Raw genomic sequence first — 453,260 nt, 5'->3', positions numbered from 1 at the left:
TCTGAGGGGTATTGCACATGGAACGCATACCGATATTGCGCATGGGTTCGACCCTGCTTGTTACGATTCAGGTGGACATGCAGGACCAGACAGCGCTGGCACTGCAGGACGACTTGGCGGACCGCATCGCCAAGACCGGTGCCAGCGGCGTGATGATCGACATCTCGGCGCTGGAGATCGTGGACTCCTTCGTGGGCCGCATGCTGGCCAGCATCTCGGGCATCGCCCGCATTCTTTCGGCCACCACGGTGGTCGTGGGCATGCAGCCGGCCGTGGCCATCACGCTGGTGGAGCTCGGCCTGTCGCTGGAAGGTGTGAAGACGGCGCTCAACGTGGAGCGGGGGCTCGCGTTGCTGCAACGCGCACGCGTGGCGAGCGGCCATGTCGATTGAACGCACCGGCACGCTGCCGCTGGAGACGGAGCAGCACATCGTTGCCAGCCGGCAGGCCGTACGCTCGCTGTGCCAACTGCTCAAGTTCTCGCTCGTCGAGCAGACCAAGATGATCACGGCCGCGAGCGAGCTCTCGCGCAATACCCTCATCCATGGGGGCGGTGGACGCATGCGCTGGGAGGTGCTGGACACAGGGGCCAAGCTTGGCCTGGCCTTGCATTTCGAGGACGAAGGCCCCGGCATCGCCGACATGAAGCTGGCCATGACGGACGGCTGGACCTCGGGCTCCGGCATGGGCCTGGGCCTGCCTGGCAGCAAGCGGCTGGTTAGCGATTTCGTGGTCGACTCTGCCCCTGGGCAGGGCACCCGCGTGAGTATCACCAAGTGGAAGTGATACGGGGATGGAGCCACCGTCCGTTCGCCATCACCGACTCCAGCTGCGTTGGCGATGCGCGTCGCTTTTGCGCCCGGACCGCGCAAGACTGGGGTTGGAGCGAAGTGGATGTGGGGCGCCTGTCGTTGATATTGACGGAGCTGGGCACCAACCTCGTGCGCCACGCGCTGCAGGGGGAGCTGTGGATTGCCGCTCCGGCCGGTGGGCAGGAGGTGGAGATCCTGGCGCTGGACAAAGGTCCCGGAATGGCGGATGTCAAACGCTCATTTCAGGACGGTGTGTCCACCGGTACCGGTTCGCCCGGCACGGGCCTTGGCGCCATACGTCGCCTGGCCAGCGATTTCGACATCCATTCGACGCCTTTTGGCACCTTGTGTCTGGTGCGCGTGCGCCCCGCCTCGCAGGAGGCCCCGGCTGGCCATCGCCAGTGGGGTGCGGTGAGCATTGCCGCACCCGGCGAGACGGTGTGCGGCGACGGCTGGGCGGTGGCGACCGAAGGCGGCAAGGTGTCCGCAGTGGTGGCCGATGGCCTCGGCCATGGGCCCCATGCAGCCCTTGCCTCGGACGCCGCGCTGGATGTGTTTGCGGGCGATCCCTTCGCGCCAATCGAAAGCTTCCTGCCCGACGCCCACCTCGGCCTGCAGACCACGCGAGGCGCGGCAGTGTTCGCGCTGCGCATGGAAAGTTCGGGGCAGTTGAAGTACGCAGGGGCCGGCAATGTGATCGGGCGCATCATCTCGGGAGTGTTCGACAGGTCCATGATCACCCAGCACGGAACGGTTGGGGTGCAGGTGCGCCGGACCGAGGTGGCAACACTGGAGATGCCAGACCATGCGGTGGCTGTGGTGCACAGCGACGGCATTGCCTCGCGTTGGAAAGCGGAGGAAGTGGTTCCGCTGCTGCAGCGCGACCCCACGTTGATCGCGGCCGCATTGCTGTGGCAGCAGAGCCGGGGCCGCGACGATGCCACCGTGCTGGTGATAAAACAGGGAGACGCGCTTGAGTGACGATCTGAAAGCCCAGCTGGAGCAGAGTCAGGCCGAAGTCGAGGCCCTGCAGGCCGAGATGCAGGCCCTGCGGGAAGAGCTCGAAGAAACCAACCGCGGCGTGGTGGCGCTGTACGCCGAACTCGACGAACAGGCCGAGCAGCTCAAGCACGCCACCCAGCTCAAGAGCCGGTTCCTGTCGTACATGAGCCACGAGTTCCGCACGCCCATCGGCGCCACCCTGAGCCTGGTGCGCCTGCTGCTCGATCGAGTAGACGGCCCGTTGACTGAGGAGCAGGAACGCCAGGTACGCTTCATCCAGACTACCTGTGAGGAGTTCTCCAGCATGGTCGACGACCTGCTCGACCTGGCCAAGATCGAGTCCGGCCGGCTCGACGTGTCGCCCGAGTGGTTTGAAATGATGGACCTGTTCTCGGCGCTGCGCGGAATGTTCAAGCCGATCCTGGACAATGAGGCGCTGAACCTGGTGTTCGAAGAGCCGGTGGGGCTGACACGCCTCTACACGGATGACCGCAAGCTCTCCCAGATCCTTCGCAATTTCATATCCAACGCCCTCAAGTTCACTGCCCAGGGCGAGGTGCGGGTGTCCGCTCGGTTGGAGGGCGAGGGCATGATCCGTTTTGCCGTGGCCGACACGGGCATCGGCATCCCTGCGGAAAACCTGCCTGCGCTGTTCAATGACTTCTCGCAGGTCAAGGCGCCAATCCAGAAGCGCCTGCGCGGTAGCGGGCTGGGGCTGGCGCTGTCCAGGCAGTTGGCCACCCTGCTGGGTGGGACGGTCGAGGTTACCAGCGTGGTGGGAAAGGGCTCGGTGTTCTCGGTCACTGTGCCGGTGCAGATGCACCCGGTCGAGAAAGCCACTTCGGACTGAACCATGGCCACATCAGAAATGATCTCGCCCACGATCGACCGAAGCCTGCACACGGTGTTGGTGGTGGACGATAACCCGGTCACCCGCTACGCCACAGCCCGGGTCATTCGCGCCGCAGGCTTTCAGACGGAAGAGGCGGCGACGGGCGGCGCAGCCATTGAATCCGCCAAGCGCAACGTGTCGGCGGTAGTGCTGGACGTGCACCTGCCGGACATGGACGGATTCGAGGTGTGCCGGGTGCTGCGTGCGGATTCGCGCACGCAGCTGACGCCCATCATCCACCTGTCAGCCACCTACATGCAGAGCGAGCACAAGGTGGCAGGGCTCAATGCCGGTGCCGACGCCTATATGGTGCACCCTGCCGAGCCACCGCTGATGGTGGCTACGCTGCAGGCCCTTATCCGTGCGCGCACGGCCGAGGAAGACCTGCGGCGCAGCGAAACGCGGTTTCGCGCCATTTACGACCAGGCGCCCGTGGCCATGATGCTCATCGATTCAGAGGGGCGCTTTGCCGACGTGAATCCGGCCGCCGAAAAATTGATGCAGCGTAGCCGCATTGACCTCATCGGCATGGCCGTGACCTCTCTTACGCCGCCGCCTTGGCAGGACTTCGTGCAAGAGCGCATGCAGGGCTCGGCCGATGTCAACTGGCAGGGTGAGTTTCCGCTGATCCGCGGCGACGGCAAGGAGATACTGCTGGACTGGGGCATGTCGGACCATGTGGAGCCGGGCATCCGCATCGGTATTGCAACCGATCTGTCCGAGCGCATCGACTTCGAGCGCCGGCGCGAGGAACTGCTCGAGCGCGAACAGGCAGCGCGCGTGCTGGCCGAGCGCCACAGCCGTACCAAGGACGACTTCGTGGCCGTGCTCTCGCACGAGTTGCGCACACCGCTCACACTGATCACCGGCTGGGTGCACATGCTCAAGCGCCCGAACACCAACGCCGATACGCTGGCGCGCGGCATCGACGCCATCGAGCGCGGTGCCAAGGCGCAGGGGCGCATCATCTCGGACATCCTGGACGTCTCGCGCATTGCATCGGGCAAGCTGCGCCTGCACCGTGAGTGGGCCAATCCGGTGGAGCTGGTGCGCATTTCGCTCGATGCCCTGCGCGACCTGGCCCTGGCCAAGAAGATTACCCTCGAAGTGGCCTGCGACGATACGGATGAACCTGCCTGGCTTGACGTCACGCGCTTTCAGCAGATCGTGTGGAACCTGGTGACCAATGCCATCAAGTTCTCGGAAAGCGGTGGCATGGTGCAGCTGCGTCTCAAGCGCGAAGCGGACGAACTCATCCTCGTTGTGCAGGACCACGGCGCAGGCATCGAGGCGGGGTTTTTGCCCTACCTGTTCCAGCGCTTCACGCAGAGCGGCACGCCAGGCAACCGCTCCCATGGCGGCCTGGGGCTGGGCCTGTCCATCGTCAAGCACCTGGTGGACCTGCACGGCGGCACCATTGCGGCCAGCAGCGCGGGGATCGGCCAGGGCACGGCGATGACTGCACGGCTGTTGGTGGCCTATGAAGAACCGCTGGCGGGCGATGACGATGCCCAGGCCACGCCGCAGGCCCGTGAAGTGCGCCTGCTGCAGGGCAAGGACATCCTGGTGGTGGACGACAACGCCGACACCAGCGAGATGCTCAGCATCGTGCTCACGGACGAGGGCGCCAATGTGCGCGTGGCCGACAGCTACGAGACTGCAATTGCCCAGTTCGACAAGGCCTGGCCCGACCTGTTCGTGAGCGACATTGGTCTGCCCGGCCGCGACGGCCATGACCTGATCGCCAAGGTCCGGGAGATGGAGGCCGCCGCAGGCCATCCCCGCCTGCGCGCAATTGCGCTCACGGCCTTTGCCCGACCGCAGGACCGTGATCGCGCACTGGCCGCTGGTTTCGACCAGCACATGGGAAAGCCTTTGCAGCCGCATCTGTTGCTCCAGGCGCTGGCCTGAGAGGCAGTGCCGGCTGGTTTTTGCGTGCACCACATCGCTTGGGGATGCCGTCTGACAAGCCCGGAGCGTGGCGTGGCTTATTTTCAGCTACCCACCCCAAGGAGCATGCCGTGACCACCCAGCCCCCGCCCGCCAACCCTGCACGCCGCCCTGCCGGCGAGTTCCCACAGCCCGTTTCGCCATGGGAGAGCCGTGGCCTGCTGTACGCCGAAGTGGCGGGGGCCCTGGTAGTGCTGGCCATGGTGCTGGCCAACAGCATGGACCCTGGTTTTTGGCGCGCCAAGGCCACCGAGGTGCAGGCCCAGGCGGCCCGCGCCACATCGGTGGCAAAGGCCGGGCCTTCCGATTCGTCCGAGTGATGGCGCAGCCATGCTTTGCATGGCCGTGGCATTCCCAGGCACAAAGGCCTGCAGCTGTGCAGGCGCTTATGGGGGAGCGGCGGGCCGCGTGCGGTCGGTCTGCCCGTCCATCATGTCGCGCACCTTCCGGGCCAGGGCCGTGAGCTCGAAGGGCTTTGTCATGACCTCCATCCCCGCATCGAGCAGGCCGTTGCCCACGGCAGCGTTCTGGGCAAAGCCGGTGATGAACAGCACTTTCAATTCGGGCCGGTCCTGCCGGGCTGCGTCTGCCACCTGGCGGCCGTTGAGGCCGCCGGGCAGGCCCACGTCGGTAATCAGCAGGTCCACGCGGCGCATGGATGCCAGGGTGCGCAGGGCGCTCGGGCCGTCGTGGGCCTCGACCACCACGTAGCCGGCATCCTTGAGCACCTCCACTGTCAGCGTGCGGATGGTGCTTTCGTCCTCCACCACCAGAAGGGTCTCGCCCTCGCCCTGCTGCACGGTGTCGGCAGGCCCATCGGCCGCGTCTTCCAGCACCTGGCCATCATGGCGCGGCAGGTACAGTCGCATGGTGGTGCCCACGCCCACTTCGGACTGCACGCGCACATGGCCGCCCGACTGGCGCACGAAGCCATACACCATCGACAGGCCCAGGCCGGTACCCTGGCCGGTGGGCTTGGTGGTGAAGAAGGGGTCGAAGATCTGCTCGATCAGCTCGGCCGGCATGCCCGAACCGGTGTCGGTGACGGACAGGCACACATAGTCTGCCGCAGGCAGGCCCAGGCTGCGCAGCACGCTGTCCGTGGCCGCGATGTTGGCGGTGACTATGGCCAGGTGCCCGCCGCCGGGCAGCATGGCGTCGCGCGCGTTGATGCACAGGTTGAGCAGCGAGTTTTCCAGCTGCGAGGGGTCCACCCGGGTGGTCCACAGGCCCTCGGCGGCCGTGCACTCGACCTGCACGTCCGGCCCCACGGTGCGGCGCACCAGTTCTTCGAGCCCTGCCACCAGGCGGTTGAGGTCGGTGGCCCTGGGGTCCAGTGTCTGGCGCCGGGCAAAGGCCAGCAGGCGCTGGGTCAGCGCTGCGGCGCGCTTGACCGAGTCCTGGCCCATGCCGATGTAGCGTTCGGCCTGGTCGAGCTTGCCCTGGCGCATGCGCACCTTGAGCACCTGCAGGCTGGCGCTCACAGCGCCCAGCAGGTTGTTGAAATCGTGCGCAATGCCGCCCGTGAGCTGGCCCACGGCCTCCATCTTCTGCGACTGGCGCAGTGCCTCTTCCACCGCCATCAGCTCGCCCGTGCGCGCCGCCACGGTGGCTTCCAGGTTTTCATTCACGTCGCGCAGCCGGGCCTCGCTGAGCGCCAGGGCATTGGCGCTACGCACCCGTTCGGAGACGGAGCGGATGCGCTCGGCAAACTCGCGCACGAAGTCGATTTCATCGGCTGTCCAGTGGCGCGCGTCCGCATGGTGCAGGAACAGGATGGCCACGAGCTTGCCCTGCTCGATCAGCGGCACGCTCAGCAGGGCGCGCACGCCCTGCGTGTCAAGCGTGCCTTCTGGGTAGCGGTCTGGGTCGGCCCCGGTGTCGGCAACCACTAGGGGTTCCCCGTGCCAAAGACCATCGGCGCAGGAGCCCAGGTCGTGCATGCGCCAGGTGCCAGCCAGCGTGGCCAGGCCGTGGGCGCACCAGTCCTGGTCGATGGTGCACAGCTCGCCCGTGTCGTCGATGGTGCCGTAGCACACGCGCGCCAGGCGCAGTGTCTCGCCCAGCAGGCGCGCAGCCTCCTGCGCCATGCCTGGCAGGTCGCCCACCTCGCGCAGCCGCTCAGGCAGGCGCGCCAGCAGGTTGCGCCAGTGCTCCGCGCGCCGGCGCTGGGTGATGTCGCGCACCACGGCCAGCGAACCCAGGGGCCGGCCCAGCGGGCCGAGCAGGGGCGAAACCACGGCCTCCACATCGATCAGCCGGCCATCGTTCAGGCGGTGCAGGGTGCCCAGGGTGGCCAGCGCCCCAGGGGCGGCAGATGGCACATCCGGCTCGCCCATGCCAGGCATCTCGGTAAAGATGAACTGCCGGGGCTGGCCCAGCACATCGGAGGACCGCACGCCATAGAGCCGCTCTGCGGCGGCGTTGATGTACATCACCAGCCCATCCTGGTCGAAGGCGAAGACGGCGTCCTCCATCTGGCCCAGTACGTCCTGGCGCAGCTGGTCGGTGGCCGCGTGCGCGCTCTCCAGCGTGTAGATGGCGTTGTTGACGACAAGCGCATCCACATCGCCGGTGTGGATGGCATGCAGCGTTTCTTCCAGCTCCTGCAGCCGCAGCTTGAGCGAGGCGTTCTCGGCGGCAAGGGCGGCCTCGCCAACCAGGCCCGGGGCGGGGTCGAATCCGTTTGCTGTCATGCAGCCCCCTGCGCCGGCAGTATGCCGAAGGCCCTGCGCAGCCGGTTCAGGTCCGACAGGTCGCCGATGAAGCGGCGCTGCGGCAGCGGCGCCAGGCGCAGCAAGGTGGGCGAGACGATGATCTGGTCGGCACGCGCCAGATCCACATGTTCGGCGATGTTCAGCACCGTGAGCAGGTGCGTGCCGGGATAGGCCTCCTGCAGAATGCGGCGCGCGTTGGCGACGGCACGCAGCGAGATCGGCGAGGCCATGCTCACGTAGAGCCGGTAGTCGTTGGGCTGCGAAACCTCGGCGGGCTGTTCGTGCTGGGCATGGCGGGTTTCGGTGCGTGCCATGGGGTTCAAACGAGGGGCTTCACATCGAGCCCGACGAGTACACGTTCCTCGTTCGACAGGTCGCCGATGATCTTGCGGATCGGCTCGGGGAACTTGCGCACCAGGGTGGGTACGGCCAGGATCTGGTCGCCCGCCGCCAGTTGCGGGTTGAGCAGCAGATCCACGACTTCGATGCTGTAGCGCCCGGCCAGATGCGTCTCGCACAGGCGCTTGAGGTTGTCCAGCGCGGCATTGGACCGGGGGGTGGAGCCGGCCACGTAGAGCCTGAGCTGCCACTCGGGTTTGAGCGGTTCGGCGGTGGGCCTTTCGCGCAGGGTGGAGGGGGTTGCCATATCGATCATCCTTTGAGCGACGCGGGTTGGGACGCTGCCTTGCCGCCGGTGCTGGCGGTACCGCGCTTGGCCGCAATGCTGCGGGCACGCTCCTGCGCGCCCAGGGCCTCCATGGTTTCGCGCTCGATGGCGAACTCCACCTCGCCGGCCCGCTCCAGTGCCTCTGTGTTCAAGGCCGCGATCTGTGCGTCCAGGGCCTTGCGGCGGTTGGCCAGGTCGCGCAGGCGGCGCTCGTGGTCGCGCCCGCGCAGGTCGTTGGCGGCCAGCACCTGCGCCTCATGCGCGACGCGTGCGGTGCCGGTGAGCACCTGGTCGCCATAGAGGTACACGTCCACCAGGTCCACGCCCGTGTCGGAGAAGACGAATTCGCGCACCTGGTTGGAGTGCGGCATGCCGCGCGACTTGAGCACCTGCAGCGTGCGCGTGCGCTCGCCGTTGACGGCCACGTTGGCCAGCAGCAGCCAGCTGTCCATGAGCGAGGACACTCCGACTTCCGACGTGGCGACCGGCAAGGGCGCCGCATCGGCCGTGAGGCTGGTGAGCAGCGCCGTCGTGCCCTCGGTCTTGAGGAAGTCGATGAGCCGCATCAGCGTGAGCTTGAGGCCCGAATCATCTTTCTGCGCGGTAAGGTTGCTGATCGGGTCCACCGCCACCACTTGCGGATGGAAGTCGCGCACCAGGTCGTACACATGGGCCAGGTGCTGCTCCAGCCCCTGCAGGGTGGGGCGGGTGGATTCGATCTTGAGCAGGCCCTTGTCCACCCAGCGGCGCAGCTTCAGGCCGATGGACTCCATGTTGCGCAGCAACTGGCTCTCGGACTCTTCGTAGGTGAAAAGGATGGCCTTCTCCCCGCGCGCGCAGGCCGCATCGACGAAGCTGGCGGCCATGCTGCTCTTGCCCGTGCCGGGCGCGCCCGACACCAGCAGGCTGCTGCCACGGTAGATCCCCTGGCCACCCAGCATTTCATCGAGCCCGCCAATGCCCGTGGACATGCGCTCGCGCGATGCCTGGTGGTTCAATGCCAGCGAGGTGATGGGCAGCACAGAGATACCATGCCTGCCGATCAAAAACGGGTATTCGTTGGTGCCATGGGCCGAGCCACGGTACTTCACCACGCGCAGGCGGCGGGTGGAAACCTGGTCTTCGATGCGGTGGTCCAGCAGTATCACGCAGTCGGCCACGTACTCCTCCAGCCCATAGCGGGTGAAGGCGCTCTCGCCGCGCTCGGCGGTGATGATGGCCGTGACGCCCTTGTCCTTGAGCCAGCGGAACAGGCGGCGCAACTCGGCGCGCAGGATGGCGTGGTTGGGCACGCCGGCAAACAATGCCTCCACGGTGTCCAGCACCACGCGCTTGGCACCGATCGAATCGATGGCGTAGCCCAGGCGGATGAACAGGCCCTCCAGATCGTATTCGCCGGTCTCCTCGATCTCGCTGCGCTCTACGCGCACGAAGTCCAGCGCCAGCTTCTTCTGCTGCTGCAACTGGTCAAGGTCGAAGCCCAGCGAGCGCATGTTCTCTACCAGCTCCTCGGTCGACTCCTCGAACATCATGAAGACGCCAGGCTCTGCATACTCCGTGGCGCCCTTGACGAGGAACTCCGCCGCCAGCATGGTCTTGCCGCAGCCCGCTGCGCCGCACACCAGGGTAGGGCGGCCGGCGGGCAGTCCACCTTCGGTGATCTCATCGAGGCCTGCAATGCCGGTGGGCGACTTCGCGATGCCTGCAGACGTTTCAGCAGGAGCATTCTTCTTGTTTCTGGTGGCTGCCATCGGTGCGCGATCAAGAATAGATGGGATGGAGTGGGCTGCAATGGAAACCCTCCGGTACTGGGACCTGCAATGTCCCTGCAGGCACAGGCCACGGCGAACGTGACCGGACGTAAACATCGTAGGAAATCCACAGGCATGGCTCTGTAGGACACGGCCGGATTGCGCTGCGCGGGCGGGCCCTGACTCTTGCGCGCATGCGGTTCAGGCTGCAGAATTTGCCAAGCCAGCTGCCGTGGCAGCCAACGCTGATTTGCCATCCGCCCATCTCTTCGGAGGTCACCATCACCCACCCTCCCGGTCAGGACCAGCTGCAGAAAGTGCGCTGCTACACCCTCTTTTTCCCTGGAGGCCGTGTCTACGCGGGCGATACCGAGGGCCACCTGATCGCTTTGGCTCTCGTCACGCACCGGCAGGGCCGCTACAGCTATACGCTGGAGGGCAGCGGAGTCGCGGGCGGCGGGCTGGCCACTGTCCAGGCTTTGCTCGAAGCCGTTGCCAGCCAGCTCACGGCGGACTTCGTCGACGCGCAGTTCCACCACTGCCCCGATCTGGCCCGGGCCGATGTCTTCGACCTGACTGCCGGACCGCACCTGAACATACGTCTGCAGACCCCCTGACGCCCAGGCCGGGCATTTCGCCGGGGGGTGGATCGGCTGCTGTCCTACAAGGCCGTCCTGAGGCGGGTGGTAATTTCCAGAGCACCCTCTGAGAAGGAACCACGCCATGAGCGACGACCACAGGAAGACCGCCCAAGACCGCCATTTCATCAGCCTCGCCGAGCACTACGAAGTGCGCGACTGGACCAACAGCCTGGGCGTTACCGAGGCGCAGCTGCGCGAGGCCGTGGCGGCCGTCGGCTCCTCGGCCGACAAGGTGCGCGAGTACCTGAGCCACGCCCGCTGAGGGGCATTGCGATGGCCCAGGACAAAGAGGACGCAGGCAAGGCACCCACTTCCACCCGCACGATGTGGAAGGGGGCCATCAGCTTTGGACTGGTGCACATTCCCGTGGGGCTGTACTCGGCCACGGCGAGCTCGGGCATCGACTTCGACTGGCTCGACAAGCGCTCCATGGAGCCCGTGGGCTACAAGCGCGTGAACAAGGTCACGGGCAAGGAGATCGCCACGGCCGACATCGTCAAGGGCATCGAGTACGAGGACGGGCACTATGTAGTGCTCACGCCCGAAGAGATCGCTGCCGCCTTCCCCAAGGTCACGCAGACCATCGAGATCGAGACCTTTCTCGATGCCGACGAGATTCCCTTCGTCTACCTGGAGCGGCCCTACTACACGGCCCCGCTCAAGCGCGGCGAGAAGGTCTATGCGCTGCTGCGCGAGGCCCTGCGCCAAAGCAACAAGGTGGGCGTGGCCAAGGTGGTCATCCAGTCCAAGCAGCACCTGGCGGTGCTGATCCCCTGTGGGCGCGCGCTGGTGCTGAACCTGCTGCGCTGGGGTGGCGAGATACGTTCGTTCGAGCAGCTGAACCTGCCTCCCCTCGACGCCAAGGCCGCCGGCATCAAGCCGGCCGAAATGGACATGGCGCTGCAACTCATCGAGGACATGACGCAGGCCTGGGATGCCGACAGCTTTCGCAATTCCTTCGCGCAGGAGATCCACAAGCTCGTGGAGACCAAGGTGGCTTCGGGCGAGACCGCGGCCGTGGTCAAGGTCGACAGTGGCAAGGAAACCGCCCCGGCCGGCGCCGACGTGCTGGACCTGACCGCGCTGCTCAAGCGCAGCCTGGAGGGCAAGGGCGGCAAGGCAGCCGCAGTACAGCCCAAAGCCAAGGGCAAACCGGCATCGGTCACGCCCTTGCCCGCAGCAAAAAAGACTGCGGCGAAGAAGCTGCCCGCAAAAAAGGCCACCCTCACCAAAAACCCAGCGAAGAAGGCGCCCGCCAAGAAGACCCCGGCGCGCCGGGCGGCCTGAGGTATGGCGAAAGATATGGCGAAAGACCAGGCCATGGCCGACTCCCTCGCGCTGTACAAGCAAAAGCGCAACTTTGCCATCACGCCCGAGCCAGCCGATGGCGGGGCGCCGGGTGGGGAGGCGCTGCAGTACGTGATCCAGAAGCACTGGGCCAGCCGCCTGCACTACGACCTGCGCCTGGAGCTCGACGGCAGCATGAAGAGCTGGGCCGTGCCCAAGGGCCCGAGCCTGGACCCGTCGGACAAGCGCATGGCCGTGCAGGTGGAAGACCACCCCATCTCGTACAACACGTTCGAGGGCCAGATACCCCCCAAGCAGTACGGCGCCGGCAAGGTCATCGTCTGGGACCGGGGCTACTGGGTGCCCGTGGGCGATGCGGCCGAGGGCTACCGCAAGGGCAAGCTCAAGTTCGAACTGCATGGCCACAAGCTCAAGGGCCACTGGACGCTGGTGCGCATGCACGGCAAGGGTGGCAAAAGCGATGAACGGCAGCCCCCGTGGCTGCTGATCAAGGAGCACGACGATTTCGAGCGGTCGGCTGCAGAGTTCAGTGTGGTGGAGGAAATGCCCGACAGCGTGGCCTCGCTGGCGCCCCTGGCACCGCCCCGGCCCGCAGGCATTGCGCGTGGTGCCGTGGTGCAGGCCAAAGCCGCCAAGCTGGCCAAGGTGCCGCTGCCCGACACCCTGGCGCCGCAGCTGGCCACGCTGGTGGACAAGCCGCCAGCGGACACCACGGACTGGCTTTGGGAGCTCAAGTTCGACGGCTACCGCCTGCTGGCACGCGTGCACAACCGCTCGGTGCGCCTGTTCACGCGCAACGGTAACGACTGGACGCACCGCATGCCCCAACTGGTCAAGGCCATCGGCGAGCTGCCGATGCAGTCCGGCTGGCTCGACGGCGAGGTGGTGGCCCTGGACGCACACGGCACGCCCGACTTCCAGGCCCTGCAGAACGCCTTTGACGCCAGCGTGGCCAAGGACCTGGTGTACTACGCGTTCGACCTGCCCTATGCCGATGGGCACGACCTGCGTGGCCTGCCCGTGGTGGAGCGCCGCGAAATGCTGCGCGCCCTGGTGGCGCAGGGGGCCAACGACCGCGTGCGCTTCAGCGAAAGCTTCGAGGCCAAACCTTCCGACCTCGTGTCTTCGGCCTGCCACCTGGGCTTCGAGGGCGTGATCGGCAAGCGCAAGTCGGCGGCCTATGCCTCCCGGCGCAATGCCGACTGGATCAAGCTCAAGTGCAGCCACCGCCAGGAGTTCGTGGTCTGCGGCTACACCGACCCGCAGGGCTCGCGCACCGGCATCGGCTCGCTGCTGCTCGGCGTGCATGGCGACGATGGTGCGCTGCGCTACGCGGGCAATGTGGGCACGGGTTTCACCGAACGCACGCTGCAGGAGCTGCACACCAGGCTCACCGCGCTGACCACCGCCAAGAGCCCGTTCCCCGACGGCACTGCCGTCGGCAGAAAGGCCCACTGGGTCAAGCCGCGCCTGATTGCCGAGGTGTCGTTTGCCGAGTGGACCAAGGAAGGGCGCATCCGGCACTCCGTATTCCACGGCCTGCGCGCGGACAAGCCGGCGCGGGCCATCGTGCAGGAGAAGCCGCAGGCCATGGAAGCCATCGACAAAAAGAAGAAACCGGCCCGCAAGGCTGGTGTGGCCAAGGCTTCCGAGGCACTGCCCGACTCGCTGCGCATCTCGCATCCCGACCGTGTAATCGACCCCTCCACCGGTATCACCAAGATCGAACTGGTGCGCTACTACGCCACCGTGGCCCCGCTGATGATGGAGCACCTCAAGGGCCGGCCCGTCTCGCTGGTTCGCGCGCCCGATGGCGTGGGCGGCGAGCTGTTCTTCCAGAAGCACCTGGACAAGGGGGCCATGGACGGCGTCACGCTGCTCGACCCCGCGCTCGACGCAGGCCATGCGCCGCTGCTCGAAGTGGCCAAACCCGAGGGCCTGCTGTCGGCCGCGCAGATGAACGTGCTGGAGTTCCACACCTGGAACGCGCGCAAGGACCGCATCGAACGGCCCGACCGCATGACCTTCGACCTCGACCCGGGCGATGGCGTGCCGTGGGACAACGTGCTGGAGGCGGCCCAACTGGTGCAGGTGATGCTGCAGGAGCTGCACCTGCCGGCCTTCCTCAAGACCAGCGGTGGCAAGGGCCTGCATGTGGTCGTGCCGCTCAAGCGGCTGCAGGGCTGGGACGCGGTCAAGGGCTTCTCGCAGGCCGTGGTGCAGCACCTGGCTGACACCATCCCGGCGCGCTTCGTCGCCAAGAGCGGCCCGCGCAACCGGGTGGGCAAGATCTTTGTGGACTACCTGCGCAACGGGCGCGGGGCCACCACGGTGAGTGCCTGGTCCGCGCGCTCACGCGAGGGCATGGGCATCTCGGTGCCGGTGTCCTGGTCCGAACTGGGCCAGCTCACCAGCGGCGCGCACTGGACAGTGCGTACGGTGGGCGAGCGCCTGCGCCAGGGCAATGCCCCCTGGGACGGCTATGCGGCGGCGGCCGTGTCCCTGTCGGGTGCGATGCGCCTGCTGGCGTATGTGCCCAAGGATGCGGCCAGGAATTGACGGTACTTACACCAGTTTTTCATTAACCAAAGAAGAAGACGCAATGATCAAGATCGGCATCGTGGATGACCACAAAATTGTTCGTGCAGGCCTGCGCCAGTTCCTGGCCGACCATGTGGATCTGCGGGTGGAGGGCGAAGCCTCCAACGGGCGCGAGGCCATCGACCTCATTCGCGAGCATGACATCGACGTGCTGGTGATGGACCTGGCCATGCCCGGGCAGAGCGGTCTCGACGCCATGTCCATGCTGCGCGCCAAGGCGCCGGACATGGGCATCCTCATCCTCAGCGGCTACCCCGAGGAGCACTACGCCATCAACCTCATCCGCCAGGGGGCGAGCGGCTACCTCAACAAGGATTGCAAGCCCGCCGACATTGTCGAGGCGATCCGCGTCATCGCGCTGGGCAAGCGCTACCTCACGCCCACCGTGGCCGAGCTGCTGGCCCAGCAGCTCAACCGCCCGGGCGAGCGGCCCCCGCACGAGCACCTGTCGGAGCGCGAGTTCCAGGTGTTCCTCAAGCTGGCCCAGGGCGCCAACGTCGGCGACATCGCCGAAGACCTGTCGCTGAGCGTAAAGACCGTGAGCACCTACCGCACCCGCCTGATGGAAAAGCTGCACCTCGACTCCAACAGCGACCTGACCTACTACGCGCTCAAGAACAACCTGATCCAGTAGGCTGGAGCGCGTAAGACAGCGCCGACCCGAGCTTGGGGCGAAGTGCTGCACGGCGCCAGAGCCCGTGACGGCACCATGGAGGCCAGCCTTATCGGAGCCCTCCATGCCCAGCAGATCGCCATCGAACTCGCCCATTCGCCCCCCTTCGTACGCACTGCTGGCGCTGGAGCCCTTGCGCGCCGGATGGGAGTTTGCGCAGCACCAGGTGATGCGCGAAGCCGCCTTGCCCCAGGGTGATCGGCATGCCGTCGTCGTGTTTCCCGGTCTGGCCACCAATGGGCTGGTGACGCGGCCCCTGCGTTCGTTCTGCGAGCGCCTGGGTTACCGCTGTTTCGACTGGGGGCAGGGGCTCAATACCGGCCCCAAGGGTGAGATCGATGCCTGGCTCGACACGCTGGCGCAGGACGTGCAAGCGCGAACCGCCGGCCATGCCGCGCCCATCAGCCTGATTGGCTGGAGCCTGGGTGGCATCTATGCGCGCGAAGTGGCCAAGCGCCTGCGCTCACGCGTGCGCCAGGTAATCACCATCGGGACGCCGGTTGCGGGCGCCGCCGAACACACCAACGTGGGACTGGTGTACCGCCTGCTCAATGGCAGCACGCCCCCAGCCGACTCCAAAATGATTGGAAAGCTGCGCACGGCCCCGCCAGTGCCTACCACGTCAATCTACAGCAGGACCGATGGCGTGGTCGCCTGGCAGGCATGCAGAGACATGAAGCGAGCCGGACGCGCCGAATCCATCGAAATCGAGGGCAGCCATTGCGGCATGCCCTGGAACCCAGCCGTGCTGAGGGTGGTGGCGGACCGCTTGGCCCAGCCATTGCATGCATGGCGCCCCTACGCACACAGCGGCGCCGGCTCGCAGGGCATGCGAGCGTCTGCCGCCCCATGCTGACGCCCGCAGGGGTGGCCCACAGCCCTGCACATCCGAGCGACACCGCCGTTGCACCCCTGATGATCGGCACCGCGGGCTGGGGCCTGCCGCGTGCCAGTCAGCACCGGTTTGCCTCGGCAGGCCCTGCTGGCTCCCATCTGGAGCGCTATGCACAGCACCTGCCGGCTGTCGAGATCAACTCGTCGTTCTACCGGTCGCACCAGCGCAGCACGTACGAACGCTGGGCTGCAGCCACACCGCCCGCGTTCCGCTTTTGCGCCAAACTGCCGCGCAGCATCACGCACACGGCGCGCCTGAAGGACACCGAGCCCTTGCTGCAGGCCTTTCTGGACCAGGTGGAGGGCCTGGGTACCCGCCTGGGCTGCCTGCTGGTCCAGCTGCCGCCCAGCCTGTCGCTCGACATTGCGGTGGCCGATGCGTTCCTGGGCAGCCTGCGGCGCCGGCATGCCGGGGGCGGCATTGCCGTCGAACCGCGCCATGCCAGCTGGTTCACGGCCGAAGGGGATGCACTGCTGGCCCACTGGCGGGTCGCCCGCGTACTGGCCGACCCGGTGCTGCACGACCGTGGGCGGGCACCCGGCGGCTGGCCCGGGCTGGTCTATTGCCGGCTGCACGGCTCGCCCCGCGTGTACTACTCGGCCTACGACGCCGCGCTGATCAACGCCCTGGCGTTGCGGCTGCAGACAGCAGCGCGCGAGGCGTGCAGCGTGTGGTGCATCTTCGACAACACGGCGCGCGGCGCCGCGACGGACAACGCACTCGATCTGCACGGGGCGGTGCGGGGCTGAATCCAGTTTGGCTGGCGAGGGACAGCGGGGCTAGATCATTTGGGTTATGGATTTCGGTGGCCGCTTCATTCAGCATCCATGCGTCGCCGCCGATCTGGGGCTGATCCGGCAGGCACGCATGGACAACGTATGGGGATGGCCGCTCAACGGCGGAACAAAGAGGAATGAAGATGGGATTTTTCACTCGGTTGCTCAGGGTCCGTGAGCGAGTCCGATCCAGCCCTGAAGCAGCCTGGGACCCGGAGGACAACGCCAGCGAACTCGTGCTGGACGACGAGGTTGCCGACCACTTCACCCTGGAGATGGACATCGACGCATACATCGCCATCCACGAGCGCTGGCGCACCCGCCTGGAGGACATGGTCCATGGCCGCACGTCCGAGGTGATGCGGCCGGAGCTGATCTGCCAGGACCATCGGTGTGACCTGGGCCGCTGGCTGTTTGGAACCGGACACGCGCGTTACGGGCAGCACACGGTTTTTGCCATGCTCGTGGCCCGGCACCAATACTTTCATCAGCAGGCGGCTGCCGTGGTCACCTTGTTCCAGGCGGGCGAGCAGCAGCAGTCGCTCAGGGTGCTGGGCAGCAGTTGCCGCCACGCGTCCAACCAGGTGGTGCTGCTGTTGAAGGAACTCAAAGGTGCCGCCGTGCGCTGAGCCAGGCCAGGCAATTCGGGACCGAAGGGTGCAGGGCGCAGGTGCTGGCCGAGCAGCACCGCAAGATGGTCCGCCGGTCCCCGTTAGGATAACCCCCCGATGCCCCCGATTTCCCCGGCCTCGCGCCGTGCCCCGATGCCTCCTGTCTCCCCTGACCAAGCTTCTACATCCCCGCCCCGTGGCATGGTCCGCGTGCGCGGCGCCCGCGAGCACAACCTGAAAGATGTGGACGTGGACATCCCGCGCGATGCGCTGGTGGTGTTCACCGGCGTCTCGGGGTCGGGCAAGTCGTCCCTGGCCTTCGGCACGCTGTTCGCCGAGGCCCAGCGGCGCTACCTCGAATCGGTGGCGCCCTATGCGCGGCGCCTCATCGTGCAGGCCGGCGTGCCTCAGGTGGACAGCATCGACGGGCTGCCGCCCGCCGTGGCACTGCAGCAGCAGCGCGGTACGCCCAGCACGCGTTCTTCGGTGGGCAGCGTCACGGCGATATCGAGCCCGCTGCGCATGCTGTACTCGCGCGCCGGCCGCTACCCCGCCGGCCAGCCCATGCTGTATGCCGAGGACTTTTCGCCCAACACCCCGCAGGGCGCCTGCCCGCACTGCCATGGCCAGGGCAGGGTGTACGAGGTGACGGAGCAATCGATGGTGCCCGACGATTCGCTGACCATCCGCGAGCGCGCGGTGGCCGCCTGGCCCCTGGCATGGCAGGGGCAGAACCTGCGCGACATCCTCACCACCCTGGGCCACGACGTGGACGTGCCCTGGCGCAAGCTGCCCAAAAAGCTGCGCGACTGGATCCTCTTCACCGACGAGCAACCCACCGTGCCGGTGTACGCGGGTTTCAGCATCGACGAGGTGAAGGATGCGATGAAACGCAAGCTCACCCCGAGCTACATGGGCACCTTCACCGGTGCGCGGCGCCACGTGCTGCACACCTTCACCCACAGCCAGAGCGCGCTGATGAAAAAGCGCGTGGCCCAGTACATGGTGGGTACGCTGTGCCCGGTGTGCCAGGGCAAGCGGCTTAAGAGCGAGGCGCTGTCGGTCACCTTTTCGGGGCGCGACATCGGCAGCCTGTCGCAACTGCCGCTCACGGCGCTGGCCGAACTGCTGCGGCCTGCAGCCGAAGGGCGGCTGGGGGAGGGCGACCCCACGCCCGATGCGCCCGCAGGCCGCACCAGAAGCAGGCGCCCTGCGGCCCACGCCGCCGCGCCCGATGTGCACCGCACGCACTGGCTGTCCGAAGAAAAGGTGATTGCCGCCCAGCGCCTGGCCAGCGACCTGCGCAAGCGCGTGCTGGCCCTGATCGACCTGGGCCTGGGCTATCTCTCGCTCGACCGCAGCACGCCCACGCTCTCGCCTGGCGAGTTGCAGCGCCTGCGCCTGGCCTCGCAGCTCTCGTCACAGCTGTTTGGCGTGGTGTATGTGCTCGACGAGCCCTCGGCCGGCCTGCACCCTGCGGACGGCGAGGCGCTGCTGGCCGCGTTGCAGGGCCTCAAGGCCGCGGGCAACTCGATATTCGTGGTGGAACACGACGTGGCCACCATGCGCCGCGCCGACTGGCTGGTGGATGTGGGGCCGGCGGCAGGCGAGCACGGCGGCGAGGTGCTCTACAGCGGCCCGCCGGCCGGCCTGGCCCAGGTGGAGCGGTCGCAGACGCGGCACTACCTGTTCGGCGATGCGGCCCGTAGCGTAGTGCAGCGCACGCCGCGCCAGGCCCAGGGCTGGCTGCGGCTGGAAGGCATCACGCGCAACAATCTGCACGGACTCGATGCTGCGTTTCCGCTGGCCTGCATGGCAGCGGTGACCGGTGTCTCGGGCTCGGGCAAGTCCAGCCTGGTGAGCCAGGCCCTGCTGGAACTGGTCTCGGCCCACCTGGGGCGCCCGGTGGTGGCGGACGAGGAGGACACGGCCGGCGCCATGCCCGACGATGGCGAGGCGCCGGCGGGCAATGCGTCGCCACTGGCCCTCCCGGTGGCAGGGCGCATCGTGGCCGGCAGCGAGCACATCCGGCGCCTGGTGCAGGTGGACCAGAAACCCATTGGCCGCACGCCGCGCTCCAACCTGGCCACCTACACGGGCTTGTTCGACGGCGTGCGCAAGCTCTTTGCCGCCACGCCAGCCGCGCGCAAGCGGCGCTACGACGCGGGGCGCTTCTCGTTCAACGTGGCCAAGGGCCGCTGCGCCACCTGCGAGGGCGAGGGCTTCGTGAGCGTGGAGCTGCTGTTCATGCCCAGCGTGTACGCGCCATGCCCCGCCTGCCACGGCGCGCGCTACAACGCGGCCACCCTGGAGATTGCCTGGAACGGCCTGTCCATCGCTGACGTGCTGGGCCTCACGGTGGATGCCGCCTGCGACGCCTTTGCCGGCGAACCCCAGGTGCTGCGCCCCCTGGCGGTTCTGCGCGACATCGGCCTGGGCTACCTGCGCCTGGGCCAGCCCGCCACCGAGCTGAGCGGCGGCGAGGCCCAGCGCATCAAGCTGGCCACCGAGCTGCAGCGGCCCACCCAGCGCGGCGGCACACTCTACGTTCTGGACGAGCCCACCACCGGCCTGCACCCGGCCGACGTGGACCGCCTGCTTGCCCAGCTCGATGGTCTGGTGGCCGCAGGCAACACGGTGGTGGTGGTCGAGCACGAGATGCGCGTGGTGGCGGCCTGCGACTGGGTGATCGACATCGGGCCCGGCGCGGGCGAGGCGGGCGGGCGCATTGTGGCACAGGGCACCCCGGCCACCGTGGCAGCGGCGAAGGGTAGCCGCACGGCGCCTTATCTGGCCCTGGCCCTCGGCGTGGGCTGATCAAGGGAGCCGTGTCGCGCCCTTGCCACGCTCCTGCAAGTTGGTGGCGCCTGCATGCCAGCGCGGGCAATTCCCCACAAATTCGTTGATACTTTGAGGGGGCGACCAAGCCCAATCGACCCCCGAACAACAACTGGCAGCCAATCCTGGCAACAACGACATGGGAACCACCGGTGGCGCGTGAAGACAACCAGTCCAGAGCCCGGGCCTCGGTGAAGTGGCTTCGGCTGCTGGTCCTGCTGAGCGTGGCCGTGCCCTTGTTCATCTACCTGGTGTTCGGGGCTGTGGGCTACGTAGATGCACGCGAGGAGGCCGAGCTGCGCGTGAGCCGCTCGCTCAGGGTGGCGCATGAGCATGCGGCCAAGGTGATGGCCGCGTCCGAGGCGCTGCAGGATCGGGTGCTGGCCATGGTCAGCGGCAGGAGCCCGCAGGAGCTGCGCATCCATGCCACCGACCTGCATGCGGCCATGCTCGCCCGGGTCAAGGACCAGCCGCAGATCCAGTCCATCTGGGTCATCGATGCCGAGGGCAAGCCCATCGCCAGCAGCCGGTTTGCGCAGGTACCGGTGTTCGAGGTGTCCGACCGCGATTACTTTCAGTTCCACCGCCTGCAGCCGCCGGGGCAGCGCTACCTCTCGGCGCCTCTGGTCGCCCGGACCACGCAGGAGAAGATCATCGACATCAGCATCGGCTTCGAGGACCACAATGGCCAGTTCGGGGGTGTCGTCAACGTCAGCCTGCTCGCCGGGTACTTCCAGGACTTCTACAGCGACCTGGTGGCCGACGAGCCCGGCCTGGCGGTGAACCTGTTTCGCGAAGACGGCGCCATCTACACGCGCTGGCCCCTCGTCGCCAATGCACCCGACCGGCTGGCACCGAGCAGCCCGGTGATGGAACGCCTGCTCAAGGGCGAAGTGGCTGCCCAGATGCGCGGCATTTCGTCGGTGGATCGGCAGGACCGGATCATCGCCTACCGCAAGGTGGGCAGCTACCCCCTGTTCGTGGGCACGGGCATGAACCTGACCGCGCTGCGCAACGAAGTGCTGCGCCAGCTGGGCGCCCTGTTCGCACTGGGCGCGCTACCGGTGGCTGCGCTGTTCTTTGCCGCGCGCATGGCGCTGCGCAATGCGCGTACCGCGCTCTCGACCATGGAAAGCCTGGAAAAGGAGATCGTCACCCGCCGCCGCGCCGAAGAGGCCCTGCTGCAGGCGCAAAAGCTCGAGGCCCTGGGCCGGCTCACGGGCGGCGTGGCTCATGATTTCAACAACGCGCTGATGGTCATCAGCAACAACCTGCACCTGCTCAAGCGCACGGTGCCCGACGCGGGTACCCGCCAGCTCGACTCCATCGCCCGGGCCGTCAAGTCGGCCACCAACCTCACGCGCCAGTTGCTGGCCTTCTCGCGCCGCCAGCCCCTGGTGGCCGAGCATGTCGTGCTGCAGGACAAACTGCCCTCCATCCAGGACCTGATCGCCCCCGTGCTGGGCAGCCAGGTGCAGTTGCAGGTGCGGGTGGACCCCGCCACCGCCCCCGTGGTGCTGGACCTGGCGGAACTGGAGCTGGCGCTGCTCAACCTCTCCATCAACGCGCGGGACGCCATGCCCAAGGGCGGCACCCTCGAGATCCATGCGCGCAACGCCAGCGAGAGCGAAGCGGGCCAGGGTATGCCCGCCATGGTGCTCGTCGAGGTGGCCGATACGGGCACGGGCATCCCGCCGGAGCTGCTCAGCAAGGTGTTCGAGCCTTTCTTCACCACCAAGCCCGTGGGCGAGGGCACGGGCCTGGGGCTCAGCCAGGTGTATGGCATGTGCCAGCGCATGGGCGGGCGGGCCGAGATTGCCAGCGAAGAGGGGGTCGGCACGCGCATCCGCCTGTACTTTCCGAGCACGGAGCCGCAGGCGGCGAGCGAGGAAGCGGGCCCCGCTCCGTCGCTGGCCCCGCTGGGCAAGACCCTGCTGGTGGTGGAAGACAACGACGAGGTCGCGGCCTCCCTGGTGCCCATCCTCGAATCGCAGGGCTGCCGCGTGACGCGGGTGGACCGTGCGGCCAAGGCGCGTGTGCTGCTGGAGCAGGGCGAACGGCCCGACCTGGTGCTGTCGGACGTGGTGATGCCCGGCGAGATCGACGGCGTGGCCCTGGCCACGCACATCCGCGCCACATGGCCCGCGCAGAAGCTGCTTTTGATGACCGGCTACGCCGAGCAGCTCGACCACATCCACCACCTGGGCTTCGAGGTCCTGCCCAAGCCCTGCACGCCGCAGATGCTGCATGCGGCGATCGCGCGCATCACCCAGTAAGCGGTATCCCCTGCGAATTCGCATTCAGTCGAGAACCAGGGGAGGGCGACCCAACGACGTGCCACGTTGGAAGGCATAGCCGTATCACGCGTCGCTGTCGTCCTCGCGGTGCTGGTCCAGGTAGTCGAGCAGCGCGCGTACCGCAGGCATCATGCCGCGGCGGCTGGTGAACACGGCCAGCACGTCGGCCCGGGGTGACGTCCACTGCGGCAGCACTTGCACCAGCCGCCCCTCGCGGATGTCGGCCTGGCAGATCCGGCGCGGCAGCAGCGCGATGCCCATGCCGGCGCGGGCCGCCTCGCGCAGGGAGAACATGTCGTCGCTCACCAGGCGCGGCGTGTGCCGCAGCTCCAGGGCGCGCCCGGCGCTGGCCAGGCTCCAGGTGTAGCGGTCCCCCTTGCCGGCCCACGACAGGGTGGGCAGGTGCGCGATGTCCTCGGGTTCGGCGGGCTGCGCCACGGCGTCGAGAAAGCCGCTGCTGGCCACCAGCAAGTCGGTCGACTCGCCGAGCTTGCGCACCACCTGGTCCGAGTCGGGCAGGGGCGGGCGGCGCACGCGGATCACCACGTCCATGCGCTCCTCGATGGGGTCGATGCGCCGGTTGGTGGCCGCCACATGCAGGCGCACCTGGGGGAAGGTCTGCATGAAGCCGGGGATGATGGGCGTGAGCCACACCTGCGCCAGCGTGATGGGGCAGCTGATGCGCACTTCGCCCTGCGGCGTGGCCGAGGCCTGGCGCGCCAGCTCGTGGGTGGACTCGGCCAGCTCCACCAGCGTGCGGCAGCGTTCGTAGACGCTCTGGCCCGCGCTGGTCAGCGTGATGCGCCTTGGTGAGCGCTGCAGCAGGCGCACGCCCACGCGCTCTTCCAGCGCGGCCATGCGCCGGCTCAGGCGCGACTTGGGCACGCCCAGGCGCCGCCCGGCCTCGCTGAAGCCGCCGTGCTCCACGATCTTGGCGAAAAACATCAGGTCGTTCAGGTCTTCCATGGCGTGCCTTTGGGGGACGATGATCCCCGCCATTGTCGTTCTACTAGAAGAACGATGCGTTGCACCAGACCCCATTGAGTGGAACGAAGCCCGCGCCCATCATCGGGCTTCCATCGCTTGTGCAAAGAAAACCATGACCACCATCAACGTCCTCCACCTGGATTCGAGCCTTACCGGCGCGGCCTCCGTTTCGCGCCTGCTCAGCCGCGAAACGGTGGATGCCTGGCGCGCGACCGACCCGGCCGTGCGCGTCACCTACCGCGACCTGGCGGTGACCGTGCCACCCCAGCTCACGCCCGAGACGGTGGCGGCGCTGCGCCTGCGCAGCGAACCGGCCAGCGCCCAGGGCAAGGCCGAGCTCCTGCACATCAACACGCTGCTCGATGAGTTCCTGGCGGCCGATGCCATCGTGATCGGTGCGCCCATGTACAACTTCGGCGTGCCCACCCAGCTCAAGGCCTGGATCGACGCGCTGGCCCAGGCCGGCCGTACCTTCGAATACACGCCGCAAGGTCCACGTGGCCTGGCCGGTGGCAAGCGCGTGGTCATCGCCTCCTCGCGCGGCAACATCTACAGCACGCCGCAGATGCAGGACAAGGACTTCCAGGAGCGCTACCTGGTGGCCGCACTGCAGTTCATGGGCATCACGCAATTCGACGTGGTGCGTGCCGAGGGCGTGAACCGCGGCCCCGAGGTGTGCGACGCCGCGCTTGCTTCGGCCCGCGCCGCCATCGCCCAGCTGTTCACAGCGCAGAACACGGCGCATGAGACGGTGGCAACATGAAGCTCGCCAGTTTCTCCATCGATGGCCGCGCCAGCTACGGCGTGGTCAACGGCAGCACGCTGGCCGACGTGGGCGCCATTGCCGGCGCTCCCCATGACCTGATGGCGCTGATCGCGCTGGGCCAGCCAGGGCTCGACTGGGTTTGCGCCACCGCCGCCAGCGCGCCCCGCCTGGACCTGGCCGCCGTGCGGCTGCTGGCCCCCATCCCCGCGCCGCGCAAGTACCTGGGCCTGGGCGGCAACTATCCCTCGCACCTGGAAGAGGCGCGCAAGATCAACCTGGTGCGCAACCCCGGCCAGGCCTGGTTCAACAAGCAGGTGACCTGCGTGAACGGACCCTACGACCCCGTGCACTTGCCGCGCGTATCGCACGAGTTCGACTACGAAGGCGAACTGGGCGTGGTGATCGGACGGCGCTGCAGCCACGTGCGCCGCGAGGACGCCATGGACATGGTGGCCGGCTTCGTGGTGGCCAATGACCTGAGCGTGCGCGACTGGCAGATGCGCGCGCCCACGCACACGCTGGGCAAGTCCTTCGACACGCACGGCCCCTTCGGCCCCTGGATCGTGACCCGCGACGAGCTGCCCGACCCGCACGCCCTGCGCCTGCGCACCTGGGTCAACGGCGAGCTGCGCCAGGACGGCAACACCCGCGAGATGACTCACCGCGTGGAAGACATGCTCGTGGAGCTGACCACCGCCTTCACGCTGGAGCCCGGTGACGTGCTCACCACCGGCAGCCCGGCCGGCGTGGGCGGCCTGATGGACCCGCCGCGCTACCTGCAGGTGGGCGACGTGGTGCGCGTGGAGATCGAGGGCATAGGCGCCATCGAGAACCGCGTCATCGCGGAACCCTAGGGCAACGCAAAAACAAGTCCTTCGCGCGCCCGACATAACAAAAGGAGACTATTTCCATGCAAGCCCGCACCCTGCCGGATGCCGCCGCGCATCCCATCCGCCCCGCCAAGCTCGCCCACGTGGTGCTGCGCGTCACCGACCTGCCGCGCGCGCGCGCCTGGTACCTCACGGTGCTGCAGGGCTGGCCCGCGTTCGAGAACGAGATGCTGTGCTTTCTGACCTACGACGACGAGCACCACCGCATCGGCCTGATCGGCCGGCCCGAACTCACGCAGGCCAACGACGGCGCGGGCGGGCTGGAGCACCTGGCCTTCACCTACCCGACGCTGGATGCCCTGCTGGCCACCTTCCGCCGGCTCAAGACCGCGGGCATCCTGCCGTACTGGACCATCAACCACGGCCCCACGGTGTCCCTGTACTACAAGGACCCCGACGGCAACCGGGTGGAGCTGCAGTACGACGTGTTCACGGCCAACGCGGACCTCGATGCGTTTTTCGCCTCGGGCGCCTACGAGGAGAACTTCATGGGCATCCTGTTCGATCCCGAGGCGCTGATCGCGCGCTACGAGGCCGGAGAGCCGCTGGCCGCGCTCACCGCACGCCCGCAGTTGCCTGCGGGCAAGACCCCCTGGGACATGCACATCCCCTGAAGTACCCGCCTGCACAGCCACCCCATCAATAATCAATATTCGGAGACAAGACATGGATGATGCATTCGACAGGCCAACCCCATTCGGCGGCCGCAGGGCTGCACTGGGCGCATTGACCGCAGCCGCCCTGGCCAGCGTTCTGCCCGCCAGGGCCCAGGGCAAATGGCCGGACGGGCCCATCCGCCTGGTCACGCCCACGCCGCCCGGCGTGGGCATCGACCCCATGGCGCGCCTGTACGCCGAGCACCTTGGCCGGCTGATCAAAGCGCCGGTCGTGGTGGAGAACCGGCCCGGCGCGGGCGGCATGCTGGGCACCGACGTGGTGGCCAAATCCCCGCCCAACGGGCAGACCCTGCTGATGACGGTGGGGGCCACCTTCACCACCACGCCCTTTTTGTTCCCCAAGCTGCCGTACAACCCGCAGAAGGACCTGGTGCCCATCGCGCAGCTGTATGGCGGCGGCTCGTTCCTGCTGGCGCGCCCGGGGTTTGCAGCCGGCTCGGTCAAGGAACTCATTGCACAGGCAAAGGCCAAGCCCCGCACGCTCAACTACGCCTCGCACGGCCCAGGCAGCACTTCGCACATGTTCACCGAGCAGATGCAGAACGTGGCGGGCATCGAGCTGCAGCATGTGCCCTACAAGGGCAGCTTCATCACCGACCTGCTGGCGGGCGTGGTGGACATCGGCTTCGAGCCACCGAGCTCGGCCATCCCGCACATGCGCGCTGGCAAGGTGCGGGTGCTGGCCTATACCGGGCCCGCGCGCAGCAAGATCGCGCCCGAGGTGCCTACACTGGCCGAGACCCTGCCGGGTCTGGAATTCAGCACCTGGGTGGGCGTGTGGGGGCCGGCCGGCATGCCCGATGCGCTGGTGGCGCGCCTGCACGGCCTGTTCCGCACGGTCACGGCCGAGCCGGCGCTGGCCCGGATGCTCTACGACGCCAGCAGCGAACCCATCGCCACGCCGCAATCCCAGATCGCCGCGGTCATTGACCGCGAGGCGCAGGCGACGGTGCAGTTGATCAAGAGCAACCATATCCGGCTCGATTGAGCCGGGCCCGCTGGCTTTCACAGATCAATCCCTGGTCGGTTGTAAAGCGAGGGCCGACCCGTAAAGTCCTGCCTTCTTCGTGAGTTGTGCGCTGAATTGAGCTACCAAGCCGAAGGCTCGCAGTATCGCAACAGTTGTGCTCGAATTTCTGTGGCAGACGCGGTTAGATCCACGGTCGCAAAACGGATTTCATGTCCTTGTATGAGCACAGTCTCATCCACGCAATCACCGATCGACGGGTGCAGTAGCAAGCCGCTGGAACGGTCTGCAAGAGGGTCGCCGCTTGCCGCCTGGGACCTCAGATAGGCGTATATCTGGTACACATAGCCACTGCGCAGTGTCTCATCTCGGTACCAGCCAGCGGTGACAATCGATGTGAACTTGGTATCGATGACCACTCGCCGGCCCGACGGGGGGTGGCTGAGCACGATGTCGGTCTTCATGCTCGGCAAAATGGCGGCGATGCGCGGTGTCTGTTGTTCGATCTGCCAGTCGAGCATACCTCCGCACTGCACATGCCATCCCTGCGGCCGAAGTACGACCCCATAGAAGCCTCCTGCTGCCTTTTCAAACAACTTGCGTACCCAGGTCGCTTCACGGTCGGGCAGCGCCAGAACGTGTCGGCCAGACGCCTCCGTTGGCAAGGCCAGATCCAGGGCTAGCTTTGCAGCAGCAACCATGAATCGGTCATCGGCATCGTTCCTTCCAAAACTCTCTGTGCCCATTTGAGCGCGTGTGGGGCATTCTCCAGAAATTCCCATGGCTTTCATCCCACCAGCAAGCAGCCTACACCGATGGGCCAGGCCCTTGCCTTGGACGATCCGGGCAATGCGTTCCAATGCGGAGCGGACTAGGCGGTTGCGTGGCGTGTCCACGGTCAGCTCGCTGAACCGACATGCCACCAGGCCGCGGTCCAGTAACTGATGGCGCTCTGTGGCCAAAACATCAATGCGACCACGCACGCGATTGAGCGTAGCGTTACGCATCCGATAGCCTGGACTCAGTTGGCGGCGCTGTCTCGCCTCAACGGCCTGAACAAGAATTTTCCCAACCAGATCCGGAAGGTCGTCAGGGGCATCTTCAATCCCAACCTTTCCGATTCCGCCACATCGGAAAAGATCCGAGGCATAGAGCATCAGCAACCAAAGATTGCGCACCGGTATGCGTCCGATGTACCCATCTGCACCCTGCGGGCCGTTTGACAGTTGCTCCGCAGCGGAGCCCATCACCAGCCTTCCTTAAGACGCGCAATGGCCTGTCGAGCATCCTGGGGAGCGTCAAACCAGTACTCTTCCAGCAAAGGCCCAATCTCTGTATCTACAACCTGCTGAAACCATTTCTTTGTGCTGGCTGATCCCAATGGGTGCGCAGGTGTGACGTAGCTGTGGCCAATCCTGAACTGCGCTCCAAGCCGATCATCGTTGGCGATTCTTTCATTTAGATCAGCTATTCGGCGCTCTATGTCTGGCGCCAGTGCTGGATCCACACCGCATCGGGTAACGACCCATTCCCGCCATGCTCCGCCCAGCCTCGGTTCCAGGCTAACAAAAGAGAATCGGCGACGCAGCGCCAGATCGACCAACGCTAGCGATCGATCCGCGATGTTCATCGTACCAATGACATACAGGTTTTCAGGGATATGAACACGATTGCGTTTGCCTTGCGCATCGGGATAGCTCAGTTCCAATGCTTCACTGGGAGTTCGCTTGCCATCCTCCAACAAGGTCAGCAATTCTCCAAAAATCTGAGCGGGATTGCCACGGTTGATTTCTTCAATCACAAACACATGTTTTGATGACGGATCCTTGCTGGCGTCCTTGATCGCTTCCAGGAAAACCCCGTCTGTAGGCCGCAATTTTCCCTCGTCAGTAGGACGCCATCCTCTTACAAAATCTTCATAAGAAAGATTCGGATGGAATTGCACAGAACGGACCTTGCTGTCGTCTTTCTGCCCCATCAGAGCGAATCCCAGTCGTTTTGCCAGCCATGTCTTGCCGGTACCTGGGGGACCTTGCAGAATCAAATTCTTCTTCATTCGAAGCCGATCCAGCAGAAGGTCAACTTCTTCCCGTCGCAGGAAGCATCCTTCTTCGAGGATATTGTGAACGGTATAGGAGATGATCGGGGATGGCAGATGAATTGCTTCACTCACGCCCCCTTCGGTGCCCTGATCCAAAGCGACGTTGTCCTCCGCGACATTGCTTGGCGGCATGTTCTTTTCAACAGGATCCTTGTAGAGCCATGAGGCCTTAGACAAGTCCGGAAAGCTGTGGACTGGATAGTCGTCTTGGCTGAACCTGGAGCGCAGGTCATCCAGCAGCCTGAGATAGGCCGCGCCATCACTGGGACCTTGCTGGCCGCTGGCCGTGATATCGAGGCCCAGCCGCTGATGAATGTAGTGACGGGACTGACTGTCGAGAGTCAGGTACTCCCAGGGATGCGCCCAGTAAAGCCCTGTAGAGAGATTCCACGCAACTCCCCAAACAGCCGTTGCCGCGTCGTATGCCCTAATGAATGTGTCACGATTGCCTGAGCGGTCACCTTCAAGCATTTGGCTGGCAGCAACGAATATCTTCCACAAAGCGTCGATGTCGCCTGGTCCGCGTCTGGTGGCGTAGGCAAAAAACCAGGAACGCTGATTGTTGAGTACGGGAATACCCTCAAACGCACCAGGCACGGGGACCGTGACGCCTAGGAACTGAGCCAGTTCTCCCGCGATGGTCTTGCGGTTGGCATCCGTCATGGAACGATTGAAGATACCCATCGTGGTGAATGGGCAAATATCCTTCAAAGGGCCGCTGGTGCCGTCCGGGAACTTGTCCCTGAGGTAGCTCAGTCCAGGTACGCGAGCCGCTATGCGATGGATACCCTGAATCAGCGGTTTCCGATCCTCTGCATAGGCCAGCAATTTCTCCGCTATCGCTTCATAGAAGCTGGTCCACTGAAACCGTGGATGCGCTGGAGAAGTGGCTCCATAGCGCTCTTTCCAGAAAGGTTCATTGCGGAAACGGTCCAGATCCTGGGGAATGCCTTCAAAAGCAAAAGCGATCAGAGCGTCATTCGCCCATTCGCCCGGCATCACGCGCCAGATGGTTGATCGATAGGTGTAGAAATACCATTCGCGAGCAGGCTCCCCGGATTGCCAATGCACACGAACCCCTGCACCGTTGTGCGGATTGCTGAGCACGGTTCCGAGGGCTTTGATGCGCATAGCAGATACCGCATGGCCTCGGTTATCAAATGCCAAGCCATGCTTTTGCGTGTAGGTTGCCTTGATGGCAATTCGTTCGCCCGGTTGCATGGAGCGCACCAGCGCAGCCTCTTTGTCGTTTGGCTCTTTGAGTTCCCAAATACCTTCGTCCAGGAATCGCTGCGTCTGGTCGTCCTTGCCATCGAAACTGGCACCAACGAACCACGTCGCATCTGACACCCTGTTGTTCTGACTGTTCATATCCCTCCCTTTTGCCTGATTTTTAATGTTGGTGAGACCCTTGATCTTGCCAACGCTTCAACCGATCCATTATCGGTGCGCTATACGGCGCTTCCTCCTCTGAGCCCTCTCCATGGAGGCAACGATCCGTGGGCGTTGCTCGATCTTGTCGGCATTGGCTGACATGCTGCTGTGCAGCAATTTTCGACAATGGCGGCTCCACCCTTAGCGGAGAGCCGATGCCCGATACCCGAGCGCCCAGGCGCCATGCCTTAACGATGCGGGGCACCCACCCCGCGGCACCTGCATGGATGTGATGGACTGGTTCGACCCCACCTCCTGGACGCATACCGGCATTGTCGCCCTGGCAGCCGTGCTGGCGGCGGCCATCGTGCACCGCATCGCGGCCGTGGTGCTGCGGCGCGCCACGGGCCATGTGCCGGTGCTGCGCACGGTGTTCGAGGCCTGCGTGCCCGTGGTGCGCGTCCTGCTGCCGCTGATCGCGCTGCAGGTGGTGTGGCAGGCCGCCAGCGATGACCTGCGCCACATCGGCACGGTGCGGCATGTCAATGGCCTGGCCGCCATTGCCGGCACCTGCTGGCTGCTGATCGCTGCCATCGGCGGGCTGGCCGACGGGGTCATCGCCAAGCACCCGGCCGACGTGGAGGACAACCTCACCGCCCGCCGCATCGCCACCCAGGCACGCGTGCTCTCGCGCACGGCCATGACGGCGGTGGTGATGGCCGGCCTGGCGATGATGCTCATGACCTTTCCCGGCGCGCGCCAGGTGGGCGCGAGCCTGCTGGCGTCGGCCGGCGTGGTGGGCATCGTCGCGGGTATCGCTGCGCGGCCGGTGTTCAGCAACATGATCGCGGGCCTGCAGATCGCGCTGGCCCAGCCGTTTCGCATCGACGACGTGCTCATCATCGAGGGCGAGTGGGGCAGGGTGGAGGAGATCACCGGCACCTACGTGGTGCTCAAGATCTGGGACGAGCGGCGCCTGATCATCCCGCTGCAGTGGTTCATCGAGCACCCTTTCCAGAACTGGACGCGCACCAGCTCCGAGATTCTGGGTACCGTCTTCATCTACGCCGACTACGCGCTGCCGCTGGACCCGCTGCGCGAGGAGCTCAAGCGCGTGCTCGATGGTGCGCCAGAATGGGACCAGCGCGTGAGCGTGCTGCAGCTCACCGAGGCGACGGACCGCACCATCCAGATCCGCGTTCTGGTCTCGGCCCGCTCCTCGGGCCTGGCGTTCGACCTGCGCTGCCGCGTGCGCGAGGCGCTGGTGACCTTCATCCAGCGCGAGTACCCCGATTGCCTGCCGCAGGTGCGGGTGCCTGGCGGCGCTGCGGCCGGTGCGCTGTTGCAGCAGAAGTGATGTGTGCCATGGAGCGCCGGTTTCAGAGGCTGGGAGTTTTTTTTGGCCGTGTCCGAGGAGCGCGTCAACACGCCTCGGATCTAGGCGCAAAGCGCAGCCATGGCTCGGGCTATGGCGAGCATTTGCTTTCGACGAGCCGGGGTGTTTTGGCGTGCAAGGCGGGCATGGACGAAAGACTCTCAGGTCTTGCTGGCCGTCTTCGCCACCAGCGATTCACCAATCGCATAGAACTGCCCGCCGGCCACATAGTGCAGGCTGCGCCATTCGGGCCCGGCCGTCTCGAAGTGCCAGTGGCCTCCCGAAAACACGCGCGTATCGGCCCAGGCGCCCACCACCTCGCCGATGAAGAGGTCGTAGGCCTGCTGGTTGTGCGGCTCGGGGATGAGCCGGCAGGCCAGCCAGGCCGAGCAACCTGCGACGAAGGGCAGGTCGTGCCCTTCGATGCCGAACAGCTCCACGCCGTGGTGGCGCAGCTTGTCCTTGTCCTGGTGCAGGCTGGTGTTGCCCACGTCGTGCGTGAGCTGCATCTGCGCGGCTGTGGGCACCTGGATCACGAAATGGCCGCTGTGCTCGACCAGCGCGCGCGTGCGCGTGGCCTTGTCGATCACTACCGTGAGCTTGGGCGGCGCAAAGTCGAGCGCGCAGGCCCAGGCGGCGGACATCACGTTGTCCACCCCGGCGTGGCGGGCTGACACCAGCACCGTGGGGCCGTGGTTCAGAAGGCGGTAGGCCTTGGTCAGATCGACCGGGGCCAGATGGCTGTTCATGGGATTCCTTGGGGGGTTGCAGGTGCGCTGGCGCAGCGAATCTTCCAGCGATGATAGGTGCGCTTTAATCCCTTGACTTGGAGTGCACTCCAACTTTTAGGATCGGTCCCATGGCATCCCATCTCACCATCTCCGAGGTCGCCGAGCGCACCGGACTGACCGCACACACCCTGCGCTACTACGAGCGCGCAGGGCTGATCGCGCCCGTCCACCGCGCACCCGGCGGCCAGCGCCGCTATGCGGCGTCGGACATGGAGTGGATCGGATTCCTGCTGCGCCTGCGCGAGACCCGCATGCCCATCGGGCAGATGCAGGCCTTCGCCAGGCTTCGCGGCGAAGGGAATGCAACCGTGCCAGAACGCCGCCAGTTGCTGGAGCAGCACCTGGCAGACGTGCTGGCGATGATCGAGTCCATGCAGCGCTCCGCCGGGGCGCTGCAGGACAAGATCGCCCACTACCGGGCCTTGGAGACGCGTTCCCTTGCAGCCGTACCCCCGCCACCTGAAAGGAAACCCCGTGCTTCAAGCCTTCCCCAAACATCCCGCCCCCGACCGCTACCAGCAGGGCCTGGCCAAACTGCGCGAAATCGACGGTGAGGCCGGCGAGCGGGTGATCGACAGCCTGGCCAGCATTGCGCCGGACTTTGCGCGCTACCTGATCGAGTTCCCGTTCGGCGACATCTACTCGCGCCCCGGCCTGGATCTGCGCAGCCGCGAGATCGCCGTGGTTGCGGCACTCACCGCCATGGGCAATGCCGCGCCGCAGCTCAAGGTGCACCTGCAAGCGGCGCTGAACGTGGGCGTCACGCGCGAGGAGATCGTCGAGGTCATCATGCAGATGGCCGTCTACGCGGGCTTCCCGGCGGCGCTCAACGGCCTGGCCGCGGCGCGCGAGGTGTTTGCCGCGCAGGAATTGGAGGGCGTGTCTGCGTGAGGGAAAGGTGAGTTGGTGCACGTCATGGCAGGTTGCTGGATCGCCCGCAGCGGCTGCAGCTGCAGCCCGATAGCAAAAAGCGGCTCTATCCTGCATTTCTTCGTGTGGCAATAAATTAATTGCCACAATTGGCGTACATTGCCAGCATGGGCTGCGTCCGCAGGTGGACTGACATGCCAACCATGTACCCCATCGTTGCTGCTGCCATGGACCCGCTTCTCGCCCGACTTTCCGACTCCGTCGTCCAGGCCAAGACGCTGGAAGAACTGACCCGCCCGCTGCTGGAGATGCTGGAGAAGGTCACGCGGCTGGAATCCACCTACCTGACCACCATCGACTTCCAGCGCGCGCTGCAGCACGTGCTGTACTCACGCAATACGCGCAAGATGGAGATTCCCGAGGGCCTGACCGTGCCCTGGGGCGACACCCTGTGCTACCGTGCCCTCAAGGAAGGCCGCATGTTCACGGCCGACGTGCAGGGCTGCTGGGGCGACTCGGAGGCTGCGGCCGCCCTGGGCATCCAGACCTATGTGAGCATGCCGGTGCGGCTGTCCGACGGCGCGGTCTATGGCACGCTGTGCGCAGCCAGTGCCGAGCGCACCGAACTCACTCCCGAGACCGAGAAAATCCTGCAGCTGTTCGCCGGCCTCATTGCCCAGCAGGTCGAGCGCGAGCAACTGCTGGAGGAGCTGCAGCGCAAGAACGAATTGCTGTCCACCATGGCCTTGCTGGACCCCCTCACCGGCGTGCCCAACCGCCGCGCCCTGTTCGAAGAGCTGGAGCGGCTGCATGCGCGCTCACGGCGCTCGGGCAGCATGGTGATGGTGGCTTTTCTCGACCTCGACGGCTTCAAGCAGGTCAACGACAGCCACGGCCACGAAGCGGGCGACGCCTTGCTGTGCGCCATTGCCAACCAGTTGCGCGCTGCCATGCGCGAAAGCGACTTCCTGAGCCGGTTCGGCGGGGATGAGTTCGTCTTCGTCGGCCCGGGCCCGCAGCGCGAGCAAGACGCCGACGAAGCCATCCACAGCCTGCGCCAGCGCCTGCAGCAGGCCACGGTGTGCCGCATTCCATTGGCCGGCCAACGCATCCTGGAGTACCCGGGGGCCAGTGTGGGCGTGGTCTGCTCCGACCCCGGGCTGAATACGGCCGACGCGGCCATCCGCCATGCGGACGAGGCCATGTACCAGGCCAAGCACGAGCGCCGCAGCGCGCTGCAGCACTGAGGCCTGGCGCCCCGACTCAGCGGTCGTCCGCCGCGCAGTCTGCCGCTGGACGCACATTGGTCATGCACTGCGCAAACGTGCGCGCCTTGGCCCACATCGCTGCATTGACCTCATGGCCGGCGCCTGGTGCGACGTAGGTGTAGAACGCAGCGGGCTTCCTGGCCCCGTCGGGGATGGCCGTCAGGATGCGGGCCCGGGCGCCCGAGGCCCCGTAGCCCGAGCTGCCCAGACCGACCGGCGGGAACAGCTGGTCGGCGCTGCCCGAGACTGCTGCGACGCGGATGGCGGCACCGTTGACCCGGAAATCGTTGGGCTGCTCGTAGGTCGTGCCGGTGGCATTGCAGTCGTAGTCGCAGCCCCCGGCCAGCGCGATGGCGCCCTGCAGCCGGTGCTTGGTGGCCACCGTGAAAATCAGGTTGCTTGAGAACGAGGTGCCGGCCACGACGATGCGGCTGGTGTCGATGGGCAGGTTGCGCTCGGCGACGGCGGCCTTGATCGCCGCCAGGCCCAGCCCGAAGTCGGAGCTTGCGATGTCGAAGGTCTCGTTCACGTTGGTGCGGGCAATCAGCGGGCTGCTCCAGTTGTCGCAGCCCCGATACTCGAAGGTGGCGGCGGCCATGCCCGCAGCGCTGAACTGCTCCAGCCCGGCCGGGTCCTGCGGCACGGGCGCCGGCGGATTGCCATTGGGTGCCCAGCCCGCCAGACTGATCACCAGCGGCACCTTGGCCTGGGCCGTGGCACCGGCCGGGATCTTGAGGGTAATGGCCGCCTGGGGCAGGTTCGAGCAGGTGGCGACGACCCGGCCTTGCGCGTTGTACCAGTACTGGGTGTTCGGTTGGGGCGCATAGGCCAGCTGGAGGGTCTGGGCTGCGCCCCCACCACCACCTCCCAGGTTGCCGGCCGGGGGAGTAGCTGCTTCCAGGCCGAACCGCCCGTCTGCGCCGTAGCGCAGCACCACGTTGGTATATACATCGGCTCCCACTGTCAGGCTGGGGATGCGCAACGCGCCATCGTTCAGGTTGAGGGTTGCCTGCGCGCTTGCGAGCGGGCTGTGGGCCGCGATCGCCGCGGTGATGGCCAGGAGGCAGAAATGCTTCATCGGACTACTCCAGTTGGAAGGGCAGGAAGGGCTGGGGATGCTTGGGTGCCTGCCGCAGCTCACGCACTTGACTCCTGGAATGCCGGCTTGGCGTTGGATTGATGATTCCAGGTGCGCCAAGGTTAGGTCTGAAGGGCCCGGGGAACAAGCCTTCGGCCGCGCTGGAGTGTTAACTACTTCTCGATCCGGGGGCGCAAATTCAGGCTTTCGGGCCTGGGGCAGGCGCGTCCCCTGCCATTGCCCGCTCGCGCACAGCTCGCGGATCACCTCGCCATCAGCCGGCAGATCGCGCGCTTGGCGCCCTGTGCGCTGTTTTGTTGTCCTGCGCTGTGGCGAAGATCTTGCCTTTGTTCTGCAGCGCTACGGAATCGTGGTGCTGCTCTTCGGTCACTTCGGGGAAGGGCATGGCCCGTTGGCAGATGGTTGACAGCCTCATGCGCGTTGTCTCCGGTTGCCGATCTGGGGCGGTTGCATGCGGGCCGGGCAAGGCCGCACAGCCAAGAAAAAACCCCAAGCAGCGTGAGCCACTTGGGGTTGTATCTTTGGCGGAGAGGGCGGGATTCGAACCCGCGGTGGGGATTAGCCCACACACGCTTTCCAGGCGTGCGACTTAAACCGCTCATCCACCTCTCCGAAGCCTTCGATTATAGCCACAGGTTTGGGCTGCTTTTGGAAGTTGGGGCGGAGCGGAGCAAAAAAACGCTCCGCTGCCTTCTCGCTCCCGTCATCCGGAGCGTGGTGTCACACGGTTCTTTGCGTTGTCTGCACCATCTTCATCGCCGAGCCAATCAGGGCCGAGACCTCGGTCATGTTGCTGGGCACGATGAGGGTGGTGGTGGCATCGGCGGCCACCTTGCCGTAAGCCTCCACGGCCTTTTCGGCGACCTTGAGCTGCACGGCCTGTTCGCCGCCGGGCTGGCGGATGGCGGCGGCCACGCGCTCGATGGCCTGGGCCGTGGCTTCGGCCACGGCCATGATGGCTGCGGCCTCGCCCTGGGCGTTGTTGATCTGGGCCTGCTTTTCACCTTCGGAGCGGGCGATGAAGGCCTCGCGCTCGCCAGTGGCGATGTTGATCTGCTCCTGGCGCCGGCCCTCGGAGGCGGCGATCAGGGCGCGCTTTTCACGCTCGGCAGTGATCTGCGCCTGCATGGAGCGCAGGATTTCGGCCGGAGGCGTCAGGTCCTTGATTTCATAGCGCAGCACCTTCACGCCCCAGTTCAGGGCCGCCTCGTCGATGGCCTGGACCACCTGGGCGTTGATGATGTCGCGCTCTTCGAAGGTTTTGTCCAGTTCGAGCTTGCCGATCACCGAGCGCAGCGAGGTCTGGGCCAGTTGCGTCACGGCCATGATGTAGTTGGACGAGCCGTAGCTGGCGCGCATCGGGTCGGTCACCTGGAAGTACAGGATGCCGTCCACCTGAAGCTGCGTGTTGTCGCGCGTGATGCAGACCTGGCTGGGCACGTCGAGCGGGATTTCCTTGAGGCTGTGCTTGTAGGCGACCTTGTCGATGAACGGGATGATCAGCTTGAGGCCGGGGGCCAGCGTGCTGTGGTACTTGCCCAGGCGCTCCACCACCCAGGCGTTCTGCTGCGGCACCTGCTTGAAGCTGCGGATGATGAAGACCGCCACGATGACGATGATGACGAGTGCGATGTAGGTTTTGTCCATGGACGACTTTCAGTGTTCTTGAACGTTGGGAGTTACATGGGGTCGACCAGCAGGCGGTTGCCCACCAGTTCGGCGACCCGGTGCATGCCGGTGGAAGGGGTGACGCCCGGGCGGTGGATGGCCGTCCACATGGCGCCCCGGTACTTCACGGTGGTGGTGCCGTCGGGGTTCCAGCCCTCGATGAGGATGGTTTCACCCACGTCCATGTTCACGCTGCGGTCTGCGCGCGGTGATGGGTCGCCCGGGCGCTTGCGCCGGGCAAAGTGCCAGGCCACCACGGCCCCGCCGCCCACCAGGGCCGCAACGATGATCTGCAAGGCCGAAGACAGGCCCATGTGCGCGGCCAAGGCCGCAGCAACCAGGCCCACGGCCATCATGAGCAGGTAAAACGTGCCCGTGAGCATTTCTGCCACCACCACGATCCCTGCCGCCAGCCACCAGATGGTGGATTCCTCCATGTGTACCTCCTCCTGTGTTGTGTGTTCTTCCGATTCTGAACAGCCTGTGTGTCTGTTCTTAATCCACCACATTCTGGGTCAAAAGAACCCCAGGTCAAAGGCCTGACTTCGTTATTCCTTACACTTCGCGCCTATTTCGTTTTTTGGCCGGCAGGGCACGGTTTCACGGAGGCTGCGCATGAAGTTTCGTTTTCCCATCATCATCATCGATGAGGACTATCGTTCCGAGAACACCTCGGGTCTGGGCATCCGCGCCCTGGCGCAAGCCATCGAAGCCGAGGGCTTCGAGGTGGTGGGGGTCACCAGCTATGGCGACCTGTCGCAGTTCGCGCAGCAGCAAAGCCGCGCCAGTGCGTTCATCCTGTCCATCGACGACGAGGAGTTCACCGTGGGCGAGGGGCTCGACCCCATCGTGCTGAGCCTGCGCAGCTTCATCGGTGAAGTGCGCCGCAAGAACACCGAAGTGCCGATCTACGTGCACGGCGAGACCAAGACCAGCCGCCACCTGCCCAACGACATCCTGCGCGAGCTGCACGGCTTCATCCACATGTTCGAGGACACCCCCGAATTCGTGGCGCGCCACATCATCCGCGAGGCCAAGAGCTACCTGGAGGGCGTGCAGCCGCCGTTCTTCAAGGCGCTGCTCGACTACGCGGAAGACGGCTCGTACAGCTGGCACTGCCCCGGCCATTCGGGCGGCGTGGCCTTCCTGAAAAGCCCGGTGGGCCAGATGTACCACCAGTTCTATGGCGAGAACATGCTGCGCGCCGACGTGTGCAATGCGGTGGAAGAGCTCGGCCAGCTGCTGGACCACAACGGCGCCATCGGCGAGAGCGAGCGCAATGCCGCGCGCATCTTCAATGCCGACCACTGCTTCTTCGTGACCAACGGCACCAGCACCTCCAACAAGATGGTGTGGCACCACACGGTGGCGCCGGGCGACGTGGTGGTGGTGGACCGCAACTGCCACAAGTCCATCCTGCACAGCATCATCATGACCGGGGCCATCCCCGTGTTCATGAAGCCCACGCGCAACCACTTCGGCATCATCGGGCCCATTCCCCAAAGCGAGTTCGAGCCGGCGGCCATTCAGGCCAAGATCAAGGCCAACCCCTTGCTCAAGGGCGTGGACGCTGCCAAGGTCAAGCCGCGCGTGCTTACGCTCACGCAGTCCACCTACGACGGCGTGCTCTACAACACCGAGACCATCAAGGGCATGCTCGACGGCTACGTGGAGAACCTGCACTTCGACGAGGCCTGGCTGCCGCACGCGGCCTTCCACCCGTTCTATGGCACCTACCACGCCATGGGCAAGAAGCGCACGCGCCCCAAGCACTCGGTGACCTATGCCACGCAGTCCATCCACAAGCTGCTGGCCGGCATCAGCCAGGCCAGCCACGTGCTGGTGCAGGACTCGCAGACCACCAAGCTGGACCGCCACCTCTTCAACGAGGCCTACCTGATGCACACCAGCACCAGCCCGCAGTACAGCATCATCGCCAGCTGCGACGTGGCGGCCGCCATGATGGAGCCGCCCGGCGGCACCGCGCTGGTGGAAGAGAGCATTCTGGAGGCGCTCGATTTCCGCCGCGCGATGCGCCAGATCGAAAACGATTTCGGCAAGAAGGACTGGTGGTTCAAGGTCTGGGGCCCCGACAAGCTCGTGGAAGAGGGCATGGGCCGTGCGGAAGACTGGATCATCCGCAGCGACAGCAAGAGCAAGAAGGCCGGCGCCAAGTGGCACGGCTTTGGCCAGCTGGCCGACGGCTTCAACATGCTGGACCCGATCAAGTCGACCATCGTCACGCCGGGCCTGAACCTGGACGGCAAGTTCGACAAGACCGGCATCCCCGCGTCCATCGTCACCAAGTACCTGGCCGAGCACGGCGTGGTGGTCGAGAAGACGGGCCTGTACAGCTTCTTCGTGATGTTCACCATCGGCATCACCAAGGGCCGCTGGAACACGCTGCTCACCGCGCTGCAGCAGTTCAAGGACGACTACGAGAAGAACCAGCCCATGTGGCGCATCCTTCCCGAGTTCTGCCAGCAGCACAAGCGCTACGAGCGCATGGGCCTGCAGGACCTGTGCCAGCACGTGCACGAGATGTACGCCAAGTACGACATCGCGCGCCTGACGACCGAGATGTACCTGTCGGACCTCACGCCCGCCATGAAGCCATCGGATGCGTACGCGCACATCGCGCACCGCAAGACCGAGCGCGTGGAGATCGACCAGCTCGAAGGCCGCATCACCGTGGGCCTGGTCACGCCATACCCACCGGGCATCCCGCTGTTGATCCCCGGCGAAGTGTTCAACAAGAAGATCGTGGACTACCTCAAGTTCGCCCGCGAATTCGCCAAGCTGTGCCCGGGCTTCGAGACCGACATCCACGGCCTGGTGGAGGTTGAGGACGAGGGCGGACACGTGCGCTACTACGCCGACTGTGTGGCCGAGGAAGTGCCAGCCAAGCCCGCCAAGAAGAACCCCAAGCCGCTGGCGACGGACAAGAACCTGGTGCAGGTGGGATCGGACGGGCCCTTCGGCCGCACCATCTAGCCGCGAATCGCAAGGTTCGGCAAAGCCCGGACCCTGCAGATCGATCGCCCCCGGCCAGCGCTGGGGGCGATTTTTTTTGGCCTTTTTTTCTGCGGTTGCATCCGATGCGTGGCGGGCGCCGTATTGATTGACAGCCGCGTGGCATTTCTCATGCGGTCAAAGACAACCAGTCAGTCCATCAATCGACTTCAGGAGATTTTCATGACCATCCGTTTCAATGCCCGCCTCGCGTCCATCGGTATCGCCGCAGCTCTGGCTGCCGCAGCCATCCCCTCCATGGCTGCCGATGTGATGGTGGGCGGCGCCCCCATGATGGCCAGCAAGGACATCATCGACAACGCCGTGAACTCCAAGGACCACACCACGCTGGTGGCAGCAGTCAAGGCTGCCGGCCTGGTCGATACCCTGAAGGGCCCAGGCCCGTTCACCGTGTTCGCACCCACCAACGCCGCGTTTGCAGCCTTGCCTGCCGGCACGGTAGACACGCTGCTCAAGCCCGAGAACAAGGCCACGCTGACCACCGTGCTGACCTACCATGTGGTGGCGGGCAAGTGGGATGCGGCGGCCTTGTCGAAGATGATTGCCGATGGCAAGGGCATGGCCAGCATCAAGACTGTGGCTGGGGGCACGCTCACGGCCAAGGCCAGTGGCAAGACCATTTCGCTGACCGACGAAAAGGGTGGTATGGCGAATGTGACGATTGCGGATGTGTACCAGTCCAATGGGGTGATTCACGTGGTGGACAAGGTTCTGCTGCCTAAGTGATGATGGGTTTTGGGTTCTGAAGAGTGGCCGCTGATCGCGGCCATTTTTTCGTGCCAGATGGTGTGCTGCGCGAGCTGTGTGCCTGTGCTGAGGGCGGAAGCCGGGATATGCGCCCGGCGGCGCACCCACCTTCTTTTGCGTCGCCAAAAGAAGGTGGGCCAAGAAAAGGCGACCCCCAGTCTGCGTCCCCGTTCGCCCTGTCGGGCGAACGGGGCAGCCTGCGATGCTCGGAGCTGGGGTGGTGCGATGAACTCGCTGCGTTCTCCGAACTCCGCTCAGACAGCATCGGCAAGCTAGACCACGAAGCGTGTGTGTCCTTCGGCACACACGCCCACCCCAGCTCCTGCGCTTCTCGGCGCAGCCAGAAGGGGTGGGGAGCGGGGACAAACACGGCTGCTGCTGCGCAGCTACGCCGGGTGTCGGTTCGCGCTGTGCGCTGCCGACGGTGCGGGCGCAGCCGCCCTGTCCAGGCCAAGCGCAGCGAGGCAGTTGGGGCCGAGCGAAGCAATGGCCCGAGTGGAGCCCGCTCCCACCCCCTTCTGACCGTGCCGAGAAGCGCAGGGCCTGGGGTGAGCGCGTGCCGAAGGACACGCGCCTCGTCATCTGACTCGCCGAAGCTGTTTGACCGGAGCTGCCTCGCAGAGGCAGCGCAGGGAGTTCTTCGGCGTCACCCCAGGACCGAGCATCGCAGGCTGCCCCCTCGCCCACTGGGCGAGGGGGACACGGGCAGCGGGGTCGTCTTTTCTTGGCCTACCTTCTTTTGACGAAGCAAAAGAAGGTAGGTGCGCCGCCGGGCGCACACCCCGGCTCCCGCCCTCGATCAAGGCATGCAGCAACCACCATCCACCAAACCATCAAACCTTCGCCGGCGGAATCCGATAGTGGTATTGATACACCTCGGCAAACCCCAACCCCGCATACAAGCTCCGAGCCCCCCCATTGACCGCCCGCACCTGCAGATAAGCCGACCCCGCCCCAACATCACGCCCCCACTGCAGCAGCGCGCGCACCAGGGAACTGCCATGCCCCCGCCCGCGCAGGGAAGGATCCACCACGATGTCATACAGCCCGATGGCCCCCCGTTCGAGCACCGCCAGCCCGAAGCCGATGGTTCGACCTGCGCCGTCATGCAGGGTGGCAAAGGCGCAGGGCAGGGCGATCGCATGCACCATGGCATGGTGGACCGCGTGGTTCTGCGCCTGCACACCATTGGCTGCGGCAAAGCCATCCAGCCACGCGGCCGTGGAAGTGCTTTCGATCTGCACGCACGCATGGGCCTGCGCCGCATCCAACCCGGCGGTTGCCATGACCAAAGAAGGATCGAAGTACGTGTAGCCTGCATCGGCCAGTTCCTGGTCCGCTGCGGCAGGCGCCAATGGCGATATGCGGAACACTGGCGGCAGGCCATGGCGTGCGTACAGCGCCTCGGCTGCGGCGCGCACGCCGCTGAAGGATGCGTTCGATGCAAGCGCGTTCACCGAATTGGCGCGCTTGGTGAAGCCGCCCGACAGGCGGAACACCCAGCCGCCATGCAGCACGCTCTGGCGCGCGGGCCAGGCATTGAAGGCGCGCTCTTCGAGGGCGCGGATGGTCTCGGGGTCGACCGGCGTGGACTGGGCCGCGATGGCCATGGGCATTGCAAGGGACATGCCCATTTATACCAACCGCAGGCGACCGCGCTATGACCCGAGCCGGATGCCGACGATGCCCGCAAACACCAGCCCCGCCGCCACGATGCGCCCCGGCCCCACCCGCTCCTTGAGCAGCCAGGCCGAGACCAGCGCCACCAGCAGCACGCTGGTTTCGCGCAGGGCAGACACCTGGCCCATGGGCGCGCGCGCCAGGGCCCACACGGCGGTCCAGTAGGCGCCCATCTGCATGGTTCCGGCGGCTGCGCACAGCCAGAGGGCACGGCGGTCCACCGCGAAGGCGCGCCGCCCCTTCCACCCCAGCACGATGAGTGCGGTGGCGATGCCGTCACCCAGCGTGATGAGGACGGCGAAACCAATGGCCGAGCCGGACCGCCGGGCGCCAAGCGCATCCACCACGGTGTAGGCCGCGATGAGCGCGCCGGTGAGCAGCGCGTAGCCGACTGCCTTGCGGCTGCTGCTGTTGCCGTTGCCCGCAGAGGCCTTGAGCAGCGCCAGCGACAGCACCCCGGCGCACAGGCACAGCACGCCTGCCAAGGCGCCAGGTCCGGGCGACTCGCCAGCGAACAGTGCCCCTCCAAGCATCACCATCACCGGTGCAGAGCCGCGCGCGATGGGGTAGACCTGTCCCAGGTCGCCATGGTTGTAGGCCAGGGGCAGCGCGAAGTGGTAGGCGGTATGGATGGCGATGGACGCGCCCAGCAGCAGCCAGCTCTCGGGCCCGGGCCAGGCCACCCAGGGCAGCACCAGCAGCGACAGCGCGCTGCCGATGAGCGTGGTGATGGCCATGGCGGTGATGCGGTCGCCGCCGATCTTGATGGCGCTGTTCCAGCCGGCATTGAGGGCTGCGGACAGCAGCACGATGAGAAAAACGTCGTTGGTGAGCATCGGGGCATGGTGCTTTTGCCCCAAACATCTGTAAAGTTGAATTCAATGACTGCTGAATTCAGGATTTCTGATGCGTAACCTCAACCTCGACCAGGTGCAGACCCTGATCGCGATTGCCGACCTGGGCACCCTGGCCGCCGCAGCGCAGGCGCTGCACCTGGCACCGCCCACGGTGAGCCTGCACATCAGCGAGCTGGAGTCGCGCCTGGGTGCCACGCTGGTGGTGCGCGGGCGCCGGCAGGCCAGCCTCACCCCTGCGGGCGAGGCCCTGGTGGCCGGAGGGCGCCGCCTGCTGGCCGGTGCCGATGAGGTGGTGGAGCAGGTGCGCCGCCGCGCCCAGGGGCTCGAAGGGCTGGTGCGGCTGGGCACCACGGCGGGCGTCAGCGCGCACCTGCTGCCGCGCCTGCTCGACGTGCTGGCGCGCCAGAGCCCGGGGGTGGATGTGGCGCTGGACGTGCTCGGTTCCTCCGAGGCCATGGCCCGCCTGGCGGCCGGCACGCTGGACCTGGCCATCGTCGCCCTGCCGCAGGCCACCACCGGCCAGGTGCAGGTGGTCCATTGGCGCAGCGACCCCATGGTGGCGCTGCTGCCGCCGGGCTGGGAGGCGCCCGAGCGCATCAGCGCCGAATGGCTGGCCTCCCACCGCTGGATGTCGTTCGGCCCGGCCACGCAGATGTACCGCCTGATCGCGGCCTGGTTCGCACAGGCCGGGCTCAGCCCGCGGCCGCGCCTGGAGCTGAACCACCCGCTGGCCCTGCGCAGCCTGGTGGCAGCGGGGCAGGGTGCCGCCGTGCTGCCGCTGGAGCAGGCCGAAGTGACCGGGAGCGACCCCGACAACGCGGGCCTGCAGGTGTGCCCCCTGCATCCACCGCTGCTGCGGCAACTGGGGCTGGCGCGGCGCAAGAGCCAGGAGCACGACGTGGCCATCCAGGCCGTGCAGCAGGCGCTGGAGTCCTTTGCCTCGCCTGGGCCCTTACGGGCTTGAGGGCTAGAGGTGGCGGTAGAAATAGGTCGTGCTGCACAGCGCGCCATCGGGCATCAGCGCGTAGTCGGGCACCACGCCCACGCGCTGCCAGCCCGCGCGCTCATACAGGCGCTCGGCATCGCCGCCGGTCACGGTGTCCAGCACCAGCACGCGCTTGCCTGCGCTGCGCGCCGCGTCGTCCACGGCGGCCATCAGGCGCTGGGCCACGCCCCGGCGGCGGGCCTTGCGGTGCACCAGCATCTTGGCCACGTCGGCGCGGTGGGGCTGGTTGTCGGGCATGGCGGTGATGAGCTGCACGGTGCCCACGATGCCCTCTACCGCATCCTCGGCCACCAGCAGCACGCGCTCATTGCGCGCCACACCGTCGGCCACGCCGCGCCAGAAGGCCAGGGCCTTGTCGCGGGGCAGCGGATCCATGAAGCTCACCGACGCGCCGCCCTGCACGCAGTCGATCAGCACCTCGGCCAGGGCTTCGGCGCTGGCGGCGGCCTCGTTGGCGCCCAGGCGGCGCACGGTGATGGGGGTGTCGGTGGTGGCATTCATGGGGTTCTCCGGGTGGGGGCGGGTGAGGGGAAGGGCAGGGTGGCGAGCGCCACCAGGTAGCGTGCGTCGTGGCGGCTCGGGTTGTGGAACACGATGGGCTGGTTCAGGCGCATGGCCAGGCAGTCGCCCGCCTGCAGATGCCAGGTGGTCTCGCCCACGCTGAGGTCCATGGCGCCTTCGATCAGCCAGACCTGCTGGTGGATGTCGGTCTCGTGCACGGCCGAATCCAGCGCCACGCGCCGGCCCGCAGGGAACACCACCTCCACCAGTTGCAGCGGCGAGGGTGCCGGCGGCGAGAGCCGGCGCCGCACATAGCCCGAGGCCGGGTCCTGCCATACCGGCTGGTCGTCGGCGCGGATCATGGGGGAGGGCGGTGCCGAGCTCGGGATGCCATCATCGAAGAATGAGGCCAGCGCCACGCCCAGGCCGATGGCCAGCTTGTCGAGCACGGCGGCCGTGGGGCTGCTCTGCCCGCGCTCGATCAGCGAGATGTTGGAGCGGCTCACGCCGCTGCGCTCGGCCAGCGCTTCGAGGGAGTAGCCGCGTGCGTCGCGCAGTTCGCGCAAACGCTGGGCAATGCGGGTGTGGATGTCCATGATTCCAGTTTAATGGATTTTTATTCCATTATGGTGGAATGGTGTGTGCACATCCCATGACCTCGTTGAGCGGCGATACTTGGCAGCAAGAACATCCAGGATTGAAGGAGACACCGTGACGACGACGCTGCCATTCCAACCGCTCGATGCCGACCTGCTGGCCCGTGCTTTGCCCTTGCTCGACGAAGAATGGCTGGCCCGCGACGCCGACCTGGCCCCGGTGCTGCCCACCGTACTCGCGCGCAATGTGGGGCAGGACTGGCACAAGGCCGGCACCTTCCGCCACCACCTGGTGGGCGTGGCGCGTTCGCTGGCCATGTGGCAGCAGCCGCGCGACGTGCGCCTCCTGGGCCTGCTGCACAGCGTGTACGGCAATGCCTTCGTGGACCTGGTGAAGTTCGACCCCGCCAAGGAGCGCGCCCGCGTGCGCGAGATCGCCGGCGAATCGGCCGAGCACCTGGTTTACCTGTTCTGCACCCAGTCGCGCACGCAGTTCGTGCAGCGCGTGCTGGCCGGTGCGCTGGAGGCCGATGGCAGCCTGGTGCTGGAGAAGGATGGCACGCCCCACGTGCTCACCCCCTATGAGGTGGCGGCCTTCATCATCGTGAGCATGGCCGACACCATCGAGCAGTGGTTCAGCTGGCAGGACGACATCTACTCGCGCTTTCCCGCCGTGCAGCAGCGCCCGCAGGCCGTGCACTGGGCGGCATCGCTCTGGCCCGGCCCCATGCGGCCCAGCGGGCGCATGGTGAGCCAGATCAATGCGCTGGGGCTGGCGCTGCAGCACCCGGGCCTGAAGGGCCTGCTGCCCACGCCGCCCGTATTCAACGACTGTACCGCCGCACTGTCGGCGACCGATGAGGCGGCCGCCACCTCGCTGTACTGGTCGGTGATCCAGCAGGACCAGCCGCTGGCCGACCTGGACGTGGCCACCGCCGTGCTCGAGAGCGCGGTGCGCCACAACCCCTGGGTGGGCGAGCCGCAGATGGTGCTGGCCCAGCTCTACCTGTCCGCCGGCCGCAATGCAGACGCTGCGGCGGCTGCCGCCAGCGCGCTGCAGCAGTTCAGTGCCTGGGGCAACTCCTGGGACAAGCGCGTGCAGTGGGATGCCTGGGTGGCATGGACGCGCATCCTGCAGCAATCGGCCACCGAGGGCACCTGGCCCGAGCGGCTGGACAAGCTCAACAACGTAGCGCTGAGGCGTTGAGGGGCTGGGCGGTTGACGCTTGCTGACGTCCTTATATTAATTAAACCTAAGGTAATTAAAAGTTATTCTTTTGAGTTTTAAAGGGCAAACCCTATAGTGGAAACATCTCATAACGAAAGGTGTTTTCCGTGAACAAGCGCTCCCTCCTGCAGTCCGCTCTCGCCCTGGCCCTCGCCACTGGTTTTGCCACGGGCGCCATGGCGCAGGACAAGCCCCTGAAGATCGGCGTGACGGGCGGCCCGCACGCGCAAATCTTCGAGGTGGTCAAGAAGGTCGCCGAGAAGGACGGCCTGAAGATCCAGGTCGTCGAGTTCAGCGACTACGTGCAGCCCAACGCGGCCCTGGCCTCCGGCGACCTCGACGCCAACAGCTACCAGCACAAGCCCTACCTGGACAACCAAGTCAAGGACCGTGGCTACAAGATCGTGCCCGTGGGCTACACCGTCAACTTCCCGATCGGCCTGTACTCCAAGAAGGTCAAGAAGCTCGAAGACCTGAAAGAGGGCGCCAAGTTCGGCATCCCCAACGACCCGACCAACGGCGGCCGCGTGCTGCTGGTGCTGCAGGACAAGGGCCTGATCAAGCTGCGTGAAGGCTCCGACCTCAAGGCCACGCCGCTGGACGTGGTGAGCAACCCCAAGAAGATCAAGTTCGTGGAACTCGATGCCGCCCAACTGCCCCGCTCGCTCGACGACCTGGACGCCTCGGCCATCAACACCAACTTTGCTCTCTCGGCCGGCCTGAACCCGGGCAAGGATGCGATTGCGCAAGAAAACGCCAAGAGCCCTTATGTCAACCTGATCGCCGTGCGCGAAGCCGACAAGGACAAGCCCTGGGTCGCCAAGCTGGTGAAGGCCTACCACTCGGAGGAGGTGCGCAAGTTCATCCAGACCGAGTTCAAGGGATCGGTCCTGCCAGGCTTCTGAGCCTGGCAAGCGAAGGGGCGGCCAGGTGCCGCCCTTTTTCATTGGTGACCCCATCGCCGGGGCCGCCCGTTCATCCGCCTGCCGACACGAACCACAGAGACACTCCATGAACTTCCAGCAACTGCGGTCCGTGCGCGAGACCGTGCGCAGCGGCTTCAACCTGACCGAGGTGGCGAACATCCTCTACACCTCGCAGCCGGGCGTGAGCCGCCAGATCCGCGAGCTGGAGGAAGAGTTGGGCATCGAGATCTTCGTGCGCGCCGGCAAGCGGCTCACGGGCCTGACCCCTCCAGGCGAGGCAGTGCTGCCTATCGTGGAGCGCCTGCTGCACGACGCCGACAACCTGCGCCGCGCGGGGCAGGACTACAGCGCCAGCCATGAGGGGCGCCTGTCGATTGCGGCCACCCATTCACAGGCGCGCTATGCCTTGCCGCAGGTGGTGCGCGACTTTCGCGCCATGTTCCCGCAGGTCTCGCTGCACCTGCACCAGGGCTCGCCCAAACAGGTGGCCGAGATGCTGCTCAGCGGCGAGGCCGACATCGGCGTGGCCACCGAAGCCCTGGCACTCTACGATGCGCTGGTCACCCTGCCGTGCTACCGCTGGACGCACAGCATCGTCGTGCCGCCCGACCACCCGCTGCTGGCGTTGACCGAGCCCGTGACGCTGCAGCAGCTCACCGAGTACCCCATCATCACCTACGAGCTGGGCTACACCGGCCGCGCCCACATCGACGAGGCCTTTGCCCGCGAGGGCCTGCGCCCGGACATCGTGCTCTCGGCCATGGACGCCGACGTGATCAAGACCTATGTGGAGCTGGGCATGGGCGTGGGCATCGTGGCCTCCATTGCCGTGGACCCCGAGCGCGACCGCCAGCTGCGCATGCTCGACGCACGCCACCTGTTCGAGGTCAACGTCACCCGCCTGGCCGTGCGCAAGGGCACCTGGCTGCGCGGCTACGCCTACAGCTTCATCGAGACCTTTGCACCCACGCTGCAGCGCGAAGCGGTGGAGAAGGCGGTGCGCGCCACCGGCACGCCGCTGGAGTAGCCAATTCAGGAATTGATGCCGCGCTGTACGGTAGACAGCGCGCGCCGGTACTCTTCGCGCAGGCGGTAGATCTGCGCCGGCCGGTGCGCCCCACCGGTCTCCTGCTCGCCCGCGATGGGTTCGAGCATGTCCAGCTCGTCGATCTTGCGCCGAAAGCTCACCTTGTTGATGGGCTCGCCCAGCACCGCCTCGTACACCGCCTGCAAGCGCGGCAGGGTGATGCGCTCGCCGCACAGGTACACCGGCAGCGAGGAATACTGGCTCTTGGCGCGCACGCGCTCCACGGCCAGCGCCACGATGTCCTGGTGGTCGAAGGGCAGGGCGGGCAGCGCGGCCACCGGTGCCAGCGTGAGCCCTTCGCGGTCGGTGGGCAGCAGCTCGGCCGGCACCAGCGCGTAGTAGACGACGGAGACCGACCAGCCCCGGGGGTCGCGGTCGGCCCCTGAGTAGGTGGCCAGCTGTTCGAGGTACGGGCTCACGATGCCGGTCTTGTCGCGCAGCACGCGCGCCGCCGCATCCCAGGCCGTGCGGTCTTCCTGCGCGTGGATATAACCGCCCGGCAGGGCCAGTGCGCCGGCAAAAGGCGGGTTCTTGCGTTCCAGCAGCACGACGTGCAGGGCATCGTCCTTGAGCGCCATGAGGACCACGTCCACGGTGCAGATGACGGGCGGGAAAGTGGTTTCTGCAGAAGTTTTGGGCATGGCGTTTTCTGTGGCGGCTGGTTGACTTAGTATTTTAATGAAACTATCATAAGTTCATCAATGAAACTAAGTAGGAGGGCCTATGCCATCGGATTTCAACAATGACCTCGAAAGCCGCTACCGCGGTTGCCTCGTCGGCTTGGCCTGTGGCGATGCCTTGGGCACCACGCTGGAGTTCAGCCCGCGCGGCAGCTTCGAGCCCATCGCGGACATGGTGGGCGGCGGCCCATTCCGCCTGGCGCCGGGCCAGTGGACGGACGACACCTCCATGGCCATCTGCCTGGCGCAGAGCCTGTTGCACCGGGGTGGCTTCGACGCCGAAGACCAGATGCGCCGCTATGTGAACTGGTGGCGCTGGGGCTACCCCAGCCCGACCGGCACATGCTTCGACATCGGCATCACCGTGCGCGATGCCTTGTCGCGCTTCATGGCCAACGGCGAGCCGATGGCCGGCTCCACCGACCCCCAGACCGCCGGCAACGGCTCGCTGATGCGGCTGGCGCCCGTGGTGCTGCGCTATTTCCCTGGCATGCAGGCGGTTTTGCGCCAGGCGCGGCTCAGTTCGCAGACCACGCACGGCGCGGCCGAGGCGGTCGAGTGCTGCAGCGTGTTGGCCGAGGTGATTGCCAATGCCCTGGGGGCCGACGCCCGGCGCGGCGAGGCCGCGAGGATGGAGGTGTTGACCGTGGTGCAGGAGGGGCTGGCCTGTCCTGCGGTGCGCAGCATCGCGGCAGGCCAGTACCGGGACAAGCCGCGCGACGCCATCCGCGGCAGCGGCTACTGCGTGGCCTCGCTGGAGGCGGCCCTGTGGTGCTTTGCCACCACCGGATCGTTTGCCGATGCCGTGCTGGCCGCCGCCAACCTGGGCGACGATGCCGACACCACGGCCGCCATCACCGGGCAGGTGGCGGGCGCTTTCTACGGCATTGAGGGCATTCCCGCGCACTGGCGCGGCATGCTGTTCATGGGCGAGGAGATCGGCGACATGGCGGCAGGGCTGCTGCACAGGGACGGGCGGGCCGTGCCGGTCTAGGCCGCGTCCATCAGAGGCTTCCTGGCTCCCGGCGGGCCGCCGACACCCGCCAGGCCGGGATAAGCGGCCGTGCCCTCCCGCTTTTCGGCCCATCGTTCTGGCCGCTGCGGGGTACGCTAGGGCGTGTCATCCATCATTTCACCCCCGCGAAAGCCTGCAGCGCGGTGCAGTGCAAGGCGCCCTGAGTGCCGTGTAGCTCGGCTACACAAGCGAAGGGCAACGCCGCAATGAGCCGCGCTGCAGGCTTTCCCTTCGGGCTGGCCCCGGCATGCGGCGTCTGCTTTGTCGCTCGGCTTGCCAATAGCCCGCTATTGGCTGCGCCGCGCTTCGCGCATCCATCCGCATGCCGGGGTCAGCGCGGGGGCGAAATGATGGATGACACGCCCTAGACCTCGGTGGAAGCTGCGCCCGGCAACCAGGCACGAAACCTGATCAGAGCCAGCTACCGGCCGTTCACTGTTTCATTTTGTCCTTGTTCCCTGTCTATTCTTCCTGGATGTGTCCCATGCGGTATCTCGCTGTTTTTTTGCTGGCTGCGGTGGCTCCGTTTGCCCAGGCGGCCAACTTCGTCTCGCTGCACCAGTCGGCGCTCAGGATTGCGCTGCCTCCGGCGGCCGGCTCCTACAACTACAAATTCGATACCAAGGTCGGCTTCAAGCAGCAGTACGCACCGCAAGGTGCCACCGGCTGCGTGATCGGCTATGCCACGGGCGGCTGCGCGTTCCCGGGCGGCGGATCGCTTGCGCTGCCAGAGTTCACCGGCTACCAGCTGCAGTACAAGGAATTCAAGATCTTCATCCCCGCAGGAACGCGTTCATTCATGTTCTCGGGCTATGCGCCGCAGCGGACGCAGTCGGCTTTTGCTCTGCGCTACGGTTCGGCGCCGGTGCGCGAGGCGGCCCTGAGTGGGGCGGAGTACCAGAAAGCCCAGAGCGGTGAGCGCATCGACAGCGCGTTCTCGCGCCTGGTCAATGAGCGCAGCGCCGACCAGCTCGTGGTGCACGACGGTGGCGGTACCTTGCGCTTCGTGGGCGGCCAGCTCGATGGCAACCGGGGCAGCACCAGCGAAGGCAACTGGCTCTACGTGCGCCAGCTGAGCGGCGCCCCGCTGTACGACGTGCAGGGGGCCATCGACGTCGACATGGCCCAGTACGCAGCCGGCTATGCAAAGATCGTCTGGACCACCAGCACCTATCCCGATCCGGTGGATGCAGCGAGCCCGGGTGGTGCAGGGACGGGCACGGGCACGGTCACCCCGCCGGCCAATGCGACGACCTTGCCGGTCCCGTCCACGGTGGCCACCTCGGTGGCGTCCGCTGCCGGCCAGCCGCTGCGGCTGGACATCACGCTGGCGCAGGCGGCATCCGATGTGGCTGCCAACCCGAAGATCAGCGCCTGGGTGGCGGCGCTGGTTCCGGCCAACGGCCTGTCGTTCCCGGCGGATGCCTGGTTCTTCCGCCTGGCCAACGGCACCTGGACCAGCCAGGTACCGGCCGATGTGGAGGGCATCGCCTTCGCCAGCCAGGTGGCGAACGCCGCCAGCCTGAAGTTCACGCCCGCGCTGGACTTCACGGACGCCGAGCTGCGCGCGTTCAACGTGCAGGTCCACTTCGGCTACAAGACCAGCACTGGTGGCTTTGTGAGCAAGGGCAAGATCTGGCCGCAGTGATGACTGACGGGGGGATTTCGTCATGAACTCATGCGAAATGTGGCGTTGGAAGGGGGCGGCCAGGCGCTTAAGCTCGTGCCCTGTCTTTTGGCCTGACTCCGCATGCCCCATCATTTCGACACCATCGTCATCGGCCTCGGTGCCGTAGGCGCCGCCACCCTGTACCAGTTGGCCCAACGGGGGGCCAGCGTGCTCGGGCTGGACCAGTTTCAGCCGCCGCACAGCCTGGGCTCCTCGCATGGCCAGACCCGCATCACGCGGCTGGCCGTGGGCGAGGGCGATGAATACGTGCCCCTGGTGCGCCGCTCGCACGAGATCTGGCGCGAACTGGAGGCGGCCACGGGCCAATCCATCTACACCCGCACGCATGGCCTGGTGCTCGGGCCGCGCGACGGTGGGGCGGTGCGCGCGGGCAAGCCCGATGACTTCGTGGGCCGCACCATCGCGATCGCGCAGCGCCACGGCATTGCCCACGAGGTGCTGGACCATTCCGACCTGCGCCGGCGCTACCCGCAGTTCCAGCTGAATGACAACGAGTTTGCCTACTGGGAGCGCGACGCCGGCTTCGTGCGGCCCGAGGCGGCCATCAGCGCCCAACTGCAACAGGCCCAGGTGCATGGCGCCACCGTGCAGACGGGGGTGCGCGTGACAGGCCTGGCGCGCGAGAGCGACCACCTGCGCGTCGTCACCACCCAGGGCACCTACAGCGCAGGGCAGGTGGTACTGGCCGCCGGCCCGTGGCTTCCGGGCCTGCTGGGCCAGGAGCTGCAGCATGCCTGGGCGCCCCAGCTCTCGGTGTACCGCCAGGTGATGTTCTGGTTCGACGTGGGGGCCGCTACACCATCGTTCGAGCCCGGGGCGTTCCCGGTCTTCATCTGGACCTTTCGCGACGGGCCGGACGATTCGATCTACGGCTTTCCGGTCGCGGATGCGGGCGTGCCAGCCTTCAAGGTGGCCACCGCGCAGTACCTGGCCACCACCACGCCCGACACCGTGGACCGCGCCGTGGCCGACGCGGAGAAGGACGGCATGCTCCAGCGCCACGTGCTGCCGCGCTTTCACGCCCCTGCTGCCCGGTGCACCGATGCGCGGGCCTGCCTGTACACGGTGACGCCGGACCACGGCTTCGTGGTGGACCGACTGCCAGGGTGGCCAGGCGTACACGTGGCCTCGGCCTGCTCGGGCCATGGGTTCAAGCACTCGGCCGCGGTGGGCGAGGCCCTGGCACAGCAGGTACTGGGCGAAGCCGGTGGTGTGGACCTGCGGCCCTTCGGCCATGCGGTGCGCGGGCTTGGTACTGCAGGGGACGGCAGGAATCCACGGCAGGAGCTGCAGACCCAAGCCTGAAGCGGCACCAGGAGCAGGGCGCGCCGGGCGGCCGTTGAACTTTGGGCGCCCGTGCCCCTCTGACCAAGGCACGCGCCAACGCGGGGACGTTGTTCAACGTCGCCATGGCGCACATTTCTCCGGTTCACCGATGGGAAATCCTGTGCAACCCACCCTTTTTCAGATGGGCATCCATGGCGACGAAACAACGGGCTAAGGCAAAGCCTGCATTGGGCAGAAGGCCTGCGGCGGGCATCGAGATGAGCTCCGCCGACAGGGCGCTGGTGCTCCAGGGGGGTGGGGCGCTGGGGTCCTACCAGGCGGGCGTCTATGAAGCCCTTTTCGAGAAGTTCCAGCACCTCGACTGGGTGGCGGGTGTATCCATCGGGGCCATCAACGCGGCCCTGATCGCGGGCAACGCGCCGGAGCACCGCGTCGCGCGGTTGCGGGAGTTCTGGCACCAGGTCTCCTCGGGCTTTGGCCAGCAGGTGCCGGGCACGGCGGGCGAACGCACCGCGCTCAACCAGTGGAGCGCGGCGACGGCGGTGTTGTTCGGCATTCCAGGTTTCTTCAAGCCACGTCTGGATCCGTCCCTGTTGCTCGGTGCCGCAGCGCCCGTGATCAGCTACTACGACACGGCACCGCTCAAGCTCACGCTGGAGCGGCTGATCGACTTCGACCGCATCAACCACCGCAGCATGCGCCTGAGCGTGGGCGCGGTGAACGTGCGCACCGGCAATTCGGTCTATTTCGACAACATGACGGACAAAATCTGCGCCGAGCACATCATGGCCAGTGGGGCGCTGCCGCCCGGCTTTCCGGCCGTGCACATCGATGGCGAGGATTACTGGGACGGCGGCATCGTCTCCAACACGCCGCTGCAGTACGTGCTCGACGTTCACCCGCGCACGCGGCCCCTGGTGGTGCTGCAGGTCGACCTGTTCAGTGCGCGCGGCACCATGCCCCGCACCCTGTCGGAGGTGGCGCAGCGGCAAAAGGACATCACCTATTCCAGCCGCACGCGCATGAACACCGATGCGCTGTCGGCCAACGTCAACCTGCAGCAGGCGCTGGCCGATCTGATCGACAAGCTGCCGCCGCAACTGCGCGACGACCCGAGCGTGACCGCCCTGTGCGCGCAGATGACGCACAAGCCCATCGACATCGTGCACCTCATCTACCGCAACAAGCACTACGAACTCGATTCGAAGGACTACGAGTTCTCGCGCACCACGGTCAACGAGCACTGGGAGGCAGGCATGCGCGACATGCGCACCACGCTGTCGCACCCCGAATGGCTGCAGAGCGAAACCCAGTACGGCGTGACCACCTTCGACCTGAGCGAGCCCGGCGCACTGCGCGTGCGCCGTCCGGCGCTGGACATCCAGGGAAGCCAGCCACGCAGGCCCCAGCCGGTGGTGTGAGTTCCGGTCGTGCCCGGTCCGCTTAAGCGCTGCCTAAGTGTTGGCGCAAAGACTGGTATCTGCCTTCAACGGATTGCAAGGGAGTTCCACACCATGAAGATCGACGACGTCAGGCGCCAGGCCTTTGCCATGCCGCTCACCAGCCCGGCATTTGCGCCGGGGCCCTACCGCTTCATGCGCCGGGAGTTCATGGTCATCACCTACCGCACCGACCTCGATGCCCTGCGAGCCGTGGTGCCCGAGCCGCTCGAAGTGGTGGAGCCGCTGGTCAAGTACGAGTTCATCCGCATGCCGGACTCGACCGGCTTCGGTGACTACACCGAATCCGGCCAGGTCATCCCGGTGCAACTGCGCACCGACAAGGGCGTGGAGCAGGGCGCCTATGTGCACGCCATGTACCTGAACGACCACCCGCCCATCGCCGGAGGGCGAGAACTCTGGGGGTTCCCGAAAAAGCTGGCGTCGCCGGTGTTCGACTATGAAACCGATGTGGTGGTCGGCACCTTGGACTACGGCAAGGTGCGCGTGGCCACGGCTACGATGGGTTTCAAGCACCAGGCGCTCCCGCCTGGCCCGGTTCTCGCGGGCATCGCCCAGCCCAACTTCTTGCTCAAGATCATTCCACACGTGGATGGCACAACGCGCATTTGCGAACTGGTGCGCTATCACATGGTCGACGTCACCCTGCATGGAGCATGGACGGCACCTGCCTCGCTGGAGCTGCACCCCCATGCGCTGGCGCCCGTGGCCGACCTGCCGGTGCTGAAGGTCGAATCGGCCGTGCACTTCATTGCAGACATGACATTGGCGCTGGGTACAGTCGAACACGACTACCTCGCCTGAACCCCTCCATTGCTCTCTTCATCGTTCCACTTCACAAGGAAAAACCATGCAGCTCAAGGACAAGGTCGCTTTCATCACCGGCTCGGCCAGCGGTATCGGTAAGGAAATCGCCATCGTGTTCGCGAAGCAGGGCGCCAAGATCGTCATCGCCGACCTGAACAAGGAGGCCGCTGACGCGACGGCCGCCGAACTCAAGGCGACGGGCGCCCAGGCCATCGGCGTCGCTGTCGACGTGACCAGCGAAGACCAGGTCAACGCGGCGGTCGAGGAGGCGGCTGCCGCCTTTGGCGGCATCGACATCCTGGTCAGCAATGCCGGCATCCAGATCGTGCACCCCGTCGAGGAATTCAGCTTCGCCGACTGGAAGAAGATGCTGGCGATCCACCTGGACGGCGCCTTCCTCACCACCAAGGCCTGTTTGAAGCACATGTACTCCCAGGGCCGTGGCGGCAGCGTGATCTACATGGGCTCTGTGCACTCCAAGGAGGCCTCGATGCTCAAGGCCCCCTACGTCACGGCCAAGCACGGCCTGATCGGGCTGTGCAAAACGGTGGCCAAGGAAGGCGCCAAGCACGGCGTGCGTGCCAACGTGATCTGCCCGGGCTTCGTGCGCACACCGCTGGTGGAAAAGCAGATCCCCGAGCAGGCCAAGACCCTGGGCATCACCGAAGAAGAGGTCGTGAAGAACGTGATGCTCAAGGAGACGGTGGATGGCGAGTTCACCACGACCGACGACGTCGCACAGGTCGCGCTGATGTTCGCGGGCTTCCCGACGAACGCGCTGACCGGCCAGTCGCTGGTGGTGAGCCACGGCTGGTTCATGCAGTGATCCGTAGCGCGCACAGGCTGTGAAGATCAGCCTGCGTGGGCCGCAGGGGCGTGGCAGGCGGCCGGAAAGCTCCCTGTTAGCCCACTACAAGGATGATTTGGTTTTATAGAAACCAGTTTTTATTCTTTTGGGTTTTATGGGAAGGGTTTTAGAGTGGGTGCATGTTCATAGCAGCCCACACAAGAGGGCTGCCAAACCTAGCCTCAAGGACCCCTCCATGTCTTCATCCGCCATCCAGGACACCCAGGATACCCTGCTCGCACAGGAATTGGAATCCGCCCGCTCGGTCGCACTGGCCTCGGGCCTGCCCTATGCGGGTGGTGTGTCGCCCACCGTGGCGTGGAAACTCGTGTCCGCTGGCGACGCCGTGCTGGTGGACGTGCGCTCCGCCGAAGAGTTGAAGTTCGTCGGCCACGTGCCGGACAGCCTGCATGTACCGTGGGCCACAGGCACCGCCCTGCAGCGCAACCCGCGCTTCGTGCGCGAGCTCGAAGCCCGCCTGGCAAGCCATGGCGGCAAGGAGGCCACGGCGCTGCTGCTGTGCCGCAGCGGCAAGCGCTCGGCCCTGGCAGCCGAAGCGGCGGCCAAGGCCGGCTTCACCCAGGTCTTCAACGTGCTCGAAGGCTTCGAGGGCGAGATCGACGAACGCCAGCAGCGCGGCGGCTCGGATGGCTGGCGCTTTCACGGCCTGCCCTGGATTCAGGATTAGCCTGACCCCTGCTGCCCACGGCCGATCCCACGACTGAACCACTGCTTTCCACCCCCTCCCATGGCCGTCTTCAACATCGAACCCATCGTGCAGTCGCTGCACGCCGTGCGCCGCGACTGGCGCAGCCTGCAAAAACGCTCGCAGGAGCCCGGCGGGCGCGAGTTTCCCTCGCGCGATGCGCTGGCCGACATCGTGGAACAGCTCAAGGGCGTGCTTTTTCCCATGCGCCTGGGCCCGCCCGATCTGCGCCAGGAGAGCGAGGACTTCTACGTGGGCCACACGCTGGACGCGGCCCTGCACGGCCTGCTGGCGCAGATCCGGCTGGAGCTGCGCTACGTGCACCGCCACCAGCCGGTGGAAGAGCAGAACATCGAAAAGCGCGCCGTGCAGGCGGCCCGCAGCTTCGCCGCATCGCTGCCCGACATCCGCAGCCTGCTCGACAGCGACGTGCTCGCCGCCTACCACGGCGACCCGGCCGCACGCAGCGTGGACGAGGTGCTGCTGTGCTACCCCGGCATCCTGGCCATGATCCACCACCGCCTGGCACACCGGCTGTACCAGCTGGAGCTGCCGCTCTTGGCACGCATCGTGGCCGAGCAAGCCCATTCGCTCACCGGCATCGACATCCACCCCGGTGCGCAGATCGGCGCGGGCTTCTTCATCGACCATGGCACGGGGGTCGTGATCGGTGAGACGGCAGTGATCGGCGAGCGCGTGCGCGTGTACCAGGCCGTCACGCTGGGCGCCAAGCGCTTTCCCACCGACGATGACGGGCACCTGCAAAAAGGCCTGCCGCGCCACCCGGTGGTGGAGGACGACGTGGTCATCTACGCCGGCGCCACCGTGCTCGGCCGCGTGACCCTGGGGCGCGGCGCCACCATTGGCGGCAATGTCTGGATCACGCACGACGTGCCCGCGGGCGGCAACGTGACGCAGGCCCTGTCGCGCCACGATGCCAGCCGCAATGGCGACTCTTCGGGAACGGTGGCGGCATGAGCGATGTGCTGGTACGCAGCTTCGGCACCGCCGTGCGGCGCCTGCGCGAGCCGCGGGGCTGGTCGCAGGAGCTGCTGGCCGAACATGCCGACCTGAACCGGTCCTACGTGGGCGAGATCGAGCGCGGCCGGGCGATTGCCTCGCTGGTCACCATCGACAAGCTCTCGCAGGCGCTGGGCGTGAGCAGCGCGACCTTGCTCGGGCATTGCGATCAACTGACCAGTGCGAATGTGCTGAAAGGGCAGCCATTGGCGGCTATAGCATGTTGAAGCGGTAGCGGGGGCATCCGACACTGGCTGGGAATCGATACCTGTTCGTTTACCAACCTTTCTGATACGGAGCCTCACATGACGGCAACAGTGGGCGGCACGACCGCCCTGGGCGACAACGCAGCACGGCAACTCGCCAATGCGACCAAGACCACCGCACAACTCTCGACCATCTCGCCACGCTGGCTCACGCACCTGCTGCAATGGGTGCCGGTCGAGGCGGGCATCTACCGCCTGAACACGGTCAAGAACCCCGAGCTGATCAAGGTCACCTGCACCGCCCGCGAGGAAGAGAACCAGCTGCCGCGCACCTTCGTCGACTACGAAGAGAACCCGCGCGAGTTCTTCCTGAACGCCGTGAGCACCGTGCTCGACGTGCACACCCGCATCTCCGACCTGTACAGCAGCCCGCACGACCAGATCAAGGAGCAGCTGCGCCTGACGATCGAGACGATCAAGGAAAACCAGGAGAGCGAGCTCATCAACAACCCCGACTACGGCCTGCTGGCCCAGGTGACGGAAGAGCAGCGCGTGTTCCCGCTCACGGGCGCGCCCACGCCGGACGACCTCGATGAGCTGCTCACCAAGGTCTGGAAGGAGCCCGCCTTCTTCCTGGCCCACCCGCTGGCCATCGCCGCCTTCGGCCGCGAAGCCACGCGCCGCGGCACCCCGCCGCCCACGGTGAGCCTGTTCGGCTCGCAGTTCATCACCTGGCGCGGCATTCCGCTGATCCCGTCGGACAAGGTGCCCGTGGCCGACGGCAAGAGCAAGATTTTGCTGCTGCGCGTGGGCGACAAGCGCCAAGGCGTGGTCGGCCTGTTCCAGCCCGGCCTGCCGGGCGAGCAGAGCCCGGGCCTGTCGGTGCGCTTCATGGGCATCAACAACCATGCCATCGCCTCGTACCTGATCTCGCTGTACTGCTCGCTGGCCGTGCTCACGCCCGACGCCCTGGCCGTGCTGGACGACGTGGAGATCAACAAGTACCACGACTACCCCGACACCTACAAGTAAAGCGGCCGCGCGGTGACCACTCCTTCCTTCACCCCTGCCGGCGTGCCCGCCACGCTGCAGCCACCGATCGATACGGCGCTGCTGGCCAGCCTGGCGACGGCGCTGTTTGCCGCTGCCCCTGGCGAGCAACCCCGCTTCGCGGGGCCAGCGGGTGCCTTGCCGTCCACGCCACCAGGCTCGCTGCATGGGGCAGGGCAGGGTACGCCCTGGCCGCCCGGCGTGCAGGCGCCCGTCAATATCGCGCCGGCCGGCTCACCGCTGGTGAGCCCGGCGGGCTTCGGCCCTGGCGTGCCCGGTACGCCCATCCCGCAAGGGCTGGTGCCGGGTGCCAACCTGGTGCCTGCCTCGCCCACGCCGCTGGCATCGCTGGCGCACCGCGCGCCGGCCCTGCTGCCGCATGCGGTGGCGGGCAATGGCGTGCCCGATTCGGTGATCAGCACCTTGCCGGCCTACGAGCCGCGCTTTGGCAGCGGCGTGCTGGGTGTGCCGCAGGCCGCGCACCCGCAAGCGGCCCTGCCTCCGAGTCCATCCGCGGCAGTACCAGCCCAGGGTGCATCGCCGTACTACTTTTTCGGCGATCGCCACGGCCATCCGCTGGCGGCAGACCGCGCGCCCAGGCTGACGCCGCCCGACGGGCATGGCGCCGCTCCTGGCGGGCTCGATGCCCTGGCACGCCTGCCGTTCGCGGCGCCCGAAGTGACGCGCGTGGGCTCACCCACGGCCGGTACCGGCGTGCCCAGCACCGTGCCATCGACCGAACCCCGGTTCTACTTTGCCGACGCCGTGGTGCTACCGGGTGGTTACACCACGCCCGGCCGTGCCCCAGCGGCCAGCAGCAATGTCCCCCATGCCGACCGCAGCGCCCACCCGGCGTTCGACGTGCATGCGGTGCGCCGCGACTTCCCGGTGCTGCAGGAGCGGGTGAACGGCCGCCAGCTCGTCTGGTTCGACAACGCGGCCACCACGCACAAGCCGCAGTCGGTCATCGACCGCATCAGCCACTTCTACGCGCACGAGAACTCCAACATCCACCGCGCGGCGCACGAGCTGGCTGCGCGCGCGACGGATGCCTACGAAGGCGCGCGCCAGCGCGTGCAGCGCTTCATCAACGCGCCCGATGTGAACGAGGTGATCTTCGTGCGCGGCACCACCGAGGCCATCAACCTGGTGGCCAAGAGCTGGGGCGCGCAGCATGTGGGCGAGGGCGACGAGATCATCGTCAGCCACCTTGAGCACCATGCCAACATCGTGCCCTGGCAGCAGCTGGCGGCCGCCAAGGGCGCACGCCTGCGCGTGATCCCGGTGGACGACTCGGGACAGGTGCTGCTCGATGAGTACCAGAAGCTGCTCAACGACCGCACCAAGATCGTCGCCGTCACCCAGGTCTCCAACGCCCTGGGCACCGTGGTGCCGGTCAAGGAGATCGTGGCGCTGGCCAAGCGGGCGGGCGCCACCACCCTGGTCGATGGCGCGCAGTCGGTCTCGCACATGCGGGTGGACGTGCAGGACCTGGGGGCCGATTTCTTCGTCTTCTCGGGCCACAAGGTCTTCGGCCCCACTGGCATCGGCGTGGTCTGGGGCAAGCGCGCCGTGCTCGAAGACATGCCGCCCTGGCAGGGCGGCGGCAACATGATTGCCGACGTGACCTTCGAGAAGACGGTGTTCCAGCCCATCCCGAACAAGTTCGAGGCCGGCACCGGCAACATCGCCGACGCCGTGGGCCTGGGCGCCGCCATCGACTACGTGAACCGCGTGGGCATCGAGAACATCGCCCGCTACGAGCACGAGCTGCTGGTCTACGGCATGCGCCATCTCTCTGCCATCCGCGGCGTGCGCCTCATCGGCACGGCTGACGACAAGGCCAGCGTGATGTCCTTCGTGCTTGCCGGCTACACCACCGAAGAGGTGGGCAAGGCGCTCAACGACGAAGGCATTGCCGTGCGCACCGGCCACCACTGCGCCCAGCCCATCCTGCGCCGCTTCGGCGTGGAGACGACGGTGCGGCCCTCGCTGGCGTTCTACAACACCTTTGACGAGATCGACCGCCTGGTGGCCGTGGTGCAGCGCCTGGCCGGGCAAAGGCGGGCGGGGTAAGCAAGAGGTCTCAGCACTGGGCGCAATTGCTATACAAAATATAGCAATTGCGCTGCACCTGCTTCATCCTCAGGCCACGGTCTGTGGCTATCATGGCAAGCGCTTCGTGCTGTGGGGTTGGGAGACCCTGCAGCGCTTTTCTCCGTGTCGTCCCCCTCACAAGGAGTTTTCATGAGCAATGTCCAGATCGCCGTCATCGTCGGCAGCCTCCGCAAGGATTCGTTCAACCGCAAGCTGGCCACCGCCATCGAGCGGCTGGCCCCGGCGGATTTCCAATTCACGCACCTGCGCATCGATGACCTGCCCCTGTACAACCAGGACGACGACGGTCAGCAGGCGGCATCCGTGGTGCGCCTCAAGGGCGAGCTCAAGGCAGCCCAGGGCCTGCTGTTCGTGACGCCCGAGTACAACCGCTCCATCCCCGGCGTGCTCAAGAACGCGCTGGACCACGCCTCGCGCCCCTACGGCCAGAGCGCCTGGGGCGGCAAGCCCGCCGGCGTGATCGGCGCCTCGGTGGGCGCCATCGGCACCGCGCTGGCGCAACAGCACCTGCGCAACGTGCTGGCCTACCTCGACGTGCCCACCCTGGGCCAGCCCGAGGGCTTCATCCATGCCAAGGAAGGCCTGTTCGACGCCGACGGCAACGTGGGCGAAGGCAGCAAGAAGTTCCTGCAGGGCTGGGTGGATGCCTATGTTGGCTGGGTCAAGAAGCACATCTGAGCTTCTTCTTCTGAACGCACCATGAAAAACGCCGCCCTTCAAGGGCGGCGTTTTGCTGTGTGAACCGTTGGCCGGATCAGGCGGCTTGTGCCACTTGGGGCTGGTTGGCGGGCACTGCGGTCTGTGCTGCGATGTCCTTGTCGGCATTGGCAAAGGCCAGAGCCTTGGCGTCAGGGCCCATGCCCACGCCTTCGGCGCGCACGAAGCGCACGTCGGTGATGCCGAAGAAGCCGAACACCACCTTCAGGTAGCTTTCCTGGTGCTCCATTGCCTGGCCACCTTCGCTGGTGGAGTACACGCCGCCGCGGCTCGATGCCACGATCACCGTCTTGCCGCCGGCCAGGCCCACGGGGCCCTTGTCGGTGTACTTGAAGGTGCGGCCGATTTGGGCCACGCGGTCGATCCATGCCTTGAGCTGGCTGGGGATGGTGAAGTTGTACAGCGGGGCGCCGATCACGATCACGTCGGCCGCCAGGAACTGGCTCACCAGGGCTTCGGACAGGGCGTTTTCGCTGCGCTGCGCATCGGTCGAGGCTTCCTGGCCGGTGCGAAAACCCATGGCGTCGGCCGTGAAGTGGGCAGGTGCCTGCGCAGCCAGGTCCAGGTACTGCACCGTGGTGTTGGCGTGGCCGGCCTTCCAGGCGGCGACGATGCGCTTGGTGAGTTCGCGCGAAACGGATTGTTCGCCGGTGATGGCCGAGTCGATGTGAAGCAGTTGCATAAGGGAATCTCCTGTGGGTGGAAGCCACAGCGTGTGGCCATGGGTGAATTGTGGAGACGCACTTGTTTGTTGATAAGGCATTGAACTTGCGATAGATTGTCCTATCAGTAGAACGATGTACTTTATGCAAGACCTCAACGACATGCTGTATTTCGCCGAGGTGGTCGAGCGCGGTGGCTTTGCCGCCGCCGGCCGCGCCCTGGGCATCCCCAAATCGCGCTTGTCGCGCCGCGTGTCGGACCTGGAGGCACAGCTGGGCGTGCGCCTCTTGCAGCGCACCACGCGCAAGCTCTCGCTGACCGAGGTGGGCGAGGCCTACCTGCGCCACTGCCAGGCCATGCGCGAGTCTGCCCAGGCAGCGGCCGACACCGTGGCCCAGGTGCAGACCGTGCCGCGCGGCACCGTGCGCGTGAGCTGCCCGGTGACCCTGGCGCAGACGGTGCTGGCCGAGATGATGCCCCCCTTCCTGGCGCGCTACCCCGAGGTGCGGGTGGACATGATGGTCAGCAACCGTGCGGTGAACGTGGTGGAGGAGGGCATCGACGTGGCCCTGCGTGTGCGTCCCTCCCTGGAGGACAGCGGCAGCATGGTCGTCAAGCGCCTGGACATGACCAGCACCATCCTCGTGGCCAGCCCCGACCTGCTGATACGCCAGGGCACGCCCACCACGCTGGAAGACCTCTCGCGCATGGACAGCGTAGCCATGTCGGCCCCCGATGGCCGCGCCACCTTGAACCTGATGGGCCCCGGCGGCGCACACCAGGTGGTGCACCACACGCCGCGCTACGTGGCCGACGACCTGCTGACCTTGAAGTTCGCGGTACTGGCCGGCATCGGCATGGGCTGGATGCCCGACTACATGTGCCACGAGGAGATGCGCGAGCGCCGCCTGGTGCGCGTGCTGCCCGAGTGGGTGCCGCCGCCGGCCATCGTGCACGCGGTGTTCCCTTCGCGGCGCGGGCTGTCGCCAGCGGTGCGCAGCTTTCTCGACTACCTGGGCGAGGCCATGCCGGGGCGCAACAGCCTGACTGCGCGCGATGGTGGGGCAGGGCTGGACGGGGCTGGGACATAACACGCGCAATACGCCATGTGGCGAAGTCAGCCAAGCGCGCGGGTCTCTGCCCAGTGGGCATTTTCAGGCCACAATGCAACCAGTTGCAACTGACCGGTTGCCTGCGCGCCACCCCTGCGCAGGTGCCCAGGGCGCGCCGTGAAAACCTCCCACCCCATCGACACCCACCTCCAGAAGGCCCGCGTCCACCCGTCCGTGCGGGCCATCGTGATACCGCCGTGCCCGGAATCCCTGGTGCGCCTGCAGCAGATCGTGGCCGCGCCCGAGCTCGATTCGGGCGCGCTGGAGCAACTGGCCTCGTCCGACGTGGCCATGGCCGCCGCCCTGATGCGCCAGGCCAACAGCCCTCTGTATGGCCTGGCCCAGCCGGTGCAGACCATCGGCATGGCGCTCACGGTGCTCGGGCTCAACCCGGCGGTGGAGCTGCTCTCGGCCTTCATCACGCGCAATGCGCTCATGGTGCGCTCCCCACTGCTCGAGCATTTCTGGGAAAGCTCGCAGCGCCGCGCCATTGCCTGCGAGCACATCGGGCGCCAGCTCTACAGCTTCGACCCCGGCCTGGGCTACAGCTTCGGCCTGTTCTGCCACGTGGGCATGCCGGTGCTGGTCAAGGCCGTGCGCGGCTACGGCTCCACCGTGACCGAGGCCCTGGCCCGCAAGGACCGCACTTTCACCCAGACCGAAAACGCCAACCACCACACCGACCACGCCGTGATGGGTGCCATCGTGGCGCGCACCTGGCACCTGCCGGGCGATGTGGCCCAGGCCATCTGGCTGCACCACGATTTTGCGGCCCTGCAGGACGAGCGCTTCAACCCCACCGTGCGCCACCTGGTGGCCCTGGGCCTGCTGGCCGAATACCTGGTGAACCACCACGACAACCTGCAGCCCACGCGCGACTGGCTGCAGCACGGCCAGGCCTGCATGGACCACCTGGCGGTGTCGGAGGAAGAGCTGGACCACTGGGTGGACGAATTGCATCCGGCCTTCGAGGCCGTGCGGTTCTGAGCCGTTGCGACCGTTAGCATGGCGGCACCATGCTTGCCGCCAAACCCTATCTCCAGAGCGTTTGCATCCGCCCCGATGCAGAGGTGGATTTCGACAGCTACCCGTACAACATACCCGCCATCCGGGAGATGGGCCTGGTGGAGTTCCACCCGGACGTGACCTTCCTCGTGGGCGAAAACGGCTCGGGCAAGTCCACGCTGCTGGAGGGCATTGCTCTGGCTTTGGGGTACAGCCCCGAGGGCGGCACGCGCAACTTCAGCCTGGCTACTGCGGGTTCGGAATCTTCATTGCATGAGATGCTGCGGCTGGCGCGAAGTTTTCGCCAGCCCAAAGATGGGTACTTCCTTCGGGCCGAGAGTTTTTTCAATGTGGCCACCTTTGTGGACGACAACGGTGTTCCCGAGGCCTACGGCACCGACTCGCTGCACGGGCTGTCGCACGGCGAGGCCTTCATGTCCCTGCTCGCCCACAAGTTCCGCGGCAAGGGCCTGTACCTGCTGGACGAGCCCGAAGCGGCACTGTCGCCCAACCGCCAGATGGCCGCACTCTCGGCCATCCACCAGCTGGTGGAAGACAAGTCGCAGTTCATCATCGCCACGCACTCGCCCATCCTGCTGGCGTATCCGCACGCCAAAATCATCCAGTTCGACGGCACGGGCCTGTCGGAGGTGTCGTACGAGGACACTGAGCATTACGCGGTGACGCACGACTTCCTCAACAACTACCGGGAACGGCTGGATCGGCTGCTGGCGGACGACGATTGAGCGGTTTTGCGCTTTTGATAGACGTTTTTGCGATTAAGTCAGAACAATATATTCGTTTGGGTTTTAAAGACCGGCTCGCAGAATGGCTCCATCAGACATTGAAGGAGCATCTCCATGGCCACTTTGCGACTCGGCGACACCGCCCCCGACTTCACCCAGGAATCCACCGCCGGCCCCATCCATTTCCATGAATGGGCGGGCGACTCGTGGGTGGTGCTGTTCTCGCACCCTGCCGATTTCACGCCCGTGTGCACCACCGAGCTGGGCAAGACGGCCGCACTGGCCACCGAATTCGCCAAGCGCAAGGTCAAGCCCATCGCCGTGAGCGTGGACCCCGTGGATTCGCACAACCGCTGGGTGGGCGACATCAACGAGACGCAGAACACCACCGTCAACTTCCCCATCCTGGCCGATGCGGACAAGAAGGTGGCCGACCTGTACGACATGATCCACCCCAACGCATCGACCACGGTCACTGTGCGCAGCGTGTTCATCATCGACCCCAAGAAGGTCATCCGCACCACCTTCACCTACCCTGCCAGCACGGGCCGCAATTTCGACGAGATCCTGCGCGTGATCGACTCGCTGCAGCTGACGGACAGCCACAAGGTGGCCACGCCCGCCAACTGGAAGGACGGCGACGACGTCATCATCGTCCCGAGCCTGCAGGACCCGGCCGAGATCGCCCAGCGCTTCCCCAAGGGCTTCAAGGCCGTGCGCCCCTACCTGCGCATCACTCCCCAGCCCAACAAGTAAGTAGGCCCGGCTGCGGCCCCCGCATGCCTGCCAATGCAGGCTGTTGCCAGGGCCGCGCCAGGCGGTACACCTGTGAACCCCACTTCCATCATCATCGTCCCCGGCTGGCGCGACTCCGGCCCCGGCCACTGGCAAAGCCTGTGGACCGAGCGCTTGCCCGAGGCGCGCCGCGTGGTGCAGGACGACTGGATCACCCCCACCCGCAGCGCCTGGGTCGGCACGCTCGAAAAGACCGTGCTGGCCGCCCCGCACCCGGTGGTGATCGTGGCGCACAGCCTGGGCTGCATCGCCACCACGCACCTGGGGCCCGAGGCGGCGGCGCGCATCCACGGCGCGCTGCTGGTGGCGCCGGCCGACCCGGAGCGCCGCGCCATCCTCAACGACTTTGCACCCGTGCCCTGCGCGCAACTGCCTTACCGCAGCGTGGTGGTGGCCAGCAGCAACGACCCGTACTGCCCCATTCGCCTGGCCGGAGCGTACGCCCGCGCCTGGGGAAGCGAGTTCGTGCGCATGCAGCAGGCCGGCCACATCAACGTGGAATCGGGCCATGGCGAATGGCCTCTGGGCTGGGCCTTGCTGCAGTCGCTGACGGGCGAGCAGGGCGGGGTAGGGGCGCCGGCCCCCGCACAAGCTGCCTTGCAGGCCACGGCCTGAGAGGCTGCGGCTTGCTGCACGGGCCTTTCCGTTTCTATATTCCAAAAAGCAGCTTAATTAACAAGAATGTATTCTTTTGAGTTTTAAGGCGCTGTGTGGACAATGGGGCATCTTCTGCTTTTCCTTACAGGCTACGCCACATGACTTCTTTGAAACTCAAGACTCTTCTGGCCACTCTGGCGCTCACCGCCAGTGGCATGGCGCTGGCCCAGGACTCGCTGCTCAACGTCTCGTACGACGTGGCGCGTGAGTTCTACAAGGACTACAACGCCGCCTTTTCCGCCCACTACAAGAAGACCACCGGCAAGGACATCAAGATCGACCAGTCGCACGCCGGCTCCAGCGCCCAGGCGCGCGCCGTGAACGACGGCCTGGCGGCCGACGTGGTCACCATGAACACGACCACTGACGTGCAGTTCCTCGCCGACAGCGGCGTGGTGGCCAAGGACTGGTCCAAGAAATTCCCCAACGACGCTTCGCCCACCACCTCGACCATGCTGTTCCTGGTGCGCAACGGCAACCCCAAGGGCATCAAGGACTGGGAAGACCTGATCAAGCCCGGCGTGCAGGTCATCGTGGTCAACCCCAAGACCGGCGGCAACGGCCGCTATGCCTACCTGGCCGCCTGGGGCGCCGTGCGCGAGAAGGGCGGCACCGAAGAGCAGGCCGCCGAGTTCGTGGGCAAGCTGTACAAGAACGTGCCCATCCTGGCCAAGGGCGGGCGCGATGCCACCGCTACCTTCCTGCAGCGCAACCAGGGCGACGTGCTGATCACCTTTGAATCCGAAGTGGTCTCCATCGACCGCGAGTTCGGCGCCGGCAAGGTCGATGCGATCTACCCATCGGTCAGCGTGGTGGCCGAGAACCCCATTGCCGTGGTCGAGCGCACCGTGGCCAAGAAGGGCACGGCCACGCTGGCCAAGGCCTACCTCGATTACCTGTACTCCGAAGAAGCCCAGGAGATCGCGGCCAAGCACGCCATTCGCCCGCGCTCTGAAACCGTGCTCAAGAAGTACGCCGCCACCTTCAAGCCCCTGAAGCAGTTCACCGTGGCCAAGTACTTCGGTTCGCTCAGCGATGCACAGAAGGTGCACTTCAACGACGGCGGCCAGTTCGACAAGCTCTACACGCCCGGCGCCAAGTAAACCATGACCGCTGCGACCTCTGTGGCCGCGCGGGGTGCCATGACGGCCCCTGCGCAGGCCGGCCGGCGTGCGCCCAAGCGGGTGCTGCCCGGCTTTGGCCTGACGCTGGGCTACACGCTCTTCTACCTGAGCATCATCGTGCTGATCCCGCTGTCGGCACTGATCTTCAAGACTTTCACCCTGACCTGGGAGCAGTTCTGGGCGGCCATCAGCGCACCGCGTGTGATGGCCTCGTACCGGCTGACCTTCGGCGCATCGTTCATTGCGGCCCTGGTCAACCTGTTCTTCGGCCTGCTGATCGCCTGGGTGCTGGTGCGCTACAAGTTCCCTGGCAAGAAGATCGTCGATGCGCTGGTGGACCTGCCATTCGCGCTGCCCACGGCCGTGGCCGGCATCTCGCTCACCGCGCTCTTGGCTAGCAACGGGTGGGTGGGGCAGTACCTGGAGCCGCTGGGCATCCAGCTGGCCTTCAAGCCCGCGGGCATCGTGATCGCGCTGATCTTCATCGGCCTGCCTTTTGTGGTGCGCACGGTGCAGCCGGTGCTCGAAGACGCCGAAAAAGAGCTTGAAGAAGCCGCCACCTGCCTGGGCGCCACGCGCTGGCAGACCTTCACGAAGGTCATCCTGCCCTCCATCACCCCCGCGCTGCTCACCGGCTTTGCCATGGCGTTCGCGCGGGCGGTGGGGGAGTACGGCTCGGTCATCTTCATCGCTGGCAACATGCCCATGGTTTCTGAAATCACGCCCCTCATCATCATCGGCAAGCTAGAGCAGTACGACTACGCCGGCGCCACCGCCGTGGCGGTGGTCATGCTAGTGATCTCGTTCATCCTTCTGCTGGTCATCAACGCGCTGCAGGCCTGGCAGCGGCGCCACGCGGGGGCACCATCATGAGCGCAGCACTGAACCGCTTCAAGCAAGCTCGCACCGCAGTGCGCAGCACGGAGGTTTCCCAATGAGCGGTGCGAACTCCCGCACGGTGCGCCGCGCCCGCGCCGGCACCACCGAGGCGCCCTGGGTGCGCTACACGCTGATCACCGTGGCGCTGCTGTTCATGCTGCTGTTCCTGGTGCTGCCGCTGGCTGCGGTGTTCGCCGAGGCGCTGCGCAAGGGCTTTGGCGCCTACCTCGACGGCCTGCGCGAGCCCGATGCCTGGTCGGCCATCAAGCTCACGCTGATCACGGCGCTCATCGCCGTGCCGCTGAACCTGGTGTTCGGCGTGGCGGCGGCCTGGTGCATTGCCAAGTACGAGTTCAAGGGCAAGGCCTTCCTGACCACGCTGGTGGACCTGCCGTTCTCGGTATCGCCCGTGGTGGCCGGCCTGGTCTACGTGCTGATGTTCGGCGCGCAGGGCTGGTTCGGCCCCTGGCTGCAGGCGCACGACATCAAGATCATCTTTGCCGTGCCGGGCATCGTGCTGGCCACCGTGTTCGTGACCTTCCCCTTCATCGCGCGCGAGCTGATCCCGCTGATGCAGGCCCAGGGCAACGACGAGGAGCAGGCCGCCATCGTGCTCGGTGCCACCGGGTGGCAGACCTTCTGGTACGTCACGCTGCCCAACATCAAGTGGGGCCTGCTGTATGGGGTGATTCTGTGCAACGCCCGCGCCATGGGCGAGTTCGGTGCGGTGTCGGTGGTGTCGGGCCACATCCGCGGGCAGACCAACACCATCCCGCTGCACGTGGAAATCCTCTACAACGAGTACCAGTCGGTCGCTGCCTTCGCCGCAGCCTCGCTGCTGGCGCTGCTGGCGCTGGTCACCCTGGTCATCAAGTCGATTGCCGAGTGGCGCAACGAGCAGCAAATGAAGGCCGCAGCCGAGCTGCCGCCCGAGCGCCCCGCGCCCGCCACCGCCCCCTCTGCGCGCTGAAGGAAGAAGAAAGCACACCATGAGTATCGAAATTCGCAACGTCAGCAAGCAGTTCGGCGACTTCCATGCCCTGCGCGACGTGAGCCTGGACATCGCCTCGGGCGAGCTGATCGCACTGCTCGGCCCCTCGGGCTGCGGCAAGACCACGCTCTTGCGCATCATCGCGGGGCTGGAGACGGCCGACGTGGGCACCATCCACTTCTCGGGCGAGGACACCACCGATGTGCACGTGCGCGAGCGCAACGTGGGCTTCGTGTTCCAGCACTATGCGCTGTTCCGCCACATGACGGTGTTCGAGAACGTGGCCTTCGGCCTGCGCGTCAAGCCCCGCAGCGAACGCCCGAGCGAGGCCCAGATCAAGAAAAAGGTCACCGACCTGCTCAAGCTGGTACAGCTCGACTGGCTGGCCGAGCGCCATCCCTCGCAGCTGTCGGGTGGCCAGCGCCAGCGCATCGCCCTGGCCCGCGCCCTGGCGGTGGAGCCCAAGGTGCTGCTGCTCGACGAGCCCTTCGGCGCCCTCGATGCCAAGGTGCGCAAGGAGCTGCGCCGCTGGCTGCGCCGCCTGCACGACGAACTGCATGTGACCAGCATCTTCGTGACCCACGACCAGGAAGAAGCGCTCGAGGTGGCCGACCGCGTGGTGGTCATCAACCAGGGCCGCATCGAGCAAAGCGGCTCGCCCCAGCAGGTGTGGGACAACCCGGCCAGCCCGTTTGTCTACGGCTTTTTGGGCGACGTGAACCTGTTCCAGGGCCGCGCGCACGAAGGCCTGGTGCACCTGGACGGAATGCAGCTCGACGCCCCCGAGCACGCCGACGCGCAGGACACCAAGGCCTTTGCCTATGTGCGCCCGCACGACCTCGATGTGCAGCGCTACGCCCCCGGCGCCGGCATCGACGCCGCAGGCCGCCCGCGCGGCATCGTGGCGCAACTGAGCCGCGCCATCGTGGTCGGGCCCATCGCGCGGCTGGAACTTATTCCATCCGACGATCACAAACCAGCGGACAATTCGAATCCCGAGATGCTGATCGAGGCGCAGATCCCCGCGCAGCAGTTCCGGGAGATGGGTTTCAAGGAGGGTGAGACGCTGGTGGTGACACCGCGCCGCGCCCGGGTTTTTCTGGACCACGCTGCCAACATCTGACGCTTGCCTACCTGGTGCTTTTTGCTGGCACCCGGCGCAAGCCGGGGTGCTGGGGCCCAAGCGGATTGGCATTCAATCGGATAACTAGGCGGGGAGCCGCAGACAGTGCTGTTGCACGGCAAGGCTCCCCAACGACGTTAGCCGGTTGAATGCAAATCCGCATCAAGGATGACAAGAATATGGTGTTGAATTGGATTGATAACGCGCCGCGCCGCATCCTCGGGCTGATCAGCCTGGCCTGCGTGGCCATGCTGGCCTTCGGCATGTACCTGCAGCATGTGGTGGGGCTGGAGCCATGCCCCATGTGCATCGTGCAGCGCTACGCGCTGATCGGCGTGGCCATCTTCACGGGCCTGGCAGCTGCGCGTGATTCGCGCGGCTGGTGGATGTCGCTGGCCGGCATCGCCGTTCTCATCGCCGGCTTCGGCGCCTTCGTGGCCGCCCGCCAGAGCTGGCTGCAGTGGTACCCGCCCGAGGTCGCCACCTGCGGCCGCGACTTCTACGGCATGATCGAAAACTACCCCATCAGCCGCGCCATCCCCATGATCTTCCGCGGCTCGGGCGACTGTGCGGCGATTGACTGGACGTTTCTGGGCGGCTCGATTGCCAACTGGTCGTTTGTCTGCTTTGTGGGGTTTGGGGTGGTGATGCTGGTGCTGCTGGGGCGGCATCTCAAGGGTAGGCGCCGGGGTGGGGCGGGCTATTCGATGGCTTGAGTTTTCTCTGTACCCATGACAAAGGCGCTCCTCGGAGCGCCTTTTGTTTTACCCTCCCTGCAGCAGCGCAATCTTCACACAGGGTTCTCGCGCGGGAAGCGCGCCACGATGTTCGTAACGTTGCCGAAGATGGTCGAGCTATAGGCCCCCGCACCCAGCCGCCCGCGTTTGCCGCGCCCCCCTAGTCCGTCATGCCGAAGATGGCCCGCGCATCGCGCAGCAGGGCTTCGCCTGCATGGGTCAACACCATGCCGCGCGGCGTGCGCTCGAATATTATCATATAGCAATGAAAAATCAACAATATTAATAAATTCGCGTGGTTGTGAAATATTATTCAAACGTTTAAATTTCATGGATTTAATTCTTTATCAAATCGCTTTCCAAGCGGAAATGGCTGAGCTTATATAATGATTTTTATGAGGATGGGTTAAAGAAAGTGCGCCAGAGAAATGCATTATCGCGGCGGCGTAAAGAGATTCAGCGGATATACTGACTTTTCGTCCGTAATTTTTCGCTTGCTTGGTGATGTACTGATGAACGGCCGATGCAAGGAAGTGTCCTCGCATGTGGATAAGTACATCAGAGGGGAGGGTGCCGATGGTGGCGCTTGCAGATGCTAAAGCAGATGGATCAATTTTTGCAAAAATACTTGAAGCAGCTAAATTCACTTTTTTGGGGCATGCGTTTGGGGAATTATTGTCCATCATATAACGGCTGCAATTATCTCCTATGGTCGGCAATCCTGCAAATGATATTGCATTGGCTGCGTCAAGATGAACTAGGGGTTTAACTGTCGCGGCAAATTCCTCCAGCCAATTTCCGCAATCACTGACAGTCACTAGAGGTGATTTGCACCATGCTCGGACTAACTGGGCAATTGAATCTGAAACATACAAACTATTTTCAATGGAATAGCCGAAAGTATAAATAATTTTTGGATTTTTTTTGCAATTTCCAAGTATTGGAAGAAAGTCTGCGTCACGAGCGGCAATGGCGCGAAGTTGCCCAGCATCTATTTTGCTGATATATGCATCAAGTGCCGGCGCCCCTCCTACTGATTCAATTTCAAATGCGTCATCTGCAACTTGAGAAAAAATCTCTTGCCAAAAAAGAACATCATCATCGCCTTCAACATAAACAATTGTCTTAGCCTCGAAAAAAGCGTGACGTATATTGAGTGCGTCATCAGAGTATGAAGCATCGTCATCCATGGAGTATTTCTCCCATGTTGAGCAAGCAATCTTGAAATTTCCCGGCAATCTCTGGCGAATGCGTTGCAACGACAATTTGCGCATTCGGATTCAGAGAGCGGATGGCAGAAATAATGCTTCTCTGCCATGCTATATGTAAGGATAGTTCGGGCTCGTCCGCAAGAAAAATATACGGCTGTTGTTTTTGAAGAAGTGCTTCGATAAAGAGAATTAAGAGTTGCTTCTCTCCAGATGACAGCTTGACCAAAGGAAGTGGGCCCTCGGTTGTAACAACCAACTCTCCGCCATTAAAGGAGAAAGCTTTATCAGTGATAAAAGATTTTAGCTTGTCGAGAAAGAGCTCTACCTGACTGAATATGGATTTCGTCTTCGCCTCCGCTTCCAATGATTTTTCAACAACCGTTCGAGTCAGCATGAACGCATCCATGGCAGCGAAATCAACATCCGGTGGGGCTCTGTCTTTTGGCTTTTGTGCACTCCACACTTTCAAATTTCGCACAGCATTTCCGACGGCAGTGATATGATCTTGAATTTTTTTACTAACTTCAGGCCCAGAAACTCCAAGTTGGCGATAGGTTGAGACGAGATTTTGATTTTCAGTCGCCTCATTAAAATCCAGTCGATAATGCCTATCCTTCTTTTGCTCTGCGTATAATAATGACGTGAGCACGTCGCGTTGAAGCTTTGTTGAGACCTCGCGTGCTGCGCTGGAAAGTTCGAGCTGATATTGGGTTAGTCGATGCATTAAACTCATTAATCGCAAATCAACGGTGGATGAGGCGTTTTTCCCCATTCGCTCTCGCAGTTCAGGATCTGTTTCGCCACCAATACGATAAACCGATAGAGATGCAACCGAAACCAGTGCGCTTATTTTTCCTTTTATTATTTGCAGTTCCTCTGCTGCTCGTCGGCGCAACGACAAGGGCATTGATCTGCCGTCAATAGAGCCCACGAGCGCGGCGACATATCGCCGATTTGAAATGTGATAAACAATGGCGGGGAATGGGGATGAGGCTGGCTCTATACGCTCCGCACGTACCGTACGCTTTCGCTTTCCATCCGTTAGAATCAAAGTTGCGGTATTGAATATGTTTTCAGACAGTGCCTCTCCATCCACGGAAAGAACTGCGTGAGCAATATTCATGAATGTGGTTTTTCCCGTTCCGTTTTTTCCGATGATAATATTTACATCATCGCGAAAGTCGGCACTGGCAATTTTTGATTGCCAAAATCCAGTAACTTCTATAGAGCTAATTTTGAACATGGATTGGTCAGATTGAGTTTTGTGTAAATTACTGTAAATTAAGCGCAATTGCAAGTGCAATTTGACATGATTGCAAGCGTGGCAGCGTTGGAGGACTTGACCGCGAACTCGCTAAAAGCCAGTTGCACTACTTCGGTAAATGCAACGTATATGAACTGCGGCATCATCTCCCACCCTCGTCTGCGAGCTCAATTCTTCTGCAATCACAGCTTCATCGAAAGCCGTCTTGACACTGTCTTGGATCCGCAGAAACAGTGTCGGCCACACCTCGCCCAAAGCCGGAAGGTGCTGGCGTTGCACTGACTTGGGCTCGTAGAACCCCAAGCAGATGCTCAAGAGGTAAGCAGGGCATCTGAGAACGGGAATCGCACACCCTCCGTACCATCCACCCAGGCGGGCAGCTTGGGCATCACGCTCTCGAACAGCGCGCTCGCCTGCCATTGCGCCAGCCAGGCCTGCAGCCTCGGCCAGGGCTGCGCAGCCCACCAATCGGCATCGATCCCCGCAAACTGCCGCACAAAGGGCGCAATCGCCATGTCGGCCAGCGCGACTTGGGTGCCAAACAGAAACGGCTGCTCTGCCAGCCGCGCCTCCAGCCCCTGCAACCACTCCACAGCCCGCGCACGCGCCAGCGCCGCATCGGCCTCTGGATACCGGCTCGGGTACTTGCATCGATCCAGCGCCTGCTTGAAGGGACCATCGCATTCCGCAATCAGCGCCAGCATGCCGGCCTCGTCGCCGAGGCTTGGCGTAAGCCAGCCGGCAGGGTCATTGCAGGCCAGCGCCCAGCGCATGATGTCCAGGCTCTGCTCCAGCACGGTCCCATCGGGCAGCACCAGCACGGGCACCGTGGCCTTGGGCGATGCCTGCAGCAGGCCCTGGGGCTTGGCGCGCAGCACCACCTCGCGCAGTTCGCACACCTGGCCGCTCACGGCCAGGGCCAGGCGGGCGCGCATGGCATAGGGGCAGCGGCGAAAGGAGTAGAGGACGGGCAGGGCGCTCATGCAGGCCCGCCCTCGCTCCCGCTGCGGGGCGGCGTACCGGGCTGGCGTGCGCCGATGTGCTCCTCGCCGCGCGCCTTGGCCAGTTGCATCTGGCGTTCACGTTCGGCCAGGGCCTGTTCCTGCTCGGGTGTGCGCGTGCCGTGGCAATAGGGGCAGCTCACGCCGGCCACATAGTGGGGCGAGGCCAGTTCCGCCTCACCCAGGGGCATGCGGCAGGATCGGCACAGCTGGTGGTGGCCGGGTGCCAGGCCGTGGCCTACTGACACGCGCTCGTCGAAGACAAAGCAGTCGCCATGCCACAGGCTGTCTTCCTCGGGCACGGTCTCCAGGTACTTGAGGATGCCGCCTTCGAGGTGATACACCTCGCCAAAGCCCTGCGACTTGAGCAGCGCGGTCGATTTTTCGCAGCGGATGCCGCCGGTGCAGAACATGGCCACGCGCGGCTTGCCAGCCAGGGCACCTCCGGGTTCGGACTGCTCGGCGACCCAGGCCGGAAACTCCGCAAAGCTCTTGGTGTACGGGTTGATGGCTCGCGCAAAGCTGCCTATGCCCACCTCGTAGTCGTTGCGCGTGTCCACCACCACCACGGCGGGGTCGGCGATCAGGGCGTTCCAGTCCTCAGGCTTCACATAGGTGCCCGCGTTGCGCGCCGGGTTCAGGCCGGGTACGCCCAGGGTCACGATCTCGCGCTTCAAGCGCACGCGCATGCGGTAGAAAGGCTGGCGCTGGCCCAGGGCCTCCTTGTGCTGCAGGGCGGCAAAGCGGGCATCGCTGCGCAGCCAGGCCAGCACCGTGTGCACGCCTTCGGGCGGGCCGGCTATGGTGCCGTTGATGCCTTCGGGCGCCAGCAGCAGCATGCCGCGCACGCTGTGGGCGTCGCACAGCGCCTGCAAAGGGTCGCGCAGATCCGCAAAGTCGGGCAGGTCGACGAACTGGTACAGGGCGGCGGTGAGGATGGGGGGCGTGACAGACTGCACGGAGGCGGGTGTAAAACAGGACAGAAGGGCTGATGATAGCGGTCACTTTTGGTTACGATGGGTGGTCGCCAACGCCGCAGCCAAGGTCGCCATGAGCAAGGAATCCACCGTCCATCTTTTTCGCCGGCTCGAGCAGCTCAACGGCATCGGTGCCGCGCTCTCGCGCGAGCGCGACATCGACCGGCTGCTGGAGAACATCCTGGAGGCCGCCAAGGCCATCACCGGGGCCGATGGCGGCACGCTCTACAGCGTGACCGAGGACCAGACGGCCCTGCGCTTCGAGATCGTGCGCACCGATTCGCTGGACATCCGCCTGGGCGGCACCACGGGCCGGCCCATCGATTTTCCGCAGTTGCCGCTGCGCAATGCCGATGGCTCGCCCAACGATACGCTGGTGGCGGCCTATGCGGCCATCCACGACCGCACGGTGAACGTGGCCGACGCCTACAGCGAAGAGGGCTTCGACTTTTCGGGCACGCGGCTGTTCGACCAGCGCACCGGCTACCGCTCGCAGTCCTTCCTCACGGTGCCCATGCGCAACCATGACCGCGAGCTCATCGGCGTGCTGCAGCTCATCAATGCGCGCGACCCCGCCACCGGCGAAGTCACCGAGTTCTCGACGGCCGACCAGAGCCTGGCCGAGTCGCTGGCCTCGCAGGCGGCGATTGCGCTGACCAACCGGCTTTTGATCACCCAGCTCGAACGCCTGTTCGAGTCGTTCGTGAACCTGATCAACCTGGCCATCGACGAAAAATCGCCCTACACCGGCGGCCACTGCCAGCGCGTGCCGGCCCTGACCATGATGCTGGCCGAGGCCGTGAACACCACGCAGGAGGGGCCGCTGGCATCCTTCACCATGACCGAGCGCGACCGCTACGAGCTCAAGATGGCCGGCCTGCTGCACGACTGCGGCAAGATCACCACGCCCGTGCACGTGGTGGACAAGGCCACCAAGCTGCAGACCCTGTACGACCGCATCGGCCTGGTGGATACGCGCTTCGAGGTGCTCAAGCGCGATGCCGAGCTGGCCGCCCTGCGCCGCCAGCTGGCGCTGCGCCCCGTGGTGGATGCCGCTGCCGAGGCGCATGAACTGCAGGGCCTGCAGCAGGGCATCCAGGCGCTGGAGGAGGAGCGCGAGTTCATGCGCCGCTGCAACCAGGGCGCCGAGGCCATGCGCGCCGAGGACCAGCAGCGCGTGCGCGACATCTCCGCCGCGCGCCAGTGGCGCAACCCGCAGGGCGTGCAGACCAGCTTTCTCACGGCCGAGGAGCTGGAGAACCTGACCATCCGCTCGGGCACGCTCACCCAGGCCGAGCGCGACACCGTGAACTACCACATCGTCGCCACCATCAAGATGCTGGAGACGCTGCCCTGGCCGCGCCACCTGAAGAACGTGCCCGAGTACGCGGGCGGCCACCACGAGCGCATGGATGGCAAGGGCTACCCGCGCGGCCTCACGCGCGACCAGATGTCGGTGCAGGCGCGCATGATGGGCATTGCCGACATCTTCGAGGCGCTGACTGCGGCCGACCGGCCGTACAAGAGCGGCATGACGCTGTCGCAGGCGCTGGCCATCATGTGCAAGATGCGCGACAACGGCCACATCGACCCCGACCTGTTCCAGGTGTTCGTGCGCGAAGGGGTCTATGCGCGCTACGGCAAGGAGTTTCTGGAGCCCGCGCAGGTGGACGAGATTCCCCCTGAGGTGATTGCCAGGGCGCTCGTCGGCTAACGTCTCACGCTACTTGCGCCATCAGCCACTGGTGGAAGGCCTCCATCGCCGGGCTGGGCACGCGTGATTTCAGCCGCGTGAGCCAGTAGGCGCCCCGCTGCAGCTCCAGCGCAAACGGGCGCACCAGCCGGCCCTGTTGCAGCTCGCGCGTGAACATGCTCACCGGCAGCAGCGCCACGCCCGCGCCCTGTACAGCCGCCTCGGCCAGGGTCAGGGACGAGTCGAACACGGCGCCGCGCACCACGGGGCAGGGCGCGCCGGCCGCATCGAACCAGGCCACCCATTCGTCCACGCGGTAGGTGCGCAGCAGCGGCTGGCGCGCCAGGTCGGCCGGGTGGCGCAGGTGGTGGGCCAGGGCGGGGGCGCACATGGCGGTCATGGGGGCGTGCAATATGCACTGCGCCTCGGTGCCGTGCCAGGCGCCATCGCCAAAGCGGATCGCGTAGTCCAGGCCCTCGCCGGCCATGTCCACCCGGTTGTTGTGGGTGAGCAGGCGCAGGTCCACGAAGGGGCAGGCCTGCTGAAAGTCGCGCAACCGCGGCAGCAGCCAGCCTACGGCAAAGGTGCCGACCACGCCCACGGTAAGCACCTCGCGCGGGCGGGCATCGCTCATGTGTTCGAGTGCGGCCGCAATGCGCTCGAAGGCATCGCTGAGCACCGGCAGCAGCGCCTGGCCTTCGTCCGTGAGCGCCAGGCCCCGGGGCAGGCGGCGAAACAGCGGCTTGCCCAGCCGGTCCTCCAGGTTGCGGATGTGCTGGCTCACGGCTGTCTGGCTCACGTTGAGCTCGTCGGCGGCGCGGGTCAGGTTCAGGTGGCGTGCCGACACCTCGAAGGCGCGCAGGGCGTTGAGCGGCAGGTGCATAAGTTTTTCTTGGGTCTCGGGTCGATTATTGTCGATGGTGCGCTGTTCGTCGAATCGGTATCGTTGCGTCTATTCCGTTCAACGACAGAGGTAAATGATGATTCGACGAGATTTCGTAGCTGCTTTCGGCTTGATTCCCCTGGCCGCCATGGCCCAGACCAGTCCGCAGAAAAACAGTGGCTCTGCTGCCGACACCGCCTGGCTGGCCGACCTGAAACGCATCGAGGCCAGCGTGGGCGGCCGCGTGGGCGTGGCGGCGCTCGATACCCATACCGGCCGGCAGATCGCGCACCGGGGGGGAGAGCGCTTTCCCATGGCCAGCACCTTCAAGCTGCTGCTGGCCGCGCAGACCCTGCGCCGCGTGGACCAGGGCCACGACAAGCTGGACCGCCGCATCACCTACACCAAAAAAGACCTGGTGACCTACTCGCCCGTGACCGAGCCGCACGCCGATGGCGCAGGCCTCACCGTGGAGGAGCTGTGCGCCGGCACCATGACCCTGAGCGACAACACCGCCGCCAACCTGCTGCTGGCCAGCAACGGCGGCCCACCCGCGCTCACGGCCTATGTGCGCTCGCTGGGCGACAGCATCACCCGGCTGGACCGCATCGAGCCCGAACTCAACGAGGCCAAGCCTGGCGACCCGCGCGACACCACCACGCCCGTGGCCATGGTGCACTGCATCCAGGCGCTGGCGTTGGGCCAGGCCCTGTCACCGGCCTCGCGCGAGAAGCTGCAGGGCTGGCTGCTGGCCAACAAGACAGGTGACAAGCGCCTGCGCGCCCGCCTGCCCGAGGGCTGGAAGGCAGGGGAGAAGACCGGCACCGCATCGCGCGGCACCAGCAACGATGCCGGCGTGTTCTGGCCGCCAGCGCGCAAGCCCATCGTGGTGAGCTGCTACCTGACCGGGGGCGAGGCACCGCCCGAGCAGCGCGATGCGGCCATGGCCGAGATCGGGGCGCTGGTGGCGCAGTGGGCCCTGGCAGCGTAGGGAGAGGGTTAGCCCTGCAGTGCCAGCAGTTGCTTGGCGTGCAGGGCCATCATCTTTTCTTCATTGGCGGCGATGACCAGGGTCTCGAAACCGCCCAGCATCGGCAGGCGCGCCAGCACTGCGGCGCGCACCGGCTCGGCGTTCTCGCCGATGCCGCCGGTGAACACCAGGGCATCGAGCCCGCCCATCGATACTGCCAGCATGGCCGTGTACTGCGCCACCTTCAGCGCAAAGTAGTCGACCGCAAAGGCCGCCTGCGGGTCGGCGCTGGCCAGCAGGGCCTGCATGTCGCTGCTGACACCGGACAGACCTTTGAGGCCCGACTCCTGGTACAGCAGCTGCTCGACCTGCGCGGCATCCATGCCCAGCTCGCGCTGCAGGTAGATCACGGCACCCGCATCGATGGCGCCGCTGCGCGTGCCCATGGGCAGGCCGTCCAGGGCGGTCATGCCCATGGTGGTGTCGACGCTGCGGCCTGCGTGCATGGCGCACAGGCTGGCGCCGTTGCCCAGGTGCGCGGCCACCACTCGGGCCTGCCCCAGGTCGGGGCGGGTGCGGGCCAGCTCGTGGGCCAGCCATTCGTACGACAGGCCGTGGAAGCCATAGCGGCGCACCCCCTGCGCGCGCACGCTCTCGGGCAGCGCAAAGGTCTGGAACAGCGGGTCCATGCGCGCATGGAAGGCGGTGTCGAAGCAGGCGATGTCCAGCGCATGGCTGGCAAGGCGCTCTGACGCTGCAATGCCGGCCAGGTTGTGCGGCTGGTGCAGGGGCGCCAGCGGGGCCAGGGCCTGGAGGCGGGCCACGATGTCCGGGGTAACGACCACAGGCGTGCGGAAGTCAGCACCGCCATGCACCACCCGGTGCACCACGGCCGCCAGGTGCCAGCCGTCGTCGTGCTGGTCGATCAGCGCGATCACGGCCGCCATGGCGGTGTCGTGGTCGGCCGCAGGCAAGGGCGTGCGCAGCGGGGCCTCGGCCCCAGCCAGGGTGGCCGACAGTTGCGCGCTGGTGCCGATGCCCGTCACCTTGCCCGCCATCAGCACGGCGAGGGATTCGCGCTCGAACACCTGGAACTTGATGCTGGACGAGCCGACGTTCAGCACCAGCAGCACGGGGGTGTTCTGCTTCATTTGATCAGCCCCTTGCTGCGGGCATGGGCCAGCAGCAGCGCCACGGCGCAGGACAGCAGGCGTGCCCGCTGGCTGTCGGCCCGGCTGGTCAGGATGATGGGTACGCGCGCGCCCAGCACGATGCCGGCGGCCTCGGCACCACTCAGAAAAATGAGCTGCTTGGCCAGCATGTTGCCCGCCTCGATATTGGGCACCAGCAGGATGTCGGCGTTGCCCGCGACCTCCGAGACGATGCCCTTGGTGCGGGCCGCCTCCGCGCTGATGGCATTGTCGAAGGCCAGCGGGCCATCGATCAGGCAGCCCGTGATCTGGCCCCGGTCGGCCATCTTGCACAGGGCGGCGGCATCGAGCGTGGCGATCATCTTCGGGCTGACGGTCTCTACCGCCGCCAGCACCGCCACCTTGGGCAGCACGTCGGCGCCGAACAGCGCATGCCAGAGATCGACGGCGTTCTGCACGATGTCGACCTTGGTGGCCAGGTCGGGCGCGATGTTCACCGCCGCGTCGGTGATGATGAAGGCCTTGGAGTAGCTCTCCTGGTCGATCAGAAAGGCGTGCGAAATGCGCCGCTCGGTGCGCAAGCCGGCGTCGCTCTTCACCACGGCGGCCATCAGCTCGTCGGAGTGCAGCGAGCCTTTCATCAGCGCATCGACCTCGCGGGCGGCGGCCAGGGCCACGGCCTTCGCAGCCGCGTCGTGGCTGTGCTCGGCATCGATCACCTGCCAGGCCGAGATGTCCACGCCCGCCGCTTTGGCCGCCTCGCGGGTGCGCGCGGCGGGCCCCACCAGCACGGGGGTGATCAGCCCGGCCTCGTGGGCCTCGCGCGCTGCCTGCAGCACATTGGCGCTGACCGCGTGGACGATTGCCGTGCGCGCTGGCGCCAGCGCGCGGCAACGGGTCAGCAGGGTGTCGGCATCAAAGCTGTTCATCGGGGGATCACCAGGGTTGGTTGGAAAACAAACAGGACGCCGGACCGGGTCATATATTGGTGCTCATACGAATTTGCATTCAATCGGATAACTAGGCGGGGAGCCGCAGACAGTGCTGTAGCACGGCAAGGCTCCCCAACGACGTTAGCCGGTTGAAGGCAAATTCGTCAGAGCTTCTTGACCAGCACCTGGCTGCGCCGGTCCCAGTTGTACTTGCGCTTGCGCGCCTCGGGCAGCCAGTCGGGGTCGGCGGGCTGAAAGCCGCGCTTGATGAACCAGTGCATGGTGCGCGTGGTCAGCACGAAAATGCTGTCCAGGCCCGCAGCGCGGGCGCGCTGCTCGATGCGCTTGAGCAGCTTTTCGCCATCACCCGTGCCCTGGCTTTGCGGTGACACGGTGACGGCGGCCATCTCGGCCGTCTTCGCCTCGGGGTAGGGGTAGAGCGCCGCGCAGCCGAAGATCACGCCATCGTGGTCGATGATGGTGTAGGCGGAGATGTCGCGCTCGATCTCGGTGCGGTCGCGCTTGACCAGGGTGCCGTCCTTCTCGAACGGCTCGATCAGCTGCAGGATACCGCCCACGTCGTCGATGGTGGCCTCGCGCAGCTCTTCGAGCTTTTCGTCGATCACCATGGTGCCGATGCCGTCGTGCACGTACACCTCCAGCAGCAGCGAGCCATCCACCGCAAACGGCAGAATGTGGCTGCGCTCCACGCCGGCCTTGCAGGCCTTCACGCAGTGCTGCAGGTAAAAGCCGGTGTCGGTGGGCTGCTGCGCGGTGGGCAGCGTGGCCAGCAGGGCCTGGGCTGCGGCCAGCGGCAGCTCGGTGTCGATGGGGTTGTCATCGCCCTCGGGCTCGCCGGGCAGCATGCGGATGCCGGGCACCTCGGTCAAAAAGATCAGCTTGTCGGCGCGCAGCTCGATGGCCACGCTGGTGGCGACTTCTTCCATGCTCAGGTTGAAGGCCTCGCCGGTGGGCGAGAAGCCGAACGGCGATAGCAGCACCAGCGCGCCCATGTCCAGCGTGCGCTGTATGCCGGCCACATCCACCTTGCGCACCAGGCCCGAGTGCTGAAAGTCCACCCCGTCCATGATGCCCACGGGCCGTGCCGTGAGGAAGTTGCCCGAGATCACGCGCACCGTGGCGCCGGCCATGGGCGTGTTGGGCAGGCCCTGGCTGAAGGCAGCCTCGATCTCGTAGCGCAGTTGGCCGGCGGCCTCCTGCGCGCAGTCGAGCGCCACCGAGTCGGTGATGCGGATGCCGTGCGAGTATTTGGCCTCATGCCCCTTGGCCGCCAACTGCTCGTTGACCTGCGGGCGAAAGCCGTGCACCAGCACGATCTTCACACCCATGGCCTGGATCAGCGCCAGATCCTGCGCAATGCTGTGCAGCTTGCCGGCCGCGATGCCTTCACCCGTCAGCCCGATCACGAAGGTCTGGTTGCGAAACTTGTGGATGTAGGGTGCTACCGAGCGGAACCAGGGGACGAAGGTAAAATTGAAAACGGCGGACATGGGCAGCGAGGGGTGGGGCGACCGAACAATAAGAATGCGTTGGCAGGCCGGCATCATAAGGGCGTACCCCGCCCCACGCTGCAGGCCGGATCACACGGCCTGGCGGAACGCGCCCAGTTTGGCCGCAAACGGCTCCAGCACCAGCCCTTCGTCCGGCAGGCCGCCCTGCACCGGGGCTGCCAGCGCAATGCCGCAGTCCTTGAGCAAAGCGACCATCTCCACCGGGGCGATGGTGCCCTGGTGCAGCAGCGCGTCCACCGTGCGGCCCAGGGCCTCGCGGTGGGTCTGCAGCAGTTCCTGGGCGCGCCGGTACTGCTGCTGCATCAGCGCCTCGATGGCCTCGTTGGTTGGGGCCACGTCGGTGTTGACGTGGTTGTCCATCTCCACCGTCACGTCGGTGCGGGCCAGGCGGGCGCCAAAGCCGTGGTGGCGGATGTAGCGCGCGGCCTCGGTCGTCACCTGCTTGTAGTCCTGCTCGGCACCGGTGGTGCAGGCCATTTCGCCGAACACCAGCTCCTCGGCCACGCGGCCGGCCAGGCCCACGCACATCATGTCCAGCGCGTTCTGCCGGGTGGTGGCTTTCAGGCTGGAAAAGCTGTTGTACCCGCCCTCGAACGAGGCGATGTTGATCTTCACCTCCTGCGGGGCATGGCCGAACAGCACGCAGTACGCCAGGCCGTGGCCGGCCTCGTGCACCGCCAGCAAAGCGCGAAAGTCGGCGTTGGCGCGCTGCTTGAGGCGGTTCAATTCCAGCACCACCGGGAAGGTGGCTTCTGCCGGCCCCTGCGGACCCTGGCCCTGCACCAGCAAATGCCGCTTGCCAGGCGCGAGCGTGATGGGGAACTCCTGCCCCAGCGGCAATTGCTCCTGCATGACCCACAGCGCGGCGTTGACCAGGTTGGCGCTGAGAATGGCGTGCACTGACGAGAACAGCGGCCGCGTGCCCTGCGCTGGAAAGACGGCATTGGCATACAGCTCATCGAGCACGTCCTGCCCGATGGCAAAGCGCACGCCGCACTGCGCAGCGATGTCGTCCACATAGCGCGTGCACAGGTTGCGGATGAGCTGCTCGTAGGTCGCCTTGCTGAACGAGGGGTAGATCACATGCTCGTTGCCCAGGCGCGCGATCTGCTCGGGCTTGAAGCGTTCGCCCAGCGCCTTCTTCACGTCGATCAGCGAGAGCTTGCGCGTGAGGCGGTGGAAGATGTCGGCGTCGGTATCGCAGTCCTCCACGCGCTGGGCGGTCTCGTGGTACATCTCGTCGAGGTTGCCGCAGACGAAGACCAGCAGCTTGCTGTAGTCGGTCTCCCATGCGTGGTGCGACTGCTGAAAGCGCGTGAACAGCGCCTGCACCTTGGCGGGCGGCCACTGCATGATCTCGGCCAGCGGCTCTTGCAGCTTGAGCATGCGCTTGAGCTCCTGCCCGTCCCAGGCGTCGAGCTGGAAGCGGTAGGGGGCCTTGCCCGCGCGCGCGTCGTCGTCGGTTTCGGCGCGCTCGGCCTCGTAGTGGGCGTCGGCCAGCTTGCGCTCGATGTTGGACAGCGCGCTCAGCGCAGGCGGCAGGCGCCCGTCGGAGAGCAGCGTCCACACGTCCTGGTAGCGCTCGACCTTCACGTCCTCGCCCTTGCGGTCCATGGTGCGAAAGCGCTGGAATTCGTCGAGCACCAGCACGCCCGGCGCGCCTTCGTGGATGCCCGAGTCGCCCAGCATGCCCGAGATGGTGGAGCTGCGGTAGCTGGCGCCGTGGCTGAAGCCGTCCATCTGCACTTCCACGAAGCGGTCGTAAAAGCCCAGCAGCTGCGCCAGGCGCCGCGTGAGCTGCGTCTTGCCGGTGCCGGTCAGGCCCCACAGGCAGACGATGACCGGGCGGCTGATGAGCTGGGGCAGCACGTACCAGGCGCGCACGGCATCGATCACTCGGTCGATCACGTCGTCGATGCCGAAGAGCTCGGCCTTGAGCTGCGCGGCCGCCTGGGCCAGCGCCTGCTGGCGCACGGCCAGCTCGGCCGCCGTCAAGGCGCCCGCAGGGGCAGGGCCCCCATGCGCATGCACGGGGGCCGGCGCTGCCTGCGCTGCGGTGGTGGGCAACCCGCCCGCGGCCAGTGCCGCGGTGGGGTGCAGGGGGTGCCGCAGGTGCGGCGGCACGTCGTTGGTGAATGGATTCATATCGTCAATCAATCAATCGTTCTGTAGCTTGCCTTGGATCGCCTTGCGCAGGGCGACGTTGTCCGCGCGGCGCTGGGCCCCGCGGCTGCGTATGTGCTTGCCTGCCGCGCTGGACAGGCTGCGCCGGGCCAGCGCGGTGGCCACAGGGTTTCTGGGCGGGCCCGAGGGTTCGAGCTTCAGCACCAGGGGCTGCTTCATGCGGCGCAGCTTTTTGATTTCACCCTGGGCGTAGGCGCGGGACAATTTTTGGGCACTCATGTGCACTCCACAAACAAAAAACCCCGGCAAGGTAGCCAGGGCTTGTGGAGCGCTGCACTGGGTGCAAGGTGCGCTTGTTTGCCGTGGCTGGACTCGTGAATGCACAGTCCAGCCGGGGCGGTGGACTGTGGTCAGGCAGGAGCGAACAAGGGAACAAACATGGCGGTGACCTCCAGGGCTTTCAGCGGTGGCCGACATGGCCAAGCGTTGCGGAAAGAAGGCGCCATTGTGGCGAGCCGCGCAGCGTGTGGCAAGCCGGGGGCGTTGCAAAAACGCTGACTGTCGCGTGAAAGGAACAGTGACCGCGTGCGCCGATCAATCGCCCTGGCGATAGACCCAGCCCGCTGCGTGCAGCCACTCCTGCTGGTCCTGCGTCCGTACGACCAGTTCGACCAGGTCGCGGCCTTCGTGCAGCGGCACCTGCACCGCCATGCCGGCGCGGTCTGCCGACAGGGGGAGCAAGAGCTGGCGGTCATCCCAGAACAGGTAGCCGCGCAGCTCGGGCAACTCCCTCAGGGTGGCAGTGGCCATGCTGCCGGCTGCCAGCAGGATCGATTCCGGCGCTTCGTTGGCCTGGATCCAGGTGGTGTCCAGGCGGTCGGCCCAGGCGGCGGGCAGCGGGGCGCTTGCGCGGGGCATCTGCTGTGCCATCGGCGTGGTGACCCAGTAGTGCCCGGCGCGGGCCGGCTCGCGCGACAGCAGGTAGCGCCGGCCATCGGCCTGCTCCCAGCGGTAGTGCGTGCCGGGCTTGGCATCCGCCCACCACCAGCCATCGCTGCGCAGGCGCAGGCCGTCGCACAGCGGTTCCCAATCCTTGAGCGCCGCGGACCACACCGAGATATCGACCTGCTGGCTGTCGGGCGAAACCACCTTCAACGGCTTGGACGCACGTCCATAGATGCCGAGCACGGCATCGACCTCGGTGGCGGACGACGTGGCGACCGAAGGCGCGGTGGCGCTCACCTTGCCGGGCAGGGCCAGCAGGTGGCCGGTCTCCTGCAAGGCCCGCAGCAGGATGCCTTCGGCGATGGGGCCGGGGCGAAAGCCCGGGGCGTTGCCCGTGAGCAGCAAGGCCATGCCGGCCTGGGGCAGCACATAGAAGTCGCTGGCGCAGAACACCGTGCTGCCGCTCTTTTGCCAGGCCCGCACGCCGGCGGCGTCCAGGCCCGGCTGCTGCGTGCTGTCCCAGCCCAGGCCCCAGTGCCAGTCGGGGGCCAGGTCGATGCGCAGGCCCTGGTTCTGGTCGCGGCCCATCTCCAGCACGCCGGCCTTCGAGACCACGCGCTGGCCATCCTGCTCGCCGCCCTGTATCAGCAGGGCGGCAAGCCGCATCATGTCGCCGGGCGTGGTGCACAGCCCGCTCGTAGCGTAGCCCATCACGAACTCCTGCCCTTGCCGGGCCTGGCCGATGTAGCCCGGCGCGAAGCTGCCCTCGGGCAGGGGCCGCAGCGTGAAGCCCGAGCGGCCCATGCTGAGCGGCGTGAGGATGGCCGACTGCACGAACGCGGGGTAGCTCTGGCCCGTGACGGCCTGCACGATGCGCTCGATCAACGTGAAGCCATCATTGCAGTAGACCGCCATGGCCCCAGGGGCGTGTTTGAGGTGCATGTCGGCCAGCGCGGCCTCCACCCCGGCCGCATACCCTGGAATCGGGGCAAACGCGAACATGTTGTGCAGGTAGGTGCCGGGCAGGCCCGAGGCATGGCTGAGCAAATGCCGCACGGTGATGTCTCGGTAGCCGGACGACAGCATGCTGAACTGCGGCAGGTAGCGCACCACCGGGGCATCGAGCTGCACCAGTTGGCGGTCTGCGAGGATCATGACGGCCAGCGCCGCGACCACCTTGCTGACCGAGCCCACGTTGAACCGGGTTTCCGGCGTGGCGGGGGCGGCCGGGGTGGCTGGGTTGGCAGAGGTATCGCGCAGCACCCCAAAGGCCTCCTGCCAGACGATGCGGTCACCGTACATCACCGCAATCGAGGCGGCCCGTGTGTCACTGGCCTGCATGGCCTGGCGGATCTGGCGGCGGCCCCAGGCCATGGTGGCATCCAGGTTGGGCGCGGGGGCGCCGCTGCCACCGCAGCCGGGCAGCCAGGGGGCCAGTGCCGCGGTGCCGGTCCATGCCAGCCAGTCGCGGCGCGATGGGGTGGGGATGCGTTCGTCCAGGGGAGGCTTGGAAGCAGATGTCTGCGGGGGCATTCGGGATATTCTGGGGTGCGCGCAGCGTGACGACATTGCCGGTGGGTGATGGGGTGATTACATCCTGAAAATCACCCGGTCCAGCAGTCGTTTCGCACCGAAAAGCTTACCCGATGGGGCGGCAGCGTGCCCCCTGGCCGCTCGCGCATGGCCGGTGTTGCACAAGGCCAACGCCTGCCTCGGATAATGCGGGCTTCATGACCGACTCCACGCTTCCCCTTTCCAAGCCCGCCCAGCCCGCCCAGCCCGTCGCGCCTGCCAGGCCCCCCGCCAAGCTGCACATCGAGTTCCCCGAATCCCTGCCCGTCTCGGGCAAGCGCGAGGAGATCATGGCGGCCATCCGCCAGCACCAGGTCGTCATCGTCTGCGGCGAAACCGGCTCGGGCAAGACCACGCAGCTGCCCAAGATCGCGCTGGCCCTGGGCCGGGGCAAGTGCAATGCGCCGGCAGGGCACAAGGGCCAGATGATCGGCCACACCCAGCCGCGCCGCATTGCGGCCAGCAGCGTGGCCAAGCGCATCGCCGAAGAGCTCAAGACGCCGCTGGGCGACGTGGTGGGCTTCAAGGTGCGCTTTCAGGACCGGCTCTCGCGCGATGCCTCGGTCAAGCTCATGACGGACGGCATTTTGCTGGCCGAGACGCAGACCGACCCGCTGCTCAAGGCCTACGACACCATCATCATCGACGAAGCGCACGAGCGCAGCCTGAACATCGACTTCCTGCTGGGCTACATCCGCCAGATCCTGCCGCGCCGGCCGGATCTCAAGGTGGTGGTGACCTCGGCCACCATCGATGCGGACCGGTTTGCCAAGCACTTCGAGTCGGCCAAGGGGCCTGCGCCCATCATCTATGTGTCGGGACGCACCTTTCCGGTAGAGCAGCGCTGGCGGCCCTTCGAGGACACGCGCGACTACGGCCTCAACGAAGCCATCGCCGATGGCGTGGACGAACTCTGGCAGGGCAATGCGGCCGGTGACATCCTGATCTTTCTGCCGGGCGAGCGCGAGATCCGCGAGGCCGCCGACCACCTGCGCAAGCACCTGGCCCACCAGCCGGTGATGCGCAACGCCGAGGTGCTGCCCTTGTTCGCCCGCCTGTCGCAGGCCGAGCAGGACCGCATTTTCGACGGCCACACCGGCCGCCGCCTGGTGCTGGCCACCAATGTGGCCGAAACTTCGCTCACGGTGCCCGGCATCCGCTACGTGATCGATGCGGGCACGGCCCGCGTCAAGCGCTATAGCTTTCGCAGCAAGGTGGAGCAACTGCTGGTCGAGCCCATCAGCCAGGCAGCGGCCAACCAGCGCGCGGGCCGCTGCGGCCGGGTGGCCAACGGCATCTGCATACGCCTGTACGACGAGGCGGACTTCAACGCCCGCCCGCGCTTCACCGACCCGGAAATCCTGCGCAGCTCGCTGGCGGGCGTGATCCTGCGCATGAAGTCGCTGCACCTGGGTGACGTGGTGCAGTTCCCCTTCATCGAGGCGCCTTCGGGCCGCGCGATTGCCGACGGCTACCAACTGCTGGGCGAGCTGGGCGCGGTGGACGAGGCCAATGAGCTCACGCCCATGGGCGTGGAGCTGTCGCGCCTGCCGCTCGACCCGCGCGTGGGCCGCATGATTCTGGAGGCACGCGACCGCAAGGCGCTGGACGAGGTGCTGGTGATTGCCAGCGCCCTGAGCGTGCAGGATGTGCGCGACCGCCCCCTGGAGGCGCAGCAGCAGGCCGACCAGGCCCACGCCAAGTTCGACGACGAAAAGAGCGAGTTCAGCGGCTACCTCAAGCTGTGGAAGTGGATCAACGAGGCCCGGGGCGGGGCGCCCACGCTGCCATCGGCCCGCGCGCAAAAGGCCATGGCCAACCAGCGCGCGCCCTCGCAGGCCTTTTTGCCTGTAGCGCAGCGCATGGTGGCCGCTGCAGCGCCAGCGCCCGCCGTGGCCAGTGCCGACGCGCATGCGCCCACGCACAAGCTGAGCAACCGCCAGTACGAGCAGCTGCTGCGCCAGAACTTCATCAGCATCCGCCGCTTGCGCGAGTGGCGCGACATCCATACCCAGTTGCTCACCGTGGTGGCCGAGCACAAGTGGGCCATCAACAGCCATCCCGCCAGCTACGAGCAACTGCACCTGTCGATGCTGGCGGGCCTGCTGGGCAACATCGGCGCGCGCAGCGAAGAGGAAGACTGGTACCTGGGCGCGCGCGGCATCAAGTTCTACAAGCACCCCGGCGCCCACCTGGCCAAGAAGCCTGGCCGCTGGATCGTGGCGGCCGAACTGGTGGAGACCACGCGCCTGTTCGGCCGGGGCATTGCCGCCATCGAGCCGCAGTGGCTCGAAGAGGTGGGCAGCCACCTGCTCAAGAAGCAACTGCTCGACCCGCACTGGGAGAAGAAGTCGGCCGAGGTCACGGCGCTGGAACGCGCCACGCTCTACGGCCTGGTGGTCTACAACGGCCGGCGCATCAACTTCGGCAAGATCGACCCGCATGCGGCGCGCGAGATCTTCATCCGCGAAGCGCTGGTGGGCGGCAACTGGGAGAGCAAGCTGCCCTTCCTGGCCGCCAACCAGAAGCTTATCGCCAAAGTGGAGGAGCTGGAACACAAGTCGCGCCGCCAGGACGTGCTGGTGGACGACGAGCTGATCTACGCCTTCTACGACCAGCAACTGCCGCCCGACGTGTGCAGCGGCCATGGCTTCGAGGCCTGGTACCGCGAGGCCTCGCGCCAGCAGCCCGAGTTGCTCAAGCTCACGCGCGAAGAGCTCATGCGCCACGAGGCCGCGGGCATCACCAGCAACGCCTTTCCCAAGACCGTGCGCCTGGGTGGGGTGGATTGCGCGGCCACCTACCTGCACGAGCCCGGCGACGCGCGCGACGGCATCACCGTGACCATACCGCTGTTCGTGCTCAACCAGGTGAACGATGAGCGCTGTGAATGGCTGGTGCCCGGCATGCTCAAGGACAAGATCCAGGCCCTGCTCAAGAGCCTGCACCAGCGCCCGCGCAGCCGCTTTGTGCCGCTGCCCGAGAATGCCACCCGCCTGGCCGCGCTGCTGGGCGCGCCCGAACGCTTCGGCACGGGCAGCCTGACCGACGTGCTGCTCAAGCAGGTGCGCGACGAGACCTCGCTCGACGTGAAGCGCGCCGACTTCAAGCTCGACATGCTCAGCCCGCACCTGTTCATGAACTTCCGCGTGGTGGACGAGCATGGCCGCCAGCTCGGCCATGGGCGCAACCTGGGCGCCTTGAAGGCCGAATGGGGCGCCAAGGCGCGCGGCGCCTTCCAGGCGCTGGCGGGGCTCAAGCTGGCCGCAGGCGTGCCGCCGCAGCCAGAAGTACCGGCGCCTGCAGCCAAAGGCGGGTCTGCTGCGGCCCCGGCATCGGGCAAGGGGCAATCCCCGGCGCTGGCACAGCCGACAGCCAAGCCTGCTGCACCTGCAGGCCAGCGCTACACGGCGTGGACCTTTGGCGAGCTGCCCGAGCTGATGGAGATCCGCAAGGCCGGGCAGACGTTGATCGGCTTTCCGGCCCTGATCGACGGCGGCGATGCGGTGACCATCGAGGTCTTCGACGAGCCCGAGGTGGCTGCCGCCAAGCACCGTGCCGGCCTGCGCCGCCTGTTCGCGCTGCAGATCAAGGACGCGCTCAAGTACCTCGAAAAGAACATCCCCGACCTGCAGAAGATGGCCGTGGCCTACATGCAGGTGGGCCGCAACGCCGACGGCACCGGCGGCGGCACGCAGGAGGAGCTGCGCGCCCAGATCATCGACGTGGCGCTGGACCGCGCCTTCCTGCTCGACCCGCTGCCCACCGACGAGTACGCCTTCAAGCGCCGGCTGGAGGAGGGCAGGGGCCGCCTGACCCTGATCGCCAATGAGGTGGCGCGCCTGGCGGGCACCATCCTCATCGAGTTTGCTGCGGCCGCGCGCAAGATCAAGGACACCAAGAACGCCCCCGAGGCCACGCAGGACGCCCAGCAGCAACTGGCCCGCCTGATGCCCAAGAACTTCATCGCCATCGCGCCCTGGACGCAACTGGCCCACTACGCGCGCTACCTCAAGGCCATCACCCTGCGCCTGGACAAATACCGCGCCGACCCCGCGCGCGACGCCGCCAAGCTGGCCGAGGTACGCCCGCAGGAGCAGCGCTACTGGCGCCTGGTGGCCGAACGCAAGGGCCAGGTAGACAGCCGCATGCAGGAGCTGCGCTGGCTGCTGGAAGAGCTGCGCGTGAGCTTCTTCGCACAGGAGCTGCGCACGCCGCAGCCGGTGAGCGTCAAGCGGCTGGAGAAGCTGTGGGCGCAGGTGAACAGTTGACCTGTCCTTGCAGGCGCGCGCAGGTTTTCATCGCCGGGCCTCGCTGCCACCACTCAGATCGAGAGCCCATTGCCGACGCGCGGGCTCGCTGAATCTGTCTTTTCTGCCGGGGCGGAGTGCCCACAATGGCCTGTCTCGTCGCGTGGCACCCGGCCCTGGCGCGCCCGGATCTGGAAGTCTGATCAGGGCGCTGCACGTCTTTGCGGGCATAGGTGGGCCGCAGATTGCGCAGGGACTGGCAAAAATGGGTTAGGCTGATTCGCTCCATTGCGCAAGCGCCCACTCTTTCAAAAGGAGACTCCATGGACATCAAGGCCATCGCTGTCGACACGGGGGGAACTGTGCTGGACTGGCACAGCGGTGTTCGCGTTGCATTCCGCCGGACAGGCGGTGCGCACCGCCTGCAAAGAGACTGGCATTCCATCACCAACGACTACCGGCGCCGGGCCATGAAACGCATCGTGGGGCAGGTGGGGCCGAAATTCAACATCGACGACGTGCACCGCTCGTGCCTGTCGCAGGTCGTCGCCGACCATGGCCTGCAGGCGTTCAGTGAACAGGAGCGCGGGCAGCTCGCCGATAGCTGGCACCGCCTGCATGCATGGCCTGATTTTGCAGACGCACTGGCACGCATGCGCACCCGCTTTCCCGTGGTCTCGTTCTCCATGCTCCCTGTTGCCTTGCTGGTTGCTGTCTCCCGTCGCAACGACATCGCCTGGGATGCCGTGATCTCGTGCGAGATGATCGGTGCATACAAGCCCAACCCAGAGGCCTACCTGCAAGCGGCCGAATGGATGAACCTGCTGCCTGCCGATATTCTGATGGTGGCCTGTCACAACTTCGACTTGAACGCTGCCCGCGCCTGCGGCTTCAAAACCGCTTTTGCCCGACGCCCCGATGAATGGGGGCCTGAGGGTCCTCCCGATCCAACGGCGCATCCCGACTGCGACATCGTGGTCGACGAATTCACTGCGCTTGCGCAGGCCCTGGTTCCCTGGCGTGCCTGTCTGGCGCCGTTTCGGACCGTGATTGCCACCTTCACGAGAGTACTTATGCCCATTTCAGACCCTTTGCGATGTGGATTCCGCGCGGCATCCGGCGCTCACAATCCATGAAGGCGCGCTTTCGCCAATTTCTGAGTGCGCTCGGTGACTCCTTCTGGCTGCTGCCCGCAGCGCTGGTGGTGCTCGGGATTCTGCTGGCGTTCGGGCTGCTGCGCCTGGACCGGAGCGACCTTCTGCCAGCATGGCTCATCGGCAGCACCTGGATCTACAACGGCGGGGGAACCGGTGCGAGAACGCTGCTGGGCGTCATTGCCTCATCCGCCATTGGCGTTGCCGGGACCGTCTTTTCCATCACCATCGCTGCGCTTTCGCTGGCAGCGGGGCAAATGGGGCCGCGCCTGCTACACAACTTCACCCGTGACCGCGGCGTTCAGATCACGCTAGGTGCATTCCTGGGCACATTTTCCTATGCGCTGATGGTTCTGCGCAGTGTTCGCACCCAGGAAGAAGGTCCCTTCACGCCCCACCTGGCATTGACGTTCGGCATTGTCCTGGCCTTGGCCTGCGTCGGCACACTCGTCTACTTTGTTGCGCACATGGCTGGCCGCATCAATGTCGACACCGTGGTGAACCTGGTCAGCGAAGATGTGCGCTCGGCAGTGCAGGGTGTGCTGGCCGATGAGCCGCCAGCGCAGGTTCCATCTGGCGACTTCTGGGCACAGGCGACGCCGGTGGTGGATGCCCGGCAGGGCTATCTGCAGCAACTCGATGAAACCAAACTCGCCGACTGGGCCTCGCAGCATGGCACTGCCATCAGGTTGCTCGTGCGGCCAGGGGACTACGTTTTTCCGGGCGCACCGATTGCCCTGATGACGGTCCATGTTCCGGGCGCCGAAGCCGCCATACGCGATGCCACGGCCCTGGGCAACACCCGCAGTGGAGGCAATGCAGAGTATGCGATCCGACAACTGGTCGAGGTGGCGGTGAGGGCCCTTTCACCGGGCATCAATGACCCCAATACCGCCATGAGTGTGCTGGATCGCCTGGGAGCTGCGCTGTGCGATATCGCCGGGCACCATTTGCCCAGCGGGGTGTCTACGCGCGGCGACAGCGTGGTGTTGGTGGTGCCGGATATCGGATATGCCGGCCTGGTGAATGTGATGTTTCACATGATCCGGCAAAGCGCGGCCGCCAATGCGGCCGTGCTGATCAAGCTCCTGGACGTATTGACTGCGGTGGTCGTCTGCGAATCTGCCACTGATCGCAAGGAGTCGCTGGCCCACCACGCCGAGTTGGTGTGGGCGGACGCGCGGCGCCAGTTGGGCAACCGATCCGATCGTCAGGACGTGCACCGCCGCTATCGCAGTTTTCGAAGTGCTGCGGCCTCCGGTGTACTCGGTGCCGTCGGCGTGAAAACGGAACACTCGGAGATACGGATTTAAAACATGCTTGATATTGCCGCGATCTGCCTCGTCATCACTGCGCTCCTCGCGTACCTCAACCACCGCCTGACCCGGCTTCCCACCACCATTGGTGTGATGGCGATTGCGCTGGCACTTTCCCTGGCCATGGTGGGGCTTGACGCAGCCGGGTTGGACCATGGCCTGCGCCGGTACGAAGAGTCGTTCATCCGGTCCATCGATTTTTCCGACGTACTCATGCAGGGCATGCTGTCGTTTCTGCTGTTCGCAGGCGCGCTGCACGTGGACCTCGGCGCCTTGAAGAAATTCCGCTGGCAGGTGGCGGCGCTTGCGCTGGTGGGAACGGTCGTGTCCACCGTCGTTGTGGGAGGGTTGATGTGGCTGGCTCTGCCGCACATCGGTCTTCCTTTGCCCTTGCTGTATTGCCTTCTGTTTGGCGCCCTGATCTCGCCAACCGATCCCATCGCGGTCATGGGCATTCTCAAGTCCGCTGGCGCACCCAAGGAGCTTGAACTGGTCATCGCAGGGGAATCTCTGTTCAACGATGGCGTCGGCGTGGTCGTCTTTGCACTGTTGCTGGGTGTACTGTCCAGCGGAGAGACGCCAACGTTTGCAGCCGCCGGCACGTTGCTGCTGCGCGAGGCGGGGTGGGCATTGCCTTTGGCCTGGTGCTGGGCTACGTGGTCTTTCGCATGCTCAAGAGCATCGACCAGTACCAGGTCGAGGTGCTGCTGACCTTGGCGGCGGTCATGGGCGGGTACGCGTTTGCCAGCCACCTGCATGTATCGGGGCCGCTGGCCATGGTGGTGTGCGGACTGATCATCGGCAACGGTGGACGGGCGCGGGCAATGTCTGATAGCACGCGGCGCTACATCGACATGTTCTGGGAGCTTGTGGACGAGATCCTGAATGCAGTGCTCTTCGTGCTGATCGGGCTTGAGGTGATTCTTATCGCTTTTTCGGCACCATTGGTGTTTGGCGGCATGTTGGCCATTGGGATCACCCTTTGCGCCCGGTGGCTCACCGTAGGCCTGCCTGTCGCCCTCGGGCGCGGGTGGTTCGCGCTTCCTCCAGGTGCGGCCCATGTCATGACCTGGGGCGGGCTGCGCGGCGGCATTTCTGTCGCGCTGGCACTTTCCCTGCCGGGTGGTGCGCAGCGTGAGATCGTGCTGGCACTGACTTATTGCGTGGTGGTCTTTTCCATTCTGGTGCAGGGCTTGACGATTGGCCGGGTCACCCAGAAGGCTGTCGGAACGCCTGCGGTCACCCGCTTGCCATAGCAACGACCGGTCAGGCCCGCGCGCACGGCCACGGGCAGCACTGCCGCATGCTGCCCAGGCGATGCCGTCTGAAGGGATGGGCGCAGGAGGATGCGGCCGCATTCCTCCTTGCGCAGCGGACGGTGGGCGGCCCCGACTTCTCCGCTATGGGGTACATTTAACATTCCATCCAGATGGTTTGTTTTAATGACCGAAGCCCACCGACGCCAGAAGCACCCCGAACTGGTGCGCAGCCAGTTGCTGGCCGTGGTGCGTACGCTGCTGGTCGAGCAGGGGCCCCATGCGGTCACGCTCGATGCCGTGTCGGCCCGTGCCGGCGTGACCAAGGGTGGGCTGCAGCACCACTTTCGCAGCAAGCAGGCACTGCTCGATGCGCTGAGCGACCAGTTGTTCGAGGAATTCCAGCAGGGCTACGCCCAGGCACTGGCCCAGGAAGAGGACGGCCGGCCGGGCCGGCATGCCCGCGCCTATGTCCGCACGGCGTTCGACGAGGGCACCGATTGCAACCGGGTGGAGGCCCAGCGCGCCATCGGCCTGCTGGCGCTGACCTTGCCGCACTGTCGGGAGCAGTGGAGCGCCACGATGCAGGCCGCCCTCGCTGAGGATGGCGATGACACGCAGGTGGCCGACCGCCTGCTGGCCTGCCGCATGGCGGCCGACGGCTACTGGTTCAGCCAGATGCTCGACGTGTACCCGATGGACGAAGCGCGCAAGGCCCGCATCCTGAAAACCCTGCTCGATCTGTGCAACTGATTTCAAAAAGCGAGTACCCATGAATCTCACCACTGCCTACCTGTTGCTGGGCATTGCCATCGTCTCCGAAGTGATCGGCACCTCGGCGCTCAAGGCCTCCGAGGGCTTCACCCGCCTGGGGCCCAGCGCCATCACGGTGGTCACCTACAGCCTGTCTTTCTACCTGCTGTCGCTCACGCTCAAGACCCTGCCTGTCGGCATTGCCTATGCGATCTGGTCGGGCGTGGGCATCGTGCTGATCTCGGCCGTGGGCTGGGTGGTCTACGGGCAGAAACTCGACCTGCCGGCGGTGGTCGGCCTGGGCATGATCATTGCCGGGGTGCTGGTCGTGAACCTCTTTTCCAAGAGCGTGGGCCACTGAGCCCGCTCTTTCTTTCCTGATTTATGGTGATGCCATGACCGCTTCGTTAGCCTGCTCCTCCTCCGCTGCCACCTCGCCTGCGGTCGTGCCCATCATGGGCCAGGCCCTGGCGCGGGCCGACGTGTTGGCCCTGTTGGAGCGCGGTGCCGGCCCACTGCACTTCGAGCAATGCGACTTCGAAAGGGCAGACCTGTCGCGGCTGGAGCTGCGCGGGGTGCAGTTCACCGAGTGCGTGCTGGCCGAGGCGTCTTTTGAAAAGTCGAACCTCACCGACAGCCGCTGGCTGGGCTGCCGCGCCGGGCTGGCCAACTTCCACCTGGCGGACCTGACTGATGCGCGCTGGTACCGCTGCGACCTGAACAACACCAGTTGGGCACGCAGCAAGCTGGGCTCTGCCGTGTTTGCCGAGGTCAAGCTCACCGGTGCAAGCTTTCGCGAGGCGCACACGCTGGGCCTCGCGTTTCACGATTCGCTGCTGGTGGGGGCGGACCTGCGCGGCATGTCGTTTCGCAAGCAGACCATTGGCCAGTTGGACATGAGTGACGCCGACCTGGGCGCCTGCGACTTCCGCGATGCCGTGTTCGAGGGCGGCAGCCTGCGCGATGCCAACCTCAAGAACGCCCGCTTCGACGGCGCCGACCTGCGGGCCGTGGATCTGGGCGGGCTGCGCATCGCCAATGTGGCGCAGTTCTTCAAGGGGGCCGTGATTTCGCAGGACCAGGCGGCTGCGCTGGTGAGCGAACTGGGGGTGCGGGTGATGTAGATCGCCTCGGTGAGCCTGTTCACTCAGCACTCAATTGTGCATGCGCTGAATTCAGCAACTGCCGAGCAAGCCTGTAGATTCCGGGACATTTGCTCTCGCGAGGACCTGTCACATTCAGTGTCTGGATGGAGTGTTGTCGCATCCATGTTTGGAGTCGGGTTGCGGAATCCTCAAGGGGGTGCTCACCCAGCTGAAGCACCAGGTGGGGCTTGTCCATTATTTGGGCGAAACTCCGTGTCGCCAGCGTGCCTCCAGTGAGCTCTCCCATGTTCAGGATAAGGGTGGCATCGCTGTCTTGCACGTTCAGTCGGTTGTGCTGTCGGTATCCGCCTTCAGTGAGTTCTTGGAGCTGGTACTTGAGGGGGAGACACCCGTCTTCCGCACATCGTCCGCTGGGCGCCCATCCGGCGTGCACGTATCCATGGGCAATGGCAAAGTCCAGGGCATCACGATCAACTCCGGTCTGCCCGCCGGACTGGATGGTTTGGCACAGTCTTTTTGGTGTGGCCGGTATCGGTCGAAAAGACGCAAGCTCTAAGAGTGTTCCATCGGCGAGGACTTCGCGGCGCGCCTCCAGCCGTTGGTTGGGGTCGTCAAATGGTTTGAGGTACACCACGGTGTATTGTTCCCCAACCTCCTCCTTCAGCCAGCGCGAGAGTTGCAGTCCACGGGTATGGAAGGCTATCCAGTCCCAGTCGCGGTCATCCACATCTGGCTGATAAAACTCCATGTGGTCGAAGTCCATCGCCCAGTCCGCAAACTTCTGCCACAACCCCTCGGACATCAGGAAGGAATTGTCCCAGAAGGTGGCGTCATAAAGGTTCGGGCCAATCCCGCCCCAGCTTGCAGGATCCCTGTTGATCCAGAGAAAAGCCCCGAGGGCGTACTCTGGCAGCACGGTGAGTACGGGGCGGGCATCCATCCTGGTGAGAGAAGTCATTTTCTGCCGTGCGGCTCACAAGTGACGTCGCCAACCCCGAGTGGCTGCTCAGCTCGGATCGCGGTGAATCTGATCCGGCTCGGGCGAGAACAGATCCCAGGTCGCCATGAACAGCGCCGCGATCACCGGGCCGATGACGAAGCCCGTGAGGCCAAACAAGCCCAGACCGCCCAGGGTGGAGATGAGCACCACGTAATCGGGCATCTTGGTGTCCTTGCCGACCAGGATGGGGCGCAGGACGTTGTCCACCAGGCCGATGACGCCGATGCCGTAGGCGATCAGCACCACACCTTGCCACACCGCGCCGGTGGCCAGGAAGTAGATGGCCACGGGCAGCCAGATCAGGCCGGCGCCCACGGCGGGCAGCAGCGACAGAAAGGCCATGAGCACGCCCCAGAGCACGGGGCCCTGGATGCCCAGGATCCAGAAGATCAGCCCGCCCAGGGCACCCTGCGAAGCGGCGACCACGATGTTGCCCTTGACCGTGGCGCGGATCACGGTGGTGAACTTGGTGACCAGCTGGCGCTTGTGATCGGTCTCGAGAGGGATGGCGCGGCCGATGCGGGCGCCCAGGGCGGCGCCATCGCGCAACAAAAAGAACAGCAGGTACAGCATGATGCCGAAGCCCACCAGGAACTCGAGCGTGTTCTGGCCGATGTTGACCGCCTGGGTGGCGATGAACTGGCTGGCCTGCACGGCCACGGACGAAAGTCGCTCCTGGAGCTGCGCCACCGAGGTCAGGTTGAAGCGGTCCAGCAGGTTCACGGCCCACTGGGGCAGGGCAGCGATGACCTGCTGGAAGTACATGCCGAAGTTGAGCTGCCCCGTGCGCGTGCGCTCGTAGATGGCCGTGGCCTCCTGGACCAGCGAGACGGTGAGGAAGGCCACCGGCAGGATCACGATCACCAGGCACAGCCCCAGCGTGATCAACGCGGCCAGGTTGGTGCGCGGGCGCAGGCGCCGCAGCACCTTGCGGTGCAGCGGTGCGAACAGGATGGCCAGCACCATGCCCCAGAACACCGCACCGTGGAACTGCCAGAGGATGGCGCCGAAGGCCACGGTGACCAGCACCAGTAGCAGCAGGAAAGTCTTGTCTTGGAGTGTGTTGGGGCTCATTGGAACCTGTTGAGAACGTATACCCGCCCTATCGCGTGTACCCGCAATGTACGCGAGGTGCTGCGGCACCCTGCATTTCCATGGCACGCAGATACATATGGGCCGCGCTTGGAACCTGTTTACGATCTCCCAGGGGTCGCGCAGCGGCCTTGGCGGGTGGGGTGCTAGGCGCGGTGCGCAGCCAATAGCTCGGCTATTGGCAAGCGCCGCAACGCCGCAGACCGCCCGCCAAGGCCGCTGCCCGAAGGGTTGGGGCGAAATCGGGCGATTGAATGCCCCGGCTGCTTGCATGGGCATGAGCCCATGCTGCGCATCCGAAGCATCCACTCATCCCGATTGCGCTCCAACGCGATCCCCTGCGAGATCGTAAACAGGTTCTTTGGGCTTGATGCAGATCAGTGGCACAATGCAGCCCGTACCAAGGCCCTTCCCCAGCCACAGTCGCATCCGCCAACCGGTCCAGCCGTGTCGCGGAAGGTTTCTCAACCAGCTAATGCTTCCCTCAGGGAAGCGGAGGTCAGCGGAATATGAGCGATACGACATCCGTCTATCAAGCCTACCAAGGCAACACCTACCTCTTCGGCGGCAATGCGCCCTATGTCGAAGAGATGTACGAGAACTACCTCGCCAACCCCGGCAGCGTGCCTGACACCTGGCGCGAGTATTTCGACGCACTGCAGCATGTGCCTGCCGTCGATGGCTCCAATGCCAAGGACGTTCCCCACCTTCCCGTCGTCAATGCCTTCGCCGAGCGCGCAAAGCAGGGCGGCACCAAGGTCGTCGTCGCCACCGGTGCCGATTCGGAACTGGGCCGCAAGCGCACCGCCGTACAGCAGCTGATTGCCGCCTACCGCAACGTGGGCCAGCGTTGGGCCGACCTCGATCCCCTGAAGCGCACCGAGCGCCCTGCGATCCCCGAACTCGAAGCCTCGTTCTACGGCTTCAGCGACGCGGACCAGGAAACCGTCTTCAACATCAGCAACACCTTCTTCGGCAAGGAATCCCTGCCGCTGCGCGAGCTGATCAATGCCCTGCGCGAGACCTACTGCGGCTCCATCGGTGCCGAGTACATGTACGCCACCGACCAGAACCAGAAGCGCTGGTGGCAGGAAAAGCTGGAAACCATCCGCAGCAAGCCCAGCTTCAACGCCGAGAAGAAAAAGCAGATCCTCGACCGCCTGACGGCCGCCGAAGGCCTGGAGCGCTTCCTGCACACCAAGTACGTCGGCCAAAAGCGCTTCTCCCTCGAAGGGGGCGAAAGCTTCATCGCCGCAATGGACGAGCTGATCCAGTCCGCCGGCGCCAAGGGCGTGCAGGAAATCGTGATCGGCATGGCCCACCGTGGCCGCCTGAACGTGCTGGTGAACTCCATGGGCAAGATGCCTGCGGACCTGTTCGCCGAGTTCGACCACACCGCCCCCGAAGACCTGCCCTCGGGTGACGTGAAGTACCACCAGGGCTTCAGCTCCGACGTGACCACCCCTGGCGGCCCGGTCCACCTGTCGCTGGCGTTCAACCCGTCCCACCTGGAAATCGTGAATCCCGTGGTCGAAGGCTCGGTGCGTGCCCGCATGGACCGCCGCGCCGACCCGCTGGGCAAGCAGGTGCTGCCCGTGCTGGTGCACGGTGACGCAGCCTTTGCCGGCCAGGGCGTGAACCAGGAAACCCTGGCGCTGGCCCAGACCCGTGGCTACTCCACGGGTGGCACGGTGCACATCATCATCAACAACCAGATCGGCTTCACCACCTCCGATCCGCGCGACGCACGCTCGACGCTGTACTGCACCGACATCGTGAAGATGATCGAGTCGCCCGTGCTGCACGTGAACGGCGACGATCCTGAAGCCGTGGTGCTGGCCACCCAGCTCGCCCTTGAATTCCGCATGGAATTCCAGAAGGACGTGGTCGTGGACATCATCTGCTTCCGCAAGCTGGGCCACAACGAGCAGGATACCCCCGCGCTGACCCAGCCGCTGATGTACAAGAAGATCGGCCAGCACCCCGGCACGCGCAAGCTGTATGCCGACAAGCTGGCGGCCCAGGGCATGGGCGAGACGCTGGGCGACGACATGGCCAAGGCCTACCGCGCCGCCATGGATGCGGGCAAGCACACGGTCGATCCGGTGCTGACCAACTTCAAGAGCAAGTACGCCGTGGACTGGAGCCCGTTCCTGGGCAAGAAGTGGACCGATGCGGGCGACACCGCCATCCCTCTGGCCGAGTGGAAGCGCCTGTCCGAGAAGATCACCACCATCCCCGAAGGCGTGACGCCGCACCAACTGGTCAAGAAGGTGTACGACGACCGCGCCGCCATGGGCCGTGGCGACATCCCGGTGGACTGGGGCATGGGTGAGCACATGGCTTTCGCCTCGCTGGTGGCCAGCGGCTTCCCGGTGCGCCTGTCGGGCGAAGACTGCGGCCGCGGCACGTTCACGCACCGCCACTCGGTCATCCATGACCAAAAGCGCGAGAAGTGGGACATCGGCACCTACGTGCCGCTGCAGAACGTGAGCGAGAACCAGGCACCGTTCGTCGTGATCGACTCCATTCTGTCCGAAGAGGCGGTGCTGGGCTTCGAATACGGCTACGCATCGAACGACCCCAACACCCTGGTGATCTGGGAAGCGCAGTTCGGCGACTTCGCCAACGGCGCGCAGGTCGTGATCGACCAGTTCATCGCCTCCGGCGAAGTCAAGTGGGGCCGTGTCAACGGCATCACGCTGATGCTGCCGCACGGCTACGAAGGCCAGGGCCCCGAGCACAGCTCGGCCCGCCTGGAGCGCTTCATGCAGCTGTCGGCCGATGCCAACATGCAGGTGGTGCAGCCGACGACGGCCAGCCAGATCTTCCACATCCTGCGCCGCCAGATGGTGCGTGATCTGCGCAAGCCGCTGATCATCATGACGCCCAAGTCGCTGCTGCGCAACAAGGACGCCACCTCGCCCCTGTCCGAGTTCACCAAGGGCAGCTTCCAGACGGTGATCCCGGAGCAGAACGAAGCCATCGTGAAGAAGGCCGCCAAGGTCAAGCGCGTGATCGCCTGCTCGGGCAAGGTCTACTACGACCTGGTCAAGAAGCGCACCGAGCGCGAAGACGACGACGTGGCCATCATCCGCGTCGAGCAGCTCTACCCCTTCCCGCACAAGGCGTTTGCCAACGAGCTCAAGCGCTTCCCCAACGCCACCGACGTGGTCTGGTGCCAGGACGAGCCACAGAACCAGGGTGCCTGGTTCTTCGTGCAGCACTACATCCACGAGAACATGCTCGACGGCCAGAAGCTGGGGTACTCCGGCCGCGCGGCGTCCGCATCGCCTGCCGTGGGCTACTCGCACCTGCACCAGGAACAGCAAAAGGCACTGGTGGACGGCGCGTTTGGCAAGCTCAAGGGTTTTGTCCTGACCAAGTAAGGCCGGCAACCCCCGATTACACAGAACAGAACCCCATTCCGAAAGAATTGATATGGCTATCGTAGAAGTCAAAGTCCCCCAGCTGTCCGAGTCCGTGGCAGAAGCCACCATGCTCACCTGGAAGAAGAAGGCCGGTGAAGCGGTCGCAGTGGACGAGATCCTGATCGAGATCGAAACCGACAAGGTCGTGCTCGAAGTGCCCGCCCCCTCGGCTGGCGTGCTGGTTGAAATCGTGCAGGGCGACGGCGCCACCGTGGTGGCCGAGCAGCTCATCGCCAAGATCGACACCGAAGGAAAGGCCGGCGCGGCTGCGCCTGCGGCCGCTGCCGCAGCAGCACCTGCCGCTGCGACCGCATCGGCCTCTGCTGCCGCACCAGCGGCTGCCGGTGGTTCCAAGGGCGACGTGGCCATGCCTGCGGCGGCCAAGCTGCTGGCCGAGAACAACCTGTCCGCATCGGATGTGGCCGGTTCGGGCAAGGATGGCCGCGTGACCAAGGGCGACGTGCTCGGCGCAGTCGCCGGTGGTGCCGCCAAGGCCGCCGTGGCAGCCCCCAGTGCCATCCCCACGGGCGTGCCGACCAAGGCACTGCCCCAGGTGTCGGCACCGGCTGGCAAGGAAGACCTGAGCGGCCGCCCCGAGCAGCGCGTTCCCATGAGCCGCTTGCGTGCCCGCGTGGCCGAGCGCCTGCTGCAGTCGCAATCGACCAACGCCATCCTGACCACGTTCAACGAAGTGAACATGGCGCCGGTGATGGACATGCGCAAGAAGTTCCAGGACGCGTTCACCAAGGAACACGGCGTGAAGATCGGCTTCATGAGCTTCTTCGTGAAGGCGGCCGTGCATGCCCTGAAGAAGTACCCCGTGCTCAACGCCTCGGTCGATGGCAACGACATCGTCTACCACGGCTACTTCGACATCGGTATCGCCGTGGGTTCACCCCGTGGCCTGGTGGTGCCCATCCTGCGCAATGCGGACCAGATGAGCTTTGCCGAGATCGAGAAGAAGATCGCCGAGTACGGCCAGAAGGCCAAGGACGGCAAGCTGGGCATCGAAGAGATGACCGGTGGTACGTTCTCCATCAGCAACGGCGGCACCTTCGGCTCCATGCTGTCCACGCCCATCATCAACCCGCCGCAGTCGGCCATCCTGGGCGTGCACGCCACGAAGGACCGCGCCGTGGTGGAGAACGGCCAGATCGTGATCCGCCCGATGAACTACCTGGCCATGTCCTATGACCACCGCATCATCGACGGCCGCGAAGCCGTGCTGGGCCTGGTGGCGATGAAGGAAGCGCTGGAAGACCCATCGCGCCTGCTGTTCGATATCTAACACGATCAAGGCGATTTTTATGCTCCCTTTCTTAAGGCGTATTTTTCGGATTGCTGAAAAACCTGCCATTGATCGGGAGTATTTTCAAAATTTAATTCAAACCAGGAAAATTGAACTCGCGCAAGAAAACGCAAAGGCACTAAATGGTGTGAAGTGCGGTAATTTTGTAAGTTATCAGCAGCCTGCAAGTGGTGGTGAAATCTTTTTGGGAAAATTTCTTTTCAAACGGGATGATCTAGCTGCAATTCTTGAAAAAAAACTCCTACTCATCCCAGTTCTACAAGGGGACGATGAGGGCGCAATTTTCAAATGGGTGAGCGATTTCGATGAGACAAAATTTGATCCTGTGTCCGTTCCATCAATTTGGGGTCGATTCATCTATGTTGCTGATGAGTTGGTAAGGGCCGGGGAATCCGATGTTGTCTGCATGGAATGCAGAAAGAAATACTCGACTGGTAGCTTGATTCCGCGCGATGACAAGGGACTCCCGAGTTGGAACTTCAATAGATTGAAGTGCCCAAATGGACACCAACTATTAAAAGTCGCGAGACTGCATATAAATAGGCGTTTAAATGCTGGCGATTCGAGCGCCTGACCTGATTTAGAAGGAAATATATATGAGCAAACAATTCGACGTGATCGTCATCGGCGGCGGCCCCGGCGGCTACATCGCCGCCATCCGCTCTGCCCAGCTGGGCTTCAACGTGGCCTGCATCGACGAGTGGAAGAACGACAAGGGCGGCCCCGCACCGGGCGGCACCTGCACCAACGTGGGCTGCATCCCCTCCAAGGCGCTGCTGCAATCGTCCGAGCATTTCGAGCATGCCAACAAGCACTTTGCCGAGCATGGCATCACCGCCACCGGCGTGAAGATGGACGTGGCCAAGATGTTGGCCCGCAAGGACACTGTCGTGAAGCAGAACAACGACGGCATCCTGTACCTGTTCAAGAAGAACAAGGTCAGCTTCTTCCACGGCCGCGGCTCGTTCGTGAAGGCCGCCGAAGGTGGCTACGAGATCAAGGTGGCCGGTGCCGCCGAAGAGTCGATCACGGGCAAGCAGATCATCATTGCCACGGGCTCCAACGCCCGTGCGCTGCCTGGCACGCCGTTCGACGAAGAATTCGTGCTGTCCAACGACGGCGCGCTGCGCGTGGGCGCCGTGCCCAAGAAGCTGGGCCTCATCGGCTCGGGCGTGATCGGCCTGGAAATGGGCTCGGTGTGGCGCCGCCTGGGTGCCGAAGTCACCATCCTCGAAGGCCTGCCCACCTTCCTGGGCGCGGTGGACGAGCAGATCGCCAAGGAAGCCAAGAAGGCCTTCGACAAGCAGGGCCTGAAGATCGAGCTGGGCGTGAAGGTCGGCGAGATCAAGACCGGTAAGAAGGGCGTGAGCATCGCCTACACCAACGCCAAGGGCGAATCCCAGGCGCTGGAAGTGGACAGGCTCATCGTCTCCATCGGCCGCGTGCCCAACACCATCGGCCTGAACACCGAAGCCGTGGGCCTGGCCCTGGACGAGCGCGGCGCCATCGTGGTCGATGCCGACTGCAAGACCAACCTGCCTGGCGTGTGGGCGGTGGGCGACGTGGTGCGCGGCCCGATGCTGGCGCACAAGGCCGAGGAAGAAGGCGTTGCCGTGGCCGAGCGCATCGCCGGCCAGCACGGCCACGTTAACTTCAACACCGTGCCCTGGGTCATCTACACCAGCCCCGAGATCGCCTGGGTGGGCCGCACCGAGCAGCAGCTCAAGGCCGACGGCGTCAAGTACAAGGCCGGCAGCTTCCCGTTCCTGGCCAACGGCCGCGCACGCGCACTGGGCGACACCACCGGCATGGTGAAGATGCTGGCCGATGCCGAGACCGATGAAATCCTGGGCGTGCACATTGTGGGCCCGCAGGCCAGCGAGCTGATCTCCGAGGCCGTCGTGGCCATGGAGTTCAAGGCCAGCAGCGAAGACATCGCGCGCATCTGCCACGCCCACCCCAGCCTGAGCGAAGCCACCAAGGAAGCAGCTCTGGCCGTGGACAAGCGCACGTTGAACTTCTGATCTCCTCCCACGGGAGATAGATGGCGCCGTCGCCCTGTGAAGGGCGGCGGCGCTTTATGCCTTATTCATTCCTAGCACCAGGGCGAGCGCACCGTGACTGTCAAACAGACCTACCTGGCCGAACTCGAGGCCAAGGGCTTCCAGAGCGACCCTGCACAGCTGCGCGCCGTGGATGCGCTGCAGCGCTGCGCCGACGAGTGGGCCACCTACAAGGAGCGCCGCTCCAACGCCTTCAAGAAGCTCATCAACCGCCCGGACATCCCGCGCGGCGTCTACATGTACGGCGGGGTGGGGCGCGGCAAGAGCTTTCTGATGGAATGCTTCTTCGACGCCGTGCCCTTGAAGCGCAAGGTGCGCCTGCATTTTCACGAATTCATGCGCGAGGTGCACCGCGAGCTGGCGGCCCTGCAGGGCACGCAGAACCCGCTCGATGTGCTGGGCGAGCGCATCTCCAAGCGCTACAAGCTGATCTGCTTCGATGAATTCCACGTGGCCGACATCACCGACGCGATGATCCTGCACCGCCTGCTGGCGTCGCTGTTCGAGAACGGCGTGGGCTTTGTCACCACCTCCAACTTCAAGCCTGACGACCTGTACCCGGGCGGCCTGCACCGCGACCGCATCCTGCCTGCCATCGCGCTGCTCAACGAGCGCCTGGAGGTGGTCAATGTGGACAACGGCACCGACTACCGCCGCCGCACCATGGAACAGGTCAAGCTCTACCACATGCCCCTGGGGCCGGAAGCCGATGCGCAGATGAACGAGGCCTTCAACCAGCTGGCCGAGGTGCACGACGAAGACCCGGTGCTGCACATCGAGGCGCGCGAGATCCGCGCCAAGCGCAAGGCCGGCGGGGTGGTATGGTTCGACTTCCGTGAACTGTGCGGCGGGCCGCGTTCGCAGAACGACTACCTGGAGATCGCCACGCAGTTCCACACGGTGCTGCTGTCCGACGTGCCCTACCTGCCGGTCGCCATGGCCTCGCCTGCGCGGCGCTTCACCTGGCTGGTGGACGTGCTGTATGACCGGCGCGTGAAGCTCATCATGTCGGCCGCCGTGCCGCCCGAAGCGTTGTACACGGAAGGCCCCCTGGCACACGAGTTCCCGCGCACCGTATCGCGCCTGAACGAGATGCAGTCCAAGGAATTTCTGGCGCTCGAGCGCCGTACGGTGGATACAGGCTTGACATGAAGACCAGGACAATGCGGCAGTTCATCATCATCCCGGCGCTGTGCTTGCTGGCGCAGATGGGCATGGCCTCGCATGCCCTGGCCCAGGCTGCAGCCGAGCCCGAGTCGGCCGAGCGCAAGGCGGCCCATGCCCACCGGGCTGCCGAACGCGCGCACATCGCGCAGGAGCGCAAGGCCGTGGCCGCCCGGCGCCTGGCGGCCGAGACCGAGTGCTACAAGCTGTTTGCGGTGGAAGACTGCCTGCGCGTGGAGCGCAACCGGGCCCGCGAGGCGGAAGCCGGCCTGCGCTCGCGCGAGATGCAGATCAACGATGCCGAGCGCAAGGAAAAAGCCGCCGAGCGGCGGCGCAGCATCGCGGAAAAGCAGGCTACCCAGCCCGGCCCGCCGGGTGAAGCCCCTGAAGTGGGGATCGGCGTGCGTGGCCAGCCGCATGTGCAGGCCCCGCGCACCCCGCGCACACCCAAGACCCCCGTGGTACCCACCCCGCGCGCGCAGAACATCGAGCAGCGCGAGGCCGAGCAGACCCAGCGCGCCGCCGAAGCCGCCCAGCGCGCGGGCCGTGCCCGCGAGCGCCATGCCGAGGAATTGAAGGCTGCCGAAACGCGCCGCGCCCGCGTGGCCCGCGACCAGGCCGCCGCTGCCGCCTCAGGCCGCAAGCCTGCTGCGCCACTGCCCGTGCCTGCGCCCTGAAGCGCAGGGTCGGGTAGGGGGGCGGCCTCTCAGCCTCTCAGACCTTGCTGGTGGCGCCTGCTGGAACGGAGGGATGGGTGCCCATGCCCATGCCCTGCACGGTCTTCTTCTCTTCGACCAGTGCCTCGATCTTCACGATGACCAGCGACAGGTTGTCACCGCCCCCACGGGCCCGCGTGCGGGCCTTTTCGATCAGGAACTCCGTGGCTTCGCGCGGCGAGAGCGATTCGACCACCGAGGCCAGCTCGGTGGGTGAGAAGTAGTGCCACACGCCGTCGCTGCAGGCCATGAGCGTGTCTCCCGGGTGCAACTGGGAAATCATGTGCGTGGTGATGGGCGGGTCGCTCTCGGTGCCCAGGCAGCCCACCAGGATGTTGGAGTGCGGGTGGTTGTTGGCCTCGGCCTCGGTCAGCTCTCCCCGGTCCACCAGGGCCTGCACGTAGGAGTGGTCGCTGGTGCGGTGCGTCAGGCGCCCGCCCTGGAAGTGGTAGATGCGCGAGTCGCCGGCATGCACCCAGTGGCAGTCGCCGCGCGGGTTGATCAGGAAGGCGGCGATGGTGCTGTGCGGCTCCTGTTCGGCCGAGATGGCCGTGAGGCGAATGACGATGTGCGCCTCTTCCACCATGCTCTTGAGCATGGCGGCCGGGTCGTCGGTCTCGGGCGAATAGCGCTCGAACAGCTGGCGGGCCGTCATCATGACCTGGTCGGACGCCTTGCGGCCGCCGCTGCGGCCCCCCATGCCGTCGGCCACGACACCCAGGACACAGCCGTTGTGCCGTTCATGCGAGATCAGGGCCACCTGGTCTTGCTGGTACTCGCGGTCACCCTTGTGGATGCCGGTGGAGGCGATGAGGCGAAACGCTTTGGTCATGCTGGTGATTGTGGTGTGCCGACGGGCCTGGCTGTCGTTTGGGTGCTCTGGAGCGCGTATTATCCGCCCGCCTGTGGCATTTTTGCCATGACTGCCGTGCGCCCCCTTTGAAATCCACCCACCCCTCGCCCCTGCGGCCACCGATCGCGCTGCGCATGGAGCGCTTGCTACAAACCCGGGAGCCCGCCTGATGCCGTTGGCCGAGGTGGTGCAGGAGGTGTTTGCGCCCGGCGGCCTGCTGGCACGGGCCGATGCCCAGTTTCGCCCGCGCGAAGGCCAGACCCGCATGGCCGCCGCCGTGGCCCGCACCATGGAAGAGGGCGGCATGCTGGTGGTGGAGGCGGGTACGGGTGTGGGCAAGACCTTCTCCTACCTGGTTCCCGCCCTGCTCAGTGGCGAGCGCGTGTTGCTCTCCACGGCCACCAAGGCGCTGCAGGATCAGCTGTTCGCGCGCGACCTGCCTCTACTGGCCGAGGTGCTGGGCGTGCCGGTGCGGGCCGCCCTGCTCAAGGGCCGGGCCAGCTACCTGTGCCTGCACCGCATGGTGCAGGCCCGCCAGGACAGCGCGGTAACAGATCGTAATGTGGTGCGTGTGCTGGCCAAGGTCGAAGACTGGTCGCGCAGCACGCGCAGTGGCGACCTGGCCGAACTGACGGGCCTGGACGAGCGCTCGCCCGTCATCCCGCTGGTGACCTCCACGCGCGAGAACTGCCTGGGTGCGAGTTGCCCGCGCGCGCGGGAATGCCATGTGAACATTGCCCGGCGCGAGGCCCTGGCGGCCGATATCGTGGTCATCAACCACCACCTGTTCTTTGCCGACATGGCCGTGCGCGAATCGGGCGTGGCCGAACTGCTGCCCACTGTGCGCGTGGTGGTCTTCGACGAGGCCCACCAGATCAGCGAGACCGGCGTGCAGTTCCTGGGCCTGCAGCTGTCCTCGGGCCAATTGCTCGACTTTGCGCGCGACCTGCTGGGCGCAGGCCTTCACCACGCGCGGGGCCTGGCCGACTGGCTGGCCCTGGCTGGCCGGGTGGAGCAGGCGGTGGGCGAGCTGCGGCTGGCCGGCGGCAGTGCCAGCGCCCAGGGCAAGCGCGGCTGGACAGAGGCCGCACCCGAGGGCGCTGACGTACCGGCCTGGGACGCCGCGCTGCGCCGGCTGTCGACCGCCTGCGCCCAGGCCCAGGAGGCGCTCGATCAACTGAGCGAGACCGCCCCGGACCTGGAGCGGCTGTACGAACGCAGCGCCGAACTGCTGGCCCGCCTGGCCCGGTTCGTCGGGCCCTGCGGCCAGGACGGGGTGCGCTGGATCGACCTCGGGAGCACCCAGGTGCGCCTGGTCGAATCGCCGCTGGACATATCGCACGCCATGCGCACCCGGCTGCTCACGCAGCCCACGCACAGCGCACGCGACGACGAGTGGCCCGACCCCGAAGGCGAGCGCCCCCGTGCCTGGATCTTCACCTCGGCCACGCTGGGGACGGATGAGGGGCTGACCTGGTTCGTCGAGCGCTGCGGCCTGGAAGGCGCCGAAATTCTGCGGGTGGACAGCCCGTTCGACTACGCCACGCAGGCCGCGCTGTACGTGCCGCGCCACCTGCCCAAGCCGGCCGACCCGGCCCACAGCGCCGCCATTGCGCGCCTGGCCGGCGATGCTGCCGCGCGCATTGGCGGGCGCACCCTGGTGCTGACCACCACGCTCAAGGCCCTGGCCACCATTGGCGATGCCTTGCACCGCCGGTTTGGCGACGGCCAATCGTTGTCGGTGCTGGTGCAGGGCGAATGGCCCAAGCGCCGCCTGATGGAGCGCTTTCGCGAAGGCAGCGGGCACGGCGCACCGGGCTGCATCCTGGTGGCGTCGGCCACGTTCTGGGAGGGGTTCGATGTGCCGGGCGATGCGCTGCAGCTGGTCATCATCGACAAGCTGCCGTTTCCGCCGCCCGGCGATCCGCTGGTGGAGGCGCGCAGCCAGCGCATCGAGGAGGCAGGGGGTAGCTCGTTCCAGCAGGTTTCGGTGCCCGAGGCGGCGGTAGCGCTCAAGCAGGGGGCGGGTCGGCTGATACGGCGCGAATCGGACCGGGGTGTGCTCGTGGTCGGCGATACGCGCCTGGCCACCATGGGCTATGGCAAGCGGCTGCTGCGCGCCCTGCCACCCATGCGGCGCCTGGAAACCCCCGAGGATTTCGACGCCGCGCTGGATAATCTGCTGGCAGCCAGTTCAGACCCGTTCTGAACAGGTTCAGGCGCTTACCAGAACTTCCACCAAGGATCCGTCTTGCCCTTGAGTCCGGCGCGCACGTACTCGCTCTTCGGGTACGAGGCATCCATCACGCGGCGGGTGTCGTCGCGCAGTTGGTCCATGCCCAGGGCATCGTAGGACTGCATCAGGATGTACAGCGCTTCTTCCACGGCGGGTACGCCCTGGTAGTCGGCCACGGCCACCTGGGCGCGGCTGATGGCGGCCACGTAGGCGCCGCGCTGGTAGTAGTAGCGTGCCACGTGCACTTCGTACTGGGCCAGCGAATTGACGATGTAGGTCATGCGCTGGCGCGCATCCTGGGCGTAGCGCGAATCGGGGAAGCGCGTGGTCAGCTCGCTGAAGGACTCGAACGAATCCTTGGCCGCCTTCTGGTCACGCTCGGACAGGTCCTGGCGCGACAGCCACGAGAACAGGCCCAGGTTGTCGTTGAAGTTGACCAGGCCCTTCAGGTACAGGGCGTAATCGAGCGCAGGGCTGGCGGGGTGCAGCTTCATGAAGCGGTCCAGCGTGGCCACGGCCTGGGCCTTTTCACCGGCCTTGAAGTGGGCATAGGCCTTGTCCAGCTGGGCTTGCTGGGCCAGCGGCGTGCCGGCGGCACGGCCTTCGAGCTTTTCGAACAGGGGCACGGCCTTGTCGTAGCCGCCGGAGTTCATTTCATCCTTGGCTTCGGAGTAGATGCGGTTCGGGCTCCAGTTGGCGGTCTTGTCTTCGGTGGTGGTCGAGCACCCGGCGAGGACACCTGCAGCCAGCAGGGCGGAGATAAACGGCAGTGGGGCACGAAGCATCGCAAGCAGCTTTCAGGCAAAAAGAGGAAACGGGATGTTCCAGGGGCTGGCGGCGAGGAAGGGGTCCCCGCAGGCGTGCACCCCAGCGGACACCTGACGGCGCATTGTACCGGCGGCATCCGGCTCCTGAATCCCCCTGTCGCAAACGTTTCGGTTACGGGATGCAGTGGGCTTTCTACAATGGAGCCCATGTTTGTCCACTTGCGCCTGCACACCGAATATTCCGTCGTCGACGGTACCAACCGCATCGATGAGGTGGCTAAGGCCGCCGCCGTCGATGGCCAGCCCGCCCTGGCCATCACCGATCTCAACAACCTTTTCGGCGCCATCAAGTTCTACAAGGAAGCCCGGGGCAAGGGCGTCAAGCCCCTGCTGGGCGCCGAGATCTTCCTGGAGGGGGAGGGCACGGCCACGCCGTCGCGCATGATCGTGCTGGTGCAGAACCGCCAGGGCTACCTGAGCCTGTCGGAACTGCTGGCCCGCGCCTGGACGCGCAACATCGTCAAGAACCTGGCCGTCTGCACCTGGGAGTGGCTGCAGGAGCTGTCCGAGGGGCTGATCGTGCTCTCGGGCGCCCAGGCTGGCCCCGTGGGGCAGGCCCTGCTCAAGGGCGATGACGCGGGCGCCGCCGACCTGGCGCTGCGCCTGGCGGGCCTTTTTCCGCACCGCTTCTACATGGAGCTGCAGCGCGCCGGCCGCCCCGACGACGAGGCCCACGTAGTTGCAGCGGCCCAGCTGGCTGCGCGCCTGCACCTGCCGGTGGTGGCCACCCACCCGGTGCAGTTCGCCGATGCCGAAGGCTACGAGGCCCACGAGGCGCGCGTGTGCATCGCAGAGGGCGAGATCCTGGCCAACCCGCGCCGGGTGCGCCGCTTTACGCGCGAGCAGTATTTCAAGTCCTCGGCCCAGATGGAGGAGCTCTTCGCCGACATTCCCTCGGCCATCGCCAACACCGTGGAGATCGCCCAGCGCTGCAACCTGACGCTGGTGCTGGGCAAGCCGCAGCTGCCGGACTTTCCCACGCCCAACGGAATGCCGATCGACGAGTTCTTCCGCTTTGCCTCGTTCGAGGGGCTGGAGGAGCGCCTGAAGATGCTCTTCAAGAAGGAGGCCGACCGCGATGCGCAGCGCCCGCGCTATGTGGAACGGCTCGAATTCGAGATCGGCACCATCCTCAAGATGGGCTTTCCGGGCTACTTCCTGATCGTGGGCGACTTCATCAAATGGGCCAAGGAAAACGGCTGCCCGGTGGGGCCGGGCCGGGGGTCGGGCGCCGGCTCGCTGGTGGCCTATGCGCTCAAGATCACCGACCTCGATCCGCTCGAGTACAACCTGCTGTTCGAACGCTTTTTGAACCCCGAGCGGGTGTCCATGCCCGACTTCGACATCGATTTTTGCCAGTCCAACCGCGACCGGGTGATCGACTACGTGAAGGACAAGTACGGCAAGAACGCCGTGAGCCAGATCGCCACCTTCGGAACGCTGGCGGCCAAGGCCGCCATCCGCGACGTGGGCCGCGTGATGGACATGAGCTACATGTTCTGCGACGGCATCTCCAAGCTCGTGCCGGGCAAGCCCGGCATGTCCTACACGCTGCAGTACCCGCCCGCCGTCAAGAAAGAGGGCGACAAGAACAACTACGCGCTGGAGCTCGAACCCCTGCTGGCCGAGCGCGTGGCCAAGGAAGAGGACGTCCGGACCGTCATCGAGATGGCGCAAAAGCTCGAAGGCATGACGCGCAACATCGGCATGCATGCCGGGGGCGTGCTGATCGCCCCGGGCAAGCTCACCGACTTCTGCCCGCTGTACCAGCAGCCCGGCAGCGAATCGGCCGTGAGCCAGTACGACAAGGACGACGTGGAGGCCATCGGCCTGGTGAAGTTCGACTTCTTGGGCCTGGCCACGCTGACCATTCTGGAGATCGCGCGCGAATTCATCATGAAGCGCCACAAGGGCCAGGAGAACTTCACCTTCGAAGCCATCCCGCTCGACGACGGGCCCACCTACACCCTGTTCTCCGACGGCAAGACCGAAGCCGTGTTCCAGTTTGAAAGCCGCGGCATGCAGGGCATGCTGCGCGAGGCGCGCCCGAGCCGGCTGGAAGACCTGATCGCGCTGAACGCCCTGTACCGCCCCGGCCCCATGGACCTGATCCCCAGCTTCGTGAACCGCAAGCACGGCAAGGAAGTGGTGGAGTATCCGCACCCGCTGGTGGAAAAAGTGCTGGCCGAGACCTACGGCATCATGGTCTACCAGGAGCAGGTGATGCAGACCGCCCAGGTGCTGGGCGGCTACAGCCTGGGCGGTGCCGACATGCTGCGCCGGGCCATGGGCAAGAAGAAGGCCGAGGAGATGGCCGAGCACCGGCTGATCTTCCGCGCCGGCGCGGCCAAGCAGGACATCAGCGAGGCCAAGGCCGACGAGGTGTTCGACCTGATGGAGAAGTTCGCGGGCTACGGCTTCAACAAGTCGCACGCCGCCGCCTACTCGCTGCTGGCCTACCACACCGGCTGGCTCAAGGTGCACTACACGGCCGAGTTCTTCTGCGCCAACATGACGGTGGAAATGGACGACACCGACAAGCTCAAGGTGCTGTTCGAGGACGCGCGCAAGAACTTCGGCATCACCTTCGAGCTGCCCGACGTGAACCGCGGCATGTACCGCTTCGAGCCGGTGACGGACAAGGTCATCCGCTACGGCCTGGGCGCGGTCAAGGGCGGCGGGCAGGCGGCCATCGAAGCCATCGTGGCGGCGCGCGAGGGGCGAGGCGAGGGGCCCAACGGCTCCACCAAGGGCCCCTTCAAGAGCCTGTTCGACTTCTGCCTGCGCGTGGACCGCGCGCGCATGAACAAGCGCACGGTGGAAGCGCTGATCAAGGCCGGCGCCTTCGATTCGCTGAACCTCAACCGCGCCTCACTGCTGGCCTCCATCGACCGGGCCTTCGACTTTGCCGCGGCCAGCCTGTCCAACATCAACCAGGGCGGCCTGTTCGACATGATGGGCGACGATGCCCACGGATCGAGCACGCAGGAGCCCGAGCTGGTGGACGTGACGCCCTGGGGCATCAAGGAGCGCCTGACGCTGGAGAAGACGGCGGTGGGCTTCTACCTGTCGGGCCACCTGTTCGACGAAGTGGCCACGGAGGTGCGCCGCTTCGTGCGCACGCAGATCGACGAGCTGCTGGACAGCCGCGAGCCGCAGATCCTGGCCGGCATCATCAGCGATTTGCGCGTCATCAACGGCCAGCGCGGCAAGCTCGCGCTGTTCAAGCTCGACGACAAATCGGCCGTGATCGAGGCTTCGGCCGACGAGGCGCTGATCAACACCTACAAGAACCAGCTCAAGGAGGACGAGTTCGTGGTGATGATGGGCCGCCTGCAGCTGGACCGCTTCAGCGGCGGCCTGCGCGTGAAGGTGCAGCAGGTGTGGGACCTGGCGGGTGCGCGGGCGCGCTTTGGCAAATACCTGCACGTCGTTGTGAGCGACAAGGCGCCCGAGGTGCAGAAACTGCTGCGCGAATTTCCTCCCCGCCGGGAGGAGGCGCCCGAGGGCGACCTGCTGCACGGCCTGCGCGTGCGCATGGGGCTGCGCTGCACCGGCAGCGTGGGTGGGGCCGCCAGTACCTCGGCGGTCGCCGAGGTCCAGCTCTCCGAAAGCAGCCGCTTTTACCCCAGCGATGCCGCCCTGGCCGCCTGGAGCGCCCAGGTCGGGGCCGGGTCTGCTACGGTGGTCTACGAGTGATCGTGCAGCAAAGGGCAAAGGTATGCGCGAGGAAACAACATCCAACCGGTGCCTGGCAGGGCATGCACCGCTGCCTTTTTCACGCCACGCCCTGTGCCACCGCAGGGCATTTGGCAGGGGTGGAGGCAGGGGCGAACAGGGCCTGAACAGGGCCTGGCAAGAATATTGCTCAGGTCAGCCTTGAAAAAAAACGGATGAACATCAGATTTCTCTTGCGGCAGCGGTACGCGCGGGTCGCTAGAATGAAATTCATGGCAACAAAACCACCTTCTCCCAAAGCCGCGCCGCCTGTCACCAGGCCTGCGCGGGATGACGGCGGTTCGGTCGTGCTGGAAAGACGCACGCAAAAGACCCAGCCCCCCCAGATGTACCAGGTGGTCATGCTCAATGACGACTACACGCCCATGGAGTTCGTCATCGTGGTGCTGCAGGAGTTTTTCAGCAAGGACCGGGAGCAGGCGACCCAGATCATGCTCAAGATCCACCTCGACGGCAAAGGCGTGTGCGGCGTGTATTCACGCGACGTGGCCGCCACCAAGGTCGAGCAGGTGCTGGATGCGGCCCTCAAAGCGGGGCACCCGCTGCAATGTGTCAGTGAACCTGTTGAATAACAGGTTTTTCATCCCGATCTACAGTTATCCATTCCACGCAAGCACAAAGGAGTTCACATGATTGCCCAAGAACTGGAAGTCAGCTTGCACATGGCCTTTGTTGAGGCCCGCCAGCAGCGCCACGAGTTCATCACCGTGGAGCACCTGCTGCTGGCACTGCTCGATAACCCCAGCGCAGCGGAAGTGCTGCGCGCGTGTTCGGCCAACATCGATGACCTGCGGTCGTCGCTGTCGAACTTCATCAAGGACAACACGCCGCAGGTGGCAGGCACCGACGAGGTGGACACGCAGCCCACGCTGGGTTTCCAGCGGGTGATCCAGCGCGCCATCATGCACGTGCAGTCCACCGGCAACGGCAAGAAGGAAGTCACGGGCGCCAACGTGCTCGTGGCCATCTTCGGCGAGAAGGACTCGCACGCCGTGTACTACCTGCACCAGCAGGGCGTGACGCGCCTGGACGTGGTCAACTTCATTGCCCACGGCATCAAGAAGGGCGAGCCGCCGGAACCCGCCAAGGCCGAGAACCAGGCCGAGGGTGAAGAGGGCGCTGCCGCCGAGCGCAACGAGAAGGCTTCGCCGCTGGAGCAGTTCACGCAGAACCTGAACCAGGCCGCCAAGGAAGGCAAGATCGATCCGCTGATCGGGCGCCACTACGAGGTGGAGCGCACCATCCAGATCCTGTGCCGCCGCCGCAAGAACAACCCGCTGCTGGTGGGTGAAGCCGGTGTGGGCAAGACTGCGATCGCCGAGGGCCTGGCCTGGCGCATCACGCAGAACGACGTGCCCGAGATCCTGGCCGAGGCCGTGGTCTACTCGCTCGACATGGGCGCGCTGCTGGCGGGCACCAAGTACCGCGGTGACTTCGAGCAGCGCCTCAAGGGCGTGCTCAAGTCGCTCAAGGACAAGCCCAACGCCATCTTGTTCATCGACGAGATCCACACCCTGATCGGTGCGGGTGCGGCCTCGGGCGGCACGCTCGATGCATCCAACCTCCTGAAGCCGGCGCTGTCCAGCGGCCAGCTCAAGTGCATCGGCGCGACCACCTTCACGGAGTACCGCGGCATCTTCGAAAAGGACGCTGCGCTGTCGCGCCGCTTCCAGAAGGTGGACGTGGTCGAGCCAACCGTGCAGGAAACCATCGACATCCTGAAGGGCCTGAAGTCGCGCTTCGAGGAACACCACAGCGTGAAATACGCTGCGGCCGCCCTGCAGGCTGCGGCGGAACTGAGCGCCAAGTACATCAATGACCGCCATCTGCCCGACAAGGCGATCGACGTCATCGACGAAGCCGGTGCTGCCCAGCGCATCATGGTGCCGAGCAAGCGCAAGAAGACCATCGGCAAGGCCGAGATCGAAGAGATCGTGGCCAAGATCGCCCGCATTCCGCCGGCCAACGTCTCCAACGACGACCGCGGCAAGCTGCAGACCCTGGAACGCGACTTGAAGAGCGTGGTCTTCGGCCAGGACAAGGCCCTGGAAGTGCTTGCCAGCGCAGTGAAGATGGCGCGCTCGGGCCTGGGCAAGGGCGACAAGCCGATCGGCTCGTTCCTGTTCAGCGGCCCCACGGGCGTGGGCAAGACCGAGGCCGCCAAGCAGCTGGCCTACATCATGGGCATCGAGCTCCTGCGATTCGACATGTCGGAGTACATGGAACGCCATGCCGTGAGCCGCCTGATCGGTGCGCCTCCGGGCTATGTCGGGTTCGACCAGGGTGGCCTCTTGACCGAAGCCATCACCAAGAAGCCGCATTCGGTGCTGCTGCTCGACGAAATCGAGAAGGCGCACCCGGACATCTTCAACGTGCTGCTGCAGGTGATGGACCATGGCACGCTGACGGACAACAACGGCCGCAAGGCCGACTTCCGCAACGTCCTGATCATCATGACGACGAACGCTGGCGCCGAGACCATGAACAAGGCGACCATCGGCTTCACCAACCCGCGCCAGGCGGGCGACGAGATGGGCGACATCAAGCGCCTGTTCACGCCCGAGTTCCGCAACCGGCTGGATGCCATCGTCAACTTCAAGGCGCTGGACGAGCAGATCATCCTGCGCGTGGTGGACAAGTTCCTGCTGCAGCTCGAAACCCAGCTGGCCGAGAAGAAGGTGGAAGTCACCTTCACCGACACGCTGCGCAAGCACCTGGCCAAGAAGGGCTTCGATCCGCTGATGGGCGCCCGCCCTATGCAGCGCCTGATCCAGGACACCATCCGCCGTGCGCTGGCCGACGAACTGCTGTTCGGACGCCTGACCGAGGGTGGCCGCCTGACGGTGGACATCGAGATGAAGACCGACGACAAGGGCGTGGAAACACCCGAAGTGCTGCTCGACATCCAGCCCCTGCCCAAGAAGGAGCGCTCGGCCAAGTCGGAGCCTGCAGAGCCGGAAGAAGCCACGGCCGATTGAGTCCTGGCACCCATGCATGGCCAAAGCCCGCAGCACCCGCTGCGGGCTTTTTTCATGGTGCGTTGGTGTGATCGCCTGGCCTTGGCAGCCGCGCGCTCCTGCGCATGCAATGACTGCATGCCCTGTGCGTGGCGCGCGCATGGCGCTGGCTGCCCCATTGCAGCGCAATACCGCGCACAACAAGGCCCCGCCTGGCTCGTCGGGCATCGTCGGGCCCGCAACCCTGCAGGCTATCACACGCTTTGTTGCATGAAAAAGAAAGGCCGCTCAGTGTTTTCCTTCAGGGGAGGGCCGTATTTCTTGGGTAGAGTGGCGTGGAGCGCATCACTAAACAAGGAGTAATTACATGAGCCAGAAAGTCGCGTACGTCACCGGCGGCATGGGGGGCATCGGAACGGCTATCTGCCAGCGCCTGCACAAGGAAAACTTCAAGGTCATTGCGGGCTGCGGCCCGACCCGCGACCATGCCAAGTGGCTGGCAGAGCAAAAGGCGCTGGGCTATACGTTCTACGCATCGGTGGGCAATGTGGGCGACTGGGATTCCACCGTGGAAGCCTTCACCAAGACCAAGACCGAACACGGCAGCATCGACGTGCTGGTGAACAACGCCGGCATCACGCGCGACCGCATGTTTCTCAAGATGTCCCGCGAGGACTGGGATGCCGTCATCGAGACCAACCTGAACAGCATGTTCAACGTCACCAAGCAGGTGGTGGCCGACATGGTGGAAAAGGGCTGGGGCCGCATTGTCAACATCAGCAGCGTGAACGGCGAAAAGGGCCAGGCCGGCCAGACCAACTACTCGGCCGCCAAGGCCGGCATGCACGGCTTCTCGATGGCCCTGGCGCAAGAGCTGGCCACCAAGGGCGTGACGGTGAACACGGTGAGCCCGGGCTATATCGGCACCGACATGGTCAAGGCCATCCGCCCCGACGTGCTGGAAAAGATCGTCGCCACCGTGCCCGTCAAGCGCCTGGGCGAACCCAGCGAGATCGCCTCGATCATTGCCTGGCTGGCTTCGGAAGAGGGCGGCTACGCCACCGGCGCCGACTTCTCGGTCAACGGCGGCCTGCACATGGGCTGATCCATCCGCAAGCGACCCCGTTGTCGCCCGGAACGCAAAAACCCGCCTCGGCGGGTTTTTTGTTTTTGACGCGGTATGACATGCCTGCTACGGACAATACGGGGTGATCTCGGTTTCCGTGCAATTTCGGAATCCATCTCCGAATAAGCCACTGGCGACAACAACTTAGCTGCGCTTTATAGTGTTCTCTGGAGCGAAGGAGAACGCTGATGTCGAGCTACCGATACAGATTCGTAGGCTACGAAAAACTGCCGTCCGGCTTGAATGCAGGCGACGTGGAACTGCACTGTCGGCTGCCAGACGAGCTGGTCAGGGAGATCAGGAACAGTGGCTACGCGAAACGCTATCACCTGGGACTGGCCGTGCAGCTGTCATTCCTCGCGCTGACAGGCAGAAATGCCGATGCCGCGCTCAAGATGCCGACTGCGATGTTGAATATGCTGTGTGAGCAACTGGGCATCCACTCGACGGCGATTGCTTCCCTGAAGTCGCTGTACTCGAATGCCGACCGGACCATCAGCAACCATAGGGCTTGGGTTCGCGAAAAGCTCCTCTTCTCTACCTACGACTCCAACGCCGAAGAACGCCTCAAAGCGGCCCTGTCGCAGCAGGCGATCGACGCCTCGTCCGTCGATGAACTCCTCGCCTCCGCCCAGGAATGGCTCTTCGACAACAGGATCGTCCTGCCAGGCCAGCGTGTGGTGCTCGACCTGGCCCGATCTGCGTTTCAGGTTGTCGAGAACCTGGCCCTGGCAACAATTCGAGCAGCGGTCACTCCAGTACGCCTTCGCGCGGTGCTCAAGGTCATGCACGAAGAGAGTCCGACTCCTGGCATCTCGTTGCTGGAGTGGTTGAAGCAATCGGCCGGCAAACACGGGGTGAAGGGCCTCAAAGAAGTGAACTCACGCATTGATGCGCTCAAGACGCTGGGCGTGCACCTGTGGGACCTGCAAGGGCTCTCGATCGGCCGCATCCATGCGTTCGCCCAAGCGGTGGTCAATCGGCCGCCCTCCGAGACAGCCCGCCGCATCGAGGACACCCGCTCGATCGAGATCGTGTGCTTCCTCAAGCACCTGCTCGGTGAGCTCAGCGATGAGGCGATTTTTCGGAACAATCGGCACACCAGCGATTTCGTCCACAGGGCTAAAAAGCGTGTCCAAGCCAAACAGGCACAGCGTGCAATCGAGTATCGCCATTCCATCGAATCGATGCGGAGCATTGCTGCGGACAGCGGGCGTGAGGCGCATGAACGACTGGCAGCCATCATGGCGCTGGCTGACGATATGCTGGGCCGTCCGCTGGTCAGCCAGGCTGAGGTTGTCCGGGAAACCTTGACCGAGCAGAGCACTCAGGTTCGCACGATCCTGGACGGCATGGGCTGCTTGGACCTCAAGGGCGATCCCGAGCACGCCGACAGCCGCCTGGTGTTGGCATTGCAGGCGCTCCGAGCAGCAGGCGCCAAGGAGCTTCCAGTCGGCTTTGATACCTCCCTGGTCGAACCGAAATGGCGCCCCTTTCTCGATGTTCCTGATCGCAAGGCGGCACTCAGGGCTTTTGAAGGTTGCGCATTAATGCGCATCAGCAAGGGGCTGCGGGGAGGAAGCCTGTATGTGAACCACAGCGCTACCTACCAGAACAAGGCGAGTTTGCTGATTCCGCAGGACGAGTGGGAGCGCGACAAAGTCGCGCTCTGCGAAGCCTATGGTCTGGAATTGGATCCGCGCAAAGCGCTTGACCTCCAGTACGAGTTGCTGCGTGCCGGCCTTGCCGATGTGGAGGTCGGACTCGAAAAAGGCCTGCTTGAGATCGATGAAGACGGCTGCGTGCGTATACCGGCGATTCGCGCCGCGGAGGAAGACCCGGAACTTCGACACACGAATCAACGCCTGAGCGACTTGATTGGCGCAACCCAGCTGCCGGACGTCATTTTGGAGATCGACAGTCGGACCCAAATCAGCACCATGTTGCTGGGCCGCCAGCCGGAAGACGCCGAAGAACTCATTGCGCTGTATGCGGGCTTGCTCGCGCATGGCACCGAGATCGACGCCAAGGCTGCTGCCGCAATGATTCCCGGCGTGCCCGTCAGCCGCGTCTCAGCCGCCATGCGCATGCTCGAGGCGCCTGGCCGGCTGCGCGCAGCCAACGACAGCGTGGTGGCGTTCCAGCAGCGGTTTCCGATCGTCAAGCTGTGGAGTGACGGGAAGAAAGCCTCGTCCGACATGATGGCGCTCGATGCAACGCGTCACCTCTCCATTGCCCGCACGGATCCCCGTCGCAAGACTGCGGCGGCAGGCATCTACACCCACATCCTGGGCAGCTACCCGGTCATCTTCGACCAGCCCATCGTGCTGTTGACGCGCCAGGACGCGCCGGCAGTGCATGGAATCGAAGCCTACAACTCCAACAGCGAGGACCGCATCAAAGTCGACCTTTTGGCGGTGGACACCCACGGCTACACCTACTCAGGCATGAGCGTGGCCAAGCTGCTGAAGTTCGACTTGTGCCCCCAGTTGGCCGGCCTACCAGACCGCAAGATCTGGACACCCCGCTTGATCAAGGTGTCCGAGGCCCTCGAGCAAATCGCCATACCAGCCATCACCGAAAAAGCCATCCGGGAAGGCTGGGACCAGACCATGCGCCTTATTGCCTCGATCAAGTCTGGCCGCGTGAGCGTCGCTTGGGCGCTGGCCCGCCACGGGAGCGCAGCGGCCGGGGATGACGTTCGCCGCTGCCTGGACCAGTACGGCCGCCTGCTGCGATCGGTGTTCCTGTGCGACTATTTCACCAACGACGTCTTCCGGCGGGAAATCCACACTTTGCTCAACCGCGGTGAGTCGGTGCACCTCCTTCAGCGGGCCATCTACTACGGTCGAATCACCGCCGAAAGAGGCCGCCGCCGCGATGAACTCAAGTCGATTTCGGGATCGCATGCGCTCTTGACGAACGTCGTGATCGGCTGGAACACGATGAAACTGCAGGAAACCGTAGATCGTCTGAAGTCCAGCGGGCAACGCATTGACGACAGCATCCTGCGCCGAATCGGGCCGGTCCACTTCGGGCACATCAACTTCCGGGGCACCATGAGCTTCAGTGTTGCCCGGTATGCCAGCGTGCTTTTGAAGGGAGAAATGACCTCGAAACGCACTCCCGCAAAACGCGCCGAAAAATAACCCTATTTCGTGCTTTTGCATTTCCGTCTGCAAAATCGGAAAGCTGCTCTATATAAATCAACGACTTAGCACGCCCGTGCATTTCGCCATTTCATTTATTCCGTGCAAAAAAGGAAATACCCGACTAATTAAGTAGGCTATTGAGGGCTCGGCGGAGAAGTCGTTCGGGGCGCAAATTATTCCGTTGGCGGCCCAACGTCTACCCCCGCTTGCGCCAGTTGCCCAAGTGTCACCAGCTCAGAAGGCATGTGGAGCACCCGGATGTTGGCGAGCGCCTGTATCGCGTCGCGCTTGGACCAAATGTCTGTCTTGTCGCTCGTGAGAAAGACCGTGCAACCGGCCTTGGCCGCCGAATCGAGGTGCTGTGCGTCGACCTGGGCGCCCAACAACTTGCGTAGCGGTTCGAAGAGAGCGGACGATTTGTAGTCGTTCCAGGTTCCAGGAGCCTCTTTCGAACTCAGATTGCTCTGCTTCCAGGTAGCGCCCGAGCCGGGGACGAAAGTTTTGACCCGGCGATTTCGCTGCTCGAAAGGAAAGTAATGGGTTTTCAGAAGGCCAGCAGCCTCCAAGGCGGCCACTTCCTTGAGCATTCCGCCGGTGTCCACATACACAAGAAGCATCTCATCTCCCAGAATTTGATGGGCTCATTGGCTCACGGTTGGGCGAGCTCGCTGCGTCGGGTGCCAACGAACATCGGTGGAATTGCCCGCAAGGCTCCAGGTGACAAGATTCTTTTGCAGCTCGACTTCAACTGGGCCAGATGCGGATGGCTCTCTCCTGCCGAGTTTCAAATTGGCCAAGCGTTCCGTCAGGCTCATCTGCGATGAATTTCGTCCCCTCGTACTGGGCCTCGGTGGCTGATTTCAAGACCCAATTCCAGCGGGCCAGGGCTCCACGCTTGTCCTGCCAGGGTTCTTCGAAGTCGTTGCCGTTCACCACCACCAGGCAGTCGATGCCGCTCGGTTGGGGCAATGCCGCGCGCACAGCGGCGAGAAACCCGGATGAGCCGAACACAAGCAGGTCTGTGTCAGAGCCCGCCTGGGCTCGGCCACTGGCCTGCGAGCCGATCAGCCACACCGATGAAGGCAGTACCGGGAGACCCGTCAGGGAGTCGACGAAGGTGCGCACGTAAGGGGCAAGAATCGGCTGCATGCTGTCCTTTGGTTGGAGAGTTGTCCAGACAACGTCAGAGGCCGCTTTCGAAGCGCTCCTGTAGTCCCGCGGTTGGGACATCAAGGTACCTCAACGCCGACTCCATGTCGCGCCATCCAACGTACTCCATCATCTCCTTGATATCCCACCCGCTGGCGCGTGCCCATCCGGCAAATCCGCGCCTCAGCGAATGGCTCGAGTAGCCCTCGGCAGACTCGACGCCGGCGTCATGGAACATCTTGCGCAGCAAGGGAATCAGGCTGGTGGGGTACATGGGGCGCTCGGACATGTGACCCCACTGGTCGATGCCGCAGTACACCGGGCCCGCCTGGCGGCCGCTGACGGCGATCCATTCCAGGTAGGCGTCCACTGGACACAGCCGGGACAGAGCTGGGCAATGGAACGTGCGGCCCTCCATCGCGCGATCCGTCTTGCTCCTGTCCAGCCTGCAGGCCAGGCCCTTACCGGAGATGGCCGTCACGTTCTCCACTCGCATGTTGACAATCTCATCGGATCGAAACGCGCGCCAGAAGCCCAGCAGCACGATGGACCGGTTGCGCGTCAGTTGCAGCAAGGCCGTTTCATCGCCTCGTTCGCGTGCCGCGCGCTGCTCGGCTTGCAGCCAGTCGGAGATCTTTTGAAGCTGATCGAGCTCCAGCGGGCGCGCCTGCTTTTGCTTGGCCGGGTGCTTCGCCACAATGCCCCTGAGCACCTTACGTACCAACGGTGCCTTGGTCGGGTCCGCAAAGCCCTGTTCTGCATGCCAGCGCGCGAGCGCCGCCAGCCTTTGCCTCAAGGTGCTGACCTTGTGCGTGCTCGCGTAGGCCACGAGGTAGCGAGCGACGGTATCGCTGGTGGCCGGTAGCAACCCTTTCCAGTCCTGCTCGAAGTGCTTGATCGCAGCTGCGTAACTTCGCACCGTGGTCTCACGGTCGGCAGCCTGCAGATAGTCATCCAGTTCACCCACCACGCCTCCTTTGCACTCGGCCCCGAAGCCGCATCTCACCGGGAACAGGCCCACCTGCCGGCACTATAGGCGTTCGAGCCGCTTTCGCAACGACCTGCGGGTCGGGTCCATCAGAAATGTCCCGCCTACGTGTTTCGGGACCTCTTCAACTGCAAGCTGCGTATTTCGGATCTCCTGGACAGCCGGCTCGGTACCGTGGACACCGAGTTCGACACCGCGGTCGGAGGTCGGCAGATTGTCTAACTCTTCGCTGAGTAACAGTCGGGGCGGTCGGCTAGACTTCGGCAATCGGTCAGACGCGGCCATTTGGGAAGTGAAAGTCAACGACCGCTCCAGGCTGGGTGCGGTCGCTCGAGCGCTGAGGTTGAGTGTCGGCTTCAATACCGCTGTCTGCCACACGCAGGTTGCGGCTACCGATGACCGGACTGAGTTCTGGACCGGTTGCCTGTCAGATGCCGTGGGTTCCGCAAATGTCTGACGACCGCTGCTCCACTTAGCGGAGGGCAGATCTTGACCACTTGCGGTCAATCACCGAGTGAAGCCCCCCGCGCGCCTCTCAACGCTCAACTGAATCATCCGGCGCGACCTGATGCGGTCAAAGACGGTTGTCATCACGCAGGCAGTTTGACGGCAAGCAGTTCGACCTTCTCGATATTGGGCGGCGAGCTGAGCAAGGTCGCTGCATTGGCCATCAAAGCCGCGGCGATCTGACCATCAAGGTGTGCCTGGCGACCTGCCTCATCGGCGAAGGCATCGAACACACCGAACGTGGAAGGGCCAAACTTCAGTGCAAACCAAGCGGTGGTGCCGGACTCGGCATTAGCGAGTGGAAGTGCACTGGCCAGGAAATCGGCCAGCGCAGCTTCCTGTCCGGGTTTGGCCTCGAGACGAACAAACAGGGCGAGCTTGGTCATGGTGTGATCCTTTGGGTTGACGGGAGCTTGGTTAAAGGGATGGGCTGGTGTGTAGTCTAGGCCTGGCTTGAAGGTATCTCTATCGGCAGGAATGACAATATTGATATCATTTCTGCCATGAAGGTACATTTGCTTGTTTCTGATGGCGTGTTTGATCTGGGGCTTGCGGCGCTCACTGACACCCTGGGCTTGGCCAATGCCGTGGCGGGTTCGCTGCCACAGGCTCCCGCGCCAATTGAGATAACGCTGGTGGCCGTGCGGCGTCGCATCCGGACTGCGCAAGGATTGACGGTCCCCGTGATCCCCGCGCGCGGTGTGCCTGAACCTGACGTCGTGCTCGTGCCCGCGTTTGGCGAAAAGATGCCTGACACACTCGCCGCGCGACTCGCACGACCCGACATGCCTGACGCGGTCGCGGCTCTGCAAGAATGGTCCACCGCCGGCGCGCACCTTGGTACCGCCTGCTCAGGTGGTTTTTTGCTCGCGGAGAGTGGGTTGCTTGACGGGCACCACGCGACCACATCATGGTGGCTTGGGCCAATGTTTCGGCACCGCTATCCGAACGTCACGCTGGACGAGTCCCGCATGGTCGTGAGCACGACACGCTTCACCACAGCGGGTGCCGCTTTGGCCCACGTTGACTTGGCCTTGCGCATCGTCCGAGGGCAAAGTCCAGCGCTGGCGACCCTGGTGGCGCGTTACCTACTGGTTGAGGCACGCAGTTCGCAAGCCGAGTTCGTGATTCCCGACCACCTTGCGCATGCCGACCCCATAGTCGAGCGCTTCGAGTCCTGGTCCAGACGTCGGCTAGCGCATGGTTTCTCGCTGGCCGAGGCGGCCAGCGCCGCGGGCACAAGCGAACGTACTTTGGCGAGGCGGCTACAAAGCGTGTTGGGAAAGACGCCACTCTCGTACTTCCAGGACCTGCGCGTCGAACAGGCAGTCCATCTCTTGCGCACCGGGAACGCGAGTGTCGACCAGATTGCCGCCCAGGTTGGGTACACGGATGGGGTCACCCTGCGGGCTCTATTGCGTCGAAAATTGGGTCGCGGTGTCAGGGAGTTGCGGCGGGGGCCATGACCAGGGGTCTTTGGTGCAAAAAGCAGCCCGATGCCGCCGGAAAACGGTCGGTTGCAGCGGCTCTCGGCTGATTGCAGACCCTCGCAATCAGGGCATCGAAAGGCTGCTCCCGCTGCTTATGGAGAGCTCTCCATAGCAGCGCTTGCCGTCGGTCGTGCACGGGAGCTGGGTTCACAGTGCATTGCGCGAAGCTGTCATCGGCTCACCCATCAGCACGGCGGCATCAATGACAGGTATCAAGGTGGCTGCAGTCATCCGTAAGCAATGGGATGAACGCCCCCACCCGTAATGGCATCGACGTGCCAAAGTGGAGATGTTGATCAACCACTTGAACCGAGAGGGGCGTCCACCATGAAGCTTACGACTGTTGGCATCGACCTGGCAAAGAACGTGTTCCAGGTCCACGGAATTGACGAGCACGGCAAGGTGCTCCTGAAGAAGCAGCTGCGCCGAGACCAGATGGCGACGTTCTTCGTCAACCTGCCGCCGTGTCTGCTGGGCATGGAGGCTTGCGGCAGCGCCCACCACTGGGCGCGAAAGCTCCAGGCAATGGGGCACACCGTGCGCCTGATGGCACCACAGTTCGTCAAGCCCTACGTCAAGACCAACAAAAATGATGCCGCCGACGCCGAGGCCATCTGCGAGGCTGTCGGTCGACCGAACATGCGCTTCGTGCCCATCAAGAATGTTGAGCAGCAGGCAGTGTTGGCATTGCACCGGGTGCGCCAGGGCTTCGTGAAGGCGCGCACAGCGCAGGCCAATCAGATCCGAGGTCTCCTCGCCGAGTTCGGTCTCATCGTTCCCCAAGGCATCGGCTACATCGCCTCGCGGGTCCCGGAACTGATCGAAGACGCTGACAACGAGCTCCCCGGCTCCTTCCGTGTGCTCGTCCAGCGATTGCTCGACCACCTCAAAGAACTTGAGCGCCAGGTTGAAGAGCTCGAAGCACAGATCCAGGCATGGCACCGAAGCAGCGACATCAGCAGCCGGCTCGCTCAAGTGCCCGGCATCGGCCCCATCACGGCGAGCGCGCTGGTCGCCTCCATCGGGGATGCGAAGAACTTCGACGGCGGCCGACAACTGGCGGCTTGGCTGGGCCTGGTGCCCCGGCAGCACTCGTCGGGAGGGAAGTCGAACCTGCTGGGCATGAGCAAGCGCGGCGACAGCTACTTGCGCACGCTGCTGATACACGGTGCGCGATCGGTCATCTATCGCGCTGGACAGAAGGCAGATCCGTGTAGCTGGGTCAACGCAGTGGTGCAGCGACGCAACAAGAATGTCGCGGCGGTTGCGTTGGCCAACAAGAATGCTCGAATCGTCTGGGCGCTGCTGGCCCATGATCGACGTTACGAGACGGGTTACAGGAAGGCGGTCGAGGTCGCGTGATCGAAGGCCAACCGCAGAAGAGGAAAAACAACGTCAGGGAGAAATACCACCGATTGCTCAGGCGATCATGAAGTGATGGCAAGACAGGTAAGACCGTGGTTGGCAAAGCCCGCGCCGCGCGAGGCACCTAGAGTGCGTGTAAGCGATCGAGGCGTCAACCAGCAAATCCCATCAGGGACCGCAGCCAAAAGCTGCACTCGCAGTCCGAATGTACGGGAGCAATCTTCACCTTCGCGTTGTCATGAATTGTGAGGCTGGCATAGGGGGCGTTCATGTACGCGCGGCCATCCCATGGCTCGCGTTGGTCGGCCTCAGCGCCAGTTCGCCAAATCTATCGCGGCCTGCAATGCTGAACTTGGCCCCTCAAGAACCCGAAGGCATCAACTCATTGAGCAGTCGCTTGTCCGCCGCGTAGCAGTTGCACGCTGCTTGCTGCAGACCCAGCCGATCGAGCACAGTGAGCTCACCGCGGTGATATTCAATCAGTCCACGCCGCTGGAATTCGCTCGCTGCCCCGCTCACTCCCACGCGCCGTACGCCCAGCATCTGCGCGATGAAGTCCTGGGTCACATGAAATCGGTCAGCCTGGGCGCGATCCTGGCTCATGAGCAACCAGCGCGCCAGCCGCTCACTCACCGAGTGAAAACGCTGGCAGGCTGTGGCAAGTGATTGCTGATGCAAGCGGACCATCAAGGAGCCTTGCACCAGTTCTCGCAGCTCGGGCATGGTGGCCATGGTCTTGCGCAACACATGCGCTTCCAGGCGCCAGCAATTGCCAGCGCCTTGCACCACGGCTCTCCAGGGCGTCTTGGCCACTCCGAGCACCAATTCCGCCCCCAGCATGGACTCGGGTCCGATCATGCCCACAGCCAAGGGCGGGTGCGTCTCGATGTCAATCACCAGCGCAATGAATCCGGAGCGAGGAAAGTACGCGTGGCTCAGTGGCGCCCCATGCACGCTTAGATCGGACAATGCCACCAGCTCGAACGGGTTGCACAGCGCAAGAAAACGCTTGCGCAACGCTTTCGGAAGACGCTCAAGGAGGTGGTTCTCTGCGTTGTCCATGGGAAGCCCTGATACACGAGAAAACCCCTCTCGGAGCGAGCCCGCGAGGTTCGCAAGACAGGATGTCTTGCGCTCCCTTACCGACTGTAGACCTGTTCGGTTGACTGCTCTGTCTGGAACCGAACAAATATTCAAATCAAACACACTGGTAGCTTTGAGGGAAGGCGCAGTTCCAAGGCTTTGCGTATGAGACCTCTGACGGTAAAACTCACCGTCTGCCAAATCTAAAGTGAGATGGCCTGGATTCGCTGCCAGCGGTGTGGCAGCAGCACACCGATCTGACTGGCGCGCTGCATGGGCAGGCGTGCCATCACAGCGCAGATAGGCATAGGGATCGTGTCCGTTCATACGCGCCGACTGGATCAAGCTCATCACCGTTGCCGCCCGCTGGCCCGCGCGCAAGCTGGCAGCGAACAGCCAGTTGCTGCGGCCAATGGCGATGGGCCTGATCTGGTTCTCGATCCATTTGTTGTCAACCGAATTGCCCATCATCTGCAAAGCGGATGAGCGCTATCTAGCGCTTGAGGCTGTAGTCCAGCGCCTTCGCTGTGGCCGATCCGTCGAGCACCTTGCGCCGCTGCAGCGACATCCATTCGTAAAGGTCGTCCAGGAGTGGCTTTGTTCTCTCCCGCCGGACTGCGAGACGCTGCGCGGCGTTCAGCTCCTTGACCTCCTGCTCGATCGCATAAATGCGGGCCATCTGCTCCAGCGCACTCAGGGCGATCTGGCTTTGGTTGTCCGCGCCGACGGAGATTTAATCCAATCAACATCAAGCATGGTCTGTGGCCATGTAGCGCTGCATGGCATCGATCACCAGCGCGGGGTGACTCATGTGAGCAGCGTGACCCGCCACGTCCATGACTTCCAAGATGCTGCCCTTCAGTTGCTGGTTCAGATACTCACCCACCGCAAGCGGAACCAGGCTGTCTTCCTGGTGCTGAAGAATGAGGCAGGGGCGAGACACCTGGGGCAGGTCAGCCCGGTTATCAGCAAAAAAGGTGGTTTGCGCAAATACGCGCATCGCGACCGGGTTCGTGGAGCAAAAACTGTCGTAAAACTCACCAGCCAACGCTTCGCCCTGCGCGGCACCCGCCACCACGGACGATAGGTGATTGGCCCAGCCGATGTAGTCCTGATCCATCAGCGACAACAGGCCTTGGAGGTCGGCACGCTCGAAGCCTCCGGCATATTCGGGCGGATAGTTCAAGAAACAGGGCGTGGGCCCCACCAATATCAAGCGATCAAACAAGTCAGGGCGTGATATCGAAGCCAACAGTCCGACGTTGCAACTGGCCGAGCGGCCCACGAATGTGACGCCGCTCTGCAGCCCTTGCGCTTCGCACACGTCCAGAACATCTTGCGCGTAGCCGGCCAAGCTGCTGTAGCGAACTGCGCTAAAGGCCGATAGCTGCGACTTGCCGCTTCCAACATAGTCAAACAAGATTTGGCGATGTGTGCCAGCGAAAGCGGGCGTGATGCGGCTCCATACGGATTGGCTACAGCCAAGCCCGTGGGCAAACAAAATCGCTGGCCCGCTGTTTCCCAAGGATTTGACGTTGTTGCGTTTGTTGACGTTCATGGTCTTAAGCTGAAAACAGGGTGGTGAACCTTACCGCGGGGTGGTCAAGACTTTAAGCGTTCTGCCACAGGCCATTGATTCAGGACTTTTCGCGGCATTGCGGCGCCCCGCGTTCACCACAAACCGCCACGAACGCAGACATGTCTCATCTCCGTCATTCTTCTGGTAGTCGATGGGCTTCACTCACTTCAGCCTCTTCCGGCTGGCGGGGGGGCAGATCAACTCGGCACCTTGAGCGGCACGTCGATGTTGAATGGCCGGTGCTGAAGGTGCAGCGGACGCTCGCCTCGCAGGATGGCGAATGTCAGGTTCCGGCGGCGGCTGCCATCGGTCTGCAAAACCTGAGTGGCTGCAGTCAGTCTTGGGACCGCCTACCAGAGTGCCGCTTGGCAGCGGTTGCTGCCGTTCGAGTTTTCAACGTGCATGCCCTTGGCGTGCCGGATTGCGATCACTCCTATTCATGCATCGTGGTAAGGCGCAGAGACAGGTTTCAGGCGCGTAGTTGACATTGCTAGAGAGTTGACAACAGCGTGCAGAGATCTGCAAGCTCGACGAGCAAGACTGCAGCAGCATCAAGCATGGTGCGATCAATCACCTGGGCGTGTCGCCAGCGTTGATGGCTTACCGCGAGCACAAGGCCATGCTGGGCAAGACTTAGGCCGGCGAGAAGTTCCCGGCGGTTGTGATGATGGGGGCTGGCTGGATGGTGGTCCCCGACATCAAACCAGGCAAGTGATGGTGAGTGGCTGACCCGCCCTGGGTCAGCCACTCAGTCGGGATCGCTGTTTGCAGGTGATCCCGTCCTTTTTGTCAGTTGGCGCAGCAGCGCTGTGGCCAACCAGCCATCACTTTGATCCACCCGAAGCCTTGGCCACGTAGGCCGCCAGGGCGGCAATTTGCGCATCACTGAGTTTGCCGTTGTAGGACGGCATCTGCCCAATCCCGTTGCGCAGCGCGGTGGCCACGCGCTTGGCATCGGGCTTGAGCTCGTCCAGGCTGGGGCCCACGGCGCCTTCGGCTCCCGCGTCCTTGAGCGCATGGCACAGGGCGCAGGCAGGCACCGCGCCTTGGCCGAACAACACCTTGCCTTGTTGAAGTTGCGCGGCATCGTCGGCGGCGTGCACGGGCAGCACTGTGAATGCCAACGACCACAGGGCAGCGACCAACGCGTGTTTTTGGATTGTGCGCTTCATGCCACGCTCACTTTCACGGCGTGGTCGGCCCAGCTGGTGTTGTTGTAGCCGCCCGCGTTTTCCATGCGTTGTTCGGGCTGCACGTTGCCTGCGGTGTCGGTGGCTCGGCTCGCCAGGGTGAACTGGCCCGCCGGCAGGCGTGCCGCAAAAACAAACTGCCGCCACGCAAAGCGGCCGAGGTCGGGCCCCACCATGCGCGCGAGCTGCCAGGTTTTTCCGCCGTCCAGAGAAACCTCGACCTTGGCCACCGCGTTCATGCCGCCAAACGCCACGCCATGGATCTGTGTGTCACCCGCTTTAAGCGGGGCGCCGTCCGTGCCGGGACCGTTGATCCACGACTTCACCGTCATTTCCTGCACCGATGGCTGCGACGGGTCGCCCTTCGCGCCGGGCGGTGAAATGCGGTAGCCGTGCGACATGATGCGTGCGTCGGTCTCCTGAGCGGTGAAGGCCAGGCGTTTGACGTACTTGATGTTGTTCACGCCCGTGTAACCCGGCACGATCAAGCGCAGTGGGCCGCCGTGGGCCAGCGAAATCGGCACACCGTTCATTTCCCAGGCCAGCAGGGCATCGGCGAGTGCGGCAGCAGGCACCGAGCGTTCCACGATCACGCTCTTGGGGTCCAGTCCATCGGGGAGTTTTTCGCCGCCTGTGCCGGTGAGGTAGGCCATGCCGGCCTCCACGCCGCCCAGGGCATCCACCACCCAGCGCACCGGCACACCGCTCCACACCACACAGCCTGCTGCGCCCACTTGCCAAGGCGTTCCACTGGGCTTGTTGGGGAAGTAGCCGCGTCCGTTGCCAGAGCATTGCAACACCATCGCCGTGGTCTCGATGCCCATGCGCTTGAGGTCGCCCAGCGTGAGTTTGCGCGGGTTCTTCACCCCCTCGATGTTGATCTCCCAGGCATCGCGGTTGCCCAGGATCGAGACGTCGGGCGCGGGCAGGTTGTTGCGGATGTAGAGCTGCTCGGACGGCGTGATTACGCTGGTGCCGAACACACTGCGCTTGGTCTCAATGGTGGTGCTGCTGTGCACGATCAGGCTGGCCGGGTCCTTCCAGCCCACGTACGCTGGCAGAGGCTTGGCAGCACCGGCCACGGCGACGGGCGCGGTCTCACCAGCAGCGGCTGCGGTGCGGCCAAAGCTGGCCAGACCAACGGCAGCCAAAGCAGCGCCGCTGCCGGCCAGCAGGTGGCGCCGGGGGAGCGAGGTGGGTTGTTGGTTCATTTCTGGGGTCTCCGGTGGTTGGGCGTCGTGCGCCGGTTGGGGTGAAAGGGGTGAGCGGTTGATTCGTTGACAGGGACGCGGTGCCTCAGCCTGGCCCGGACACGGGAGGTGCCTGCAGTGCCGTCTGCGCGACCGCCAGTGCCTTCTTTTTCTGGGCCACCAGCAACAAGGGCTTGCCCTCGCGCGAGCGGATCACCTTCCAGTGCACGTTGCTCCACCAGCCGCTGGCCTCGCGCAGGTCCACAGGCTGGTCAAAGGCATACACCGTCACCATGCCGCCCTTCTCGAAGAACGTGGTGAGGTGGTAAGCGAGGTGACCTTCGATATCGCATGGCCGCATGAGTTGGGGAAACCCGGGCACCACGTTGGCGTCCCGCATGCCCAGGTGCATGAGCAACTGGCGCTGCTCCATGAAACTGCCCCGCAAGCTGCGCTCGTGGTATTCGTGGTCGATCGCGTCGCGCACCATCGCTGGCGGTCGCACGGCTAGCACCCCGCCGCTGGTGCCACCGGCCAGCAAAAGCGCAGCCAGAAAACGCTGCAAGCCGCGTCGCGCCAGCAGCGGCTGCGGCTTTCGGTACAGGTGTGCCGGTGCGTCGCTGGCCTCGAAGGCGATCGCCAACTCGGCGCGCGCGCGCAAATCGAATTCGCTGTCGGGCAGGAAAGGCGCGTCGGTATCGGGGCTCATGTCTTGGTCCTGCGAAACGGGGTAACGTTGACATCGGCCTTGGGTGTCGCAGGTACCCCCATGGCCAGCTTCAAAGCGTCGCGCGCACGGGCTAGGCGCGACAACACCGTGCCGGGCGCGATCTCCAGCGCCTCGGCCATCTGGGCGGTGGGCATGTCGTCGAAATAAAACAGCACCAGCACCTCGCGGTGGATGGGCGCCAGGCGCGCGAGCGCCTTGACGACATCGAGTTTGTCGTCCAGCCCCGCGTCGGGCGCCGCTTGCTCGGGCTGCTCTTCATCGTCCAGCGACTGCATGCTGGGTGCGGCCTGGCGAAAGGCGGCGCGGCGCATGATCTGAAAGAGCCAAGCCCGTGCCAGCGCAGCGTCGCGCAGTTGCTCCCGGTGCTTCCAGGCGTTGGCAAAACAGTCTTGCACCACGTCTTCGGCAATGGCGCGCGAACCAGTGAGCGCCCACGCACTGCGCAGCAAAAAACGGTAGTGCTCACGCACCCATTGGTTATAGCGGGACTCGGCAGACTGGAACAGCATGGTGATCAAGAGCGCTGCGTGGCTTGGTTCATTCCGTGGCGCTCATCGGTACTTTCCCTAGGGCTGTCGATCAAGGCCCCCGCGTCCCACCCAGCGACGGAAATTCCGCTTCCGCACCTTTGGCTGTGCGCTGCTGCAGGGTGTGCAGTCGGCGTTGCATGCTCTGGATCTCCACCGTCTGCCCGGCAATGATTTCCTCGGCCAACTGCCGGGTGACAGGATCGCGCCCATGCTGCAACACCAGCCGCGCCATGTCCACAGCGCCGGCGTGGTGCGGAATCATCATCGCCAGAAAGTCCTGGTCGGCCTGGCCTGCGTAGCCCGGGCTGTGCATGGCCTGCATCATGCGGGCCATCGATTCGTCCATATCCCGCTGGAATGCGCTGGTGTGCGCGGCGCTGGCGCCGTGGCTGGTGTGCGCGCCGCTCATGCCGTCTGGCCCTTCTCGCCCACACGCACGTAGACGAGGTTGATGCTCTTTTTGTTGCGCAGCGCGCCAGAGGGCAGCGTCAGATTGCCCAGGGGGATCTGCGCAATGAAGGTCGGGCGCAGCGGGTCGCTCACATCAAATGCACTGCACACGGTCTGGCCCGCGTTGGGCGTGCCGGGCAGCTCGTCCTGTTCGTGGGCCACATACAGCAGCGTGTTCTCGGGGTTGGTCCACAACCCGTGCGACTCGCGGCCACGGCTGGAGAAGGTGCCCACCACCTTGCGCTGTCCGCCCGGAGCGCTGCGGTCGATGATGGCGATCGGGCTCGACGCCACGCCGCCGGGGCCACCATCGTCGATGCGCGCCAGGCTGGCATAGACCACGCTGCCGCGCGCATTGCGCACGAACTCAACGTGGTTGGGCCGCGCGCCCATGCCCAGCGGCACGGTGTCGATCAGGTCGAAGCCACCCTGCGTCGAGCGGCAAGACACCGCATCAGCCAGCTTGTGCGAGAACCACACCTCGGCACCGTCGGGTGTGGTCTTCATGAAGGGCGTGAAGCCGGGTTTGTCCTGTGCGCTGATGTCCAGCGTGGTCAGCCGCTGCGGTTGGCTGTGGCCATCCGCGCCGGGGTTGACGCGGAACACGTCGATCTTCGACACCTTCTGGCTGGCCACAAAGGCCAACGTACCCTCACGGTTGAACCACACCTGCGCCGGGCCGCTCAGCGTGGGCAGGTATTGGCGAACCGCGCTGGAGCCCGGGCTGTCGGCCCCCTTGAGCTGGCGAACGGCACGATCGACGCCGACGATGGCAATGCGGTCTTCACCGCGCAGCGTGACCCACAGCTCGCGGCCGTTGCGCGTGAAAGTGGGCTCGTGCGGTTCGCGGCCCAGCAGCAGGCCACTACTCAGGCGCTCGGGGTTGGTGGTGGGCCCAGACGCAGGGTTGGGTGTGTTGCCGATGACGCGGCGCTGCTCGGCGTCGATCAGATAAATGTTGCTGGAGCCGCGCCCGCTGGTGGCCAGCAACCGGCCATCGGGCGACGGCACCGCGCCGTGCGCATCGATACAGCCGTGGTACAGCGGCTTGTGGACCATCGCCGCGTGCGTTGGCGCCACGCCGGCCGTCACAAAGCGAAACGGGGGACGAGGGTCTTCGTCAAAGCTGGTCAGGTTGATCGTCGACTCGACGGTGTTGGTCTTCGGGTCGATGACCACCAGCGTGTTGGAGTCTTCATTGGTGATGAAGACGCGATCGCGCGGGTCGATGCCGGTGGCTGCGGCTCCCGCTGAAGCGCCGGACGGGGCCTGGGCATGTGCTGCGGGCAGCGCGCTGGCTGCCGCGGCGGCCAGGGTGTACTTGAGAATGTCGCGGCGTTGGGTGGTCATGTTTGCTTTCTGAGTTGTTGTGGAGAGTGATCGCTTGGGTCGTGGGCCGGCAGCCGCCGATGAACCACTGCCCAGCGCTTGCTTCAGGTCAAGAGCGCGGCTCGGGCCGTTTCATTCCCTGGGCATGCCGACAGCGCGTCGCGCCGACGCCGCCCTGGCCTTCAGCGCGGGGTGCCAAGTTGCCGATAGACCTCGGCCGACACCTGCGCCAGCACGCTGCGGTCGGCGTCGGACGACAGGGCGTAGCCGAAGGGACCGTCGACCCAGTAGAAGACATTGACCACACCTTCGCGTGCGAAGCGGAAGGCCGTGTCTGTGTTCTTCACGCCGGCCTGCAGTGCCTTGTCCGGCCCCGCGGCACTGCCCACGTCGGCGACATCGTTGGACACGTACAGCGTCAGCTTGCTGCCGAGCTCGTTGCGGTACATGAACTGCGCCACCGGCCCCTGGCCACCCGGCAACAGGCGCCCGCCTTCCAGCGTGTAGCCCTGGGCCTGCAGGTGCGGCGGCTTCATCGGCGCGCCCATGCGCTTGGACAGCCAGGCCACGAGCTGGTCTTCGTGCGCCGCGTCCACCTCGACCGGGCGGCGCGCGTCTGGGCTGTACACCGCATGGGCCACCGCCGCGCGCTGTGCGAAGCTGCCCGCTGACACCAGCGTCAGGCCGCGCTCGGCGGGTGCTGCGGCGGCCATGCGGCCGGCATCGTCGCCCCCCGCGGGCAGGCCGCCCCGCAAGCCCCAGCCTGTGGCGCCGCTGATGACGGCGATGGCGATCCCAGCGGCCAGGCGCTGGAGGTACCAAGGCGTCTGCGGCACGGCACGCGGGCGCGCCGATTTCAGCAGGCGCTGCGGCGGCTGTTCATACAGCACGGGATCGAACAAGACGTGCAGTTCGCGCTTCTGCGCCCGGTAGGCCTCCAGGCGCTGCGCGTCTTCAGGGCGTGCGGCCAGATAAGCGGCGATCTCGACCTGGCGCTCAGCGGGCAGGCGGCCATCAACGAACGCATGCAGGTCGGCCTCGGTGACCGGGGGAATGGACGGTGGCGGACGGTCGGTATTCATGGGTTGCTTCTCAATACATTCATTTGACGACTTTCAGCCGCACCGGTTCTGCGCGGCCTTCCATCAGGCCGCGCAGGCGCTCACGGCCTCGCGACAGGCGCGACATCACGGTGCCGATGGGGATACCCAGGGCCTGCGCCACATCGGCATAGGCCATGTCTTCCAGCGTCACCAGAAGAAGCACTTCCTTCTGCTCGACGGGCAGCAAGTCCAGTGCAGCCTGCAGATCCAGTACAGCCAGCCTGTCGGTTTGTGTCGGCGCCACCGGCACTTCGGGCGTGTCGTCGTCCATGGTCACGGTGTGCAGCCTGGGACGGCGCACGCCATCGACGTGCAGGTTGTGCATGATGCTGAAGAGCCAGGCGCGCATGTCGGCCACGCCGCCCCACAGGTTCGACTTGGCCCAGGCCCGCTCCAGCGTGTCCTGCACCAGATCGTCGGCGTCGTCACGGTTGTTCACCAGCGCGCGCGAATAGCGGCGCAGGCGCGGCACCCAGCTCAGCAGGCTTGCGTCGTCTTGCATCGGGGGGTCGTGGCCTGAGGGTCTGGACGGAAGTCGACAGCAAATGTCATTCCTTGATGATGTGCCAGACGTCTTTGAAGTTGTCGCCGGCGCGGTCGCCGGGCTTCTGGTCGGCCTGGTAGGTGTACACCGGCTTGCCCTTGTAGGCCCACTGGCGCGCACCGTCGTCGCGCATGACGATCGTGTATGCACCGGCGGGTTGGTCGCTGGCGGCGGCCATCGCGTGCGGCCAGATAAGCGGCGATCTCGACCTGGCGCTCAGCGGGCAGGCGGCCATCAACGAACGCATGCAGGTCGGCCTCGGTGACCGGGGGAATGGACGGTGGCGGACGGTCGGTATTCATGGGTTGCTTCTCAATACATTCATTTGACGACTTTCAGCCGCACCGGTTCTGCGCGGCCTTCCATCAGGCCGCGCAGGCGCTCACGGCCTCGCGACAGGCGCGACATCACGGTGCCGATGGGGATACCCAGGGCCTGCGCCACATCGGCATAGGCCATGTCTTCCAGCGTCACCAGAAGAAGCACTTCCTTCTGCTCGACGGGCAGCAAGTCCAGTGCAGCCTGCAGATCCAGTACAGCCAGCCTGTCGGTTTGTGTCGGCGCCACCGGCACTTCGGGCGTGTCGTCGTCCATGGTCACGGTGTGCAGCCTGGGACGGCGCACGCCATCGACGTGCAGGTTGTGCATGATGCTGAAGAGCCAGGCGCGCATGTCGGCCACGCCGCCCCACAGGTTCGACTTGGCCCAGGCCCGCTCCAGCGTGTCCTGCACCAGATCGTCGGCGTCGTCACGGTTGTTCACCAGCGCGCGCGAATAGCGGCGCAGGCGCGGCACCCAGCTCAGCAGGCTTGCGTCGTCTTGCATCGGGGGGTCGTGGCCTGAGGGTCTGGACGGAAGTCGACAGCAAATGTCATTCCTTGATGATGTGCCAGACGTCTTTGAAGTTGTCGCCGGCGCGGTCGCCGGGCTTCTGGTCGGCCTGGTAGGTGTACACCGGCTTGCCCTTGTAGGCCCACTGGCGCGCACCGTCGTCGCGCATGACGATCGTGTATGCACCGGCGGGTTGGTCGCTGGCGGCGGCCATCGCGGGCGGCCACAGCGCGGCGCAGCCGCCGTTGCAGGTGCTCTTGCCGCTGCCTGCCACGTCCTTGTCGAAGGTGTAGAGCGTCATGCCCTTGGCGTCGACCAGCGCGCCGTTGGCGAGCTTGGCCGGCGCGTCGGCAGCCATAGCGCCGGTGAGTGGTGCCGCGAAGGAAGCCGCTGTGATCAGCAGCGCGGCCAGAGTCGAAAGGTGCTTCATGGGGTTGTCCTTTGGGGTCTGGTGGAGAGTAGCCACGCTGCGTGCCGTTCAGTAAGCCGCAGCCACCGCCAGCTTGGGGTCGATCTGCCAGGTTTCACTGACGATCTTGCCTTCACGGAACGTCAGCACGTAGCGCACCTTGATGGGCATCTTGCCTTCGAAGACGACGTTGGCCGAGACGGTGGCGCCCTTGGGGTTGGCCGATTCTTCAATCTGGCCGACTGTGAGCTTCAGTGGGCCGACGGCCTTGCCGAACTTCTCCCAGGTGCCGCGAATGGCATCGGTGGTGGCATAGGTGCCGTCGAGTGGGCCGCCTACCCAGTTCAGCTGGGCCTGGTCGGCATAGGCACGCATGACGATCTGGGTGTCGCCCGAGGCGATGGCCTGGAAGTGCGTGCGGGCGTCGTCGCTGGGGGCGGCGAAGGCGCTGCCGGAGGCGAGCGTCAGGGCGGTGGCGGCGAAAGCGAAAGTCTTGAACATTGTGGGCTCCGATGAAGGGTTGGTGTGAAGTGAAGGGGGGTGAGTGCGGGACGAAGGGTCAGATAGGTCCCGACAAAAGAGCAGACGGCGTCGGCATGCGGTCTATTCCAGAGCGTGCAAAGAAATTTAGGGTCAGGGCCCTGGGCCGTGAATTCGAGGCTTCAGCCCAGCAGGGCCGGCACCCAGCGGTTGATGAGCGCGCCTCCGACGATGAGCCAGCCGAACAAGATCAACGCCAGCAGCAGCGGCTTGGCCCCGGCCTTGCGAATGGCGCCGATGTGCGTGGCCAGGCCGAGCGCAGCCATCGCCATCGCCAGCAGCGCGGTGTCAATCTCGGTCGTCACTGCCACCACCGACGCCGGCAGCCATTGCAGCGAATTGAGCAACACGACCGCGACGAAGCCGAAGGCGAACCAGGGCACAGCGAGTTGACCCTTGGCGTGAGCATGCTCTGCCTCCACTAGGGCTTGCAGGGTGCTGTCGCGCGCCAGCCAAGCCGACAGCATCACCAGGAACGGCGCCAGCATCATTACTCGAACCATCTTCGCGATGACGGCCGAGTTGGCTGCGTCCGGGCCCACCGAACGTGCTGCGGCCACCACCTGGGCCACCTCGTGGATGGTCGATCCGACGTAGATGCCGAACCCGTTGGCGCCGCCGGGGATCAGCGCCCAGTGCCGGTTCAGCTCGAACAGCGCCGGGTACAGGAAGATCGCCAGCGTGCCGAACACCACCACCGTGGCCACCGCCACCGTGACCTGCTCGGCGCGCGCCTTGACCACCGGCTCGGCGGCCATCACCGCAGCAGCGCCGCAGATGGCACTGCCAGCGCCGATCAGCATCGCCGTCTTGCGCTCCAGGCCCAGCCAGCGCGTGCCGATGAGGCAGGCCAGTGCGAAGGTCGAACCCAATATCATCGCGTCGATGGCGACACCAGCGATGCCGACATGGTCAATGTCCTGCACGGTGAGCCGCAGGCCGTACAGCACCACGCCCAGGCGAAGCAGGTTCTGCTTGGAGAAGTTGACGCCGGCGCCGCTGGCTACCGCCAAGCGCGGGGCCCACGGGTAAACCGTGTTGCCCACGATCATGCCCAGCACGATGGCCAGCGTCAGCGCACTGAAGCCATGGTCCTGCAGCCAGGCGATGCGGCCCAGCGCGATACCGGTGGCAGCCAAGGCGCCGCTCAGGGCCAGGCCGGGGAGCATGCGTGCGAAAGCCGATGCAGAGGCCAATGTGCGTGGCTCAGGAAGTACGTTGATGGTCATGCTGCTTGCCTCCGGTTGAAGTTCGTGAGGACAAAGCTTCCGGCTTCATGGATGACCCGTCAAACGGGTTGTATCGCTAAGATGTACCCATCTAATCGCTTTGCAAACGAATCCGCCATGAATACCCTTCGCCTCACGCTGCGACAGCTGCAGATCTTCGTGGCGGTTGCGCGCAGCGGCACTACCACGGCAGCCAGCGCCGAGATTGCGCTGTCGCAGTCGGCCACCAGCTCGGCCGTGAATGAACTTGAGCGGCTGCTGTCGCTGCGCCTGTTCGACCGCGCGGGCAAGCGCCTGCTGCTCAACGACAACGGCCGTGCGTTACTGCCGCGGGCCCTGGCGCTGCTGGACGGTGCCGCCGGCATCGAGCTGATGTCCCGCGATGGCAGCGCCCAGGCGCAGTCGCTGCGCATCGGCGCCAGCACCACCATCGGCAACTATGTGCTGCCCAGGCTGCTGGCCCGTTTTGTCGCAGCGCAACCGGGCCATGCCAGTGCCTGGCGCTCAAAGGTCGTGATCGGAAACACGGCGGCCATCTGTGACGCGGTCGCTGCGTTTGAACTGGACGTGGGCCTGATCGAAGGGCCTTGCCACCAAGCGGCGCTGGCCGTCACGCCATGGCACCAGGACGAGATGGTGGTCGTTACATCGCCTGACAGCGCGTGGGCACGAATGAGCCTGGCCGGCGAGCGGGTGCCAATGCGGACACTGCGTGAAGGGGTCTGGCTGTTGCGTGAGTCGGGCTCGGGAACGCGCGAGGCCACCGACCAAAGTCTGCTGCCCCACTTGCGCTCCTACCGTCGAAGCATCGAGCTGGGAAGTTCGGAGGCGATCAAACATGCGGCCGAGGCGGGTATGGGGGTGGCCTGCCTTTCGTCGTGGGTCGTGAGCGACGCTTTGGAGGCCGGCCGCCTGTGCCGCATCTCCACGACCTTGCCGCGGCAGCTCCGACAATCTCACCTGGTCGTGCATCGCGACAAACAGCCCACCGCTTCGCTGCTGGCATTTGTCGACCAGGTATTTGGCGCCGAGAACACGGCGCCATGAAATGTGACTCCATCGAGGTCAGGCCTGAGCAGCTCGCCAGTCGGCGCTCAAAGTTTATCCACGCACCTTCAACGAGATTCACGGCAGGCTCACCTGCACAAATGCCGGATGCGGATGGCGACGTCAAGACTGCCGCATATCCACATACCGCGCGCGATGTCTTGGGCATTGCGATCCAACGGCCACCCCTTGTTTCCTTCTTTATTTGCGGCGAGAGCAATGATCAGAATGTTGCAACAGCATCAGGTCAAAGTGAACTATTGCCCGTCTATCACGCACTTTGAGGAGCACAGGGAACCCGGGTGGCGGGTATTGCGCTACGGACACTGAAGGACCAAAAGAAGTGATTCGCCCTCCCTGCTGGCGCTTGAAGAAGGCCTGCCCATGGTCCAGAACACCTTTTCGTCCGTGACGCAAAGGGCCATTCCAGAACTTTGCACTTCGCTACAGTGCCGAACGACCGGTACAGGTAATCGATCGGTCGCTTGAGATCCTGACCGGTAAGCGACCGCTTGCGTTGGCGCCCATGGACTCTGCCGTCGAACCTAAGTGGCAGCAATCAGTCTGAACTTGTCATCCGCATGCGAAGGGCGGGGGTGCAGCGTTATGCACAGCACGCAGTTATGGACAGTTGGCCAGTCTGAACGCGCCAGAGGCTGTGATCGCCCTGGTAGATCGCAAGGAGGCGGTGCCGTTGAACTGGACATAAGTTCGCAGTCGGCGCATGAATGGTGATCTCACAACTGGAGATCACCATGGACTTGATTCTTTCGATGCACCCGATGGCCAGGGCATGGCTGCTCGATGGCCCGCTGTCTTCATACGTCGGGGCGTTCCAGGCATTGCTGGAGCGCGGCCGGTACGCCGAAGGCAGCTCGGAGACTGCCCTTCGTGCCTGGTCGCACTTTGCCCACTGGATGGCGAAGTGCCAGGTATCTGCCGAACAGATCGACGAAGCCCTCGTCGAGCAGTTTCTGGATTCGCATCTGCCGCGCTGCGACTGCCATCCCGCGGCTCTGCGTACACGCAGCGGCTTGAGCGCCAGTCTCGGACACCTGCTCGCCTTGTTGCGGGAACAGCATGTCATCGTGGAACTGCCAGGCCCCAGCGGTCCCATTGCAGAAGAACTGAACCGTTACAACGTCCACATGCGCGACGCCCGCGGCCTGGCGATAGGCACGCGCGAGGATCGGCTGGTACTCGTAGGTCGTCTGCTGCAATGCAAGTTCGCGGGCAAGGCCATCGCCATCGGCGAGTTGCAGCCGGAAGACGTTCGCGGCTTCATCGCAACCGAGCTCACGCGGGTCAGCAGCGGGTCGCATTCCAGCGCGGTCACTGCTGCGCTGCGGGCCTACTTCCGATACCGCGGGACCTGCGGTGACGCAGTGAACAGCCTGCTCGGCGCTATCTCGTCGCCGGTGCGATGGAGCCAAGCATCGTTGCCGCGCGCGCTGACGACCGAGGAGGTCCAGCGCCTCGAAGCGCATTGCGCCGAGGCCAAGCGGGCTCCGCTGCGCCTGCTGGCCATGGTGCGCCTGGCCTTGGATCTCGGACTGCGCGTGGGCGAGATCGCCAAGCTGGAGATCGGCGACTTCGATTGGCGTGCCGGAACGGTGACCTTGAAGCGAACAAAGTCCCAGCGCCAGGATGTCCTACCGCTGCCGGTGCTCACCGGGCAGGCTCTGGCGGAGTACATGAGACACGAGCGGCCCGCAACCACGCTGCCATCGCTGTTCGTCCGTCGGTTGGCGCCACACGACAAGCCCATCGGCGTCGATGCAGTGAGCCAGGCAATCGGGCGTGCCCTGCGAGGTGCCGGCATCTCACGCGGTTGCCATTCGTTGCGTCACACGCTGGCCTGTCGCCTGGTCAACAGCGGCAGTTCGATCAAGGAGGTCGCCGATGTGCTTCGGCATCGATCGCTGGACACCTCGTTGATCTACGCCAAGCTCGACTTGCAACTGCTTGCCGAGGTCGCTCTGCCTTGGCCTGGGAGTGCATCATGAGCGCCGCAGCATCGGCGAACATCGACCTCACCGCCAAGGTGGAGCAATACCTGACTGAACGCCTGCGCCTCGGGTTCAAGCCGTGCTCCTCTGATCTCGCTGTGCGCAGCTTCACTCGCTTCATGGTCGGAGAGGGACGCGACATCGCGTTGACGGTAGACGTGATGGTCCAGTGGGCGCACCAGGTACAGCCTCGGTATCTCGTGGGCGGCCGGGCCAATGTCGACACGGCAGCGCGCCGACTGGCAACGCTGCGCCCCTTCATGCGCTGGCTCCAGCAGTTCGATCCGACTGTCGAAGTTCCTGACGATTCCAGCTTCGGTCCGATCCCGCGCCGCGTGGCGCCTCACATCTACAGCGAAGCCGAGATCGCGGCATTGATCGTCGCTGCCCGCCGACTCGGCCCCTCGGATGGCCTTCGTGCCACCACCTATGCAACGCTGTTCGGTCTGATCGCATCGGCCGGGCTTCGGGTCTCTGAAGCGATCAACCTGGCCGACTCGGATGCAGATCTGGACGGCGGCATCCTGACCATACAGCAGACCAAGTTTGGCAAGTCCCGCATGGTGCCGCTGCACCCCAGCGTGATCGGTCCGATGGCAGCCTACCGGGCCTTGCGCCGCCAGTACGTGCCTGCGAAGCCGCAGATGACATTCTTCGTGGGCTCGCGTGGCGTGCACCGGGGTGAACCGCTGGGAGATCGGCAGGTGCATCGAGTGTTCTGTCAGCTGCGCGAGCAATTGGGTTGGATCGATCGCGGCGGCCATGGCCGACCGCGGGTGCATGACCTGCGCCATAGCTTCGCCGTGAGACGGATGATCCTGTGGCACCAGCAGGGAGCGAACCTTGACCAACGAATGCTGGCCCTGTCCACGTACATGGGCCACATCAATATCTCCAGCACGTACTGGTACCTGAGCGGCGTGCCGGAGTTGATGGCGTTGGCCGGCGCTCGATTCGAACGCTTCGCCGACGTCGCGGAGAACGACGATGAGTAGTTCTGAACACCGCAAGCCCGCTCCGCCGAGCTTCGCGACGCTGGTCCAGTCCTTCTTCGCCGAGCACCTGACGCAGCAGCGCGCGTTGAGCCCGCAGACCGTTGCGGCCTATCGGGACGCGTTCGTGCTGTTCCTGGACTTCGCCCAGGCGCAACTGCACAAGACGCCCACGACGCTGTCGCTCGCCGACCTGACGCCCGCGCTGATCCTGGACTTCCTCGATCATCTCGAACGCGATCGGCACAACACCGTTCGCAGCCGCAATGCGCGACTGGCCGCGCTGCGCTCGTTCCTGAAGTTCGCAGCCCGGCGAGACGTGACGGCACTTCAGGTCGTCGAGCAGGCGCTCGGCGTGCCGATGAAGCGCTTCGAGCGGCCGATGTTCGAGTTCCTGACACGCGAGGAGATGCTGGCCGTGATCGGCGCGCCAGGAGCGGATTGGATGGGCCAGCGAGACAAGCTGCTGCTGGCCCTGCTGTACAACACCGGTGCCCGCGTGTCGGAGGCAATCGGCGTAAAAGTGGGCGACGTCGTGCTGGCACCCGCCGCCTGCGTGCATCTGCATGGCAAGGGACGCAAGCAGCGGTCGGTGCCGCTCTGGCGATCGACGGTCAAGGTGATCCGCGCCTGGCTGAAGTTCAACCCGGACCTGACTCCCACGTCGGCGCTGCTGGGGTGATCTCGTTTCCCGTGCAAATCATTCCGTTTGCAGCTACGGGTTTACCCCCATTCCGGCCAGCTGCCGTAATGTCGCGAGCTCAGAAGGCATGTGGAGCACTCGAATGTTGGCGAGCGCCTGTATCGCCTCTCGCTTGGACCAAATATCGGTCTTGTCGCTCGTGAGAAAAACTGAGCAGCCGGACTTAACCGCCGAGTCGAGGTGCTGTGCGTCGACCTGGGCGCCCACCAACCTGCGTAGCGGTTCGAAGAGCGTGGATGGCTTGTAGTCGTTCCAGGTTCCGGGAGCCTCTTTCCAACTCAGGTTGCTCTGCTTCCAGGTGGCGCCCGAGCCGGGGACGAAAGCTCTGACCCGGCGATTTCGCTGCTCGAAGGGGAAGTAATGGGTTTTCAGAAGGCCAGCAGCTTCCAAGGCAGCGACTTCCTTGAGCATTCCGCCGGTGTCCACATACGCAAGAAGCATCTCATCTCCCAGAATTTGATGGGCTCAGTGGATCACGGTTGAGCGAGCTCGTTGAGTTGGATGCCAACGAACATCGGTTGAATTGCCCGCCAGACTTCAGGTGGCAAGATACGCTTGCAGGTCGGCTTCAACTGGGCCAGATAAGGATGGCTTTCTCCTGGCGAGTTTTAAATTCCCCGAGCGCCCCGCCAGGCTCATCTTCAATGAATTTGGTCCCCTCGTACTGGGCTTCTGTGGCTGACTTCAAGACCCAATTCCAGCGGGAAAGGGAACCACCCTTTGCCTGCCAGGGATCCTCAAAGTCGTCGCCGTTTACAACCACCATGCAGTCGATGCCGCTTGGCGGGGAAAGTGCCGTGCGCATCGCGGCTATCAAACCGGGCGGGCCGAACACAAGCAGATCTGTGTCGGAGCATGCCTGGGCTCGGCCACTGGCCTGCGAGCCGATCAGCCACACAGATGAAGGCTGTACAGGGAGTCCTGTCAGTGACTCGACGAAAGTGCGCACGTGGGGGGCAAGAATCGGCTGCATGCAGGCCTCGGGGTTAAGAGTTGTCCGGGCGAGGACCGAGGCCGCTCTCGAAGCGCTCCTGAAGTCCGGCGGTCGGGGCATCCAGGTACCTCAACGCCGACTCCATGTCGCGCCATCCGACGTACTCCATCATCTCCTTGATGTCCCATCCACTGGCGCGTGCCCATCCGGCAAATCCGCGCCGCAGCGAATGGCTCGAGTAGCCCTCGGCAGACTCGACGCCGGCGTCATGGAACATCTTGCGTAGCAAGGGAATCAGGCTGGTGGGGTGCATGGGGCGTTCAGACATGTGGCCCCATTGGTCGATACCGCAGTAAACCGGGCCCGCCTGGCGGCCGCTGACGGCGATCCACTCCAGGTAGGCGTCCACAGGACACAGCCGGGACAGAGCCGGGCAATGGAACGTGCGGCCCTCCAACGCGCGATCCGTCTTGCTCCTTTCCAGCCTGCAGGTCAGGCCTGTTCCGGCAACGGCCGTCACGTTCTCCACTCGCATGTTGACGATCTCATCGGATCGAAACGCGCGCCAGAAGCCCAGCAGCACGATGGACCGGTTGCGCGTCAGCTGCAGCAAGGCCGTTTCATCGCCTTGTTCGTGTGCCGTGCGCTGCGCGGCTTGCAACCAGTCGGAGATCTTTTGGAGCTGATCGAGCTCCAGTGGTCGCGCCTGCTTTTGCTTGGCCGGGTGCTTCGCCACAATGCCCCTGAGCACCTTGCGTACCAGCGGCGTCTTGGTCGGGTCCGCAAAGCCCTGTTCGGCATGCCAGCGCGCGAGCGCCGCCAGCCTTTGCCTCAAGGTGCTGACCTTGTGCGTACTTGCGTAGGCCACGAGGTAGCGGGCAACGGTATCGCTTGTGGCCGGTAGCAACCCTTTCCAGTCCTGCTCGAAGTGCTTGATCGCGGCTGCGTAACTTCGCACCGTGGTCTCACGGTCGGCAGCCTGCAGATAGTCATCCAGTTCACCCACCACGCCTCCTTTGCACTCGGCCCCGAAGCCGCATCTCACCGGGAACAGGCCCACCTACCGGCACTATAGGCGCTCGAACCGCTTTCGCAACGACCCGCGGGCCGGGTCCGTCAGAAATGTCCCGCCTACGTGTTTCGGGGCCTCTTCAACTGCAAGCCACAACGCCGGCTACCAAAACGCGCGTTGGTCGATGCGTGAAAGAAGCGAGGCGAGCACAACCAGCGACTGGCCGTCAATGTTCATCGGGGTGCTGCCTGCCCCCATCGGAACCGCGCCGTTGGAGTGCTCCATGGCTCGCGCCATCACCTGGTCGACCAGGCTGATCCTGGGCACCAGAACGTACCGCACGTCGCAGTTCAACCCATCTGCAATCTTGGCCAGGGTGTTGAGAGAAATCGAGCCATCAGCTTCCGACTTTTCAAGCTGCCTGACTCCTTGCGGAGAGATGCCGATGCGTCGACCCAAGGTCTCAGAGTTCATGCCCAGAGCCAGGCGCACAGTCTTCACCCACCCGCTCCTGGGCGTGCCTGGACCCTGCAGCTTCGCTAGTTCGCGAAACTGGCTGTCGAGTTCAACCAAGCGGGAAAGATCCAATCGATTCTTCAAGGGCGAGTGGCAGCGAAAGTTCAAAACAACACTCTGATTGCGCAGATGTCTTCGCAAGGCAAGTGGGAGCTTTCCATTTGCGCTGGACCGCCTTGAAACGGGTTTTGCGCGGAGAAAGTTCAGCTATCTTCGCACGCTCAGTCCCAAACAGGACCAACTAGTCCCCTAAATATTTGACGAGTATGTTGCAGTTAGACAAAGAACAGATCGGCCATTTCAGCGAGATGGACCTGGAAGAAATCCTTCAAACCGGTGGCTTTGATGCAATCCTTCCAAGAAGCCTTAGCGACGGCCAATTGGTGAGTGTTTCCGATCAACTTCGGGCCATGCTGTGGGGAGAAGGCACACGAGGGCCCGACGGCGAACCCAATGCAGCGATTGCGATGGCGTTGCTGTTGATAGCAAAGGCACATCCGTCGCCTCCCGTAAATGGCGAACTCATGTTTGAAGGCAGCCTTGAGCAGTTACGCGACGTGATGATGGTGCTCAGCATGGCCGCAGACCGCGAGATCGTGAACAGACTGCTTAATCGCCCAAACGATGACGAATCGTTGTCCATGCTGACAGGAATTGAAGCCATCATGGTCGGAGAAAGTTCTCCATCTCAGCCCAAAAGGGCTAAGCAACGTCCTCAGGCAGCAGTGTAGAGAGATCGGTTCGAACAGACTTCAGCACCTTCTCAATCGATGCTGCATCGAATCTACGCGCATATGCCACTGCAAGGAGAGTCATTGGGTGAACCTGCAGGCCTTCAGCGAGGTGCTCCACCATGCCAATGCTGGGGAGCTGCTCGCCCTGCTCGAGACGCCCAATGTGCCGCCGGCTGATCGCCGGTGTCAGATCCTCCTGGGTAAAGCCGCGAGCTTCGCGCAGCTGCTTGAGCGCGCGACCGACAGCAGCTTTTGGTGGATCTGACTTTCGAGTGGGCATTCACTCGATTTCCGCCGATGGCGACTTAAAAGACCACGTCTAACTAGTCGCATTTTGATGGAAATTAGATGATTTCCATTTCCGAATGGCTCCCCCAGATTCCTCAAACCAGTGTGGACAAGAAGCGCGTCTGCATCTCACTGCAGCGAACTCACCGCAAACGGGGAACTACAGCCTGTTCGCCCACCTGATCAAAAACAAGGTACTGCATCGTGCAGATTCAATTTCTCAATGAGCGTCCCGCCCCCGATGTTCAAGTTCAGCCCGAGGTCCAACTGGACCATTGGCGAATCCTTCAACGTGGGACCGGGACGCTGCACATCGTCGCGATGCTGGGCCCCATGACACTCAGAGTTACTTCGGCCTTGGCTGCCATCGATCTTGCGAGCGCAATGGTCAAGACGGGATCAGGTCGCAACTATCACCTCGCAGCACCGCCCGAAGAAGACAAGGAGCTGCGGATGTTGATGGAGCTGCGCGGCAAGCTTGCCATCGGGACGGTTTCGGCTGACGTGAGCGATGGCGTCTGGCACGCGGTGTCTGTCGGCTCGTGGCCAGACCATGGTGGCGGGTTGCTGCCACCCTTGCAATAGTTCCGTTTCCTAGCTACGCACTATGGATTTCAACGACGCACTGAACCTCTTTCAGCGCACCTTGGCCACGGAGAGATCCCGGCCCGATGTGCACGCGGCGATGCTGGACCTGGCCAGGCCCGACACCATCAACGAGGCCAGCTCTCAGGTCGTGAATGCGCTGACCCGCGGTGAGCGGGTATGGATGACGTCCGATCTGCACCTGGGCCACACGAACGTGATCGAGTACAGCAAGCGTCCCTTTTTCGACGTCATGCAGATGAACGAGCACCTCATCACCCAGATCCAGAAGGTCAAGGACGACGAATGGCTGCTGATTCTCGGGGACCTGGCCATGGGCGACCACGACGAGGCCATGGAATGGATCCGGCGCCTCCCGGGTCGCAAGGTCCTGGTGCTTGGAAACCATGACCTCAAGCGCAATGGCAAATGCCTTTACGCCAGGGAGCGCGCACCGCACGGACGGCAGCCGCTGTTCGAAGCAGTGGTCCCCTTTCTGTTCTGGCGGGACATGCTGGGCCGGACCGTGTTCGCGAGCCACTACCCGGCGACCGTAGATCATCCCTTTCGGCGGCTCGTGAACTACCACGGCCACTTGCACCGCGACGTGCTGGCTCCCACTGAAATCACCCATTTTGTGAATGTGGGCTGGGACGTCACCCAAGGATTGTTATGCCTTTGAACCCTCAATCCTTCAGTAAGCGATTCGAGCCCGAGCGCAGAGCGCAAATCGACAGTCGCAACCGCATCCCCTTGCCGCCGGGCATGGGTTGGAAGGTGGGAGCCCGCGTGTACTTCTCGCTGGCCAGGAGTAGCGCTGACGGGGACGAGCCACCAGGGTTCGTGATCACAACCAAACCAGGGATGCTGTTGGAAGGGAGATTGGTTTCCGCGCGCATTCAGCGCGCTGGTTTCGCGCCGATGGTCAGGGCGCGCAAGAAGCCTCGTCGCTGTTGGCCATGAGTCCGTGAAACGCCTTCAACGGAGCTTCCATGAAACTGCTCGTTTACTCGGACCTGCACCTGGACCTGTGTCCCTTCAAGCTGCAGCTGGACCCGGACTTTCTCAAAACCGTCGACGTGGTCGTGCTGGCAGGTGACATCACCGAAGGCACGGGCGGGCTTCGCTGGGCGCGTGAGACCTTCCCGGACCAACCTATCATCTACGTGGACGGCAACCATGAGTTCTACAGCCAGCATTGGGACAAGCACATCGACGTGATGCGCAAGCTGGCCCGGGATCACGAAGTTCACTACCTGGAGAACGATACCGTTTTGATCGGCGGTGTACGGTTTCTGGGGTGCACGCTCTGGACGGACTACGCACTGCATGGCGCCGATGAAAAGCTGATGGCGATGAGCACGGCGCGCCAGCGCATGAGCGACTATCCGCAAATCAAGATCACTCGGCCGCCGGAGATGTACTGGCAGCAGCGCAAACACCGTCTGTTTCCGGCGATGGCTGCGCGCCGGCACGATGCGAGCCGGCAGTGGCTGGAGGGGCAACTGGGCCTGGGTGATCCGGAGAACACGGTGGTGGTCACCCACCATGCGCCGCATCCCCGATCGATTCCGGATGAGTTCGAGGGGCACCCGCTGTCACCTTGCTACGCGAGCGACCTGGACGCGCTGATGGGAAAAGCCGGCACCTGGATCCATGGGCACATCCATGACAGCCTGGACTACGAGGTGCGGGGGACCCGAATCGTCACCAATCCCCGCGGGTACAAGCTCATCGGGGGTGGCATGCAGAACCCGAAGTTCCGGGCGGACTTCTGTGTGAATGTGGGCTGAATGGAAGCTGCCGTGCCTTTGCAAGCACGCGGGGTAGCCAACCATCGATGGTTTGCATGCCGGCGCCGCGCGGGCATTTTTGGAGGATCAACGACATGAGCATCAAGCCAATCATCGCCCTGGATGCGGATGGTGTGCTTCTTGACTATGGCCTGGCCTATGCCTCGGTCTGGGAGCGGGCATTTGGCCAGCGGCCCGTCGAGCGGGACAAGGATGCGTATTTCCCGTATCACCGCTGGGCGGTAGAGTTCCTGGAGGGTGAACGACTGGCGACATTGCAAGCCTGCATGGACGAGCAGTTCTGGTCTTGTGTGCCTCCTTTGGAACACGCTGTCGATGCCTGCCATCGGCTCCATGATGCGGGCTACGAGCTGGTCTGCGTTTCGGCTCTGGCCCCGCAGTTCGAAACGGCCCGCCTGAGGAATCTGCGGGAAACGGGGTTTCCGATCGAGCGCGTGATCGCCACGGGACTCGCTGCAGGGGAACGCAGCCCAAAGGCCGATGCGATTGAACAACTTGGGCCAGTGGTGTTCGTTGATGACTTCCTGCCGTACTTTCGTGGGATCGCTCCGGGCGTCCATCGCGCACTGATCTGCCGCGGTCCGAACGGAACCCCCAACGTCGGACCGGAGCTCGATCAGATCCACTCCTCGCACGCTGATCTGTGGGCGTTCAGCGAGTGGATGCGCACGCAGATTTTGAATGTGCGGTGAGCACGTCAAGCGGCACCCATGTTCGGCTGGCCAGCAGTTGGGGAAACACGACGATTTCAATCCTGTGGACTCCCACCTGCGGGCCCAGTATCCAGCCCGCGAGGCCTCGACCCCGCGATTGGCTGGAATAGTCTTCAGGGGACTTGAGACGAAGGGGGCGGCTTCCTCACATCTCCCCTGCACCAATCACTGGACCGACTGGATCACGTAGTCCTTGCCCTCCTGAACGAACTCGACTTCGACGCGCTTGCCCTCGGTGAGCTTGTTCAGCAGCGCGCTTTCCTTGACCTTGAAGCCCATGGTCATGGAAGGCCAGTTGAGGCTGGCCACCGGCTCGTGGGCCAACGTCACGCGGCCCGCCTTGGCATCCACCTTTTTGACGATGGCCTTGGTTTTGTGGACGGCCTGGGCTCCCGCTGCCGGCTTCTTGCCCATGTCCATACCCTTCATGTCGTCCATCTTTTTCTGAGCCAATGCAGCGGCCCCTGGCAGTGCGATGGCAATAGCGAGGCCGGTGGTGGTGATGATTCGCTTCATGGTGATCTCCGTTTTCAGAGTGGTTGTGGAATTGGTTGGGGTGATGGGAGTGCCGCGCGACCCTTGCGCGCGCGGCGCATGAGCAGGTAGGCGGCGGGGACAACGAACATGGACAGCAATGGGGCGGTGATCATTCCGCCGACCATGGGCGCGGCGATGCGTTGCATCACTTCCGATCCGGTACCCGTTCCCCACATGATGGGCAGAAGACCCGCCAGAATCACCGCGACCGTCATGGCCTTGGGGCGAACCCGCAGCACGGCGCCCTCGCGGAGGGCATCCAGCAGGTCCGCAGGTTCGGTCCGTTGCTGGTCGATGCGGTCCTGCCAAGCGTGCTTGAGGTACAGCAGCATGATCACGCCGAACTCAGCCGAGACCCCGGCCAGCGCAATGAAGCCCACCGCGCCAGCGACAGAGAGGTTGTAGCCCAGCAGATACAGCAGCCAGATACCCCCCACCAGGGCGAATGGCAGCGTGGCCATGATGAGTAGCGCTTCCCCGATGCTCCGGAAGGTCAGGTACAGCAGCACGAAGATGATTAGCAGCGTGAATGGCAGCACGACCTTCAGCTTGGCCGTGGCGCGTTCCAGGAACTCGAACTGGCCGGACCAGGAAACCGAGTAGCCCGAGGGCAGCTGAACCTCCTGCGCCACGGCCTGTTGCATGTCCTGCACGGCCGAGCGCAGGTCCCGGCCACGGATGTCCACGTAGACCCAGCCCGACAGCCGGGCGTTTTCACTTCGGAGCATGGGCGGGCCATCGGAGATGCGCACGTCTGCCACATCGGACAGCACAAGGCGTGCGCCCTGGGGGCTGACGATAGGCAGGCTGCGCAGCTTCTGCAAAGAGTCGCGTGTTTCCCGGGGATAGCGGACGTTGATGGGAAAGCGCTGCAGTCCTTCGACCGTCTCGCCGATGTTCTCGCCGCCCACGGCCGAGGCAATGACCGACTGCACGTCAGCAATGTTCAGCCCAAACCGGGATGCCGCGTCGCGGCGGATGTTCACGTCCACGTAGCGTCCGCCCGTGAGCCGCTCGGCCAGGGCGCTGGAGACGCCCGGCACGCCTTTGAGCACCTTCTCGATCTGTGTCGTGATGCGGTCGATTTCTGCCAGGTCCGTTCCGGCGACTTTGACCCCCACCGGGCTCTTGATCCCGGTGGCCAGCATGTCGATGCGGTTGCGGATCGGTGGTACCCAGATGTTGGCCAGGCCCGGCACCTTGACGATGCGGTCGAGTTCTTCCACCAGCTTGTCCTGCGTCATGCCAGCTCGCCACTGCTCGCGTGGCTTGAACTGGATCGTGGTCTCGAACATCTCCATCGGCGCGGGGTCGGTGGCGGTCTCGGCGCGGCCGGCCTTGCCATAGACGCTCGCCACTTCGGGCACCGTCTTGATCAGCCGGTCGGTCTGCTGCAGGAGTTCGGAGGCCTTGCCTGCCGACAAGCCCGGCAAGGCCGTGGGCATGTACAGCAAGTCCCCCTCGTCGAGCCTTGGCATGAACTCGCCTCCGATGTGCTGCAGCGGCCACAGGCTGATGACCAGTACAGCGGCAGCGATCGCCAGCGTGAGCTTGGGCGCACGCAGCACCCCATTGAGCAGGGGCTGGTAGATGGCGATCAGAAGGCGATTGAGCGGGTTGGCCCGTTCCTGGGGTATGCGCCCCCGGATGAGATAGCCCATCAACACCGGGATGAGCGTCACCGACAGGGCCGCCGCGGCCGCCATGGCGTAGGTCTTGGTAAATGCCAGCGGGGCGAACAACCTGCCTTCTTGCGCTTCCAGCGTGAAAACGGGGATGAAGGACAGCGTGATGATCAACAGGGAGAAGAACAAGGCGGGGCCCACTTCGGCCGCCGAGTCTCCGATCACGCGCCAGCGCTCCTCACCTTCGAGTCTCTCGTCGGGATGCGCGTGCGCCCAGTGCTCCAGGTGCTTGTGGGCGTTTTCGATCATGACCACCGCGGCATCGACCATGGCGCCGATGGCGATGGCGATACCGCCCAGCGACATGATGTTGGCGTTGACCCCCTGATAGTTCATGACGATGAACGCGGCCAGGATCCCCAGCGGCAGCGAGATGATGGCCACGAATGCCGAGCGCAGGTGGAACAAGAAGAGCAGGCACACGGCGGCTACGACCAGGAACTCCTCGAGCAGCTTGAACGAGAGATTCTTCACGGCGCGCTCGATCAGGCTGGAGCGGTCGTACACCGGGATGATTTCCACGCCTTTGGGCAGGCTGGCCTGCAGGGACTTGAGCTTGGCCTTGACCGCCTCGATGGTCTCCAGCGCGTTCTTGCCCGATCGCATGACGATGATGCCGCCCGTGGCCTCGCCTTCACCGTCCAGTTCGCCGATGCCGCGGCGCATCTCCGGGCCCAACTGGATGCGCGCCACGTCGCCCAGGCGCACGGAGACGCCCGCCGGCGTGGTCATGAGCGGTATCTGCCGGAAATCATCCAGCGACTGCAGGTAGCCCGAAGCGCGCACCATGTACTCGGCTTCACCCAGTTCCAACACCGAGCCGCCGGCTTCCTGGTTCGCCCTTTGCACCGCTTCGGTGATGCGCGTGTGGGGGATGGCATAGGCGGCCAGCTTGTCGGGATCCAGCACGATCTGGTACTGGCGCACCATGCCCCCCACGGAGGCAACTTCCGCGACGTTGGGAACGGTCTTGAGCTCGTACTTCAGGAACCAGTCTTGCAGGGCCCGCAACTGGCCCAGGTCCATGGTGCCGCTGCGGTCGATCAAGGCGTATTGGTAGATCCACCCCACGCCGGTGGCATCGGGGCCGAGCGAGGCCTTGGCTGCGGTCGGCAGCCTGGACTGCACCTGGTTGAGGTACTCCAGCACGCGCGAACGCGCCCAATAGGGGTCCGTGCCGTCCTCGAACAGCACATACACGAACGAGTCCCCAAAGAACGAATAGCCACGCACGGTCTTCGCCCCCGGTACCGACAGCATCGTCGTGGTCAGCGGATAGGTGACCTGGTTCTCGACAATGCGCGGCGCCTGGCCCGGATAGGCGGTGCGGATGATGACCTGCACGTCCGACAGATCGGGCAGCGCGTCCAGTGGTGTCCTGAGCAAGGCGTGAACGCCCCAGGCGCCGACGACCAGAGTGGCCAGCAGTACCAGGAAGCGATTGGCGATGGACCAGCGGATCAGCCGGGCGATCACTTTTTGACTCCTGGCGAGGGCGCCGGCATCGGGGATACCCGCGTGAGCTGGGGCATCCCCTCCTTGTCCATGAAGAATTCAATCGTGACGTGATCGCCTTTCCCCAGGTTGCGCGGAAGCGCGTTCGGTGGCGGTGGTTTGAACTCCATGGTCATCGGCCCCCACTGGATGGACGGAATGGGCCCATGCGACAGCAGGATGGAATCCTTGTCGATGGCCACGATCTGTGCCTCGCCCTCATGGCGCGGCGCTGCGACGCCAGCGCCCTGTGCAGGCGCTTCGTTCAGGCGGGCTTCCACCCCTTTGAGGCTGGCCTCGGAGTCGATCAGAAACTGCGAGGACACCACCACACGCTGGCCAGCCTGCAGGCCGCTCTTGATCGCGGTCTGGCCGCCGAACTCGACACCGGCCTGGACCTCCACTGGCCTGAACCTGCCGTTGTCCTCGGCAACCATCACCACCGCGCGCTTGCCGGTCTGGATCACGGCTTCGGTCGGGATCAGTAGTGCGCGTTCTCTCTGCTCGTCCATGAACTGCATCGAGACGAACATGCCGGGCACCAGCCGCAAGCCGGGGTTGGCCAGCTCCAAACGGGCCTTGAGGGTCCGCGTACTGGCATTGACGTCAGGCAGGATGGCCTGGACCCGGCCTTCGAACGTGACGCCGGGCACCGCGGGGCTTTGGGCCCGCGCCATCGCCCCCGGCCGCACCAGCGCCGCCTGGCTTTCTGGAACCTCGGCATTGGCCCAGACGGTGGACAGACCGTTGATCCGAAACAGCGGCGCCCCGGCTATGACGGTCATCCCCTCGCGTGCCGACAGTTCCACTACCACGCCAGCAATGGGCGAGAAGATCGTGGTGCGGGCCTGTGCCTTGCCGGTGCGCTCCACCAGCGCGATCTGCGCGTCGTTCATGCCGACCAGTCGCATGCGCTGGCGTGCCCCATCGATGAGGCCTGCGAGGTCGCTGCCGGGCATGCGCTTGAGGGACAGGAACTCCTCTTGCGCAGCGACCCATTCGGGCACGAAGAGTTCGGCCAGGGGCTGCCCCTTGGCGACCCGGTCCAGCGTGGCGCGCACATGCAGCCGTTCGACATAGCCGGTGGCGCGGGCCTGCACTGTGGCCTGGTCACGCTCGTTGAAGGCAATGCTGCCGACGGCATTCACCTGCGGCGCCAACTTGCCCTCGGAGACGATGGCGGTTCGAACTCCCAGGTTCTGCTGGATGCGAGGGCTGACGGTGACCTTACCCTGGTCGGCATCGCCGTCCGCATACACGGGCACCAGCATCATGTCCATGAAGGGGGACTTCGCGGGCTTGTCGAACTTGTTGCCCGGCACCATGGGGTCGTGGTAGTAGAGGATCCTGCGTCCGTTGGCCGGGTCGGTCTGTCCGGCCTGGATGCCCGCTGCCATGTGGCGCCGGGTGGCGTCCTCGCCTTCGGCAATGCTCTGGGGCACAGCCCCTGGTGCCGCGGGCACGGCGGCCTCCGTAACCGCATCGGTGGTACTGGGCGCGTTCGTGCCGGAGGCGGCCATGCTGGCGCCGCGCCGCATCCCTATTTCAAAGGCGGCATAGCCGCCGGCGACGACGGCCAGCACCAGGGTGGAGGCCACGAGGATGTGGGAGTTTTTCATGGCTTTTCCTGGCGAGATTTGGGGAGGCTGTCGCTGGGTGACAGGAAATTCAACTGCGCCCAGCTCTTGGCGGTCTCCATTTCGACGGCGAGCGCCTGCATGCGGGCGTCGATCTCATCGCGGCGTGCAGCCAGGGCAGCAGCCAAGTCCACCTTGCCCGTGCGGTATGCCGTCAGAGCCGCCTGTGCGCGCTGTTCGGCCAGGGGAATGAGCTGGTCCTGATGGCGATGGACACGGCTTTTGCCGGTTTGCCAGTCGTTGAGCAGACTGCGCACCTCGGCCTCGTGGCTGCGGAGCATGTCCTCGTACTTGGCGCGCGCTTCATCGACCATGGACAGCTTGGCGGCGAGCTCCCGGTTCTGGCGATTGGCCCTGTCCCATTGCAAGGGAATCGAGACACCGACGGAGAGCATGTTCGAGTAGGCAGTGCCGCGCTGGCTGTACATCACCTCGACGCTCCAGTCGGATCGTCGGTTGGCGTCGGCCAGCCGCGACTCGGTCTGGGCGGCATCCACCTGCGCCTTGAGCACGAGCAGATCGGGGTGGAGCGGGATGTGCTCCTGCAGCCTGCCGTCTTCAAGCCGGCTCGTCTGCCAGGCCGGTGCCTCGGTGGCCGGCCGCTCGGCGTCCGGGCCGACCCATCTGGCGAGGACCAGGGCGGCGTTTCGTTGCTGCCTGTCCACCGTGCTCAACCGGTCTTCCAGCAGGACGAGGGCCGACCGCGCTGCAAACACGTCGGCCTGGCTGCTTCGTCCAATACCAAAGCCGGACTCGATCGCCTGAACCTGGAGCCTGGTTTCCTCGATCTGTCGCAGCACCAGGTCCCGCATCCGCTGGGTGTAGTAGCGCTCAATCCATGCGAGGGCGGTGTCCCGCTGGAGGTTGGCCAGGCTCATCTGGCCTTGCGCGACGGAGAGATCGGCTTCGCGCTCGAAACGCTCGGTGCGCAGTTGGCGCTTTTGCGCGCCGGGCAGCTCCTGCATCACGCCGATACGCCGCATGGTCATGAAGTCGCGCGACAGGCTCAGCCGGTCCGCTCCGTTCAGCGGGAGGTTGTCCAAGCCGAACTTGAGGACGGGGTCCGGCAACTGGCCCGCAGCGATGGCCATGTTCCGCGATGCAGCCGTCGAGGCTCGGCTGGCCACCAGTTGTTGCGAGCGTGCGGCAGCCAGGGCCAGTGCTTCGCGCAGCGAGAGGGGTTCATCGGGCGTACCGGCCCAGGCGGGCACGCTCAAGGCTGCCGCCATGGCAGCAGTGGCCCACCAGCGGGCCGAAATCAAACAAGACATGTCATCTCCAGACAGCGAAGAACAAGCTGCCGGGCACTCGAAGTGCCTCAGGCAACGCTCAGACGGTCTGGGATGTCAAATGCGAAAGCAGCAGAGCTGCACGGCCAAAGGTGGGGCCGTTGTGCGCTTCAGGAGCGGCGCCTGCGCGGGGGCACCCTCTGGCAGGTGCGGCGCAATGAAGGGGGTATAGGCAATGTCCGCCAGGGCGGCGGAAGCCATCGCAGGCAACTCGTACTTGTCGGCTGTTTGCTGGCTTGCCTGGCAGTGCGCCTGGCACAGATGGGGCTGCTCGTCGTCCATGCGCAGCGACATGGTTTCGGCGCACGGCATCCCAGCTTCGGCCATGGCCGCGACTTCGGCGACCCGGGAAGACTGCGCACCCGGGCAGGAGTAGCTTGCCACTGCCAGCTGCATGAACAGCAGGCTGACCAGTGCAAAAAGCACTGTGATCAGGCGGGTGCGGCGGTTGCGAGGCATGGGGATGAGTGTAGTGGACTCCCTGGCGCGAAAGAAGTTCTATGCACGCCCGTGAGGGCGGGTGCCCTCATGGTTCATTACCAGCTTGGATGACGGACCTGGCAAAGGATGGTGTCAGGGCGCGGGTACTGCCGCAACTGGTGCACCGACACGGCGCAGTGCCCAGCTTGGATGCTTCTGGGAGCGTTCCAGGTCAGCCAGCACTTCATCGCGGGTCGCGGCCTTGCCCTTGACCGGTACGGGAGCTCCAAAGCGGTGGTACTGCCACAGGCCGTCCTTCTTGGACTGATCCATCTCCGCCAGGACCTGATCACGCGATTTGCCCGCTTGCGCGTGTTCAGGGTGCGTCGTGTATCCCATCTCGGTGGTCGCAGGATGGATCACGCTGCTGGCCATGGCTGGGGCCACTGCCGCAGCAAGCGACAAGGCGGTCAGGAAGGTGCGAACTGTCATGTGTATCTCCTTGGGTTTGAATGCACGTGCCCCGGAAACTGCACCAACGTCTGGCCAGCCGACGAGTCACGTGTGACAGTTTGCTGACCGTATGCCAACAGCTTGCGCACCGCAGGATTACAAGTTTGTTATGTTGCCGCGCCTGGCTGTGTGATCGATTCGACACTGCCGGGCATTGCATCCGCCGGCGCTCCAAAGTGGCCGTTCCGCCTGGGATGCCACTACAATTTTCCGGATGCACTCCCGCACCCGTCTGCTTGTTTTCCTCTTGGTACTGTTGCCGCTGCAACTGTGCTGGGCGGCGGTGGGCGCGTACTGCAACGATGAAGGACCGGGCTCCTTGCCTCCTGTGGCAATGCATTGCTGCGAGCACGCCCAGCTGCGGGACGGAGCAATCGATGAATCCACCCGAGCTGGCGATGCAGCGCCCAGCGTGGACTGTGGTTCCTGCCATCTGCAGGGCACCGAAGCCGTTCAGGCGCAACGCGATCTACTGCCGGCCTTTCCCCTATGGCGCTTTCACACCGACACGCGCGGGTGGCCGTCTTCAGAGTCCGCCAGTCGCCCCGAACGCCCGCAGTGGCCCGCCCTGGCCTGACCAGGGCATCGGTCACCACCGTCTCCGATCCCCGCCAAGCGTGCCAGCACAGCGTGTGCTGGCCTCATTTGCATGCCTTCGGGATCTTTCCATGTCCTCCACTGTCGGGCCGAATGGCTCTGGAATCTACACACGCAGTTGTGCCTTGATCGGTGCCTCCTGCCAGAACCGTTGTTCAAGGAGGTGTCGATGAGCCGACCCTCGGTGCTGCTCCTGATCGCCTGGCTGCTGGCTGTGTCCGCCACCGGCAGTGCGTTGTTCATCGGCGAAGTCATGGGCATGGCTCCTTGCGTCTTGTGCTGGTACCAGCGCATTGCCATGTTCCCGCTGGCCTTGCTTCTTGGAATGGCCTTTTACAGCGACGACCGCCGGGGCGCTGTCTATGCCTTGCCTCTGGCGCTGGCGGGTGCGGTCGTGGCTGGTTACCACAGCCTCTTGGCGGCAGGCCTGGTGCCCAAGGCTTGGGTCCCCTGCGGCGCCGGCGTGTCGTGCGCCGATCAGAAGCTCGACATCCTCTACGGCATTGAGTTGCCCTGGCTTTCACTGGCGGCGTTCATTGCCATCGCCGTCTCGCTCTCCCTCTATCTGCGAAAAACAGACAAATGAAACACCGAAAACTCATCATCTTCCTCGTGCTGGGCATGGCCTCTGTGGCCTTCCTTGTCGGCGTGAATCTGTACCAGAGCCGCGTGCAAAGTGCACAGGAGCTGCAGGTGGCAGGACAAGCCGAACGCCTGGTCCGCATGCATTCACCCGTGATCGGGCCCCGTGAGGCACCCGTGACCATCGTCGAGTTCTTCGATCCCGCCTGCGAGACCTGCCGCGCCTTTTATCCGGTGGTGAAGGAACTGATGCAGCAGTACCCCACCGAAGTGCGGCTGGTCATCCGTTATGCGCCTTTCCACCAGGGCTCGGAGCAGGTGGTCAAGCTACTGGAATCGGCCCGGCGGCAGGACAAGTACCTGGCCGTGCTGGAAGCGGTGCTGGCCGCACAGCCGCAGTGGGCGGACCATGGAAACCCCAACCTGGAGTTGGCCTACAAGGCGGCTGAACAGGCGGGGCTGGACATGCAACGGGCGCGGGCGGACATCGCAGCCCCTGCATTGGACGCCGTGGTGCTACAGGACGTGCAGGACCTGACCGCCCTCAAGGTCGAGAAGACGCCGACCTTCTTTGTCAACGGGCGCCCGCTGCCCAGCTTTGGCCACAAACAGCTGGCCGACCTAGTGGCACAAGAGGTCTCCAAAACCAAGAAATGAAAGCGGGACATTCAGTAAGCGCTCCGCAATCCCACCGGTGGACTTGGCGCGCGCTGACGAACGCTCAGTGGGAATGCGCATGCTCCTTGGTTTCTGAGCGGCTTGGCTTGGCGGCTGGCTCCACCCGTGTACCGCGAAGCAGACGCAGTCCGTTGGCTACCACCAGCAAGCTCGCTCCCATGTCCGCGAAGACCGCCATCCACATGGTGGCAGTGCCAACGACCGCCATCACCAAGAAGACGCTCTTGATGCCCAGTGCCAGGGTGATGTTCTGCCAGAGAATGGCGTGGGTGCGCTTGGATAGACGCACTGTCTCGGCGACGCGCTGAAGGTCATCGTTCATGATGACCACATCGGCTGCTTCCATGGCCGTGTCAGTTCCCGCTGCACCCATGGCAAAACCGATGTCGGCCTGCGCCAGCGCCGGCGCATCGTTGATGCCGTCGCCGGTCATGCCGGTAGCGCCATAGCGCTTTTGCATTTCCTTGATGGCATCAAGCTTGGCTTCGGGCAGCAGATCTCCACGGGCGTCATCAATGCCGGCCTGCGCCGCGATGGCTTTTGCGGTGGCCGTGTTGTCACCCGTCAGCATCACCGACGTCACTCCCAGCGCCTTGAGGTCGACGATGGCCTGCCTCGACGTCTCGCGAATGGTGTCCGCTACCGCAAACAGCGCCAGGACGCGCGATTCGTCCGCCAGGAGGGTGACCGTGCGGCCTTGTTTTTCATGGGTGGCCAGCTCCGCCTCCAACTCCGGACCGCACAGTCCTTGCTCATGGATCAGACGGTGATTGCCCAGTATCAAGCGCACACCATTGACCATGCCTTCGACGCCGCGCCCAGGCAAGGCCTTGAAGCTTTCTGCTTCTGGGCCCTTTACGTCCAAGCCCTGGACAATCGCCTTGGAAACCGGGTGGTCGGAACGAGCCGCCAGGCTGGCAGCCATCTGCTGGACTGCTGCCTCATCACCGGCACCCCACACCTGCCACTTCACCAGCTTGGGCTTGCCTTCGGTGATGGTGCCGGTCTTGTCGAGCGCCACCGCCTTCAGGAGCCGGGCATCTTCCAGATAGGTGCCGCCCTTGATCAGAATCCCGCGGCGCGCTCCTGCGGCCAATCCGCTGACCACCGTGACCGGCGTGGAAATGACCAGAGCGCATGGGCAGGCGATCACCAGCAGGACCAGGGCCTTGTAGAGCGCCTCCAGCCAGGTAAGTCCCATCAGGAAAGGAGTGAGGACCGCCACCGCCACGGCAATGGCGAAGACTGCGGGGGTGTAGATGGAGGCGAACCGATCCACAAAGCGCTGCGTCGGAGCGCGCGTGCCCTGCGCCTGCTCAACGGCTTGGATGATCCTGGCCAGGGTGGTGTTGCTCGACAAGGCTGTGACCTCGAACTCCAGCTCACCAGTCTCGTTGATCGTGCCGGCGAACACCTGGTCGCCAGGTGCCTTGTCCACGGGGATGCTCTCGCCAGTCACGGGGGCCTGGTTGATGGCGCCATTGCCCTTGGTCACCTTACCGTCCAGCGGCACGCGTTCGCCCGGCTTGATGCGCACGGTCGCTCCGATGGCCACCGAAGCCACCGGTGTAGCGGTCCATGCTCCGTTGGTGCCCAGTACCAAAGCCTCTTCGGGCGCCAGTTCCAGCAAGCCCTTGATAGCGTTTCGGGCCCGGTCCACCGCCTTGGCCTCGATCAACTCGGCAATCGCGTACAGGGCCATCACCATGGCGGCCTCCGGCCACTGGCCGATGAGGAAGGCTCCTGTGACGGCCACCGACATCAGCGCATTGATGTTCAGCTTGCCGCGCAGCAGCGCTGCAAGGCCTTTCTTGTAGGTGTCGATCCCGGCAAGCCAGATAGCCAGCGCGGCGATGGCCATGCCCGCCACCTTCCAGGCCATTTGATCGGGAGCAAAGAACGAGAGGACCTCAGCCCCCGTGGCGAACACCAGCGCGGCTACCAGTCGGGAGATGCCGCCTGCAAAACCATGTCCATGGTCGTCGCCTTCGGCTGGTTCGCCCGCCTGTCCGCCCTCGGAGCCATTGGCGCCGGCCACTGGCTGCGGATCGAAGCCCGCTTTGCGGATTGCGTCGAGGGCCAGCGGGTAGGTGCCTTCGTCGGCATCGATCTTCAGCGTCCGCGCACCGAGCTGAAAGCCCAGAGAGCGAATCCCATCCAGAGGCTCCAGCGCTCGGCGAATCTCCGCCTCCTCGGCGCTGCAGTCCATGGTCGCAATGCGAAACACCCGGCCCTGGCTACCCTGGGTGTTTGCCGCAGCGACCACCGGCTGTGGATCGAAGCCCGCCTTGCGGATGGCATCGAGCGCCAGGGGCAAGGCGCGATCCTCCGCATCGATCTTCAGCGTGCGCGCGCCCAGCTGGAAGCCCAAAGAGCGGATTCCCTCCACAGGTTCCAGCGCCCGCCGGATCTCCGACTCCTCAGCGCTGCAGTCCATGGTGGCGATTCGGAACAGCTTGCCTTGGCCCGGGCTGCTTGCGGCTGCAGGGGCCGCTGCTGCGGGACTGGAACAGCCCGAGGAGCAGCAGGTGTCAACAACGCTGGGAGGAGTGCTGGTTTCTGATTTCATGGCCTAATTGGAAACCCTGTAGTGACCTTAAAGTCAAGCGACAAGCCAGATGTCGCTGCCTTGTCCTACGTAAAACAGATTTTGCAAAGGACGCTTCATGAAAATCGGCGAACTTGCCAAGGCCACCGGCACGCAGACCGAGACCATCCGCTACTACGAGCGCGAGAACCTGCTGCCGATCGCGATGCGCACAGAAAGCAACTACAGGGTCTACAACAGCAGCCATGTCGAGCGCCTGGCCTTCATCCGCCATTGCCGCTGCCTGGACATGACGCTCGATGAGATCCGGGTGCTGTTGCATTTCAAGGACGCTCCGGATGAAAACTGCGGCGCGGTGGACGCGCTTCTTCAGGAGCACATCGGGCACGTGGTCTCTCGCATCCGGGAACTCCAAGCACTGGAGTCCGAATTGCGCAGCTTGCAACAGCAGTGCTCACCAGGCCACCTCGCGGGTGAGTGCGGCATCTTGGGCGGGTTGGCCAATGCGGCACTTCAACACAATCACATGCAGCCCAGCGAGGCCCACCCGCCAGGTGCCCATCGTGATATCGGCGTGGCTCCCAGGCAGCGGGCCAACAAACGATGCTGACTATCAGTGAGCGCGAATTTCTATCCCGACACTTGTCACTCCGTTCTCTGACCTGGCCACGGGCTTGCCCTGGTGCATGCGGGCAATCGCGCCTACGATGGCCAAGCCCAAGCCATGGTTGCTCTGCCCATGGCTGCGAGCAGGATCCGCTCTGAAGAATCGGTCAAACAGCTGGGGGAGGATCTCGGGATCGATGGTGTTGCCGTAGTTGGTGACACTGATCAGCACACGGTCCTCATCAACAGTTCTAAGGTTGATCTGGACGATTGAGCCAGTGCTGGCGTAGCGAGTGGCGTTTCCCAGCAAGTTCGACAAGGCCCGGCGCAACAACGGCACGTCGAAGGAACCGTGCGCATCGCCGACCACTTTCGCTGTCAGGCCGGCCTCGGCCAGTGCGGCCTCGTGGTAGTCCAGTACGTCAGCAGCCATCGATGCAAGGCTCGCCACGGATACGCGACGCGCTCCCACTCCCCGATCCGCCTGGGAAAGGAAGAGCATGTCATTGACGATGCCGGTCAGGCGATGCAGTTCCTCCAGATTAGACGCCAGCACCTCGCGAATGTCCGCCTGATCAGGGCGCCGCAGCGCCAGTTCATTGTTGGCAATGAGCGTGGCCAAAGGCGTGCACAGCTCGTGCGCCACGTCCGCATTGAAGCCCTCCATCTGTGAGTAGGCCTTCTCAATGCGGGCCAGGAGCGCGTTGAACTGGTCGATCAGAGGCACGAGTTCAAGTGGCTGCTCTGCGCCGTCGAGCCGCTGGTGCAGGTTGTCCGCCGACACTGCCCGCGTCTGGCTGGCCAGTCTTCGAACGGGCGCCAGGCCCAGGTTGACCAAGGAAAAGCCACCCAGAGATACCACGATGGCGCCTCCGATCGCCGCGACCAACAGGGTGAGCGCGAGCCGGTGCAAGAGCTGGTTATCGGTCTGGATGTCCAGCGACAGCTTGACGCGCAAACCTTTGGCGGGAGTCTGGCCCACCGGCTGCGCCACCTCGAACTGCCGTTCACGCCATACCGTCTTCGCATTCTGGTTGCGGGTATGGGCATAGAGAACGAACCCGTCGGCTTGCGCTACTTCGAGCGACAGATCCCCGTGCCCCACAAGGAAGTCATCGAGTTTGTGCGCAAGGTTTTCCGAATCCCCATGCTCCTTGCCATCCAGCAGCAAGTGACGAATGACATTTTCCTTTTGCGCCAGCGTTTCCTCTTGCCGGTCTCGGAAATTGAATTCGGTCACCAGGTAGACGGCCAGGCAGACCAGCCCGAGCCCGGCAAAGCTCTGCAGTGCCAGCCACCACGACAACCGCTGGCGCAATGAGCGATGTTGGACCAGCGCCTTCATCCGTTGCGCTCCTCCATGACGTATCCCATGCCCCGGATGGTGTGCAGCAGCGCAGTATCAAAGGGCACATCGATCTTGGTGCGCAGACGTCGGATTGCGACCTCCACCACGTTGGTATCGCTGTCAAAGTTCATGTCCCACACCTGCTCGGCGATCTCGGTGCGTGAAAGCACTTCGCCCTTCCTTCTCAGGAACAGGGTGAGCAGCAGAAATTCCTTGGCGGTCAGTTCCAATCGTTGACCACCTCGGGATGCCTTGCGCCGCACCAGGTCGACCTCCAGGTCGGCCAGACGCAGTTGCGTGGGCTCTGCCGCGTCCCGCGCACCTTGGGTGCGCCTGAGCAGAACCTGGATGCGGGCGCTCAACTCGGAAAAGGCGAAGGGCTTGACCAGGTAGTCATCGGCGCCAGTTTGCAGTCCCAGCACGCGGTCCTCCACACTGACCCTGGCCGTCAGCATAAGCACTGGGGTCTGCCTGGATTTGCGAAAGGCCGTCAGAAGGCTGAAGCCGTCGATCCCTGGGAGCATCGCGTCCAAGACCAGCAAATCGTGCCTGCCTTCCAGAGCCATGTGAAGGCCATCCACCCCGTTGTGCGCCACGTCCACCACGTAGCCGACCTCGCCCAGACCCTTGCGCAGGTACTCGGCCAGCTTGACTTCGTCTTCGATGAGCAGAATTTTCATGGTGCCATTCTCGAAGAATGCAGGCCCTTCGTAGATTACGAATTTGTCATCTGGCTGTTGGTGCCTTGTCGGGGGCCGTTTTCTACAGTTCACCCCATGTCGCAAGGCATAGCCCAGGCAGGTTGCCGAAGGCTCACCACAAGCAAGGGACAACACCATGATCATCCGCAAACCTCTCGCACTTTCCCTGATCGCCCTGGCCATTGCCGCTCCCGGCCTGGCATCGGCGTCGTCGCTGTACCACCCCGCAGGAGGTGAGGTCGGTTTCACCACCCATCCCGACCACGTCCAGGGCTCGTTGTCGCGCGGCGACGTAATTCAGTCGGTCGCGACGGCTCGCCAGGATGGGACCTTGGCGATCCTTTCGCGCGGTGGTGCGGTGCCTGTCAAGGCGACCGGAGCGTCAAAGACCCGTGAGCAGGTGCAACAGGAATACCTGAACATGTCAGCCGCCGACAAGCAGCGCCTGCAGGAACTGCACGGCGCGGGCGGCTGATTTTTCGACACAATTGCTCTAGAACGGCCATCAATCCACACGCGATCACTTCATGGTCGCATGCTAGACTTCAAAAATGCGCCGCTTGATAGCTGTTTTTATGCTTGCACTGCTACCGTTCCAGTTCAGCTGGTCTGCGGTAGCTGCCTATTGCATGCATGAGAGTACGACGGCGCAGGCGCAGCATGTGGGACATCATGAGCACAAACATGATGCTGACAAGGCGGTCCACCAAGCCGACAAGGGCGATCAAAGCGCTGGTCAGTTTGATATCGACTGCTCGGTCTGCCATGGTGCCGGCATCGGTGCCCTCAATTTCTCTTATGCCAGCCAAGGCGCCTCGCACGATGGCAGTGTGGGTGCCCAGCCCCATGTGCGACTCGCTGGTGTAACACCCACCCCCCCTGACCGCCCCCGGTGGTCTGTCCTCGCCTAATCGGCGGGGCTTCTCTCCTTCTCCCAGTTGTCCGTGTCCGCCCCAATGGCGGATGCAGTTGCGCATGCCGCGACTGTGACGAGTGACGAGTTGACAGCAACTGCACGGTTGCCCCCCGCTGATCCTTCGTGTTTTGAAATCACTGGAGAATCGGATGTTCAAGGGTATTTGCTTTCAAGGAAAGCCAGACGCACGGCGCGGCCGCAAGAAAATCAAGCTCGCAACGGCTGCCGCAGCCATACTGCTCGCCACGTCCACCGGCGCCTTTTCCCAAGGCATGACACAACGACCCGTGGCCGGCTCGAATGCCTCTGCCGACGTTGCAGCACCCGTAGCGCCGTTGTCGCTAGCCAGGGCCATTGAACTGGCGCTGGAGGGAAACCCCGAGGTGGCTGCTGCGACTCGCCAGTTCGAGGCCACCGAGGGGCAAGTTCTGCAAGGACGCACTCGCCCCAATCCCGAGCTCGCCTATTCGCTGGAGGACGCGCGCTCGAAAACGCGCACCCAAAGCTGGCAACTCAACCTTCCCGTGGAGTTGGGCGGCAAGCGCGCGGCCCGTACCAAGGCGGCCGAGAAATCGCGCGAGCAAGCGCAGGCCCAACTCGACGAATTGAAGGCGACCGTGCGAGCCAATGTGGCTGCAGCCTATTTCGATGTGCTGACTGCACAAGAACGCCTGGCGCTCGCCCGGGACAGCGTGGCACTGGCCAAGTCGTCTACGGACGCCGTTGCCAAGCGCGTAGCCGCAGGCAAAGTGTCGCCCGTCGAAGAGTCAAAGGCCCGCGTGGCGGAAGCTGGAATCCGGGTTGAACTCTCCCAGGCAGCTAGCGAAGAACGCAATGCCTTGTCGCGGCTGTTCGCGCTCCTGGGAAAGATCGAGGCGCCTTTCACGGCCCTGGAGGGCAAGGCAGAAAACATCCCTGCGGTGCCACAGCTCGCCGATCTGCAGCCACTGATTTCTTCTTCTCCAGCGATTGTCCTGGCGCGGATCGAGGTGGATCGGCGCAAGGCCCTGACCGACCTGGAGCAGAGCAAGCGAGTGCCGGATGTCACCGTCAGCGTTGGCATGCAGCGCAGCAACGAGACGCAGCGAAACGTGCTTCTGTTCGGTGTCTCCGTGCCTTTGCCGGTGTTCGACCGCAACGAGGGCAATCTGCTGGAGGCACTGAAGCTGGAGGACAAGGCACGCGACGAATTGCAGGTTGCCACTGTGCGCCTGCACAGCGAAGTAGCGCAGGCTCGGGAGCGACTCGCCACGATCGCATCGGAGATCCAGGCCCTGCAGCAGGACGTCCTTCCGGGGGCGAAGTCGGCGTATGACGCAGCCACCATTGGATTTGAAAACGGCAAGTTCAATTTCCTGGAGGTGCTGGATGCGCAGCGTACCTACTTCACAGCCAAAGCCCAATACCTCAAAGCACTTGGCGAAGCGCACCGCGCAGCGGCTGATGTTGACCGCTTGCTCGGCGGCACTACCGCTTCCCGCCTGATCGCAACGCAGAACTGAGAATGACCATGAACACCAGCAAATCCACCATCAGCAAAAAGCACCTGATCGCCATTGCCGTCGTCCTCGCATTGGGGGTCGGGGCCGGCGCCTTCATCTTGCAGGGCGGCGGAAAGCCCAAGGCGGCAGCTGCCGAAGGCGATGGCCACGGGCACGGCGGCCACACTGAAGCCAAGGGCCACGGCGACGGTGAGCACCACGGCAAGGCAGGAGAAAAGGGCCACGACGATGACAAGGGCCATGCGGACGGCGAGCACCACGAAAAGAGCGAAGCCAAGGGCGCTCACGGCGGTACCGTTTTCAAGGAAGGCGATTTCAGCCTGGAGGCGCTGCTATCCGAGGACGGTGGAGAGCCGCGGCTGCGCATCTGGTTGTTCGACAAAGACAAGGCGCTGCCGCTGAATGCCGCGACGGTCACCGCAACGGTGACCCGCCTGACAGACGAAAAGCAGAAGCTGACTTTCGTCCAGGAAAAAGACAGCCTGGTCAGTAAGGAAATCGTTCCCGAACCCCATGCATTCGAGATCGAGATCATCGCGCAGACGGCCACCGAGCCCTTCATGTTCGTGATGAGCAAGGAAGAAGGCAAGGTTGAATTGGCAGACGCCCAGATCAAGGCTGCCTCGATCACGGTGGATACGACATCCGCCGCCAACATCAAGACGGCACTTTTGCTGCCCGGTGAGATCAAGCTCAACGAAGACCGCACCTCGCATGTGGTTCCACGGCTCGCCGGCGTGGTGGAAAGCGTCAGCGCCAGCCTTGGCCAGGTCGTCAAGAAGGGACAAGTCCTGGCTGCCATTGCCAGCCCCACTGCCTCGGAGCAACGCAGCGAGCTGCAGACGGCCCACAAGCGCCTTGCGCTGGCCAAAACTACATACGAGCGAGAAAAGAAGCTGTGGGAGCAGAAGGTATCTGCCGAACAGGACTACCTGCAGGCCAGGCAAGCCCTGAGCGAAGCAGAGGTGGCTGTGGCCAACGCCAATCAAAAGCTGAGTGCGCTGGGTCTTTCCACCTCGTCGGCTTCCGGTCTCAACCGCATCGAGCTGCGTGCGCCCTTTGACGGGATCGTCATCGAGAAGCATCTGAGCCTGGGCGAAGCCGTCAAGGAAGATGCTGCGGTGTTCACCATCTCGGACCTCTCCACCGTTTGGGCTGAAATCAACCTTCCAGCGAAGGATCTGCCGTCGGTGCGGGTGGGGGAGAAAGTCACCATTAAGGCCACTGCGTTTGATGCGTCGGCCACGGGTACGGTTGCTTTTGTGGGCGCGTTGATCGGCGAGCAAACCCGCACAGCCAAAGCCCGCGTGGTTCTGGACAACCCCAAAGGCGCCTGGCGCCCCGGCCTGTTCGTGAACGTCGAGGTGATTTCTGAAGAAACAGCGGCACCCGTGACCATCTCGGCTGACGCGGTACAGAACCTTGGAGACAAGCCCGTTGTCTTCCTGAAGGTCAACGGTGGGTTTATTGCTCAGCCCGTGAAGCTGGGCCGCAGCGATGGCAAGCGGATCGAGGTCCTTGGGGGCCTCAAGGCCGGCATGCCTTACGCCTCGACTGGCAGCTTCGTCGTGAAGTCTGAGCTCGGCAAGGGATCTGCCGAACACACGCACTGATCCCGGAGCCTATACATGTTTGAAAAACTCATCCGATTCTCGATCGAGCAGCGATGGCTGGTGCTGCTTGCGGCCTTCGCCATGGCGGCCTTCGGCGTCTTCAGCTACCAGAAGCTGCCTATTGACGCCGTGCCCGACATCACGAACGTCCAGGTCCAGATCAACACTCAGGCAGCCGGGTACTCGCCCCTTGAGACCGAGCAGCGGGTCACATACCCGATTGAGACGGTCATGGCCGGCCTGCCGAACCTGGATCAGACGCGGTCGCTTTCACGGTATGGACTGTCGCAGGTCACCGTCATTTTCAAGGACGGCACCGACATCTATTTCGCCCGCCAACTCGTCAACGAGCGCATCCAGGAGGCGCGGGACAAACTGCCGGCTGGCATCACGCCAGCGCTGGGGCCCATCTCGACCGGACTGGGGGAAATCTACCTTTGGACCGTCGAAACCAAGGACGGCGCGAAGAAGCCCGACGGCTCACCCTACACCCCGACCGACCTGCGCGAGATCCAGGACTGGATCATCAAGCCACAGCTGCGCAACGTTCCTGGCGTGACGGAAATCAACTCCATCGGCGGCTTCGCCAAGGAATACCAGATCGCACCCATCCCCGAGCGCCTGGCTTCGCTGGGCGTGACGCTGCAGGATGTAGTGACGGCTCTGGATCGCAACAATGGCAACGTGGGCGCGGGCTACATCGAAAAGCGCGGCGAGCAGTACCTCATCCGTGCGCCTGGCCAGGTGAAATCCCTGGAGGACATCGGCAACGTGATCCTCAGCAGCGCCAACGGCGTGCCCGTGCGCGTCAAGGACGTGGCCGAAGTGGGCATTGGCCGGGAGCTTCGAACCGGAGCTGCCACTGACAACGGACGGGAAGTGGTTCTCGGCACGGTGTTCATGCTGATTGGAGAAAACAGCCGGACCGTCTCCCAGGCGGTAGACAAGAAGATGGTGGAGGTCAACAAGAGCCTTCCAGAGGGTGTGCATGCGGTGACGGTCTATGACCGCACGGTGCTCGTCGACAAGGCCATCGGCACGGTGAAGAAAAACCTGCTCGAAGGCGCGGTTCTCGTGATCGTGATCCTGTTCCTTTTCCTGGGGAACATCCGCGCAGCGATCATCACCGCAATGGTCATTCCCTTGTCGATGCTCTTCACGTTCACGGGCATGGTCCAGTACAAGGTGAGTGCCAACCTGATGAGCCTGGGGGCCCTGGACTTCGGCATCATCATTGACGGAGCTGTCGTGATCGTTGAGAACTGTGTTCGGCGTCTTGCCCACGCACAAGCGCATCACGGGCGGCCGCTGACCCGGGCAGAGCGCTTCCATGAAGTGTTCCTCGCGTCCCAGGAATCGCGCCGCCCCTTGCTGTTCGGGCAACTGATCATCATGGTGGTGTACCTGCCCATCTTCGCGCTCACGGGTGTTGAAGGAAAGATGTTCCACCCGATGGCATTCACCGTGGTTGCCGCTCTGCTGGGAGCGATGATTTTGTCGGTGACGTTCATTCCGGCAGCGGTTGCTCTTTTCATTGGCAACCGGGTCAGCGAGAAGGAGAACTTTCTCCTTGGCTATGCCAAACGCATGTACGCCCCGCTGCTCGATCGCGTGATGGGCGCCAAAACGCTCGTTCTCACCATCGCTGCAGTCGCTGTGGTCTTGTGCGGATTGATCGCTACCCGCATGGGCAGCGAATTCGTTCCCAACCTCAATGAGGGTGACCTTGCCATCCAGGCGCTGCGCATTCCGGGGACCAGCCTGTCCCAGTCGGTGGCTATGCAGCAACAGATCGAGCGGACACTGAAGGCGAAGTTTCCCGAGATCGAGCGCATCTTCGCGAGAACCGGTACTGCCGAAATTGCGTCGGACCCCATGCCGCCGAACATTTCGGACGGGTACATCATGCTCAAGCCCGTGGACGAATGGCCTGAGCCACGCAAGACCCGAGACGAGCTGCTTGCCGCGATTCAGGAAGTCCTTGGCAAAATTCCTGGCAACAACTACGAGTTCTCCCAGCCCATTCAGTTGCGCTTCAACGAGCTGATCTCGGGTGTGCGAAGCGACGTGGCGGTGAAGATTTTCGGTGACGACATGGATGTGTTGAACAAGTCCGCCGAAGAGGTTTCCGCCATGCTGCAGAAGATCCAGGGGTCATCCGAGGTGAAGGTCGAGCAGACAACCGGCCTTCCGATGCTCACTGTGAACATCGACCGCCAGAAGGCCGCACGCTATGGCCTGAATGTCGCCGACATCCAGGACACCGTGGCCACGGCCATCGGCGGACGTGAGGCCGGCACCATGTTCGAGGGCGACCGCCGATTCGACATCCTGGTTCGACTGCCCGAAGCCCTGCGCAACGACCTGGAGGGAATGAAGCGGCTGCCCATTGCGCTCCCACGCTCCGGAACGGGCACGGAGGGCAAGACAAACTTCATTCCGCTGGGTGAGGTCGCTACTTTCGATCTAGCGCCAGGACCCAACCAGGTCAGCCGCGAGAACGGAAAGCGGCGCATTGTGGTGAGCACCAACGTGCGCGGACGCGATGTGGGATCTTTCGTGGCTGACGCCGAGCAAGGCCTCGCTCAAATCAAGATCCCTACGGGCTACTGGACGAGCTGGGGTGGAACCTTCGAGAACCTGCAATCGGCTACGAAGCGCTTGCAGATCGTCGTGCCCGTGTCCCTGCTGCTGGTCTTCGTCCTTTTGTTCGCGATGTTCGGAAACGTCAAGGATGGATTGCTGGTCTTCACTGGTATTCCATTCGCGCTGACGGGCGGCATCTTGGCGCTTTGGCTTCGCGATATTCCGATGTCTATCTCCGCGGCGGTAGGATTTATTGCGCTGTCGGGGGTGGCCGTTCTCAACGGGCTGGTGATGATTTCCTACATCCGAAGCTTGAGAGAAGGCGGTGTGGGCCTTGACGAGGCGATCCGTGAAGGCGCTCTGACCCGCTTGCGACCCGTTCTGATGACCGCCTTGGTGGCCTCACTGGGCTTCATTCCCATGGCCATCGCTACAGGCACCGGCGCTGAAGTCCAGCGTCCCCTGGCAACCGTGGTGATCGGCGGAATTCTTTCATCCACGCTGCTCACGCTTCTCGTGCTGCCGATTCTTTATCGGCTGGCCCACAGGCCCGATGAAGAAGCTGAGGACGTGTCCGCTGAGCCCTCTCACCCGGAAGCACCGAAGCCCGTGTAGCCGTAGACGGTCCCGCTGATCGCGGGACCTTCCCTTTTCTCCAACCCCAAAGGAACTGCCATGAAACTCTCCCATCTCATCCTCGCCCTCACAGTGTCGATCTCGGGCGCGGCCGTCGCTGCCGACAACCATGGCCACGACGTAAAGCCGATGCACGGTGGTGCTGTCGCCGAAGCCAAGGACGTCGAATACGAATTCGTTGCCAGTGCCGACAAGCTGCAGCTTTATATGCGCGACCATGGAAAGCCAGTTGCCGTGGCGGGGATGACCGCCAAGGTCACTCTGCTGGCTGGCAGCGAGAAGCAGGACGTTCAACTCCAAGCCGGTGACGGCAAGCTGGAAGCCACGGGCAGCTTCAAAGTCCCCGCCGGTACCAAAGCCGTCGTCGCTGTTTCGAAGGCCGGCAAGTCTGTCGCCTCGGTCCGTTTCACGCTGAAGTAACACGAACGCCGCCTGGACCATCGCCCCCGCAGCACTCAAGGGGGCGATTTCGCTGTCTGCGATCAACGGTTCGACACCGTAGTGGCGGGCATGGACCGCCCCTCGGCGCTTTGCATGTTCCCGTCCCCAGGGGCAAAAGGAGCGATCCATGTCAATGCAAGCGGCTGAGGGAGGGCTCTTTGCCAAGCTGTTCTGGATCTGGATCGGCTTGTTGATCTCTGTGTTTGTGTTTTGGCGGCTGCGGCACATGTGGCTCAAACGCCATCCCCCGATGGAAATTCGAACCAAGTACAGCCGGCGCCTGGCCAAGCGACTGAGGGAGCGGCAGGCAGTCCGGTTGAAATGCCGAACTACTGGAAAACCGCAGAACCGGCGCCGACATTGAGCACGAAGGGCCCGAACGCGACCGCAGACAAGCCCAGTCAACGGAGTAACCGGATTCAATCTCAGGAGACAGACCATGGGTAAAGGTTCCGATCACGCCTTGCCGGCGGCGGGAAACGAAAAGGCATTGCGCTACGCGCTGATGCTCACCGGCGGCTTCATGCTGGCCGAAGTTATTGGCGGCGTCATGCTCAATAGCCTGGCTCTGCTGTCCGATGCCGCACACATGTTCACCGACGTGGCGGCTCTGGCCATTGCGCTGGCGGCCATTCGCGTCGGGCGCCGGGCTGTAGACGACCGTCGCACCTTCGGGTATCACCGGTTCGAGATCCTGGCCGCCGCGTTCAACGCCTTGCTCCTGTTTGGCGTCGCGGCCTACATCCTCTACGAGGCGTGGCAACGCTGGAGCAACCCGCCTGCGGTTCAAACCACGGGGGTACTGGTGATCGCCGTCCTTGGCACGATTGTCAACCTCGTGAGCATGCGCCTTCTATCCTCTGGCAAGGATTCCAGCCTCAACGTCAAAGGCGCGTATCTTGAAGTGTGGAGCGACCTGCTCGGCTCGATTGGGGTCATCGTGGGGGCGTTGGTCATTCTGTTCACGGGATGGAACTGGGTAGACACCGTCATTGCCGTAGCTATCGGCCTGTGGGTGCTGCCACGCACCTGGATCCTTCTGAGGGAGACGCTCAACATCCTGCTGGAAGGAGTCCCCGACGGCATCGACCTGCCTCAGTTAAAGCAGGCATTGGCGGATTTGCCAGGGGTGACCTCCGTCCATGAGCTGCATGTCTGGGCAGTGAGCAGCGCCAAGACAAGCCTTAGCGCGCACATTGTCTACAACCCCGAAGCGGCAGACCCCGGGGCCATGCTGGCAGCCATCAATCAGATGCTGGCAAAGCAATTCGAGATCACCCACACCACGATCCAGTTGGAGACCGAAGCGTGCGATAGGGCTGTGGTCGACGCTTCGAATGCGGGTGCGGATCACTGGAAGGCTTCTGTGTGATCCCCGCGCGGATGTCCACCGCCAGTTCATGCTTGCCACAGGTCAGCGCACGCCTGTTGCGCTGGCTGGCGCTGTGTGTCGTGACCGTGCTGGTCGCTGGCTGCGCCACCCCCGTGTATGAGGGCTCCCTGCCATGGGCAGATGGTTGGCGAGTTGGTAAGGTCAGCAGGATTGAAGCCACGGCGCAGGACTTGGCGTTCTATAAGCGCCGATGCATGCCCACACAGCTTGGGCGCGCGCCAGAGCGCTTTGCCATCGTCCAGTGGAGAGAGGTGGGTCGCTCACGCTGGACCGTTGCGCGTCTCCCTGCAGATGTGAGCGTGGTTGCTGGAGAAGCGGTCTACGTTAAGGTATGGGATTGCTCAGCGACCCTGGTAAAGCGGAAAGAAAGCTAGAGCCGCGATGCGGCTCAATTGGGCAGTCGAGACAGCACCGACGCTGGTCCAGCGCAAGCACTCCATACCTTACCGGCGGCACCAGGCCCTCAACCCTTGAACGACCCTGGCGCCCACCCCAAAAGGGCGTGGAATGAGCGCCAAGCCAACTCGCGGGATTCTGAATCGGATGTTCAGAGATCTTGGCCATTGCGGTGGCCCGAATGCGCGGCCGTCGAGCCAGCGTGGTGCGGGTGGTATTGGCCAGGGAAGATTTCGTTGAGTTTGCGACCATCCTCGCCTGCGGCCATCAGGTCGCCGGTATGGATGGCCTGTGCGAGCTCCTCTTTGACCTGCTCACGGGTCTTGCCGGCCTGCGCCACCTTGGCTGGAAACAACTCGGGCTGCAGTTCGTTGAGCTTCGATCCGGACTCGCCGGCGGCAAGCATGTCGCCGGCACGAACGGCCTGTTCCAGTTCAGCCCGCACCTGTTCCCGGGTCTTACCCAGTGCTGGGGTCGTCAACTGATAGCGGCCGGAGTTGAGCTCGCTGACTTTGGCGCCGATTTCCCCGCCTGCCATGATGTCGCCGCTGCGCAGTGCTTGCGAGAGTTCGGCTTTGACTTCATCGCGGGTCTTGGATTTGGCGCCATGGTTTGCATCGAAGGCGAATGCAGGGGCTGCGCTCAGCGCGAGGATGATGATGGTGGTCTTGAGTTTCATGATGGTCCTTGAGGTCAATGGTTAGAGGGAAGCCCGGTTGGGAATTCAGGAGATGCAATCTTTCCTGCACCACGGAGACAAGTCTAAAAAGCTGGCCCCCACACGGCGCTGACCGCTGCATTACAGTTTTGTCAGCACGGTGTCTAAGTGCAGCCACGCTCAACTGCGACCCGTTTGGGGGCCTCCGGCGGTCCGGCTCCGCTTAGCCTCTGGATTGGGAGATCACAAAGGGGGGGCCACCTGTGGACGTAGCCTCCTTGTAAAAACACCCCCTCCCGACGCGTTACATGGCGCCAACCCGGCTTTGGCGGCATTTCGCAGCCATCACAACAGATAAACCCTTATTAACTGGTTTGAGCTTTCTAAAAATTTCTCCACTCCTTCCTCGATAGATGGTATGTAATATCATGGTATGTAATACAGTACGAAAAAATCGGAGGAAGCCATGGCCAGAGCGGGAATCTACAAGTCTGAAGTGTTGCGAGCCAGGGATAGGCTGATCAGTCAGGGCAAGTACCCGTCCATCGATGCGGTGCGCGTCGAGTTGGGCAATACCGGCTCCAAGGTGACCATCCACAGATACCTCAAGGAAATCGAAGACGAGGAAGCCACGGCCACGGCACCCAAAATCAGCATCAGCGATGAGCTCGCCGAATTGGTAGGCCGCCTGTCCACCAGGTTGGAGTTCGATGCCAATGCGAGGGTCGTTGCACTGATGGAGGAGTTCAACGCCAAGGAAGCGCAATACAAGGCCAGCCTGGAGACCTCCAAGAGCGAAACAGCCGCGGCCAGGCGGCAGCTAGAGCAGACCCAACTGGAGTTGGCCAGGGAACGCGAATCCTACGAGCACGCCGGCAGGCAACTGGCCGCCAAGGCGATCGAGCAGGCACAGTTGGTCGAGCACACGACCCAATTGCAGACCCGGCTTGAGAGTGCCCAAGCGCACAGCCAGTCCCTGGAAGAAAAGCACACCCACGCCAGGGAGGCGCTGGAGCACTTCCGCGAAGCGTCCAAGGAGCAGCGCGAGCGCGAGCTACGCCAGCACGAGCACCAACTTCAGTATCTGCAGACGGAACTGACCAAGGCCAATGCGGCCGTTTCGGCCAACCAGCAGCAGATGCGCAACGACCACCAGCAGAACCAGGCGCTCGCGCGCGAACTGGCGCAGCTCAAGTCACAGTTTCAGCAGCTACAGGCGCAGTTGCTGGCTGCACAGCAGGCTGCCGAGGGCTTCGCGGGCATGTCCCAGCAGCTGGAGGAAATGTCCGCCAAGGCCCTGGGCCAGGAGCAGGACCTTGCCCGCCTGCACACCGACTTGCACCAGGCCACGCAGCGGAACCTGGAGCTGGAGCGGCTGCTCGCCGCGACAGCTGCGGCGGATTCGGCACGCCAGCAGCTGACAGAGGAACTGATGCGCCGCCTGGACACCCTTCAGGCGCAGCCGGAGCCGCGCACAGCAAAAGGAAAATGATGGAGGACCCCTCGCGGCAAGTTCGCCATCACGGCCATGTTTGCGTGCCAATGCCACGGCCCTCGATCTAGCCCGGGTGGTCAGCGCGATTGCCGGACGACTCCCAGTCGCGTCGCAAAGAATTCCTTGCTTGCTCAGTCCCTTCGGAGCAAAGTGCGCTGCTGCTTCGCACCCCGCACGCTGCGGTCGACGAGAGTGTCATTATTTCAAGGGAGATCCCATGAAATTGAACCAATGGACCGTTCTGCTCGCGCAGGCTACGGCCTGCATATCCGTCAACGCCTCGAATGTGGACCCGGTCGAGCTCGCAGAGATGAAGAAGATCGCATTCGAGGAGGGGGCTGTGCGTGTGGCCATTGTGGCTTCAAAGTCAGCGCTTCCCCCAACCACCGCGAACGACTATCCGGTCCTGTCCAGAGATCTCAAAACTAGAACCGATTCCATCAAAGCGGAATTGGGAGCCTACATGTACCGTGGAGGTTCTTGGAGCAGCCCCACAGGGCAGTTTGGTTTGACATTGAAAGCAGAAGGACTGGCCATTTTGGAAAGCAGTCCGAACGTCATCTCGTTTCGGCGGGATACCTCTGAAAAAACACGTAGCGCCGCACATGATCTTGATGGCAGTTTGAGTGCGCTCAAAAAACTCATCAAACAGAATGGAAGTGCGGCAGCGGAGGTGGTATTGAATAGCGCGACGGTGCAGTATCAAATACTGCCAGACGCATCCACGAAGATCATCCCATCCAAGGAGTTGGATGAGGAGTCAGAGCGTTTGATCAGTCAGATAAAAGCGGCAGATCTCGAACCCAGTCGGTTCGTCGACTCGATCAGTAAAAGCCCGTCGAATCCTGCGTTGGTCTTGGCCGAAATCGACTTGGCAACGCTGATAACGCTGCAGAGCCACCCTGCAGTTCGGTCCCTTCGCCCCCTTGGGTACAAGGATCCGCGCGTCGCTACTTGGTCGTCATGGGCGTTGGAGGATGCCGAGCGAGAGGGGACAGTCGAAGTCACCATCATGATCCGGGGTGGGCTCTTCTACACCACAAAGGTTCGATGGAACTCGCCGGCAGGAAGGAATCAAGCAAAGGCAAACCGCCAGGCTCTTATCGAGGTTTTGGCGAACGCTGGCATCAAAGCCCAACCGGAACAACCAGCGCGCGACACTATAGGTTCGGCACATGTACGCTTGACGCCTGCGCAATACAAGCGGCTGAAGGACAACGATGATCCACGGATCCTGGAAGTAGCTGCCAACCGATTGGGAGGAGTCAAAGGACTCAGCGGAAGCGTTCCCCTTGTCAACGCGCCCACCGCCTGGGGTTCAGGCTTCACCGGCACCAATCAAGCCATCGTTGTCATCGATGAGGGGATCCGAAAGTCCCATGAGATGTTCAGCATGAATGGCGCTACCAAAATCATCGGCGAAGACTGCTACGGGACCCGCACTATCAGTGGATGGCGCTCTGTGTGTCCGAATCCAAATGACAACTGGGATAGTCCTGTTGGGACGCCGAATTCCGGTGAACCAAATCCCAATATTGCGAACTGCCTGAATGTGGACTTTACACAATGTGATCACGGCACTTATATGGCTTCGATCGCCGCCGGCATTGCTTCACCAAACGTCTTGGGTGGAGCGCTGCAAGGGGTAGCACCAGGGGCACAGTTGTATTCGATGAATGTGTTTTCCTACAACATGACGTCCACACCAAAACAATCGGGCTTCCATATGTCTGATCTGGACTTTGCATTGGAACGGGTAGTCTATCTTTCGGGCGCGGCGAATGCGGATCCCGACTCACCAGCGCAAATGGTGGTGAACATGAGCATTCGATCTCTACCCACTTATGGCAGTGACTGCGATGCCGCAGCGGGGGCCGTGTGGCTTCAAAATTGGATCGACTACCTCTACAGCGCTGGTGTGCCCGTCGTGTCCATCACGGGCAACTATGGAATTCTGAACGGAATCAGCCATCCCGCCTGTTCAGAAAACGTCATCAAGGTAGCAGGTGTACCGAACGACGGAGTTGGGCTGACCCGAGCAAGCTACTCGAATCTTGCAGCCCCGAGCAATTTCACAAAGCCAATCTTTTTCGCGCCCGGAGGAGAAAAGCCCGAGTTCGGTGCACCGTTAGTCGGTGCCGGGCGAGCAACGGCCACGGCCACTTTCAGCGGATGGGGCACCTCTCAGGCTGGCGCCCATGTGTCTGGACTCGCAGCATTGTTCAAAAGCCGTTACCCAGTCGCGGGTGTAGATGCCTTTATCGATTGGGTCAATGACTACGCAAGTGTGCCGATGAGCGTCTCCATCCCCGCGGGAACATTTCAGTACCGGCGCATTGCTTATTCAACCGGAGGACCTTAGTCGGTCCTGGCCAGGCATAGGCAACTTACTGCTACGCGGAGCCAAGTGGTAGCCGTGCAGCCAATAGCAAGACAACCATCACCGTGCATCTCACCCCAAAGTGATCTCCCGATGAACCGTACCCCTATGCATTGGCCGTCACTGCGCGGCGGGCTGCTAGCGCTGCTGGCGGCCGCGCTGTTCGGCGTGAGCATGCCGCTGGTCCAGCACTTCGGTACCGGGCTGGGCGCCTTTACCACCGCTGCTCTCCTGTATGCGGGCGCGGCGGCGGTGGGCGCGCTATCGCGCCAGCGGGTCGATCAGGAGGCCCGCCTTGCGCGCGGCGACCTGCCCCGGCTGTTGTCCATGGCCGCTTTCGGTGCCGTACTGGGCCCCGTGGCCATGGCCTGGGGCCTGCAGCACACCAGCGGCACCGGCGCCTCGCTGATGCTGACGCTGGAGGCGCTGTTCACGGCTGTGCTGGCGCGCCTGCTGTACGGGGAGACGATGGACCGCCGCGTCTGGGCGGCCATGCTCCTGCTGCTGGCCGGTGGCATGGCGCTGGTGCTGGACCAGGGCCAGGCCGGCGGCAGCCAGCTTTGGGGTTTGCTGGCCGTGCTGCTGGCCACGGCCGCCTGGGGTGCGGACAACACACTGTCGCGCGCCCTGGCCGAGCGCGACCCGGGTCAGGTGGTGCTGGGCAAGGCGCTGCTGGGTAGCTGCGCCACCGCAATGCTGGCCTGGGTCTTCGATGACCCGCTGCCTTCGATGGGCGCTGCGCTGGCCTTGCTGGCGGTGGGTGCCACCGGCTACGGGCTGAGCCTGCGCTTTTACCTGCTCGCGCAGCGGGCCTTCGGCGCTGCACGCACGGGCTCGGTGTTCGCGTTTGCGCCCTTCATCGGCGCGGCCCTGGCCATCGCGCTGGGCGACCGCAGCGGCAACTGGGCCATGGCGGCGGGTGGTGCGCTGATGGTGCTGGGCGTGCTGCTGCACCTGGCCGAATCGCACGGCCACGAGCACCAGCACGAGGCCATGGAGCACGAGCACGCCCACCGCCACGATGACGGGCACCACAACCACAGCCACGCGGTGATGCCGCAGGGGCCGCACAGCCATGCACACGCGCATGAGCCGCTGCGCCACGTGCACGCCCATGTGCCGGATGCGCACCACCGGCACGGGCATGGATAGATCCAGGCCTTTTCATGGCAAGGTCCCGGTGATCGGATACGCTGTGCATCCTGAATGTTCGCAGGGAATCCCCCATGGGCACTGAAACGCATTGGGAATCGGTCTACGGCACCAAGTCGCCTGAAGCGGTGAGCTGGTATGCGCCGCACCTGCTGCAGTCCCTGCACTATGTCCGCAGGGCGGCCCGCTCGAAGCAGGCGTCCATCATCGACGTGGGCGGGGGCGAGTCCACGCTGGTCGATGACCTCCTGGCCGATGGCTACCAGGACATCACGGTGCTGGACCTGTCGCGTACGGCGCTGGAGGTCACGCAGCTGCGGCTGGGCCCCAGGGCCGCCGAGGTGGCGTGGCTTGCGGCCGATATCCTGGAGGTGGGGCTGCCTGCGGCGTCCGTGGATGTGTGGCACGACCGCGCGGTGTTCCACTTTCTCACCAGCGATGCGCAGCGTGAGCGCTATGTGGCGCAGGTGATGCACGCTCTGAGGCCCGGTGGCTTTGCGATCATCGGCACATTCGGGCCGCAGGGGCCTGAGAAGTGCAGCGGTCTGGAGGTTTCCCGCTATGCACCCGACGAACTGCACGGTAGGTTTGGCGCACCCTTCGAACTGATCGACAGCCACACCGAGATCCACACCACGCCCTGGGGGGCGCCTCAGCAGTTCGTGTATTGCTTTTGCCGGCACCAAGCGCAATAGTTCCTATGTGGCTTCGGGCTGCATTCAAAGACGGGCGGTTTTCCGTTAGCTCATCCACGCCCTCCATACCCGTCCCTCCAATCCACTGTGCCAGCGCCTCGATACCGCGACACGTTTCCGCAGCGAGCGCTCTGTGGCACAGAATGAATCCCGCCTGGGATCACTGCTTGTGGAGTTCCAGAGAATTCACCAGGCCCCGGTGGAGGCTCGCGCCACAATGGGCTACGCTGCTTTCAAGCTCTTTGAATGGAGATCGTGGTGCCTAGGACAATGACCCAAATGAAGAAACGCCTGGAAGAGGCGATGAACGACGCTTACGAGGCAGAGGAGATCATTCCACTGTTGAAGGAGGTGATCGCCAAATTCGAATTGGTGCCGGGCGACTTGTTTGAAGTGGCTGCACTTGAAACGAAAGCTGTTCCGAGTCTGCCCCCCCCAAGTCCTAAGCCTCTAAGCAGTCAGATGGGCATGTACCAAGATGATCAGGGCAACACATGGGGCGGCAAAGGCCGTCGCCCCAACTGGTTGAACGACGCCCTGGAACACGGCAAGCGCCTTGAAGATTTTTTGGTCCGCGGGAGGCGTCTCCGCGGCGCTAAGTAGTTGTGCTCTAAGGGAATTTTGACTCAGGATTCTGATCCTGCACAAAAACCGACATTACCCCAATACAGGCATGGCCAAAGCCAGTGCCCCCGTGCAAGGGCCGCCAAGCCGCGTAGGCGGCGTTTCGCTTGCGTGCACCGGGGGCGTCCCCCTCCCGACTCGCGCAGCGAGACGAGAGAGGGGGAAGGCGCGAAGCGACTCAGGGGGTGTCAGCCAATGAAGCGGCCGTTGGAGCCCATGATGCCCAGGTCGATGAACTTGGAACCCACATACGGTGCGCCACCTGCATAGTCGACCGTGAAACCGCCCAGGTCGTTGCTGCGCAAACCGGCCAGTGCCGAGCGCAGCTTGGCACGGCTGAGGTCGCGGCCGGCGCGGTCCAGGCCATCGATCAGCACGCGGGCGTTCACGTAGCCCTCGAAGCTGCGCGACGAGAATTCCTGCTGGTTCACGGCACGCATGGCGCGCTGGTAGTCACGCACCAGGGCGACGCTGGTGCGCGATGCATCGGGCATCACCATCGACAGGGCCAGGCCGCCGGCCTTGGTGCCCAGCTGGCGGATGTTTTCGCCGCTCAATGCCACGCTGGTGGCAGCCAGGGGCGTGCTGGCCGATACCTTGCGAAATTCGCTGATCAGTGCGGCACTCACGTCGCCTGCCGTGCCGAGCAGCACCGTCATGGGCTTGGATGCCAGGGTCTGCTGGACCACGGTGGCCACTTGCTCCCCCTTGGCGTCGAGCTTGAAGGCCTTGGGCGCGGGCTGGTTGACGGCCTTGAGTGCATTGTTCACATCGGCCAGGAATTCCTTGCCGAACGCGGTGTCCTGGTAGACCACGGCCAGGTCGGTGATGCCCATGGCCACCAGCTTCTTGGCCAGGCGCTGGGCTTCGTCGGAGTAGCTGGCACGCACGTGGAAGACCGAGCGGTACTCGGGCTTGCGCAGCGACGATGCGCCGCTCTGCGGGGCCACGTAGGGGATCTGCGCCTCGTCCACCAGGGGCATGATGCGCTGGTTGTTGCTGGTGCCCATGCACGACAGCAGGGCCGCCACGTTGCCGTCGGCAATCAGCTTGCGCACGTTCTCTTCGGAGCGTGCTGGATCGTAACCGTCGTCCAGCGCCAACAGGCGCAGCTCACGCCCGCCCGTGCCGCCGCTGCGCGCGTTGGCCTGTGCAATGCCGGCGTCCAGGCCCTGCTTGAGTTCCTTGCCCAGGCTGGCCAGGGGGCCCGACAGGCCCAGCGAGCAGCCAATGGTGACCATCTTGGCGTCGATGGCGTCCTGGGGGCCGGCCCATGCCGAGGAGGCGAGCGAGAGACCGGTGGCGGTGGCAAGAAGGGACTGGGTGAACTGGCGACGGTGCATGGAAGGAGACGACGATGGATCGAAGAAGGGGGCGCTGCCACGGGTTGCCGTGGTTGCCTTGGCCCTGGTCGCACGGATAGCGCAACCTTAGGGAAAACCCTTATTCTAGCATTCAGCGCTGCTTACCGTCAAAAGAGCGTTGCAGGACAAGTGATACCCTGGATCGCCACCGGGGGGAGGGTGCTGCAGGCCAGGCGCGTCAGGGACGCCAGTCCCAATCGACGCGCAACGCCTCCCCCGTCTTGTCGTTTCTGGGCAGCCCCTCTCTTGGAACGGCGGTTCCGCCCAAGTAGAGAGTCTCGTTCACGGATATCTTCGCGGGCAGCGACCGGATGGCGCTGTCGGCCAGGTTCAGGTCAAAGCGCACGAACAGGCCTTCGGGCAACGCTTCAATGGCACTGCCCCTGAGGTCCAACTCGTCCAGTTCGACGAAGGTCTTTGGGAGACGGCGGATCTTGGCGTTTTCCGCCCACAGGCTGACGTGCAGGGTGGTCGACTCCGGGATCTCGGTGATCGGCGTGTCGCTGATGTCCAGGGTGCACAGCTCCAGGTTCTCTGGAAGCGTGTCAATGGCGGTATCCGCGACGAAAAGGTCAGTCCCCAGCGTCAGCTGCGTCGGCAACTGGGTGATGTTGGTGCCCCGGACGTCCAGGCTGTCCCCTACGGTGAAATGCTCCGGCAGTGCGGAAATCGGGCAGTCCGTGAGGATCAGGGCGCTGCCGATTTCCAGCCGGTCGGGCAGCCTGGAGATGGTGGTGTAGGCGATGTCCAGTGTGCCGGGCAGTGAAAGTGCATCCGGCAGTGCCTCGAGCGCGCTTTCACTTGCCAGGATGCTGCGGCCCACGCACAGGTCGACGGGCAGCTGGCGGAACTTGCAGTTGCCGATATGCAGTGCGCCGCCTACCACCAAGCCCGAGGGCAGGCTCTCGCTCACCATGTCGCTGCCGTGTAGTACCAGGTCTTCCGTCACTTCGAGGTTGTCGGGCAGCACCAGGTCGGGGCATGCCCAGATCTGCAGGGTGCCGCGGACGGTGAGGGGGGAGGGCAAGTTGCGAAGGCTGCCGTTGTGAAGGTGAATGGAGCCTTCCACCACCCGCACGTTTTGCGGAAATTCGCTGACCTCACTGAGCGAAATGAGGGTGTCCGTGGTGAGTGTGATTCCCTCGGACGATTCGATGGCTGCAATGCGCCGCCCTCCGATCTCGATGAAACTGCTCATGCCTTGTATTCCTTGCGGCTGGTTGTGGTGCGCGCGGATGCCGGCGCCATGCTGTTTATAGCCGATGGTCCGGACAGTGTTCGCGGTCAGCGTGCGCACCGCGCCAGGTAGGCGTCCTCGAAGCGCTTGAGGTCATTGCGCTCGCCTTCCGTCAGGTCGGTGCGCGCCTTCTTGATGTTCAGAATGCGGCGCGATTCGGCGCACTGCTGTCCCCGGCGGGCTTCGTTGGCCTGCGACGCCTGCTGTGCCTGCTGCGCCTGGCGGTCCTCGTCGCGCTGCTGCAGGCGTGCTTCGCGCCGCTCCCTGTCGTAGCGGGAGGAGGCTTCGCTCTCTTCCTCGCGGCAGTCGCGGTCGTATTCGCGGCGCATGCCCTCCTGCACGTCGGCCTTGATGCCCCGGGAGTAGGCCGATCGCATGGTGTCGTTCAGCGTGCGGCAGCGCTCGCTCATGTACTGCTGGTGGTCCGGTGCGGGCGAGGAGGACACCGACCGGCTGGGCGAGCGTTCGGAGCGGTACTCGCTGGCCGTGGGCCCAGCCGATACCGACGTGGTCTTCATGCCCTGGGGGCAGGCACGCGAGGAGGTGTAGTTGTTGCCGTTGTCGTCCCGGCAGGTGTAGCGCGTCTGTGCGCTGGCTTCGGACGGTGCCAGGCAGTGCAGCGCTGCCAGCAACAGGCCGGCGCCAGCAAAGCGCAGACCATGCCGGATACGCGCCGTGCGGCCCAAAAAGTGGTTCTGCATCTGCATCTGCATCGGGGTCTTCCTTTCCATGGATTAAATCTCGGGCGCCGGCAAAGGGTTCGCCGGGCCGCCTCCCGACCCGGTGTCGAGACCGTGGGGTGGGGCAATGCATGGATTGTTCTGCGGCAAGGCCTGGCGGGCGTTCACCGCCTTGTCCACCGGCCCTGTGCCAGCGCTTGACAATGTGTCCACCGGCGGGCGTGGGGCGGCCGCGCAGGCGTGGGCAGGCCACCGGCTACGGCATGCGCAGGGCCTCAGAGGGCTGAGACGAAGGTGGCGCGACCGGGAGGGGGCGGTGAGCGCTCCAGGGTACCGCAAAGGGCTATGAACGCGGGCTATGCAGCCGCGCCCGCGAAGAGCGCGTTGCGGTCATGCGGCGGCTGCCGCCTGGAAGGGACGCAAAAAAACCCCGCAGTGGCGGGGCTTTCCTGGTGGAGTGGGTTGGAACCGTCAAAAAGAAGGGGCGGCCCGGTTTGGGAGCCGGGGCTGCCACACCCTCAGAAGCGGGCCGGGGCGCGCTTGCGGTCGCGTTCGTCTTCGGGCCAGGCGGACATGATTGCGGTGGTATTCATACTGGAAAACTCCTGTGATGTACCAACAACGCGTTCACTCCCGGCTTGGTTGACAGCGTTTCGCAAAAAAATGCAACCTAAATGGAAACGTTTTTTCGCCGCCAAGCACTGCAAAATTCATAGCAACAATTTCAAGCCTGCCGAATTGCAATAGCTGGAAACATAGGTAATCGTTTACAGGGTTTTACACTTCACGCGCCGGCAGCTGCCGAAATTTCTTCAAGCGCTGATGAAACTTCCAGCCAGCGTTCTTCCAGTTGCGCGGTCTCGTCATGGCCCGCCTTCAGGCGGCGCCCGCACTCGGCGATCTCGGCTGGCGGCAGGGCCTGAGTGAGGGTCTGCTCAAGTGCGCTGCGCTCGGTCGACAGAGTCGCCAGGCGCTGGTCGATCTGTTCCAGCTCCTTTTTCAGGGGGCGCGTCTTCTCAGCCAGTTGCTGGCGGCTTTGGGCATCGAGCTTGCGCTGGTCGCGCCCTGCCGCAGGCGTGGCGGCCGGGGCCGGTGTGGGGGCCTTGGCGACCACCGCAGGTGGGGCGGCTACCGGTGCGGGGGCGGGCGCAGGAGCGCTTGCGGCGGCGGCCGCCGCCTTCACGGCAGCCGCTTCGGCCTGGCGCGAGTATTCGCGCAGGCGCTTGGCCTCCTCGAGCAGGTAGCGCTGGTAATCGTCCAGGTCGCCGTCGAACGGGCCCACCACGCCGCGGCCCACCAGCCAGAACTCGTCGCACACGGCGCGCAGCAGCGCCCGGTCGTGGCTGACCAGCATGACGGTGCCTTCGAACTCATTGAGCGCCATGGACAGCGCCTCGCGCGTGGCCAGGTCCAGGTGGTTGGTGGGCTCGTCCAGCAGCAGCAGGTTGGGGCGCTGCCAGACCATCATGGCCAGCACCAGGCGGGCTTTTTCACCGCCGCTCATGGTGCCCACGGCCTGCTTGACCATGTCGCCGCTGAAGTTGAAGCTGCCCAGGTAGCTGCGCAGGTCCTGCTCGCGCGAAGGTTCGCGGGCCGCAGCGCCCATGTCGCGCGCCAGGCGGATCATGTGCTCCAGCGGGTTCTCGGCGGGGCGCAGCACGTCCAGTTCCTGCTGGGCGAAGTAGCCGATGGACAGGCCCTTGCCCTCGGTCACGGTGCCCGCAATGGGCGCCATCTCGCGGGCAATGGTCTTGACCAGGGTCGACTTGCCCTGGCCGTTAGCGCCCAGGATGCCGATGCGCTGGCCGGCCAGCACCGACTTGCTCACGCCGGTGAGGATGGTCTTGATCTCGTCGTCCGTGGTGTAGCCGAACGCCGCATCGCTGATGGACAGCATGGGGTTGGGCAGGTTCACGGGCTCCTTGAACTCGAAGGTGAAATCGGCCTCGGCCAGCAGCGGGGCCACCTTCTCCATGCGCTCCAGGGCCTTGACCCGGCTTTGCGCCTGCTTGGCCTTGCTGGCCTTGGCCTTGAAGCGGTCGATGAACTTCTGCAGGTGGGCGATCTTGTCCTGCTGCTTGGAGAAGGCAGCCTGTTGCAGTTCCATCTGCTGGGACCGCAGTTCTTCGAACTTGCTGTAGTTGCCGCCGAAGCGGTTGAGCTTGGCGCTGTCGATCTGCAAGGTGACGTTGGTGACGGCGTCCAGGAATTCGCGGTCATGGCTGATCACGATCATGGTGCCGGCGTACTTCTTGAGCCAGGCTTCGAGCCAGACCAGGGCGTCCAGATCCAAGTGGTTGGTGGGTTCGTCCAGCAGCAGCAGGTCGGACGGGCACATCAGCGCGCGCGCCAGTTGCAGGCGCATGCGCCAGCCGCCCGAGAAGCTGTTCACCGGGCGCTCAAGTTCGTGCGACTGGAACCCCAGGCCCAGGATCAGCGCCTGCGCGCGCGGCACGGCGTCGTGGTCGCCCGCGTCGGCCAGGTCGGTGTAGACCTGGGCAATGGCCATGCCGTGGTCGGCGTCGTCGTGCGCGGCATCGCTCTGGTCGAGCTGCGCCAACTGGGTGTGCAGCTCGGCCAGGCGCGTGTCGCCTGCCAGCACGAAGGCGGTGGCGCTTTCATCGGTCTCGGGCATGTTCTGCGCGACCTGCGCCATGCGCCACTGGCGGGGGATGGAAAAGTCGCCTCCATCCTCGTGCAGGCTGCCGTTGAGCAGCGCGAACAGTGTGGACTTGCCGGCGCCGTTGCGGCCCACCAGGCCGACCTTTTCGCCGGGGTTCAGGGTCACGGAGACGTTGTCCAGCAGCACCTTGGCGCCGCGCCGCAGGACGATGTTCTTCAGGTTGATCATTCAGTACTCAATCACGGCGCCTCGGCTGCATCGTGCAGCGCAAGGCCCAGGTAAACCAGGTTGGGGATCGGATGATCCTTGAAAGGGGTGATGGGCCCGAAGCCCATCTGCCGGTACAGCGCCTGCGCGCGTTCGTTGTGGTCCCAGGTGCTGATGCCGGCACGGTCGTAACCCGCGCCCGCACACTGCCGCACCAGGGCCCGCGTCAATTCACGGGCGATGCCCTGGCCGCGTGCGCTTTCGCGCACGTACAGCCGCTTGATCTCGGCCAGGCCAGCCATCTCTGTCGGGGCAAACGCGCCGCAGGCGGCGAGTTCACCCTGCCGATAGGCAAGAACCGCACCACCGGCAGGATGCGCATACCGGCCCGGCAGACCGGCCATGTCCGCCCAGATGCTGCTCTGGCCGGCGTTGGCATGGTCGCGCTGTGCGTACTCGAGCAGCAGTTCCCTGAAATGCCGCCAGCCGTCTTCGGTGTCGACTGCGATGATCTGCAGCATGCTCGGGTTCCAGTGTCCGCGTGGGTGCTTTTCTGGAGCGGCGACACCCCAGGCAACCCCGTATTGTCGCCGATACCGGGCAAACCCTGTAGGACGGCCCTACGGCGCCGCGCCAGCCACCTCGTACCAGGCCCAGCCCTCGTACCTGCCCAGCAGGCGCAGGCGGGGGTTTTCGCCCAGCTCGAAGATGCGGTCACCGCCCACCACCACCTGTGCACCCGTCTGCGCGAAGTCGAAGCGCCGCGGGTCCACCATCACGCGCACGGTGTCGGGCGTGGGGTTGATCACCCGGTAGGCGGCCGGGGCCTGCATGGTTTCCTGCACGAAGGTCAGGTGCTGGTAGCGGTTCACCGTGTCCTGGTCCGCAGCCGGCAACTGCATGCCGCGCCACACGCTGGGCTGGGGGTAGTAGAAAACGCCATCCACCACGGGAACACCCGCCGCGGCGAGCGTCATGGCGAGCGAGGTGCTGGGCAGCAAGGCCAGCACCCGCCGGGGCTTCGCGGTGCCGTCTGCAGATGCCGGGCCTGCCACATAGCCCTGCACGGTGTCGTTCAGGGCCACCTTGGCGGGGGCCAGCCCCAGTGGATTGAAGTCGGCCACGGCGATGGCGTACACCACCACGGTGAGCGCAATCGACTGCGCCACCTTCCCGTGCACCAGCCAGTACGCCATGAAGCCACCGGCCACGGCCATGCTGGCCAGCATGGCCACGCTCAGGCCCGGATAGAAGTCTTCGGGAATGCCGGCCACCACCAGCGCCGCCAGGGCCGCCGTCAGCAGGCCCAGCACCACGGCCGCCCTGCGCGCCGGGCGTGGTGAAGCCACCGCCCCCTCGCGGCCACCCGCCAGCGCCATGACCAGCAGACAGGACAGCGCCAGCGCCAGATCGATGCGCGACGAAGACACGTAGTGCCAGAACATGGCCTTGGACAGTGCCAAGGGCACGCCCCAGACCCCGAACACCACGCTGAACGCCGAGAACGCTGCGCACGCCGCCAGCAGCCAGGGGTAGGGCTTCCTGTCCCGGATCTGCCGCAGGCACAGGAACCAGGTGGCCAGCAGCAGCAGGAAGTACGAACCGAACTCGCTCTCGTTGAACACGCTGCCGTGCAGGTTGGACAGCGTATCGGCATTGCTGAACCCGCGCAGCAGCACCAGGGGGGACAGGTCGCCCCCCTGCAGCGCCGCGCGCTGGCCGGGGTAGACGGTGCTGCGCATGGTGGCAATCGCCTCGCGCGCGTCGTGCCACCAGAAATAGAGCAGGGCTCCCATGAGCACTGCGGCCACCCCGAAGGCCAGTGGGGTCTGCCAGCTCCAGGCCACCTGCCGGCGGTGGTCGGCCAGCCAGGCGGCCAGCACCAGGGCGTAGAGCGTGGCCACGGTGATCTGCCAGGGCGGGTAAAGCACCAGCGCAAACCCGGCCAGGAACCAGGCCAGTGCCAGGGCCAGCCACCACAGGTGGGCACCGGGCTTTTGGCGCAGCATCAGCAGCGCGGCGGCCAGGGCCCCGGACGGGAAGAACACCACATACAGTGGCCACTGCGACCAGCCCGCCGCATAGGGCGCCAGGCAGAACACGAAGGACAGCGCCAGGTTGCGCCCAGAGCGGCCGGGGGCCAGCACGTCCAGCAGCCACCACAGCGCCAGCAGGCAGGCGAAGAACGGGAAGTACCAGTACCAGCCCAGCGCCATGTCCAGCGGCAGCGCGAAGAACCCCCAGGTGGCCGGGCGTGCCAGGGCTGACACGTGCAGCACGGGCACACCAGTCATGCCGATGACCAGCATGTTCTGCCCGTCCAGGCCCAGGTTGCGGTTGATCACCGGAAAGCGGGGTTCGTGGCTGGCCTGGGCCAGCGCGCTGGCGGTGATCACCATCCACTCGTCGGAGCGCACCCCGCGTGGCTGGCCCGCCAGGGGGGTGACGGCGCTGTCGGCCGATACCACAGGGTGCTCGCTCTGGTCGGTGCGGCCCAGCAGCAGTTCCAGCGAAGAGCCGGTGGCGCCGATGCCCACGAGCACCAGGAAGACGCCGGCAATGCCGCCGGCCACCATGCGCCGATGGCCACCGACCCACTGGCCGCAGCGGCCGAGCACCCGGCCCGTGGCGCCAAGCAGCAGCAGCACGATGGTGGCCGCCACCGCAGCAGCGATGAGCCAGTGCCGCGGGGCAATGTCGGGGCCGAGCACCTTGCCGGCGGCGGGGGAGGATGGCTCGACGTTGAAGCGCGCGGTATCGTCGAAGCGGGCGATCACGCCCACGGGCTGCTCGCCCCCCCCCAGGTAGCGCGGGTAGCGCACTTCGAGCGAGAACTCCAGCGGAATGCTGTCCCCATCCTTGAAGTAGACCGCGACGGAGGGACGGGTCTTGCGCGTGGGAATGGCGATGCGCTTCTCGGTGTCCCCGATGCGCACGGTGAAGTCCTTGGGCAGGCGCTGGTTCTGCGAGTCATAGCACCAGCCGGTGATGCGCACGACGCCTTTGGCCTGGTCGTACTCCACCGTGTCGACGAAGCCGTAGGTGCCGGGGGCCAGGGGCTGCTGGGCGCGGGCGGCCTGCGGCAGCCACAGCAGGGCGAGCAGCAGCGCCGCGAACACAGCGGCAAGCCAGGCGGCGCCCAGCGGATGCAGGTGGTACCCGCGCCTCGGCATGGTGCTGCTCATCGGGATGCGGCCACCGTGACCGCGATGCCCGACATGATGAGCGCCGTGCCGATGAAGTAGCTGGGGGCAAAGCGCTCACCGAAGAAGAAGCGGCTGGCCAGCGGCACGATGACGAAGGCCAGGGCCATGAAGGGGTAGACCTTGCCCAACTCGGCCTTGCGCAATATCAGCACCCAGCCAATGGAGGTGATGCCGTACAGCACCATGGTGGCAAAGAACACGGCCAGGGTTTCGATGGCGAAGAAGCTGCCGGTCTTGTTCATGGAATTGGCGCTGACCTTGAACAGGATCTGGCCGATGGCGATGCCCACCACACAAAGGATGGTCAGAAGATAGACGTACATGGATCGGGATCTCGGGTGGGAGTGAGGGCAGGGGCCCGGCGATGTTAAAGGAGCCGCAGGGCGTAACGCTCGGACAGGGTCGTGGCCATGATGTAGAGCGAAGCCAGGGCGAAGGTGGCCGTGAGCACGTTGGCCACGGTCCGGTGGGTGGGCGAGGCCGCCTGGCCCATGGGCCCCAGCGCCGTGGCGCCCAGCAGGGCGGGCACGATGAAGTAGCGGCCCTGAACGCCGCTGATGATGGCCACCGGGTAGTCGTTCCAGCTGATGGCCAGGGCCAGGAAGACCAGGACGCAACTGGCCAGCGCCACGAGCAAGAGCAGCGCACGGGCAGCCGCATCGCGCCGCAGCCAGCGCGCCGACCCGAGGGTCGCGGCCAGCGCAACCGCCAGGCCATACCAGACGGCCTTCATCGCATCCTTGGTGATGGACGCATCGAGCCAGCCCATCATGCCGACGAAGGAATAGGCGTAGAAGTACCCGGTCTTGCCGTCCAGCAGCGTATCGAGGACGAGGCGCATGAACGCGAGTGGGTGCTGCAAATAGATCGCCAGTATCTCGATGGTCGCGTGGTTGCGCACCAGGCGCGCGTCCGCAGTAGTGGCGATGCCGTAGAGCGTCCAGCCGGCGCAGGCCGCGCAGAGCGCGATCCAGGCCAGCAGGTGCGCGGCCGAAAACCTGCGCACAAGCAGCCACAGGGGCAGCAGCAGCAGGGGGGCCAGATTGACGCGGGACGTCACGAGCAGGAAGATGCAGGCATAGAGCGCGTATTCCTGCAGCGGGTTCGCGTCGCTGCGGGGGGCCATGCAGCGCACCGAGAACAGTGCGGCCAGCAGCAGCGCTGCGGCGATGCTCAGCCCGTCGATGGTGGGCGAGATGATCTGGAACATGGCCATGGGCATCAGCACCAGCGCGCGCACCAGCAGATTGGGCGTGAACAGCCGCCACGCCCATGCGATCAGGCCCAGGGCTGTGGCCGCCACCAGCAGGCGCGTCAGCTCGTAGCTTGCGCGCATCGATAGGTCGAGCGCGCGCGCGGTGCGCAGGCCCAGCGCGTGGGGCAGGTAGATGAAGGGCGCGTAGTAGCCCGTGCCTACCGCATTGACGAACAGGTCCTTGTGCGCCCAACGCTCCCCTGCGGCCTGGGCCATGAGTGCGCTGGCCGAAGCCGTGTAGTCGCGCTCGGTGCCGGAGATCGCCCGCATGCGCGACGTGAACGCCACGAAGTTCCGGTCCACATAGCCGCCCTGGTTGCCGAACTCGTCCGGCTCATCCTTGCGCAGGGTCCACTGGCCGTGGGCGATCATGTCGGCGCGCAGCAGGTGCACATTCTCGTCAGGCGACTGGAAGGCCGGTACCAGCCGCATCAGGCCCCATGCCACCACGAGCGCCAGCAGCAAGCCGCCCACCAGCGCAGGCAGGCCTGCCGTGCGCAGGTCGATGCGGGATTTCAGGTGGCGCGTCCCGGTGCGCGTGGCGGTGGCCTGGACGGAAACACCCATCCTTCAGCCATTCTTGGCGAGATCGATCTTCCTGTGCAGCACCTTGTGCAGCGGCTTCTGGGGCACCGAGGCGATGTCGTGCCCGATGAAGGCCAGCAGCAACTGCAGGCCGGCAATGACGGGCAGGGCCGCCAGCATCACGGTGCCGGCCGACGAGTAGGACTGGTGGGCGCTGGAGCTGATCCAGTGCAGCAGGCCGAAACAGGTGCCAAAGCCCAGCAGCAGCAGGCCCAGCGGCAGCTCGATGGAGGCCAGCGACATGTCGCGCAGGTAGTAGTTGTAGAAGATCCGCTTGCTGAAGTTGCGCAGGTGCTTGACTGTGAACTCGGGCAGGATCTTGCTGATCTTGAGGTTGCTTTCCTCGTCGGCGTAGTGCGCGTTCATGGGCACATCCACCACCACGGCGCGCAGGGTGTTCAACCTGAACAGCATGTCCGTCTCGAAGAAGTACCTGCGGCTGATCTTGTCGAACGGCAGGTGGCTGGCCACGCGCGCGTGGATGGCCGTGTAGCCGTTGGTGGGGTCGAACACCTGCCAGTAGCCCGACGAGATCTTGGTCAAAAACGACAAGGCCGCATTGCCGAAGATGCGCATGCGCGGCATCTGGTGGATTTCTTCGAGGTCGAAGAAGCGGTTGCCCTTGGTGTAATCGGCCTCGCCGTTCAAGATGGGGGCGATGAAGCCGGGCAACAGGCGCGGGTCCATCTGGCCGTCGCCATCGACCTTGACGATGATGTCGTACCCCGCCTCGATGGCGCAGCGGTAGCCATGCATCACGGCGCCGCCCACACCCAGGTTCTCGGGGTTGAAGACCACCTGCACGCGCGGATCGGTGCAGTGCTGCTGGATAAAGGCGCCGGAATTGACCGGGCATTTGTCGTCCACGGCGAAGATGCCCTGCACCTCGGGGCCGATGCGCTCGATGACGCCCAGCACGTGGGCCGTGACCTTGTAGCAGGGAATGACCACCGCGACACGCACGGGCGCCGGGGAAACCGAGAGGGAAAGGGGGGCAGTGATGGTCAGAGGGGTGGAAATGCCGTTCATGCCTGGACCAGCGCCTCCCGGGTGATCAGCAGCACCTGGTCTTCGCCGGCGCTGGTGTCGATCCAGTAGACCGGCAGGCGTGGGAAGGCAGCTTCGAAATGCTCGCGCTCGTTGCCGATCTCCAGCAGCAGCACGGCGTTTTCGGCCATGCGCGAAGGCGCATCCTTGAGCAACTGGCGGATGAAATCCATGCCGTCCGCGCCCCCGGCCAGGGCCAGCTCGGGCTCGGCGCGGTACTCGGCCGGCAACTGGGCCATGCTGGTGGTGTTGACGTACGGCGGGTTGCACAGGATCAGGTCCCAGGGGCCGGGCAGGGTGGCGAGACCGTCCGAAAGCTGCAGCGTGATGCGATCCTGCAAGCCGTGGCGTTCCACGTTGATGCGGGCCACGTCCAGGGCATCTGGCGAAATGTCGGCGCCCGTCACGGCAATCTCGGGCCAGGCCATGGCGGCCAGTACCGCCAGGCTGCCGTTGCCGGTGCACAGGTCCAGCACCCGGTGCGTGTGCTCGCCCAGGAATTCGTCCACGCTGCCGTCGGCCAGCAGCTCGGCAATGAAGCTGCGCGGCACGATGGCACGCTCGTCCACGTAGAAGGACACGCCTTGCAGCCAGGCTTCGCGCGTGAGGTAGGCGGCGGGCTTGCGGGTGCTGATGCGCTCGTCCAGCAAGGCCTGCACCTCGCGCAGTTGGTCCGGCGAGACATCTTGGCTGCTGATGGAGCCGGGCTCGTCCGACAGATCGCTGTCCAGGGGCAGGCCCAGGCGCCACAGCACCAGCCAGGCGGCCTCGTCGTGTGCGTTGGCGGTGCCATGGCCGAACGCGAGGCCGGCCGATGCCAGCAGGGCGGCTGCGGACTGCACCACGGCACCCACGGTGCCCCCGTTCAGCACCGCGCTCATGCCGGCACCGCCGCAGCCGCGAGGGCCTGGGCATGCAGGTTGTCCAGGGTGCGGCGGTAGATGTTGGTGAGCGGCTCGATGTCGGCCACCACGATGTGCTCGTCGATCTTGTGGATGGTGGCGTTGGGCGGGCCCATCTCGATCACCTGGGGGCAGACCTGGGCGATAAAGCGCCCGTCGCTGGTGCCGCCCGTGGTGGACAGTTCGGTGGTGATGCCCGTCTCGGCCAGGATGGCCTGCTGCACCGCCGTGACCAGTTCGCCCGGTGTCGTCAGGAAGGGTTGGCCGCCCAGGGTCCAGCGCAGCTCGTAGTCGAGGCCATGCGCGTCGAGCACGGCGTGCACACGCTGCTTCAGGCCCTCGGCCGTGGATTCGGTCGAGAAGCGGAAGTTGAAATCCCACACCACCTCGCCCGGGATGATGTTGGTGGCACCGGTGCCGCCATGCACGTTGCTGACCTGCCAGCTGGTGGGCGGGAAGAAGGCGTTGCCCTGGTCCCATTCGGTCGCGGCCAGTTCAGCCAGCGCCGGCAGGGCCTGGTGGATCGGGTTGCGTGCCAGTTGCGGGTAGGCAATGTGGCCCTGGATGCCGCGCACAGCGAGCTTGCCCGACAGCGTGCCGCGCCGGCCGTTCTTGATCATGTCGCCGGTGCGCTCCACCGAGGTCGGCTCGCCCACGATGCAGTAGTCCAGGCGCTCGCCGCGTGCGCTGAGCTGCTCGACTACGACCTTGGTGCCATCCACCGAAGGGCCTTCCTCATCGCTGGTGAGCAGCAGGGCCAGGGTGACATGCGGTTCGGGTGTTGCGGCCAGGAAGTCTTCCACGGCCACCACGAAGGCGGCGATGGAGGTCTTCATGTCGCTCGCACCGCGGCCAAACAGCTTGCCGTCACGGTGCGTGGGCACGAAAGGGTCGCTGGTCCATTGGCTGAGCGGGCCGGTGGGCACCACGTCGGTGTGGCCGGCAAACACCAGGGTCTTGGCGGCAGCACCATTGGCACCCGCCCGGCGGGCCCAGAGGTTGCTTACGCGAAAGTTGTCAGGGCCGCTGTCGATGCGCTCGCACACGAAGCCCAGGGGGGCGAGCCGTGCTGCCAGCACCTCCAGGCAACCCGCGTCGTCGGGGGTGATGGAGGGCAGGGAGATCAGCTGTTCGGCCAGGTGCAGGGTACGGGACATTGCAGGCAAATAAAGGACAAAGACAAAAAGAACATGGGGGCGCTGCGCGCCCCCGCCTCAGGCGGCTGGCTTCACGTCCAGCACGATCTCGGTGAACGAGGGCATGTCATCGGGCGTGTCGCGCGACTCCTTTTGCGCCTTGGCGGCGTTGGCTGCCAGCGAGAAGTCGTTCTGCAGGCGCCACATCAGGTTGGTGGGCGAATCGGCGAAGGCCATGCCTTCCTTCCTGTCGATGCGCTTGTCCATGATCATGCGCGCCAGGTCTTCCTCGAAGGTCTGCGAGCCTTCGGCCATGGACTTCTCCATGGCTTCCTTGACGCCGCCGAAGTCACCCTTTTCGATCAGGTCCGACACCAGCTTGGTGTTGAGCATGACCTCCACGGCCGGCAGGCGGCCCCCGTCCAGGGTGCGCACCAGGCGCTGCGAAATCACGGCCTTGAGGGCCGAGGCCAAGTCGCCGAGCATGGTCGGGCGCACTTCCACAGGGTAGAAGGACAGGATACGGTTGAGCGCGTGGTAGCTGTTGTTGCCGTGCAGCGTGGCCAGGCACAAATGGCCCGACTGGGCGTAGGCGATGGCCGCCGACATGGTCTCACGGTCGCGGATTTCGCCGATCAGGATCACGTCGGGCGCCTGGCGCAGCGCGTTCTTCAGGGCGGTCTGCAGCGACTGGGTGTCGCTGCCGATCTCGCGCTGGTTGACGATGGATTTCTTGTTGCGGAACTGGTATTCCACCGGGTCCTCGATGGTGAGGATGTGGCCGGTGAGAACCTCGTTGCGGCTGTCGATCATGGAGGCGAGCGACGTGCTCTTGCCCGAGCCCGTGGCGCCGACCATGAGGATCAGGCCGCGCTTTTCCATGATCAGCTCGGTCAGCACCGGGGGCAGTCCCAGTGTGCTGATTTCGGGAATCTGCTGCGAGATGAAGCGGATCACCACCGCATAGCTGCCGCGCTGGCGCATGGCGCTGATACGAAAACGCCCCACGCCCGAGAGCGGCACGCCCATGTTGAGCTCGCCGGTCTCTTCGAGCTCTTCGATGCGGTCGGGCGTGATGATCTCGGACAGCAGGTTGCGCGGCGCATCCGGCGGCAGGATCTGGTTGTTGATCGGCACGCACTCGCCGTTGATCTTGATCAGCGCCGGAGCATTGGCCGACAGGTAGACGTCCGACGCCTTCTTTTCGCTCATCAGGCGAAGAATCCGCTCCATCGTACTCATGGTGTTTCCCCTCTCATTGTCGGTCTGTCTGCCGGCGCTGGCCGTGCGTGCTGGTAGGCGCTGCGGGACTGGAATCAGTCGCGCAGCAGGTCGTTGATGCTGGTCTTGGAGCGGGTCTGCGCGTCCACCTGCTTGACGATGATGGCAGCATACATGCTGTAGGGCGCGCCATTGGCCGCCGTTTTGGGCAGGTTGCCGCTGACCACCACCGAGCCCGTGGGCACGCGGCCATAGCTGATCTCGCCGGTGGCACGGTTGAAGATCGGGGTGCTCTGGCCCAGGTACACACCCATGCCCAGCACCGAGTGCTCTTCGACGACCACGCCTTCGACCACTTCGGAGCGCGCGCCGATGAAGCAGTTGTCCTCGATGATGGTCGGGCCGGCCTGCAGGGGTTCCAGCACGCCGCCGATGCCCACGCCACCCGAGAGGTGCACGTTGGCGCCGATCTGCGCGCACGAACCCACGGTGGCCCAGGTGTCGACCATGGTGCCTTCGCCCACGTAGGCTCCGATGTTCACGTACGAGGGCATCAGGATCGCGCCCTTGGCGATGAAGCTGCCGCGGCGGGCCACGGCTGGCGGCACCACGCGCACGCCGGTGGCCTTCATCTCTGCTTCGTTCAGGTGGGCGAACTTGGTCTGCACCTTGTCATAGAAACCCAGGTCGCCGGCCTTGACGACTTCGTTGTCCTTGAGGCGGAAGGACAGCAGCACGGCCTTCTTGATCCACTGGTGCACTGTCCACTGCCCCACGGCCTCGCGGGTGGCCACACGCAGGGTGCCGTTGTTGAGTTCGGCAATCACGTGCTCGACGGCGTCCGCGACTTCCTTGGGGGCTGCGGCAGGCGAGATGGTGGCGCGGTTCTCCCACGCGGCGTCGATGATGTTCTGGAGTTGTTGGGTCATGGTGTCAGACAGTACGGGATTGGATGAATTGGACGATGCGCATTGCGGCCTCCGCGCATTCTTCGGCCTCGGCCACCAAGGCCATGCGCACGCGCTGGGCGCCGGGGTTGGCACCACCGGACTCGCGGGCCAGGTAGCTGCCCGGCAGCACGGTGACATTGTATTGAGCCAGAAGCTCGCGGGCGAACTCGGCGTCGGTCATTTGCAGGGCGTCGGGCACCTTGGCCCACAGGTAAAAGCCCGCGTCGGGCAGGGCCACGTCCATCACGCCGGCCAGCAGCGGCGTGACCTGGGCAAACTTCTTGCGGTACAGCGCGCGGTTCTCGGTCACATGCTGCTCATCGCCCCAGGCGGCAATGCTGGCGGCCTGCACGATGGGACTCATGGCGCTGCCGTGGTAGGTGCGGTACAGCAGAAAGGCCTTGATCAGCTCGGCGTTGCCGGCCACGAAGCCGCTGCGCAGCCCGGGCACGTTGCTGCGCTTGGACAGGCTGGTGAAGGAAATCAGGTTCTCGAAGTCCTTGCGGCCCGCCTGGATGGCGGCCTGCAGGCCGCTGAGCGGCGGCTCGTCACGGAAGTAGATCTCGCTGTAGCACTCGTCCGAGGCAATGACGAAGCCATGCCGGTCGCTCAGCGCGAAGAGTTTCTGCCATTCATGCAGCGGCATGACGGCCCCCGTGGGGTTGCCCGGCGAGCACACGAAGAGCAGCTGCGTGCGCTTCCAGACCTCCGTCGGCACGCTGTCCCAGTCCACCGCGAAGTTGCGCGCCGGATCGCTCGGGGCGTAGTAGGGCGTAGCGCCCGAGAGCAGGGCCGCGCCTTCATAGATCTGGTAGAACGGGTTGGGGCAGACCACCACCGGGTCGGGTTTCGTCGGGTCGACGATGGTCTGGGCAAAGGCGAACAGCGCCTCGCGCGAGCCGTTGATGGGCAGCACCTGGCTGGCCGCATCGAGCTTCAGGGCATAGCGCTTGTGCAGCCAGGCGGTGAAGGCCTCGCGCAGGCGCGGCTCGCCGGCCGTTGCCGGGTAGCTCGCCAGGCCATTAAGGTTGTTACTGAGTGCGTCCTTGATGAACTGCGGTGTAGGATGGCGCGGCTCCCCCATGCCCAGGCTGATGGGGGAATACTGGGCCGGTGGCGTCACTCCGGCAAAAAGCTTGCGCAGCCTCTCGAACGGGTAGGGCTGCAGGTGGGAAAGCAGGGGGTTCATGGGGCGCCATTATGGGTGATGCCGTGCACGCAAGCCGGTGCGCGCCGTCACAAGGCCGCCTTGTCGGGCCACCTTGTCAATCCGGCGTAAGAGCGCGTATCTAGTATCGCGGCAAAGCCCGCTGCGGCCTATAACGATATTGGAGACAACATGGCAGGATTCCTTCCCTTGCGGCCTGGGCTGTGGTGGATGCGCCGGCTGCGCCTTCCCGGCAAGCTCGGCACGCTGGCCGTGCTCATCGCCTGCACGCTGGCGGCAGCGTTGCTGGGGGCCCCCATGTGGGTGGACCTGGCGGGCGCCGGGGTGGTGCTGTATGCGCTGCTGGCGCTGTACCTGAGCCTGGTGGATGACATGGCGGCCCTCTCCGGCGCCATGGCGCGCATCACCGATGGCGACCTGTGCGTGCACGCCGGCACGGGCGGTACCGACGAGATGGCGCAGATGGCCCAGGCGCTCGATGCCATGGTGCTGCGGCTCTCGTCCATGGTGGCCGACATCCGCAGCAACGCCGCGCTGGTGGCCCATGCCGGCCAGAGCCTGGCGCATGGCAACCGCGAGCTGGCCGACCGCACCGAGCAGCAGGCCGCCAACCTCGAAGAAACCGCAGCCAGCGTGGAGCAGCTGTCGTCCACCGTGCAGAACAACGCCCAGACGGCCCAGGGCGCCGACCAGCGCGCCGGCCAGATGCGCCAGGCAGCCGACACCGGCGCCGAGGCCATGGGCCGCGCCGTGCAGTCGGTGCAGGCCATTCAGCAGGGCGCGCGCCGCATGACGGAAATCATCGGCACCATCGACGCGATCGCCTTCCAGACCAACATCCTGGCGCTCAACGCGGCGGTGGAGGCAGCCCGGGCGGGGGAGCAGGGCCGCGGTTTTGCCGTAGTGGCCTCCGAAGTGCGCATGCTGGCCAAGCGCTCGGCCGATGCCGCGCGCGAGATCCGCGACCTGATCAATGCCTCGGTCACGCAGGTGGAGGCCAGTGCAGGCCTGATCCGCACCGCAGGCGAGGGCATCACCGACATGGCCGGCGGCATGCGCAGCGTGGCGGCCAGCATGTCCGAGATATCCAGCTCCAGTGCCGAGCAGAGCACGGGCCTGCGCGAGATCAGCAGCGCCGTGCAGCAACTCGACCAGATCACCCAGCGCAATGCGCAGATGGTGAGCCAGGCGGTGGGGCAGGCCGAGGCGCTGGAAAGCCGCGCCTCCACGCTGTCGCGCGCGGTGTCGGCGTTTCGCCTGCAGCAGGGCACGGCCGAAGAGGCGGTGGCCCTGGTCAAGCGCGCCGCAGCCCTGCACAAGGGCAGCTCGCGGGACCAGTTCCTGGCGCGCATCACCGACAAGAGCCAGCCCTTCAACGACCGGGACATGTATGTCTTCGTGCTCGATGCCGGCGGCACCTACCGCGCCTTTGGCGGCAACCCGGCCAAGGTGGGCACCCGGGTGCAGGACATTCCCGGTATTGACGGTGACCGGTTGATGGCAGAAATTGCGGCCCAGGCAGACATCGGACCAGGCTGGGTGGAGTACGACATCACCAACCCGGCCAGCGGCGCGGTGCAGACCAAGATGTCGTTCGTGGAACGTGTGGGAGACCTGTACCTGGGCTGCGGCGTGTACAAGGCACTGGCCGCGCGCTGACGCGGCGCCTTGCCGCGCCTGGCTCAGCGCTGCGTTCCGGCGCGTTGTTCCCGTGCGCGGGCCATGGCCGCGGCAATGGCTGCCTTGCGGGTCTGGGCGGCCGCATCGGCACCACCGTCGGGAGGCGCAGAGGCATCGGCGGGTGCAGCGCTGTCTTCGTCGTCCGGCTCCTCGGGCGCGCCGGCAACCACCCGGGCCTTGTGCACCGCATAGCGCCCGCGCGCATGGTCCGCCAGCAGCGGGCTCCACGCGGCCCAACCCGTGGCCTGGCCGGTCACGGTTTCCAGGCTGATGCAGTCCACCGGGCACACGGGGATGCACAGCTCGCACCCGGTGCAATGCGGCTCGATCACGGTGTGCATGCGCTTGTTGGCGCCGACGATGGCATCCGTCGGGCAGGCCTTGATGCACAGCGTGCAGCCTATGCACCAGTTCTCGTCGATGACTGCCAGGGTGCGCGGTGCCTCCAGGCCATGGGTGGCACTCAGCGGCAGCACCGGCTGGCCGGTGAGGGCCGCCAGCCGGGCGACCCCTTCGGCCCCGCCGGGGGGGCACTGGTTGATGGGCACCGCCTCGAAGGCGATGGCCTGCGCATAGGCCGCGCAGTCCGGGTAGCCGCAGCGCGTGCATTGCGTCTGCGGCAGGGCCGCGTCGATGCGCGACGCCAGCGCATGCGCAGCCGGCCCTGCAAGCGGTGAAGGGAGGGGTGTGCGAGCGTCCGGCTGCGGATTCAAGCCTTGCGGGCCGCCGTGGTGCGGCGGGTGCGTGGTGCCGGCGCTGCGGTGACGGCAGCCTTGGCGGTTGGCGCGGCGTCCGGCTCGGGCGCGGCGGCGGCCCCGGTAGCGGGCGCCGCTTGCACTGCTGCCTTGGCCGGCGCAGGCACTGCCTTCACGGCCACCACTGAGGGCTTCTTGGGGGCAGCGGCCTTGGCCGCCGGCTTCACGGCCGCTTTGGCGGGCGCCGCCTTCTTCACTGCCGGTTTGCTGGCGACTACCGCCTTGCGGGGAGGCACGGGCGGGCTGTCGTCCGGCAGTTCGGTCACGGCGACAGGGCGGGGCGCCTTTTTCTGGGGCACCTCGTGCGCGAGGATGAATTTGCGCACCTCGGGGTACACGATGTCGCGCCAGCGCCGGCCGCTGAAGATGCCGTAGTGTCCGGCGCCCTTGGCTTCTAGGTGGCGCTGCTCCTTGCGCACGATGCCGGTGCACAGGTCGTGCGCGGCTTCGGTCTGGCCCGAGCCGGAGATGTCGTCCAGCTCGCCTTCCACCGTGAACAGGGCGGTGGTGGTGATGTCCTGCGGGCGCACGCGCTCGACCTTGCCTTCAGGCGAGCGCACGTCCCAGGTGCCGTGCACCAGGTTGTAGTCCTGGAACACGGTCTTGATGGTTTCCAGGTAGTAGTCCGCGTCCATGTCCAGCACGGCGTTGTACTCGTCGTAGAACTTGCGGTGGGCCTCGACGCTGGCGTCGTCGCCCTTGATCAGGTCCTTGAAGTAGTCGTAGTGGCTCGTGGCGTGGCGGTCCGGGTTCATGGCCACGAAACCCGTGTACTGCAGGAAGCCTGGGTACACGCGGCGCCCGGCACCGGGGAAGTTGTCGGGCACGCGGTAGATCACGTTGTTCTCGAACCACTCGTAGCTGCGGTTCATGGCCAGGTTGTTCACCGCCGTGGGCGACTTGCGCGCATCGATGGGGCCACCCATCATGGTCATGGTCAGCGGGGTCTTCTCGCCGCGGCTGGCCATCAGCGACACGGCCGCAAGCACCGGCACCGTGGGCTGGCAGACACTGATGACGTGGCAGTTGCCATAGGTGCCCTGCAGGTGGCGGATGAACTCCTGCACGTAGTTCACGTAGTCGTCCAGGTGGAACTCGCCTTCGGACAGCGGCACCAGGCGGGCGTTCTTCCAGTCGGTGATGTAGACCTTGTGGTCCTTGAGCATGGTGCGCACGGTGTCGCGCAGCAGCGTGGCATAGTGGCCCGACAGCGGCGCCACGATCAGCACCACGGGCTGTGCCTTGATCTTGACCAGGGTATCGGTGTCGTCCGAAAAGCGCTTGAAACGGCGCAGTTCGCAGAACGGCTTGTCCAGCTCGATGTTTTCATGCACGGCCACGCCCACGCCGTCCACGTCCACCGTATGGATGCCGAAGACCGGCTTTTCGTAGTCCTTGCCCAGGCGGTACAACAGATCGTAGCCCGCAGACATGCGCTGCGCGAACGTCGTCTGGCTCAGGGGCGACATGGAGTTGCTGAAGAGCTTGGACGCCGCTTGCGCAAAGTCGGTGAGCGGCTCCATCAGGGAGCGCTGGGTTTCGTAGATCTGGTAGAGCATGGGGTCGAAACTCCGTTATGTTGCAGTGCAATATAGCAGCACTTGGTTACCTCTGCATGCGGGATAACCACCTAGGCCCAGTCGCGTTGGTGACAGCGCTGTCCAACAACCGGACATGGGCCGGGGCAGTGCAGCTGTGAAAAGCTTCGCTGCTATGATTTTGTTCAGAAAAACCCTGCCCGCAACCAGGCCCCCCTGTCCGCGCCACGCGTGGTGCCTGCTCAACCGTTGTCCGCCAGCCAGGATTCGAAGGCCTCGCGCGCCACGTTGCGCAGCGCGGGGCGGAACTGCGTGCGGTTGGCCAGGTACAGGCAGTGCCGTATCACCGTGTAGGGGTTGAAGCTGCCCTGGGGGTTCTGCTCCTCGAAGTGCTGCTTGTAGCGCTTGACCGTGCCCACCGTCTCCCGCATCAGGGTGTTGAAGCGTGCGCGGGTGATGCCGGGTGACCAGGCCTGGATATCGTCCACGAAGCTGTCCACCTTGGAAGGATCGAACTCGAAGTCCTTGAAGAAATGCGTGGCGATCTTGAGGAAGGTGAAGGCATTGAGCTCACTGCCCAGGGAGGAGTACTTGGGTGCCGTGGCGGCATCGCCGTCCATCTCCGCGCCCACTTCCTCCGTCTCATCGGGGGCCTGCAACAGTTCGGCGGCCGTCTCGTCGCGGATCTGGCGGAACTCGCGGTCGGCCAGTTCGAACAGGGCCGAGAGCACGTTGATGCGCCGCTTGAGCTGCCCGGGGATGGACTTCTTGTACTTGATCTTGTGGTCCAGCACGCTCCAGGAGTCCTGGATGATGGTGCGCACCTGCAGCTCGAAAGGCTGGTCGGCATGCACCGCCAGCGCCGGCAGATCGCGCTGGCCGGGGCGCAGGTCCAGGTGCAGGCCCTTGTAGCCAAAGGAGGCCTCGGTGCTTTCCACGGCCGAGGCCTTGTCGGTCACGTCGATCACCGCAAAGTGGCTGCGCACGATCTGCGCCACCTTTTCCAACTCGTCCTCGTACAGGCAGACCACGCGTACGCCGACCAGATCGGTGATCCAGTGCTGGATCTCGTAGGGGGTGTTGCTCTCTTCCAGGCCGGGCCGGTACTTGCGCGCAAACTTGCGGATGCATTCGTCCACGTCCTTCACGCGCCCCTCTACCTTGGACACATCCACGCTGCGGGCATCGCCCACCACCCCGGCGATGGCGGCGGTGAAGGCCGCGCACGCCTCCTCCAGCACGGGTTTCTGGGCTGCGTAGAACGCACGGAATCGGGACTCTTCCCGTTCAAAATCAAGCGATGCCATGGTGGGGTCTGCAAAGAGGCGGGTGGTGCCGGGAATGCGAAAGAAATGCCACGCGAACGATACCTGCATTCTGGCAGCCGGGATGTCAGCCGATGCCGCGCTCCCGGTACAAGTTCACACGCATGCCGTCTGCGCCGCGCATCGGGTGACCTCGCTTGGCAGGGCCGCGCGAAACCTGATAATGAGAACGCACGTTACCAGCGCCCCGGTGGGGCGCTGCAGCAGCCGCCTGCCCCATGCGATGACACCAGAACAACACCAGCCCCCCGCGTTCACGGAGTCCGAGACGCTCCAGGACGCCCCCACCAGCCCGCGCTGGCTGGTGCTGGTGTTGCCGCCGCTGATGGCCTGCATGATGCTCGGGGCCACCGGCCTGTACTGGTACCGGGCGCACAGCGAGTCGGCGGACAAGCGGCTGCGCAATCTGCATGCGGCAACCGAGCAGATCGCCTACAACCTGCGCGACCGCATGGCCACCTACGAGGTGGTGCTCCGGGGCGTGCAGGGCTACATGGACGGGTCCGAGCGCATCGACCGGGCCGAATTCCACAACTATGTCGATGCCCTGCAGCTGCAGCAGACGCGGCCCGGCCTGCAAGGGGTGTCGCTGATCATGTACGTGCAGGGCAGTCCCCTGGAGGCCCATCTGGCGGACGTGCGGGGCCGGGGCTTTTCCGGCTACACCGTGCATCCGCCCGGCGAGCGCGCCCAGTACGCGCCCATCACCCACATCGAACCCCTGCAGGGGCGCAACCTGGAGGCCCTGGGCCTGGACGTCCTGACCCTGCCTGCAGCGCGCGAGGCGCTCGGGCGCGCGCGCGACACCGGCCGGCTGGCCCTGTCGGGGCTGCTCGGGGCCTTCGCGCCGGGCAGTACTCTGCAGGGCGAGCTGGGCATGTTCCTGCCGGTGTACGCCCCGGGCCTGGAGGCCGAGTCCCTGCCCACCCGCCGCCACGCGATCCGGGGGTGGGTGGCCGCCCCATTCCGGGTGGGTGACGTGGTCCAGGGGCTGGCGCGTGAGTTCGACCCCGACATTGCCCTGGCCATCTACGATGGCGTAGATCCCACGCCCGAAGCCCGGCTGTACGGCGACGCAGGGCTGCAGTCGCAAGCCCTGGCGCGCGGCGCGCTACCGATCCAGCGGCGCCTGGAGGTCGGCGGACGCAGCTGGACTCTGGTGATGGCGCCCTTGCCCGCATTCGATCTGCGCCATGACGACGACGGCTACTACCTGGTGGCGGTGATGGGGGTATTCGTGAGCCTGCTGCTGGGCTGGTTCGCCTGGGTCCTGGCCACCGGGCGGGAGCGCGCCATGGCACTGGCACGCCGCATGACGGCCGAGCTGCGCGGCACGCGCGATGACCTGGAAAGCACGCTCAACGCCATACCCGACCTGCTGTTCGAGCTGGACGCGCAGGGCCGCATCCACCATTGCCGCTCGGCGCGCCTGCAGCTGCCGGTGCTGGCGCCCGAGCGCTTTGTGGGCCACCGGCTGCAGGACATCGTGCCGCCCGGCGAGGCGGCCGGCAGCCTGGCTGCCGTGCAGGCCGCGCTTCAGAATGGCTACTCGGCGGGCCACCAGTTCCACCTGGAGCTGGAGGGGCGCACCCACTGGTTCGAGCTGTCCGTGGCCCGCAAGGACAGCGCCAACCCGGGCGCCGGCCCGCGCTTCGTGGCGCTGGCCCGCGACGTCACCGAGCGCAGGGTGGCGCAGGAGCGCACGCACCAGTTGGCCTACTTCGATGCCCTCACGGGCCTGCCCAACCGCCGCATGCTGCTCGACCGCCTGGGGCTGGCCCTGGCCGCCGCACGCCGCAGTGGCCAGGTCGGGGCGCTGCTGTATGTGGACCTGGACAATTTCAAGCAGATCAACGACGCGCGCGGCCACTCCCTGGGCGACCGCTTGCTGGTGGAGGTCACCCAGCGCCTGACGCACCTGCTGCGCCCCGGCGACACCGTGGCGCGCCTGGGGGGCGATGAGTTCGTGCTGCTGCTGCAGGGCATCGCAACCGACATGTCCACCGCAGGGCGGCAGGCCCTGCAGGTGGCCGAGCGCGTGCGCGAGGCGCTGGAGCAGCCCTACGCCATCGACACCCACCTCTACAGCAGCACGGGCAGCCTGGGGATCACGCTGTTTCCCAAGCGGGAGGAGGGCGTTGAAGACCTGCTGCGCGAGGCGGACACGGCCATGTACCGTGCCAAGGACCTGGGCCGCAACCGCATCCGCTTCTACGAGGCCGCCATGCAGGCCGACGTGCAGGAGCGCCTGGCGATGGAGCAGGACCTCAAGAAGGCCATGGCCGAAGGGCAACTGGCCGCATTCGTGCAGCCGCAGGTGGATGCGCAGGGCGTGGTGGTGGGCGGCGAGCTGCTCATGCGCTGGAGCCACCCGGTGCGCGGCAGCGTGCCGCCGGCGCGCTTCATCCCCATCGCCGAGTCCTCGGCGCTGATACTGCCCATGGGCGCGTGGATGATCGAGAAAGCCTGCGATGCGATTGCACAGCTGCAGGCCGCCCGGTTGGCCCGGGGCGGCGTGGGGGAGCCGCTGTCGATCTCGGTCAACGTCAGCCAGCGCCAGTTCCGGCAGGACGACTTCGTCGAGCGCGTGCGCAACGTGCTGGCCCAGACCGGGGCCACGCCGTCATGCCTGATCCTGGAGGTCACCGAAAGCCTGCTCATCGAGAACCTGGACGACACCATCGCCCGCATGACGGAGCTGGTGCAGCTCGGGGTGCGCTTTTCCATCGACGACTTCGGCACGGGCTATTCGAGCCTGGCCTACCTCAAGCGGCTGCCGCTGTACGAGCTCAAGATCGACAAGAGCTTCGTGCAGGACACGCCCGGCGACCCGAGCGACACGGCCATCGTGCAGTCCATCATCTCGGTGGCGCGCCACCTGGGCCTGCGCGTGGTGGCCGAAGGGGTGGAAACCCGTGCCCAGGCCGACTTCCTCGTGGCCAGCCACTGCGAATGCCTGCAGGGCTACCTGTTCTACCGGCCGGAGCCGCTGGATGGCTGGCTGAAAACCTATTTACGGTCTTAGACGGGTTCCGGGATCAGGGTGGTGGCCAGTGCCAGGGCATGCACCTCGCGTGCGGGCCGGTCCTTGAGCAGGTGGTTGCTCCAGACCTGGCGCCACAGACGTGCCCCGCGCAGGCCATGGCGCAGACCCAGCATGTGGCGGGCGATGTGCGGCCAGGGCGTGCCGTGCAGCGCGGCCTCACGCTCCATGTAGTCCACCATGGCCAGCTCGACCTCCTCGCGCGTCAGGGTGCAGGGCTCGCCGCCGTAGTAGAGCTGGTCCCAGCGGGCCAGCCACCAGGGGTTGTGGTAGGCCTCGCGGCCGATCATCACGCCGTCCAGGCGTGCCAGTTGCCCGTGCACCACCTCGTCGGCCTGGATGCCGCCGTTGATGGCAATCGTCAGGTGCGGGAAATCGGCCTTGAGCTGGTGCACCACCTCGTAGCGCAGCGGCGGGATGTCGCGGTTCTCCTTGGGCGACAGGCCCTGCAGCCAGGCATTGCGCGCATGCACGATGAACACCGAGCAGCCCGCATCGGCCACCGTGCCCACGAAATCGCGCACGAAGCCGTAGTCTTCGCCCTTGTCGATGCCGATGCGGTGCTTGACCGTCACGGGCACGTCCACCACATCCTTCATGGCCTTCACGCCATCGGCCACCAGCTGGGGCGCCTTCATCAGGCTGGCACCGAAGGCACCGCGCTGCACCCGGTCGCTCGGGCAGCCGCAGTTCAGGTTGATCTCGCCATAGCCCCATTGCGCACCGAGCCGCGCAGCCTCTGCCAGCCGGTCGGGCTCGTTGCCGCCCAGCTGCAGTGCCACAGGGTGCTCCTCGGCATTGAAGCGCAGGTGCCGCTCCGTACCGCCATGGATGATGGCGCCCGCGTTCACCATCTCGGTGTAGAGCAGGGTCTGGCGCGTCAGCAGCCGGTGGAAATAGCGGCAATGGCGGTCCGTCCAGTCCATCATCGGGGCCACGGACATGCGCCAGGGGCTGAAGATGGCTGGAGGAGCGGCGGCAGGGGAGGTGGGGCTGTTTTCCAAGGCGAGAAACCGGTGTTGCAAGGGCGAGGGGCTCCAAAGAGGTGCCGGCCTGCATTTTCTCAGGTCTTGGGTCAATATATTGGTTCAGGGGCTTCCGAGGCCCGAGACAGGCGTTCCTCTGCGCGAATTTGCACTCTGTTGACGCACATGGCCGCGCATTGTCTTTAGTATGGGGGAGCCGCATCCGGTGCTGCGAACGCCGCCGGGGCCGAATCAGCCATTTCTTTCTTTGAATCGCCTGCATGTGGAAGAACCCCGGTATCGCCGTAGCGATCGCCCCGTCCCAACTCACCGTCGGCCTGTACGTCTGGCTCGACATGCGCTGGGACGAGCACCCCTTCATCGCCAACCGCTTCATGGTCCGCACGGCGAAGGATGTGGCGGTGATCCAGTCCCTGGGCATCGAGGGCCAGCTGTACCACCACCCGGACCGGAGCACGGCGCAGCCGCTGCCCCTGGTGCCCGTGGCCGCGCACCCACCGGAGCCGGAGCACGCCGACGGGCAGGCCGCCCTGGCCGCCGAGGTGCGCCAGCGTGACCAGGCCAAAAAGGAAAAGCGCCAGCGCCAGCGAGACGCCGCGGCGCGCGCCGACCGGGCCTGGGAGGACGCCGCGCGACAGACCCGGGAGGCGCTGCTCACGCTCACGCGCTCGCCCAAGGCGGCGGGCCGGATCCTGGCCGACCTGTCGGGCGAGACGGCGGCCCGCATTGCCCAGAGCAAGGAGGTGCTGCTGCACCTGCTGGGCGACAAGAAGGACCAGGGGCCGCAGTTCCACGCGCTGAACGTGCTCACCCTGTGCATGCTGGTGGGCAAGAAGGCCGGCCTTGCCGAGCGCGAACTGGCCGACCTGGCCATGGCGGCGCTGGCGCACGACGTGGGCAAGTCCAAGGTGCCGCCGCAGCTGTTCAAGACCTCCCGGCGCAAGCGCCACGAGGAGGAGTTCGTGCGCCAGCATGTGATGTACAGCACCCAGCTGGCGTCAGACTCGGGCGCCTTCAGCAAGGAGGCGCTGGCCTGCATCGCCAGCCACCACGAGGCGGCCGATGGTTCGGGCTGGCCGCGCGGCCAGCGCGAAACCCAGCGCCTGGCGCTGATCCTGGCGCTGGTCAACCGGTATGACAACTTGTGCTCGCCCGAGGCCCGCGACGTCGAGCCGCTGATGCCGGCCGAGGCGCTGGCGCACATGTTCAAGAACGAATCGGGCCAGCACGACCCGGCACTGCTCAGTTCGCTCATCAAGCTGCTGGGCGTGTACCCGCCGGGCACGGTGGTCCAGCTCACCGATGGCGCGCTGGCGCTGGTGGTGGCCCCGGGGCCCGAGGCCCTGCGCCCCCAGGTGCTGGTCTACACCCCCGAAATCTCCAAGGACGAGGCGCCGCTGGTGGAGCTGCACACCGAGCCCGACATCCGCGTGGCCGAAGCGATCCGGCCGTCCACGTTGCCTGCCGAGGTGCTCGACTGGCTCAATCCGCAGCAGCGGCTGTCGTACTTCTACTCGGTCGAGGACTGAGTTCTTCCCCCGTGCACTACCTGCGGACGGTGAAGTCCTCGTTGATGTAGACCAACGGGTCCATGGGGCTCTCATCCCCACAATTGAATCCGCGCAGGCGCAGGACGGCAGGCTGCTTGAGCGGCGCCTTCAGGTCCTTGCGCTTCTTGCCGGCAATGCGGGTGTAAATGGCGACCTTGGCCAGGTAGTTGACGCTGGCCCGGTAGGACGATCGGGCGTCGTAGTTCTCCGCCAGGTCTTCCCTGCCGATGAGCTCGAAATCCCGGAGCTTGGGGTTGTAGCGGAACTGCATCGTGAAGCTGTCCATGCCCGAAGATTCAGCGCGCCAGACCCCCTGGACCAAGAGGGAGGTCGCGGTGATCTCAAGGTTGTAGCCCTTGTTTGCCTCGCAGAACTGTCCAGAGACGGAAAGCGGGGTGTAGCCGCCGCCCGGCGTGCCGGCCAGCACCAGAAGCCGTTCCTCGCGCGGACCTTCCCCGGAGAGGTTGACCACCACCGCCGCCAGGTCCGCGATCCCATCACCGTCGAGGTCACCTTTGGCGCTGGTCCAGATGCTGAATCCCTTGGTGGGCAGGGCCGTATCAACGGCGGCCTGCAGCTGGGCAGCGCGCTGTGCGGCGGTGTCCTGCGCCAGGGAGGCACCCGCAGCACAAACCAGGGCGGCAACGGTGCATGGCAAGCGCCGAGAAATCATGGCGCAAGTCTACAACCCCAGGGGCCAGGTCCGCACGGTCCCGGTTCAGCGCGCCCCTGGTTTTTGCTGGTACATGCCCTCAATGGCCTGCCCGAAGTGCACCATGAGCGGGGCGCGCTTGAGCTTGAGCGTGGGCGTCATGAAGCCGTTCTCGATGCTCCAGGGCGCCAGCGTCAGGTGCACGGCGCGCGGCACGGCATAGCGCGCGAAGCTGGCCGTGCTCTTTTCGATGCGCGCCAGCACGGCGCGGTGCACGGCAGGGTGGTTCAGCCTCTCGGGGTCGGCTGCGGCCAGGCCCAGGTCGCCGGCCAGGCGCTGCCACTCGTCGCGCTTGAGCACGGCCACGCAGGCGATGAAGGGGCGGTTCTCGCCCACCACGAAGGCCTGCTCCAGCAGCGGGTCGGCCAGCAGGGCCAGTTCCAGGTCGCCCGGGGGCACCTTCTCACCGGTGGAGGTGACGATGATCTCCTTGATGCGGCCGCGGATGAAGATGCGCCCGTCCACGATGTCGGCCTGATCGCCCGTGCCCAACCAGCCATCGGCCGACAGAATGCGTGCCGTGTCCTCGGGGCGCTTCCAGTAGCCCTGCATCACGATGGGGCCGCGCACCTGCAGCTCGCGGTTCTCGCCGATCCGCACCTCCACGCCGGGCAGGGCGCGCCCCACGCAGGCCGGGTCGTTGTCCTGGAGCGAGTTCACCGACACCACCGGCGCCGTCTCGGTCATGCCGTAGCCCTGCACCAGCGGCAGGCCCAGGCCCAGAAAGCACTTGGCGATGGTGGGCGACAGCGGCGCGCCGCCGCTCACGGCCACGCGCACGCGGCCGCCGAACTGGGCCAGCAGGGGCTTGGCCACCAGGGCCTGGAGCAGGCCCCAGGGCAGGACGGCCATCCAGCCGCCGGCTTGGTCGTCTTCGGGCCGGGCCAGCCCCTGCGCGGCGCAGAACTGCTGCCAGCCGCGGGCCTGGGCGGCCTCGTAGAGCTGCATCTTCCAGGGCGATGGCGAGAGCTTTTCGAGCAGCTTGGCGTGGATGCGCTCGTAGATGCGTGGCACCGAGACCAGCACCGTGGGGCGAATAGTCTGCAGGTCCTCGGCCAATTGCTGCACCGAGCGGGCATAGGCCACACAGCTGCCGGCCGCGATCGGCAGGTAGTAGCCGCCCGTGCGCTCGAAGGTGTGCGACAGCGGCAAAAAGGACAGGAACACGTCGTCCACCGTGGGGGCGATGCGCTCGAGCACGGCCTTCACGTCGCTCACCACGTTGCGGTGCGTGAGCATCACGCCCTTGGGCTTGCCGGTGGTGCCCGAGGTGTAGACGATGGCGGCCAGGTCTTCGGGGCCGGGGGCCTGCGGCGGGGCCTGTTCCACCGCCTGGGCGGCGCCTTCGAGCCATTGCGCAAGCGAGCCCACGGCGGGGCTGTGCGCGCTGGGAGCGCTGGCCTTGAACGAGGCGTCCGTGTCGGTCACGATCACCGCCCTTAGTGCGGGGAAGTCGGTGCCCGCGGCGCGGATCTTCTCCCACTGCTGGGCACTGCCCACAATGAGCATCGACGCCTCGCAATCGGCCAGGATGTAGGCAATGCTGCCGGGGTTGTCGATGGCGTGCAGCGGCACGGGCACGCAGTTGCTGGCCAGGGTGGACTGGTCGGCGCACATGGCGTCCAGGCCATTGGGCAGCAGGATGGCCACGCGGGCACCGGCCGGCAGTTGCAGGGCCACCAGGGCCCGCGACCAGCGGGCTACATGGGCGGCGGTCTCGGCCCAGGTCCAGGTCAGCCAGGCCTGGCTGGCGGCATCGAAGGCGCGAAAGGCAGGGGCGTCGGGCGTCAGGCTGGCGCGCCACGAGAGAAGCTGGGGCAGCGTCTGGACGCTGCCAATGTCGGGAAGGGAAGAGGTCATCGGATGGTTGGGTGCCGGGGCGGCGTGCGCCGTGCCAAGGTGGTGCCATGCTGCACTATCCTGGGGAAAACCCGCGGAATCATACCCATCCGGGCGGCACAAGCTGTGCTTCTTTGTTTCGCGCGCCAAAGAGTGCTCTGGGGGCGGGCCCCGGTTGGCCACAATCCCTCCATTGCCACAGCTGCGTCCTGCCTGCCCGCGCCCCCTTCGGTCCATGGATCCCATCACCATCTTTATCGTCGCGACGCTGATGATGCTGGCCAATGGTGCGGTGCTGGGTTTCATGCACAAGGACTTGCCGGTGTCGCTGCAGCCCTGTGCCGAAACCTGGCGCATCGCCACCTTGCTGCTGGCAGGCAGCGCCGTGCTGTATGCCGTGCAGTACGAATTGCCCCTGGGCCTGGTCTCGCCCATGGCCAATGGCATGGTGATGCTCGGCTGCACGGGCTACTGGCGTGCGCTGCGCCAGTTCGATGGCGTGCCGGACCGCTGGTGGATGCTGCTGCCGGCCGTGGCGGGCATTGGCGGCGTGGTGTGGTTCGCGGGGGTGCGGCCCGATACGCCCAGCCGCATCCTGCTGCTGTCGGGCGTGGTGGCTTTCGTGCTGATGGCTGGCACCCTGCAGCTGGTGCGGGGTGGCACTGGGGAGCGGGCGCGCAGCCGCAGGGCGCTGGCGGGCCTGTTTTTTCTGGTCGGCCTGTTCGTGGCCTTTCGCGCCGCGTACTTCCTGGTGCGGCGCGTGGGGCCGTCGTTCGACATCACCGGCGAGGGCGCCTGGATCAACGCGGCCAGCCCGCTGGTCACGGCCCTGTTGCCCGTGGTGGGCACCACGGCCTTCTTGTTCATGTGCTCGCAGCGCATCGGCCGCCAGTGGGAGCTGGCCGCTGCCACCGACTACCTGACGGGCCTGGCCAACCGCCGCACCTTGCTCGCCGAAGGCGCGAAGCGCTTTGCCACGGCACGCCAGGGCGGCAGCCGCCTGGCCCTGGCACTGATCGACGTGGACCACTTCAAGGCCATCAACGATGGCCACGGGCACGAGGTGGGCGATAGGGCCCTGCAGCATGTGGCCGGGCAACTGCAGGCCTCGGCGCGCTGGCTGGACTTCGTGGCCCGCCACGGGGGAGAAGAGTTCGTGGTGCTGCTGGACGTGGCCCAGCATGGCGACGCCCATGCGGCCGGAGAGCGGCTGCGCCTGGCCGTGGCGGGCACGCCGTTCACCACGGGTGGGACATCGTTGCCGATCACCATTTCTGCGGGTATCGCGGCGCAGGCAGATGGCGATGCCAGCCTGGACCAGATGCTGCGCCGCGCCGACGATGCGCTGTACGCCGCCAAGCGCAGGGGGCGCAACCGGGTGGAAATGGCGGAAGGCTGACCGAGCAGCAGGTGCCGGGAGGGCGTCACACGGATTTGCATTCAACCGTATAACTAGGCGGGAAGCCGCAGACAGTGCTGTAGCACGGTAAGGCGGACCAACGAAGTTAGACGGTTGAAGGCAAATCCGTATCAGGCCGCTGCTTCCAGCCCCTGGGCGAAGTGGGCCTGCATGGCCTGGGCCGTGGCGGCGCCATCGCGCCGGGCCAGGGCGGTCATCACGGCGCGGTGCTCGTTCAGCGAATCCTCGATGCGGCCCTGCTTGAGCAGCGAGTTGTGGCGGTTGAGCTTCATCACCTTGCGCAGGTCGGCCACCATCTGGCTGCGCCAGCGGTTGTCGGCCAGCTCCAGCACCCGCATGTGAAAGCGCTCGTTCACGGCAAAGAAGCGCTCGCGCTCGCCGGCGGCTGCCTCCAGCTCGGCGTGCAGGCCCTGCAGCTCCTGCAACTGCGCCGGGGTGGCGCTGGTGGCCACCACGGCGGCGGCATCGCTCTCCAGCAGGCTGAGCAGGTGGTACACGTCGCGCAGGTCCTTGTCCGACATCTCCGTCACATAGGCACCACGGCGCACCTTCATTGTGACCAGGCCTTCGGCGGCCAGCACCTTGAGCGCCTCGCGCAGGGGCGTGCGGCTGATGCCGAATTCCTCGGCGATCTTGAGCTCGTCGATCCAGCTGCCGGGCTCCAGCTCGCGGCGGAAGATGCGCTGGCGCAGTTGCTCAGCCACTTCTTCGTACAGGGCGCGGGGCGTGAGGGTCAGTGCAGACATGGGTGGATTGTAAGCTGCGAAGAATATTTTGAATCAATAATTATGAATGATGTAAACTTGCCGCCACATCGGGAACAGCCCTGACAACGTCCAACGCTTCCTCGGAGACCGCTTCGCCATGAGTGCCACGCCCCCCCACAGCCCCCCTGAATTCGCTGCCGCCTCGCTCGAGGCCTGGGCGAAAGCCGCCGCCAAGTCGGCACCGGGTGGCGATGTCAATGCGCTGAACTGGGTCACCCCCGACGGCATCACCGTCAAGCCGCTGTACACCGCGGCGGACACGGCCGACCTGCCATACGCCAACACCTTGCCGGGCTTCGAGCCCTACCTGCGCGGCCCCCAGGCCACCATGTACGCCGTGCGCCCCTGGACCATCCGCCAGTACGCGGGCTTTTCTACCGCAGAGGAATCCAACGCCTTCTACCGCAAGGCGCTGGCCGCCGGCGGGCAGGGCGTGAGCGTGGCGTTCGACCTGGCCACGCACCGCGGCTACGACAGCGACCACCCGCGCGTGACCGGCGACGTGGGCAAGGCCGGCGTGGCCATCGATTCGGTGGAGGACATGAAGATCCTGTTCGACCAGATCCCGCTGGACAAGGTGTCCGTGTCGATGACCATGAACGGCGCCGTACTGCCCGTGCTGGCCGGCTACGTGGTGGCGGCCGAAGAGCAGGGCGTGAGCCAGGACCAGTTGAGCGGAACCATTCAGAACGACATTCTGAAAGAGTTCATGGTGCGCAACACCTACATCTACCCGCCCAAGCCGAGCATGCGCATCATCGGCGACATCATCGGCTACACGGCACGCAACATGCCGAAGTTCAACTCCATCTCGATCTCCGGCTACCACATGCAGGAGGCGGGCGCCAACCAGGCGCTGGAGCTGGCCTTCACGCTGGCCGACGGCAAGGAGTACGTGAAGACCGCCATCGCTTCGGGCCTGGACGTGGACGAGTTCGCTGGCCGGCTGTCGTTCTTCTGGGCCATCGGCATGAACTTCTACCTCGAAGTGGCCAAGATGCGCGCCGCGCGCCTGCTGTGGTGCCGCATCATGAAGGAGACCGGCGCCAAGAACCCCAAGAGCCTGATGCTGCGCACCCACTGCCAGACCAGCGGCTGGAGCCTGACCGAGCAGGACCCCTACAACAACATCGTGCGCACCACCATCGAAGCCATGGCGGCGGTGTTCGGCGGCACGCAGAGCCTGCACACCAATGCGCTCGACGAAGCCATTGCCCTGCCCACCGAGTTCTCCTCGCGCATCGCGCGCAACACGCAGCTCATCATCCAGGAAGAGACGCACATCACCAACGTGGTCGACCCCTGGGCCGGCAGCTACATGATGGAAAAGCTCACGCAGGACATGATGGATGCCGCCTGGAAGATCATCGAAGAGGTCGAGGCCATGGGCGGCATGACGCAGGCGGTGGACAGCGGCTGGGCCAAGCTCAAGATCGAGGCCGCCGCCGCCGAGAAGCAGGCACGCATCGACAGCGGCAATGATGTGATCGTGGGCGTCAACAAGTACAAGCTCCAAAAGGAAGACCCGGTCGACATCCTGCAGATCGACAACGTGATGGTGCGCGACGGCCAGATCGCGCGCCTCAAGGACATCCGCGCCAAGCGCGACACGGCCAAGGTGCAGGAAGCGCTCGACGTGCTCACCTCGGCCGCCGAGACCGGCGAGGGCAACCTGCTGGACCTGGCCATCAAGGCCGTGCGCCTGCGCGCCACGGTGGGCGAGGTGTCGGACGCGCTCGAAAAGATCTACGGGCGCCACCGCGCCGATACGCAAAAGGTGACCGGTGTGTACGCTGCCGCCTATGACTCGGCCGAGGGCTGGGACAAGCTCAAGAGCGAGATCAGCGATTTTGCCGAGGCCGAAGGCCGCCGCCCGCGCGTGATGATCGCCAAGCTCGGCCAGGACGGCCACGACCGCGGCGCCAAGGTGGTGGCCACGGCCTTTGCCGACCTGGGCTTCGACGTGGACATGGGCCCGCTGTTCCAGACCCCCGAGGAATGCGCGCGCCAGGCCATCGAGAACGACGTGCACGCCGTGGGCGTGAGCACGCTGGCCGCTGGCCACAAGACCCTTGTGCCGGCCATCATCCAGTCGCTCAAGGACCAGGGGGCGGACGACATCATCGTCTTCGTCGGCGGCGTGATCCCGGCGCAGGACTACGACTTTCTGTACGAGGCCGGCGTCAAGGGCGTCTACGGACCGGGCACGCCCATCCCGGCCAGCGCGAAGGATGTGCTCGAACAGATCCGCAAGGCCATTGCCGCATGAGCGTGCGCCAGACCAGGGGCCGCACGGGAGCCGCCCGATGAGTGCACCCGTGTTCGTGCTGCACCCCGTTGCCGAAGACGACTTCGAGCCGATGCTGAAGCTGCGTACCGCCGCCATGCGCGAGAGCCTGGAGCGCGTGGGCCGCTACACGCCCGAGCGCTCGCGTGAGCGCCTGCGCGCCGCCTTCACCCCGGAGCACATGCAGCATCTGGCCTCGCCCGGCGGCCAGCGCATGGGCTTTGTCACGGTGCTGCCCGAAGGGGCGGGAATCCTGCGGCTGCAGCATCTGTACCTGCACCCCGACTGGCAGGGCAGCGGCATCGGCGCTGCGGTGCTGGCCAGCGTGCAAGACCGTGCGCGCCTTGAAGGCGCCGTGCTGCGCGTGACGGCGCTCAAGCACAGCAATGCCAACCGCTTCTACCTGCGCCACGGCTTCGTGCAGACCGGCGAGGAGGATGTGGACGTGCACTACGAGTGGCGGGCCGGGGAGGCTGTGGAATGAACTCCCCCCTGCCTTTGGCCGACCTCAAGCCTCCTTCCAGCACATGGTTCGATGGCATTCTGCACGGCACCCAGCCCGTGCAGCGCCGCGCCATGGCCAAGGCCATCACCCTGCTCGAATCCACCCGCGCCGACCACCGTGCGCAGGGGGACGAGTTGCTCACCGCGCTGCTGCCCTACACGGGCAAGGCATTCCGCCTGGGCATCAGCGGCGTGCCGGGCGTGGGCAAGTCCACCTTCATCGAGGCGCTGGGCCTGTTCCTCATCAACCGCGGGCACCGCGTGGCGGTGCTCACCATCGACCCGTCGAGCACGGTGTCAGGCGGCTCCATCCTGGGCGACAAGACGCGCATGGAGCAGCTGTCCATGCGCGAAGAGGCCTACATCCGCCCCAGCCCGTCGAGCGGCACCCTGGGCGGCGTGGCCGAGAAGACGCGCGAGGCCATGCTGGTCTGCGAGGCCGCCGGCTACGACGTGGTGATGGTCGAGACCGTGGGCGTGGGCCAGAGCGAGATCGCCGTGGCCGGCATGACCGACATGTTCGTTCTGCTGCAGCTGCCCAATGCGGGCGACGACCTGCAGGCCATCAAGAAGGGGGTGATGGAAATCGCCGACCTGGTGGCCATCAACAAGGCCGACATCGACAAGAATGCCGCCACCCGGGCCCAGGCGCAGATCACCTCCAGCCTGCGCCTCCTGGGCATGCACGGCAACCCCGACCATGCCACGCACGGCGCCCTGTGGCAGCCGCGCGTGGTGCAGATCAGCGCGCTGCTGGGGCAGGGCGTGGACGGCTTCTGGGATGCCGTCACCCAGTTCCGCACCCAGCAGACCGACAACGGCCGCCTGGCCCTGCGCCGCGAAAAGCAGTCGCTGGCCTGGATGTGGGAGCGCATCGACACCGGGCTCAAGCAGGCGTTTCGCCAGCATCCGCAGGTGCGCGGCCTGCTGCCCGCGCTGCAGACCGACGTGGCCGCGGGGCGCATCGCGGCATCCACCGCTGCGCGCACGCTGCTGGCCGCATCCCATACCGCTACACCCTAGATAGACAACCACAGCCATTTCACCGAAAGAGCGACCATGCAAGACATCCTGGAGCAACTGGAGAAGAAGCGCGCCCTGGCGCGCCTGGGCGGCGGGCAAAAGCGCATCGATGCGCAGCACGCCAAGGGCAAGCTCACGGCGCGCGAGCGCATCGAGCTGCTGCTGGACGACAACACCTTCGAAGAGTGGGACATGTTCGTCGAGCACCGCTGCACCGACTTCGGCATGGAGGACAACAAGATCCCCGGCGATGGCGTGGTCACCGGCTACGGCATGATCAATGGCCGCCTGGTGTTCGTCTTCAGCCAGGACTTCACCGTCTTCGGCGGTGCCCTGAGCGAGACGCATGCCGAGAAGATCTGCAAGGTGATGGACCAGGCCATGAAGGTCGGCGCCCCGGTCATCGGCATCAACGACTCGGGCGGCGCGCGCATCCAGGAGGGCGTGGCCTCGCTGGGCGGCTATGCCGACGTGTTCCAGAAGAACGTGCTGGCCAGCGGCGTGATCCCGCAGATCAGCATGATCATGGGCCCCTGCGCCGGCGGCGCCGTGTACTCGCCGGCCATGACGGACTTCATCTTCATGGTCAAGGACTCGAGCTACATGTTCGTGACCGGCCCCGAGGTGGTCAAGACCGTGACGCACGAGGAAGTCACCGCCGAGGAGCTGGGCGGCGCCGGCACCCACACCACGCGCAGCGGTGTGGCCGACATGGCCTTCGAGAACGACGTGGAGGCGCTGATGATGCTGCGCCGCCTGTACAACTACCTGCCGCTGAACAACCGCGAGAAGGCGCCCGTGCGCCCCAGCAACGACCCGGCCGACCGCATGGACCGCAGCCTCGACACCCTGGTGCCCGAGAACGCCAACAAACCCTACGACATGAAGGAGCTGATCGCCAAGGTGGTGGACGACGGCGACTTCTTCGAGCTGCAGCCCGACTACGCCAAGAACATCGTGATCGGCCTGGCGCGCATGGAAGGCCAGACCGTGGGCATCGTCGCCAACCAGCCGCTGGTGCTGGCAGGGTGCCTCGATATCAAGAGCTCCATCAAGGCCGCGCGCTTCGTGCGCTTTTGCGATGCCTTCAACATCCCCGTGGTCACCTTCGTGGACGTGCCCGGCTTCATGCCCGGCACCAGCCAGGAGTACGGCGGCATCATCAAGCACGGCGCCAAGCTGCTGTATGCGTACGCCGAATGCACCGTGCCCAAGATCACCGTCATCACGCGCAAGGCCTATGGCGGCGCCTACGACGTGATGAGCTCCAAGCACCTGCGCGGCGACGTGAACCTGGCCTGGCCCAACGCCGAGATCGCCGTGATGGGTGCCAAGGGCGCGGTGGAGATCATCTTCCGCGAGGACAAGAACGACCCGGTGAAGCTGGCTGCGCGCGAAGCCGAGTACAAGGAGCGCTTTGCCAACCCCTTCGTGGCCAGCGCGCGCGGCTTCATCGACGACGTGATCCTGCCGCACGAAACGCGCAAGCGCATCTGCCGCAGCCTGGTCATGCTGCGCGACAAGAAGCTTGAGAACCCATGGCGCAAGCACGGCAACATTCCTCTCTGAGCGGCACTGCCACAGCCCTTGAGGCGTCGTTGCCGAGCCTGGTCGTAGCGCTGCTACTGCCTGCGGCCCGGCGCCTCTCCTCAACCGCTTCGCTGGGCTGTGCCAGCACCTAACCCAACCAGTTCCGGGTCGTACTTTTAGAAAAGAAGATCGCTATGTTTACCAAAATATTGATCGCCAACCGGGGCGAAATCGCGTGCCGGGTCATTGCCACCGCGAAGAAAATGGGCATCGCCACCGTGGCCGTGTACTCCGACGCCGACAAGGAGGCCCGCCACGTGAAGCTGGCCGACGAGGCCGTGCACATCGGCGCGGCGCCGAGCCGCGAGAGCTACCTGCTGGCCGACAGGATCATTGCGGCGGCCAAGGAAACCGGCGCGCAGGCCATCCACCCGGGCTACGGCTTCCTGTCGGAGAACGAGGCCTTCGCCAAGCGCTGCGAGGATGAGGGCATTGCCTTCATCGGCCCCAAGGCGCATTCGATTGCGGCCATGGGCGACAAGATTGCCTCCAAGAAGTTGGCCAACGAGGCCAAGGTCAACACCATCCCCGGCTACAACGACGCCATCAGCGGCCCCGAGCAGGCGGTGGAGATCGCCAAGGGCATTGGCTACCCGGTGATGATCAAGGCCTCGGCCGGCGGCGGCGGCAAGGGCCTGCGCGTGGCCTTCAACGACAAGGAGGCCTTCGAGGGCTTCACCAGTTGCCAGAACGAGGCACGCAACAGCTTTGGCGACGACCGCATCTTCATCGAGAAGTTCGTGCAGCAGCCGCGCCATATCGAGATCCAGGTGCTGGGCGACAGCCAGGGCAATGTGATCTACCTGAACGAGCGCGAATGCTCCATCCAGCGCCGCCACCAGAAGGTGATCGAAGAGGCGCCTTCGCCCTTCATCACCGATGCCACGCGCAAGGCCATGGGCGAGCAGGCAGTGCAACTGGCCAAGGCCGTGAAGTACCAGAGCGCCGGCACGGTGGAGTTCGTGGTCGGCAAGGACCAGGACTTCTACTTCCTGGAGATGAACACCCGTTTGCAGGTCGAGCACCCGGTGACGGAGTGCATCACCGGCCTGGACCTGGTGGAGCTGATGATCCGCGTGGCCGCTGGCGAGCCGCTGCCGCTGACCCAGGCCGACGTGAAGCGCGACGGCTGGGCCATCGAGTGCCGCATCAACGCGGAAGACCCGTTCCGCAACTTCCTGCCCAGCACGGGGCGACTGGTGCGCTTTCAGCCGCCGGAAGAATCGATGTTCCAGTCCGACACGGCCAAAAAGCTGGGCGTGCGCGTAGACACCGGCGTGTACGAGGGCGGCGAGATCCCGATGTTCTACGACTCGATGATCGCCAAGCTCATCGTGCACGGCACCGACCGCGACGATGCCATCCACAAGATGCGCGCGGCGCTCAACGGCTTCGTGATCCGCGGCATCAGCAGCAACATCCCCTTCCAGGCAGCGCTGCTGGCGCACCCCAAATTCGTCTCGGGCGACTTCAACACCGGCTTCATCGCCGAGAACTACAGCCAGGGCTTTGCGGCGGAAGACGTGCCGCACGAAGACCCGCTGTTCCTGGTGGCGCTGGCTGCCTACATGAACCGCCGCTACCGCGCGCGCGCCTCGGGCATCAGCGGCCAACTGGCGGGCCACGAGGTGAAGGTGGGCGAGCAGTTCGTCGTGGTCACGCTGGGCGCCGAAGGCAAGAACATCCACCACGAAGTGTCGGTGACGGACTTCGAGGACAAGTCCGGCTCCAGCGCGGTGATGGTGGAAGACAAGAGCTACAAGATCAGCAGCTCGGCCACGCTGGGCCAGGTGCGCGTGCAGGGGCAGTGCAATGGCCTGGGCTTCACCGCCCAGGTCGAGCGCGGCCCGGGCAAGAACCCGCTGGCGCTGCGCATCGCGCACAACGGCACGCAGATCGATGCACTGGTGCTTTCGCCGCTGGGTGCGCGCCTGCACCAGCTCATGCCCTTCAAGGCGCCGCCGGACCTGAGCCGCTTCTTGCTCTCGCCCATGCCCGGCCTGCTGGTGGACGTGGCCGTGCAGCCCGGCCAGAAGGTGCAGGCCGGGGAGAAGCTGGCCGTGATCGAGGCCATGAAGATGGAGAACATCCTCTTTGCCGCGCAGGATGGCGTGGTGGGCAAGATCGTCGCCGGCAAGGGCGAATCGCTGGCCGTGGACCAGGTCATCCTGGAATTCGTGTGAACCCAGGGCGCGCATAACCGTGTTCGTGACGGTGGATGAGTGGTCGAGCAGACCACGCGAGCGCTGGCCGCTGCTGCGCCTGGCCTGCCTGCTGGCGGGCGCCGTGCTGCTGGCCGATGGCCTGGTGCTGATGTCCATGGGCTTGTTCTCGATGGGCGTCACCGTGCCCGGCGCATTGGGGCTGGCCCTGTGCATGCTCACCTGGGGCTGGCACCCGCTGCAGGCCCGGTTGGGCCGGGCAGGGTGGACGCGGCGCGCGTGGCGCGCGGGCTGGCTGCTGTTTCTGGCCTGGGTTGCCAGCGTCGCCCTGTTCTGGAATGCGCTGGCAGGGCAGGTGCAGGCTTTCAACGCTGCGGCGGGCGATGTGCCCCTGAAGGCCATCATCGTGCTGGGCAGCGGCACGCCCAATGGTCAGCCCTCACCGGCACTGCGGGCGCGCCTCGACAAGGCGCGCGAGCTGGCCGCAGCCCACCCCGCCGCCTGGGTCGTGGTTTCGGGCGGGGTGGATTTCGGCGAAACCGCCAGCGAAGGCCGCATCATGGGCGACTACCTGCGCGCCCAGGGCATGGCCGCCGACCGCATCCTGCAGGAAGAGCGCAGCACCAGCACCGAGCTGAACCTGCGCTACAGCCTGCCGCTGCTGCAGGCCAAGGGCCTGGGACTCACCAGCCCCATGGCCGTGGTCACCAGCGACTTCCACACCGTGCGTGCCCAGCGCATCGCCCGCAAGATCGGCTACACGCAATCCGTGGCGGCAGCGGCCCCCACGCCGCTCTACCTGCGCTACAACGCCTGGCTGCGCGAATACTTTGCCACGGCCAGCAGCTGGATCCTCGGTGAAGTCTGAAACCATTCCCTTGTTCTTGAAAGATCTGCCATGAATACCGCCGTCTCCCGCCCCTTCAAAGTCCTGGGCATCCAGCAGGTCGCCATCGGCGGCACCGACAAGGCGCGCATGAAGACCCTGTGGGTGGACATGCTGGGCCTCACGCAGACGGGCACCTTCCAGAGCGAGCGGGAGAACGTGGACGAGGACATTCTGGCCATGGGGCAGGGCGCCTGGAAGGTCGAGGTGGACCTCATGCAACCGCTCGACATCGACAAGAAGCCCGCAGTGCACACCACACCGCTCAACCACATCGGCCTGTGGATCGACGACCTGCCAAAAGCGGTGGAATGGCTCACCGCCAAGGGCGTGCGCTTTGCCCCGGGCGGCATCCGCAAGGGGGCTGCGGGCTATGACATCACCTTTTTGCACCCCAAGAGCAACGACGAATTCCCGATTGCGGGTGAGGGCGTGCTGATCGAGCTGGTTCAGGCGCCGGCGGACGTGATCGCGGCCCTGGGCTGAGCCCGCTGCAGCCGATGGCCTTCATGGGGCGAGCCCGGAGTGCAGCAGCGCTGCTGTTTGCGCTGACAAGTCCCACTCTCTGGGCTGCGGGTGGCACAGGCACCTACCCACTCGACTGGGGGCACCCTGGCGAAACGCTGGAATACCGCTCCTGCGGCTGCGCCGACAGCTGCTGGGTGGCCGAGGTGAAGAACCGCCGCACCCGGCAGACCCTGGCCCGGCTGCGCTGCGACTGCGAACGCCTGTTCTCGCAGACGGGCGCACGGGGCCCCGAGGTGGAGCGCGCCCCGAGTTGCGCGGCCTTCGAGGGCACGGCGGACAAGCCGGGCGCCATCCGCCAGGCGCTGCAGGAACTGCTCGGGCGTTAAGCCCGGAGCGCGCGCCATGACCTGGCAGGTCATGGATCCGCAAGCCGATGCGGGATACAACGGGGACATTCCGTCCTTTTCTGGAGTTGTGCCCCATGCGTATCCTCACCACCCTGACCTTGCTGGTCGTGGGCGTCATCCACCTGATCCCCCTGTCGGGCGTACTCGGGCATGAACACCTCGCCCGTCTGTATGGGGCCGCGCCCTCCGACCCCAGCGCCCTGATCCTGATGCGCCACCGTGCCGTGCTGTTCGGCATCGTGGGTGGCGTGTGCATGCTGGCCGCGTTCAAACCCGCTTTGCAGTGGCTGGCGCTGGTCCTGGGGAGCTTCAGCGTGGTCTCCTTCCTCTGGCTGGCCTGGTCCACCGGCGGGTTCAACGCCCACCTGCAGCGCGTGGTGGTGGCCGATGTGCTGGCTTTGCTCTGCCTGGCGGCAGGTGCGGGCGCGCTGGCGCTGGCCGAACGTGCGCCAGGAACGCGCTAACTTGCACCAACGTCGAGGCACGCGGCGTGCCCTGCCATGTGCGTTGGATGCCGAAGCTGAACATAGGCGGCATGTTCTGACAACGAATTTCCGAGTGCCTTCAATATGCAACCTACATCTGCCAATTGCTGGCTTCGCCGCTCTTCATGCAGGGGTAAATGAGCGATGTTGTTCGCGAGAATTTAGTGGCACTTTTTGTGACCCATGAGGGTGCATTTGAACCAAAACCTCCTTCAAAATCATGGTCATAGCAACATGAGGCTTCGCTCCTAAAGGTACAGGGGTGGCGCCTTGTGTGGCACCTGATCCGCTTGATGAAAGGACCGAACCCATGGTGAACACCGCACTTTCCACCCCCCAGCCGATCCAGCTGCACCGCCCCGTCTCCGCACCGGTGGTGCGTGGCGAATGGACAGTCGCGGCCATCCAGTCGCTGCTCGACAAACCCTTGATGGACCTGCTGTTCGAGGCCCAGACCGTGCACCGCCAGCACTGGCCCCAGGGCGACATCGAGCTGGCCACGCTGCTCTCGGTAAAAACCGGCGGCTGCCCTGAAAACTGTGGCTACTGCCCGCAGGCGGCCGAGTTCGACACGGGAGTGAAGGCCGAGAAGCTGATGGCGGTGGACGAAGTGCTGCGCGCCGCCCAGGCCGCCAAGGACGCGGGCGCCACCCGCTTTTGCATGGGGGCCGCCTGGCGTGCGCCCAAGGACCGCGACATCGAAAAGGTGAGCGAGTTGATCGGTGCCGTCAAGGGCCTGGGCCTGCAGACCTGCGCCACCCTGGGCATGCTCGAATCGCACCAGGCCCTGGCGCTCAAGGACGCGGGGCTGGACTACTACAACCACAACCTCGACACCGCCCCCGAGTACTACACCGACGTGGTCAGTACCCGCGCCTACCAAGACCGGCTCGATACCTTGCAGCATGTGCGCGGTGCCGGCATCAGCGTGTGCTGCGGCGGCATCGTGGGCATGGGCGAGGCGCCCGTTCACCGCGCCGGGCTCATTGCCCAGTTGGCCAACCTCAACCCCTACCCCGAGTCCGTGCCCATCAACAGCCTGGTGCGCGTGCCCGGCACGCCGCTGGCCGACAGCGAGCCCATCGACCCGCTCGATTTCGTGCGCATGATCGCCGTGGCCCGCATCACCATGCCCCGCGCCCGCGTGCGCCTGTCGGCTGGGCGCCAGCAGATGGGCGAGGCGGTGCAGGCCCTGTGCTTTCTGGCCGGGGCCAATTCGATCTTCTATGGCGACAAGCTGTTGGTGACGGGCAATCCGGATGTGGAGGCCGATGAGCAACTGCTGGGCAAGCTCGGCCTTCGCGCAACCGGCCAAGCATGCGCCAGGGAGCTGGAGCTCAACTGAATTTGAAGTCTGGCGACGGCGCGAGAGCGGAATCGTTTGGTTTCAAACTCACCCGTTTAGGTGAACCTCTGAAGCACCTGCTTCAACCCGTAGACAGCTAGTATCTCCCTAATAAGAGCGACTGTCGTGAGGGAGCGTGATGGACGAATTTCGGGAGGATACTGCGCACGCGGCTGGCGAGCCTCTACATAAGGCAGTGCATCCGCGAGACCGCAACCGCCATGCCGAAGTGCCCATCGCGCAAGTCATGATCGTCTCCAAACAGCGCGAACATGATGTTGAAGCCGTCTGAGATTATTATGACTCCAACCTTTTCTGATCGGTGCTACATGAGTCTTAAGATCAAAGTGGTATTTTCCAATTTTTTAATTTTCATATCGGCGTTTTGCTGCTTTCATGTCGAGACAAGATCCGTACACGCTGGAATTCCGACATCCCCGCAAATCACTATCGAAGAAAGTTTGAGAAATGACACTGATTTCATTTTTCAAGGGCATTTCAAGCGCATTGTTTGGATAGACAAAAGTTTATACTACAAACTTTGGAAAAGAGGTGAGCCTATACCTATGGAGGAATTGGTCTTGCATGAGGAAAACGACTACGGTAGATCTGGCGCCTCCTTTGTCGAGGTGGTTGGGGTTAAATTGCTGTCCGTTCATCCAAATAACAAAAATGCCAAATCATATCAATGCGACCATGAGAAAATATACATACTCGGATCATTAGATGATGATCCGGTGGGACGATATCTTAGAAAACTCATAGGCAAGGATGTTATTTTGCGTCTGTCGCCAGAAACAAGTTACGCGGTTGGTTCTGCCAATTTCCCACAGCCATTTTTTCGAACAGCCGGTCGACAATTCAATTGGTTTGATGGAATGCCTCTGCCCATCGAGGAAAAGCCGACGATTGAAAGTATTTATAAAAAACTTGGCTACATTTCATCGGCAAATATCACTTGCAGCAAATAGGATTTTTTGCCATTGCGCCCATGCAATGCATGGCACTATGCCCAGCTCATGAAATAGTGCATGCACCACCGCATGTTGGTCTTCGCCGCCTTTGAAGGGGGCAGTTGAGCATCTATTTCATTACCTTCACCCGCCCCGCAGGCCTTTCACCTCCGCCCGCAACCGCTCCACCTCCGCCTGCAACCGGCTGTTCTCCTGCAATTGGTCAAAATCCCTTTGCAACTGCTTGCGGTGCTCCACGTAGTACATCAGGTTGCTGACCCGCAGGCGCAGCAGCTCGGGCTCGATGGGTTTGAAGACATAGTCGATGGCGCCCAGGCTCAGGCCCTGGTGGCGTGAGGCCTCGTCGGTCATTGCGGTGACGAAGATGATGGGCGTGCATTCCGAGGCATGGTGCTCGCGCAGGCGGCGCGCCACCTCGAAGCCGTCCATGCCGGGCATCATCACGTCGAGCAGGATCAGGTCCGGCGGCGCGTCGGACTGGCAGATGGCCAGGGCCTTCTCGCCGTTGTGCGCGATCTTGACCTTGAAGCGGTCGCGGAACAGGCCGGCCACCAGTTGCAGGTTGTCGGGCGTGTCGTCCACCACCAGGATGGTGGCGCGTTCGGGTTCGGTGGCCGAGGGCTCGGGCACGGGCTCCAGCGCGGAGACCAGTGCCTGCGCGTCGCGCTGCAGCACACGATGCATGCGCTCGATGAGCCGGCGCACAGTGAAGGGCTTGACCAGCAGGTCGCCAATGCCCAGGCGGATGGCTCGGGAGGCCGAATCCCGGTCCAGCCCGCCCGACATCAGGATGAAGGGCAGGCCCGCCAGCTTGGGGTCGGCGCGCATGGCTTCGAGCACGCTGAGGCCGTCCATGCCCTGCATGTCCAGGTCGCAGATCACCACATGCACGGGTTCGGCGCGCAGCATCTGCAGGGCGCGTGTGCCGTCACGGGCCTGCAGCACCTGGCCGAACCCGAAGGTCTGCAGCTGGCTGGCCAGGGCCTGGCGCATGGCGCTGGCGCCTTCGGCCAGCAGCACGGTGGTCTTGGAAGGATGCATGTCTCAGGATGGGGTGTCTTGTGCGGTCAGTTCGATGTGCTCGGCGGGCAGGTCCGTGGCCATGCGGTCCACCTGGGCGTGCAGCGCCTGCTCGCCATCGGCAAAGCGCTGGGCGATTTGCCGGAATTCTTCGGACAGCGCCAGGAAGGCGTCCACCATGTCGGGGTCGAAATGGCTGCCTCGGCCGTCGCGGATGATTTCCACGGCCACCTCGTGGGGAAACGCCTCCTTGTAGACGCGCACGGAGATCAGCGCGTCGTACACATCGGCCACGGCCATCAAGCGTGCGGACAGGGGAATGGTGTTGCCCACCAGCCCCTCGGGGTAACCCGATCCGTCCCACTTTTCCTGGTGGCTGTAGGCGATCTCCTTGGCGTAGCGGAAGAACGGGTTGGTCTGCGAGGCCTCGCGCTCCGCGGCCACGATGGCGTCGCGCCCCAGTGTGGTGTGGGTCTTCATGATTTCGAACTCTTCGGGCGTGAGCTTGCCCGGCTTGAGCAGGATGCGGTCCGGGATGCCCACCTTGCCAATATCGTGCAGCGGCGCCGACTTGAAGATCATCTCGATGGCCGCCTCGGTGAGCTCGTCCTGGAAGCGCGGGTGGTGCTGCAGCTTGCGTGCCAGCACTTCCACGTAGTGCTGGGTCCGGCGGATGTGGTTGCCGGTCTCGTTGTCGCGCGTTTCCGCCAGCGAGGCCATGGCGCGGATGGTGCCGTCCTGCAGCTCCACCACCTCGCGCGTGCGCCGGGCCACTTCTTCCTCCAGGTACTGGTTCTGGCGCGCCAGCAGGTCACGCGCGCGCTTGAGCAGCAGGTGGTTGCGCACCCGCGCCAGGGTGATGGCCGGGTTGATGGGCTTGGTGATGTAGTCCACCGCACCGAGCTCCAGGCCCACCGTCTCGTCGTCCGACGCGCTCATGGCCGTGAGGAAGATGACCGGGATGTCCTCGGTGTCGGGGTTGAACTGCAGGCGGCGCAGCACCTCGTAGCCATCCATCTCGGGCATCATGATGTCCAGCAGGATCAGGTCGGGCTTGCCGTCGCCCGCGACGATCTGCAGGGCCCGCTCGCCACTGTTGGCCAGCTTGACCTTGTAGTCGGGGCGCAGCAGGCCGCTCATCACCGACAGGTTATCGGGCATGTCGTCCACCACCAGCACCGTGCACTTGCCGCTCGTTTCCATGGGATTGCTCATGATGTGGGTCCTCCTTGTATCGCGGGGCCGGGCAGGGGGGCTGCACGCAGCAGCGCCAGTGCGTCGGTGAAAACATAGCTGTCGAGTGCGCGCTTCATCTCGCCGTAGACAGGGCCGAGCAGCGCCTTGAGGGCGGGGGCCGAGTCCTTGAACAGTTCCACGGCGTCCGAATCGTCGTCCGCCAGCAGCGCTTCCAGGCGCGCCAGCAGTTGCCGCGCAGCGGCTTCGTCCACCGGCGCCTGGGTCGTTGCGGCCTCTTCGGCTGGCAGCGCGCCCTGCAGCGCCGCCACCAGCGTCTGGCAGGCCGCCTCGACGGGTGCCAGCAGCGCGGCCAGCGCCTCGGCATCGGCGTTGGCTGCAATGGCTTGCTCAACCGCCTCGGCGAGATGGGCCAAGTGCCCAGCGCCTATGGTGCCTGCCGTTCCCTTGAGGGTATGCATGGCGCGCAGGGCGTCCTGCCGCTGGCCGGCAGCAAGGAGGGCGCTGGTGTTCTGCGCTGCGGCCGCCTGGCCGGCCACGAACTTGCGCAGCAGGCTCTCATAGGCAGCGGGCTTGCCCAGCACCCGGCGCAGGCCGGCGGCTGCGTCCAGCCCCTCGATGCGGGCCAGGGCTTCAAGGGCGGGCGCAGGCTCCGCCGCCGATACGGACACAGCGGGAGCCAGGGCCAGGGCCCCGGCACGCGCAGGCACCCACTGCAGGAGCTGCGAAAACAGCTCATCGGGGTCGATGGGCTTGGCCACATGGCCGTTCATGCCGGCGGCCAGGCAGCTGTCGCGGTCGCCGCTCATGGCATTGGCCGTCATGGCCAGCACGGGCAGCTTTTGCCAGTCGGGGTTCTCGCGGATGCGGCGCGTGGCGGTCAGGCCGTCCATCACCGGCATCTGCATGTCCATGAGCACGATGTCGTACGCGGGGCGTTCCTGCAGCATCTCCAGCGCCACCTGGCCGTTCTCGGCCACCTCCACCACCAGTCCGGCGTCGCCCAGCAGGTCGGCGCCCACCTGCTGGTTCAGGTCGTTGTCGTCCACCAGCAGCACCCGGGCGCCACGGATGGGGGCGAGGTCGGGCGCACGGGTGCGGTGCAATGCTGCGCGGTCGGTCGGGCCGGCATCCTGCACCCCTCCCAGCGCGCGGATGGCGGTGTCGAACAGCTGGGAAGGGCTGACCGGCTTGGTCAGCATCAGGGCAATGCCGGCCTTCTCCAGCTCGCGGAATACCTCCTCACGGCCATGCGCGGTGACGATCACCGGTACCGGCGGGTGGGGTAGCAGGGCCAGCTGGGCGGCCGTCTGAAAGCCATCCAGCCCCGGCATTCTCCAGTCGAGAAACGCGATCTCGCAGGGCAGGCCGGCCTCGTCGGCGTCGCGTGCCGCCGCAATCGCTTCCTCGCCCGAGGCGGCCGTGGTCACGGCAAAGCTCATGCTGGCCAGCAGGCCCGATAGGATCTGACGTGCCTGTTCGCTGTCGTCCACCACCAGCACGCGGCGCCCGCGCAGGTCGGGCTCGGGCATGAGCGGCCGCGCCGAGGGCGTACCCAGGCCCAGGCGCGCGGTGAACCAGAAGCTGCTGCCCTGGCCGGGCGTGCTGTCCACGCCCACCTCGCCGCCCATCAGGCCCGCCAGCTTCTTGGAGATGGCCAGCCCCAGCCCGGTGCCGCCGTACTTGCGGGTGGTGGAGGTGTCGGCCTGCTCGAACGAGCGGAACAACCGCGACTGCTGCTCGGGCGTGAGGCCGATGCCCGTGTCCTGCACCTCAAAGCGCAGCAGCAGGCCATCGGCATCGCGCGCCACTTCGAGCACGCGCACCACGATCTCGCCGGTGTCGGTGAACTTCACGGCATTGTTGCCATAGTTCACGAGGATCTGGCCCAGGCGCAGCGGGTCGCCCCGCAGGTCATCCGGCAGGGCTGGGTCCACGTCGAACATCAGCTCCAGGCCCTTGGCCGAGCATTTGTCGCCGATCAGGTTGGCCACGTTGTCCAGCACCCCGCGCAGTCCGAAATCGACGGTTTCCACTTCCAGCTTGCCGGCCTCGATCTTGCTGAAATCGAGAATGTCGTTGATCAGCCCCAACAGGTGCTGGCCCGAGCGCTGGATCTTCTCGACATAATCGCGCTGGCGCGGCGAGAGCTCGGTGGTGAGTGCCAGGTGGCTCATGCCGATCACGGCGTTCATGGGGGTGCGGATCTCGTGGCTCATGTTGGCCAGAAAGTCCGATTTCATCTGCGATGCGTCTTCGGCACGGGCGCGGGCCACCTCCAGCTCGTCCTCGTGCTCGCGCAGGGTGGCATTGGCCTGCTCCAGCTCCTCGGTGCGCTGGACCACCCGGGCTTCGAGCACCTCTTCGCTGCGCTTCAAGGCCTCCACCAGCTCGGCCTGCGCGGCCAGGGCCAGCGACTTGGCCTTTTCGCGCTTGAGGAACTGGCGGCCCATGGCCACGGCCAGCAGAAAAGTCAAAAGCGCCTGGAAGGCCGTAAGCCCCGTGGTCAAAAGGGTCTGGTACTGCACCTCGGCGTTGCGCTGGTCTCCCAGCAAGGCCGAGATGCGCGAGGCATTGAGCGACAGCTCCTGCACCGTCGCGCGCAGATCGACCAGGCGCTCGCGCAACAGCCGCATGTTGGCCTGGCTGGTTCGCACGTCGGCTGCCAAACCAAAATAGCTGTCGCCGGCTTCGACGAATTCCTGCAGCTCTGCCAGGGCCTTGGCGTAGATCGGCTCGCTCTGCATGAGGGTGCGCGCGGTGCCGCTCTCCAGTGCACTGAAGCGGCTCAGGAACAGGTCGTAGCGCAGCTGCAGCGCGTCCATCGAGGTGCTTTCGGGGTCTAACTCGTACTGGTGCAGGGCGTGGTCCAGCCGTTCGTGCTCCACATTGAGCTGCAGGAAGGACCACAGGGCGTTCACGTCGCCCCGGCGCATCACGGCTTCGACGCTGCGGTACTGGTGGTACTGGACGGCCGCAATGGACACGTAGACCACCACCAGGCTGGCGATGATCAGGGGCAGGAGGTGCTTGCTGCGCAGCATGGGGAGCCCACTAGTGTGCTGTCCGGCAAAAGGATGACCGCGATAAAACCGATGGATTTCGCGCCAGGGCAAGGCGCAAACCGCATCGATAGCCGCAGCTATCGAGAGGATTTGCAACGCAGCCTTGGCGTGAAAGACGCGGTTTTATGGGCATTTATTTGCCGGACAGCACACTATCTGATCTGCAGGGTGCTGAGCTGCCAGGCAGAACGGTTGTAGTACAGCTCGGTACGCAATTCGGCCTTGGTATCGAAGGGGAAGACGATGAAGAGGGGGCCCTTCTCCCGGATCGGCATGGAGCGGTCGTTCATGAGCCGGGCCACGATCACATCGTGGCGCGTGGCATCGTCGAACGGGATCTCGGTCTTGTAGTCGTTGAGCGCCACTGCCGTGATCTTGCTGCCCTTGGCACCCGCAGCCGCGAGCACATCGCGCAGCAGCGGCCCGGTGAAGGTGACGGGCTGGGGGTACCAGGGGGTCTGGGTGGTGAAGCTCTTCTGGGGCAGCTTTTCGAGCATCTTCATGTCGAACTGTGCCTTCTCCCCCTGATTCGTTTTGCTGACGCCCCCCTGGAGGGTCAACACCACAGGCCCTGCGGGCTTCTCCAGCGTCTGCGCCTGGGCTTGAAAAAGCATGCACGCCGCCACCAGAACGCCTGCTGCCAGGCGTGACAACGGGCCAGTGGCCCCCTTCGCATCGGTCATGGTGTTCCCCCTCGCCAGCCTTTGCGGCCGTTTCTAGAAGGAGTTATAACAGCCGGCGCGCATTCATGCACTCCCAAAATGACCGCCGGCAACACCCGCGTGCCGTGGCCCTGTCCGTCAGTCGCCGGCCACGGCACCCTGCGCCCGCAGTGCGGCCACCTCGGCGTCCGAGTAGCCCACCTCCTGCAGCAGCGCGGCCGTGTGCTCGCCCGCGCGCGGCGGCTGCAGGCGCACCCCGGGGCGCATGCCGCCCAGCGTGAGGGGCAGCAGCGGCACCTTGGATTCGGTGCCGTTGTTCAGGCGGATGGGTGCCAGGCCCCCGCTTTGGTTGAGGTGCGGGTCGTCGAACAGCTCCTCGGGCCTGGTGATCGGGGCGAATGGCAGTTCGTTCGCCTCGAAGATGGCCGCCAGTTCACCTGCGCTGCGCCCTGACAGGTGCGAGCGCAACTGGGGCATCAGCCAGTCGCGCGCCTGCACGCGGTCGTTGTTGGTTTTCAGGCGCGTGTCGGCCAGCAGGTCTGCGAGGCCCAGGGCTTCGCAGAAGATGGCCCACTGCTTGTCGCTCACGGCCGCCAGGAAGATCTGCGCGCCGTCCTTCACCGTGAACACGTCGTAGATGGCCCAGGCCGAGATGCGGCTGGGCATGGGGTTGGCCGCCTTGCCGGTGCTGGCGAACTGCATCATATGCTGCGCCACCAGAAAGACGTTGTTCTCGAACAGCGCAGCCTGCACTTCGGAGCCTTCGCCGGTCAGCTCGCGCTGGCGCAGCGCCGCCATGGCACCGATGGCACCGAACATGCCACCCATGATGTCGTTGACGCTGGTGCCCGCGCGCAGCGGGTCGCCCGGGCGCCCGGTCATGTAGGCCAGGCCGCCCATCATCTGCACCACCTCGTCCAAGGCCGTGCGCTGCTCGTAGGGGCCGGGTAGAAAGCCCTTGTGGCTCACGTAGATGAGGCGCGGGTTGAGCTTGCGCAGCGAGGCGTAATCCAGCCCCAGCTTGGCCATGGTGCCGGGCTTGAAGTTCTCGCTCACGATGTCGGCCGTGGCGATCAGGCGCAGCGCGGCCTCGATGCCCTCGGGTTTCTTGAGGTCGAGCGCAATGCTCTTCTTGTTGCGGTTGAAGGTCGGGAAGAACCCCGCGCCCGAGCCCAGCAGGTGGCGCGTGCTGTCACCCTTGATGGGCTCGACCTTGATGACCTCGGCGCCCAGGTCCGCCAGCACCATGCCGCAGGTGGGGCCCATGACCATGTGGGTGAACTCCACCACGCGGATGCCGGCGTAGGGTAGGGGCTTGTCGTTCTGCAGGGCCTCAGACATGGCGGGCTCCCTGCTGCACGAAGCCCTTGGGCAGTCCGGCCTCAGGCGTCATGCCGTACACAGGCTCGCCGGGCAAGCCGGCCACCAGCGGGGCGCGGGCCTGCATGAGCCGCTGCAGGTCGATGCCGGTGGCGATGCCGCTGGCCTCGAACATGAACACCAGGTCCTCGGTGACCACATTGCCCGAAGCGCCTGGCGCATAGGGGCAGCCGCCCAGGCCGCCCAGGGAGGCATCGAAGGTGCGCACGCCTTCCTCATACGCCGCCAGGCAGTTCGCCAGGCCCAGGCCGCGCGTGTTGTGCATGTGCGCGGCGCCGGCCTTGTCACCCAGTTCGGCGCGCAGGCGCCTGAACAGCCGGCGCACCTGGGCCGGGTTGGCATAGCCCACGGTGTCCGACAGGCCCGACTCGTCGGCACCGGCCTCGACGCACTGGGCCGCCAGCCAGATCACCTCGTCCTCGGGCACCAGGCCTTGCAGGGTGCAGCCGAAGGCGGTGGAAATGCCGGCTTCCAGCTTCACATGCGGGGCGATGTCGCGGCGCAGGTCGGCAATGGCGCGCACTTCCTCGACCATCTCCTCGCGCGTCTTGCGCACATTGGCCAGCGAATGGGCCGCACTCGCCGACACGGGCATGGTGAGCTTGTGTACCCCCGCGTCCAGTGCCGCCTGCGCGCCCTTGCGGTTGGGCACCAAGGCCATCACCGTGAGGCCGGGCAGGGTGATGGCGTGGCGCACCACCTCGGCCGCGTCGGCCATCTGCGGCAGCAGCCGGGCGGGCACAAAGGACGCCACTTCGATCTCGCGCACGCCTGCGGCGTAGAGCGCGTCGATCCAGCGCAGCTTGTCGGCCGTGGCCATGGTCGCCTTCACGGACTGCAGGCCATCGCGCGGGCCGACCTCGCTGATCAGAACATCGAAAGCATGGGGCACCGGGGTCTCCTGTAGTGTTCTATAAGAAAGAACTTCAATCTGTCTTATGAAATTATGGAGACCATCAACGAGAGGGTCAAGCATTGGCCGGCCAATAAAAAAAGCCGTTCTGCATAACAGAACGGCATGGCAGTCGACCCGTAACGGGTAAAGGTGCTACGCAGCGAGTGCCGCCGGCTTGCGCTTGCGTGTGGCCTTGGCGGGTGCCGCAGCGGCCGGCGCGCCGATCAGCTGCTCCACCAGCAGGCGCACATGGCCCTGCATGACCGGTATGGCCTTGGCATCGCCAGCCATGTGCCGCAGCAGGCACTGCTGGAAGACGCCGTCGAACATGGCGTAGGTGAGGTCGATGGGCGCGCGCACCGGCAGGCCGGCCAGTTCGGACATGCGCGTGAGCACGCGCCAGACCATGTTCGCTAGGCTCTTGTCGATGGCTTCCACATCGGCGCGCAGCGCGTCCTCGAACAGCGACTGCGAACGGATGTCGTACCAGAGCCGGTGCATGGGCGCTTCGCTGCGCACCGTCTCGCACAGCACCGCCACGAAGCCATCGACCAGCTCACCGAAGGTCGTGGAGTTGTTCGTCACCTCGTCATAGCGCGTGACGCAGCGCGCCTTGTACTGGCGCACGCTGCACAGGATGAGGTCAAGCTTGTCGGTGAAATAGTAGTGCAGCACACCGTGCGAGAACGCGGAGTTCTGTGCGATCTCGCGCAGGCTGGTGCGCGCATAGCCCAGTTCGGCCAGCGTCTGCAGCGCGGCCTCGCCCAGTTCGGCGCGGCGTTCGGCGTATTTGTCACGGCGGGGTGCTCTTTCCATCGCGCCATTGTAGGCAGCGCCGGGCACTACGCCATGTCTTTTCATGCATGGGCTGCGGCAGGTCGATTGAATTTATGACAACTGTCAAGAAAATGTCTTGACAGTTGTCAAGTCGATTCCCAGAATCAATCCCGTTCCTCGAAGAACACGATCTGCGAATCAGCGATCTCTACCTATCCATCAGGAGACAAGACAATGACAAAGTTCGATTTGACCGGCCGCAAGGCCCTGGTCACCGGCGGCGCGCGCGGCCTCGGTGAAGGCATGGCCCAGGCACTCGCTGCCGCCGGGGCCTCGGTGATGATTGGCGACGTGCTCACGTCGCTGGGCCAGGAGGCGGCAGGCAAGCTGCCGGTGACCGGCGGGGCCAAGGCCGGCTTCGTGAAGCTCGACGTGACGCAGGAGGCCGACTGGGCCGCCGCCGTGCAGGCCACGGTCGATACATTGGGCGGCTTCGACATCCTCATCAACAACGCCGGCATCGAGGTCACGGCCCTGGTGACCGAGATCGAGCCCGATGCGTTGCGCCGCATGCTCGACGTGAACATCGTGGGCACGGCACTGGGCCTCAAGCACGCCTTCCGGACCATGCGCCCGGACGGCGCTGCAGGCAAGGGCGGGGCGGTGGTCAACATCTCTTCGGTCGCCGCCACCATTGCCTTCCCGGCGATCGCCGGCTACTCGGCCACCAAGTCGGCCGTGGACCGGCTGACCCGCGTGGCCGCCATGGAGTCGGGCAAGCTCGGCTACGGCGTGCGTGTGAACTGCATCTACCCCGGCCTGGTGCCCACCGAGATGGGCATGAAGCTGGCCGCCGACGTGGTTGCCGCCGGCCTGTTCGCGTCGCCCGAGGCCGCCGTGGGCGCCATCATCGAGCAGACGCCCTCGGGCCGCCTGGGCGAGGTGGCTGACATGGCCGATGCCGTGGTCTTCCTGTGCTCCGATGCCGCGCGCTTCATCAACGGCGCCGGCTTGCCGGTCGACGGCGGCATGGGCATGTGAGCAGCACTACAGGAGACAACAACATGGCCAACAACACCAAGAAACCCGTCGTGGTCTACGGCGCCTCCGGCTACACCGGCCGGCTGGTCTGCGAGTACCTGCGCGAGTACAACATCCCCTTCATCGCGGCCGGCCGCAGCAAGGACAAGCTCGACGAGGCGATGCAATCGCACGTGCCCGGCATCGAAACCGCCAGCTACGAGGTGGTCGAGGTGGCGCACACGCGGGAGGCGCTCACGGCGCTGTTCGAGGGCGCCTCGGTCGTGCTCAACACCGTGGGGCCGTTCGCCAAGTTCGGCCACGAGGTGGTGCAGGCCTGCCTGGCCGCGAAATGCCACTACACCGACACCACGGGCGAGCAGGACTGGCTGATCACACTGGATGCCGAGTACGGTGCACAGTTCGCCGCCGCCGGCCTGCTGCTGTCGCCGGGCCTGGCGCAGATGTACACCACGGGCGAGATCGCCGCCCAGTTGTGCCTGGAGACGCCGGGCCTCGATACCCTGGACATCGCAGTGTTCTGGGGCGGCAGTCCCACGGTGGCCTCCACCCAGACCATCCTGGTCAACGCCGCCACGTCCAAGGCCTACTACCTGGAGCAAAACCAGTATGTGGAGTGGCAGCCCGACGCGGGCCTGTACAGCCTGGCCATTCCGGGCCAGCACGAGGCGGCACTGGCATTGCCCTGGGGCGGCACCTCGCACCCCGTGTGGTTCAAGAAGGACCCGCGCGTGGCCAACGTCAAGGTGCTGGGCGGCGTGTTCAACAAGCCGCTGATGCTGGGCGTGCCGCAGATCGTGGCCGCCGCACTCAAGGCCACCGAGGGCATGAACGAAGAGGACCGCTACGCCGCCCTGGCACAGACGGCGGCCGCCGTCATGGGCTCCATGCCGCCGCGCGAGAACCCCCGCATCAACAAGTCGGTGGATTCGGTGCATGCCTCGGGGCCGCTGGCGCGGGCGCACTGCGTGATCTTCGGCAACTGCAACTACAAGCAGACCGGGCTGATGCAGGCCTTTGCCGCCGCCTCGCTGCTGCAGCAGGCGCCCCGGCGCGTGGGCTTCGCCTCGGGCTGCCAAGCGTTTGGCCACCATGAGCTGCTGGGCGCGCTGCGCAGCTTCGGCCTGGTGCAGCCGCCCGTGCTCACGGTGCACCGCTGAGCGGGCCCCGCCATGCGCCTGATCGACTACCTCGACAAGGGGGCCATGCTGGGCGAAGGGTCGCCGTGCCTGAACTTGGGCACGGCCGACCTCTCGTACGGCGACGTGCAGCGCACCAGCCACCGCGTGGCGCGGGCGCTGCAGCGCTCGGGCATCGCGCCGGGCGACAAGGTGGCGGTGCTCTCCAGCAACGACGCCCTGGCCTTTGCCTGCGTGTTCGGCATCTCGCGCGCAGGTGCCGTGTGGTGCCCGGTGAACCCGCGCAACGAGGCGTCCGAAAACCGCTTTGTGCTCGACGCCTTCGACTGCAGCTGCCTCATCTTCCACAGCGCCTATGCGCCGATGGTGGAGCAGATGCGCGCGCAACTGCCCAAGGTGCGCCAGTTGGTCTGCCTGGATGCGGCATTCGGGTGGGCACCCTCCTGGGCGCAGTGGGTGGAGGGCGTGGGCGACGAGCCCATCGCCATCGCCCCCGTGGACGACCTGGCGATGATCGCCGGCACCGGCGGCACCACGGGCCAGCCCAAGGGCGTGATGCTTTCGGGCCGCAATCTGGAGACCATGTCGGCCCTGACGTTGATGGGCTACCCGTTCGAGGGCCGGCCGGTCTACCTGGCGCTGGCACCGCTCACCCACGCGGCCGGGGTGCTGTGTCTGCCGGTGATGGCCCTGGGTGGGCGCGTGGTCATCATGCCCAAGCCCGACCTGGGCGACTTCCTCGCGTTGATCGAACGGCATCGGGTGACGCACACCTTCCTGCCGCCCACGCTGATCTACATGCTGCTGCAGCACGAGAAGCTGGCCAGCACGCGGCTCGATTCGCTGCAGTGCTTCTGGTATGGCGCGGCACCGATCTCGGCGGCGCGGCTCGAAGAAGCGCTCACGGCCATCGGCCCGGTGATGGCCCAGCTCTTTGGGCAGACCGAGGCGCCGATGATGATCTCCATGATGGCGCCGCGCGAGCATTTCCACACCGACGGCTCGGTGGCGCGCGAGCGCCTGTCCAGTGCCGGCCGGCCCGGGCCGCTGGTGCAGGTGGCGACCATGGATGCCGACGGCCACCTGCTTGCAGCAGGCGAGACCGGCGAGATCGTGGTGCGCAGCTCGCTGGTGATGATGGGCTACTACCAGGACGCCAAGGCCACCGCCGAAGCAGGCAAGGGCGGCTGGCACCACACCGGCGACATCGGACGGGTGGATGCCGACGGCTACCTGTTCATCGTCGATCGCGCCAAGGACATGATCATCACCGGCGGCTTCAACGTCTACTCGGTCGAGGTAGAGCAGGCCCTGATGCAGCACCCCGACGTGCAGGACAGCGCCGTCATCGGCCTGCCCGACGACAAGTGGGGCGAGAAGGTGGTGGCCGTGCTGCAACTGCACTCCGGCCGCACCGTGCAGCCTGACGAGATTGCGGCCTTCGTCAAGGCGCGCATCGGCAGCGTGAAGGCACCCAAGCACGTGGAGATCTGGCCCGACCTGCCGCGCTCCAAGGTGGGCAAGGTGATGAAGAAGGACATCCGCGCCACGATGCTGGCGCGGCCAGCGCTAACCTGAGGGACGCCAACATGTCACACAAGGCATTCATCGCGGGCGTGGGCATGATCCCGTTCGTCAAACCGGGCGCCAACGAGCCCTATCCCGTGATGGCGGGGCGGGCCGGCCGGCTCGCGCTGGAAGACGCGGGCATCGCCTACGGCGCCATCGAACAGGCTTATGTCGGCTACGTCTACGGCGATTCCACCAGCGGCCAGAAGGCCGTCTATGGCCTGGGCATGACCGGCATTCCGGTCTTCAACGTCAACAACAACTGCTCGACCGGCTCCACGGCACTGTTCCTCGCGCGCCAGGCCATAGCGAGCGGCGCGGCCGAATGCGTGCTGGCCCTGGGCTTCGAACAGATGAGCCCGGGCGCCCTCGGCACCGTGTTCAATGACCGGCCCAGCCCCTTCGAGGACTTCGACCGCGAGGCTGCCGAGCTGGTCGGCATGCCCGAGTTGCCCCTGGCGCTGCGCTACTTTGGCGGGGCAGGGCAGAGCCATATGCGCAAGTACGGCACGCCGCTCGAATCTTTTGCCAAGGTGCGCGCCAAGGCCAGCCGCCACGCCGCGCGCAACCCGCTGGCTCTGCTGCGCAAGGAGCTGTCGGTGCAGGACGTGATGAGCGCGCCCATGCTCTGGCCCGGCGTGCTCACCCGGCTGATGGCCTGCCCGCCGACCTGCGGCGCGGCGGCAACGGTGCTGGTTTCCGAAGCCTTTGCCAGACGCCACGGCTTGCGCTCCGACGTGTTCATTGCCGCCCAGGCCATGACCACCGACCGGCCCGATGCCTTCGACAGCCACGACATGATGAACCTGGTGGGCTACGGCATGACGGCAGCGGCAGCGCACAAGGTGTATGAGCAGGCCGGCATCGGCCCCGAAGACCTGGACGTGGTGGAGCTGCACGATTGCTTTGCGCAGAACGAGCTCATCAGCTACGAGGCCCTGGGCCTGTGCCCACCGGGGGGTGCGGCCGCCTTCATCGACGCGGGTGACAACACCTATGGCGGCAAGGTGGTCACCAATCCATCGGGAGGCCTGCTCTCCAAGGGGCACCCGCTGGGCGCCACCGGGCTGGCGCAGTGCTATGAGCTCACGCACCAGCTGCGCGGCTCGGCGGAGGAGCGGCAGGTGCCCGGCGCACGCACCGCACTGCAGCACAACCTGGGCCTGGGAGGGGCGTGCGTGGTGACCCTGTACCAATCGGCCTGAAGCCGATCAGGCCGTAGCCGCTGTTTTGCCCCGGGGCTTCGGGGCGGCTGCTGCCTTTGCGCAATCGGCGCAGCGGCCGTACAAGGTCAGTTCGTGCCGCTCCACCGTGAAACCCTTGGGCGCCAGGTCACGCAGGTCGCCGGGGCAGTTGTGCACGTCGAACGCGCGCGAGCACGCCGTGCACTGAAAGTGGTGGTGGTGGCCATGGTCGTGCTCGGCGGCTTCGTACCTCGGGCTTTCGCCTGGCAGGTGCACGGCCTGCAGCGATCCATCCTCCAGCAGCGCCTTGATGTTGCGGTAGACCGTGGCCATGCCCAGCCCCTGCACGGCTTCGCGTGCGCTCTCCAGCACCTCCTGCGGCGTGAGTGGGCGTTGGGCGTCTGCAATGGCCGCCAGGATGGCGGTGCGTTGCCGGGTGGATCGTTCCATGGGGTGGGGCCGGTGCCGCAGGACTTGTTGTTGATAACCAATTATCAGGGAAACCTCAGGTGCACGCCTGTGCCACGCAAGGCAACTCCCTGAATACAAGGCAGCAGCATTTTTCCGCTCGGTCACTATTAATAATGAAGAAAATTCATTATCTTTTGTGAGTGTCGAATTTTGACTGGGTCTTCCAGTGCCTGCTCATCGATTTCTGAAGCGCTGGTGTCGGCATAGAAAGGCGGCCCATCGTCGGCAATGGATGACAGGCGGGCGGCGGTGGGCTGGCAAGAATGGTGCATTCCCCTTAGGAGTAGCCCATGCGCACCACACCGCCCCCCAAAGCCGAAGTCGACAAGGCCGAACGCAAGATCGACAACATCCTGGAAGACCTGGAGGATGAGACCCACTCGGAAGTGCAGGACATCGATCTCGAAGACGTTGTCGAAACCGACCCTGCCACCGGTCAACCAGGCGTGCACAAGACCGTCGAGGTGACTGTACAGCCCCGGCCACAGCGCAAGTGGCTCAAGTAGGCAGGCGGTGCCATGAAAAAAGCCCCCGCATCCTCGCGCAATAGCGCCGCTGCAGAGCAGACCGCCAAGAAGCAAAAGCGCATCCAGGCCGAGCAGGACGCCAAGGACGCTTCGAAAGCGAAGGCATCTACAAGCAAGAAGCTGGCTCAACCGAAGAAGAAAACCCTGGCTCCGGGCCCTGGTCGCACTGAACCAGGCAGTCCGTTGCCCAGCCAGCCGCTAGCCAAGCCCGGCATCGAGGCGCGCATGGCGCTGCCTCCGCGCTTCGAGGCCCCGCACTACAAGGGCAGTGGCAAGCTCGAAGGCATGTCGGCCCTCATCACGGGCGGCGACTCTGGCATCGGTCGGGCCGTGGCCGTGCTGTTCGCGCGCGAGGGCGCCGACGTGGCCATCGTCTACCTCAACGAGCACGAAGATGCGAAGCGCACCATCGAACTGGTGAAGGCGGAAGGCCGGCGCTGCATCGCCATCTCCGGCGACGTGAAAAGCGCACGCTTTTGCAAAGGTGCCGTTGCCAAGACCGCCAAGGCCTTTGGCAAGCTCAACCTGCTGGTGAACAATGCAGCCTTCCAGGAGCATGCCAGCTCTCTCGAAGACCTGACCGAAGAGCGTTTCGACGAGACCTTCAGGACCAACATCTACGGCTACTTCCATATGGCCAAGGCTGCGCTGCCGCACCTCAACCGGGGCGATGCCATCATCAACACCGGTTCCGTCACAGGCCTGCGCGGCAGCAAGGAACTGCTCGACTATTCGGCCACCAAGGGCGCCATCCACGCCTTCACCAAGGCCCTGGCGCACAACCTGGCCGACAAGGGCATCCGCGTGAACGCCGTAGCCCCAGGGCCGGTATGGACACCGCTGAACCCGGCCGACAAGACGCCCGAAGACATCGCCCAGTTCGGCGCCAGCACGCAGATGGGGCGGCCGGCCCAGCCCGAGGAGATTTCGCCGGCCTATGTGTTCCTGGCCGCGCCGTGCTGCTCGAGTTACATCACCGGCATCGTTTTGCCCATCACCGGCAATGCAGGCGACGGGGGCTAAGGCTCCGCTCAATTGCGGATGTTCGCGAACTCCACCACGCGCCTGAACTTCTGGATCTCAGCCTGCAGGAAGGGCACGAAATCCGTGCCTTCCATCATGGTCAGGCCTGCGGCTTCGAGCGTCTTGCGCAGTTCGGGCTCCTTGAGCAACTGCTGCAGTCCCTCGCGCAGCCGGGTGGTGGTGGCCGGCGGCAGCTTGCCGGGGCCCAGCAGGCCGAACCAGACACCTGCATCGACCCCCTTGAACCGCGCATTCTCTGCCAGGGCCGGGATCTGGGGCGCCGCCGCAGAGCGCTCCAGCTTTGTCACGCCAATGGCCTTGACCTTGCCGTCCTTGATATGGGGCAGGGCGCTGGAAAGCACCATCACCGCAAAGTCCACGTCGCCGCTGTCCAGATTCGCGAGCATGGCACCGGCACCGCGCGAAGGCACATGCGCCATGCGCACCCCTGATTGCTGGCGAATGGTCTCGCCCGCCAGGTGCAGCGGTGTACCCATGCCCGACGAGGCATAGCGCATGGGCGCGGGCGCCTCGGCCGTGGCGCGCAGGAATTCCTCGATGCTGGCCACCGGCGTCTTCCTGCCGGCCACCAGCACCAGCGGCTGGCTGCCGATAAGGCCGATGGGCGTGGAGTCCTTGAGCGGGTTGTAGCCGTCGCGCCGGCGGCTCACCAGGTGGTTGATGCCCACCTCGGCGGGCGAGCCCAGCAGCAGTGTGTGCCCGTCCGGCTCGGCCAGGGCCACCCGGGCCGCGGCCAGCGCTCCGCTGGTGCCAGGGATGTTCTCCACGTTCACCGGCTGGCCCAGCCGGCGCGACAGGCCGGGCGCAATGGCCCGTGCCACCAGGTCCACGCTGCCGCCTGCCGGGTAGCCCACCACCAGGGTGATGGCCTTCCACGGGTAGTCCTGCGCCCAGGCCGCCATGCTGGACAGGGCCAGCACATGCACTGAAACAACGGTCCGGACCTTCTTCAAAATCATCGTGTCCATGGTATCCCTGTGGGTGAATTGGGTTACCCATGGTTACATTCGATGCAAAGGTGCGAGGTGCCGCTTTGGCACCGGTTGGTGCCGAATGGCTCCATTGGGAGCCGCTGTCCGCAAGGGGCGATGCGGCGCGACTACGCCGCGCGCTTGACCAGCGCGGGCTCAGCGCGGTAGCGGGCGGCAAACAGCCGCTTGAGGTGCGCCACCTTGGGCAGGTCGTTGACCACGATGTAGGGGTGGCGCGGGTTCTCGGTCAGAAAATCCTGGTGGTAGGCCTCGGCCGCGAAGAAGCTCGGGCCGCTTTCGATGCGCGTGGCGATGGGTTTCTTGAACACCTTGAGCGCATCGAGCTGGGCGATGTAGGCTCGCGCCACCTTTTCCTGCTCGGGGCTGGCGGCAAAGATGGCCGAGCGGTACTGCGTGCCCGAATCCGGCCCCTGGCGGTTGAGCTGGGTCGGATCGTGCACCACCGAAAAGAAGATCTGCAGCAGGGCGCCGTAGCTCACCTGTGCGGGGTCGTAGCTGATCTCCACCGATTCGGCGTGCGCCGTGCGCCCGCTGCTCACCAGGCTGTAGGTGGCCGTGGCGGCCGAGCCGCCGCTGTAGCCCGACACGGCTTTCTGCACCCCCTGGACATGCTGGAACACGCCCTGCACGCCCCAGAAGCAGCCGCCTGCGAAGATGGCCTTTTCCACCTTGGCATTGCCGGCGGGCAGGTCCTGCGCGGGAGGCGGGATCACCACGGCCTCTTCGGCGGAGTGGGCCAGGTTCTGGAACAGCAGGGCGCCGCCGGCCAGGGTGGCGCCACCGGCCAGAAGCTGCAGCAGGCCGCGCCGGCTGGGAGTGGATGCCGTGGAAGGGGTCGTTTTCATGGTGAGAGCGCCTTTATGGAAGGGGGTGGGAGTGTGATGCGGGTTCGCAGGAAATGTGCTCAACCGAAGGTAAAGGCGTAGGCGTCGACAGGGGCATCCAGGAATTCGATGCTGAAGGTGCGTTCGCGCACCTCGCCGCCCTGGCGCACCAGCTGGTACAGGCGCTGGTCGGTCACCGTGCCTATGCCGTCGGCGGCCACGTCGATGCCACGCGATTCGCCAGGGGCCTGGCCATCGACCGTGACCTTGAAGCGCACGGGCTTGCCGCCGGTGCCCGGCCCCAGCACCAGGTGCAGGTCCCGCGCCTGGAAGCGGTAGACGATGCGGCCGCTGCCGGCAGCCAGCGTGGCACGCTCGGCGCCCACCGTCCACTGGCCGGCCAGGCCCCAGGCATTGAGCGCCGGGCGGGCGGGGGCGGTATAGGTGGCCGCCCGGTCGCGCACCGCAGGCTCGGCCGAGGCGAAATGCTCGGCCCGCTCATAGCCCAGGTAGGTTTCTTGCGAGCGCACCGCGCCGAGGTCGGCCGGCTGGTGCACGCCCTGGGCGGCCACCTGGGCCAGGCCGTCCTGGGCCGGTGCTGTGGAGCCGGCCTCGCGCAGCAGTTGCTGGATGGCGCGCTCCGACTCGGCGTAGTTGCCCTCGCCGAAGTGGTGGTAGCGCATGCGGCCCTGGGCGTCGATCAGGTAGTGCGCGGGCCAGTAGCGGTTCTGGAAGGCGCGCCAGATGGCGTAGTTGTTGTCGATGGCTACGGGGTAGGTGATGCCAAGGTCGCGCACGGCCTTGGCCACATTGGCGGCGTCGCGCTCGAAGGCGAACTCGGGCGCATGCACGCCGACCACCACCAGGCCCTGGTCCTTGTACTTCTCGGCCCAGGCCTTCACATAAGGCATGGCGCGCAGGCAGTTGATGCACGAATAAGTCCAGAAATCCACCAACACCACTTTGCCGCGCAGGCCGGCCGTGGTGAGCGCGGGCGAGTTGAGCCATTGCACGGCACCGTCGAGCGAGGGCACCTCGCCCTGGTCCGGCAAGCGCCCAGCCGCAGCGTTGCCGACAGCCATCATGGAAGGGCCGGCCCCTTCGGCGCCAGCGGCTGCCATCATGGCACCGCCGCCTTGCATCATCATCGACGGGCCGCCGCCCATGGCCATGGCGCCGCCCTGGGGTTCGTTGCCCAGCCGGTTCACCAGGGCCTGCTCGATACCCCCGGTGGATGCCGTCGACAGCCGGGCCAGCACCCCTGTGTCCAGCCCCAGCGCAATCGCGGCGACACCGGCCAGCATCGCGGCGCCCAGGCCGCGGCGCACCCACTCGCCCACACCCAGCGAGCGCTTGAGTGCGGCAAACACCCGGCCACCGAGCAGCAGGGCCGCCGCCATCGACGTGGCCGCGCCGGCCGCATAGGCCAGCAACAGCAGGCTGGTGCCCACGCTGGCACCCTGCAGTGCGGCGCCCGTCAGGATCAGGCCGAGCACCGGCCCGGCGCAGGGGGCCCACAGCAGGCCCGTGGCCACGCCCAGCAGCAGCGATGCGCCCACGCGTGGCTTGCCGTCGCCCTGGGCTGACTGCGACAGGCGGTCCCCGGCCGCGACCAGGGGGCGTGCCATGCGGTCGGCGAGGCCCGGCCACACCAGGGCCAGGCCGAACACCGCCACCAGCACCAGTGCTGCCCAGCGGCCATACTGGTTGGCGGCCACCACCCAGCCGCCGCCCACGGCGGCCAGCGTGGCCACGGCCGCGAAGGTCAGCGCCATGCCGGCCAGCAAGGGCAGGCCGCTGCGCACGAACGGCTGGCTGGCACGCGAGAAGACAAACGGCAGCACGGGCAGGATGCAGGGGCTGACGATGGTCAGCACACCGCCCAGGTAGGCCAAAAGGATGAGCAGCATGGCGAAGGTCCTCAGGCAGCGCCAGCCGCGAACGTGAGCGACAGGCCATTCATGCAATAGCGCAGCCCGGTGGGCTGGGGCCCATCGTTGAACACATGGCCCAGGTGGCCGCCGCAGCGGCGGCAGTGCGCCTCGGTGCGCGCCATGCCCAGGGTGCGGTCCGTGCGCGTGGCCACGGCATTGTCCAGCGGCTTCCAGAAGCTGGGCCAGCCGGTGCCGCTGTCGAACTTGGTCTTGGAAGAAAACAGCGGCAGGGCGCAGCCCGCGCAGGCGAAGGTGCCGGCGCGGTGCTCCTGGTTGAGCGGGCTGCTGCCGGGCCGCTCGGTGTTTTCGTGGCGCAGCACGGCGTATTGCGCGGGCGTGAGCTTGGCGCGCCACTGGGCGTCGGTGAGGGTCACCTCGAAAACCTCGCTGGTGGCGGCTGCTGCCGGGGCGCGGCGCGGCGAGAACCAGGCGGCCAGGGCCAATGCGCTGGCGCTGCCGGTGAACAGGAGTTGGCGGCGGGTGGTGGTCATGGGGTCCTCGGTCGGTAGGGGGTTGGCCGGAGCTTAGGCCGGGCTCCATCGCGAAGTCCTCACGCAAACTTCAATAATTCGTGATAACTCGGCAGGCTGCGATTGCGCACAATGCTGGGCATCCCTCGCTTACCTGCCTTCTCATGTCCATACCCCCCTCCAAACGCGTGCTGCTGGTCGAAGACGATGCCCATATCGCCGACCTGCTGACCATGCACCTGCGCGACGAAGGGCTGCAGGTCGTGCATTGCGCGCGGGGCGACGACGGCCTGGAGCAGCTCACGCGCGGCGGCGAATGGGACGCGCTGGTGCTGGACCTGATGCTGCCCGGGGTGGACGGCCTGGAAATCTGCCGCCGCGCCCGCGCCATGCCGCGCTACGTGCCCATCATCATCATCAGCGCGCGGGCCAGCGAGGTGCACCGCATCATGGGCCTGGAGATCGGTGCCGACGACTACCTTCCCAAGCCGTTCTCGGTGCTCGAACTCGTGGCCCGCGTGCGCGCCTTGCTGCGCCGGGCCGAGGCCATGGCCCAGAACGCGCGCCAGCAGGCGGGCAGCCTGTCGGTGGCCGGCCTGGCCATGGACCCGGTGGCGCGCGACGCGCGGCTCGCGGGCCAGCGGCTCGATCTGACGCCGCGCGAGTTCGACCTGCTGTACTTCTTCGCCCGCCAGCCGGGCAAGGTGTTCTCGCGCATGGACCTGCTCAATGCCGTGTGGGGCTACCAGCACGAGGGCTATGAGCACACGGTCAACACCCACATCAACCGCCTGCGAGCCAAGATCGAGGCCGACCCGGCCCAGCCCGCGCGCATCCTCACCGTCTGGGGGCGCGGCTACAAGTTCGCCAGCCCCGAGGGCACGCCATGAGACTCACCCTGACGCAGCGGCTGTCGCTGGTTTTCGCCGGGCTGCTGCTGGTGTGCAGCGGCACCTCGGCCTGGATGCAGGTGCGCTCCAACCGCATGCACGAGCTGGAGGTGGTGCAGGGCCTCTCGCGCGACCTGGCCGAAAGCATTGCCCGCGACGCCCAGCTCACCGATGCGAATGGCCTGATGCCCGGCGCCGTGCGCAAGCTGTTCAGCCAGCTCATGGTGGTCAACCCGAGTGTGGAGGTGTACCTGCTCGAACCCGATGGCCGCATTGCCGGCCACGCCGCACCCGAGGGCCGGCTGCGCCGCGACCGCATCGATCTGGCGCCCGTGCGCCGAATGATCGATGGTGCGCCGCTGCCCATCCTGGCCGACGACCCACGCAGCAACGATGGGCGCAAGGTGTTCAGCGCCGCGCCGCTGCGCGTGCATGGGCGCGACGTGGGCTTCATCTACGTGGTGCTGCTCGGTGAGGCGCACGACCTGGTGGCGGCGCAGGGCTCCACCAACGCGGTGCTCACCACAGCGCTGTGGTCCATCGCCATGGTGGCGCTGCTGTGCCTGGCGGCGGGCCTCGTGGCCTTCACCCTGATCACGCGGCCGCTGCGCCGCCTGACCGAGACCGTGCGCCATTTCGACATGACCGGCGCGCCGCCGCCCCTGCCGGCCCTGGCGCCACCATCACCACCAACGCCGGACAGCCGCGACGAGATCGCCGTGCTCGGCGCCGCCTACCGCCAGATGGTGGCGCGCATCGGCGAGCAATGGCAGGTGCTCAGCCGCCAGGACCAGGAGCGCCGTGAGCTCATCGCCAATGTCTCGCACGACCTGCGCACGCCGCTGTCCTCGCTGCACGGCTACCTGGAGACCCTGCTGCTCAAGGACGCCACGCTGCAGCCCGCCGAGCGCCGGCGCTACCTGGGCATCGCCCTGGACCAGAGCCGCAAGGTGGGCGCGCTGGCGCAAAGCCTGTTCGAGCTGGCGCGGCTCGAATACGGCTTTGTCCAGCCAGAGGCGGAGCCCTTTGCCATGGCCGACCTGGTGCAGGACGTGTTCCAGAAGTTCGAGCTGGCAGCGCAGGAGCGCCAGGTGGCCCTGCAGGCGGACATCGCGCCGCAACTGCCACCGGTGCACGCCGACCTGGGCCTGGTCGAGCGGGTGCTGACGAACCTGCTGGACAACGCCCTGCGCCACACGCTGCCAGGCGGTACCGTGACGGTGGTGCTGGCGCGCGAGGGCGATGCCCTGGCCGTGCAGGTGCAGGACACCGGGCCGGGCATTGCTGCGGAGCTGCGCGAGGGTCTCTTCGAGCGCCCTTTCACCGTCGGCGGATCGCGGCGCGGCGGAGGCCTGGGGCTGCGCATTGCGCACCGCATCCTGGCGCTGCATGGCAGCCGGATCGCATTGGTGGAAATGCAGACGCCCGGGGCGGCATTCCGGTTCACCTTGCCCTGGGCCGCCGGGCCAACCGGCAGGCCCCTGCACATCGAAGAGAGAGATGTGGCCCCTCCAGCGCTGCCGCGCTAAGCGTTTTCACCTAGGGCCGGCCCTGTAGGACAACACCGCTAGCGGTCTGCGCAATGTAATTTTTTGCTACCGCCAACCGCCTGTCGGGTGTAAGAATGGGTCATCCTGACATAACAGGGTTTGGGGGGAGGCCCATTGCTGCTGCGCTCGAGCTTCGAATCGAAGGTTCTGGCGGCGTTCATCGCTGCCGCCGTAGTGGTGGCCGGCGTCACGGTGATGGGCTGGAAGCTGGCCGATGACGCCGAAGAGGCGACCCATTGGGTGGCCCACACGCACCAGGTGCTGGGCAACGTGGCCCATATCCGTGCCAACACCCTGCAGATCGAGCTGAGCACGCAGAGCTTTCGCATCACCGGAGACCCCGCGCACATCGCCGAGCGCGATGCCACGGCCGAGGCCCGCGAGGCCATGCTGTCGCAACTGCGCCAGCTCACCGCAGACAACCCGCTGCAGCAGGAGCGCTGGACCCTTTTGCGCCAGATGGTGGACGAGCGGCTGGCCATCTCCCGCCGGGTGGAAATGCTGCGCAAGACCCAGGGGCCTGAGGCCGCCAATGCCTATGTGGCCACGGCCCCCCTGCAGAAGACGCGCGACCGCATCCACGAGTTGCTGCGCGGCCTGGAGTTCGAAGAGGCCGCGCTGCTGCGTGAGCGCACCGAAGCGCAGCTGCATACCCGGCGCCTGCTGCTGCTGGCCAACGGGGTGGTGGCGCTGTTGCTGGTGGGGCTGCTGGGGGGCGCCTATGCGCTGATCAGGCGCCAGTTGGGCGAAACCCGCCAGACCCAGCGCGCCCTGGAAGACAGCGAGGAAAGCCTGGCCACCACCATGCACTCCATAGGCGATGCCGTGCTGGCCACCGACACCGAAGGCCGCATCACCCGGATGAACCCGGTGGCCGAGCAGTTGACCGGCTGGACTTTCGAGATGGCGCGCGGCCTACCCATCGACGTGGTGTTCCGCATCATCAACGAGATCACCCGCGAGCCTGCGGTGGTGCCCGTGGCCCAGGTGCTGGCCACCGGCGTGGTGCATGAGCTGGCCAACCACACCACGCTGATCGCGCGCGATGGGCGCGAGTGCCCGATCGCGGACAGCGCCGCCCCCATACGCTCCAGCGACGCAGAGGTGGTGGGCGTCGTCCTGGTGTTCCGCGACGAGACCCTGGCGCGCCAGGCCCAGCGCACGATCGTGCAGCACAACGCGCTGCTGGAGCAGCGGGTACAGGAGCGCACCGCGCAGCTGCGTGCCAGTGAAGACCACCTGTTCAGCGTGATCAACAGCGTGCCGGCCGTGCTGGCCTACGTCAATGCCGAGCAGCGCTACGTGTATGTCAACGCGCAACACAAGGCGCTCTATGCCCCGGGTCGCGAGGACGTGCCAGGGCACACGGTGCGCGAGATCCTCGGCGAGGAACGCTATGCCCAGGCCGCCCCGATGATCGAGCGGGTGCTGCAGGGAGAGCGCCAGAGCTACGACTGGCAGCCGTTTCCCGGCATGTGGCAGGCCATCGACTGCATACCCAAGTGCGATGACAGCGGGCAGGTGCTGGGCTACTACGTGCTCGGGTCCGACATCACGGTGCGCAAGCACGCCGAGGAGAAGGTGCTGGCGCTCAACACCGCCCTCGAAGACCATGTGCTGCGGCTGGAGCACACCACCCGGGCCCTGAAGACCCTGAGTGCCGGCAACCGCACCATGCTGCGCGCCGTGGACGAGCAGGGCCTGCTCTCCAGCATGTGCGAGGCCATCGTCACGGCGGGCGGTTACGCCATGGCCATGGTGTGGTGCCACGCCGCCGAGGGCACCGGCGGCCTTCTGGCGCCTGTGGCCGAAAGCACCGCCGCCCTGGCGCAGCCCTGGCTGCGCGCCCTGAATACCCGCTGGGAGGCGGGCGATACCGGCCAGGGCGTGCTGGGTGATGCCGTGCGTTCGGGTCTGGCCAGCGTGGGCCGGGGAGGGGAGCCGCCCGGCCCCGATGGCCCCGCCTGGCTGGCCGGCATGCCGGCGGCGGCCTCGGTACTGGCATGCCCGCTGCGGGTGGACGGCGTGGTGATCGGCGCCCTGGCGATCTACAGCAGCCGCCCGAGGATCTTCGAGCCCGACGAGATCACCTTCCTCGTCGAGTCGGCCGATGACCTGGCCTTTGGCGTGGCAACGCTGCGCCATCGCGGCGAGCAGGCCCGGGTGCAGGAGGCCATGCAGCAGATGCGCCGCTACGACACCCTCACCGGCCTGCCCAACGAGGCGCAGTTCACCGAGACCCTGGTGTCCGCCATCGACGCTGGCCAGCCGTTTGCGGTACTGCAGGCCAATGTGGAGCGGCTCAGCGAAATCAACGATGCCCTGGGTTTCTGCTACGGAGACCAGATCCTCAAGGAAGTCGGGGCCCGCCTCGTCCAGGCCGTTCCCGCTTCTGCCACGGTGGGACGGCTGCGCGGCGACGAGTTTGCCATCCTGCTGCCGCAGTGCGATGCGCAGGCCGCGGTGGCCATGGTACGAACCGTTGACGGCGTGCTGGCCCAGCCGTTTCCGATTGCCGACATCTCGATGGAAGTCTCCGTGACGGCCGGGGTGGCCCTGTTCCCCGCGCACGGAGAAACCCCGCACGACCTGTACCGCCACATGGACACGGCGGTGCACCAGGCCAAGAAGGCCGGGCTCGGGCATGTGGTGTTCGACCCGGCGCAGAGCCACCACCGCAACCAGGCGCACCACCTGCAAATGGCCGGTGAGCTCAGGCGTGCCATCGAGAACGGTGACCTGTCGCTGTACCTGCAGCCCAAGATCGACATGGCCGCAGGCCGGGTGTGCGGGGCCGAGGGCTTGGTGCGCTGGCGGCATGCAGAGCGCGGCCTGCTGATGCCGGGCGACTTCATCGGCCTGGCCGAACACACGGGGCTGATCAAACCGCTGACCGAGTGGGTGATCGAGGCCGCCTTGCGGCTCAACCACGGCTGGGCTGCCAGCGGGGCCGTGCTGCCCATCGCCGTGAACCTGTCCGCGCGCAACCTGCGTGACGACTCCCTGCTGCAGACCATCCGCCAGCTGCAGACCGCCTGGCCCCTGGCGCCGGGGCTGCTGGAGCTGGAGATCACCGAAACCACCGTCATGGAAGACCCCGAGCGTGCCCTGCGCGTGCTGCAGGCCCTGCGCGACCTGGGCATTGCGCTGTACATCGACGACTTCGGTACTGGCTACTCGTCGCTCAGCTACCTGCAGCAGTTGCCCGTGGAGTTCATCAAGATCGACCAGTCCTTCGTGTACAACATGTCGGTGAGCAAGGCATCGGCCGTGATCGTGCGTTCCACCATCGATCTGGCCCACGACCTGGGCCGCAAGGTGGTGGCCGAAGGCATCGAAACCCAGGCGCACTGGGATCAGCTGGCCGCCCTGGGCTGCGACATCGGACAGGGCTATTTTCTAGCACGGCCCATGCCGGCGCAGGACCTGCCGGGCTGGGTTGCGGGCTTTATTGCGCCCGTGGCCCGTACCCAGCCAGAGACCATGTTCGTGATTTGATTCGTGAGCGCTGTAGCCCGTGTCCTACACCGTGTTGCGGCGCACAAGAAGCGCCCGTAGCTCCCTCCAAAAATAGCATGTAGCCATGGTCATGCAGGGCAGGGCCCTGGTGTACCGAATATGTGCCAATGGCGGGTCTGCGAATCTTCTTGCAGTGCGCGCCCACCCATTCTGGAGGGCCCCGCCATGACATCCCAACCATCGGAGTTTCCGCTCGGTCTGGAAGCCGCCCACAGCGCGCTGGCCATGCGGCGGCGCGAGGCCCAGGAAACCGTCATGCCATTCACGCGGGGACTGCGCGGGCACGCCAGCACCCATGAGCAGATCACCCGCGAAGAACTGGTGCGCAGGCTGGCCGACATCAAGGGCTGTGCCTACAGCACCGACGAGCTGCCACAGCCCATCTGGCAGGGCCGCACCTACTTGGTGCCCAGCGACACGCTGGTGGGCATGGCCACCGCACACGCACTCGGCGTGCATGGGCAGGACGACCTGTTCGGCGGTGTCGTGCCGCAGGCCTTCATTGCCACCAAGGCCATCACCCATCCCCTGGTGTCGTTCGAGGCCGCCGCGCCGGAAGGCTGGAACCCCGAGTTCTCCCGGCTCATCAAGCGCTCGGTGCTGCCCGGCTACACCGCGTTCTCTCGTGCGGATGCGCTGCGCGCTGGCGAGGCGCTGTTCGCGCTTGGACCGCTGCGCGTCAAGCCGGTGGGTGAGACGGGTGGGCGGGGGCAGACCGTCGTCACCACCATGGAGGCCTTGGCCAACAGCCTGAACAGTTTGGGGGACAGCCTGCTGGAGAGGGACGGCGTGGTGCTGGAGCACAACCTGACCGAGGTGGAAACGCTGAGCATCGGTCAGGTGCGCGTGGCTGGGCTGCAGGCTTCGTACTACGGCTCGCAACGCCTCACGCCTGACAACAGCGGGGCCCTGGTCTATGGCGGCTCGGACCTCACCGTGGTGCGGGGTGATTTCAATGCGCTGCTGGCCAGCACACCCTCGGGCCCGCTGCACGACGCGGTGACCCAGGCACTGGCCTATGACGAAGCGGTGCGCACCTGCTACCCGGGATTTTTCGCATCGCGCATCAACTACGACGTAGCCCAGGGCCTGAATGCGGCGGGCCAATGGTGCTCTGGGGTGCTGGAGCAGTCCTGGCGCGTGGGCGGGGCCAGCGGTGCCGAGGTGGCGGCGCTGGAGGCTTTCCACCAGGATCCGGGCCTGCGCAGGGTGCGGGCCAGTTGTGTCGAGAAGTTCGGTGCGCCCCAGCCCATTCCGGTCGGGGCCACGCTGTACTACCAGGGGGTCGACCCCGAGGCCGGGCCCCTGACCAAATACACCACGCTGGAGATCCATGACCACACGGCATAAGACGATCCACATCCCCGTGGGCGGCCGCAGCATAGAGGGCACCCTGGTGGCGCCCGATGTGCTGGTGCCCGGCGTGATGCTGGTGCACGGCTGGGACGGCAGCCAGACGCAGTACATCGAGCGGGCGCACCAGATTGCAGCCCTGGGCTGCATCTGCCTGACCTTCGATTTGCGCGGCCATGCCAACGACCGGGCCGAGCGCGAAACCGTGACCCGCGAGGACAGCCTGAACGACATGCTCGCGGCCTACGACCTGCTGGTGGGGCATCCGGCGGTGGACCCGACCTCGGTGCTGGTGGTGGGCACCAGCTACGGCGCCTATCTGGCCGCCGTGCTCAGCGCCCTGCGCCCGGTGCGCTGGATGGCGCTTCGGGCGCCGGCGCTGTACAAGGACGAGGACTGGATGGTCTCCAAGATCAAGCTCAACCGTGCGGAGGTGGCCGCCTACCGCAGCCGTGCCATCGCACCGCAGAGCAACCGGGCCCTGGCAGCCAGCGCGCAGTTCAAGGGGGATGTGTTGCTGGTCGAATCGGAGAACGACGATGTCGTGCCCCACCCGGTGCTGGAGAACTACCGGGCGGCCTTCCTGCAGACCCGCTCCATGACCTACCGGGTGATCGGTGGTGCAGACCACGCGCTGACCCGCCCCGAATGGAAAGAGGACTACACCGGCATGCTGGTGCACTGGGTGCAGGAAATGCTCAACGGCGCCCGTAAAAAGGCCAGGCCCGTTACCGCCTCGCCACGCCAAGGAGACTTGCCGCCATGACCTGCTCCCTGTCGCTGGCCGCACGTGAATAGCTTCCCGCGTTTGCCGATTATTGGAATGTTCTCGCAACGCGCTGCCGAATGTATTTGCGAAATACGGTCATTGCAGAGGGAGGATGGCCCGCCGCCCCGTGGTTGTCCTACAGCCATGAATGGGCGCCAGGTCCACCATGGATTCATCGATCACCCGCCGGTACGCTACATGGCCTCTTTGGCCATCGCATCTTCCCGAAGCTCCAGGACCTTGCGAGTACCAATGGATCCACAGGATCCAGGGTGAATGTTCTGGTACGCAGAATATCCGGAGCCCACTGGTGTGAGGTGCCTTTATGTCCCGTTCCAACCCCATCGTCCCCGCCCATATCGATACCTCGGTGCTCGGCGAAGAAGACCCCGGCGCATCGCTGGAGATATTCCGCCACGAAGCGCTCAAGAACCGGGCCAGGAAGAACCAGCCCGCCCAGCCCGAAGCGAAAGCGCAAACGGGCCAGGAAGGCAAGCCCTACCTGACGATCAATTGCTCCAACAACGGCCGGTGTTTCACGATCCAGGTGCAATGGCAGCCATCGCAGCAACGTGAATTCACCGATCTTCTGGGTTTGGTGATCGCCGAGCATGCAGTGATCTCGGACGTGGCCTGGACCCACCACATGCAGACGGGAGAGGACCCAGTACAGCTTGAAATGGGCGCCACTGCCGATGGAAGGGCTGCCGTGCAGGTCAAGACACTTGGTCTGCCAGGCGCGCCGCTACCCAAACGCAAGGTGCTGCACGAGCCCTTTGTAGCCGCCAACGATCACCTGCCCATGGCCTGCCATTCCAAAGCGGGGCGTTGATAGTCGGGGTTCGTTACGACAAAGGCAGGCCTCACCGCGCCGCGGTTCCGGACGCCCACAGCGGTACTCCGCTTCCATCGTAGACAACCAGGTTGTTGTCATTTTGTACGGCCAGATGGGGCGTGCCGTACTGTCTCAGGTAGCTTTTGCTGTCGATTCCATAGGGAGGCAAGGAATCCCAGAACGTTCGGTCGCGCTTCTTCGCGTCAGCAGCCGAGTTCCACAGGGCATTTTCTACCATGTTATAAACCACGAGGTTGCCATCGCCCTGGAAAACCGCGCATCGGGTCTCCTGGCGGTAGGTGCCCGCATTCCAGAGAGCTACCTGCGCATCTCTTCTCACCCGCTTGTACAGCACCAGGTTGCCGTCGCTCTGGTGAACCAGATACACCGACTTGTCTGGCGAGTAATAGCGTTTGTTTTCTATCAGCCTGGTGTTGGCCGGAATGATGCCTGGGGTGGCCTGCGGCCCTTTGGCGGGACGAGGGCACACTGCCTTGGCATTGGCGTTGGCTGTACCCGCCAGAATGCACAAGGCCACAAGACACTGGCCGGGTAGTTTGAGCGAAAAAGCTTTCAGCATTGCGCGTCCTTTTTTCCACGCCTGAAAAGAAAGCGCCCAGGCTGCGCAGGGGCAATTTACTGGAAAAGGTGGGCGCGCACCCGTTTTGATTGGGAACATGCTTGCAGCATTGATTGAAACCGTGAAATCCAGCACAGGGTGCGGGCGGTCAGGCCAGCGTGGCGGGTTTCAGCGCCGCGTCGGCCTCGCTGCGCAGCCATCGCACGAAGTCCTGCGCATCGGGGTTGGCGCCGCCGCGAACACCCGACACCATGTAGTAGCCGCGCTGCGACGAGGCACAACTGCCGAACGGCGTCACCAGTCGGCCGCTTTCCACCAGCTCGGCCAACAGCGGCAGCCGGCCGATCACCACGCCTTGCCCCTGCATCGCCGCCGCCACCGCATCGGCGTACTGGGTGAAGCGCACGGTGTTTTTCATGCGCACTTCTGACACCCCCATCAGCCGCGCCCAGGGGTCCCATTCCACCGTGAGCGGCATGCCAGGGTGCTGGTCCACGGCGAGCAGGGTGTGGCGCACCAGGTCGGCGGGCTGCTGCAAGGGGTTGGCTGCGTTGGCGGCCAGGGCAGGAGAGCACATGGGGACCACCCATTCCTCAAACAAGGGAGTGCCCAGCCCATCCTCGGTCGGGCAAAAGCGCACCGCCAGGTCCAGCTGGCTGCGGTCCAGGTCCAAAAGCTCCAGGGTGGCCGAGATGCGCACGTCCACATCCGGGTGCTGCGCGGTGAAGTGCGCCAGCCGGGGGATGAGCCACAGCGATGCGAAGCCCGGGGTGCAGGTCATTGCCACCTGGCGCAGGGCCGGGGCGGCGCGCACCCGAGCGGTGGCATCGCGCAGCCGCTCCAGCGCATCCACTGCCGCCCGGTGCATGACGGCCCCCGCCTCGGTGAGCACCAGGGACCGGTGCCGGCGCTCGAACAGGGCCACACCGAGCCAGGCTTCCATCTGCTGGATCTGGCGGCTGACCGCAGACTGGGTGAGGTAGAGCTCCTGCGCCGCTTGCGTAAAGCTCAGGTGCCGCGCCGAGGCCTCGAAGCTGCGCAGCAGGTCCAGCGGCGGCAGCTCTTCCCGACCGATGGCCGAGGAAGACGTTTTCACATTCTGGATTGGCATGCGAAGGATTCCAAATGACCGTTTGAGTACAGAGAGTCGTCTCACTATATTCATTCCATCAGCGAATGGATAGGAGCATTTACCATGATCATCGAACTTACCCACCGCGGCTTGCACCATGTGCCCGACGCCGCGGGCCAGAGCATGCATTGCCAGAGCGGCACGGTCTGGATCACCCTGGACCACGACACGCGCGACGTCGTGCTGGAGGCAGGAGAGAGTTTTTCCACCCCCGAGCACAAGAGGGCGCTGGTGTATGCCCTAGCACCAGCGCGCCTGCTCATCGAGCCGCCAGCGGGTGATAGACCCGCCGTGCGCCTCCTGCAGCGCCGTCCGGAGCCGTTCCAGCCAGCGTCACCCCTGGCGGCGGGCGCTTGAGGCTCAGCGCCGGCTGTCGATGCTCACCACGTTCTGCATCTGGGCGGCGGGTGGTGACACCGTCTGTCCAAGCAGTTGCGCATACAGCTGCACGTACTGCCGGGCCGCAGCTTCCCAGCCGAAGGGCTGGGACATTCCCCGGCGCTGCAGGCCGCGCCAGAGCGCGGGCTGCGCCCAGGCCTGCAGCACGCGGCCCAGTGCACGGTCGAATTCTGCCTGCGTGGGAGCGGCCATCATGAAGCCGGTCCCCTCGTCCAGGCCAGGGCCGGCATCGCTCACCGTATCGGCTAGGCCACCGGTGGCCGTGACGACTGGCGGCGTGCCATAGGCCTGGCTGTACATCTGGTTCAGGCCGCAGGGCTCGAAGCGCGAGGGCATGAGAAAGCAATCGGCACCGGCCTCGATCTGGTGCGCCAGCGCCTCGTCGAAGCCCAGCGTGGCGTGGACCTGCCCCGGATGCGCTTTGGCGAGCGCCCGCAGACCAGCCTCCAGCGGCTCCTCGCCCCGGCCCAGCACCACCATTTGGGCCCCGCTCGCAAGCAGGGCAGGGGCCCCCGCCAGCACAAGGTCCACCCCCTTTTGGGAGGTGAGCCGCCCCACCAGGCCCAGCAGCGGACCTGGCGACTCGGCCAGGCCGCAGCGCTTGCGCAAGGCGGCTTTGTTCACCGCCTTGGCCTCCAGGTTTTTCACCCCGTAGTTGGCTGCGATCAACGGATCGATCTCCGGGTTCCATACCGTTATATCGATGCCGTTGAGCAGCCCATGCAGCCGGCCGGCCTGGGCGCGCAGCACACCGTCGAGCCCGAAGCCCAGGGCCGGTTTCTGTATTTCTCGCGCATAGGTCGGACTCACCGTGGCGATGGCGTCAGCGAACTGCAGGGCGGCCTTGAGCATGGACAACTGACCCCAGAACTCCACGCCCTCCATGCCCCGGTACATCGGTGCGATGTCCAGCACCTCGCAGGCATCCATGGGGAACACGCCCTGGAATGCCAGGTTGTGGATGGTGATCAGGCTTTGGGCCACGCCCTGCTGACCGGCGGCCCGCGCCTGGTGCAGGTACAAAGGGGCCAGCCCGCAGGGCCAGTCGTTGGCGTGAACGATGTCGGCGCGCCAGTCGCAGGGGCTGTGCTCCGTGCCGATCAATGCCGCAACGCGGCTGAGCAGGCCAAAGCGCAGGGCCTGCTCGTGCATGGGCGTGTGGGCCGGATCGCCGTACGGCGTGCCGGCACTCGCATACAGGGCCGGGCACGACAACAGCAAAAAGGGCATGCCGTCTGGCGACATCACCTGCAGCAGCTGCGCGGCCGGCCAGGGGCCGTAGGCAGGCACGGGCACGATGGCGTCGAGCGTGCCGTCGATGGCCATGCCGCCATACGCCGGCATGAGGATGACCACCTCGTGCCCCAGCGCCTTGAGAGCACGGGGCAGGGCGGCACTGACATCACCGAGCCCACCGGTCTTGACCAGCGGGGCGCATTCGGGCGTGGCGAACAGGATCTTCATAAAGGGGTATCTTGCGCCACCAGAATGGCAAAGGGCAGGCGGGCGCTGGAAGGGCCGACATCGCCCAGCACATCGTTCAGGGAATGCTCTGCTGCATTGGCCAGCGTGTTGCCGGTCATCCAGTCGCGCCAGCGGCCTGGGCGCGCCAGGGCCGGGTGGGCCGAGGCCAGGGCCACACGGGTGTCACCCCATCCGTTCTTGCCAAGGCCCAGCAGCAGGCGGGCGCAGACCACCACCACGGCCTGGTCCCCGCCAATGCGGGCAAAGGCCAGTGCGTGGGCCTGAGACGCGCCCTCCACGGCCAGCGGCAGGTACAGTGAATCGCGGAACAGCGCAGGCATCTCCCGGCGCAGTTGCAGCAGGCGCCAGGTGACCAGTTGCTTGGCGCCGGGGGGCATGGCAGGGCCGTCGCCCAACAGCGCATGCCAGTCGGCAGGGCTCGGAAATTGTGCATTGCCCTGGTACAGCGCGCGCAGCGGCTGCAGCGAAGCGGCCAGCTCCGCCAGGTCAACGGGGCGGCGGTTGTCCGGGTCCACCAGCGAGAAGTTCCAGACCTCGCAGCCTTGGTAGATGTCCGGCACGCCCGGCGCCGTGAGCTTGAGCGCCAGCTGGCCCAGGCTGTTGCGAAAGCCATGGGGGGCGATGCGTTGCACGAAGTCCTCGAGCACGGCGACGAAACGTTCCGTGGACAGGGCCTTTTCGATGTAATCGCGCACGGCCGCCTCGTAGGCCTCGTTGGGGAACAGCCAGTTGCTCATGAGTTTGGCCTCGCGCATGGCCTTTTCCTTGTAGCGCTGGATGCGCTGCACCAGCTCCTGGCGCTCATGGGCGTCCGTGGCGCGGGCTGGCCAGATGCCCACCATGGCCTGGTACAAGCCCCACAGGTCGTGGGGCAGCGGCGATGCCTGCCCGTCGATTTCGACCTCGAAGCGCTGGCCGACCGCCTGCAGCGCCTGCACCGTGTCCTGCCAGGCATCAGGCATTTCAGACAGCACATTGAGCCGTGCGCGCACGTCTTCCGAACGCTTGCTGTCGTGCGTGGAGGTGGCCAGCAGTTCGTGCGGCAGATGCCGCGAGCGCTGCAGGTTGCCCTGGTGGAAAGCCGCCACCGAGACGCCAAAGCGCCGCGGCTCCGCCCCCACGTCGTTGAGCGAGACCAGCCGCACATAGCGGTAGAACAGCGTGTCCTCGACCGACTTGGCCATCACCGGTGCCGTGAACTGCTGCCATCGGCGGGTGAAGCGCGCGCGCAGAGTGGGCTCGGCCCCGGGCTCGCCCTGCAGCACTGCCTGCAGATAGGCCAACACGCCGCCTTCGGCAGACCCCAGGCGCCGGCGCGCGGCGCTGATGGCCCAGGCGATGTGCTGCCGGTCTGCCTCGCTGGGCGGCGCGCCGCCGGGTACCACGTAGGTGCGGTACACGGGGAACTGGGCTGCCACCTCCACCAGGGCCACGCGCAACTGGTTGCGCGTGAAGTCGCACACCGCGCGATCGGCCCGCGTGATCTTGCTCAGCGTGGCCACTAGCCAGGCCATGTCGCTGAACAGCGCCGTCTCGATGATCAGGCGCTTGCACTCGTAGGTGGCTTCCTCGAAGGGCTGGATGTCTCCGGTGAATTCGCCATAGATGGCGTCGAAGCGCTCCTGCGCGTCGGCTGCAATGAACAGGCCGTTGACCAGGGTGCTGAAGCGGTAGCCGGTGCCGCCATGCACCAGCCAGTCGGCAGGCAGCGGTTCGTGGTCGGCCATGATCTTCTCGACCACCAGGTACAGCGCCTGCTGCGGCTGCCCTCGGGCCTGGCGCTGCGCGGCGTGGCGCTGCTGCAGCCGCTCGAAGTACCGGGCCGGGTCGGCCAGGCCGTCCGGGTGGTCGATGCGCAGGCCCGTGACCTTGCCCTCGGCCAGCCAGCGCAGGGGCAGGGCGTGCACGGCCTCGAAGACCTCGGGCTCTTCCATGCGGATGGCGGCCAGGGCGTTGATGTCGAAGAAGCGCCGGTAGTTGATGTCGTCGCCCGCCACGCGCCAGTCGGCCAGCCGGTAGGCCTGGGCCTGAAGCACCGTGTCGAGCAGGTCGAAGCTCGCGGCATCTCCCCTTTGCCCGTTGGCCCGAACAATGCAGGCCTGCACCCAGTCCGATACCCAGTGGTAGGCCTGTGCCATCTCTGCCAGCCGGCGCTGGTACAGGGGAGCATCGCGCAGACGCGCCGCGCGCTGCTGCGGATCGTCGCTGCCCTGGGGCGGCACCTGGCCCAGCGCATCCACGAGCGAGGCCATTTCGGCCAGTTCCCCAGCCGGTGCGGCCGCCGGCATGGACACGGCCGTCAGCACGAGGGCGTAGCTGCGTGGATCGAGCGGAAACGCATGGTCCCAGTAGCCCACCTGCAAGCGGCCCTGAGCGGCATCGAAGCGCAGCTGCAGCTCGCCTGCCTCCAGCAGCTTGCCGTAGTGGTCGCCCAGCACCGGCAGCAGCACGCGCCGGCCGGTCTGGGGGTTGGCCGGCTGCCACTCGATGTCGAAGGTGGCCGCGTGCGGCGAGGCTTCACCATGCTCCAGCATGTCCTGCCACCAGCGGTTGGCCGGGTCCTCCACGCCCATGTGGTTGGGCACGATGTCCAGCACGTGGCCCATGCCGCGTTCGGTCAGCGCCTGGCACAGTGCGGCGTGCTCGGCCTCGGTGCCGATCTCGGGGTTGAGCACCGTCGGGTCCACCACGTCGTAGCCATGCATGCTGCCCGCAGCGGCCTTGAGGTAGGGCGAGGTGTACAGGTGGCTCACTCCCAGCGCGTGCAGGTAGGGCACGATGGCCGTGGCCTGCGCGAAGGTGAACCTGCGGTTGAGCTGCATCCGGTAGGTGGCGCCGGGCACATCGGCCGATGCCAGCGGGGGCAGTTCGGCCGTAGGTTCGACCAGGGCAGCGCGGCGGGCACTGCCCACCGTCTGGCTGATGGCTTCGAAATACGGATCGCCGCTCAACTGCTCCAGCGGCACCGGCATGCGGTGGCGCCAATTGGGGTAGCGGTCTTCGGTGGTGCCCGGCACGTTGAGCTGTTCGCGCTGGCCTGTCAGGTCCTCGAGCTGTACGCCCAGCAGCTGGCATGGCGTGCGCGCCAGGAAAGCATGCACGGCGGCGGCCAGCGCTGGCGTCATCTCGGGGGTGGATTGGGCGTCGAGGGTGGTGCCCTGTGGCAGCAGTTGCTGGGCGTCGAGGGCGGCGAGCAGGTGGGTGCGGTCCTGGGCGCGTGCCAACTGGGCGCGCAACTGGGCATCGCTGTCCCCAAGCCAGCCCAGCGAGTGCTGGATGGCGATGTCGTCCCCACCCCAGAAGCCCTTGAGCGTGGGCAGGTCGTGGGTGCTGACCACGGCCAGCGCCTGTGGCTGCCAGTCGGCCGGCGGGCGAAAGGCGCCGTCTTCCTGGCGTTCGAAGATCAGCGGGCGGTACGACAGCAGCGCATGCTCGGCCATGGCCTCGCGCATGCGCGGCGCCACATTGCCCAGATCTTCCCCGATCACCATGCACTGGTGGCGGTGGCTCTCGATGGCCATCACCGCAACCAGCGCCTCCAGCGGGTAGCGCACATAGGTGCCGCCCTCGGGGCTGTTCCAGTACAGCCGCATGAGCGCCATGGCATGGTCCATGCGCAGCGCGCCGGCGTGGCGCATCACGCTGGCCAGCAGTTGCCGAAACGGCAGGAAGCGCGCATCGCTGAGTGCCACGGGATTGACGGGAGGCAGGCCCCAATCCTGGCCCTGAGTGCTGAGGGGGTCGGGCGGGGCGCCCACGTTCATGCCCCGGGCATAGAGGCCGGGGGACATCCAGGTTTCGGAGCCGCCGTCACTGGCGCCCACGGCCAGGTCGCAGTACAGGCCCAGCGGCATGCACGCGCGCGCCTGCTCGAACGCCTGGCCCAGCTGGACGTAGGCCAGCCACTGCAGCCAGTACCTATACGCCACCGCATCGGCATGTTCGCGTGCGAAGACCAGTGCCGCAGCGCCTTGCGGGTCTTGCAGATCCTGCGGCCAGGCGGGCCAGCCCCAGACCTGCGGATCCCGCGCACCCAGGGTCAGCTGGATGGCCTCGTAGCGCGCATGCAGGCCCAGTGTCGCCTGGTGCTGCGCCATGAATGCATCAAACTCCTGGCCTCTTGCTGTGGCGGCCTCCCAGTGGGTGGAGCGAAACTCCTGCCACAGCAAGGCCAGAACGGGTTCCTTGAGCGCCGCCACCTCGGCGTAGCGCACGGTCGGGCTGGCACGCACCTCGCGCAAGCGTTGCTGAAAGCCGTTGTCCGCGACCAGGGCCTGCGCTTCGGTGCTGCAGGCAAATTCGGGCACGGCGGCCACATCGATGTGCAGCACATTCAGCGCCAGCCGGCTGCTGGGGCTGTAGGGGCTGGCCTGCTCGGGGTGTTCCGTGCGCAAGGCGTGCAGCGGGCTCACGCCGACGAACGCGGCACCCCGCGAAGCCGCCAACCGGACCAGGGTGGCCAGGTCCGTGAAGTCGCCGATGCCCCAGTTGCGCTCCGAACGCAGCGCGTACATCTGCGCAGTGATGCCCCACCAGCGCTCGCCAGCCTGCAGACCTTCGGGGAGCCAGCAGCGCCGGGGCGCCACGATGAGCAGTCGCTCGGCACCGGGCGAGTGCAGGAGGTAGTAGCCGGAACCCAGGGTAGCGGGCAGGTGGGCGACGCTGCCAGTCCCCTCCAGCAGTGCCGCTGCGCCGGGTTCCTCGGGCAGCAGTTGCCATGCGCCATGCGCATCCAGCGGCACCTGCGCGGCATGGCCCTGTTCCACCACGATGGGTTGCGGCGCATTGCCATCGGCATGCGCGCCCATGGCGGCCAGGGCCCTGGCCAGGACTTCGGGGCTCACGGTCAGGGTTTCGCCCCAGAAGCTTGCGTATTCGGTAGCGATGCCGGCGCGCTCGGCGCGCTGGTGCAGGTCTGAACCGAGCGCATCATGAACAGCTGGCTCCTGGCTCATGCCAAACCTTCGGTGCAGGTCCACCGGGCCGACCATGGGGCCCACAGCCGCTCGTCACCTGTCCAGTGGTGGCTGAATACCTCAACGGCAGCGATGTCCGCCGCAGTTGCGGACGGTGTGGCGTCCACCGTGTCTGGTCCCAGGTTCATTTCCATCCTCAGTATTGCTCCGTCCTGGTAGTGCCAAGCCACGCGCAAGCCGCTCTCTCCCACGAACTCCGCCGTATGTCCCTGTGTGCACAATTGCTGCGCACGGGGCTGCAGCCAGATGCGCCGTGTCTCAAGAGATCGCTGTACCAGGACCCGGCGCGCCTGCCCGGTTGCGGTGTCCGATTCGTCCCACTGCAGCCGGCTGGCCTGCAGGGTAGCCACGTCGCAGGGGTCCGGCAGCACCGCGTCGCCGGTCACTGCATGGCCGAACTCGCGTGCGCGCCCCTCGCGCACCGCATCGCGCAGCCCGCCGTCCCAGTTCGCAAAGTACAGGAACGGCGTGGAGGCTGCAAACTCATCGCCCATGAACACCATGGGCGTGGCCGGGGTCAGCAGGGCCAGCAGCAGCGCCAGCTCCGCACCCTCGGCGCTTGCCAGTTGTCCCAGTCGTTCGCCAAAGGCGCGGTTGCCTATCTGGTCGTGGTTGCCGATGAAGTTGACCATACACGTCAGCGGCACCGGATCGCCGCCGGCCACGTTGGCCGCCTCGGGAAAGGCGAAGCCATGGGTCAGCACCCGCGCCAGCAAGGCCAGCGGGTGGCGCGCGAACTTGGCATAGTAGCCCTGGGATTCTTCCGTTAGAGCCACATGCACTGCATGGTGAAAATCGTCGTTCCACTGGGCATCGTACAGGCCGGGCTCGGTTGAGGAGGACAGGCGCGCGGGCTGGTTCTTCTCGTTCTCCAGCACCAGGTGCACCAAGCGTCCGCTGGCCGTGGCCAGCTCGCGCACGCGTGCGCTCAATTCCTGCAGGATGTCGGGCCGGCTGTCGTCGGCGATGGCGTGTACCGCGTCCAGGCGCAAGCCGTCCATGCCGAACTCCTCGATCCAGTACAGCGCGTTGTGCACGAAGAAGTCGCGCACCACGGCGCTGCCCTCCTGATCGAAGTTGATGGCAGCGCCCCAGGGGCTGGCATGGCTGTTTGAAAAGAACTGGGGCGCGTAGGCATGCAGGTAGTTGCCGTCAGGCCCGAAGTGGTTATAGACCACGTCGAGGAAGACGCACATTCCCAGCGCATGCGCCTCGCCGACCAGGCGCTTGAGGTCTTGCGGGCTGCCATAGGCCGCATGCGGCGCGAAGGGCAGCACGCCGTCATAGCCCCAGCCCCATTGCCCGCCAAAGCCGGCCAGCGGCATCAGTTCGAGCGCCGTGAAACCCAGGGCCGCCAGCTCCGGCAGCTTGCGGATGGCGCCTTCATAGGTACCCAGCGGGCTGAAGCTGCCCACATGCAGCTCGTAGAAGACCAGTTCGTTCCAGGGTCGGCCGGCCCAGTCCGTCTTCCATTCATGGCTGGCGGGATCGGTGACGACACTGGGCTCGTGCGGCCCCCAGGGATTGCTGCGCGAGGCCGGGTCGGGCACGGTGAGCTTGCCGTCGATGAGCCAGCGGTACGGGGTGCCCGCACCGGCATCGGCCGCGTTCGCCTGCCACCAACCGCCATCGGCCCGGGTAGCGGGGAGGGTACGGGCCGCAGTGTGGGGTGTTGGGCGGTACCACAGGGCTGCCTCCTGCGCCGCGGGCGCCCACAGCGAGAACCGCGCGCCGCCACCGGCCAGCAGCCGGGCGCCGAAGGGCATGGTGTGCGTGCGCCTCATGCGGTGGCAGGGTTGCTTGCTGCGAAGGGTGCCGTCAGTACCGCCATCGAACGCGCGAGGAGGGTGTGCTGCCCGCCGGCTGCCACCGTGGGCGCACCGGCTTCTTCGCCAATGGCCACCACACGGGCATCTCGGGTGTCCAGGCGCAGCGTCCAGCTGCGGCCCGAGCCGTCCGCAGGCAGGGTGAAGATGGCATCGGCGTCGCTGGCGTTGAACAGCAGCATCACGGACAGCTCCTCCTCGGCCACGCTTTCCATGACCGCGCCCACGCAGCGCACGGCAGGGTCGTCCCATTCCTCCGCGGTCATGTCCATTCCCCACACGCTGTGCCACCTCACGGTGACTAGCTGCGGCAGGCCCGCCTCGTCCACGGGCCAGGTGTGGGGCCGGACCACGGGCAGCGCCCGGCGCAAGGCCGCCAGCGCCTGGGTGAAGGACTGCAGTTCGCCGTGCCGGCCCGCGCGTTCCCAGTCGTACCAAGACAGGGAGCTGTCCTGGCAGTAGCCATTGTTGTTTCCTTGCTGCGTGCGCCCCAGTTCATCGCCACCCAGCAGCAGCGGCGTGCCATGGGACATGAACAGGGTGGCCAGGAAGTTGCGCACCTGCCGCGCGCGCAGGGCGAGCACCTCGCTATCCTCGGTCTCGCCTTCGGCCCCGCAGTTCCAGCTGCGGTTGTGCGATTCGCCGTCCTGGCCGCCCTCGCCGTTGGCCTCGTTGTGCTTTTCGTTGTAGCTCACCAGGTCGGCCAGGGTGAAGCCGTCGTGCACGGTGACCATGTTCACGCTGGCCGTGGGCCGGCGCCGGCGTGGCTGGTACATGTCGGCCGAGCCGCACAGGCAGGCCGCAAAGGCTGGCAGGCTGCCGTCCGCGTTGATCCAGTAATCGCGCACGGCATCGCGGTAGCGGCCGTTCCACTCCATCCAGCCGACCGGAAAGCCGCCCAGCTGGTAGCCATAGGGCCCCAGATCCCAGGGCTCGGCGATCAGCTTGGTGCGTGAGAGCACCGGGTCCTGCGCCATCGCTGCGAAGAACGGTGCGCGCAGGGTGTAGGCACCGGCCGCGTCGCGCCCCAGGGCCGATGCCAGGTCGAAACGAAAGCCGTCCACATGCATCTCCTGCACCCAGTAGCGCAGGCTGTCCATCACCAGTTGCAGGGCGGGCGGGCTGCTGGTGTCCACCGTGTTGCCGGTGCCGGTGTAGTCCATGCACATGCGCCGGTCTTCCGTCAGGCGGTAGTAGGCGGCGTGGTCGATGCCCTTGAGGCTGAGCGTGGGCCCCAGATGGTTGCCTTCACCAGTGTGGTTGTAGACCACGTCCAGGATCACCTCCAGGCCTGCCGCATGCAGCGCCTTGACCATGGCCTTGAATTCATCGACCCCGCCGTCGGCACCGGCGCGCGCTGCATAGCGCGGCTCGGGTGCGAAGAAGGCCACCGTGTTGTAGCCCCAGTAGTTGGCCAGTTGCATCTCGACCAGCCGGTGGTCGTCGATGAAGGCCTGCACGGGCAGCAGCTCGATGCTGGTCACGCCCAGTTGCTTGAAGTGTGCGATGGCAGCCGGCGATGCCAGGCCCGCATAGGTGCCCCGCAGGTTCTCCGGGACGCCCGGATGGGTCTGGGTGAAACCCTTGGCATGCACTTCGTAGAAAACCGTGTCGCGCGCCGGCACGCGTGGCGGCCGGTCTTCGCCCCAGTCGAAGCGCGAGCGCACGACACGGGATTTGGCGGCCGTGCGGCCATTGTCCCGGGTGCTGGGCACCAGGTCTTCATCGGCCTGCGCGAGTTCGTAGCCGAACTGGTCGGCAGCGCCTCGCACGGGCCTGTCCAGCGCTTTGGCGAACGGGTCCATCAGCAGCTTGGCGCTGTTGCACCGCTGCCCGGCATCGGGTTCATAGGGGCCGTGCACGCGCAGGCCGTACTTCTGGCCGGCCTTGAGGCCCGCGACATGCCCATGCCACACATCGTCGGTCAAGCAGGGCAGGGCGATGCGCTCCATCTCCCTGTCATTCTCGGAGAAGAGGCAGACTTCCACGCGCGTAGCCACCGAGGAATACACAGCGAAGTTCACGCCCATCCGGTCCACGGTCGCCCCCAGGGGCCAGGGGCGGCCGGGGTCGACTTGCCTTGTGGGACGCGCTCGCTTGGGCTGGGTGGTAGGCAAGGGGCCCGTAGCATGTACCTCGGGCTTCATGCAGCAGCTTTGTAGTCGCTGCCCAGGGATGCTGGCACGGGTTGGCGCACCCGGTCCACCTTGAGCGTGTTGCTCACGATGCTGCTGCGCACCGGAAAGAACTGCCGCGGCACGACCACAATGCCGCTTTCCGTCACATGGAAGCGCCGACGGTCCTCTTCTTGATCGAAGCCGATGCGTTCGCCGGGCGGAATGTCATTGTCCTGGTCGATGATCGCGCGGCGCACATGGGCACCCCGGCCGATGCGCGAGCGCTCCATGACGATGCAGTGTTCAAGCCGTGCATCGCGCTCCACCAGCACAGAGCGGCGCAACATGGCGTGGTCGAGCGCAGCGCCATCGACGATGCTGCCCGAGCCCACGACCGAGCGGTGGATCACGCCATTCTCGATCTGGGCCGATTCCGCCTGGTCGGGGCTGGCGTAGATGGGCCAGTCGCGATTGGTCATGCGAAAGCGCGGCGTGGCGCCGAGGGTGTCGAAGTGCGCGTCGAAGTACGCATCAATGGTGCCCACGTCACGCCAGTATGCGTGTTCTTCATACGAGGCTGTACCCGGAATCTCGTTCTGGGTGAAGTCGTACGCCATGAGCCGGTGCGATTGCAGCATGGTGGGCAGGATATCGCGGCCAAAGTCGCTGTGGCCGGTGGCGTGCGCTTTCTTCAGCGCATCGAGCAGCACGTCGGCATTGAACAGGTAATTGCCCATGGAGGCCAGGGCATGCGTGCTGCTGCCAGGCATCGGGCGCGTGTTCTTGGGCTTCTCGACGAAGTTGGCAATGCGGTGGTGGGCGTCGATCTCCACGATGCCGAACTGGTTGCATTGCGACAGGGGCACCGGCAGTGTTGCTACGCTCACATGGGCTTTGCTGTCTCGGTGGAAGTCCACCATCTGGCGCACGTCCATGCGGTAGATGTGGTCAGCACCAAAGACCGCCACGATGTCGGGTTGGAAGGATTCGATCAGGTGGATGTTCTGGTACACCGAATCGGCCGTGCCCTGGAACCACTCGGGGCCGTTGCGCATCTGCGGCGGCACCACCGTCACGAAGTGCTGGGGGATGAAGCGCGTCATGGTCCAGGAGCTGCGTATGTGCTCGATCAACGACTGCGACTTGTACTGCACCAGCAGGTAGATCGAATAGATCTCCGAGTTCACCAGGTTGGACAGCACGAAGTCCACGATGCGGTGCTTGCCGTTGAAGGGTACTGCCGGTTTACAGCGCTCGTCCGTCAGGGGATGCAGGCGGGAGCCTTCGCCACCGGCCATCACGATCGCCAACACATTTCGGGTACGCGACATAGCATTAGCTCCAGTGAAGAATCAAGCCCTTGTGGGGCGGTTGGAAAGAAGAACGGTAGAAAGAGGGGGCACGGTCAAGTGCACATGGGCCGGTTGGCCTTCGAGCGGCGTGGGCGTTGCATCCACTCCGCCGAAGTTGCCCATGCCGCTGCCGCCGTACGGCTCGGCATCGCTGTTGAGCAACTCATGCCAGTGGCCGGCCTCCGGCACGCCCACCCGCAGTGCGGCGACAGGCTGCGGCGTCAGGTTGTGCACGGCCAGCACGATGTCGTCGCCAGCGCGGCGGATGAAAGCCAGCACGGTGGTCTGGTGCGGTGCCATGGGCGCCCAGGCAAAGCCTTCGGCATCGAAATCGTGCGCGTGCAGGGCAGGGCGCTCGCGGTAAATGCAGTTGAGGTCGGCCACCCAGCGCGCCAAGCCGCTGTGGCGGGCCTTGGCCCACAGGTGCCAGTCCAGCGTGCGCTCGTGGTGCCATTCGTCGATCTGGCCGAACTCACCGCCCATGAAGAGCAGCTTCTTGCCCGGGTGCGACCACATCATTCCGTACAAGGTGCGCAGGCCGGCAAAGCGCTGCCACTGGTCGCCTGGCTGGCGAGACAGCAGACTGTGCTTGCCGTACACCACTTCATCGTGGGAGAGCGCCAGCACGAAGTTCTCGTCGAAGGCATAGACCATGGAGAAGCGGATATCGCCCTCGTGCCAGTGGCGGTGCGCGTGGTCACGCTGCATGTAGCGCAGCGTGTCGTTCATCCAGCCCATGTTCCACTTCATGCCGAAGCCCAGGCCGTTGGTATCGACGGGGCGCGACACCCCGGCCCAGGCCGTTGACTCCTCGGCGATCACGTGCACGTCGGGGAACTCTGCGTAGACGGCGCAGTTCAGGTCCTGCAGAAACCGCACGGCCTCCCAGTTCTGGTGACCGCCATCGGCGTTGGGCACCCATTCGCCGGGCTTGCGCGAAAAATCCAGGTAGAGCATGGATGACACCGCATCCACGCGGATGCCATCGAAGTGGTACTTGCCCAGCCAGAACAAGGCGTTGCCGATGAGGAAGTCGCGCACCTCATAGCGGCCGTAGTTGAAGATCAGGCTGTTCCACTCGGGATGAAAGCCTTTGCGCAGGTCTTCATGCTCATACAGCGCCGTGCCGTCGAAACGCGCCAGGCCATGCGCATCCGACGGGAAGTGCGAAACCACCCAGTCGAGCAGCACGCCGATGCCATGTTGGTGCAGGGTGTCTACCAGCACCATCAGGTCCTGCGGGTTGCCATAGCGGGCCGTGGGTGAGAAATATCCAGTGGTCTGGTAGCCCCACGATCCGTAGAAGGGGTGCTCCGTGACCGGCATCAACTCCACATGGGTGAAACCCAGGGCGTTGCAATGGGCTGCCAGGCGCTGCGCGATGTCGCGGTAGTTGAGAAAACGCCCGCCTTCCTGGCGCTGCCAGGATCCCAGATGCACCTCATAGATGGACATCGGCGCGCCCAGCGCCTGTCGGTCGGCGCGTGCGGCCATCCAGGCGCGGTCGTTCCATTCGTAGTCGAGCTTCCAGATCTGGGAGGCTGTGCCGGGAGGGTGCTCCTGCCGAGTGGCATAGGGGTCGGCCTTTTCTGCCCACTGGCCATGCGAGTCCTGGATGCGGTATTTGTACAGATCGCCATGGCCGGCGCCTTCCACGCGCGTGCTCCAGCGGCCCGAGCCATCCTGCGCGCGTTGCATGGCCACAGGCGCCCAGTTGCTGAAGCTACCGATGACTTCAACCTGCCGGGCATTGGGCGCCCATACGGTAAAGGTGGTGCCTGTGGAATCCACATGGGCGCCCAGCACTTCGTAGTGGTGAAAGTGGGACGACACCGCAGCCGAAGTGGCTGCGAAGGGAGTCGATTGCGCTGCGTCGTTCATGATGGAGGGGTTGTTGACCTCCATGTTCTGCTGCACTGCAATATGCGACCGCAAGACCGGTGCGCATGCTCAAGTAGGCGTTTGCCTACGCTGCTTTTGGTGAGGCGATGTTGCAGAAATTGAGCGCACCAAGGTGCCGTTCGGGCGCCTTTTCAGCAGCGCTCGTCCTGGACAATCGCTGCCACCTGGATCGGCAAATTGCGTTCACCAGGAGCCAAGGTTCTTACGTCTGTGCAACGCATGCGAGCGGATGGCCTTTTACTGAACGCTTCAGGCGCGGACTCGCCCTTCTAGCCGTGACCCCAAGAGGATTGGCAGTCAGAGGGTGTAGAAGAAATCTATTTCAACCGCCCCAACAACATCCGAGCCTGCGCAAGCCACACCCACGCAGCCGCATAGAACGGCTTGCGGTCGTGGTGCATCACAAGCCTGCGGTTGCGCTCCAGCCATGCATGGGTGCGCTCCACCACCCAGCGCTTCTTGGCGATGGGGGCGGGCTGCTCGTCGCTCCACAGCGGCTGCTGGGCATCGTCCCAGCGGTGGCGGGCACTGTGGCGCACGATGCGCACCTGTACGTGGTGCGCCTTCTCGATCTGCTGGGCGCATTGCCCGGCGTACGCGCTGTCGGCCCACAACGTCTTGAACGAGCCATCCGTGCGCTTGCACGCCTGTGCTACCGCTTGCGCGGCCGCGTCGCGGTCCTGCACGGCTGCACTGGTGATCACAACCGCAAGCAGCAGGCCCAGTGTGTCCACGACCAGATGGCGCTTGCGCCCTTGCACCTTCTTGCCTGCATCGAAGCCCAAGGTACCACCCTGAGGGCTGCCCCGGTTGGACTGCGAGTCGATGATGGCCTCGCTGGGCTGCGCAGCGCGCTCCAGGCGTTGGCGCCATTGCTGGCGCAGACGCTCGTGCAGCGCTTCGAACTTGCCTTGGCGGGCCCAGTTGACGAAGGCCTTCTGCACGGACTGCCAGGGCGGATAGATCTGCACCGGCAGGTTGCGCCAGGACGAGCCGGTGCGCAGCACATAGCAGCAGGCATCGACAACGCTACGCCGCGAGTAGGTGGCCGGTCTGCCACGCGAGCCCGGTTGGGGCTCGAACAGGTCCTGCGCCAGCGCCCATTCGGCATCGGTCAGGGCACCGGCAATGGCGTTGCCGGATTGACTGGCGGGCCGATGCCGGGCGGTGTAGCCGTAGCGCGTGCCAGGCTGACCAGGCTGCGAGCGGGACAGCTGCGACTTGGGCCGCGCTCGCTGCAGGCCGGCAGCCTTCAGTGCTGCGCGCAGAGTCACCGTGCTAGGGGCGCTGCGGCCCATGTGATCGGCCCAGGCCAGCGCCAACTCGGGCAGCGTCGCCTGCGGATTGTCTCGGACCACCTCGCGCAAGGTGGTGTACTCGCCAGGGGGGATTACGGGTGGTCGGCCTGTCTTTGCCATTGCGCTGCTCCTGCTTGGTCAATGCGGCGCTATTATAATTTATTTATTCTACACCCTCTCAGGCAAAGTAAAAGAAACGTGCGGGAGCGACGAAAGGCTCAGGCAGGTGGCGCAGAAAATGAATTGCCGGGGGCAAGTGCCTCAGGACAACGCCGCCCAGGCGGACGACACCTCGGGGCTTCGCTGTCGGATGACCTGTTTGGCGACTTCGGCGAGCAGCGAGGCCCTGCCCAGGCCGGTGATGGCGACCACGCGGGCGGGGCTGCCGCGCTCCTGCGTGAACTGCACTTCCACCATGCCGGCGGCTTCCAGCACCCGCAGCTTGTCCACGCCTGCCTCATCGTCCACGTCGAACGGAAGCATCTCGACAGCGATCACTTTCAGGTACTCCATCGGCATAGAACCCCCGCATGGTTGGAGACAGGGCATTGTGAACCGCAGAAAACGGGAGTCGGGCAACCATTCGCAACAGCCCTGGCACGGGAGGGGTTTCGACGCAGCGCAGCACAAAAAGGAAAGCCCGCGTTGAGCGGGCTTTCTGCTTGCAGTGATGCAAGTGGGGGGATGTCGACTGCGGTATCGACAAGCCAATGGTAAGCGGGAGCAGGGCCTCTGGATGTAGGACGGCACCGCAAAGGGCGTGCGCTGATCACAGGGCCCAGGCTGGTGGCTTTTCCTGTTCGAGCAGCGCTGCGGCCAGGGCGGTATCGTCGCGATCACCCTGACTCTGGCGCATGAACGCCGGCAGGGCTGCCGCCATGCGCGCAAAAAACGTGTTCCGGCTGAAGGCCGTGCCCTCCAGGGCGCGACCCGTTTCCTCCAAGACCCGCAAGGCGCCATTCCCTACGGCCTGCCGGGTGCGCAAGGCCAGGGTCATCGCCGCATCGCCAGGGTGGGCATCGATCCAGGACGCGCTGTCACGCAACACGGCTGCGGTGCTGTTGACGACAACATCCACCCTGCCCAATGCTGCAGCGCGCATGGTGTGCAGGGGATGGGTGGGCGGGCATTGCTGCACCGCTGCATACAGCACCTGGGCCACCGCACGAATGCCACCGTGCCAGCACGCAGCGATGCCGGCGCCTGCATGCCAGTAACCGCAGCGCCGCATGAAATCGCCTGGTGACCCGAGCATGATCGCGGGTGTGTTGTGGAAGGTCACATCCGCACTGCCGGTGTCCGCCATGCCCACGGCGTGCCAGTCATTGGTCTGGATGGTAACGCTGGGATCATCGAGCTCCACCGCCATGAGTTGTGGTTGCTGTCCGGGAAGCCACGCCGTAAGCAGCGCATGGCTGGCACCCAGGGCGCCAGCACACGAGACCTTGGAGCCCGACAGCACGATGCCCGCAGTGCCCCGGTCGATGGCTTCGATCCGCCGCCCTGGCGACTCGGCCGCCCACATGGCCCACACCTCGCCGCGCGATCGTGGCTGACCGCCCAGTTCACGCAGTATGGAAAGGGCGTCGGTATGGCTTTCGTACAGCCTGGCCAGCGACAGGTCGTGGCCGGCCACCAGGCTCAGCGCCTGCCAGCGCTCCAGCGTGCGGCCAGTGCCGGGCTGGGGCAGATCGGCCAATCCGTTGTCCACCAGGTGCCGAAGCTGCCGGATGACCGGGGCAGAACCCATCGACGCCAGCGCACCAGGCAGGGCCTGCGCTGTGCTGAAAAGGTTTTGCGAATCGGTCATCATGGCGGCACCTCTTGGCCAAAGGGGCCTGGCTGCGGGCAGCCGCAGTTGCAGGGATGACTGATCGTACGGATCGACCGGTTCCAGCCTTGTAGGAGGATGGTGATACGGCGCATAGGCGCCGGGAGCAATCGTTATGTGTTTGAATCAGTCAACCACCACGCCGGCATCGCGGATGACCTTGGCCCATTTCGCTGTTTCGCTGGCGATGAAGGCATCGCACTCCTGCGGGGTGGAGCCCTCGGCGAACGTGCCCATGCTCTGCTCCAGGCGGCGCGACACCTCCGCGCTGCGGATGATGCGCGCTACCTCTGTGGACATGCGCTGCACGATCTCGCGCGGCACACCCGCCGGGGCCAGCATGGCGGCCCAGGTGCTGCCGACGATGCCGGGATAGCCTTGCTCGGCGAAGGTCGGCACGTCCGGCAACGCCGGTACGCGCTTGTCGCTGGCCACGCCGATCAGGCGGATCTTGCCGGCCTTGGCGGGCTGGATCAGGTTGGGTGGTGGGTCCAGGAACAGGGGGATCTGCCCGCCCATCAGGTCGGCCAAGGCGGGGGACGCCCCCTTGTACGGCACATGCACCATGTCCACCTTGGTGACCAGGCGCATGAGCTCGGAGGTCAGGTGCGCAGCCGACCCGGAGCCCGACGACGCGTAGCTCAGCTTGCCAGGGTTGGCGCGCCCATAGGCCACGAGCTCTGCCGTGGTCTTGTACGGGGCATTCGTAGCGACCGCAGCCACCAGCGGCGAAATCCCCATCAGGGACACGCCCACCAGGTCCTTCTTCGGGTCGTAGGGCAGCTTGGGGTACAGCGTGGTGTTGGCCGCATAGGCGGCGATCACCACGGCAAAGGTATGCCCGTCGGGTGCGGCCTTGGCCACCGCATCCACGCCGATGATGCTGTTGGCCCCCGGCTTGTTGTCGATCACAACTGGTTGCCCTAGCGCCTGCTGCAGCCCGACCTGCAGCAGGCGCGCCATCTGGTCGGTGAAGCCGCCCGCGGTGTAGGGCACGACGATGCGTATCGGCTTGCTGGGCCACGCTGTGTTGGCCCAGGCGGGTGCTGCAGCGGCGGCGATGCTGGCCGTGGCAGTTGCCAGCAGACGGCGGCGGTTGAGGGGTTTGTTGTTATGCATGCTTGTCTCCTGAAATGGTGAAATGTCGTTTCCGGTTGCGCTTTACAGCGCGTTGACCAGCTCCGGCACAGCGGTAAACAGATCCGCCTCCAGCCCATAGTCCGCCACACTGAAGATCGGCGCCTCCGCATCCTTGTTGATCGCCACGATCACCTTGGAGTCCTTCATCCCGGCCAGATGCTGGATCGCCCCCGAGATACCCGCAGCGATGTACAGCTGCGGCGCCACGATCTTGCCGGTCTGGCCCACTTGCCAGTCGTTCGGTGCATAGCCCGCATCCACCGCAGCGCGGCTGGCGCCCAGGGCGGCGCCGAGCTTGTCGGCCAGCGGGGTCATCACTTCGTCGAACTTTTCCTTGCTGCCCAGGGCCCGGCCACCGGAGACGATGATCTTGGCGGCGGTCAGCTCGGGGCGGTCGCTCTTGGCGATCTCGCTGCCCACAAACACGCTCTTGCCGGTGTCGGTGGTCGCTGCTGCGGTTTCCGTGGCTGCGCTGCCACCGGATGCCGCTGCCGGGTCAAAGCCCGTGGTGCGCACGGTGATGACCTTGGTGGCGTCACCGCTCTGCACGGTGGCGATGGCGTTGCCGGCGTAGATGGGGCGCTCGAAGGTGTCCGGGGAGATGACCTTGGTGATGTCGCTGATCTGGGCGACATCGAGCTTGGCGGCCACGCGGGGGGCCACGTTCTTGCCGCTGGCGGTCGCGGGGAACAGGATGTGGCTGTAGTTGCCGGCGATGGCCAGCACCTGGGCGGCCACGTTTTCGGCCAGGCCGTGTTCCAGGCCCGGGGCATCCGCATGGATCACCTTGGCAACACCGGCGATCTGGCCGGCGGCCGTTGCTGCAGATCCGGCATTGTGGCCGGCGATCAGCACGTGCACGTCGCCGCCGCAGGCAATGGCGGCGGTCACGGTGTTCAGGGTGGCGCCCTTGATGGCGGCGTTGTCGTGTTCGGCAATAACGAGTACGGTCATTTTGTTGTTCTCCTTATGCTTCAGATGACTTTGGCTTCGTTCTTGAGCTTGTCGACCAGGGCGGCCACGTCGGCGACCTTGACGCCGGCGCCGCGCTTGGCGGGTTCCGTGACCTTGAGGGTCTTCAGGCGCGGAGTGACATCCACTCCCAGGTCTTCGGGCTTGACGGTATCGAGCTGCTTCTTCTTGGCCTTCATGATGTTGGGCAAGGTGACGTAGCGGGGCTCGTTCAGGCGCAGGTCGGTGGTGATGACGGCGGGCAGGGTCAGGGACAGGGTTTCCAGCCCGCCGTCGACTTCGCGGGTCACGCTGACCTTGTCGGCAGTCAGCTCCACCTTGCTGGCGAAGGTGGCCTGGGGCAGGTCGGCCAGGGCCGCCAGCATCTGGCCGGTCTGGTTGGCATCGTCGTCGATGGCCTGCTTGCCCAGGATCACGAGGCCGGGCTGCTCTTTGTCGACCAGGGCTTTGAGGATCTTGGCCACGGCCAGGGGCTGCAGTTCGACGTCGGTCTCGACCAGGATGGCGCGGTCGGCGCCGATGGCCATGGCGGTGCGCAGGGTTTCCTGGCACTGGGCCACGCCGCAGGAGACGGCGATGACTTCGGTCACCAGGCCTTTTTCTTTCAGGCGCACGGCCTCTTCGACGGCGATTTCGTCAAAGGGGTTCATGCTCATCTTCACGTTGGCGATGTCCACACCCGTTTGGTCCGACTTGACTCGGACTTTGACGTTGTAGTCCACCACGCGCTTGACGGCGACGATTGCTTTCATGGAATTCTTTCTGGAGTATGTGGAAAGCTCAGCGGGCGAGGCCCGCCAGGCGTTCGTGGATCAGGGCGTGGGCCTCGGCCATAGTCCGGTCGATCAGCTGCTGCACCGTCGGTACGTCGTGGATCAGGCCGGCGACCATGCCGCAGGACCAGGCGCCCGCGTCCATCTCGCCGCTTTGCATGATGCGCGGGTAGACACCGGCCACTTCAGGCAGGATGTCTTCGAAGGTGATGGCGGCGCCCAGCTCGCGCTCCTTGAGCAGCAGCCGTTCCACGGCTGCGTTGCTCAGCACCCGCTCGGTGTTGCGCAGCGGGCGCATGACCAGGCGCGTGTCCAGCTCGCTGGCCGCGACGATGGCGCGCTTGACGTTCTCATGGACCGGCGCCTCCTGCGTGGCAATGAAGCGCGTGCCCATGTTCATGCCCTCGGCGCCCAGCGCCAGCGCGGCCACGAGCGAGCGGCCATCGGCCATGCCGCCCGAAGCGACGAAGGGGATGCTCAGCTCTTCCGCGGCCCGCGGCAGCAGGATGAAGTTGGGCACGTCGTCCTCGCCTGGGTGGCCGCCGCACTCGAAGCCGTCCACGCTGATCGCGTCGCAGCCGATGGCCTGGGCCTTGAGCGCATGGCGCACCGAGGTGCACTTGTGGATGACCTTGATGCCGGCCTCCTTGAGCGCCGGCAGCCATTTCTGCGGGTTGTTGCCCGCCGTCTCGACCACCTTCACGCCGCCGTCGATGATGGCCTTCACGTAGCCCGGGTAGTCGGGCGGGTTGACCGAGGGCAGAAAGGTAAGGTTCACGCCGAAGGGCTTGTCGGTCATGCCGCGGCAGCGCGCGATCTCGCGGGCCAGCAGCTCGGGCGTGCGCTGCGTCAGCCCCGTGACCATGCCCAGGCCGCCTGCGTTGGAGACCGCCGACGCCAGCTCGGCCAGGCCCACATGGTGCATGCCGCCCTGGATGATCGGGTGCTGTATGCCGAAGAGTTCGGTGATGCGTGTCTTCATGGCCGTGTCACTCCGAGGCGATGGACTTGTCGCGGATCAGCTGGCCCCACTTGGCATAGTCCTGCTGCAGGTGCTGGCCCATCTGCGCGGGGTCCTGGAAGCGGGCAATGGCTCCCGCGTGCAGCAGCTTCTCCTGGGTTTCCTTCTCGGCCAGGATCTGCCGCACCTCACTGGCGATGCGATCCACCACGGCCTTGGGCGTGCCTGCGGGGGCCAGCAGCCCGCCCCAGGATACCGCGTCATAGCCCTTGAAGCCCTGCTCGGCGATGGTCGGCACGTCGGGCAGCATGGCCACGCGCTGGGGCGACCCCACGGCGATGGCGCGCAGCTTGCCCGCCTTGATGTGGGGCAGGGCGGCTACCAGGTCGGCATACATCACCGGCACCTGGCCGCCGATGGTGTCGGTGATGGCCGGCACGCCGCCCTTGTAGGGCACGTGCTGCATGTCGAAGCCGCCCATCTGCTTGAGCAGCTCCATGCTCAGGTGGCCGAAGCTGCCCGCGCCGGAGCTGGTGTAGTTGAGCGGGTTCTTCTGCGCCTTGGCGTTGGCGATGAGCTTGCGCAGGTCGGTCACGTCCGGCAGCTGCGTGGGGTTGACCACCACGACGATGGGCAGGTCGTACACCGTGGCCACGGGGGCGAAATCCTTCACCGTGTCGTAGCCCGCCTTCTTGTACAGGTGGGGCGCCAGCAGGGTGGGGGTGGCCAGCATCATCAGCGTGTAGCCATCGGGTTCGGCCTTCATCACCTGCAGCGCAGCGATCGAGCCTGAGGCCCCGGGGCGGTTTTCCACCACCACGGCCTGCTTGAGGCGTTCGGCCAGCTTCTGCCCGACGATGCGCGAGGCCGTGTCGGTGGGGCCGCCCGCCGGGAAGGGCACGATCAGCTTGATGAGGCTGGCGGGCCAGGCGTCCTTGGGGCTCTGGGCCAGGCCTGTGCCCAGCAGGCCCGCGCCGCCCAGTGCGGCCAGGCCCTGCAAAGCGGTGCGGCGATTCAAATGCGTTGTCATGGTCTTGTCTCGGTGTTGTGGATGTCGGTGGGTGGAAACTGGCGCGCCCCAGGCCAGCGCCCCCGTGCAAGGGCCGCCCCGCCGCACTGGGGGCGTCCCCCTCCCGTATTGCGCAGCAATACGAGAGAGGGGGAAGGCGCGAAGCGACTCAGGGGGTGTTCATCTCAGGCCTCGGGCAGGGTCAGCACGCCGCGCTGCTGCAACTGCTGCAGTTGCTCGTCACGCAGGGAGAGCAGGCGTTGCAGCACTTCGCGCGTGCCTTCGCCCAGCGTGGGCGGGGCATTGCGCACGGGCAGGCGCTGCCCGTCCAGGCGGTAGGGTGGTGCGAACACCGGCGTCGTGCCCGTCACGGGGTGGGGCATGTCGTGCACCAGGCCGCTCGCGCGCGTGCGCTCGCTGGTCAAGGCCTCGTGCAGGCCCGCAACCCGGCCGCAGGGGATGCCGGCCGCCGTCATGCGTTCGAGCAGTACGTCGCGGCCGAGCGAGCGGATCATTGCGTTGAGCAGCAGCACCAGTGCCGGCCGGTTCTTGGCCCGCTCCACATTGGTCGCAAAGCGCGGGTCTTCGACGATGTCCGGCCGCTCGATGACCACACGGCAGAACTTGTCGAACTGCGAGTTGTTGCCCACCGCGATGATCAGCGGGCCATCCGCCGCCTCGAACATGCCGTAGGGCACGATCGAGGGATGGGCGTTGCCGTAGCGCGCCGGGTCCCGGCCCAACTGCAGCGCATCGAGCCCGTAGTAGCCCGTGACCATGATGCCGCAGTCGTACAGCGCCATCTCGATGAGCCGGCCCTTGCCCGTGCGCTCGCGGCGGAACAGGGCGGCCAGCACGGCCTGGGCCGCATGCATGCCGGTCACCAGGTCCACCACCGCCACGCCGAACTTCAGGGGCGGCTGGTCGGCTTCGCCGTTGAGCGCCATGAGGCCTGCCTCGCCCTGGATCACCAGGTCGTAGCCGGGGCGCTTGGCCTCGGGGCCGCTCGCGTCGTAGCCAGCCACGGCGCAGTAGATGAGATCGGGCCGGATGGCCTTGAGCTGCTCGTAGCCCAGGCCCAGCTTCTCGGCGCCGCCGGTCTTGAAGTTGTGGATCACCACGTCACACTGCGGCAGCAGGTCGTGGATGATCTGCAGGCCCTCCGGGCTTTGCAGGTCCAGCGTGATCGACCGCTTGTTGCGGTTCATGCTGTTGTAGTAGGTGGTCTCGGTCTTGCCGATGCGCATGCCCCAGTCGCGCGTGTCGTCGCCGCGGCCCGGGTGCTCGACCTTGATGACCTCGGCGCCGAAGTCGGCCAGCACTTGGCCGCACAGCGGCCCGGCAAAGACGCGCGACAGGTCCAGCACGCGCACCCCTTCGAGGGGCAGGTCGATTTCCTGGGACGGTTGTTGGTTGGTCATGGTTCAGTCTCCTTGGGGTGTCCCGGAAAATTCAGGCCCGGTATCAGCTGTGCTGGCCCAGTGCCATGTAGCGCGCCAGGTGGTGGTCTTCGTCACCGAGCTGGTGGTCGATCATCACCAGCCGCTTGGCATAGTGCGACAGCGGCAGCTCCCAGGTCATGCCGATGCCGCCGTGCATCTGGATGCTCTCTTCGGACACCAGGGTGCCGATGCGGCCGATGGTGAACTTGGCGGCCGACAGCGCGCGCTCGCGCACCAGTCGCTCGGCGTCCATGGCCGCAGCGGCGTTGATGACGGCCGAGCGCGCCTGTTCGACCTCCAGCAGCAGGTCGGCCATGCGGTGCTGCAGTGCCTGGAAGCTGCCGATCGGCACGCCGAACTGCTTGCGCGTCTGCAGGTATTCGAGTGTGTCCTTCTTGGCCACTTCCATCGCGCCCAATGCCTCGGCACACAGCGCCAGCACGCCCCAGCCTACGGCCAGCTCCAGCGTGGCAAAGCCCTGGCCCTCGGCGCCCAGCAGGGCGTCGGCGCCCAATTGCACCTGCTCGAACGCAATGTCGGCCGCGCCCCCGCCGTCGATGCGGCCGTAGCCCCGGCGCACCACGCCGGGTGCATCGGCGGGCACGAGGAACAGCGAAATGCCGTCCTCGCTGTCCACCGCGCCCGCAGTGCGGGCCGATACCAGCAGCAACTGCGCCGCTCCACCCTGCACCACCACGGCCTTGGCGCCCGAGAGTGCCCAGCCCTGGGCATTGCGCACCGCCTGCGTGGCCACGCGCGCCAGTTCGTAGTGGCTGCCCGGTTCGTCGTGCGCCAGCGCGGCCACGGTGCTGCCGTCGATCAGGCTGGCAATGCGCTCCTTCTGCGCGGGCGTGCCAGCCGTCGCCAGGGCGCGCCCGACCATCAGGGCCCCGAGAAAGGGCTCCACCACCAAGCCACGGCCCAGGGCCTCGAAGACCACGGCGATATCGAAGCCGGCACCGCCAAAGCCCCCATCGGCCTCGGGGAAGAGGGCGCCAATGGCGCCGAGCTCGGCAAACTGGCCCCAGAGGGCCGGCGACATGCCGGTGCTGCCATAGGCAATGGCGTTGCGGGTCTCCATAGGGCACTGCCCGGCCACGAAGCGGTCCAGCGTGTCCGCCAGCATGCGGCGGTCTTCGGTGTGTTCAAAGTTCATCGCATCAGCCTCACAGGCCCAGGATCATCTTGGAGATGATGTTCTTCTGGATTTCATTGGAGCCGCCGAAGATCGACAGCTTGCGGTAGTTGAAGTAGTTCGCCGCCACCGTGGCCGCCTCTGCAGGGCCTGCGGATGCGTCGGCCACATCCTGGTACTGCGCCTCCTCGATGTAGGGCAGGGCATGGGGGCCCATGGCGCGGCGGATCAGCGACAGGATCTCCTGGCGGATCTCGGTGCCGCGGATCTTGAGCATGGAGCTCTCGGCCCCCGGCACGCCGCCGCCGGCCACGGCCGCGATCACGCGCAGGTTGGTGGTCTTCATGTTCTCGAGGTCGATCTCGACCTTGGCCATGCGCGTGGCGAACTGTGGGTCCTGGGCCAGCGGGCGGCCATTGCGCTGCACCTTGGCGGCGATGACCTTGAGCTTTTCGAGCGCGGCGACCGAGAAGCCCACGCCGGCGATGCCGGTGCGCTCGTAGGTCAGCAGGTACTTGGCGTAGGTCCAGCCCTTGTTCTCTCCGCCCACCAGGTTCTCGGCCGGCACGCGCACATCGGTGAAGAACACCTCGTTGACCTCGCTGTCGCCATCGAGCGTGCGGATGGGGCGCACCTGCACGCCCGGGGTGTCCATGTCCACCAGCAGAAAGCTGATCGCCGCCTGGGCCTTGGCCTCGCGGTCGGTGCGCACCAGGCAGAAGATCATGTTGGCGTGCTGGCCCTGGGTGGTCCAGGTCTTCTGGCCATTGACGATGTAGTGCTCGCCCTCGCCATCCACGCCGCGCACGGCCGTGGTCTTGACCGAGGCCAAGTCCGAGCCCGCGCCCGGTTCGGAATAGCCCTGGCACCACCAGTCGGCACCGCTCAGGATGCGCGGCAGCCAGTACTGCTTTTGCGCCTCATTGCCGTATTTGATCAGCACCGGGCCCAGCATGTTGAGCCCGAAGGGCACGATGCGCGGCCCGCCCGCGACGGCGCACTCGGTGTCGAAGATGAATTTCTGCACCGCGCCCCAGCCGGGGCCGCCGTACTGCGCGGGCCAGTGGTTGGCCAACCAGCCGCGCGCGTTGAGGATGGCATGCCACCCCTCCTGGTCGGCCTTGGTCAGGCGCTGCCCGGCCTTGACCTTGTGCGCCAGGGCGGCGGGCAGCCTGTCTTTCAGAAAGGCCTGCACTTCTGCGCGGAAGGCCTGCTCTTCAGGGGTGAATTGGAGATCCATATCGTGCCTTGCTTCAGAAAATCTCGAACAGGCCTGCAGCGCCCATGCCACCAGCAATGCACATGGTCACCACGCCCCATTTGGCCTTGCGGCGCCGGCCTTCGAGCAGGATGTGGCCGGCCAGGCGCGCGCCCGTCATGCCGAAGGGGTGGCCGATGGAGATGGCGCCACCGTTGACGTTCAGCCGCTCCATGGGGATGCCCAGCCGGCGCTGGCAGTACAGGGCCTGCGATGCGAAGGCCTCGTTGAGCTCCCACAAGCCGATGTCCTCGACGTTCAGGCCATGGCGCGCCAGCAGCTTGGGCACGGCGAACACCGGGCCGATGCCCATTTCGTCGGGCTCGCAGCCGGCCACGGCCATGCCGCGGAAGGCGCCCAGCGGCTGCAGGCCCAGGCGCTCGGCCTCCCTGGCCTCCATCAGCACACAGGCCGATGAGCCATCCGACAGCTGCGAGGCATTGCCGGCCGTGACGAACTGGCCGGGGCCCTTGACGGGCTCGAGCGCCAGCAGGCCTTCGAGCGTGGTGCCCGGGCGGTTGCAGGTGTCGCGCGTGGCCACCACCTCGCGGTAGGTGACTTCGCCCGTGTCCTTGTTCTTTTCGGCCATGCGCGTGGCGCAGGGGATGATTTCATCGTCGAACAGGCCCGCCGCCTGCGCGGCCGCCGTGCGCTGCTGGCTTTGCAGCGAGAAGGCGTCCTGGTCCTCGCGCGAGATGCCGTAGCGCTGGGCCACCACGTCGGCGGTGTCGATCATGGCCATGTACAGGGCCGGCTTGTGCTCCACCAGCCAGGGGTCCATGTCGGTGGGCAGGTTGTTGCCGGGGCGCATGCCCGAGATGGTTTCCACCCCGCCGGCAATCATCGCCGGCACGCCTTCGGCCACGATGCGGCCGGCGGCAATGGCGATGGACTGCAGGCCCGAGGCGCAAAAGCGCGTGACCGTGGTGCCCGCCACCGACAGCGGCAGCCCGGCGCGCAGCACGGTCTGGCGGCCCAGGTTGCGGCCCTGGAAGCCATCGGGGTTGCCGCAGCCCAGGATGAAGTCCTCGAACATGGCGGGGTCCACGCCCGAACGCTCGACGGCCGCCGTGACAGAAAACGCGGCCAGTTGGGCGGCCGGCGTGGCATTGAATTCGCCGCGGTGCGACTTGGCCAGCGGGGTGCGGGCGGTGGAAACGATGACGGCTTCGCGCATGGTGGGTGTCTCCTGGTTCAGGCGGGTTGGTTCAGACTGTCGAAATTGCGGCCCTCTGCAACGAGCTGTTCGAGCAGGGCGGCGGGCTTCCAGAACAGCGGTTCGTCCTTGGCGAATTCACGGATGTCGGCGAGCACTTTGTCGAGGCCCTGCATGTCCGCCCACTTCATGGGGCCGCCACGAAAGCGCGGAAAGCCGTAGCCGGACAGAAAGGTCACGTCCACATCCAGCGGGCGCAGGGCAATGCCCTCGGCCACCACCTTGGCGCCCTCGTTGACCATGGCGGCCATGTAGCGGCGCATGATCTCGTCGGCGCTGAACGGGCGCGGCACCACGCCCTTCCTGGCGCGCTCGGCATCTACGATGGCCTGCACCTCGGGATCGGGCTGGCCTATGCGGGCGCCCTCGGGGTAGAGGTAGAAGCCCCGGCCGGTCTTCTGGCCGAACCAGCCGCGCTCGCAGATGCGGTCGGCAATCTCCACGTAGCGCGCCTTCGGGTCACGCTTGGCGGCGCGGCGCTTGCGCGTGGCCCAGCCGATGTCACCACCGGCCAGGTCGGTCACCTGGAAGGGGCCCATGGGGTAGCCGAAGCCGCGCACGGCCGCGTCGATCTCGTACGGGCTGGCACCGTCTTCCATGAGGTAGTCGGCCGCCTGCTTGTACACGGCCAGGATGCGGTTGCCGATGAAGCCGTCGCACACGCCGGCACGCACCGGCACCTTCTTGAGCCGCTTGGCCAGCTCGAAAGCGGTAGACACCACGTCGGCGCTGACCCGGGCGGGCACCACGATCTCCAGCAGCTTCATGATGTTGGCGGGACTGAAGAAGTGCAGGCCGATCACGTCCTGCGGGCGCGCGGTGGCCGCCGCAATGGCGTCGATGTCCAGATAAGAAGTGTTGGTGGCTAGCACGGCGCCGGGCTTGCACACGCGGTCGAGCTCGCGGAACACGGCCTTCTTGACCTCGATGTCCTCGAAAACCGCTTCAATCACCAGGTCGGCGCTGGCAATGTCCTCGTAGCGGGTGCTGCCGTTGTAGCGCGCCAGGGTGGCGGCCTTGGCCTCGGCGCTCATGCGGCCCTTGGCCACCAGGGCGTCGTAGACCTTTTCCACATGGGCCCGGCCGCGCGCGATCGATGCCTCGTCGCGTTCGATCATGGTCACGGGCAGGCCGGCGTCCAGCGCCGAGACGGTGATGCCGGCGCCCATGGTGCCGCCGCCGATCACGGCGATGGAGGCCACAGGGCGCGGCGCGGCGGCATTGGCCTCGGGCACCTTGGCGACTTCGCGCTCGGCAAAGAAGGCATGGATCAGGCCGGCGCGCTGCGGGCTGTCCAGGCAGGCGAGGAACTGGGCGCGCTCGAACTGCATGCCTTGGTCAAAAGGCAGGTCCAGCGCGGCCTGCACGCAGTCGATGATCTTCAGCGGCGAGAACAGGCCGCGCGCGGCCTTGGCGGTGTCTGCCCGAAGCACATCGAGTTCTGCCTGGGCGGCGGCCTTGTCGGCCAGGCGCCCGGCCTGGGCGCTGGTGGGGCGCACCGGTGCCTGGCGTGCCAGCAGCTCGCTCACGTAGGCCAGCCCGGCGGCAACGGGATCGTTGCCCTCGGCCACCACGTCCACCAGGCCTGCGGCCAGGGCCGCCTGGGCATTGAGGTGCTTGCCGCTGAGCATGAGCTCGGTCGCCGCCTTCACCCCCATGAGGCGGGGCGCCCGCTGCGTGCCGCCGGAGCCGGGCAGCAGCCCCAGCAACACCTCGGGCAGGCCCAGTTGGGCGCTGGGCAGCGCCAGGCGGTAGTGGGCCGACAGGGCCACTTCCAGCCCCCCGCCCAGTGCCGCACCATGGATGGCGGCCACCACCGGCTTGCTGCAGGATTCGATGCGCTGGCAGACCTCGGGCAGGGCAGGCGCCACGGGCGGCTTGCCGAACTCGCGGATGTCGGCCCCGGCGATGAAGGCCCGGCCGTCACCCACGATGAGCACCGCCTTGACCTGTGCATCGGCCTCGGCCTGGGCGATCGCCGCCAGCAGCCCCTGGCGCACCGCAGCACCCAGGGCATTGACGGGCGGGTTGTGGATGCTGACGAGCTGTACGCCGTCCTGCAGGGTTGAACGAACGACGGAAGCCGGGGATTGAAGGGTCACGCGCATGTCTCCATTGGGGGCTTGAACAGCAAACCGGGATTTTTGCGGTGACAATGATTTATAACAATCCCCGCTGGAATTGACAGACTGTCAAAACATTTAAGACAATCGGTCTATGGATTCACACTCTCTGGCCTTGCTGGTCGAAATCATTGACTGCGGCAACCTGAGCCAGGCCGCGCGCAAGCTCAAGGTGTCCCGCGCCAATGTGAGCTACCACCTAACCCAGCTAGAAAAGTCCGTGGGCGTGCAACTGGTGCGGCGCACCACCCGCCGTGTGGAGCCCACCGAGGTGGGGATGCGCCTGTACGAGCACGGCCGCAGCATACAGAACGAGATGCTGGCTGCGCGCGAGACCATTGCCACCCTGGGGCAGGGCCTGCAGGGGCGCGTGGGCATCAGCGTGCCCAGCGGCTACGGGCAGATCGTGATGAGCGACTGGCTGATCGAGTTCAAGCGCCTGTACCCCGGCATCGTGCTCGACGTGCTGTTCGAGAACCGCGCCGACAACCTGCGCGACGAGGTGGACATCGCCATCCGCGTGATCCAGGAGCCGCCGCTGTCCCTGGTGGCGCGCAGCCTGGGCACCGTGCGCTACATCGCCTGCGCCTCGCGCGCCTTTGCACAGGAGCACGGCCTGCCGCAGACACTGCTGGAGCTGCGCAGCGCGCCGCTCATCACCGCCGGCGTGACGGGGCGCCAGCTGCGCCTGAGTGCCTACCAGGGCGAAGAGCGGCAGGAGCTGCTGCTGGAGCCCACGCTGATCTCGGAGCATTTTCCGTTTCTGCGCCAGGGCATTCTCGCGGGCCTGGGCGTGGGCCTGGTGCCCGACTACGTGGTGAAGGACGCCATCGAGTCCGGCGAGGTGCTGAGTACGCTCGACGACTACCGCCTGAGCATCTTCGGCACCCGCATGCACCTCTTGTACATGCCCAACCGCCACCAGACACGCGCCGTGCGCCTGTGCATCGAATTTTTGCTCGACAAGGCGCGTGCCGCGCAAGGGGAAGAGGGGGAGGGCGCGTGAGTACCACCAGGGCAACGCCGTTTTCGGGCTTCGATCTGCCCGGCTTCTGGGAAGACAGCGACTACGGGCGCAAGGAGTATGTGGAGCCACCGCCCACGCCAGAGACCATTGCCGCCGTCGAGGCGCAATTGGGCTATCGGCTCCCGGCCAGCTACATCGCACTCATGCAGTCGCAAAACGGCGGCATTCCCGCCCGTGGGTGCTTTCCCACCCAAACGCCAACCTCCTGGGCTGAAGACCATGTGGCGATCAGCGCCTTCAAGGGCATTGGCTTCGCACGGCAGTGGAGCCTGTGCGGCAGCCTGGGCAGCCGTTTCAAGATCGAAGAGTGGGACTACCCGGACATCGGCGTCTACTTCGGCGACTGCCCCTCTGCGGGCCACGACATGATCGCGCTCGACTACCGTGCCTGTGGGCCGTCCGGCGAGCCCGCAGTGGTGCAAGTCGACCAGGAAAGCGACTACCGCATCACGCCGCTCGCACCGGATTTCGAAACCTTCGTGCGCAGCCTCGTGCACGAGTCCAAGTATGAGGACGACCCCGAGGACGTGAAGAAGGAAGCGCTGGAGCACGTGCGCAACGCCCCTTTCCACACGCGGCTGCACAGGCTGTGCGAGCAGTGGCCCGACCCGCGCATGCCGGCGGCCATCCGCCGTCTGGCCGCGGCCATTGTGCAGGACAAAGGCTATTTCGCACTGCATGCGGACGCGAACTCGCACCTGTTGTACGCAGCGCAGTTTCTGCTGCTCAGCAACAGCCGGCCGGTGCGGTCAAAGGAGGGGTTCCTGCAGTCCTACCCAGGCGTCATCGCAATGGTGGGTGGCGCGCATTTTGGCACCGGTGGCTGGGCACCGGGCTTCGTGGAGGACTGGTTCCAGGCGCGCGTGGGCACCGGCGAGCTGGTGCAGACCGAGGGGCAGTGGCACTTCAGTGCGGATTTCCGGGCTGCGCTGCTGCGGCAACTCGTCGATGGCCGCCAGGAGACCGCATGATGGGCCACACGCGCACCACCCTGGCATTCTCCGCAATGCTGGCCTGCGTCTCCTTCCATTCTTGCGCCCAGGCCGAGCCAGCGGCCACCGTCCACGTCGCGGCCTGCGGGCTTGAATTTGATCTGCCGACCGGCTACAGGATCACGCGGCCCAAGCGCTCCGCAGATGAGCGCGATGGCCGCGCCTGTGCGTTCTACATCGTTAAGATCCGGCCCGAGCCTGCGCCGCGCGGCGAATGCAAGGGCAAGGAGGAGGGCGGCGAGCCACCCTACAAGGTGTGCGACTGGATGGTCGATACCGGCCCTGCGCCGCCCAGCGTGCAGGTGGCACGCACACGGCCTGGGGGCACTGCGCTGCTGGACTCGTTCACGCTTGCAGAGGACGGCCGCTGGATGGTGCCGAACGCACAGGCCGGCGACCAGCCCGCGACAGCCGCCGACTTTTGCGGCAGGCCCGCATGGAAGGGCGAAACTGTCATGCGCGTGTTCTGGGGGCGAACACGCACCAAGAACTACACCGAAATCTATGCCGGCTCGGGGGGCACCGATGTCACGCTGGTGCCGCTCGCACCCGATCTCTTCGTGCAATTGCAAAACCCGCCCATCGACGACACGGGCGAGTTCTCGGCCTTCTGCGCCAGCCTGCGCCTGGGCGTTCGTGCACAGGATCTTCCGTAGCGCTGGTCGTCGCCCGCATCAAGCCTGGGGGTCTTCTTCTTCCAGCAGCCTCGCCGCCTGGCTGGCGTCCGAAACCCGGAAGTAACCCAGCAGGCTTGCCACGCTCCGGTGACCCGTCATGGCCATCGTGTCGGCCATGGGGACTTTCTGGGTGGCGGCCTCGGTCACGAAGCCGGAGCGAAGCGAGTGCGCTGAAAACACATCGGGCAGCCCGGCCGCCCGGGCACGCTCCTGAACGATGTCACGCACGGCGGCGGCCGACAGTGCCTCACCGAGCCTGCCGCCTTTTCGCACGCGCCTGAAAATGGGCCCCTCGGTGATGCCCGTGGCCTCCAACCATGCCTGCAAAGCCTCGCCCGCCATCCCCTGGATGGGTTTGTGGTTCTCCGGCCGGTCTGAACCGGTCTGGTTGGTCTTGGAGTGGGCGAGGGTGTAGACGAACGAAGTGGGCCCGCTTCGCTGTAGATGCCTCATTTGCGCCGACGCGACCTCCGAGCGCCGCCGACCACCGCTGGCAAAGGCAAACAGCAGCAGGGCGCGATCGCGCAGTCCTTTGAGGGTGGTGGCATCGCAGGTCGCCAGGATCGCCATCAGCGGGTCCTTGGTGAGTGCATTCTTTTTCTGGGGCAAGGCTCCCCGCTTGGCGTAGGCGCGGCGCGTCTTCGACAGCAGCTCACGCACCTGGGCATCCTGGCAGGGGTTCTTCATGTCCCGCACCTGGTGGGCCTTGGACAGCACCGACACGCGGTGCACCAGGGTGCTGAGCGCCATGGGCCCCGGCTTGCCCTTGAAGCCTGCGTCGACAAGCACCGCATCGATGGCCTGCGGCAGCTCGTGGGCCAGCCCTTCGGCAGTCGTCCGTTGGGCATGGTCAACGATGAACTGAAGCACCGCGCTCGGCGGCAGCGGAAGCGTAATCGGCTGGCCATAGCGCACGTTGAACCAGGCGGCCCAGTAGCGCACGGCCGATCGGTAGCTGGCCAGGGTGTTCGCAGACTCCCCCTCGCGCATCAGCTGATCGACGGCAAGCGCGGTCATATCCGAGAGCACGCCGGGCTCCAGCGCGGCATGCGTTTTGAGGGCTGGCAAGCGCATTTGTGTTCCTTCAGCCTAACTTTTGCATTTATCGTACATATGATGTATTGTTTATTATCAATTTAGCTTTTTACCCACGATAAGCTTCTATTATCGTGGGTAATTTCAGGAAGTGGAGTCGGGCGATGCAAGCGAAAAGTACGAGGGGCCCGCGCGGCGTTCAGATGGAAGAGGTGTGGGCTGCTGCGGACGCAGTTCTCGCCCTGGGGGAGCGCCCGACCATCGAGCGGGTGCGCCTGCAACTGGGCCGCGGCTCACCGAATACGGTGGGGCCCATGCTCGATGGGTGGTTTGGCTCGCTGGCCGGACGGCTGCAGGCGCCGGCAGACCACGCTGACTCGGCCAACGGGCCGGCAGATGTCGAGATTCCCTTGCCGGGGCCCGTCATCCGGGCGGCGAAGACTCTGTGGGGAAGGGCGCTGCAGCAGGCTGACGAAAGGGCTGCCGAGCAATTTGCACAAGCCCGCACAGCGCTGGAGGCGCAAGCCGAATCACTGCGCCATGCGCAGGAAGAGTTGGCACGGGAGACGCAACGCCTGGATGACCGCAATGAGGCCTATGCCGTGGCCATGCAGGCTCGGGATGCCCAGATCGCCGAGCTGGCGCGCCAGGCCCAGGAACTGCAGCAGCAACTGCAGGCCAGCCAACAGCTGCTGGAAGCCACGCGTTCCGAGGGCGCGCAACTGCGGCAGGAGGCGGATGCACAGCGGCGGCGCCACGAGGCCAAGGAGGCAGAACACCAGGCCGAGCGCTCGCGGCTCGAAGAGCGCGCGCAGGCCCAGGAACGCAGGCTCAATGCCGAGGTCGACCGGGCCCGCCAGGAGTCCAAACGGCTGGCGCTACAGCTGGAGGCCGACGGCAAGAAGGCCGCCAAAGCCCTGGCCGATGCCATGGACCGAGCCCGGGAGCTAGACACCCACGTGGGCGCGCTGCAGATCGAAAAAGCGGGCCTGTCCCAGGAACTGCAATCCGCCCTCGACGAGGTGAAGGGCTTGCAGGCGAAATTCGATGAACGCAGCAATGACGTGTTCGCACTGCTCAACGAACTGCGGGACCGGCTGCCGACGGGTGCCGCCGTGGGTGTGGCACCACCACCAACTCGGGTCAGAAGGAAAAGAAGTTAGAACGACCCTGCACCCAGCGAGCCCTTGGGCACCAGCTCAGATTCGCGCGAGCAGCTCCGCCTTCTTCGCGGCGAATTCCGCCTCGGTGAGGATGCCTTTGTCCTTGAGCGCAGACAGCTGCGCGATGGATTCGAATATGGAAGCCTGCGCGCCATGGGACGCGCCGCCTGCGCGGGGCGCCTCACTGGCCGCAGCCATCGGAGCCTGCGCCAGACCACCCTTGCGGGCCAACGGCAGGGCCGAGAGGTTCACGGTTCCGTGCTGGCTGGTAAAGGTCAGCGCAGAGTTGCCACCATGCTGCTGGCCGAAGCCGCTGATCCGATGGTCCAGCGTGTCATACAGCGACACGTCGCCACCGGCATCCACCGCAAGGCGGCGTTGGTCAGCGAAGTACGCGTAGCGGGTGCTGTTCTGAGAGCCGCTGCTGCTCGGCGTCCCCAAATCTGCCGGGTACCACTGGGCCTGCGGATCGGAAACGAAAAACGCCGATGACGGGACGAACGCGGCCGCGCCGTCACCCTGGGATTGCGCCTGAAAGCCGCCCGTTGGCACGAGCCCAGGGGCCGTGGTGATGGCACTGGCCAGTTCGTTGGCCAACCCATCCACGCGTGCCTTCAGTTCGTTGTTGAACATGTCGCCGAGCATGACCATGCCGCCGCGCGCCCACTGGCCGCTGCCGCCGAACTCGGGATGCGAAAACTGCGCCATGGCGCCGTTGCCTCGCTGCAGGGCCATCAGCAACTGCGTGACTGCCTCGGGGCTGAAACCTGTGCGCGAAGCCAGCCTGGAGACAAGTTGCTGACCTTGTTCGGTGAGTTCTGGTGCCATACGGTTCTCGATGAGGGTTCAACTGTCAACCTCAGCCAGTATAGAAGGGGCGAGTGGTGCAGCTTGTTTCCCGTCCTTGGCAAGGTGCCGGTGCAGCCACCGTGTTTGGCGCGTATTTTATTTAACATAATATACATCGTATCTAGTTAGGTATCGTCAGGGCCACCGTCGCCACGACCCCGACACCCGCGCCCAGCTTGCCCAGTCCTTCCGGTCCATGTACCGCAACCTGGGCCTGGATCTGGCCGGCTGCGCGAAGCTTCTTCACGTCACCGAGCGCACTTTGCATAACTGGGCGTCGGGCAAGCACGACATCCCCTATGCCACCTATCGGCTGCTGCGGCTGCTCAACCGGATGGAGCTGCCTGGGCCTGGCTGGGCTGGCTGGTGCTTTCATGGCGGCAAGCTCTGGTCGCCTGAAGGACGGTCTTTTGTGGGCACGGACAGCAATTGGTGGTCCTTGTTGATCCGCCGGGCCGACATGGCTGCAGTGCTTCAACACGATTTGCACCTGGCTTTGGGGCGTGCTGCGGGTGCTGAGCGAGCACCGCAGGCGCGCAGCGATGCACCCGCTGCTGGCACCTCCGCAGGGATGAGGTCGCCTGTAACACCTCATCCTAGTCTCACCAGTGAGAAAAACTGCTTAATTGTTGAGCAGGAGACAAGCCCGGTGGAACGGAAAAACCGCTCTTCAAACGACGCCCGATGGGAGGCCGCATGACCGCCTGGAACAGTCCCAAGCACGCTGAACATCAGAAGGCCCACAGCGAGCGCAAGCGCTCCGGGCTGCAGGCCGTTGCACCTGCCTGGCAGGGTCTGGGCACCGCCAAGGTCCAGGACGCAGCCAAAACAGCCTTCAAGGCAGTCACCTGGCATCACCGAGCCTGCGGCTCGGTTGATGCCCAAGCGTTCCGCCTGGACCTGGCCAGGGCCTTTGCGGCACTGGTCGAGCGCCAGGCCGGCAACCTCGATGCGGCCGCCTGGCTGGATGCCTGGTCAGCCGACATGCCGGCGAGCTGGACGGCCCAGTACCCCGTCTATGCAAACCCCGATGAGCAAATGAGGGCGCAAAGCGTAGAGCAGGCATGACCACCAATTGGCACCTCTTGCCCATCTGTGGGCCCCCTGCTCTGCCTTGAAATAAATCGGGGTGCTTCGCTGCGCGAACAGCTGGCACCCCTTACCAAAACCAGTTAACCAGGAACTGAAATGGCTAGTGATAAGTTTAGTCTGAAAGCGCTCCAGCGAGCCACCGTGAGAGGCGGCCCGCCCCGGGGTATGGGGCAGCGCCCCATGTCCGCCCGTCCACCTGGTAGCGTGCCCCGTGCTTCGTCCAGCAAAGCGGCGATGGTTCGACCTGGTCGAATGCCGCGTGGCGCAGCATTTACCAATGACGTGCCGTCACCGCGTCATGGTAAACATGCCTTTGGAGCCTTTGATTATGTGAGCAAGTCACCATCGCTCCATTTTTTAAAGTACGATGAAGATTATTCCGCCATGGAGGCGAGATAATGACTTATACATCGTATCTAGTCACAGATGTTTGCTCCCCACAGCCCATTACTGCCTGCGTTCTGCGTCTGCTGCGAGCTCCTTCGCCCTCACGCTGGCTCACTTCAGCCCCAGGCCCGCGCCGTCCAGACTGCGCTGGGCCAGGTTCATCTGCTCCAGCGGCGCCGGGCGGCCGAACCAGTAGCCCTGGGCGCTGGCGCAGCCCAGTTGCAGCAGGCGCCGGGCCTGGGCCTCGGTCTCCACGCCCTCGGCCACGACCGTCACGCCAAAGCCCTTGGCCATGTGCAGCACGGCCGTGACGATGGCGGTATTCTGCGACGACTCGACCAGGTCGCGCACGAAGGTCTGGTCAATCTTCAGGCAATCGAACGGCAAGCGGCTCAGGTACGCCAGCGATGAGTAGCCGGTGCCAAAGTCGTCGATGGCGATCTTCAGCCCCAGGGCACGCAGGCGCGAGAGCTGCTGGTGGGTCACGGCGTCGCCTTCGATCAGCACGGATTCGGTGAGCTCCAGCGTCAGGTGCCGTGCTGGCAGGCCACTGGCCTCCAGGGTGCGCTGCACCTGCTCGACGAAATCCGACTGGATCAGCTGGCGGGCCGAGACATTGACGTGCAGGCCAAAGTCTTCGGGCAGGTGCGGCAGCCGCTGCGCAATGTCCCGGGTGGCGCGCAGCATGACCCAGTCGCCCAGCGCCAGGATCAGATCGCTTTCCTCGGCCATGGTGATGAACACGCCGGGCGGCACCATGCCGCGCGTGGGGCTGCGCCAGCGCAGCAAGGCCTCGGCACCGGTGACTCGGCCCGTGGCAAGGTCGATCACCGGCTGGTAGTGCACGAGGAACTGGTCCTTGTCCAGGGCCTGCCGCAGTTCGGACGCCAGCCGGGTGCGCTCCATCGCCTGGTCTGCCATGCCGGGTTCGAACACCATCCACTGGCTCTGGCCATGGCGCTTGGCCTCGCCCAGGGCGATGCTGCCGTTGCGCAGCCATTCCGCCAGCCCTTCGCCACGCAGATGCCCCGCCACCAGCCCCACCGAGGCGTACACCATGACCTCGTCGGCCCCGGCCGAGAACGGTGTGGCAAACAGGCCCAGCACGGCTTTGCCGAACCGCTCGGCGGTCTGGTCCCCCTCCTCCTCCACTAGGCTCAGAAGGGCGAACTCGTCCCCGCCCACGCGGGCCAGCAGCACCGGCGCAGGAAAGTGCCCCCGCAGCCGGTTGGCGACGGCCTGCAGCAGCCGGTCACCCGTGCCGTAGCCCACGCTGTCGTTGATGGCGCGGAAGGCGTTCAGCCCCACGAGGCTGAGCACGGCGCGTTTGGGTTCCGTCCACTGGACCTGTTCCAGCAATCCCCGGCGCGTGAGCAGCTGCGTGAGGCTGTCATGGGTGAGCAGCTCCTGCATCTGCTGGAACGAGCGCTGCAGCCGGTGGGCCATCTCATTGAAGGCGAGCACGAGGACCTTGGTCTCCCGCAGGGGGCTGCTGGCAGCGATGTCCGTGTCCCAGTCGCCACGCGCGATCCGGTTGGCGGCCTCTGCCGTCCTGAGAATCGGCCGCGCCGCCCACTGAATCACCCACAGGCCCAGCAGCAGGCCGATGATGGCGATGGCGCCGGCCGCCAGCAGCGCCCCCTGGCCTGCACTGCGCGAATCTCCGAGCAGCTCGGACTCGGGCAGCAACACCACGATGCGCCAGTCGATGCCACGGGGGTCCGCATAGGATGTGACGCGCCCGAAATAGCGTGCGTCCAGGTGCTGGAAGTGAAAGCTCCCGCCAGCCGCCGCGGGCACATCGCGCAAATAGCCCTCGGCCGTGCGGATCTGGGCACTTGTGCTTTCCGAGATGCGCAGGCGCTCGCGCTGGCCTGCGGCATTGCGGCGGTCGCTGAGCACGGAACCCGGTTCCGAATGGGCCACGATCAGGCCCTGCGCATCGACGATGAAGATCTGCCCCTGCCCGCGCAACGGCTCCTCGCGCAGAAAGCGGTTCAGACTGTCCAGCCGCACATCGGCCTCCATGACGCCCAGCAGGCTGCCATCGGCAACCACCGGCGTCGCTGCCGAGATGGTGATGTCGCCCCGCTCGCCCGCCGTGGTGTAGATGGGGGACCAGCGCGACTGGCCCGATCCCGCCACCGGTGCATACCAGGGCCGCACACGCGGGTCGTAGTTGGGAAAGGCCGCCGCCACCTTGCGCAGCGTATCGTCCTCGTACACATTCATCATGCCGTTCGTCGTGGCATCCTTGAGGATCAGGCGAAACCCCTCACCGGGCTCCCGGCGGATGCCGGTGTACTCCCCCGCCCTGCTCCCGAAGCTCAGCAGGCTGATCTGCTGCTCCCCGGCATACAGGTCGGAGAAGACGCCCCGCAGGTGGGTGTACACGGGGCGCAGGTTCCCCTCCTGGTACAGGCCATGGCGGCTGATGGCGTCGGCCACCGTGTTCTGGATCAGGAACGGGGTTTCCAGAAATTCCGCCAGGCGCGCGCGAGAGTTGGTGGTGAGGGCTGCCAGCACGCGCACACTCTCCTGGTCGATCAGTTGGCTGATCTGCCGGTGCTGCGTGACCGCCTGCAAGACGACCGTGGCAGCGAACAGTGCCGCAAAAGGCACCGCAATAGCAGTCCGCAGAGACAACTGGAAGGCACGCATCCTCAATGGCTCCGGTTACGTTGCAGCCGCATGCAACACGCGTGCTTGCGATCCTGGTGCCATGGCTTAGCGGCCTTTCACAAGAGGTTTTTCATCACGGCACGGGCGGGTGAGAAGCAACGCCCTGGTGCCCTTCGAGCACCTGCGCCAGGGGCACAGGGTAGCCGACAGCGTAACCCTGCGCATAGTGCACGCCAATGTCCTTCAGTATGGCCACCAGGGCCTGGCTCTCGACAAACTCGGCCACGGTGCGCTTGCCCATCAGGCAGCCGATCTCGTGGATCGATTTGACCATGGCCAGGCTCACCGGGTCGCGGTCGATGTCCCTGACGAACTGGCCGTCGATCTTGAGCACATCGACCGGCAGGTTGCGCAGGTAGGCAAACGAGGACAGGCCGCTGCCAAAATCATCGAGCGAGATCTTGCAGCCGCGCCCGCGCAGGGTCTCGATGAAGTGGCTGGCCGTCTGCAGATTGCTGATGGCCGCCGTCTCGGTGATCTCAAAACACAGCTTGGAGCACGGCACCTCGGGGTTCTCCAAAGCCTGCAGCACAAAGGCCGTGAAGGCCGCATCCCCCAGCGACTGGCCCGACAGGTTGATCGAGCACTGCCCGATGCGGCTTTGCTGCGCGACCACCCAGCGCAGCGCATGGGTGACGACCCAGCGGTCCACGCGGGCGGCCAGGTGGTAACGCTCGGCGGCCGGCATGAACAGCCCTGGCAGCACCAGTTCGCCCTGTTCGCTGCGTATGCGCAGCAGGATTTCGCAGTGCAAGCCCTGTGACTCACCGCCCTGCAGCGGCACGATGGGCTGCGCAAACAGCTCGAAATGGTCGTGCGCCAGGGCATGTTCGATGCGGCTCACCCACTCCATGACACCATAGCGCTGTGCCAGCGCCGGGTCATCGATGGCGTACAGGTGGATGCGGCTACGGCCTGCGTCCTTGGCCACGTAGCAGGCGCTGTCTGCGGCCTGCAGCAGGGCACCCACGCTTTCGGTCTGCGCGTCCAGCGCCACCATGCCGATGCTGACGCCGACGCCAAAGCGCTGCTCCAGCCACACGAAATGGTAGCCTGCCAGGCGCTGCTGCAGCCGCTCGGCCACCTGCAGGGCGGCGGCCACGCTGTGGCCGGCCAGCAGGATGCCGAATTCATCCCCGCCGATGCGGCACAGCAGGTCGTCCTCGGCCAGCAGGCCGGCAAACAGCTGGGCGATCTCGCGCAGCATGGCATCGCCTGCCGCGTGGCCGCAGGTGTCGTTCACGACCTTGAACTCGTCCAGATCCAGGTAGCACACCACATGCTGCAGCGCATGGCCGCGCGTGCGCTCCACGGCAAGGGCCAGGGCCTGCTCGAACGCGCGCCGGTTGCCCAGCCCCGTGAGCTCGTCGTGGGTCGCCTGGTAGGCCATCTCGCGGCTCAGGCGGCGCTGCTCGGTCACATCGCGGAACACCAGCACCGCGCCCTGCACTTCGCCATCCGCATCCTTGATGGGCGACACCGTCGCCTCCACCAGCACCCGGCCACCGTGCAGGGTCTGCAAATGCAGTTCCGGATGGCGCTGGGCCTGCGCTGTCGCAATGGTGCTGGCCACCATGTCGGGCGCCGGCTGCGTCGATCCATCCGCAGCGAGCAGACGGAACACCTCGCCGTAGGGCTTGCCCACGGCGGCGGTCAGGCTCCAGCCGGTCAACACCTCTGCCGCCGGGTTGATATAGAGCAGGTGCCCCTGTGCATTGGTCGAGATCACCGCATCGCCAATCGAGTGCAGCGTGACCTGCAGGCGCTCTTTCTCGTGGTAGAGCGCGTCCTCGGCTTCCTTGCGGGCCTGCATGAATCGCACACGGTCCATGGCCACGGCCACATGGGCCGCCATGGCCTGCATGAAGTCGATGTGCCAGGGCAAGGGCGGGCGCACGCCTTCCGCATCGCCATAGGTGCCCATGCCCACGGCACCGAGCCGCTGCTCTGCCATGATCAGCGGCACATTGATGATGGTGCGGTTGTCCAGCGCCGCCACGATCTCCTTGTTGGTGCGCGGGTCGGTGCGTGCGTCGACCACCACCACCACATGGTCCGCAGCAATGATCTCCTGGACCATGCTGTCGCCCGCAATGGGGATTTCGGTGGTGTCGATGGCCCGGGCGAGGGCCGGGTCGTTGATCTGGCTCGAATGCAGCAAGATCGATACGAACCCCGGCTTCAGCCCGTACACGCCCAGCCAGCAATGGGGGTAGCCCAGCACCTGCTCCGCCACCGGATACACCGCATCCAGGATACCGGGCAGGCTCCACGCCCGCTCCAGGCGCTTGCACAGCTGCAGCAAGGCCTTGGTGTGCGAAGGCGCTTCGGTCGTGGTGGCCGTCAGGTCGCTCATGAACGCAGTGTATCCAAGGGTTTCAACAAAACCCCGCGTACCAGGCAGTTTGTTGATGATTGTTTACACCCATGGGACGGGAATTCGCGCTGTGATAGCTTGTGCCCCATGGAGTATGTCGATTTTTTGGTGTCCTGGCTGGGCGGCAACCCCAGAATGGTGACCGCCTGGGCGTTGGTGCTCATGCTGGCACTTGCCTGGCTGTGGCGCGGCCACCGGGCCAACAAGGAGCGCGCCCGCTTCAAGCCGCTGCCGCGCAGCCGCGCGAAACAGGCCGGCGCCAAGGGGGCCGGCACGGTCGTCCCCCCCAAGGCCCAGCGGCGCGTGCGACCACGCCGGTAGGCCCGTGCCGCCGCGTGCTTGGCAAACCGCTACCATCCCGGGCATGACATTGCCTACTGCGCCCTCCCCCATCGCCTCTTCCACCATCCACTTCGGCCACCAGGGCCGCGTCTGCATCGTCACCGGGGGCGCGCAAGGCATCGGCGAGGCCTGCGTGCGGCGCTTTGCCCGCGAAGGTGCACACACGGTGATTGCCGACGTCGACGATGCCCGGGGCACGGCCCTGGCGCAGGAGCTCGGTGCGCTCTACGTGCGCTGCGACGTGGGCGACAAGGCCCAGGTGGACGCCCTCGTGGCGCGCACGCTGCAGGCGCATGGCAGGGTGGACGTGCTGGTCAACAACGCCGGCATCTTCCGCGCGGCGGATTTCCTCGAAGTGACCGAAGAAGACTTCGATGCTGTGCTGCGCGTCAACCTCAAGGGCTCGTTCCTGGTGGGCCAGGCCGTGGCGCGGGCCATGGTGGCTTCGGGCGGCGGCTCCATCGTCAACATGAGCTCGGTCAACGGCGTGCTCACCATCCCCAGCATCTCCAGCTACAACGTGAGCAAGGGCGGCATCAACCAGCTCACGCGCGTGATGGCCCTGGCCCTGGCCGACAAGAACGTGCGCGTGAACGCCGTTGCGCCAGGCACCATCGCCACCGAGCTGGCCGCCAAGGCCGTGCTCACCAGCGACGAGGCCAAGGCCAAGATCATGTCGCGCACGCCGATGAAGCGCCTGGGTGATCCGGCCGAAATCGCCGACGTGGTGGCCTGGCTGGCCAGCGATGCGGCAAGCTACGTCACGGGCGAGATCGTCACCGTGGACGGCGGCCGCATGACGCTCAACTACACCGTGCCTGTATAAGAAGCCCCCCTGAGTCGCTTCGCGCCTTCCCGCCAGGGGGACGCTCCCAGCGCGGCGGGGCGGCCCTTGCGCGGGAGCACTGGCACAGGCCACGCCAGTCGCGCCAGCAGTGGGCAAACTCCAGGCTACGGTTGGGGGACCCGCCGAAGGAGTCCCGCCGGGCTGCTCGGCCAGCCCACACGGCCGAACCAGGCGCCGCCGGCAATCGCCCAGCCGATCACGATGCCGTAGACCACCAGGGCCACACCCTGGGCGGCAAACACGCCGGCCAGGCCGCCGTCCCATCGCAGCGCCAGCCAGCCGCCCACCACGGCGATCACCAGCCGGGCCAGGTTGCCGGCCACCGGCCAGAACAGGCGCCCGGCCCCCTGCGAGGCGAAGTACAGCACCAAGCCCAGGCCGAAAAAGCCATACACCGGGCCCACCGTGCGCAGGTACTGGCTGCCTGCGGCGATCATGGCCGGGTCGCTGGCGAACAGCGACAGCCAGGTGGCGGGAAAAAACGCGGCCCACAGGCCGATGGCCTCGGTCATGCCGAACGCCATGGCGGCGCCGATCCAGGTGGCGCGCAGGGCGCGCTCGCGCTGGCCCGCGCCGATGCAGGTGCCCACCATGGCCACCAGCGGCGCACCAAAGCCGAACACCAGAGGCACCATCAGGTATTCGAGCCGCGATGCCGTGCCGTAGCCGGCAATGGCCGCTGTGCCGAAGCCGCCCACCAGCGCCGTGGTGACGCCGATGGCCACATTGGTCGCCACGGTGGAGACCGCCCCCACCAGGCCCACGCGCAGAATGTCCACGAACAGCGCCCAGCGCAGTTGCAGCCCCTTGAACGCGGGCCGCAGCAGGCTGCGCGGCGACCACAGGTACCAGGCCAGCACGGCACTGCCCAGCACGTAATAGGCCATGAGGGCGATGGCACCGCCCGCAATGCCCAGGCCCGGCAACGGGCCCCAGCCAAAGATCAGCAGCGGCGACAGGGGGATGAGCACCAGCGCGCCCCACACCGTGACATAGGCCGGCACGGCCATGTTGCCCGTGCCGCGGATGATGGCCGCCAGGGTGTTGAACACCCAGACGCAGACCGCGCCGGCAAACACCCAGTTCGAATAGATGAGCGCCGCCTCCAGCGCGCCCCCGGCCCCGCCCATGCGGGTGTAGAGCCAGCGCCCGCCCCCCACCACGGCCAGGGTGAACACGAGCGAAAACACCAGCCCGATGACCAGCGCATGCAGCACCAGCGCGTCCGCGTCCTCGCGCCGGCGCGCCCCCAGGGCCCGCGCGATGGCCGCCGCCACGCCGCCGCCAATGGCGCCAGCCGACATCATCTGCATCAGCATCACCACCGGGAACACCAGCGCCATGCCAGCCAGCGCATCGGTGCCGAGCTTGCCGACGAAATAGGTCTCGATCAGGCCCACGCCGGCCTGGGCCAGCATCACCAGCACATTTGGGGCAGCCATGCGCAGCAAGGTGGAGGCGATGGGCGCCTCCAGCAGCATGCGGGTGCGCGGGTTCATCGCGTCTGCGGAGGCGGCGGCGCTCATGGCGCAGCCCCGGACTTGCGCGGCACGACGATGCGCACGGTCGAGACCTGCAGCACGTCACCATGCTGGTTCAGGGTCTCACTGCGCACGGTCACCATGCCCCGGTCGGGCTTGGACCTGGAGGGGTTGGTCTCCATCACCTCGCTCACCACATGCAGTACGTCGGTGGGGCGCGTGGGCCGGGGCCAGGCCACGTCGCCGCTGGCGCCGATGATGCCGCCGGCCACCGGCAGGCCCGTGGTCACCTGCAGGCGCATGGTGATGGCCGCGGTGTGCCAGCCGCTGGCGGCCAGGCCGCCGAACAGCGTGCCTTTTGCGGCGGCGTCGTCCAGATGGAAGGGCTGCGGGTCGAACTGCCTTGCAAAGCTGACGATCTGCTCGGCGTCCATCGCGTGCTCGCCGCCGGTGAAGCGCCGGCCCACGGTCATGTCTTCGAGGTACAGGGGCTGCGTTGCAGCAATGGTATCGGTCATGGTCAACAGGCTCTTTGGAAACGGGATCGGGGTATCTGTATCTATCAGGCGGCGGCGGGGACCAGGCGCTTGAGCGGCGCCTCGCGGATCGGCAGGTTCACCAGCGCTGCACCCAGGGCCAGCGCGATGTCGATGTACCAGACCCAGTCGTAGCTGCCTGTGGCCTGGAACACGCTGCCGCCCAGGTAGGCGCCGAAGAAGCCACCGATCTGGTGCGACAGCATCACCACGCCGAACAGCATGGCCATGTTGGCCGTGCCGAACATCTTGGCCACCAGCCCGGCCGTGGGCGGCACGGTGGACAAAAAGGTCACGCCCATCACTGCGGCAAAGATCAGCATCACGGCCGTGGTCTTGGGCGCGAACAGAAAGACCAGCACCGCCAGGCCGCGCGTGGCGTACAGCAGCGACAGCAGCGACTTCATGCGCCAGCGGCCCACGGCCCAGCCCATGGCCAGGCTGCCGATGATGTTGAACAGGCCGATCATCGCCAGCGACCAGCCGCCCACCTCGGGTGGCAGACCGCAGGCGGCCACCACACCGGGCAGATGCGTTGCCAGAAAGGCCACGTGAAACCCGCACACCAGGAAGCCCGCCGACAGGTACAGGTAGCTGCGCGTGCCCAGCGCCTGGGCAATGGCTTCGCGCGCCGTCAGCGCCTTCACGCCCGATGCCGCTGCGGCCTGCGCCGCCAGTGCCTTCGAGTTGCCCTTGAGCACGAAGACCGCCGGCAGCGCCAGCAGTACCAGCACGCCCAGCCACTGCATGGCACTGGCCCAGCCCACCGCAGCCGTGAGGCCGATGGCAATGGGCGCCATGGCGAACTGGCCGAACGAGCCGCCCGCATTCACGATGCCGGTGGCCAGCCCGCGCTTGGCCGGCGGCACCAGCCGGGTGCTGGCGGCCATCAGCACCGAGGGGCCTGCCATGCCGGCACCGCCCGCCGCCAGCACGCCAATGGCAAAGATCAGCCCGGCCGTCGTCGTCATCAGCGGGGTGATGAAGGTGCCCAGGGCCACCAGCACCACCCCCAGAAAGATCACACGCCCGGTGCCGATGCGGTCGGCCACCGCGCCCGCAAACGGCTGCGTGAGGCCCCACCACAACTGGCCGAAGGCAAACGCCAGGCTGATGCTGCCCACGCCCAGGCCCGTGGACGTGTTCAAGGACGACAGGAACAAACCCATGGTCTGGCGCGTACCCATGGTGAGGGCAAACGCGCCTGCAGCGGCCAGCAGCACCAGCCAGATGGCGATGGGTGGGACGGCAGGCTTTGGGGAAGCTGGCGCGGAAAAGGTCTGTTCATTCGCCATGGTCGAGCTCCGAGATGGGGGACAGCAGTTCAAGGCACTCATCGGCCAGGGTGTGCAGCGCCATCACACGTTCCACGCCCAACAGGTCGTTGAGCGACAACTGCGCCACCTTCCAGCAGTGCTGGGCTTCTGCGCGCTTGTCGCGGCCCGCGTCGGTGATGTGCACCAGGCGGCTGCGGCCATCGGCGCCGGCCTGCAGGGTCACCCAGCCGGCATCCACCAGCGGGCGCAGGTTGCGCGTGAGCGTGGAGGCGTCCATCTTCATCTCCGCCGCCAAGTCACCCGGCCGGATGGGGCCAAGCTTGAGCACATGCGACAGCAGCGAATACTGCGTGGTCTTGAGGCCGCACTTGGCCATCTCGGCGTCGTAGTGCTGCCCGACCCGGCGCAGCAACTGGCGCAGCTTGAAGTTGGTACAGCCCTGCGGACGCGCCGCAGCGGGTGAAGGAAGGGTGATTTCGGCTTGCATGGATTCGATTGTATCTGCAATAATTGCATATGCAATACTTCAACTGAACGAAGACCCATGACACAACACAACCAACTCGAACAATGGCTTGCCGTGGAGCAAGAGGTGATGGCCCGCATGGATGGCGGCGTGGGCCCCGGCGTATCTCGGCCCGACCAGGTGGCGGGCCTCGACGGCCTGCAGATGATGCAGGCCATGCTGCGCGGCGAGCTGCCCTACCCTCCCATCGCCCGCACCCTGGACTTTCGCCTGGTGGAGGTCAGCGAGGGCGTGGCCATCTTCCAGGGCACCCCCGGCGTGGAGCACCTGAACCCCATGGGCACCGTGCACGGCGGCTGGTTCGCCACCCTGCTCGACTCGGCCCTGGGCTGCGCCGTACACACCCGCATGCTGCCCGGGCGCGGCTACACCACGGCCGAGCTGGGCGTGAACCTGGTCAAGGCCATCACCCCCAAGGTGCAGCGCGTGCGCGCCGAAGGCCGCGTGATCCACTGCGGGCGCCAGCTGGCCACGGCCGAGGCACGCCTGGTGGGCCCCGACGGCACCCTGTACGCCCACGCCACCACCACCTGCCTGGTTTTCGATCTACCGGCACAATCGAGGGCATGAGATTCCTCCACACGATGCTCCGCGTTGGCAACCTTCAACGCTCGATTGATTTCTACACCCAGGTGCTGGGCATGCAGCTGCTGCGCCAGTCCGAAAACCCCGAGTACAAGTACTCGCTGGCCTTCCTCGGCTTCGACGGCGGCAACCCCGGCCAGGCCGAGATCGAGCTGACCTACAACTGGGGCACCGAGAGCTACGACCTCGGTACGGCCTATGGCCATATCGCGCTGGGCGTGCCGGATGCGTATGCGGCCTGCGACAAGATCAAGGCGGCGGGCGGCAATGTGACGCGCGAGGCGGGGCCGGTCAAAGGCGGTAGCACGGTGATCGCGTTTGTGACGGATCCTGATGGGTACAAGATTGAGCTGATTGAGCGCAAGAACGATACGGGTGGCACGGGATTGCGCTGAGTGCCTGCCCCCCACGAAAGTTGCCCGGCGATGCCGGGCATTTGCGTTCATGCCTCTGCACGCCGGAACGCATTTCCAACCTCTACGCGGCACGATTCGGCAAAGTCGATGCGGCACTCGCCCACGGCGAAAATCTGTATGCGATTTTGTTACATATAGGCATATGCACCGGCCACTGGACAATTTGTCCAGCCGTGAACCTATGCTTTGCATACCATGGGGCTAGGCTGCTGGTGGACAGCACCTTCTTACCCCGCGCGAAATCTCACAGGCCTGCGACCACACTGGGGTGAAGAACGCTACGCACCGGGTTACGTAGACAGCACAGCCACCGAACCCATTTCAAAGTTAAACCATGATCTACCCAACCCTCAATTTCGCAAACGGCGTCTTTTCCAGTAACAAGGCGCTCTATTTTCGATCCGGGTTGGTCAACAAGGTAGAGAACGGCGCCCTGAGCATCGGCCACTCTACCGACAGAGTGGTAGACCCTTGGGTAGCTGCCGACGGCGCCGTTTTGAAACAGGCTCACAACGGCAAGGACGGTATCGGATTCAATTTCGAGGTCTCGCACAACCATGAAGCGAACCATTTCACCGACTGCTCTCTGATCAGCTTCGCGGAGGGATGGCTTCTTCTCGAAGAGAACGAAACAGGCAAATTCATCGCGTACAACTACCTGGAAAAGCGTTACCTGGAATTCAACAATGCCAGAGTGCGGAGTTTGAATCACGCTGGCGGTTTCTTCTTTGAAGAAGGCCGACATGGATGGTCGGTATACGACCACCAAGGCATTAAAGTATGCGAGTGCAATGCTGTCAGCGACGGCAACCGTCCGAAAAATGCGCTCAGCTTGTTCAAAATCGGCGAAACCATCCATCTCAGCGTGGGCGGTGAAAATGGCACAGCATTCCTCGTGCCTTTTTCTCTGAGCCGGGGCGAGCTGGGGCCTCGTGTAGAGCGACCCAGCGGATATATCGTTTCCATTGTTCAAACCCTCGATGGGGTTTTCTTCGCAGACAAATCAGGCATTTTCAAAGCCGCTTCGGATGATCTGTCAATTGCAGAGAAAATTGCCGTTTTCGACCCAGACAAGTTCAAGGGCACACTGCTGTTCTGGCACAACGACCAAGCGCTGTATGCAGCGTCTTGCGGCGCCAATTTTCTCAACAGCTATCTGCCCGATGGCACCGTGGTCAGCTCGGTAAGCCTGCCCTCCCAATGGAAATTCTGGCTGGGCAACCCTGTACACCTCCAGGTGGTAGGCGGCCGAAGCCTGGTTTTCTTGAGTCCCGACGATTACCACCAATGGGGATGTGGGGCACTGTTGTCCATACCCGCCGGTACATCTTTCGGCCAAGAGATTTTCGCGGAAGAGAGTTTGCAGACCTTGAACATCAGCCAGACCATGGCAGTCGATGGTTCCCACGGATACCGCTTGAAGATCGGCTCCGTTGATGCAGAGGTGGCCACCCGGCACGCCGCCCACCACCTGGCGAGCCTGGTGAACAAGGTGGCCCCGGGTCTCATGAACAGCGGCTTCACCCAGGACAAGAGCTTCAATGGAACCTTGGAAATCGAACTGATCACGCCACAGCCCATCGACGGCGGGCATTTGCACATGGACTACCTCAAGGAATTGTTCCGCCAGATGCAAACCAGTCCGCAGAGTTACAAGGCGGGCAACCGCAAGGGCCCGCTGCGCCTGAGCGTTTTTTGGCATGCCGCTACCGGCGGGTCTGAGGAGCTGGTCTTTTCAAGCACCTGAGCGTTCCAGCCCGGGCTGGCATAGCGCAACATCATCGCCGATGGCGTGTGGCACGCAGACATGGAGCCTCGCGCCGGAACACAGGGCTTGTCCGAGTGATCAGATCGCAGCCAGCACCACTTCCACCCGCCGCGCCTCCGCATTGCTGCCACCCGCAGTAGTTTCCTCAGGCTTCTTCAGCTCGATCTTGTCTTCGGCCACGCCCAGGCCCTTGAGCGCGTCGCGCACCGCGTAGGCGCGCTGCTTGGCCAACTCGGCATTGGCGGCGGCGTCGCCCGTGGCGTCGTGGAAGCCAGAAACCACAGCCTTCTTGCCTTCGGCCACGCCTTTCACCACGTCAGCCAGGGCTTCGTTGGCGCCAGCGGCCAGCTCGGCCTTGGCGCTGGCGAAGTAGAACTTCACCACGCCGTTGTCCACGCGCACGCTGGCGGCGTCTGCTGCAGCAGCCGTAGCAGGGGCAGCCATGTCAGCGGCCGGGGCGGCTGGCGCGTTGTTTGCAAGGGCGGTGGTGGGCGCAGGCGCTGCCTTGCTGGCAGACGCGGCGCCCAGGCGCTTGACCACCACGGTGCCGACCGCGGTGGAGATGACCAGAGCGATCAGGATGAACAAAAAACCGAGTGCAAAACGTTCTTGGCTGTCGTTGTCGGAACTACCGGACATGGGGTCTCCCTGTATGTATATCTATCTATATGCGTGATGGATGTTTCGGGTGCCAGACTCGGGCACCTTCTTCATTGTAGAGTGATGGCATGACGAGTCTTCCCGCACCGCTGCGCGATCCCGCTCCCATGCTGGAGCGGGCCCTGCACGAGTGGGGTGGCCACAAGGACCTGTGGGTGTTCGGCTACGGCTCCCTGATCTGGCGCCCCGATTTCGACTTTTCCGAGCGCCGTGCTGCGCGCGTGCATGGCTGGCACCGCGCGCTCAAGATGTGGAGCCGCATCAACCGCGGCACGCCCGAGTGCCCGGGCCTGGTGTTCGGCATGCTCTCTGGCGGCAGTTGCCGGGGCATGGTGTTCCGGGTGGACAAGGCGCACGCCCGCCAGGTGCTGATCAACCTGTGGCAGCGCGAGATGATGACCGGCGTGTATGACCCGCGCTGGCTCACCTGCCATACGCCCCATGGCAGCGTGCAGGCGCTGGCCTTCACCCTGTCGCGCAAAAGCCCCAACCACACGGGCGAGTTGCCCGACCAGGAATACTGCCGCATCTTTGAGCAGGCCTGTGGCAAGTTCGGCACCACGCGCGATTACGCCCAGGCCACCTACGACGAGTTGCGCCGCATGGGCATCCACGACCGCTCGCTGGGAAGATTACTTTCGCTTACCGACAAAAAGCAGGCATAGTGGCGCACTTGGAAGGTGCGAATCGTTCGCAGCCTTCACCACGTTCACCACGCCCAACGCGCCAGGGCGGTGCGTCTTTTTTTCTTGTCTTCTGGAGTCCATTGCCATGAACAGTCTTCGCATTGCATCGCTTGCCCTCGCTGTCGCATCCCTGGCGGGTTGCGCCGCCTTTTCGTCCTCGGGCCCCAGCGCCACCGGCAAGCTCGAAGCCACGCGTGGCAACACCACCACCGGTATGGTGACCTTCACTCAGACGGGCGAAACGGTCAAGGTAATGGGCGAGGTGCGTGGCCTCAAGCCGAATGCCGAGCATGGCTTCCACATCCATGAAAAAGGCGACTGCTCCAGTGGCGACGGCATGAGCGCCGGCGGCCACTTCAACCCCGGTGGCAAGCCGCACGGCAACCACGGCGGCGCCGAGCACCACACGGGCGACCTGCCCAGCCTGAAGGCCGACGCCGGTGGCGTGGCCAAGATCAGCTTCGAGTCGCGATCCATCCGCGTGGGCAGCACCGCCAACGACATCGTCGGCAAGGGCCTGATCGTGCACCGCGATCCCGACGACTACACCACCCAGCCCACGGGCAATGCCGGCCCGCGCCTGGCGTGCGCGGTGATCACGGCGAAGTAAGTCTGCCCGCCAGGATCTGCTCGGCGCGGGCCAGATCCTGCACGGTGTCCACATCGGTCACCGTGCCTTCATCATGCACCTCCACCAGGCGCAACCTGCCCTGCTGCGCCTGCTCGCGCACCACGCTGGCGGCGCCCTGCTCGCCCGCCAGGGCCAGCAGGCCAGGCAGGCACAGCGCTGAAAAAGCCACCGGGTGGCCGCGCTCGCCACGGTGCACCGGCACGGCCACCGCGCACCCGTACAGCGCACCCACCATGCCGCGCAGGGTTTCTGGCCGCACCAGGGGCAGATCCGCCGGCAGCACCAGCCAGCCGGGTGCAGTGGCCGTGGCCCGCACCGCCGCCGCAATCGAATCCCCCATGCCCGGGTGGCCGGCGTCTTCCAGGTGCCAGGGCAAGCCGCTCTCGCGCACGGCGGCCAGCGTGTGCTCCAGCACGGGCACGCCACGCAGCAATGCGCTCAGCTTGTGCACGGACCCACCCGATGCGGCAAAGCGCTCGCCCCGGCCCGAGGCCAGGACCAGCACCACGGGGGACGGCAGCGGGTCCGGAACAACAACCATCACGCCAGCTTGAAGGGCAGCTCGCGCGGGGTCTTGCCGGTGATCTGGGCAATGGCGTTGGCAAACGCCGGTGCCAGAGGGGGCAGGCCGGGCTCGCCCATGCCCTTGGGTGGGTCGGCACTGGGCACGATGTGCACCGCCACCTGGGGCATGTCGGTGATGCGCGGCACCGCGAAGTCGCCGAAATTGCTTTGCTCGACCACGCCGTCCTTGAGGGTGATGGCGCCACCGGGCAGGCACATCGACAGGCCCATCAGCGCCCCGCCCTGCACCTGGGCCTCCACGCTCTTGGGGTTGACCACCAGGTTGCAGTGCACCCCGGCGGTGATGCGGTGCAGCTTGGGCGTGCCGTCCTTCACCGAGGCCTCGACCACATAGGCCACCACGGATTCGAACGACTCGTGCACCGCCACGCCCCAGGCGCGGCCCGCAGGCAGCTTCTTCTTGCCGTAGCCCGACTGGGCCACGGCCAGTTGCAGCGCCGCCTTGTGGCGCGGGTGCTTGTCGCCCATCAGGCGCATGCGGTAGGCCACGGGGTCTTGCTTGGTGGTGCGGGCGACCTCGTCGATCAGCGTCTCCATGGCATAGGCGGTGTGGGTGGAGCCCACGCTGCGCCACCACAGCACGGGCACATTGACCTGCGGGTGGTGAACCGAAAGCTTCATGGGCACATCATAGGGCTCCTTCATGCCTTCGATGGCGGTGGCGTCGATGCCGTTCTTGACCATGAAGGCCTCGAACGGCGTGCCCTTGACGATGGACTGGCCCACGATGACATGGTCCCAGGCGAGGATGTTGCCCTGGGCGTCAAAGCCGATCTCGGCGCGGTGCACGTGCATGGGGCGGTAGTAGCCGCCCTTGATGTCGTCCTCGCGGCTCCAGAGCGTGCGCACCGCCGCCGTGAGGCCCGCGCTCAGCGCGGCCTTGGCCACGCCGCAGGCCTCCACCACATAGTCGCTGGTGGGAATGGCGCGGCGGCCAAAGCCGCCCCCGGCCATCTGCGTGTGGACCTTGATGTTCTGCGGTTGCAGGCCCAGCACCCTGGCGGCGGCCAGCGCATCCGTGCCCGGCATCTGCGTGCCCATCCACAGCTCGGCCTTGTCGCCGCTCAGCAGCACGGTGCAGTTCAGCGGCTCCATGGGCGCATGCGCCAGGTAGGGGAAGACGTACTCGGCGCTGATCTTGTGCGCCGCGCCGGCCAGCGGGGCCGTGTCGGCCTGCATGGCGACCAGGCCGGGCTTGGCCGCAAGCTCGCGGTAGCTGGCCAGCAGCGCGGTGGTGTCGGGCTTTTCCACGGCGCTGGTGTCCCATTCCACCTTGAGCGCATCGCGGCCCTGCTTGGCCGCCCAGTAGCCATCGGCGATCACCGCCACACCCTCGCCGCCCCGGTCGGTGGGCACGCGCAGCACGGCCTTCACCCCCTTGACGGCCTTGGCGGCCGAGTCGTCCAGCGACTTGAGCTTGGCCGCAAACACCGGCGGGCGCGCCACCACGGCGGTCAGCATGCCGGGCAGGCGCACGTCGATGCCGTAGTCCTGCAGCCCGCTGGACTTGGCCTTGGCGTCGAGCCGCCCCGTGGGTTGGCCAATCAGGCGGAACTGCCTGGGGTCCTTCAGGGTGACCTTCTCGGGCACGGGCAGCTTCATGGCGGCTTCGGCCAGCTCGCCATAGCCGAGCTTCTTGCCGCCGGGGCCCACGACAAAGCCGTTCTGCGTGCGCAGGGCCGAGGCGTCCACGCCCCACTGCGCTGCAGCAGCCGACACCAGCATGGCGCGGGTGCGGGCACCGAGTTCGCGGTACTGGGTGTAGGAGTTCTTGATGGAGTTGGAGCCGCCCGTGAGGTGCATGCCGTAGGCAGGGTCGGCATAGGCCGGGTTGGCGTCGCCGTGCGTGCTGCGCACCTTGGACCAGTCGGCGTCGAGCTCCTCGGCCAGGATCATGGGCAGGCCGGTCTGCACGCCCTGGCCGAAGTCCAGCCGGTTGATGGTGACGGTGACCGTGCCATCGGGCTCGATGCGCACGAAGGCCGAGGGCTGCTCGAAGGGCTTGAGGCCGGCGGCCGGCGCGGCGGCGCCCTGCGCCACAGCCGCCAGTGGGAACGCGCCCAGCGCAAAGCCGGAGGCCGCCGTCACCTTGAGGAAGGTGCGGCGCGCCAGGCCTTCTGAAAAACCGGGGCCGGTGGATTCATCGGCGCTCTGCGCCTTCTCCATCAGGGCCAGAAGGTGCTTGGGCATGTGGGCCTGTACGGCCACGGGGTCAAAATGCATGGTGTGGTTCTCCTTCAGGCCAGGGTGCGGGCGGCATCGTGGATGGCCGCGCGGATGCGCACGTAGGTACCACAGCGGCAGACGTTGCCGGCCATGGCGGTGTCGATGTCGGCGTCGCTCGGCTTCTTCTTGCCCTTGAGCAAGGCCGTGGCGCTCATGATCTGGCCGCTCTGGCAGTAGCCGCATTGCGCCACGTCGTGCTTGACCCAGGCGGCATGCACGGCCTTGCCCACCTTGTCGCTGGACGCGATGGCCTCGATGGTGGTGATCTTCTGGCCCGCCGCCGCCGAGATGGGCGTGATGCACGAGCGGATCGGCGCCCCGTTCAGGTGCACGGTGCAGGCGCCGCACAGCGCAGCGCCGCAGCCGAACTTGGTGCCGGTCATGCCCAGCGTGTCGCGCAGGGCCCAGAGGATGGGGGTGGATTCATCGGCATCCACAGCCGTTTCTTTGCCATTGATGTTGAGGGTGGGCATCGTGGGTTCTCCGTGGGGGATATTTTTGAGGGAAAGCAGGTAGAACGGTAAGGCTGTGATATGTCAGGCCGACAGGTCAGCGGCGCCATCGCCGTCGGTCAGGGCGCAGCAGGTGCAGGTGAAATCGCGGCATTTTTAAGAGAATATTTATTCGATTAAAGCGCAAATCGGCGGCTTATGCTTTGAGCGCATCCCAGCACAGGCTGAAGGCGGTCTGGTGCAGGGCCTCGTCGTCGGGCAGGACACCGGTGCGTATCAGGCCGGCGGTTTCGCGCACCGAGCCGATCAGGCTGGCCGTGAGCAGCGGCACCGGCACGGCCTTGAGGATCTCCTGCTGCTGGCCCTCCTGCATCAGCGCGAAAAAGCCGGCCATGAGGCGGGTGGAGAACTCGCGGTTGCCCTCGGTGAACCAGGGCGAGTTGTAGTACTGCTCCTGGAACACCACTTCGGCATGCTGGTCCAGCCGGTGGCGCAGCAGGTTGCCCCAGATGCGGCGCACCCGGGCGCGGTACGGCAGGCCGGGCACCACGCCCTCCATGATGCGCGCGGCGGTGACGGTCTTGGCGTCCTGGTAGAGCTGGCTGATGAGCTCGTCCTTGGACGGGTAGTAGACGTACAGCGTGCTCGTGGCAATGCCCGCCGCCCGCGCGATCTGCGCCATGGTGAGTCCGCTCAGGCCCGTCTGACCGACCAGGTCGAAGGTGGCCTGCGCAATGGCGCGCTGCTTTTCATCGTCTTTGGGTTTCATCGCCTCGCCAATATAAGCGAATTTTTATTCGCCAACAACCAGCACCGCGCGGCCCGTCTGGTGGGGATGCACAATCGTGGCCATGACCACCTCCATCGCCGATCTGCGCAAGAGCTACGAGCGCGCCGAACTCAACGAAGACGCCTCGCATGCTGCACCCCTGCAGCAGTTTGATCAATGGCTCAAGGAAGCCATTTCCGCGCAGGTACCCGAGCCCAATGCCATGACCCTGGCCACCGTGGGCGGCGACCTGCGCCCCAGCACGCGCATCGTGCTCATCAAGGGATTCGACGAGCGCGGCATCGTCTGGTTCACCAACTACGACAGCCGCAAGGGCCGCCAGATCGCGGGCAACCCATTTGCGGCGCTGCAGTTCCACTGGGTGGAGCTCGAGCGCGTGGTGCGCATCGAGGGCGTGGTGGAAAAGATCAGCGACGAGGAAAGCGACGCTTACTTCGCCAGCCGCCCGCTCGACTCGCGCATCGGCGCCTGGGCCAGCCCGCAAAGCCAGGTGATCCCGGGCCGCAGCGTGCTGGTGGCCAACGCCGCCAAGTATGGCGCGCAGTTCCTGCTCAAGCCCCCGCGCCCGCCGCACTGGGGCGGCTACCGCCTCAAGCCCGAGCAATGGGAGTTCTGGCAGGGCCGCAAGAGCCGCCTGCACGACCGACTGCGCTACCGGCTTGACGGCGCCGAATGGGTGCGCGAACGGCTTGCGCCCTAAATCAGAAAACGGGTCACCAAAATGATCACCACCGGCATGGTGATCAGTGCCAGCGCGGTTGATACGGCCACGCTGGCCGTCACCTCGTCCTGCGCCACCTCGTAGCGCTGCGAGAACAGGAACACGTTGGCCCCCACCGGCAGCGAGGCGGCCACGATCATCACGGCCAGCGGCATGCCTTTGAGGCCCATGGCCCAGCCCACTGCGGCCATGGCCACCGGGTGCACCAGGCACTTGACCAGCGCGATGCGCATGGCCGCGCGGAAATGCGTGCCCACCGTGGTGAAGGCCAGCGTCACCCCCACCAGCAGCAGTGCCAGCGGCCCCAGGGCCTGGCCCAGCAGTTCCAGCGGCTTGTCGATCACCAGCGGGATGGGCAGCCCCGTCTGTGCATACAGCAGGCCCACGATGATGGGCATGGGGATGGGGTGAATGATGCCGTTGCGCACCGCCATCAGCACCGTGCGCAGCATGGAGCGGCCTTCATGCCCTGGCGTACCCGCGCGCTCGCGCGCCGCGGCCAGCTCGAACACCACGGTGGCCGCCGTGAGCAAGATCAGCGCGTGCAGCGAGATCAGGGTGAACAGCGTGACCAGGCCCGCCTCGCCAAACACCAGGCCCACCAGCGGCACGCCGATCATCACCGTGTTGCTGAACATGTTGGCCAGCGCCCGGGCCGCCGCCAGACTGGTGAAGCCCAGCAGCGCCATGGTGCCCCCGAACACCAGGCCCGCCGCCGCGAAGTAGGCAGCGATGGGCGCAAAGTCCACATCGCCCAGGTGCACCGAACTCATGGTTCTGAATAGCAGCGCTGGGGTGAGCACCATGAACACCAGGTTAGAGAGGTCCTTGACCGACCCCGCCCTTATCCAGCCCTGCTGGCCCGACAGGAAACCGATGGCGATGAACAGGACGACGGGGATCAGGGAGGCAAAGACGGGGGAATTCACGGGGCAGCGGGCGCGGAGGCCAGAAGGAATTGCAGGCGAGAATTGGAAGACAGAGTTTATGGCCTGTGCGCCTGGTACAAAGGGCTGCGCAGCTCAATCCAGGCCGTCGAACACGGCGTCATCGGGCCCCACGTGCGAGGGCGAGCGCCAGCCGGCATCGCGCATGGAGCGCGCCACCTGGTTCTCCACCCCCATCAGCACCGCGAACAAGGCCATGCGGATGGGGATGCCGTTGTCCGTCTGGCGGAAGATGGCCAGGCGCGGGTCGTGGTTGAGGTCGGTGGAGAGGTCGTTGGCCCCAGGGCGGCCGTCGCGCGGCAGCGGGTGCATGAGGATGGTGTCGGGCTTGCACAGCGCGTCCACCAACGCCTTGCGCACCTGGAATTCGGGCGTGTAGCCCTCGATGGCTTCGCCCACGAAGCGCTCCTTCTGGATGCGCGTGGCATAGACCACGTCGGCACCGCGCAGCCCCTCCTCCAGCGAGGCCGTCTGCTCGATCACATGGCCGTTGCGCGCCACCAGCTCCAGCAGGTAGGCCGGCATCTCCAGCGAGGGCGGAGCCACCAGGCTGAACTTGAGCCCCTTGTACAGCGCCAGCAGGCGGATCAGCGAGTGCACCGTGCGGCCATATTTGAGGTCGCCGACCAGGGCTACGTTCGTGCCGTCGACCAGCTTGCCCAGGCGCGAGAACTCGCGCTGGATGGTGTACAGGTCCAGGATGGCCTGGCTCGGGTGCTCGCCCGGGCCGTCGCCCGCGTTGATCACCGGGATGTTGGTGGCGCGCGCGAACTCGGCCACCGCCCCCTGCTCGGGGTGGCGCACCACCAGCGCATCCACATAGCCGGCCATTACCCGGCTGGTGTCGTAGATCGACTCGCCCTTGGCCATGGACGAGAAGGTGAATCCCGTCGTGTCGCACACCGTGCCGCCCAGACGGCAGAACGCCGCGCCAAAGCTCACCCGGGTGCGCGTGCTGGCCTCGAAGAACAGGCTGCCCAGCACAGCCCCTTCGAGCACCCGTGAGACCTTCTGGCGCCGGGCGATGGGCTGCATCAGATCGGCGACCTGGAACAGTTCTTCCAGGCTGCCGCGGTCGAACTGGGCCACCGAGAGCAGGTGCGGCCGGCCTTCGGCCGCGATGCGCTGGGCCAGCGGCTTGGCTGCGGGCGCCCTGCCCGGCCCGGCCCCGGTGTCTCGCGCCTCGTGCGTGAGGATTTCGGAGACGAACTTTTCCACCATCTCCGGCATGCTGCGCGCCTCGCCCGAGTCGGCCGGCAGCAGCCAGGTGTCGAGCGCCCGGCGGCGCACGCCCAGCCGGTCGGAAAACGCGTCGCGCGTCAGGTTGAGGCGGCGCATGGCGTCGCGCAGGAAGTCTTGTTGGCTGTTCATGGCCATGAATTATACGCAATGAGTTTTCAAACAAACGCATTGCGTATATTTTCATTGAAAGAGTTCACGGATCCGGTGATCTTGAACTAAGGTAAACACGGGCCTCAACGAGCACCAGAGGAGTAGCATGCAAGCAGTTGTTACCGCCATCTGAAGAGCTTGGTGGCAGTTGCACGACATGCCACTCGATAGGGATGCCATGACCAACACAGCCCCCCACGCAGGAAGCAGCCGCCTTGCCCTCGGGATCTGCATGGCCGCTTGCCTGGTACCCAGGGCGCACGCCCAGGCCGATGTCGCCCAGTTGCCGCTGGAGCAATTGATGCAGATGGAGGTACGCACCGCGAGCCGCTACCTGCAGAGCGCGCTGGAGGCCCCCGCCGCGGTCAGCGTGGTGACGGCCGAGGACATTCGCACCTTCGGGTACCGCAACCTGGCCGAGATTTTGGCCAGCATGCGCGGGCTGTATGTGTCCTACGACCGGTCCTACCACTACCTGGGCATGCGCGGCTTTTCCACGCCCGGGGACTACAACACCCGGGTGCTGCTGCTGGTCGACGGGGTCCGGTTCAATGACAACCTGTACGACCAGGCGCCGGTGGGCACGGATTTCCCCATCGACGTCGACCTGATCGAACGCGTCGAGTTCGTGCCCGGCCCCAGTGCGGCCGTGTATGGCGCGAATGCCTTTTTCGGCGTGCTCAACATCATCACGCGCGAGGGCCGGCAGTTCAAGGGCGCGCAGGTCAGCACCGAGCTGGGCAGCCACGGCCACGCCAAGCTGCGCTGGACGCTGGGCACGGTGGACGAACACGGTGGCGACTGGCTGCTGTCCGCATCGCGCTCCACCACCCGGGGCGATGACCTCTACTACCCCACCTACGATACGCCCCAGCAGAACCACGGGATCGCGCAAGGGCTGGACTACGACCGCAGCACCACCTTGTTTGCCAAGGTGCGGCGCGGGGGCGTGACACTCTCACTGTCGCATGGCGAACGCGTGAAGGGCCTGCCCACGGCCGCCTTCTCGCAGGTATTCAATGACCCGCGCTCGCGCGTGGCCGACTCCAGCACGCGCGTCTCTGCGGAGTACGCAGGCCTGTGGAGCCCGGCCCTGCATTTCACGGCGCGCATCCATGGCGGCCAGTACCGGTATGTGGGCGACTATGTCTACGACTACCCGCCCGTCACCGCCAACCGTGACCTTGGCCGTGGCCGGTGGGTGGGCTCGGAACTGCAATGGGTCAGCACGGCGCTGCAGCGGCACAAGATCTCCTGGGGCGTGGACTACCGGCGCGACCTGGACATCACCCAGCGCAACATGGACCTAGCGCCCGCAGCACAGTACCTGGACAAAAGCAGCAGCGGCGATGTCATGGGCATCTACCTGCAGGACGAGGTGGCGCTGCGGTCCGACCTCGTCCTGCACGCAGGGCTGCGCTGGGGCAAGCACTCGGACAGCAAGGGCAGCCTGCACCCGCGCCTGGGCCTGGTGTACCTGGTGGGGCCCGCCACGGCCCTCAAGCTGCTGTATGGCACGGCCTACCGGCCGCCCAACGCCTATGAGCGCGACTACCGCGTGGAAACCCCCGGCGGGGTGGTGGGCACGGCCAGCCTGCGCTCGGAGCGGGTGCGCACCACGGAGCTGGTGCTGGAGCACGCCCCTTCGGGTGCCACGCGGGCACTGGTCACGGTGTTCAAGTCGCGCGTGTCGCACCTGCTGGCCATCGGCGATGCGCTGCAGGCCGACCGGCTCATGTTCAGCGACGCCCACAGTGCCGGCGTGTACGGGATGGAGGCAGAAATCGAGAGGCGCCTGGGGCCCGATACCCGGTTTCGCGTGGCCTACAGCTGGCAGCAGGCGCGCGATGCCGTCACCCGCGAAACACTGGCCAATTCGCCCCGGCACCTGCTGAAGGCGCACTGGTCCAGCGCCATCGGCGGCGCCGACGCTGCCCCCTGGGCCCGAGGGCGCTACGGGGTGGAGGCCATCGCCATCGGCGCGCGCAGCACGCTGGCATCGCGCCTGCCCGCCCATGCGGTGGCCAACCTGACCTACACCACGCGGCTGGCGGGCACCGACGTCGCCCTCGGGGTGTACAACCTGTTCGACAAGCGGTTTGCCGACCCGGCGTCTTTCGAGATCCGCGGGGACTCGATGGCGCAGGACGGCAGAACCTGGCGCCTCAAGCTCACCTACGCGTTCTAGGCCATGCTGCACGTGTACCGCCTGCACAAAGCCCTTTTGGCGGGCCTGTGCGTGCTCGCGTGCTGCCCCTGGGGCCGTGCACAGGAGAAGGTCGGCGAAAACGAGATGAAGGCGGCCTATGTCTTCAACTTCATCCAGTTCATCGAATGGCCCCAGGGGGATGGCCGCGCCGGCAGCGACTGGACCATCTGCGTGTCCCCCTTCAGCCCCCTGAAGCGCACCCTGCTGGCGCTGGAGGGGCGGCCCGCGCGCAAGGACAACCCCATCCGCATCCGGCTGTGGGAGGCCAACGAGCTCGACGACTGCCGCGTGCTGGTCCTCCATGGCGCGGACACGGACCGCGCCCTGCGTGCCTTGCGCGCTGCGCCGGGCAAAACCGCGGTGCTGACCATCGCCGACGAACCGGCCACCGCCCCGGCGGAGATCATGATCACCCTGCACCGGGAGGGCGACCGCATCGTCTTCGACATCAATGCCGAGGCGATCGGCAAGGCAGGCCTCTCGGTCAGCTCACGCCTGCTGCGCCTGTCCAGGGGGGCCCGATGAATTTCGACAGCCCGGCCACCACCAACTCGGAGCAGCTGTCGTCGCGCGTGGTGGCGACCGGGCTGCTGGCCACCGGACTGGCCCTCTTGACCATGGTCCTGGCCCTCACGGCCTTCGACTACTGGAGCAGCCGCAAGGCCATGCTCGCAGACAGCCGGGTGGAAGCGGCCATCGTGGCCGACAACGTCTCCACGGCCGTGATGTTCCGCGATGCACACACCACCGAAGAGATGCTGGGCGCACTCAGGGCCTCGCCCATGGTGCTGATGGCCGGCATCTACGATGCGCAGGGCGTCCTCCTCGCCTCGTACCAGCGCGATGGCGACCAGGTGGCGCCCGGCACGCTGCCGGGTGGCGGCAACGGGGACTTCGAGTACCAGGGCCTGTACCTGCTGGAGATGGCCAAACCGGTGAAGTTCAGGGGCAAAAGCTCGGGCAGCATCTACCTGCGCAAGTCGATGGCCGAGGTCTACACCCACCTGGTCATCCGCTTCGGCGGCGCACTGCTGATCGCCGGGGGCACCATGGCGCTGGCCACCGCGCTGGTGCTGCGCAGCCGCGCGGCGGTCGGCGAGGCGGAGCGCCGCCTTCAGGTGCTGGCCCACCAGGATGCGGTGACGGGGGTCGGCAACCGGCACTTCTTCAACGAACGGCTGGCGCATGAAATCGCCCGGGCGTCGACCCTGGGGAGCAAGCTGGCACTGGTCTACATCGACCTGGACAATTTCAAGGCCTTGAACGACACCTTCGGCCATGCCGCCGGAGACGGCCTGCTGCGCCAGGTGGCGCAGCGCCTGCAGTCGGTGGTGCGGGCGGGGGACGACATCTGCCGCATGGGGGGCGACGAATTCTCGGTCATCCTGCGGCTGGACATGGACGAGGCAGCCCTTGGCAGCTACGCGGGCAGGATCGTCGCCGTGTTCGAGAAAGGCTTTGTCGAGTCGGACCAGGAGGTGATGGTGACCTGCAGCGCAGGCATCGCCACCTACCCGGGGGACGCGCCGGACCGGGACAGCCTCATCAGCAGCGCCGACACGGCAATGTACCGCGCCAAGGACCTCGGCAAGAACCGCTGCGAGCGCTTCGACGCGTCCATGAACCTTGCCGCCGTGCGCCGGCATGCCATCGAGAAAGCGCTGCGCCAGGTGCTGGAGGACGGGCAAGGCCTGGCCCTGCACTACCAGCCGGTGTTTTCGGCCGGGGACCAGAAGATGATCGGTGCCGAGGCGCTCTTGCGCTGGTCGCATGACAAGCTGGGAAACATCCCGCCGCTGGAGGCGGTGATGGTCGCGGAGGAATGCGGCCTGATCGTGCGCCTGGGCTACTGGGTGGTGCACACGGCATGCCGGGACGCTGCGCGATGGCAGGCACAGAGCCAGAACCCCTTGCGCGTGGCGGTCAACGTCTCGGCGCGGCAGCTTAACGACCCGCAGTTCCTGGAGCGCGTGATGGACATCCTGCGCGAGGAAGGCCTGCCGGCCCACCTGCTGGAGATCGAGCTGACCGAGACCGTGCTCATGGAGAACATGGACGCCTGCGCCAGCACGCTGCATCGCCTGAGCCAGCTGGGCGTGCACCTGGCCATCGACGATTTCGGCACCGGCTACTCGTCGCTGGCCTACCTGCGGCGCCTGCCGATGAAGCGGCTCAAGATCGACCGCAGCTTCATCCGCGACCTGCCCGAGCAGGAGCACAGCCGGATGATCGTCAAGGCCATCATCGCCCTCTCGCACGGCCTGGGCCTGGCCGTCACTGCCGAAGGCGTGGAGACCCAGGCGCAGATCGACTACCTGGTGGGCGCCGGGTGCGATGTGCTGCAGGGGTTTGCATTTGCGCGGCCCATGCCGGTGGAGCAGTTCGAGGCGATGCAGGGCAAGCGGTAGACAAGGGCGCGGCAATGCCCTGCCCTTGCCTCGTCCTTCAATGGGACGTCCGCACGATCACCTTGCCTCGTGCGTGACCGGTCGCCACTTTGTCGATGGCGGCATGCGCGCCATCCAGGGAATGGACCGTGTCCAGCACCACCTGCAACCGTCCAGCGCCAAAGCGCTCGACGATGCGGTCCAGCACCGATGCATCGTGCTTGAAGAAGGCGAACGCACCGCGCACCGCACCCTGATCTGCGATGGCATGGTCCACCAGCGACACCAGGGCACCTCCAGGGCGGATGAGAGGCCAGGAGCGCTCGGTGGCAAGGCCGCCTACTGTGTCGATTACCAGGTCCAGCCCATGCGCCTGCGCAGCGAAGTCGCCCGCCTGGTAGTCAATCACCTCATGCGCGCCCAGCCCGGACACCAGCTCCTGGTTGCGGGCCGATGCCGTGGCGACCACATAGGCCCTTGCCTGCCGCGCCAGTTGCACGGCGAAGCTGCCCACACCCCCTGCTGCGGCATGCACCAGCACGCGCTGCCCGGCCTGCAGCCGGCCCACGCCAAACAGCGCCAGCCACGCGGTGCCCGCCGCGGTGGGCAAGGCTGCCGCCTGCTCCCAGGCCATGCTGGCGGGCAGCAGGCAGAGCGCCTGCTCCGGCACCAGCGCGGCCTGCGCCAGGGCGCCACCCTTAGTGGGGTCCAGTCGGCCCACCACCCGGTCCCCGAGGCGGAACCTGCTGGCCAGCGGGCCGACTGCCTCCACCACGCCCGCGAAATCGGTGCCCAGGGTGTAAGGCAGCGCCACCGGAAACACGGATTGCATATGGCCGGCCAGGATCTTGAGGTCCAGCGGGTTGATGCTGGCGGCCTCAACCCGCACGGCGACCTGGGCGTCGACCGGTGAACGTAGCGCGGCCTCTTCCAGCACGGCCTGGTCCTGCCCGCCGAAGCCGTGGATGCGCAGGGCTTTCATGCGGCCTCCTTGACGGAGGGCTGGGCCCCTTCGGACGGCGGCGGAAAGCTGCCCATCTGCAAGAAAGCCCCGAACCAGTCTTCCAGATGCCAGGTGCGGCTGATGCGGCTATCGCGCAGCTCATGGAATTCATGAATGGGAATGGTCAGCCGCTTGCCCGTGGCCGCAATGCCGAACAGCGCACCGCGGTGCGTGCCCGTGATCTCGGCCCGCACAGCCACACGGCCCGGGAGCTGCAGCAGATCATGGATGGTGATCTGCACGTCCGGCAGGGCTTCGATGAAGCCCGCGATGACTGGCTTGAGCCCGCCGGGTCCGGGGCCCTGGCCGGGGGCCAGGGGAATGTCGTCCCAGTCCGGCGTCACGGCCTGGTCCATGAGATCGGGGTTCTTGTCGCTGAAGGCACGGTACAGCGTCTCCACGGCAAGGCGCTCCTGGCGCAGCTGCTCGGCATGGGGGAGGGTTTCGGTCATCGGTCGTCCTTTGAAAAAGGGGTTGCACAAGGGATAACGCGATTCTGTGGACGCCCCTAAAATCCGTCCAACAAATGGACGATATAAATAAATATCTGATTTATGAATTTTTATGGCGTCGACCTGAACCTGCTGGCCGCGTTTGACGCGCTGATGGACGAGCGCAACGTGACCCGCGCCGCCGTGCGCGTGGGCGTGAGCCAGCCGGCCATGAGCGCCGCCCTCTCGCGCCTGCGCAACTTGTTCGCCGATCCGCTGTTCCTGCGCAGCGCCGACGGCCTGCTGCCCACCCAGCGTGCCCGGGACCTGGCCGAGCCTATTGCGCAGGCGCTGCGGCAGATCCAAGCGGCTGTGGTGCCCCGGCCGCAGTTCGACCCGGCCACCGCCTCCTTCACCTTCAACCTGGGCCTGTACGACTACCCCGCCATGGTGTTGCTTCCAGCCCTGGTAGAGGCCCTGCGCCTGCAGGCGCCCGGTGCGTCGTTGAACGTGCATGCCGTGCGCGGCCGCGACAGCGCGGTGGACCTGCTCGATGCAGGCAGCATCGATGCGGCCGTAGGCGTGCCCCCGACGCAGCATGACGGGCGCATCCTCACCCGCCCCATCCTGCAGGACGAGTTCGTGACCATCGTGCGGCGCGGCCATCCGCAGGCGTGCCATGGCATGGACCTGGAGACCTACCTGGCGTTGTCCCACGTGCTGGTGTCACCCGAGGGGGACCGCCATGGCCTGGTCGACCAGGCGCTGGCGCAGCTCGGCAGGCGCCGCCACCTCGCCGTCACCCTGCCGCAGCTGTTTGCGGTGCCAGCGATGGTGGCGCGCACGGACATGGCGGCCACACTGCTCAGACGCGTGGCGCTGCACTCGGCCGGACACCAGCAACTGGCGATATTTGCGCCGCCGGTGGCGCTGCAGCCCATCGCCTTCCACCTGGTCTGGCATCGGCGCGGCGATGCGCATCCCGCGCAGCAGTGGCTGCGGGAATTGATCGCCGGCCAGGCGCAGTCGCTCTGAGCGTGCCCGCCCGGCAGTTGCCCTTTTCAGGCAATCGCCGGATAGCTCCCCGTGCCTTCGGGCCAGGCCGTCAGCACCTCGAAACCATCGGCCGTCACGGCCACCATGTGCTCCCACTGGGCCGAGAGGGAGTGGTCGCGTGTGACCACGGTCCAGCCGTCGGGCAGCTCGCGGGTGTCGCGCTTGCCGACGTTGATCATGGGCTCGATGGTGAAGACCATGCCCTCTTCCAGCACGATGCCCTGGCCACGCTGGCCGTAGTGCAGCACCTGCAGGTCCTCATGGTAGATCTGCCCGATGCCATGGCCGCAGTAGTCGCGCACCACGCTGAAGCGTTCGCGCTCGGCCACGCTCTGGATCGCATGGCCCACGTCGCCCAGCGTGGCGCCAGGGCGTACCTGGCGGATGCCGGCGCACATGGCTTCGTAGGTGGTCTCCACCAGGCGCCGCGCCAGGCGGTTGGGCTCACCCACGTAGTACATGCGGCTGGTGTCGCCGAACCAGCCATCCTTGATGACGGCGACATCGATGTTGATGATGTCGCCCTTCTTGAGCACCTTGTCGGCCGCCGGCACGCCATGGCAGACGACATGGTTGACGGAGGTGCACACCGTCTTGGTGAAGCCGTGGTAGCCGATGTTGGCCGGTATGGCCTGCAGCTCGTGCACGATGAATTCGCGGCAGCGGTCGTCCAGCGCTTCGGTGGAGACACCGGGCTGCACGTACGGGCCTATCATCTGCAGCACCCGGGCCGCCAACTGGGCGGCAATGCGCGACTGGGCAATCTCGGCGGGCGTCTTGATGATCACCTGGGGGGGCCTGGCTCCCATCACTGCACCCGCCTTACCTGAACGCTGGGCTTGCTGCCGCCATCGGCAGACGGCAAGGCCTGGGCCAGCACGGCCAGATCGAACCCGCCGGACTGTTCGGCGCGGATCAGCATCTGGCAGATCTGGCTGTGGCTGAGCTCGGGGTGCAGCTCGGCGAGCATGCCCACGCGCATCCAGTGCTCGGCTTGTGAATTGATGGAACGAGACAGCGCATTGCTGGCAATGCGCAGGTTCTCATGCATTTGGTCTGAAATTTTAACGATACCCATGGGCTGAATTATACGAAACATATACGTTTCGTGTAAACCCTGAACGTTGGGCCGGCCCTGCGGCCGGCCCAGACATCAGAATGCGACCTTGACCCCCAGCGTCAGGTTGCGGCCCATCAGCGGTGCCGCGTTCTTGATGAACGAGGTGTGGGCATAGGCCAGGCGGTCCGCCAGGTTGTTGGCCTTGAGGTAGACCTGCCAGGGCGTCTCGCCGTTGACCTTGCCGCTGTAGCTCACGCCCAGGTTGAGCATGCCGTAGCCAGGCGTGGCCGATTCGAACTCGGCCACGCGGTTCTGGCGCGCCACCTGCACCCATTCGACCTGGCCGTCCCAGGCGTTCCAGTTCGCATCAAGCCGCACACCGGCACGGGTGGCGGGAATGCGCGGCAGCAAGCCGCCGCCGGCCAGCCGGGCACGCACGGTGTCGCCGAACAGCGTCACGCCCAGGTTGCGCGTGAGGCGCTGGCGCACCTGGCCTTCGATGCCGGTGAAGGTGGCGTCGGCCTGGGCGTACTGCAGCAGCTGCAGGCCGTCCACCTCGTCGAGCGTGCGGCCGTAGATGTAGTTGCTGATGCGGTTGCGGAACACGCTCACGCCGAAGGTGGTGTCGCCGCTGGTCTTGCGCAGGCTCAGGTCGATGTTCTGCGAGGTTTCGGAGCGCAGGTCGGCATTGCCGCGCTCGTAGGTGCTGGTGGCCATGTGCAGGCCGTTGGCGTACAGCTCTTCGGCCGACGGTGCGCGGCTGGCGCGGGTGAGCGACGTGCCCAGTTGGTAGCCGGGCGTGAACTGCCACACGGCGCCCAGCGATGCCGAGGTGCCGTTGTGGCTGCGCTCGATGCCCGAAGTCTCTGCCTCGGTCGTCTGGCGGTCATGGCGCAGCGCGCCTTCGAAGCGCCAGTCGCCCAGGCGGTATTCCTCGAGCACGAACAGGCCGGTCTTGCGCGTGGTGGTGGGCTGCACGTAGGCCTCCTCCCCCTCGGCGCTGAACTTGCGCTGCGATGTCTGCAGGCCGAACACACCCTTGAAGCCGGCAATCGGCTCGTGCTGCAGCTCAAGGCGGGTGTCGTAGGCCTTGTTCTTGAAGGTGGTGCTGATGGCACCGTCCTCCACCTCGTCGTGCACGTAGTCGGTCACGCCCGCGCGCAGGCGCAGGGCCGAGAAGCCGGCAAACGGGTTGCGCAGCTCGCCGCGCACGTCGAAGCGCTCGCTGCGCAGGTCCACCACCGGCACGTCGCCGGCCTCGGCGCCGTGGTCATGGCCTTCCTCTTCGCCGCCATGCTCGCCGCAGTGCAGGCTGTTGCCATGGGTGTGGCAACCCTCGAAGCTGTGGTTGTGGCCGGGCAGGCCGTAGCGTGCCGTCTGGCGCGTGTAGGCGGCGCCCAGGTAGCCTCGGTCGCCCACCCAGGACAGGCCCACGCTGCCCGTGTCGGTGCGGTTGAAGCTGCCCAGCACCTTCTTGGCCGGCTCGCCATTGGGCGCCCAGCCCTTGCCCACGCGGTAGTCGCCGGCATCGCGAGAAACGCCTTCCACGTGCACGGCCAGATTGCCGGCGCCGCCGGTCAGCGAGAAGGCCCCTGCCCCCTCGCGCGCACCGGTGTTGGCACGCAGCTCGGCGCTGCCTTCATAGCCCTTTTGCGGAATGGCGGTGGGGATCTTGCCATCGAGCACGTTGACCACGCCGCCCACGGCGCCATTGCCATACACCAGGGCCGAGGGGCCGCGCAGCACTTCGATCTGCGTGGCCAGCAAGGGCTCCGACACCACGGCGTGGTCGGGGCTGATGGTCGAGGCGTCGTGCAGCTCGGCGCCGTCGGACAGCACCTTGACGCGCGGGCCGTCCATGCCGCGGATGATGGGGCGGCTGGCGCCCGCGCCGAAGTGGCTGCTGGTGATGCCCGGCTCGCTGTTGAGGGTTTCGCCCAGCGTGGCCTCGCGGCGGCGCACGAGTTCGTCGCCTTCGAGCACGCTCACCGGCGTGGTCATTTCGCCGGCGCCCAGTTGCAGGCCGCTGGCAGACACCGTGACGGAAGGCAGGGTGGATGCGTTGGTTGCGGCGCCGGGCGCTGCGGGGGGAGCCGTCTGGGCGAAGCTGCCGCCCGACGAGATCGCCAGCATGGCGGCCAGGGCCACGGGATGCAAGGTGGGATGCAGGGCAGTACGGCGAGGGGTGGAGTGGCGTTGTGGTGTCGTCATGGTGTTCGTAGGCAAAGGCCAGGCGCAGGTGCGCGCATTCATGCTGCTAGGCAGGCATGGAGAAAAAAGGGGACGCACGGCTGAGCCGCCTGGATTCAAGGCAGCTGCCGCTAGGGGATCAGGGGGATCAAGGGGAAGGGGGCCGGATGCACCCGCCAGCCCCTGCGCAGTGCGGCAGGGATGGCAAAGGCAGAGTCTTCAGCCCCGCAAGGCGGGCGGCCCGCGCGCCTGGAACAGCGCGACATGGCGCGCCAGCACGCGCTCGGCGTGCGTGGCCACCGGCGCCAGGGCCGGCAAGCTGGGCAGCAGCGCCGGTGCGGCGCTGTGCAAGGTATCACCCAGCGCGAGCTGGTCGAGCAAGAGGCAGTCCACCAGGCTGTGGCTGGACAGGAAGCCGCCGAGCATGCCCGGTGCATGGACGGACGCATGCTCCACCACGGCCAGCGCGCCATGGCCGGCATGGATCTGCGCCAGTGGCTGGGCATGGGCGATCTGGTGCAGGCGACCGATGGTGGGCACCCAGGCCAGCGCCAGCACCAGCCATACCAGCGCCGCATGGGCCGCCCACGCGCGCCCACCCTGCCGCTGACCGGGACGGGTGGCAGCGGCCGCAAGGGCAGTCGGCTGGATGCGCGGGTGGGTCACGACAAGGATGGTCTGCTTACTTCACCGGCACGGCTTCGACCACGCGGTAGTACAGGCCGTAAGGATCGTTCTGCAGCACCGTGAACCGGCCCTCGACCACCACGGGTTCGAGCGAGTAGCGCACGGGCGTCTTGGCCTTCACTTCGACCATGCTCTCGGGCCCGCCCGGAATGCAGAACGAGCATGTCAGCGGCACGGAGGTGAGCAGGAAGTGCGTCTGCGTGGCCTTGGCATCCAGCGGCATCATGAAGCCCTGGATGCGCTGCACCGTCTTGTCCATGCCCTGCTGCTGGGCGTTGAACACGGGCAGGATGCCGTCCTTGGTGGTCTTCTTGGTCAGGTCACTGAGCAACGACCATGGCACCACGTCGGTGCGCTGGGGCAGTGGCGCAATCGGGCTGTTGGGGCTGTGGTAGCCCGCGCCGGAGCCCGTGGGCGCCGTGCCCGGCATGGGCGAACTGAGCACAGGCGTGTTGTAGGGCGCTCCGGCCGTCGCCGCAGGCTTGCTTTCGGCATGGGCGCTGCCCACCCCCGCCAGGGCGCAGGCCAGCACCAGTGCGGCAGACTGGGCTGGCAAGGAACGGGACGAGAGAGGGTGGCGGTGCATGGAAAGTCCTTGGTGGCAGGGCTGGCGTATTTTCTTACAGATGCGCGGGCGTGGCGTGCAATGGGTCAGTGCACGTGGCGCATGCCGCAAAATTTACCGATACCTAGACCTTTGCAAGCGACCTGGAGTTCCTTCTGGCACTGGTCATGGCCCTTGCCCGATTCCAGGCACTTGGCTGCGGCCTCGTGCGCGGCCGCCATGGCGCGGTGGCGCTGGATGTCGGCCTTGGTTTCCTGGTCGGAGTGCGCGCCCTGGGCGTGCGCCAGGGCGCCAGCCAGCAGCAAGGGGGCCAGGGCCAGGGCGGTGAGCAGCTTTTTCATGGAAATCCTTTCGGGAGCAGTTGGTAATCAGGGTTGACTCAAGAGATCGGCCACTTCGGTGCGGTAGGCCTGCATGGCGGGCAGCAGCGCCGCAAAGGCGGCCACGAGCACGGCGATCAGCGGCACGCCCGCCTCGGCTGGCAGCCACACCAGGCCGCTCACGGGCAACAGGCCCTGCGCCTGCAGCACCCAGCCCAGCACCTGCGCCAGGCCATGGCCCAGCAGCAGGCCCAGGGCCGTCGCCATGGCGGCCAGCCACAGCGCCTCGCACAGCACCAGGCCGGCGACGCGGCCCGGCGGCGCGCCCAACATGCGCAGCATGGCCAGGTCGGTGCGGCGCTCGCGCACGGCATTCCACAGGGCGATGAACACACTGAGCGCGGCCACGGCCAGCAGCACGCCGCCAAAGGCGCGCAGCACGTCGGCCCCCACGCCCAGCAGGCGCAGCAGGCGGGTGACCTCGATGGCGGGAGCGGCCGCCTGCATCGACGTGTCGGCATTGATCTGGCGCGGCAGCGTGACGGCGGCCATGGGCGTGCGGTAGCGCAGCAGGGCCACGGTCACCTCGCGCTCCTCCTTGAGCACCGCCAGGTCCTCGGGCTCGGTGGCGGTGGCGGTCTCGTGCACCATCCAGACGGACTCGGTGGAGGTAAGGATGAGCCGGTCGAGCACGCAGCTGCAGGCAGCCAGCACGCCGGCCACGCGGTACGGGTGCTCGCCATGGGCATGCCCTCCCCCGCCCAGGCCATGGCTGCCGATGAAGGTGGCGCCGACCAAGGGCGCGCCTGCATGCGCTGCGCCCACGATGCCGCGCGCCACCGTGGCGCCCAGCACCGCATCCATGGGCTGCTGCCAGGGCTGGCCCTCGGCCAGAGTGGCGCCATAGAGCGCCAGGTAGTCGGGCGTGGTGCCCACGATGCGAAAGCCCTGGTAACTGTCGCCCAGGCTCAGCGGGATCACCTGCGCCACCAGCGGGTTCTTCTGCAGGGCTTGCACCTCCTGCAGCGGGATGTTGCCGGTGGGCACATCGATATGGAACACCCCCGCCAGGATGAGCTGCAGCGGGCTGCCCTTGGCCCCCACCACGAGGTCGATGCCGTCCAGGTCGCGCTCGAAGGCACGGTCGAGCTGCGTGGCCACCAGCAGCACCAGGGTGATCGCCGCCAGACCCAGCGTGAGCACCAGCAGGTTGAGCACGGCGGCCAGCGGGCGCGCCCACAGGTAGCGCCAGGAAAGGGAGAGAAGCTTGGCCATCGGGGCGGTAGACGTCAGTCGGCACGCATGGAGTTCAGGTCGAGCTGCTGCAGACCTGGCGTGGCCGCCAGGGCCTGCACAACGCGCTGGTCGTGCGTGGCGATCACCAGGCTGGCATCGCAAGCGGTGGCGCTGGCCTGCAGCAGTGCCAGGGCATCGGCCGCAGCCTCGTCGTCGAGGCTGGCCGTGGGTTCGTCCGCAAGCAGGATCTGGGGCGTGAGCAGCACGGCCCGCGCCAGCGCCACGCGCTGCGCTTGCCCGCCCGAGAGCTGGTGCGGCCGGCGCGCGGCCAGCTCGGCCACACCCACCTGGGCCAGCGCGCGGTTGATGGCCGCATCGTCGCGCGGCAGGCCGGCCGCAAAGTACACCAGGGCCAGGTTATCGGCCACCGTGAGCGCGCTGCTCAGGTGCAGCTTCTGCGGCAGAAAACCGACGCTGCGCGCACGCCAGGCATCGATCTCGGCGCCGCGCTGCGTGCCCAGTTGCGTACTGGCCACGAACAGGTCGCCGCCAGCGGGCGAACGCAGGCCCGCCAGCAGCGCCAGCCAGGTCGATTTGCCCGTGCCCGAGCGCCCGCGCAGCAGCAAGGTGCCGCCCTGGCGCAAGTCCACGTCGGGAAAGCGCAGTGCTTCACTGCCTGCGGCATAGGCGTAGGAAAGGCCCCGTGTGCGGATCATGCGGCAGCCCCCTCGGCCGGATGCGCGCACCCGGCGCAACGGCCACGCACGGCAATCTCCACCGCCAGGCTTTCGTGCCCGGCCGTGGCCAGCGCCTGCAGCACCTGCTTCAAGGCGCTTTGCACGCGCGCCGAGCCCTGTGCCAGGCGAAACTGGCGATGGCAGTCACCGCACTCGAAGCGGGGAACAGCGCCCTCCCCGCCCTGCGGCGCCAGCGCAAAGCGCGTGACGCGGGCGGCATCCACCTGCCGCTGCAGCAGGCCGGCGGCGGCAAAGCGGTCGAGCATGCGGTAGACGGTGACCTTGTTGACCGGCGCCCCGGCAGCCGCCAGAGCAGATTCCACCTCGGCTTCGGACAGTGCGGCGTCGGGCCGCGCCTCGAACAGTTGCGCCAGCGCCCGCGTGGCGCGCGTGGCCCGCATGCCGGCGGGCAGGGTCCAGGCGCTTGGCGTGGCGGCGACAACAGAAAGAGGGGAGCGAATCGTGGGCATGAGAGGAATGGCTGACCGGCGCAGGCCTGGTAACGCAATCGATTTGCATTATGCATGCTGCATGCCGGTCACCGGCCATTTCCGGACGAACCCTGCGGTCAAGACCAGAGCCGATAGAACCAGTAGCTGTCGTCCGTGTCCACGCCGCGCGCCAGTTCGCCCGGGCTGTGGCCGGTGACGCGCTGTGTCTCGCGGCACAGGTGCGACTGGTCCGCATAGCCGGCGCCGGAGGCCACGTCCTGCCAGCGCGGCACCTGGCCGCTGTGCTCGCTGTCGGTGCGTGCCTGCAGCAAGGTCGATTCGGCGCGCGACAGCCAGGCCAGGCGGCGCACGGGCTGGCCTGCCCAGGTGCGGGCATGGCGCTCCAGGCTGCGCAGGCTGCCGCCCAGTCCGCTGGCAGCTGCATGGGCCTGCAGTTCCTGCAACCAGCGGGTGCCAGGGGCACCATCGGCAACCTGCGCGCCATCGCGGCTGCGCCAATGGGTGGCCACCGTGTCTTCGATCAGTGCCATCCTGGCGGCATCGTCCTGCGCCTGCCTCACGGCATCGCACAGCGCACGCCATGGTGCCGGCAGCACCTCCTGGGCGGGCAGCAGGCCATCCACCAGTGCGCTGATGGGCAGGCCGGTCAGCTGGTGGAAGGCATGGGGCTGGAACACCACCCCGAAGGTGCGCACCGGCCCGGGATTGCGCGTGGCCCAGGGGCGGGTCTGCGGACCCAGCAACAGCGTGGAGGCCAGGGGCTGGGGTGCGCCGCCTTCGGCATCGATGCGCTCGGAGCTGCCCTGTAGAAACCAGGCCACGCCGCAGTAGACCGATGCCGGGTAGCGGTTCAGGCGCGGAGCCTCCTGCGGGTGCTTGCCGCCCGTGGTGTCCTTGATGAGGTAAGCACGGATGCAACCCGCCAGCGCCAGGGGCGGCAGGGCGACGGTGGCAAAGGGGAGCTGGAATCGCAGGCGCACGCCCCGCATCGTAGACGGGTTCGCCAGGCACCCTCCCGGGGTGCCCTTGGCGAAATCATTCAAGACGGCCGGGCGCAGACCTTTCAGAATCGCCCACCATGGCCCACAACCCACCCTCCCTCTCCCCTGCCCTGCAACCCCTTCTGGCCTCGGCCCGGCCCAGCCGCACGGCCTTGCTGTGCGGCATTGCCCGGGCCCGGCACCAGTTGCTGGACGGGGGTGAAGTGTTCGCAGACCCGCTGGCCCTCGAGATCCTGGGGCCGGAGCTGGGCGTCGCGGTGCGCCAATGGGCCATCGACCACGGACCCGGGGGGCACCTGAGCGACCGGGGCAGCTTCTCCGAAGCCATGCGCGGTGCCCTGGCCGCCCGCAGCCGCATCGCCGAAGACACCCTGCGCGAGGCGGTGGCCGCCGGGGCCACGCAGTACGTGGTGCTGGGCGCGGGCCTGGATACCTTCGCCTTGCGCAGGGGCTGGCCCAAGGGGCTTGCCCGGGTGTTCGAGGTTGACCACCCGGCCACCCAGGCCTGGAAGCAGCAGCTTGCCGCTGGCGCCGGCCTGTGGATGCGGCCAGGGGCGATCCATGTGCCGGTGGACTTCGAGCGCCAGGACTTCATGCAGCACCTGGTAGCCCAGGGTCTGGACCCGCACGAACGCACCGTGTTTGCCTGGCTGGGCGTCAGCATGTACCTGGCACCCACCGCCGTACGGGCCACGCTGGAACGCATAGGCACGCAGATGGCGCCGGGCAGCGTGCTGGTTTTCGACTATGTGCGCCGCCCTGCCCCGAAGGAGCTGGGCCGTCGGCTGGCCCTGGGCCTGATGGCGCGCCGCTTTCGCGGCATGGGCGAGCCCTGGAACTGCTTCCTTGGCGACACAGAACTGCAGGCCATGCTTGCGGACTGCGGCTTTGCGCCCCCGGAGATCATCAGTGCGCAGGACATCATGCGCACCCTGCTGTCGAGCCGCCCCGCGTCCCGGCTGCAACGGGCCATGGGTGGGCTGCTGGGCGGCGTGGTGCGCGTGCGGGTGGGCGACGGGCCCAGCCTGCTCTGAGGCTGGGAGTTTTTTGTCCGTGTCCGAATGGCGCGTCAAAACGCACTGGATCTAGGCGCAAAGCACAGCCATAGCTCCGGCTATGGCGAGCATTTGCAACGACGATCCGGGGTGTTTTGGCGTGCAAGGCGGGCATGAACGAAAGACTCTCAGCCTCTCAATCCTCCTTGAGGTACTTGCGGAAGGTCTTGCGGAACTTGTCCACCTTGGGGCCCACCACCATGGCGCAGTAGCCCTGCCCCGGGTGCTTGGCAAAGTAATCCTGGTGGTAGTCCTCGGCCGTGCTGTAGTTGGCCAGGGGCTTCACCTCGGTGGTGATGGGGGCGCCGAACAGCTTGTCCTGCGACATCTGGCGCACCATGGCGTCGGCCAGCTCGCCGTGGGCCGGGTTGTCGTAGTAGATGCCGCTGCGGTACTGCGTGCCCACGTCGTTGCCCTGGCGGTTGAGGGTGGTCGGGTCGTGGGTGTGGAAGAAGATCTCCAGGATCTCTTCGAGGCTGATCTCGTCGGCATCGAAAGTCAGGCGCACCACCTCGGCATGGCCGGTGTCGCCCTGGCAGATCTGCTCGTAGGTCGGCTTGATCGTCTGGCCGTTGGTGTAGCCGCTTTCCACGTCGGTGATGCCGCGCACGCGGTCGAACACCGCCTCGGTGCACCAGAAGCAGCCGCCGCCCAGGGTGATGGTTTGCAGTTTGTATGCCATGTGTTCTCCATGCAATGAAGGATTTCCATGGAATGGTAAGCGGCCTCGGGTGCCGCAGTGCCGGCGGGGCTATTCGTACTTCTTGCCCTGCTCCATCAACTCGGGTGTCCCGATCAGCGCATTGAGCCCATCGAAATCCAGCATGCGCTCCTTGAACGGCGCCGTGGTCTGGTGGGCCTGCAGGCTGGCGTAATAGCCCTGCAGGGTGTGGGCCACGGCGCGCGCCGTGCCGCCCGGGAAGATGGCGATGCGAAAACCGCGCTGGCCCAGCTCCTTCGCGCTTTGCACCGGGGTCTTGCCGCCTTCGACCATGTTGGCCAGCAGCGGGATGCGGTGGGCAAAGCGCTGGCAGGCGGCGTCCATCTGCTCCGGGGTGCGCAGGGCTTCGATGAAGAGCGCGTCCACACCACACTCCAGATAGCGCTCGGCGCGGTCGAACGCGGCATCGATGCCCTCGACCGCCAGCGCATCGGTGCGCGCCAGGATCAGGGTGCGGGCGTCGCGCCGGGCGTCGAGGGCCGCACGCAGCTTGCCCACCATTTCGGCGGCAGGCACCACGCTCTTGCCGTCCAGGTGGCCGCAGCGCTTGGGAAAGCCCTGGTCCTCGATCTGCACCATGGCGGCGCCCGCGCGCTCGAAGCCGCGCACCGTGCGCTGCACGTTGAGCGCATTGCCGAAACCGGTGTCGGCATCCACGATCACCGGCGTGCGCACCCGCTCGGTGATGCGCGCCAGCGTGTCTTCCACCTCGGTGTAGGTGGTCAGGCCAACGTCGGAGCGGCCCAGCCGGGTGTAGGCGATGGAGGCACCCGAGAGGTACAGCGCCTCGAAGCCCGCCTGCTCGGCCACCAGGGCGCTCAGCGCGTCGTAGACGCCGGGGGCCAGCAGGATCTGCGGCTGTTGCAGCCGTTCGTGCAAGGAAATCGTGGTCATGGGATGTGGCCCGTGGAGGGACGAAGCAGGTGTGCGGCGGTATGGGCCGCCAGGTAACCGCCGGCCACGGCGCTCAACAGGCCGTTGCCCGAGAGATAGCCCCAGACGGCATCGCCCGAGACGCCGCGCGCCGCGCCGCCGGCCGCCAGCAGGTTGGGAAACGGGCAGCCTGCGGTGTCGAGCACCCGGCAGCGCGCATCGATATCGAGCCCGCCCTGGGTATGGAACAGGGCCCCCGTGACCTTGACGGCGCAGTACGGAGCCTGCAGCGGCCGCGCCTTGGAACGAGGGTACGGGCCCTGCCCCGCCAGCGTGGCCGCCAGCGCGGTCTCGTCGCAGCCGATCACGGCGGCCAGGGCCTGAACGCTGTCGCAGTGCTTCACAGCGCCGGCAGCTTCTGCATCCACGAAGTCCGGAAAACCCCGCGCCAGTGCCAGGATCGGCGCGTCGAACACATTCCAGGCCACGCCCGCCGGCTGGGCCAGCACATGCACCGAGGCCTCCGAGTAGCCCTGCGTCTCGTCGTGAAAGCGCCGGCCCAGCGCGTTGACCTGAATGCCTCCCTCCATCATCAGCGCCCACGAGATCAGCGCGCCCTGCGGGATGGCCCACGAGCCGTGGCCCTGGTAGCCGCCCAGGTCGGCCAGACGCGCGCCCAGCGCACGGCCCCAGGCGATGGCGCTGCCGTCGTTGCCCATGTGGCCGGCGAACAGGGCATCGCGCATATCGGGCAGCAGCTCGCGCACCATGGCGGCGTTGCCGCCAAAGCCGTTGCAGGCCAGGATGGCCGCGTCGCACGACAGGTGTTCCAGCCGGCCGCCGGGCCGCTCGTAGCCCACGCCGATCACCAGGCCGGTGTCGTCCGCCCACAACTCGCGCACGGTGGCATCGGTCACCAGGGGGATGTCGGCCGCCGCGACGGCATTGGCCAGTCGGCCCATCAGGCCCACCCCGGTCGTCTCGGGCACCGCATGCATACGGCGCACGCTGTGGCCGGGGTACAGAAAGCCGTCTAGCACCTGCCACTGCAGGCCGTGGCGCTGCTGCAGCGCATCGAGCGCGGGGCCGATGGCCCGGGCATAGGCCTGCACCAGCTGCGGCGCCGCCCTGCCCTTGGCCTTGGCGCTGATGTCGGCGGCAAAGCGCTCGGGGCTGTCGTCAATGCCCAGTTCCTTCTGCACCCGCGTGGCCGGTGCCGGGATGAAGCCCGAGGACAGGGCCGAGGATCCCGTGGGCGTGGCATCGCGCTCCAGTACGGCGCATTCGACACCCAGGTCGTGCAGCATCAGCGCGGCCGTCAGGCCGCAGGCGCCGCCGCCAACGATGGCCACGGGCACATGGTTGCCCTGCGCGGCCGCGGGCATCCGGTCGGCCCGGCGAATGTTGGGCAGCGTGCCCGTCATGGCGTGCCCGCCGCCAGCGCAGCCATGAACTCTGCGCAGCCCAGCACCTGGGCCACGGTGGCCATGTCGGCCAGCGCGGTGTCGTGCACGTCCTGGCGGAAGGCGGCGCAGCCGTCCGACAGCACCAGGGTGCGGTAGTCGCGCATGTGGGCATCGCGCACCGTGCTGGCCACCCCGCCGTTGGTGACGATGCCGCACACCGCCACGGTATCGATGCCTGCGCGGCGCAGCACCCAGTCGAGCTGGGTGTTGAAAAAGGCCGAATAGGCCACCTTGCACACCGAGAGGTCCACCCAGGGCGCGATCTCGGACACATTGGCCTGGCCCCGGCTGCCGGGCGCGAAGTCGCCGCGCCGCAGAAAGGGCCGCAAGGTCTTGAGGTGGGGCGAGACCATGGGCTCGCCCTGTGCGTCGGGCCACAGCGTGAACTGGCTGCCTGCGACCAGGCCACCCCCGGCCTTGACGGAGGTGGCCACCTGCGCCACGCGCGCCGGCAAGGCCTGCGCAGCCGGGATCACCGCGCCACCGCGCGCATAGGCACCATCGGGCGCGAGAAAGTCGTTCTGCAGGTCGATGATGACCAGCGCCACGCGCCGGGTGTGCAGGGGGGATGCGGCGGCCGTCATGCGGAACGCACCAAAAGATTGCCCAGCGTGTCAACGATGGCGTGAAAGCCCGGCTCCAGCCACACCGTGGTGTCGGGTTGCTCCAGGATGGCCGGGCCGTCGATGCGGGCACCCACCGGCAGCTCCAGCCGCGCATGGCGCGCCGCATCCCACCACCGGCCGGCATGGAACACGCGCTGCACGCCCAACGAAGGGTTCAGCGTGGTCGACTGCGGGGCCAGCACCGTGAGGTCGAATTTGGGCCGCACGCCCACACGGGCGTAGCGAAGGTTCATCACCCGCACGGCAATGCCGTCGAGCACGCGGCCGAAGGCGGCGCGGTAGGCGGCCTCGAAAGCCGCCTGGATGCCCTCGCGGTGGAGTGCCTCCGTGGCGAGCGGCACCTGCACGGTGTGCGTCTGCCCGGCATAGAGCATATCCAGCGCAATGACCTCTTGCACCTGCACGAACTGCACGCCGGCCGAGTCCAGCCGCTGCTGGCAGGCAGCCGACAGGGCCTGCACGCGCTGTCGCAGGTCGGCCACGTCGAGGTCTGCCAGGGGTTTGTTCAGGGTCTGCACCGCGTCATGGCGCATGTCGGCCATCACGCAGCCGAGGGCAGAGGTGACGCCGGGGTAGCGCGGCACGATGCCCGTGCCCACCCCCACTTCGCGCATCATGGCGCAGACATGCAGGGCGCCACCGCCGCCGAAGGGCATGTAGGCGAACTGGCGCGGGTCGTGCCCGCGCTCGATGGACACCACGCGCACGGCGCCGGCCATCTTGGCATTGGCCACGGTGAGGATGGCCTCTGCGGCGGCCATCACCTCCAGGCCCAGGGGCTGGGCCACGTGGGTCTCGATGGCGTCGCGGGACTTGCCTGCATTCATGGCGGCGAGCAGCCCGCCACCCAGCGGCCGGTCGGCCGCGATGCGGCCCAGCAGCACGTTGGCATCGGTCACCGTGGGCCGGGTGTTGCCGCGCCCGTAGCAGGCGGGGCCGGGCACGCTGCCGGCCGACTCGGGGCCCACCTGCAGCATGCCGCTGGCGTCCACCGAGGCAATGGAGCCGCCGCCCGCACCAATGGTCTCGATCTGGATCATGGGCGAGCGCACCACCATGCCGAATTCGATGGAGGTCTGCGCCGCCAGCGCCGCCTCGCCGCTCGCCACCAGCGACACGTCGAACGAGGTGCCGCCCATGTCGCCCGTGATCGCATCCGGGAAACCTGCCGCCCGTGCGATGGCCGCACAGGCGATCACCCCCGCCGCTGGGCCCGACAGCGCCGTGCGCACAGGCACATCGCACGCCGTCTGGCGCGACATCACGCCGCCGTTGCTCTGCACGATGAGCAGTTCACCCGCGAAGCCCTGGCCGCGCAGGTCGCCCTCCAGCCGCTCCAGGTAGCTGCCCACCACGGGCTGCAAGGCGGCATTGAGCGTGGCGGTCGAGCAGCGCTCGAACTCGCGGATCTCGGGCAACACCTCGCTGGCGGCCGTCACATGCGGGTTGGGCCAGAGGCTGCGCACGGCGGCCACGGCCGCCTGCTCGTTGGCCGGGTTGGCGTAGGTGTTGATGAAGAACACGCAGACGGCCTCGCAGCCCGCATCGAGCAATGCCTGGGCCTGGGCTTTCACCTGGGCCAGGTCGACCGGCGTGTGCACCGTGCCGTCGGCCAGCACGCGCTCGTCCACCTCCAGGCGCAGGTCGCGTGGCACGATGGGCTCGAAGCTGCCGCGCAGGCCCCAGGTCTGCGGGCGGTCGCGCCGGCGCATCTCCAGCACGTCGCGAAAGCCGCGCGTGGTGATGATGCCGGTGCGCGCCACCTTGCGCTCCAGCAGCGCATTCGTGCCCACCGTGGTGCCATGCACGATGGTGGCGATGGCTGCGGCCGAATCCGCCACGCGCGCCACGCCGTTCATGAAGCCGCGCGCTTCTTCACCCCGGGTGGAGGGCACCTTGACGATGCGCGCACTGCCGTCGGCCTCGTCGAGAACGAACAGATCGGTGAAGGTGCCACCCACGTCCACCCCCACCACAAAGGAAGCCTTGCCGCTCATGCTGCGCCTTTCACTGCTGCTGCGCTGTTGTCCGCCACTACATAACCCATCGCTTCGTCGCTCTGGCGCGCTGCGGCCGACCGTGCCGCAGGTACACCGTAGCCCCCGCCACCAGGCGTCTCCAGCCGCACGCGCTCGCCCTTTTGCAATCGGATGCCGATCATCTTGGAACGCATGGGCGGCACCTTCCACGTGCCCGCGTTCTCGTAGCTGAAGACGTTCATGGCGGCCTCTCCGCCCCCGGCAATGCCCTGGGGCGCAGCCTTGCCGCGCTCGCCGAAGATGAAGACCTCGGCATCCTGCTCCAGCAATTCGATCTCGTAGATGGCACCCAGGCCCCCCCGGTGCTGCCCGTCGCCGCCCGAGCCCGGGCGCAGCGCCCATTGCGTGAAGCGCACGGGGTACGCCGCCTCCAGGATCTCCAGCGGTGGAATGGTCGCCGTGGAGATGGGCGCGTTGCCGTGGCTCATGCCATCGCCGTCCGAATGCCCGCCATGGCCGCCACCGAAGAAGCTGAACATCACCCAGCGCTGGCCCTTGCGCGCGGCATCGGTGCGGTGCCCGGCGATGGACAGGGCATTGATGGTGCCGTAGGCCTGGGCCATGGCGCGCTCGGGCGCGGCCAGGGCCGTGGCGCTGAAGATCACATCGATCATGCGCAAAATGGTCTCGGTGTAGCCGCCCACCGGGCGCGGGCGCGCGGCGCTGATCACCAGGCCATCGGGCAGCACGAAATCCACCGCGTCGAGCACGCCCGCATTGGCCGGCACATCCGGAAACAGGTGCTTGAGCGCCACGTAGCAGGCCGCGATGGCCGTGGCGCGCGAGATGTTCACCGGCCCGGCGCACTGGGGCGAGGTGCGCGAGAAGTCGAGCGTAAGCCGGTCGCCCTGCACGGTCATGTCCAGGGCAATGGTCAGCGCCTCGTCCTTCACCCCGTCGTTGTCCAGCATGTCGCTGAAGCTGTAGCGTCCATCGGGCAGTGCCGCGATGTGCGAGCGCATGAGCCTGACGGCGCGCGTGCGCAGCTCTCCCATGGCCTGCAGCACCACGGTGTCGCCGTACTGGTCGAGCAGGTCGTGCAGGCGGCGCTCGCCCAAGTCCAGCGCCGAGAGCTGGCCGTTGAGGTCGCCCCACAGGCTGTCGGGCAGGCGGGTATTGGCTTTCAGGATGGCCAGCACGTCCTCATCGAGCGCGCCGCCGCGCACGATGCGCACCGGCGGGATCTGAACCGCCTCCTGCCAGCATTCGGTGGCAGCCGGGTTGTAGTTGCCGGGCACGTTGCCGCCCACATCGTGCCAATGCGCGGCCGAGGCGAGAAAGCAGTACAGCCTGCCATCGCGAAAGAAGGGCCGCACCAGCTTGAAGTCGTTGGCGTGCGTGCCGCCCTCGTACGGGTCGTTGAACAGCCAGGTATCGCCTTGTGCCATGCCGCCGCGCCCGGCGGCGATGCGCATGGCCGCGCGCACCGCGAAGGCCATGGCCCCCACGAACACCGGCAGGCCCGACTTGCCCTGCACCAGCGTGTCGCCGCTCGTGGCATCGTACAGGCCGTGGCAGGCATCGTGCGCCTCGGCGATGATGGGGTTGAACGCGCTGCGGTACAGCGTGGCGTCCATCTCGTCGGCGATCTGCTCGAGCCGCCCGCGCAGCACGGCCAGCGTGACCGGGTCCATCGACGTTGCTGTGGTGGTGGTGGTGTTTTCAGCCATTCAAGGCCTCCTTGCCAAATCGGGCGCGCAGCTGGTTCATCAAGCCGCCAGCGCGCACCATGTCCATGAGAAACGGGGGAATCGGATCGCACGCCAGGCGCGTGCCATCCGCTGTGATCACGGCTGGGGCCTGCCAGTCCAGGGCAACGGCCTCGCCCTCGGCCACCTCGCCCGCCTGCGGGCAGGTCAGCAGCAGCAGGCCCAGGTTGAAGGCGTTGCGAAAGTACAGGCCGCTGAACGAGGGCGCGATGACCGCCACAACGCCCAGCCGCACCAGCACCGCAGCGGCCTGTTCGCGCGAGGATCCGATGCCGAAATTGGGGCCGGCCACGATCACGTCGCCCTTCCCTGCCCCGCCCACGAAGTCCGGCCGCACCGATTCCAGGCAGTGGCGGGCCAGCACATCGATGCCATGCTTCATCGCGTGGCCGGGGGCCAGCACGTCGGTGTCGATGTCGGCACCGAGCTTCCAGACCCTATGCAGTGCGGCGTTCATGCCAGCACCTCGCGCGGGTCGGCAATGCGGCCCTTGAGGGCCGAGGCGGCCACGGTGTAGGGCGAGGCCAGGTACACCTGGGCCGTCGCCGAGCCCATGCGCCCCTTGAAATTGCGCGCCGTGCTGGAGATCACGGTGGTGCCGTCGCCCACGCTATCGCCATAGCCGGCACAGGCGCCGCAGGTGGTCGGAAACAGCTCGGCGCCCGCCTCCTCCAGCACCTGCAGCACGCCTTCGGCGCGGGCGGCGGCCTGGTCCTGCTGGCTGGCGGGTGCCACCATCAGGCGCACGCCGCTGGCCACGCGCTGGCCGCGCAGCACACTGGCTGCGGCGCGCAGGTCGTCGAGCTTGGCGCCCGTGCAGGCGCCGATGTAGGCCACGTCGATGCGCGTGCCCGCATGCTGGCCCACTGCGGCGGTATTGGCGGGGCTGTGGGGCGCGGCCACCTGGGGGGCCAGGGTGCCGGCGTCGAAATCATGGCGGGTGAGCGGCGCGCCGAGGTCGGTCGCCCAGGCGTCCAGGCCTTGCAGGTCGGCCTCTGGCACCCCGTGGGCCGCCAGCCAGTCGCGCGTGGTGGCGTCGGGGGCGATCAGGCCGGCCTGAGCGCCCAGCTCGGCGCTCATGTTCGAGAGCGTCATGCGCTCCTGCATCGACAGGGCCTGCACGGCAGCACCGGCGAACTCCACGGCCTGGTACTGGCCGCCATTCATGCCGAAGCGGCCGATCATGTGCAGCATCATGTCCTTGGCGGTCACGCCAGCGGCGAGCTTTCCACTCCAATGCATCTGCAGCGTGTGCGGCACGCGCAGCCAGATCTCGCCGGTGACCACCACGCCCAGCATCTCGGTGCTGCCGATGCCGAACATGTAGGCACCGAAGGCCCCACCCGTGGGCGAATGCGAATCGCCCCCCACGCAGAACATGCCGGGGCGGATGTGGCCGTGCTGCGGCACCACCACGTGGCAGATGCCCTGGCCGTCGTACACGTGGGGCAATGCCTGCTCACGCGCCCAGTCACGCGCGATGCGCACGATGCGGCGCGACTCCTCGTCGCGCTCGGGCAGGTAGTGGTCCATGACCAGCACCACGCGCGACTTGTCCCAGATGGTGGCGCCCAGCTCGTCGAGCATGGGTTTGAGGCGCCGGGGGCCGGACGAGTCATGGAACATGGCCAGGTCCACCCGGCAGTTGACGATGTCACCCGGCGCCAGGCCGGTGCGCCCGCTCGCGCGGGCCACCAGCTTCTGTGCCAGGGTGCTGGGTGCGGAGCTCATTCGGGCTTGGCTCCGGCAAAACGCACGACCTTGGCCCAGCGCGGGATCTCGGCCTGCACGAAGCGGGCGAATTCCTCGGGGCTGTTGCCCACGGGCACGGCGCCCTCGGTCTCCAGGCGCTTTTTCACCTCGGGCGTGGCGATGGCCTGGCGGGCTGCGTCGCTCAGGCGCTTGGCCAGCTCGGGGGCCATGTTCCCGGGCCCGAACAGGCCGAACCAGGCGCTCGACTCATAGCCCGGCAGCACCTCTGCAATCGCGGGCACGTCCGGAAAGGCCGGCAGGCGCCTGGCACTGGTGACGCCAAGCGCGCGCAGCTTGCCCGCCCGCACCTGCGCCTGGGCGTTGCCCACGGCGGCGAACATCAGCTCCACCTGCCCGGCCAGCACGTCCTGCAGCGCCGGGGCCGTGCCCCGGTAGGGGATGTTGACGATGTAGGCGCCCGACTGCATCTTGAACGCATCGCCCGCCAGGTGCAGCGAGGAGCCCACGGCGCCAATGGCGAAGTTGAGCTTGCCCGGCCGCGCCTTGGCCAGCGCAATCAGCTCGCGCACATCCTTGGCCGGCACCGAGGGGTTGGCCACCAGGATCGAGGGCGAGGTGGCCACGCAGGTGAGCGGGGTGAAATCCTTGATCGGATCGAACGGCAGTGAGGGGTAGAGGCTGGCGTTGATGGCGTGGCTCGTGAAGCTCATGAGCAGCGTATTGCCATCGGGCGCGGCCTTGGCCACGGCATCGGCCGCGATGTTGCCACCCGCGCCAGGGCGGTTCTCCACCACCACGGTGCGGCCAAGCTGGCGCCCCATCTCGCTGGCCAGGTTGCGCGCCAGGGTGTCGGTGGAGCCGCCCGCAGGCGCGCCCACGAGGATGCGGATGGGCGCGTTCTGGGCCAGCACATGGCCCATGGACAGGGCCGCCGGCAAGGCCAGCAGCAGTTTTCGGCGGGGAACGGTCATGTGGTTGTCTCCTTCTCAAAGGCCCAGGTAGGCCCGGCGCAGTTCGTCGCTGCGCAGCAGTTCGTCGGGGGCGCCCGAAAACCGGATGCTCCCGTTCTCCATCACATAGGCGCGGTCGGCGATCTCCAGCGACTGGCCCACGTTCTGCTCCACCAGCAGCACGGCCAGACCCGTGGAGCGCAGCTGGCGGATCAGGCCGAACATCTCTTCGACCAGCAGGGGCGACAGGCCGAGCGAGGGTTCGTCCAGGATCAAGAGGCGCGGCTCGGCCATCAGGCCGCGGCCAATCGCCAGCATCTGCTGCTCGCCGCCGCTCATGGTGCCGGCCAGTTGGGTGGTGCGCTCCTTCAGGCGCGGGAAGGTGGCGAACACCTTGTCGATGTTCTCGGCCCGGCGCTCGCGGGCGCGCGAAAAGCTGCCCAGCGACAGGTTTTCGAGCACGCTCAGGTTGGGGAAGATCTTGCGCCCCTCGGGCACCTGGATCAGCCCGGCCTTGACGACCGCCGTGTAGTGCGCCCCGCTCAGGTCCGCCCCACCGAAGGCCACGCGCCCGGCCCAGGCCGGGTAGATGCCGCAGACCACGTTGTTGAGCGTGGACTTGCCCGCGCCGTTGCTACCCAGCAAGGCCACGGTTTCGCCGGGGTTCACCTGCAGGTCCACCCCGCGCAGCACCTCCACGCGGCCATAGCCGCCGCGCAGGCCTGCAATGTCAAGCAGTGGGCCCGTGCTCATGCAGCCTCCTTGGCGGCCGCGGCGCGCAGGCGCGCTGCCGTGCCATGGCCCAGGTAGGCCTCGATCACGCGCTCGTCGGATGTCACCGTGGCGGGGTTGCCCTCGGCGATCAGCTGGCCCTGGGCCAGCACCCACACGTGCTCGGCCAGGTTCATCACAGCCTGCATCACGTGCTCAATCATCAGCACCGTCACACCGCCCTCTGCAATGCCGCGCACCACGGGAATCATCTCGGCAATCTCCTGGGGGTTGAGGCCGGCCAGCACCTCGTCAAGCAGCAGCAGGCGCGGCCGGGTGGCCAGGGCGCGTGCCAGCTCCAACCGCTTGCGGCCGGCCACGGTGAGGTCTGATGCCGGCTTGTCCAGTTGGGCCGACAGGCCCACGCGCGCCGCCACTTCGGTGGCCAGTGCAAGGGCCGCCGCGCGGCGCGGCTCGTGCAGGTGGGCGCCCACGGCGATGTTCTCGCGCACGGTCTGGGCGGCAAAGGGCTGCACGATCTGGAAGGTGCGCGCCATGCCCAGGCGGGCGTTGAGGTGCGGCGCCTGACCGGTGATGTCGCGCCCGGCAAACTGCACCGTGCCCGAGTCGGGCTTGACGAAACCGGTCATCAGTGCAAACAGCGTGGTCTTGCCGGCACCGTTGGGGCCGATCAGCGCGGTCAGCGAGCCTTCGGGCACCGTGAGGCTGACGTTCTGCACCGCCTTGAGGCCGCCGAACGACTTGCCCAGCCCCGTGAGGGTCAAGAGATCATTGGCCATGGCGGCCTCCCGAGCGTTTCCACAGGTCCACCACCGACTGGCCCAGGCCCGCGATGCCGCGCGGCAGGAACATGACGATGAGCACCAGCACCGTGCCGTAGATCACCATGTTGATCCCCGGCAACTGGCCGAACAGGTTGCGCGTGAGATCGGCCAGCACATGCAGCACCAGCGCGCCGAGCACCGGGCCCCAGACGGTGCCGATGCCGCCCACGATGGCCGCCACCAGCGCCTCCACCGAGGTCACCGACCCATAGGCAATGCCCGGGTCGATGTACTGGAACACCTGCACGTAGAACGCGCCGGCCGCGCCCATGAAGCCGCCCGACAGGGCGATGGCGCCCATCTTCACGGTGAACGGGTTGACGCCGATGGCGCGGGCCGCGTCCTCGTTGTCGCGCACGGCCTGCAGCCAGGCGCCGAAGCGCGAGTTGCGCAGCCACCAGCTCACCAGCAGCGCCAGGGTGACCAGCGCCAGGATCAGGAACACATAGCCCTTGCGCGAGCCGAACTGCATGTTCGCGAGCGACTCCCTTAGCGGCAGCATCAGACCCACGCCCGCCCCGGTGAACGGCACCGACAGCGCCAGGATGCGGAACACCTCGGCAAACGCCAGCGTGACCAGCGCGAAGTACGAGCCCTTGAGCCCGTAGCGGAACGACAGCCCGCCCACGAAAAGCCCCACCAGCGCGCTGCCGGCCACCGCCATGGGCAGGGCCAGCCAGGCGTTGATGCCGCCCTGCATCTGTGCAATGGCCTGGATGTAAGCCCCGGTACCGAAAAACAGCGCATGGCCGAAGGAGAACTGGCCGCCAAAGCCGCCCAGGATGTTCCAGGCCTGCGCCAGCAGGGCCGCGTACAGCGCCATCATCACGAAGTTGAGCAGCACGCCCGAGTCGGACCAGCCCGTGAGGGCTGCGATGGCCAGTGCGAAGAGGCCGATGGCCCAGAGTTGCTTGTTCACTGCCTGGCTCCAAAAAGGCCCTGCGGGCGAAACAGCAAGACGGCGATGAAGATGGCGAAGATGCCGATCTGCCCCAGCGATTCACCCAGGAACAGCCCCCCGAGCGACTCCACCACCCCTATCAGCAGCCCCCCCACCAGCGCACCGGTGAAGCTGCCCATGCCGCCGAGCACGACGATGGTGAAGGCCACCAGCACGAAGCCGCTGCCCACCTGCGGATTGACGTAGTAGGCCGGCAGCAGGAAGCAGGCGGCAGCCCCCAGGCAGCCCAGGCCGATGCCGAAGCTCATGGCGTAGACATGGTCGACATGGATGCCCATGAGCTTGGCACCGTGCTTTTCGCGCGCCACGGCGCGGATGGCCCGGCCCAGGTCGGTGCGCCCCACGATCCACAGCAGCAGGCCTGAGACCACCAGCGCCCCGGCAAACGACACCAGCTTGGGCAGCGCGATCATGGCCGGGCCGATGGCCACGGTGGTCAGGGTGTAGCCCGTCTCGATGGTGCGCGTGTCGGACTTGAAGAACAGCAGCGCCAGGTTCTCCATGACGATGGAGATGCCCAGGGTGACCAGCAGGATGTTCTCGTCCTTGCCGTGGCTGGCGCGATTGATGACCACGCGCTGCAGCACATAGCCCAGGGCGAACATGCCGGGCACGAGGATGGGCAGCGCCAGGTAGGGATCGATCCCCCAGTGCTGCTTGAGCAGGTAGACGGCGTACAGCGCCAGCATCAGCGACGCGCCATGCGCGAAGTTGATGATGTGCAGCACGCCGTAGATCAGCGTGAGGCCCAGCGCGATCAGTGCGTAGACCGCGCCGGTCGTCAGGCCGTTGAGGACCGAGGGGAAGAGGATGCTGAGCTCGAACATGGGTGGTGTGTGCGGCAGTCAGGCAAAGGCGCGGCCTGGCACCAGAGGGTTCTGGCGCCGTGCAGACCTGTGCATGGCCGCAAAAGTGGGAGTTGTCAGCCGCTCAGGCCTTCAGCGGAAAGAGCGGGTCCGCTTCGCGGTAGTCGCGCGGGATGATGACCTTGATGTCCTTGTTCAGCACCTGGGTCATGAGCGGCTGGGCGCCTTGGTTCTGCCCGGCCACGAACTTCGTGGCGCCGTACGGCATGATGTGGTCAGCGAAGGTGCTCTTCTCCAGCGCGTCGATGATGGCGGCGCGGTCCACCGATTTGGCACGCTCCAGCGCATCGGCCAGCAGCCACATGGACGTGTAGGTCATGAACAGCTCGTAGCTGAAGAACAGGCCCTTGGCCTCCACGCGCTTCTTGAGGTCCTGCGCCCGCTTGTCCTTGGGGTTGAACCAGTGGTTGCAGTCGATGATGCCGTTGGCCGCGTCCGGAAACTCCTTGACGAACTTGTAGCTCGACGCGGCGCCGCCCAGCACCGAATAGATGGCCTTGGGCGTGACCTTTTGCTGCTGCATGGTGCGCACCAGCAGCGCGTACTCGTTGTAGTAATTGGCGGGGATCACGATGTCGGGGTTGATCGCCTTCATGCGCAGCACGATGTTGTTGAAGTCGCGCGTGGGGTTGGCGTGCTTGACGACCTCCTTGACCTCGTAGCCGTAGCCGGGCAGCTCGCGCGCCAGCAACTGGGCCGTGCCCGAGCCGAACAGCGACTCCTCGTGGATGATCATCACCGTCTTGGCGGGCTTGCCGGCCGCGGTGTTGAGCACGTGCAGGTTGGCCACAGCGGTTTCGGCGCACTTCTTGTAGCCGGGGCCGAAGCGGAAGGTGTTCTTCAGCCCGCGCTCCACGATCTGGTCGGCCACGCCCACGTCCACGATGTGCGGCAGGTTGTACTTGGCGGCCGCCTGCGTGGTCGCCAGGCAGATGGCCGAGGCAAACGCCCCGACCACGGCGGAAACGCCCGCCTCGTTCATCTTCTCGACCTCGGCAGCGCCGGCCTGGGGCTGGGATTGCGCATCGCCCAGCAGCGCCTCGAGCTTGGCGCCGCCCAGGGACTTGATGCCGCCGGCCTTGTTGATGTCCTCGATGGCCATCATCGCGCCTTCGCGGCATTGCTGGCCCGAGTAGGCCAGCGCGCCCGTCACGGGGTGCAGCACCCCCACCTTGACCGCCTTGGCCTGTGCGCCGCCCACCAGGGGGAAGGCCAGGGCCGATGCGGCGGCGGCCGACTGGGATAGGAAATGGCGGCGGTTGCTCATGGGCGTTCTCCTTGGGGGATGGTCGAAGGGGGGTCGTTGAAATCAGTGGAACTGGGCCGACAGCTCTTTGCTGACCCAGACCTTGGCATCGATGCTGCCCACGCGGGACAGCTGCATTTCGTATTCATAGCGGTCTGGCCGGTACAGGCCGTGCAGCCACTGCACGGGCCGCTCCTGGTCGTCGTAGATCAGGCGCCGCACGGCCAGCAGCGCGGAGCCCACCGACACATCGAGGTGGCGGGCCACCACGGCATCGGCCAGCCTGGCGGAAATGGTCTGGTGGGCGCGACCGACCTTCACGCCGGATTCCTCCAGCAGCACCAGAATGGGCTTGCGCGCGAGTTCGCGGCGGCCGAACTGGCGGGCGATGTCGGCCGGCACATAGGTGGTGATGTGCGACAGCGGGCCTTCCCGCGTGCTGCGCACCCGCACCGCCTTCTGCACCGAATCACCGACGGTGATCTGCAAGGCCCCGGCCACCGCGCGGGATGCCGTGACCGTCTCCACGTCGAGCACCTTGACGGACGTGCGCAGGCCCATGCTGACCAGGTTTTCGAGCAGGCCGGTGAGCTGGGCGCGGTTGCTGTGGGGGTGGCTCTCCTGGCCGCCCTGCCCTGCGTCGGGCTGGGGCACGGGCCGGGTGCCCCTGCCGGGCTGGCGGGAGATCAGGCCCTCGCCCTGCAGCAGCTCCAGCGCGCGGCGCACCGTCACGCGCGCCACGGAGAACTGCCGCATCAGCGCCAGCTCGCCCGGCAGGCCCGCAGCAAAACAGCCTTCCTGCAATTGCTCGCGCAGCACCAGGTAGATCTGGTGGTACTTGGGCAGTGGCAGCTTCGGCGACATGGGCCCATCGTCAAACATCCTTAATGTCCTGTCAATGAGACATTTGAGGCTATTTGGTCCTGTTTTAAGGACATTTGTCCCCGAGAGCGACTGGCTGCAAGGCGCTCCCATTTTTGGAGCATGATCGCGCACCTGTTCGGGGCCTGGAGAGGCAGCATGCACCGCCGTGGAGCACCTCGTCGCGGCGTTCGCCACAGCGATTGGGGGTAAAGCATGCGTCGCTCCCAGGGTTTACCCCCAGAAGGCAACAGCGCTCGGTCTTTTGTCTCGTTCGCCCACCGATCAATTGACTGGCGCAGGCGCAGTTGCTATATTACTAACCAGTCAGTCATTAACTAGAAAGCCTCTTGAGCACTGTCCCCACCACCCCTTCTGCCGGTACCAAGCGTGAGCGCCGCAAGGAAGCGCGCCCCGGCGAACTGCTGGAGGCTGCGCTCGACCTGTTCGTCGAGAAAGGCTTTGCCGCCACCCGGGTGGACGACGTGGCCGCGCGTGCCGGGGTGTCCAAGGGCACGCTGTTCCTCTACTTCCCCAGCAAGGAAGAGCTGTTCAAGGCCGTGGTGCGCCAGAACATCGTGGGCCGCTTCGAGGAATGGAGCCACGAGCTCGAAGCCTTCGAGGGCACGACCAGCGAACTGCTGCGCCACTGCTACCAGGTCTGGTGGGAGCGCATCGGCGCCACCAAGGCCTCGGGCATCACCAAGCTGATGTTCAGCGAATCGCAGAATTTCCCCGAAATCACCCTGTTCTACCAGCAGGAAGTGATCCAGCCCGGCCAGGACCTGGTGCGCCGCATCCTGCGCCGCGGCATGGACCGCGGCGAATTCCGCTGCGTGAACCTCGACTACGCCGTGCACGTGGTGATGGCACCCATGATCTTCCTGATGCTGTGGAAGCACTCCATGGGAGCCTGCATGCCCGATGCGCTGGAGCTCGGGCCCGAGAAGTTCATCGATGCGCAGGTGGACAACGTGCTGTACGGCCTGTGCGCCCGCCCGGAAGCGGGGCCTTTCGCCCCGGCCCCCGCGTCCCCTCCTCCCTCTTCTTCTGCGGCCTGACCCATGAAACGCTGGATTCCCTGGCTGGCTGCGGCCGCCGTTGTCGTGCTGGTGGGCGGGGGCGCGTGGCGCGCCATGGCCGCACGCCAGGCACAGCAGAAAGCCCTGGCCCAAGCGGCCACCCAGCGCGCCGAGGCGCCCTTGCAACTGGCCACCAGCGAACTGGTGGGCGTACTGCGCAGGAGCCTGGTGCTGGGCGTGCCGGTGTCCGGCTCGCTGCGCGCCACCGAATCGGCCATGGTCAAGGCGCGGGTGGCGGGTGAACTGCAGGGCCTCACGGTGCGCGAAGGCGACAGCGTGCGCGCCGGCCAGGTGCTGGCCCGCATCGAGGCCACCGAATCCCAGGCCCGCCTGCGCCAGGCGCAGCAGCAGGCCGACGCGGCCAAGGCGCAGGTCGACATCAACCAGCGCACGGTCGCCAACAACCAGGCCCTGGTGAACCAGGGCTTCATCTCGGCCACGGCCCTCGTCACCTCGCAGGCCAGCCTCGAATCGGCCCAATCCACCTACCGTGCGGCTCTGGCCGCCGCCGATGTGGCAAAAAAATCGCTGGACGACACGGTGCTGCGCAGCCCCATCAGCGGCCAGGTGTCACAGCGCCTGGCCCAGCCCGGCGAGCGCATGCCCATCGACGGCCGCGTGCTGGAAGTGGTCGATCTGTCGCGCCTGGAGCTCGAAGCCCTGCTGAGCCCGGCCGACTCGCTGGCCGTGCGCGTGGGCCAGAAGGCCCAGTTGCAGATCGAAGGCAGCACCGAGCCCGTGGTGGCCACGGTGGCCCGCATCAACCCCAGCGCCCAGGCCGGCAGCCGCACGGTGCCGGTATACCTGGCCATCGCGCAGAACCGCGGCGCACCCGCGCTGCGCCAGGGCCTGTTCGTGCAGGGCCTGCTCGACACCGGCCGCGCCGACGTGCTGACCGTGCCACTCGATGCGGTGCGCACCGACAAGCCCGCGCCCTATATACAAGCGGTACAGGGTGGCAAGGTGGCCTACCTGCCGGTCAAGACCGGCGCGCGCGCCGTGGTCGACGGCCAGACCCTGGTCGCCATCGAGGGTGCGCCCGAAGGCACGGTGGTGGTCTCCGGCCGCATGGGCCAGCTGCGCGAAGGCACGGCCGTCACCACGGCTGCAGCGCCCTCGGCAGCGGCTTCCGCGGCGGCCCCTGCATCGCGCACCGCGCCCTGACCCGCCATGTGGTTCACCAAGGTCAGCCTCAAGAACCCGGTGTTCGCCACCATGGTGATGCTCGCCATCGTGGTGCTGGGCCTGTTTTCGTACCAGCGCCTGAAGGTCGACCAGTTCCCCAACATCGATTTTCCGGTGGTGGTGGTCACGGTGGACTACCCCGGCGCATCGCCCGAGATCGTCGAGAGCGAGGTCACCAAGAAGATCGAGGAAGGCGTCAACTCGATTGCCGGCATCAATGCCCTGACCTCGCGCAGCTATGAAGGCACGGCCGTCGTCATCATCGAGTTCCAACTGCACATCGATGGCCGCAAGGCCGCCGAGGATGTGCGCGAGAAGGTGGCCACGGTGCGCCCCCTGCTGCGCACCGAGGTCAAGGAGCCGCGCGTGCTGCGCTTCGACCCCGCGAGCCGCGCCGTGTGGTCGCTGGCCGTGCTGCCCGATGCACAAGACGGTGCCCCTGCGCGCAGCGCCGTCGAATTGACCACCTGGGCCGAGCAGATCCTGAAAAAGCGCCTGGAGAACGTGCGCGGCGTGGGCGCCGTGAACCTGGTGGGCGCCACCAAGCGCGAGATCAACATCTACCTGAACCCCCAGGCGCTCGAGGCCTTCGGCGTCACGCCCGACCAGGTGGCCAGTGCCGTGCGCAACGAGAACCAGGACCTGCCCGTGGGCGCCATCCGATCGCTGGCGCAGGAGCGCGTGGTGCAGATCGACGCACGCATGGAGCGGCCCGAGGACTTCGGCCGCATCATCGTGGCGCGCAAGAACGGCGCCCCCGTGCGCCTGGACCAGGTGGCCCGCGTCAACGACGGCGCGCAAGAGGTCGATAGCCTGGCGCTGTACAACGGCCAGCGCACGCTGCTCTTGTCCGTGCAGAAGTCGCAGGGCGAGAACACCATCGAGGTGGTGGACGGCCTGAACGCGGCCGTGGTCGAGCTGCGCAACCAGCTGCCGCCCGGCGTGCGCCTCGAAACCATTGGCGACAGCGCGCGCCCCATCCGCGTTGCGGTGAACAACGTGCGCCAGACGCTGATCGAGGGTGCCATCCTCACGGTGCTGATCGTCTTTTTGTTCCTGAACTCCTGGCGCTCCACGGTGATCACGGGCCTCACTCTGCCCATTGCGCTGATCGGCACCTTTCTGTTCATGAACATGTTCGGCTTCACCATCAACATGATCACGCTGATGGCGCTGAGCCTGTGCGTGGGCCTGTTGATCGACGATGCCATCGTGGTGCGCGAGAACATCGTGCGCCACGTTCAGATGGGCAAGTCCGCCTACAACGCGGCCATGGACGGCACGCAGGAGATCGGCCTGGCGGTGCTGGCCACCACCTTGTCCATCGTGGCGGTGTTCATGCCCATCGGCTTCATGGGCGGCATCATCGGCAAGTTCTTCCACGAGTTCGGCATCACCATCGTGGCTGCGGTGATGATCTCGATGTTCGTCAGCTTCACACTCGACCCCATGCTGTCGAGCATCTGGCACGACCCGAGCATCCACAGCCATGGGCAGAAGACGGGGCCCGTCACCTTCTACGACAAGACCATCGGCCGCGTCACGGGCTGGTTCGACCGCGCCACCGACGCCCTGGCGGAGGGCTACCAGCACATCCTGCGCTGGGCCCTGGTGCACAAGCTGACCACCATGGCGATTGCCCTGGCCATCTTCGTGCTGAGCATCTTCATGGTGCCGCTCTTGGGCACCGAGTTCGTGCCCAAGGCGGATTTCTCCGAGACCTCGATCAATTTCTACACCCCTGTGGGTTCGTCGCTGGAGGCCACCGAGGCCAAGGCGGCCCAGGTGGAGGCCATCCTGCACGAGCTGCCCGAGGTGCGCTACACGCTGTCCACCATCAACACCGGCAGCGCCCAGGGCAAGATCTACGCCAACATCTACGTGCGCCTGGTGGACCGCAAGGACCGCAGCCGCAGCGTGGACGCCATGTCCGACGTGCTGCGCGAGCGCTTGAAGACCGTGCCCGGCATCACCGTCACGCACGTGGGCCTGCTCGACGCCGTGGGCGGGCAAAAGCAGGTGGAGTTCTCGCTGCAGGGCCCGGACCTGCAGGAGCTCGAACGCCTGACGGCCACCGTGACCGCGAAGATCCGCGGCATCCCCGGCCTGGTGGATCTGGACACCAGCGCCAAGCCCAACAAGCCGGTGATCGCCCTCGATATCAAGCGCGACGCGGCCTCGGACCTGGGCCTGTCGGTGGCGCAGATGGCGGCATCGCTGCGCACCCTGGTGGCCGGCACCACGGTGGGCAACTGGCGCGCGCCCGACGACCAGACCTACGACGTGAACGTGCGCCTGGCGCCCGAGGCCCGCACCGCCCCGCAAGACCTGGAGCGACTGCCCTTTGCCATGAGCGCCGCCGATGGCACGACGCGCATCGTGCGCCTGAACCAGGTGGCCAGCGTGACCGAGTCGACCGGCGCCAACCAGATCAACCGCCGCGACCTGACGCGCGAGGTGGCCATCAACGCCAACGTGTCGCAGCGCTCGGCCGGCGAGGTGTCGGCCGACATCAAGACCGCGCTGGAAAGCGTGAACTTCCCGCCCGGCTACCGCTACCAGTTCGGCGGGTCCACCAAGAACATGGCCGAATCCTTTGGCTACGCCATCTCGGCGCTGGTGCTGGCCATCGTCTTCATCTACATGATCCTGGCCAGCCAGTTCCGCAGCTTCTTGCAGCCGCTGGCGCTCATGACCTCGCTGCCGCTCACGCTGATTGGCGTGGTGCTGGCGCTGATGATGTTCCGCTCCACGCTGTCGATGTTCTCCATCATCGGCGTGGTGATGCTCATGGGCCTGGTGACCAAGAACGCCATTTTGCTGGTGGACTTCGCCATCCGCGCCCGCGAGGAGCACACCGACGACACCGGCACCACCGTGCCCGGCCTGCCCCGGGCCGATGCCCTGCTGCTGGCCGCCCGCGTGCGCCTGCGCCCCATCCTCATGACCACGCTGGCCATGATCTTCGGCATGGTGCCGCTGGCATTCGCTTTGTCGGAGGGTTCCGAGCAGCGCGCCCCCATGGGCCAGGCCGTGATCGGGGGGGTCATCACCTCCTCGCTGCTGACCCTGGTGGTGGTTCCGGTGGTGTATTGCTACATGGACGATCTGGCGCGCTGGGCCCTGGCGCGCATGGGTCGCGGCCAGAAGGCGCCCGAGGCCCGTAAAATCGAGGGTTTGTCCTGACACCCGCCCCACGGAGAACTTCCATGAACATGCCACTGAACTCGTCTGCCAATACCAGCGACCCCGTCGCCCAGGCCCGCTACAACATGATCGAGCAGCAGATCCGCCCCTGGAATGTGCTCGACTTCGACATCCTGGAGCTGTTGGCCGTGGTGCGCCGCGAGGAATTCGTGCCGCCGGCCTACCGCAGCCTGGCCTTCATGGACATCGAGGTGCCCCTCTTGGGCAGCGATGCCGAAGACGCCGTGCGCCTGGGCCACAGCATGCTGCAGCCCCGCGTGGAAGCCCGCATCCTGCAGGACCTGGCGATCAAGCCCACCGACCGCGTGCTCGAAATCGGTTCCGGCTCGGGCTACATGGCTGCGCTGCTGGCGGCCCGCGCGCAGCAGGTGGTGTCGATCGAGATCGTGCCCGAGCTGGCCGAAATGGCCCGCGAAAACCTGCTCAGCGCCGGTGTGCAGAACGCCGAAGTCCGCCTGGCCGATGGTGCCAACGGTACGACGGACGGCCCCTTCGACGTGATCGTGCTCAGCGGCTCCGTGGCCGAAGTGCCTGCTGCCCTGCTCTCGCACCTGCGCGACGGCGGCCGCCTGGGCGCCATCGTGGGCAACGACCCCGTGATGCGTTTCACCCTGACCCGCCGCACCGGCGACCGTTTCGAGACCACTTCGCCCTGGGACACCATCGCGCCGCGCCTGGTGGGCTTTCCTGAACCCTCCGGCTTCACCTTCTGACCTGCCTTCTCTGGAGTTTTTTGCATGATCGAGCACATCCGCCCCGCCCAACTCGCCGCCTGGTTCGCCACCGCCCCCGCTGGCAGCCGGCCCGTGGTGCTGGATGTGCGCGAGGCCTGGGAACTGCAGACGGCCAGCGTGCGCGCTGACGGGTTCGAGCTGGTGGCCATCCCCATGGGGCAGCTCACGGGCCGCCTGGCCGAACTCGATGCCGCCCGCGACGCGGGCACGCCCATCGCCTGCCTGTGCCACCACGGCGCACGCAGCCTGCGCGTGGCGGCGTTCCTGGAGCAACAGGGTTTCGAGCGGCTGGCCAACATCAGTGGTGGCATCGACGCCTGGTCGCATGAGAACGACCCGGCCGTGCCCCGCTATTGAAGGCTCCCCGTCTCTTTCGTCCCATCCCCGACATGCAGCTACTCCTGAAAGGCATCCATGACATCGTTCCGGCTACTTCCCCTGTCACTGGCGCTGGGCGCTGCCTTGTGTGCCCCCGCACAGGCCCAAAGCCTGACGGAGCTGTTGGAGTCTGCGCGCACCTATGACACGGCCTGGCAGTCGGCCCGGCTGCAGCTCGATGCCTCGGCCCGCCGCGCCGACCAGGCCCGCGCCGGTCTGCTGCCCAGCGCCGGGCTGTCGGCGGGTGTATCGCGCGCCAACACCGATGTGAGCCGCCCGCCCATCGAGCGCACCGCCACCACCCAGACCCTGGGCGTGAATGCCTCGCAGCCCCTGTACCGCCCGGCCAACCGCATCAACCTGGAACAGGCCCAGCGCGGCGTGGACGTGGCCCAGGCCCAGCTCGATGCCGCCAGCCAGGACCTGCTGGTGCGCGTGAGCCAGGCCTACTTCGACGTGCTGGCCGCGCAGGACACGCTGACCTTCGTGCAGGCGCAAAAGGCCGCCGTGTCCGAGCAACTGGCGTCTGCCAAGCGCAACTTCGAGGTCGGCACCTCTACCGTGACCGACTCGCGCGAAGCCCAGGCCCGCTACGACCTGGTGATCGCCCAGGAAATCGCGGCCGAGAACGACCTGCGCGTGAAGAAGCTCGCGCTGGACCAACTGGTGGGCATCACCGGCACCCAGCCCAAGCCCCTGGCCCTGCCGCTGCAGTTGCCCCCCGTGCAGCCCGACAACGTGATCACCTGGGTGGACACCGCCCGTGAGCTGCAGCCCGGCGTGCGCCAGGCCGCGATTGCGCTGGACATCGCGCGCCTTGAAACCAGAAAGGCCGAAACCGGCCACCTGCCCACGGTGGACCTGCAGGCCGGCTACAACATCCAGCGCAACCCCACCGGCACCATCACCGCGCCGGGCATCAACAGCCGCACCAACAACGCCAGCCTGGGGGTGGCCTTCAACCTGCCGCTGTTTGCCGGTTTCTCGGTGCAAAACCGCGTCAAGGAAACCCTGGCCCTGGAAGAAAAGGCCAGCGCCGACCTGGAGACCACGCGCCGCAACGTGGCCCAGGCCACCCGTGCCGCCTTCTTCGGCGTGCAGTCGGGCCAGGGCCAGGTGCAGGCCCTGCAGGCCGCCGAGGCATCGAGTCAAAGCGCGCTGGATGCCAACAAGCTGGGCTACCAGGTGGGTGTGCGCATCAATATCGACGTGCTCAATGCCCAGAGCCAGCTGTTCCAGACCAAGCGCGACCTGGCCCAGGCCCGCTACAACGTGCTGCTGGGCACGCTCAAGCTGCGCCAGGCGGCCGGCACGCTCACCATCGAAGACGTGCAGGCCATCAACGCCCTGCTCACGCCCTGAAAGAAGCCTTCAAGGCTTTCGAAAGCGCGGGCCCTTTCCCATCCGGGAGAGGGCCTTTTTCGTGGCCTTGACGGACTGCCCGCGCCGCGCCGCGAGCCAGCCCACGCCGAACCAGACCTTGGGGTCCTTGGCTGCCATGCTGCGGTAGAGCGCGCTGGCCACCTGCTCGTCATTGAGCCGACCCAGTGCGGACAGGGCCGGCTGCAGGCTGGCCAGGAAATCGTCCGCCCCGCCCTCGAGCGCCGGCGCCACGAACTCGGCCAGGAAGCGCAGGCGCTTCAAGCGCTTGCGCACGCGGTGCTGCTCCTCGACCGACAGGGATTCGAAGCGGCGCGCATCCCGGTGGACCTTGGCATGCAGCGCCTGCAGGCGCTTGTGCAAATACCGCCGCACCTTGGCTGCGCCCAGTGCGCCATCATCCCCGGCCGCAAGGGCCTGGGCCGTGAAACCCATCAGGCCGATCAGCACGGCCTGGAAGGCAGGCGTGCTGACGATGGTGAGGGGCGATGCCTTGGCGCCCGCAGGCCGGGCTGCCGACTTCGGCGCGCCCGCCTCGCGCAGTTCGGCGCCAATGGTGTCCAGCGCCTGCTCCCGGTCGCGCAGCTGGCCCAGGCGGCGGAACACGTCGACCAGCGGTGGCTCCCAGGCGGGATCGAAGCGGCCCGGCGCCAGGGCATCGAGCTCGCGCAATGCCGTGCGCAGGCGCCGGATGCCGATGCGCAACTGGTGCACATGCTCTTCGCCGGCCGAGCCTTCCACGATTTCGCTGGCATTGGCCAGGGTTTGCGCCAGGCAATTGGCCACCACGGCGCGCTGCAGCTGAGGGCCCTTGAGGAATTGCTTGCGGCGGCCTCGGCTTGCCATGGGCCGTGCCTTGGCCGCGGGCCGGCCCCATTGCGCGGCCATGAGCCGCTCGCCCCGCTCGGCCTTGGACACCGTGTTCAGCACCAGGCCGTGCTGGGCCGCCCACTGCGTGGCCACTTCGACCAGGCCCGCCACCGGACCCTCCTTGAGCTCCAGTTCCAGTTCGCACACCGGTGCCTGCTTTTCCTGCGCCGTGCCGCCGTGGGCCACGATGCGGCCGAGGTCGAACGCCAGCTCGACCACACCGCCGCGAAAGGCCAGGTCGCGCGTGACGCGGTCGATCTCGGTGCGGTAGGTCTCCACCAGGGGGCCATACGCGCTGTCCAGCGCCGCGCGCAGGCGCTCTCCGGCCTGGGTGCCCGCGTGCAGCGCGGGGCGTACCAGCGGCGTGGCGCCGTCGACGCTGACGTTGTGCTCCTCGCGGTCCAGGGGTCCGTCGCCCATGGCCTTGACGGTCTGCACCCACTGCCCGCCCTCGTTGCGCAGGCGCAGCGCGATGCCCCGCGACGACAGCGCCTTGTCGGCCGTATCGAAGTAGCGCGCCTCCAGCCGGATAGCGCTGGACGTACCCCGGCGGGCCGCTGCCTTCACGGCGGCCAGGCGCCTGGTGGGGATGGTGAATTTGAATTCGACTTCCATGATTTTTTTCTCGGTGATCGGGCCCGGGCAGGCCGTGTGCCTGTCATCAAACCGCCATCTTCGCACCCTAAGCTGCTGGCGCCAGGGCGCTTGGCGTGGCCTTGCTCCATTGCAGCCAGAGCATCGGGGCCCTTGCTGCGGCATTGTCCCCTGACCGACAAAAACAATCCCCCTCCCCCACCGAAAGATTCTCATGGCCAAGGACTTCGCCACGATGGAAGACAGCAACCGCTCGGGCAACCCCAGCATCCACGAGGTGTCGGCGCTGCGCCGGCGCACCGTGCTGGGCGGTGGCCTGGCCTCTGCAGTCGGCGGCCTGCTGGCGCCACTGGCCGCCGTGTCGCTGCCCGGTTGTGCAAGCACCGGCATCGCCAGCGGCCCGCTGCTGGGCTTCAAGAGCGTGCCCATCGGCACAGCCGACCGCATCGTCGTGCCCGAAGGCTATATCGCCCAGACCATTGCCCCCTGGGGCGACCCCGTGGGCCTGTCGGGCGAAAGCCCGACCTTCAAGGAAAATGGCGCCAACACCGCAGCCGAGCAAGAGGCGCAGTTCGGCATGCACCACGACGGCATCCACTTCTACGCCCAGGAAGGCAGCCGCCAGGGCCTCTTGGTGATGAACCACGAGTACACCGACGACGGCCTGCTGCACGCCGATGGCATGAAGACCTGGACGGCCGAGAAGGTGCGCAAGTCCCAGGCCGCGCACGGCGTTTCGGTGGTGGAGGTGGCGCAGAAGGCCGATGGCCAGTGGGACGTGGTGCGCCCCTCCCCCTGGGCCCGCCGCATCACGGCGCGCACGCCCATGGCATTCGGCGGCCCGGCTGCCGGCCACGCCCTGCTGCGCACCGCGGCCGACCCCGCCGGCATGAAGCCGCTGGGCACCATGAACAACTGCGGCAGCGGCATGACGCCCTGGGGCACCTACCTGACCTGCGAAGAAAACTTCATCAACTACTTCAAGGGGCCCGACGCCCCGACCGCCCACGAGACGCGCTGGGGCCTGCGCAAGGGCGAGCCTGCCGGCTACCGCTGGAGCGAACACGACGAGCGCTTCGATGCCGTGAAGAACCCGAACGAGCCCAACCGCTTCGGCTGGATTGTGGAGATCGATCCCTTCAACCCCAGCTCCACCCCGGTCAAGCGCACGGCACTGGGCCGCGCCGCGCACGAAGGCGCCACGGTGGCCGTGACCCGGGACGGCCGTGCCGTGGTCTATTCGGGCGAAGACTCGCGCTTCGAGTACATCTACAAGTTCGTAAGCCGGGACGCGATTCGCAAGGGCGGTGCGCGTGAAAACGCCGACCTGCTCGACCACGGCACGCTGTACGTCGCCCGGTTCAACGCCGATGGCAGTGGTCAGTGGATCGCCCTCACCCATGGCCAGGGCCCGCTCACCGCCGCCAATGGTTTTGCCGATGCCGGCGAGGTGATGGTCAAGACGCGCCAGGCCAGCGACCTGCTGGGCGCCACAAAAATGGACCGCCCCGAGTGGATTGCCGTGGGCAAGGACGGCGCCGTCTACTGCACGCTGACCAACAACAGCAACCGCGGCGGCACCGGCCAGCCCGGCGTGGACGCGGCCAACCCGCGCACTAACAACAGCATGGGCAACATCATCCGTTGGAAGGAAGTCGGCGACTTCGATGGCGCCCGCTTCCAGTGGGACCACTTCATCCTGGCGGGTGATCCGGCGAACGAACGCGCAGATGCCAAGGGCAGTGTCAAGGGCGATATGCTCGCCTGCCCCGATGGCTTGTGGGTCGACGGCCGCGGCGTGCTCTGGGTGCAGACGGACATGTCCACCTCGGCCATGGGCAAGGGAGACCTTTCGCGCCTGGGCAACAACGCCATGCTGGCGGCCGACCCACGCACGGGTGAGATCCGCCGCTTCCTGGTCGGCCCCTCGGGCTGCGAGATTACCGGCGCCACGATGACGCCCGATGGCAAAACCATGTTCATCAACATCCAGCACCCCGGCGAGAGCCCGAGCGAGCGCAGCGACCCCGGCGAGCCGCGCAAGTTCTCGAATTGGCCCGACCAGCGCCCCGCTGGGCGCCCGCGTTCGGCCACGGTGGTGATCCGCAAGGCCGATGGCGGCGTGGTCGGGACGTAAGGCAATCGGGGCTTTTACACAGCCAAGGCAAGGTCAGCCAGATTCCTGGGCGCTCAAGCCGGCATAGCGTTTGAGAAAGCGCCGCTCATCCGGCGCGTAGCCCTGGGCGGCATAGAAGGCATGCGCTGCAGTCCGGTGGTCGCCGCTAGTCACTTCGGCGCGCACGCAGCCCTGTCCGGTGAAGAAGCGGTCGGCTACGGCGACCAGTGCCTCCCCTACCCCGCGGCCCCGGTGCCCGGCATCGACCACCAGCGAGGTGATGCGGCCGATGCGGCCTTCGGCGTGGAAAAGCTCCATCACGTGCAGGCTGATGACGCCGGCCACACAGCCATCGTCCTCGGCCAGCAGCACGCTGTCACAGGCATTCGCGACGAGGATCGCGAGCTTGCGGACGATCAGCGCCTCATTGGCCTCGTAGCCCAATTGCCCCATCAAGCCAGCGATGGCCGGCGCGTCGGCCGCCACCGCCGTGCGGATGTGCGGCGGAGACGGCTGCGGCTCAGTCATCGACGTCTTCTTCGTGCCGTCCCACCGTGCGCTGGCGCACCAGTTGCAGCAACTCCCGCACCGTGGCGCGGGCGGCACCGCGGTGCTGGCGCGCAAAGCGGGCCGCGCGCTCGCTGGCAGCCGCCTGCTGCGCGGGGTCGCGCGCCAGTTGCATGGCTTGCGCCACCCCGGCCGTGAGGTCGGGCACGCGCTGCGCCGCCCCGGCGGCACAGGCCAGTTCGGCGGCCTCCGCAAAGTTGAAGGTGTGCGGGCCCAGCACCACGGGGCAGCCGCAGGCGGCGGCCTCGATCAGGTTCTGTCCGCCCAGGGGGGCGAAGCTGCCGCCCAGCAACGCCACGTCGGCCATGCCGTAGTACAGGGACATTTCGCCCAGCGAATCGCCCAGCCACACGTCCGCCGGTTCGGGTTGCAGGCTCCAGGTGCTGCGCCGCGACACCGTGAGGCCGGCGCCCTGGAGCAGTTGCTGCACTTCATCGAAGCGCTGCGGATGCCGGGGCACGACCAGCCATTGCACGGGTTGCGCGGCATCTGCGCGCGAGGTGATCCAGGCGCGCACCGCGTCCAGCCACAGCGCCTCTTCGCCTTCGCGGCTACTGGCCAGCATGGCCACCGGGCGCAGGGCCTGCACGCGCCAGGCGCGGCCCAGCTCCAACTGCGCCGCATCGGGCACCACGTCAAACTTGAGGTTGCCGAACACCCCGTGCACCTGCGCGCCGATGGCGTGCAGGCGCTCGGCGTCGTCCTCGGTCTGGGCGTACACGGCGGTCAGCGCGGCATAGGCCGGGCGCGCCAGCGGGGACACGCGCCGGGCCTTGCGCAGCGAGTGTTCATTGAAACGGGCGTTGGCCAGCACCAGCGGCACACCACGCTGCCGGCAGGCGGCCACGAGATTGGGCCAGACCTCGGTCTCCATCAGGATGCCGATGGCCGGGCGGAACTGGCGCAAAAAGCGCAGCACGGCCCCCTGGGTGTCCCAAGGCTGCCACACCTGCACGTCGCCCGCCTGCAGCAGCTTTTCCCCCTCGGCACGGCCGGTGGCGGTGCCATGGGTGAGCAGCAGGCGCATGCCGGGCAGTTGGGCACGCAACTCGGTCAGCAAAATGGCCGCTGCGCGTGTCTCGCCCAGCGACACGGCATGGATCCAGACGAACTGGCCCAGGGGGTCGGTGCTGCTGTGCAGCACCAGGCTGTCGATGGGCTGCGGGTAGCGGCCAAAGCGCTCACCCACGGCTACGGCATAGCCGGGCTCGGCAGCGGCGCGGCGGCGCAGCTTGCGCCGCAGCAGGGGCTGGGCCGCCCAGGTGACCATGGAATACAGGGCGCGTGCGGTGGTCATCCGGGGTCTCATTGCGCGACGACGTCGACCACGCGGCCTTGCCATGCCAGGCCCTGGCGGGAGGCGATGACCAGGCAGGCCCCTGCCCCCGGTGCGGCCACGACGGCCTCGCCCCCCGGCGCCCAGAAGGCGCTGCGGCCTGCACAGGTGTAGCCCCCCGTGGGCGCGCCATGGTTGGTCATGAGCACGGCCAGGCCCAGGTCGGCCGCGTAGCCCTGCAACTGGCTGGAATCCCTGGCATACCCGCCCTCGGAGATCACCGAGCCGCAGGCATACAGGGCTGCCCCGCCCTCCCGTGCCGCCAGGGCGTGTTCGGGGTGGGTGGTGTCGGCACACACGGCCAGGGCCGTGGGCTGGCCCGCGAGCGTGCGCAGGTGGACATTTTCGCTGCCCGCACTGGCAAACTGCTCTTCGCCAGGGTGCAGGTAGCGCTTGCGGTACAGGGCAGCGCTGCCATCGGCCCCGAACACCCAGGCGCCGATGGCCGGCTTGTCCCCCGCCACCACCGGGGCCACGGGTGCGCCCACCACCAGCGCCATGCCGGTGGCCCGGGCGGCGTCGCGCAGGGGCGCGAGCAAGGCATCGTCCGCGCCCAGCACCAGGCCGGCCACCAGTGCAGGCTCATAGCCGGTGAGCGACAGCTCGGGAAACACCAGCAACTGCACGCCATGGCGGGCTGCTGCTTGCACCATGGACAGGTGCCCCTGCACATTGGCCCGTACTTCACCGGGAGCAGAAATCGACTGCGCTGCGGCGATGCACAGCAAGGAAGGCATGGGGGTGGTCAAGGAGAACGCGTTCGAAAAAATGGGATCGGGCCTGGAAATCAGTGGGCGGCCGCACCCAGCTTCGCGTCGGGCTTGACCCGGTGCAGCAGCGCCAGCATGGCCGCCTCGATGCGCGCCAGCGCCTCCTCGGTATGGCCCTCGAAGCGCAGCACCAGCACCGGCGTGGTGTTGCTGGCGCGGATCAGGCCAAAGCCATCCGGCCAGTCCACGCGCAGGCCGTCGATGGTGTTGACCTTGGCAGGTTCACTGAAGGTGCCGGCCGCCAGGGCCTGCAACTCGGCCGTCAGGCGGTGCGGTTCGCCCTCGGCGCACGAGACGTTGAGTTCGGGCGTCGAAAAGCTGGCGGGCAGTGCATTGAGCACGGCGCTCGGGTCGGCATGGCGGCTCAATATCTCGAGCAGGCGGCAGCCGGCGTAGGTGCCGTCGTCAAAGCCGTACCAGCGCTCCTTGAAGAAGATGTGGCCACTCATCTCGCCGCCCAGGGGCGAGTCGAGCTCCTTCATGCGCGCCTTGATCAGGGAGTGGCCGGTCTTGAACATCACCGGCACGCCGCCCGCGGCGGCAATCGCCGGCGCCAGGCGCTGGGTACATTTCACGTCGAACAGGATGTTGCCACCGGGCACGCGCGAGAGCACGTCCTGGGCGAACAGCATCATCTGCCGGTCGGGGAAAATGTTGACGCCGTCGCGTGTGACGATGCCCAGGCGGTCGCCGTCGCCGTCGAAGGCCAGGCCCAGCTCGGCATCGCTGCCCTGCAGCGCGGCGATCAGGTCGCGAAGGTTCTCGGGCTTGCTCGGGTCGGGGTGGTGGTTGGGGAAATTGCCGTCCACCTCGGAAAACAGCTCGATCACCTCGCAGCCCAGGGCGCGGAAGATGCCCGGGGCGGTGGCGCCAGCAATGCCGTTGCCGCAGTCGACCACGATCTTCAGGGGGCGGGCCAGCTTCACATCGCCGATGATGCGCTCGCGGTAGGCGGGCAGCACGTCCACATGGCGCACGCTGCCACCGGGCGCAAGCTGCCAACTCTCTTCTTCCATGGTGCGGCGCAGGGACTGGATCTCCTCGCCATAGATGGCGCGGCCGTTGAGCACCATCTTGAAGCCGTTGTAGTCGCGCGGGTTGTGGCTACCGGTCACCTGGATGCCGCTCTTGCACAGCGTGCTGGCGGCAAAGTACAAGAGGGGCGTGGTGACCATGCCCACGTCGATCACTTCAATGCCCGCCTCCACCAGCCCCTGGATCAGCGCAGCCGACATGGCCGGGCCGGACAGGCGGCCGTCGCGGCCCACGGCCACAGCCGTCTGGCCTTCGGCGCGGGCTGCCGTGCCAAAGGCGCGGCCCAGGCCCAGGGCGACTTCTTCGTTCAGGGTCGACGGCACGATGCCGCGGATGTCATAGGCTTTGAAAATGGCAGGCGTGGGTTGCACGTGGGGGGCCTTTGCTGTGAGCGTTGGAACGGTGCGCTGGATTGTAGGGGGCACCCCATGCTGTGCCGGGGATGCCCCTCAACGGTAGACCAGAGCGCTTGGAGGCACATGTCCGAAAACGGCCAGACTGCTTGTAGGCGGGGCCTATCATTCCAGCCATGCCCACCCCTCTCAGCCCCCTCGGCCCGTCGCCCACCGCTGCCGCTCCAGCGGTGGAGGACGAGGGCCGCTACCTGGCTCTGCAGACCCGCGATGCCCGCTTCGACGGGCGCTTTTTCACAGGCGTGACGTCCACCGGCATCTACTGCCGCCCGGTCTGCTCGGTGCGCACGCCCCGGCGCGAGAACTGCCGCTTCTTTGCCATGGCAGCCCAGGCCGAAAGCGCGGGTTTTCGACCCTGCCTGCGCTGCCGGCCCGAGATGGCGCCGCAGTCCCTGGCTTGGTCGGTGCAAGACGCCTCGGGCATTCTGGTGCAGCAGGCCGTGCGCCTGCTCGACGCTCCCGAGGGCTGGGCACGGGACAACACCCAGGGGGCCACCGTCGCCCGACTGGCCGAGCGCCTGGGCGTGAGCGACCGGCACCTGCGCCGCATCTTCGAGGCGGCCCTGGGCGTCTCCCCGTTGCAGTACCTGCAGACGCGGCGCCTGCTCACCGCCAAGCAGTTGCTGACCGATACCCCCCTGCCCATCACCCAGGTGGCGCTGTCCAGCGGCTTTGGCAGCGTGCGCCGCTTCAACACCGCGTTTGCAGAGCACTACGGGCTCAACCCCACCCAGTTGCGCAAGAGCGGCAGCGTGGAAGGTGCCGGCAGCACCGGCACGCTGCGCCTGGCCTACCGCCCGCCGCTCGATGTGGCGGCGTTGCTGGCTTTCTTCGAGCGCCGTCGCTTTCTAGGGGTGGAATGGGTGCAGCAGGAGGGCGAAGGCGCCCCGGCCCTGCGCCGCACGGTGCGCCTGTCCCCCGCCGTGACCGGCGGGCTGGAAGCCACCGGCTGGCTCAGCGCCCGCTTCGACACCACCCGCCACCAGGTGCTGCTGCAGACCAGCGACAGCCTGTACCCAGTGCTGCCCGTGGTGATCGCCCGGGTGCGCGCCATGCTGGACCTGGATGCCGAGCCCAGCGCCATCAACGCGGTGCTGCACGGGCGCTTCCCCGACGGCGACGGCCTGCGTGTGCCCGGGGCCTTCGATGGCTTCGAGCTGGCCGTGCGCGCCGTGCTCGGCCAGCAGATCACCGTGGCAGCCGCCCGCACGCTGGGCCAGCGGCTGGTGGAGCGGCTGGGCGAGCCGATTGCCACGCCCTGGCCCGAGCTGGGCCGGCTGTTTCCTCCACCCTCCGTGCTGGCGCGGGCCGAGGGCGACGTGCTCGGCCAGATGGGCATCGTGCGCCAGCGCCAGGCGGCCATCGTGGCGTTGGCGCAAGCGGTGGACAGCGGGGCCCTGGCCTTGCATGCCGGTGCCGACGTGGCAGCCACCACGGCGGCCCTGTGCGCCCTGCCCGGCATCGGCGACTGGACCGCGCAGTACATCGCCATGCGCGTGCTGCGCTGGCCCGATGCCTTCCCGGCGGGCGACGTGGCATTGCACAAGGCCCTCGGCGTGCAGGGCCAGAAGAACCCGGCCCGCGCCGCTACCGAGGCATCGGCGGCCTGGCGCCCGTGGCGCAGCTATGCCGTGCTGCGCGCCTGGGCGCAGCTGCCCCTGCCCGGCGCCGCCGCTGCACAAAAACCCCTCTGAATCAGCCCCTCTCATGCAATTCCATCCTGCCACGGTGCAATCGCGCACCCCTTCTCCGCTCGGCCCGGTGCGCCTGGCTGCCTCCCCCCAGGGCCTGGTCGGCCTGTGGTTCGACGGCCAGCGGCACCAGCCCACCGCCTTGCTGGACGGGCCAGGCGCCTGGCCCGAAGCGCCCGGCCATGCCCTGATGCTGGAAGCCGCCACGCAGCTGCAGCAGTTCCTGCACGGCAAGCGCAGGGGCTTCGACCTGCCGCTGGACCTGTCGGGCGGCACGCCCTTTCAGCAGGAGGTATGGCGCGCGCTGCTGGCCATCGCCTGCGGCGCCACCACCACCTATGGTGCCCTGAGCCAGGACCTGGGCCGCCCGCGCGCGGTGCGGGCCGTGGGCGCCGCCGTCGGGCGCAATCCCGTGAGCGTCATCGTGCCCTGCCACCGGGTGCTGGGCGCCGACGGCAGCCTGACCGGGTATGCCGGTGGCCTGGACCGCAAGGACGCCCTGCTGGCCATCGAAGGCGCGCGCCCGCTGGCGGCATGAGCGATTGCGGATCCAAACCCGTCTCCGCCTGGATCGGCGAGTTCGTGCTGCTGGCCTCGCTTTGGGGAGCGTCCTTTCTGTTCATGCGCATGGGCGCCTCGGAGTTCGGGCCTCTGCCCACGGCCGGGCTGCGCGTTGCCCTGGCCACCGTCTTCCTGTGGCCCATCATGCGGCGCCAAGGCCATTGGCCCGCCTTGCGCCGCCACTGGCGGCCCATCGTGGTGGCCGGCATCATCAACTCGGCCATCCCGTTCGCGCTGTTCTCCTGGGCGGTGCTGCACATCGCCACCGGGCTCAGTTCCATCCTGAATGCCACCGTGCCCCTGTTTGGTGCGCTGATCGCCTGGCTGTGGCTGGGCGACCGCATCGGCCGCCTGCGCTGGGTCGGGCTGGCGCTGGGATTTCTCGGGGTCGCACTGCTGGCATGGAAGGCCCCGGCGGGCACGGGCTTCAAGACCGAGCAGGCGCTGTGGGCCATCGGCGCCTGCCTGCTGGCGTCGGCGTTCTATGGGCTGGCGGCCAGCTTTGCGCGCACCCGCCTGGTGGGCATCCCGCCACTGGCCATCGCCACGGGCAGCCAGCTGGGTGCGGCGCTCGGGCTGGCACTGCCCACCCTCTGGCTGTGGCCTGCGCAGATGCCAGGACCCCGCGCCTGGGGCGCCATCGTCGCCATCGCCGTGCTGTGCACAGGCATTGCCTACATCCTGTATTTTCGGTTTATCGCCCATGCCGGTCCGAGCCGGGCTCTGGCGGTGACATTCCTGACCCCGGTGTTCGCCCTGCTCTACGGTGCCCTGTTCCTTGAGGAGCGCATCACCGTGTGGACGGTGGGCTGCGCACTCGTGATCGTCACGGGCACGCTGTTGTCAACCGGGCTTGTCAGGACGCGCGGCCCCGCCTTGGAGGCCCCGGAACGGCCCTAAACTCGATGCATGGCCTTTGTTGCGTCGGTTTTCGGCACGCTTTCACACGCCACGGGATCGCCGTGCAAGCCTGACGCCACCCGCAAGGCGGCGGGCGCAAGCCTGCGTGCAATCACACCGGGCCGCGGGCACCATGGCGCATAACACCCTGCTGGCGGGCAGCCTGCTCCTGCTGCTGGCCGTTCTGGCCCTGGCCCTGCTGCCGCCCATGGAGGTGCTGGCCCCTTCGCGGCGCACCGAATGGCTGGCGGGCGTGGCCGGCGGCCTCGTGTCGGCGGCCATGCTGGGCATGCTCAATTTTCAGGCGCTGGGCCCCGGCATGGTGGTCTACCCGACGGCTACGGCCTTTGTGGCCCTGTGCTTTGGCGCCCGGGCAACCGCACTCACCGCAGGCCTGGCCCTGCTGGCAGGGACCTGGATACAGGGCTCAGCTTCGCTTGTCGGCGCCTGGGTGCTGGCCGGCGCCTGGGCCACCGGGGCCTTGTGGCGGCAACTGGCGCTGCGCAGCGGGCGCAGCAGCTGGCGCGAATTGCTGGGCCTGGCACTGACACTGCCCGTGGTCAGCGGGTTCGTTCAGACGGTGGCCGGCATCTCCGCACCCGGCCTCGCCTGGGCGGACTGGTGGACGAATCTGCCCTGGAACCATGGCGTCGGCATTGCGGTGCTGGGCGCCTGCCGCCTGCTGCTGATCGGCAAGGCCCAGTCGCTGGCGACCACTACGTCGGCCCTGCACGCCCTCGGCCAGCGCGAGCAGCAGTTGCGCATGGCCCTTGAATCCTTGAATGGTGGCCGCTGGGAGTGGGACGTGGACACGCGCCAGTTCCGCTGCGAAGGCAGTTTCTACGACCTGTTCGGCATCACCGCAGCCGATCGCGCGGCGCCAGACCTGTGGCAACGCTGGTACGACCTGCGCCACCCGGTGGACAGGGAGCGCAACGCCGCCCGGCTGGCCCGTGCCATGGATGGGCTGGAGGAGTCCTACGAAGCCGAGTTCCGCGTGCGCGATACCGCCGGACGCTGGCGCTGGCTGATGTCACGCGGCATGGTGGCGCTGCGCGATGCCAAGGGCCAGCCGCTGCGCATGATCGGCATGGACGTGGACATCTCCGCGAACCGCGAAGCGCAGCAGGCGCTGCGTGACTCGGAGGCCAAATACACCTCCTTCTACCAGACGCTGCCTGACGCGGCGGGCATCAGCCGTGTCTCGGATGGCCGCTATATCGACGTGAATCCCGCGTTCTGCGAGCTGCTGGGCATCCCGCATGACCAGGTGCTGGGCCGCACCTCGACCGAGCTCAGGATCTGGGCCACCGACGAGGAGCGCAAGCGCCTGCTGGACGCCTTCCAGCGCCACGGCCAGGTGGACCGGTTGCCCCTGGTGGCGCAGCGGGGCGGAGTGCGCATTCCGGGGCTGATGTCGGCACGGTCCGTGCTTGTGGATGGGGAAGACTGTTTTGTCTTCGTTTTCCACGACATGACCGAAGCCCAACGCACCAGCGACGAGTTGCGCGCACTCAACGGGCTCCTGCAGCAGGCCGGCCGGCTGGCACGCCTGGGCGCCTGGGAGGACGTGCGCGGCCAGGGCCTGGTCTACTGGTCGGACGTGTGCTTTGACATCCACGGCATGCCGCCCGGCTCGCCGTTGCCGGGCGACTACATCGACCGCATGGTGGCCCCCGCCCACCGCGAGACGCTGCGCAACCATTTTCGCTCCAGCATCCTCGAGCGCGCCGAGTGGAGCATGGAGCTGGAAGTGCACCACACCGATGGCCGGCTGGTCTGGGTGCGTGCCCGCGGCGAGCCCGTCATCGAAAACGGCCGCGTCACCCGCGTGCGCGGGGTCATGCAGGACATCGACGAAGCCAAGCGCGCCACCGAGCGCCTGCGCCAGTCCGAGGAGCGGTTCTCGCGCATCTTTCAGCTCATGCCCTTCCCCATGGGCCTGTCACGCCGCAGCGATGGGCAGTACCTGGATGTGAACCCGGCCTGGGAGGCCCTGCTGGGCATACCACGAGAGGAAGCCGTGGGCCGCACCGCCGTGGAGTTGGGCATCTTCACCCAGGAAGAGCGCCAGCGGCTGATACAGGCCTTTGACCGGGCGGGCCCGCAGGCCAGCCATGAGGTGACCCTGCATGGCCGGCCCAACACCCGGCTGACCGTGCTGCAGTCCATGCGCGCCATCGATTTCGACGGCGAACCCTGCTGGCTGTTCTCGGTGCATGACATCACCGACCGCAAGCGGTACGAAGAGCAGATCCGCGAGCGCGAGGAGCTGCTGTCGCTCACCATCTCCGCCGCTTCCCTGGGCCTGTGGGACTGGGACATGGCGCGCGGCACCATCACCGGTGACAGCCGATGGGCCACCATGCAGGGCAGAACGCCGGGCCCCATCGCGCAGACTTCGGTACGCTGGACCAGCGCGGTGGCGGCGGACGACATCGACCGCATCACGGCCGAAGTGGCGCGCCATGCGGCACGGCCGGCCACGCCCTTCGATGCCACCTGGAAAGTACCCGCCCCCCACGAGGGCACGCGCTGGGTGCGCAACCTGGGCAAGATCGTGAGCTTTGGCGCCGACGGTCAGCCCCTGCGCATGCTGGGCGTGGCGCTGGACGTGACCCCCCAGCGCGAGCAGGAGGTGCTGCTTCACAAGCTGGCGCACTTCGACGCCCTTACCGGTCTGCCCAACCGCGTGCTGCTGGCGCGCAGGCTGCAAGAGTGCCTGGACCAGGCGCGCGAACATGGCACCCAGCTCGGGGTGGGCTACCTGGACCTCGACGGTTTCAAGCCCGTGAACGACCGCCTGGGCCATGGCGCGGGCGACCGCCTGCTGGTGATGGTGGCGGGCCGGCTCTCGCGCGCCCTGCGCCCCGGTGACAGCGTGGCCCGCCTGGGCGGCGACGAGTTCGTGATGCTGTTGCCCGACCTGGCCGACACCGCCGAGTGCGAGCGCATGCTGGGCCGGGTGATGGAGAACATCTCCGCTCCCTACGCGCTGGACACCGAGCGGGTGGTGGTCACCGCCAGCATCGGCTACACCGTGTACCCGCTGGACGAGGCCGACGCCGACACCCTGCTGCGCCATGCCGACCAGGCCATGTATGCGGCCAAGCAGGCCGGGCGCAACCGCTTCCATCAGTTCGATGCGGCGCAGGAGCGGGCCCTGGTGGCGCAGCGCGAGCAAGGCAAGCACCTGCAGGACGCCATTGCGGGCGCGCAGTTCATCCTGCACCTGCAGCCCAAAGTGGACATGCGCAGCGGCGCCATCGTGGGCGCCGAGGCCCTGTCCCGCTGGCAGCACCCCGAACGCGGCCTGCTGCCGCCCGGTGCCTTTTTGCCGCTGCTGGAAGGCACCGAGCTCGAGATCGGCTTTGGCCAATGGGTGGTCGAGGCCGCCCTGACCCTGCTCAGGCGGCTGAACGGCCATGGCCTGGCCCTGCCCCTGAGCATCAACATCTCGGCCCTGCACCTGCAGCACCCCGGCTTTGCCGGCTGGATGGCGCACATGCTGGCCGAGCATTCGGACATCGACCCGCGCCAGGTGGAGATCGAGATCACCGAGAGTGCCGCGCTCTACGACATCAGCGCCGTGGCCGCCACGCTGACGCAACTGCGCGAGCTGGGCGTCACCGTGTCGCTCGACGACTTCGGCACCGGCTATTCGTCGCTGACCTACCTGCGCCGCCTGCCTATGGACACGCTCAAGATCGACCAGAGCTTCGTGCACGGCATGATGGGCGACCCCGGCGACCTGGCCATCGTGCAGGGCGTGATCGGCCTGGCACGCTCCTTCGGCTACCGCGTCATCGCCGAGGGGGTGGAAACCATCGAGCAGGGCCAGATGCTGCAGCAACTGGGCTGCGCCCAGGCCCAGGGCTACTGCATCGCGCGGCCCATGGCCATGGAGCAGTTCGTGGACTGGGCCGCCCAGTGGCAGACGCCGGCGGGATGGCAGCGGCAGCGGCACTAGGGCGGCTAAGCACGGCCTGCAGCAGATGGCACACTGCAGCCATTTCGCCATGCCTTGATTGCCATGCCCCTGGAAACCACCCTGCACTACCACCCCGACCTGGTGCGCCACGCCGTCATCTGCTTCTGGCGCCGCTCGACGGGCCGGCGCACGCTGCTGGTCAGCGCGGCGCTGGCTATCTGGTTCGGGGTGTTGGTGGCGCGCGGCGACCGGTCCTGGCAGATCGGCGTGACCGGGGCGGCGGTGGCCATCAGCCTGCTGGTGTGCGCCACCGTCTATGTGGTGCACTACCGCAATGCCATGGGCAAGCTGCGCGACATGGGCGGCACGCCAGAGGCCACGCTGCGGGCGGACGAGCACAGCTTCACGCTCGCCTCGGCTGCGGGCCTGGCCACCTTGCCCTGGTCCAGCGTGAAGGAGGTCTGGCAGTTCGAGCGCGTCTGGCTGCTGCTCTTCTCTCCGGCCCAGTTCAGTACCCTGCCGGTGGCCGACCTGTCGCCCGAGATGCAGGCCCTCATCGGGGCCAGCGTGCGCGGCACCGGTGGCAAGGTCCACCGGCTCTGAAGAAAGCGCTCCGCGCTATCCCACCAGTTCCCGCACCTGCTGCAGCGCTGCCGGGTCTTCCATGGTGGTCAGGTCGCCCGGATCGCGCCGCTCGGCCACGGCCTGCAGGGCGCGGCGCAGCAGCTTGCCGCTGCGCGTCTTGGGCAGCACGGTCACGAAGTGCACGCGCGAGGGCCGGGCCACGGCGCCGAGCTGTTGGTCCACGCGCTGCATGACTTCGCCCTCGAGCTTCAGGCGCGCAGCCGGGTCGTCGAGTCCGCTGGCATCGCGCGCCACCGCGAAGGCCATGGCCACCTGGCCCTTGAGCGCATCGGCCACGCCCACCACCGCCACCTCGGCGATGTTGGGGTGTGAGGCGATGCTCTCCTCGATCTCGCGCGTGCCCAGGCGGTGGCCGGCGACGTTGATGACGTCGTCGGTGCGGCCCAGGATGAAGTGGTAGCCATCGGCATCGCGGATGCCCCAGTCGAAGGTGCTGTAGATCAGCTTGCCGGGGATGCTCTTCCAGTAGGTGTTGACGAAGCGCTCGTCGTCGCGCCACACCGTCTGCATGCAGCCGGGCGGCAGAGGCCCCTCGATGGCGACCACGCCCTTCTGGTTGGCACCAGTCAGTTCCTCCCCCGTGGATTCGTCGATCAGCTTCACGGCATAGCCGTACATGGCCTTGCCCGGGCTGCCGAAGCGCGTGGTCTGCTGCTCGATGCCATTGGCCAGCGTGAGGATGGGCCAGCCGGTCTCGGTCTGCCAGTAGTTGTCGATGATGGGCACGCGCAGCGCATCGCTGATCCACTGGGCGGTGGGCTCGTCCAGCGGCTCGCCGGCCAGCCACAGGGCCTTGAGGCTCGATACGTCGTACTTGCGCAGCCAGCTCGCGTCCTGCTTCTTGAGCACGCGCACGGCCGTGGGGGCCGAGAACATGTGGGTGACCTGGTACTTCTCGACGATGCTCCACCACACCCCCGCGTCGGGCCGGGTCGGCAGGCCTTCGTACATGATGGTGGTCATGCCCGCGATCAGCGGCCCGTAGACAATGTAGCTGTGGCCCACCACCCAGCCGATGTCGCTGGTGGCGAAGTAGGTGTCGCCGGGCTTGGCGTCGAAGATGTGCTTCATGCTGGCAGCCAGGGCCACCGCATAGCCACCCGTGTCACGCTGCACGCCCTTGGGCTTGCCGGTGGTGCCGCTGGTGTACAGGGTGTAGCTCGGGTGGATGGATTCCACCCACTCGCAGGGCACTACGGCGTTCAGGTGCTGCGCCCGCAGAGCGGCCCAGTCATGGTCGCGGCCGGGGTGCAGCTGCATGGGTGCCAGGCCCCGGTTGACCATGAGCACCGCGGCCGGCTTGTGGCGCGACTGGACGATGGCCTCATCGAGCAGCGGCTTGTAGGGCACGACCTTGCCGCCGCGTGAACCAGCATCGGCGCTGACCACGGCCACGGGCTCGGCGTCCTCGATGCGCGAAGCCAGCGAGCCCGATGCGAAGCCGCCAAACACCACCGAATGCAGCGCCCCGATGCGCGCACAGGCCAGCATGGCAAACGCCGCCTCGGCGATCATGGGCATGTAGATCAGCACGCGGTCGCCCTTCTTCACGCCCAGGGCCCGCAGCACGGCCGCCATGCGCTGCACCTCGGCATGCAACTCGGCAAAGCTGTAGCTGCGCTCGCTGTCCGTCTCGGTGGAGATGGCCACCAGCGCCGGTTGGTCGGCCCGCGCGGCCAGGTGCCGGTCCACCGCGTTGTGGCACAGGTTGGTGGTGCCGCCCACATACCACCGCGCAAAAGGCGGGTTGCTGTAGTCGCAGATCTGCTGGGGCGGGGTCTGCCAGTCGATGAGGGTGGCCTGCTCGGCCCAGAAGGCATCAGGCTGCTCGAGGGAGTGGCGGTAGAAATCTGCGTAGCGCGTCATGCGGTGTCTCCTGCATCTCGTCTGCACTCCTCGGCTGGGAGCGCATTTCTGAATTCATAATTATTCATGATGGGCTTGCTGCAAGCTGACGCACAGACCCGCCGATCTTCAGGGCGTCTTCCCTTCCAAGCGCTCGCGCACCCGCTTGCTGGGGTCCTGGAGCAGCAGGCGCGAGATTTCGGACCGCTGAGGCTCCGCAAGATCCTCCACATGGCAAGCCACGCGAAAGCGTACCGTCGCGCTGCGATGCGCGGCAAGCTCGGTCCACAAGGCCTGTGTGGCGGGATAGTCGGTGCCCAGCTTGCGCAACCAGCCGCCGGCAGACTCCCAGGTCCCCGACTGGCCCTCGACCAAGGCGGTGCGCAGGCAACCCAGCACCACCACCTCGGAGTCATGCCCTTCCAGTAGGTCATGGACAGCTTCGATCACCGCCACCAGCAGGGCTGCTTTTTCAGGGGACCCGACGAAACGCACCGCATGCTGGACCTCATGGGCGCGGCCAAAGGTGAACATGTGCCTGCCAGCGCCTCGCTTACTTGATCAGCGCCAGCACGTCCTTGAAGTCAGGGTGCTCGCAGCTGCCCAGCCATTCGAAAGCCACCATCTCGGTGGTCACCAGCTCGGCGCCCGCGCCAGCCAGGCGGTCGAAGGCGGCGTCGCGGTTGCGGTCGGTGCGCGAGCCGCAGGCGTCGGTCACCACCCAGACCTCGAACTCGTCCTCGATCAGGTCCAGCGCGGTCTGCAGCAGGCAGACATGGGCCTCGCAGCCGGCGATGACGATGGTGCCGCGCTCGGGTGCCTGCTGGGCAGGCTTTTGCAGGTGCTTGGGCAGGCTGCGTGCATTGCCGCCCTGCTGGGCCTTGGCGGGGGGGCGCAGCCATTCGCCCAGGCCTTCTTCGGCGGCGCTGAAGTGCATCTTGGCCAGGGTCTTGGCGCACAGCGCGCGCAGCGCCGGGTCATTGGGGCCCAGGCGCGAGGGGTTCTGCTCGGTACCCCAGACCGGCACCTCCAGCAGCTTCGCGATCTGCGCCAGACGGCGGGCATTGGCCAGCACGGCAGCGCCTTCGGCAATGGCGGGCATCAGGCGTTCCTGGTAATCCACCAGGACGAGTTGGGATTCGGAGGCGTCGAGCAGCATGGCGTGTACCGGCAATTCAATGGGAATGCCCCATTGTCGCAGCCCCAGGACCCTGAGCGGAGCTTCAGGGCGCCGGTGCCAGCCGCAGCAGGCGCCCCTGCGGGCTGTCGGTCAGCAGGTAGAGCCAGCCATCGGGCCCCTGGCGCACATCGCGGATGCGCTCGTTGTTGCCCTGCAGCAGCTTCTCCTCGCGCTGCACTTTGCCGCCCGCCACTTCGAGCCGGTGCAGCGTGCCGAACTTGAGCGAGCCCACGAACAGGCTGCCGCGCCAGGCGGCGCCATAGCGGTCACTGGTCAGGAAGGCCATGCCCGAGGGCGCTATGGACGGCACCCAGTAGTGCACCGGCTGCTCCATGCCCGCCTTGGCCGTGCCCTCGCCCACCTTGCCACCGCCGTAGTTCTCGCCATAAGTAATCACCGGCCATCCATAGTTGCGGCCCGGCTGGGGCAGGTTGATCTCGTCACCCCCCTGGGGGCCATGCTCGTGCATCCACAGCTTGCCGTCCGGCGCCAGCGTGGCACCCTGGGCATTGCGGTGGCCGTAGCTCCAGATCTCGGGCAAGGCGCCTGCGCGCTCGCGAAACGGGTTGTCGGCCGGCACCGCACCATCGGGCGTGATGCGCACGATCTTGCCGTGGTGATTGTCGAGCTTTTGCGCATCGTCCTTGCGGTGGTAACGCTCGCCCAGGGCCAAAAACAGGTTGCCGTCACCCGCTTGCACGATGCGGCAGCCAAAGTGCAGGTTGCTCGCCACCTTGGGCTTCTGGCTGAAGATGACCTTCACGTCCTGCAGCGAGCGGTTGTCCGGGGCCAGGGTGGCACGTGCCAGCGCCGTGCTGTTGTCCGAGGTGCCAGCGGCGCCGGGCTCCGAATAGCAAAAGAAGATGCGGCGGTTCTTCGCAAAGTCGGTGTCGGCCACCACGTCGAGCAGGCCGCCCTGACCCCCTGCGGCAATGCTCGGCAGGCCCGCCAGCGCCGGGCCGAGCTGGCCATTGGCCTCCACCACCCGCATGCGGCCAGGCCGTTCGGTGACCAGAAAGCGGCCTTCAGGCAGAAACGCCACGGCCCACGGGTTCACCAGACCGGTGGCCACTGACGCCAAGGTGACAGCCTTGGCGGGCGCGGAGGTCGCCTGGGCATGGACGCTCCCCACGTTTGCGGATGCTACGCAAAAAAGAGCAAGAAACCCCACGGCGCGCGCAGAAATGCGGCATTTCGATGTCAGATACATGTCAACCTTGGTGGCCCTGGGTTCCATGCAACCCACTGGTATAAGGGAACGGAGAAGGCAAGTCCAGCACACACATGCAGGCATACGTGACTTCCCTCACAAAACGGGCAATTTAGCGTGGTACCCTTCGCCCCCATGTCCAAATGGTTTTGCACCCTCCTCATGGCTTGCGCTGTCAGCGCACAGGCTGCACCATCCACCGGTCAAGCGGATGACATGGAGCGAATACTGATGGACAAGGGGCTCCTGTCCCAGCTCAAGGACATGCAGCACACCGTGGCCGACAAGGCCCACACGGTGGCGGACAAGGCGTCCGATCTGGTGGGCAATGCCATGGGCTTCCTGGGCGTCCGCTACAAGCGTGGCGGCAACAGTGCCGAAACCGGCTTCGACTGCAGCGGTTTCGTCCGCGCCATGTACGAGCAGACGGTGGGCCTTTTGCTCCCCCGCCGTGCAGACCAGCAGGCCGCCACCACCACGGTGATCGACAAGAAGGAACTGCAGCCCGGCGATCTGGTGTTCTTCAACACCATGCGCCGTGCGTTCAGCCATGTGGGTATCTACGTGGGTGATGGCAAATTCATTCACTCTCCTCGCAGTGGATCGGAAATCCGGGTCGAAGACATGCGTGTTTCCTACTGGCAGCGCCGCTTCGATGGGGCGCGCCGCGTCACTCCCGAGGCCAGCGCGGTCGAAACCAGCGCCCCTTCCGCGAAGTAAACCGCGTCAGCAGCCACGTGAAAAGCGCGCCTCGGCGCGCTTTTGCGTTGGGTCATGGCTTGACCACATAGGTGGATTCTGTGCCGCGAATGGGGCCGCCCGTCACGTTGACCGGCCGTGCATTCGGGTTGCGCAGGAATTCCTTGGCGGCAGCCATGTCCGCCTGGTAGCGGGCCCGGGCCTGCGCCTCGCATGGGCGCCGCTCGGCAGCGGCCAGGGTGCGGCACTCCTCCAGGGCGACCTTCATTCCGCCACCCGCCTCGCGGATGGCCGTGTTGTAGCGCTGCTGCGGCGTCATGTCCGCCACAGCACCACGCTGCAGCGATGCTTCATCGCCCTGGGCATAGGCAGTCGATGGGGAGGCAGAAAACACCCCGACCACCAGCGCGATGGCAGCCACGAAGGAGGTGGGAGAGATGGGAGGGATCAATGGACGCATGGCGGGCCTCTTTCTGGCGGTGCTGGGCATGTCCATGACTCTAGGCATTCCGTGTCCCGGCCGTCATCAGCGCTACGCGCGCCAGCCTGTGCGACAAGTCCTACATGGCGCCCCGGGATTGTGAACAATGTGGCAACAACGCGGGCCAAGGCATCCCGTCCGACAGACGGGTATGCGTGGTGCAGCTAAAGTCGGGCCATTCTTTCACCTGCATACAAAGCGACAAACCATGTTCTCACTGATAGGAACGCTCTTGATTGGACTGGTCGTGGGCTTCATCGCACGCGCCATCAAACCCGGAAACGACTCCATGGGCTGGATCATGACGGCCCTGCTGGGCGTGGCGGGCTCGTTCCTGGCCAGCTATGTGGGCGTGGCCATGGGCTGGTACCAGCAAGGCGACGCAGCCGGCTGGATCGCGTCCATCGTAGGCGCCATGGTGCTGCTGCTCATCTACAGCCTGATCAAGGGCAAGAACTGAGCGCCGGGCCATTGCCCTGGGCTGCGGCGGCCCCAGATCAGACGTAGACCTTCTCAGGATTTGACCGATGCCCAATGCCCGACAAATGGCTGCCGATGACCCCGCCCTGGCTGCTGCCGTGCAGCGCAGCCGGCGCATGCTGCACCGCCGCGCGCTGGTGGCGGCCGCTGCCAGCACCGTGCCCGTGCCGGGGCTGGACTGGGCGGTGGATGCCGCCCTGCTCTCGCGCCTGCTGCCGCAGATCAGCTCGGAGTTCGGCCTGTCGGCCCAGCAACTCGACCAGCTCGACCCCGAAAAGCGCGAGAAGGTGCAAAAGGCCGTGGGCCTGGTTGGCTCGGTGCTGATCGGCAAGCTCATCACCCGTGAACTGGTGATACGCGCCACGCAGACCGTGGGGCTGCGCCTGACCACCAAGCAGCTGGCCAAGTACGTGCCGCTGGCCGGCCAGGCCGTTTCGGCGGCCATCGGCTACGCCACGCTGCGCTACCTGGGCGAGCAGCACATGCAGGACTGCGTGCGTGTGGCCAAGGAAGCCCAACTGCAACTGCCCGCCCCCAGGAAATAAGCCCCCCTGAGTCGCTGCGCGCCTTCCCCCGAGGGGGACGCCCCCAGCGCACGCAAGCGAAGCGCCGCTTGTGCGGCGGGGCGGCCCTTGCGCGGGGGCACTGGCCTGAGTCACGCCAGTTGCATGGGTTGATGACTTGTGCGCAGTGCTATGGCTGTCGAGTAGATCTGCGGCTATTGCTCCGAGCAGACGAAACTGCCCGCATCCTCCACACTGCCCGTCCCCTTGTACTTGGCGAATTGGGGATAGGGGCACAGTGGCCGCGTTCGGTTCGGGTAGTCCGCCTGCGTGGGCAGCGCCCGGGCCGCGATCGTGTCGGGCGCCACGCCCTTTTCCACCCAGTCCACCATGGTCTGTATCGAGTCGAAGCTGTCCGTGGCCGGGCCGCCCGAGCAGTGGTTCATGCCCGGCACCAGGAAGGTCCGCGCAAAGCCCTGGGTGCTGGCCATGCCGCCGTTGTTGGCCGCCAGCCGCTCGTAATAGTCCACCGTGTCCTTGGCCGAGAAGATGGGGTCGGACATGCCGTGGATCAGCAGCAGCTTGCCGCCGCGCTGGCGGAAGGCCGTGAGCTTGTCGTCGGCATAGGTGTCATAGATCGCCGAGTAGGCGGCCATGCGCGCCGGGTCGGTGTCGAAGTTGAAGGCCAGCGGGTTGAAGCTGAGGTCCGGCGGGGTGAAAAACTCGTTGATCAGCGCGTCCACCATCAGCGTGATGTAGCGCGCGTCCGGCGTGGCGGTGGTCGAGCTGCCCAGCGTCCAGGCGCGCCAGCCGGGGGCCGCCAGGCCCGGATCCCAGGGCTGGCCGGCGTACAGCGCCTGGCCGGCCGAGTTGCGCGGCCCGGTGAAGACCTTGGCGAGCGCATCCACCTGCCCCGCCGAGAGGCAATCCGCCCCCTTGGCGCCGCTGCACTGCAGCACGGCCGGGTTGAACTGGCAGGCCTTGGTGTTGTTCACCATGCCGTCGGCCACACCGTCGGCCGAGTCGCAAGACGATTTGACCGCATTGGCTACCAGGTTCAGGTCGGCGTTGCTGAAGGCCTGTGACAGGATGCGGTTGCCCGAAGCGTCCTGCGGGGCTATGGCGTTGAAGGCAATGGTGTTCCACATCGCCGCCACCGTGGCACCGCTGGATACGCGCATGGCCGGCGCGCCCGCCGTGATGGCGTCGAAATAGTCCGGAAAGCGCTGCGAGAACACCATGCCCTGGCGCCCGCCGCCCGAGCAGCCTGAAAAATACGAGCGATCCGGCTTGCGGCCATAGTGCGTGGCGATCAGCGACTTGGCCGATACAGCCGTCTTGTCGTAGGAGTTGTACGCATGGTCGATGCGCGCCTGCGGGTCGGCGCCGAAGCTGGCGGTGGTGCCGATGTGGCCGCCGTCGGTGGACACCACCGCGAAGCCCTGCCCCAGCGGCGAGGGCGTGCCGCCCGAGATGCTGGAGCTCAGCGAGGTATCGCGCAGAACGCCATCGTTGCCGCCGCCCCCCACGAACAGGAAACGGCCATTCCAGTTGTCCGGCAGGCTCAGTTGGAAGCCGATGGCGTAGTTCTTGCCATCCACGCCGACGCGCGGATTGATGCTGCCCGTGACCACGCAATGGCCGGGCAGAAAGGCGCCGGTGGCGGCTCCGCCGGGGCGTTTGCTGTCGGGCGCCACATAGCTGGTGGCCAGCGTGGTGCCCGCCAGCTTGGCACTGGCCACCAGGCCGGTACAGGCGGCCGAATAGGCGCCATTGGCCGGGGGCCACATGGGCCCGTCATTGCTGCCGCCGCAGGCGGCCAGCGCGATGGGCAGCAGCACGGCCGCGGGCAATGCAGCGCGGCGAGGGATCAGCGCCCGGGATGGAATGGATGGCATGGGGTTTGTCTCCTGTTGTGTGTTGGTTTCTCTTGCCTGCGGTCCTCAATCCGCCTTGAAGCCAGTGGCCGCCACGGCCTTGCCCCAGGTGACCGTGTCGGCGGCGATGATGCGGGTGAACTCCGGCGAGCCGGTGCCCGTCACGCGAAAGCCGGCCTCTTCCATCTTGGCCTTGCCCTCGGGCGACTGCACAGCCTTGACGATGTCGGCGCTGAGCCTGGCCACGATCTCGGGCGGCGTCTTCGCCGGCGCCACGATGCCGAACCAGGACGAGAACTCCAGGTTGGCGTAGCCCTGCTCCTTGATGGTGGGCACATCGGGCAGCGCGTTGGTGCGCGTGGCGCCGGTGCTTCCCAGGGCCGCGAGCTTGCCGGCCTTCACATTGGGAGCGGCCAGGCCCACGCTGGCGAACACGCCCTGCACGTCACCGCTGAACAGGCCGCCCAGGGCGTCGGCCGTGTTCTTGTAGTGCACAGGCTCGGGCTTGAGCTGCACTGCATCACCGAACATGAAGGCGCCGAAATGCCCCGGCGTGCCCGCGCCAAAGGTGGCCAGGAACAGGCCCTTTTGCTGCTTGGTCCATTCCACGAAGTCCTTGACGTTGCGCGCGGGCACCTTCTGCGGGTTGACCAGCAGCACGAAATCGGAGGTGACCACCTGGCTCACCGCCACGAAATCCTTTTGCGGCGAGTACGGCAACTTGCTGTAGCTGCTGGGCGCGATGCTCAGTTGGCCGGTTTCGCCCAGCATCAGCGTGTAGCCATCGGGTGCGGCCCGGGCTGCTTCGCTGGCGGCGATCAGGCCACCGGCGCCCGGCTTGTTGTCCACGATGACCCCCATGTTGCCCCAGCCCTCGGAGAGCTTTTGCGCCAGCAGGCGCGCCACGATGTCCGGCCCCGTGCCGGCCGGAAAGCCGACGATGATGCGCACCGGCTTGTTCGGGTAGGCGGCGGGCTGCGCCTGTGCGCCGGCCCACGGTGCGGCCAGGCCTGCAGCCACGGCCGCAGCCAGCAAGGCGCGCCGCACGGGTTTGAAAGAAGTGTTCATCATGCTTGTCTCCAGGGGTTCTTGTGAGGGAAAGTCGGGGAAGAAAAAATGGGAAGCTCAGGCCAGTTCGAAGAAGCGCATCGCCACCGCATCCGGGTAGCGCGCGCCCGAGCCCACGAACATGCGCTCGGCGATCCAGGCCAGTGCAGGCGAGGCGGTCTCGAAACTCGGGCTGCAGCGGAAATAGATCTGCCCCGGGTCCACCGGCTCGCCACGCACCAGGCGCGCGATCAGCTCGGGCGGGCCCGAGCGCACCGCCCGGTTCTGCACGTAGATGAAATCGCCGCCATCGGTTTCGAGCACGTAGCGCGCATCGAGCTCGGACAGGCGGTCATTGACGATGAGCTGAAAGTCCGCTCCACCCGGGAGCACGCGGGCTGTCCAGCCATCGCCCGTGGCCGTGCCGCCGGTGATGGGGATCAACCGCCGCAGGCCATGGGCGGTCTGGCCCACCTCCTGCGGCACCCCGACCTGCACGCGCAGGTCGGCAAAGAATTTCAGGCGGGGTTCGGGCAGGGGGGGCAGGTCGGACATGGGCGGTGTTGGCGGCAAAATTGGTTATGAACCTAGCGTAAATCCGGTTGTGCCTACCACCTGTCATCCCTGAGGATGACAGCGCTATGACACGGATCTCCCCCACCCCATGAGGCAATGGCTTCCCCCTGTGCCGCCCGCATCGGGCAGGCAACCCGCCAGCGGCCAGGCCCTGGCCGGCATGGTGCAGCGCCTGGGCGAGTCCGGTTTTGCATCCGGCCTGCTCGACGACCTGGCGCCGGTGCTGCCTGCGGCCTCCTGGTCGGTGTACCGCACGGGCCAGCGCTGCAAACCCACCCTGTTCATGTCGGCCAGCCGCGGCGTGCCCGACACCACACAGGACTGCTGGTGGGCGTACCTGTCAGGGCCCTACCGCCGCGACCGCACCTGGGGCCGCTCGTTCGAGGACGCCCCCGCCGAACCGCTGACGCGGCTGTGCCATGTGACGGCCACCGAGGTCGAGGGTGAGCACCGCGCCCGCGTCTACGAAGCGCATGGCGTGGCCGAGCGCGTCTCGGTGGTCGACTATGAGAGCGACGGCTCGGTGTTCGCGGTCAATTTCTACCGCCACCTGCACCAGCCGCCGTTTCGCGATGGCCAGATCAGCGGCTTCGAGAGTGTGGCGCCCGTACTGCTGGCCCTGGCCCGCAAGCACATCGCGCTGGCGCGCCCGCAGGCCATGGTGCCGCTGGTGCAGGAGGAAGACACGGACCATGCCGTGCTCCCTGCCCTGGTCGACCTGCCCCAGGGCCTGCCGGCGCTGCGCGAGCGGCTGCTGCGCCTGCAGCATGACCTGACAGACCGCGAACTCGACGTCTGCGCGCGCGTGCTGCAGGGCATGACGCACGAGGGCATCGCCGCCGACCTGGGCCTGGGCGTGCCCACCGTCAAGACCTACCGCAACCGCGCCTTTGCCCGCCTGGGCATTCACTTTCGCAACGAGCTGTTTGCGAAAGTGCTGGGGCGGTAGCGTTCAGCCGCCGAAATTCCAGGGCGGCGGCCGGCGCCGGATGGTCTGCGCCTTGACGATGGCGGTGCTGGTCTGGGCCTTGTCGGCGATGCGGTCCAACACGCCATCGAGCTGCTCGATGGAGCGCACATAGACCCGCGCCACAAAGCAGTCGTCACCCGTCACCTTGTCGCATTCGCAGAACTCGGGCGTGTCGCGGATCAGCTGCTCCACCGCCGCCAGTTGCCCCGGCAGCGGTTTGATGCGCACGATGGCCTGCAACTGGTAACCCAGCGCGCGCGGCTCGATGTCGAGGGTGAAGGCGCGGATCACCCCGCGCTCCTCAAGCCGGCGCAGGCGCTCGGACACGCTCGGTGCCGAGAGGCCCACGCGCTCGGCCAGCAGCTTGAGCGAGGTGCGCGAGTCCGCGTGCAGCACAGACAGAATGGATTGATCGATCAGGTCCATGGAAAATTACTCCAATTTCGAGCCATGCCTTCGATTATGAGGACTATCTGAAAATCAGCCTTCTTTCAACCATTCACTCGGCACTGCCATTTTTCTACACTCGGTGCATCTGACTACAAGGTGGAACGGTGATGGACAAGAAGACGCAGGGCACGCTGGAAATGAGCGGCGCCATGGCCATTTCAGGCACGATCGGCTGGTTTGTCGTGCAATCGGGGCAGGCCGCGCTCGACGTGGTGTTCTGGCGCTGCGCCTTCGGCGCGGCCACGCTGGCGCTGGTCTGCGCGGCGATGGGCATTCTGCGCGGCGTGCTCAGCTGGCGCCAGGCGGCCTGGGCCGCGCTCGGCGGCGTGGCCATCGTCACCAACTGGCTGCTGCTGTTCGGCGCCTACTCGCATGCCTCCATCTCGATTGCCACGGCGGTCTACAACACCCAGCCCTTCATGCTGGTGGCCTTTGGGGCCCTGCTGTTTGGCGAACGCGTTACCCTGCCCAAGCTCGGCTGGCTGGCCCTGGCCTTTGGCGGCATGCTGCTCATCGTGCAGGCGCGCCCGGGTGCCGGCGATGCGGGCAGCAACTATGCACTGGGCATTGCCATGGCGCTGGGCGCGGCCTTCTTCTGGGCCGTGGCCTCGGTGATCGCCAAGCGGCTCACGGGCACACCGCCGCACCTGATCGCGCTGGTGCAGGTCTGCGTGGGCGTGCTCATGCTCGCGCCCTTCGCCAATTTTGGCACCCTGCCCCAGGATGCGCGCACCTGGCTGCTGCTGGTCACCGTGGGCGTGGTGCATACCGGGCTGATGTACATCCTGCTCTACGGCGCGGTGCAAAAGCTGCCCACCTACCTGCAGGGCGCGCTGTCCTTCATCTACCCGGTGGTGGCGATTGCGGTAGATTTCATCGCCTTCGGCCACCGGTTGCAGCCCGCCCAGTGGCTGGGCGCGGCCGCCATTTTGCTGGCCGCAGCGGCCATGAATCTGCAGGGCAGTCGGCCGCGGGCGACGCAAGAGCCAGCTGCGCAGGTCGCGAAGTAGATCGGTGGCAAAAGCACAAAATATCAAAACCAGCGTGCGGCCGTGGGCACCATCGCAGCTCCTATTTCACTTCAAGGAGCTCACATGGACAACGCACTGCAAACCACCTGGGAAACCTACGTCGCCTCATGGAAGGCCCCCACACCCGCTGAAAAGCAGGCCCTGTTCGCCGCCAGCCTTGACGAACACTGCACCTACACCGACCCGCTGGGCGTGGCCTCAGGCTGGGAGGCGCTGGCGCAGACCATGCAGGGCTTTCACCAGCAGTTGCCCGGTGCCTATTTCGTGACCGAGCGTTTCGCCAGCCACCACAACGTCTGCATGGCCCAGTGGAAGATGCACGACGGCAGCGGCGCAGTGATGGGGGAAGGCGTGAGCTTTGGCCAGTACAACGGCCAGGGTAAGCTGGTGGCCATGACGGGCTTCTACGACACCCCCTGAATCTAGTACGGCATGTTCTACCTGCACCGCATCCAGCGCGGCATCGACTTCATCGAAGCGCACCTCGATACCGACATTGCCCTGTCGGAGGTGGCCCAGGCGGCGGGGCTGAGCCAGTGGCACTTCCAGCGCATCTTCAAGGCCCTGACCAATGAGACCTTGAAGACCTACATCCGCTCGCGGCGCTTCGCCAAGGCGCTGGACCAGTTGCTCAATACGCGCCTGGGCATCCTCGACATTGCCCTGGCGGCCGGCTACGACACGCAGGAGAGCTTTACCCGTGCGTTCAAGGCCTGCTTCGAGCTCACCCCCAACCAGTACCGCAAATTCGGCAGGCGCAGCCTTTTCGTGAAGAAGATCCAGTTCGACGAAGACTACCTGCGCCAGCTGGACCGCAACCTGTCGCTCACCCCGGACATCCGCGAGCGTGCGCCCCTGCAACTGGTGGGGCTGGCCACCCACTTCTACGGTGCAGACTCCGACAAGGACAACCTGGGCCAGAAGCTGCCCCCGCTGTGGGCCCGCTTCATGCCCCGGCTGGCAGAAATCCCCCACCGGGTGCCCGGGGTCTGCTATGGCGTGGTGAGCCAGACCGCGAGCACCTCGGACCTGCTACTGTACCACGCCGCCATCGAGGTCTCGCAAGCCGGAGACTTGCCCGAGGGCATGGTGCATTTCGAAGTGCCCGCCTCCCGCTACGCCACCTTCGAGCACCGGGGCGCGCCCGAAAACGTGAACCATACCGTCAACTACATCTACGCCAACTGGCTGGCGGGGGCCGAACAGCGCCACAGCGGCGGTGCGGACCTGGAAATCTACGGGCCCAGCTACCAGGGCGGATCGGAAACTTCCGTCATGCACTACGCTGTGCCAGTGCTCGGATCGTGTGGATAGTGCGGGCACAATCACCGCCCAGTGACACGCCCCGGTGACCCTCCCTCCTATTCCGCAGAACCCGTCCCACCGCGCTTTGACCGCCAGGCGGTGATCGCTGCCTGGGTGGCCGCCCTGCGCCGCCAGGCCGATGCCGCCGCGCTGAAGGCCCTGCCCCCGTTGACGGACGCCGAGGCCGCCAGGGTGATGGGGCTGATGCGTGGAGACGGGGAGGCCAGCACCGAGGCGATCCCATCCAGGCGCCCCACCCTTCCGCCCGGCATTGCCGCCGGCCACTTCCAGCCGCGCATCACGCTCATGACCCTGGGCCGGGGCGATGGGCTGCTGGGCCTCAAACCCCAGGGCAAGATGGGCCCGCGCGGCGACAGCGTGACGCTGGCGCAGATCGACTGGACCTACCGCCTCGAAGACATGCCCCAGGCCACCATTGCATGGCAGGCGCCGGCCCCCACCTCCATTCTCAACTCGCGCCCGGCGCCGCTGCAGGACCTGTACGACACCGGCGGCCCGGTAGTGCGCATGCAGCGCGACCTGGCCGCCGAGTCCGATGCCATGGACCTGGTCTGGGACCTGGGCCTGCAGCCGCTGGACGCACGCACCCTGCAGTGGCGCAACCGCGATGCGGCGGCCAACCTGGGTCCACTGTGGACACTGGCGCAGGAGGCCTTCTTCGGCGACTTCTGGGCCGAGCAGGTGCCGCGCATGCAGGCCAAGGGCTGGAGCGTGGTGGTGCGGCCCGGCTTTGCGCACGAGAGCGTGCCCGTGCAGCGCTGGAAGCTCATCATCGCCCCCGACACCGGCGAGGTGCTGGGCAAGGAGGTGGCCGGCCCAGTCGGCACTATTGGCCCGCGCGAGCGCCCGGTGCAAAAGCTGCAGCTGCCCGCGCGCGAAGGCGCGTGGCTGCTGAGCCTGGGCATTGAGATCGACGGTGAGACGCTGGACCTGGCGCCCATGCTGGCCGACCTGCTCAAGCGCGACGCGCGCTGGCTCATCGCGCGGCGCATGGCGCGCATCGATGACCTGGAGATCATCTCGCTGCGCGCCCCCGGCGGGCGGCGCATCGACGCGCCCGCCGGCCCGCTCAAGGCCATCGTGGGCGCCATGGTCGACCTGCTCACCGACCCCGAGCGCAAGCAGCGCCGTGACGGCGACCCGCTGCGCCTGGGCGTCTGGGAATTGCGCCGGCTCGAAGCCCTGCGCGCCGGCCTGGTGCAGGTGCACCGGGTGGATGGCGCCAATGACTGGCAGCTGCAGGGCGATATCGGCCTGTCCCAATTGGCCAAGCGCCTGAAGGCCATCGGCACGCCCGAGCCGGTCGCCGCACCCAAGGGCTTGCAGGTGCAGTTGCGCCCCTACCAGCTCGAAGGCCTGGCCTGGCTGCAGTACCTGCGCGCGCAGGGCCTGGGCGGCATCCTGGCCGACGACATGGGCTTGGGCAAGACCGCGCAGGCGCTGGCCCATATCCTGGTGGAAAAGGAATCCGGCCGCCTCACCCGCCCGGCCCTGGTGGTGCTGCCCACCTCGCTGCTGTTCAACTGGCAGGCCGAGGCCCAGCGCATGGCGCCCGGCCTGCGCCTGCTGGCCCTGCACGGGCCCGAGCGGGGCAAGCTGTTCACTGGAATCGCCGAGTACGACCTGGTGCTCACCACCTACCCCCTGCTCTGGCGCGACGTGGAGGCGCTGGCAGCACAAGCCTTTCACCTCCTGATCCTGGACGAAGCACAGATGGTCAAGAACGCCGGCAGCCGCAGCGCGCGCGCCCTGCGCCGCCTGCAGGCCCCGCACCTGCTGTGCCTGACCGGCACGCCGCTGGAAAACCACCTGGGCGAGCTGTGGGCGCAGTTCGACTTCCTCATGCCGGGTTTCCTGGGCGACGTGCGCAGCTTCAACGCGCGCTGGCGCAAGCCCATCGAGGAGAACGGCGAGACCTTGCGCGCGCAGTTGCTCTCGCAGCGCGTGCGCCCCTTCATCCTGCGCCGGCGCAAGCAGGACGTGGCCACCGAGCTGCCCCCGCGCACAGAGGTCATCCAGCGCGTGCAGTTGCAGGGCAAGCAGCGCGAGCTGTACGAGGCCGTGCGCGCCACCGCCGACAAGCAGGTGCGCCGCGTGCTGGAGCGCGAGAGCTTCGATGGCGCGCAGATCACCATCCTCGACGCCCTGCTCAAGCTGCGCCAGGTGTGCTGCGACCCACGCCTGGTCAAAGGAAGCAAGACCTCTGCCGGCATGGAGCGTGCAAAACTCGAACTGTTGGCCGACATGCTGCCCGCCCTGGTCGCCGAAGGCCGGCGCGTGCTGGTGTTCTCGCAGTTCACCGAAATGCTCAACCTGGTGGCAGCGCAGCTGCACACGCTGGAGCTGCCGTTCCTGAGCCTCACGGGCGAAACACCGCCGCGCCAGCGTGGCGCCGTGGTGCGGCAGTTCCAGGCGCAGGACGAGACCAGCCCGCCCATCCTGCTGGTGAGCCTCAAGGCCGGTGGCGTGGGCCTGAACCTCACGGCCGCCGACACCGTGATCCACATGGACCCGTGGTGGAACCCCGCCGTGGAGGAGCAGGCCACGGCCCGCGCCCACCGCATCGGGCAGGACCAGCCGGTGTTCGTCTACAAGCTGGTGGTGAAAGGCAGCATCGAAGAGCGCATGCTGGAGCTGCAGGCCCGCAAGGCCGCCCTGGCCCAGGGCGTGCTGGGACACGATGCCGAGGGCGCCGTGAAGTTCAGCGAGGCCGACCTGCACGCCCTGCTGGCACCGCTGTCGGAGCCGCAGAACAACCCGCTGGCGATACCGGGCGAGGATGCGAGGCGCTGGGGCGGCACGGGCCTGCGCAGGGCGCGGCCCTTTGTGCCTGATCCCTGACCCCACGGCCACCCCTGGCATGCGACATGGGTGCAGAATTCAAAAGCAAGCTTCGGGGTGCATGGATCGCGGGCTGTTTCTACAGTCAGGCCATCTCCATTCACTTTGCGAGGCCACCCCATGCATTCCACCGCCACCGCTGACAGCACCATGCCGCCAACCCGCCTCTCCAGGGCCACCAGGGCCGCCCAGGCAGCAGCCACCCTGGCCGATCCGCGCTGGGCGGCGGTGCGCACGCGCGACGCCAAGGCCGACGGCACGTTCTACTACTCGGTGCAGACCACCGGCGTCTACTGCCGCCCGAGTTGCGCCGCACGGCCGGCGTTGCCCGAAAACGTGCGCTTCCATGCCAGCACACTTGACGCCGAGCAGGCCGGCTTTCGCCCCTGCAAGCGCTGCAAGCCAACCCAGGCGTCGCCCTTGGCGCACCATGCCGCCCTGGTCATCGAGGCCTGCCGCATCATCGAGGCGGCCGACACGCCGCCCACGCTGGACGAACTGGCCGGCCGCGTGGGCATGAGCGCGCACCATTTCCACCGCATCTTCAAGCAGGCCACGGGCCTCACGCCCAAGGCGTACGCCGCCGCCCAGCGCGCCCGGCGCGTGCGCAGCGAACTGGTGGCTCCGGTCGCAAGCGTCACCGATGCCATCTTCAACGCGGGCTACAACACCGCCAGCCGCTTCTACGAAGAGGCCGATGGCGTGCTGGGCATGACGCCCACGCGCTACCAGGCGGGCGGCAATCAGGTCACCATCCGCTTTGCGATTGCGCAGTGTTCGCTGGGCGCCATCCTGGTGGCGCAGAGCGCGCGCGGCGTGTGCGCCATCCTGCTGGGCGACGATGCCCAGCTGCTGGCGCAGGACCTGCAGGACCGCTTCCCCCAGGCCCACCTGGTGGGCGACGACCGCAGCTTCGACACGCTGGTGGCGCAGGTGGTGGCCTTTGTCGAGGCCCCCGGCCTCGGCCTCGCCCTGCCACTCGATGTGCAGGGCACGGCCTTCCAGCAGCGTGTATGGCAGGCGCTGCAGGCCATTCCCGCCGGCGCAACGGCCAGCTATACAGACATTGCCCAGCGCATCGGTAGCCCTACCGCCGCACGCGCCGTGGCCCAGGCCTGCGCCGCCAATGCCCTGGCCGTGGCCATCCCCTGCCACCGGGTGGTGCGCAACGATGGCGCCCTGTCGGGCTACCGCTGGGGCGTGGAACGCAAGCAGGCCCTGCTGGAGCGTGAGCAGCGGCAGGCCACGCATGGCCAAACAGAGGGCCAGCCCGCATGAACGCCCGCCTTCCCGAACAGACGACCGACTGGGCTGCCCGCGCCAGCGCCATCGACTGGCCTGTTGTGACGGACACCCTGAACACCGAGGGCGCGGCCATCCTGCCCGCTCTGCTCAGCCCATACGAGTGCCAAGCCCTGGCCAGCCTGTATGCCACAGAAGGCATCTTCCGCAGCCGCGTGGTGATGGCCCGCCACGGCTTCGGCAAGGGCGAGTACCAGTACTTCGCCTACCCGCTGCCGCCGCTGGTGGCCGGGCTGCGCGAGGCGCTGTACCCGCACCTGTACCCCACGGCCAACCACTGGAATGCGGTGATGGACATCGCCACCCGCTACCCGGCCACGCATGCCGAGTTCATCGACCGCTGCCACGCGGCCGGCCAGGTGCGCCCCACGCCCTTGCTGCTGCAGTACGAGGCGGGCGACTACAACTGCCTGCACCAGGACCTGTATGGTGAGCATGTATTTCCGCTGCAGGTGGCGATCCTGCTGTCGGAGCCGGGCCGCGATTTCACGGGCGGCGAATTCGTGCTCACCGAGCAGCGCCCGCGCATGCAGTCGCGTGCCGAGGTCGTGCCCCTGCGCCAGGGCGATGCCGTGGTGTTCGCGGTGCACCACCGCCCGGTCAACGGCACGCGCGGGCCTTACCGCGTGAACATGCGCCATGGGGTGAGCCGCCTGCGGTCAGGGATGCGGCACACGGCCGGCATCATCTTCCACGACGCGACATGACCCTGAACCTGTTCAGCGACGACGAAGAGGCCTTGCTGCTGGGGCAACAAGCAGGTAGCCGCGAGCCGCTGGCACCCGGTGCAGTTCTGCTGCGCGGCTTTGCACTCGGCGTGGCGCCTTCTCTGCTGCAGGCCGTGGGCGCGATCACCGCCCACGCCCCATTCCGCCACCTCGAAACGCCCGGCGGCCAGCGCATGTCGGTGGCTATGACCAACAGCGGCCCGCTGGGCTGGATCTCCGACCGCAGCGGCTACCGCTATGGCCGGGCCGACCCGCTGACCGGCCGCGCCTGGCCACCCCTGCCCACCGTGTTCGCCACCCTGGCGCGCGAGGCAGCCGATGCGGCGGGCTTTGCCGGCTTCGAACCCGACGCCTGCCTCATCAACCGCTACGCCCCCGGCACGCGGCTGTCGCTGCACCAGGACAAGGACGAGAAGAGCCACGACCACCCCATCGTCTCGGTGTCGCTGGGCATCCCTGCCGTGTTCCTGTTCGGTGGCGATGCGCGGGCCGACAAGCCGCAGCGCATTCCCCTGGTCCATGGCGACGTGGTGGTCTGGGGCGGGCCCGCGCGCCTCCGCTACCACGGTGTGATGCCGCTGGCCGAGGCCGTGCACCCGCCAACAGGCGCGTTTCGCATCAACCTCACCTTCCGCAAGGCGGGGTGAGGCGGGGCCCTCAACCCGGCGCCGATCCCTTCGTGTAGCCCGTCTGGCGGCACAGCGAGGACAGCAGTTGCTGCGCCGCCGCCCTGCCGCGCAGGCTGTCGGCTACGGTGATGCCCTTGCCGCTGGCCAGCACCGCCTGCAGGCGGTAGTAGGTCTCCTTGTTGCCGCCCGTGGTGGTGGAATAGCTTTCCTGGATCTCCAGGCGCGCCACCTCGCTCGCCGAAGCCGCGCTCTTGAAGCTTGCAAGGCCGAGCAGCCGCCGCTCGGTCCGCAGGCCCTGGCGGTCCATCTGCACCGTGAGGCTGTTGCCCATGCCATAGACGGCTCCCAGCACCACCAGCCAGCCGATGCCGCCAAAGAGCACACCGAACAGCAACGGTGCCTCGCTGTTCCACAGCAGGGTGCCCGCGCCCGCGAAGATGGCACCGAACACGAGCAGCGCCAGCATCTGCTTGTAGCGCCGCCCATAGGGGAAGTACAGCCGCACACCGCCGGCCACCTGCTCCACATCGGAGACGTCCTCCTCGTCCGTCTTGGCCACCTCGCCCAGTTGCGGGTGCTGCGCCGCATCGTGCTGCAGCCAGACGGATTTCTGGTTCGTGAGGTACACCGGCACGTCGAAGCTGCACCCGAACCCCGGTGCCAGGTTGTCTCCCGAGGTGCCCGGCACGCTCTTGACCTCGAACTCCCAGCGGTGGTACTCGCTGCCAGGGTCTTCCGATGCGGGCAGGTGCGCCGGCAGGTCGAAACGCCAGGCCAGGCGCACGCCCTCGCCCTGCGCCTCCACCTGCGGCAGGCCGCGCACCTGCCACAGCGTGCGGCTGTCGTAGCTGGTCTTGCCGCCCGAGCGGGAGCGGGTGTGCTGCACGCACTGCAGGGTGGCCAGAAAGCGCAGCCCCGAACTGTAGGCCACAGGCACCGCCAGGATGGCACCGAAGTGCCCACCGATGGAGCCCGGAAACGGGTCGAGTTCCAGCCGTACATCGCCATAGCGGCGTGCATGCAGAGCGCTGCGCAGTGCCCAGACCAGCAGCGCCAGCCCGACCAGCGGGAACAGCAGCAAGGCGCCCGCCAGCAGGTGGTCGCCACGCTCCAGCGTGCGCGGCACCACCATGGCGGCCATAGGGAAGGCCACCGCATTCCACACCAGGGCCAGAACCCAGAGCACCCATCGCCCGATGCGCCGGCGCGCCCGGATGCGGTTGTCCTTCCATTGCGCGCGGGACTCCCAGGGGCGTGCCTCCCAGGTTCGCTCCGCCACCCGTTCCTCGCTGGACAGCACGGACCGGATGCGCCATGCGAACAGCATGATGCCCAGGCCCGCCCCGCCGAACACCAGCGCAAACACCAGCTTGAAGGCCAGCATGCCGGGCCGCAGGCTCCTGTCCAGCACCGCTTCGGCAGGGTTGTCGGGGTTCACCCAGGCCTGCACCGGTGTGCCGCTGCGCTGCGCCTCCTCCAGCCGGGCGCCGAGCTCCTTCTGGAACTCGCCCACGTTGTCGCTGCCCGAGCCGATGGCCACGCGGCTGCCGGTGTACTCCTGCCCCGCCACGCGGTATTGGTACTCGGCCTTCACGCTGTAAGTGGTGGACTTGCTGCTGCGGCTGGCCACCGTCTCGGCCGAGGCCAGCGTGGCCTGCACCGGCTGCCAGCCCTGCATGGTCGACCAGTCGACCAGCGTGGGCAGCACGCTCAGCAGCAACAGGCCCAGGCCCGCGGCCGCAAAGGGCAGCCCGAACAGCGCCAGCACCCAGGTGCCGGGGCCTTTGCTCTTGCGCTTGGATGGTTCAGCCATTGCTTGCTTCGCCACGGCCCATCTGGACCGCAGCGCCTTTCCCCTCACGGACGTTGTTTGCGTCGGCCCCCGACTCTTTGCCAGAATGGTGCCATGACATCACCCTCCAGCGCCACCCCCCGCCACTGGCTCATGAAATCCGAGCCCGAGGAATGCTCCATCGACGACGCCCTGGCCGCCCCCAAAGCCACCGTGCCCTGGACCGGCGTGCGCAACTACCAGGCACGCAACTTCATGCGCGATGGCATGCAGGTGGGCGACGGCGTGCTGTTCTACCACTCGAGCTGCGCCGAGCCAGGCATCGTCGGCATCGCCCGCGTGGCATCGGGCACGCGGGCCGACCCCACGCAGTTCGACCCGGACTCGCCCTACCACGACCCCAAGTCGCCGCCCGACGCGCCGCGCTGGCTGCTGCTCGATGTGCAGGCCGTGCGCAAGACGCGCCTGCTGGGCCTGCCCGAGCTGCGCCAGCACCCCGAACTGGCCGACCTGCGGGTGCTGCAAAAAGGCAGCCGCCTGTCCATCACGCCGGTGGATGAATCCCACTGGAACCGGATCGTCGCGCTGCTGGACGACAAAGGCTGACACCGGGCATCAGACGGCGCTTGGCGCAAGCCCCAGCGCCAGGTGCTGCAGCAGCATGATGGTCTTGCCATCCTGGATGCGCCCCGAGGCGATGGCGGCCAGGGCTTCGGCCAGGGGCATCTCGATGACTTCGATGTCCTCGCCCTCCTGCGCCAGCCCGCCGCCGGCCTGCACGCGGTCTTCCGGTTCGTACTCGGCAACGAAGAAATGCAGTTTCTCCGTCACCGAGCCCGGGCTCATGTAGGCCTCGAACACCTTGCGCGGTGTGCGGATGCGGTAGCCGGTCTCCTCCTCTGCCTCGCGGCGGATACAGGCCTCGGGCTCGTCGCCATCGAGCAGGCCGGCGCAGGCCTCGATCAACTGGCCATCGGGCGAGCCATTCAGAAAGGCCGGCAGGCGGAACTGCCGGGTCAGCACCACCGTGCTGCGGCGCGGGTCCCACAGCAGCAGGGCCGCGCCGTTGCCCCGGTCATAGGCCTCGCGGCTGAGTCGCTGCCATTGGCCGTCGCGGCGGCGCAGCTCGACGCTGATCTTGCGCAGGGTGTACCAGCTGTCCGACAGCAGCTGGGCATCCACCAATCGGACATTGTCCGTATCGCCCGGCAGTGGCATGGGCTGGGGCCGCTTCATGCCGCTGCCCCCTCTGCAGCCTGGTGCACCGGCAGTTCGTCGATATGGTGGTAGACCGGCAAACCCAGGGCCTGCGCCCGTGCCACGTCTATATCGGCACCGCGCGATGCGCCCGGCAGGCGCAGCACCGCATCGCAGCGCGTCAGCAAGCGCTCGGCCACCGGGTATTGGTAGGCATGGAACACCGCATCCCCGTGCTCTCGGCCGCCGGCCGCGTGGATGATGGGCAGCGCCAGCCATTCACCCAGCATTGGCAGGTGGCCGCGCTGGTAGATGGGCAAGGCGGCGGCCTCCAGCCGCTCGCGGTTGGCGGCAATGCGGACGGGGTCGCCATCAGTGCCCGAGAGATAAGGGCCGGCGATGAGCACAAGCAGGGGGCGGTCAGCCGCCATGGGATCGGGCATGGGTTTCTCCAAAAACGCATTCGTGCAGTATCATGCATTTTCATAGAATTTCATGCAATTGGCCAGCCCATGCTCACCACCCAGCGCAAGCAACTCATCCTCCAGCGCCTCGCACAGGAGGGCCAGATAGTGGCCAAGGCGCTCAGCGACGAATGGGGCATCTCCGAAGACACGGTGCGCCGCGACCTGCGCGAGCTGGCCGCCGAGGGCAAGCTGCAGCGGGTGCACGGCGGCGCCCTGCCCGCCTCGGCCGCCGTGGGCGACCTGCGTGTGCGCAAGGAGCTGGCGCCCGACGAAAAACGCCTGCTCGGCCGTGCCGGGGCGGCCATGGTGCGCCCCGGCCAGGTGGTCATTCTGGACGGCGGCACCACCTCGCTGCAGGTGGTGCAGCACCTGCCGCTGGACCTGCGCGCCACGGTGGTGACCCACAGCCCCGTGGTGGCCGCCGCGCTGGCCGGGCATGCGCACGTTGAGGTGCTGAGCCTGGGCGGGCGCCTGTACCGGCACTCGATGGTGAACGTGGGCGCCAGCGTGGTGGAGGCCGCCGAGCGCCTGCGTGCCGACCTGTTTCTGATGGGCGTGACGGGTGTGCACGCCGAGGCAGGGCTCACCACCGGCGACTTCGAGGAAGCCACCGTCAAACGCGCCTTGCACCGCCGCGCGGCGGAAACCGTGGTGCTGGCTTCCCTGGACAAGCTTGGTGCCGCCTCGCCCTTCACTGTGGCTCCGCTCAAGGAGTTGGCCGCGCTCGTGGTGCCCGCCACCGCACCCACGCGCATCCAGAAGGAACTGCGCGCCACGGGCGTAAACGTGTTCCTGGCAGACTGAGCCTGCTTTGAAAACGCAAAACCCCGGGGCATCACTGCATCCGGGGCTTCACGTGCGGCAGCGGGCGCACCCGCTGGGCGTCACTTCACTGCGTCTTTGACCGCTTCCTTGGCGTCGCCATAGTTCTTCTGGATGTTGCCTTCCACCTGCTTGGCGGCGCCCTTGGCTTGCTGCTCGGGGCTGTTGATCACCTCGCCGGTCTTTTGCTGAACCTTGCCAGCTGCTTCTTTCAATGCGCCCTTGACTTGATCAGTGTTCATATTGGTTCCTTGGGTGGTAGAGCAGAGCAGGATCGCTTTGCATGGCCCCAAGGTTACGCAGGCACCTTGGCGCACGAAGCGGGCCAATGCCGATCAAAGCCGTCGGAACCCACCTACACCCCCTGGCGCGCGCCACGACTGCTGCGCAGGTGCGCCACCAGCGCCGCCGCAAAGCCCGACGGCTCCGCCCCCTTGCGCACGCAGATCTGCAGGTCGCGCCGGGCCCAGGGTTCATCCATCTCGACGACCACCGGCGGGTCGGCCAGGCCGGCCATCTGGACCGCGCTGCGCGGCACCAGGCCGATGCCGACGCCAGCCCCCACCATGCGGCAGACGGCCTCGAAGCTGCGCACCTGGATGCGCACATCCAGGTGCCTGCCCAGAGCGGCGGCGGCATTCATCGTGAAGGTGTGGATGGCAGACCCCGCATGCAGCATGACGAAGGCGTGGTCCAGCACCTCGGCAAAGCCGACCTGCGTGCGAGACGACAGGGCATGGCCGGTGGGCACGATCAGCACCAGCCGGTCCTGCCGGTAGGGGGCCAGCTCCACGCCCGCGCTGTGGCCGCTGTCCGCCAGCACACCCACTTCGATCTCGCCGCTGGCCACGGCCACCACGATCTCGGCACTGGTGCGCTCCTCCAGCGTCACGCTGACCTGCGGGTGCTGCCGGAGAAAGCCGGCCAGATCGTCCGGCAGAAAGGTGTGCGTGGCATGGGTGTTGGCCCACAGGCTCACGTGGCCGCGGATGCCGGTGGCAAAGGGCGACAGGTTGGCATGCATCTGCTCCAGGCTGGCCAACACCTGGCGCGCATTGCGCAGCAGCGCCTCGCCCGCCCGGGTGAGCTGCACGCCGCGGGTCTGCCGCTCGAACAAGGTGGTGTGGAGTGCCTCTTCCAGCCGGCGCAGCCGGTGGCTGGCCGACGATGGGGCCAAGCAGGCGCGGGCCGCCCCGCGCGTGAGGTTGCGCTCCTCGGCAATGGCGACGAACAGGCGCAGGTCGGTGAGGTCGTAGTTCATGCGGCGGGCCTAGTGCGTTCGTCTATAACGAACGCACGCTTGCGGGAATAGCAATTGTGCCCTGCAACATCTTACGGCACCATAGCCTCACTGATCTTTTCCATATCGCATGCACACATATCGTTCGCAGGTATCGCATGCATTTGAACCCCACATTCCCATGCCCTCCTGGAAACACTGGCCCGCCGAACGCGTCGGCCTGGCCCTGGCCGTTCTCGCCGCCCTGGGTTTTTCGTTCAAGGCCATCTTCGTCAAGCTGGCCTACGCCGTACCGCAGGCCACGCCGGTCGATTCGGTCACCCTGCTGGCCCTGCGCATGGCGTTCTCGCTGCCGGTGTTCGCCTGGGTCGGCTGGCGTGCCAGCCGCAGCCTGGCACCGCTGTCCCGGCGTGACTGGTTGCTGGTTATCGCCCTGGGCCTGCTGGGCTACTACGGCGCCAGCATCCTCGACTTCATTGGGCTGCAGTACATCACGGCCAGCCTGGAGCGGTTGATCCTGTTCACCTACCCCACACTGACCATCGTGATCGGCGTGCTGTTCCTGGGCAAGCGCGCATCGCGCCGTGAGATCGGCTCGCTGCTGCTGTCGTACGCGGGCATCGGCCTGGCCTTTGCGCACGACCTGCACGTGGCCGGCGACGCGCGGGCCGTGCTCATCGGGGCGGGTTTCGTCTTCGGTTCGGCCGTGTCGTACGCTTTCTACCAGGCCGGCAGCGAGCCCGCCATCCGCACCCTGGGCGCGGCGCGTTTCACCGCGCTGGCCATGCTGGTGTCCACCGTGGCCACGCTGGCGCACTTCATCGCGACCCAGCCGGTCGCGGCTTTGGCGCAGCCCGCCCCCGTGTACCTGCATGCCCTGGGCATGGCCGTCTTCTCCACGGTGCTGCCGGTGTTCATGACCTCGGCCGCCATCCGCCGCATCGGCGCCGCCCGCACCGCGCTGATCGGCAACCTGGGGCCCATGCTGACGATCTTCTTCGGCTGCTGGCTGCTGAACGAACCGCTGTCCTGGTGGCAGATGGCGGGCGCCGGGCTGGTGCTGGCGGGGGTGCTGCTGATCAGCAAGCGCAGCAAGCCGGCGGATTCCGCCGCTGCAGTGGCGCCTTGGGGCCCGGCGGCGGGCAAGGCTGGCTGACGCCCCGCCCTGCCTGCAGTCCTATGCAAAGTCGTCATCAGGGCTGCGCCGCCCGCGCTGGCGGTCCGCACCCACATCCAGCACGATGGAGCTGTTCACCACCTCGGCGTGGCGCGTGAGCACCGACAGGATCTGATCCAGCGCCTTGACCTGCCCTGCATCGAGCACCGACACCACCCCCCGATTGATGTCGGCGATCTGCGGAAACAGCTCCTTGTGCAGCGCCACGCCTTCGCGGGTGGCTGCAATGAGCGCGAACCGGCGGTCGCCACTCTGCACCTCGCGGCGCACCAGCCGCTTCCTGGCCAGTGCCGCGATGACGCGCGACGCGCGGGCCGGGTCCAGGTGCGCCAATTCGCTCAGGCGCGACGGCGATACGGGGCCGCCGTCGACCACCAGGCACAGCAGGCGGAATTCGCGCCGTGTCACACCGTAGCGCCCTTCGCACAGGCGCACGACAGGTGCGCCCGCCAGTGCGAACAGCCGCAGCAATCGATAATTCACGAAATCGTCCGGCACACGGGGATTGCGCAACATCAGGGAATGTCTCCTCTTTTCTTCATTAGATGAACCATCGGCTGAGGCCCAAGAATTCTCCGCAGAGTTCCATATGCCGTCGGAGTCAGCCCTTGCCCATTCGTACATTCATCCTCTTCGCGGCCCTTCAGGTGGCCACCGCCCACGCGGACGTCGTCATCGCCCAGGTCTCGCCCACCAAGGGCCCCCTGGCGGTGACAGCCGTAGGCAACTACGAGGGGGCCATGGCGTATTTCAACACCGTGAATGCCAAGGGCGGTGTCAACGGGCAGAAGGTCCGCTTCGTGCACGAGGACGACCAGTACAAGCCAGAGGATACCGTGCGCCTGGTCGAGATGATCGCCGGGCGCGACAAGCCGCTGGCCTTCATCAACCTGTTCGGCTCGGCCAATGTGCTGGCACTGCAATCGAGCAAGGTGCTGGAGCGCATCAAGACCCCGGCCGTGGGCGCAACCCCGGGCGCGGAAGCCATGCGTACCCCCGGCAGCCCGTGGATCTTCCATGTGGGCGCGGGCGACCGCGCGCAGATCCGCCACATCCTGCAGCACCTGTCCACGCTCGGTATCCGCAAGGTGTCTGTCGCCCACCAAGACAATCCCATGGGCAAGAGCGGCCTGGGCCACTTCAACGAAGCGGCTGCGGAGTTCAAGCTCGAGGTCGTCGGCCGCGTGCCCGTGCCCCCAGTCGGAGAGCAGCTCGCGGCCACGGCCAAACAGCTGCAGGCAACAGGCGCGCAGGCCTATGTGATGGTGCTGGTGCGCAACAGCGGCGCGGCGCTGGTGCGCGACGTGCGTGCAGCCTCTGACCGCACGCCGATCTATGGCATGTCCTACGTGCCGGCAGAAGCCATCATTGAAAAGACGCCACTGGAATCGGCCATCGGCGTGGGGGTGGCGCAGGTGCTGCCCAATGCCTCTGCCGACAAGACCCGCCTGACGCGGGACTTCCGTGCCGCAATGCGCACCCACTATCCGAAATCCGAGCCGTCCAACCCGCACCTGACCGGCTACGTGGCCGCCCAGGTCGCAGTGGAGGCCATCTCTCGCGCTGGCGCATCCCCCACGCCCGAGAAGGTAACGGCCGCGCTGCGTCAGTTGCGCATGGACCTGGGGGGCCTGCCGCTCGATTTCACCGATGGCCAGAACATCGGCACGCAGTGGGTGGACATCGGCGTCGTGAACCGCCGCGGCCAGCTGATGTACTGAGCTTCGACAAGGAGTAACCATGGGCATTTTCAAGACGATCCGCAGCGCCGGTGCCATCGGCCTCATTGCGCTGGCGCCCTGCGCCGCGCTGGCACAGGCCTGGCCCACCGGACCGGTGCGCCTCTTCGTGGGCTCGCCGCCCGGCGCCCCGTCGGACATCACGGCGCGGCTGTTCGCCGACCAATTGGGCAGGCTGGTCAAGCAACCCGTGATCGTGGACAACCGCCCTGGCGCCGGCAACAACCTGGCTGCCATCGCGGCAGCCAAGGCGGAACCCGACGGCGCCACCCTGGTCCTCAGCCCGGACACCGTGCTCACGGTCAACCCGCATATCTACAAGAACCGCGATTTCGATCCCAAGGCCGATCTGGTGAACGTTTCCATCATCGGCAGCTTTTCGCAGATGCTGGTGTGCCACCCTTCGGTGGGTGTGAAGACGGTCAGCGAATTGGTGGCCAAGAGCAAGACCGAGCGCATCCTCTACGGATCCGGTGGACCGGGGGTGCCCGGGCACCTGGCGACCGAAATGTTCCTGGATGCGGCACACGCACGCATGGAGCACATCCCCTACCGCGGGCCCGCGCCCGCTACGCAGGCGGTGCTGGCCGGCGAAGTGCAATGCGGCTTCCTCGCCACGCCCACCGTGCTGCCGCATGTGCGGGCCGGCAAGCTCACGGCACTGGCCGTCTCCTCGGCCACGCCATCGCCGCTGGCGCCCGAAGTTCCCACGCTGGCCCAGGCCCTGAAGCAGCCAGGCCTGGACGTGAGCTTCCGGCTGGTGCTGCAGGCCCCCAAGGGCACGCCGCCCGCCGTCATCGCCGAACTGGCGAAACGGGCGCAGGAGGTGATGAAGCTGCCGGACGTGCGTGCCAAGCTGCAAAACAGCGACGTGACGGCGCTGGGGACCACCAGCGGGCAGGCGCAGGCGACGCTGACCCAGGAAATGGCCCGTTGGGAACCCGTCGTGAAGCGCCTGGGGCTGACGGCCGATTGAGAACCGGGCGGTGACGACCTGCGCCCTTCGCAAAGCATCCATGGGGCTGGCTGGGGCGCCGGCCTACAGGGCGGCAGCCGGCTTGCCTTTAGGATGGGCGCACCGTTCGCCCTCAGCTTTCCGCATGCGCAATCTGCTCGACTTCACCTCCTGGTCCACCCTGCTCACCACCCTGATGGGCCTGCTGTTGGCCACCCTGGTCATGGTGGGCACGCGCCTGGTGTTCATGCAGACCATCCAGAAGCGCCGCGAGCGCGAGAACCGGCAGATCAACGAGCGGCTCAAGACCCTGATCGCTGCGTACAAGACACTGGGTGGATCCTTCACCGGGCAGTTGCAGGTGCACCCCACGCACATGCGCGACCTGCGGCGCCAGCAGGTGCATGACAGTGCCGTGCAGATGGCGATGGCCACCCCACAGGAAACCGATGCATCCGAAGCGGAGGAATCGGACCTGCCCTCTCCGACCCTCACCAGCACCGAACGCCAGCGCCGCATGCGCGATGCCGTGGAGGCCGCCCTGTCCGACGTGATCCTGCTCGGCACCGAGGAACAGGTGGAACTGGCCGCCAAGGCCGCGCAGGACATGGTGGCCGGCCGCAGCATCGAGACCGCGCAGTTGGTGGTGTCGCTGCGCCATTTCATCCGCGCGGCGCTGGACCTGGAGCCCATCCCGGCTGCAGTGGCCATACCCAACCAGGGCCCTCTGCGCCCGGCCGCAAGTGGCGGGGCGGTGGGCAAGCGAGCGGGAGGCGCAGGCAATGCCGAGGCCGGCGGCGGGCGTGGAGGGGGTGCAGGCGGTGGTGGCTCCGGCGGGGCCGGCATGGGCGGCATGGCCCTGGGTGTCGGGGTGGGCTCACACCGCGCAGACAGCGACACAATCGACGGCCCGGGACGCTGAACCGGAGGGCGTTATCAGTCTTCGCTCTCCTCGAACAACGCATACAGCGCCACCGCCACGCTCAGTGGGAGCCCTTCGTCAAAGCCCTCCGGGTCTTCCGAGACCTCGACCAACTCGCTGCCGTTGACGGGCTTCAGCATGAGCGCAGGCACGGGCCGCGCCACAGCCACACCAGGGTAGTCATCCGGCCGGCCGCCTTCGGAGGTGTGCGGGTCGAACCAGATGTTGCCGGCTTCATAAAAGCCCGCCGCGTAGCGCTCTTCGATCAGGCGCAGCAGCCTGAAGGTCTCGGGGCTCAGGGCCTGCTCTGCCGAGGTGAACTGCACATGCCAGGCGGCCCCCAGGTACCAGTAGATCAGCAGCGCCGTGCCGCGGTCCAGTGTAGGTTGGTCCACCAGCCAGCGCAGCGCCTGGCTGTTGCCGTCGTAGTTGGAGTGCGCGGCGAACACATGCCAGGCAGCCGGAGAGGCATCGGCCAGGTAGGCGTGCACCAGTGCCCAGGCCCGGGCTTCGATGTCGTTGTCAGAAGTCATGTCGCAGTATGTTGGATCAGGCGCCCAGCACGGGTGGCCGCTCGATCAGGCTGTGGAGGATGGCATCGAACAAGGCATTGCCATCGTTGCCGCTGACAGGCTTCCACTGCACGTGCTGCGTCACGCGCTGGCGGTGGCGCAGGGTTTCAATCCACACTTCGCGCAAGGGCGTCTTGCAGTGCAGGGCGAGCACCAGCAGTGCCATCTGTTCCTGCAGATAGAACAGGCCGTGCACGCCGCTTTCGCCGTCCCTGAGCACGCGGCTGACCTGGTCGACCGAGAGCAGCAGCTTGCCCAGGGCCGCCATGTCCTTGGGCGCGTCCTGCCAGAGGATGGCACGCTCGGCGGCCCAAAAGGCCAGGGCCTTGGCAAACTCACCCAGGTCGTGAGCGCTACGCAGGTCGTTCTGGCCCAGGCGGGGGTTGCGGTGCCAGGGGATCTGCTGAAAATCGTTCAGGGTCCGTTCGTGGTCGGGGATGAAGGCCTTGATGCGCCCCCGCAGCTCGTGCCCGCCGATCTCGTCCAGCCGCGCCAGCCAGGCCTCGCGCACGCTGGGCAACCACCAGTTCACGGAGCAATGGATGTACTGCCGGTCATGCTCGGGCTGCACCTGTATGAAAAACGCCTGCACCGTAGGACCATGGCTGCGCTGCACAAGGCGTGCGCGTGAGTTCACCGGATGGGGGTGGACCTCGAAGCCCAGCGGCGCGAGCCGCTCCATCAGCGCGCCGCACAGCACGTCCAGGCTGTGGGGCACCCGCGCCGGGGCAAAGCTGCCGGGCGCGGCCTGCACCTTGGGCGGCTCCACCCGCAGGGAACGCTCGGCAAAGGGCTCGACCGTGCCGTCCTCGTAGACCACTTGGCGGTCCAGGCGGTACAGCGCCCCGCCCTGCGGTTCGAGCAATTGCAACCCCGCATCCGCGGCCACATGGCCCAGGGTGGAAAGCACCGTGGCGTCGAGCGCCTGCACGTCGACACCCAGATTCAGGGGCCAGTGGTCCAGCGGCCCGAACGGCAGTCCCTCGGTCCAGATCAGGGGCTGCGACACACCGTTGGCACCAGCGGCCAGCGGGTAGTGGCACTGCACCTCGCGCAGGAACTGGTCGAACATGGCCACCACCCGCGGCGTGGCCACCTGGTCGCGTTTGCACGCGGCCAGCGCGGTGGGCACGTCGGTGGCCGTGATGCGGTCGAAGATCTGGACGATGAAGCTCATGGAGAAGCGGCAGGCGCCCGAAAATGTAACGGGATCTGCGGATTGTGCGCAATGGCGCTCCGCGCGGCTACCAGAAAACCTTGTGGGCCCGTGCTTCGATGCCCCCGCACAACGGCTTATAGAAAGCCGGGTTGTAACCGGGGATCCCGATGTTTTGGTGGTTTAGGATGTAGCGCTACTCGGTTTCCTTGAAAATGGCCAAGGGAGGGTGTGGGCCTCGTAAGCCATTGATTCCATTGGCCGTGGATCTCGAGAAACGAAGTCTGCAGAGGGTCCCAAGGCGTGCCGATTCCGTTATTGGCGGCCTACGGCCGAGCTACCGTAGCCGCGCCATCGTAGGCAGCGGAGCCTCTAGGGTCCACACGCACTCGCCCCGGTACTTAGAATACGCCAATCGGTGGAGACGCATAGTCCCCAAAGCGAAATATGATGTAGATCTCGCAAGTAATTTCATCTATGAAAAACAGCTACGCCGTCATCGCATTTGCCACCACCTGGGGGGCGAAATTTGGTGGGATCAATGCTTTCAACACGGATTTTTTACACGCCATCGCAGCCGCGCATTGGCATTGGCTACGGGTGGTATGCGTGGTCGCTGATTGCGATGAAAATGACATTCAAAACGCAAAAGATCAATATCAAATCGAATTGATCACTCTTGGCCTCAAAGGCGAATCTTTGACACCCGATCAAGCTGAAAAAGTATGGTCAAAGCTCTTGAACATTGATCCAAATAGAACAGTATGGCTGGGTCATGACCGCATTACTGGCTCAATTGCAAATGCCATAGCAAAGGAATATGGTGGCCGATCCGCACTTATCCACCACATGAGCTACGATCACTACGAATCATTTGCCGAAAACAGCACCACTGCCAATAAAAAATCAAAAGAACAGCAGGAACTTTTTACCTCATCAAATGTCCGATTGGCAGTGGGTCCGCTGCTACGTGAAGCGCTAGCAGATTTCGTTGATGTGGAAACAAAATCCATACCCATGCTTACGCCTGGCTTGGCAGAAATTAGCCCAAAGCAGTATCACCACACATTTACCGCCTTTATAAGCGGTAGGCTAGATGCAGGAGCACAAAAAATTAAGCAAGCTCATCTGGGGGTTGCTGGATTTGCACATGCTGTTTGGCGCTGCGATACGGAATCAGGCTTTCCCAGCGCTTTAAATGGTTCTTCGGAGCCGAAGATAAGGCTGCGAGGCATTGACCTAGAGTCCGATACAAGTGCCACATACTCTAATGCTGAACAAGAGCTCAAAAAATTTGCCGAACTATATGCTAAGCGTGTCATCAACATACAGACATTACCATTCACACAAAATCGCACAGAATTATTTTCCGAACTACGCCAAGCCAGCGTGTGTCTAATGCCATCTTGGCATGAAGGATTCGGACTGGTGGCATGGGAGGCTATTGCCGCAGGTGTTCCCCTGATCTTAAGCGCCAAAAGTGGCGTATACCGCTTACTAAAAGATCGCGGCCTTGACCATTTTGTCTGTTCCATAGACATAAAAGGGAAAAATGATTTCCCTTTTTTTACAGATACGGACAAAGAAGCAATTGCCAGCAAGTTGATTGATATTGCCAAAGATCATGCCACGTACAAGCAAAAGGCTCTTCTACTAAGAGAAGCACTTCTAAATGACTGCACATGGAGAGCATGTGCAGATAGTTTTATCCAAGCACTAAAATGGGAGCCTCCAAGCATTGATTCAAACTCAGCAATCACGAGCACCGTGAATAGCAGTAGTAAGTCATCCATCCTAGTCGATCACTTACTCCCTCAATGGCTGGAGCAGCCCAAGCCTCAATGGCAACCAGAAAAAGGGCACCATCCCAGCCAGCTACTTCGTGCTGAAGAAGCACTTATTCCTTTTGCACCTGAACGTGAGCCCTTCTTGTTAACCCAATGTGAATGGGCCACTTCCACCCCGTATCCTATAGGCGTTCGACTGCTGGTTGGGGAAGGTGGAGTCGGAAAAACACGACTAGCACTCGAAATGCTTCATCGCCTATCGAAAGTTGGTTGGAATACTGGTTTTTTTCGCCACAATATTCAATTTAAAGATATTGTTGGTTTGGTGCACGAACTTCGCCAGACAAATCGACCAACCCTCATCGTGCTCGACTACGCTGAAACCCGAAGCGCAGCGCTTTTAGAACTACTTGCACAATTATCCAGAGTTCCCTCAGCGCACAGCACGCGAGTCTTGCTTTTGGCTCGAAGCAGCGGGGAATGGTGGAGACATTTACCTGAAATTGACCCGCGTTGCGAAACACTTCTCACAGGCTCTGCTACAACAGGACCATATACCGTCCCGGGTTTGTACATCGACCTTGCGTCACGGAAAAAAGCCTACGCCGAAGCACTAACTACTTTCTCCCGAGCTATGGAGTGCTCGGCCCCTGAAATTCAGCCAAATTTGCAAGCTGCCGCCTACGATAAACCATTATTTTTGCACATGGCGGCACTGTTGGCACTACTCGGTGAACGCACGGAATCGGCCGATGCGCTGCCCATGGCTTTGGTACGGCATGAAAAACGTTACTGGCATAAAGCCGTCAGGAGCGCGATCCCATCTAGCACTGAATCTGAAAAAACCGAAAAGTCCAGTGATTTGCTCATGGCCTTAGTCACCCTGCTTGGCGCCGCTACTACTCACAAATCCATTGATACACTCTGGAGCATAGCAGATGGAGATGGAGATGCTCAGCAGCTTAAATTCCTATTTTCAACATTAACCCCCCTCTATCCAAGCACTCAAGGGCTCAGCGGTCTGCGCCCAGATTTGCTCGGAGAAGCCTTAGTAGCACAACAGCTGCTAGGTTCAAACGGAGAGGATTTGCTGAATGCGGTATTGGGGAGTGCATCTAGCGCGGCCCAACGACACCACGCGCTAACGGTTTTATCGCGCTTACTACGGTACCGCGAGGACATTTCTAACCTATTAGAACAAAATCTCACTCTAAATTTCCCCAAGTGCGCCAAAGACATAATTAAGGTAGCAATACAAACCCCTAGTCCACTACCAAAAATAGCAGAAAAATCATTCCAGCGCTTGTCAAAAAAGGATGCGTTACAAGTAGCCGGACAATTAGAAGACGAATTTAATCATGAGATACTTCCACTTATCGGGCTAGCGGTACTGGTTCGTCAATCGTTATATTCGCAGGCTCAGAAGCGATGCGAATCTTTCAAGGGACCAAGCGAAGCTGATTGGAGTCATTTGGCAAAAACACTTGACAATCTTTGCGTAGCTTGCTACCGGGATGGTGACATTACCAGTGCTCTGGAACATGCCAGAAGCGCCCTAGATATTAATTACCGGCTAGCAAGAAATTATCCAAAAAAAATCCAAGCCAACTTGGCCGGATCCCTTAACAACTACGCAAACCTTCTAAGCGACAACGGCGACTTCACACAAGCACTGCAACATGCAAAGCAAGCGCTAGATATTCGCGAACGATTGGCACAAGAAAACCCTGATCGCTTTGAGGCCGACTGGGCCATGTCCCTTAGCAACTACGCAAACAATTTGGCCGACAATGGTGACGGAGCTCAAGCGTTGCATCATGCCAAAATGGCATTGGATATTCGCGAACGGTTAGCACAAAGCAAGCCCGATCGCTTTGAAGGGAATTGGGCTACATCACTCAACAACTATGCAAACTTTTTGAGCGAAAACGGCGATTTCACTTTAGCGCTACAGCATGCAAAAAAGGCATTGGATGTCCGTGAACGGCTTGCACTAGATAAGCCAGAACGCTTTAACGCCGATTGGGCAATGTCTCTCAACAACTACGCCAGCATGTTGAGTGAAAATGGTGACGTTTCTCAAGCGGTAAAATATGCGAAGCAGGCGCTCGATATCTACCAACGACTGGCACATGACAAGCCCGAGCGCTTTGACATTGACTGGGCTATGTCTCTCAGTAATTACGCAAACTTCTTGGGTGAAAACGGTGATTTCATCCCGGCGCTACAAAATTCAAAGTTGGCACTTGATATCCGCGAACGACTAGCAAGAGATGAACCTGAGCGTTTTAGTGCCGACTGGGCTATGTCCCTTAGCAACTACGCTAATCGCTTGGCCGACGACGGAAATATTATGCAAGCGTTAGAAAATGGGAAAAAAGCGCTAATCATCCGCGAAAATTTAGCAAATGATAAACCCAAACGCTTTGAAGATCAGTTGGCAACATCACTTAATAATTATGCAAATTTCTTAAGGATCAATGATGAATTCTCGCAAGCGCAGCAGCATTCCAAACAGGCGCTTGATATCTATCAGCGGCTGGCACAGAGCAAGCCCAAGCGCTTTGAGGCAGACTTTGCCATGGCTCTCAGCAACTACTCAATCATTTTGAATGATAATGGAGAAATCACACAAGCACTTAAGAATTCAACCCAAGCGCTTACTACCTATCAGCGATTGGCGCTAGAGATGCCTGAGCGCTTTGACGCTGACTTGGCAAACTGCCTCAATAATCATGCCGGCATCTTATGTGATAACGGTGACATCACTCAAGCAGTGTCGTTTGCAAAGCAGGCACTAGATATTCAAAAGAAATTAGCACAAACCATACCTGCCAAGTACTCTGCAGATGCGGACAGCAGTTTTTTGCTAGTTGCACTGTGCGAGTGGCTGGAAGGACAGACTAATTTTGTGATAGAGCCAGAATTAGATCCAGAGATAGAAGTGCCTTATAGGCAGCGTAGCAACCGCTTTTATAGAAATATATTGGTCGCATTCACCAGCAGCACTACTATTGATTGCGCAAACCATTTAAGTCTAGCTTGGCAAGCTTGGTTCAAAATGTCTCACGCACAAAAAAATCAATTAAAAGGTCTTTGCCTATTGGGTTGCGCATTTGAGTCGGTGCATGGCACTTTACCTAGCTCATTGAAAACTTGGAAGGAGCAGCTTGTGCAAATGCAAGAGAGGCGAAAAGGCCTCTTGCCTGCATGGATGCAAATGATCGCAGAGCGCAAGAGCTTTGGCTTGACATAAAAAAGCCCGGGCCGTTGCCGGACCGGGCTTTCGTTTCAGTACAGAACGAGCAGGGCGCTGTCCCTTGCTGGCTACATCACTTCTTCTGCGGCGGCACGTCCGTGCAGCTGCCGTGCGCGATCTCCGCCGCCATGCCGATGCTCTCGCCCAGCGTGGGGTGCGGGTGGATGGTCTTGCCGATGTCCACCGCGTCCGCGCCCATCTCGATGGCCAGGGCAATCTCGCCGATCATGTCGCCGGCGTGGGTGCCCACGATGCCGCCGCCCAGGATCTTGCCGTGGCCATGGGCCTCGGGGCTGTCGTCGAACAGGAGCTTGGTATAGCCCTCGTCGCGGCCGTTGGCGATGGCGCGGCCAGAGGCCGTCCAGGGGAACAGGCCCTTCTTGACCTTGATGCCCTGGGCCTTGGCCTGGTCTTCGGTGAGGCCCACCCATGCCACCTCGGGGTCGGTGTAGGCCACCGAGGGGATCACACGGGCGTTGAAGGCGGCGCTGGCCAGCTCCTTGTTGCCCTGGATCTCGCCGGCGATGACTTCGGCCGCCACATGCGCTTCGTGCACCGCCTTGTGCGCCAGCATGGGCTGGCCCACGATGTCGCCGATGGCGAAGATGTGCGGCACGTTGGTGCGCATCTGGATGTCGACGTTGATGAAGCCGCGGTCGGTGACCGAGACGCCCGCCTTCTCGGCGGCGATCTTCTTGCCGTTGGGGGTGCGGCCCACGGCCTGGAGAACCAGGTCATAGGTCTGCGGCGCGGGGGCCGTGCCACCCTCTTCCGCAGCGGCAAACGTCACCTCGATGCCTTCGGGCGTGGCCTTGGCCCCCACCGTCTTGGTCTTGAGCATGATGTTGTCGAAGCGCTTGGCGTTCATCTTCTGCCAGACCTTGACGAGGTCGCGGTCGGCGCCCTGCATCAGGCCGTCCATCATTTCCACCACATCCAGGCGGGCGCCCAGGGTGCTGTACACCGTGCCCATTTCCAGGCCGATGATGCCGCCGCCCAGAATGAGCATGCGCTTGGGCACGGCTTTCAATTCCAGCGCGCCGGTGGAGTCCACCACGCGCGGATCGTCGGGCATGAACGGCAGGCGCACGGCCTGGCTGCCGGCCGCGATGATGGCGTTCTTGAAGGCGATGACCTTCTTGGTGCCCGTCTTCTCCTGGCCGGTGGCGCCGCTGGTTTCCTCCACTTCGAGGTGGTTGGCACCGACGAATTGGCCGAGACCCCGCACGGTGGTGACCTTGCGCATCTTGGCCATGGCGGCCAGGCCGCCGGTCAGCTTGCCGATGACCTTTTCCTTGTGGCCGCGCAGCTTGTCGATGTCCAGGGTGGGTTCGCCGAAGCTCACGCCCAGGTCGGCCATGTGGCTCACTTCGTCCATGACAGCCGCCACATGCAGCAAGGCCTTGGAGGGGATGCAGCCCACGTTCAGGCACACGCCGCCGAGAGTCGCATAGCGCTCGACCAGCACGACCTTGAGGCCCAGGTCGGCCGCGCGGAAGGCGGCGCTGTAGCCGCCGGGGCCGGCGCCGAGCACCAGCACGTCGCATTCCAGGTCGGCGCTGCCGCCGAAGCTCGATGCCTGGGGCGCCGGGGTGGCGGGTGCCACAGCGGCCGGAGCCGGCGCTGCCGCCACAGGCGCAGCCGCAGGTGACGCAGCAGGTGCGGGTGCCGCTGAGGCGGCATCCGCCGCCTCCAGCGTCAGCACCACGGCGCCTTGGGCGACCTTGTCGCCGATCTTGACCTTGAGCTCCTTGACCACGCCAGCGTGGCTGGAGGGGATCTCCATGGAGGCCTTGTCGGACTCCACGGTGATCAGGCTCTGCTCGGCCTTGATGGTGTCGCCGGGCTTGACCAGCACTTCGATGACGCCGACTTCGTCGAAGTCGCCGATGTCCGGAACCTTGATATCAATGATTGCCATACCAGGGTCTCCTCGTTACAGCAAGATGCGGCGGTAGTCCGCCAGCACCTGGCCCAGATAGGCATTGAAGCGCGCAGCGCTGGCACCGTCGATCACGCGGTGGTCGTACGACAGCGACAGCGGCAGCACCAGCCGCGGCACGAACTGCTTGCCATCCCACACCGGCTTCATCTGGCCTTTGGACAGCCCCAGGATGGCCACTTCGGGCGCGTTGATGATGGGCGTGAAGTGCGTGCCGCCAATGCCGCCCAGCGAGCTGATGGACATGCAACCGCCCTGCATGTCGGCCGAGCCGAGCTTGCCGTCGCGGGCCTTCTTGGCGAGGTCTCCCATTTCCGTGCTGATCTGCATGATGCCCTTCTTGTCGGCATCCTTGAGCACGGGCACCACCAGGCCATTGGGCGTGTCGGCCGCAAAGCCGATGTTGTAGTACTGCTTGTAGACCAGGGTGTCGCCGTCGAGGCTGGTGTTGAACTCAGGGAACTTCTTGAGCGCGGCCACCACGGCCTTGATCACGAAGGCCAGCATGGTCACCTTGACGCCGCTCTTCTCGTTTTCCTTGTTGGTGGAGACGCGGAAGGCTTCGAGTTCGGTGATGTCGGCCTCGTCGTTGTTGGTGACGTGGGGGATCATCACCCAGTTGCGGTGCAGGTTGGCGCCGCTGATCTTCTTGATGCGCGAGAGATCCTTGCGCTCCACGGTGCCGAACTTGTTGAAGTCGACCTTGGGCCATGGCAGCAGGTCCAGGCCTGCGCCGGAACCACCACCGCCCGCCGGGGCCTTGGCCGCAGCACTCGAAAGTTGTGCCTTGGTCTGGGTGGCACCACTCATCACCTGCTTGGTGAAGGCCTGCACGTCGTCCTGGCTGATGCGGCCCTTGGGGCCCGTGCCCTTGACCTCTTCGATCGGCACGCCCAGTTCGCGGGCGAACTTGCGCACGGAGGGCGATGCGTGGGGCAGGCCCGTGGTCGGGGCGCCTGGCTGGTGGGCCGGCACCGCCACAGCGGCGGCCGCAGGGGCGGGGGCCGCCGCGGCCTGGGCCGGCGCTGGCGTTGCAGCAGCAGGTGCAGCGGCGGGTGCCGGTGCGGGCGCGGCTGCAACCGGGGCGGAGCCTTCGAGCACGGCGATCAGGTCGCCGATGTTCACGGTGTCGCCGATCTTGACCTTGAGCTCCTTGAGCACGCCGGCGGCGGGCGAAGGGATCTCCATGGATGCCTTGTCGGATTCGACCGTGAACAGCGACTGCTCAAGCTTGATGGTGTCACCCACCTTGACCAGCATCTCGATGACGGCCACGTCCTTGAAGTCGCCGATATCGGGCACGCGCACTTCCACCGGGCCTGAGGCTGCTGCAGGGGCAGCAGCCGCTGGGGCGGGCGCTGCAGCGGCAGGTGCAGGTGCGGGGGACGCGGCGGCTGGCGCGGGTGCAGCAGCAGCAGGCGCCGCGGCCGCTTCGCCCGCCACTTCCAGCGTGAGCACCACGGAGCCCTGCTTGATCTTGTCGCCGATGGCGACCTTGACCTCTTTGACCAAGCCAGCGTGGCTCGACGGGATCTCCATCGACGCCTTGTCGGATTCGACCGTGATCAGCGATTGCTCGGCCTTGACCGTGTCGCCGGGCTTGACCAGCAGCTCGATCACGCCGACTTCGTCGAAGTCACCGATGTCCGGAACTTGAATGTCTACCAATGCCATTGTTGTCTCCGGTTCTTTTATGCGTAGAGCGGGTTGACCTTGTCGGCCTGGATGTTGTACTTGGCGATGGCTTCGGCCACCTTGGCAGCGGGCACCTTGCCTTCTTCGGACAGCGCCTTCAGGGCCGCGACGACGATGTAGTGGCGGTTGATCTCGAAGTGCTCACGCAGCTTGCTGCGGAAGTCGCTGCGGCCGAAGCCGTCGGTACCGAGCACCTTGTAGGTGCGGCCGGTGGGGATGAACGAGCGGATCTGGTCGGCGTAGTTCTTCATGTAGTCGGTGGAGGCGACCACGGGACCCGTGGTCTTGCCCAGCTGCTCGGCCACGAAGGAGACGCGTGGGGTTTCCGTCGGGTGCAGCAGGTTCCAGCGCTCCACGTCCTGGCCGTCGCGGGCCAGCTCGTTGAAGCTCGGGCAGCTCCAGATGCCTGCGGCCACGCCCCAGTCCTTTTCCAGCAGCTCCTGGGCGAAGAACGATTCGCGCAGGATGGTGCCGCTGCCCAGCAGTTGCACGGTGGGTGCATCGGCGGCCAGGGCGGGCGCCTGCTTGCACAGGTACATGCCCTTGATGATCTGCTCTTCCGTGCCGGGCTGCAGGCCGGGCATGGGGTAGTTCTCGTTGAGCAGCGTGATGTAGTAGAAAACGTTTTCCTGGCGCTCGACCATGCGCTTCAAGCCATGGTGCATGATCACGCCGACTTCGTGGGCGAAGGTCGGGTCGTAGCTCACGCAGTTGGGGATGGTGCCCGCCAGGATGTGGCTGTGGCCGTCTTCGTGCTGCAGACCTTCGCCGTTGAGCGTGGTGCGGCCCGAGGTGCCGCCCAGCAGGAAGCCGCGGGCCTGCATGTCGCCCGCTGCCCAGGCCAGGTCGCCGATGCGCTGGAAGCCGAACATCGAGTAGTACACATAGAACGGGATCATGATCCGGTTGTTCGTGCTGTAGCTGGTGGCGGCTGCGATCCAGCTGGCCATGCCGCCGGCTTCGTTGATGCCTTCCTGCAGGATCTGGCCGGCCTTGTCTTCGCGGTAGTACATCACCTGGTCGCGGTCGACCGGGGTGTACAGCTGGCCCTTGGGGTTGTAGATGCCGATCTGGCGGAAAAGGCCTTCCATGCCGAAGGTGCGGGCCTCGTCCACCAGGATGGGCACCACGCGCGGGCCCAGGGCCTGGTCGCGCAGCAGCTGCGTGATGAAGCGCACGTAGGCCTGGGTGGTGGAGATCTCGCGGCCTTCGGCCGTGGGTTCGAGCACCGCCTTGAAGGTGTCGAGCGAGGGCACGGTGAAGCTCTCTTCGGCCTTGGGCAGGCGCTTGGGCAGGTAACCGCCCAGGGCCTTGCGGCGCTCTTGCAGGTACTGCATTTCCGGCGTGTCGTCGGCCGGCTTGTAGTACGGGATGTCGGCCAACTGGCTGTCCGGGATCGGGATGCTGAAGCGGTCGCGGATGTACTTGATGTCCTCGTCCGAGAGCTTCTTGGTCTGGTGCACGGTGTTCTTGCCTTCACCGGCCTTGCCCATGCCATAGCCCTTGACGGTCTTGACCAGCAGCACGGTGGGCTGGTTCTTGTGCGCGTTGGCGGCGTGGAAGGCGGCGTAGACCTTGGCGGGCTCGTGGCCACCACGGCGCAGCTCGAAGATCTCGTCGTCGGTCATGTGCTCGACGAGCTTGAGCGTCTCGGGGTGGCGGCCGAAGAAGTTCTTGCGCACGAAGGCACCGTCGTTGGCCTTCATGGCTTGGTAGTCGCCGTCCAGCGTCTCCATCATCAGCTGCTTGAGCTTGCCGGTCTTGTCGCGGGCCAGCAGGGTGTCCCAGCCATTGCCCCACAGGAGCTTGATGACGTTCCAGCCGCTGCCGCGGAACTCACTTTCGAGCTCCTGCACGATCTTGCCGTTGCCGCGCACCGGGCCGTCCAGGCGCTGCAGGTTGCAGTTGATCACGAAGACCAGGTTGTCCAGGTTTTCACGCGCGGCCAGGCCGATGGCGCCCAGCGATTCGGGTTCGTCCATCTCGCCGTCGCCGCAGAACACCCAGACCTTGCGGTTTTCGGTGTTGGCGATGCCACGGGCGTGCAGGTACTTGAGAAAGCGCGCCTGGTAGATGGCCATCAGCGGGCCCAGCCCCATCGACACCGTGGGGAACTGCCAGAACTCGGGCATCAGCTTGGGATGCGGGTAGCTCGACAGGCCCTTGCCATCCACTTCCTGGCGGAAGCTGTCGAGCTGCTCTTCGTTCAGGCGGCCTTCGAGGTAGGCGCGGGCGTAGATGCCGGGCGAGCTGTGGCCCTGGATGTACAGCAGGTCGCCGCCGTGGTCTTCGCTGGCCGCATGCCAGAAATGGTTGAAACCGGCGCCGAACATGCTGGCCACCGATGCGAACGAGCCGATGTGGCCGCCCAGGTCGCCGCCGTCGGCGGGGTTCAGCCGGTTGGCGCGCACGACCATGGCCATGGCGTTCCAGCGCATGTAGGCGCGCAGGCGCTTTTCAATGGCGATGTTGCCGGGGCAGTGGGCTTCCTGGTCGGCCTCGATGGTGTTCACGTAGGCCGTGTTGGCCGAGAACGGCATGTCGATGCTGCTCTGGCGCGCGTGCTCCAGAAGCTGTTCCAGCAGGAAATGGGCACGCTCGGGGCCCTCTTTGTCGATCACGGCGGACAGCGCATCCATCCATTCGCGGGTTTCCTGCTGATCGACGTCGGTACCGAGGCCAAAAGCGGCCTGAGGGTCGGGCTGAGCTGACATGCTTTGTCTCCTATAGGTGTGGCAGCAATTTAGAACACTGCCCCTAGTTTCGCACAACTTTTTGCGAATTTCAAATGGTGCCCATTGATATCATATTATGAGAATTTGCTGCAAACGCACAAGAACGAGCGTTCGCAAAAGATCCACGTCCTGCCCGAAAACACCATGCAAGGGATCGTGGACAGGTTTGCCCCTGCTGTCCGTTACCAGGTGTGCGCCTCCTCTACACTTGAGGGACATGCATCCCACCGACCCAGCGCCCCCCACCACGGTCTCGCCCATCGCGGCCCCTGCGCGCTGGTGGCGCAAGTGGTGGCGCAGCCTCTCGCCCACCCGGCAGGACCGGTTTGCCGCGCTCGCACCCCTGGCGGCGGTGCTGATGTTCCTGGCGGCCATCGTGGCGGCCTTCTGGTACCTGCGCGCCGAAGAGGCCGAGCGCGAGCAGGAGGCCCTGCGCCGCGACGTGGAATACGCCCAGCAGCGGGTGCGCCTGCGCCTCCTGGAGCGGCAGGAGCAGCTGATGCGCATTGCGCGCGACCTGTCCAACCAGGAGCTCGAAAAATCCGAGTTCGTGAGCCGGGCCGAGACGCTGATCAGCCAATACCCCGAGCTGCAAGCCATCACCTGGATCGACGAGCGCCGCCGCATCCGCGCCAGCCACGCGGCACCCACCCTGGCCAGCAGCGAGCTGCGCATTGCCGGCGAGGTGCTCAAGGCCGGCGACACGGCCGACACCTATGGCCTGGCGCGCGACCTGCAGCAGCCCGTGTATGCCCAGCCGGCCGCGACGGCGGGAGACATCACCCCCCTGCTGCAACTGCAGGTACCGCTGACCAACCAGGGCAAGTTCAGCGGCGTGGTGCTGGGCGAATACTCCATCGACAGCCTGCTGCGCTACGGCACGCCCACCGAGGTGCTGGCGCGCTACGCCGTGACCTTGCTGGACAGCAAGAACCAGGTGCTTGCGGGCACCCCTCTGGGCCCGCGCAACCCGGCCACGCAGTTGCTGCCCTGGAGCCCGCGCGCCAATGAGTACGAGGTGCCGGTCTCGCCCGTGGGCAACGGGCTGGTGCTGCGCGCCCAGGCCTACCGCACATCGCTGGGCGTGGTGGGCAGCGGCCTCTTCTGGCTGGTGGGCACGCTCAGTGCCATGACGGCCTGGATGCTGATCGCCACCTGGCGCCACACGCGCCGGCGCATGCAGGCCCAGCAGGCCCTGGTGGCCGAGACCAATTTCCGCCGCGCGATGGAGAACTCCATCCTCACCGGCATGCGCGCGCTGGACATGGAAGGCCGCATCACCTACGTCAACGCCGCCTTCTGCCAGATGACGGGCTGGAGTGAGGCCGAGCTGGTGGGCTTGAAGGCGCCCTTCCCCTACTGGCCCGACTCGGACCACGAGGCGCTGCACGCCAAGCTTCGCGACGAGCTCAGCGGCAAGACCATCGTCGGCGGGTTCCAGGTGCGCGTGCGGCGCAAGAGCGGCACGCTGTTCGATGCACGCCTGTACGTGTCGCCGCTGATTGACGCCCATGGCCACCAGACCGGCTGGATGACGTCGATGACCGACATCACCGAGCCCAACCGGGTGCGCGAGCAGCTCTCGGCGTCGCACGAGCGCTTCACCATCGTGCTCGAATCGCTGGATGCCTCGGTGTCCGTGGCGCCGCTGGGCAGCGAGGAACTGCTGTTTGCCAACAAGCTGTACCGCCAGTGGTTCGGCTCTCAGACCGGAGGCCACCTGCAGCTGGTGGCCCAGGCCGGCGTGGTGCCCGTGGCGGGCAGCACGCCGTCGGGCGTGGACGACGAGGACGGCCTGATGGGCCTGCCCACCGACACGCTGACCAGCGCCCGCACCGAAAACGCCGAGATCTTCCTGCCCGACCTGGGCAAGTGGCTGGAGGTGCGCTCGCGCTACCTCAACTGGGTGGACGGGCGCCTGGCGCAGATGGTGATCGCCACCGACATCACGCCGCGCCGCCAGGCGGAAGAGCAGGCCTCGCGCCAAGCCGAGCGCGCGCAGTCCGTCAGCCGCCTGATCACCATGGGCGAGATGGCGTCCAGCGTGGCGCACGAGCTCAACCAGCCGCTCACGGCCATCAACAACTACTGCAGTGGCATGGTCTCGCGCATCCAGAGCGGCCAGCTGACCGAGGAAGCCCTGCTCACGGCCCTGCAGAAGACCGCCCACCAGGCGCAGCGCGCCGGACAGATCATCCAGCGCATCCGCGCCTTCGTGAAGAAGAGCGAGCCCAACCGGGCCCTGGCCGACGTGCACCTGATGGTGACCGAGGCCGTGGAGCTGGCCGACATCGAGCTGCGCCGCCACCATGTGCGGCTTACGCTGTACATCGCCGCGCGCCTGCCGCCCGTGATGGCCGACACCATCCTGATCGAGCAGGTGCTGGTGAACCTGATGAAGAACGGCGCCGAGGCCATACAGCACGCCAACCGACCGACGGCTGGCCGCAGCGTGGAGCTGCGCGTGGTCCCCAAGACCATCGAAGACCGCGAGGTGGTCGAATTTTCGGTGCTGGACACCGGCAAGGGCCTGGCGCCCGAGGTGCTGGAGCGGCTGTTCGAAGCCTTCTTCTCCACCAAGCAGGAAGGCATGGGCATGGGCCTCAATCTGTGCCGCAGCATCGTCGAGTCGCACCAGGGGCGGATGCGTGCAGAGAACATCTACAATGGTTCAGACGTCACGGGCTGCAGGTTCTCCTTCTGGTTGCCGCTTGCCAAGCCTGCCGATGACACTACAAATTCTGTAGCAAACGCACATATTCCAAGGACAATTGCATGAGCTTGATTCCGAAAAAGGGCACCGTATACGTCGTGGACGATGACGAAGCGGTCCGCGACTCCCTGCAATGGCTGCTGGAAGGCAAGGACTACCGGGTGCGCTGCTTTGATTCGGCCGAGACCTTTCTGTCGCGCTACGACCCCCGCGAAGTGGCCTGCCTGATCGTGGACATCCGCATGGGCGGCATGACCGGCCTGGAGCTGCAGGACCGCCTGATCGAGCGCAAGTCGCCCCTGCCCATCGTCTTCATCACCGGCCACGGCGACGTGCCCATGGCCGTGAACACCATGAAGAAGGGTGCGCTCGACTTCATCCAGAAGCCCTTTGACGAGGAAGAGCTGGTCGGCCTGGTCGAGCGCATGCTGGACCATGCCCGCGAGGCCTTTGCCGGCTACCAGCAGGCCGCCAGCCGCGATGCCCTGCTGTCCAAGCTCACCAGCCGCGAGGCGCAGGTGCTCGAGCGCATCGTCGCCGGCCGACTGAACAAGCAGATCGCCGACGACCTGGGCATCAGCATCAAGACGGTGGAGGCGCACCGCGCCAACATCATGGAAAAGCTCAATGCCAATACCGTGGCCGATCTGCTGAAGATCGCCCTAGGCCAGAACGCGCCCAAAGGCTAAGCCCGCCCGCCGCCCACCCCCCACACCAGGGCGCCACCCGGCGCCCTTTTCGATCCGTATTCCAGCCATGACAGCCCACATCATCGACGGCACCGCCCTCTCCCGCCAACTGCGCAGCGAAGTCGCCCAGCGCGCCGCTGCCCTCACCGCCCGTGGCCACCAGCCCGGCCTGGCCGTGATACTGGTGGGCGAAGACCCGGCCTCGGCCGTCTATGTGCGCAACAAGGTCAAGGCCTGCGAGGACAGCGGCGTGCGCTCGATCTTCGAGAAGTACGAGGCCACGCTGAGCGAGGCCGACCTGCTGGCCCGCATCGCCGCGCTGAATGCCGACCCGGGCGTGCACGGCATCCTGGTGCAGATGCCCCTGCCCAAGCACATCGACCCGCACAAGGTGATCGAGGCGATTTCCACCGCCAAGGATGTGGATGGCTACTCGGTGCTGTCGGCCGGAGAGCTGATGGCCGGGCTGGAGGGTTTTCGCCCCTGCACGCCCTACGGCAGCATGAAGCTGATCGAATCCACCGGCCAGTCGCTCAAGGGCAAGCATGCCGTGGTGATCGGGCGCAGCAACACCGTGGGCAAGCCCATGGCCCTGCTGCTGCTGCAGGCCAACGCCACCGTGACCGTGACGCACAGCGGCACGCCCGACCTGGCCTACCACACGCGCCAGGCCGACGTGGTGGTGGCGGCCGTGGGCCGCGCCAACACGCTCACAGCCGACATGGTCAAGCCCGGCGCCATCGTGATCGACGTGGGCATCAACCGCAACGCCGAAGGCAAGCTCTGCGGCGACGTGGACTTCGAGGGCGTCAAGGAAGTGGCCGGCTGGATCACCCCCGTGCCTGGCGGGGTTGGCCCGATGACCATTACCATGCTGCTGGTGAACACCATCGAAGCGGCCGAGCGCACGGCTGCACGGTAAAAAACCCCTTGAACCAACGCCCCGAGGCGCCATCTACACCGCATGAGCAACGCCCTTCTCGAATTTTCCGGCCTTCCCCAGTTTGACCGCATCACGCCAGGCGATGTCGCACCCGCCGTCGACGTGTTGCTGGAACGTGCCAACTTGGCGCTGGAGACGGTGACCGCCCCCGACTTCCCCGCCCGCTGGGAAACCATCGCCCAGGTGCTGGACGTGGCCACCGAGCAACTGGGCACCGCCTGGGGTGCGGTGAGCCACCTCAACAGCGTGGCCGACACGCCCGAGCTGCGCGCCGCCTACAACGCCGCCCTGCCGCGCGTGACCGAGTACTGGACGCGCCTGGGCGCCGACGAGCGCCTGTACGCCAAGTACAAGGCCATCGACCCCGCCGCGCTGAGCGCCGAGCAACGCCAGGCACACAAGAATGCCGTGCGCAACTTCGTGCTCAGCGGTGCGGAGCTGGCCGGCCCGGCCAAGGAGCGCTTTGCCCAGATCCAGGAGCGCCAGGCCGAGCTGAGCCAGAAGTTCAGCGAAAACGCCCTGGACGCGACCGACGCCTTTGCCTACTACGCCACGGACGCCGAGGTGGATGGCGTGCCGGCCGACGTGCTGCAGGCCGCGCGCGACGCCGCCCAGGCCGAGGGCAAGGACGGCTACAAGCTCACGCTGAAGATGCCGTGCTACCTGCCGGTGATGCAGTTCGCCCACCAGAGCGCACTGCGCGAGAAGATCTACCGCGCCTATGTGACCCGCGCCTCCGACCAGGCCGAGGGCGATGCCCGCAAGTACGACAACACGGCGTTGATCGGCGAGATCCTGGCGTTGCGCAAGGAAGAGGCACAGCTGCTGGGCTACGCCAACTTTGGCGAAGTCTCGGTGGTGGCCAAGATGGCCGATTCTCCCGCCGAGGTGGTCACCTTCCTGCGCGACCTGGCGCACCGCGCCCGCCCCTATGCCGAAAAGGACGTGGCCGACCTGCGCGCCTTTGCTTCTGGCGACCTGGGGCTGGCCCATCCGCAGGCCTGGGACTGGCCCTACGTGGCCGAAAAGCTCAAGGAGGCGCGCTACGCCTTCAGCGAGCAGGAGGTCAAGCAGTACTTCACGGCGCCCAAGGTGCTGGCCGGGCTGTTCAAGATCATCGAGACGCTGTTCGAGGTGGCGATCCGACGCGACAGCGCGCCCGTGTGGAACCCGGCCGTGGAGTTCTACCGCATCGAGCGTGGCAACACGCTGGTCGGCCAGTTCTACCTGGACCAGCCGGCCCGCACCGGCAAACGCGGCGGCGCCTGGATGGACGACGTGCGCACCCGCTGGCTGCGCCCCGACACCGGCGTGCTGCAGACCCCGGTGGCGCACCTGGTGTGCAATTTCGCCAGCGGCGTGGACGGCAAGCCGCCCCTGCTCACGCACGATGACGTGATCACGTTGTTCCACGAATTCGGCCACGGCCTGCACCACATGCTGACCCAGGTGAACGAGCGCGACGTCTCGGGCATCGGCGGCGTGGAGTGGGATGCGGTGGAGCTGCCCAGCCAGTTCATGGAGAACTTCTGCTGGGAGTGGGATGTGCTCAAGCACATGACGGCCCATGTGGACACGGGCGAGCCCCTGCCGCGCGCGCTGTTCGACAAGATGATCGCCGCCAAGAACTTCCAGAGCGGCATGCAGACCCTGCGCCAGATCGAGTTCTCGCTGTTCGACATGCTGCTGCACACCGAGCACGACCCGGCCAAGGACATCATGCCCCTGCTGGACCAGGTGCGCGCCGAAGTGGCGGTGTTGCAGCCGCCGGCGTTCAGCCGAACCGCGCACACCTTCAGCCACATCTTTGCGGGCGGTTATGCTGCGGGTTACTACAGCTACAAATGGGCCGAGGTGCTGAGCGCCGACGCCTATGCAGCCTTTGAAGAGACCGTGGGCAGCGACGGGCAGCCGAGCGCCGAGACCGGCCGCCGCTACCGCGAGGCGATTCTGGAAGCCGGGGGCAGCCGCCCTGCGATGGAGTCGTTCAAGGCATTCCGGGGCCGCGAACCGCGCCTGGATGCCCTGATGCGCCACCAGGGCATGGCCGAGCCCGCTGCGGCCTGACGCGCCCTACAACAAACCGACCCCGAGGAGAAAGACGATGCGCAAGAACCTGCTGTCCCTGCCCATGCTGGCCCTGCTGGCCTGTACCGCCGCGCAGGCGCAAACGGTGTACCGCATCGTCGGCCCCGACGGCAAGGTCACCTTCTCGGACCGGGCGCCCGACAATGCGACCAAGTCCACGGCCACCACCACCAACCCGGCGACGGGTGCTGTGGGAAGCACAACCGGCTTGCCGCTGGAGCTTTCGCGGATCGCCCAGCGCTTTCCCGTCACCCTGTACACCGGCAGCGACTGCGCCCCCTGCACCAGCGCACGCAGCCTGCTGGTGAACCGGGGCGTACCCTTCACCGAGCGCACCGTGAGCACCAACGAGGACCTCGACGCACTGCGCAAGCTCAGCGGAGACACCTCGCTGCCCTACGGCACCATCGGTGGCCAGCGCATGGTCGGCTTCCAGGACACGGAGTGGACGCAGTACCTGGATGTGGCCGGCTATCCCAAGGCATCCCAATTGACGGCCAGCTACCGGCGCCCTGCAGCCACGCCACTGACGGCCGCCGCCCCGGCAGCAGCAGCCCCGGCAGCCGCCGCCTCGGATGTGCCTGCAGCAACGGCGTCGCCACGTGCGCGCCCGGCACCATCCACTGAAGGGCCATCACCCACCAACCCGCAAGGCATCCGGTTCTGACCAGCCACACTCCGACATGACAATGGGCCGCAACTGCGGCCCATTTTTTAATCGATGCCGGCAGTGCCGTCTTTGCTCAATAGTTCAGCGTCTTTACACCCTGCGCCGTGCCCAGCAGGCAGACCGAGGCCTTCTGGTGCGCAAACACACCCACCGTGACCACGCCAGGCCACTGGTTGACGTCGGATTCAAAGGCCAGCGGGTCGGTGATGGACAGGCCAGTGACGTCGAGGATGTGCTGGCCGTTGTCGGTGACCAGGGGTTGACCATCTTTCTGGCGGATGCAGGCCTTGCCACCCAGGGCTGCGAAACGGCGCGCAATGTTCTGCGCAGCCATCGGAATCACCTCCACCGGCAAGGGGAATTTACCCAGCGCGGGCACCAGCTTGGATTCGTCGGCGATGCAGACGAAGCGGCCGGCCAGTGCGGCCACGATCTTCTCGCGCGTGAGCGCGGCGCCGCCGCCCTTGACCATGTGGCCCTGACCGTCGATCTCGTCGGCGCCGTCGATATAGACCGACAGGGCCTCGACCTCGTTGGCGTCGAACACGGGAATGCCCAGGGCCTTGAGGCGTTCGGTGCTGGCCACCGAGCTCGACACGGCGCCCTTGATGTCGCCCTTCATGGTGGCCAGGGCATCGATGAACTTGTTGACGGTGGAGCCCGTACCCACCCCCACAATCTCGCCAGGCACCACGTATTGCAGGGCTGCCTGGCCTACGAGGGCCTTGAGTTCTTCTTGGGTCAGGGGAGTGGAGGTCGTCATGGGGGAAAATCGGAGGTAATTGCGCAATTATCCCTTGTCATACCCCCATGTCCCTGATCCCCTACGCCCTCGCCCGCCCTTTCCTCTTCGGCCTGGATGCCGAAGCCGCGCATGAACTCACCATGGACATGCTGGCGCGCGGGCAGCGCACGCCGCTGCAGTGGGCCTGGTGCAATACGCGGGTGGACGACCCGGTGGAGCTCGCCGGCCTGGCCTTCCCCAACCGCGTGGGCATGGCCGCCGGACTGGACAAGAACGCCCGCGTAATCGACGCCCTGGGTGCCATGGGCTTCGGCTTCGTGGAGGTGGGCACCGTCACGCCCAAGGCCCAGCCCGGCAACCCCAAGCCACGCATGTTCCGCCTGCCCGAGAAGCGTGCCCTCATCAACCGCCTGGGTTTCAACAACGAAGGGCTCGACGCCTTTTTGCGCAACGTGCAGCAGTCGCGCTTTCGCGACCAGCAACGCAGCGGCCCGCGCATGCTGCTGGGGCTGAACATCGGCAAGAACGCCAGCACCCCCATCGAAAACGCCACCAGCGACTACCTGACCTGCCTGGACGGCGTATACCCCCATGCCGACTACGTGACGGTGAACATCAGCTCGCCCAACACCCAGAACCTGCGCGCGCTGCAAAGCGACGAGGCGCTGGACGGCCTGCTGGGCGCCATTGCCGAGCGCCGCGAGGTGCTGGCCAGGCAGACCGGCAAGCGCACGCCCATCTTCGTGAAGATTGCCCCTGACCTGAGCGAGGAGCAGGTGTCGGTGATCGCCGCCACACTGCAGCGCCACGGCATGGACGGCGTGATCGCCACCAACACCACCATTGCCCGCGACGCAGTCAAGGGCCTGCGCCATGCCGAGGAAACAGGCGGCCTGAGCGGCGCACCGGTGCTCGAAGCCAGCAACCAGGTGATACGCCAGCTGCGTGCCGCGCTGGGCAGCCGCTTCCCCATCATCGGCGTGGGCGGAGTCATGAGCGCCGAGGACGCGGTGAGCAAGGTGCGCGCAGGCGCGGACGTGGTGCAGATCTACACCGGGTTGATCTACGAAGGTCCGGCGCTCGTGACACGGGCGGCGCAAGCCATCAAGGCCATGCGCTAAAAGCAGCGCTGCTGGCGGTTAACATTCCACCAAGTGGTAAAACTTGGGATGTCGCAATGCATGGACGCCAAGACCATGGCATAGTCGGTGTGATACCAGATGTGTCAGCCGATGGCAATCCAATCCATTTTGACTGTGCATGCCACCTTGGTGGCGTCACGGCGATGCCCCGTATTCCCATCCCATGAATGTTCTTGTCATTGACGATCACTCCCTGTTTCGAGAGGGGCTTCGCCTGCTGCTCGCCGAGCTCGGCTTCGGCATCAACACCCAGATCGCCGGCAGCTGCGAGGAAGGCCTCGAAAAACTGCGCCAGCAGCCTGCGGACATCGTGCTGCTGGACTGGCACATGGAAGGCCTCTCGGGCGCCGAGGCCATGGTGGCCATCCGTGAACTGGTGCCCCAGGCACGCCAGATCGTGCTGTCGGGCGAGAAGAGCGCTGCCCTGGTCCGCACGGCCATCGACAACGGCGCGGTCGGCTTCATCGCCAAGGACTCCGAACCCGAAACCCTGCTGCTGGCCCTGAACACCATTGCCTCGGGTGGCATCTACCTGCCTGCCACCCTGCTCTCTGGGCCTGGGAGGACGGCCGCGCCGTCGGACACCAACCTGCCCAGCGATCTCACCCAGGCGTTCCCCGAGCTCACCCAGCGCCAGGGGGATGTTCTGGCCGCCATCCTGCGCGGTTTACCGAACAAAGTGATTGCGCGCGAACTCAATATCAGCGACCAGACGGTGAAGTCGCACCTGAGCGTCATATTCCGCCAATTGAACGTCCAAAGCCGCACCGAGGCAGTCTACGTCTGCGCACGACAAGGCGTGCGCATCGCCTGAGTCCGCCCAGCGGCCTCAGTCGACCTGGGCCGGAGCCGGAACCACGGCCTGCTCACTGAGTTCGGCCAGCCAGTCGATGAGCAGTGAGGGCAGAACCGGTTTTTGCCACATCGCAATATTGCCCAGCCGCTCGACCTCGTGGAGGTTGATGCCGGGGTCCCCGGTGATGATCGCCACCGGCAGCCCGGGCCAGCGCGAGCGCAGCCGCTGCGCCACGTCCAGACCGCTGGCATCACCCGCGAGCCGGTAGTCCGCGATCAGCGCATGCGGGGGCGTGGTGATCGCATTCATCGCGGCATCCGGGGGCATGCCCTCCCATTGCGTGACCTTGCAGCCCCACGACTCCAGAGCCTGCGTGGTTGCCATCCGCACCAGGGCATGGTCCTCGACGAGCCAGACGTCCACGGCCGTGGTCAACGCGGGCTGGGCGGGTGCGGAAACGGCACCCATGCCCATGTTTTCAAAAATCGGAGCCTGGGGCAAGACGAGGGTAAACGCGGTTCCCCGGCCAGCATCGGACCGCATGCCCATTTCCAGCCCGAGCAGGTTGGCAAGGCGGCGCACGATGGCCAGGCCCAGGCCACTGCCCTGCCCAGGGTCGCGCGACGGATTGCCGACCTGGAAATACTCCTCGAAAACGCGGGCCTGCGATTCGCGGGCGATGCCGATGCCGGTATCGCGCACCTGCAGCTGCACCACGCTCTCCTGCGCCAGCACCGAGACCACCACGCCACCTTCGTTGGTGTACTTCACCGCGTTGTCCACCAGATTGCGCAGGATGCGCTCCAGCAGAAACGCGTCGCTCAGCACCCACGCTTCATCGGCTCCCTCGGCTTCCATGGAAATCCCTTTGGCGGTGCATCGCGGCTGGAACTCCTTGACCAGGTCCCGGACCATGGCGGCGATGTTCAGGGCCTGCATCTGCGGCACGATGGAGCCGGTCTCCAGCTTGGAGAGGTCGAGCAGGCCCGAAAACAGCTTGTCCAGCGATCCCGCTGCGTCGCGGATGTGGGCGATCAGTTGCGAGGTCTGCGGCGTCTCATGGCGGTGCAACAGGGACGAGAAGACCAGCAAGGCATGCAGGGGCTGTCGCAGGTCATGGCTTGCCGCAGCAAGAAACCGCGACTTGGCGGCATTCGCTTCTTCTGCCACCTGTTTCTCCTCTCCCAACTGGCGCAGCAGATCTGCATTTTCGAAGCGGATCTGCAGCGAATCACGAAAGGCCTGCGCCGTCTGCCGCGACGAGGCGGCGATGACCAGGCCCACACCGAACAGTGCCAGCGCCAGCGGCAGGCCATTGGTGCCGCCCTGGGTAAGCCAGAAGAGCGCCGCAAAAGCGAGGTTGATCCACGCGCCCGCAATGAAGGTCGGCGGGTGCGTCGAAGCATTCACCAGCGCCCCCCCGAGGTAGATGAGTTGCAGCGCGGTGGCAAACGTGGCCGAACCTCCGGCGCTGCCATACCCGATCCACCAGACCGTCACCCCCATCAGGGTCTGGTTGGCCACGGTGATCCACCAGTGGTGGGTTTGTTGTTCGGTCAGCGCTGCTGCGTCCGACGTATCAAGCGCTGCCAGCGCGCGCGCGCTGAGCACCGCATTGATCTGGGCCATGAGCAGCACTGGAAACATCCACGCCAGCACGCGCCAGACCGGGGTGGTGAAGCCAAAACAGATCGCAGCAACCACAGCCGCCACGACCACCATGCTGCGCGCTTTCACGGACTGCAGTGCGCGCAGCCGCAGCGACTCGCGCGCCATGGCTACATCCAATGGGTGATTGGCATCAACGGGAAAGGGCGGTAAAAGACGCATGTAAGTAATTGTTACTCAATAACGGACATCCACGGAAAGGCACCATGGCGACCCATTCTCGCTGGTCAGAGTCCATCGAAACGATGTTGCAGGCCCACCCGGCGCCCCAATGCGACGTGCTCATTGTCGGTTCTGGCTACGGGGGAAGCTTCGCGGCACGTGAACTGGCCGGTCCCGGCGTGGAAACCTGGGTCGTCGAGCGCGGCAAGGAATACGCCCTCGGTGAGTTCCCCGAGGATATCGGCCACCTCCCTGGCCACCTGCGGATGCAGCGCGGCGCCAGCGGAAAGGCCCTGGGCAACGCGCAGGCACTTCTCAACGTCCGCAATTTCGACGAGGTGGCGGTGCTGACCGGCAGCGGCCTGGGCGGCGGCTCCCTGGTCAACGCGGGCGTGGCCTTCAAGCCGGCGGCAAAGACCTTCGACCAGGAGCACTGGCCCAGCATGTACCGACACGGTGGCGCACGGCGGGAGGCCCTGATGGAGGCCCTGGACGAAGTCGTATCGGCGCTGCAAGCGGCACCACTGGAGCGCGCGGCAGACCTCTCCAAATTCCAGGCGCTGTCGCGCCTGGGAGGTGCGCTGCACGCAGGCGGCGCGCAGCCGGTCCCCCTCACCATCTCGAACACGCAGCACACCAACGCGCACGGGGTGGAGATGCAGGCCTGCGTGCGCTGCGGCAACTGCTTCACCGGCTGCAACATCGGCGCCAAGGGCACGCTGGCCACCAACCTCATCCCGGCGGCGCACGGTCGTGGCGCACGTTTTTTCGTCGGCGGCAACGCTTTGCGGGTGGAGCCCCTGGAGACACCCGCACGCAGTGCGAACGGGCGCAGCCTGCGTTGGCGTGTGCACTTCCAGTGTTCAACGGGCAGCCGCAACACAGCGCCCGTCGAGTTCAGCATCGACGCCCACACCGTCATCGTCAGCGCCGGCAGCCTGGGCAGCACGGAGTTGCTGCTGCGGTCCTTCCATGTACCGCACTCCGAGGCGCTGGGCTCGGCCTTTTCCACCAATGGCGACGTGCTCGCGATGGGCTGGCGACAGCACCGGGCCGTCAATGCCGTCTCGGCCCCCGAAGCGGACAGCACGGCACCCAGCCGTGACGTCGGACCGACGATCTGTGGAACGCTGCGCGTGCCGCTGGATGTGGAGGGCGTAGGGCAGGAAATCCTGGTGCAGGACGGCGCCATCCCTTCTGCGCTCGCCCAGGCCACGAGCACACTGGGCCACGCGCTGTCGACCCTGCACCGCTATGTGCACGATGTGGACGCGCGGTTTCCAGGCACCGACGACCCCTTGGCCCTTCCACGTGGGGCGGCGCGGCACGCGCAATTGCTGTTGGCCATGGGCCATGACGCATCGAACGGGACCATCTCCCTGCGCCCGCCCTCCGGTACCAGCCCCGGGGATCCAGACACCCTGGAACTGGATGTCAGGTGGCCCTCCAGCAGCTCCAGCTCCACAGCAGGGCATGCCGACTACTACCAGGCTGTGCACCGGGCATTCAGCCAGGCGCATGCGGCCGGCGGCTTCGATGGGGGCGACTACCTCCCCAACCCCTTGTGGCACCCGACACCCGAGGGGTTTTCCGACATCATCGCAGGCGGCCAGGGAGAAAAATCGATTACGGTCCACCCGCTCGGCGGTTGCCCCATGGGCGACGATGGCACGCAAGGGGCCGTCGACTGGCGCGGTGCAGTGTTCAAGGGCCGGGGGAATGAAGTCCACGCGGGCCTGCATGTGTTGGACGGAGCCATCGTTCCGCGCGCCCTGGGTGTCAATCCGTTCGTCACGATCTCCGCCCTGTCCATGCTCGCGGCCCGGGACATCGCCAGCGGGCTGGCGCAACCGAACGCGGACTGCGCAGCGCCTGTTGCGGCGGCACAGGGCTCCAGGTCGCAGCCCCGTGTGGCAGATGCTGGACAGAAAGCATCCGACACAGGGGTGGTGCTTTTTCGCATCCACGAGCACCTGCTGGGCAGCACCGACAAAGCCCACCTGCCCGACTGGGCCCAGCGGCTCCTGTCCCGGCACGACACACCGCTGCCCCCTGGGGCGGCCACGCAGCCGCGCGCGTTCATCGCAGCCGTCGAGGTCACAGTCGACCTGCACCAATGGCTGGCCAACCCCTCGACCCCATGGGATGCCTCGTTGGCGATCTATGCCAACCCCATCCCCGGCTGGCCGGCAATCCACGCCGACGCCTTGAAGGGCGAACCCCTGCTGCGCGGCACGGGGCAAGTGTCGCTGCTCGCGCTCGAGCATGCCGGCTTCCTGCGCCGGGCCTGGCGCGGCGTGCTCGCATTCAGCGCCTACCTGAAACGCCGGCCCGGCGGCATTTCCCAGTATGTGGGCCCCGGCTGGCGCAAAAAGCTGCTCGCCTTGGCCCGTGCCGGCTGGCTGCATACCCACTACCGCACGCTCGACTACCACTTCACGCTGGTGCCGCAAGGCGAAGCCATGGCGGTCGTCGCCCAGGGCCGCAAACTCTTGGCCTACCGCAACGGCGCGCGCACGCTGTGGGACGCCCTCACGATGCTGGACCTGGACCTCAGGTGGCAGGACAAGGCGCCCTGGAAGATGGCGCTGCGCGTCGATCTGGCAGACCTCGTGAGCCGGCTGCGGCTGCAGGTCCGTGAAGCATCGAGCACGCCGGCCACCATCGTCGCGCTGGTGTCGTTCGCCTCCCTGTGGCTGCGCGCGGTGATGCAGACGCACTTCTGGTCGCTGCGCGGCCTGGACTACGCGAAGTACACGCGCCCTGCGCTGCCGCCGCATCCTTCGCTGAAAACAGCCGGGGGCGTTGATGTCCGGCCGCAGGCCGAGGTGCTGAAGGTGGCGCGCCGCAGCGGAGAAACGGACCAGATCGACCTGCAGCTGACGGTCTACCGCCACCCTCAGGGCGAGCGGCACGTCCTCTTTATCCACGGGCTCGCCCACGGCAGCGGCGTGTATGCGACCGACACCGTGGACACCAACCTGGCCGGCCACTTCCTGCGCGAGGGCTATACCGTCTGGCTGCTGGACAACCGCATGTCCAACCGCCTGGGCTACGCGCGCGATGCGCACACCATGGACGACATCGCGCACACCGACATTCCGGCAGCCATCAACCGCGTCCATGCCCAGGCAGGCGGCCAGCCCATCGACGTATTCGCGCACTGCGTGGGCGCGGGCGCCTTCGCCATGGCGGCGCTGCAGGCGCGCTTTGACACCGCCAAGGTGCGCGCGGCCATCATCCATGCGGTGCACCCCTGGGTGGTGCCGTCCGTGTCCAACCGGTTCTCGGGAGCGCTGGCCGCGCTCTACCGCAACCTGCTCACGGGCCGCGAACTGATCGACCCCCTCCCCCCGGCCAAGCCGGGTGCAGCAGATGAACTGCTGGACCGGTTCGCGGCCACCCTGGCCTGGTCGGATGAAGAGCGCAGCCTGCACGAAGCGCACCGCGACTCGCCTGGCGCAGGGTGCGCCATCTGCAACCGGATGACCGCTTTCTACGGGCGCGAGTGGGTGCATGCCAATCTGGATCCGCGCACGCATGAGCGGCTGGGCGAACTCGTGGGGGCGGCGGGGGTCGAGGTGTTCCGCCAGCTGTACTTCATCGTGCTGCGCGAGCGGCTCACCAACCGCGATGGGGAGAACAGCTACCTCCTGGAAGACAACTTCCTCAGGAACTGGCGCTTTCCCACGCTGTTCGTACACGGCCTGGACAACCAGGTGTTCGATCCGCGCGGAGCGGCACGCACCTGGAACCGGTTGCGCAGGGTCTTCGCGCACCAGCCCGGGCCGGTGGTCCGCACCTTCATCCGCAAGGGCTACGGTCACATGGATTTTCTGTTCGGCAAACATGCCCATACGGACATTTACCCGCATCTCACAGACTTTCTGGAGAATCCCGCCGCGTTCAAGGACATCGCCGATGGCTGCCACATCGACCCCGACCTGCCATGCCCGGATGGTCAGTCCAGCGACACGGATCTGGCCGACCGGGACTTCATCGCACCCATCCGGCCACTGACCGGCCCCATGCTGCAGACGGAACGCGAACCGCACGGGAAGCGCCGGCTGGTGGTCTGGGTGGAACAGTATTTCGACACCACCAGCACACCGATGGTGCCGGAGGTCCGGATCGGCGGCGCGCTGTGCGACTCGGTAGAGGTGAAAGGATTTCCCGGCGTGCTGGAACCCAGCTCCCCACCGGCCCTGCCAAGCCCCCCGCCCACCGGGCAGGGCTACTACTGGACCTGTGTAGTCGAGGAAAGCGAGAAGCTGCGGTTTGCCGATCTGCCGCAGATCAGCCTCACGCTGCGCTGCAGTCCACAGGAATCGAGCACGGCCCGGCCCATGGAAACCGACGGCCCGCCGCCGGGCGCTGCGCCAAGCATGTCGCTGCCCATCGTTCTCGATCTGGCCGAGCTGCCCTGGTGGCAGCGCTGGACCGCAGATGACCAGGCGCACGCCAGCACCAGTTTCCTGGCCACCTCCTGCCGCTGGCCGGGCCTGGCCTTCGAGCGCCGCGCGATCGACGCGCTGGCCGGCGACATGGAGCAGCACATCGCCCACACCCCAGCGCCTGTGCAGGCCCTGCTGCTGCTGGGCGACCAGATCTATGCCGATGCCACGGCCAATATTGCAGAAACCACGGAGCGCGATGAGCGCGGCGCACAGCGCTACCGTGAGAGCTGGGGCAGCGCTGCCACGCGGCAATTGTTCGCGCGCCTGCCCGTCTGGCTGGTGGTGGACGACCATGAGTTCGAGGACAACCTCGATGGGGCGGACAGTGCCACGGCGGACTCCCTGCGTGGGCAGCGTTTCTACAGCGGTTTCCTGGCGGCCACGGCCTACCAGTCACGCTTTCACCGCAAGGAGCTGCCCAGGCTGTCCCTGACCCCCCAGGGATGGACCGTGGAACACGGCCTGTGGCATGCGTTCGAGGTCGGCGGCATACCCGCCTTCGCCGCCGATACGCGCACCGAACGCGCACCCCGCACGCTGCACGACTGGAAAGGTGTGCCCATCATGCGCGAAGAGCAGATGCAGGCCATCGAAGGCTGGCTGCTGGCCCACCCCAAGGGGCCCAAGCTGCTGTGCAGCGGCAGCGTCTTCGCCCTGCCCGAGAACCGTTTCGTTGCCGAACCGGCGACCTGCATCGCTGCGGACAACTGGCTCGGCTATCCGGCCAGCTGGCGCAGGCTGGTGCGGTTCATTGTCGAGAACGACGTCGAGGGGCTGATCTTCGTGGCTGGCGACTACCACCTGAGCGCCCTGGTCGAGCTCGAACTCACAAGCCAGGGCAAGTCCGCGACTGCGCTCAATCTCGTGTGCTCGGCGTGGAATGCCAGCCTGCCCTTCGCCAACGCGCAGCAAGCCGATTTCACCTTCGACACACCGGTGCGCGCGCCAGGCAGCGACGCGGATGCAGCCGTGGTTTCCACCGCGCGCTTCGCGTCAGGTGCCCTGCGGCAGTTCTCCAAGATCACGATCACACAAGACCCTGCGGCCAGCGGCACCGCAACCGTCGCCATGGGCATTTACGAGCCTGGCAATGTCCTGGTCAAGGAACTGCAGGCGCAACTGGCTGTCGGGAGTGTCTCCCCCACTTTTCGCTAGCGTGCGAAAGAGCCCCGGACCTGTTCCGAGGCCACCTGAGGGAGACCGTCAGGCCCTGCGCGCCAGAAAGGGCCGCAGCCGGGTGACCAGCGGCATCGCCAGGCCCACCCATCGGACCAGGCGGCGCGGCCCCGCCACCAGGGCCACACCCACCAGGGCAGCCACCGCTGCCGGGTGCTGCTTGGCAAAAGCCGCCGCCCGCAGCGCAAACGGCTCCTCCGACGAGGCCTGCTGCGCGGACTGGGCCAGCGCCACCGATTGCGCGCGCGCGATGCGCCGCGCACGAATGCGCTCGCGCTGCTTGGCAATGCGGTCGAGCACGCGCTGCTGCTCGGCCGTGGGTTCGGGAACAAAGGCGTGGTTGTCGGCAGCCATCACAGGCGCTCCTTGATGTCGCGCCAGTCCTGGGCCAGCTCCTGGCGGGTCAGCGCAAAGCCGTTGCCGGCCCGTTTTGCAACGGACACGAGGCTGAGCAGCGTACCACCCCAGCCCAGCAACCAGGCCCCGGCCACCAGCCAGCCCACCAGCACGCGGTGTTCGGTATCCCAGAAATGCACCAGCACCGCCATGGACAGCATGATGAGTGCCACTACCGTGAGCCCGCCGAGCAGAATGGTCAGCACCAGCAGTTGCTGCAGGCGCTGCTTCTGGTCCTGCCATTCAAGGCGGGCCAAGTCCATCCGGTCTTCGGCTGCAATGGCCCCTTCTATGACATTCGCACGCCAGCGCGCAACCAGCGCATCCAGGCCCAGAAGAGCAAGCCAGTTCATCAGTGTCCTTGGGTTCTACGAAGTGAAGACAAGCGGTATCTGTTGCGTTTCAGTGCGCAGCCGTTTCAGCGGCGGGCCAGCAGAAAGCCGACCAGGGCGCCGACGGCCAGTGCCGCACCGGCCACGCGCCAGGGTTCGTCGTGGGCATAGCGGTCCGCAGCCAGGGCAGCGTCCTTGGCTTGGCGGGCGGCATCCTGTGCAGCGCGGACAGCCGAGTCACGGGCGGTCTGCAGGCCGTCGTCCAGCTTCTGGCGCAACAGCTTGATGTCGGGGACGGAGTCGAGGTCCTTGCTGGACAGCAGGCCGCGCAGGTCAGACACGAGTTTTTCCAGATCGGCCTGGGTCGTGGAGAGGGATTCGGAAACGCTCATACAGCACACCTTTCTGATTAGAAGTAAAACAATCACACCCCATGGCCGCCACGCGGCGGCTGCATGCAGCATTCACCGCCATCTTAGCGGACACATCCTAAAACCCCTTGTAGGACTTGGACGCAATGGCCTGCGCAGTGCCCGCTGATTGACTTGCGTCAGGCCGCCAGCGATGCCACGCACGCAGCGATGGCCAACGCACTGGTCAGGCCGGGCGACTCGATGCCGAACAGGGCACGCCATGCACTGCCGGCCCCTGGACCACGAAGTCGGCCGCAGGCTCGCCCGGTGCGCTGATCTTGGGGCGCATGCCCGCATAGCCTGGAACCAACGCCCCGTCCTTGAGGCCAGGCCAGTACCTGCGCACCTCGGCGTAGAAGGCATCGCCCCGGGCAGGGTCCACCTGCAGGTCGGCCGGGTCGTCCACCCACTGCACGTCGGGGCCGAAACGGGCCTGCCCGCCCATGTCCAGCGTCAGGTGCACGCCCAGGCCGGCGGCCTCGGGCGCGGGGTAGATGAGGCGGCTGAAGGGCGCCCGCCCGGCCAGGGTGAAATAGCTGCCCTTGGCGTAGTGCGGCGTGGGCACATGGCGGCTTCCAGGCCCTCGAAGCGCCGCGCCAGGCCGGGTGCGGCGAGGCCCGCCGCATTGACCACCGTACGTGCCAGCAATTCGGTGCCGTCGGCGGCCTGCAGGTGGATGCCTTGGGCCGTGCAGCGGGCATGGGCCAGCGGCGAGTTGAGCGCCACCAGGCCGCCCGCATGCTCCAGGTCGCCCTGCAGGGCCAGCATCAGCGCATGGCTGTCGACGATGCCCGTGCTGGGTGAGTGCAGCGCCGCCACGCACTGCAGAGCGGGCTCCAGCGCTTGCGCGGCCTCGGCATCGAGCCATTGCAGGTCAGTGACGCCATTGGCACGGGCGCGCACTTCGATGCCCTGCAGCGCAGGGATCTGTTCTGGGGACGTGGCCACGATCAGCTTGCCGCAGCGCCGGTGCGGCACGCCGCGCTCAGCACAGTAGGCGCACAGCAGATCGCGCCCCTGCACGCACAGCCGGGCCTTGAGCGAGCCCGTGGCGTAGTACAGCCCGGCGTGGATGACCTCGCTGTTGCGCGAGCCAGCACCATCACCTCGCGCCCCTGCAAGGCCAGCGCACGGGCCACGGCCAGGCCCACCACGCCGGCACCCACCACCACGCAGTCGACGGTATCGCTCATCGCGCCGCTGCGTGATCGAAGCCGTCGAGCACGTTCACGGCGTTGTTGCCCAGCTCCGCCGCAGCGTAGCCGCCTTCCAGCACGAACACCGTGGGCAGCCCCAGGGCCGCCAGGCGCTCGCCCAGGCGCGTGAAGTCCGAGGTCTTGAGCGCGAACTTCGAGATCGGGTCGTCCTCGAAGGCATCGAGCCCGAGCGAGACCACCAGCGTGTCTGCCTGGTACTGCGCGATGCGCACGCAGGCCTGCTCCAGCGCGGCGAACCATTCATCGGCCGTGGTGCCTGCAGGCAGCGGCAGGTTGAGGTTGAAACCTGCGCCCTCGCCTTCGCCGGTTTCATCGGCATGGCCCAGGTAGAACGGGTACTCGGTCAGCGGGTCGCCATGCAGGCTGATGAACAGCACGTCGGCACGGTCGTAGAAGATGCTCTGCGTGCCGTTGCCGTGGTGGTAGTCCACGTCCAGCAGGGCCACACGCTGGCTGCCCTGGTTGCGCAGCCACTGGGCAGCCACGGCGGCGTTGTTGAGGAAGCAGTAGCCGCCCATGAAGTCGGGCCCCGCATGGTGGCCCGGCGGGCGGGTACAGCAGAACGCGGCCCGCGCGCCCTGGGCCACGCGGGCCGCGGCGCTGGCAGCGGCGTCGGCACCGGCCTTAGCGGCCTCCCAGGTCCCCTCGGCCATGGGCGTGCCGTTGTCCATGGAGTACAGGCCCAGTTTGGCCACGAAGTTGTCCGGCTCCACGTCGCTGCGCAAGCTGCGCACCGGCCACACCGAAGGGAAGGGCTGGACCGAGGCGTTGGCCGCATCCAGCGCCAGCCACTGCGACCATGCGTTCTTCAAGAAAGCCAGGTAGCGCGGCGCATGGACCTGGACCAGCACCGGCGTGCTGTCCACGTCGGGCACCAGCAGGCCATGGCCGCGCTCCAGCAGGGCGTCCTCCACATATTGGGCACGGACCGGCTTCTCGAAGCACGGCACGCGCTCGCCACGGTAGAACTCATGGACCGGCGCATGCCGGTAGTGCAAGGGGTTGTGGAAGGAAATCATGCGGGCACAGACAGGAAATGGTTTTGCCCGCGTCCGTCGATGCATCCCACGGAGGCCGGCAGGGCTCACCACTTTAGCGCGTCCCACACCGCTCGAAACGCTGCCCATGCACCAGACCGCAGCAAAAGCGGGCGCCCGTCAGCGCCGGCAGCCGGCCGCATGTGCCGCGCCTCACGCGCCGGCACCAGGCCTGGTCCGGCCCCAAAAGCCACGGGCTTCCCTGTGAGCGCTAGGCGGTTCTTGCCGGACTTCCCCCCTTGCGGCACATGGACCTGACCGATCCGCTGCGGACCCGGCCGCCCTGGCACAGCGCTTGCATCTCTTCTTGTATCCAAGATTGAATTCTTCAAAATGGTGCAAGCAACAAACTCCCTGGTGGCCGAATTTCCTCCTGTGCCTGACGGTTCACCGCCCCTCCCGCTGGCTGAGCAGGCCTGGCTGGTGCGCTGCGAGCCCGCCGTCGCCGGCAGGCCTGGCGGCCCGCTCAGCGGCCTGCGCTTTGCGGTCAAGGACAACATCGACGTGGCGGGCTACCCCACGTCCGCCGCCTGCCCTGCCTTTGCCTACATGGCCACAGCCCATGCGGCGGTGGTGCAGCGCCTGCTCGACGCCGGCGCAACGCTGGTGGGCAAGACGAACCTGGACCAGTTCGCCTGCGGGCTCAACGGCACGCGCTCGCCGCACGGCGCGGTGCCCAATGCGCTGGACCCGGCCTACGTGTCGGGTGGCTCCAGTTCAGGCTCGGCCTACGTGGTGGCCACCGGGCAGGTGGACTTCGCGCTGGGCACCGACACGGCCGGTTCGGGCCGGGTACCAGCCGGGCTGAACAATATCGTGGGCATCAAGCCGACCAAGGGTCTGGTCAGCGCCCGCGGCGTGGTTCCGGCCGCGCAGAGCGCCGACTGTGTCTCCATCTTCGCGCGCACGGTGGACGTGGCGGCCCGGGTGCTGCAGGTCGCACAGGGCTATGACGCGCAAGACCCCTATGGGCGGCAGCTCACCCTGGCCACCAAGCCATTGCCCGCCAGCTTCCGCTTCGGCGTGCCCGATGTGCTCGAGTTCTTTGGCGATGCAGCGGCCGAGGCGGCATTCGCCGAGGCCGTGGCCCGCCTCAAGGCCCTGGGCGGCACGCCGGTGCCCATCCCCTACGCGCCGCTGGCCCAGGCCGCAGCCCTGCTTTATGAAAGCGCGCTGGTCGCCGAACGCTATGCCGCCGTGCGCAGTTTCTTCGACCAGCACGAGAACGAGGTGGTGGAGCCGGTGCGCAGCATCCTGGCCAGCGGGCGCCGCTACAGCGCGGCCGACCTGTGCGATGCACAGACCCGGCTGCGCGCCCTGGGCCAGCAGGTGGCACCGATGTGGCAGGGCCCCGAGGCCATCGACCTGCTGCTGGTGCCCACGGCCCCCACCCACTACACCATTGCCGCCATGCAGGCCGACCCGGTGGTGCTCAACCGCAACCTGGGCGCCTACACCAACTTCGTCAACCTGCTGGACTATGCCGCCATCTCGGTGCCCAGCAGCCTGCGCGCCGATGGCCTGCCCTTCGGCATCACCCTCATCGGCCCCTGCGGCAGCGACTGGCAACTGGCCGAGCTGGGCCAGCGCTACCACCACGCCACCGGCCTGCCCCAGGCCGCCGGCAGCACGCCCTTGCCCGCGCCCCAACCCATCGCCGGGCTGCAGGCACCCGCCACAGTACGGGTCGCCGTGGTCGGTGCCCACCTGAGCGGCATGCCACTCAACGGTCAGCTCACCGAACGCGGCGCCACGCTGGAGCTGGCGACCGAAACGGCCGCCGACTACCAGCTCTACGCCCTGCCCGGCACCGTGCCGCCCAAGCCCGGCCTGCTGCGTGTGGCGCCGGGCCAGGGCAAGCGCATCGCGGTCGAGGTGTGGCGCATGCCCGCCGCGCACTACGGCAGCTTCGTCGCGCTGATCCCGCAGCCGCTGGGCATAGGCACGCTCACACTGGCCGACTCCAGCAGCGTGCAGGGCTTCATCTGCGAGCCGCTGGCGCTGGCCGGTGCGCGCGACATCAGCAGCTTCGGCGGCTGGCGGGCGTACATCACGTCGCTCAAGGCCGGCAACTGACGCATGCCCCTTTCATCCCCTCACCTTTCAACCTTGCTGCAGGAGCCTGCCATGACATCCCACAGTTCCATCCCATCCACCGGCACTATCACCAGCACTTCGCGCCGCCGCGTCCTCACAGCCTCGGCCGCCACGCTGGGCATGCTCGCAGCCCCTGCCCTGGTGCGCGCCCAGTCCGGCCCCAAGGTCCGCATCGGCTTCTGGCCCGTGGCGGCCGGTTTGCCTTTCTTCGCTGCGGTGGAGAAAGGCTATTTCAAGGAGGCGGGCCTGGATGTGGAGCCGCTCAAGTTCGCGGGCGCCCAACAGGTGATGGAGGCCATGCTCTCGGGCCGCTCCGACGGCAGCTCCAACGGCACCGGCTCGGCCAACCTGGCCATCGGCGAGATCGCCCAGCCGGGCCTGTTCAAGATCTTCGCCACCAACCCGAGCAACGCCAAGTTCGTGCTCGACCAGTTCATCACCGGCAAGGACAGCGCCATCAAGACCATGGCCGACCTCAAGGGCAAGAAGGTCGCCTCGGGCCCCGGCATCCAGAACATGACGCTGTGCAAGACCATGCTGGAGCGTGCCGGCGCGACGGGTGCCACCGTGACCGAGCTGCCCATTGGCCAGCACATCGCCTCCATCGTCGCCGGCCAGGTCGACGCCTGCTACACCCTGGAGCCCACGGGCACCATCGGCCGCATGAACGGCACCACGCGCATCATCGAATCGGGCGTGGTCGCCAAATACATCCTGGGCGACGCGATGGCGCCCTGGCACGGCGGCGCAGCCAGCCTGACCAGCGAATTCATCAAGAAGAACCCCGAGGTGGCCAAGAAGTTCATCGCCGCCTACGCCCGCGGCATCGAGCTGGTGCGCACCAAGCCCGACGAGGCGCGGCAGTTCATGAAGGGCTACACCGCCATCGAGGGCGCGCTCACGGCCGAGGTGCCGCTGGCCTCGTACATGCTGCACAACGAGTTCAAGCCCAGCGACCTGGCGTACTTCCAGAAGTTCTACGACCTGTTCACCGAAAAGGGCATCTTCGAGAAGAAGGTCGTGGTCGACAGCCTGATCTACAAGGCCTGAAGGGGCGCGCCATGGCCGAAACCACCTCCACCACCGCCGGCGCCTGGTCGCCGCCCGCAGGCAAGGCGGCATCCGCTGCGCCCAAGACGCCCGCCTGGGACAAGCTGCTTCCCTTCGTCGGCCCCCTGGCCCTGTTCATCCTTTGGGACCTGGTGGTGCGGCTGGGCTTCATCAAGCCCATCCTGCTGCCACCACCCGGCGCCACCGTGCTCACGCTGGTCACCGGCCTGGCGGGCGGGCCGCTGCTGCTGGACTTCGCGGTGACCGTCTGGCGCACGGTGCAGGCCTTCCTGATCGCGGCCGTGATCGGCGTGCCGCTCGGGGTGCTGCTGGGCAGCAACGAGCGCGCCTACCGCAGCGTGGAGTTCTTGATCGACTTCTTCCGCTCCACGCCCTCGTCGGCACTGATCCCGCTGTTCCTCCTGATCTTCGGCGTGTCGGACGTGAACAAGGTGGCCATCGCCGCGTTCGGCGCCTTTTTGATCGTGATCTTCAACAGCGCCTACGGCGTGATCAATGCCCGCAAGCAGCGCGTGATGGCGGCGCGGGTCATGGGGGCGTCGCGCTGGCAGATCTTCAAGGACGTGCTGGTCTGGGAGAGCCTGCAGCCCACCTTCGTCGGCCTGCGCTCGGCCGTGTCGATGGCGCTGGTCATCGTGATCGTGGCCGAGATGTTCATCGGCTCCGATAACGGCCTGGGCCATCGCATCATCGATGCGCAGCAGGTGCTCAACGTCAAGAGCATGTACGCCGCCATCCTGGCTGCAGGCGCCCTGGGCTATGCCCTCAACATCCTGTTCCTCGTCGCCGAACGCAGGATCGTTCACTGGAGCGGCCGATGAACACCGTCGTCAATGGCGCCGTGTATGCCGATGTGCCCAAGCGTGTTTTCACACCCGGCCCGGCAGGCACCCACATCACCATCCGCGGGCTGACCAAGTACTTCGCCGGCTGGCCGCTGTACGAGGACTTCGACCTCGACATCCCCAAGCACAAGATCGTCTCGGTCTTCGGCCCCAACGGCTGCGGCAAGAGCACGCTGATCAACATGATCGCCGGCCTCGTGCCCATCGACAGCGGCGAGATCCTGTTCGACGGCAAAAGCCTCAAGGACACCAAGATCGGCTATGTCTTTCAGAACTACCGCGAAGCGATGTTCCCGTGGATGCGCACCATCGACAACATCGCCTACCCGCTCAAGCTCGAAGGCAAGAGCAAGGCCGAGGTGGACCGCCGCATGGCCGAGCTGGTGGCCTCGTTCGACGTGAAGTTCGACCTCAACCGCTACCCCTACGAGCTCTCGGGCGGGCAGCAGCAGACGGCCTCCATCATGCGGGCGCTGGCGCCCAACCCAGAGGTGCTGTTCCTCGACGAGCCCTTCTCGGCACTCGACTTCGAGATGACGCTGTTCATCCGCGAGAAGCTGCAGGAGGTGTTCATGCAGACCGGCACCACCATGCTGCTGGTATCGCACGACCTGGAAGAAGCCGTCTACCTGGCCGACGAGGTGCTGCTGCTGACCAAGCGCCCCACCCGCGTGGCCGAGATCCTGCACTACGACGATGCCCGCCCGCGCACCCTGGCCACGCTCAGCGAGCCGAGCTTCGTGGCCATGAAGAAGCTCAGCCTGGAGATCTTTCAGCGCGAGGTGCGCCGATGAACGCGGCCGAGCTCGAACGCTACCTCGACGCCGCGGCCACGGCCGTCGGCCTGCCCATCGCGCCCGAGCACCGCGCGGCCGTGCTCGGCTACCTGGCGCTGGCCAACGGCTTTGCCGACACCGTCAACGCCGTGCCGCTGGACGCGACGGACGAGCCCGCCATGGCCTTCGTCCCGGTGCTGCCGGCCGAGGGAGGCCGCGCATGACGGCGCACTGGTGGCAACAGGATGCCGCCGGCATGGCACAGGCCGTGGCGGCGCGCGACGTGACCGCCACCGCGCTGGTGACGGCCTGCCTGGACCGCATCGAGCACACCGACGCCCGCGTCAACGCCTTCACCGCCGTGCTGCGGGCACGGGCCCTGGCGCGGGCCGCGCGCATCGATGCCGGCCTGGCAGCTGGAACCCAGGCCGCCCTGCCCCTGCTGGGTGTGCCTTTTGCCGTGAAGAACCTGTTCGACGTGGCGGGCCTCACCACCCTGGCTGGCTCCAAGATCGAGCGCGACCGCCCTCCCGCCAGGGCCGACAGCCTGCTGGTGCAGCGCCTGGAGGCAGCGGGGGCCATCCTCGTCGGGGCGCTCAACATGGACGAGTATGCCTACGGCTTCACCACCGAGAACAGCCACGAGGGCGCCTGCCACAACCCGCACGACCTGGCCCGCATCGCCGGTGGTTCGTCGGGCGGCTCCGGCGCGGCCGTGGCCGCAGGCCAGGTGCCCATCACGCTCGGGTCGGACACCAATGGCTCCATCCGCGTGCCGTCTTCGCTGTGCGGCGTGTTCGGCCTCAAGCCCACCTTCGGGCGGCTGCCGCGCACAGGCAGCTTTCCCTTCATCTCCAGCCTGGACCACCTGGGCCCCATGGCGCGCAGCGTGCGCGACCTGGCGCTGGCCTATGACGCCATGCAGGGCCCCGAGGCACCTGCCGCACACAACGATGCCGGCTGCGCACAGCGGCCGGCCGAGCCGGTGGCCCAAGACCTGGGCCAAGGCGTGGCCGGCCTGCGCATCGGCGTGCTGGGCGGCTACTTTGCCGACAACGCCCTGCCCGAGGCGCGCGCCGCCGTGGCCCGGGTGGCGCAGGCGCTGGGCGCACAGGCCGAGCCGGTGGAGCTGCCGCTGGTGGAGGCCGGCCGCGCGGCGGCCTTCCTCATCACCAACGCGGAGGCCGGAGCCCTGCACCTCGATAACCTGCGCACGCGCGCAGCCGACTTCGAGCCGCTGTCGCGCGACCGCTTCCTGGCCGGCGCGCTGATCCCTGCCGCCTGGGTGGCACGCGCGCAGCGCGTGCGCAGCCGCTATGCCCACGAAGCCGCACGGGTGCTGTCGCGCTACGACCTGCTGCTGGCCCCCGCCACGCCCTGCGCGGCCACGCCCATCGGCACCGAGCGTTTCGACCTGAATGGGCGCGACCTGCCGCTGCGTCCCAACATGGGCCTGCTGACCCAGCCCCTCTCGTGCATCGGCCTGCCGGTGTGCGCCGTGCCGGTGTGGGGCGCGCACGCAAGCCTTCCCATCGGCGTGCAGATCATCGCGGCACCCTGGCGCGAAGACCTGGCGCTGCGCGCCGCCGCCGTGCTGGAGGCTGCGGGCATCTGCCGCGCCCCTATCGCTGCCTTGTGAAAGACATCTCTTCCATGCCCTACACCATCAACCAGCCCGAGGTGCTCGCCGAGGTCGAGGCCGTGTTCGCCCGCTACGAAGACGCCCTGGTGCACAACAAGGTGGAGGTGCTGGACGAACTCTTCTGGGACAGCCCCCATACCTTGCGCTACGGCGCCACCGAGAACCTCTACGGCTACGCGCAGATCCAGGCCTTTCGCGCCGGGCGCCCGGCCCAGGGGCTGCAGCGGCGCCTGCTCAAGACAGTGATCACCACCTACGGCCGCGACTTCGCCACCGCCAACGTCGAGTTCCAGCGCGAGAGCAGCGCCCGCTCCGGCCGCCAGAGCCAGACCTGGCTGCGCACCGAGGCCGGCTGGCGCGTTGTCGCCGCCCACGTGAGCCTGCTCGACTGACCCCATCCCCTTCCCGTTGAATCCACCCCTGCCGAAAGGACCGCCATGAAACACGAGAAACCCATGACCCGCCTTGCCAACCCGAACCGCCGCGAATCCCTGCAAGCCCTTGCGGCGCTGGGCGCTGCTGGCACCCTGGGCGGCTGGGCAATGCAGGCCAACGCGCAGGCCCCGCTCACCGTGGGCGTGATCTACGTCGGCCCGCGCGACGACTATGGCTACAACCAGGCCCATGCCCAGGCTGCGGCCGAGCTCAAGAAGATGCCCGGCGTGAAGGTGGTCGAAGAGGAGAACGTGCCCGAGACCGCCGCCGTGCAGAAGACCATGACCGGCATGATCGCGCAGGACGGCGCCAAGCTGCTGTTCCCGACCTCGTTCGGCTACTTCGACCCGCACCTGCTGGCGCTGGCCGCCAAGTACCCCGACGTGCGCTTTTCGCACTGCGGCGGCATGTGGACCGAAGGCAAGCACCCCAAGAACGCGGGCAGCTTCTTCGGCTACATCGACGAATGCCAGTTCCTCAACGGCGTGGTGGCCGGCCACATGAGCAAGAGCGGCAAGATCGCCTTCATCGCCGCCAAGCCCATCCCGCAGGTGCTGCGCAACATCAATGCCTTCACGCTGGGCGCGCGCTCGGTCAAGCCGGGCATCACCTGCAGCGTGATCTTCACGGGCGACTGGTCCATGGCCGTGAAGGAGGCCGAGGCCACCAACAGCCTGGCCGACCAGGGCTGCGACGTGTTCACCATGCACGTGGACGGGCCCAAGGTCATTGTCGAAACCGCCGCCAAGCGCGGCAAGATGGTCTGCGGCTACCACGCCAGCCAGGCCAAGCTGGCGCCCCAGGCCTACCTGACGGGGGCCGAATGGAACTGGCTCACGGCCTACACCACCATCATCGAGGCGGCCCGCACCGGCAAGCCGCACCCCAACTTCCTGCGCGGGGGCTTGAAGGAAGGCTTTGTGAAGATGTCCGCCTACGGCCCGGCCGTGAGCGAAGCCGCCAGGAAGCAGGCCGACGACACCAAGGCCAAGATGATCGCGGGCGGCTTCGACATCTTCAAGGGCCCGCTCAAGAACAACAAGGGCAAGGAGGTCATCGCCAGCGGCAAGTCGTTCAAGCAGACCGACCTGGAGCTGGAAAAGATGGACTACCTGGTCGAAGGCGTCCTCGGCTCGTTCTAAGCAAGGGACTGCCATGCATTCGGCCGCCAAGGACGTCCTCTTGCCCGTTGTCGCCATCGGGCTGGCTCTGCTGCTGTTCGGCGGCTTCGTCGGCTTTGCGGGCGTGAACCCGATTGACGTGTGGACTACGCTGTTCAAGGGTGCGTTCGGCGACTGGTTCTCGTGGCAGAACACCCTGCAGCGCTCCGCACCACTCATGCTCACGGCCCTGTGCGTGGCCCTGCCCGCGCGGGCGGGGCTGACCATCATCGGGGGCGAGGGCGCACTGGTGCTCGGCGGCCTGGCCGCCGCGGCGCTGCCCATGGCCGTGGCCTTGCCCGACAATGTGGCGGGCACGGCGCTGGCCTGCGCCGCAGGCGCCGTGGCCGGTGCGCTGTGGATCATGCTGGCGGGCTGGCTGCGCCAGTACCGCGGCATCAACGAGACCATCAGCAGCCTGCTGCTGTCGTACGTGGCCATCGGCCTGTTCAAGCACTTCGTGGAGGGCACCCTGCGCGACCCTGCCAGCCTGAACAAGCCGGCCACGCCCAGCCTCGATCCGGGCCTGCTGATCGGTGGCATAGCCGGCTCGGACGTGCACTGGGGCCTGGTGCTGGGCGTGCTGGCCTGCGTGGCGCTGGGCCTGTGGCTGCACTGGACGGCTTCGGGCTTCTCGATCCGCGTGGTGGGCGGCAACCCGCGCGCCGCGCAACTCGTGGGCCTGCCGGCCACCCGGCTGATCCTGGTGGCCTGCGCCCTGGGCGGCGCGGCGGCAGGCCTCGCCGGTGCCGTGGAGGTGGCGGCGGTGCACACCAATGCCAACGGCGCGCTGATCGCGGGCTACGGCTACGCCGGCATCCTCGTGGCCTTCATCGCGCGGCACAACCCGATCGCCATCATACCGGTGGCCATCCTCTTCGGCGGCTTCGGCGCGGCGGGCAGCCTGCTGCAGCGCCGCCTGGGCCTGCCCGATGCCTCGGTGATGGTGCTGCAGGGCATTGCCTTCGTGCTGATACTGGCCAGCGAGGCGCTGCGTGACGTGGACTGGCGGGCCCTGTGGGCCCAGCGGCGCAGCCGGCCCGCCGAGACGACGACTCCAAGCGCCCCTCCCACCGCGAATGTGGAGCCCACATGACCGCAGACCAATGGATTGCCCTGGTGGCCGGCATCGTGGGCGGGGCCCTGCGCGTGGGCGCGCCCTTCCTTTTCGTGAGCCTGGGCGAGTGCCTCACCGAAAAATCCGGCCGCATCAACCTCGGGCTGGAGGGGGTGCTGGTGCTTTCGGCGATGGCAGCCTTCGGCGGCGCCTACCTGACCGGCTCGCCCTGGCTGGGCGTGTTGGCAGGGGCCACGGCGGGCGCCCTGCTGGCCACGCTGCACGGCGTGCTGTGTTCGCTGCCCCGCGTGAACGACGTGGCCACCGGCATTGCGCTGATGCTGCTGGGCACGGGCCTGGCTTTCTACTTGGGCAAGCCGCTGATCCAGCCCCAGGCCCCGCAGATCCCCGCGCTGCCGCTGGGCGGCTGGAGCGACTCGCCCGTGGTGCAGTCGGCCCTGCAGGTCAACGCCCTGCTGCCGCTGGGCATGGTGCTGGCCGTGGTCCTGTGGTGGGCCTTTGCGCGCACGCGCTGGGGCCTGCTGGTGCGGCTGGCGGGCGACTCGGCCAACGCCACGCGCGCGCTCGGCTATTCGGTGCCCGGCATCCGCATCGCGGCCACGGCGGCGGGCGGCTTCATCGCCGGGCTGGGCGGCGCCTCGCTCACCCTGTTCTACCCCGGCAGCTGGAACGAGGGCATCTCCAGCGGCCAGGGCCTAATCGCCGTCGCACTGGTGATCTTCGCGCGCTGGAACCCGCTGCGCTGCATGGTCGCCGCCATGCTTTTCGGCGGGGCCGGCGCCATCGGCCCGGCGCTGCAGTCGGTGGGTGTGGGCTGGGGCTACCACCTGTTCAACACCGTGCCGTATGTGCTGACCCTGCTGATCCTGGTGCTGACCTGCAAGCCCGGCAGCGTGGCCGCTGGCAGCCCGGGCGAACTCTCTTCCAGCAAATAACCCTCCGAAGGAACCGCCCTCGTGACCACCCCAACCACCCGCCATGTGCAGGCCAACCCCTATGCCTGGCCCTACAACGGCGACCTGCGCCCGGACAACACCGCGCTGATCGTGATCGACATGCAGACCGACTTCTGCGGCATCGGCGGCTATGTGGACGTGATGGGCTACGACATCGCCCTCACGCGCGCGCCCATCGCCCCGCTGCAGCGCCTGCTGCCGGCCCTGCGCGCGCAGGGCTACCGCGTCATCCACACCCGCGAGGGGCACCGGCCTGATCTCGCCGACCTGCCGGCCAACAAGCGCTGGCGCTCGCGCCAGATCGGCAAGGAGGGCCTGGGCATCGGCGACGCCGGGCCGTGCGGGCGCATCCTGGTGCGCGGCGAGCCCGGCTGGGAGCTGGTCCCGGAACTGGCGCCGCTGCCCGGCGAGGTAGTGATCGACAAGCCCGGCAAGGGCTCGTTCTACGCCACCGACCTGGACATGGTGCTCGGCCTGGCGGGTGTGCAGAACCTGATCCTCGCCGGCATCACCACCGATGTCTGCGTGCACACCACCATGCGCGAGGCCAACGACCGCGGCTACGAGTGCCTGCTGCTGTCCGACTGCACGGCTGCAACCGACCCGGCCAACCACCAGGCCGCATTGAACATGGTGACCATGCAGGGCGGAGTGTTCGGCGCGCATGCGCCCTCCAGCGCGCTGCTGGCCGCATTGGCCTGAAGGAAAAGGAAGCTCCCATGTCCGAACAACCCATAGGCGCACTGCCCACAGGCAAAGGTGCATTGGCGCTGGAGACCTGGAACCTGACCAAGCGCTTTGGCAGCTTCACCGCCATGGACCGCGTGAACATGCGCGTGGAGCCCGGCAGCGTGCACGCCCTGCTGGGCGAGAACGGCGCGGGCAAGAGCACCCTGGTCAAGTGCGTGGCGGGCTTCCAGAGGGCCGAGGAAGGCGCCATCCTGCTGGACGGGCGCGAGCAGGCCATCGCCAACCCCATCGTCGCACGCAGCCTGGGCATCGGCATGGTCTACCAGCACTTCACGCTGGCCCCGGGCATGACGGTGGCCGAGAACCTGCTGCTGGCCGGCGGCCAGACCCCCGCACTGATCGACTGGCGCGCCAAGCGCGCCGAACTGCAGGCCTTCCTGGCCACCACGCCCTTCCAGCTGGAACTGGACGCACGCCCCTCGGAGCTGGCCGCCGGCGAAAAGCAGAAGCTCGAGCTGCTCAAGCAGCTGTACCTGCGCCCGCGCCTGTTGATCCTGGACGAACCCACCTCGGTGCTGACCCCGCAGGAGGCCGACGAGGTGCTGGGCCATGTGCGAGCCTTTGCGCGCAGCGGCCAGTGCAGCGTGGTCATCATCACCCACAAGTTCCGCGAGGTGATGGCCTATGCCGACGCGGTGACCGTGCTGCGCCGTGGCCAGGCCGTGCACCACTGCCGGGTTTCCGACACCGGCCCGCAGGCGCTGGCCCAGGCCATGATGGGAGACAGCGCTGCGCCGCCAGGCGCTCCCACGCAAAGGCAGGACGCTCCCGTACCAGGGGCGGCGCCGGCAGCGACTGAACCCGTGCCGCCCGGCGAGGTGGCGCTGCAGGTGGAAGGCCTGCAGGCCCTGGGCGACCGTGGCACCCTCGCCCTGCATGGCCTCGCGCTGTCGGTGCGCAAGGGCGAGGTGCTGGGCGTGGCCGGCGTCTCGGGCAACGGCCAGCGCGAACTGGTCGAGGCGCTGGTGGGCCAGCGCCCGCGCCTGACGGGCCGGGTGCAGGTGCTGGGCCGGGACTACACGGCCACCCGCGCACAGAACCGTGAGCTCAAGGTGCGCAGCCTGCCCGAGGAGCCGCTGCGCAATGCCTGCGTGGACGACCTCTCGGTGGCCGAGAACATGGCCCTGCGCGACTTCGACCAGCCGCCGCTGTCGCGGGGCGGCGTGCTGCGTTTTTCGGCCTGGCGCAGCCGGGCGCGCGAGTGGATCGCCGGCTACGGCGTCAAGACCCAGGGCGAGGGCGCGCCCATCCGCAGCCTGTCGGGCGGCAACGTGCAGCGCGCGGTGCTGGCGCGCGAGCTGGCGGGCGAGATCAATGTGCTGATCGCCGCCAACCCGGTGTTCGGCCTGGACTTCGCCGCCGTGGCCGAGATCCACAGCCGCATCCTCGGCGTACGCGAGCGCGGCGGCGCCGTGCTGCTCATCAGCGAAGACCTGGACGAATTGCTGGAGCTGGCGGACCGCATCGTCGTCATGAGCGAAGGCCGCATCGTCCACGAGACCCCGGCCGCCATCGCCGAGCGACATGTGCTGGGCGCCTACATGGGCGGCGGGCACGATCACACACCCCACCAGGAAGCGGCATGAGCCTGACGACCATCCACGCCAACCCTTTCGCCTTTCGCTTCGCGCTGGCGCACACCGCGCTGGTGATCATCGACATGCAGCGCGACTTCATCGAGCCCGGCGGCTTCGGCGAGACCCTGGGCAACGACGTATCGCTGCTCGAAGCCATCGTGCCGGCCTGCCAGGCCGTGCTGCACGCCTGGCGCGCCGCAGGCGGCCTGGTGGTGCACACGCGCGAATCGCACCGGCCGGACCTCTCCGACTGCCCGCCCGCCAAGCGCCTGCGCGGCAACCCGCAGCTGCGCATCGGCGACGCGGGGCCTATGGGCCGCATCCTGGTGGCGGGAGAGCCGGGCAACCAGATCATTCCCGCGCTGGCTCCGGTGGAGGGCGAGATCGTGGTCGACAAGCCTGGCAAGGGCATGTTCTACGCCACGGGGCTGCACGAAGTGCTGCAGGCGCGCGGCATCACCCACCTCGTCTTCATGGGCGTGACCACCGAGGTCTGCGTGCAGACCAGCATGCGCGAGGCCAATGACCGCGGCTATGATGGCCTGCTGCTCGAAGACTGCACCGAGAGCTATTTCCCCCATTTCAAGGCAGCCGCCATCGAGATGCTGCGCGCCCAGGGCGCCATCGTCGGCTGGACCGCCCCATCGGCCGCATTGCTGTCGGCATTGGCCGACGCGGTACTGGCCCCGTAGTTGCTAAAGTCGCCTTGTGCAGACCCCCCGCCCCGCCTCCCCTCCTTCCAAACCCAAGCCGGTGCGCAGCTCGCGCGCCGACGATGTGTACGCCCAGCTCAAGCGTGACGTGGGCGAGTTCAAGCTGGTGCCGGGCGACCGCTTCACCGAGAACGAGATCTGCGAACGCCTGGGCGTCTCGCGCACGCCCGTGCGCCAGGCACTGGTGCGGCTGCAGCAGGAGGGGTACGTGGAGGTGCTGTTTCGCAGCGGCTGGCGCGTGCTGCCCTTCGACTTCGACCAGTTCGAGCAGCTTTACGACCTGCGCATGGTGCTGGAGACCACGGCCGTGCACCGCCTGTGCGACGAAGGCACAGGGGTGCTCAAGTCCATCCAGGTCGACCACCGGTTGCTCGACGAGCTCAACAACATCTGGCTGGTGCCACCGGACCAGCGCAGCACCGACACCCTGCAGGTGGCGGCCTGGGACGAGGCCTTCCACTGCGCGCTGGTGCGCGCCGCCGGCAATGCCGAGATGACGCGCGTGCACCGCGACGTGACCGAGCGCATCCGCATCATCCGCCGGCTCGACTTCACGCAGCAGGCGCGCATCGATGCCACGTACGACGAGCACGCCACCATCCTCAAGGCCATCCGCGCGCACCGCGGCGACCAGGCCGCCATGCTGCTGCGCGCCCACATCCAGACCAGCCAGGCCGAGGTGCGCAAGATCACGCTGCACCAGGTGCACGTGGCGCGTTTGGGTCCCAGTGCAGGGTAAGTGACACAATCTCCGGGCGTGGGGGATCGCAGCATCCGCCGCTCCCCTCGCCACAGAAGGAGTTCTGCCTTGCCTCTCACCAGCACCCTTGCGCGGCGTCCGTCGCGCATCCACCTGGCGCAGCTGCTGTGTGCTGCCGCCCTGAGTGGCTGTGCACTCACGGCTCCCAGCAGCCCCCAATCCACCACTGCGTCCCCCGCCCTTCCGGCGGAAGCCATCCGGGCACTGGCGCCGGACGGGACGCTGCGGGCCTCGATCAACCTGGGCAACCCGGTGCTCGCCTCGCGCGATGCGGCCACGGGTGCGCTCAAGGGCGTATCGGTCGACCTGGCGCACGAACTCGGTCGGCAGCTCGGCGTGCCGGTGGAGCTCAAGGCCGTGGATGCGGCCGGCAAATCGGTGGAGGTGGTGCGTGCGGGCGCGGCCGACGTCGGCTTCTTCGCCATCGACCCGGTGCGCGGCGAAGGTGTGTCGTTCACCGCGGCCTATGTGGTGATCGAGGGCGCCTACCTGGTGCGCGCCGATTCGCCGCTGGCGGCCAACGCCCAGGTCGACCGGCCGGGCACCACGGTGGTGGTCGGCAAGGGCAGTGCCTACGACCTGTTCCTCACCCGCGAGATCAAGCAGGCCACACTGGTGCGGGCTCCGACCTCGCCCCAGGTGGTCGACGAATTCATCTCGCGCAAGCTCGACGTTGCGGCCGGTGTGCGCCAGCAGCTGGAGGCCGATGCGCAGCGCGTGCCCGGCGTGCGGCTGCTGCCCGGCCGCTTCATGGTGATCGAGCAGGCCATGGGTGTGCCGGCCAGCCGCCCGCCTCTGGCCCGCGCCACGCTGCACGCCTTCGTCGAGCGCATGAAATCCAGCGGCTTCGTCGCCGCCGCGCTCAAGCGCCATGGCATCGAGGGTGCGGCCGTCGCCGACCCGGCGCCGCAGCGCTGACCCTTTCCCATCCCCACTTTCAAGGAGATCCCATGCGCCTGACATGTTATGCCGCCGCCCTCTTGCTGGCCACCACCCTGTCGGCCCAGGCCCAGACCGTGAAGGTGACGCCGCTGGGCGGCATCGATGGTGAGCTGTGCCCGCAGGACCGGGCCCTGGTCTTCGAGGACCCCAACGGCACACGCGTGCTGTACGACCCGGGCCGCACGGTAGCCGGTGCCAATGACCCGCGCCTGGGCAAGATCGACATCATCCTGGTGAGCCACATGCACGGCGACCACATCGGCAATGCGCACAACAAGGCACCCAATTCCGGGACCTGTGCCAGCCCCGACATGTCGGTCTCGGCCCTGCCCAACTCCAGCGCGGTGAACATCGCGCTGGCCAAGAAGTCCAAGATTGTGACCGGCAGCGAGATGCCGCCCTTCTTCGCGGCCAAGCTCAAGGCCAATGGCGGCGACCCGGCCAACTCGATGCTGGCTCGCTTCGGCGGCAGTGTCACGGTGGGG

At 66.0% G+C, this 453,260-nt stretch carries 398 protein-coding genes, 1 tRNA gene and 3 pseudogenes (2 of these 402 only partly in view); 204 read left to right on the top strand and 198 right to left on the bottom strand.

From position 1 onward, the window contains the following. The 7 genes from ACSQ9E_RS13185 to ACSQ9E_RS13155 all read left to right on the top strand — a co-directional run. Positions 1 to 5, top strand: the 3' portion of a protein-coding gene (locus ACSQ9E_RS13185; protein ID WP_436218031.1) for an STAS domain-containing protein. Its footprint begins 850 nt before the window's first position; the window shows 5 of its 855 coding nt (coding positions 851-855); the start codon falls outside the window, past its left edge; the stop codon is at positions 3 to 5. A gap of 12 nt (positions 6 to 17) precedes the next feature. Then, complete coding sequence (locus tag ACSQ9E_RS13180) at positions 18 to 392, top strand: STAS domain-containing protein (protein WP_436178290.1); 375 nt, start codon at positions 18 to 20, stop codon at positions 390 to 392. Further along, a complete protein-coding gene (locus ACSQ9E_RS13175) occupies positions 382 to 786 on the top strand; it encodes an anti-sigma regulatory factor (RefSeq protein ID WP_057202903.1) in 405 nt (134 codons plus the stop codon). Before ACSQ9E_RS13180 ends, ACSQ9E_RS13175 begins: the two co-directional genes overlap by 11 nt. Then, the gene (locus tag ACSQ9E_RS13170) at positions 777 to 1,793 is read left to right on the top strand and encodes an ATP-binding protein (protein WP_057202902.1); all 1,017 of its coding nucleotides are present in this window, start codon (positions 777 to 779) and stop codon (positions 1,791 to 1,793) included. Before ACSQ9E_RS13175 ends, ACSQ9E_RS13170 begins: the two co-directional genes overlap by 10 nt. Positions 1,794 to 1,851: 58 nt before the next feature. Continuing rightward, positions 1,852 to 2,664, top strand: coding sequence for a sensor histidine kinase (locus tag ACSQ9E_RS13165; RefSeq protein ID WP_436220217.1), 813 nt, complete (start codon positions 1,852 to 1,854; stop codon positions 2,662 to 2,664). A gap of 3 nt (positions 2,665 to 2,667) precedes the next feature. After that, a complete protein-coding gene (locus ACSQ9E_RS13160; RefSeq protein WP_436218030.1) occupies positions 2,668 to 4,617 on the top strand; it encodes a response regulator in 1,950 nt (649 codons plus the stop codon). A 110-nt stretch (positions 4,618 to 4,727) separates the two neighbouring features. Continuing rightward, positions 4,728 to 4,976, top strand: a complete 249-nt coding sequence (locus ACSQ9E_RS13155; RefSeq protein ID WP_436218029.1) for a hypothetical protein — start codon at positions 4,728 to 4,730, stop codon at positions 4,974 to 4,976. A 66-nt stretch (positions 4,977 to 5,042) separates the two neighbouring features. Here ACSQ9E_RS13155 and ACSQ9E_RS13150 read toward each other — a convergent pair whose 3' ends face one another. The 4 genes from ACSQ9E_RS13150 to kaiC are packed head-to-tail and all read right to left on the bottom strand — an operon-like array spanning position 5,043 to position 9,791. Further along, positions 5,043 to 7,352 carry an ATP-binding protein gene (locus ACSQ9E_RS13150; protein WP_436218028.1) on the bottom strand — a complete coding sequence of 770 codons (2,310 nt, stop codon included), beginning with the start codon at positions 7,350 to 7,352 and terminating at the stop codon, positions 5,043 to 5,045. Further along, positions 7,349 to 7,687 carry a circadian clock KaiB family protein gene (locus ACSQ9E_RS13145; RefSeq protein ID WP_436218027.1) on the bottom strand — a complete coding sequence of 113 codons (339 nt, stop codon included), beginning with the start codon at positions 7,685 to 7,687 and terminating at the stop codon, positions 7,349 to 7,351. Before ACSQ9E_RS13145 ends, ACSQ9E_RS13150 begins: the two co-directional genes overlap by 4 nt. Before the next feature lie 5 nt (positions 7,688 to 7,692). Further along, positions 7,693 to 8,019 (bottom strand): circadian clock KaiB family protein, encoded by a 327-nt coding sequence (locus tag ACSQ9E_RS13140; protein ID WP_057267475.1) that lies wholly within the window; start codon positions 8,017 to 8,019, stop codon positions 7,693 to 7,695. 5 nt (positions 8,020 to 8,024) lie between these two features. Beyond that, positions 8,025 to 9,791, bottom strand: a complete 1,767-nt coding sequence (kaiC, locus tag ACSQ9E_RS13135) for a circadian clock protein KaiC (protein WP_436218026.1) — start codon at positions 9,789 to 9,791, stop codon at positions 8,025 to 8,027. Positions 9,792 to 9,985: 194 nt separating this feature from the next. Here kaiC and ACSQ9E_RS13130 point away from each other — a divergent pair, with 194 nt between their 5' ends. The 10 genes from ACSQ9E_RS13130 (at position 9,986) to ACSQ9E_RS13085 (ending at position 22,410) form a co-directional block, all read left to right on the top strand. Further along, a complete protein-coding gene (locus tag ACSQ9E_RS13130) occupies positions 9,986 to 10,408 on the top strand; it encodes a hypothetical protein (protein ID WP_057267450.1) in 423 nt (140 codons plus the stop codon). Positions 10,409 to 10,514: 106 nt separating this feature from the next. Beyond that, entirely contained in the window at positions 10,515 to 10,694 is a 180-nt protein-coding gene (locus tag ACSQ9E_RS13125; protein ID WP_436218025.1) for a DUF3606 domain-containing protein, read from the top strand. A gap of 11 nt (positions 10,695 to 10,705) precedes the next feature. After that, complete coding sequence (locus ACSQ9E_RS13120) at positions 10,706 to 11,719, top strand: Ku protein (protein WP_436218024.1); 1,014 nt, start codon at positions 10,706 to 10,708, stop codon at positions 11,717 to 11,719. 15 nt (positions 11,720 to 11,734) lie between these two features. Beyond that, positions 11,735 to 14,299 carry a DNA ligase D gene (gene ligD / locus ACSQ9E_RS13115; RefSeq protein WP_436218023.1) on the top strand — a complete coding sequence of 855 codons (2,565 nt, stop codon included), beginning with the start codon at positions 11,735 to 11,737 and terminating at the stop codon, positions 14,297 to 14,299. 43 nt (positions 14,300 to 14,342) lie between these two features. Next, a complete protein-coding gene (locus ACSQ9E_RS13110; protein WP_057202890.1) occupies positions 14,343 to 14,975 on the top strand; it encodes a response regulator in 633 nt (210 codons plus the stop codon). A 103-nt stretch (positions 14,976 to 15,078) separates the two neighbouring features. After that, the gene (locus tag ACSQ9E_RS13105; protein ID WP_436218022.1) at positions 15,079 to 15,870 is read left to right on the top strand and encodes an esterase/lipase family protein; all 792 of its coding nucleotides are present in this window, start codon (positions 15,079 to 15,081) and stop codon (positions 15,868 to 15,870) included. Next, the gene (locus ACSQ9E_RS13100) at positions 15,864 to 16,658 is read left to right on the top strand and encodes a DUF72 domain-containing protein (protein WP_428000884.1); all 795 of its coding nucleotides are present in this window, start codon (positions 15,864 to 15,866) and stop codon (positions 16,656 to 16,658) included. Before ACSQ9E_RS13105 ends, ACSQ9E_RS13100 begins: the two co-directional genes overlap by 7 nt. Positions 16,659 to 16,828: 170 nt before the next feature. Beyond that, on the top strand, positions 16,829 to 17,314 hold the full coding sequence (locus ACSQ9E_RS13095; RefSeq protein ID WP_057202887.1) for a CZB domain-containing protein: 486 nt from the start codon (positions 16,829 to 16,831) through the stop codon (positions 17,312 to 17,314). A 135-nt stretch (positions 17,315 to 17,449) separates the two neighbouring features. Beyond that, positions 17,450 to 20,113 carry an excinuclease ABC subunit A gene (locus ACSQ9E_RS13090; protein WP_436220216.1) on the top strand — a complete coding sequence of 888 codons (2,664 nt, stop codon included), beginning with the start codon at positions 17,450 to 17,452 and terminating at the stop codon, positions 20,111 to 20,113. 173 nt (positions 20,114 to 20,286) lie between these two features. Continuing rightward, positions 20,287 to 22,410, top strand: a complete 2,124-nt coding sequence (locus tag ACSQ9E_RS13085) for an ATP-binding protein (RefSeq protein ID WP_436218021.1) — start codon at positions 20,287 to 20,289, stop codon at positions 22,408 to 22,410. Between the two features lie 84 nt (positions 22,411 to 22,494). On the opposite strand, the gene ACSQ9E_RS13080 is transcribed toward ACSQ9E_RS13085, so the two are convergent. Beyond that, positions 22,495 to 23,397 (bottom strand): LysR family transcriptional regulator, encoded by a 903-nt coding sequence (locus ACSQ9E_RS13080; RefSeq protein WP_436218020.1) that lies wholly within the window; start codon positions 23,395 to 23,397, stop codon positions 22,495 to 22,497. Positions 23,398 to 23,539: 142 nt separating this feature from the next. On the opposite strand from ACSQ9E_RS13080, the gene ACSQ9E_RS13075 reads away from it, so the two are divergent. The 4 genes from ACSQ9E_RS13075 to ACSQ9E_RS13060 are packed head-to-tail and all read left to right on the top strand — an operon-like array spanning position 23,540 to position 26,739. After that, a complete protein-coding gene (locus ACSQ9E_RS13075) occupies positions 23,540 to 24,181 on the top strand; it encodes an FMN-dependent NADH-azoreductase (RefSeq protein WP_436220215.1) in 642 nt (213 codons plus the stop codon). Beyond that, positions 24,178 to 25,038 (top strand): fumarylacetoacetate hydrolase family protein, encoded by an 861-nt coding sequence (locus tag ACSQ9E_RS13070; RefSeq protein ID WP_436218019.1) that lies wholly within the window; start codon positions 24,178 to 24,180, stop codon positions 25,036 to 25,038. The genes ACSQ9E_RS13075 and ACSQ9E_RS13070 overlap by 4 nt, the downstream gene beginning before the upstream one ends. Positions 25,039 to 25,094: 56 nt before the next feature. Next, positions 25,095 to 25,688, top strand: a complete 594-nt coding sequence (locus tag ACSQ9E_RS13065) for a VOC family protein (protein ID WP_436218018.1) — start codon at positions 25,095 to 25,097, stop codon at positions 25,686 to 25,688. 52 nt (positions 25,689 to 25,740) lie between these two features. Beyond that, positions 25,741 to 26,739: a Bug family tripartite tricarboxylate transporter substrate binding protein gene (locus tag ACSQ9E_RS13060; RefSeq protein ID WP_436218017.1), complete on the top strand. Its 999-nt coding sequence runs from the start codon at positions 25,741 to 25,743 to the stop codon at positions 26,737 to 26,739. Positions 26,740 to 26,840: 101 nt separating this feature from the next. Here ACSQ9E_RS13060 and mcrC read toward each other — a convergent pair whose 3' ends face one another. Both mcrC and ACSQ9E_RS13050 read right to left on the bottom strand, forming a co-directional pair. Continuing rightward, positions 26,841 to 27,965, bottom strand: a complete 1,125-nt coding sequence (gene mcrC, locus ACSQ9E_RS13055) for a 5-methylcytosine-specific restriction endonuclease system specificity protein McrC (protein WP_436218016.1) — start codon at positions 27,963 to 27,965, stop codon at positions 26,841 to 26,843. Further along, on the bottom strand, positions 27,965 to 30,190 hold the full coding sequence (locus tag ACSQ9E_RS13050; protein ID WP_436218015.1) for an McrB family protein: 2,226 nt from the start codon (positions 30,188 to 30,190) through the stop codon (positions 27,965 to 27,967). The genes mcrC and ACSQ9E_RS13050 overlap by 1 nt, the downstream gene beginning before the upstream one ends. A 286-nt stretch (positions 30,191 to 30,476) precedes the next feature. On the opposite strand from ACSQ9E_RS13050, the gene ACSQ9E_RS13045 reads away from it, so the two are divergent. Next, positions 30,477 to 31,550, top strand: a complete 1,074-nt coding sequence (locus ACSQ9E_RS13045) for a mechanosensitive ion channel family protein (RefSeq protein WP_436218014.1) — start codon at positions 30,477 to 30,479, stop codon at positions 31,548 to 31,550. A gap of 179 nt (positions 31,551 to 31,729) precedes the next feature. On the opposite strand, the gene ACSQ9E_RS13040 is transcribed toward ACSQ9E_RS13045, so the two are convergent. Next, positions 31,730 to 32,317 (bottom strand): flavin reductase family protein, encoded by a 588-nt coding sequence (locus ACSQ9E_RS13040; protein ID WP_436218013.1) that lies wholly within the window; start codon positions 32,315 to 32,317, stop codon positions 31,730 to 31,732. A 110-nt stretch (positions 32,318 to 32,427) separates the two neighbouring features. Between ACSQ9E_RS13040 and ACSQ9E_RS13035 the strand changes: the two genes are divergently transcribed. From ACSQ9E_RS13035 to ACSQ9E_RS13025, 3 genes are all read left to right on the top strand, one after another. Continuing rightward, the gene (locus ACSQ9E_RS13035) at positions 32,428 to 32,913 is read left to right on the top strand and encodes a MerR family transcriptional regulator (RefSeq protein WP_436218012.1); all 486 of its coding nucleotides are present in this window, start codon (positions 32,428 to 32,430) and stop codon (positions 32,911 to 32,913) included. After that, positions 32,834 to 33,250 (top strand): carboxymuconolactone decarboxylase family protein, encoded by a 417-nt coding sequence (locus ACSQ9E_RS13030; protein ID WP_436218011.1) that lies wholly within the window; start codon positions 32,834 to 32,836, stop codon positions 33,248 to 33,250. The genes ACSQ9E_RS13035 and ACSQ9E_RS13030 overlap by 80 nt, the downstream gene beginning before the upstream one ends. A 206-nt stretch (positions 33,251 to 33,456) precedes the next feature. Further along, positions 33,457 to 34,476 carry a sensor domain-containing diguanylate cyclase gene (locus ACSQ9E_RS13025; protein WP_436220214.1) on the top strand — a complete coding sequence of 340 codons (1,020 nt, stop codon included), beginning with the start codon at positions 33,457 to 33,459 and terminating at the stop codon, positions 34,474 to 34,476. A 16-nt stretch (positions 34,477 to 34,492) separates the two neighbouring features. Here ACSQ9E_RS13025 and ACSQ9E_RS13020 read toward each other — a convergent pair whose 3' ends face one another. The 5 genes from ACSQ9E_RS13020 to ACSQ9E_RS13000 form a co-directional block, all read right to left on the bottom strand. Further along, entirely contained in the window at positions 34,493 to 35,575 is a 1,083-nt protein-coding gene (locus tag ACSQ9E_RS13020) for a hypothetical protein (RefSeq protein WP_436218010.1), read from the bottom strand. 274 nt (positions 35,576 to 35,849) lie between these two features. Next, positions 35,850 to 36,011, bottom strand: coding sequence for a hypothetical protein (locus ACSQ9E_RS13015; protein WP_436178307.1), 162 nt, complete (start codon positions 36,009 to 36,011; stop codon positions 35,850 to 35,852). 107 nt (positions 36,012 to 36,118) lie between these two features. After that, a tRNA-Ser gene (locus ACSQ9E_RS13010) sits at positions 36,119 to 36,208 on the bottom strand. 108 nt (positions 36,209 to 36,316) lie between these two features. Continuing rightward, entirely contained in the window at positions 36,317 to 37,243 is a 927-nt protein-coding gene (locus tag ACSQ9E_RS13005; RefSeq protein WP_057202880.1) for an SPFH domain-containing protein, read from the bottom strand. A 32-nt stretch (positions 37,244 to 37,275) separates the two neighbouring features. Further along, positions 37,276 to 37,701, bottom strand: a complete 426-nt coding sequence (locus ACSQ9E_RS13000) for an NfeD family protein (RefSeq protein ID WP_057202879.1) — start codon at positions 37,699 to 37,701, stop codon at positions 37,276 to 37,278. Positions 37,702 to 37,879: 178 nt separating this feature from the next. Here ACSQ9E_RS13000 and ACSQ9E_RS12995 point away from each other — a divergent pair, with 178 nt between their 5' ends. Both ACSQ9E_RS12995 and ACSQ9E_RS12990 read left to right on the top strand, forming a co-directional pair. Further along, positions 37,880 to 40,258 (top strand): Orn/Lys/Arg decarboxylase N-terminal domain-containing protein, encoded by a 2,379-nt coding sequence (locus tag ACSQ9E_RS12995; RefSeq protein WP_436218009.1) that lies wholly within the window; start codon positions 37,880 to 37,882, stop codon positions 40,256 to 40,258. Positions 40,259 to 40,459: 201 nt separating this feature from the next. Beyond that, complete coding sequence (locus ACSQ9E_RS12990; protein ID WP_057267441.1) at positions 40,460 to 41,023, top strand: fasciclin domain-containing protein; 564 nt, start codon at positions 40,460 to 40,462, stop codon at positions 41,021 to 41,023. Positions 41,024 to 41,877: 854 nt separating this feature from the next. Here ACSQ9E_RS12990 and ACSQ9E_RS12985 read toward each other — a convergent pair. Continuing rightward, entirely contained in the window at positions 41,878 to 42,672 is a 795-nt protein-coding gene (locus tag ACSQ9E_RS12985; protein WP_436218008.1) for a GNAT family N-acetyltransferase, read from the bottom strand. Positions 42,673 to 42,702: 30 nt separating this feature from the next. Further along, positions 42,703 to 43,560 carry an EamA family transporter gene (locus tag ACSQ9E_RS12980; RefSeq protein WP_436218007.1) on the bottom strand — a complete coding sequence of 286 codons (858 nt, stop codon included), beginning with the start codon at positions 43,558 to 43,560 and terminating at the stop codon, positions 42,703 to 42,705. A 70-nt stretch (positions 43,561 to 43,630) separates the two neighbouring features. Between ACSQ9E_RS12980 and ACSQ9E_RS12975 the strand changes: the two genes are divergently transcribed. After that, on the top strand, positions 43,631 to 44,545 hold the full coding sequence (locus ACSQ9E_RS12975; RefSeq protein WP_057267438.1) for a LysR family transcriptional regulator: 915 nt from the start codon (positions 43,631 to 43,633) through the stop codon (positions 44,543 to 44,545). A 3-nt stretch (positions 44,546 to 44,548) separates the two neighbouring features. Here the strand turns inward: ACSQ9E_RS12975 and ACSQ9E_RS12970 are convergent, their stop codons facing one another. Together ACSQ9E_RS12970 and ACSQ9E_RS12965 are read right to left on the bottom strand one after the other, a co-directional pair. Further along, positions 44,549 to 45,088 carry a GNAT family N-acetyltransferase gene (locus ACSQ9E_RS12970; protein ID WP_057204218.1) on the bottom strand — a complete coding sequence of 180 codons (540 nt, stop codon included), beginning with the start codon at positions 45,086 to 45,088 and terminating at the stop codon, positions 44,549 to 44,551. Further along, positions 45,085 to 45,684, bottom strand: a complete 600-nt coding sequence (locus ACSQ9E_RS12965) for a helix-turn-helix domain-containing protein (RefSeq protein ID WP_057204220.1) — start codon at positions 45,682 to 45,684, stop codon at positions 45,085 to 45,087. Before ACSQ9E_RS12965 ends, ACSQ9E_RS12970 begins: the two co-directional genes overlap by 4 nt. A gap of 115 nt (positions 45,685 to 45,799) precedes the next feature. On the opposite strand from ACSQ9E_RS12965, the gene ACSQ9E_RS12960 reads away from it, so the two are divergent. From ACSQ9E_RS12960 to ACSQ9E_RS12950, 3 genes are all read left to right on the top strand, one after another. Continuing rightward, entirely contained in the window at positions 45,800 to 46,891 is a 1,092-nt protein-coding gene (locus tag ACSQ9E_RS12960) for a DUF6817 domain-containing protein (protein WP_436218006.1), read from the top strand. A gap of 128 nt (positions 46,892 to 47,019) precedes the next feature. Next, positions 47,020 to 47,817, top strand: coding sequence for a MetQ/NlpA family ABC transporter substrate-binding protein (locus ACSQ9E_RS12955; RefSeq protein WP_007857251.1), 798 nt, complete (start codon positions 47,020 to 47,022; stop codon positions 47,815 to 47,817). Positions 47,818 to 47,923: 106 nt separating this feature from the next. Further along, positions 47,924 to 48,865, top strand: a complete 942-nt coding sequence (locus ACSQ9E_RS12950; RefSeq protein ID WP_057204223.1) for a CysB family HTH-type transcriptional regulator — start codon at positions 47,924 to 47,926, stop codon at positions 48,863 to 48,865. Between the two features lie 5 nt (positions 48,866 to 48,870). On the opposite strand, the gene ACSQ9E_RS12945 is transcribed toward ACSQ9E_RS12950, so the two are convergent. Continuing rightward, positions 48,871 to 49,566 (bottom strand): NUDIX hydrolase, encoded by a 696-nt coding sequence (locus ACSQ9E_RS12945; protein WP_436218005.1) that lies wholly within the window; start codon positions 49,564 to 49,566, stop codon positions 48,871 to 48,873. Between the two features lie 82 nt (positions 49,567 to 49,648). On the opposite strand from ACSQ9E_RS12945, the gene ACSQ9E_RS12940 reads away from it, so the two are divergent. The 12 genes from ACSQ9E_RS12940 (at position 49,649) to ACSQ9E_RS12885 (ending at position 62,489) form a co-directional block, all read left to right on the top strand. After that, a complete protein-coding gene (locus ACSQ9E_RS12940) occupies positions 49,649 to 50,599 on the top strand; it encodes an ADP-ribosylglycohydrolase family protein (RefSeq protein ID WP_436218004.1) in 951 nt (316 codons plus the stop codon). A gap of 505 nt (positions 50,600 to 51,104) precedes the next feature. Further along, positions 51,105 to 52,268 carry a hypothetical protein gene (locus ACSQ9E_RS12935; protein WP_436218003.1) on the top strand — a complete coding sequence of 388 codons (1,164 nt, stop codon included), beginning with the start codon at positions 51,105 to 51,107 and terminating at the stop codon, positions 52,266 to 52,268. A gap of 102 nt (positions 52,269 to 52,370) precedes the next feature. Then, positions 52,371 to 53,615, top strand: a complete 1,245-nt coding sequence (gene solA, locus ACSQ9E_RS12930; protein WP_436218002.1) for an N-methyl-L-tryptophan oxidase — start codon at positions 52,371 to 52,373, stop codon at positions 53,613 to 53,615. Between the two features lie 239 nt (positions 53,616 to 53,854). Continuing rightward, positions 53,855 to 55,018: a DUF3734 domain-containing protein gene (locus tag ACSQ9E_RS12925; RefSeq protein WP_436218001.1), complete on the top strand. Its 1,164-nt coding sequence runs from the start codon at positions 53,855 to 53,857 to the stop codon at positions 55,016 to 55,018. 93 nt (positions 55,019 to 55,111) lie between these two features. Then, on the top strand, positions 55,112 to 55,861 hold the full coding sequence (locus ACSQ9E_RS12920) for an acetoacetate decarboxylase (protein ID WP_428000864.1): 750 nt from the start codon (positions 55,112 to 55,114) through the stop codon (positions 55,859 to 55,861). Positions 55,862 to 55,907: 46 nt separating this feature from the next. Beyond that, entirely contained in the window at positions 55,908 to 56,690 is a 783-nt protein-coding gene (locus ACSQ9E_RS12915; protein WP_436218000.1) for a 3-hydroxybutyrate dehydrogenase, read from the top strand. 217 nt (positions 56,691 to 56,907) lie between these two features. Then, positions 56,908 to 57,399 (top strand): rhodanese-like domain-containing protein, encoded by a 492-nt coding sequence (locus ACSQ9E_RS12910; RefSeq protein ID WP_436217999.1) that lies wholly within the window; start codon positions 56,908 to 56,910, stop codon positions 57,397 to 57,399. Positions 57,400 to 57,459: 60 nt separating this feature from the next. Beyond that, positions 57,460 to 58,395: a serine O-acetyltransferase EpsC gene (gene epsC, locus ACSQ9E_RS12905; RefSeq protein WP_057204239.1), complete on the top strand. Its 936-nt coding sequence runs from the start codon at positions 57,460 to 57,462 to the stop codon at positions 58,393 to 58,395. Then, positions 58,392 to 58,664 carry a helix-turn-helix domain-containing protein gene (locus ACSQ9E_RS12900; RefSeq protein ID WP_436217998.1) on the top strand — a complete coding sequence of 91 codons (273 nt, stop codon included), beginning with the start codon at positions 58,392 to 58,394 and terminating at the stop codon, positions 58,662 to 58,664. Before epsC ends, ACSQ9E_RS12900 begins: the two co-directional genes overlap by 4 nt. Positions 58,665 to 58,742: 78 nt before the next feature. After that, complete coding sequence (locus ACSQ9E_RS12895) at positions 58,743 to 59,675, top strand: family 2A encapsulin nanocompartment shell protein (protein ID WP_057204241.1); 933 nt, start codon at positions 58,743 to 58,745, stop codon at positions 59,673 to 59,675. A 12-nt stretch (positions 59,676 to 59,687) separates the two neighbouring features. Beyond that, positions 59,688 to 61,769: a family 2A encapsulin nanocompartment cargo protein cysteine desulfurase gene (locus tag ACSQ9E_RS12890; protein WP_436217997.1), complete on the top strand. Its 2,082-nt coding sequence runs from the start codon at positions 59,688 to 59,690 to the stop codon at positions 61,767 to 61,769. Positions 61,770 to 61,940: 171 nt separating this feature from the next. After that, positions 61,941 to 62,489 carry an NADPH-dependent FMN reductase gene (locus tag ACSQ9E_RS12885; RefSeq protein WP_179680155.1) on the top strand — a complete coding sequence of 183 codons (549 nt, stop codon included), beginning with the start codon at positions 61,941 to 61,943 and terminating at the stop codon, positions 62,487 to 62,489. A gap of 76 nt (positions 62,490 to 62,565) precedes the next feature. Here the strand turns inward: ACSQ9E_RS12885 and ACSQ9E_RS12880 are convergent, their stop codons facing one another. Further along, a complete protein-coding gene (locus ACSQ9E_RS12880; RefSeq protein ID WP_436178327.1) occupies positions 62,566 to 63,210 on the bottom strand; it encodes an FMN-dependent NADH-azoreductase in 645 nt (214 codons plus the stop codon). A 124-nt stretch (positions 63,211 to 63,334) separates the two neighbouring features. On the opposite strand from ACSQ9E_RS12880, the gene ACSQ9E_RS12875 reads away from it, so the two are divergent. The 10 genes from ACSQ9E_RS12875 to ACSQ9E_RS12830 all read left to right on the top strand — a co-directional run bounded on the left by ACSQ9E_RS12875 (position 63,335) and on the right by ACSQ9E_RS12830 (position 72,339). Then, positions 63,335 to 64,282: a LysR substrate-binding domain-containing protein gene (locus ACSQ9E_RS12875; RefSeq protein ID WP_436217996.1), complete on the top strand. Its 948-nt coding sequence runs from the start codon at positions 63,335 to 63,337 to the stop codon at positions 64,280 to 64,282. 138 nt (positions 64,283 to 64,420) lie between these two features. Beyond that, a complete protein-coding gene (locus tag ACSQ9E_RS12870; protein WP_436217995.1) occupies positions 64,421 to 65,290 on the top strand; it encodes an HDOD domain-containing protein in 870 nt (289 codons plus the stop codon). Positions 65,291 to 65,319: 29 nt separating this feature from the next. Next, positions 65,320 to 66,054, top strand: coding sequence for an AAA family ATPase (locus tag ACSQ9E_RS12865; protein WP_436217994.1), 735 nt, complete (start codon positions 65,320 to 65,322; stop codon positions 66,052 to 66,054). A 114-nt stretch (positions 66,055 to 66,168) separates the two neighbouring features. Next, the gene (locus tag ACSQ9E_RS12860; RefSeq protein ID WP_007857275.1) at positions 66,169 to 66,810 is read left to right on the top strand and encodes a peroxiredoxin; all 642 of its coding nucleotides are present in this window, start codon (positions 66,169 to 66,171) and stop codon (positions 66,808 to 66,810) included. Positions 66,811 to 66,843: 33 nt separating this feature from the next. Beyond that, entirely contained in the window at positions 66,844 to 67,464 is a 621-nt protein-coding gene (locus tag ACSQ9E_RS12855; protein WP_436217993.1) for an RBBP9/YdeN family alpha/beta hydrolase, read from the top strand. 140 nt (positions 67,465 to 67,604) lie between these two features. Next, positions 67,605 to 68,609 carry a sulfate ABC transporter substrate-binding protein gene (locus tag ACSQ9E_RS12850; RefSeq protein ID WP_436217992.1) on the top strand — a complete coding sequence of 335 codons (1,005 nt, stop codon included), beginning with the start codon at positions 67,605 to 67,607 and terminating at the stop codon, positions 68,607 to 68,609. Between the two features lie 3 nt (positions 68,610 to 68,612). Continuing rightward, entirely contained in the window at positions 68,613 to 69,503 is an 891-nt protein-coding gene (gene cysT, locus ACSQ9E_RS12845) for a sulfate ABC transporter permease subunit CysT (protein ID WP_436178332.1), read from the top strand. Between the two features lie 61 nt (positions 69,504 to 69,564). Then, positions 69,565 to 70,479 carry a sulfate ABC transporter permease subunit CysW gene (gene cysW / locus ACSQ9E_RS12840; protein ID WP_057204259.1) on the top strand — a complete coding sequence of 305 codons (915 nt, stop codon included), beginning with the start codon at positions 69,565 to 69,567 and terminating at the stop codon, positions 70,477 to 70,479. Between the two features lie 19 nt (positions 70,480 to 70,498). Then, positions 70,499 to 71,623 carry a sulfate/molybdate ABC transporter ATP-binding protein gene (locus tag ACSQ9E_RS12835; protein ID WP_057204261.1) on the top strand — a complete coding sequence of 375 codons (1,125 nt, stop codon included), beginning with the start codon at positions 70,499 to 70,501 and terminating at the stop codon, positions 71,621 to 71,623. Positions 71,624 to 71,802: 179 nt separating this feature from the next. Next, entirely contained in the window at positions 71,803 to 72,339 is a 537-nt protein-coding gene (locus ACSQ9E_RS12830) for a disulfide bond formation protein B (protein ID WP_436217991.1), read from the top strand. 368 nt (positions 72,340 to 72,707) lie between these two features. Here the strand turns inward: ACSQ9E_RS12830 and ACSQ9E_RS12825 are convergent, their stop codons facing one another. The 4 genes from ACSQ9E_RS12825 to trhO form a co-directional block, all read right to left on the bottom strand. Next, positions 72,708 to 73,550 (bottom strand): DUF4435 domain-containing protein, encoded by an 843-nt coding sequence (locus tag ACSQ9E_RS12825; protein ID WP_436217990.1) that lies wholly within the window; start codon positions 73,548 to 73,550, stop codon positions 72,708 to 72,710. Next, positions 73,543 to 74,814 (bottom strand): AAA family ATPase, encoded by a 1,272-nt coding sequence (locus tag ACSQ9E_RS12820; RefSeq protein WP_436217989.1) that lies wholly within the window; start codon positions 74,812 to 74,814, stop codon positions 73,543 to 73,545. The genes ACSQ9E_RS12825 and ACSQ9E_RS12820 overlap by 8 nt, the downstream gene beginning before the upstream one ends. Before the next feature lie 332 nt (positions 74,815 to 75,146). Then, a complete protein-coding gene (locus tag ACSQ9E_RS12815) occupies positions 75,147 to 75,818 on the bottom strand; it encodes a glutathione S-transferase (protein ID WP_436217988.1) in 672 nt (223 codons plus the stop codon). Then, a complete protein-coding gene (gene trhO / locus ACSQ9E_RS12810; protein ID WP_436217987.1) occupies positions 75,815 to 76,795 on the bottom strand; it encodes an oxygen-dependent tRNA uridine(34) hydroxylase TrhO in 981 nt (326 codons plus the stop codon). The genes ACSQ9E_RS12815 and trhO overlap by 4 nt, the downstream gene beginning before the upstream one ends. A gap of 91 nt (positions 76,796 to 76,886) precedes the next feature. Here trhO and ACSQ9E_RS12805 point away from each other — a divergent pair, with 91 nt between their 5' ends. Then, positions 76,887 to 78,527, top strand: a complete 1,641-nt coding sequence (locus ACSQ9E_RS12805) for an HD domain-containing phosphohydrolase (RefSeq protein WP_436217986.1) — start codon at positions 76,887 to 76,889, stop codon at positions 78,525 to 78,527. A gap of 4 nt (positions 78,528 to 78,531) precedes the next feature. Here the strand turns inward: ACSQ9E_RS12805 and ACSQ9E_RS12800 are convergent, their stop codons facing one another. Further along, positions 78,532 to 79,389, bottom strand: coding sequence for a LysR substrate-binding domain-containing protein (locus tag ACSQ9E_RS12800; protein ID WP_436217985.1), 858 nt, complete (start codon positions 79,387 to 79,389; stop codon positions 78,532 to 78,534). 148 nt (positions 79,390 to 79,537) lie between these two features. Here ACSQ9E_RS12800 and bla point away from each other — a divergent pair, with 148 nt between their 5' ends. After that, complete coding sequence (gene bla, locus ACSQ9E_RS12795) at positions 79,538 to 80,380, top strand: class A beta-lactamase (RefSeq protein ID WP_436220213.1); 843 nt, start codon at positions 79,538 to 79,540, stop codon at positions 80,378 to 80,380. Between the two features lie 8 nt (positions 80,381 to 80,388). On the opposite strand, the gene ACSQ9E_RS12790 is transcribed toward bla, so the two are convergent. The 6 genes from ACSQ9E_RS12790 to ACSQ9E_RS12765 form a co-directional block, all read right to left on the bottom strand. Then, on the bottom strand, positions 80,389 to 81,510 hold the full coding sequence (locus ACSQ9E_RS12790) for an acetate/propionate family kinase (protein WP_436217984.1): 1,122 nt from the start codon (positions 81,508 to 81,510) through the stop codon (positions 80,389 to 80,391). Beyond that, entirely contained in the window at positions 81,507 to 82,439 is a 933-nt protein-coding gene (locus ACSQ9E_RS12785; protein WP_436217983.1) for a bifunctional enoyl-CoA hydratase/phosphate acetyltransferase, read from the bottom strand. The genes ACSQ9E_RS12790 and ACSQ9E_RS12785 overlap by 4 nt, the downstream gene beginning before the upstream one ends. Before the next feature lie 167 nt (positions 82,440 to 82,606). Beyond that, positions 82,607 to 83,953, bottom strand: a complete 1,347-nt coding sequence (gene argA / locus ACSQ9E_RS12780) for an amino-acid N-acetyltransferase (protein ID WP_057267409.1) — start codon at positions 83,951 to 83,953, stop codon at positions 82,607 to 82,609. A gap of 90 nt (positions 83,954 to 84,043) precedes the next feature. After that, positions 84,044 to 86,119 carry an AAA family ATPase gene (locus ACSQ9E_RS12775; RefSeq protein ID WP_436217982.1) on the bottom strand — a complete coding sequence of 692 codons (2,076 nt, stop codon included), beginning with the start codon at positions 86,117 to 86,119 and terminating at the stop codon, positions 84,044 to 84,046. A gap of 12 nt (positions 86,120 to 86,131) precedes the next feature. After that, complete coding sequence (locus ACSQ9E_RS12770) at positions 86,132 to 86,377, bottom strand: hypothetical protein (RefSeq protein WP_436217981.1); 246 nt, start codon at positions 86,375 to 86,377, stop codon at positions 86,132 to 86,134. A gap of 315 nt (positions 86,378 to 86,692) precedes the next feature. After that, entirely contained in the window at positions 86,693 to 88,576 is a 1,884-nt protein-coding gene (locus ACSQ9E_RS12765) for a serine hydrolase domain-containing protein (protein ID WP_436217980.1), read from the bottom strand. A gap of 197 nt (positions 88,577 to 88,773) precedes the next feature. Between ACSQ9E_RS12765 and hrpA the strand changes: the two genes are divergently transcribed. From hrpA to ACSQ9E_RS12725, 8 genes are all read left to right on the top strand, one after another. After that, positions 88,774 to 92,886: an ATP-dependent RNA helicase HrpA gene (gene hrpA / locus ACSQ9E_RS12760; protein WP_436217979.1), complete on the top strand. Its 4,113-nt coding sequence runs from the start codon at positions 88,774 to 88,776 to the stop codon at positions 92,884 to 92,886. Positions 92,887 to 93,188: 302 nt separating this feature from the next. Continuing rightward, positions 93,189 to 94,001, top strand: coding sequence for an HAD-IA family hydrolase (locus ACSQ9E_RS12755; RefSeq protein WP_436217978.1), 813 nt, complete (start codon positions 93,189 to 93,191; stop codon positions 93,999 to 94,001). Next, entirely contained in the window at positions 93,998 to 95,332 is a 1,335-nt protein-coding gene (locus tag ACSQ9E_RS12750) for a DUF2254 domain-containing protein (RefSeq protein WP_436217977.1), read from the top strand. Before ACSQ9E_RS12755 ends, ACSQ9E_RS12750 begins: the two co-directional genes overlap by 4 nt. 3 nt (positions 95,333 to 95,335) lie before the next feature. After that, complete coding sequence (locus tag ACSQ9E_RS12745) at positions 95,336 to 96,046, top strand: cation:proton antiporter domain-containing protein (protein WP_436217976.1); 711 nt, start codon at positions 95,336 to 95,338, stop codon at positions 96,044 to 96,046. Beyond that, complete coding sequence (locus tag ACSQ9E_RS12740) at positions 96,004 to 96,591, top strand: cation:proton antiporter domain-containing protein (protein WP_436217975.1); 588 nt, start codon at positions 96,004 to 96,006, stop codon at positions 96,589 to 96,591. Before ACSQ9E_RS12745 ends, ACSQ9E_RS12740 begins: the two co-directional genes overlap by 43 nt. Before the next feature lie 186 nt (positions 96,592 to 96,777). Continuing rightward, entirely contained in the window at positions 96,778 to 97,344 is a 567-nt protein-coding gene (locus ACSQ9E_RS12735; RefSeq protein WP_436217974.1) for a TetR/AcrR family transcriptional regulator, read from the top strand. 19 nt (positions 97,345 to 97,363) lie between these two features. Further along, positions 97,364 to 97,705, top strand: coding sequence for an SMR family transporter (locus ACSQ9E_RS12730; protein WP_436217973.1), 342 nt, complete (start codon positions 97,364 to 97,366; stop codon positions 97,703 to 97,705). 34 nt (positions 97,706 to 97,739) lie between these two features. Next, positions 97,740 to 98,468: a pentapeptide repeat-containing protein gene (locus ACSQ9E_RS12725; protein ID WP_436217972.1), complete on the top strand. Its 729-nt coding sequence runs from the start codon at positions 97,740 to 97,742 to the stop codon at positions 98,466 to 98,468. A 19-nt stretch (positions 98,469 to 98,487) separates the two neighbouring features. Here the strand turns inward: ACSQ9E_RS12725 and ACSQ9E_RS12720 are convergent, their stop codons facing one another. Next, positions 98,488 to 99,408 (bottom strand): putative molybdenum carrier protein, encoded by a 921-nt coding sequence (locus ACSQ9E_RS12720; protein WP_436217971.1) that lies wholly within the window; start codon positions 99,406 to 99,408, stop codon positions 98,488 to 98,490. Between the two features lie 48 nt (positions 99,409 to 99,456). Beyond that, entirely contained in the window at positions 99,457 to 100,524 is a 1,068-nt protein-coding gene (locus ACSQ9E_RS12715; protein WP_436178376.1) for an AI-2E family transporter, read from the bottom strand. A gap of 527 nt (positions 100,525 to 101,051) precedes the next feature. Between ACSQ9E_RS12715 and ACSQ9E_RS12710 the strand changes: the two genes are divergently transcribed. The 6 genes from ACSQ9E_RS12710 to ACSQ9E_RS12685 all read left to right on the top strand — a co-directional run bounded on the left by ACSQ9E_RS12710 (position 101,052) and on the right by ACSQ9E_RS12685 (position 109,186). Further along, the gene (locus ACSQ9E_RS12710; protein ID WP_436178377.1) at positions 101,052 to 103,931 is read left to right on the top strand and encodes a 2-oxoglutarate dehydrogenase E1 component; all 2,880 of its coding nucleotides are present in this window, start codon (positions 101,052 to 101,054) and stop codon (positions 103,929 to 103,931) included. A 52-nt stretch (positions 103,932 to 103,983) separates the two neighbouring features. After that, on the top strand, positions 103,984 to 105,261 hold the full coding sequence (gene odhB / locus ACSQ9E_RS12705; RefSeq protein WP_436217970.1) for a 2-oxoglutarate dehydrogenase complex dihydrolipoyllysine-residue succinyltransferase: 1,278 nt from the start codon (positions 103,984 to 103,986) through the stop codon (positions 105,259 to 105,261). 19 nt (positions 105,262 to 105,280) lie between these two features. Further along, positions 105,281 to 105,856, top strand: coding sequence for a hypothetical protein (locus tag ACSQ9E_RS12700; protein ID WP_157412631.1), 576 nt, complete (start codon positions 105,281 to 105,283; stop codon positions 105,854 to 105,856). A 22-nt stretch (positions 105,857 to 105,878) separates the two neighbouring features. Continuing rightward, entirely contained in the window at positions 105,879 to 107,306 is a 1,428-nt protein-coding gene (gene lpdA, locus ACSQ9E_RS12695; protein ID WP_436217969.1) for a dihydrolipoyl dehydrogenase, read from the top strand. A 93-nt stretch (positions 107,307 to 107,399) separates the two neighbouring features. Beyond that, positions 107,400 to 108,497 carry a cell division protein ZapE gene (zapE, locus tag ACSQ9E_RS12690; protein ID WP_436217968.1) on the top strand — a complete coding sequence of 366 codons (1,098 nt, stop codon included), beginning with the start codon at positions 107,400 to 107,402 and terminating at the stop codon, positions 108,495 to 108,497. Next, positions 108,494 to 109,186: a hypothetical protein gene (locus ACSQ9E_RS12685; RefSeq protein ID WP_436217967.1), complete on the top strand. Its 693-nt coding sequence runs from the start codon at positions 108,494 to 108,496 to the stop codon at positions 109,184 to 109,186. Before zapE ends, ACSQ9E_RS12685 begins: the two co-directional genes overlap by 4 nt. A gap of 37 nt (positions 109,187 to 109,223) precedes the next feature. On the opposite strand, the gene ACSQ9E_RS12680 is transcribed toward ACSQ9E_RS12685, so the two are convergent. Next, complete coding sequence (locus tag ACSQ9E_RS12680) at positions 109,224 to 110,057, bottom strand: PP2C family protein-serine/threonine phosphatase (protein WP_057267392.1); 834 nt, start codon at positions 110,055 to 110,057, stop codon at positions 109,224 to 109,226. Between the two features lie 190 nt (positions 110,058 to 110,247). On the opposite strand from ACSQ9E_RS12680, the gene ACSQ9E_RS12675 reads away from it, so the two are divergent. Continuing rightward, a complete protein-coding gene (locus ACSQ9E_RS12675) occupies positions 110,248 to 112,287 on the top strand; it encodes an ATP-dependent DNA helicase (RefSeq protein WP_436217966.1) in 2,040 nt (679 codons plus the stop codon). A gap of 14 nt (positions 112,288 to 112,301) precedes the next feature. Here the strand turns inward: ACSQ9E_RS12675 and ACSQ9E_RS12670 are convergent, their stop codons facing one another. Beyond that, a complete protein-coding gene (locus ACSQ9E_RS12670; protein WP_057204321.1) occupies positions 112,302 to 113,099 on the bottom strand; it encodes an outer membrane protein assembly factor BamD in 798 nt (265 codons plus the stop codon). Positions 113,100 to 113,288: 189 nt separating this feature from the next. On the opposite strand from ACSQ9E_RS12670, the gene dnaE reads away from it, so the two are divergent. Continuing rightward, positions 113,289 to 116,840 carry a DNA polymerase III subunit alpha gene (gene dnaE / locus ACSQ9E_RS12665; RefSeq protein ID WP_057204322.1) on the top strand — a complete coding sequence of 1,184 codons (3,552 nt, stop codon included), beginning with the start codon at positions 113,289 to 113,291 and terminating at the stop codon, positions 116,838 to 116,840. A gap of 169 nt (positions 116,841 to 117,009) precedes the next feature. Here the strand turns inward: dnaE and ACSQ9E_RS12660 are convergent, their stop codons facing one another. Continuing rightward, positions 117,010 to 117,222 (bottom strand): hypothetical protein, encoded by a 213-nt coding sequence (locus tag ACSQ9E_RS12660; protein ID WP_436220291.1) that lies wholly within the window; start codon positions 117,220 to 117,222, stop codon positions 117,010 to 117,012. Between ACSQ9E_RS12660 and clpS the strand changes: the two genes are divergently transcribed. The 4 genes from clpS to ACSQ9E_RS12640 all read left to right on the top strand — a co-directional run bounded on the left by clpS (position 117,167) and on the right by ACSQ9E_RS12640 (position 124,111). Next, positions 117,167 to 117,451, top strand: a complete 285-nt coding sequence (gene clpS / locus ACSQ9E_RS12655; RefSeq protein ID WP_008904804.1) for an ATP-dependent Clp protease adapter ClpS — start codon at positions 117,167 to 117,169, stop codon at positions 117,449 to 117,451. The two genes, ACSQ9E_RS12660 and clpS, sit on opposite strands and share 56 nt — an antisense overlap. Before the next feature lie 57 nt (positions 117,452 to 117,508). Continuing rightward, positions 117,509 to 119,857, top strand: a complete 2,349-nt coding sequence (gene clpA, locus ACSQ9E_RS12650) for an ATP-dependent Clp protease ATP-binding subunit ClpA (protein WP_057267389.1) — start codon at positions 117,509 to 117,511, stop codon at positions 119,855 to 119,857. A gap of 346 nt (positions 119,858 to 120,203) precedes the next feature. Next, on the top strand, positions 120,204 to 120,941 hold the full coding sequence (gene phbB, locus ACSQ9E_RS12645) for an acetoacetyl-CoA reductase (protein ID WP_057204326.1): 738 nt from the start codon (positions 120,204 to 120,206) through the stop codon (positions 120,939 to 120,941). Positions 120,942 to 121,150: 209 nt separating this feature from the next. Beyond that, complete coding sequence (locus ACSQ9E_RS12640) at positions 121,151 to 124,111, top strand: Tn3 family transposase (RefSeq protein WP_436217965.1); 2,961 nt, start codon at positions 121,151 to 121,153, stop codon at positions 124,109 to 124,111. A 176-nt stretch (positions 124,112 to 124,287) separates the two neighbouring features. Here the strand turns inward: ACSQ9E_RS12640 and ACSQ9E_RS12635 are convergent, their stop codons facing one another. From ACSQ9E_RS12635 to ACSQ9E_RS12620, 4 genes are all read right to left on the bottom strand, one after another. Next, positions 124,288 to 124,731, bottom strand: a complete 444-nt coding sequence (locus tag ACSQ9E_RS12635; protein ID WP_057267363.1) for a hypothetical protein — start codon at positions 124,729 to 124,731, stop codon at positions 124,288 to 124,290. A 127-nt stretch (positions 124,732 to 124,858) separates the two neighbouring features. Beyond that, positions 124,859 to 125,263, bottom strand: coding sequence for a nucleotidyltransferase domain-containing protein (locus tag ACSQ9E_RS12630; protein ID WP_179684610.1), 405 nt, complete (start codon positions 125,261 to 125,263; stop codon positions 124,859 to 124,861). Between the two features lie 34 nt (positions 125,264 to 125,297). Beyond that, entirely contained in the window at positions 125,298 to 126,230 is a 933-nt protein-coding gene (locus tag ACSQ9E_RS12625) for a tyrosine-type recombinase/integrase (RefSeq protein WP_057267463.1), read from the bottom strand. Between the two features lie 611 nt (positions 126,231 to 126,841). Next, positions 126,842 to 127,144, bottom strand: a complete 303-nt coding sequence (locus ACSQ9E_RS12620; RefSeq protein ID WP_020228489.1) for a putative quinol monooxygenase — start codon at positions 127,142 to 127,144, stop codon at positions 126,842 to 126,844. Positions 127,145 to 127,261: 117 nt separating this feature from the next. On the opposite strand from ACSQ9E_RS12620, the gene ACSQ9E_RS12615 reads away from it, so the two are divergent. Then, positions 127,262 to 128,224 (top strand): GlxA family transcriptional regulator, encoded by a 963-nt coding sequence (locus tag ACSQ9E_RS12615; protein ID WP_057267361.1) that lies wholly within the window; start codon positions 127,262 to 127,264, stop codon positions 128,222 to 128,224. A gap of 351 nt (positions 128,225 to 128,575) precedes the next feature. Next, a complete protein-coding gene (locus ACSQ9E_RS12610; protein ID WP_057268701.1) occupies positions 128,576 to 129,610 on the top strand; it encodes an IS110 family transposase in 1,035 nt (344 codons plus the stop codon). A gap of 363 nt (positions 129,611 to 129,973) precedes the next feature. Here the strand turns inward: ACSQ9E_RS12610 and ACSQ9E_RS12605 are convergent, their stop codons facing one another. From ACSQ9E_RS12605 to ACSQ9E_RS12550, 12 genes and pseudogenes are all read right to left on the bottom strand, one after another. Next, complete coding sequence (locus tag ACSQ9E_RS12605) at positions 129,974 to 130,300, bottom strand: Crp/Fnr family transcriptional regulator (RefSeq protein ID WP_436220212.1); 327 nt, start codon at positions 130,298 to 130,300, stop codon at positions 129,974 to 129,976. Positions 130,301 to 130,899: 599 nt separating this feature from the next. Further along, a pseudogene (locus ACSQ9E_RS12600) lies at positions 130,900 to 131,411 on the bottom strand (IS66 family transposase); the annotation flags it as partial. 33 nt (positions 131,412 to 131,444) lie between these two features. Then, positions 131,445 to 132,254, bottom strand: a complete 810-nt coding sequence (locus tag ACSQ9E_RS12595; protein WP_057268698.1) for an alpha/beta fold hydrolase — start codon at positions 132,252 to 132,254, stop codon at positions 131,445 to 131,447. An 845-nt stretch (positions 132,255 to 133,099) separates the two neighbouring features. After that, positions 133,100 to 133,447 carry a c-type cytochrome gene (locus ACSQ9E_RS12590; protein ID WP_008904214.1) on the bottom strand — a complete coding sequence of 116 codons (348 nt, stop codon included), beginning with the start codon at positions 133,445 to 133,447 and terminating at the stop codon, positions 133,100 to 133,102. Next, positions 133,444 to 134,676 (bottom strand): sulfite oxidase, encoded by a 1,233-nt coding sequence (locus tag ACSQ9E_RS12585; protein ID WP_008904213.1) that lies wholly within the window; start codon positions 134,674 to 134,676, stop codon positions 133,444 to 133,446. The genes ACSQ9E_RS12590 and ACSQ9E_RS12585 overlap by 4 nt, the downstream gene beginning before the upstream one ends. Before the next feature lie 85 nt (positions 134,677 to 134,761). Continuing rightward, complete coding sequence (locus ACSQ9E_RS12580) at positions 134,762 to 135,364, bottom strand: hypothetical protein (RefSeq protein WP_008904212.1); 603 nt, start codon at positions 135,362 to 135,364, stop codon at positions 134,762 to 134,764. Next, complete coding sequence (locus tag ACSQ9E_RS12575; RefSeq protein ID WP_050813810.1) at positions 135,361 to 135,894, bottom strand: RNA polymerase sigma factor; 534 nt, start codon at positions 135,892 to 135,894, stop codon at positions 135,361 to 135,363. The genes ACSQ9E_RS12580 and ACSQ9E_RS12575 overlap by 4 nt, the downstream gene beginning before the upstream one ends. Before the next feature lie 70 nt (positions 135,895 to 135,964). Beyond that, entirely contained in the window at positions 135,965 to 136,324 is a 360-nt protein-coding gene (locus ACSQ9E_RS12570) for a DUF305 domain-containing protein (RefSeq protein WP_008904210.1), read from the bottom strand. After that, on the bottom strand, positions 136,321 to 137,715 hold the full coding sequence (locus ACSQ9E_RS12565; RefSeq protein WP_008904209.1) for a YncE family protein: 1,395 nt from the start codon (positions 137,713 to 137,715) through the stop codon (positions 136,321 to 136,323). Before ACSQ9E_RS12565 ends, ACSQ9E_RS12570 begins: the two co-directional genes overlap by 4 nt. 161 nt (positions 137,716 to 137,876) lie before the next feature. Then, a complete protein-coding gene (locus tag ACSQ9E_RS12560) occupies positions 137,877 to 138,776 on the bottom strand; it encodes an anti-sigma factor family protein (RefSeq protein ID WP_015012966.1) in 900 nt (299 codons plus the stop codon). Positions 138,777 to 138,795: 19 nt separating this feature from the next. Next, entirely contained in the window at positions 138,796 to 139,299 is a 504-nt protein-coding gene (locus tag ACSQ9E_RS12555; RefSeq protein ID WP_008904230.1) for an RNA polymerase sigma factor, read from the bottom strand. 46 nt (positions 139,300 to 139,345) lie between these two features. Further along, positions 139,346 to 139,534, bottom strand: a pseudogene (locus ACSQ9E_RS12550) (COG4315 family predicted lipoprotein); the annotation flags it as partial. On the opposite strand from ACSQ9E_RS12550, the gene ACSQ9E_RS12545 reads away from it, so the two are divergent. After that, positions 139,473 to 139,670 carry a hypothetical protein gene (locus tag ACSQ9E_RS12545; RefSeq protein WP_436220290.1) on the top strand — a complete coding sequence of 66 codons (198 nt, stop codon included), beginning with the start codon at positions 139,473 to 139,475 and terminating at the stop codon, positions 139,668 to 139,670. The pseudogene ACSQ9E_RS12550 and the gene ACSQ9E_RS12545 sit on opposite strands and share 62 nt — an antisense overlap. Here the strand turns inward: ACSQ9E_RS12545 and ACSQ9E_RS12540 are convergent. From ACSQ9E_RS12540 to ACSQ9E_RS12525, 4 genes are all read right to left on the bottom strand, one after another. After that, on the bottom strand, positions 139,663 to 140,166 hold the full coding sequence (locus tag ACSQ9E_RS12540) for an RNA polymerase sigma factor (RefSeq protein ID WP_008904230.1): 504 nt from the start codon (positions 140,164 to 140,166) through the stop codon (positions 139,663 to 139,665). The two genes, ACSQ9E_RS12545 and ACSQ9E_RS12540, sit on opposite strands and share 8 nt — an antisense overlap. Before the next feature lie 46 nt (positions 140,167 to 140,212). Further along, positions 140,213 to 140,530, bottom strand: coding sequence for a COG4315 family predicted lipoprotein (locus tag ACSQ9E_RS12535; protein WP_231624607.1), 318 nt, complete (start codon positions 140,528 to 140,530; stop codon positions 140,213 to 140,215). Positions 140,531 to 140,650: 120 nt separating this feature from the next. Next, a complete protein-coding gene (locus ACSQ9E_RS12530; protein WP_008904227.1) occupies positions 140,651 to 141,082 on the bottom strand; it encodes a nuclear transport factor 2 family protein in 432 nt (143 codons plus the stop codon). Positions 141,083 to 141,243: 161 nt separating this feature from the next. Next, positions 141,244 to 142,350: a YeiH family protein gene (locus ACSQ9E_RS12525; protein WP_008904226.1), complete on the bottom strand. Its 1,107-nt coding sequence runs from the start codon at positions 142,348 to 142,350 to the stop codon at positions 141,244 to 141,246. 117 nt (positions 142,351 to 142,467) lie between these two features. Here ACSQ9E_RS12525 and ACSQ9E_RS12520 point away from each other — a divergent pair, with 117 nt between their 5' ends. From ACSQ9E_RS12520 to ACSQ9E_RS12500, 5 genes are all read left to right on the top strand, one after another. Next, positions 142,468 to 143,397: a LysR family transcriptional regulator gene (locus ACSQ9E_RS12520; RefSeq protein ID WP_008904225.1), complete on the top strand. Its 930-nt coding sequence runs from the start codon at positions 142,468 to 142,470 to the stop codon at positions 143,395 to 143,397. Next, complete coding sequence (locus ACSQ9E_RS12515; protein ID WP_133156668.1) at positions 143,394 to 143,681, top strand: hypothetical protein; 288 nt, start codon at positions 143,394 to 143,396, stop codon at positions 143,679 to 143,681. The genes ACSQ9E_RS12520 and ACSQ9E_RS12515 overlap by 4 nt, the downstream gene beginning before the upstream one ends. Positions 143,682 to 144,152: 471 nt before the next feature. Continuing rightward, on the top strand, positions 144,153 to 145,403 hold the full coding sequence (locus tag ACSQ9E_RS12510) for a site-specific integrase (protein WP_235516236.1): 1,251 nt from the start codon (positions 144,153 to 144,155) through the stop codon (positions 145,401 to 145,403). Further along, positions 145,400 to 146,401: a tyrosine-type recombinase/integrase gene (locus ACSQ9E_RS12505; protein ID WP_008903160.1), complete on the top strand. Its 1,002-nt coding sequence runs from the start codon at positions 145,400 to 145,402 to the stop codon at positions 146,399 to 146,401. Before ACSQ9E_RS12510 ends, ACSQ9E_RS12505 begins: the two co-directional genes overlap by 4 nt. Further along, the gene (locus ACSQ9E_RS12500; RefSeq protein WP_436217964.1) at positions 146,394 to 147,080 is read left to right on the top strand and encodes a tyrosine-type recombinase/integrase; all 687 of its coding nucleotides are present in this window, start codon (positions 146,394 to 146,396) and stop codon (positions 147,078 to 147,080) included. Before ACSQ9E_RS12505 ends, ACSQ9E_RS12500 begins: the two co-directional genes overlap by 8 nt. Before the next feature lie 33 nt (positions 147,081 to 147,113). Here the strand turns inward: ACSQ9E_RS12500 and ACSQ9E_RS12495 are convergent, their stop codons facing one another. The 4 genes from ACSQ9E_RS12495 to ACSQ9E_RS12480 all read right to left on the bottom strand — a co-directional run bounded on the left by ACSQ9E_RS12495 (position 147,114) and on the right by ACSQ9E_RS12480 (position 149,521). Then, the gene (locus ACSQ9E_RS12495; RefSeq protein ID WP_436217963.1) at positions 147,114 to 147,512 is read right to left on the bottom strand and encodes a hypothetical protein; all 399 of its coding nucleotides are present in this window, start codon (positions 147,510 to 147,512) and stop codon (positions 147,114 to 147,116) included. A gap of 157 nt (positions 147,513 to 147,669) precedes the next feature. Beyond that, positions 147,670 to 148,074, bottom strand: a complete 405-nt coding sequence (locus tag ACSQ9E_RS12490; RefSeq protein ID WP_436217962.1) for a hypothetical protein — start codon at positions 148,072 to 148,074, stop codon at positions 147,670 to 147,672. Between the two features lie 13 nt (positions 148,075 to 148,087). Next, on the bottom strand, positions 148,088 to 149,041 hold the full coding sequence (locus tag ACSQ9E_RS12485) for a tyrosine-type recombinase/integrase (RefSeq protein WP_436217961.1): 954 nt from the start codon (positions 149,039 to 149,041) through the stop codon (positions 148,088 to 148,090). Between the two features lie 168 nt (positions 149,042 to 149,209). Next, complete coding sequence (locus tag ACSQ9E_RS12480) at positions 149,210 to 149,521, bottom strand: helix-turn-helix domain-containing protein (RefSeq protein WP_436217960.1); 312 nt, start codon at positions 149,519 to 149,521, stop codon at positions 149,210 to 149,212. A gap of 308 nt (positions 149,522 to 149,829) precedes the next feature. On the opposite strand from ACSQ9E_RS12480, the gene ACSQ9E_RS12475 reads away from it, so the two are divergent. Beyond that, positions 149,830 to 150,294 (top strand): hypothetical protein, encoded by a 465-nt coding sequence (locus tag ACSQ9E_RS12475; RefSeq protein ID WP_436217959.1) that lies wholly within the window; start codon positions 149,830 to 149,832, stop codon positions 150,292 to 150,294. On the opposite strand, the gene ACSQ9E_RS12470 is transcribed toward ACSQ9E_RS12475, so the two are convergent. Further along, positions 150,266 to 150,577 carry a helix-turn-helix domain-containing protein gene (locus ACSQ9E_RS12470; RefSeq protein ID WP_436179691.1) on the bottom strand — a complete coding sequence of 104 codons (312 nt, stop codon included), beginning with the start codon at positions 150,575 to 150,577 and terminating at the stop codon, positions 150,266 to 150,268. The genes ACSQ9E_RS12475 and ACSQ9E_RS12470 overlap by 29 nt on opposite strands. A 212-nt stretch (positions 150,578 to 150,789) precedes the next feature. Between ACSQ9E_RS12470 and ACSQ9E_RS12465 the strand changes: the two genes are divergently transcribed. From ACSQ9E_RS12465 to ACSQ9E_RS12450, 4 genes are all read left to right on the top strand, one after another. Next, the gene (locus ACSQ9E_RS12465; protein WP_436217958.1) at positions 150,790 to 151,170 is read left to right on the top strand and encodes a hypothetical protein; all 381 of its coding nucleotides are present in this window, start codon (positions 150,790 to 150,792) and stop codon (positions 151,168 to 151,170) included. A gap of 22 nt (positions 151,171 to 151,192) precedes the next feature. Next, positions 151,193 to 151,852, top strand: a complete 660-nt coding sequence (locus ACSQ9E_RS12460; RefSeq protein WP_436217957.1) for a metallophosphoesterase — start codon at positions 151,193 to 151,195, stop codon at positions 151,850 to 151,852. Positions 151,853 to 152,162: 310 nt separating this feature from the next. Further along, a complete protein-coding gene (locus ACSQ9E_RS12455) occupies positions 152,163 to 152,963 on the top strand; it encodes a metallophosphoesterase (RefSeq protein WP_436217956.1) in 801 nt (266 codons plus the stop codon). Positions 152,964 to 153,058: 95 nt separating this feature from the next. Further along, complete coding sequence (locus ACSQ9E_RS12450; RefSeq protein WP_436217955.1) at positions 153,059 to 153,676, top strand: HAD family hydrolase; 618 nt, start codon at positions 153,059 to 153,061, stop codon at positions 153,674 to 153,676. Positions 153,677 to 153,862: 186 nt separating this feature from the next. Here ACSQ9E_RS12450 and ACSQ9E_RS12445 read toward each other — a convergent pair whose 3' ends face one another. The 6 genes from ACSQ9E_RS12445 to ACSQ9E_RS12420 form a co-directional block, all read right to left on the bottom strand. Next, positions 153,863 to 154,213: a copper-binding protein gene (locus tag ACSQ9E_RS12445; protein ID WP_436217954.1), complete on the bottom strand. Its 351-nt coding sequence runs from the start codon at positions 154,211 to 154,213 to the stop codon at positions 153,863 to 153,865. Between the two features lie 14 nt (positions 154,214 to 154,227). Continuing rightward, positions 154,228 to 157,395 (bottom strand): efflux RND transporter permease subunit, encoded by a 3,168-nt coding sequence (locus ACSQ9E_RS12440; protein ID WP_436217953.1) that lies wholly within the window; start codon positions 157,393 to 157,395, stop codon positions 154,228 to 154,230. Continuing rightward, positions 157,392 to 159,032: an efflux RND transporter periplasmic adaptor subunit gene (locus tag ACSQ9E_RS12435; RefSeq protein ID WP_436217952.1), complete on the bottom strand. Its 1,641-nt coding sequence runs from the start codon at positions 159,030 to 159,032 to the stop codon at positions 157,392 to 157,394. Before ACSQ9E_RS12435 ends, ACSQ9E_RS12440 begins: the two co-directional genes overlap by 4 nt. Then, positions 159,029 to 160,321 (bottom strand): TolC family protein, encoded by a 1,293-nt coding sequence (locus tag ACSQ9E_RS12430; protein ID WP_436217951.1) that lies wholly within the window; start codon positions 160,319 to 160,321, stop codon positions 159,029 to 159,031. Before ACSQ9E_RS12430 ends, ACSQ9E_RS12435 begins: the two co-directional genes overlap by 4 nt. A 75-nt stretch (positions 160,322 to 160,396) precedes the next feature. Next, positions 160,397 to 160,798 carry a hypothetical protein gene (locus ACSQ9E_RS12425; RefSeq protein ID WP_057267499.1) on the bottom strand — a complete coding sequence of 134 codons (402 nt, stop codon included), beginning with the start codon at positions 160,796 to 160,798 and terminating at the stop codon, positions 160,397 to 160,399. A 114-nt stretch (positions 160,799 to 160,912) separates the two neighbouring features. After that, entirely contained in the window at positions 160,913 to 161,251 is a 339-nt protein-coding gene (locus ACSQ9E_RS12420; protein ID WP_057267500.1) for a DUF4148 domain-containing protein, read from the bottom strand. Positions 161,252 to 162,053: 802 nt separating this feature from the next. On the opposite strand from ACSQ9E_RS12420, the gene ACSQ9E_RS12415 reads away from it, so the two are divergent. Next, positions 162,054 to 162,455, top strand: a complete 402-nt coding sequence (locus tag ACSQ9E_RS12415) for a disulfide bond formation protein B (RefSeq protein ID WP_233194846.1) — start codon at positions 162,054 to 162,056, stop codon at positions 162,453 to 162,455. Next, the gene (locus tag ACSQ9E_RS12410; RefSeq protein ID WP_057267501.1) at positions 162,452 to 163,108 is read left to right on the top strand and encodes a DsbA family protein; all 657 of its coding nucleotides are present in this window, start codon (positions 162,452 to 162,454) and stop codon (positions 163,106 to 163,108) included. The genes ACSQ9E_RS12415 and ACSQ9E_RS12410 overlap by 4 nt, the downstream gene beginning before the upstream one ends. A gap of 64 nt (positions 163,109 to 163,172) precedes the next feature. On the opposite strand, the gene ACSQ9E_RS12405 is transcribed toward ACSQ9E_RS12410, so the two are convergent. Further along, positions 163,173 to 165,698, bottom strand: coding sequence for a heavy metal translocating P-type ATPase (locus ACSQ9E_RS12405; RefSeq protein WP_255361080.1), 2,526 nt, complete (start codon positions 165,696 to 165,698; stop codon positions 163,173 to 163,175). A 97-nt stretch (positions 165,699 to 165,795) separates the two neighbouring features. On the opposite strand from ACSQ9E_RS12405, the gene cadR reads away from it, so the two are divergent. Further along, complete coding sequence (gene cadR / locus ACSQ9E_RS12400; protein ID WP_436217950.1) at positions 165,796 to 166,287, top strand: Cd(II)/Pb(II)-responsive transcriptional regulator; 492 nt, start codon at positions 165,796 to 165,798, stop codon at positions 166,285 to 166,287. 3 nt (positions 166,288 to 166,290) lie between these two features. Here the strand turns inward: cadR and ACSQ9E_RS12395 are convergent, their stop codons facing one another. After that, positions 166,291 to 167,628 carry a heavy metal sensor histidine kinase gene (locus ACSQ9E_RS12395; protein ID WP_436217949.1) on the bottom strand — a complete coding sequence of 446 codons (1,338 nt, stop codon included), beginning with the start codon at positions 167,626 to 167,628 and terminating at the stop codon, positions 166,291 to 166,293. Then, positions 167,625 to 168,311 (bottom strand): heavy metal response regulator transcription factor, encoded by a 687-nt coding sequence (locus ACSQ9E_RS12390; protein WP_436217948.1) that lies wholly within the window; start codon positions 168,309 to 168,311, stop codon positions 167,625 to 167,627. Before ACSQ9E_RS12390 ends, ACSQ9E_RS12395 begins: the two co-directional genes overlap by 4 nt. Before the next feature lie 157 nt (positions 168,312 to 168,468). Here ACSQ9E_RS12390 and ACSQ9E_RS12385 point away from each other — a divergent pair, with 157 nt between their 5' ends. The 7 genes from ACSQ9E_RS12385 to ACSQ9E_RS12355 all read left to right on the top strand — a co-directional run bounded on the left by ACSQ9E_RS12385 (position 168,469) and on the right by ACSQ9E_RS12355 (position 177,398). Further along, on the top strand, positions 168,469 to 168,807 hold the full coding sequence (locus ACSQ9E_RS12385) for a hypothetical protein (protein WP_057267505.1): 339 nt from the start codon (positions 168,469 to 168,471) through the stop codon (positions 168,805 to 168,807). Between the two features lie 76 nt (positions 168,808 to 168,883). Further along, complete coding sequence (czcI, locus tag ACSQ9E_RS12380) at positions 168,884 to 169,243, top strand: cation efflux protein, CzcI family (RefSeq protein ID WP_082608095.1); 360 nt, start codon at positions 168,884 to 168,886, stop codon at positions 169,241 to 169,243. A 154-nt stretch (positions 169,244 to 169,397) separates the two neighbouring features. Beyond that, a complete protein-coding gene (locus ACSQ9E_RS12375) occupies positions 169,398 to 170,750 on the top strand; it encodes a TolC family protein (protein WP_436217947.1) in 1,353 nt (450 codons plus the stop codon). A gap of 2 nt (positions 170,751 to 170,752) precedes the next feature. Next, positions 170,753 to 172,363 carry an efflux RND transporter periplasmic adaptor subunit gene (locus tag ACSQ9E_RS12370; RefSeq protein WP_057267508.1) on the top strand — a complete coding sequence of 537 codons (1,611 nt, stop codon included), beginning with the start codon at positions 170,753 to 170,755 and terminating at the stop codon, positions 172,361 to 172,363. A gap of 15 nt (positions 172,364 to 172,378) precedes the next feature. Next, positions 172,379 to 175,564: a CusA/CzcA family heavy metal efflux RND transporter gene (locus tag ACSQ9E_RS12365; RefSeq protein ID WP_436217946.1), complete on the top strand. Its 3,186-nt coding sequence runs from the start codon at positions 172,379 to 172,381 to the stop codon at positions 175,562 to 175,564. Between the two features lie 60 nt (positions 175,565 to 175,624). After that, complete coding sequence (locus ACSQ9E_RS12360) at positions 175,625 to 176,005, top strand: hypothetical protein (RefSeq protein WP_057267510.1); 381 nt, start codon at positions 175,625 to 175,627, stop codon at positions 176,003 to 176,005. A gap of 460 nt (positions 176,006 to 176,465) precedes the next feature. Then, positions 176,466 to 177,398: a cation diffusion facilitator family transporter gene (locus tag ACSQ9E_RS12355; protein ID WP_057267511.1), complete on the top strand. Its 933-nt coding sequence runs from the start codon at positions 176,466 to 176,468 to the stop codon at positions 177,396 to 177,398. A 568-nt stretch (positions 177,399 to 177,966) separates the two neighbouring features. Here ACSQ9E_RS12355 and ACSQ9E_RS12350 read toward each other — a convergent pair. Then, the gene (locus ACSQ9E_RS12350; RefSeq protein WP_057267512.1) at positions 177,967 to 178,494 is read right to left on the bottom strand and encodes a DUF4148 domain-containing protein; all 528 of its coding nucleotides are present in this window, start codon (positions 178,492 to 178,494) and stop codon (positions 177,967 to 177,969) included. 445 nt (positions 178,495 to 178,939) lie between these two features. Here ACSQ9E_RS12350 and ACSQ9E_RS12345 point away from each other — a divergent pair, with 445 nt between their 5' ends. From ACSQ9E_RS12345 to ACSQ9E_RS12325, 5 genes are all read left to right on the top strand, one after another. Beyond that, positions 178,940 to 179,965, top strand: a complete 1,026-nt coding sequence (locus tag ACSQ9E_RS12345) for a DNA-binding protein (RefSeq protein WP_436217945.1) — start codon at positions 178,940 to 178,942, stop codon at positions 179,963 to 179,965. Between the two features lie 220 nt (positions 179,966 to 180,185). Continuing rightward, positions 180,186 to 182,330: a S8 family peptidase gene (locus ACSQ9E_RS12340; protein ID WP_436217944.1), complete on the top strand. Its 2,145-nt coding sequence runs from the start codon at positions 180,186 to 180,188 to the stop codon at positions 182,328 to 182,330. A 111-nt stretch (positions 182,331 to 182,441) separates the two neighbouring features. Then, a complete protein-coding gene (locus ACSQ9E_RS12335; RefSeq protein ID WP_436217943.1) occupies positions 182,442 to 183,500 on the top strand; it encodes a DMT family transporter in 1,059 nt (352 codons plus the stop codon). Between the two features lie 74 nt (positions 183,501 to 183,574). Then, a complete protein-coding gene (locus ACSQ9E_RS12330; RefSeq protein WP_057267515.1) occupies positions 183,575 to 184,195 on the top strand; it encodes a class I SAM-dependent methyltransferase in 621 nt (206 codons plus the stop codon). 279 nt (positions 184,196 to 184,474) lie between these two features. Continuing rightward, the gene (locus tag ACSQ9E_RS12325) at positions 184,475 to 184,798 is read left to right on the top strand and encodes an H-NS family nucleoid-associated regulatory protein (protein WP_082608124.1); all 324 of its coding nucleotides are present in this window, start codon (positions 184,475 to 184,477) and stop codon (positions 184,796 to 184,798) included. 209 nt (positions 184,799 to 185,007) lie between these two features. On the opposite strand, the gene ACSQ9E_RS12320 is transcribed toward ACSQ9E_RS12325, so the two are convergent. From ACSQ9E_RS12320 to dapC, 14 genes are all read right to left on the bottom strand, one after another. Beyond that, positions 185,008 to 186,162 (bottom strand): ABC transporter substrate-binding protein, encoded by a 1,155-nt coding sequence (locus ACSQ9E_RS12320; RefSeq protein WP_436217942.1) that lies wholly within the window; start codon positions 186,160 to 186,162, stop codon positions 185,008 to 185,010. A 199-nt stretch (positions 186,163 to 186,361) separates the two neighbouring features. Continuing rightward, positions 186,362 to 187,381 carry a hypothetical protein gene (locus ACSQ9E_RS12315; protein ID WP_436178386.1) on the bottom strand — a complete coding sequence of 340 codons (1,020 nt, stop codon included), beginning with the start codon at positions 187,379 to 187,381 and terminating at the stop codon, positions 186,362 to 186,364. An 86-nt stretch (positions 187,382 to 187,467) separates the two neighbouring features. Continuing rightward, on the bottom strand, positions 187,468 to 188,133 hold the full coding sequence (locus ACSQ9E_RS12310; protein ID WP_436217941.1) for a DUF4124 domain-containing protein: 666 nt from the start codon (positions 188,131 to 188,133) through the stop codon (positions 187,468 to 187,470). A 751-nt stretch (positions 188,134 to 188,884) separates the two neighbouring features. Beyond that, on the bottom strand, positions 188,885 to 190,951 hold the full coding sequence (locus ACSQ9E_RS12305) for an ABC-F family ATP-binding cassette domain-containing protein (RefSeq protein ID WP_436178388.1): 2,067 nt from the start codon (positions 190,949 to 190,951) through the stop codon (positions 188,885 to 188,887). 11 nt (positions 190,952 to 190,962) lie between these two features. After that, positions 190,963 to 191,451 carry a GNAT family N-acetyltransferase gene (locus ACSQ9E_RS12300; RefSeq protein ID WP_057267384.1) on the bottom strand — a complete coding sequence of 163 codons (489 nt, stop codon included), beginning with the start codon at positions 191,449 to 191,451 and terminating at the stop codon, positions 190,963 to 190,965. A gap of 99 nt (positions 191,452 to 191,550) precedes the next feature. Further along, complete coding sequence (locus ACSQ9E_RS12295; protein ID WP_436217940.1) at positions 191,551 to 194,115, bottom strand: DUF7657 domain-containing protein; 2,565 nt, start codon at positions 194,113 to 194,115, stop codon at positions 191,551 to 191,553. Continuing rightward, positions 194,112 to 194,459, bottom strand: coding sequence for a hypothetical protein (locus tag ACSQ9E_RS12290; RefSeq protein ID WP_057204336.1), 348 nt, complete (start codon positions 194,457 to 194,459; stop codon positions 194,112 to 194,114). The genes ACSQ9E_RS12295 and ACSQ9E_RS12290 overlap by 4 nt, the downstream gene beginning before the upstream one ends. A gap of 44 nt (positions 194,460 to 194,503) precedes the next feature. Next, entirely contained in the window at positions 194,504 to 195,958 is a 1,455-nt protein-coding gene (locus tag ACSQ9E_RS12285) for a DUF2142 domain-containing protein (protein ID WP_436217939.1), read from the bottom strand. A 3-nt stretch (positions 195,959 to 195,961) separates the two neighbouring features. After that, positions 195,962 to 197,005, bottom strand: a complete 1,044-nt coding sequence (locus ACSQ9E_RS12280; protein WP_436178391.1) for a glycosyltransferase family 2 protein — start codon at positions 197,003 to 197,005, stop codon at positions 195,962 to 195,964. Further along, positions 197,002 to 197,904 (bottom strand): 50S ribosomal protein L3 N(5)-glutamine methyltransferase, encoded by a 903-nt coding sequence (gene prmB, locus ACSQ9E_RS12275; RefSeq protein WP_436178392.1) that lies wholly within the window; start codon positions 197,902 to 197,904, stop codon positions 197,002 to 197,004. The genes ACSQ9E_RS12280 and prmB overlap by 4 nt, the downstream gene beginning before the upstream one ends. After that, the gene (gene dapE, locus ACSQ9E_RS12270) at positions 197,901 to 199,082 is read right to left on the bottom strand and encodes a succinyl-diaminopimelate desuccinylase (protein ID WP_057204342.1); all 1,182 of its coding nucleotides are present in this window, start codon (positions 199,080 to 199,082) and stop codon (positions 197,901 to 197,903) included. Before dapE ends, prmB begins: the two co-directional genes overlap by 4 nt. A 57-nt stretch (positions 199,083 to 199,139) precedes the next feature. Next, complete coding sequence (locus ACSQ9E_RS12265) at positions 199,140 to 200,303, bottom strand: PilT/PilU family type 4a pilus ATPase (protein ID WP_428000824.1); 1,164 nt, start codon at positions 200,301 to 200,303, stop codon at positions 199,140 to 199,142. Between the two features lie 74 nt (positions 200,304 to 200,377). Continuing rightward, the gene (gene dapD, locus ACSQ9E_RS12260) at positions 200,378 to 201,211 is read right to left on the bottom strand and encodes a 2,3,4,5-tetrahydropyridine-2,6-dicarboxylate N-succinyltransferase (protein WP_179680200.1); all 834 of its coding nucleotides are present in this window, start codon (positions 201,209 to 201,211) and stop codon (positions 200,378 to 200,380) included. Positions 201,212 to 201,215: 4 nt separating this feature from the next. Further along, a complete protein-coding gene (dapC, locus tag ACSQ9E_RS12255) occupies positions 201,216 to 202,421 on the bottom strand; it encodes a succinyldiaminopimelate transaminase (protein ID WP_436217938.1) in 1,206 nt (401 codons plus the stop codon). A gap of 150 nt (positions 202,422 to 202,571) precedes the next feature. Here dapC and ACSQ9E_RS12250 point away from each other — a divergent pair, with 150 nt between their 5' ends. Continuing rightward, positions 202,572 to 204,059 (top strand): methyl-accepting chemotaxis protein, encoded by a 1,488-nt coding sequence (locus ACSQ9E_RS12250; protein ID WP_436217937.1) that lies wholly within the window; start codon positions 202,572 to 202,574, stop codon positions 204,057 to 204,059. Between the two features lie 23 nt (positions 204,060 to 204,082). Here ACSQ9E_RS12250 and ACSQ9E_RS12245 read toward each other — a convergent pair whose 3' ends face one another. The 3 genes from ACSQ9E_RS12245 to ACSQ9E_RS12235 all read right to left on the bottom strand — a co-directional run bounded on the left by ACSQ9E_RS12245 (position 204,083) and on the right by ACSQ9E_RS12235 (position 207,680). Further along, entirely contained in the window at positions 204,083 to 204,793 is a 711-nt protein-coding gene (locus ACSQ9E_RS12245; protein ID WP_428000822.1) for an RnfABCDGE type electron transport complex subunit B, read from the bottom strand. Continuing rightward, a complete protein-coding gene (locus tag ACSQ9E_RS12240) occupies positions 204,790 to 206,394 on the bottom strand; it encodes a polyhydroxyalkanoate depolymerase (RefSeq protein WP_428000821.1) in 1,605 nt (534 codons plus the stop codon). The genes ACSQ9E_RS12245 and ACSQ9E_RS12240 overlap by 4 nt, the downstream gene beginning before the upstream one ends. Positions 206,395 to 206,615: 221 nt before the next feature. Then, the gene (locus ACSQ9E_RS12235) at positions 206,616 to 207,680 is read right to left on the bottom strand and encodes a GTP pyrophosphokinase (RefSeq protein WP_057204433.1); all 1,065 of its coding nucleotides are present in this window, start codon (positions 207,678 to 207,680) and stop codon (positions 206,616 to 206,618) included. A gap of 181 nt (positions 207,681 to 207,861) precedes the next feature. On the opposite strand from ACSQ9E_RS12235, the gene ACSQ9E_RS12230 reads away from it, so the two are divergent. Then, a complete protein-coding gene (locus ACSQ9E_RS12230) occupies positions 207,862 to 210,723 on the top strand; it encodes a bifunctional diguanylate cyclase/phosphodiesterase (protein ID WP_436178397.1) in 2,862 nt (953 codons plus the stop codon). On the opposite strand, the gene dusA is transcribed toward ACSQ9E_RS12230, so the two are convergent. Next, positions 210,720 to 211,745: a tRNA dihydrouridine(20/20a) synthase DusA gene (gene dusA, locus ACSQ9E_RS12225; RefSeq protein ID WP_436178398.1), complete on the bottom strand. Its 1,026-nt coding sequence runs from the start codon at positions 211,743 to 211,745 to the stop codon at positions 210,720 to 210,722. The genes ACSQ9E_RS12230 and dusA overlap by 4 nt on opposite strands. Positions 211,746 to 211,987: 242 nt before the next feature. On the opposite strand from dusA, the gene ACSQ9E_RS12220 reads away from it, so the two are divergent. Further along, positions 211,988 to 213,256 (top strand): HD-GYP domain-containing protein, encoded by a 1,269-nt coding sequence (locus ACSQ9E_RS12220; protein WP_436217936.1) that lies wholly within the window; start codon positions 211,988 to 211,990, stop codon positions 213,254 to 213,256. Between the two features lie 16 nt (positions 213,257 to 213,272). Here the strand turns inward: ACSQ9E_RS12220 and ACSQ9E_RS12215 are convergent, their stop codons facing one another. Next, entirely contained in the window at positions 213,273 to 213,935 is a 663-nt protein-coding gene (locus ACSQ9E_RS12215) for a hypothetical protein (RefSeq protein WP_436178400.1), read from the bottom strand. Between the two features lie 60 nt (positions 213,936 to 213,995). Further along, positions 213,996 to 215,849, bottom strand: coding sequence for an AMP-dependent synthetase/ligase (locus ACSQ9E_RS12210; RefSeq protein ID WP_436217935.1), 1,854 nt, complete (start codon positions 215,847 to 215,849; stop codon positions 213,996 to 213,998). 214 nt (positions 215,850 to 216,063) lie between these two features. On the opposite strand from ACSQ9E_RS12210, the gene ACSQ9E_RS12205 reads away from it, so the two are divergent. After that, on the top strand, positions 216,064 to 217,227 hold the full coding sequence (locus ACSQ9E_RS12205; RefSeq protein WP_436217934.1) for a GGDEF domain-containing protein: 1,164 nt from the start codon (positions 216,064 to 216,066) through the stop codon (positions 217,225 to 217,227). A 131-nt stretch (positions 217,228 to 217,358) separates the two neighbouring features. Here the strand turns inward: ACSQ9E_RS12205 and ACSQ9E_RS12200 are convergent, their stop codons facing one another. Next, complete coding sequence (locus ACSQ9E_RS12200) at positions 217,359 to 217,994, bottom strand: GntR family transcriptional regulator (RefSeq protein WP_436217933.1); 636 nt, start codon at positions 217,992 to 217,994, stop codon at positions 217,359 to 217,361. A gap of 118 nt (positions 217,995 to 218,112) precedes the next feature. Between ACSQ9E_RS12200 and scpA the strand changes: the two genes are divergently transcribed. The 11 genes from scpA (at position 218,113) to ACSQ9E_RS12145 (ending at position 230,143) form a co-directional block, all read left to right on the top strand. Next, entirely contained in the window at positions 218,113 to 220,284 is a 2,172-nt protein-coding gene (scpA, locus tag ACSQ9E_RS12195; RefSeq protein ID WP_436217932.1) for a methylmalonyl-CoA mutase, read from the top strand. Positions 220,285 to 220,321: 37 nt separating this feature from the next. Continuing rightward, a complete protein-coding gene (locus ACSQ9E_RS12190) occupies positions 220,322 to 220,786 on the top strand; it encodes a GNAT family N-acetyltransferase (protein WP_436217931.1) in 465 nt (154 codons plus the stop codon). Continuing rightward, positions 220,783 to 221,829, top strand: a complete 1,047-nt coding sequence (gene meaB, locus ACSQ9E_RS12185) for a methylmalonyl Co-A mutase-associated GTPase MeaB (protein WP_436217930.1) — start codon at positions 220,783 to 220,785, stop codon at positions 221,827 to 221,829. The genes ACSQ9E_RS12190 and meaB overlap by 4 nt, the downstream gene beginning before the upstream one ends. 36 nt (positions 221,830 to 221,865) lie before the next feature. Then, positions 221,866 to 223,398, top strand: a complete 1,533-nt coding sequence (locus tag ACSQ9E_RS12180; RefSeq protein ID WP_057204367.1) for an acyl-CoA carboxylase subunit beta — start codon at positions 221,866 to 221,868, stop codon at positions 223,396 to 223,398. Positions 223,399 to 223,553: 155 nt separating this feature from the next. After that, entirely contained in the window at positions 223,554 to 225,602 is a 2,049-nt protein-coding gene (locus ACSQ9E_RS12175; protein WP_436217929.1) for an acetyl-CoA carboxylase biotin carboxylase subunit, read from the top strand. A gap of 19 nt (positions 225,603 to 225,621) precedes the next feature. Further along, on the top strand, positions 225,622 to 226,449 hold the full coding sequence (locus ACSQ9E_RS12170; protein ID WP_436217928.1) for a YdcF family protein: 828 nt from the start codon (positions 225,622 to 225,624) through the stop codon (positions 226,447 to 226,449). A gap of 30 nt (positions 226,450 to 226,479) precedes the next feature. Then, complete coding sequence (locus ACSQ9E_RS12165) at positions 226,480 to 226,953, top strand: VOC family protein (protein ID WP_436217927.1); 474 nt, start codon at positions 226,480 to 226,482, stop codon at positions 226,951 to 226,953. 23 nt (positions 226,954 to 226,976) lie between these two features. Beyond that, complete coding sequence (locus tag ACSQ9E_RS12160) at positions 226,977 to 227,321, top strand: hypothetical protein (RefSeq protein WP_436217926.1); 345 nt, start codon at positions 226,977 to 226,979, stop codon at positions 227,319 to 227,321. A 95-nt stretch (positions 227,322 to 227,416) separates the two neighbouring features. Further along, the gene (locus ACSQ9E_RS12155) at positions 227,417 to 227,806 is read left to right on the top strand and encodes a phosphopantetheine adenylyltransferase (protein WP_436217925.1); all 390 of its coding nucleotides are present in this window, start codon (positions 227,417 to 227,419) and stop codon (positions 227,804 to 227,806) included. A gap of 331 nt (positions 227,807 to 228,137) precedes the next feature. After that, positions 228,138 to 229,172: a biotin synthase BioB gene (bioB, locus tag ACSQ9E_RS12150; protein WP_436217924.1), complete on the top strand. Its 1,035-nt coding sequence runs from the start codon at positions 228,138 to 228,140 to the stop codon at positions 229,170 to 229,172. A 329-nt stretch (positions 229,173 to 229,501) separates the two neighbouring features. Further along, positions 229,502 to 230,143, top strand: a complete 642-nt coding sequence (locus tag ACSQ9E_RS12145) for a hypothetical protein (protein ID WP_436217923.1) — start codon at positions 229,502 to 229,504, stop codon at positions 230,141 to 230,143. A gap of 126 nt (positions 230,144 to 230,269) precedes the next feature. Here ACSQ9E_RS12145 and ACSQ9E_RS12140 read toward each other — a convergent pair whose 3' ends face one another. From ACSQ9E_RS12140 to ACSQ9E_RS12110, 7 genes are all read right to left on the bottom strand, one after another. Further along, positions 230,270 to 231,187, bottom strand: a complete 918-nt coding sequence (locus tag ACSQ9E_RS12140; RefSeq protein WP_436217922.1) for a response regulator — start codon at positions 231,185 to 231,187, stop codon at positions 230,270 to 230,272. A 3-nt stretch (positions 231,188 to 231,190) separates the two neighbouring features. Beyond that, positions 231,191 to 232,381, bottom strand: a complete 1,191-nt coding sequence (locus ACSQ9E_RS12135) for a response regulator (RefSeq protein ID WP_436217921.1) — start codon at positions 232,379 to 232,381, stop codon at positions 231,191 to 231,193. After that, positions 232,378 to 235,404 (bottom strand): response regulator, encoded by a 3,027-nt coding sequence (locus tag ACSQ9E_RS12130; protein WP_436217920.1) that lies wholly within the window; start codon positions 235,402 to 235,404, stop codon positions 232,378 to 232,380. The genes ACSQ9E_RS12135 and ACSQ9E_RS12130 overlap by 4 nt, the downstream gene beginning before the upstream one ends. Before the next feature lie 173 nt (positions 235,405 to 235,577). Next, complete coding sequence (locus tag ACSQ9E_RS12125; RefSeq protein ID WP_057204383.1) at positions 235,578 to 236,108, bottom strand: molybdopterin-dependent oxidoreductase; 531 nt, start codon at positions 236,106 to 236,108, stop codon at positions 235,578 to 235,580. Positions 236,109 to 236,225: 117 nt separating this feature from the next. Continuing rightward, entirely contained in the window at positions 236,226 to 237,428 is a 1,203-nt protein-coding gene (locus ACSQ9E_RS12120; RefSeq protein WP_436217919.1) for a CaiB/BaiF CoA transferase family protein, read from the bottom strand. After that, positions 237,421 to 238,359: a hydroxymethylglutaryl-CoA lyase gene (locus ACSQ9E_RS12115; RefSeq protein ID WP_057267365.1), complete on the bottom strand. Its 939-nt coding sequence runs from the start codon at positions 238,357 to 238,359 to the stop codon at positions 237,421 to 237,423. Before ACSQ9E_RS12115 ends, ACSQ9E_RS12120 begins: the two co-directional genes overlap by 8 nt. A gap of 156 nt (positions 238,360 to 238,515) precedes the next feature. Further along, complete coding sequence (locus ACSQ9E_RS12110) at positions 238,516 to 239,178, bottom strand: TetR/AcrR family transcriptional regulator (protein WP_436217918.1); 663 nt, start codon at positions 239,176 to 239,178, stop codon at positions 238,516 to 238,518. A 195-nt stretch (positions 239,179 to 239,373) separates the two neighbouring features. On the opposite strand from ACSQ9E_RS12110, the gene ACSQ9E_RS12105 reads away from it, so the two are divergent. The 4 genes from ACSQ9E_RS12105 to ACSQ9E_RS12090 are packed head-to-tail and all read left to right on the top strand — an operon-like array spanning position 239,374 to position 244,093. Continuing rightward, positions 239,374 to 240,180, top strand: a complete 807-nt coding sequence (locus tag ACSQ9E_RS12105) for an SDR family NAD(P)-dependent oxidoreductase (protein WP_057204391.1) — start codon at positions 239,374 to 239,376, stop codon at positions 240,178 to 240,180. Between the two features lie 23 nt (positions 240,181 to 240,203). Further along, the gene (locus ACSQ9E_RS12100) at positions 240,204 to 241,340 is read left to right on the top strand and encodes a DUF5938 domain-containing protein (RefSeq protein ID WP_057204393.1); all 1,137 of its coding nucleotides are present in this window, start codon (positions 240,204 to 240,206) and stop codon (positions 241,338 to 241,340) included. A 12-nt stretch (positions 241,341 to 241,352) separates the two neighbouring features. Next, positions 241,353 to 242,897, top strand: coding sequence for an AMP-binding protein (locus tag ACSQ9E_RS12095; protein ID WP_436217917.1), 1,545 nt, complete (start codon positions 241,353 to 241,355; stop codon positions 242,895 to 242,897). An 11-nt stretch (positions 242,898 to 242,908) separates the two neighbouring features. Beyond that, on the top strand, positions 242,909 to 244,093 hold the full coding sequence (locus ACSQ9E_RS12090) for a lipid-transfer protein (protein ID WP_436217916.1): 1,185 nt from the start codon (positions 242,909 to 242,911) through the stop codon (positions 244,091 to 244,093). Positions 244,094 to 244,099: 6 nt separating this feature from the next. Here the strand turns inward: ACSQ9E_RS12090 and ACSQ9E_RS12085 are convergent, their stop codons facing one another. Beyond that, positions 244,100 to 244,522: a Fur family transcriptional regulator gene (locus ACSQ9E_RS12085; protein WP_057267521.1), complete on the bottom strand. Its 423-nt coding sequence runs from the start codon at positions 244,520 to 244,522 to the stop codon at positions 244,100 to 244,102. 311 nt (positions 244,523 to 244,833) lie between these two features. On the opposite strand from ACSQ9E_RS12085, the gene ACSQ9E_RS12080 reads away from it, so the two are divergent. Together ACSQ9E_RS12080 and ACSQ9E_RS12075 are read left to right on the top strand one after the other, a co-directional pair. After that, entirely contained in the window at positions 244,834 to 245,049 is a 216-nt protein-coding gene (locus ACSQ9E_RS12080; protein ID WP_436217915.1) for a hypothetical protein, read from the top strand. Between the two features lie 12 nt (positions 245,050 to 245,061). Further along, positions 245,062 to 246,093, top strand: a complete 1,032-nt coding sequence (locus ACSQ9E_RS12075; RefSeq protein ID WP_436217914.1) for an SDR family oxidoreductase — start codon at positions 245,062 to 245,064, stop codon at positions 246,091 to 246,093. An 8-nt stretch (positions 246,094 to 246,101) separates the two neighbouring features. On the opposite strand, the gene ACSQ9E_RS12070 is transcribed toward ACSQ9E_RS12075, so the two are convergent. The 4 genes from ACSQ9E_RS12070 to msrB all read right to left on the bottom strand — a co-directional run bounded on the left by ACSQ9E_RS12070 (position 246,102) and on the right by msrB (position 250,355). Further along, the gene (locus ACSQ9E_RS12070) at positions 246,102 to 247,082 is read right to left on the bottom strand and encodes a Bug family tripartite tricarboxylate transporter substrate binding protein (RefSeq protein WP_428000798.1); all 981 of its coding nucleotides are present in this window, start codon (positions 247,080 to 247,082) and stop codon (positions 246,102 to 246,104) included. Between the two features lie 131 nt (positions 247,083 to 247,213). Further along, complete coding sequence (gene msrA / locus ACSQ9E_RS12065; protein WP_057267525.1) at positions 247,214 to 247,951, bottom strand: peptide-methionine (S)-S-oxide reductase MsrA; 738 nt, start codon at positions 247,949 to 247,951, stop codon at positions 247,214 to 247,216. Positions 247,952 to 248,010: 59 nt separating this feature from the next. Then, positions 248,011 to 249,840: a cytochrome c biogenesis protein DipZ gene (locus ACSQ9E_RS12060; RefSeq protein ID WP_436217913.1), complete on the bottom strand. Its 1,830-nt coding sequence runs from the start codon at positions 249,838 to 249,840 to the stop codon at positions 248,011 to 248,013. Positions 249,841 to 249,851: 11 nt separating this feature from the next. Then, the gene (gene msrB / locus ACSQ9E_RS12055) at positions 249,852 to 250,355 is read right to left on the bottom strand and encodes a peptide-methionine (R)-S-oxide reductase MsrB (protein ID WP_436217912.1); all 504 of its coding nucleotides are present in this window, start codon (positions 250,353 to 250,355) and stop codon (positions 249,852 to 249,854) included. A 143-nt stretch (positions 250,356 to 250,498) separates the two neighbouring features. On the opposite strand from msrB, the gene ACSQ9E_RS12050 reads away from it, so the two are divergent. From ACSQ9E_RS12050 to ACSQ9E_RS12025, 6 genes are all read left to right on the top strand, one after another. After that, positions 250,499 to 251,224 carry a response regulator transcription factor gene (locus tag ACSQ9E_RS12050; protein WP_436217911.1) on the top strand — a complete coding sequence of 242 codons (726 nt, stop codon included), beginning with the start codon at positions 250,499 to 250,501 and terminating at the stop codon, positions 251,222 to 251,224. Then, positions 251,221 to 252,753 (top strand): sensor histidine kinase, encoded by a 1,533-nt coding sequence (locus ACSQ9E_RS12045; protein ID WP_436217910.1) that lies wholly within the window; start codon positions 251,221 to 251,223, stop codon positions 252,751 to 252,753. The genes ACSQ9E_RS12050 and ACSQ9E_RS12045 overlap by 4 nt, the downstream gene beginning before the upstream one ends. Before the next feature lie 135 nt (positions 252,754 to 252,888). Further along, complete coding sequence (locus ACSQ9E_RS12040; RefSeq protein WP_436217909.1) at positions 252,889 to 256,272, top strand: EAL domain-containing protein; 3,384 nt, start codon at positions 252,889 to 252,891, stop codon at positions 256,270 to 256,272. A 186-nt stretch (positions 256,273 to 256,458) separates the two neighbouring features. Further along, a complete protein-coding gene (locus ACSQ9E_RS12035) occupies positions 256,459 to 257,643 on the top strand; it encodes a DUF3182 family protein (protein WP_436217908.1) in 1,185 nt (394 codons plus the stop codon). Continuing rightward, entirely contained in the window at positions 257,627 to 258,412 is a 786-nt protein-coding gene (locus tag ACSQ9E_RS12030) for an alpha/beta hydrolase family protein (RefSeq protein WP_436217907.1), read from the top strand. The genes ACSQ9E_RS12035 and ACSQ9E_RS12030 overlap by 17 nt, the downstream gene beginning before the upstream one ends. Before the next feature lie 328 nt (positions 258,413 to 258,740). After that, complete coding sequence (locus ACSQ9E_RS12025) at positions 258,741 to 259,247, top strand: hypothetical protein (protein ID WP_057267532.1); 507 nt, start codon at positions 258,741 to 258,743, stop codon at positions 259,245 to 259,247. 31 nt (positions 259,248 to 259,278) lie between these two features. On the opposite strand, the gene ACSQ9E_RS12020 is transcribed toward ACSQ9E_RS12025, so the two are convergent. Together ACSQ9E_RS12020 and ACSQ9E_RS12015 are read right to left on the bottom strand one after the other, a co-directional pair. Continuing rightward, positions 259,279 to 259,965, bottom strand: a complete 687-nt coding sequence (locus tag ACSQ9E_RS12020; protein ID WP_157412669.1) for a hypothetical protein — start codon at positions 259,963 to 259,965, stop codon at positions 259,279 to 259,281. Between the two features lie 13 nt (positions 259,966 to 259,978). Then, on the bottom strand, positions 259,979 to 260,941 hold the full coding sequence (locus ACSQ9E_RS12015) for a LysR substrate-binding domain-containing protein (protein ID WP_436217906.1): 963 nt from the start codon (positions 260,939 to 260,941) through the stop codon (positions 259,979 to 259,981). An 84-nt stretch (positions 260,942 to 261,025) separates the two neighbouring features. On the opposite strand from ACSQ9E_RS12015, the gene ACSQ9E_RS12010 reads away from it, so the two are divergent. Further along, positions 261,026 to 261,319, top strand: coding sequence for a DUF2917 domain-containing protein (locus ACSQ9E_RS12010; RefSeq protein ID WP_057205298.1), 294 nt, complete (start codon positions 261,026 to 261,028; stop codon positions 261,317 to 261,319). A 3-nt stretch (positions 261,320 to 261,322) separates the two neighbouring features. Here ACSQ9E_RS12010 and glgA read toward each other — a convergent pair whose 3' ends face one another. The 19 genes from glgA to ACSQ9E_RS11915 all read right to left on the bottom strand — a co-directional run bounded on the left by glgA (position 261,323) and on the right by ACSQ9E_RS11915 (position 290,162). Then, complete coding sequence (glgA, locus tag ACSQ9E_RS12005; RefSeq protein ID WP_436217905.1) at positions 261,323 to 262,825, bottom strand: glycogen synthase GlgA; 1,503 nt, start codon at positions 262,823 to 262,825, stop codon at positions 261,323 to 261,325. Continuing rightward, complete coding sequence (gene treY, locus ACSQ9E_RS12000) at positions 262,822 to 267,801, bottom strand: malto-oligosyltrehalose synthase (protein ID WP_436217904.1); 4,980 nt, start codon at positions 267,799 to 267,801, stop codon at positions 262,822 to 262,824. The genes glgA and treY overlap by 4 nt, the downstream gene beginning before the upstream one ends. Further along, positions 267,798 to 269,606, bottom strand: a complete 1,809-nt coding sequence (treZ, locus tag ACSQ9E_RS11995; RefSeq protein WP_436217903.1) for a malto-oligosyltrehalose trehalohydrolase — start codon at positions 269,604 to 269,606, stop codon at positions 267,798 to 267,800. The genes treY and treZ overlap by 4 nt, the downstream gene beginning before the upstream one ends. Continuing rightward, positions 269,603 to 271,795, bottom strand: coding sequence for a glycogen debranching protein GlgX (gene glgX / locus ACSQ9E_RS11990; protein ID WP_436217902.1), 2,193 nt, complete (start codon positions 271,793 to 271,795; stop codon positions 269,603 to 269,605). The genes treZ and glgX overlap by 4 nt, the downstream gene beginning before the upstream one ends. Further along, a complete protein-coding gene (locus tag ACSQ9E_RS11985; RefSeq protein WP_436217901.1) occupies positions 271,792 to 273,096 on the bottom strand; it encodes a glucose-1-phosphate adenylyltransferase in 1,305 nt (434 codons plus the stop codon). Before ACSQ9E_RS11985 ends, glgX begins: the two co-directional genes overlap by 4 nt. Before the next feature lie 21 nt (positions 273,097 to 273,117). After that, complete coding sequence (glgB, locus tag ACSQ9E_RS11980; protein WP_436217900.1) at positions 273,118 to 275,022, bottom strand: 1,4-alpha-glucan branching protein GlgB; 1,905 nt, start codon at positions 275,020 to 275,022, stop codon at positions 273,118 to 273,120. 314 nt (positions 275,023 to 275,336) lie between these two features. Beyond that, complete coding sequence (locus ACSQ9E_RS11975) at positions 275,337 to 276,437, bottom strand: IS5 family transposase (RefSeq protein ID WP_436217113.1); 1,101 nt, start codon at positions 276,435 to 276,437, stop codon at positions 275,337 to 275,339. 141 nt (positions 276,438 to 276,578) lie between these two features. After that, the gene (locus ACSQ9E_RS11970; RefSeq protein WP_235514773.1) at positions 276,579 to 276,830 is read right to left on the bottom strand and encodes a hypothetical protein; all 252 of its coding nucleotides are present in this window, start codon (positions 276,828 to 276,830) and stop codon (positions 276,579 to 276,581) included. A 256-nt stretch (positions 276,831 to 277,086) separates the two neighbouring features. Beyond that, positions 277,087 to 278,127, bottom strand: a complete 1,041-nt coding sequence (locus ACSQ9E_RS11965; protein ID WP_436217899.1) for an acyl-CoA dehydrogenase — start codon at positions 278,125 to 278,127, stop codon at positions 277,087 to 277,089. A gap of 147 nt (positions 278,128 to 278,274) precedes the next feature. Beyond that, a complete protein-coding gene (locus tag ACSQ9E_RS11960) occupies positions 278,275 to 279,267 on the bottom strand; it encodes a tripartite tricarboxylate transporter substrate binding protein (protein ID WP_436217898.1) in 993 nt (330 codons plus the stop codon). Between the two features lie 42 nt (positions 279,268 to 279,309). Beyond that, positions 279,310 to 280,242 (bottom strand): electron transfer flavoprotein subunit alpha/FixB family protein, encoded by a 933-nt coding sequence (locus tag ACSQ9E_RS11955; RefSeq protein ID WP_436217897.1) that lies wholly within the window; start codon positions 280,240 to 280,242, stop codon positions 279,310 to 279,312. 20 nt (positions 280,243 to 280,262) lie between these two features. Beyond that, positions 280,263 to 281,012 carry an electron transfer flavoprotein subunit beta/FixA family protein gene (locus tag ACSQ9E_RS11950; protein ID WP_436217896.1) on the bottom strand — a complete coding sequence of 250 codons (750 nt, stop codon included), beginning with the start codon at positions 281,010 to 281,012 and terminating at the stop codon, positions 280,263 to 280,265. A gap of 28 nt (positions 281,013 to 281,040) precedes the next feature. Beyond that, complete coding sequence (locus ACSQ9E_RS11945) at positions 281,041 to 282,015, bottom strand: NAD(P)H-dependent flavin oxidoreductase (protein WP_436217895.1); 975 nt, start codon at positions 282,013 to 282,015, stop codon at positions 281,041 to 281,043. Between the two features lie 7 nt (positions 282,016 to 282,022). Continuing rightward, positions 282,023 to 283,024 (bottom strand): tripartite tricarboxylate transporter substrate binding protein, encoded by a 1,002-nt coding sequence (locus ACSQ9E_RS11940; protein ID WP_436217894.1) that lies wholly within the window; start codon positions 283,022 to 283,024, stop codon positions 282,023 to 282,025. A 164-nt stretch (positions 283,025 to 283,188) separates the two neighbouring features. Beyond that, positions 283,189 to 284,424, bottom strand: a complete 1,236-nt coding sequence (locus tag ACSQ9E_RS11935) for a CaiB/BaiF CoA transferase family protein (protein WP_436217893.1) — start codon at positions 284,422 to 284,424, stop codon at positions 283,189 to 283,191. A gap of 43 nt (positions 284,425 to 284,467) precedes the next feature. Continuing rightward, positions 284,468 to 285,601 (bottom strand): acyl-CoA dehydrogenase family protein, encoded by a 1,134-nt coding sequence (locus ACSQ9E_RS11930; protein WP_436217892.1) that lies wholly within the window; start codon positions 285,599 to 285,601, stop codon positions 284,468 to 284,470. A 10-nt stretch (positions 285,602 to 285,611) separates the two neighbouring features. Further along, positions 285,612 to 286,820 carry an acyl-CoA dehydrogenase family protein gene (locus ACSQ9E_RS11925; RefSeq protein ID WP_436217891.1) on the bottom strand — a complete coding sequence of 403 codons (1,209 nt, stop codon included), beginning with the start codon at positions 286,818 to 286,820 and terminating at the stop codon, positions 285,612 to 285,614. A 13-nt stretch (positions 286,821 to 286,833) separates the two neighbouring features. Continuing rightward, positions 286,834 to 288,015, bottom strand: a complete 1,182-nt coding sequence (locus ACSQ9E_RS11920; protein ID WP_436217890.1) for an acetyl-CoA C-acyltransferase — start codon at positions 288,013 to 288,015, stop codon at positions 286,834 to 286,836. A gap of 17 nt (positions 288,016 to 288,032) precedes the next feature. Next, the gene (locus ACSQ9E_RS11915; protein WP_436217889.1) at positions 288,033 to 290,162 is read right to left on the bottom strand and encodes a 3-hydroxyacyl-CoA dehydrogenase NAD-binding domain-containing protein; all 2,130 of its coding nucleotides are present in this window, start codon (positions 290,160 to 290,162) and stop codon (positions 288,033 to 288,035) included. Positions 290,163 to 290,271: 109 nt separating this feature from the next. Between ACSQ9E_RS11915 and ACSQ9E_RS11910 the strand changes: the two genes are divergently transcribed. The 3 genes from ACSQ9E_RS11910 to ACSQ9E_RS11900 are packed head-to-tail and all read left to right on the top strand — an operon-like array spanning position 290,272 to position 292,852. Then, entirely contained in the window at positions 290,272 to 291,183 is a 912-nt protein-coding gene (locus tag ACSQ9E_RS11910) for a LysR family transcriptional regulator (protein WP_057267546.1), read from the top strand. Then, complete coding sequence (locus ACSQ9E_RS11905) at positions 291,180 to 292,175, top strand: SMI1/KNR4 family protein (protein ID WP_436217888.1); 996 nt, start codon at positions 291,180 to 291,182, stop codon at positions 292,173 to 292,175. Before ACSQ9E_RS11910 ends, ACSQ9E_RS11905 begins: the two co-directional genes overlap by 4 nt. After that, positions 292,175 to 292,852 (top strand): hypothetical protein, encoded by a 678-nt coding sequence (locus tag ACSQ9E_RS11900; protein WP_436217887.1) that lies wholly within the window; start codon positions 292,175 to 292,177, stop codon positions 292,850 to 292,852. Before ACSQ9E_RS11905 ends, ACSQ9E_RS11900 begins: the two co-directional genes overlap by 1 nt. A gap of 18 nt (positions 292,853 to 292,870) precedes the next feature. On the opposite strand, the gene ACSQ9E_RS11895 is transcribed toward ACSQ9E_RS11900, so the two are convergent. Continuing rightward, positions 292,871 to 293,947: a site-specific integrase gene (locus tag ACSQ9E_RS11895; protein WP_436217886.1), complete on the bottom strand. Its 1,077-nt coding sequence runs from the start codon at positions 293,945 to 293,947 to the stop codon at positions 292,871 to 292,873. A gap of 125 nt (positions 293,948 to 294,072) precedes the next feature. On the opposite strand from ACSQ9E_RS11895, the gene ACSQ9E_RS11890 reads away from it, so the two are divergent. Continuing rightward, positions 294,073 to 295,071, top strand: coding sequence for a DNA-binding protein (locus ACSQ9E_RS11890; protein ID WP_436217885.1), 999 nt, complete (start codon positions 294,073 to 294,075; stop codon positions 295,069 to 295,071). A 36-nt stretch (positions 295,072 to 295,107) separates the two neighbouring features. Here ACSQ9E_RS11890 and ACSQ9E_RS11885 read toward each other — a convergent pair whose 3' ends face one another. Beyond that, positions 295,108 to 295,899 carry an SHOCT domain-containing protein gene (locus tag ACSQ9E_RS11885; protein ID WP_436217884.1) on the bottom strand — a complete coding sequence of 264 codons (792 nt, stop codon included), beginning with the start codon at positions 295,897 to 295,899 and terminating at the stop codon, positions 295,108 to 295,110. A gap of 217 nt (positions 295,900 to 296,116) precedes the next feature. On the opposite strand from ACSQ9E_RS11885, the gene ACSQ9E_RS11880 reads away from it, so the two are divergent. After that, positions 296,117 to 296,620, top strand: a complete 504-nt coding sequence (locus ACSQ9E_RS11880) for a VC1465 family Xer recombination activation factor (RefSeq protein ID WP_436217883.1) — start codon at positions 296,117 to 296,119, stop codon at positions 296,618 to 296,620. Beyond that, positions 296,617 to 296,988 (top strand): hypothetical protein, encoded by a 372-nt coding sequence (locus ACSQ9E_RS11875; protein ID WP_436217882.1) that lies wholly within the window; start codon positions 296,617 to 296,619, stop codon positions 296,986 to 296,988. Before ACSQ9E_RS11880 ends, ACSQ9E_RS11875 begins: the two co-directional genes overlap by 4 nt. A 522-nt stretch (positions 296,989 to 297,510) precedes the next feature. Here ACSQ9E_RS11875 and ACSQ9E_RS11870 read toward each other — a convergent pair. Both ACSQ9E_RS11870 and ACSQ9E_RS11865 read right to left on the bottom strand, forming a co-directional pair. Beyond that, entirely contained in the window at positions 297,511 to 300,021 is a 2,511-nt protein-coding gene (locus tag ACSQ9E_RS11870) for a putative bifunctional diguanylate cyclase/phosphodiesterase (protein ID WP_436217881.1), read from the bottom strand. Positions 300,022 to 300,154: 133 nt separating this feature from the next. Beyond that, positions 300,155 to 302,437 (bottom strand): EAL domain-containing protein, encoded by a 2,283-nt coding sequence (locus ACSQ9E_RS11865; protein ID WP_436217880.1) that lies wholly within the window; start codon positions 302,435 to 302,437, stop codon positions 300,155 to 300,157. Positions 302,438 to 302,545: 108 nt separating this feature from the next. Between ACSQ9E_RS11865 and ACSQ9E_RS11860 the strand changes: the two genes are divergently transcribed. Further along, the gene (locus ACSQ9E_RS11860; RefSeq protein WP_436217879.1) at positions 302,546 to 302,779 is read left to right on the top strand and encodes a hypothetical protein; all 234 of its coding nucleotides are present in this window, start codon (positions 302,546 to 302,548) and stop codon (positions 302,777 to 302,779) included. Between the two features lie 43 nt (positions 302,780 to 302,822). Then, complete coding sequence (locus ACSQ9E_RS11855; RefSeq protein WP_436217878.1) at positions 302,823 to 303,626, top strand: SDR family NAD(P)-dependent oxidoreductase; 804 nt, start codon at positions 302,823 to 302,825, stop codon at positions 303,624 to 303,626. A gap of 125 nt (positions 303,627 to 303,751) precedes the next feature. On the opposite strand, the gene ACSQ9E_RS11850 is transcribed toward ACSQ9E_RS11855, so the two are convergent. From ACSQ9E_RS11850 to ACSQ9E_RS11835, 4 genes are read right to left on the bottom strand one after another with little or no spacing between them, the layout of a single operon-like run. Beyond that, positions 303,752 to 305,173, bottom strand: a complete 1,422-nt coding sequence (locus tag ACSQ9E_RS11850; protein WP_436217877.1) for an MATE family efflux transporter — start codon at positions 305,171 to 305,173, stop codon at positions 303,752 to 303,754. Further along, positions 305,170 to 305,646 carry a MaoC family dehydratase gene (locus ACSQ9E_RS11845; protein WP_436217876.1) on the bottom strand — a complete coding sequence of 159 codons (477 nt, stop codon included), beginning with the start codon at positions 305,644 to 305,646 and terminating at the stop codon, positions 305,170 to 305,172. Before ACSQ9E_RS11845 ends, ACSQ9E_RS11850 begins: the two co-directional genes overlap by 4 nt. A gap of 44 nt (positions 305,647 to 305,690) precedes the next feature. Continuing rightward, positions 305,691 to 306,959, bottom strand: coding sequence for an MFS transporter (locus ACSQ9E_RS11840; RefSeq protein ID WP_436178443.1), 1,269 nt, complete (start codon positions 306,957 to 306,959; stop codon positions 305,691 to 305,693). After that, positions 306,949 to 307,428, bottom strand: coding sequence for a MarR family winged helix-turn-helix transcriptional regulator (locus ACSQ9E_RS11835; protein ID WP_057202993.1), 480 nt, complete (start codon positions 307,426 to 307,428; stop codon positions 306,949 to 306,951). Before ACSQ9E_RS11835 ends, ACSQ9E_RS11840 begins: the two co-directional genes overlap by 11 nt. A 57-nt stretch (positions 307,429 to 307,485) precedes the next feature. Here ACSQ9E_RS11835 and ACSQ9E_RS11830 point away from each other — a divergent pair, with 57 nt between their 5' ends. From ACSQ9E_RS11830 to ACSQ9E_RS11820, 3 genes are all read left to right on the top strand, one after another. Next, entirely contained in the window at positions 307,486 to 308,037 is a 552-nt protein-coding gene (locus tag ACSQ9E_RS11830) for a PaaI family thioesterase (RefSeq protein WP_436178444.1), read from the top strand. Then, positions 308,034 to 308,447 (top strand): lactoylglutathione lyase, encoded by a 414-nt coding sequence (gene gloA / locus ACSQ9E_RS11825; RefSeq protein ID WP_057267558.1) that lies wholly within the window; start codon positions 308,034 to 308,036, stop codon positions 308,445 to 308,447. The genes ACSQ9E_RS11830 and gloA overlap by 4 nt, the downstream gene beginning before the upstream one ends. A gap of 355 nt (positions 308,448 to 308,802) precedes the next feature. Then, positions 308,803 to 310,215, top strand: coding sequence for a hypothetical protein (locus tag ACSQ9E_RS11820; protein ID WP_436178466.1), 1,413 nt, complete (start codon positions 308,803 to 308,805; stop codon positions 310,213 to 310,215). Between the two features lie 99 nt (positions 310,216 to 310,314). On the opposite strand, the gene ACSQ9E_RS11815 is transcribed toward ACSQ9E_RS11820, so the two are convergent. Next, positions 310,315 to 310,875: an OmpA family protein gene (locus tag ACSQ9E_RS11815; protein ID WP_436217875.1), complete on the bottom strand. Its 561-nt coding sequence runs from the start codon at positions 310,873 to 310,875 to the stop codon at positions 310,315 to 310,317. A gap of 89 nt (positions 310,876 to 310,964) precedes the next feature. On the opposite strand from ACSQ9E_RS11815, the gene ACSQ9E_RS11810 reads away from it, so the two are divergent. Further along, positions 310,965 to 311,561 carry a gamma-glutamylcyclotransferase gene (locus tag ACSQ9E_RS11810; RefSeq protein WP_057202997.1) on the top strand — a complete coding sequence of 199 codons (597 nt, stop codon included), beginning with the start codon at positions 310,965 to 310,967 and terminating at the stop codon, positions 311,559 to 311,561. Positions 311,562 to 311,667: 106 nt separating this feature from the next. After that, positions 311,668 to 312,192 (top strand): superoxide dismutase family protein, encoded by a 525-nt coding sequence (locus ACSQ9E_RS11805; protein WP_057267561.1) that lies wholly within the window; start codon positions 311,668 to 311,670, stop codon positions 312,190 to 312,192. Here ACSQ9E_RS11805 and ACSQ9E_RS11800 read toward each other — a convergent pair. The 4 genes from ACSQ9E_RS11800 to ACSQ9E_RS11785 all read right to left on the bottom strand — a co-directional run bounded on the left by ACSQ9E_RS11800 (position 312,179) and on the right by ACSQ9E_RS11785 (position 316,245). Beyond that, on the bottom strand, positions 312,179 to 312,754 hold the full coding sequence (locus tag ACSQ9E_RS11800) for a nucleotidyltransferase family protein (RefSeq protein WP_057267562.1): 576 nt from the start codon (positions 312,752 to 312,754) through the stop codon (positions 312,179 to 312,181). The two genes, ACSQ9E_RS11805 and ACSQ9E_RS11800, sit on opposite strands and share 14 nt — an antisense overlap. Further along, positions 312,754 to 315,021: a molybdopterin cofactor-binding domain-containing protein gene (locus ACSQ9E_RS11795; protein WP_436217874.1), complete on the bottom strand. Its 2,268-nt coding sequence runs from the start codon at positions 315,019 to 315,021 to the stop codon at positions 312,754 to 312,756. The genes ACSQ9E_RS11800 and ACSQ9E_RS11795 overlap by 1 nt, the downstream gene beginning before the upstream one ends. A gap of 14 nt (positions 315,022 to 315,035) precedes the next feature. Then, positions 315,036 to 315,497, bottom strand: a complete 462-nt coding sequence (locus ACSQ9E_RS11790; RefSeq protein ID WP_057203001.1) for a (2Fe-2S)-binding protein — start codon at positions 315,495 to 315,497, stop codon at positions 315,036 to 315,038. Positions 315,498 to 315,672: 175 nt separating this feature from the next. Further along, entirely contained in the window at positions 315,673 to 316,245 is a 573-nt protein-coding gene (locus tag ACSQ9E_RS11785; protein ID WP_057267564.1) for a TetR/AcrR family transcriptional regulator, read from the bottom strand. Positions 316,246 to 316,327: 82 nt separating this feature from the next. Here ACSQ9E_RS11785 and pdxH point away from each other — a divergent pair, with 82 nt between their 5' ends. Further along, positions 316,328 to 316,966 carry a pyridoxamine 5'-phosphate oxidase gene (gene pdxH / locus ACSQ9E_RS11780; protein ID WP_436217873.1) on the top strand — a complete coding sequence of 213 codons (639 nt, stop codon included), beginning with the start codon at positions 316,328 to 316,330 and terminating at the stop codon, positions 316,964 to 316,966. Here the strand turns inward: pdxH and ACSQ9E_RS11775 are convergent. Beyond that, complete coding sequence (locus ACSQ9E_RS11775) at positions 316,963 to 317,916, bottom strand: AEC family transporter (RefSeq protein WP_436217872.1); 954 nt, start codon at positions 317,914 to 317,916, stop codon at positions 316,963 to 316,965. The genes pdxH and ACSQ9E_RS11775 overlap by 4 nt on opposite strands. Positions 317,917 to 318,009: 93 nt before the next feature. After that, a complete protein-coding gene (locus ACSQ9E_RS11770) occupies positions 318,010 to 319,305 on the bottom strand; it encodes an aspartate carbamoyltransferase (RefSeq protein WP_436217871.1) in 1,296 nt (431 codons plus the stop codon). Between the two features lie 199 nt (positions 319,306 to 319,504). Here ACSQ9E_RS11770 and ACSQ9E_RS11765 point away from each other — a divergent pair, with 199 nt between their 5' ends. Genes ACSQ9E_RS11765 through ACSQ9E_RS11755 form a run of 3 tightly spaced genes read left to right on the top strand, consistent with a single transcriptional unit; the run spans position 319,505 to position 323,943 of the window. Further along, positions 319,505 to 321,514 carry a TonB-dependent receptor plug domain-containing protein gene (locus tag ACSQ9E_RS11765; protein ID WP_436217870.1) on the top strand — a complete coding sequence of 670 codons (2,010 nt, stop codon included), beginning with the start codon at positions 319,505 to 319,507 and terminating at the stop codon, positions 321,512 to 321,514. Positions 321,515 to 321,517: 3 nt separating this feature from the next. After that, positions 321,518 to 322,060: a YfiR family protein gene (locus ACSQ9E_RS11760; RefSeq protein WP_428000671.1), complete on the top strand. Its 543-nt coding sequence runs from the start codon at positions 321,518 to 321,520 to the stop codon at positions 322,058 to 322,060. Further along, on the top strand, positions 322,057 to 323,943 hold the full coding sequence (locus ACSQ9E_RS11755) for a putative bifunctional diguanylate cyclase/phosphodiesterase (RefSeq protein WP_436217869.1): 1,887 nt from the start codon (positions 322,057 to 322,059) through the stop codon (positions 323,941 to 323,943). The genes ACSQ9E_RS11760 and ACSQ9E_RS11755 overlap by 4 nt, the downstream gene beginning before the upstream one ends. Positions 323,944 to 323,980: 37 nt before the next feature. Here the strand turns inward: ACSQ9E_RS11755 and ACSQ9E_RS11750 are convergent, their stop codons facing one another. Both ACSQ9E_RS11750 and ACSQ9E_RS11745 read right to left on the bottom strand, forming a co-directional pair. After that, entirely contained in the window at positions 323,981 to 324,904 is a 924-nt protein-coding gene (locus ACSQ9E_RS11750) for an NADP-dependent oxidoreductase (RefSeq protein ID WP_436178473.1), read from the bottom strand. Beyond that, positions 324,901 to 325,377: an ester cyclase gene (locus tag ACSQ9E_RS11745; RefSeq protein ID WP_057267569.1), complete on the bottom strand. Its 477-nt coding sequence runs from the start codon at positions 325,375 to 325,377 to the stop codon at positions 324,901 to 324,903. Before ACSQ9E_RS11745 ends, ACSQ9E_RS11750 begins: the two co-directional genes overlap by 4 nt. Positions 325,378 to 325,479: 102 nt before the next feature. Here ACSQ9E_RS11745 and ACSQ9E_RS11740 point away from each other — a divergent pair, with 102 nt between their 5' ends. After that, positions 325,480 to 326,391, top strand: a complete 912-nt coding sequence (locus ACSQ9E_RS11740) for a LysR family transcriptional regulator (protein WP_436217868.1) — start codon at positions 325,480 to 325,482, stop codon at positions 326,389 to 326,391. A 26-nt stretch (positions 326,392 to 326,417) separates the two neighbouring features. Here the strand turns inward: ACSQ9E_RS11740 and map are convergent, their stop codons facing one another. The 10 genes from map to ACSQ9E_RS11690 all read right to left on the bottom strand — a co-directional run bounded on the left by map (position 326,418) and on the right by ACSQ9E_RS11690 (position 334,639). Next, a complete protein-coding gene (map, locus tag ACSQ9E_RS11735; protein ID WP_057267571.1) occupies positions 326,418 to 327,221 on the bottom strand; it encodes a type I methionyl aminopeptidase in 804 nt (267 codons plus the stop codon). Next, positions 327,221 to 327,490: a ParD-like family protein gene (locus ACSQ9E_RS11730; RefSeq protein ID WP_057203009.1), complete on the bottom strand. Its 270-nt coding sequence runs from the start codon at positions 327,488 to 327,490 to the stop codon at positions 327,221 to 327,223. The genes map and ACSQ9E_RS11730 overlap by 1 nt, the downstream gene beginning before the upstream one ends. Before the next feature lie 75 nt (positions 327,491 to 327,565). After that, positions 327,566 to 329,683 carry a TonB-dependent receptor domain-containing protein gene (locus ACSQ9E_RS11725; RefSeq protein ID WP_436217867.1) on the bottom strand — a complete coding sequence of 706 codons (2,118 nt, stop codon included), beginning with the start codon at positions 329,681 to 329,683 and terminating at the stop codon, positions 327,566 to 327,568. 198 nt (positions 329,684 to 329,881) lie between these two features. Continuing rightward, positions 329,882 to 330,328, bottom strand: coding sequence for a hypothetical protein (locus tag ACSQ9E_RS11720; protein WP_200961123.1), 447 nt, complete (start codon positions 330,326 to 330,328; stop codon positions 329,882 to 329,884). A gap of 16 nt (positions 330,329 to 330,344) precedes the next feature. Then, positions 330,345 to 330,935: a DUF3299 domain-containing protein gene (locus ACSQ9E_RS11715; protein ID WP_057203010.1), complete on the bottom strand. Its 591-nt coding sequence runs from the start codon at positions 330,933 to 330,935 to the stop codon at positions 330,345 to 330,347. 65 nt (positions 330,936 to 331,000) lie between these two features. Then, positions 331,001 to 331,255 carry a hypothetical protein gene (locus ACSQ9E_RS11710; protein ID WP_057203011.1) on the bottom strand — a complete coding sequence of 85 codons (255 nt, stop codon included), beginning with the start codon at positions 331,253 to 331,255 and terminating at the stop codon, positions 331,001 to 331,003. A gap of 27 nt (positions 331,256 to 331,282) precedes the next feature. Beyond that, complete coding sequence (locus ACSQ9E_RS11705; protein WP_428000666.1) at positions 331,283 to 332,509, bottom strand: FtsX-like permease family protein; 1,227 nt, start codon at positions 332,507 to 332,509, stop codon at positions 331,283 to 331,285. 14 nt (positions 332,510 to 332,523) lie between these two features. Further along, the gene (locus ACSQ9E_RS11700) at positions 332,524 to 333,186 is read right to left on the bottom strand and encodes an ATP-binding cassette domain-containing protein (protein WP_436217866.1); all 663 of its coding nucleotides are present in this window, start codon (positions 333,184 to 333,186) and stop codon (positions 332,524 to 332,526) included. Next, positions 333,183 to 333,608, bottom strand: a complete 426-nt coding sequence (locus tag ACSQ9E_RS11695; protein WP_057267573.1) for a transcriptional repressor — start codon at positions 333,606 to 333,608, stop codon at positions 333,183 to 333,185. The genes ACSQ9E_RS11700 and ACSQ9E_RS11695 overlap by 4 nt, the downstream gene beginning before the upstream one ends. A gap of 167 nt (positions 333,609 to 333,775) precedes the next feature. Next, entirely contained in the window at positions 333,776 to 334,639 is an 864-nt protein-coding gene (locus tag ACSQ9E_RS11690) for a DUF6597 domain-containing transcriptional factor (protein ID WP_436217865.1), read from the bottom strand. Between the two features lie 98 nt (positions 334,640 to 334,737). Here ACSQ9E_RS11690 and ACSQ9E_RS11685 point away from each other — a divergent pair, with 98 nt between their 5' ends. Then, the gene (locus tag ACSQ9E_RS11685) at positions 334,738 to 335,694 is read left to right on the top strand and encodes a class I SAM-dependent methyltransferase (RefSeq protein WP_436217864.1); all 957 of its coding nucleotides are present in this window, start codon (positions 334,738 to 334,740) and stop codon (positions 335,692 to 335,694) included. A 157-nt stretch (positions 335,695 to 335,851) separates the two neighbouring features. Here the strand turns inward: ACSQ9E_RS11685 and msrA (ACSQ9E_RS11680) are convergent, their stop codons facing one another. The 15 genes from msrA (ACSQ9E_RS11680) to ACSQ9E_RS11610 form a co-directional block, all read right to left on the bottom strand. Next, on the bottom strand, positions 335,852 to 336,397 hold the full coding sequence (msrA, locus tag ACSQ9E_RS11680) for a peptide-methionine (S)-S-oxide reductase MsrA (protein ID WP_436217863.1): 546 nt from the start codon (positions 336,395 to 336,397) through the stop codon (positions 335,852 to 335,854). Positions 336,398 to 336,466: 69 nt separating this feature from the next. Continuing rightward, a complete protein-coding gene (locus tag ACSQ9E_RS11675) occupies positions 336,467 to 337,330 on the bottom strand; it encodes an isocitrate lyase/PEP mutase family protein (RefSeq protein WP_436217862.1) in 864 nt (287 codons plus the stop codon). Then, complete coding sequence (locus ACSQ9E_RS11670) at positions 337,327 to 338,733, bottom strand: FAD-dependent oxidoreductase (RefSeq protein WP_436217861.1); 1,407 nt, start codon at positions 338,731 to 338,733, stop codon at positions 337,327 to 337,329. Before ACSQ9E_RS11670 ends, ACSQ9E_RS11675 begins: the two co-directional genes overlap by 4 nt. Then, the gene (locus tag ACSQ9E_RS11665) at positions 338,730 to 339,359 is read right to left on the bottom strand and encodes a cysteine hydrolase family protein (protein ID WP_436217860.1); all 630 of its coding nucleotides are present in this window, start codon (positions 339,357 to 339,359) and stop codon (positions 338,730 to 338,732) included. The genes ACSQ9E_RS11670 and ACSQ9E_RS11665 overlap by 4 nt, the downstream gene beginning before the upstream one ends. Beyond that, the gene (locus ACSQ9E_RS11660; RefSeq protein WP_436217859.1) at positions 339,356 to 341,398 is read right to left on the bottom strand and encodes a hydantoinase/oxoprolinase family protein; all 2,043 of its coding nucleotides are present in this window, start codon (positions 341,396 to 341,398) and stop codon (positions 339,356 to 339,358) included. Before ACSQ9E_RS11660 ends, ACSQ9E_RS11665 begins: the two co-directional genes overlap by 4 nt. Beyond that, positions 341,395 to 343,110, bottom strand: a complete 1,716-nt coding sequence (locus tag ACSQ9E_RS11655; RefSeq protein WP_436178483.1) for a hydantoinase B/oxoprolinase family protein — start codon at positions 343,108 to 343,110, stop codon at positions 341,395 to 341,397. Before ACSQ9E_RS11655 ends, ACSQ9E_RS11660 begins: the two co-directional genes overlap by 4 nt. Further along, positions 343,103 to 343,606, bottom strand: coding sequence for a 3-isopropylmalate dehydratase (locus ACSQ9E_RS11650; RefSeq protein ID WP_436178484.1), 504 nt, complete (start codon positions 343,604 to 343,606; stop codon positions 343,103 to 343,105). The genes ACSQ9E_RS11655 and ACSQ9E_RS11650 overlap by 8 nt, the downstream gene beginning before the upstream one ends. Continuing rightward, positions 343,603 to 344,880: a 3-isopropylmalate dehydratase large subunit gene (locus ACSQ9E_RS11645; protein WP_436178485.1), complete on the bottom strand. Its 1,278-nt coding sequence runs from the start codon at positions 344,878 to 344,880 to the stop codon at positions 343,603 to 343,605. Before ACSQ9E_RS11645 ends, ACSQ9E_RS11650 begins: the two co-directional genes overlap by 4 nt. Then, positions 344,877 to 345,833 (bottom strand): tripartite tricarboxylate transporter substrate binding protein, encoded by a 957-nt coding sequence (locus ACSQ9E_RS11640; RefSeq protein ID WP_057203025.1) that lies wholly within the window; start codon positions 345,831 to 345,833, stop codon positions 344,877 to 344,879. The genes ACSQ9E_RS11645 and ACSQ9E_RS11640 overlap by 4 nt, the downstream gene beginning before the upstream one ends. Positions 345,834 to 345,848: 15 nt before the next feature. Further along, positions 345,849 to 346,565: an ABC transporter ATP-binding protein gene (locus tag ACSQ9E_RS11635; RefSeq protein ID WP_179680332.1), complete on the bottom strand. Its 717-nt coding sequence runs from the start codon at positions 346,563 to 346,565 to the stop codon at positions 345,849 to 345,851. After that, positions 346,562 to 347,323: an ABC transporter ATP-binding protein gene (locus ACSQ9E_RS11630; protein WP_436178486.1), complete on the bottom strand. Its 762-nt coding sequence runs from the start codon at positions 347,321 to 347,323 to the stop codon at positions 346,562 to 346,564. The genes ACSQ9E_RS11635 and ACSQ9E_RS11630 overlap by 4 nt, the downstream gene beginning before the upstream one ends. After that, positions 347,313 to 348,287, bottom strand: coding sequence for a branched-chain amino acid ABC transporter permease (locus tag ACSQ9E_RS11625; protein ID WP_057267589.1), 975 nt, complete (start codon positions 348,285 to 348,287; stop codon positions 347,313 to 347,315). The genes ACSQ9E_RS11630 and ACSQ9E_RS11625 overlap by 11 nt, the downstream gene beginning before the upstream one ends. Beyond that, on the bottom strand, positions 348,284 to 349,156 hold the full coding sequence (locus ACSQ9E_RS11620; RefSeq protein WP_436217858.1) for a branched-chain amino acid ABC transporter permease: 873 nt from the start codon (positions 349,154 to 349,156) through the stop codon (positions 348,284 to 348,286). Before ACSQ9E_RS11620 ends, ACSQ9E_RS11625 begins: the two co-directional genes overlap by 4 nt. A 103-nt stretch (positions 349,157 to 349,259) precedes the next feature. After that, entirely contained in the window at positions 349,260 to 350,462 is a 1,203-nt protein-coding gene (locus ACSQ9E_RS11615; protein WP_057203030.1) for an ABC transporter substrate-binding protein, read from the bottom strand. A gap of 42 nt (positions 350,463 to 350,504) precedes the next feature. Then, positions 350,505 to 351,305: a GntR family transcriptional regulator gene (locus ACSQ9E_RS11610; protein ID WP_436217857.1), complete on the bottom strand. Its 801-nt coding sequence runs from the start codon at positions 351,303 to 351,305 to the stop codon at positions 350,505 to 350,507. A 347-nt stretch (positions 351,306 to 351,652) separates the two neighbouring features. Here ACSQ9E_RS11610 and ACSQ9E_RS11605 point away from each other — a divergent pair, with 347 nt between their 5' ends. The 6 genes from ACSQ9E_RS11605 to ACSQ9E_RS11580 are packed head-to-tail and all read left to right on the top strand — an operon-like array spanning position 351,653 to position 359,250. Next, the gene (locus ACSQ9E_RS11605; protein ID WP_436217856.1) at positions 351,653 to 352,363 is read left to right on the top strand and encodes a TetR/AcrR family transcriptional regulator; all 711 of its coding nucleotides are present in this window, start codon (positions 351,653 to 351,655) and stop codon (positions 352,361 to 352,363) included. Between the two features lie 3 nt (positions 352,364 to 352,366). Then, positions 352,367 to 353,548: an efflux RND transporter periplasmic adaptor subunit gene (locus ACSQ9E_RS11600; protein WP_057267592.1), complete on the top strand. Its 1,182-nt coding sequence runs from the start codon at positions 352,367 to 352,369 to the stop codon at positions 353,546 to 353,548. Positions 353,549 to 353,554: 6 nt separating this feature from the next. Beyond that, positions 353,555 to 356,755: an efflux RND transporter permease subunit gene (locus tag ACSQ9E_RS11595; protein WP_436217855.1), complete on the top strand. Its 3,201-nt coding sequence runs from the start codon at positions 353,555 to 353,557 to the stop codon at positions 356,753 to 356,755. Between the two features lie 23 nt (positions 356,756 to 356,778). Continuing rightward, on the top strand, positions 356,779 to 357,489 hold the full coding sequence (locus ACSQ9E_RS11590) for a protein-L-isoaspartate O-methyltransferase family protein (protein WP_436217854.1): 711 nt from the start codon (positions 356,779 to 356,781) through the stop codon (positions 357,487 to 357,489). 24 nt (positions 357,490 to 357,513) lie between these two features. Beyond that, positions 357,514 to 357,867: a rhodanese-like domain-containing protein gene (locus tag ACSQ9E_RS11585; RefSeq protein WP_436217853.1), complete on the top strand. Its 354-nt coding sequence runs from the start codon at positions 357,514 to 357,516 to the stop codon at positions 357,865 to 357,867. Between the two features lie 57 nt (positions 357,868 to 357,924). After that, a complete protein-coding gene (locus ACSQ9E_RS11580) occupies positions 357,925 to 359,250 on the top strand; it encodes a TolC family outer membrane protein (RefSeq protein ID WP_436217852.1) in 1,326 nt (441 codons plus the stop codon). Between the two features lie 9 nt (positions 359,251 to 359,259). Here the strand turns inward: ACSQ9E_RS11580 and ACSQ9E_RS11575 are convergent, their stop codons facing one another. Continuing rightward, positions 359,260 to 360,753, bottom strand: a complete 1,494-nt coding sequence (locus tag ACSQ9E_RS11575) for a CYTH and CHAD domain-containing protein (protein WP_436217851.1) — start codon at positions 360,751 to 360,753, stop codon at positions 359,260 to 359,262. A 193-nt stretch (positions 360,754 to 360,946) separates the two neighbouring features. Between ACSQ9E_RS11575 and ACSQ9E_RS11570 the strand changes: the two genes are divergently transcribed. Continuing rightward, the gene (locus ACSQ9E_RS11570; protein WP_436217850.1) at positions 360,947 to 362,869 is read left to right on the top strand and encodes a PhoX family protein; all 1,923 of its coding nucleotides are present in this window, start codon (positions 360,947 to 360,949) and stop codon (positions 362,867 to 362,869) included. Positions 362,870 to 362,902: 33 nt separating this feature from the next. Here the strand turns inward: ACSQ9E_RS11570 and ACSQ9E_RS11565 are convergent, their stop codons facing one another. Genes ACSQ9E_RS11565 through ACSQ9E_RS11550 form a run of 4 tightly spaced genes read right to left on the bottom strand, consistent with a single transcriptional unit; the run spans position 362,903 to position 366,927 of the window. Then, a complete protein-coding gene (locus ACSQ9E_RS11565; protein WP_436217849.1) occupies positions 362,903 to 363,376 on the bottom strand; it encodes a GNAT family N-acetyltransferase in 474 nt (157 codons plus the stop codon). Further along, complete coding sequence (locus ACSQ9E_RS11560; RefSeq protein WP_436217848.1) at positions 363,369 to 364,712, bottom strand: 3-deoxy-D-manno-octulosonic acid transferase; 1,344 nt, start codon at positions 364,710 to 364,712, stop codon at positions 363,369 to 363,371. Before ACSQ9E_RS11560 ends, ACSQ9E_RS11565 begins: the two co-directional genes overlap by 8 nt. A gap of 8 nt (positions 364,713 to 364,720) precedes the next feature. Continuing rightward, positions 364,721 to 365,488, bottom strand: coding sequence for a carbon-nitrogen hydrolase family protein (locus ACSQ9E_RS11555; protein WP_436217847.1), 768 nt, complete (start codon positions 365,486 to 365,488; stop codon positions 364,721 to 364,723). 50 nt (positions 365,489 to 365,538) lie between these two features. Then, complete coding sequence (locus ACSQ9E_RS11550) at positions 365,539 to 366,927, bottom strand: phosphomannomutase/phosphoglucomutase (protein ID WP_436217846.1); 1,389 nt, start codon at positions 366,925 to 366,927, stop codon at positions 365,539 to 365,541. Between the two features lie 158 nt (positions 366,928 to 367,085). Between ACSQ9E_RS11550 and ACSQ9E_RS11545 the strand changes: the two genes are divergently transcribed. The 5 genes from ACSQ9E_RS11545 (at position 367,086) to ACSQ9E_RS11525 (ending at position 374,655) form a co-directional block, all read left to right on the top strand. After that, positions 367,086 to 368,663: a DNA-3-methyladenine glycosylase 2 family protein gene (locus tag ACSQ9E_RS11545; protein WP_436217845.1), complete on the top strand. Its 1,578-nt coding sequence runs from the start codon at positions 367,086 to 367,088 to the stop codon at positions 368,661 to 368,663. Between the two features lie 13 nt (positions 368,664 to 368,676). Then, complete coding sequence (locus ACSQ9E_RS11540; protein WP_436178499.1) at positions 368,677 to 369,198, top strand: methylated-DNA--[protein]-cysteine S-methyltransferase; 522 nt, start codon at positions 368,677 to 368,679, stop codon at positions 369,196 to 369,198. Next, complete coding sequence (locus tag ACSQ9E_RS11535) at positions 369,195 to 370,121, top strand: DMT family transporter (protein ID WP_436217844.1); 927 nt, start codon at positions 369,195 to 369,197, stop codon at positions 370,119 to 370,121. Before ACSQ9E_RS11540 ends, ACSQ9E_RS11535 begins: the two co-directional genes overlap by 4 nt. Positions 370,122 to 370,254: 133 nt before the next feature. Beyond that, on the top strand, positions 370,255 to 374,091 hold the full coding sequence (locus ACSQ9E_RS11530; RefSeq protein ID WP_436217843.1) for a sensor domain-containing protein: 3,837 nt from the start codon (positions 370,255 to 370,257) through the stop codon (positions 374,089 to 374,091). A 63-nt stretch (positions 374,092 to 374,154) separates the two neighbouring features. Next, the gene (locus ACSQ9E_RS11525) at positions 374,155 to 374,655 is read left to right on the top strand and encodes a YcxB family protein (protein WP_157412536.1); all 501 of its coding nucleotides are present in this window, start codon (positions 374,155 to 374,157) and stop codon (positions 374,653 to 374,655) included. A gap of 15 nt (positions 374,656 to 374,670) precedes the next feature. On the opposite strand, the gene ACSQ9E_RS11520 is transcribed toward ACSQ9E_RS11525, so the two are convergent. The 4 genes from ACSQ9E_RS11520 to ACSQ9E_RS11505 form a co-directional block, all read right to left on the bottom strand. Next, the gene (locus ACSQ9E_RS11520) at positions 374,671 to 376,590 is read right to left on the bottom strand and encodes a propionate--CoA ligase (protein ID WP_436217842.1); all 1,920 of its coding nucleotides are present in this window, start codon (positions 376,588 to 376,590) and stop codon (positions 374,671 to 374,673) included. An 81-nt stretch (positions 376,591 to 376,671) separates the two neighbouring features. Further along, positions 376,672 to 377,076, bottom strand: coding sequence for a hypothetical protein (locus ACSQ9E_RS11515; protein WP_436217841.1), 405 nt, complete (start codon positions 377,074 to 377,076; stop codon positions 376,672 to 376,674). A 19-nt stretch (positions 377,077 to 377,095) separates the two neighbouring features. After that, positions 377,096 to 377,701, bottom strand: a complete 606-nt coding sequence (locus tag ACSQ9E_RS11510) for an isochorismatase family protein (protein ID WP_436217840.1) — start codon at positions 377,699 to 377,701, stop codon at positions 377,096 to 377,098. A 64-nt stretch (positions 377,702 to 377,765) separates the two neighbouring features. Next, positions 377,766 to 378,854, bottom strand: coding sequence for a PQQ-dependent sugar dehydrogenase (locus tag ACSQ9E_RS11505; protein ID WP_436217839.1), 1,089 nt, complete (start codon positions 378,852 to 378,854; stop codon positions 377,766 to 377,768). Between the two features lie 213 nt (positions 378,855 to 379,067). On the opposite strand from ACSQ9E_RS11505, the gene ACSQ9E_RS11500 reads away from it, so the two are divergent. After that, positions 379,068 to 379,652: a C40 family peptidase gene (locus ACSQ9E_RS11500; RefSeq protein WP_436220211.1), complete on the top strand. Its 585-nt coding sequence runs from the start codon at positions 379,068 to 379,070 to the stop codon at positions 379,650 to 379,652. 52 nt (positions 379,653 to 379,704) lie between these two features. Here ACSQ9E_RS11500 and ACSQ9E_RS11495 read toward each other — a convergent pair whose 3' ends face one another. Beyond that, entirely contained in the window at positions 379,705 to 380,091 is a 387-nt protein-coding gene (locus ACSQ9E_RS11495; protein WP_436217838.1) for a hypothetical protein, read from the bottom strand. A 229-nt stretch (positions 380,092 to 380,320) separates the two neighbouring features. On the opposite strand from ACSQ9E_RS11495, the gene ACSQ9E_RS11490 reads away from it, so the two are divergent. After that, the gene (locus tag ACSQ9E_RS11490; protein ID WP_436217837.1) at positions 380,321 to 380,572 is read left to right on the top strand and encodes a GlsB/YeaQ/YmgE family stress response membrane protein; all 252 of its coding nucleotides are present in this window, start codon (positions 380,321 to 380,323) and stop codon (positions 380,570 to 380,572) included. A 67-nt stretch (positions 380,573 to 380,639) separates the two neighbouring features. Then, positions 380,640 to 381,137 (top strand): hypothetical protein, encoded by a 498-nt coding sequence (locus tag ACSQ9E_RS11485; protein ID WP_436217836.1) that lies wholly within the window; start codon positions 380,640 to 380,642, stop codon positions 381,135 to 381,137. Positions 381,138 to 381,310: 173 nt separating this feature from the next. Here the strand turns inward: ACSQ9E_RS11485 and ACSQ9E_RS11480 are convergent, their stop codons facing one another. The 3 genes from ACSQ9E_RS11480 to ACSQ9E_RS11470 are packed head-to-tail and all read right to left on the bottom strand — an operon-like array spanning position 381,311 to position 384,574. Further along, positions 381,311 to 382,993 (bottom strand): tannase/feruloyl esterase family alpha/beta hydrolase, encoded by a 1,683-nt coding sequence (locus tag ACSQ9E_RS11480; protein WP_436217835.1) that lies wholly within the window; start codon positions 382,991 to 382,993, stop codon positions 381,311 to 381,313. A gap of 45 nt (positions 382,994 to 383,038) precedes the next feature. Beyond that, on the bottom strand, positions 383,039 to 384,043 hold the full coding sequence (locus ACSQ9E_RS11475) for a Bug family tripartite tricarboxylate transporter substrate binding protein (protein ID WP_436217834.1): 1,005 nt from the start codon (positions 384,041 to 384,043) through the stop codon (positions 383,039 to 383,041). Between the two features lie 54 nt (positions 384,044 to 384,097). Further along, positions 384,098 to 384,574 (bottom strand): DUF3237 domain-containing protein, encoded by a 477-nt coding sequence (locus tag ACSQ9E_RS11470; RefSeq protein ID WP_436217833.1) that lies wholly within the window; start codon positions 384,572 to 384,574, stop codon positions 384,098 to 384,100. Between the two features lie 109 nt (positions 384,575 to 384,683). Here ACSQ9E_RS11470 and ACSQ9E_RS11465 point away from each other — a divergent pair, with 109 nt between their 5' ends. After that, complete coding sequence (locus ACSQ9E_RS11465) at positions 384,684 to 385,544, top strand: helix-turn-helix transcriptional regulator (protein ID WP_436217832.1); 861 nt, start codon at positions 384,684 to 384,686, stop codon at positions 385,542 to 385,544. 3 nt (positions 385,545 to 385,547) lie between these two features. Here the strand turns inward: ACSQ9E_RS11465 and ACSQ9E_RS11460 are convergent, their stop codons facing one another. After that, entirely contained in the window at positions 385,548 to 385,991 is a 444-nt protein-coding gene (locus ACSQ9E_RS11460; RefSeq protein WP_436217831.1) for an Lrp/AsnC family transcriptional regulator, read from the bottom strand. A 131-nt stretch (positions 385,992 to 386,122) separates the two neighbouring features. Between ACSQ9E_RS11460 and ACSQ9E_RS11455 the strand changes: the two genes are divergently transcribed. The 7 genes from ACSQ9E_RS11455 (at position 386,123) to alkB (ending at position 393,890) form a co-directional block, all read left to right on the top strand. Continuing rightward, the gene (locus ACSQ9E_RS11455) at positions 386,123 to 387,025 is read left to right on the top strand and encodes a DMT family transporter (protein WP_057203056.1); all 903 of its coding nucleotides are present in this window, start codon (positions 386,123 to 386,125) and stop codon (positions 387,023 to 387,025) included. An 84-nt stretch (positions 387,026 to 387,109) separates the two neighbouring features. Next, positions 387,110 to 387,466, top strand: coding sequence for a nuclear transport factor 2 family protein (locus ACSQ9E_RS11450; protein WP_057203057.1), 357 nt, complete (start codon positions 387,110 to 387,112; stop codon positions 387,464 to 387,466). Between the two features lie 12 nt (positions 387,467 to 387,478). Next, positions 387,479 to 388,360, top strand: coding sequence for a helix-turn-helix domain-containing protein (locus tag ACSQ9E_RS11445; RefSeq protein ID WP_436217830.1), 882 nt, complete (start codon positions 387,479 to 387,481; stop codon positions 388,358 to 388,360). Between the two features lie 21 nt (positions 388,361 to 388,381). Continuing rightward, positions 388,382 to 391,213, top strand: coding sequence for a DEAD/DEAH box helicase (locus tag ACSQ9E_RS11440; protein WP_436217829.1), 2,832 nt, complete (start codon positions 388,382 to 388,384; stop codon positions 391,211 to 391,213). Positions 391,214 to 391,363: 150 nt separating this feature from the next. Then, positions 391,364 to 392,491 (top strand): bifunctional DNA-binding transcriptional regulator/O6-methylguanine-DNA methyltransferase Ada, encoded by a 1,128-nt coding sequence (ada, locus tag ACSQ9E_RS11435; RefSeq protein ID WP_057203261.1) that lies wholly within the window; start codon positions 391,364 to 391,366, stop codon positions 392,489 to 392,491. After that, on the top strand, positions 392,488 to 393,222 hold the full coding sequence (locus tag ACSQ9E_RS11430; RefSeq protein WP_436217828.1) for a 2OG-Fe(II) oxygenase: 735 nt from the start codon (positions 392,488 to 392,490) through the stop codon (positions 393,220 to 393,222). The genes ada and ACSQ9E_RS11430 overlap by 4 nt, the downstream gene beginning before the upstream one ends. Next, positions 393,219 to 393,890: a DNA oxidative demethylase AlkB gene (gene alkB, locus ACSQ9E_RS11425; protein ID WP_436217827.1), complete on the top strand. Its 672-nt coding sequence runs from the start codon at positions 393,219 to 393,221 to the stop codon at positions 393,888 to 393,890. The genes ACSQ9E_RS11430 and alkB overlap by 4 nt, the downstream gene beginning before the upstream one ends. A gap of 10 nt (positions 393,891 to 393,900) precedes the next feature. Here the strand turns inward: alkB and ACSQ9E_RS11420 are convergent, their stop codons facing one another. Next, positions 393,901 to 395,685 carry a DUF3592 domain-containing protein gene (locus ACSQ9E_RS11420; RefSeq protein WP_436217826.1) on the bottom strand — a complete coding sequence of 595 codons (1,785 nt, stop codon included), beginning with the start codon at positions 395,683 to 395,685 and terminating at the stop codon, positions 393,901 to 393,903. A gap of 93 nt (positions 395,686 to 395,778) precedes the next feature. On the opposite strand from ACSQ9E_RS11420, the gene ACSQ9E_RS11415 reads away from it, so the two are divergent. Beyond that, complete coding sequence (locus ACSQ9E_RS11415; protein WP_436217825.1) at positions 395,779 to 396,270, top strand: EVE domain-containing protein; 492 nt, start codon at positions 395,779 to 395,781, stop codon at positions 396,268 to 396,270. 9 nt (positions 396,271 to 396,279) lie between these two features. On the opposite strand, the gene ACSQ9E_RS11410 is transcribed toward ACSQ9E_RS11415, so the two are convergent. Then, positions 396,280 to 396,900: an NUDIX domain-containing protein gene (locus ACSQ9E_RS11410; RefSeq protein ID WP_436217824.1), complete on the bottom strand. Its 621-nt coding sequence runs from the start codon at positions 396,898 to 396,900 to the stop codon at positions 396,280 to 396,282. Continuing rightward, complete coding sequence (locus tag ACSQ9E_RS11405) at positions 396,897 to 397,304, bottom strand: DUF4406 domain-containing protein (protein ID WP_436217823.1); 408 nt, start codon at positions 397,302 to 397,304, stop codon at positions 396,897 to 396,899. The genes ACSQ9E_RS11410 and ACSQ9E_RS11405 overlap by 4 nt, the downstream gene beginning before the upstream one ends. A 69-nt stretch (positions 397,305 to 397,373) precedes the next feature. Between ACSQ9E_RS11405 and ACSQ9E_RS11400 the strand changes: the two genes are divergently transcribed. Next, the gene (locus ACSQ9E_RS11400) at positions 397,374 to 398,132 is read left to right on the top strand and encodes a DeoR/GlpR family DNA-binding transcription regulator (protein ID WP_436217822.1); all 759 of its coding nucleotides are present in this window, start codon (positions 397,374 to 397,376) and stop codon (positions 398,130 to 398,132) included. Between the two features lie 80 nt (positions 398,133 to 398,212). On the opposite strand, the gene ACSQ9E_RS11395 is transcribed toward ACSQ9E_RS11400, so the two are convergent. Together ACSQ9E_RS11395 and ACSQ9E_RS11390 are read right to left on the bottom strand one after the other, a co-directional pair. Further along, the gene (locus ACSQ9E_RS11395) at positions 398,213 to 398,392 is read right to left on the bottom strand and encodes a CsbD family protein (protein ID WP_057203067.1); all 180 of its coding nucleotides are present in this window, start codon (positions 398,390 to 398,392) and stop codon (positions 398,213 to 398,215) included. A gap of 113 nt (positions 398,393 to 398,505) precedes the next feature. After that, positions 398,506 to 399,411: a LysR substrate-binding domain-containing protein gene (locus ACSQ9E_RS11390; RefSeq protein ID WP_436217821.1), complete on the bottom strand. Its 906-nt coding sequence runs from the start codon at positions 399,409 to 399,411 to the stop codon at positions 398,506 to 398,508. A 160-nt stretch (positions 399,412 to 399,571) separates the two neighbouring features. Between ACSQ9E_RS11390 and ACSQ9E_RS11385 the strand changes: the two genes are divergently transcribed. Further along, on the top strand, positions 399,572 to 400,546 hold the full coding sequence (locus ACSQ9E_RS11385) for a DMT family transporter (protein WP_436217820.1): 975 nt from the start codon (positions 399,572 to 399,574) through the stop codon (positions 400,544 to 400,546). Positions 400,547 to 400,567: 21 nt separating this feature from the next. Here the strand turns inward: ACSQ9E_RS11385 and ACSQ9E_RS11380 are convergent, their stop codons facing one another. Next, positions 400,568 to 401,083, bottom strand: a complete 516-nt coding sequence (locus tag ACSQ9E_RS11380; RefSeq protein ID WP_057203069.1) for a MarR family winged helix-turn-helix transcriptional regulator — start codon at positions 401,081 to 401,083, stop codon at positions 400,568 to 400,570. Positions 401,084 to 401,175: 92 nt separating this feature from the next. Between ACSQ9E_RS11380 and ACSQ9E_RS11375 the strand changes: the two genes are divergently transcribed. The 3 genes from ACSQ9E_RS11375 to ACSQ9E_RS11365 all read left to right on the top strand — a co-directional run bounded on the left by ACSQ9E_RS11375 (position 401,176) and on the right by ACSQ9E_RS11365 (position 404,183). Continuing rightward, entirely contained in the window at positions 401,176 to 402,288 is a 1,113-nt protein-coding gene (locus ACSQ9E_RS11375) for an ABC transporter substrate-binding protein (protein WP_428000615.1), read from the top strand. A 19-nt stretch (positions 402,289 to 402,307) separates the two neighbouring features. Next, a complete protein-coding gene (locus ACSQ9E_RS11370) occupies positions 402,308 to 403,282 on the top strand; it encodes a Bug family tripartite tricarboxylate transporter substrate binding protein (protein ID WP_436217819.1) in 975 nt (324 codons plus the stop codon). A 124-nt stretch (positions 403,283 to 403,406) separates the two neighbouring features. Next, positions 403,407 to 404,183, top strand: coding sequence for a hypothetical protein (locus ACSQ9E_RS11365; protein WP_436217818.1), 777 nt, complete (start codon positions 403,407 to 403,409; stop codon positions 404,181 to 404,183). Between the two features lie 14 nt (positions 404,184 to 404,197). Here the strand turns inward: ACSQ9E_RS11365 and ACSQ9E_RS11360 are convergent, their stop codons facing one another. Together ACSQ9E_RS11360 and ACSQ9E_RS11355 are read right to left on the bottom strand one after the other, a co-directional pair. Continuing rightward, entirely contained in the window at positions 404,198 to 404,716 is a 519-nt protein-coding gene (locus ACSQ9E_RS11360; protein WP_436217817.1) for a DUF4274 domain-containing protein, read from the bottom strand. Positions 404,717 to 404,732: 16 nt separating this feature from the next. Continuing rightward, complete coding sequence (locus tag ACSQ9E_RS11355) at positions 404,733 to 405,932, bottom strand: hypothetical protein (protein WP_436217816.1); 1,200 nt, start codon at positions 405,930 to 405,932, stop codon at positions 404,733 to 404,735. 456 nt (positions 405,933 to 406,388) lie between these two features. On the opposite strand from ACSQ9E_RS11355, the gene ACSQ9E_RS11350 reads away from it, so the two are divergent. After that, positions 406,389 to 410,954: a tetratricopeptide repeat protein gene (locus ACSQ9E_RS11350; protein ID WP_436217815.1), complete on the top strand. Its 4,566-nt coding sequence runs from the start codon at positions 406,389 to 406,391 to the stop codon at positions 410,952 to 410,954. A 76-nt stretch (positions 410,955 to 411,030) separates the two neighbouring features. Here the strand turns inward: ACSQ9E_RS11350 and lpdA (ACSQ9E_RS11345) are convergent, their stop codons facing one another. Genes lpdA (ACSQ9E_RS11345) through aceE form a run of 3 tightly spaced genes read right to left on the bottom strand, consistent with a single transcriptional unit; the run spans position 411,031 to position 417,308 of the window. Next, positions 411,031 to 412,878 carry a dihydrolipoyl dehydrogenase gene (lpdA, locus tag ACSQ9E_RS11345; RefSeq protein WP_436217814.1) on the bottom strand — a complete coding sequence of 616 codons (1,848 nt, stop codon included), beginning with the start codon at positions 412,876 to 412,878 and terminating at the stop codon, positions 411,031 to 411,033. A gap of 15 nt (positions 412,879 to 412,893) precedes the next feature. Further along, entirely contained in the window at positions 412,894 to 414,573 is a 1,680-nt protein-coding gene (gene aceF / locus ACSQ9E_RS11340; protein WP_436217813.1) for a dihydrolipoyllysine-residue acetyltransferase, read from the bottom strand. Positions 414,574 to 414,590: 17 nt separating this feature from the next. After that, on the bottom strand, positions 414,591 to 417,308 hold the full coding sequence (aceE, locus tag ACSQ9E_RS11335) for a pyruvate dehydrogenase (acetyl-transferring), homodimeric type (protein WP_436217812.1): 2,718 nt from the start codon (positions 417,306 to 417,308) through the stop codon (positions 414,591 to 414,593). Positions 417,309 to 417,546: 238 nt separating this feature from the next. Here aceE and ACSQ9E_RS11330 point away from each other — a divergent pair, with 238 nt between their 5' ends. The 5 genes from ACSQ9E_RS11330 (at position 417,547) to ACSQ9E_RS11310 (ending at position 424,429) form a co-directional block, all read left to right on the top strand. Beyond that, positions 417,547 to 420,108: a PAS domain S-box protein gene (locus tag ACSQ9E_RS11330; RefSeq protein ID WP_436217811.1), complete on the top strand. Its 2,562-nt coding sequence runs from the start codon at positions 417,547 to 417,549 to the stop codon at positions 420,106 to 420,108. Further along, positions 420,105 to 420,731, top strand: coding sequence for a response regulator transcription factor (locus ACSQ9E_RS11325; RefSeq protein ID WP_007848524.1), 627 nt, complete (start codon positions 420,105 to 420,107; stop codon positions 420,729 to 420,731). The genes ACSQ9E_RS11330 and ACSQ9E_RS11325 overlap by 4 nt, the downstream gene beginning before the upstream one ends. Before the next feature lie 67 nt (positions 420,732 to 420,798). Beyond that, complete coding sequence (gene folD, locus ACSQ9E_RS11320) at positions 420,799 to 421,653, top strand: bifunctional methylenetetrahydrofolate dehydrogenase/methenyltetrahydrofolate cyclohydrolase FolD (protein WP_179680384.1); 855 nt, start codon at positions 420,799 to 420,801, stop codon at positions 421,651 to 421,653. Positions 421,654 to 421,695: 42 nt separating this feature from the next. Then, positions 421,696 to 423,741 (top strand): M3 family metallopeptidase, encoded by a 2,046-nt coding sequence (locus ACSQ9E_RS11315; protein ID WP_436217810.1) that lies wholly within the window; start codon positions 421,696 to 421,698, stop codon positions 423,739 to 423,741. A gap of 37 nt (positions 423,742 to 423,778) precedes the next feature. Beyond that, complete coding sequence (locus tag ACSQ9E_RS11310; RefSeq protein WP_436217809.1) at positions 423,779 to 424,429, top strand: glutaredoxin domain-containing protein; 651 nt, start codon at positions 423,779 to 423,781, stop codon at positions 424,427 to 424,429. A 76-nt stretch (positions 424,430 to 424,505) separates the two neighbouring features. Here ACSQ9E_RS11310 and rpiA read toward each other — a convergent pair whose 3' ends face one another. Continuing rightward, positions 424,506 to 425,195 carry a ribose-5-phosphate isomerase RpiA gene (gene rpiA, locus ACSQ9E_RS11305; protein ID WP_436217808.1) on the bottom strand — a complete coding sequence of 230 codons (690 nt, stop codon included), beginning with the start codon at positions 425,193 to 425,195 and terminating at the stop codon, positions 424,506 to 424,508. A gap of 47 nt (positions 425,196 to 425,242) precedes the next feature. Between rpiA and ACSQ9E_RS11300 the strand changes: the two genes are divergently transcribed. Both ACSQ9E_RS11300 and ACSQ9E_RS11295 read left to right on the top strand, forming a co-directional pair. Next, on the top strand, positions 425,243 to 426,298 hold the full coding sequence (locus ACSQ9E_RS11300; protein ID WP_436217807.1) for a quinone-dependent dihydroorotate dehydrogenase: 1,056 nt from the start codon (positions 425,243 to 425,245) through the stop codon (positions 426,296 to 426,298). 184 nt (positions 426,299 to 426,482) lie between these two features. After that, entirely contained in the window at positions 426,483 to 427,133 is a 651-nt protein-coding gene (locus ACSQ9E_RS11295) for a response regulator (RefSeq protein ID WP_057203084.1), read from the top strand. 15 nt (positions 427,134 to 427,148) lie between these two features. Here the strand turns inward: ACSQ9E_RS11295 and ACSQ9E_RS11290 are convergent, their stop codons facing one another. Next, entirely contained in the window at positions 427,149 to 428,891 is a 1,743-nt protein-coding gene (locus ACSQ9E_RS11290) for an ATP-binding response regulator (protein WP_057203085.1), read from the bottom strand. Positions 428,892 to 428,989: 98 nt separating this feature from the next. Here ACSQ9E_RS11290 and ACSQ9E_RS11285 point away from each other — a divergent pair, with 98 nt between their 5' ends. Beyond that, positions 428,990 to 434,557, top strand: a complete 5,568-nt coding sequence (locus ACSQ9E_RS11285) for an alpha/beta fold hydrolase (protein WP_436217806.1) — start codon at positions 428,990 to 428,992, stop codon at positions 434,555 to 434,557. A 48-nt stretch (positions 434,558 to 434,605) separates the two neighbouring features. Here ACSQ9E_RS11285 and ACSQ9E_RS11280 read toward each other — a convergent pair whose 3' ends face one another. From ACSQ9E_RS11280 to ACSQ9E_RS11260, 5 genes and pseudogenes are all read right to left on the bottom strand, one after another. Then, positions 434,606 to 434,932 (bottom strand): hypothetical protein, encoded by a 327-nt coding sequence (locus ACSQ9E_RS11280; protein ID WP_436217805.1) that lies wholly within the window; start codon positions 434,930 to 434,932, stop codon positions 434,606 to 434,608. Further along, entirely contained in the window at positions 434,932 to 435,327 is a 396-nt protein-coding gene (locus ACSQ9E_RS11275; RefSeq protein ID WP_436217804.1) for a phage holin family protein, read from the bottom strand. Before ACSQ9E_RS11275 ends, ACSQ9E_RS11280 begins: the two co-directional genes overlap by 1 nt. Before the next feature lie 65 nt (positions 435,328 to 435,392). After that, positions 435,393 to 435,698 (bottom strand): DUF883 family protein, encoded by a 306-nt coding sequence (locus ACSQ9E_RS11270; protein ID WP_436217803.1) that lies wholly within the window; start codon positions 435,696 to 435,698, stop codon positions 435,393 to 435,395. A 158-nt stretch (positions 435,699 to 435,856) separates the two neighbouring features. Continuing rightward, positions 435,857 to 436,912, bottom strand: a pseudogene (locus ACSQ9E_RS11265) (NAD(P)/FAD-dependent oxidoreductase). Then, entirely contained in the window at positions 436,909 to 437,955 is a 1,047-nt protein-coding gene (locus tag ACSQ9E_RS11260) for a histone deacetylase family protein (RefSeq protein WP_436217802.1), read from the bottom strand. Before ACSQ9E_RS11260 ends, ACSQ9E_RS11265 begins: the two are co-directional and overlap by 4 nt. A 351-nt stretch (positions 437,956 to 438,306) precedes the next feature. Between ACSQ9E_RS11260 and atzF the strand changes: the two genes are divergently transcribed. The 16 genes from atzF to ACSQ9E_RS11180 all read left to right on the top strand — a co-directional run. Beyond that, positions 438,307 to 440,049 (top strand): allophanate hydrolase, encoded by a 1,743-nt coding sequence (gene atzF, locus ACSQ9E_RS11255; protein ID WP_436178539.1) that lies wholly within the window; start codon positions 438,307 to 438,309, stop codon positions 440,047 to 440,049. Positions 440,050 to 440,100: 51 nt separating this feature from the next. Then, a complete protein-coding gene (locus ACSQ9E_RS11250) occupies positions 440,101 to 441,120 on the top strand; it encodes an ABC transporter substrate-binding protein (protein WP_428000599.1) in 1,020 nt (339 codons plus the stop codon). An 11-nt stretch (positions 441,121 to 441,131) separates the two neighbouring features. Beyond that, complete coding sequence (locus tag ACSQ9E_RS11245) at positions 441,132 to 441,962, top strand: ABC transporter permease (protein ID WP_057203092.1); 831 nt, start codon at positions 441,132 to 441,134, stop codon at positions 441,960 to 441,962. Further along, the gene (locus ACSQ9E_RS11240) at positions 441,959 to 442,780 is read left to right on the top strand and encodes an ABC transporter ATP-binding protein (RefSeq protein ID WP_057267666.1); all 822 of its coding nucleotides are present in this window, start codon (positions 441,959 to 441,961) and stop codon (positions 442,778 to 442,780) included. Before ACSQ9E_RS11245 ends, ACSQ9E_RS11240 begins: the two co-directional genes overlap by 4 nt. After that, a complete protein-coding gene (locus ACSQ9E_RS11235) occupies positions 442,777 to 442,986 on the top strand; it encodes a DUF4089 domain-containing protein (RefSeq protein ID WP_428000598.1) in 210 nt (69 codons plus the stop codon). The genes ACSQ9E_RS11240 and ACSQ9E_RS11235 overlap by 4 nt, the downstream gene beginning before the upstream one ends. Beyond that, positions 442,983 to 444,401, top strand: a complete 1,419-nt coding sequence (locus ACSQ9E_RS11230; protein WP_436217801.1) for an AtzE family amidohydrolase — start codon at positions 442,983 to 442,985, stop codon at positions 444,399 to 444,401. The genes ACSQ9E_RS11235 and ACSQ9E_RS11230 overlap by 4 nt, the downstream gene beginning before the upstream one ends. Positions 444,402 to 444,415: 14 nt before the next feature. Beyond that, positions 444,416 to 444,796 (top strand): oxalurate catabolism protein HpxZ, encoded by a 381-nt coding sequence (hpxZ, locus tag ACSQ9E_RS11225; RefSeq protein WP_436217800.1) that lies wholly within the window; start codon positions 444,416 to 444,418, stop codon positions 444,794 to 444,796. 63 nt (positions 444,797 to 444,859) lie between these two features. Then, entirely contained in the window at positions 444,860 to 445,981 is a 1,122-nt protein-coding gene (locus ACSQ9E_RS11220; RefSeq protein WP_436220210.1) for a BMP family ABC transporter substrate-binding protein, read from the top strand. A gap of 13 nt (positions 445,982 to 445,994) precedes the next feature. After that, a complete protein-coding gene (locus tag ACSQ9E_RS11215; RefSeq protein WP_436217799.1) occupies positions 445,995 to 447,095 on the top strand; it encodes an ABC transporter permease in 1,101 nt (366 codons plus the stop codon). Further along, the gene (locus ACSQ9E_RS11210; protein ID WP_057203099.1) at positions 447,092 to 448,012 is read left to right on the top strand and encodes an ABC transporter permease; all 921 of its coding nucleotides are present in this window, start codon (positions 447,092 to 447,094) and stop codon (positions 448,010 to 448,012) included. The genes ACSQ9E_RS11215 and ACSQ9E_RS11210 overlap by 4 nt, the downstream gene beginning before the upstream one ends. Before the next feature lie 21 nt (positions 448,013 to 448,033). Continuing rightward, positions 448,034 to 448,735 (top strand): biuret amidohydrolase, encoded by a 702-nt coding sequence (gene biuH, locus ACSQ9E_RS11205; RefSeq protein WP_057203100.1) that lies wholly within the window; start codon positions 448,034 to 448,036, stop codon positions 448,733 to 448,735. Between the two features lie 17 nt (positions 448,736 to 448,752). Further along, a complete protein-coding gene (locus tag ACSQ9E_RS11200; RefSeq protein ID WP_436217798.1) occupies positions 448,753 to 450,369 on the top strand; it encodes an ABC transporter ATP-binding protein in 1,617 nt (538 codons plus the stop codon). Then, positions 450,366 to 451,052: a cysteine hydrolase family protein gene (locus ACSQ9E_RS11195; protein WP_436217797.1), complete on the top strand. Its 687-nt coding sequence runs from the start codon at positions 450,366 to 450,368 to the stop codon at positions 451,050 to 451,052. The genes ACSQ9E_RS11200 and ACSQ9E_RS11195 overlap by 4 nt, the downstream gene beginning before the upstream one ends. Before the next feature lie 16 nt (positions 451,053 to 451,068). Beyond that, the gene (locus ACSQ9E_RS11190; RefSeq protein ID WP_436217796.1) at positions 451,069 to 451,812 is read left to right on the top strand and encodes a GntR family transcriptional regulator; all 744 of its coding nucleotides are present in this window, start codon (positions 451,069 to 451,071) and stop codon (positions 451,810 to 451,812) included. 69 nt (positions 451,813 to 451,881) lie between these two features. Beyond that, a complete protein-coding gene (locus tag ACSQ9E_RS11185; protein WP_436217795.1) occupies positions 451,882 to 452,751 on the top strand; it encodes an ABC transporter substrate-binding protein in 870 nt (289 codons plus the stop codon). Between the two features lie 32 nt (positions 452,752 to 452,783). Then, positions 452,784 to 453,260 carry the start of an MBL fold metallo-hydrolase gene (locus ACSQ9E_RS11180; RefSeq protein ID WP_436217794.1) on the top strand. Its footprint extends 495 nt past the window's final position, so only the first 477 of its 972 coding nucleotides appear in the window; the start codon lies at positions 452,784 to 452,786; its stop codon lies off the right edge, out of view.

This window comes from Acidovorax sp. LjRoot118, from assembly GCF_964253575.1.
GTDB lineage: Bacteria > Pseudomonadota > Gammaproteobacteria > Burkholderiales > Burkholderiaceae_C > Acidovorax.
This window is presented reverse-complemented; position numbering and strand designations above follow the sequence as displayed.

Bases quoted from the DNA above. Each gene is read 5' to 3' on its own strand.
- ACSQ9E_RS13180 (WP_436178290.1), top strand. From the start codon at position 18: ATGGAACGCATACCGATATTGCGCATGGGTTCGACCCTGCTTGTTACG.
- ACSQ9E_RS13175 (WP_057202903.1), top strand. From the start codon at position 382: ATGTCGATTGAACGCACCGGCACGCTGCCGCTGGAGACGGAGCAGCAC.
- ACSQ9E_RS13165 (WP_436220217.1), top strand. From the start codon at position 1,852: ATGCAGGCCCTGCGGGAAGAGCTCGAAGAAACCAACCGCGGCGTGGTG.
- ACSQ9E_RS13160 (WP_436218030.1), top strand. From the start codon at position 2,668: ATGGCCACATCAGAAATGATCTCGCCCACGATCGACCGAAGCCTGCAC.
- ACSQ9E_RS13150 (WP_436218028.1), bottom strand. From the start codon at position 7,352: ATGACAGCAAACGGATTCGACCCCGCCCCGGGCCTGGTTGGCGAGGCC.
- ACSQ9E_RS13145 (WP_436218027.1), bottom strand. From the start codon at position 7,687: ATGGCACGCACCGAAACCCGCCATGCCCAGCACGAACAGCCCGCCGAG.
- ACSQ9E_RS13140 (WP_057267475.1), bottom strand. From the start codon at position 8,019: ATGGCAACCCCCTCCACCCTGCGCGAAAGGCCCACCGCCGAACCGCTC.
- kaiC (WP_436218026.1), bottom strand. From the start codon at position 9,791: ATGGCAGCCACCAGAAACAAGAAGAATGCTCCTGCTGAAACGTCTGCA.
- ACSQ9E_RS13130 (WP_057267450.1), top strand. From the start codon at position 9,986: ATGCGGTTCAGGCTGCAGAATTTGCCAAGCCAGCTGCCGTGGCAGCCA.
- ACSQ9E_RS13125 (WP_436218025.1), top strand. From the start codon at position 10,515: ATGAGCGACGACCACAGGAAGACCGCCCAAGACCGCCATTTCATCAGC.
- ACSQ9E_RS13120 (WP_436218024.1), top strand. From the start codon at position 10,706: ATGGCCCAGGACAAAGAGGACGCAGGCAAGGCACCCACTTCCACCCGC.
- ligD (WP_436218023.1), top strand. From the start codon at position 11,735: ATGGCGAAAGACCAGGCCATGGCCGACTCCCTCGCGCTGTACAAGCAA.
- ACSQ9E_RS13110 (WP_057202890.1), top strand. From the start codon at position 14,343: ATGATCAAGATCGGCATCGTGGATGACCACAAAATTGTTCGTGCAGGC.
- ACSQ9E_RS13105 (WP_436218022.1), top strand. From the start codon at position 15,079: ATGCCCAGCAGATCGCCATCGAACTCGCCCATTCGCCCCCCTTCGTAC.
- ACSQ9E_RS13100 (WP_428000884.1), top strand. From the start codon at position 15,864: ATGCTGACGCCCGCAGGGGTGGCCCACAGCCCTGCACATCCGAGCGAC.
- ACSQ9E_RS13095 (WP_057202887.1), top strand. From the start codon at position 16,829: ATGGGATTTTTCACTCGGTTGCTCAGGGTCCGTGAGCGAGTCCGATCC.
- ACSQ9E_RS13090 (WP_436220216.1), top strand. From the start codon at position 17,450: ATGCCTCCTGTCTCCCCTGACCAAGCTTCTACATCCCCGCCCCGTGGC.
- ACSQ9E_RS13080 (WP_436218020.1), bottom strand. From the start codon at position 23,397: ATGGAAGACCTGAACGACCTGATGTTTTTCGCCAAGATCGTGGAGCAC.
- ACSQ9E_RS13070 (WP_436218019.1), top strand. From the start codon at position 24,178: ATGAAGCTCGCCAGTTTCTCCATCGATGGCCGCGCCAGCTACGGCGTG.
- ACSQ9E_RS13065 (WP_436218018.1), top strand. From the start codon at position 25,095: ATGCAAGCCCGCACCCTGCCGGATGCCGCCGCGCATCCCATCCGCCCC.
- ACSQ9E_RS13060 (WP_436218017.1), top strand. From the start codon at position 25,741: ATGGATGATGCATTCGACAGGCCAACCCCATTCGGCGGCCGCAGGGCT.
- mcrC (WP_436218016.1), bottom strand. From the start codon at position 27,965: ATGGGCTCCGCTGCGGAGCAACTGTCAAACGGCCCGCAGGGTGCAGAT.
- ACSQ9E_RS13050 (WP_436218015.1), bottom strand. From the start codon at position 30,190: ATGAACAGTCAGAACAACAGGGTGTCAGATGCGACGTGGTTCGTTGGT.
- ACSQ9E_RS13045 (WP_436218014.1), top strand. From the start codon at position 30,477: ATGGATGTGATGGACTGGTTCGACCCCACCTCCTGGACGCATACCGGC.
- ACSQ9E_RS13040 (WP_436218013.1), bottom strand. From the start codon at position 32,317: ATGAACAGCCATCTGGCCCCGGTCGATCTGACCAAGGCCTACCGCCTT.
- ACSQ9E_RS13035 (WP_436218012.1), top strand. From the start codon at position 32,428: ATGGCATCCCATCTCACCATCTCCGAGGTCGCCGAGCGCACCGGACTG.
- ACSQ9E_RS13025 (WP_436220214.1), top strand. From the start codon at position 33,457: ATGGACCCGCTTCTCGCCCGACTTTCCGACTCCGTCGTCCAGGCCAAG.
- ACSQ9E_RS13020 (WP_436218010.1), bottom strand. From the start codon at position 35,575: ATGAAGCATTTCTGCCTCCTGGCCATCACCGCGGCGATCGCGGCCCAC.
- ACSQ9E_RS13015 (WP_436178307.1), bottom strand. From the start codon at position 36,011: ATGAGGCTGTCAACCATCTGCCAACGGGCCATGCCCTTCCCCGAAGTG.
- ACSQ9E_RS13005 (WP_057202880.1), bottom strand. From the start codon at position 37,243: ATGGACAAAACCTACATCGCACTCGTCATCATCGTCATCGTGGCGGTC.
- ACSQ9E_RS13000 (WP_057202879.1), bottom strand. From the start codon at position 37,701: ATGGAGGAATCCACCATCTGGTGGCTGGCGGCAGGGATCGTGGTGGTG.
- ACSQ9E_RS12995 (WP_436218009.1), top strand. From the start codon at position 37,880: ATGAAGTTTCGTTTTCCCATCATCATCATCGATGAGGACTATCGTTCC.
- ACSQ9E_RS12990 (WP_057267441.1), top strand. From the start codon at position 40,460: ATGACCATCCGTTTCAATGCCCGCCTCGCGTCCATCGGTATCGCCGCA.
- ACSQ9E_RS12985 (WP_436218008.1), bottom strand. From the start codon at position 42,672: ATGTCCCTTGCAATGCCCATGGCCATCGCGGCCCAGTCCACGCCGGTC.
- ACSQ9E_RS12980 (WP_436218007.1), bottom strand. From the start codon at position 43,560: ATGCTCACCAACGACGTTTTTCTCATCGTGCTGCTGTCCGCAGCCCTC.
- ACSQ9E_RS12975 (WP_057267438.1), top strand. From the start codon at position 43,631: ATGCGTAACCTCAACCTCGACCAGGTGCAGACCCTGATCGCGATTGCC.
- ACSQ9E_RS12970 (WP_057204218.1), bottom strand. From the start codon at position 45,088: ATGAATGCCACCACCGACACCCCCATCACCGTGCGCCGCCTGGGCGCC.
- ACSQ9E_RS12965 (WP_057204220.1), bottom strand. From the start codon at position 45,684: ATGGACATCCACACCCGCATTGCCCAGCGTTTGCGCGAACTGCGCGAC.
- ACSQ9E_RS12950 (WP_057204223.1), top strand. From the start codon at position 47,924: ATGAACTTCCAGCAACTGCGGTCCGTGCGCGAGACCGTGCGCAGCGGC.
- ACSQ9E_RS12945 (WP_436218005.1), bottom strand. From the start codon at position 49,566: ATGCCCAAAACTTCTGCAGAAACCACTTTCCCGCCCGTCATCTGCACC.
- ACSQ9E_RS12940 (WP_436218004.1), top strand. From the start codon at position 49,649: ATGCCATCGGATTTCAACAATGACCTCGAAAGCCGCTACCGCGGTTGC.
- ACSQ9E_RS12935 (WP_436218003.1), top strand. From the start codon at position 51,105: ATGCGGTATCTCGCTGTTTTTTTGCTGGCTGCGGTGGCTCCGTTTGCC.
- solA (WP_436218002.1), top strand. From the start codon at position 52,371: ATGCCCCATCATTTCGACACCATCGTCATCGGCCTCGGTGCCGTAGGC.
- ACSQ9E_RS12925 (WP_436218001.1), top strand. From the start codon at position 53,855: ATGAGCTCCGCCGACAGGGCGCTGGTGCTCCAGGGGGGTGGGGCGCTG.
- ACSQ9E_RS12920 (WP_428000864.1), top strand. From the start codon at position 55,112: ATGAAGATCGACGACGTCAGGCGCCAGGCCTTTGCCATGCCGCTCACC.
- ACSQ9E_RS12915 (WP_436218000.1), top strand. From the start codon at position 55,908: ATGCAGCTCAAGGACAAGGTCGCTTTCATCACCGGCTCGGCCAGCGGT.
- ACSQ9E_RS12910 (WP_436217999.1), top strand. From the start codon at position 56,908: ATGTCTTCATCCGCCATCCAGGACACCCAGGATACCCTGCTCGCACAG.
- epsC (WP_057204239.1), top strand. From the start codon at position 57,460: ATGGCCGTCTTCAACATCGAACCCATCGTGCAGTCGCTGCACGCCGTG.
- ACSQ9E_RS12900 (WP_436217998.1), top strand. From the start codon at position 58,392: ATGAGCGATGTGCTGGTACGCAGCTTCGGCACCGCCGTGCGGCGCCTG.
- ACSQ9E_RS12895 (WP_057204241.1), top strand. From the start codon at position 58,743: ATGACGGCAACAGTGGGCGGCACGACCGCCCTGGGCGACAACGCAGCA.
- ACSQ9E_RS12885 (WP_179680155.1), top strand. From the start codon at position 61,941: ATGAGCAATGTCCAGATCGCCGTCATCGTCGGCAGCCTCCGCAAGGAT.
- ACSQ9E_RS12880 (WP_436178327.1), bottom strand. From the start codon at position 63,210: ATGCAACTGCTTCACATCGACTCGGCCATCACCGGCGAACAATCCGTT.
- ACSQ9E_RS12875 (WP_436217996.1), top strand. From the start codon at position 63,335: ATGCAAGACCTCAACGACATGCTGTATTTCGCCGAGGTGGTCGAGCGC.
- ACSQ9E_RS12865 (WP_436217994.1), top strand. From the start codon at position 65,320: ATGCTTGCCGCCAAACCCTATCTCCAGAGCGTTTGCATCCGCCCCGAT.
- ACSQ9E_RS12860 (WP_007857275.1), top strand. From the start codon at position 66,169: ATGGCCACTTTGCGACTCGGCGACACCGCCCCCGACTTCACCCAGGAA.
- ACSQ9E_RS12855 (WP_436217993.1), top strand. From the start codon at position 66,844: ATGCAGGCTGTTGCCAGGGCCGCGCCAGGCGGTACACCTGTGAACCCC.
- ACSQ9E_RS12850 (WP_436217992.1), top strand. From the start codon at position 67,605: ATGACTTCTTTGAAACTCAAGACTCTTCTGGCCACTCTGGCGCTCACC.
- cysT (WP_436178332.1), top strand. From the start codon at position 68,613: ATGACCGCTGCGACCTCTGTGGCCGCGCGGGGTGCCATGACGGCCCCT.
- cysW (WP_057204259.1), top strand. From the start codon at position 69,565: ATGAGCGGTGCGAACTCCCGCACGGTGCGCCGCGCCCGCGCCGGCACC.
- ACSQ9E_RS12835 (WP_057204261.1), top strand. From the start codon at position 70,499: ATGAGTATCGAAATTCGCAACGTCAGCAAGCAGTTCGGCGACTTCCAT.
- ACSQ9E_RS12830 (WP_436217991.1), top strand. From the start codon at position 71,803: ATGGTGTTGAATTGGATTGATAACGCGCCGCGCCGCATCCTCGGGCTG.
- ACSQ9E_RS12825 (WP_436217990.1), bottom strand. From the start codon at position 73,550: ATGGATGACGATGCTTCATACTCTGATGACGCACTCAATATACGTCAC.
- ACSQ9E_RS12820 (WP_436217989.1), bottom strand. From the start codon at position 74,814: ATGTTCAAAATTAGCTCTATAGAAGTTACTGGATTTTGGCAATCAAAA.
- ACSQ9E_RS12815 (WP_436217988.1), bottom strand. From the start codon at position 75,818: ATGAGCGCCCTGCCCGTCCTCTACTCCTTTCGCCGCTGCCCCTATGCC.
- ACSQ9E_RS12805 (WP_436217986.1), top strand. From the start codon at position 76,887: ATGAGCAAGGAATCCACCGTCCATCTTTTTCGCCGGCTCGAGCAGCTC.
- ACSQ9E_RS12800 (WP_436217985.1), bottom strand. From the start codon at position 79,389: ATGCACCTGCCGCTCAACGCCCTGCGCGCCTTCGAGGTGTCGGCACGC.
- bla (WP_436220213.1), top strand. From the start codon at position 79,538: ATGGCCCAGACCAGTCCGCAGAAAAACAGTGGCTCTGCTGCCGACACC.
- ACSQ9E_RS12790 (WP_436217984.1), bottom strand. From the start codon at position 81,510: ATGAAGCAGAACACCCCCGTGCTGCTGGTGCTGAACGTCGGCTCGTCC.
- ACSQ9E_RS12785 (WP_436217983.1), bottom strand. From the start codon at position 82,439: ATGAACAGCTTTGATGCCGACACCCTGCTGACCCGTTGCCGCGCGCTG.
- argA (WP_057267409.1), bottom strand. From the start codon at position 83,953: ATGTCCGCCGTTTTCAATTTTACCTTCGTCCCCTGGTTCCGCTCGGTA.
- ACSQ9E_RS12775 (WP_436217982.1), bottom strand. From the start codon at position 86,119: ATGAATCCATTCACCAACGACGTGCCGCCGCACCTGCGGCACCCCCTG.
- ACSQ9E_RS12770 (WP_436217981.1), bottom strand. From the start codon at position 86,377: ATGAGTGCCCAAAAATTGTCCCGCGCCTACGCCCAGGGTGAAATCAAA.
- ACSQ9E_RS12765 (WP_436217980.1), bottom strand. From the start codon at position 88,576: ATGCCCCCGCAGACATCTGCTTCCAAGCCTCCCCTGGACGAACGCATC.
- hrpA (WP_436217979.1), top strand. From the start codon at position 88,774: ATGACCGACTCCACGCTTCCCCTTTCCAAGCCCGCCCAGCCCGCCCAG.
- ACSQ9E_RS12755 (WP_436217978.1), top strand. From the start codon at position 93,189: ATGGACATCAAGGCCATCGCTGTCGACACGGGGGGAACTGTGCTGGAC.
- ACSQ9E_RS12750 (WP_436217977.1), top strand. From the start codon at position 93,998: ATGAAGGCGCGCTTTCGCCAATTTCTGAGTGCGCTCGGTGACTCCTTC.
- ACSQ9E_RS12745 (WP_436217976.1), top strand. From the start codon at position 95,336: ATGCTTGATATTGCCGCGATCTGCCTCGTCATCACTGCGCTCCTCGCG.
- ACSQ9E_RS12740 (WP_436217975.1), top strand. From the start codon at position 96,004: ATGCTCAAGAGCATCGACCAGTACCAGGTCGAGGTGCTGCTGACCTTG.
- ACSQ9E_RS12735 (WP_436217974.1), top strand. From the start codon at position 96,778: ATGACCGAAGCCCACCGACGCCAGAAGCACCCCGAACTGGTGCGCAGC.
- ACSQ9E_RS12730 (WP_436217973.1), top strand. From the start codon at position 97,364: ATGAATCTCACCACTGCCTACCTGTTGCTGGGCATTGCCATCGTCTCC.
- ACSQ9E_RS12725 (WP_436217972.1), top strand. From the start codon at position 97,740: ATGACCGCTTCGTTAGCCTGCTCCTCCTCCGCTGCCACCTCGCCTGCG.
- ACSQ9E_RS12720 (WP_436217971.1), bottom strand. From the start codon at position 99,408: ATGACTTCTCTCACCAGGATGGATGCCCGCCCCGTACTCACCGTGCTG.
- ACSQ9E_RS12715 (WP_436178376.1), bottom strand. From the start codon at position 100,524: ATGAGCCCCAACACACTCCAAGACAAGACTTTCCTGCTGCTACTGGTG.
- ACSQ9E_RS12710 (WP_436178377.1), top strand. From the start codon at position 101,052: ATGAGCGATACGACATCCGTCTATCAAGCCTACCAAGGCAACACCTAC.
- odhB (WP_436217970.1), top strand. From the start codon at position 103,984: ATGGCTATCGTAGAAGTCAAAGTCCCCCAGCTGTCCGAGTCCGTGGCA.
- ACSQ9E_RS12700 (WP_157412631.1), top strand. From the start codon at position 105,281: ATGCTCCCTTTCTTAAGGCGTATTTTTCGGATTGCTGAAAAACCTGCC.
- lpdA (WP_436217969.1), top strand. From the start codon at position 105,879: ATGAGCAAACAATTCGACGTGATCGTCATCGGCGGCGGCCCCGGCGGC.
- ACSQ9E_RS12685 (WP_436217967.1), top strand. From the start codon at position 108,494: ATGAAGACCAGGACAATGCGGCAGTTCATCATCATCCCGGCGCTGTGC.
- ACSQ9E_RS12680 (WP_057267392.1), bottom strand. From the start codon at position 110,057: ATGACCAAAGCGTTTCGCCTCATCGCCTCCACCGGCATCCACAAGGGT.
- ACSQ9E_RS12675 (WP_436217966.1), top strand. From the start codon at position 110,248: ATGCCGTTGGCCGAGGTGGTGCAGGAGGTGTTTGCGCCCGGCGGCCTG.
- ACSQ9E_RS12670 (WP_057204321.1), bottom strand. From the start codon at position 113,099: ATGCTTCGTGCCCCACTGCCGTTTATCTCCGCCCTGCTGGCTGCAGGT.
- dnaE (WP_057204322.1), top strand. From the start codon at position 113,289: ATGTTTGTCCACTTGCGCCTGCACACCGAATATTCCGTCGTCGACGGT.
- ACSQ9E_RS12660 (WP_436220291.1), bottom strand. From the start codon at position 117,222: ATGACCACCTGGTACATCTGGGGGGGCTGGGTCTTTTGCGTGCGTCTT.
- clpA (WP_057267389.1), top strand. From the start codon at position 117,509: ATGATTGCCCAAGAACTGGAAGTCAGCTTGCACATGGCCTTTGTTGAG.
- phbB (WP_057204326.1), top strand. From the start codon at position 120,204: ATGAGCCAGAAAGTCGCGTACGTCACCGGCGGCATGGGGGGCATCGGA.
- ACSQ9E_RS12640 (WP_436217965.1), top strand. From the start codon at position 121,151: ATGTCGAGCTACCGATACAGATTCGTAGGCTACGAAAAACTGCCGTCC.
- ACSQ9E_RS12635 (WP_057267363.1), bottom strand. From the start codon at position 124,731: ATGCTTCTTGTGTATGTGGACACCGGCGGAATGCTCAAGGAAGTGGCC.
- ACSQ9E_RS12630 (WP_179684610.1), bottom strand. From the start codon at position 125,263: ATGCAGCCGATTCTTGCCCCTTACGTGCGCACCTTCGTCGACTCCCTG.
- ACSQ9E_RS12620 (WP_020228489.1), bottom strand. From the start codon at position 127,144: ATGACCAAGCTCGCCCTGTTTGTTCGTCTCGAGGCCAAACCCGGACAG.
- ACSQ9E_RS12615 (WP_057267361.1), top strand. From the start codon at position 127,262: ATGAAGGTACATTTGCTTGTTTCTGATGGCGTGTTTGATCTGGGGCTT.
- ACSQ9E_RS12610 (WP_057268701.1), top strand. From the start codon at position 128,576: ATGAAGCTTACGACTGTTGGCATCGACCTGGCAAAGAACGTGTTCCAG.
- ACSQ9E_RS12605 (WP_436220212.1), bottom strand. From the start codon at position 130,300: ATGGTCCGCTTGCATCAGCAATCACTTGCCACAGCCTGCCAGCGTTTT.
- ACSQ9E_RS12595 (WP_057268698.1), bottom strand. From the start codon at position 132,254: ATGAACGTCAACAAACGCAACAACGTCAAATCCTTGGGAAACAGCGGG.
- ACSQ9E_RS12590 (WP_008904214.1), bottom strand. From the start codon at position 133,447: ATGAAGCGCACAATCCAAAAACACGCGTTGGTCGCTGCCCTGTGGTCG.
- ACSQ9E_RS12585 (WP_008904213.1), bottom strand. From the start codon at position 134,676: ATGAACCAACAACCCACCTCGCTCCCCCGGCGCCACCTGCTGGCCGGC.
- ACSQ9E_RS12580 (WP_008904212.1), bottom strand. From the start codon at position 135,364: ATGAGCCCCGATACCGACGCGCCTTTCCTGCCCGACAGCGAATTCGAT.
- ACSQ9E_RS12575 (WP_050813810.1), bottom strand. From the start codon at position 135,894: ATGCTGTTCCAGTCTGCCGAGTCCCGCTATAACCAATGGGTGCGTGAG.
- ACSQ9E_RS12570 (WP_008904210.1), bottom strand. From the start codon at position 136,324: ATGAGCGGCGCGCACACCAGCCACGGCGCCAGCGCCGCGCACACCAGC.
- ACSQ9E_RS12565 (WP_008904209.1), bottom strand. From the start codon at position 137,715: ATGACCACCCAACGCCGCGACATTCTCAAGTACACCCTGGCCGCCGCG.
- ACSQ9E_RS12560 (WP_015012966.1), bottom strand. From the start codon at position 138,776: ATGAATACCGACCGTCCGCCACCGTCCATTCCCCCGGTCACCGAGGCC.
- ACSQ9E_RS12555 (WP_008904230.1), bottom strand. From the start codon at position 139,299: ATGCAAGACGACGCAAGCCTGCTGAGCTGGGTGCCGCGCCTGCGCCGC.
- ACSQ9E_RS12545 (WP_436220290.1), top strand. From the start codon at position 139,473: ATGACGATCGTGTATGCACCGGCGGGTTGGTCGCTGGCGGCGGCCATC.
- ACSQ9E_RS12540 (WP_008904230.1), bottom strand. From the start codon at position 140,166: ATGCAAGACGACGCAAGCCTGCTGAGCTGGGTGCCGCGCCTGCGCCGC.
- ACSQ9E_RS12535 (WP_231624607.1), bottom strand. From the start codon at position 140,530: ATGGCTGCCGACGCGCCGGCCAAGCTCGCCAACGGCGCGCTGGTCGAC.
- ACSQ9E_RS12530 (WP_008904227.1), bottom strand. From the start codon at position 141,082: ATGTTCAAGACTTTCGCTTTCGCCGCCACCGCCCTGACGCTCGCCTCC.
- ACSQ9E_RS12525 (WP_008904226.1), bottom strand. From the start codon at position 142,350: ATGACCATCAACGTACTTCCTGAGCCACGCACATTGGCCTCTGCATCG.
- ACSQ9E_RS12520 (WP_008904225.1), top strand. From the start codon at position 142,468: ATGAATACCCTTCGCCTCACGCTGCGACAGCTGCAGATCTTCGTGGCG.
- ACSQ9E_RS12515 (WP_133156668.1), top strand. From the start codon at position 143,394: ATGAAATGTGACTCCATCGAGGTCAGGCCTGAGCAGCTCGCCAGTCGG.
- ACSQ9E_RS12510 (WP_235516236.1), top strand. From the start codon at position 144,153: ATGGACTTGATTCTTTCGATGCACCCGATGGCCAGGGCATGGCTGCTC.
- ACSQ9E_RS12505 (WP_008903160.1), top strand. From the start codon at position 145,400: ATGAGCGCCGCAGCATCGGCGAACATCGACCTCACCGCCAAGGTGGAG.
- ACSQ9E_RS12500 (WP_436217964.1), top strand. From the start codon at position 146,394: ATGAGTAGTTCTGAACACCGCAAGCCCGCTCCGCCGAGCTTCGCGACG.
- ACSQ9E_RS12495 (WP_436217963.1), bottom strand. From the start codon at position 147,512: ATGCTCAAGGAAGTCGCTGCCTTGGAAGCTGCTGGCCTTCTGAAAACC.
- ACSQ9E_RS12490 (WP_436217962.1), bottom strand. From the start codon at position 148,074: ATGCAGCCGATTCTTGCCCCCCACGTGCGCACTTTCGTCGAGTCACTG.
- ACSQ9E_RS12480 (WP_436217960.1), bottom strand. From the start codon at position 149,521: ATGAACTCTGAGACCTTGGGTCGACGCATCGGCATCTCTCCGCAAGGA.
- ACSQ9E_RS12475 (WP_436217959.1), top strand. From the start codon at position 149,830: ATGTTGCAGTTAGACAAAGAACAGATCGGCCATTTCAGCGAGATGGAC.
- ACSQ9E_RS12470 (WP_436179691.1), bottom strand. From the start codon at position 150,577: ATGCCCACTCGAAAGTCAGATCCACCAAAAGCTGCTGTCGGTCGCGCG.
- ACSQ9E_RS12460 (WP_436217957.1), top strand. From the start codon at position 151,193: ATGGATTTCAACGACGCACTGAACCTCTTTCAGCGCACCTTGGCCACG.
- ACSQ9E_RS12455 (WP_436217956.1), top strand. From the start codon at position 152,163: ATGAAACTGCTCGTTTACTCGGACCTGCACCTGGACCTGTGTCCCTTC.
- ACSQ9E_RS12450 (WP_436217955.1), top strand. From the start codon at position 153,059: ATGAGCATCAAGCCAATCATCGCCCTGGATGCGGATGGTGTGCTTCTT.
- ACSQ9E_RS12445 (WP_436217954.1), bottom strand. From the start codon at position 154,213: ATGAAGCGAATCATCACCACCACCGGCCTCGCTATTGCCATCGCACTG.
- ACSQ9E_RS12435 (WP_436217952.1), bottom strand. From the start codon at position 159,032: ATGAAAAACTCCCACATCCTCGTGGCCTCCACCCTGGTGCTGGCCGTC.
- ACSQ9E_RS12430 (WP_436217951.1), bottom strand. From the start codon at position 160,321: ATGTCTTGTTTGATTTCGGCCCGCTGGTGGGCCACTGCTGCCATGGCG.
- ACSQ9E_RS12425 (WP_057267499.1), bottom strand. From the start codon at position 160,798: ATGCCTCGCAACCGCCGCACCCGCCTGATCACAGTGCTTTTTGCACTG.
- ACSQ9E_RS12420 (WP_057267500.1), bottom strand. From the start codon at position 161,251: ATGACAGTTCGCACCTTCCTGACCGCCTTGTCGCTTGCTGCGGCAGTG.
- ACSQ9E_RS12410 (WP_057267501.1), top strand. From the start codon at position 162,452: ATGAAACACCGAAAACTCATCATCTTCCTCGTGCTGGGCATGGCCTCT.
- ACSQ9E_RS12405 (WP_255361080.1), bottom strand. From the start codon at position 165,698: ATGAAATCAGAAACCAGCACTCCTCCCAGCGTTGTTGACACCTGCTGC.
- cadR (WP_436217950.1), top strand. From the start codon at position 165,796: ATGAAAATCGGCGAACTTGCCAAGGCCACCGGCACGCAGACCGAGACC.
- ACSQ9E_RS12395 (WP_436217949.1), bottom strand. From the start codon at position 167,628: ATGAAGGCGCTGGTCCAACATCGCTCATTGCGCCAGCGGTTGTCGTGG.
- ACSQ9E_RS12390 (WP_436217948.1), bottom strand. From the start codon at position 168,311: ATGAAAATTCTGCTCATCGAAGACGAAGTCAAGCTGGCCGAGTACCTG.
- ACSQ9E_RS12385 (WP_057267505.1), top strand. From the start codon at position 168,469: ATGATCATCCGCAAACCTCTCGCACTTTCCCTGATCGCCCTGGCCATT.
- czcI (WP_082608095.1), top strand. From the start codon at position 168,884: ATGCGCCGCTTGATAGCTGTTTTTATGCTTGCACTGCTACCGTTCCAG.
- ACSQ9E_RS12375 (WP_436217947.1), top strand. From the start codon at position 169,398: ATGTTCAAGGGTATTTGCTTTCAAGGAAAGCCAGACGCACGGCGCGGC.
- ACSQ9E_RS12370 (WP_057267508.1), top strand. From the start codon at position 170,753: ATGACCATGAACACCAGCAAATCCACCATCAGCAAAAAGCACCTGATC.
- ACSQ9E_RS12365 (WP_436217946.1), top strand. From the start codon at position 172,379: ATGTTTGAAAAACTCATCCGATTCTCGATCGAGCAGCGATGGCTGGTG.
- ACSQ9E_RS12360 (WP_057267510.1), top strand. From the start codon at position 175,625: ATGAAACTCTCCCATCTCATCCTCGCCCTCACAGTGTCGATCTCGGGC.
- ACSQ9E_RS12355 (WP_057267511.1), top strand. From the start codon at position 176,466: ATGGGTAAAGGTTCCGATCACGCCTTGCCGGCGGCGGGAAACGAAAAG.
- ACSQ9E_RS12350 (WP_057267512.1), bottom strand. From the start codon at position 178,494: ATGAAACTCAAGACCACCATCATCATCCTCGCGCTGAGCGCAGCCCCT.
- ACSQ9E_RS12345 (WP_436217945.1), top strand. From the start codon at position 178,940: ATGGCCAGAGCGGGAATCTACAAGTCTGAAGTGTTGCGAGCCAGGGAT.
- ACSQ9E_RS12340 (WP_436217944.1), top strand. From the start codon at position 180,186: ATGAAATTGAACCAATGGACCGTTCTGCTCGCGCAGGCTACGGCCTGC.
- ACSQ9E_RS12335 (WP_436217943.1), top strand. From the start codon at position 182,442: ATGAACCGTACCCCTATGCATTGGCCGTCACTGCGCGGCGGGCTGCTA.
- ACSQ9E_RS12330 (WP_057267515.1), top strand. From the start codon at position 183,575: ATGGGCACTGAAACGCATTGGGAATCGGTCTACGGCACCAAGTCGCCT.
- ACSQ9E_RS12325 (WP_082608124.1), top strand. From the start codon at position 184,475: ATGAAGAAACGCCTGGAAGAGGCGATGAACGACGCTTACGAGGCAGAG.
- ACSQ9E_RS12320 (WP_436217942.1), bottom strand. From the start codon at position 186,162: ATGCACCGTCGCCAGTTCACCCAGTCCCTTCTTGCCACCGCCACCGGT.
- ACSQ9E_RS12315 (WP_436178386.1), bottom strand. From the start codon at position 187,381: ATGAGCAGTTTCATCGAGATCGGAGGGCGGCGCATTGCAGCCATCGAA.
- ACSQ9E_RS12310 (WP_436217941.1), bottom strand. From the start codon at position 188,133: ATGCAGATGCAGATGCAGAACCACTTTTTGGGCCGCACGGCGCGTATC.
- ACSQ9E_RS12305 (WP_436178388.1), bottom strand. From the start codon at position 190,951: ATGATCAACCTGAAGAACATCGTCCTGCGGCGCGGCGCCAAGGTGCTG.
- ACSQ9E_RS12300 (WP_057267384.1), bottom strand. From the start codon at position 191,451: ATGCTGCAGATCATCGCAGTCGACACCGAAGACGGCTGGCGGCATTTC.
- ACSQ9E_RS12295 (WP_436217940.1), bottom strand. From the start codon at position 194,115: ATGAGCAGCACCATGCCGAGGCGCGGGTACCACCTGCATCCGCTGGGC.
- ACSQ9E_RS12290 (WP_057204336.1), bottom strand. From the start codon at position 194,459: ATGTACGTCTATCTTCTGACCATCCTTTGTGTGGTGGGCATCGCCATC.
- ACSQ9E_RS12285 (WP_436217939.1), bottom strand. From the start codon at position 195,958: ATGGGTGTTTCCGTCCAGGCCACCGCCACGCGCACCGGGACGCGCCAC.
- ACSQ9E_RS12280 (WP_436178391.1), bottom strand. From the start codon at position 197,005: ATGAACGGCATTTCCACCCCTCTGACCATCACTGCCCCCCTTTCCCTC.
- prmB (WP_436178392.1), bottom strand. From the start codon at position 197,904: ATGAGCGCGGTGCTGAACGGGGGCACCGTGGGTGCCGTGGTGCAGTCC.
- dapE (WP_057204342.1), bottom strand. From the start codon at position 199,082: ATGTCCCGTACCCTGCACCTGGCCGAACAGCTGATCTCCCTGCCCTCC.
- ACSQ9E_RS12265 (WP_428000824.1), bottom strand. From the start codon at position 200,303: ATGAGTACGATGGAGCGGATTCTTCGCCTGATGAGCGAAAAGAAGGCG.
- dapD (WP_179680200.1), bottom strand. From the start codon at position 201,211: ATGACCCAACAACTCCAGAACATCATCGACGCCGCGTGGGAGAACCGC.
- dapC (WP_436217938.1), bottom strand. From the start codon at position 202,421: ATGAACCCCCTGCTTTCCCACCTGCAGCCCTACCCGTTCGAGAGGCTG.
- ACSQ9E_RS12250 (WP_436217937.1), top strand. From the start codon at position 202,572: ATGGCAGGATTCCTTCCCTTGCGGCCTGGGCTGTGGTGGATGCGCCGG.
- ACSQ9E_RS12240 (WP_428000821.1), bottom strand. From the start codon at position 206,394: ATGCTCTACCAGATCTACGAAACCCAGCGCTCCCTGATGGAGCCGCTC.
- ACSQ9E_RS12235 (WP_057204433.1), bottom strand. From the start codon at position 207,680: ATGGCATCGCTTGATTTTGAACGGGAAGAGTCCCGATTCCGTGCGTTC.
- ACSQ9E_RS12230 (WP_436178397.1), top strand. From the start codon at position 207,862: ATGAGAACGCACGTTACCAGCGCCCCGGTGGGGCGCTGCAGCAGCCGC.
- ACSQ9E_RS12220 (WP_436217936.1), top strand. From the start codon at position 211,988: ATGTGGAAGAACCCCGGTATCGCCGTAGCGATCGCCCCGTCCCAACTC.
- ACSQ9E_RS12210 (WP_436217935.1), bottom strand. From the start codon at position 215,849: ATGACCTCTTCCCTTCCCGACATTGGCAGCGTCCAGACGCTGCCCCAG.
- ACSQ9E_RS12205 (WP_436217934.1), top strand. From the start codon at position 216,064: ATGGATCCCATCACCATCTTTATCGTCGCGACGCTGATGATGCTGGCC.
- ACSQ9E_RS12200 (WP_436217933.1), bottom strand. From the start codon at position 217,994: ATGTCTGCACTGACCCTCACGCCCCGCGCCCTGTACGAAGAAGTGGCT.
- scpA (WP_436217932.1), top strand. From the start codon at position 218,113: ATGAGTGCCACGCCCCCCCACAGCCCCCCTGAATTCGCTGCCGCCTCG.
- ACSQ9E_RS12190 (WP_436217931.1), top strand. From the start codon at position 220,322: ATGAGTGCACCCGTGTTCGTGCTGCACCCCGTTGCCGAAGACGACTTC.
- meaB (WP_436217930.1), top strand. From the start codon at position 220,783: ATGAACTCCCCCCTGCCTTTGGCCGACCTCAAGCCTCCTTCCAGCACA.
- ACSQ9E_RS12180 (WP_057204367.1), top strand. From the start codon at position 221,866: ATGCAAGACATCCTGGAGCAACTGGAGAAGAAGCGCGCCCTGGCGCGC.
- ACSQ9E_RS12175 (WP_436217929.1), top strand. From the start codon at position 223,554: ATGTTTACCAAAATATTGATCGCCAACCGGGGCGAAATCGCGTGCCGG.
- ACSQ9E_RS12165 (WP_436217927.1), top strand. From the start codon at position 226,480: ATGAATACCGCCGTCTCCCGCCCCTTCAAAGTCCTGGGCATCCAGCAG.
- ACSQ9E_RS12160 (WP_436217926.1), top strand. From the start codon at position 226,977: ATGGGGCGAGCCCGGAGTGCAGCAGCGCTGCTGTTTGCGCTGACAAGT.
- ACSQ9E_RS12155 (WP_436217925.1), top strand. From the start codon at position 227,417: ATGCGTATCCTCACCACCCTGACCTTGCTGGTCGTGGGCGTCATCCAC.
- bioB (WP_436217924.1), top strand. From the start codon at position 228,138: ATGGTGAACACCGCACTTTCCACCCCCCAGCCGATCCAGCTGCACCGC.
- ACSQ9E_RS12145 (WP_436217923.1), top strand. From the start codon at position 229,502: ATGAGTCTTAAGATCAAAGTGGTATTTTCCAATTTTTTAATTTTCATA.
- ACSQ9E_RS12140 (WP_436217922.1), bottom strand. From the start codon at position 231,187: ATGCATCCTTCCAAGACCACCGTGCTGCTGGCCGAAGGCGCCAGCGCC.
- ACSQ9E_RS12135 (WP_436217921.1), bottom strand. From the start codon at position 232,381: ATGAGCAATCCCATGGAAACGAGCGGCAAGTGCACGGTGCTGGTGGTG.
- ACSQ9E_RS12130 (WP_436217920.1), bottom strand. From the start codon at position 235,404: ATGCTGCGCAGCAAGCACCTCCTGCCCCTGATCATCGCCAGCCTGGTG.
- ACSQ9E_RS12125 (WP_057204383.1), bottom strand. From the start codon at position 236,108: ATGACCGATGCGAAGGGGGCCACTGGCCCGTTGTCACGCCTGGCAGCA.
- ACSQ9E_RS12120 (WP_436217919.1), bottom strand. From the start codon at position 237,428: ATGTCTGAGGCCCTGCAGAACGACAAGCCCCTACCCTACGCCGGCATC.
- ACSQ9E_RS12110 (WP_436217918.1), bottom strand. From the start codon at position 239,178: ATGGAAAGAGCACCCCGCCGTGACAAATACGCCGAACGCCGCGCCGAA.
- ACSQ9E_RS12105 (WP_057204391.1), top strand. From the start codon at position 239,374: ATGACAAAGTTCGATTTGACCGGCCGCAAGGCCCTGGTCACCGGCGGC.
- ACSQ9E_RS12100 (WP_057204393.1), top strand. From the start codon at position 240,204: ATGGCCAACAACACCAAGAAACCCGTCGTGGTCTACGGCGCCTCCGGC.
- ACSQ9E_RS12095 (WP_436217917.1), top strand. From the start codon at position 241,353: ATGCGCCTGATCGACTACCTCGACAAGGGGGCCATGCTGGGCGAAGGG.
- ACSQ9E_RS12090 (WP_436217916.1), top strand. From the start codon at position 242,909: ATGTCACACAAGGCATTCATCGCGGGCGTGGGCATGATCCCGTTCGTC.
- ACSQ9E_RS12085 (WP_057267521.1), bottom strand. From the start codon at position 244,522: ATGGAACGATCCACCCGGCAACGCACCGCCATCCTGGCGGCCATTGCA.
- ACSQ9E_RS12080 (WP_436217915.1), top strand. From the start codon at position 244,834: ATGCGCACCACACCGCCCCCCAAAGCCGAAGTCGACAAGGCCGAACGC.
- ACSQ9E_RS12075 (WP_436217914.1), top strand. From the start codon at position 245,062: ATGAAAAAAGCCCCCGCATCCTCGCGCAATAGCGCCGCTGCAGAGCAG.
- ACSQ9E_RS12070 (WP_428000798.1), bottom strand. From the start codon at position 247,082: ATGGACACGATGATTTTGAAGAAGGTCCGGACCGTTGTTTCAGTGCAT.
- msrA (WP_057267525.1), bottom strand. From the start codon at position 247,951: ATGAAAACGACCCCTTCCACGGCATCCACTCCCAGCCGGCGCGGCCTG.
- ACSQ9E_RS12060 (WP_436217913.1), bottom strand. From the start codon at position 249,840: ATGCTGCTCATCCTTTTGGCCTACCTGGGCGGTGTGCTGACCATCGTC.
- msrB (WP_436217912.1), bottom strand. From the start codon at position 250,355: ATGACCACCACCCGCCGCCAACTCCTGTTCACCGGCAGCGCCAGCGCA.
- ACSQ9E_RS12050 (WP_436217911.1), top strand. From the start codon at position 250,499: ATGTCCATACCCCCCTCCAAACGCGTGCTGCTGGTCGAAGACGATGCC.
- ACSQ9E_RS12045 (WP_436217910.1), top strand. From the start codon at position 251,221: ATGAGACTCACCCTGACGCAGCGGCTGTCGCTGGTTTTCGCCGGGCTG.
- ACSQ9E_RS12035 (WP_436217908.1), top strand. From the start codon at position 256,459: ATGACATCCCAACCATCGGAGTTTCCGCTCGGTCTGGAAGCCGCCCAC.
- ACSQ9E_RS12030 (WP_436217907.1), top strand. From the start codon at position 257,627: ATGACCACACGGCATAAGACGATCCACATCCCCGTGGGCGGCCGCAGC.
- ACSQ9E_RS12025 (WP_057267532.1), top strand. From the start codon at position 258,741: ATGTCCCGTTCCAACCCCATCGTCCCCGCCCATATCGATACCTCGGTG.
- ACSQ9E_RS12015 (WP_436217906.1), bottom strand. From the start codon at position 260,941: ATGCCAATCCAGAATGTGAAAACGTCTTCCTCGGCCATCGGTCGGGAA.
- ACSQ9E_RS12010 (WP_057205298.1), top strand. From the start codon at position 261,026: ATGATCATCGAACTTACCCACCGCGGCTTGCACCATGTGCCCGACGCC.
- glgA (WP_436217905.1), bottom strand. From the start codon at position 262,825: ATGAAGATCCTGTTCGCCACGCCCGAATGCGCCCCGCTGGTCAAGACC.
- treY (WP_436217904.1), bottom strand. From the start codon at position 267,801: ATGAGCCAGGAGCCAGCTGTTCATGATGCGCTCGGTTCAGACCTGCAC.
- treZ (WP_436217903.1), bottom strand. From the start codon at position 269,606: ATGAGGCGCACGCACACCATGCCCTTCGGCGCCCGGCTGCTGGCCGGT.
- glgX (WP_436217902.1), bottom strand. From the start codon at position 271,795: ATGAAGCCCGAGGTACATGCTACGGGCCCCTTGCCTACCACCCAGCCC.
- ACSQ9E_RS11985 (WP_436217901.1), bottom strand. From the start codon at position 273,096: ATGTCGCGTACCCGAAATGTGTTGGCGATCGTGATGGCCGGTGGCGAA.
- glgB (WP_436217900.1), bottom strand. From the start codon at position 275,022: ATGGAGGTCAACAACCCCTCCATCATGAACGACGCAGCGCAATCGACT.
- ACSQ9E_RS11975 (WP_436217113.1), bottom strand. From the start codon at position 276,437: ATGGCAAAGACAGGCCGACCACCCGTAATCCCCCCTGGCGAGTACACC.
- ACSQ9E_RS11970 (WP_235514773.1), bottom strand. From the start codon at position 276,830: ATGGAGTACCTGAAAGTGATCGCTGTCGAGATGCTTCCGTTCGACGTG.
- ACSQ9E_RS11965 (WP_436217899.1), bottom strand. From the start codon at position 278,127: ATGACCGATTCGCAAAACCTTTTCAGCACAGCGCAGGCCCTGCCTGGT.
- ACSQ9E_RS11960 (WP_436217898.1), bottom strand. From the start codon at position 279,267: ATGCATAACAACAAACCCCTCAACCGCCGCCGTCTGCTGGCAACTGCC.
- ACSQ9E_RS11955 (WP_436217897.1), bottom strand. From the start codon at position 280,242: ATGACCGTACTCGTTATTGCCGAACACGACAACGCCGCCATCAAGGGC.
- ACSQ9E_RS11950 (WP_436217896.1), bottom strand. From the start codon at position 281,012: ATGAAAGCAATCGTCGCCGTCAAGCGCGTGGTGGACTACAACGTCAAA.
- ACSQ9E_RS11945 (WP_436217895.1), bottom strand. From the start codon at position 282,015: ATGAAGACACGCATCACCGAACTCTTCGGCATACAGCACCCGATCATC.
- ACSQ9E_RS11940 (WP_436217894.1), bottom strand. From the start codon at position 283,024: ATGACAACGCATTTGAATCGCCGCACCGCTTTGCAGGGCCTGGCCGCA.
- ACSQ9E_RS11935 (WP_436217893.1), bottom strand. From the start codon at position 284,424: ATGACCAACCAACAACCGTCCCAGGAAATCGACCTGCCCCTCGAAGGG.
- ACSQ9E_RS11930 (WP_436217892.1), bottom strand. From the start codon at position 285,601: ATGAACTTTGAACACACCGAAGACCGCCGCATGCTGGCGGACACGCTG.
- ACSQ9E_RS11925 (WP_436217891.1), bottom strand. From the start codon at position 286,820: ATGGATCTCCAATTCACCCCTGAAGAGCAGGCCTTCCGCGCAGAAGTG.
- ACSQ9E_RS11920 (WP_436217890.1), bottom strand. From the start codon at position 288,015: ATGCGCGAAGCCGTCATCGTTTCCACCGCCCGCACCCCGCTGGCCAAG.
- ACSQ9E_RS11915 (WP_436217889.1), bottom strand. From the start codon at position 290,162: ATGCGCGTGACCCTTCAATCCCCGGCTTCCGTCGTTCGTTCAACCCTG.
- ACSQ9E_RS11910 (WP_057267546.1), top strand. From the start codon at position 290,272: ATGGATTCACACTCTCTGGCCTTGCTGGTCGAAATCATTGACTGCGGC.
- ACSQ9E_RS11900 (WP_436217887.1), top strand. From the start codon at position 292,175: ATGGGCCACACGCGCACCACCCTGGCATTCTCCGCAATGCTGGCCTGC.
- ACSQ9E_RS11895 (WP_436217886.1), bottom strand. From the start codon at position 293,947: ATGCGCTTGCCAGCCCTCAAAACGCATGCCGCGCTGGAGCCCGGCGTG.
- ACSQ9E_RS11890 (WP_436217885.1), top strand. From the start codon at position 294,073: ATGCAAGCGAAAAGTACGAGGGGCCCGCGCGGCGTTCAGATGGAAGAG.
- ACSQ9E_RS11885 (WP_436217884.1), bottom strand. From the start codon at position 295,899: ATGGCACCAGAACTCACCGAACAAGGTCAGCAACTTGTCTCCAGGCTG.
- ACSQ9E_RS11880 (WP_436217883.1), top strand. From the start codon at position 296,117: ATGTACCGCAACCTGGGCCTGGATCTGGCCGGCTGCGCGAAGCTTCTT.
- ACSQ9E_RS11875 (WP_436217882.1), top strand. From the start codon at position 296,617: ATGACCGCCTGGAACAGTCCCAAGCACGCTGAACATCAGAAGGCCCAC.
- ACSQ9E_RS11865 (WP_436217880.1), bottom strand. From the start codon at position 302,437: ATGAGCGACCTGACGGCCACCACGACCGAAGCGCCTTCGCACACCAAG.
- ACSQ9E_RS11860 (WP_436217879.1), top strand. From the start codon at position 302,546: ATGGAGTATGTCGATTTTTTGGTGTCCTGGCTGGGCGGCAACCCCAGA.
- ACSQ9E_RS11855 (WP_436217878.1), top strand. From the start codon at position 302,823: ATGACATTGCCTACTGCGCCCTCCCCCATCGCCTCTTCCACCATCCAC.
- ACSQ9E_RS11850 (WP_436217877.1), bottom strand. From the start codon at position 305,173: ATGAGCGCCGCCGCCTCCGCAGACGCGATGAACCCGCGCACCCGCATG.
- ACSQ9E_RS11845 (WP_436217876.1), bottom strand. From the start codon at position 305,646: ATGACCGATACCATTGCTGCAACGCAGCCCCTGTACCTCGAAGACATG.
- ACSQ9E_RS11840 (WP_436178443.1), bottom strand. From the start codon at position 306,959: ATGGCGAATGAACAGACCTTTTCCGCGCCAGCTTCCCCAAAGCCTGCC.
- ACSQ9E_RS11835 (WP_057202993.1), bottom strand. From the start codon at position 307,428: ATGCAAGCCGAAATCACCCTTCCTTCACCCGCTGCGGCGCGTCCGCAG.
- ACSQ9E_RS11830 (WP_436178444.1), top strand. From the start codon at position 307,486: ATGACACAACACAACCAACTCGAACAATGGCTTGCCGTGGAGCAAGAG.
- gloA (WP_057267558.1), top strand. From the start codon at position 308,034: ATGAGATTCCTCCACACGATGCTCCGCGTTGGCAACCTTCAACGCTCG.
- ACSQ9E_RS11820 (WP_436178466.1), top strand. From the start codon at position 308,803: ATGATCTACCCAACCCTCAATTTCGCAAACGGCGTCTTTTCCAGTAAC.
- ACSQ9E_RS11815 (WP_436217875.1), bottom strand. From the start codon at position 310,875: ATGTCCGGTAGTTCCGACAACGACAGCCAAGAACGTTTTGCACTCGGT.
- ACSQ9E_RS11810 (WP_057202997.1), top strand. From the start codon at position 310,965: ATGACGAGTCTTCCCGCACCGCTGCGCGATCCCGCTCCCATGCTGGAG.
- ACSQ9E_RS11805 (WP_057267561.1), top strand. From the start codon at position 311,668: ATGAACAGTCTTCGCATTGCATCGCTTGCCCTCGCTGTCGCATCCCTG.
- ACSQ9E_RS11800 (WP_057267562.1), bottom strand. From the start codon at position 312,754: ATGGTTGTTGTTCCGGACCCGCTGCCGTCCCCCGTGGTGCTGGTCCTG.
- ACSQ9E_RS11795 (WP_436217874.1), bottom strand. From the start codon at position 315,021: ATGCATTTTGACCCCGTGGCCGTACAGGCCCACATGCCCAAGCACCTT.
- ACSQ9E_RS11790 (WP_057203001.1), bottom strand. From the start codon at position 315,497: ATGCCCACCCTCAACATCAATGGCAAAGAAACGGCTGTGGATGCCGAT.
- ACSQ9E_RS11785 (WP_057267564.1), bottom strand. From the start codon at position 316,245: ATGAAACCCAAAGACGATGAAAAGCAGCGCGCCATTGCGCAGGCCACC.
- pdxH (WP_436217873.1), top strand. From the start codon at position 316,328: ATGACCACCTCCATCGCCGATCTGCGCAAGAGCTACGAGCGCGCCGAA.
- ACSQ9E_RS11770 (WP_436217871.1), bottom strand. From the start codon at position 319,305: ATGAACAGCCAACAAGACTTCCTGCGCGACGCCATGCGCCGCCTCAAC.
- ACSQ9E_RS11765 (WP_436217870.1), top strand. From the start codon at position 319,505: ATGACCAACACAGCCCCCCACGCAGGAAGCAGCCGCCTTGCCCTCGGG.
- ACSQ9E_RS11760 (WP_428000671.1), top strand. From the start codon at position 321,518: ATGCTGCACGTGTACCGCCTGCACAAAGCCCTTTTGGCGGGCCTGTGC.
- ACSQ9E_RS11755 (WP_436217869.1), top strand. From the start codon at position 322,057: ATGAATTTCGACAGCCCGGCCACCACCAACTCGGAGCAGCTGTCGTCG.
- ACSQ9E_RS11750 (WP_436178473.1), bottom strand. From the start codon at position 324,904: ATGAAAGCCCTGCGCATCCACGGCTTCGGCGGGCAGGACCAGGCCGTG.
- ACSQ9E_RS11745 (WP_057267569.1), bottom strand. From the start codon at position 325,377: ATGACCGAAACCCTCCCCCATGCCGAGCAGCTGCGCCAGGAGCGCCTT.
- ACSQ9E_RS11740 (WP_436217868.1), top strand. From the start codon at position 325,480: ATGAATTTTTATGGCGTCGACCTGAACCTGCTGGCCGCGTTTGACGCG.
- map (WP_057267571.1), bottom strand. From the start codon at position 327,221: ATGGGAGCCAGGCCCCCCCAGGTGATCATCAAGACGCCCGCCGAGATT.
- ACSQ9E_RS11730 (WP_057203009.1), bottom strand. From the start codon at position 327,490: ATGGGTATCGTTAAAATTTCAGACCAAATGCATGAGAACCTGCGCATT.
- ACSQ9E_RS11725 (WP_436217867.1), bottom strand. From the start codon at position 329,683: ATGACGACACCACAACGCCACTCCACCCCTCGCCGTACTGCCCTGCAT.
- ACSQ9E_RS11715 (WP_057203010.1), bottom strand. From the start codon at position 330,935: ATGCACCGCCACCCTCTCTCGTCCCGTTCCTTGCCAGCCCAGTCTGCC.
- ACSQ9E_RS11710 (WP_057203011.1), bottom strand. From the start codon at position 331,255: ATGAAAAAGCTGCTCACCGCCCTGGCCCTGGCCCCCTTGCTGCTGGCT.
- ACSQ9E_RS11705 (WP_428000666.1), bottom strand. From the start codon at position 332,509: ATGGCCAAGCTTCTCTCCCTTTCCTGGCGCTACCTGTGGGCGCGCCCG.
- ACSQ9E_RS11700 (WP_436217866.1), bottom strand. From the start codon at position 333,186: ATGATCCGCACACGGGGCCTTTCCTACGCCTATGCCGCAGGCAGTGAA.
- ACSQ9E_RS11695 (WP_057267573.1), bottom strand. From the start codon at position 333,608: ATGCGGGCCACGCGCGCCACGCGGGCGCTGGCGCAACTGTTCGAGGCG.
- ACSQ9E_RS11685 (WP_436217864.1), top strand. From the start codon at position 334,738: ATGGCCCACAACCCACCCTCCCTCTCCCCTGCCCTGCAACCCCTTCTG.
- msrA (WP_436217863.1), bottom strand. From the start codon at position 336,397: ATGGCATACAAACTGCAAACCATCACCCTGGGCGGCGGCTGCTTCTGG.
- ACSQ9E_RS11675 (WP_436217862.1), bottom strand. From the start codon at position 337,330: ATGACCACGATTTCCTTGCACGAACGGCTGCAACAGCCGCAGATCCTG.
- ACSQ9E_RS11670 (WP_436217861.1), bottom strand. From the start codon at position 338,733: ATGACGGGCACGCTGCCCAACATTCGCCGGGCCGACCGGATGCCCGCG.
- ACSQ9E_RS11665 (WP_436217860.1), bottom strand. From the start codon at position 339,359: ATGACGGCCGCCGCATCCCCCCTGCACACCCGGCGCGTGGCGCTGGTC.
- ACSQ9E_RS11660 (WP_436217859.1), bottom strand. From the start codon at position 341,398: ATGAGCGGCAAGGCTTCCTTTGTGGTGGGGGTGGACGTGGGTGGCACC.
- ACSQ9E_RS11655 (WP_436178483.1), bottom strand. From the start codon at position 343,110: ATGGCTGAAAACACCACCACCACCACAGCAACGTCGATGGACCCGGTC.
- ACSQ9E_RS11650 (WP_436178484.1), bottom strand. From the start codon at position 343,606: ATGAACGCCGCACTGCATAGGGTCTGGAAGCTCGGTGCCGACATCGAC.
- ACSQ9E_RS11645 (WP_436178485.1), bottom strand. From the start codon at position 344,880: ATGAGCTCCGCACCCAGCACCCTGGCACAGAAGCTGGTGGCCCGCGCG.
- ACSQ9E_RS11640 (WP_057203025.1), bottom strand. From the start codon at position 345,833: ATGACCGTTCCCCGCCGAAAACTGCTGCTGGCCTTGCCGGCGGCCCTG.
- ACSQ9E_RS11635 (WP_179680332.1), bottom strand. From the start codon at position 346,565: ATGAGCACGGGCCCACTGCTTGACATTGCAGGCCTGCGCGGCGGCTAT.
- ACSQ9E_RS11630 (WP_436178486.1), bottom strand. From the start codon at position 347,323: ATGGCCAATGATCTCTTGACCCTCACGGGGCTGGGCAAGTCGTTCGGC.
- ACSQ9E_RS11620 (WP_436217858.1), bottom strand. From the start codon at position 349,156: ATGTTCGAGCTCAGCATCCTCTTCCCCTCGGTCCTCAACGGCCTGACG.
- ACSQ9E_RS11615 (WP_057203030.1), bottom strand. From the start codon at position 350,462: ATGAGCAACCGCCGCCATTTCCTATCCCAGTCGGCCGCCGCCGCATCG.
- ACSQ9E_RS11610 (WP_436217857.1), bottom strand. From the start codon at position 351,305: ATGTCGCCGAAGCTGCCACTGCCCAAGTACCACCAGATCTACCTGGTG.
- ACSQ9E_RS11600 (WP_057267592.1), top strand. From the start codon at position 352,367: ATGAAACGCTGGATTCCCTGGCTGGCTGCGGCCGCCGTTGTCGTGCTG.
- ACSQ9E_RS11595 (WP_436217855.1), top strand. From the start codon at position 353,555: ATGTGGTTCACCAAGGTCAGCCTCAAGAACCCGGTGTTCGCCACCATG.
- ACSQ9E_RS11590 (WP_436217854.1), top strand. From the start codon at position 356,779: ATGAACATGCCACTGAACTCGTCTGCCAATACCAGCGACCCCGTCGCC.
- ACSQ9E_RS11585 (WP_436217853.1), top strand. From the start codon at position 357,514: ATGATCGAGCACATCCGCCCCGCCCAACTCGCCGCCTGGTTCGCCACC.
- ACSQ9E_RS11580 (WP_436217852.1), top strand. From the start codon at position 357,925: ATGACATCGTTCCGGCTACTTCCCCTGTCACTGGCGCTGGGCGCTGCC.
- ACSQ9E_RS11575 (WP_436217851.1), bottom strand. From the start codon at position 360,753: ATGGAAGTCGAATTCAAATTCACCATCCCCACCAGGCGCCTGGCCGCC.
- ACSQ9E_RS11570 (WP_436217850.1), top strand. From the start codon at position 360,947: ATGGCCAAGGACTTCGCCACGATGGAAGACAGCAACCGCTCGGGCAAC.
- ACSQ9E_RS11565 (WP_436217849.1), bottom strand. From the start codon at position 363,376: ATGACTGAGCCGCAGCCGTCTCCGCCGCACATCCGCACGGCGGTGGCG.
- ACSQ9E_RS11560 (WP_436217848.1), bottom strand. From the start codon at position 364,712: ATGACCACCGCACGCGCCCTGTATTCCATGGTCACCTGGGCGGCCCAG.
- ACSQ9E_RS11555 (WP_436217847.1), bottom strand. From the start codon at position 365,488: ATGCCTTCCTTGCTGTGCATCGCCGCAGCGCAGTCGATTTCTGCTCCC.
- ACSQ9E_RS11545 (WP_436217845.1), top strand. From the start codon at position 367,086: ATGCCCACCCCTCTCAGCCCCCTCGGCCCGTCGCCCACCGCTGCCGCT.
- ACSQ9E_RS11540 (WP_436178499.1), top strand. From the start codon at position 368,677: ATGCAATTCCATCCTGCCACGGTGCAATCGCGCACCCCTTCTCCGCTC.
- ACSQ9E_RS11535 (WP_436217844.1), top strand. From the start codon at position 369,195: ATGAGCGATTGCGGATCCAAACCCGTCTCCGCCTGGATCGGCGAGTTC.
- ACSQ9E_RS11530 (WP_436217843.1), top strand. From the start codon at position 370,255: ATGGCGCATAACACCCTGCTGGCGGGCAGCCTGCTCCTGCTGCTGGCC.
- ACSQ9E_RS11525 (WP_157412536.1), top strand. From the start codon at position 374,155: ATGCCCCTGGAAACCACCCTGCACTACCACCCCGACCTGGTGCGCCAC.
- ACSQ9E_RS11515 (WP_436217841.1), bottom strand. From the start codon at position 377,076: ATGTTCACCTTTGGCCGCGCCCATGAGGTCCAGCATGCGGTGCGTTTC.
- ACSQ9E_RS11510 (WP_436217840.1), bottom strand. From the start codon at position 377,701: ATGCTGCTCGACGCCTCCGAATCCCAACTCGTCCTGGTGGATTACCAG.
- ACSQ9E_RS11500 (WP_436220211.1), top strand. From the start codon at position 379,068: ATGTCCAAATGGTTTTGCACCCTCCTCATGGCTTGCGCTGTCAGCGCA.
- ACSQ9E_RS11495 (WP_436217838.1), bottom strand. From the start codon at position 380,091: ATGCGTCCATTGATCCCTCCCATCTCTCCCACCTCCTTCGTGGCTGCC.
- ACSQ9E_RS11490 (WP_436217837.1), top strand. From the start codon at position 380,321: ATGTTCTCACTGATAGGAACGCTCTTGATTGGACTGGTCGTGGGCTTC.
- ACSQ9E_RS11485 (WP_436217836.1), top strand. From the start codon at position 380,640: ATGCCCAATGCCCGACAAATGGCTGCCGATGACCCCGCCCTGGCTGCT.
- ACSQ9E_RS11480 (WP_436217835.1), bottom strand. From the start codon at position 382,993: ATGCCATCCATTCCATCCCGGGCGCTGATCCCTCGCCGCGCTGCATTG.
- ACSQ9E_RS11475 (WP_436217834.1), bottom strand. From the start codon at position 384,043: ATGATGAACACTTCTTTCAAACCCGTGCGGCGCGCCTTGCTGGCTGCG.
- ACSQ9E_RS11470 (WP_436217833.1), bottom strand. From the start codon at position 384,574: ATGTCCGACCTGCCCCCCCTGCCCGAACCCCGCCTGAAATTCTTTGCC.
- ACSQ9E_RS11465 (WP_436217832.1), top strand. From the start codon at position 384,684: ATGAGGCAATGGCTTCCCCCTGTGCCGCCCGCATCGGGCAGGCAACCC.
- ACSQ9E_RS11460 (WP_436217831.1), bottom strand. From the start codon at position 385,991: ATGGACCTGATCGATCAATCCATTCTGTCTGTGCTGCACGCGGACTCG.
- ACSQ9E_RS11455 (WP_057203056.1), top strand. From the start codon at position 386,123: ATGGACAAGAAGACGCAGGGCACGCTGGAAATGAGCGGCGCCATGGCC.
- ACSQ9E_RS11450 (WP_057203057.1), top strand. From the start codon at position 387,110: ATGGACAACGCACTGCAAACCACCTGGGAAACCTACGTCGCCTCATGG.
- ACSQ9E_RS11445 (WP_436217830.1), top strand. From the start codon at position 387,479: ATGTTCTACCTGCACCGCATCCAGCGCGGCATCGACTTCATCGAAGCG.
- ada (WP_057203261.1), top strand. From the start codon at position 391,364: ATGCCGCCAACCCGCCTCTCCAGGGCCACCAGGGCCGCCCAGGCAGCA.
- ACSQ9E_RS11430 (WP_436217828.1), top strand. From the start codon at position 392,488: ATGAACGCCCGCCTTCCCGAACAGACGACCGACTGGGCTGCCCGCGCC.
- alkB (WP_436217827.1), top strand. From the start codon at position 393,219: ATGACCCTGAACCTGTTCAGCGACGACGAAGAGGCCTTGCTGCTGGGG.
- ACSQ9E_RS11420 (WP_436217826.1), bottom strand. From the start codon at position 395,685: ATGGCTGAACCATCCAAGCGCAAGAGCAAAGGCCCCGGCACCTGGGTG.
- ACSQ9E_RS11415 (WP_436217825.1), top strand. From the start codon at position 395,779: ATGACATCACCCTCCAGCGCCACCCCCCGCCACTGGCTCATGAAATCC.
- ACSQ9E_RS11410 (WP_436217824.1), bottom strand. From the start codon at position 396,900: ATGAAGCGGCCCCAGCCCATGCCACTGCCGGGCGATACGGACAATGTC.
- ACSQ9E_RS11405 (WP_436217823.1), bottom strand. From the start codon at position 397,304: ATGCCCGATCCCATGGCGGCTGACCGCCCCCTGCTTGTGCTCATCGCC.
- ACSQ9E_RS11400 (WP_436217822.1), top strand. From the start codon at position 397,374: ATGCTCACCACCCAGCGCAAGCAACTCATCCTCCAGCGCCTCGCACAG.
- ACSQ9E_RS11395 (WP_057203067.1), bottom strand. From the start codon at position 398,392: ATGAACACTGATCAAGTCAAGGGCGCATTGAAAGAAGCAGCTGGCAAG.
- ACSQ9E_RS11390 (WP_436217821.1), bottom strand. From the start codon at position 399,411: ATGAACTACGACCTCACCGACCTGCGCCTGTTCGTCGCCATTGCCGAG.
- ACSQ9E_RS11385 (WP_436217820.1), top strand. From the start codon at position 399,572: ATGCCCTCCTGGAAACACTGGCCCGCCGAACGCGTCGGCCTGGCCCTG.
- ACSQ9E_RS11380 (WP_057203069.1), bottom strand. From the start codon at position 401,083: ATGTTGCGCAATCCCCGTGTGCCGGACGATTTCGTGAATTATCGATTG.
- ACSQ9E_RS11370 (WP_436217819.1), top strand. From the start codon at position 402,308: ATGGGCATTTTCAAGACGATCCGCAGCGCCGGTGCCATCGGCCTCATT.
- ACSQ9E_RS11365 (WP_436217818.1), top strand. From the start codon at position 403,407: ATGCGCAATCTGCTCGACTTCACCTCCTGGTCCACCCTGCTCACCACC.
- ACSQ9E_RS11360 (WP_436217817.1), bottom strand. From the start codon at position 404,716: ATGACTTCTGACAACGACATCGAAGCCCGGGCCTGGGCACTGGTGCAC.
- ACSQ9E_RS11355 (WP_436217816.1), bottom strand. From the start codon at position 405,932: ATGAGCTTCATCGTCCAGATCTTCGACCGCATCACGGCCACCGACGTG.
- ACSQ9E_RS11350 (WP_436217815.1), top strand. From the start codon at position 406,389: ATGAAAAACAGCTACGCCGTCATCGCATTTGCCACCACCTGGGGGGCG.
- lpdA (WP_436217814.1), bottom strand. From the start codon at position 412,878: ATGGCAATCATTGATATCAAGGTTCCGGACATCGGCGACTTCGACGAA.
- aceF (WP_436217813.1), bottom strand. From the start codon at position 414,573: ATGGCATTGGTAGACATTCAAGTTCCGGACATCGGTGACTTCGACGAA.
- aceE (WP_436217812.1), bottom strand. From the start codon at position 417,308: ATGTCAGCTCAGCCCGACCCTCAGGCCGCTTTTGGCCTCGGTACCGAC.
- ACSQ9E_RS11330 (WP_436217811.1), top strand. From the start codon at position 417,547: ATGCATCCCACCGACCCAGCGCCCCCCACCACGGTCTCGCCCATCGCG.
- ACSQ9E_RS11325 (WP_007848524.1), top strand. From the start codon at position 420,105: ATGAGCTTGATTCCGAAAAAGGGCACCGTATACGTCGTGGACGATGAC.
- folD (WP_179680384.1), top strand. From the start codon at position 420,799: ATGACAGCCCACATCATCGACGGCACCGCCCTCTCCCGCCAACTGCGC.
- ACSQ9E_RS11315 (WP_436217810.1), top strand. From the start codon at position 421,696: ATGAGCAACGCCCTTCTCGAATTTTCCGGCCTTCCCCAGTTTGACCGC.
- ACSQ9E_RS11310 (WP_436217809.1), top strand. From the start codon at position 423,779: ATGCGCAAGAACCTGCTGTCCCTGCCCATGCTGGCCCTGCTGGCCTGT.
- rpiA (WP_436217808.1), bottom strand. From the start codon at position 425,195: ATGACGACCTCCACTCCCCTGACCCAAGAAGAACTCAAGGCCCTCGTA.
- ACSQ9E_RS11300 (WP_436217807.1), top strand. From the start codon at position 425,243: ATGTCCCTGATCCCCTACGCCCTCGCCCGCCCTTTCCTCTTCGGCCTG.
- ACSQ9E_RS11295 (WP_057203084.1), top strand. From the start codon at position 426,483: ATGAATGTTCTTGTCATTGACGATCACTCCCTGTTTCGAGAGGGGCTT.
- ACSQ9E_RS11290 (WP_057203085.1), bottom strand. From the start codon at position 428,891: ATGGCGCGCGAGTCGCTGCGGCTGCGCGCACTGCAGTCCGTGAAAGCG.
- ACSQ9E_RS11285 (WP_436217806.1), top strand. From the start codon at position 428,990: ATGGCGACCCATTCTCGCTGGTCAGAGTCCATCGAAACGATGTTGCAG.
- ACSQ9E_RS11280 (WP_436217805.1), bottom strand. From the start codon at position 434,932: ATGGCTGCCGACAACCACGCCTTTGTTCCCGAACCCACGGCCGAGCAG.
- ACSQ9E_RS11275 (WP_436217804.1), bottom strand. From the start codon at position 435,327: ATGAACTGGCTTGCTCTTCTGGGCCTGGATGCGCTGGTTGCGCGCTGG.
- ACSQ9E_RS11270 (WP_436217803.1), bottom strand. From the start codon at position 435,698: ATGAGCGTTTCCGAATCCCTCTCCACGACCCAGGCCGATCTGGAAAAA.
- ACSQ9E_RS11260 (WP_436217802.1), bottom strand. From the start codon at position 437,955: ATGATTTCCTTCCACAACCCCTTGCACTACCGGCATGCGCCGGTCCAT.
- atzF (WP_436178539.1), top strand. From the start codon at position 438,307: ATGGTGCAAGCAACAAACTCCCTGGTGGCCGAATTTCCTCCTGTGCCT.
- ACSQ9E_RS11250 (WP_428000599.1), top strand. From the start codon at position 440,101: ATGACATCCCACAGTTCCATCCCATCCACCGGCACTATCACCAGCACT.
- ACSQ9E_RS11245 (WP_057203092.1), top strand. From the start codon at position 441,132: ATGGCCGAAACCACCTCCACCACCGCCGGCGCCTGGTCGCCGCCCGCA.
- ACSQ9E_RS11240 (WP_057267666.1), top strand. From the start codon at position 441,959: ATGAACACCGTCGTCAATGGCGCCGTGTATGCCGATGTGCCCAAGCGT.
- ACSQ9E_RS11235 (WP_428000598.1), top strand. From the start codon at position 442,777: ATGAACGCGGCCGAGCTCGAACGCTACCTCGACGCCGCGGCCACGGCC.
- ACSQ9E_RS11230 (WP_436217801.1), top strand. From the start codon at position 442,983: ATGACGGCGCACTGGTGGCAACAGGATGCCGCCGGCATGGCACAGGCC.
- hpxZ (WP_436217800.1), top strand. From the start codon at position 444,416: ATGCCCTACACCATCAACCAGCCCGAGGTGCTCGCCGAGGTCGAGGCC.
- ACSQ9E_RS11220 (WP_436220210.1), top strand. From the start codon at position 444,860: ATGACCCGCCTTGCCAACCCGAACCGCCGCGAATCCCTGCAAGCCCTT.
- ACSQ9E_RS11215 (WP_436217799.1), top strand. From the start codon at position 445,995: ATGCATTCGGCCGCCAAGGACGTCCTCTTGCCCGTTGTCGCCATCGGG.
- ACSQ9E_RS11210 (WP_057203099.1), top strand. From the start codon at position 447,092: ATGACCGCAGACCAATGGATTGCCCTGGTGGCCGGCATCGTGGGCGGG.
- ACSQ9E_RS11200 (WP_436217798.1), top strand. From the start codon at position 448,753: ATGTCCGAACAACCCATAGGCGCACTGCCCACAGGCAAAGGTGCATTG.
- ACSQ9E_RS11195 (WP_436217797.1), top strand. From the start codon at position 450,366: ATGAGCCTGACGACCATCCACGCCAACCCTTTCGCCTTTCGCTTCGCG.